The sequence below is a fragment of the Flavobacterium ginsenosidimutans genome, assembly GCF_037478105.1.
Classification (GTDB): domain Bacteria; phylum Bacteroidota; class Bacteroidia; order Flavobacteriales; family Flavobacteriaceae; genus Flavobacterium; species Flavobacterium ginsenosidimutans.
Genome location: NZ_CP147988.1, coordinates 807,400 through 1,268,772, shown reverse-complemented (window position 1 = coordinate 1,268,772; position 461,373 = coordinate 807,400). Strand labels below are relative to the sequence as shown.

Annotated in this window: 370 protein-coding genes, 11 tRNA genes, 3 rRNA genes, 2 pseudogenes and 1 CRISPR repeat array (2 of these 387 cut by a window edge); of the genes and pseudogenes, 195 read left to right on the top strand and 191 right to left on the bottom strand. The window is 33.6% G+C overall.

Annotated features, from left to right (window positions below; translation table 11 throughout):
- The 4 genes in view from V6624_RS05695 to V6624_RS05680 are tightly spaced (at most 6 nt apart) and all read left to right on the top strand, a layout consistent with a single transcriptional unit that may run on beyond the window.
- Positions 1 to 458: the end of a KAP family P-loop NTPase fold protein gene (locus V6624_RS05695; RefSeq protein WP_338841236.1), read on the top strand. Its footprint begins 1,357 nt before the window's first position; the window shows 458 of its 1,815 coding nt (coding positions 1,358-1,815); its start codon lies off the left edge, out of view; its stop codon occupies positions 456 to 458.
- Between the two features lie 6 nt (positions 459 to 464).
- Positions 465 to 1,283 (top strand): Qat anti-phage system associated protein QatB, encoded by an 819-nt coding sequence (gene qatB / locus V6624_RS05690; RefSeq protein WP_338841235.1) that lies wholly within the window; start codon positions 465 to 467, stop codon positions 1,281 to 1,283.
- A complete protein-coding gene (gene qatC / locus V6624_RS05685) occupies positions 1,280 to 2,578 on the top strand; it encodes a Qat anti-phage system QueC-like protein QatC (protein ID WP_338841234.1) in 1,299 nt (432 codons plus the stop codon). The genes qatB and qatC overlap by 4 nt, the downstream gene beginning before the upstream one ends.
- Positions 2,571 to 3,305, top strand: coding sequence for a TatD family hydrolase (locus tag V6624_RS05680; protein WP_338841232.1), 735 nt, complete (start codon positions 2,571 to 2,573; stop codon positions 3,303 to 3,305). Before qatC ends, V6624_RS05680 begins: the two co-directional genes overlap by 8 nt.
- A gap of 47 nt (positions 3,306 to 3,352) precedes the next feature.
- Here V6624_RS05680 and V6624_RS05675 read toward each other — a convergent pair whose 3' ends face one another.
- From V6624_RS05675 to V6624_RS05625, 11 genes are all read right to left on the bottom strand, one after another.
- Positions 3,353 to 4,174, bottom strand: coding sequence for a hypothetical protein (locus V6624_RS05675; protein ID WP_338841230.1), 822 nt, complete (start codon positions 4,172 to 4,174; stop codon positions 3,353 to 3,355).
- A gap of 186 nt (positions 4,175 to 4,360) precedes the next feature.
- On the bottom strand, positions 4,361 to 4,918 hold the full coding sequence (locus V6624_RS05670) for a hypothetical protein (protein ID WP_338841229.1): 558 nt from the start codon (positions 4,916 to 4,918) through the stop codon (positions 4,361 to 4,363).
- Between the two features lie 180 nt (positions 4,919 to 5,098).
- Positions 5,099 to 6,583 (bottom strand): P-loop ATPase, Sll1717 family, encoded by a 1,485-nt coding sequence (locus V6624_RS05665; RefSeq protein ID WP_338841228.1) that lies wholly within the window; start codon positions 6,581 to 6,583, stop codon positions 5,099 to 5,101.
- A 434-nt stretch (positions 6,584 to 7,017) separates the two neighbouring features.
- Positions 7,018 to 8,439 (bottom strand): hypothetical protein, encoded by a 1,422-nt coding sequence (locus V6624_RS05660; RefSeq protein ID WP_338841227.1) that lies wholly within the window; start codon positions 8,437 to 8,439, stop codon positions 7,018 to 7,020.
- A 274-nt stretch (positions 8,440 to 8,713) separates the two neighbouring features.
- Complete coding sequence (locus V6624_RS05655) at positions 8,714 to 9,307, bottom strand: dihydrofolate reductase family protein (protein WP_338841225.1); 594 nt, start codon at positions 9,305 to 9,307, stop codon at positions 8,714 to 8,716.
- A gap of 92 nt (positions 9,308 to 9,399) precedes the next feature.
- A complete protein-coding gene (locus V6624_RS05650; RefSeq protein WP_338841224.1) occupies positions 9,400 to 9,591 on the bottom strand; it encodes a hypothetical protein in 192 nt (63 codons plus the stop codon).
- 42 nt (positions 9,592 to 9,633) lie between these two features.
- Positions 9,634 to 10,494, bottom strand: coding sequence for a hypothetical protein (locus V6624_RS05645; protein WP_338841223.1), 861 nt, complete (start codon positions 10,492 to 10,494; stop codon positions 9,634 to 9,636).
- Positions 10,495 to 10,614: 120 nt separating this feature from the next.
- Positions 10,615 to 12,456, bottom strand: coding sequence for a TlpA disulfide reductase family protein (locus V6624_RS05640; RefSeq protein WP_338841221.1), 1,842 nt, complete (start codon positions 12,454 to 12,456; stop codon positions 10,615 to 10,617).
- 159 nt (positions 12,457 to 12,615) lie between these two features.
- Positions 12,616 to 13,488, bottom strand: a complete 873-nt coding sequence (locus V6624_RS05635) for a class I SAM-dependent methyltransferase (RefSeq protein ID WP_338841220.1) — start codon at positions 13,486 to 13,488, stop codon at positions 12,616 to 12,618.
- An 8-nt stretch (positions 13,489 to 13,496) separates the two neighbouring features.
- Positions 13,497 to 13,961, bottom strand: coding sequence for a DUF962 domain-containing protein (locus V6624_RS05630; RefSeq protein WP_338841218.1), 465 nt, complete (start codon positions 13,959 to 13,961; stop codon positions 13,497 to 13,499).
- Between the two features lie 95 nt (positions 13,962 to 14,056).
- Entirely contained in the window at positions 14,057 to 15,286 is a 1,230-nt protein-coding gene (locus V6624_RS05625) for a TMEM143 family protein (RefSeq protein ID WP_338841217.1), read from the bottom strand.
- Positions 15,287 to 15,589: 303 nt separating this feature from the next.
- Between V6624_RS05625 and V6624_RS05620 the strand changes: the two genes are divergently transcribed.
- Positions 15,590 to 15,907, top strand: a complete 318-nt coding sequence (locus V6624_RS05620) for a GIY-YIG nuclease family protein (protein WP_338841907.1) — start codon at positions 15,590 to 15,592, stop codon at positions 15,905 to 15,907.
- 417 nt (positions 15,908 to 16,324) lie between these two features.
- On the opposite strand, the gene V6624_RS05615 is transcribed toward V6624_RS05620, so the two are convergent.
- The 3 genes from V6624_RS05615 to V6624_RS05605 form a co-directional block, all read right to left on the bottom strand.
- Positions 16,325 to 16,789, bottom strand: a complete 465-nt coding sequence (locus tag V6624_RS05615) for a hypothetical protein (protein WP_338841216.1) — start codon at positions 16,787 to 16,789, stop codon at positions 16,325 to 16,327.
- A 410-nt stretch (positions 16,790 to 17,199) separates the two neighbouring features.
- Positions 17,200 to 17,913, bottom strand: a complete 714-nt coding sequence (locus V6624_RS05610; protein WP_338841215.1) for a response regulator transcription factor — start codon at positions 17,911 to 17,913, stop codon at positions 17,200 to 17,202.
- A complete protein-coding gene (locus V6624_RS05605; protein ID WP_338841214.1) occupies positions 17,889 to 18,971 on the bottom strand; it encodes a sensor histidine kinase in 1,083 nt (360 codons plus the stop codon). Before V6624_RS05605 ends, V6624_RS05610 begins: the two co-directional genes overlap by 25 nt.
- 88 nt (positions 18,972 to 19,059) lie before the next feature.
- Here V6624_RS05605 and V6624_RS05600 point away from each other — a divergent pair, with 88 nt between their 5' ends.
- The 3 genes from V6624_RS05600 to V6624_RS05590 all read left to right on the top strand — a co-directional run bounded on the left by V6624_RS05600 (position 19,060) and on the right by V6624_RS05590 (position 22,074).
- The gene (locus tag V6624_RS05600) at positions 19,060 to 20,049 is read left to right on the top strand and encodes a DUF6268 family outer membrane beta-barrel protein (protein ID WP_111284736.1); all 990 of its coding nucleotides are present in this window, start codon (positions 19,060 to 19,062) and stop codon (positions 20,047 to 20,049) included.
- 1 nt (position 20,050) lies between these two features.
- The gene (locus tag V6624_RS05595) at positions 20,051 to 20,296 is read left to right on the top strand and encodes a hypothetical protein (RefSeq protein WP_338841212.1); all 246 of its coding nucleotides are present in this window, start codon (positions 20,051 to 20,053) and stop codon (positions 20,294 to 20,296) included.
- Positions 20,297 to 20,544: 248 nt separating this feature from the next.
- Entirely contained in the window at positions 20,545 to 22,074 is a 1,530-nt protein-coding gene (locus V6624_RS05590) for a SulP family inorganic anion transporter (protein WP_338841211.1), read from the top strand.
- A 347-nt stretch (positions 22,075 to 22,421) separates the two neighbouring features.
- On the opposite strand, the gene V6624_RS05585 is transcribed toward V6624_RS05590, so the two are convergent.
- The 8 genes from V6624_RS05585 to miaB form a co-directional block, all read right to left on the bottom strand.
- Positions 22,422 to 23,621, bottom strand: a complete 1,200-nt coding sequence (locus tag V6624_RS05585) for an ectonucleotide pyrophosphatase/phosphodiesterase (RefSeq protein ID WP_338841210.1) — start codon at positions 23,619 to 23,621, stop codon at positions 22,422 to 22,424.
- A gap of 250 nt (positions 23,622 to 23,871) precedes the next feature.
- Entirely contained in the window at positions 23,872 to 25,500 is a 1,629-nt protein-coding gene (gene groL, locus V6624_RS05580) for a chaperonin GroEL (RefSeq protein ID WP_111284745.1), read from the bottom strand.
- 82 nt (positions 25,501 to 25,582) lie between these two features.
- Complete coding sequence (locus tag V6624_RS05575) at positions 25,583 to 25,858, bottom strand: co-chaperone GroES (protein ID WP_008467105.1); 276 nt, start codon at positions 25,856 to 25,858, stop codon at positions 25,583 to 25,585.
- Between the two features lie 143 nt (positions 25,859 to 26,001).
- Complete coding sequence (gene secG, locus V6624_RS05570) at positions 26,002 to 26,349, bottom strand: preprotein translocase subunit SecG (RefSeq protein ID WP_111284746.1); 348 nt, start codon at positions 26,347 to 26,349, stop codon at positions 26,002 to 26,004.
- A 3-nt stretch (positions 26,350 to 26,352) separates the two neighbouring features.
- Positions 26,353 to 28,029 carry a tetratricopeptide repeat protein gene (locus V6624_RS05565; protein WP_338841208.1) on the bottom strand — a complete coding sequence of 559 codons (1,677 nt, stop codon included), beginning with the start codon at positions 28,027 to 28,029 and terminating at the stop codon, positions 26,353 to 26,355.
- Positions 28,030 to 28,138: 109 nt separating this feature from the next.
- A complete protein-coding gene (locus tag V6624_RS05560) occupies positions 28,139 to 28,645 on the bottom strand; it encodes an LptE family protein (protein ID WP_338841206.1) in 507 nt (168 codons plus the stop codon).
- Between the two features lie 97 nt (positions 28,646 to 28,742).
- Positions 28,743 to 30,002, bottom strand: a complete 1,260-nt coding sequence (locus V6624_RS05555) for a sigma-54 dependent transcriptional regulator (protein ID WP_338841205.1) — start codon at positions 30,000 to 30,002, stop codon at positions 28,743 to 28,745.
- Positions 30,003 to 30,138: 136 nt separating this feature from the next.
- Complete coding sequence (gene miaB, locus V6624_RS05550; RefSeq protein ID WP_057117162.1) at positions 30,139 to 31,584, bottom strand: tRNA (N6-isopentenyl adenosine(37)-C2)-methylthiotransferase MiaB; 1,446 nt, start codon at positions 31,582 to 31,584, stop codon at positions 30,139 to 30,141.
- A gap of 359 nt (positions 31,585 to 31,943) precedes the next feature.
- On the opposite strand from miaB, the gene topA reads away from it, so the two are divergent.
- The 8 genes from topA (at position 31,944) to V6624_RS05510 (ending at position 42,943) form a co-directional block, all read left to right on the top strand.
- Entirely contained in the window at positions 31,944 to 34,460 is a 2,517-nt protein-coding gene (gene topA / locus V6624_RS05545) for a type I DNA topoisomerase (protein WP_111284754.1), read from the top strand.
- A gap of 6 nt (positions 34,461 to 34,466) precedes the next feature.
- A complete protein-coding gene (locus V6624_RS05540) occupies positions 34,467 to 35,618 on the top strand; it encodes a formimidoylglutamase (protein ID WP_111284756.1) in 1,152 nt (383 codons plus the stop codon).
- 262 nt (positions 35,619 to 35,880) lie between these two features.
- Entirely contained in the window at positions 35,881 to 37,275 is a 1,395-nt protein-coding gene (gldK, locus tag V6624_RS05535) for a gliding motility lipoprotein GldK (protein WP_095928630.1), read from the top strand.
- 56 nt (positions 37,276 to 37,331) lie between these two features.
- On the top strand, positions 37,332 to 37,979 hold the full coding sequence (gene gldL, locus V6624_RS05530) for a gliding motility protein GldL (protein ID WP_111284758.1): 648 nt from the start codon (positions 37,332 to 37,334) through the stop codon (positions 37,977 to 37,979).
- A gap of 53 nt (positions 37,980 to 38,032) precedes the next feature.
- A complete protein-coding gene (gene gldM, locus V6624_RS05525; protein WP_111284760.1) occupies positions 38,033 to 39,571 on the top strand; it encodes a gliding motility protein GldM in 1,539 nt (512 codons plus the stop codon).
- A 45-nt stretch (positions 39,572 to 39,616) separates the two neighbouring features.
- Entirely contained in the window at positions 39,617 to 40,606 is a 990-nt protein-coding gene (gene gldN / locus V6624_RS05520) for a gliding motility protein GldN (RefSeq protein ID WP_111284762.1), read from the top strand.
- 195 nt (positions 40,607 to 40,801) lie between these two features.
- Positions 40,802 to 41,791 carry a gliding motility protein GldN gene (gene gldN, locus V6624_RS05515; protein WP_111284817.1) on the top strand — a complete coding sequence of 330 codons (990 nt, stop codon included), beginning with the start codon at positions 40,802 to 40,804 and terminating at the stop codon, positions 41,789 to 41,791.
- Positions 41,792 to 41,869: 78 nt separating this feature from the next.
- On the top strand, positions 41,870 to 42,943 hold the full coding sequence (locus V6624_RS05510; RefSeq protein ID WP_111284764.1) for an NAD(P)/FAD-dependent oxidoreductase: 1,074 nt from the start codon (positions 41,870 to 41,872) through the stop codon (positions 42,941 to 42,943).
- Here V6624_RS05510 and V6624_RS05505 read toward each other — a convergent pair.
- Positions 42,924 to 43,307, bottom strand: a complete 384-nt coding sequence (locus V6624_RS05505) for a DUF983 domain-containing protein (protein ID WP_338841200.1) — start codon at positions 43,305 to 43,307, stop codon at positions 42,924 to 42,926. The two genes, V6624_RS05510 and V6624_RS05505, sit on opposite strands and share 20 nt — an antisense overlap.
- A 64-nt stretch (positions 43,308 to 43,371) precedes the next feature.
- Between V6624_RS05505 and V6624_RS05500 the strand changes: the two genes are divergently transcribed.
- A complete protein-coding gene (locus V6624_RS05500; protein ID WP_111284766.1) occupies positions 43,372 to 45,291 on the top strand; it encodes an ABC-F family ATP-binding cassette domain-containing protein in 1,920 nt (639 codons plus the stop codon).
- Between the two features lie 159 nt (positions 45,292 to 45,450).
- Here the strand turns inward: V6624_RS05500 and V6624_RS05495 are convergent, their stop codons facing one another.
- Positions 45,451 to 46,413 carry an App1 family protein gene (locus tag V6624_RS05495; protein WP_111284767.1) on the bottom strand — a complete coding sequence of 321 codons (963 nt, stop codon included), beginning with the start codon at positions 46,411 to 46,413 and terminating at the stop codon, positions 45,451 to 45,453.
- Between the two features lie 62 nt (positions 46,414 to 46,475).
- On the opposite strand from V6624_RS05495, the gene V6624_RS05490 reads away from it, so the two are divergent.
- Entirely contained in the window at positions 46,476 to 47,345 is an 870-nt protein-coding gene (locus V6624_RS05490) for a diacylglycerol/lipid kinase family protein (RefSeq protein ID WP_111284818.1), read from the top strand.
- A gap of 192 nt (positions 47,346 to 47,537) precedes the next feature.
- Here V6624_RS05490 and V6624_RS05485 read toward each other — a convergent pair whose 3' ends face one another.
- Together V6624_RS05485 and V6624_RS05480 are read right to left on the bottom strand one after the other, a co-directional pair.
- Entirely contained in the window at positions 47,538 to 48,683 is a 1,146-nt protein-coding gene (locus V6624_RS05485; RefSeq protein WP_111284768.1) for a GNAT family N-acetyltransferase, read from the bottom strand.
- 119 nt (positions 48,684 to 48,802) lie between these two features.
- Positions 48,803 to 49,291, bottom strand: coding sequence for a DUF1761 domain-containing protein (locus V6624_RS05480; protein WP_111284769.1), 489 nt, complete (start codon positions 49,289 to 49,291; stop codon positions 48,803 to 48,805).
- Between the two features lie 178 nt (positions 49,292 to 49,469).
- Here V6624_RS05480 and V6624_RS05475 point away from each other — a divergent pair, with 178 nt between their 5' ends.
- Together V6624_RS05475 and V6624_RS05470 are read left to right on the top strand one after the other, a co-directional pair.
- Positions 49,470 to 50,312 (top strand): leucine-rich repeat domain-containing protein, encoded by an 843-nt coding sequence (locus V6624_RS05475; RefSeq protein ID WP_338841198.1) that lies wholly within the window; start codon positions 49,470 to 49,472, stop codon positions 50,310 to 50,312.
- 258 nt (positions 50,313 to 50,570) lie between these two features.
- Complete coding sequence (locus tag V6624_RS05470; RefSeq protein ID WP_338841197.1) at positions 50,571 to 50,876, top strand: hypothetical protein; 306 nt, start codon at positions 50,571 to 50,573, stop codon at positions 50,874 to 50,876.
- 54 nt (positions 50,877 to 50,930) lie between these two features.
- Here the strand turns inward: V6624_RS05470 and V6624_RS05465 are convergent, their stop codons facing one another.
- Both V6624_RS05465 and V6624_RS05460 read right to left on the bottom strand, forming a co-directional pair.
- On the bottom strand, positions 50,931 to 52,127 hold the full coding sequence (locus V6624_RS05465; RefSeq protein ID WP_338841196.1) for a PQQ-binding-like beta-propeller repeat protein: 1,197 nt from the start codon (positions 52,125 to 52,127) through the stop codon (positions 50,931 to 50,933).
- Between the two features lie 177 nt (positions 52,128 to 52,304).
- Positions 52,305 to 53,825 carry a hypothetical protein gene (locus V6624_RS05460; protein ID WP_338841194.1) on the bottom strand — a complete coding sequence of 507 codons (1,521 nt, stop codon included), beginning with the start codon at positions 53,823 to 53,825 and terminating at the stop codon, positions 52,305 to 52,307.
- A gap of 126 nt (positions 53,826 to 53,951) precedes the next feature.
- On the opposite strand from V6624_RS05460, the gene yiaA reads away from it, so the two are divergent.
- The 11 genes from yiaA (at position 53,952) to V6624_RS05405 (ending at position 68,849) form a co-directional block, all read left to right on the top strand.
- Positions 53,952 to 54,422, top strand: a complete 471-nt coding sequence (gene yiaA / locus V6624_RS05455) for an inner membrane protein YiaA (protein ID WP_338841193.1) — start codon at positions 53,952 to 53,954, stop codon at positions 54,420 to 54,422.
- A 234-nt stretch (positions 54,423 to 54,656) separates the two neighbouring features.
- Positions 54,657 to 55,034: a DUF4440 domain-containing protein gene (locus tag V6624_RS05450; RefSeq protein WP_338841192.1), complete on the top strand. Its 378-nt coding sequence runs from the start codon at positions 54,657 to 54,659 to the stop codon at positions 55,032 to 55,034.
- Between the two features lie 79 nt (positions 55,035 to 55,113).
- On the top strand, positions 55,114 to 55,761 hold the full coding sequence (locus tag V6624_RS05445) for a hypothetical protein (protein ID WP_338841190.1): 648 nt from the start codon (positions 55,114 to 55,116) through the stop codon (positions 55,759 to 55,761).
- A gap of 407 nt (positions 55,762 to 56,168) precedes the next feature.
- A complete protein-coding gene (locus V6624_RS05440; protein ID WP_338841189.1) occupies positions 56,169 to 57,800 on the top strand; it encodes a T9SS type A sorting domain-containing protein in 1,632 nt (543 codons plus the stop codon).
- A gap of 1 nt (position 57,801) precedes the next feature.
- On the top strand, positions 57,802 to 61,872 hold the full coding sequence (locus tag V6624_RS05435; protein ID WP_338841188.1) for a DUF5977 domain-containing protein: 4,071 nt from the start codon (positions 57,802 to 57,804) through the stop codon (positions 61,870 to 61,872).
- Between the two features lie 3 nt (positions 61,873 to 61,875).
- Complete coding sequence (locus V6624_RS05430) at positions 61,876 to 65,394, top strand: DUF6443 domain-containing protein (protein ID WP_338841187.1); 3,519 nt, start codon at positions 61,876 to 61,878, stop codon at positions 65,392 to 65,394.
- Between the two features lie 21 nt (positions 65,395 to 65,415).
- On the top strand, positions 65,416 to 66,084 hold the full coding sequence (locus tag V6624_RS05425) for a hypothetical protein (RefSeq protein ID WP_338841186.1): 669 nt from the start codon (positions 65,416 to 65,418) through the stop codon (positions 66,082 to 66,084).
- A gap of 23 nt (positions 66,085 to 66,107) precedes the next feature.
- The gene (locus V6624_RS05420) at positions 66,108 to 66,728 is read left to right on the top strand and encodes a DUF416 family protein (RefSeq protein ID WP_338841185.1); all 621 of its coding nucleotides are present in this window, start codon (positions 66,108 to 66,110) and stop codon (positions 66,726 to 66,728) included.
- Between the two features lie 88 nt (positions 66,729 to 66,816).
- Positions 66,817 to 67,140 carry a DUF6572 domain-containing protein gene (locus V6624_RS05415; protein WP_338841184.1) on the top strand — a complete coding sequence of 108 codons (324 nt, stop codon included), beginning with the start codon at positions 66,817 to 66,819 and terminating at the stop codon, positions 67,138 to 67,140.
- Positions 67,140 to 67,775: a hypothetical protein gene (locus V6624_RS05410; protein WP_338841183.1), complete on the top strand. Its 636-nt coding sequence runs from the start codon at positions 67,140 to 67,142 to the stop codon at positions 67,773 to 67,775. The genes V6624_RS05415 and V6624_RS05410 overlap by 1 nt, the downstream gene beginning before the upstream one ends.
- Before the next feature lie 174 nt (positions 67,776 to 67,949).
- Positions 67,950 to 68,849 (top strand): YwqG family protein, encoded by a 900-nt coding sequence (locus V6624_RS05405; RefSeq protein ID WP_338841181.1) that lies wholly within the window; start codon positions 67,950 to 67,952, stop codon positions 68,847 to 68,849.
- 85 nt (positions 68,850 to 68,934) lie between these two features.
- On the opposite strand, the gene V6624_RS05400 is transcribed toward V6624_RS05405, so the two are convergent.
- Both V6624_RS05400 and V6624_RS05395 read right to left on the bottom strand, forming a co-directional pair.
- Positions 68,935 to 70,179, bottom strand: coding sequence for a relaxase/mobilization nuclease domain-containing protein (locus V6624_RS05400; protein ID WP_338841180.1), 1,245 nt, complete (start codon positions 70,177 to 70,179; stop codon positions 68,935 to 68,937).
- A complete protein-coding gene (locus tag V6624_RS05395; protein ID WP_338841179.1) occupies positions 70,164 to 70,523 on the bottom strand; it encodes a plasmid mobilization protein in 360 nt (119 codons plus the stop codon). Before V6624_RS05395 ends, V6624_RS05400 begins: the two co-directional genes overlap by 16 nt.
- A 555-nt stretch (positions 70,524 to 71,078) precedes the next feature.
- On the opposite strand from V6624_RS05395, the gene V6624_RS05390 reads away from it, so the two are divergent.
- The 7 genes from V6624_RS05390 to V6624_RS05360 all read left to right on the top strand — a co-directional run bounded on the left by V6624_RS05390 (position 71,079) and on the right by V6624_RS05360 (position 76,035).
- On the top strand, positions 71,079 to 71,819 hold the full coding sequence (locus V6624_RS05390) for a DUF6882 domain-containing protein (protein ID WP_338841178.1): 741 nt from the start codon (positions 71,079 to 71,081) through the stop codon (positions 71,817 to 71,819).
- A gap of 1 nt (position 71,820) precedes the next feature.
- Complete coding sequence (locus V6624_RS05385) at positions 71,821 to 72,753, top strand: hypothetical protein (RefSeq protein ID WP_338841177.1); 933 nt, start codon at positions 71,821 to 71,823, stop codon at positions 72,751 to 72,753.
- Positions 72,750 to 73,241 (top strand): contact-dependent growth inhibition system immunity protein, encoded by a 492-nt coding sequence (locus tag V6624_RS05380; protein ID WP_338841176.1) that lies wholly within the window; start codon positions 72,750 to 72,752, stop codon positions 73,239 to 73,241. The genes V6624_RS05385 and V6624_RS05380 overlap by 4 nt, the downstream gene beginning before the upstream one ends.
- Before the next feature lie 62 nt (positions 73,242 to 73,303).
- Positions 73,304 to 73,933 (top strand): tetratricopeptide repeat protein, encoded by a 630-nt coding sequence (locus V6624_RS05375; protein ID WP_338841174.1) that lies wholly within the window; start codon positions 73,304 to 73,306, stop codon positions 73,931 to 73,933.
- A 52-nt stretch (positions 73,934 to 73,985) separates the two neighbouring features.
- Positions 73,986 to 74,612, top strand: coding sequence for a hypothetical protein (locus tag V6624_RS05370; protein ID WP_338841173.1), 627 nt, complete (start codon positions 73,986 to 73,988; stop codon positions 74,610 to 74,612).
- A 68-nt stretch (positions 74,613 to 74,680) separates the two neighbouring features.
- Positions 74,681 to 75,304, top strand: a complete 624-nt coding sequence (locus V6624_RS05365; RefSeq protein ID WP_338841171.1) for a hypothetical protein — start codon at positions 74,681 to 74,683, stop codon at positions 75,302 to 75,304.
- Positions 75,305 to 75,375: 71 nt separating this feature from the next.
- Positions 75,376 to 76,035, top strand: coding sequence for a hypothetical protein (locus V6624_RS05360; RefSeq protein WP_338841170.1), 660 nt, complete (start codon positions 75,376 to 75,378; stop codon positions 76,033 to 76,035).
- Between the two features lie 90 nt (positions 76,036 to 76,125).
- Here the strand turns inward: V6624_RS05360 and V6624_RS05355 are convergent, their stop codons facing one another.
- Entirely contained in the window at positions 76,126 to 76,539 is a 414-nt protein-coding gene (locus tag V6624_RS05355; RefSeq protein ID WP_338841168.1) for a helix-turn-helix transcriptional regulator, read from the bottom strand.
- A 173-nt stretch (positions 76,540 to 76,712) separates the two neighbouring features.
- On the opposite strand from V6624_RS05355, the gene V6624_RS05350 reads away from it, so the two are divergent.
- From V6624_RS05350 to cas9, 8 genes are all read left to right on the top strand, one after another.
- The gene (locus tag V6624_RS05350) at positions 76,713 to 77,570 is read left to right on the top strand and encodes a hypothetical protein (RefSeq protein WP_338841167.1); all 858 of its coding nucleotides are present in this window, start codon (positions 76,713 to 76,715) and stop codon (positions 77,568 to 77,570) included.
- Positions 77,571 to 77,585: 15 nt separating this feature from the next.
- Positions 77,586 to 77,933, top strand: a complete 348-nt coding sequence (locus tag V6624_RS05345; RefSeq protein WP_338841166.1) for a hypothetical protein — start codon at positions 77,586 to 77,588, stop codon at positions 77,931 to 77,933.
- 19 nt (positions 77,934 to 77,952) lie between these two features.
- The gene (locus tag V6624_RS05340) at positions 77,953 to 78,270 is read left to right on the top strand and encodes a hypothetical protein (RefSeq protein WP_338841165.1); all 318 of its coding nucleotides are present in this window, start codon (positions 77,953 to 77,955) and stop codon (positions 78,268 to 78,270) included.
- A 381-nt stretch (positions 78,271 to 78,651) separates the two neighbouring features.
- Entirely contained in the window at positions 78,652 to 79,215 is a 564-nt protein-coding gene (locus V6624_RS05335; RefSeq protein ID WP_338841163.1) for a hypothetical protein, read from the top strand.
- Between the two features lie 4 nt (positions 79,216 to 79,219).
- Positions 79,220 to 80,890 (top strand): hypothetical protein, encoded by a 1,671-nt coding sequence (locus V6624_RS05330; protein WP_338841162.1) that lies wholly within the window; start codon positions 79,220 to 79,222, stop codon positions 80,888 to 80,890.
- 187 nt (positions 80,891 to 81,077) lie between these two features.
- The gene (locus tag V6624_RS05325) at positions 81,078 to 81,995 is read left to right on the top strand and encodes a tyrosine-type recombinase/integrase (RefSeq protein WP_338841160.1); all 918 of its coding nucleotides are present in this window, start codon (positions 81,078 to 81,080) and stop codon (positions 81,993 to 81,995) included.
- Positions 81,996 to 82,005: 10 nt separating this feature from the next.
- Positions 82,006 to 82,881, top strand: a complete 876-nt coding sequence (locus V6624_RS05320; protein ID WP_338841158.1) for a site-specific integrase — start codon at positions 82,006 to 82,008, stop codon at positions 82,879 to 82,881.
- A 243-nt stretch (positions 82,882 to 83,124) separates the two neighbouring features.
- Positions 83,125 to 87,489, top strand: coding sequence for a type II CRISPR RNA-guided endonuclease Cas9 (cas9, locus tag V6624_RS05315; RefSeq protein WP_338841157.1), 4,365 nt, complete (start codon positions 83,125 to 83,127; stop codon positions 87,487 to 87,489).
- A gap of 85 nt (positions 87,490 to 87,574) precedes the next feature.
- A CRISPR array of direct repeats spans positions 87,575 to 88,529; the repeat unit is 36 nt; unit sequence GTTGTGGTTTGATTAAAGATTAGAAAACACGATATT.
- Positions 88,530 to 88,663: 134 nt separating this feature from the next.
- On the opposite strand, the gene cas2 is transcribed toward cas9, so the two are convergent.
- Positions 88,664 to 88,993 carry a CRISPR-associated endonuclease Cas2 gene (gene cas2 / locus V6624_RS05310; RefSeq protein ID WP_260672768.1) on the bottom strand — a complete coding sequence of 110 codons (330 nt, stop codon included), beginning with the start codon at positions 88,991 to 88,993 and terminating at the stop codon, positions 88,664 to 88,666.
- A complete protein-coding gene (gene cas1 / locus V6624_RS05305) occupies positions 88,969 to 89,883 on the bottom strand; it encodes a type II CRISPR-associated endonuclease Cas1 (protein WP_338841155.1) in 915 nt (304 codons plus the stop codon). Before cas1 ends, cas2 begins: the two co-directional genes overlap by 25 nt.
- Before the next feature lie 212 nt (positions 89,884 to 90,095).
- Here cas1 and V6624_RS05300 point away from each other — a divergent pair, with 212 nt between their 5' ends.
- The 4 genes from V6624_RS05300 to V6624_RS05285 all read left to right on the top strand — a co-directional run bounded on the left by V6624_RS05300 (position 90,096) and on the right by V6624_RS05285 (position 92,755).
- On the top strand, positions 90,096 to 90,716 hold the full coding sequence (locus V6624_RS05300) for a zeta toxin family protein (RefSeq protein ID WP_338841154.1): 621 nt from the start codon (positions 90,096 to 90,098) through the stop codon (positions 90,714 to 90,716).
- Positions 90,668 to 90,829 (top strand): hypothetical protein, encoded by a 162-nt coding sequence (locus V6624_RS05295; RefSeq protein ID WP_260672770.1) that lies wholly within the window; start codon positions 90,668 to 90,670, stop codon positions 90,827 to 90,829. The genes V6624_RS05300 and V6624_RS05295 overlap by 49 nt, the downstream gene beginning before the upstream one ends.
- A gap of 231 nt (positions 90,830 to 91,060) precedes the next feature.
- Positions 91,061 to 91,840 (top strand): RHS repeat-associated core domain-containing protein, encoded by a 780-nt coding sequence (locus V6624_RS05290; RefSeq protein ID WP_338841906.1) that lies wholly within the window; start codon positions 91,061 to 91,063, stop codon positions 91,838 to 91,840.
- 204 nt (positions 91,841 to 92,044) lie between these two features.
- Positions 92,045 to 92,755 carry a hypothetical protein gene (locus V6624_RS05285; protein WP_338841153.1) on the top strand — a complete coding sequence of 237 codons (711 nt, stop codon included), beginning with the start codon at positions 92,045 to 92,047 and terminating at the stop codon, positions 92,753 to 92,755.
- Positions 92,756 to 92,812: 57 nt separating this feature from the next.
- Here V6624_RS05285 and V6624_RS05280 read toward each other — a convergent pair whose 3' ends face one another.
- Complete coding sequence (locus V6624_RS05280) at positions 92,813 to 93,007, bottom strand: hypothetical protein (protein WP_338841152.1); 195 nt, start codon at positions 93,005 to 93,007, stop codon at positions 92,813 to 92,815.
- Between the two features lie 68 nt (positions 93,008 to 93,075).
- Here V6624_RS05280 and V6624_RS05275 point away from each other — a divergent pair, with 68 nt between their 5' ends.
- Positions 93,076 to 93,378: a hypothetical protein gene (locus tag V6624_RS05275; protein WP_338841151.1), complete on the top strand. Its 303-nt coding sequence runs from the start codon at positions 93,076 to 93,078 to the stop codon at positions 93,376 to 93,378.
- 3 nt (positions 93,379 to 93,381) lie between these two features.
- Positions 93,382 to 95,031, top strand: coding sequence for a recombinase family protein (locus V6624_RS23710; RefSeq protein ID WP_422389344.1), 1,650 nt, complete (start codon positions 93,382 to 93,384; stop codon positions 95,029 to 95,031).
- Here the strand turns inward: V6624_RS23710 and V6624_RS05270 are convergent.
- The 4 genes from V6624_RS05270 to V6624_RS05255 all read right to left on the bottom strand — a co-directional run bounded on the left by V6624_RS05270 (position 94,991) and on the right by V6624_RS05255 (position 97,955).
- A tRNA-Met gene (locus V6624_RS05270) sits at positions 94,991 to 95,063 on the bottom strand. The genes V6624_RS23710 and V6624_RS05270 overlap by 41 nt on opposite strands.
- A 91-nt stretch (positions 95,064 to 95,154) precedes the next feature.
- Positions 95,155 to 95,679 (bottom strand): DUF4269 domain-containing protein, encoded by a 525-nt coding sequence (locus V6624_RS05265; RefSeq protein ID WP_338841150.1) that lies wholly within the window; start codon positions 95,677 to 95,679, stop codon positions 95,155 to 95,157.
- Positions 95,672 to 97,204, bottom strand: coding sequence for a glycosyltransferase family 39 protein (locus V6624_RS05260; RefSeq protein WP_338841149.1), 1,533 nt, complete (start codon positions 97,202 to 97,204; stop codon positions 95,672 to 95,674). Before V6624_RS05260 ends, V6624_RS05265 begins: the two co-directional genes overlap by 8 nt.
- 205 nt (positions 97,205 to 97,409) lie before the next feature.
- Positions 97,410 to 97,955, bottom strand: coding sequence for a DUF4494 domain-containing protein (locus V6624_RS05255; protein WP_111283060.1), 546 nt, complete (start codon positions 97,953 to 97,955; stop codon positions 97,410 to 97,412).
- A 423-nt stretch (positions 97,956 to 98,378) separates the two neighbouring features.
- On the opposite strand from V6624_RS05255, the gene V6624_RS05250 reads away from it, so the two are divergent.
- Complete coding sequence (locus V6624_RS05250; protein WP_338841148.1) at positions 98,379 to 98,621, top strand: hypothetical protein; 243 nt, start codon at positions 98,379 to 98,381, stop codon at positions 98,619 to 98,621.
- A 29-nt stretch (positions 98,622 to 98,650) separates the two neighbouring features.
- Here the strand turns inward: V6624_RS05250 and V6624_RS05245 are convergent, their stop codons facing one another.
- Both V6624_RS05245 and V6624_RS05240 read right to left on the bottom strand, forming a co-directional pair.
- A complete protein-coding gene (locus V6624_RS05245; protein WP_338841147.1) occupies positions 98,651 to 99,589 on the bottom strand; it encodes a hypothetical protein in 939 nt (312 codons plus the stop codon).
- 88 nt (positions 99,590 to 99,677) lie between these two features.
- Positions 99,678 to 100,217, bottom strand: coding sequence for a helix-turn-helix domain-containing protein (locus V6624_RS05240; protein ID WP_338841146.1), 540 nt, complete (start codon positions 100,215 to 100,217; stop codon positions 99,678 to 99,680).
- A 186-nt stretch (positions 100,218 to 100,403) separates the two neighbouring features.
- Between V6624_RS05240 and V6624_RS05235 the strand changes: the two genes are divergently transcribed.
- Both V6624_RS05235 and V6624_RS05230 read left to right on the top strand, forming a co-directional pair.
- Positions 100,404 to 101,870: a glycoside hydrolase family 130 protein gene (locus V6624_RS05235; RefSeq protein WP_111283068.1), complete on the top strand. Its 1,467-nt coding sequence runs from the start codon at positions 100,404 to 100,406 to the stop codon at positions 101,868 to 101,870.
- A 236-nt stretch (positions 101,871 to 102,106) separates the two neighbouring features.
- Complete coding sequence (locus tag V6624_RS05230; RefSeq protein ID WP_111283070.1) at positions 102,107 to 102,352, top strand: hypothetical protein; 246 nt, start codon at positions 102,107 to 102,109, stop codon at positions 102,350 to 102,352.
- 237 nt (positions 102,353 to 102,589) lie between these two features.
- Here the strand turns inward: V6624_RS05230 and V6624_RS05225 are convergent, their stop codons facing one another.
- Positions 102,590 to 104,170 carry a hypothetical protein gene (locus V6624_RS05225; RefSeq protein WP_338841145.1) on the bottom strand — a complete coding sequence of 527 codons (1,581 nt, stop codon included), beginning with the start codon at positions 104,168 to 104,170 and terminating at the stop codon, positions 102,590 to 102,592.
- A 438-nt stretch (positions 104,171 to 104,608) separates the two neighbouring features.
- Here V6624_RS05225 and V6624_RS05220 point away from each other — a divergent pair, with 438 nt between their 5' ends.
- From V6624_RS05220 to V6624_RS05175, 10 genes are all read left to right on the top strand, one after another.
- Positions 104,609 to 105,838 (top strand): DcaP family trimeric outer membrane transporter, encoded by a 1,230-nt coding sequence (locus V6624_RS05220; RefSeq protein WP_338841144.1) that lies wholly within the window; start codon positions 104,609 to 104,611, stop codon positions 105,836 to 105,838.
- 39 nt (positions 105,839 to 105,877) lie between these two features.
- Positions 105,878 to 107,326, top strand: a complete 1,449-nt coding sequence (locus tag V6624_RS05215) for an aspartate ammonia-lyase (RefSeq protein WP_338841143.1) — start codon at positions 105,878 to 105,880, stop codon at positions 107,324 to 107,326.
- Between the two features lie 24 nt (positions 107,327 to 107,350).
- Entirely contained in the window at positions 107,351 to 108,418 is a 1,068-nt protein-coding gene (locus tag V6624_RS05210) for a type II asparaginase (RefSeq protein WP_111283076.1), read from the top strand.
- Between the two features lie 75 nt (positions 108,419 to 108,493).
- Positions 108,494 to 109,507, top strand: coding sequence for a glutaminase A (gene glsA, locus V6624_RS05205; RefSeq protein ID WP_338841142.1), 1,014 nt, complete (start codon positions 108,494 to 108,496; stop codon positions 109,505 to 109,507).
- 54 nt (positions 109,508 to 109,561) lie between these two features.
- Positions 109,562 to 110,671, top strand: a complete 1,110-nt coding sequence (locus tag V6624_RS05200) for an amidohydrolase family protein (protein ID WP_111283080.1) — start codon at positions 109,562 to 109,564, stop codon at positions 110,669 to 110,671.
- Between the two features lie 101 nt (positions 110,672 to 110,772).
- Entirely contained in the window at positions 110,773 to 112,002 is a 1,230-nt protein-coding gene (locus V6624_RS05195; protein WP_111283082.1) for a hypothetical protein, read from the top strand.
- A gap of 92 nt (positions 112,003 to 112,094) precedes the next feature.
- Complete coding sequence (locus tag V6624_RS05190; protein WP_111283084.1) at positions 112,095 to 112,574, top strand: YybH family protein; 480 nt, start codon at positions 112,095 to 112,097, stop codon at positions 112,572 to 112,574.
- 63 nt (positions 112,575 to 112,637) lie between these two features.
- Entirely contained in the window at positions 112,638 to 113,117 is a 480-nt protein-coding gene (locus tag V6624_RS05185) for a hypothetical protein (protein ID WP_338841140.1), read from the top strand.
- A gap of 76 nt (positions 113,118 to 113,193) precedes the next feature.
- Positions 113,194 to 114,252, top strand: a complete 1,059-nt coding sequence (locus V6624_RS05180; RefSeq protein ID WP_239455550.1) for a hypothetical protein — start codon at positions 113,194 to 113,196, stop codon at positions 114,250 to 114,252.
- Positions 114,253 to 114,718: 466 nt separating this feature from the next.
- Positions 114,719 to 115,015, top strand: coding sequence for a hypothetical protein (locus tag V6624_RS05175; protein ID WP_111283088.1), 297 nt, complete (start codon positions 114,719 to 114,721; stop codon positions 115,013 to 115,015).
- Between the two features lie 49 nt (positions 115,016 to 115,064).
- Here the strand turns inward: V6624_RS05175 and V6624_RS05170 are convergent, their stop codons facing one another.
- From V6624_RS05170 to V6624_RS05115, 12 genes are all read right to left on the bottom strand, one after another.
- Entirely contained in the window at positions 115,065 to 116,513 is a 1,449-nt protein-coding gene (locus tag V6624_RS05170; RefSeq protein WP_111283090.1) for an ATP-binding protein, read from the bottom strand.
- 159 nt (positions 116,514 to 116,672) lie between these two features.
- Positions 116,673 to 117,092, bottom strand: coding sequence for an arsenate reductase ArsC (locus tag V6624_RS05165; RefSeq protein WP_111283092.1), 420 nt, complete (start codon positions 117,090 to 117,092; stop codon positions 116,673 to 116,675).
- 130 nt (positions 117,093 to 117,222) lie between these two features.
- Positions 117,223 to 117,693 carry a DUF6428 family protein gene (locus V6624_RS05160; protein ID WP_111283094.1) on the bottom strand — a complete coding sequence of 157 codons (471 nt, stop codon included), beginning with the start codon at positions 117,691 to 117,693 and terminating at the stop codon, positions 117,223 to 117,225.
- 58 nt (positions 117,694 to 117,751) lie between these two features.
- Positions 117,752 to 118,078, bottom strand: coding sequence for an ArsR/SmtB family transcription factor (locus V6624_RS05155; RefSeq protein ID WP_111283096.1), 327 nt, complete (start codon positions 118,076 to 118,078; stop codon positions 117,752 to 117,754).
- Positions 118,079 to 118,201: 123 nt separating this feature from the next.
- Positions 118,202 to 119,302, bottom strand: a complete 1,101-nt coding sequence (locus V6624_RS05150; protein ID WP_338841139.1) for a DUF1254 domain-containing protein — start codon at positions 119,300 to 119,302, stop codon at positions 118,202 to 118,204.
- 58 nt (positions 119,303 to 119,360) lie between these two features.
- Positions 119,361 to 120,761 (bottom strand): DUF1254 domain-containing protein, encoded by a 1,401-nt coding sequence (locus tag V6624_RS05145; RefSeq protein ID WP_338841138.1) that lies wholly within the window; start codon positions 120,759 to 120,761, stop codon positions 119,361 to 119,363.
- Between the two features lie 209 nt (positions 120,762 to 120,970).
- The gene (locus V6624_RS05140) at positions 120,971 to 122,065 is read right to left on the bottom strand and encodes an exopolyphosphatase (protein WP_111283102.1); all 1,095 of its coding nucleotides are present in this window, start codon (positions 122,063 to 122,065) and stop codon (positions 120,971 to 120,973) included.
- A 233-nt stretch (positions 122,066 to 122,298) separates the two neighbouring features.
- Positions 122,299 to 122,370 (bottom strand) — tRNA-Glu (locus V6624_RS05135).
- Positions 122,371 to 122,761: 391 nt separating this feature from the next.
- Complete coding sequence (locus V6624_RS05130) at positions 122,762 to 123,160, bottom strand: lipocalin family protein (RefSeq protein ID WP_111283104.1); 399 nt, start codon at positions 123,158 to 123,160, stop codon at positions 122,762 to 122,764.
- A 58-nt stretch (positions 123,161 to 123,218) separates the two neighbouring features.
- A complete protein-coding gene (locus V6624_RS05125) occupies positions 123,219 to 124,337 on the bottom strand; it encodes a TlpA disulfide reductase family protein (RefSeq protein WP_111283106.1) in 1,119 nt (372 codons plus the stop codon).
- A 43-nt stretch (positions 124,338 to 124,380) separates the two neighbouring features.
- Positions 124,381 to 125,460: a TlpA disulfide reductase family protein gene (locus V6624_RS05120; protein WP_111283108.1), complete on the bottom strand. Its 1,080-nt coding sequence runs from the start codon at positions 125,458 to 125,460 to the stop codon at positions 124,381 to 124,383.
- A gap of 214 nt (positions 125,461 to 125,674) precedes the next feature.
- A tRNA-Met gene (locus tag V6624_RS05115) sits at positions 125,675 to 125,747 on the bottom strand.
- A gap of 117 nt (positions 125,748 to 125,864) precedes the next feature.
- Between V6624_RS05115 and era the strand changes: the two genes are divergently transcribed.
- The 3 genes from era to V6624_RS05100 all read left to right on the top strand — a co-directional run bounded on the left by era (position 125,865) and on the right by V6624_RS05100 (position 131,210).
- On the top strand, positions 125,865 to 126,746 hold the full coding sequence (era, locus tag V6624_RS05110; protein ID WP_111283506.1) for a GTPase Era: 882 nt from the start codon (positions 125,865 to 125,867) through the stop codon (positions 126,744 to 126,746).
- A 248-nt stretch (positions 126,747 to 126,994) separates the two neighbouring features.
- The gene (gene der / locus V6624_RS05105; protein WP_111283508.1) at positions 126,995 to 128,305 is read left to right on the top strand and encodes a ribosome biogenesis GTPase Der; all 1,311 of its coding nucleotides are present in this window, start codon (positions 126,995 to 126,997) and stop codon (positions 128,303 to 128,305) included.
- A gap of 157 nt (positions 128,306 to 128,462) precedes the next feature.
- A complete protein-coding gene (locus V6624_RS05100) occupies positions 128,463 to 131,210 on the top strand; it encodes an outer membrane beta-barrel protein (RefSeq protein WP_111283510.1) in 2,748 nt (915 codons plus the stop codon).
- Positions 131,211 to 131,414: 204 nt separating this feature from the next.
- Here V6624_RS05100 and V6624_RS05095 read toward each other — a convergent pair whose 3' ends face one another.
- From V6624_RS05095 to V6624_RS05060, 8 genes are all read right to left on the bottom strand, one after another.
- On the bottom strand, positions 131,415 to 132,155 hold the full coding sequence (locus V6624_RS05095) for a DUF2490 domain-containing protein (protein ID WP_239455561.1): 741 nt from the start codon (positions 132,153 to 132,155) through the stop codon (positions 131,415 to 131,417).
- 150 nt (positions 132,156 to 132,305) lie between these two features.
- Complete coding sequence (locus tag V6624_RS05090; protein ID WP_111283512.1) at positions 132,306 to 134,867, bottom strand: TonB-dependent receptor; 2,562 nt, start codon at positions 134,865 to 134,867, stop codon at positions 132,306 to 132,308.
- Positions 134,868 to 135,118: 251 nt separating this feature from the next.
- A complete protein-coding gene (locus V6624_RS05085; protein WP_012023964.1) occupies positions 135,119 to 135,532 on the bottom strand; it encodes an RrF2 family transcriptional regulator in 414 nt (137 codons plus the stop codon).
- A gap of 93 nt (positions 135,533 to 135,625) precedes the next feature.
- Complete coding sequence (locus V6624_RS05080; RefSeq protein ID WP_111283514.1) at positions 135,626 to 136,456, bottom strand: TPM domain-containing protein; 831 nt, start codon at positions 136,454 to 136,456, stop codon at positions 135,626 to 135,628.
- 3 nt (positions 136,457 to 136,459) lie between these two features.
- The gene (locus tag V6624_RS05075; RefSeq protein WP_111283516.1) at positions 136,460 to 136,897 is read right to left on the bottom strand and encodes a TPM domain-containing protein; all 438 of its coding nucleotides are present in this window, start codon (positions 136,895 to 136,897) and stop codon (positions 136,460 to 136,462) included.
- A 54-nt stretch (positions 136,898 to 136,951) separates the two neighbouring features.
- On the bottom strand, positions 136,952 to 137,536 hold the full coding sequence (locus V6624_RS05070; protein ID WP_111283518.1) for a LemA family protein: 585 nt from the start codon (positions 137,534 to 137,536) through the stop codon (positions 136,952 to 136,954).
- 34 nt (positions 137,537 to 137,570) lie between these two features.
- The gene (locus V6624_RS05065; RefSeq protein WP_012023968.1) at positions 137,571 to 137,903 is read right to left on the bottom strand and encodes a MerR family transcriptional regulator; all 333 of its coding nucleotides are present in this window, start codon (positions 137,901 to 137,903) and stop codon (positions 137,571 to 137,573) included.
- 57 nt (positions 137,904 to 137,960) lie between these two features.
- Positions 137,961 to 138,938, bottom strand: a complete 978-nt coding sequence (locus V6624_RS05060; protein ID WP_263524485.1) for a M23 family metallopeptidase — start codon at positions 138,936 to 138,938, stop codon at positions 137,961 to 137,963.
- Between the two features lie 278 nt (positions 138,939 to 139,216).
- Here V6624_RS05060 and alaS point away from each other — a divergent pair, with 278 nt between their 5' ends.
- Positions 139,217 to 141,856 carry an alanine--tRNA ligase gene (gene alaS / locus V6624_RS05055; protein ID WP_338841134.1) on the top strand — a complete coding sequence of 880 codons (2,640 nt, stop codon included), beginning with the start codon at positions 139,217 to 139,219 and terminating at the stop codon, positions 141,854 to 141,856.
- 283 nt (positions 141,857 to 142,139) lie between these two features.
- Here the strand turns inward: alaS and V6624_RS05050 are convergent, their stop codons facing one another.
- Positions 142,140 to 143,885 (bottom strand): ABC transporter ATP-binding protein, encoded by a 1,746-nt coding sequence (locus V6624_RS05050; protein WP_111283524.1) that lies wholly within the window; start codon positions 143,883 to 143,885, stop codon positions 142,140 to 142,142.
- A gap of 339 nt (positions 143,886 to 144,224) precedes the next feature.
- On the opposite strand from V6624_RS05050, the gene V6624_RS05045 reads away from it, so the two are divergent.
- The 7 genes from V6624_RS05045 (at position 144,225) to V6624_RS05015 (ending at position 156,289) form a co-directional block, all read left to right on the top strand.
- A complete protein-coding gene (locus V6624_RS05045) occupies positions 144,225 to 144,959 on the top strand; it encodes a hypothetical protein (RefSeq protein ID WP_111283526.1) in 735 nt (244 codons plus the stop codon).
- Positions 144,960 to 145,047: 88 nt separating this feature from the next.
- Positions 145,048 to 145,830, top strand: coding sequence for a hypothetical protein (locus V6624_RS05040; protein ID WP_111283528.1), 783 nt, complete (start codon positions 145,048 to 145,050; stop codon positions 145,828 to 145,830).
- A gap of 228 nt (positions 145,831 to 146,058) precedes the next feature.
- Positions 146,059 to 147,018, top strand: a complete 960-nt coding sequence (locus tag V6624_RS05035; RefSeq protein WP_111283530.1) for a GSCFA domain-containing protein — start codon at positions 146,059 to 146,061, stop codon at positions 147,016 to 147,018.
- A gap of 115 nt (positions 147,019 to 147,133) precedes the next feature.
- A complete protein-coding gene (locus tag V6624_RS05030; protein ID WP_162614906.1) occupies positions 147,134 to 147,853 on the top strand; it encodes a hypothetical protein in 720 nt (239 codons plus the stop codon).
- Positions 147,854 to 148,064: 211 nt separating this feature from the next.
- Positions 148,065 to 153,176: a translocation/assembly module TamB domain-containing protein gene (locus V6624_RS05025; protein WP_338841132.1), complete on the top strand. Its 5,112-nt coding sequence runs from the start codon at positions 148,065 to 148,067 to the stop codon at positions 153,174 to 153,176.
- Entirely contained in the window at positions 153,160 to 155,478 is a 2,319-nt protein-coding gene (locus V6624_RS05020; protein ID WP_338841131.1) for a BamA/TamA family outer membrane protein, read from the top strand. The genes V6624_RS05025 and V6624_RS05020 overlap by 17 nt, the downstream gene beginning before the upstream one ends.
- Before the next feature lie 181 nt (positions 155,479 to 155,659).
- Positions 155,660 to 156,289: a DUF4230 domain-containing protein gene (locus tag V6624_RS05015; protein WP_338841130.1), complete on the top strand. Its 630-nt coding sequence runs from the start codon at positions 155,660 to 155,662 to the stop codon at positions 156,287 to 156,289.
- Between the two features lie 286 nt (positions 156,290 to 156,575).
- Here the strand turns inward: V6624_RS05015 and V6624_RS05010 are convergent, their stop codons facing one another.
- From V6624_RS05010 to V6624_RS04975, 8 genes are all read right to left on the bottom strand, one after another.
- On the bottom strand, positions 156,576 to 158,351 hold the full coding sequence (locus V6624_RS05010) for an aromatic amino acid hydroxylase (RefSeq protein ID WP_338841129.1): 1,776 nt from the start codon (positions 158,349 to 158,351) through the stop codon (positions 156,576 to 156,578).
- Between the two features lie 136 nt (positions 158,352 to 158,487).
- Positions 158,488 to 158,934, bottom strand: coding sequence for a hypothetical protein (locus tag V6624_RS05005; RefSeq protein ID WP_111283540.1), 447 nt, complete (start codon positions 158,932 to 158,934; stop codon positions 158,488 to 158,490).
- Between the two features lie 77 nt (positions 158,935 to 159,011).
- Positions 159,012 to 159,422, bottom strand: a complete 411-nt coding sequence (locus tag V6624_RS05000) for a group III truncated hemoglobin (RefSeq protein WP_111283542.1) — start codon at positions 159,420 to 159,422, stop codon at positions 159,012 to 159,014.
- A 77-nt stretch (positions 159,423 to 159,499) separates the two neighbouring features.
- On the bottom strand, positions 159,500 to 160,744 hold the full coding sequence (ilvA, locus tag V6624_RS04995) for a threonine ammonia-lyase IlvA (protein WP_111283544.1): 1,245 nt from the start codon (positions 160,742 to 160,744) through the stop codon (positions 159,500 to 159,502).
- A 318-nt stretch (positions 160,745 to 161,062) separates the two neighbouring features.
- Positions 161,063 to 161,599, bottom strand: coding sequence for a DUF4136 domain-containing protein (locus tag V6624_RS04990; protein ID WP_111283546.1), 537 nt, complete (start codon positions 161,597 to 161,599; stop codon positions 161,063 to 161,065).
- Positions 161,600 to 161,626: 27 nt separating this feature from the next.
- Positions 161,627 to 163,603 (bottom strand): urocanate hydratase, encoded by a 1,977-nt coding sequence (locus tag V6624_RS04985; protein ID WP_338841125.1) that lies wholly within the window; start codon positions 163,601 to 163,603, stop codon positions 161,627 to 161,629.
- Positions 163,604 to 163,972: 369 nt separating this feature from the next.
- Positions 163,973 to 164,947, bottom strand: coding sequence for a D-glycerate dehydrogenase (locus V6624_RS04980; protein WP_338841124.1), 975 nt, complete (start codon positions 164,945 to 164,947; stop codon positions 163,973 to 163,975).
- A gap of 10 nt (positions 164,948 to 164,957) precedes the next feature.
- Positions 164,958 to 165,137 carry a DUF5522 domain-containing protein gene (locus V6624_RS04975; RefSeq protein ID WP_095928730.1) on the bottom strand — a complete coding sequence of 60 codons (180 nt, stop codon included), beginning with the start codon at positions 165,135 to 165,137 and terminating at the stop codon, positions 164,958 to 164,960.
- Positions 165,138 to 165,252: 115 nt separating this feature from the next.
- Between V6624_RS04975 and V6624_RS04970 the strand changes: the two genes are divergently transcribed.
- From V6624_RS04970 to hemL, 4 genes are all read left to right on the top strand, one after another.
- Positions 165,253 to 165,588, top strand: a complete 336-nt coding sequence (locus V6624_RS04970) for a hypothetical protein (protein ID WP_338841122.1) — start codon at positions 165,253 to 165,255, stop codon at positions 165,586 to 165,588.
- Entirely contained in the window at positions 165,585 to 166,493 is a 909-nt protein-coding gene (locus V6624_RS04965; RefSeq protein ID WP_338841121.1) for a 1-aminocyclopropane-1-carboxylate deaminase/D-cysteine desulfhydrase, read from the top strand. Before V6624_RS04970 ends, V6624_RS04965 begins: the two co-directional genes overlap by 4 nt.
- Positions 166,486 to 167,385 carry a glucosaminidase domain-containing protein gene (locus V6624_RS04960; RefSeq protein ID WP_338841120.1) on the top strand — a complete coding sequence of 300 codons (900 nt, stop codon included), beginning with the start codon at positions 166,486 to 166,488 and terminating at the stop codon, positions 167,383 to 167,385. Before V6624_RS04965 ends, V6624_RS04960 begins: the two co-directional genes overlap by 8 nt.
- A gap of 105 nt (positions 167,386 to 167,490) precedes the next feature.
- Entirely contained in the window at positions 167,491 to 168,777 is a 1,287-nt protein-coding gene (hemL, locus tag V6624_RS04955; RefSeq protein WP_338841118.1) for a glutamate-1-semialdehyde 2,1-aminomutase, read from the top strand.
- Positions 168,778 to 168,820: 43 nt separating this feature from the next.
- Here hemL and V6624_RS04950 read toward each other — a convergent pair whose 3' ends face one another.
- Positions 168,821 to 169,552, bottom strand: coding sequence for a DUF4890 domain-containing protein (locus V6624_RS04950; protein ID WP_338841117.1), 732 nt, complete (start codon positions 169,550 to 169,552; stop codon positions 168,821 to 168,823).
- Between the two features lie 153 nt (positions 169,553 to 169,705).
- The gene (locus V6624_RS04945; RefSeq protein ID WP_338841115.1) at positions 169,706 to 170,122 is read right to left on the bottom strand and encodes a hypothetical protein; all 417 of its coding nucleotides are present in this window, start codon (positions 170,120 to 170,122) and stop codon (positions 169,706 to 169,708) included.
- Between the two features lie 194 nt (positions 170,123 to 170,316).
- On the opposite strand from V6624_RS04945, the gene V6624_RS04940 reads away from it, so the two are divergent.
- Positions 170,317 to 171,318, top strand: coding sequence for a 2-hydroxyacid dehydrogenase (locus V6624_RS04940; RefSeq protein WP_338841113.1), 1,002 nt, complete (start codon positions 170,317 to 170,319; stop codon positions 171,316 to 171,318).
- Between the two features lie 26 nt (positions 171,319 to 171,344).
- Positions 171,345 to 171,941: a hypothetical protein gene (locus tag V6624_RS04935; RefSeq protein ID WP_338841112.1), complete on the top strand. Its 597-nt coding sequence runs from the start codon at positions 171,345 to 171,347 to the stop codon at positions 171,939 to 171,941.
- Between the two features lie 103 nt (positions 171,942 to 172,044).
- Here the strand turns inward: V6624_RS04935 and lysS are convergent, their stop codons facing one another.
- Positions 172,045 to 173,748, bottom strand: a complete 1,704-nt coding sequence (gene lysS / locus V6624_RS04930) for a lysine--tRNA ligase (protein ID WP_111283571.1) — start codon at positions 173,746 to 173,748, stop codon at positions 172,045 to 172,047.
- A 532-nt stretch (positions 173,749 to 174,280) separates the two neighbouring features.
- Here lysS and V6624_RS04925 point away from each other — a divergent pair.
- The 3 genes from V6624_RS04925 (at position 174,281) to V6624_RS04915 (ending at position 176,888) form a co-directional block, all read left to right on the top strand.
- Positions 174,281 to 175,033, top strand: a complete 753-nt coding sequence (locus V6624_RS04925; RefSeq protein WP_338841110.1) for a hypothetical protein — start codon at positions 174,281 to 174,283, stop codon at positions 175,031 to 175,033.
- 5 nt (positions 175,034 to 175,038) lie between these two features.
- Entirely contained in the window at positions 175,039 to 175,737 is a 699-nt protein-coding gene (gene lipB, locus V6624_RS04920; RefSeq protein ID WP_338841108.1) for a lipoyl(octanoyl) transferase LipB, read from the top strand.
- 299 nt (positions 175,738 to 176,036) lie between these two features.
- Positions 176,037 to 176,888 carry a nuclear transport factor 2 family protein gene (locus tag V6624_RS04915; protein ID WP_338841106.1) on the top strand — a complete coding sequence of 284 codons (852 nt, stop codon included), beginning with the start codon at positions 176,037 to 176,039 and terminating at the stop codon, positions 176,886 to 176,888.
- Positions 176,889 to 176,957: 69 nt separating this feature from the next.
- Here V6624_RS04915 and V6624_RS04910 read toward each other — a convergent pair whose 3' ends face one another.
- Entirely contained in the window at positions 176,958 to 177,620 is a 663-nt protein-coding gene (locus tag V6624_RS04910; RefSeq protein WP_111283579.1) for a ribonuclease HII, read from the bottom strand.
- Between the two features lie 169 nt (positions 177,621 to 177,789).
- On the opposite strand from V6624_RS04910, the gene V6624_RS04905 reads away from it, so the two are divergent.
- The 5 genes from V6624_RS04905 (at position 177,790) to V6624_RS04885 (ending at position 183,397) form a co-directional block, all read left to right on the top strand.
- Complete coding sequence (locus tag V6624_RS04905) at positions 177,790 to 179,775, top strand: putative porin (protein WP_111283581.1); 1,986 nt, start codon at positions 177,790 to 177,792, stop codon at positions 179,773 to 179,775.
- A 40-nt stretch (positions 179,776 to 179,815) separates the two neighbouring features.
- Positions 179,816 to 181,177, top strand: a complete 1,362-nt coding sequence (locus V6624_RS04900) for a pyridoxal-phosphate dependent enzyme (RefSeq protein ID WP_111283583.1) — start codon at positions 179,816 to 179,818, stop codon at positions 181,175 to 181,177.
- Positions 181,178 to 181,257: 80 nt separating this feature from the next.
- Positions 181,258 to 181,740, top strand: coding sequence for a 3'-5' exonuclease (locus V6624_RS04895; RefSeq protein ID WP_338841104.1), 483 nt, complete (start codon positions 181,258 to 181,260; stop codon positions 181,738 to 181,740).
- Positions 181,741 to 181,813: 73 nt separating this feature from the next.
- On the top strand, positions 181,814 to 183,085 hold the full coding sequence (locus V6624_RS04890; protein ID WP_338841103.1) for a DUF2851 family protein: 1,272 nt from the start codon (positions 181,814 to 181,816) through the stop codon (positions 183,083 to 183,085).
- An 84-nt stretch (positions 183,086 to 183,169) separates the two neighbouring features.
- Positions 183,170 to 183,397 (top strand): PspC family transcriptional regulator, encoded by a 228-nt coding sequence (locus V6624_RS04885; protein ID WP_008466940.1) that lies wholly within the window; start codon positions 183,170 to 183,172, stop codon positions 183,395 to 183,397.
- A gap of 48 nt (positions 183,398 to 183,445) precedes the next feature.
- Here V6624_RS04885 and V6624_RS04880 read toward each other — a convergent pair whose 3' ends face one another.
- Positions 183,446 to 184,912: an APC family permease gene (locus tag V6624_RS04880; protein WP_111283589.1), complete on the bottom strand. Its 1,467-nt coding sequence runs from the start codon at positions 184,910 to 184,912 to the stop codon at positions 183,446 to 183,448.
- Positions 184,913 to 185,174: 262 nt separating this feature from the next.
- Between V6624_RS04880 and V6624_RS04875 the strand changes: the two genes are divergently transcribed.
- The 19 genes from V6624_RS04875 (at position 185,175) to V6624_RS04785 (ending at position 202,673) form a co-directional block, all read left to right on the top strand.
- Entirely contained in the window at positions 185,175 to 186,062 is an 888-nt protein-coding gene (locus tag V6624_RS04875) for a helix-hairpin-helix domain-containing protein (protein WP_111283591.1), read from the top strand.
- 14 nt (positions 186,063 to 186,076) lie between these two features.
- Entirely contained in the window at positions 186,077 to 187,216 is a 1,140-nt protein-coding gene (locus V6624_RS04870) for an acyl-CoA dehydrogenase family protein (RefSeq protein WP_111283593.1), read from the top strand.
- 145 nt (positions 187,217 to 187,361) lie between these two features.
- On the top strand, positions 187,362 to 187,556 hold the full coding sequence (rpsU, locus tag V6624_RS04865) for a 30S ribosomal protein S21 (protein WP_026730435.1): 195 nt from the start codon (positions 187,362 to 187,364) through the stop codon (positions 187,554 to 187,556).
- Positions 187,557 to 187,646: 90 nt separating this feature from the next.
- Positions 187,647 to 188,540 (top strand): tyrosine-type recombinase/integrase, encoded by an 894-nt coding sequence (locus V6624_RS04860; RefSeq protein WP_111283595.1) that lies wholly within the window; start codon positions 187,647 to 187,649, stop codon positions 188,538 to 188,540.
- Positions 188,541 to 188,573: 33 nt separating this feature from the next.
- A complete protein-coding gene (gene hpf, locus V6624_RS04855; RefSeq protein WP_008466930.1) occupies positions 188,574 to 188,876 on the top strand; it encodes a ribosome hibernation-promoting factor, HPF/YfiA family in 303 nt (100 codons plus the stop codon).
- A gap of 90 nt (positions 188,877 to 188,966) precedes the next feature.
- Positions 188,967 to 189,040 (top strand) — tRNA-Thr (locus V6624_RS04850).
- 58 nt (positions 189,041 to 189,098) lie between these two features.
- Positions 189,099 to 189,179: transfer RNA gene (locus V6624_RS04845), tRNA-Tyr, on the top strand.
- An 84-nt stretch (positions 189,180 to 189,263) separates the two neighbouring features.
- Positions 189,264 to 189,335: transfer RNA gene (locus V6624_RS04840), tRNA-Thr, on the top strand.
- Between the two features lie 55 nt (positions 189,336 to 189,390).
- Positions 189,391 to 190,578 carry an elongation factor Tu gene (gene tuf, locus V6624_RS04835; RefSeq protein ID WP_057123935.1) on the top strand — a complete coding sequence of 396 codons (1,188 nt, stop codon included), beginning with the start codon at positions 189,391 to 189,393 and terminating at the stop codon, positions 190,576 to 190,578.
- Between the two features lie 56 nt (positions 190,579 to 190,634).
- Positions 190,635 to 190,705, top strand: a tRNA-Trp gene (locus V6624_RS04830).
- Between the two features lie 18 nt (positions 190,706 to 190,723).
- Complete coding sequence (gene secE / locus V6624_RS04825; RefSeq protein WP_008466927.1) at positions 190,724 to 190,921, top strand: preprotein translocase subunit SecE; 198 nt, start codon at positions 190,724 to 190,726, stop codon at positions 190,919 to 190,921.
- A 10-nt stretch (positions 190,922 to 190,931) separates the two neighbouring features.
- Positions 190,932 to 191,483, top strand: coding sequence for a transcription termination/antitermination protein NusG (gene nusG / locus V6624_RS04820; protein WP_008466925.1), 552 nt, complete (start codon positions 190,932 to 190,934; stop codon positions 191,481 to 191,483).
- A gap of 67 nt (positions 191,484 to 191,550) precedes the next feature.
- Positions 191,551 to 191,988 (top strand): 50S ribosomal protein L11, encoded by a 438-nt coding sequence (rplK, locus tag V6624_RS04815; protein WP_008466923.1) that lies wholly within the window; start codon positions 191,551 to 191,553, stop codon positions 191,986 to 191,988.
- 13 nt (positions 191,989 to 192,001) lie between these two features.
- Positions 192,002 to 192,691 (top strand): 50S ribosomal protein L1, encoded by a 690-nt coding sequence (gene rplA, locus V6624_RS04810; RefSeq protein WP_012024013.1) that lies wholly within the window; start codon positions 192,002 to 192,004, stop codon positions 192,689 to 192,691.
- Positions 192,692 to 192,713: 22 nt separating this feature from the next.
- A complete protein-coding gene (gene rplJ / locus V6624_RS04805; protein WP_111283347.1) occupies positions 192,714 to 193,217 on the top strand; it encodes a 50S ribosomal protein L10 in 504 nt (167 codons plus the stop codon).
- 92 nt (positions 193,218 to 193,309) lie between these two features.
- On the top strand, positions 193,310 to 193,681 hold the full coding sequence (gene rplL, locus V6624_RS04800; RefSeq protein ID WP_025572412.1) for a 50S ribosomal protein L7/L12: 372 nt from the start codon (positions 193,310 to 193,312) through the stop codon (positions 193,679 to 193,681).
- A gap of 263 nt (positions 193,682 to 193,944) precedes the next feature.
- A complete protein-coding gene (gene rpoB, locus V6624_RS04795; protein ID WP_111283349.1) occupies positions 193,945 to 197,757 on the top strand; it encodes a DNA-directed RNA polymerase subunit beta in 3,813 nt (1,270 codons plus the stop codon).
- A gap of 283 nt (positions 197,758 to 198,040) precedes the next feature.
- Positions 198,041 to 202,351 carry a DNA-directed RNA polymerase subunit beta' gene (gene rpoC, locus V6624_RS04790; protein WP_111283351.1) on the top strand — a complete coding sequence of 1,437 codons (4,311 nt, stop codon included), beginning with the start codon at positions 198,041 to 198,043 and terminating at the stop codon, positions 202,349 to 202,351.
- 10 nt (positions 202,352 to 202,361) lie between these two features.
- On the top strand, positions 202,362 to 202,673 hold the full coding sequence (locus tag V6624_RS04785; RefSeq protein WP_111283353.1) for a DUF3467 domain-containing protein: 312 nt from the start codon (positions 202,362 to 202,364) through the stop codon (positions 202,671 to 202,673).
- Between the two features lie 322 nt (positions 202,674 to 202,995).
- On the opposite strand, the gene V6624_RS04780 is transcribed toward V6624_RS04785, so the two are convergent.
- Both V6624_RS04780 and V6624_RS04775 read right to left on the bottom strand, forming a co-directional pair.
- Complete coding sequence (locus V6624_RS04780) at positions 202,996 to 204,588, bottom strand: peptide chain release factor 3 (protein ID WP_111283355.1); 1,593 nt, start codon at positions 204,586 to 204,588, stop codon at positions 202,996 to 202,998.
- A gap of 149 nt (positions 204,589 to 204,737) precedes the next feature.
- The gene (locus V6624_RS04775; protein ID WP_338841068.1) at positions 204,738 to 206,177 is read right to left on the bottom strand and encodes an alpha-amylase; all 1,440 of its coding nucleotides are present in this window, start codon (positions 206,175 to 206,177) and stop codon (positions 204,738 to 204,740) included.
- Positions 206,178 to 206,678: 501 nt separating this feature from the next.
- On the opposite strand from V6624_RS04775, the gene V6624_RS04770 reads away from it, so the two are divergent.
- From V6624_RS04770 to V6624_RS04750, 5 genes are all read left to right on the top strand, one after another.
- Positions 206,679 to 208,109, top strand: a complete 1,431-nt coding sequence (locus V6624_RS04770) for a peptidylprolyl isomerase (protein ID WP_111283359.1) — start codon at positions 206,679 to 206,681, stop codon at positions 208,107 to 208,109.
- A gap of 78 nt (positions 208,110 to 208,187) precedes the next feature.
- Complete coding sequence (locus V6624_RS04765) at positions 208,188 to 209,141, top strand: AAA family ATPase (RefSeq protein ID WP_111283361.1); 954 nt, start codon at positions 208,188 to 208,190, stop codon at positions 209,139 to 209,141.
- 412 nt (positions 209,142 to 209,553) lie between these two features.
- Positions 209,554 to 212,325, top strand: a complete 2,772-nt coding sequence (locus V6624_RS04760) for a bifunctional aconitate hydratase 2/2-methylisocitrate dehydratase (protein ID WP_338841067.1) — start codon at positions 209,554 to 209,556, stop codon at positions 212,323 to 212,325.
- Between the two features lie 123 nt (positions 212,326 to 212,448).
- A complete protein-coding gene (locus V6624_RS04755; protein WP_111283414.1) occupies positions 212,449 to 214,713 on the top strand; it encodes an aconitate hydratase in 2,265 nt (754 codons plus the stop codon).
- Between the two features lie 427 nt (positions 214,714 to 215,140).
- Positions 215,141 to 216,166 carry an NlpC/P60 family protein gene (locus V6624_RS04750; RefSeq protein ID WP_338841066.1) on the top strand — a complete coding sequence of 342 codons (1,026 nt, stop codon included), beginning with the start codon at positions 215,141 to 215,143 and terminating at the stop codon, positions 216,164 to 216,166.
- A 6-nt stretch (positions 216,167 to 216,172) separates the two neighbouring features.
- Here V6624_RS04750 and V6624_RS04745 read toward each other — a convergent pair whose 3' ends face one another.
- From V6624_RS04745 to V6624_RS04730, 4 genes are all read right to left on the bottom strand, one after another.
- Positions 216,173 to 216,559 (bottom strand): response regulator, encoded by a 387-nt coding sequence (locus V6624_RS04745; protein ID WP_338841065.1) that lies wholly within the window; start codon positions 216,557 to 216,559, stop codon positions 216,173 to 216,175.
- Positions 216,546 to 217,973: a sensor histidine kinase gene (locus V6624_RS04740; protein ID WP_111283370.1), complete on the bottom strand. Its 1,428-nt coding sequence runs from the start codon at positions 217,971 to 217,973 to the stop codon at positions 216,546 to 216,548. The genes V6624_RS04745 and V6624_RS04740 overlap by 14 nt, the downstream gene beginning before the upstream one ends.
- Before the next feature lie 451 nt (positions 217,974 to 218,424).
- A complete protein-coding gene (locus V6624_RS04735; RefSeq protein WP_338841064.1) occupies positions 218,425 to 219,183 on the bottom strand; it encodes a methyltransferase domain-containing protein in 759 nt (252 codons plus the stop codon).
- Positions 219,184 to 219,211: 28 nt separating this feature from the next.
- Positions 219,212 to 219,550 carry a hypothetical protein gene (locus V6624_RS04730; RefSeq protein ID WP_111283372.1) on the bottom strand — a complete coding sequence of 113 codons (339 nt, stop codon included), beginning with the start codon at positions 219,548 to 219,550 and terminating at the stop codon, positions 219,212 to 219,214.
- A gap of 319 nt (positions 219,551 to 219,869) precedes the next feature.
- Between V6624_RS04730 and V6624_RS04725 the strand changes: the two genes are divergently transcribed.
- The gene (locus tag V6624_RS04725) at positions 219,870 to 221,282 is read left to right on the top strand and encodes an APC family permease (RefSeq protein ID WP_338841063.1); all 1,413 of its coding nucleotides are present in this window, start codon (positions 219,870 to 219,872) and stop codon (positions 221,280 to 221,282) included.
- Between the two features lie 93 nt (positions 221,283 to 221,375).
- On the opposite strand, the gene V6624_RS04720 is transcribed toward V6624_RS04725, so the two are convergent.
- The 6 genes from V6624_RS04720 to V6624_RS04695 form a co-directional block, all read right to left on the bottom strand.
- The gene (locus V6624_RS04720) at positions 221,376 to 221,780 is read right to left on the bottom strand and encodes an MFS transporter (protein WP_338841061.1); all 405 of its coding nucleotides are present in this window, start codon (positions 221,778 to 221,780) and stop codon (positions 221,376 to 221,378) included.
- Between the two features lie 145 nt (positions 221,781 to 221,925).
- Positions 221,926 to 222,387 (bottom strand): DUF1810 domain-containing protein, encoded by a 462-nt coding sequence (locus V6624_RS04715; RefSeq protein ID WP_111283378.1) that lies wholly within the window; start codon positions 222,385 to 222,387, stop codon positions 221,926 to 221,928.
- Between the two features lie 157 nt (positions 222,388 to 222,544).
- Positions 222,545 to 223,171 carry an alpha-ketoglutarate-dependent dioxygenase AlkB family protein gene (locus V6624_RS04710; RefSeq protein ID WP_111283380.1) on the bottom strand — a complete coding sequence of 209 codons (627 nt, stop codon included), beginning with the start codon at positions 223,169 to 223,171 and terminating at the stop codon, positions 222,545 to 222,547.
- 33 nt (positions 223,172 to 223,204) lie between these two features.
- A complete protein-coding gene (locus V6624_RS04705; protein ID WP_338841058.1) occupies positions 223,205 to 224,587 on the bottom strand; it encodes an exonuclease domain-containing protein in 1,383 nt (460 codons plus the stop codon).
- A 38-nt stretch (positions 224,588 to 224,625) separates the two neighbouring features.
- Positions 224,626 to 225,885 carry a Y-family DNA polymerase gene (locus V6624_RS04700; protein ID WP_338841057.1) on the bottom strand — a complete coding sequence of 420 codons (1,260 nt, stop codon included), beginning with the start codon at positions 225,883 to 225,885 and terminating at the stop codon, positions 224,626 to 224,628.
- 103 nt (positions 225,886 to 225,988) lie between these two features.
- Positions 225,989 to 226,432, bottom strand: a complete 444-nt coding sequence (locus V6624_RS04695; RefSeq protein ID WP_239455555.1) for a LexA family protein — start codon at positions 226,430 to 226,432, stop codon at positions 225,989 to 225,991.
- 107 nt (positions 226,433 to 226,539) lie between these two features.
- Here V6624_RS04695 and V6624_RS04690 point away from each other — a divergent pair, with 107 nt between their 5' ends.
- From V6624_RS04690 to V6624_RS23705, 4 genes are read left to right on the top strand one after another with little or no spacing between them, the layout of a single operon-like run.
- Positions 226,540 to 227,313, top strand: a complete 774-nt coding sequence (locus tag V6624_RS04690) for an XRE family transcriptional regulator (protein ID WP_111283385.1) — start codon at positions 226,540 to 226,542, stop codon at positions 227,311 to 227,313.
- 29 nt (positions 227,314 to 227,342) lie between these two features.
- Positions 227,343 to 227,870 carry a hypothetical protein gene (locus V6624_RS04685; protein WP_338841052.1) on the top strand — a complete coding sequence of 176 codons (528 nt, stop codon included), beginning with the start codon at positions 227,343 to 227,345 and terminating at the stop codon, positions 227,868 to 227,870.
- A gap of 12 nt (positions 227,871 to 227,882) precedes the next feature.
- Positions 227,883 to 228,131 (top strand): hypothetical protein, encoded by a 249-nt coding sequence (locus V6624_RS04680; protein ID WP_338841050.1) that lies wholly within the window; start codon positions 227,883 to 227,885, stop codon positions 228,129 to 228,131.
- A 31-nt stretch (positions 228,132 to 228,162) separates the two neighbouring features.
- Positions 228,163 to 228,330 (top strand): GNAT family N-acetyltransferase, encoded by a 168-nt coding sequence (locus tag V6624_RS23705; RefSeq protein ID WP_422389330.1) that lies wholly within the window; start codon positions 228,163 to 228,165, stop codon positions 228,328 to 228,330.
- 9 nt (positions 228,331 to 228,339) lie between these two features.
- Here V6624_RS23705 and V6624_RS04675 read toward each other — a convergent pair whose 3' ends face one another.
- The 7 genes from V6624_RS04675 to kdpB all read right to left on the bottom strand — a co-directional run bounded on the left by V6624_RS04675 (position 228,340) and on the right by kdpB (position 237,180).
- The gene (locus V6624_RS04675) at positions 228,340 to 228,861 is read right to left on the bottom strand and encodes an exonuclease domain-containing protein (protein ID WP_111283388.1); all 522 of its coding nucleotides are present in this window, start codon (positions 228,859 to 228,861) and stop codon (positions 228,340 to 228,342) included.
- Between the two features lie 77 nt (positions 228,862 to 228,938).
- The gene (locus V6624_RS04670) at positions 228,939 to 229,700 is read right to left on the bottom strand and encodes a phosphatase PAP2 family protein (RefSeq protein WP_111283389.1); all 762 of its coding nucleotides are present in this window, start codon (positions 229,698 to 229,700) and stop codon (positions 228,939 to 228,941) included.
- A gap of 193 nt (positions 229,701 to 229,893) precedes the next feature.
- Positions 229,894 to 231,609 (bottom strand): sensor histidine kinase, encoded by a 1,716-nt coding sequence (locus tag V6624_RS04665; RefSeq protein ID WP_111283390.1) that lies wholly within the window; start codon positions 231,607 to 231,609, stop codon positions 229,894 to 229,896.
- 115 nt (positions 231,610 to 231,724) lie between these two features.
- Positions 231,725 to 232,849: a sensor protein KdpD gene (locus V6624_RS04660; RefSeq protein WP_111283391.1), complete on the bottom strand. Its 1,125-nt coding sequence runs from the start codon at positions 232,847 to 232,849 to the stop codon at positions 231,725 to 231,727.
- A gap of 83 nt (positions 232,850 to 232,932) precedes the next feature.
- Positions 232,933 to 234,012: a porin gene (locus V6624_RS04655; RefSeq protein WP_111283392.1), complete on the bottom strand. Its 1,080-nt coding sequence runs from the start codon at positions 234,010 to 234,012 to the stop codon at positions 232,933 to 232,935.
- Positions 234,013 to 234,438: 426 nt separating this feature from the next.
- Entirely contained in the window at positions 234,439 to 234,990 is a 552-nt protein-coding gene (locus tag V6624_RS04650; protein ID WP_111283394.1) for a K(+)-transporting ATPase subunit C, read from the bottom strand.
- Positions 234,991 to 235,122: 132 nt separating this feature from the next.
- Positions 235,123 to 237,180, bottom strand: a complete 2,058-nt coding sequence (gene kdpB / locus V6624_RS04645; RefSeq protein WP_338841043.1) for a potassium-transporting ATPase subunit KdpB — start codon at positions 237,178 to 237,180, stop codon at positions 235,123 to 235,125.
- Positions 237,181 to 237,248: 68 nt separating this feature from the next.
- Between kdpB and V6624_RS04640 the strand changes: the two genes are divergently transcribed.
- Positions 237,249 to 237,608 (top strand): four helix bundle protein, encoded by a 360-nt coding sequence (locus V6624_RS04640; RefSeq protein WP_338841041.1) that lies wholly within the window; start codon positions 237,249 to 237,251, stop codon positions 237,606 to 237,608.
- Between the two features lie 87 nt (positions 237,609 to 237,695).
- Here the strand turns inward: V6624_RS04640 and kdpA are convergent, their stop codons facing one another.
- The 4 genes from kdpA to V6624_RS04620 all read right to left on the bottom strand — a co-directional run bounded on the left by kdpA (position 237,696) and on the right by V6624_RS04620 (position 241,753).
- Complete coding sequence (gene kdpA / locus V6624_RS04635; RefSeq protein ID WP_338841039.1) at positions 237,696 to 239,414, bottom strand: potassium-transporting ATPase subunit KdpA; 1,719 nt, start codon at positions 239,412 to 239,414, stop codon at positions 237,696 to 237,698.
- A gap of 92 nt (positions 239,415 to 239,506) precedes the next feature.
- Positions 239,507 to 239,584 carry a K(+)-transporting ATPase subunit F gene (gene kdpF, locus V6624_RS04630; RefSeq protein ID WP_081909388.1) on the bottom strand — a complete coding sequence of 26 codons (78 nt, stop codon included), beginning with the start codon at positions 239,582 to 239,584 and terminating at the stop codon, positions 239,507 to 239,509.
- 170 nt (positions 239,585 to 239,754) lie between these two features.
- Entirely contained in the window at positions 239,755 to 240,036 is a 282-nt protein-coding gene (locus V6624_RS04625) for a DUF7674 family protein (protein ID WP_026730398.1), read from the bottom strand.
- A 370-nt stretch (positions 240,037 to 240,406) separates the two neighbouring features.
- The gene (locus tag V6624_RS04620; protein WP_338841035.1) at positions 240,407 to 241,753 is read right to left on the bottom strand and encodes a sigma-54 dependent transcriptional regulator; all 1,347 of its coding nucleotides are present in this window, start codon (positions 241,751 to 241,753) and stop codon (positions 240,407 to 240,409) included.
- A 167-nt stretch (positions 241,754 to 241,920) separates the two neighbouring features.
- Here V6624_RS04620 and V6624_RS04615 point away from each other — a divergent pair, with 167 nt between their 5' ends.
- The gene (locus V6624_RS04615; protein WP_338841033.1) at positions 241,921 to 243,132 is read left to right on the top strand and encodes a polysaccharide deacetylase family protein; all 1,212 of its coding nucleotides are present in this window, start codon (positions 241,921 to 241,923) and stop codon (positions 243,130 to 243,132) included.
- Between the two features lie 185 nt (positions 243,133 to 243,317).
- Here V6624_RS04615 and V6624_RS04610 read toward each other — a convergent pair whose 3' ends face one another.
- The 4 genes from V6624_RS04610 to V6624_RS04595 all read right to left on the bottom strand — a co-directional run bounded on the left by V6624_RS04610 (position 243,318) and on the right by V6624_RS04595 (position 248,586).
- A complete protein-coding gene (locus V6624_RS04610) occupies positions 243,318 to 246,857 on the bottom strand; it encodes an ABC transporter permease/M1 family aminopeptidase (protein ID WP_338841032.1) in 3,540 nt (1,179 codons plus the stop codon).
- A gap of 4 nt (positions 246,858 to 246,861) precedes the next feature.
- Positions 246,862 to 247,746: an ABC transporter ATP-binding protein gene (locus V6624_RS04605; RefSeq protein WP_338841030.1), complete on the bottom strand. Its 885-nt coding sequence runs from the start codon at positions 247,744 to 247,746 to the stop codon at positions 246,862 to 246,864.
- Positions 247,747 to 247,861: 115 nt separating this feature from the next.
- Entirely contained in the window at positions 247,862 to 248,068 is a 207-nt protein-coding gene (locus tag V6624_RS04600; RefSeq protein WP_012024053.1) for a helix-turn-helix domain-containing protein, read from the bottom strand.
- A 2-nt stretch (positions 248,069 to 248,070) separates the two neighbouring features.
- Positions 248,071 to 248,586 (bottom strand): DUF2975 domain-containing protein, encoded by a 516-nt coding sequence (locus V6624_RS04595; protein WP_111283406.1) that lies wholly within the window; start codon positions 248,584 to 248,586, stop codon positions 248,071 to 248,073.
- A 174-nt stretch (positions 248,587 to 248,760) separates the two neighbouring features.
- On the opposite strand from V6624_RS04595, the gene V6624_RS04590 reads away from it, so the two are divergent.
- The 6 genes from V6624_RS04590 (at position 248,761) to rrf (ending at position 255,966) form a co-directional block, all read left to right on the top strand.
- Positions 248,761 to 249,777 carry an LLM class flavin-dependent oxidoreductase gene (locus tag V6624_RS04590; protein ID WP_111283408.1) on the top strand — a complete coding sequence of 339 codons (1,017 nt, stop codon included), beginning with the start codon at positions 248,761 to 248,763 and terminating at the stop codon, positions 249,775 to 249,777.
- 881 nt (positions 249,778 to 250,658) lie between these two features.
- Positions 250,659 to 252,172 (top strand): 16S ribosomal RNA (locus tag V6624_RS04585).
- Between the two features lie 123 nt (positions 252,173 to 252,295).
- A tRNA-Ile gene (locus V6624_RS04580) sits at positions 252,296 to 252,369 on the top strand.
- A 159-nt stretch (positions 252,370 to 252,528) separates the two neighbouring features.
- A tRNA-Ala gene (locus tag V6624_RS04575) sits at positions 252,529 to 252,602 on the top strand.
- 199 nt (positions 252,603 to 252,801) lie between these two features.
- Positions 252,802 to 255,683, top strand: a 23S ribosomal RNA gene (locus tag V6624_RS04570).
- Between the two features lie 173 nt (positions 255,684 to 255,856).
- A 5S ribosomal RNA gene (rrf, locus tag V6624_RS04565) occupies positions 255,857 to 255,966 on the top strand.
- The 16S, 23S and 5S rRNA genes sit together here with 2 tRNA genes alongside, the layout of an rRNA operon.
- Before the next feature lie 349 nt (positions 255,967 to 256,315).
- Here the strand turns inward: rrf and V6624_RS04560 are convergent.
- Together V6624_RS04560 and V6624_RS04555 are read right to left on the bottom strand one after the other, a co-directional pair.
- Positions 256,316 to 256,957, bottom strand: coding sequence for a response regulator transcription factor (locus V6624_RS04560; protein WP_111287932.1), 642 nt, complete (start codon positions 256,955 to 256,957; stop codon positions 256,316 to 256,318).
- Between the two features lie 58 nt (positions 256,958 to 257,015).
- Positions 257,016 to 259,154 (bottom strand): sensor histidine kinase, encoded by a 2,139-nt coding sequence (locus V6624_RS04555; protein WP_338841019.1) that lies wholly within the window; start codon positions 259,152 to 259,154, stop codon positions 257,016 to 257,018.
- Between the two features lie 288 nt (positions 259,155 to 259,442).
- Here V6624_RS04555 and V6624_RS04550 point away from each other — a divergent pair, with 288 nt between their 5' ends.
- From V6624_RS04550 to V6624_RS04450, 21 genes are all read left to right on the top strand, one after another.
- Positions 259,443 to 259,880, top strand: coding sequence for a PepSY-like domain-containing protein (locus V6624_RS04550; protein WP_111287930.1), 438 nt, complete (start codon positions 259,443 to 259,445; stop codon positions 259,878 to 259,880).
- An 82-nt stretch (positions 259,881 to 259,962) separates the two neighbouring features.
- Positions 259,963 to 260,991, top strand: coding sequence for a LacI family DNA-binding transcriptional regulator (locus V6624_RS04545; protein WP_111287928.1), 1,029 nt, complete (start codon positions 259,963 to 259,965; stop codon positions 260,989 to 260,991).
- A 61-nt stretch (positions 260,992 to 261,052) separates the two neighbouring features.
- Complete coding sequence (locus tag V6624_RS04540) at positions 261,053 to 261,889, top strand: AraC family transcriptional regulator (protein ID WP_338841017.1); 837 nt, start codon at positions 261,053 to 261,055, stop codon at positions 261,887 to 261,889.
- Between the two features lie 86 nt (positions 261,890 to 261,975).
- Positions 261,976 to 262,518: a YbhB/YbcL family Raf kinase inhibitor-like protein gene (locus tag V6624_RS04535; protein WP_111287924.1), complete on the top strand. Its 543-nt coding sequence runs from the start codon at positions 261,976 to 261,978 to the stop codon at positions 262,516 to 262,518.
- Positions 262,519 to 262,793: 275 nt separating this feature from the next.
- Complete coding sequence (locus V6624_RS04530) at positions 262,794 to 264,947, top strand: alpha-glucuronidase family glycosyl hydrolase (protein WP_338841015.1); 2,154 nt, start codon at positions 262,794 to 262,796, stop codon at positions 264,945 to 264,947.
- Positions 264,948 to 264,964: 17 nt separating this feature from the next.
- Entirely contained in the window at positions 264,965 to 265,702 is a 738-nt protein-coding gene (locus V6624_RS04525) for an SDR family NAD(P)-dependent oxidoreductase (RefSeq protein WP_111287920.1), read from the top strand.
- 115 nt (positions 265,703 to 265,817) lie between these two features.
- Positions 265,818 to 266,981, top strand: coding sequence for a mannonate dehydratase (gene uxuA / locus V6624_RS04520; protein ID WP_338841905.1), 1,164 nt, complete (start codon positions 265,818 to 265,820; stop codon positions 266,979 to 266,981).
- Between the two features lie 339 nt (positions 266,982 to 267,320).
- Positions 267,321 to 269,921 carry a glycosyl hydrolase 115 family protein gene (locus tag V6624_RS04515; protein ID WP_338841013.1) on the top strand — a complete coding sequence of 867 codons (2,601 nt, stop codon included), beginning with the start codon at positions 267,321 to 267,323 and terminating at the stop codon, positions 269,919 to 269,921.
- A 170-nt stretch (positions 269,922 to 270,091) separates the two neighbouring features.
- Entirely contained in the window at positions 270,092 to 271,201 is a 1,110-nt protein-coding gene (locus tag V6624_RS04510) for an endo-1,4-beta-xylanase (protein ID WP_111287916.1), read from the top strand.
- A 308-nt stretch (positions 271,202 to 271,509) separates the two neighbouring features.
- A complete protein-coding gene (locus tag V6624_RS04505) occupies positions 271,510 to 272,943 on the top strand; it encodes an MFS transporter (RefSeq protein WP_338841904.1) in 1,434 nt (477 codons plus the stop codon).
- Positions 272,944 to 272,964: 21 nt separating this feature from the next.
- Positions 272,965 to 273,999, top strand: coding sequence for a glycoside hydrolase family 43 protein (locus V6624_RS04500; RefSeq protein ID WP_338841012.1), 1,035 nt, complete (start codon positions 272,965 to 272,967; stop codon positions 273,997 to 273,999).
- 443 nt (positions 274,000 to 274,442) lie between these two features.
- Positions 274,443 to 275,450: a GntR family transcriptional regulator gene (locus V6624_RS04495; protein WP_338841011.1), complete on the top strand. Its 1,008-nt coding sequence runs from the start codon at positions 274,443 to 274,445 to the stop codon at positions 275,448 to 275,450.
- Positions 275,451 to 275,453: 3 nt separating this feature from the next.
- Positions 275,454 to 276,935 carry a xylulokinase gene (locus V6624_RS04490; RefSeq protein WP_338841010.1) on the top strand — a complete coding sequence of 494 codons (1,482 nt, stop codon included), beginning with the start codon at positions 275,454 to 275,456 and terminating at the stop codon, positions 276,933 to 276,935.
- A 9-nt stretch (positions 276,936 to 276,944) separates the two neighbouring features.
- Positions 276,945 to 278,270 carry a xylose isomerase gene (xylA, locus tag V6624_RS04485; RefSeq protein WP_111287908.1) on the top strand — a complete coding sequence of 442 codons (1,326 nt, stop codon included), beginning with the start codon at positions 276,945 to 276,947 and terminating at the stop codon, positions 278,268 to 278,270.
- 444 nt (positions 278,271 to 278,714) lie between these two features.
- On the top strand, positions 278,715 to 279,371 hold the full coding sequence (gene fsa, locus V6624_RS04480) for a fructose-6-phosphate aldolase (protein ID WP_338841008.1): 657 nt from the start codon (positions 278,715 to 278,717) through the stop codon (positions 279,369 to 279,371).
- Between the two features lie 564 nt (positions 279,372 to 279,935).
- Entirely contained in the window at positions 279,936 to 283,103 is a 3,168-nt protein-coding gene (locus tag V6624_RS04475) for a TonB-dependent receptor (RefSeq protein WP_338841006.1), read from the top strand.
- Positions 283,104 to 283,113: 10 nt separating this feature from the next.
- Positions 283,114 to 284,745 (top strand): RagB/SusD family nutrient uptake outer membrane protein, encoded by a 1,632-nt coding sequence (locus V6624_RS04470; protein WP_111287967.1) that lies wholly within the window; start codon positions 283,114 to 283,116, stop codon positions 284,743 to 284,745.
- 31 nt (positions 284,746 to 284,776) lie between these two features.
- Complete coding sequence (locus tag V6624_RS04465; protein WP_338841005.1) at positions 284,777 to 286,144, top strand: glycan-binding surface protein; 1,368 nt, start codon at positions 284,777 to 284,779, stop codon at positions 286,142 to 286,144.
- A 12-nt stretch (positions 286,145 to 286,156) separates the two neighbouring features.
- On the top strand, positions 286,157 to 288,358 hold the full coding sequence (locus V6624_RS04460; protein WP_338841004.1) for an endo-1,4-beta-xylanase: 2,202 nt from the start codon (positions 286,157 to 286,159) through the stop codon (positions 288,356 to 288,358).
- A gap of 91 nt (positions 288,359 to 288,449) precedes the next feature.
- On the top strand, positions 288,450 to 290,075 hold the full coding sequence (locus V6624_RS04455) for a DUF5597 domain-containing protein (RefSeq protein WP_338841003.1): 1,626 nt from the start codon (positions 288,450 to 288,452) through the stop codon (positions 290,073 to 290,075).
- Between the two features lie 146 nt (positions 290,076 to 290,221).
- Positions 290,222 to 292,129 carry a sialate O-acetylesterase gene (locus V6624_RS04450; protein WP_338841001.1) on the top strand — a complete coding sequence of 636 codons (1,908 nt, stop codon included), beginning with the start codon at positions 290,222 to 290,224 and terminating at the stop codon, positions 292,127 to 292,129.
- A 189-nt stretch (positions 292,130 to 292,318) separates the two neighbouring features.
- Here the strand turns inward: V6624_RS04450 and V6624_RS04445 are convergent, their stop codons facing one another.
- The gene (locus V6624_RS04445) at positions 292,319 to 293,194 is read right to left on the bottom strand and encodes a LysR substrate-binding domain-containing protein (protein ID WP_111287896.1); all 876 of its coding nucleotides are present in this window, start codon (positions 293,192 to 293,194) and stop codon (positions 292,319 to 292,321) included.
- A 103-nt stretch (positions 293,195 to 293,297) separates the two neighbouring features.
- Here V6624_RS04445 and V6624_RS04440 point away from each other — a divergent pair, with 103 nt between their 5' ends.
- Together V6624_RS04440 and V6624_RS04435 are read left to right on the top strand one after the other, a co-directional pair.
- Positions 293,298 to 294,020, top strand: a complete 723-nt coding sequence (locus V6624_RS04440; RefSeq protein ID WP_338840998.1) for an MBL fold metallo-hydrolase — start codon at positions 293,298 to 293,300, stop codon at positions 294,018 to 294,020.
- A 34-nt stretch (positions 294,021 to 294,054) separates the two neighbouring features.
- A complete protein-coding gene (locus V6624_RS04435) occupies positions 294,055 to 294,402 on the top strand; it encodes a gamma-glutamylcyclotransferase family protein (protein WP_338840997.1) in 348 nt (115 codons plus the stop codon).
- Between the two features lie 15 nt (positions 294,403 to 294,417).
- On the opposite strand, the gene V6624_RS04430 is transcribed toward V6624_RS04435, so the two are convergent.
- Positions 294,418 to 295,023, bottom strand: coding sequence for an RNA polymerase sigma-70 factor (locus V6624_RS04430; protein ID WP_338840996.1), 606 nt, complete (start codon positions 295,021 to 295,023; stop codon positions 294,418 to 294,420).
- Positions 295,024 to 295,303: 280 nt separating this feature from the next.
- Here V6624_RS04430 and V6624_RS04425 point away from each other — a divergent pair, with 280 nt between their 5' ends.
- From V6624_RS04425 to V6624_RS04395, 7 genes are all read left to right on the top strand, one after another.
- Positions 295,304 to 296,455, top strand: coding sequence for a FecR family protein (locus V6624_RS04425; RefSeq protein ID WP_111287886.1), 1,152 nt, complete (start codon positions 295,304 to 295,306; stop codon positions 296,453 to 296,455).
- A gap of 170 nt (positions 296,456 to 296,625) precedes the next feature.
- Positions 296,626 to 300,207: a SusC/RagA family TonB-linked outer membrane protein gene (locus V6624_RS04420; protein ID WP_338840995.1), complete on the top strand. Its 3,582-nt coding sequence runs from the start codon at positions 296,626 to 296,628 to the stop codon at positions 300,205 to 300,207.
- 17 nt (positions 300,208 to 300,224) lie between these two features.
- Positions 300,225 to 301,631, top strand: coding sequence for a RagB/SusD family nutrient uptake outer membrane protein (locus V6624_RS04415; protein ID WP_111287882.1), 1,407 nt, complete (start codon positions 300,225 to 300,227; stop codon positions 301,629 to 301,631).
- 64 nt (positions 301,632 to 301,695) lie between these two features.
- On the top strand, positions 301,696 to 302,898 hold the full coding sequence (locus V6624_RS04410; RefSeq protein ID WP_338840994.1) for a TlpA disulfide reductase family protein: 1,203 nt from the start codon (positions 301,696 to 301,698) through the stop codon (positions 302,896 to 302,898).
- Positions 302,899 to 303,000: 102 nt separating this feature from the next.
- Positions 303,001 to 304,134 carry a TlpA disulfide reductase family protein gene (locus V6624_RS04405; RefSeq protein ID WP_338840993.1) on the top strand — a complete coding sequence of 378 codons (1,134 nt, stop codon included), beginning with the start codon at positions 303,001 to 303,003 and terminating at the stop codon, positions 304,132 to 304,134.
- Between the two features lie 84 nt (positions 304,135 to 304,218).
- A complete protein-coding gene (locus tag V6624_RS04400; protein WP_338840992.1) occupies positions 304,219 to 307,008 on the top strand; it encodes a pitrilysin family protein in 2,790 nt (929 codons plus the stop codon).
- A gap of 322 nt (positions 307,009 to 307,330) precedes the next feature.
- Positions 307,331 to 309,337, top strand: coding sequence for a protein-disulfide reductase DsbD family protein (locus V6624_RS04395; RefSeq protein WP_338840991.1), 2,007 nt, complete (start codon positions 307,331 to 307,333; stop codon positions 309,335 to 309,337).
- 294 nt (positions 309,338 to 309,631) lie between these two features.
- On the opposite strand, the pseudogene V6624_RS04390 reads toward V6624_RS04395, so the two are convergent.
- The 15 genes and pseudogenes from V6624_RS04390 to V6624_RS04330 all read right to left on the bottom strand — a co-directional run.
- A pseudogene (locus V6624_RS04390) lies at positions 309,632 to 310,249 on the bottom strand (leucine-rich repeat protein); the annotation flags it as partial.
- A gap of 66 nt (positions 310,250 to 310,315) precedes the next feature.
- Entirely contained in the window at positions 310,316 to 310,540 is a 225-nt protein-coding gene (locus V6624_RS23700; RefSeq protein WP_422389329.1) for a hypothetical protein, read from the bottom strand.
- A gap of 772 nt (positions 310,541 to 311,312) precedes the next feature.
- A complete protein-coding gene (locus V6624_RS23695; RefSeq protein ID WP_422389328.1) occupies positions 311,313 to 311,777 on the bottom strand; it encodes a leucine-rich repeat protein in 465 nt (154 codons plus the stop codon).
- 2 nt (positions 311,778 to 311,779) lie between these two features.
- Complete coding sequence (locus tag V6624_RS04385; RefSeq protein WP_338840990.1) at positions 311,780 to 312,244, bottom strand: hypothetical protein; 465 nt, start codon at positions 312,242 to 312,244, stop codon at positions 311,780 to 311,782.
- Positions 312,245 to 312,443: 199 nt separating this feature from the next.
- Positions 312,444 to 314,303: a hypothetical protein gene (locus V6624_RS04380; protein ID WP_338840989.1), complete on the bottom strand. Its 1,860-nt coding sequence runs from the start codon at positions 314,301 to 314,303 to the stop codon at positions 312,444 to 312,446.
- Positions 314,304 to 314,391: 88 nt separating this feature from the next.
- Positions 314,392 to 315,024, bottom strand: a complete 633-nt coding sequence (locus tag V6624_RS04375) for a DUF5977 domain-containing protein (RefSeq protein WP_338840988.1) — start codon at positions 315,022 to 315,024, stop codon at positions 314,392 to 314,394.
- 4 nt (positions 315,025 to 315,028) lie between these two features.
- A complete protein-coding gene (locus tag V6624_RS04370; RefSeq protein WP_338840987.1) occupies positions 315,029 to 315,889 on the bottom strand; it encodes a DUF5977 domain-containing protein in 861 nt (286 codons plus the stop codon).
- A 54-nt stretch (positions 315,890 to 315,943) separates the two neighbouring features.
- The gene (locus V6624_RS04365) at positions 315,944 to 316,312 is read right to left on the bottom strand and encodes a tail fiber assembly protein (RefSeq protein ID WP_338840986.1); all 369 of its coding nucleotides are present in this window, start codon (positions 316,310 to 316,312) and stop codon (positions 315,944 to 315,946) included.
- A gap of 24 nt (positions 316,313 to 316,336) precedes the next feature.
- A complete protein-coding gene (locus V6624_RS04360; RefSeq protein ID WP_338840985.1) occupies positions 316,337 to 317,500 on the bottom strand; it encodes a gp53-like domain-containing protein in 1,164 nt (387 codons plus the stop codon).
- A gap of 88 nt (positions 317,501 to 317,588) precedes the next feature.
- Positions 317,589 to 323,423: a hypothetical protein gene (locus tag V6624_RS04355; RefSeq protein WP_338840984.1), complete on the bottom strand. Its 5,835-nt coding sequence runs from the start codon at positions 323,421 to 323,423 to the stop codon at positions 317,589 to 317,591.
- A 16-nt stretch (positions 323,424 to 323,439) separates the two neighbouring features.
- Positions 323,440 to 330,831 carry a hypothetical protein gene (locus tag V6624_RS04350; protein ID WP_338840982.1) on the bottom strand — a complete coding sequence of 2,464 codons (7,392 nt, stop codon included), beginning with the start codon at positions 330,829 to 330,831 and terminating at the stop codon, positions 323,440 to 323,442.
- A gap of 433 nt (positions 330,832 to 331,264) precedes the next feature.
- On the bottom strand, positions 331,265 to 332,995 hold the full coding sequence (locus V6624_RS04345; protein WP_111287854.1) for a hypothetical protein: 1,731 nt from the start codon (positions 332,993 to 332,995) through the stop codon (positions 331,265 to 331,267).
- Between the two features lie 517 nt (positions 332,996 to 333,512).
- Complete coding sequence (locus V6624_RS04340) at positions 333,513 to 334,007, bottom strand: hypothetical protein (RefSeq protein ID WP_111287852.1); 495 nt, start codon at positions 334,005 to 334,007, stop codon at positions 333,513 to 333,515.
- A gap of 15 nt (positions 334,008 to 334,022) precedes the next feature.
- A complete protein-coding gene (locus V6624_RS04335) occupies positions 334,023 to 335,330 on the bottom strand; it encodes a hypothetical protein (protein ID WP_338840979.1) in 1,308 nt (435 codons plus the stop codon).
- Positions 335,331 to 335,433: 103 nt separating this feature from the next.
- On the bottom strand, positions 335,434 to 335,988 hold the full coding sequence (locus tag V6624_RS04330; RefSeq protein ID WP_111287848.1) for an REP-associated tyrosine transposase: 555 nt from the start codon (positions 335,986 to 335,988) through the stop codon (positions 335,434 to 335,436).
- Positions 335,989 to 336,050: 62 nt separating this feature from the next.
- On the opposite strand from V6624_RS04330, the gene V6624_RS04325 reads away from it, so the two are divergent.
- Entirely contained in the window at positions 336,051 to 336,308 is a 258-nt protein-coding gene (locus tag V6624_RS04325; protein ID WP_338840977.1) for a hypothetical protein, read from the top strand.
- A gap of 32 nt (positions 336,309 to 336,340) precedes the next feature.
- Here the strand turns inward: V6624_RS04325 and V6624_RS04320 are convergent, their stop codons facing one another.
- The 13 genes and pseudogenes from V6624_RS04320 to V6624_RS04260 all read right to left on the bottom strand — a co-directional run bounded on the left by V6624_RS04320 (position 336,341) and on the right by V6624_RS04260 (position 346,201).
- A complete protein-coding gene (locus V6624_RS04320) occupies positions 336,341 to 336,577 on the bottom strand; it encodes a hypothetical protein (protein ID WP_338840976.1) in 237 nt (78 codons plus the stop codon).
- 17 nt (positions 336,578 to 336,594) lie between these two features.
- Positions 336,595 to 336,948: pseudogene (locus V6624_RS04315) on the bottom strand (transposase); the annotation flags it as partial.
- A gap of 117 nt (positions 336,949 to 337,065) precedes the next feature.
- Positions 337,066 to 337,416, bottom strand: coding sequence for a hypothetical protein (locus V6624_RS04310; protein ID WP_338840975.1), 351 nt, complete (start codon positions 337,414 to 337,416; stop codon positions 337,066 to 337,068).
- A gap of 18 nt (positions 337,417 to 337,434) precedes the next feature.
- Complete coding sequence (locus V6624_RS04305) at positions 337,435 to 340,278, bottom strand: EndoU domain-containing protein (protein ID WP_338840974.1); 2,844 nt, start codon at positions 340,276 to 340,278, stop codon at positions 337,435 to 337,437.
- A 5-nt stretch (positions 340,279 to 340,283) separates the two neighbouring features.
- Positions 340,284 to 342,476, bottom strand: a complete 2,193-nt coding sequence (locus tag V6624_RS04300; protein WP_338840973.1) for a hypothetical protein — start codon at positions 342,474 to 342,476, stop codon at positions 340,284 to 340,286.
- 26 nt (positions 342,477 to 342,502) lie between these two features.
- Complete coding sequence (locus V6624_RS04295) at positions 342,503 to 343,003, bottom strand: hypothetical protein (protein WP_162614976.1); 501 nt, start codon at positions 343,001 to 343,003, stop codon at positions 342,503 to 342,505.
- Positions 343,004 to 343,031: 28 nt separating this feature from the next.
- Positions 343,032 to 343,484, bottom strand: a complete 453-nt coding sequence (locus V6624_RS04290; RefSeq protein ID WP_111287834.1) for a CHAP domain-containing protein — start codon at positions 343,482 to 343,484, stop codon at positions 343,032 to 343,034.
- Positions 343,481 to 343,768, bottom strand: a complete 288-nt coding sequence (locus V6624_RS04285; RefSeq protein ID WP_095931269.1) for a methyl-accepting chemotaxis protein — start codon at positions 343,766 to 343,768, stop codon at positions 343,481 to 343,483. The genes V6624_RS04290 and V6624_RS04285 overlap by 4 nt, the downstream gene beginning before the upstream one ends.
- Positions 343,769 to 344,090: 322 nt before the next feature.
- The gene (locus V6624_RS04280; RefSeq protein ID WP_057119678.1) at positions 344,091 to 344,336 is read right to left on the bottom strand and encodes a hypothetical protein; all 246 of its coding nucleotides are present in this window, start codon (positions 344,334 to 344,336) and stop codon (positions 344,091 to 344,093) included.
- Between the two features lie 407 nt (positions 344,337 to 344,743).
- Positions 344,744 to 344,944, bottom strand: coding sequence for a hypothetical protein (locus V6624_RS04275; protein WP_162614975.1), 201 nt, complete (start codon positions 344,942 to 344,944; stop codon positions 344,744 to 344,746).
- A gap of 122 nt (positions 344,945 to 345,066) precedes the next feature.
- Complete coding sequence (locus V6624_RS04270; protein WP_111287830.1) at positions 345,067 to 345,783, bottom strand: DUF3164 family protein; 717 nt, start codon at positions 345,781 to 345,783, stop codon at positions 345,067 to 345,069.
- A gap of 12 nt (positions 345,784 to 345,795) precedes the next feature.
- Positions 345,796 to 346,071, bottom strand: coding sequence for a hypothetical protein (locus V6624_RS04265; RefSeq protein WP_111287828.1), 276 nt, complete (start codon positions 346,069 to 346,071; stop codon positions 345,796 to 345,798).
- Positions 346,064 to 346,201 (bottom strand): hypothetical protein, encoded by a 138-nt coding sequence (locus V6624_RS04260; RefSeq protein ID WP_162614974.1) that lies wholly within the window; start codon positions 346,199 to 346,201, stop codon positions 346,064 to 346,066. The genes V6624_RS04265 and V6624_RS04260 overlap by 8 nt, the downstream gene beginning before the upstream one ends.
- A gap of 309 nt (positions 346,202 to 346,510) precedes the next feature.
- Between V6624_RS04260 and V6624_RS04255 the strand changes: the two genes are divergently transcribed.
- Positions 346,511 to 347,194, top strand: coding sequence for a S24 family peptidase (locus tag V6624_RS04255; protein WP_233074110.1), 684 nt, complete (start codon positions 346,511 to 346,513; stop codon positions 347,192 to 347,194).
- A 155-nt stretch (positions 347,195 to 347,349) separates the two neighbouring features.
- Here V6624_RS04255 and V6624_RS04250 read toward each other — a convergent pair whose 3' ends face one another.
- Both V6624_RS04250 and V6624_RS04245 read right to left on the bottom strand, forming a co-directional pair.
- Complete coding sequence (locus V6624_RS04250; protein WP_111287826.1) at positions 347,350 to 348,273, bottom strand: bifunctional helix-turn-helix transcriptional regulator/GNAT family N-acetyltransferase; 924 nt, start codon at positions 348,271 to 348,273, stop codon at positions 347,350 to 347,352.
- A gap of 75 nt (positions 348,274 to 348,348) precedes the next feature.
- Positions 348,349 to 349,953, bottom strand: coding sequence for a class I SAM-dependent methyltransferase (locus V6624_RS04245; RefSeq protein ID WP_111287824.1), 1,605 nt, complete (start codon positions 349,951 to 349,953; stop codon positions 348,349 to 348,351).
- Positions 349,954 to 350,326: 373 nt separating this feature from the next.
- Here V6624_RS04245 and V6624_RS04240 point away from each other — a divergent pair, with 373 nt between their 5' ends.
- From V6624_RS04240 to V6624_RS04220, 5 genes are all read left to right on the top strand, one after another.
- Positions 350,327 to 353,386, top strand: a complete 3,060-nt coding sequence (locus V6624_RS04240) for a beta-L-arabinofuranosidase domain-containing protein (RefSeq protein ID WP_111287822.1) — start codon at positions 350,327 to 350,329, stop codon at positions 353,384 to 353,386.
- 57 nt (positions 353,387 to 353,443) lie between these two features.
- Positions 353,444 to 356,134: a DUF5695 domain-containing protein gene (locus tag V6624_RS04235; RefSeq protein ID WP_338840966.1), complete on the top strand. Its 2,691-nt coding sequence runs from the start codon at positions 353,444 to 353,446 to the stop codon at positions 356,132 to 356,134.
- A 116-nt stretch (positions 356,135 to 356,250) separates the two neighbouring features.
- The gene (locus tag V6624_RS04230; RefSeq protein ID WP_338840965.1) at positions 356,251 to 358,416 is read left to right on the top strand and encodes a family 43 glycosylhydrolase; all 2,166 of its coding nucleotides are present in this window, start codon (positions 356,251 to 356,253) and stop codon (positions 358,414 to 358,416) included.
- 20 nt (positions 358,417 to 358,436) lie between these two features.
- Complete coding sequence (locus V6624_RS04225) at positions 358,437 to 360,395, top strand: glycoside hydrolase family 97 protein (RefSeq protein WP_338840964.1); 1,959 nt, start codon at positions 358,437 to 358,439, stop codon at positions 360,393 to 360,395.
- Positions 360,396 to 360,401: 6 nt separating this feature from the next.
- Entirely contained in the window at positions 360,402 to 361,694 is a 1,293-nt protein-coding gene (locus V6624_RS04220) for a DUF6055 domain-containing protein (protein WP_338840963.1), read from the top strand.
- Between the two features lie 121 nt (positions 361,695 to 361,815).
- Here the strand turns inward: V6624_RS04220 and V6624_RS04215 are convergent, their stop codons facing one another.
- The 5 genes from V6624_RS04215 to V6624_RS04195 all read right to left on the bottom strand — a co-directional run bounded on the left by V6624_RS04215 (position 361,816) and on the right by V6624_RS04195 (position 370,994).
- On the bottom strand, positions 361,816 to 364,428 hold the full coding sequence (locus tag V6624_RS04215) for a T9SS type A sorting domain-containing protein (RefSeq protein ID WP_338840962.1): 2,613 nt from the start codon (positions 364,426 to 364,428) through the stop codon (positions 361,816 to 361,818).
- A gap of 278 nt (positions 364,429 to 364,706) precedes the next feature.
- Positions 364,707 to 366,095 (bottom strand): aminopeptidase P family protein, encoded by a 1,389-nt coding sequence (locus V6624_RS04210; protein WP_111287810.1) that lies wholly within the window; start codon positions 366,093 to 366,095, stop codon positions 364,707 to 364,709.
- 27 nt (positions 366,096 to 366,122) lie between these two features.
- Positions 366,123 to 368,270, bottom strand: a complete 2,148-nt coding sequence (locus V6624_RS04205; RefSeq protein WP_111287808.1) for a S9 family peptidase — start codon at positions 368,268 to 368,270, stop codon at positions 366,123 to 366,125.
- Positions 368,271 to 368,305: 35 nt separating this feature from the next.
- On the bottom strand, positions 368,306 to 369,976 hold the full coding sequence (locus V6624_RS04200) for a M1 family metallopeptidase (protein ID WP_111287806.1): 1,671 nt from the start codon (positions 369,974 to 369,976) through the stop codon (positions 368,306 to 368,308).
- A gap of 163 nt (positions 369,977 to 370,139) precedes the next feature.
- Positions 370,140 to 370,994 carry an AraC family transcriptional regulator gene (locus V6624_RS04195; protein WP_111287804.1) on the bottom strand — a complete coding sequence of 285 codons (855 nt, stop codon included), beginning with the start codon at positions 370,992 to 370,994 and terminating at the stop codon, positions 370,140 to 370,142.
- Positions 370,995 to 371,178: 184 nt separating this feature from the next.
- Between V6624_RS04195 and V6624_RS04190 the strand changes: the two genes are divergently transcribed.
- The 11 genes from V6624_RS04190 (at position 371,179) to V6624_RS04140 (ending at position 389,147) form a co-directional block, all read left to right on the top strand.
- The gene (locus V6624_RS04190; protein WP_111287802.1) at positions 371,179 to 372,093 is read left to right on the top strand and encodes a dihydrodipicolinate synthase family protein; all 915 of its coding nucleotides are present in this window, start codon (positions 371,179 to 371,181) and stop codon (positions 372,091 to 372,093) included.
- A gap of 61 nt (positions 372,094 to 372,154) precedes the next feature.
- Positions 372,155 to 373,738 carry an aldehyde dehydrogenase (NADP(+)) gene (locus tag V6624_RS04185; RefSeq protein WP_111287800.1) on the top strand — a complete coding sequence of 528 codons (1,584 nt, stop codon included), beginning with the start codon at positions 372,155 to 372,157 and terminating at the stop codon, positions 373,736 to 373,738.
- Positions 373,739 to 373,740: 2 nt separating this feature from the next.
- Positions 373,741 to 374,751: a 4-hydroxyproline epimerase gene (locus tag V6624_RS04180; RefSeq protein ID WP_111287798.1), complete on the top strand. Its 1,011-nt coding sequence runs from the start codon at positions 373,741 to 373,743 to the stop codon at positions 374,749 to 374,751.
- 148 nt (positions 374,752 to 374,899) lie between these two features.
- Positions 374,900 to 377,194: a S9 family peptidase gene (locus V6624_RS04175; protein ID WP_338840961.1), complete on the top strand. Its 2,295-nt coding sequence runs from the start codon at positions 374,900 to 374,902 to the stop codon at positions 377,192 to 377,194.
- A gap of 35 nt (positions 377,195 to 377,229) precedes the next feature.
- Positions 377,230 to 379,020, top strand: coding sequence for a DUF885 family protein (locus tag V6624_RS04170; protein ID WP_338840960.1), 1,791 nt, complete (start codon positions 377,230 to 377,232; stop codon positions 379,018 to 379,020).
- Positions 379,021 to 379,039: 19 nt separating this feature from the next.
- The gene (locus V6624_RS04165; RefSeq protein WP_338840959.1) at positions 379,040 to 380,290 is read left to right on the top strand and encodes an FAD-binding oxidoreductase; all 1,251 of its coding nucleotides are present in this window, start codon (positions 379,040 to 379,042) and stop codon (positions 380,288 to 380,290) included.
- Positions 380,291 to 380,345: 55 nt separating this feature from the next.
- A complete protein-coding gene (locus tag V6624_RS04160) occupies positions 380,346 to 381,758 on the top strand; it encodes an APC family permease (protein WP_338840958.1) in 1,413 nt (470 codons plus the stop codon).
- A 5-nt stretch (positions 381,759 to 381,763) separates the two neighbouring features.
- Positions 381,764 to 383,344, top strand: a complete 1,581-nt coding sequence (locus V6624_RS04155) for a hypothetical protein (protein ID WP_338840957.1) — start codon at positions 381,764 to 381,766, stop codon at positions 383,342 to 383,344.
- Positions 383,345 to 383,736: 392 nt separating this feature from the next.
- Positions 383,737 to 386,724, top strand: coding sequence for a SusC/RagA family TonB-linked outer membrane protein (locus tag V6624_RS04150; RefSeq protein ID WP_338840956.1), 2,988 nt, complete (start codon positions 383,737 to 383,739; stop codon positions 386,722 to 386,724).
- 12 nt (positions 386,725 to 386,736) lie between these two features.
- Complete coding sequence (locus tag V6624_RS04145; RefSeq protein WP_111287786.1) at positions 386,737 to 388,335, top strand: RagB/SusD family nutrient uptake outer membrane protein; 1,599 nt, start codon at positions 386,737 to 386,739, stop codon at positions 388,333 to 388,335.
- A gap of 173 nt (positions 388,336 to 388,508) precedes the next feature.
- Positions 388,509 to 389,147: a hypothetical protein gene (locus V6624_RS04140; RefSeq protein ID WP_338840955.1), complete on the top strand. Its 639-nt coding sequence runs from the start codon at positions 388,509 to 388,511 to the stop codon at positions 389,145 to 389,147.
- A gap of 87 nt (positions 389,148 to 389,234) precedes the next feature.
- Here the strand turns inward: V6624_RS04140 and V6624_RS04135 are convergent.
- Positions 389,235 to 389,322, bottom strand: a tRNA-Ser gene (locus V6624_RS04135).
- A gap of 286 nt (positions 389,323 to 389,608) precedes the next feature.
- Here V6624_RS04135 and V6624_RS04130 point away from each other — a divergent pair.
- Entirely contained in the window at positions 389,609 to 389,809 is a 201-nt protein-coding gene (locus tag V6624_RS04130; RefSeq protein WP_204251686.1) for a YqaE/Pmp3 family membrane protein, read from the top strand.
- A gap of 193 nt (positions 389,810 to 390,002) precedes the next feature.
- Here V6624_RS04130 and V6624_RS04125 read toward each other — a convergent pair.
- The 17 genes from V6624_RS04125 to V6624_RS04045 all read right to left on the bottom strand — a co-directional run bounded on the left by V6624_RS04125 (position 390,003) and on the right by V6624_RS04045 (position 406,473).
- Positions 390,003 to 390,087, bottom strand: a tRNA-Ser gene (locus V6624_RS04125).
- Between the two features lie 151 nt (positions 390,088 to 390,238).
- Positions 390,239 to 390,637 carry an acyl-CoA thioesterase gene (locus V6624_RS04120; RefSeq protein WP_109192322.1) on the bottom strand — a complete coding sequence of 133 codons (399 nt, stop codon included), beginning with the start codon at positions 390,635 to 390,637 and terminating at the stop codon, positions 390,239 to 390,241.
- 1 nt (position 390,638) lies between these two features.
- Complete coding sequence (gene ribB / locus V6624_RS04115; RefSeq protein WP_162614973.1) at positions 390,639 to 391,772, bottom strand: 3,4-dihydroxy-2-butanone-4-phosphate synthase; 1,134 nt, start codon at positions 391,770 to 391,772, stop codon at positions 390,639 to 390,641.
- Between the two features lie 2 nt (positions 391,773 to 391,774).
- Positions 391,775 to 393,229, bottom strand: coding sequence for an LptF/LptG family permease (locus V6624_RS04110; RefSeq protein ID WP_111287780.1), 1,455 nt, complete (start codon positions 393,227 to 393,229; stop codon positions 391,775 to 391,777).
- Between the two features lie 8 nt (positions 393,230 to 393,237).
- Complete coding sequence (locus V6624_RS04105; protein WP_317048483.1) at positions 393,238 to 393,930, bottom strand: outer membrane lipoprotein carrier protein LolA; 693 nt, start codon at positions 393,928 to 393,930, stop codon at positions 393,238 to 393,240.
- Between the two features lie 7 nt (positions 393,931 to 393,937).
- A complete protein-coding gene (locus V6624_RS04100) occupies positions 393,938 to 396,388 on the bottom strand; it encodes a DNA translocase FtsK (RefSeq protein WP_111287776.1) in 2,451 nt (816 codons plus the stop codon).
- 18 nt (positions 396,389 to 396,406) lie between these two features.
- Positions 396,407 to 396,781, bottom strand: coding sequence for a diacylglycerol kinase family protein (locus V6624_RS04095; RefSeq protein WP_111287774.1), 375 nt, complete (start codon positions 396,779 to 396,781; stop codon positions 396,407 to 396,409).
- A gap of 13 nt (positions 396,782 to 396,794) precedes the next feature.
- Positions 396,795 to 397,292 carry a thiol peroxidase gene (gene tpx / locus V6624_RS04090; RefSeq protein WP_111287772.1) on the bottom strand — a complete coding sequence of 166 codons (498 nt, stop codon included), beginning with the start codon at positions 397,290 to 397,292 and terminating at the stop codon, positions 396,795 to 396,797.
- A 428-nt stretch (positions 397,293 to 397,720) separates the two neighbouring features.
- Positions 397,721 to 397,978: a DUF6952 family protein gene (locus V6624_RS04085; RefSeq protein ID WP_008462029.1), complete on the bottom strand. Its 258-nt coding sequence runs from the start codon at positions 397,976 to 397,978 to the stop codon at positions 397,721 to 397,723.
- 111 nt (positions 397,979 to 398,089) lie between these two features.
- A complete protein-coding gene (locus tag V6624_RS04080) occupies positions 398,090 to 398,398 on the bottom strand; it encodes a thioredoxin family protein (protein WP_007805605.1) in 309 nt (102 codons plus the stop codon).
- 224 nt (positions 398,399 to 398,622) lie between these two features.
- Complete coding sequence (locus V6624_RS04075) at positions 398,623 to 399,261, bottom strand: peroxiredoxin (protein ID WP_012024184.1); 639 nt, start codon at positions 399,259 to 399,261, stop codon at positions 398,623 to 398,625.
- 123 nt (positions 399,262 to 399,384) lie between these two features.
- Complete coding sequence (locus tag V6624_RS04070) at positions 399,385 to 400,998, bottom strand: glycoside hydrolase family 3 protein (protein ID WP_338840944.1); 1,614 nt, start codon at positions 400,996 to 400,998, stop codon at positions 399,385 to 399,387.
- A gap of 2 nt (positions 400,999 to 401,000) precedes the next feature.
- A complete protein-coding gene (locus tag V6624_RS04065; RefSeq protein ID WP_111287768.1) occupies positions 401,001 to 401,447 on the bottom strand; it encodes a GNAT family N-acetyltransferase in 447 nt (148 codons plus the stop codon).
- A gap of 194 nt (positions 401,448 to 401,641) precedes the next feature.
- Positions 401,642 to 401,983 (bottom strand): hypothetical protein, encoded by a 342-nt coding sequence (locus V6624_RS04060; protein WP_111287767.1) that lies wholly within the window; start codon positions 401,981 to 401,983, stop codon positions 401,642 to 401,644.
- A 22-nt stretch (positions 401,984 to 402,005) separates the two neighbouring features.
- Positions 402,006 to 403,544: an MFS transporter gene (locus tag V6624_RS04055; protein ID WP_111287765.1), complete on the bottom strand. Its 1,539-nt coding sequence runs from the start codon at positions 403,542 to 403,544 to the stop codon at positions 402,006 to 402,008.
- Positions 403,531 to 405,102 (bottom strand): glycoside hydrolase family 10 protein, encoded by a 1,572-nt coding sequence (locus V6624_RS04050; RefSeq protein WP_111287763.1) that lies wholly within the window; start codon positions 405,100 to 405,102, stop codon positions 403,531 to 403,533. Before V6624_RS04050 ends, V6624_RS04055 begins: the two co-directional genes overlap by 14 nt.
- A 162-nt stretch (positions 405,103 to 405,264) precedes the next feature.
- On the bottom strand, positions 405,265 to 406,473 hold the full coding sequence (locus tag V6624_RS04045; protein WP_111287761.1) for an anhydro-N-acetylmuramic acid kinase: 1,209 nt from the start codon (positions 406,471 to 406,473) through the stop codon (positions 405,265 to 405,267).
- A gap of 206 nt (positions 406,474 to 406,679) precedes the next feature.
- On the opposite strand from V6624_RS04045, the gene V6624_RS04040 reads away from it, so the two are divergent.
- Genes V6624_RS04040 through V6624_RS04030 form a run of 3 tightly spaced genes read left to right on the top strand, consistent with a single transcriptional unit; the run spans position 406,680 to position 408,533 of the window.
- Positions 406,680 to 407,237: a LemA family protein gene (locus tag V6624_RS04040; RefSeq protein WP_111287759.1), complete on the top strand. Its 558-nt coding sequence runs from the start codon at positions 406,680 to 406,682 to the stop codon at positions 407,235 to 407,237.
- A complete protein-coding gene (locus V6624_RS04035) occupies positions 407,237 to 408,193 on the top strand; it encodes a DUF3137 domain-containing protein (protein ID WP_338840943.1) in 957 nt (318 codons plus the stop codon). The genes V6624_RS04040 and V6624_RS04035 overlap by 1 nt, the downstream gene beginning before the upstream one ends.
- Before the next feature lie 28 nt (positions 408,194 to 408,221).
- Complete coding sequence (locus V6624_RS04030; protein WP_338840942.1) at positions 408,222 to 408,533, top strand: hypothetical protein; 312 nt, start codon at positions 408,222 to 408,224, stop codon at positions 408,531 to 408,533.
- A gap of 48 nt (positions 408,534 to 408,581) precedes the next feature.
- Here the strand turns inward: V6624_RS04030 and V6624_RS04025 are convergent, their stop codons facing one another.
- From V6624_RS04025 to V6624_RS04015, 3 genes are all read right to left on the bottom strand, one after another.
- Positions 408,582 to 408,815, bottom strand: a complete 234-nt coding sequence (locus tag V6624_RS04025) for a hypothetical protein (protein WP_338840941.1) — start codon at positions 408,813 to 408,815, stop codon at positions 408,582 to 408,584.
- Between the two features lie 195 nt (positions 408,816 to 409,010).
- Positions 409,011 to 409,442 (bottom strand): hypothetical protein, encoded by a 432-nt coding sequence (locus V6624_RS04020; protein ID WP_162614971.1) that lies wholly within the window; start codon positions 409,440 to 409,442, stop codon positions 409,011 to 409,013.
- A gap of 185 nt (positions 409,443 to 409,627) precedes the next feature.
- Positions 409,628 to 410,275 carry a hypothetical protein gene (locus tag V6624_RS04015; protein ID WP_338840940.1) on the bottom strand — a complete coding sequence of 216 codons (648 nt, stop codon included), beginning with the start codon at positions 410,273 to 410,275 and terminating at the stop codon, positions 409,628 to 409,630.
- 477 nt (positions 410,276 to 410,752) lie between these two features.
- Between V6624_RS04015 and V6624_RS04010 the strand changes: the two genes are divergently transcribed.
- The gene (locus V6624_RS04010; protein WP_338840939.1) at positions 410,753 to 413,659 is read left to right on the top strand and encodes an FAD-binding and (Fe-S)-binding domain-containing protein; all 2,907 of its coding nucleotides are present in this window, start codon (positions 410,753 to 410,755) and stop codon (positions 413,657 to 413,659) included.
- Between the two features lie 238 nt (positions 413,660 to 413,897).
- On the opposite strand, the gene V6624_RS04005 is transcribed toward V6624_RS04010, so the two are convergent.
- Positions 413,898 to 415,058, bottom strand: coding sequence for a Gfo/Idh/MocA family oxidoreductase (locus V6624_RS04005; RefSeq protein ID WP_338840938.1), 1,161 nt, complete (start codon positions 415,056 to 415,058; stop codon positions 413,898 to 413,900).
- A 384-nt stretch (positions 415,059 to 415,442) separates the two neighbouring features.
- Here V6624_RS04005 and V6624_RS04000 point away from each other — a divergent pair, with 384 nt between their 5' ends.
- Entirely contained in the window at positions 415,443 to 417,377 is a 1,935-nt protein-coding gene (locus tag V6624_RS04000; RefSeq protein WP_338840937.1) for an amino acid permease, read from the top strand.
- 289 nt (positions 417,378 to 417,666) lie between these two features.
- A complete protein-coding gene (locus tag V6624_RS03995; RefSeq protein ID WP_338840936.1) occupies positions 417,667 to 418,761 on the top strand; it encodes a DUF695 domain-containing protein in 1,095 nt (364 codons plus the stop codon).
- A 115-nt stretch (positions 418,762 to 418,876) separates the two neighbouring features.
- Here V6624_RS03995 and V6624_RS03990 read toward each other — a convergent pair whose 3' ends face one another.
- Positions 418,877 to 420,100 (bottom strand): aminotransferase class I/II-fold pyridoxal phosphate-dependent enzyme, encoded by a 1,224-nt coding sequence (locus V6624_RS03990; protein WP_338840934.1) that lies wholly within the window; start codon positions 420,098 to 420,100, stop codon positions 418,877 to 418,879.
- A gap of 217 nt (positions 420,101 to 420,317) precedes the next feature.
- Here V6624_RS03990 and V6624_RS03985 point away from each other — a divergent pair, with 217 nt between their 5' ends.
- The 3 genes from V6624_RS03985 to V6624_RS03975 all read left to right on the top strand — a co-directional run bounded on the left by V6624_RS03985 (position 420,318) and on the right by V6624_RS03975 (position 421,415).
- On the top strand, positions 420,318 to 420,776 hold the full coding sequence (locus tag V6624_RS03985) for an Lrp/AsnC family transcriptional regulator (protein WP_053471104.1): 459 nt from the start codon (positions 420,318 to 420,320) through the stop codon (positions 420,774 to 420,776).
- 113 nt (positions 420,777 to 420,889) lie between these two features.
- The gene (locus V6624_RS03980) at positions 420,890 to 421,135 is read left to right on the top strand and encodes a hypothetical protein (RefSeq protein WP_338840931.1); all 246 of its coding nucleotides are present in this window, start codon (positions 420,890 to 420,892) and stop codon (positions 421,133 to 421,135) included.
- Positions 421,125 to 421,415, top strand: a complete 291-nt coding sequence (locus V6624_RS03975) for a type II toxin-antitoxin system RelE/ParE family toxin (protein ID WP_111287736.1) — start codon at positions 421,125 to 421,127, stop codon at positions 421,413 to 421,415. Before V6624_RS03980 ends, V6624_RS03975 begins: the two co-directional genes overlap by 11 nt.
- A gap of 172 nt (positions 421,416 to 421,587) precedes the next feature.
- On the opposite strand, the gene V6624_RS03970 is transcribed toward V6624_RS03975, so the two are convergent.
- Positions 421,588 to 422,604, bottom strand: coding sequence for an SseB family protein (locus tag V6624_RS03970; RefSeq protein ID WP_338840930.1), 1,017 nt, complete (start codon positions 422,602 to 422,604; stop codon positions 421,588 to 421,590).
- A 251-nt stretch (positions 422,605 to 422,855) separates the two neighbouring features.
- Here V6624_RS03970 and lpdA point away from each other — a divergent pair, with 251 nt between their 5' ends.
- Together lpdA and V6624_RS03960 are read left to right on the top strand one after the other, a co-directional pair.
- Complete coding sequence (lpdA, locus tag V6624_RS03965) at positions 422,856 to 424,259, top strand: dihydrolipoyl dehydrogenase (protein WP_338840929.1); 1,404 nt, start codon at positions 422,856 to 422,858, stop codon at positions 424,257 to 424,259.
- A gap of 155 nt (positions 424,260 to 424,414) precedes the next feature.
- Complete coding sequence (locus V6624_RS03960) at positions 424,415 to 424,957, top strand: lipocalin family protein (protein ID WP_338840928.1); 543 nt, start codon at positions 424,415 to 424,417, stop codon at positions 424,955 to 424,957.
- 57 nt (positions 424,958 to 425,014) lie between these two features.
- Here V6624_RS03960 and V6624_RS03955 read toward each other — a convergent pair whose 3' ends face one another.
- Positions 425,015 to 425,392 carry a DoxX family membrane protein gene (locus tag V6624_RS03955; RefSeq protein WP_111287728.1) on the bottom strand — a complete coding sequence of 126 codons (378 nt, stop codon included), beginning with the start codon at positions 425,390 to 425,392 and terminating at the stop codon, positions 425,015 to 425,017.
- A 299-nt stretch (positions 425,393 to 425,691) separates the two neighbouring features.
- On the opposite strand from V6624_RS03955, the gene V6624_RS03950 reads away from it, so the two are divergent.
- From V6624_RS03950 to V6624_RS03940, 3 genes are all read left to right on the top strand, one after another.
- The gene (locus V6624_RS03950) at positions 425,692 to 426,978 is read left to right on the top strand and encodes an anthranilate synthase component I family protein (RefSeq protein ID WP_338840927.1); all 1,287 of its coding nucleotides are present in this window, start codon (positions 425,692 to 425,694) and stop codon (positions 426,976 to 426,978) included.
- A 163-nt stretch (positions 426,979 to 427,141) separates the two neighbouring features.
- Positions 427,142 to 428,452 carry a tRNA lysidine(34) synthetase TilS gene (gene tilS / locus V6624_RS03945; RefSeq protein ID WP_338840926.1) on the top strand — a complete coding sequence of 437 codons (1,311 nt, stop codon included), beginning with the start codon at positions 427,142 to 427,144 and terminating at the stop codon, positions 428,450 to 428,452.
- Positions 428,452 to 430,533: a protein-disulfide reductase DsbD family protein gene (locus tag V6624_RS03940; RefSeq protein ID WP_338840925.1), complete on the top strand. Its 2,082-nt coding sequence runs from the start codon at positions 428,452 to 428,454 to the stop codon at positions 430,531 to 430,533. Before tilS ends, V6624_RS03940 begins: the two co-directional genes overlap by 1 nt.
- 269 nt (positions 430,534 to 430,802) lie before the next feature.
- On the opposite strand, the gene V6624_RS03935 is transcribed toward V6624_RS03940, so the two are convergent.
- Positions 430,803 to 432,119: an ammonium transporter gene (locus tag V6624_RS03935; protein WP_111287722.1), complete on the bottom strand. Its 1,317-nt coding sequence runs from the start codon at positions 432,117 to 432,119 to the stop codon at positions 430,803 to 430,805.
- Positions 432,120 to 432,436: 317 nt separating this feature from the next.
- Here V6624_RS03935 and V6624_RS03930 point away from each other — a divergent pair, with 317 nt between their 5' ends.
- Complete coding sequence (locus V6624_RS03930; protein WP_338840924.1) at positions 432,437 to 433,414, top strand: Gfo/Idh/MocA family oxidoreductase; 978 nt, start codon at positions 432,437 to 432,439, stop codon at positions 433,412 to 433,414.
- A 6-nt stretch (positions 433,415 to 433,420) separates the two neighbouring features.
- On the opposite strand, the gene V6624_RS03925 is transcribed toward V6624_RS03930, so the two are convergent.
- Positions 433,421 to 433,837, bottom strand: coding sequence for a hypothetical protein (locus V6624_RS03925; RefSeq protein ID WP_338840923.1), 417 nt, complete (start codon positions 433,835 to 433,837; stop codon positions 433,421 to 433,423).
- 93 nt (positions 433,838 to 433,930) lie between these two features.
- On the opposite strand from V6624_RS03925, the gene V6624_RS03920 reads away from it, so the two are divergent.
- Entirely contained in the window at positions 433,931 to 435,466 is a 1,536-nt protein-coding gene (locus tag V6624_RS03920) for a YifB family Mg chelatase-like AAA ATPase (RefSeq protein WP_111287716.1), read from the top strand.
- Between the two features lie 63 nt (positions 435,467 to 435,529).
- Here V6624_RS03920 and V6624_RS03915 read toward each other — a convergent pair whose 3' ends face one another.
- The 20 genes from V6624_RS03915 to gltB form a co-directional block, all read right to left on the bottom strand.
- The gene (locus V6624_RS03915) at positions 435,530 to 436,783 is read right to left on the bottom strand and encodes an outer membrane beta-barrel protein (protein WP_338840922.1); all 1,254 of its coding nucleotides are present in this window, start codon (positions 436,781 to 436,783) and stop codon (positions 435,530 to 435,532) included.
- A 382-nt stretch (positions 436,784 to 437,165) separates the two neighbouring features.
- The gene (locus V6624_RS03910; protein WP_338840921.1) at positions 437,166 to 438,035 is read right to left on the bottom strand and encodes an alpha/beta hydrolase; all 870 of its coding nucleotides are present in this window, start codon (positions 438,033 to 438,035) and stop codon (positions 437,166 to 437,168) included.
- A gap of 22 nt (positions 438,036 to 438,057) precedes the next feature.
- A complete protein-coding gene (locus V6624_RS03905; protein WP_338840920.1) occupies positions 438,058 to 438,423 on the bottom strand; it encodes a hypothetical protein in 366 nt (121 codons plus the stop codon).
- A 125-nt stretch (positions 438,424 to 438,548) separates the two neighbouring features.
- Entirely contained in the window at positions 438,549 to 439,052 is a 504-nt protein-coding gene (locus tag V6624_RS03900; protein WP_338840919.1) for an SRPBCC domain-containing protein, read from the bottom strand.
- A 51-nt stretch (positions 439,053 to 439,103) separates the two neighbouring features.
- On the bottom strand, positions 439,104 to 439,601 hold the full coding sequence (locus V6624_RS03895) for an SRPBCC domain-containing protein (protein WP_338840917.1): 498 nt from the start codon (positions 439,599 to 439,601) through the stop codon (positions 439,104 to 439,106).
- Complete coding sequence (locus tag V6624_RS03890) at positions 439,591 to 439,917, bottom strand: ArsR/SmtB family transcription factor (protein WP_111287704.1); 327 nt, start codon at positions 439,915 to 439,917, stop codon at positions 439,591 to 439,593. The genes V6624_RS03895 and V6624_RS03890 overlap by 11 nt, the downstream gene beginning before the upstream one ends.
- A 154-nt stretch (positions 439,918 to 440,071) precedes the next feature.
- Positions 440,072 to 441,259: a hypothetical protein gene (locus V6624_RS03885; protein ID WP_111287702.1), complete on the bottom strand. Its 1,188-nt coding sequence runs from the start codon at positions 441,257 to 441,259 to the stop codon at positions 440,072 to 440,074.
- Positions 441,260 to 441,465: 206 nt separating this feature from the next.
- Positions 441,466 to 441,930, bottom strand: coding sequence for a hypothetical protein (locus V6624_RS03880; protein WP_338840915.1), 465 nt, complete (start codon positions 441,928 to 441,930; stop codon positions 441,466 to 441,468).
- 91 nt (positions 441,931 to 442,021) lie between these two features.
- The gene (locus V6624_RS03875; protein WP_338840914.1) at positions 442,022 to 442,510 is read right to left on the bottom strand and encodes a YegJ family protein; all 489 of its coding nucleotides are present in this window, start codon (positions 442,508 to 442,510) and stop codon (positions 442,022 to 442,024) included.
- 20 nt (positions 442,511 to 442,530) lie between these two features.
- Positions 442,531 to 442,998, bottom strand: coding sequence for a DUF1572 domain-containing protein (locus V6624_RS03870; protein WP_338840913.1), 468 nt, complete (start codon positions 442,996 to 442,998; stop codon positions 442,531 to 442,533).
- 40 nt (positions 442,999 to 443,038) lie between these two features.
- Positions 443,039 to 443,596 carry a hypothetical protein gene (locus tag V6624_RS03865; protein ID WP_338840911.1) on the bottom strand — a complete coding sequence of 186 codons (558 nt, stop codon included), beginning with the start codon at positions 443,594 to 443,596 and terminating at the stop codon, positions 443,039 to 443,041.
- Between the two features lie 115 nt (positions 443,597 to 443,711).
- Positions 443,712 to 444,872: a DUF1624 domain-containing protein gene (locus tag V6624_RS03860; RefSeq protein ID WP_111287692.1), complete on the bottom strand. Its 1,161-nt coding sequence runs from the start codon at positions 444,870 to 444,872 to the stop codon at positions 443,712 to 443,714.
- A gap of 241 nt (positions 444,873 to 445,113) precedes the next feature.
- Complete coding sequence (locus V6624_RS03855; RefSeq protein ID WP_111287690.1) at positions 445,114 to 445,476, bottom strand: hypothetical protein; 363 nt, start codon at positions 445,474 to 445,476, stop codon at positions 445,114 to 445,116.
- 277 nt (positions 445,477 to 445,753) lie between these two features.
- Entirely contained in the window at positions 445,754 to 446,206 is a 453-nt protein-coding gene (locus V6624_RS03850) for a hypothetical protein (RefSeq protein WP_111287688.1), read from the bottom strand.
- 91 nt (positions 446,207 to 446,297) lie between these two features.
- On the bottom strand, positions 446,298 to 446,642 hold the full coding sequence (locus V6624_RS03845; RefSeq protein WP_338840909.1) for a hypothetical protein: 345 nt from the start codon (positions 446,640 to 446,642) through the stop codon (positions 446,298 to 446,300).
- An 88-nt stretch (positions 446,643 to 446,730) separates the two neighbouring features.
- The gene (locus V6624_RS03840; RefSeq protein ID WP_338840907.1) at positions 446,731 to 447,126 is read right to left on the bottom strand and encodes a helix-turn-helix transcriptional regulator; all 396 of its coding nucleotides are present in this window, start codon (positions 447,124 to 447,126) and stop codon (positions 446,731 to 446,733) included.
- A gap of 185 nt (positions 447,127 to 447,311) precedes the next feature.
- The gene (locus V6624_RS03835; RefSeq protein ID WP_338840906.1) at positions 447,312 to 447,746 is read right to left on the bottom strand and encodes a hypothetical protein; all 435 of its coding nucleotides are present in this window, start codon (positions 447,744 to 447,746) and stop codon (positions 447,312 to 447,314) included.
- A 278-nt stretch (positions 447,747 to 448,024) separates the two neighbouring features.
- Positions 448,025 to 449,317: a diaminopimelate decarboxylase gene (gene lysA / locus V6624_RS03830; protein WP_422389327.1), complete on the bottom strand. Its 1,293-nt coding sequence runs from the start codon at positions 449,315 to 449,317 to the stop codon at positions 448,025 to 448,027.
- 597 nt (positions 449,318 to 449,914) lie between these two features.
- Positions 449,915 to 451,369 (bottom strand): glutamate synthase subunit beta, encoded by a 1,455-nt coding sequence (locus V6624_RS03825; RefSeq protein ID WP_012024227.1) that lies wholly within the window; start codon positions 451,367 to 451,369, stop codon positions 449,915 to 449,917.
- Positions 451,370 to 451,466: 97 nt separating this feature from the next.
- Positions 451,467 to 455,984, bottom strand: coding sequence for a glutamate synthase large subunit (gene gltB, locus V6624_RS03820; protein ID WP_338840896.1), 4,518 nt, complete (start codon positions 455,982 to 455,984; stop codon positions 451,467 to 451,469).
- 415 nt (positions 455,985 to 456,399) lie between these two features.
- On the opposite strand from gltB, the gene sucC reads away from it, so the two are divergent.
- Positions 456,400 to 457,593: an ADP-forming succinate--CoA ligase subunit beta gene (sucC, locus tag V6624_RS03815; RefSeq protein ID WP_111287952.1), complete on the top strand. Its 1,194-nt coding sequence runs from the start codon at positions 456,400 to 456,402 to the stop codon at positions 457,591 to 457,593.
- Positions 457,594 to 457,863: 270 nt separating this feature from the next.
- Here sucC and V6624_RS03810 read toward each other — a convergent pair whose 3' ends face one another.
- Positions 457,864 to 458,661 carry a DUF5694 domain-containing protein gene (locus tag V6624_RS03810; RefSeq protein WP_111287674.1) on the bottom strand — a complete coding sequence of 266 codons (798 nt, stop codon included), beginning with the start codon at positions 458,659 to 458,661 and terminating at the stop codon, positions 457,864 to 457,866.
- A gap of 220 nt (positions 458,662 to 458,881) precedes the next feature.
- Between V6624_RS03810 and V6624_RS03805 the strand changes: the two genes are divergently transcribed.
- Complete coding sequence (locus V6624_RS03805; RefSeq protein WP_111287672.1) at positions 458,882 to 459,922, top strand: sensor histidine kinase; 1,041 nt, start codon at positions 458,882 to 458,884, stop codon at positions 459,920 to 459,922.
- A gap of 3 nt (positions 459,923 to 459,925) precedes the next feature.
- Entirely contained in the window at positions 459,926 to 460,633 is a 708-nt protein-coding gene (locus V6624_RS03800; protein ID WP_111287670.1) for a LytR/AlgR family response regulator transcription factor, read from the top strand.
- Positions 460,634 to 460,787: 154 nt separating this feature from the next.
- Here the strand turns inward: V6624_RS03800 and V6624_RS03795 are convergent, their stop codons facing one another.
- Complete coding sequence (locus V6624_RS03795) at positions 460,788 to 461,255, bottom strand: DUF1456 family protein (RefSeq protein WP_111287668.1); 468 nt, start codon at positions 461,253 to 461,255, stop codon at positions 460,788 to 460,790.
- Positions 461,256 to 461,290: 35 nt separating this feature from the next.
- Positions 461,291 to 461,373, bottom strand: partial view of an aminotransferase class I/II-fold pyridoxal phosphate-dependent enzyme gene (locus V6624_RS03790; protein WP_111287666.1) — the 3' portion only. It continues 952 nt past the right edge of the window; the window shows 83 of its 1,035 coding nt (coding positions 953-1,035); its start codon lies beyond the right edge, outside the window; the stop codon is at positions 461,291 to 461,293.

Here is a 461,373-nt window from a genome sequence, read left to right as displayed (position 1 = left end):
TGCAACCTTACTTCTATTTTACAAGAGAAAGTCTCCAAAATAATTCAATTAAATCTGTTACGTCCTTAAGTACAGAAGCATTAAGTGTTTTAACTGATTTGCTTTCTCAGTCTGATTCCAAAAGAAAAGAAGCTGTAAAAAAATCTTCTAATATTAGTGAGTTTGAATCTTTAGAAGTTTTGAAGTCGGTTTTCTTTTCAATAGAATCTTCTTCTGATATTGATATTAATTTATTCAAGTCGTTTATTGAATGGTCAGCTACAAGAGAACAACTTTATACTGATGCAATTTCTAAATTGTCAAGTTTGCCAGCTGAAAGAATAAAAGTTTCATTTATACCAAGTGTTTTTCAATTTGGTAAACAGAGTAATAAATTAACTGAAATTAAAGAGTTAGCAAGTAAATGGGAAAAGGAGAGTCCTAAATTAAAAACGGCAATTGCGCTGGAAAATAAATAAGCAAATATGGGAACTTCAAGTATGTACAATGGATATTCCGATGGTAATGGTCAACGTAATCCATTACTTCCTGATGATTTTGATGATAGTGTCGGGAATAATAATGATGGGGATAAAAATCCAGAAAATGATCAAGGTAATCAAGGAAATGGAAAGCCAATTGATAAAAAATGGGAAAACACTAAAAGAAATTTTTCCAAATTAGCATCTGGTACTTCTAAAAATACTAGGGGAGCAGTATCTACATATATTAAAGCCTATGGAGGCTCTAAATCAGCAGCAAAGAATGCAGTATCAGGAATAAGAACAACTGTTGGATTAGGAAACTTTCTAAGTAATGCTTCCACTCAGGGATTTAAGGAATCACTTGAAAATCTTAAAATAGAATATAAAAATAGATCGACGAGCGAAGTTCTTAACGATCTGATTAATTATCTCGCACCCAATCCCATAACAAAGGAAGATTCAATTGCTCGAAAAGCTCTGATTGTTACAATGGAAAAACTATATGAATTAATAGAGAATGACAACATAAATATTGAATCAATTGATAAATTAGATGAAGGGACCGTAAAACAAATAATTCCTTTGTATGTTGAAAGTTATATTTACGAGCGATTGTTAAATGATCTTGGAAGCAGAATAGAAGCAAATTCTTTAAATTCAGCAAATGCAGTTAAACTAGAAAAGGAATTAAAAGAATATATTAATTCTAAGGTCGAAATTACATTCCTAGGGATTGATATGACGAATAGCGAATTTTCAAAAAAGCAAGTGGAAAGTTTATATAATCAATGTTATAAAGTAATGGAGGATTTAAAATGAGTAAAATAGTTTTTAAATTAAATACAGATGACAATTTCAGTGTTCAGGATAGTGATTTTGAGGTAGATTTGACATCAAAAAAGGAGTATAACCATACTTTTTTCAATAGATATAAGAGACTTTATAAAATGCCTCATTTTTTTCAAAATGAAGCTTTAGATTTATGGTATATATCGCTGATGGTTTACTATGCAGATAGAGTAATTTCAAGAAAAGGAACATATGATAATTGGACGAGACAAATTAAAATATATATACCGGTAATTGAAATTGAAAAATGGAATTTAAACAAACATTTGTTAATTACCACATTATCATATTTGAGTGGTGATTTATGGGAAATAGAGTTTAGAAAAAGGACTTTAAATTCTAAAGAAGTTAAAATATCGGAAAAAATACCTAAATGGTTTATCGATGAAAAGTTTGAAACCGATACATTTTGTATGCTTTCAGGTGGCTTAGATTCGTTTATAGGAGCTGTCGATTTGTTAGTCGAAAATAAACATGTTGCATTTGTGGGACATTACGGAGGGGGTAAAGGAGTTAAACCATTCCAAGACAAAGTAAATAGCTTGCTTCAGGAAAAATTTAAAATTGAAGAGAAAAATTTCTTTAATTTTCATGCAGCTCCACAAAAAGGGAAAGAAGATAGTACAAGAACCCGTTCATTTATGTTTTTTACTCATGCTATTATTTTAGCTTCATGTATGAAAAAAAGAGTTAAATTATATATTCCTGAAAATGGACTTATATCTTTAAATATACCACTTACTAATTCACGATTAGGGAGCAGTAGTACAAGAACGACCCACCCATATTATATGCAACAATTACAACTGCTTCTAAATAATTTAAGTATTGATATTGTTTTGTATAATCCTTTTCAGTTTTTTACAAAAGGAGAGATGTTGATCAATTGCAAAGATGAGAGTTTTATAAAGGATAATTATTTTTATACTATGTCCTGTTCGCATCCAGATCAAGTTAGGTATATTAAGGGCAATAAACCTAAACATTGTGGTACGTGTTTGCCATGTACTATAAGACGCGCTTCCATTTTGAAAGCTTTTAACGATGATAATACAGATTATAATGATTTAAATTACAAGAATAAAAAAGCAAAAGTTGAATTGAGATCATTTAAAATTGGAGTTAAGGACTATGAAGATAATAAGGCAAGCAAATTTAGAATTCAAATTGCAGGTCAATTAGTAAAGGATTTAGATAAATATAATGATTTATACAAAAGAGGTATGCAGGAACTATCTAATTTTTTAGATTTGCAAAATGAGTGATTTTTTATTTGATACACATTCCCATTTAGACTTATTAAAAAGTTTTGATTATACTGTTCAGGAAATAGAGAAGAAGAGAATATATACTATTGCTGTTACCAACTTACCCGTCTTATATCAAAAGTTAATAACAAAAGTCGATTCAAAATATATCAAGCCAGCGTTAGGATTTCATCCTGAATTGATTGATCAGTATCAAAAATATATACCTGAGATGTGGAAACTATTACCTGATGCAAGATATATTGGAGAAGTAGGTCTAGACTTTAAAATCGGTAAAGATTCTAAAGTCTTGCAAACCACTTTTTTTGAAGAGTTAATATCTCGATGTAATGATATAGGGGGTAAAATCTTGACTATTCATTCTAGAGGAAGTGCGAAAGAAGTGATCTCAATTATTGGTAATAATTTTAATGGTAAGTATATTTTACACTGGTATTCTGGAAACCTGAAAGATCTACATATTGGAATATCTAATGGAGCTTATTTTTCAATCAATTATGCTATGGTCACTTCATCTTCAGGGCAAAAAATTATTGAGAGCATACCAAATGAAAGACTACTGCTTGAATCAGATTCTCCTTTTATACTTATAAATAAAAAACCTTTCAGCACACTTGAAATAGATAAAGTAGTTACAAAATTAGCAGCCATCAAAAATATAAGCTTTGAAGCGATGCTTCATATTTTATACAATAATTTTAAAATTTTATTAAATAATGCTTAATACGAGTTAGAATAAAAACACAACTTAGCTGTTATGCGTTCGGTTTTTTATATATTTTCGCTTTGGTCAATTTTTAGCATTAACTCTTCAATATTTTTTAAATCACAATGTTGATATGAAATTCTTTCAGATGTTTCTCCTCTGAATTTGCTTATTCTTTTTTCACCAATATAATAATCAAATTTATAATTTCTATTGTCATCAAATGCCAAAATTCTCCATTCTTCAATTTCTTTCAATATGAATTTTTCTATTAGAATCGAATATTTTAATTTTAAATCAGTTCCAAAATAAGGTATATGTATTTCTTTAATTTTACTTATTGGATCTAAATTTGATATTTCTACAATACCTCTAGAAAATGGGTATTTAGTTCTCTTTCTTTTTTTGTTATGCTTATTACTTTGCGGATATAATGAGTGAATTATTTTTGTTCCTTTATATAAAATTAGATTTATTTTTTCTTCCGTTTTATCATCAAAAGAATAGAGACCAAAATATTTTTCAAATTTGTCAGAATCCTTATGTTCATTGTCCGCTACAAAATTTTCTGGCGAATATATTGAGTCGGCAATTTTGATAAAATTTGTTGGATTAATATCTATTGGAAATTTACTTTGGGCTTGAAATCCGTCACCTTTTGGATAAGGTTGAGTTGACCAATAGTTGTGCCTAACTTTGATATGTTCATAGGCAGTATCTAAATTACCTTTAATTAAAATTAGATTTTTATCTGAAATTGTTACGATGCTTAGGCAGTTTAATTTTGATACATTAAAGACGCTTACTCCATAATTTTTGAAAACAGAATTATTTCTAGCTTCTAGCTCGATAATTTCAATTTCTGATTTTGTTAAAAATACTTCCAATATTGCTTACTGTTTGATTCGTTTTCGTTTTTGCAAACTGATGCATAACGTCTTGGCACTACAGCGGGTTTGGGACTAAATTAAGCTCATTCTTCGGATTTGCCAAATCATTCCAAGTACAAAACCAACTTTCTATTAAGCCATATGCCCAAATCCGTTGTGGCCGTTATGTGCTGGCTATTTTATTTATAGTGCTTTGACTATTCCATTATATATTTCATCACTATTAAGTTTTTCAATGCGTAATTGAAATAGATCAATATTAGTTGCATTATCCTGCTTCAAATATTTTTCTATACTGCTTAAAAGATCATCTTTGAAATGCAGAGATTTTGCAAAATAATCTGCGTAGAATTCTGTGTGATTACTATAATCTTCGATTCCATTTTCTGGAGCATTTAGAATATGACCTAATTCATGAGCTATTACTGCATCTAATTCACTATCAATTAATCTCAATGATTGAATGTTTTGTATATTAATTACAAGTAAGTGTTTTCTATCTCCACCAATAAAATATTTGGGTTGAGTAATGCCAAAACTGTTAGCCAAAATGCGTTTGTAAAGATGATATTCATTTGGTATTGCATTAGAAGGGAATAATCTAGGTATATTTCCTAAGTCAGTAATTACAATATGAATATTTTCAAGAAAACTTTCATCTACATTAGTAAATATTCGGTTAATGGAATTCGTAAATAAGATATCGATTTCATTTGATGATGATTTTATTTCTATTGCCATTGTTTAAAAATTTGTTATTTAGATACGGGTTTCTTTAGCTTGCATATAACGTTCTGGCGCTTGGCGAGATTGGGGATTAAATAAGCCTTACATTTTGTTGATGACTAATTTTCAGATACAAAACCATCTATAAATTCAGCCTAAAACTCCAATCTAGCCAAACGGCTATAGTGGTAGTTTTTATTCAGATTTACCTTGGCTCATATTTAATTCACCGCGATAAATAAAAGGTACCCAATATCTCTGATTTGATTTTTCTCCTTTTAATTCCATGAAACCAATATCTAAAAGCTTTTTAATAATTTTTCCAGCTTCGGCGATGCTTAATCCCCAAATTTTACTAAGATTTTGAACAGTTTGTTCAGTTTTTTCACCTTCTAATTTTTCGATATATTCTTTTAAAGAGGGATATTCTGGGTAAATTGTTTGTTGCAATCTTACTTTTGACACTTCATTTAAGGCATTTTTGAATGCTTGTCTTCCAATAATATTTTCCTTTTCTAAATCATTTTGCCCTAATTGAATCTTTTTAACTTGCTCTTGCCGAGCTTCATTAAATAGATGAACTAGCTCCCTAGGTGCAATTATACCTTTTCCATCACGAAGACGGCTTAAAATCCAATCTAGAGTTTTTGGTTTTTTGTCACCTACATCAATTTGGTCAGGAAATAAAGTGTAAAATAGCTCCTCTTGCTTTTGATAATCTGACATTATATCCTCAACATCAATTTCATAATTATCCACGAGCTCTGTATTGTTTAATATCCTTCTAGTGATTAAGTTTAATAATGATTCTTTACTCCATAGAATTGTTAATGTTTTTGTAATATGACTTGCTTCTCGGAAACCTTCTTCAGTAATTCTTTTCCATATATCATCTCTCAAAAAGATTTTAATTTTTAAATGTTGCAAGTTGGATAAATCCCGGTATGTTTTAAAAAGAGCTTTTAAAGCATTTGTTTCTAATTCCAGATTTTCAGTAAAAGCGACATCTAAACGGTCTACAGCAATCCATAAATTAAATTTAGATTCATTTAAACCGTCTTCTAAAAGTTGATAAAGTTCATCGATAGAAATCATTCCTGCGTCATATTCCTCATCAGTAGGCTGTTGGAAAGTTATTTTTAAGCCAGCGCTAAGATTTCCTGTCATATTATCTATTTCTATATTTGGAGATATAGATTCAAGTTTTGATAAATATTCTCTACAAGCTCGTAAAATAGCTTTTAAACCTGGTTGTCTCGGAATTAATTTAGCTTCTTCTAAATGATCATTTAATTTTTTTAACTGCTTGTTTGTTACTTTCCAATCATTAAAAATTGTAATGGTAATTACTAAAAAATATAGTTTCCAAAGTCTAACAAACTCCGTTTCTCCAGTTGGTGGAGAAACTGTCAAACCTTCGAAAACGGTATTTCCCCTAGGGTTTTCAGCTGTAGTAAGAATTATATTCTTATGAAAAAATAAATCTTCACGGTATTTTTCGAGAATAGTATAAAGTGCACTCTTTCCAGCTCCTTTTGGACCATAAATAACATCTATTTCTCCACTGTATAATTGTCGCCAATCTTCTGTTTCGACAAAATAATTGATAAGAGATTCTGTTTCTTCTTCAGCTATTCTTTGCCCGAATTTTATTTTTTGTAGTAATTCTAGTTTTGACATACGACTTAATTTATTCAAAGATATTATTTAAGTTTCTCATTAACATATTCGTCTGCGAGAAAATTACCACTAACTTATTTATATGTGTTACAAAACCACATAAAGCCATCCAAATTCAAGTAGATATGTGTGATAAATTTCACGCATTATTTATTTCATTTTTTTTTCACTACAAACTATCAAAAGGACTTTAAAATTGATTAGTGCTTTTTAGCAATTTATGAACAGCTAAACAAACAAAAAGCGAAAAAAATTAAGATGCGGATGCTAAAATACTTTAATAATCTTCAATAAAGTGGTTAGATAATTGAATGCTTCCTTCTACTAAGACAAAGCTTCAGAAAAATCTGGAACTTTTTTTATGATGGTTTTAATTTTTTGTCGCTTCACTTTGTGTAACACGAAAGGATTTGTGCGGGAGCGTGGGATCGTACTTACTTTTTTGCAAATATTTCTGTTCCTTTATTTACGATTTCTCCAATCATATCTAAAGCAGAATTTACCTCTTTTGTTGATTTTAATTTACTATAAATAGGACTGCGATATAAACCATATACAGCTTTTAATATTAAGTCGTCTTTTTTCTCTAAATCATTAATAATATCAGCATAAGCTTTTATTGTTAATGCTGAAGCAGATTTAAATGCATATTCTTCTTGAAAATTTCGTTCCTTATTATATTGAGCAATTGTATAATACAATAAGAAGAAAAATGGTGAAGATTTTAAGGTATTTACAAGAATATTTTCCCAATGAAATTCTGTACTTATTGCACCAAATAAACCAAAAAAGTTTGTAAATATTGATAAAATTATTATAAACGTTAAAATAGACATAAATGCAACGCTCCATTTCCAAAAGTTTAGAGGAGAATTTAATTCTTGTTTTCGCTGTTTAAAAGTTTCAAATAATGACGCCCCAACTTCTCTTCCTATTAAATTATTTAAATATTCATTTCTTTCGTCAAAATATTTTGTCTTACCTTCAATGAAATTCAATTTTTCTATAAAAACTGTAAATTTTGTTTTGAAATTTTTGTCGGAATCTTCGAGTTCAGAAATTAAAGAATTTGAGTTATTTTTTAATTCTAAGTGGGTTTTATCAATTTCAGTTTTTAATAGATCAATTTTATTTTTTTCTTTTTCAGCTTGTTCCGAAAGTGTTAGTATTTTTGTTTGTGATTGAGAAGATTGAGTAAGTAAATTCTGAACTTGAGTATTGTTAGAATTAGTACTATCTAAATTATTCGTGATTTGTTGTAATTCAGTTTGTTTTTGAGAATAAAAGTCATTTAAAGTCGATTTTGTTGTTTCTAGTTCACGTATCAAATTTTCATATTTAATTTTCAATTGATCGTAATTTGCTGAAATTATATCAAGATTTTCTTTTTGTTTTTCTAATTTCAAACTGTCAATCGGATGAATTTTATATTTTCCTTTATCATAAAATCCATTTTGTAATGAATATTGAGCTAATTTCATGACTGAATTTTCAGCATTAGCTAACTGTTTATTACTAATTTGAGAGTTAAGTTCATTTACAGTTTGATCCAAATTAAATTGACCAAGTTCGGGTGTAGAGATGGTAAATGGTAAAATTAAGCGATTTTCACTTTTTAATTCAGAAGCAATTTGATTTAATAACCTTTTAGTCAAATTTAAAAATTCTGAGACTGTCATTTTTGAAATTTGGATGTTCCCAATTTCTGTTTGTTCGGGATAAATTTCTGCGATTTTTTTATTCAAATCTATTTTCAGTAAATTTTCAATTTGTATTAATACATTATTCTGTTGTTCAATTGTCATATCTGAATTAAGTTTTTTTGGTTGTGTCGCGAAACGTTCTAGTTCTTTCAAAAATAGGAATTTTATTTCATAAATGACCAAGTGCACTTTTTATTTGTTGAATGCATTTCGAACTATTGTGAGTGTAAATTTTGATAGTATTTTAATGAATTAGTAGAGATACAATTAACAAATAGATGTCTAAACTTTATATCACAAAACTAGACATCATTTAAAATCTTTAAATCTTCGAGCAAAAGGTTCGAATTCTGTACCGTCAAGGTCACTTTGAAAAAAAGCCTAAGAATAATCTTCTTAGGCTTTTTTGTTATCTTTAATTATGGAATTAAACAATGGCATTTCCAGTTTTAATTTCTCCATCTCTTTTATAGTTGGCTAAAATTACTCCCGTTGAAGTAACAGTGCTTTCTACTAAAGAAAATGCAGACGGATAAGCATTGTTGTCAAATAGCTTTTTACCCTTGCCCAGCAATAGCGGATGAATTTTTAATCGGAGTTCGTCAACTAAATTAATTTTTAATAATAAACGAATCAGTTCACTGCTGCCCCAAACCTGAATGTCTTTGCCTTCAGTGTTTTTTAGTTTTTTGATATCAGCAAGGCTTTTGATAAAAATTGAATTTTCCCAATCGGAATTTTGTCTGGTTTTAGAGAAAACATATTTATTTCCTTCATTAATTTCAGGCCAAAAATCGGAATGGTCGGGCCAATAATTTTCCCAAATTTCAAATGTTTTTCTGCCCAAAAGATAATCTGCAGCCTGCAATTCGTTCTGAACAGCTTTATCATATATTTCGTCTCCGTAAGGAACCGTCCATCCTCCAAATTCAAAAGCGTCAGATGTGTCTTCTTCTGGACCACCTGGAGCTTGCATTACGCCGTCTAATGAAATCATAGACAAAACAATTATCTTTCTCATAATCTCTATAATTAATTATTAATAAGAAAGTTAAGGATTTTAATTTGATTTTTTATACTTTCAATTTTGGCAAATAAATGATTTGCAGAAGTTTACTTAGGCTGTTTCTTAGAATTTCTAATAATATAATAAACCGAAAATAGAAACACAATACCATAAATAACTGCCATTGCTGGATTCTCAAATTTTAGATTTTTAAAATCAAATTGCTTAAATAAGGTTACGCCTAAAATGATGGCTACGACCCAAAAAACAAATGTAATTGGTTGGTTTTTATTTTCCATGTTTTGAAATATTAGTTATTAAAGGTTTCTTGTACTTTAAATTTACAATTTATCCTGTTCAGCTCTCAAAATATCATGAATGCTTTCGCTTTTAAAGTTTTCTCTAAACAAATTGATTAAAGGAACTGTTGGGCTTTTCGGATATTTTTTTACAAAACGGTCAAATTCTTGAATGTTTTCTGGATAAATATAGTTTTCTTCAGTTGCTCTTTCGGCAGTTGGCGTATTATCTTGACCAACTAAATAATCCATTTGATAATTTTTGTATTCTTCTTTTACAGCTGCAAATAATTTTGAATCAGGATATTTGGTCATAAAATTTTCCCATGAAATTATTCGATCTCCCAAATCTTTAAAAGATATAACAAGTCCAGCATCAGCAGAATAAAGTGTTTTGTTTTCTTCGCTTTTCAGATACAAATAATCTTTGTAATCACTTGTTACATAATCTTTGAAAATCTTATAATAGAAGTCAGGAAGCGTTTCAATTTCAACATATCCTTCTCCAATTTCAAAATACTCTAACTGATGTTTGGAAAGTTTTTCACCTAAAAGTTTTACTTCTTTTTTAGCGTTTTCCTCTTCATTGTAGAATTTATCTAATACGCCTGATTCTTTTTCTTCGATCTGTCCCAGTAAAGCATTATTTTCTTCAAAATATTTGTCATACAAAGCATTAGCAACTTCTTTATTGGTAATCGATTTTAATTTAAGGATAACTTCATTTTTATTTTTAGAAAATTGTTCCAATAATCCCGAATCTGATTTTATGGTTTGGGCTGAATCTTCAGTTTTTATACTGTCTTTCTTTATTTCTTGTTTGTCAGAAATGCTTTTGTTGTCTGTTTGTTTGCAAGCTGAAAGTAAAATTCCAGAAACAATCAATACGAAGATTTTTATCATTTTATGGATTGGGTTTATTCTGCTAATATAAAAATATTTAAAGTATATTTTAATCATAAAAAAAGGACAAAAGATATCTTTTGTCCTTTTAGTTAATTTTTAATTAGCTAAAGCTTGTTTTTATTTTAACTGCTCATCAATAATTGCTCCGAGATCAGTATTAGAGTTGTCATAAGCAAGAATATTACCCGTTTTATCAATCACAATACGTGTTGGTATCGCTTGTATTTTGTAATTGGTAACAACTTCTGTTTTTGAATCAAAAACCACATTGAAATCGAATTTTTTCTCTGTTATATACGAAGTAACTTTTTTAAGTACATCTTCCTCTTTGCCATTTTCCCAAGTGTTTACAAACAAGAAAGCAACATCTTTATCTTTGTATTTAGTCACTAAATGCTGCATTTTTGGAAAAGAAGCTTTACAAGGCCCACACCAAGTTGCCCAGAAATCAAGAACAACCACTTTTCCTTTATAATCTGAAAGTTTCGTTTCTTTTCCTTCTAGATTTTTCAAGGTAAAGTCAATGGCATTTTTAGTTCCAAATTTTTCAAGAAGATCTTTGTTTTTGTTTTCTTGTGCTAATAATTCTGTTTTTTGCTGAATAGCATCATATTCAGCCATAGGCAATTTCTTCTCGATGTAAATTTCTTTTAGTTTAGCAAGAAATACAGGCGATGTATTGCCTTTATTGATTTCATCTTCAATATAAGCTTTTACTTCGTCTTTACTTTTTACTTTGTCCAGCATTGCTAAATAGCGCTCTTTACCTCCAGCATCCAATCCGTTAAGGGCTTTAACCCCACTTTGGTATTTAAAAGCTTCCTCATATTTGCCTTGTTTATAAAGCAGAAGCGCATAAGTATCAGCAAACATGTTAAATTTATCATTATAATCAGGAGTATAGCATTCTTTTCGTTTTGCTTCAAGAATGTCTAAAGATCGTTTAGAAACTTTTGCAGCAAAATCAATATCTTTTACAGGCATTGTTAAATCACCGCCAGATTGACCCCAAGCAAAATTATTATAGGAGTCTGCTGGAGTGGTTAAATAGGGTTCTATTTCTATTGCTTTTTTTAGATCTCCTTTATCCAGATATATCGGTATTAAATTTGAATAAAAATAGTTGAGAGATCTCTTAGAAGTATCGTTATATTTTGTTCTAAAAGTATTAATGCTTTCTAAAATAGAAGCTTCTGTTTTATCAGTCTGATCATAGAATTTTCGAATAAAATCCATTTTATCAATTCTATTTGCAGGATACTTTTCTGAAATTTCCTTTCTCAATTTTGTTGCTTGATCTTGCGTATCATTATTAGAACTATAGATATAATAAGCTGTAGTCAAATATTCTTCAGTATCTCTTTTTACACATTTATCGGCAAAAGCTAGAAGATCTTTTTCTCCTTGTTCTTTATTTATAGACTTTTTCTTGTATAAATATTCTAACGCAACTATATCGTCTCTTAATTTTGGATATTTTGCAAATATCGCATCATATTCTGCAATTAGATCTTCTTGTTTTGGATCTGATTTTAGTCTAAAAAAGTAACCTCCATTGCTTCTAACATAAATTTCATCTATCAGACTTTTTCCTAATTCAATATCATTTTGTGTTTTTAGAAGCACAGAATAACCTTTTTCATTATTGCTATCTGCAATTTTTTGTGAATCGTTTATAGTTACTAGAATCACTCTGACAGAAACAGGAACTTTTGCGGTAAACTCAAAACGTTTTCCGCTTTTTTTCAGCGGACTTATGTCAGAAGAAAAATCATTAGGGGTAATGTAGAGAAAATTTGCTTTAGCATTATCTTCTATTGCAAGACCTTGAGGAGGTTCGTAAACATAGGTATTAGGTTTACCCACGTTGAATTTAGCATTTTTTAAATAGATCTTTCCAGATTGAGCAAAAGCAACATTAACAACTGCAAACAGTAGTAAAATAATGGTTTTTTTCATTTGTTTTTGGTTTTTTGATTGATTTTTTCTTAATTGATTAACGAAGCGTAAATTTATATATTATATCGCTCGTTGTTTTTTTATTAAGAAAATATTAGCAAAAACCTGTGAAATTATTTTGCTGATTATATACTTTCTGTATATTTTTTAATAGGTGACTTATTTTTTTATACCAATTGCAGTTCTATAAAATTCATACCCATTTTGAGAACGGTTTGGCAGAAACTTTTCACGATATTCATTGGCTCCTAAATCTTCTAAAAGCGCAATATCAAACTGATTTAAATAATTTGGAAGTTCTTCAGGAAGAAAACCAAATGTCCAATGTTCTTCAAGGTTTTCAAGATCTTCCAGAAGTTTTTTGCCACCTAAAAAAGATTCTGGCTTTAAGAGTATATTTTTATGTACGTACGTAAAAATAATATGACTGTTGGGAGCGAATTTAGAAATAAACGAAAATGTGTTTTTTACAGCATCTTCGGTAAGATAATTTGTTACGCCTTCCCAAATAATTGCAGTTGGTATAGAAAAATCTAGATTGTTTTCTAATGCCAATTGATCTAAATCCTGTTTGTTAAAATCAATTTGAAGAAAACGGATGTTTTGAGGAATTTGCCCTATTCTATTTTTATAAACTTCGGCTTTAAAATTTGACGTATTCGGATGATCGATTTCGATTACAGGAATATCTTTTAGAAAATCAAGGCGTACTGCTCTCGTGTCGAAACCCGCGCCTAAAATTATAACTTGTTTTACATTCTCTGAAATTGCATTTTTAAGTAGATTATCAATATATTTTGTTCTAGCAATTCCAGAAGACAAAGCCCCAGGAATTTTTTTCTGTATAGTATTGTTAATATATTTTTTGACAATTGGATATTGGTATAAACGAGTTGCCAATCTCAATTTTGAATCTATGAAATGAACGGCATAAGGATCTGAAAATAATCTGTCATCTTTACTTTGTACAGTTTCTAAAGCTCTAAAAAAAGCCATATACTGTGCTGTTCTGCTGGTTTTTTCTGCTTTCATTACAATCCTTATTTTTTCGAAAACAAATTCTCTACCACCCAAGCTGGGCCAATCAATAAAAACTGAAGATCTTTTAAGAAGGAAGGTTTTTTGCCTTCAATATTATGTCCATAAAACTGTCCGATCCAAGCCAATACAAAAACGCCAATAGAGAATGCCCACAACGGAAAAAACTGACCGATGTAATAATTTGCAGCTAAACAAAGCATAGAAAAAATGGCAATTTTAACCGCCATTGCTATAGATAACCTGATATAAAATATAAGAACAAAAAGAAGTACAACAAAAGCCCAATTTTCGATAATTGGAGCGTTTAGTTTTAATGTATTTGAGATTATCGAGCTCGGAATACTCATAAGTAAACCAACGATTGAAAAGAAAATAGCAGGCACACAAATATAATGTATTGCCTTGTTTTTTGGGTTTTGATGACTTACGGCATATTCTGCAAACCATTGGTCTAAAGTTCTCATTTTTTGTGGTTTTATAGTTAGATTGCAGTAAATCTAATGAAATTTCTTTTACGTTAATCGGAGAAAAATAAACGAAAATCTAACTAATTACAAACCTATTTCTGATTGTACTGAAAAACATTATCCCACAATTCATCAATTTTAACAAGAGCTTCGTCCAATGAAATAACGCTCCATTTTCCATTTTCTTCTAAACCAAGTCCGATGCTTTTTAGTTTTAATAAAGCATCGTTTACATCAAAATCCAAATCGGTGTTAAATTTCGTTTTAAACCAAGCTTCGATTTCATTATCCAATTCTTCGGCTGTTAAAGTTTTTTCGCTTTTATTTAAAAAAGTATAAGCCAAAATGGTTTCTTTTAAAGCTTCTTCTTCAGAAGAATTTAAAAGAGAGTAGAAGGCGCCGCTGTTGTTTCCGAGATTCTTAAAATACAAACTGTCTGAAAGCATTTTAGAATATCGAATTTTCTTATTGATGAAATTATTGTATTGACGGAAACAGTAAGCACCTAAAATTCCCAAAGCAATTAATCCTTGGTTTAATGACGTTTTACTGTTCAGTAAATCGATGGTTTCGCCAGTTTGATAGGCTTCGTACATGTTAATTAAAGCCGGAATTACTTTGGCACTTAATAACGAAAGTCCGCCAAAAAGCCCAGGAACCCATAGCAACATTTTGTCTTTTACAGACATTTTTGCAATCGCATTTGGGAAAATCGTTTCAAGATCATTTTTAGGAACACGCTTAAAGATTTTCAAAGCAATTGAACCCGGATCGATAGGCATTTTTCCTAATTTGACTTTCTTTTCTCTAAGATAATCTGCGTCGCTATAATTGAGATAAATTAAGACACGATCATAATATTCAATTTCGACTTCTTTTTTCCAGAAGAAATATTTCGTGACTTTTTCTTTTGCTTTATGATGACCGCGTGCATAGAGTTCGTAATCTTTAAAAGCGTTAAAATCGATCGAAAGATTTAAACCAATCAAATCAGATTCTTCCATAGCCGACTTCAAAGCTTCGTTGTCTATTCTGTAATAATTTCCACGTTCTAAAACTGTTAGTAGCGTCTTTTTAAAAGTCGGGAAATCGCTTTTGCTAATAAACTGTTCGCGTTCTTTTTCACTTAAATCTGGATCATAAAGCGCGTAGTTTTGCTTTAGATTTCGGTTTAAGTTAAAAGATTTGTAATGATAATAATGTTCAATTATTTCAAAAAGTTTTTTAAAACCATCTACTTTTTTAGGATCATTAGCGAAAGCGGTAATTTGCTGTTCGAGTAAAAATTCTTTATTAAACGGAATATAATGTTCTCGTGTCATATCGATTTCTGGGCTTTTAATTTCGTGGCGTTTACAGAAATACAAAAATACTGCTTTTTTCTTAGTTGCAAAGGTGCAGAGGTACAAAGGAATCTAGTTTGTCATCCTGAGGGACGAAGGATCACACAAGAAACTCCACGCAGTTTTGTCCATTCAGTTTGTCATCCTGACGAAGGAAGGATCATACAAGAAGTTCTGCAATGAGATCCTATACTTTGTCGCCTCCAAGTGTGATCCTTCCTTCGTCAGGATGACAAGATTGCGCGTCGTATAAAAATAAAGTATTTTCGTGCAAAAAAAAACATATTCAACTCGCAAAAGGGCTATCACACCTATTATATCTACATTATTACAAATAGACATCGTTCAACATTTTACATTGGTGTGACGCAAAATTTAAAAGAAAGACTTAAGCAACATAAAGAAAATATTGAGAATAACATTAAGACGTTTGCGTCTAAATACGGAATCGAGTTTTTGGTTTATTACGAAAAATTCACTTGGATACAAGAGGCAATTGCAAGAGAAAAGGAACTAAAAGGATGGATTAGGGCAAAGAAAATCGAATTAATAAGAGATTTTAACCCAACATTTGAATTTTTAAATCATCATTTTGAATAGTCTGTTTGGCTTTGTCATCCTGAGGAACGAAGTATCACACGAGAAGTTTCACACAGTTTTGTCATCCTGACGGAGGAAGTATCACACGAGAAACTCCGCACAGTAATTCTATACTTTGTCGATTCCCGCGTGAGATCCTTCGTTCCTCAGGATGACAAAGTAGGTGAGTGTTTTTTGCGTTTAGAATAAGCACAAAAAAAAGTGAAATTTCCAATCGGTACCAGCGACTCGAAATCTCACTTTGTGCTCCAAAAAAAAGTGACAAAAATTAAAAGCTCTCTAGAAGACAACTTTATTATTAACTAAAAATTATTCACTACAATGTTACCACAAAATAAGATTATGGCTATACGTATTTATACCTGTTTTTTTTAAAAGGTGAAAAGTTGCAAAGGGACAAAGTTGCAAAGGTTTTGTTTAGTTTAAAGTCGACTTTTTGAGATTGATAACGCCTTGAATGTATTTTATTAATTCTTCTTTTGTTACCGAAAAATTGGCTTTTTCAGCTTCGGTGTTTAGGTATAAAGTGGCAATACTTTCGGCATCCATGTTTTGAGTAAGGTAATGATGCTCTGCATATTGAATAAGATGATCTACAAAAAGTTCGCGTTGTTTTCCTTTTTCGATTGTTTCTTTGTCGCCTTCTTTAATTTTTTCGATTACAGATTCTGGTAAATCGATCGTGAGGTACATACAGTCAACAGCAACTTTAGAAAGCAGTTCTTTTTCTACTTTTCCAGTTGCATCGCAGTATGCGCAAGGAGCAGGAACCCATTTTAGCTGTCTGTTTAAACGACGAATATCATCCCAGTCAACAAATCCTTTTCCTTGACATCTCGGACATTTGACATTTGATTTTCTAAATAAATTAAAAATGCGCATTGGTTAAAAAAAATCTTAGTGGTTTTTGTTGTGCTGCGAATTTAAATAAATAAGTAAGAAAAGTTATTCAGTTCGCCATTTTTTTTAAGAAAATAATTCACAAAATCGCGAATTTGGATAATTTCGGAAGATTTAAAACAAATAAGAATAATGATTTAAGAGTTTAATTTTTCTAATTCTGTTGCTTAATTGAAGTAGTTTTTAAATCTATCTGATAGATTTGTGTCTTTAAATTTAATTATTGAATAAGAACTGTCAAATGCAATAATTTCAATTGTAGAATTATGAATCTGAAAATTTCCATTTTCCCAAATTAAATCATTTCCTTCAGCAAAAGGTAAATTGTTTTCGTCGATTAGAATTTCTGCATTCTTTGGGAAACCAGATATTACACCCCAAATAAATTAGAATTACCGAATCGGCAAATTATCCAACAAAATCTGATACTTTCTTCCCACAGGAATAATATCTCCGTTAGAGATCGTAAGATTTTTGGTCGTAACAGCAGAAATTTTGGTTGTATTTACAATATAAGATCTGTGAACTTGTACGAAATGTGCACAATCAATTTCTGCACTTATACTCGCAAGCGAACCGTAAATAACAATTGGAGATTTTAATTTGCAGTTGTAAAATTTCATATAATTGCCCAGACTTTCGATATAGAGAATATCGCAAAGAGGCATATCTATATTTTGTCCGTTTAAGCGGTACGAAAGTATTTTTGCGTTGGTTTGGGTTTCTTTTTTAAGACTATTTCCAGAAAAATACGTTTTGGCTTTTTCTATGGCTTTGGCAAATTTATCAGGAGAAATGGGTTTTAAGAGATAATCAATTGCATCATTTTGGTACGCCGAAAGCGCAAAATCAGAATAAGCGGTTGTTACAATCGTAAGCGGACGATTGGGCTGCAGTTCCATTAATTCGACACCTGAAATTACAGGCATATTAATGTCGAGAAAAATAATGTCGTATTGGTTTTCGTTGAGCAGTTTTATAGCTTCCATACCATTAAAAGCACTGCCAGAATGTTCCAGTTCGTCAAATTTGGAGATGTGCGAAATCAAGGCTTTGTGCGCCGGCGATTCGTCATCAATTATTAGACAGCGGTAGGTAAGTGCCATATGGTCAATTTTACAGTAAACATATTTTTATCTTTTTTACAGCTCAAATCGTGTTTTAAGCCGTAAACTTCCAAACGTCTTTTTAGGTTTTCAATTCCAATTCCTGTGCTTGAAAGTCGCGATCCCGAATCGAGATAATTGTTTTTCAATGTAAAAATAACGCCTCGGCATCTTACTTTCAAATCCAAATTAATAAAAGGTTCTGGAGTTTCAGCAGAAAACTTTACAGCATTTTCAACCAAAGGAAGAAAGAATAAAGGCGGAATTTCAATTTGATCGTGCAAGCCTTCAATATTCTGGTTTACAGCTAGTCTTTCGTTTCTAAATGTATAATATTCGATGTATTTTTTAATAAATGCGATTTCTTCGATCATTAAAACATAATCTTTTTTAGAAGCTTCAATTTGGTAACGCAGCATATCCGAAAGATTCAAGATTCGGTCAGGAACTTTATCGGGTTCTGCTAAAGCTTCTCCGTAAAGATTATTCATAGCATTCAATAAAAAATGCGGATTCAATTGCTGTTTTAAAAATGAAAGTTCCGACTTGAAATTCATAATATCTTTATCGGCCTGACTCATTTTTTTGGTAATCACAATATGAAGAAAATAAAAGAAAGAGCCGTTTATAATAAGCGATAAAATTTGAAGTGTCTTAAAATTTCCTAATCCAACAAGTGGGAAAAACCAATTCATAAAAAAGTAAAAACCAGTCCAATAAACAGCAAGAAGCGTAAAGAAGATTTTAAACTTTTTATGAAACAGAAAAGGTTTGATAATGCAAATATTGAAAATCGTGATCCAGACAATACACGGAAAATAACCTACAGCTATTTTGCTGAGAATGTACGACCAGCTGTGTCCGTCTAGTTTTATTTCGTCATAAACACAAGCCAGAATTACGAGATAAACAAGTGCATTGACGAGAAGATTTCGAAGAAAAAAGTTTTGATAGATTTTTGTGATTGTCATAACGGCAAAAATACTATAATCGTATAGTTTATAATCATTTGAAAGCAATAATTTATACAAACGCCATTCGTATAAATCATACGCCACTGGTATAAAATTGCTATTAAAATAAAGATGCCTAGAGTATTTTTGGATTCAAATTTTATCTATACTCCGTAATCCTTTATTCTAATTTATGAAATCTAAAATCATGTCGTTTGTGTTTGTTTTTTCCACTTTACAAGTAATAGCTCAAGAAAAGGAGCCAGGTGTAAAAACCTTTGTAAAAGCTGTGGTTGATAAATTCCCAAACACACGAACTTTTGATGTTCAATATGAAGCTTTAGGACCATCAAATTACGATTCAAGATTGTTTGGAAATAAACTTGAAAAGGGAAGAATAGAAGAGCATAATCGTTTTAAAGCGGCTTTCAATTTGCCTTTTTATGCTACAGAATCAAAAAGATTGGTTTTGACGACTTCACTTCGCTATAAATATGAAAATTTTGGTTTTGGAGATATTTATAATTATCAAACCAATCAAACCTATACAAAAGAAAATCAGGAATTTCATTATTGGGCTGGAGCATTGACAGCAACATATATGGCAACACTTTTTAAGAAACCTGTTATTTACAACGCTACTGCAACAATTGACGGAGACGAAGAAAAACTGCAGCGTTTAAAAGGTTTTGCTTCGGCAGTTTTAGTCCTTAAACGAACACCATCAACAACCATTACCGCTGGGGCTTTAGTATTGCTCGATCCATCTTCGATTGTGCCTGTTACGCCGCTTTTTTCTATAAATCATAAATTCAAACAATCGAAATGGGATATGGATTTTATTTTGCCTCAGCGTATATTGTTTAGAAGAGAATTGTTAGAAAATGGAAGAATTTCCTTAGGTACGGAATTAAATACTGAAAGTTTTTACTTAAATTTAAACACCTCAAATTTAAAAGGCGTTTATGAGCTGAACCAGTTAGAATTAAAATCTGGAATTACTTATGAATACAGTTTTACTCCGAAACTGATTGCATTTGTAAAAGGCGGTTTTAACAACGTTGTGAGCGCCCGACTTACAGAAAAAGGAGAACGAACAAACCGATATGTTTACGATCAAAAAGAAGATACGCAAGGATATTTTAGGTTTGGAGTTTCATACAATCTTTTTAATCGAAAGTAATATGTACAAGTTAGAAGAATTAAAAGAAGCAGAGATGATTGTGGAAGTTTTTAAAACAAATGTTCAAAAAGAATCTGATAGAGATTATGTTATTGCCGTTATACAAAATCAGTTTCCAGATTATAAAATTAATTTTGATTTGGAAGATTGCGACAAGATTTTAAGGGTAGAGGGAATTGATCTTCAGTGTGATAATATTATGGATTATGTTCGCTGTCTCGGATATACTTGTGTGAGATTAGAATAATTAACATTTTACTGTTTGAAATCAGGTAAAAATACGTAGCTGTATTTGGTTTATTTGTAAGTATTTTGCGTGATGTTTTAATTAAATTAAAAATCAAAATGATAGCTTTTATTCTTTCCATTTTTCTATTTCTTTTAGAACAGCTGGCATAGTCCGAACTGTTTAATTACTCATATTGTTATTGCTGCTTTTTCATTACGAAAAGGTTTATCCTTTTTTTGCATATTATTTTTCTAATTTTGTGCCCTATGAAAAAAGCATTCCAACTCTTCGATTTTAGCCAGAAAGTCAATTACAAAAATGAAATTTTAGCGGGTTTAACTGTTGCAATGACGATGATTCCAGAATCTTTGTCTTTTGCAATTTTAGCTGGATTTCCACCACTAGTCGGATTATACGCTGCGTTTATTGCGGGTTTAGTAACGGCAATTTTTGGCGGAAGACCAGGAATGATTTCAGGCGGGGCGGGAGCAACCGTAATTGTTTTAATTGCTTTGATGAAATCGCACGGAATAGAATATGTTTTTGCTGCCGTCGCTCTTGGCGGTGTTGTTCAAATTTGTATCGGACTTTTCAAACTCGGAAAATTTATTCGATTGGTTCCACAACCCGTTATGTTTGGTTTCGTAAACGGATTAGCGGTTGTGATTTTTATGTCGCAATTGGAGCAGTTTAAAACGGTTATAAACGGTCAGGTTTCTTGGCTTCAAGTAACTCCTTTGTATATAATGCTTGGTTTGGTCGCTTTGACCATTGCGATTGTTTTAATTTTTCCAAAGATTACAAAAGCTGTTCCAGCATCTTTGGTTGCAATCATGGTTGTTTTTGCAATCGTAATTATTTTTAATATTGAAACCAAAACTGTTGAAGACATCGCTTCGGTTCAAGGCGGATTTCCTCCGTTTCATATTCCGAATATTCCGTTTTCTTTTGAAACTTTAAAAGTTATTTTTCCGTATTCGGTAATTGTCGCTGCTGTTGGTTTAACAGAAGGTTTACTGACACTGAATTTAGTTGATGAAATTACAGGAACAAGAGGAAATAGCAATAGAGAATGCATTGCGCAAGGAAGTTCGAATATTCTAAACGGCTTTTTCTACGGAATGGGAGGCTGCCCAATGATTGCGCAGACTTTAGTAAATCTTGGTGCAGGTTCAAGAGCTAGACTTTCTGGAATTATTGGTGCTTTGACTATTTTACTGATCATTCTTTTCGGAGCTCCTGTAATCGGTAAATTACCAATGGCAGCTTTGGTTGGCGTTATGATGATGGTTGCCATTACCACTTTTGAATGGGCAAGTTTCAGGATTATTAATAAAATGCCGAGACATGATATTTTTGTTGGAATTCTAGTGGCTTTAATCACAATTGTACTGCATAATCTGGCTTTGGCTGTTTTAATTGGAGTGATTATTTCGGCATTGGTTTTTGCTTGGGAAAGTGCCAAAAGAATCCGTGCTAGACATTATATCAACGAAAGCGGAGTAAAACATTATGAAATTTACGGACCTTTATTCTTTGGTTCAACCACAACTTTTTTAGAGAAATTTGATATTCAAAACGATCCGAATCATGTTATAATTGATTTTAAAGAAAGTCGCGTTTCTGATATGTCGGCAATTGAAGCTTTAAATAATCTGACGAAAAAATACAATCAGTTAAATAAAACAGTGGAGTTACAGCATTTAAGTGCCGATTGCAGACAATTATTAAAAAATGCCGATGCGGTTATTAATGTAAATGTGATTGAAGATCCGACGTATAAGGTGGTGTCTTGATAATTGTTAATTGTAAATTATTAATTGTGAATTAATTCAAATCGATTTTCTGTAGAGACGCACTGCTGTGCGTCTGCGCAAAGTATCTCAAAAGTTAAACCCGACAGGTTTTTAAAACCTGTCGGGTTTGTTTTTGTATAGCTTTATTGTATAATGAATTGCCTCCAGCTTTAGCTGGAGGAACAAAAAGTGTATAAGAAAAAGGCTTTAGCCAAACTTTTCGGTTTGGCTAAAGCCTTTGAAGATGTTTAAATATGTAGACCTCCAGCTAAAGCTGAAGGCAATTCAATATATTGAGCTATTCCAATTCAAAATTTTCTAATTATCAAATTGCCACATTATCTAATTTAGCGCAGCGTATCCTCAACATCACTCAATTTTCCATCAATTTCTCCAATTTGTAAACCTAAAATATGGGCAATTAAAGGATAAACAGAAACATTTTGAAACGTTTTTACTTTTTTATTGACTTTAAAAGCAGGACCTTTTGCATAAAAAATGGCGTGCATATCTTTTTCATTATTATCATAACCATGAGTTCCGCCGTTTATATGTGTGCTTTCTTTGCTTACTAAACTCCATCCTTTGTCGGCTTCAATAACAAAATCATGTACACGCGGGTTAGTTCCATAATGTAATCTTTTTGGAACTTCGGTCGATTTCCAGAATTTAATATGAGGCACTTTTTTCAAAGCATTGGCAATAGAATCTTGATAACCCGATTTTGCCTGCAAACTCATAATTGGGTTAACAACATCTTTGTAACCCAGCCATTCTGGTTTTAAGTAATCTAGAACGGCTACTTTTCTATCATTGCTGATATTGGCCATTCCGTGGTCAGAAACAATGATTAAATTAATTTGTTTTCCAATAGGCAATTGATCTAATCTTCTAGATATTTCTCCCATAATGGAATCCATTTTGATTACCGTTTTTTCAGTTTTTGGCGAAAGTGGACCAAAATTATGTCCTGTATGGTCTGGTTCATCAAAATATAAAGTAACCAAATGAGGACGCTGTTTTTCTGGAAGCTGCAGCCATTTCATAACCGTATCGATTCTAGCTCCGTACGGAACTTTACCATCGTAATTTTTGAAATAACTCGGATTTCTTTTGTCAATATCAGAACCTGGCCAAAAGAAAGAAGCTGTTTTTACACCTTGCTGTTCGGCTAAATTCCAAATTGGATTTCCGCCATAAAATCTTGAGTCATTTTTAGCATTACTTGACAATGAAAAAGACTGATTTAAAGAAGCATCGTAAAAAACGTTATTGATAATTCCGTGATGATCTGGATAAAGTCCCGTTACAATTGAATAATGATTCGGGAAGGTTTTACTCGGATAAGAAGGTTTCATTGATTTGGCATGAACGCCTTCTTTTTCAATCTGCTTTAAATTCGGAAGATTATACATTTTGCCGTAATCCCAGCGAAATCCATCCATCGAAATTAAAACAACATAATTGTCTTTGCTATTTTGGGCTTGTAAAAAAGTAGTAAGAAGTAAAAATGTAAAAGATAAAAAGTGAGTTGTGAATTTTCTCATTGTGCAATTTTAAATAGAACTGCAAAGGTAGAGATAACAGATTTTTTAAAGAAAAAGAGAATGTTAAATAAAAAAGATAGCCACGACCCGACTGAAGGGAATAGACGAAGTAATTCACGAATTATTTTTTTATAATCTTTATCTATATTTTTATTAACCACAGATTTGAAAAAATAATTCGTGAATTCGTGGCTATAAAAAAAGCGCCAGAAGTAAATCTAGCGCTTTTAAGTTTTAAGAAGAGAATAAATTACATCATTCCAGGCATTCCGCCACCCATTGGCATTCCGCCAGCGTTTTCTTCTTTAATATCAATTAATGCACATTCTGTAGTTAAGATCATTCCAGAAACAGATGCAGCGTTTTCAAGAGCTACACGAGTTACTTTTTTAGGATCGATAATTCCAGCTTTAAGCATATCTACATATTCGTCAGTTTTTGCATTGTATCCAAAATCTCCTGAACCTTCAGCAACTTTAGCCACAACAACAGAACCTTCAAGACCAGCATTTTCAACGATAGTTCTTAATGGAGCTTCAACAGCGCGAGAAACGATTTGGATTCCCGTTGCCTCATCAGCGTTATCTGCTTTTAAGTCAGCTAAAGCAAGTTTAGCTCTTAATAAAGCAACACCACCACCAGCAACGATTCCTTCTTCTACAGCAGCGCGAGTTGCGTGTAAAGCGTCATCAACTCTGTCTTTTTTCTCTTTCATTTCAACTTCAGAAGCAGCACCAACATAAAGAACTGCAACACCACCAGCTAATTTAGCCAAACGCTCTTGTAATTTTTCTTTATCATAATCAGATGTTGTAGTTTCCATCTGACCTTTAATTTGGTTTACACGGTTTTTGATGATATCAGCTTCACCAGCACCGCTTACGATAGTTGTATTGTCTTTATCGATAGAAACTCTTTTTGCGTTTCCTAACATTTCGATAGTTGTGTTTTCTAGAGTATAACCTCTTTCTTCAGAAATTACAGTTCCGCCAGTTAAGATTGCGATATCTTCTAACATTGCTTTTCTTCTGTCTCCAAAACCAGGAGCTTTTACAGCAGCAATTTTAAGAGCGCCTCTTAATTTGTTTACTACTAATGTAGAAAGAGCTTCACCGTCAACATCTTCAGCGATAATCAATAATGGTTTTCCTGATTGAGCAACTGGCTCTAAAACCGGAAGTAATTCTTTTAAAGAAGATACTTTTTTGTCGTATAATAAAATGTAAGGAGAATCTAATTCAACTTCCATTTTCTCTGGATTTGTTACAAAGTAAGGAGAAAGGTATCCTCTGTCAAACTGCATTCCTTCAACAACGTCAACGAAAGTATCTGTTCCTTTAGCTTCTTCAACAGTAATTACACCTTCTTTTCCAACTTTAGCGAAAGCTGTAGCGATTAATTCACCAATAACTTCGTCATTGTTAGCAGAGATAGAAGCAATTTGTTTGATTTTGTCAGAATCACTTCCAACCACTTTAGCTTGTTTTGCTAAGTCAGCAACAATAGTTTCAACCGCTTTGTCGATACCACGTTTCAAGTCCATTGGATTTGCACCTGCAGCAACGTTTTTAAGACCTTCTTTTACGATAGCCTGAGCTAAAACTGTAGCAGTTGTAGTTCCGTCTCCAGCTAAATCATTGGTTTTAGAAGCAACTTCTTTAACCATTTGTGCGCCCATATTTTCTAATGGGTCTTTTAATTCGATTTCTTTTGCAACAGAAACACCATCTTTAGTAACAGTTGGCCCACCAAATGATTTTCCGATAATTACATTACGACCTTTTGGTCCAAGAGTTACTTTTACAGCATTTGCTAATGCATCAACACCACGTTTTAATCCGTCACGTGCTTCAATATCAAATTTTATATCTTTTGCCATTTTAATTTTTGTTTAAAGTTTGATTTGTTTCAAGTTATTGAAGTTCTTAATTCTTTATACTTCGTACTTAATACAATATTTTTTAGATAATCGCTAAAATATCATCCTCGCGCATGATTAGGTAATCAGTGCCTTCCAGTTTTAACTCGGTTCCTGCATATTTACCGTAAAGAACAGTATCTCCAACTTTTACAGTCATTGTGTGATCTTTAGTTCCGTTTCCTACTGCAACTACAGTTCCTTTTTGTGGTTTCTCTTTGGCAGTATCTGGAATAAAAATACCTGAGGCAGTTTTAGTTTCAGCTGCAACAGGCTCAATAAGTACGCGGTCTGAAAGCGGTTTAATGTTTAAAGCCATGATTTTATATTATTATAAGTTATACGTTTTTTTTCTGTTCTATAAACTTTCAGAAATTGTGCCATGCTAGTAAAACTGACATTATTTCTTAAAAAAAATGCCAGCTTTGACAGGCTGGCATTAGATTTTATATCGAGCTACTATTATTTTGCTGCAGGTGCTGGTGTAGCAGGAGCAGGAGTAGTTCCTTGTGCTGGAGCTGCTGGTGTATTTACAGGAGCTTCAGTTTTGTCAATGATTTTAGATTCTGTATCGCTTAAAGATCCAGAGAAGCTTAAGCTTGAAAGTAAAATTAACACAATTAAAACAGTAGCTAAAGTCCAAGTACTTTTATCTAAAAAGTCAGTTGTTTTTTGTACTCCACCTAACATCTGCGTTCCGCTGATAGTAGAAGACAATCCGCCTCCTTTAGGGTTTTGTACCATGATAACTACGATCAATAGAAAACAAACTATTGTAATTAAAACTAAAAAAATTGAAAATGTGCTCATTACTTAATTATTGTTATTGTTATTTTGTTGTAAAATCTTTATATCCGATATGCGGTCTGCAAAGAAAGTAATTTTTTCTGGATATTTCAAAATTAATATTTCATATGCCTGAATTGCCTTTGTATATTTCTTTTGTTCCAGATATACTCTGGCTAAAGTCTCGGTCATCAAATAAGAATTGTCCTCTATTGGGCTCTCAATTTGAACTGCTGGCGTGTTATTTCCAGGTTTTATTGGCGAGATTTTCGGATTGTTTTCGATAAATTTATCGATAATTTCAGCCTTCTTTTGCTTCTCTTCTATAGCTAACTGCTCTTCTTTTTCTATTTCAGCAGCAGTTTTTTCAATTTTTTCTTCTGAAGAAGCGTCATTCGAACGATCAATTGGTTCTGTTCTAGATAATTGTAGCCATTCTTGAAAGGAATGTTTTTCTCTAAGAGAAAAATCTAAAGGTTTTCCAATTTCTAAATGTTCTGCAGCGGTTTTTGCAGGTTCATTAAATTCTTCCTCTTCGATTATTTCTTCAATCGGCTCTTCATTTTCTTCTTTGATTTCTTCTTCTTCTTCTTCTTCTTTTTCCTCAGTTTTTATAACCTCTTGAATCTCTTCTTTTGGTTCTTCGGATTTTTTTGCTTCAGCTTCTTTGATAGAAGAAAGTATAGATCGTTCAACAGAATTCATTTTAAATTCTGGAATGATCATTTCTTCAATAACACTATCGTCTTCGTCTTCTTCAACCGAATTTAAAATTGGTTCTTCAATTATAAGTTCAGCTTCTGGTTCGTCAGCTTTTATTGGTCCTTCAGGAATTGCAGCTTCTGCTTCTTTAATTGAATTCAGAATAGAACGTTCAATTGCTGAATCAATTTTAGGTTCTTCCGTTTTTACAGGTTCTATAGCTTCTGGTGCTGAAGGAGTTTCAGAAACTTTTATAGAACTTAAAATAGAATTTTCAATGCGATCAATTTTAGGTTCTTCTGTTTCTGTTGGTTCAATAAACGAAACGGTTTCTGTTTCTTTTACAGAATCAATAATAGGTTGTTCAATTGGATCAATTTTCTTTTCCTCTTCAGCGATCGGTTTTTCATAAGTTACTGATTGAGCTTCTTTAAGAGTTGCAAAAATCGATTCGTCAATTATAGGAAGAGTTTTTGGTTCTTCAATTTTTACTGGTTCTTCAAAAACTACTGTCTGAGCTTTTTTCAATGCATTAAAAATCGATAGATCAATTTCTGGCATTTCTATTTCTTCAACCTTTGCAGGTTCTGGTCTAGAAGGAGTTTCAGGCTCTTGAATAGAAACTGAAATTGATTCTTCAACTGCATCAGGTTTTACTTCAAGTGCTTTCTGAATTTGTTCGGTAGAAATTATCTCACTATCGAAAACAGTAATTTCAAGAAGATCTCTCAGTTTTTGTTCGTAGAAATCATTTTGGATAGAAGTAAATGCTTCCGAAGTAATGAAATCAAACAAAACTGAACGATCAGATGTATGTGCAGCTGCTACCTTCAACGCATAATTATACTTAAAACTGTTCTGATTATAAAGTCCTTTTAATCGTAATGCTCGCGCACTTTGAAAATATGGAAATTCATTCAAAACACTTCCTAATGCATCCGCCTGCTTTTCTGTAATAGCATCGGGTTTGTTCATTAAGTAGGTATAATCGGTAACGTTCATTTATTTTTTGTTTAATCGTTTATTTGTTTAATCGTTTATTCGCTTTTTGTTTTTGTCTAACTGTTTAATCGATTAAACGGTTTTACGATTAAACGACTCAGCAAACAAATTACCATTTTGCCAATGATTCATTAAAGATATCCTGCGTAATTCTTTCAAAAATCGTTGTGATAGCTGTATTTAAAACTGATCCCGTTGGTAGAGATGTTCCGGCAAAGTCATAATAGAATTCAAAAGATTTTTCAAAATCGTCAGTTTCTTTCTTTTTATTCATAAATCGCACATTGACACGAATTGATAAACGGTTTTGTGCGGCCTGCTGATCTGCAGTTGCTGTCATTGGAGTAATTCTGTAATCTGTAATTTCTCCTTCGTAAACTAGATCTCCGCCATTACTTACTAAGTTTAGGTTGGTTTGATTCATAATCAAATCCTGCAAAGCCAAAGTAAAGGTTCGGTCAATACCTGGTTCAACTAAATCAGCATTATTCTGGAAGAAATTAACCTGAAAAGTCTTTGCATCAATTTGTCCAGTTCTTCCTGTAAAGTTGTAATATCCACAGCCACTCAACATGAAAAGACTTAAGAATGCGAAAAGAGAATATATTTTTTTCATAATGTTTGTTGGAAAAATTCCAATGGTTTTAAAATTCCAAATCTGGCCAAATATAATGATTGGAATCTGGAATTTAAAAATTGTAATTTAATTATTTTTATAAATCGAATTGTTTGATTTTGCGGTATAAAGTTCTTTCAGAAATACCTAATTCATCTGCCGCAGCTTTACGTTTACCTTTGTTTTTTTCTAATGATTTTTTGATCATTTCGATTTCTTTTTGTTCCAAACGTAAAATTTCTTCTTCTTCAATGGTTTCGGCAAATAAATAATTATCGTCTTGCATTTGATAATTTTCTTCACGAACCGCGGGAGTTGTCATAACAGCTGTTCTTGGTTCTTCTTCAAAATCAATTTCGCTATCGTTTTGCTGGTTTCCGTAAATTTTCTGAATCAAATTCGGATTAATATCTTGTACTTTAGAAGTGCCGTTTTTCATCAATTCCAAAGTCAGTTTCTTCAAATCGTTCAAATCGCTTTTCATATCAAAAAGGACTTTATATAATATGTCTCTTTCTGTACTGAAATCGCTTTCTTTTTTGCTGTCGCTAATTACAGAAGGCAAATTGCTTCCTTCTGCTGGCAAATAAGATTTTAAAGTTGCCAGAGTGATATCGCGATTGGTTTCTAAAACAGAAATTTGTTCTGCTACATTTCGAAGTTGACGAATATTTCCGCTCCATCTGAATTTCTGTAAAAGCTGTACTGCATCATCGTCCAGTCTTAAAGGTGGCATTTTATATTTATGAGCAAAATCGGCCACAAATTTTCTGAACAATAAATGAATATCATCATTTCTTTCTCGTAAAGGCGGTAAAGTAATTTCTACAGTACTTAAACGATAATACAAATCTTCACGGAATTTACCTTTTTCAATAGCATTAAATAAATTCACGTTTGTTGCTGCAACGATACGAACATTTGTTTTTTGAACCTGAGACGAACCTACTTTTATAAACTCACCATTTTCCAAAACACGAAGCAATCTTACTTGAGTTGTTAATGGTAATTCACCAACTTCATCAAGGAATATTGTTCCGCCGTCGGCCACTTCAAAATAACCTTCACGTGTACTTGTTGCACCTGTAAAAGCTCCTTTTTCGTGTCCAAAAAGTTCACTGTCAATTGTTCCTTCCGGAATTGCACCGCAGTTTACGGCAATATATTTACCATGCTTTCTGTGCGAAAGCGAATGTATAATTCTAGGAATATTTTCTTTACCAACACCACTTTCCCCAGTTACCATAACCGAAATATCAGTTGGAGCAACCTGAATGGCTTTTTCAATGGCACGATTTAATTTCGGATCATTTCCAATAATCTCAAATCGTTGTTTTATTGCTTGAACTGTTTCCATAGTTTTTTGTTTCAAGTTTTTTTGTTTCAGGTTTCAGGTTTTACAACTTTGACCTTAAACTTTAAAATTTGGCTTATAATTTTGTTTCAAGTTTGAAGTTACAGAAATAACCTGAAACTTGAAACTTCAAACAATTTTAATTCATTTCACTCAATCCAACCGCTTCACCTTTTAAAGTTCCACTGGTACAGCTTGTGATTTTTACGTTTACGAAATCTCCAATTTTGTAATTTTCTTTTGGAAAAACAACCGTAATACTTTGAGAGTTTCTTCCAGAGAATTCATCTTTTGATTTCTTAGAAACTTTCTCAACTAAAACTTCAACTGTTTTTCCAACAAATTCCTCGCTTCTAAACCAAGCGTGTTTTTGCTGTAAATCGACAATTTCTTGTAATCTTCTAGCTTTTGTTTCTTCCTCGACATCATCTTTCATTTTTCTTCCAGCAAGAGTTCCAGGACGTTCAGAATACGAATACATATAACCGAAATTATATTTTACGTATTCCATTAAACTCATTGTGTCTTGATGATCTTCTTCCGTTTCTGTTGGGAAACCGGCAATCATATCTTGCGAAATTGAAGCATCAGGAACAATTGCTCTGATTTTATCAATCAAAGCCATATATTCTTCGCGAGTGTGCAGACGATTCATTTCTTTTAAAATTCTGTTACTTCCAGATTGAACCGGCAAGTGAATGTGTTTACAGATATTTGGATATTTTGCTATAACATGCAAAATACTTTCGTGCATATCCTGCGGATTTGAAGTCGAAAAACGAATACGCATTTTAGGAAAACCAACCGCAACCATTTCTAATAATTGATCAAAATCAACAGCAGTTGCTTTTTGCATTTCAGAAGCATTTACGAAATCTTTTTTCAAACCGCCGCCGTACCAAAGGTAACTGTCAACATTTTGTCCAAGAAGTGTAATTTCTTTAAAACCTTTATTCCATAAATCCTGAATTTCAGCCATGATACTTTGCGGTTCACGACTTCTTTCGCGTCCGCGTGTAAAAGGTACAACGCAAAACGTACACATATTATCGCATCCACGTGTTATAGAAACCAAAGCTGTGATTCCGTTACTCATTAAGCGAACTGGCGAAATATCTCCGTAAGTTTCCTCTTTTGATAAAATTACATTAATAGCGTCACGCCCTTCTTCAACTTCAGCTAATAAATTTGGAAGATCTTTATAAGCGTCTGGACCAACAACTAAGTCAACGATTTTTTCTTCTTCTAAAAATTGGCTTTTCAAACGTTCGGCCATACAGCCTAAAACACCCACTTTCATTTTTGGGTTCGTACGTTTTACGGCATTATATTTTTCAAGACGTTTACGAATTGTTTGTTCTGCTTTGTCACGAATCGAGCAAGTGTTTACCAAAACCAAATCGGCTTCTTCTAAAACCGAAGTAGTATTGTAACCACCGTCAGATAAAATGGAAGCTACGACTTCACTGTCCGAAAAGTTCATCGCACAACCGTAACTTTCTATAAATAGTTTTTTAGTATTCTCAGGTTTATTTTCTAAAACAAGACTTTCGCCCTGTTTGCTTTCTTCAATAATCTTTTCCATTGTAAAAATTCAAAGTGCAAAGATAGCGTAATTGAATCTATTATGACAAGATGGCAGAAAAGAATTTTAGATTTCTGATTTTAGATTTTAGATTGTAAATAGAATATACAAGTTGTACGTCTTATATCCTTAAATAAAGATTCGCAGTTAGTTTTATAATCTAAAATCTAAACTCTGAAATCTAAAATAAAGGAATTTCTCTGTCAGAAATCATTAAAAGTTATACCTATATATATTATAGAGAATATTACAGATAAATCTGCAATTTTAAGTTTCATAATATCAAAATACTTCAAAAATGCATTCGTAAGGTTAATATTTAAAAAAAATAAATACTTTTGTTGCAGAAAAATAGAGCAATGGCAAAGAATTTAGTAATAGTGGAGTCACCTGCAAAGGCGAAAACGATCGAGAAATTCCTCGGGAGTGATTTTCAGGTGGAGTCGAGTTATGGTCACATAGCCGACTTACCATCAAAGGAAATAGGGGTAGATGTAGAGAATGGTTTTAAACCTAAATATGAAGTTTCCCCGGATAAAAAAGCCTTGGTAACGAAACTAAAATCACTTTCTAAGAATGCCGAAACGGTTTGGTTAGCAAGCGATGAGGACCGCGAGGGAGAAGCTATTTCATGGCACTTGGCGGAAGAATTAAAACTAGATAGAAAAAAGACCAAAAGAATTGTTTTTCACGAAATTACAAAGTCTGCTATTCTAAAAGCAATCGATAATCCAAGAGAAATTGATTATAATTTAGTTAATGCACAGCAGGCGAGAAGAGTATTAGACCGTTTAGTAGGTTACGAATTGTCTCCAGTTTTATGGAGAAAAATCAAAGGCGGACTTTCTGCTGGTCGTGTACAATCGGTTTCTGTTCGTTTAATTGTAGAGAGAGAACGTGAAATTCAAAGTTTTAATGCAGTTGCAACTTATTCTATTGTTGCAGAATTTGTAAATGAAGCTGGAAAAGTTTTCAAAGCAAAACTGCCTAAAAACTTCAATACTAAAAAAGAAGCCGAAGATTTCTTAAATCAAAATATCGGTTCTAAATATAAGGTAGCAGATTTAGAAACTAAACCTACCAAAAAATCGCCAACATCACCTTTTACAACTTCTACGTTGCAACAAGAGGCGGCAAGAAAATTATACTTGCCAGTTGGAATCACGATGCAGTTAGCACAGCGTTTATACGAAGCAGGACTTATTACTTATATGAGAACTGATTCTGTGAATCTTTCTAAAGAAGCAATGCATGCTGCAGAAGCAGAAATTATCAAATCTTACGGAAAAGAATATTCAAAACCTCGTGTTTTTGCTAATAAAAACAAAGGAGCTCAAGAAGCGCACGAAGCAATTCGTCCAACAGATATGTCGCGTCATACCGTGAATATCGACCGTGATCAAGCTCGTTTATACGATTTAATCTGGAAAAGAACTTTAGCTTCGCAAATGAGCGACGCACAGCTTGAAAGAACAAACGTAAAAATCGAAGCAGATAATCATAGCGAAGTTTTTACAGCTTCTGGTGAAGTTTTACTTTTTGAAGGTTTCTTAAAAGTGTATTTGGAAGGTCATGATGACGATGAAGAAGAACAAGAGGGAATGCTTCCTGCATTAAAAGTTAACGAAAAATTATCTAGTAACTATATTACGGCTACTGAAAGATATTCAAGACCGCCTGCACGTTATACGGAGGCATCTTTGGTTAAAAAACTGGAAGAACTTGGAATTGGGCGTCCTTCTACTTATGCGCCAACTATTTCAACAATTATCAATAGAAATTATGTTGAAAAAGGAACGCTTGAAGGTGTAGAACGTAATTATACACAACTTACTTTACAGAATAATAAAGTAGGAGAAAAACTTCTAAAAGAAAATACAGGTTCTGATAAAGGAAAATTAGTTCCTACAGATATTGGAACTATTGTTACTGATTTCTTGGTGAAGAATTTCGGAAACATTTTAGATTATAATTTCACTGCAAAAGTAGAGCAAGACTTTGACGAAATTGCCGAAGGAAATATCGACTGGGCAATAATGATGCAAGATTTCTACAATCAATTTCATCCAAATGTAAAAGAGGTTGAGGCAAATGCTGAACGCGAAAGTGGGGAAAGAATTTTAGGAAAAGACGCAGACGGAAGACAAGTTTCTGTTCGTTTAGGAAAATTTGGGCCAATGGCACAGATTGGAGAAGCAGATGATGAGGATAAAAAGTTTGCCAGCTTAATGGCGGACCAAAATATAGGAAACATTACACTTGAAGAAGCTTTAAATTTATTTTTACTTCCTAAAAGTTTAGGTGAATATAAAGGAGAAGAAGTTGAAGTAAACAACGGTCGTTATGGCCCTTATGTTCGTCACGGAAGCGTTTTTATTTCATTGCCAAGAGGAGAAGATCCGCTGAATGTTTCTAAAGAAAGAGCTCAGGAATTAATTGACGAAAAAGCACTTGCTGATGCGCCAATTGCAGTTTATAAAGGTGAAGGCGTTCAAAAAGGTGTGGGACGTTTTGGACCATTCATCAAATGGAACGGACTTTTTGTGAATGTGAGTAAAAAATACAATTTCGACAATTTATCACAAGCGGATGTTGAAGAATTGATTGAAGACAAACTTCAGAAAAACATCGATAAAGTTATTCATAACTGGGAAGAAGAAGGAATTGTAGTAGAAAAAGCTCGTTGGGGACGTTCTGTAATTCTAAAAGGTAAAATCAAAATTGAATTGAGTAAAGATGTTGATGCTACAAAATTGACATTAAGTCAAGTTCAAGAAATGATTGAGGCAAAAACACCTGCAAAGAAAACTGCAGCAAAAAAGACAACGACAACAAAAAAAGCTCCAGCTAAAAAAACGGCTGCTAAAAAGAAATAAATATAGATGGGATTTGATTTTCTAGAACCAGTTAACGATACAATTGTGAAATTTGTCAGTTCGCTGTCTTCGCAAGAACTTGGAAGCAAAGTTGTCTTTCATACACAAGATCAGTTTCCTGATATTGAGCAAATTAATATCGCTATAATTGGTGTTTTAGAAGATCGTACAAACATCAATATGATTAATGAAGTTAATCTTACTGCTGTTCGTAAAAAACTATATAGCATGTTTCCTGGCAACTGGGATGCTTCAATTGCAGACTTAGGAGATATACTTGCTGGAGATTCTGTAGAAGATACTTATTTTGCATTAAAGAAAGTTACGGCTGCATTAATCAAGAATAAAATCATTCCTATAGTCCTAGGGGGTTCACAGGATTTGACTTATGCTTTATATCGTGCTTATGATGATTTAGAGCAAATGGTAAATCTAGTTGCTGTTGATAATAAATTTGATTTTGGAAAAGAAAATGAGTCAGTTTCTGCCAATTCTTACTTGACAAAAATCATTATCGACGAACCAAACAATCTTTTTAATTACTGTAATATAGGATATCAAACCTATTATAATTCACAGGAAGAAATCGATTTGATCGAAAAACTGTTTTTTGATGCTTATCGTTTGGGAGAAATTTCAAATAAAATTACTTTAGCCGAGCCTGTTTTTAGAGATGCAGATTTAGTGAGTATTGATTTAAACTCGGTAAAATCTTCGGCTTCAGGAAATACAGTTACGTTTGAACCTAACGGATTTAATGGAAAAGAGATTTGCGCTTTAGCAAGATATGCCGGAATTAGTGATAAAGTTTCTGCTTTTGGAGTGTTTAATCACAACAGTACAATGGCTGAGTCAGTTATTATTTCTCAGATTGTATGGTATTTTATAGAAGGCTATCATTATCGTTCGAAAGAATATCCATTTGGAAGTCGAGCAAATTATTTAAAGTATATAGTTCCGCTGGATGAAGAGGAATTAATATTTTATAAAAGTGATAAAACAGATCGCTGGTGGATCGAAATTCCATTTGAATCAAACGGCAGCAATAAATTAAAAAGAAATACGTTATTACCCTGTTCGTACGACGAATATTTGTCGGCTTGCAATCAAGAATTGCCAGAAAGATGGTGGAAAGCGCAAAGAAAAAATTCTTTGTAAGATAAAAAGATAAGTGAAATCTTAACTTTTTAAAATTTGCAAAAAAAGGTTAAAATAGTTTAGTAGGAAAAAGAATATAAAATATAAAAATTAACGTCCTACATCGATTTTTTAAAACAGTTTATCGATGAAATATTTTTTTTTTATTTTATTTAACATTATTTTTGAACGGTAAAATAAATTCGCAAGTAGTATTGTTTTTTAGATAAATAATAAATACGTTTACGGACTTTTAATAATGAATAGATAATCCCAAATTTATATGAAGAAGTTTATTGCATTTGCAGCAATGTTAACACTAGTAATCGGCTGTGGTAAGTCTGGTGACAAAGGTGAATTAGTCGGTGTTACAGGAGGGAAATGGCATCCTGAGAAGCCTTATGGAATGACATTAGTTCCGGGTGGATCTTTTATTATGGGTAAATCAGATGCTGATTTAGCTAACGTAGAAGATGCTCCAACTAAAACTGTAACAGTTCGTTCATTTTACATGGATGAAACTGAGATTACAAATAGTGAGTATCGTCAATTTGTGGAGTGGGTAAAAGACTCTACAATGAGAGTTCGTTTAGCAATTTTAGCTGACGAAACAGGGCAAAAAGCTACTGATGGAAAAGGTAAAAAAGGCGGAAGCATTGCTGACTACGCTTTTAATGATTCTGATCCAGAAAAAATGACAGCTTATGATAAATATATGTACGACAACTATTATAGTGTTGGTACAAAAGATGATCCATATGCTGGAAGAAAACTAAACAGAAAAGTTAAGTTAATTAAAGATACAAAAGCATATCCAGATGAGTATTACGCTGAAGTAATGGATTCTATGTATTTGCCAATTGAAGAATCATACAATGGTTTAAGAACAATTGATGTAAATAAATTGAAATTCCGTTATTCTTGGATGGATATTCAAGCTGCTGCAAAAGCAAAAGTTGGAAAAAGAAGTGACTTCGTAAAAACTGAGCAGGTAAACGTTTATCCTGATACTGCAGTTTGGATTAAAGATTTCGCTTATTCATATAATGAGCCAATGCACAATGATTATTTCTGGCACAAGGCTTATGGAGATTATCCAGTAGTTGGTGTAACTTGGAAACAAGCTAAAGCATTCTGTGCTTGGAGAACTTTAAACAAAAACAGTTATATTAAATCTAAGAAAAAAGGACGTGATCTTGTAAACTCTTTCAGATTACCAACTGAGGCAGAGTGGGAGTACGCTGCTAGAGGAGGTCTGGAGTCTGCTACTTACCCTTGGGGAGGTCCTTATACTAAGAGTGATAGAGGTTGTTTCTTAGCAAACTTTAAACCAAGTAGAGGAGATTATGCTGCTGACGAAGCTTTATATACAGTTGAAGCAAAATCATATGACGTAAATGGTTACGGATTATACAACATGGCAGGAAACGTTTCAGAGTGGACAGATTCAGCTTACAATCCAAATGCTTACGAATATGTATCAACAATGAATCCAAACGTAATTGATGGTAAAAATCAAAGAAAAGTTGTTCGTGGAGGTTCTTGGAAAGACGTTGCTTATTTCCTACAGGTAAGTACTCGTGACCACGAATATGCTGATTCAGCTAGAAGTTACATCGGATTCAGAACTGTACAAGATTACATGGGAACGCAAGTTACCGGAAACAGAAAAAAGTAATTTATAATTTTATCAATATCCAACAAATCTATTTTAAAACCTAAAAAAAAAGTATTATGGCATTATTAAGTAAAAAAGCAATGAATTTCGCTTATGGTATGGGAGCGGCAGTGGTAATCGTTGGAGCTTTATTCAAAATTACTCACTTTGAGATTGGACCATTAACAGGAACAGTTATGCTTTCAGTAGGATTATTAACTGAAGCATTAATTTTTGCGCTTTCTGCTTTTGAACCAGTTGAAGACGAATTAGATTGGACTTTAGTTTACCCAGAATTAGCTAACGGACAAGCTAGAGAGAAAAAAGCTAAATCTGAAACTCCAACTGATGCACAAGGATTATTATCTCAAAAACTTGATTCATTATTAAAAGAAGCTAAAATTGACGGTGAATTAATGTCAAGTTTAGGAAACAGCATCAAAAACTTCGAATCTGCTGCTAAAGGAATTGCTCCAACTGTTGATTCTATCGCTTCTACTAAAAAATATGGTGAAGAATTATCATTGGCTGCTGCTCAAATGGAATCATTAAACAGTTTATATAAAGTACAGTTAGAAAGCGCTTCTAGAAACGCTGAAGCTAACAAAGAAATCGCTGAAAACGCTTCTAAATTAAAAGAACAAATGGCGTCTATGACTGCAAACATTGCTTCTTTAAACAGTGTTTACGGTGGTATGCTTTCTGCAATGAGTAACAAAGGATAATTAGTTTTTAACTAAATATTAAATTTTATTAATAAAGAACTAATTAGAAAAAAATGGCAGGAGGAAAATTAACCCCTAGACAGAAGATGATCAACCTGATGTATCTGGTTTTCATCGCAATGTTAGCAATGAACGTATCAAAAGAAGTTATTTCTGCTTTTGGTTTGATGAATGAAAAGTTTGAAGCTGCAAATACTTCATCAGTAACAACAAATACTTCTTTGCTTCAATCATTAGATCAGAAAGCTGCTGAAGCAAAAGGTGAATTCGCTATTGCTGCAGTTACTGCTCACAAAGTTGAAACTATTTCTAAAGAATTTTATGATTATATCGGAAGCTTAAAAGCTCAATCTATCAAAGGTTTCGAAGTTGAAAAAGAAACTGGAAAATTACCTTACGAGGCAATGGATAGAGGTGATAATATCGACGACTGGTTTACAGGAGACGGTTACACTAAAAAAGGTAACGAAATTATCGCTAAAATCGAAAAATATAAAGCGGACATGAAAGCTGCTTTAAGTGATAAAAAATATGGTCCAATTATCGCAGAGATTGAAAAGAAATTTGATGTTTCTGACGTGAAAAACAAAGAAGGTATAAAAGAAAAATACTTAGCTTACCACTTTAAAGGGTTCCCTGCAATTGCATCAGCTGCAAAGCTTTCAGCTTGGCAAAATGACGTTAAAAAAGCAGAAACTGACGTTTACAACAGTGCATTAGGAAAAGCTGCAGTTGCTGCTGCTTCTTACAGCAACTACCAAGCGATTGTTGTTTTAGACAAAAACGCTTACTTCCAAGGAGAAAAAGTTACTGGTAAAGTTGTTTTAGGTCGTTATGATGAAAACACTACACCTACTTCATTCCAAGGTCCTGGACAAATTGTTAACGGACAAGCTGTTATCTCTTTAACTGCAGGTGGAGTTGGAGAACAAGACATCAACGGACAATTTACTTTCTTAGAAGATGGTAAAAACATTCCTTTGAAATTCTCTGGAAAATATGTTGTAGTTCCTAGACCAAACGCTGCTACAATTTCTGCAGATAAAATGAACGTTGTATATAGAGGTGTTGTTAACCCAATCTCTGTATCTTTCGCTGGTGTTGATGCTAACAAAATTGTTGCTAGTGCGCCAGGTTTAGCTTCTGCTGGAAAACCAGGAAAATATAACATGAGCCCAGGTCAAGGTACTGAAACTACAATTTCTGTAACTGGTACATTGCCAAACGGTGATAAAGTAACTGATAAGAAAACATTTAGAATTAAAGGTATTCCTGGTCCAACAGGAACAATCAGAGGAGAAATGGGAGTTGTTAAAGGTCCTAAATCTAACTTAGAGATTGCTACTATTGGTGCTAAACTTCTTGATTTTGATTTTGAAGTTGGTTTAGATGTTGTTGGATTCAATATGAAAATTGCTGGACAGCCTACAGTTGTTGTTACAGGAAACAAAATGAATGCACAATGTAAACAAGTACTTTCAAGAGCAGGTAAAGGAGACCAAGTTACTATTTCTGAAATTAAAACTAAACTTGTTGGAGCTGGTAGTTATTTATTGCCAAGAACTGCTCCAGTAATTTACGAAATACAATAATAAAGGTAGTGTAAACTACATTCAATATCTTATAACGATACCACGATGAAAGTAAGAAATTTTTTAATAGCTATTGTTTCTATCGCTGGAGGTTTTGCTTCTAATGCGCAATCTAATTTGCTTAACGCTAAAACTCCTGCTCAGATCGGACTTAAAACTCCTGCTCAATTAATATCTGATAATGATAAGCCATTGGCTTACGGTTACGTAGATGATAGAGATATTTTGATGGGGAAAACTACATGGGAAATCATTGATTTGAATGAAAAAATTAACTTTCCATTATATTTTCCGGTAGATACAGCTAATATTGGTCCTAACAGACGTTCTTTATATGACGTCCTTACTAAGGCTATTAAAGGTGGGAAAGTAACTGAAGTATATACTGATAGTTATTTCAATACTAAAAAATCTATGAAAGATATCGAAGGATCATTATCTCGTATTGATACAACAGATGCTGGTAGAGAGTTAATCAACCAATATCCAGACGACTACAAATCACGTGTTGTGAAGAAAAAAGTAGTTACTGGTAGCGGTAAAAACAAAAAGGTTAATTATGTTGAAGAAACAGTTGGACCATCAAGAACAGTTCCTGCTGAATATATCTTGAAACAAGACCTTACTGCTGCAGATGTTACTCAGTATAAAATTAAAGGATACTGGTATTTTGACAAACGTCAAAGTGAATTGAAATATCGTTTACTAGGAATTTGTCCTGTAACTCCTGACGTTTATACAATGAATAGTGATGAAAAGGATTATATTGAATTGTTTTGGGTATTCTTCCCAAATTCTAGAGAAGCATTGCATGAAGCAAAAGCTTTCAATGATAACAACTCAGCTCTTCCGATTTCATTTGATCAGATTTTAAATTCTAGACGTTTTAATGCTGTTGTTTACAAAGAGGAAAATCTTTATGGAGACAGAGCAATTAGCGACTACATGAAAGACAACGCTCAAAATCAGTTGTTAGAATCTGAAAGAGTGAAAGAAAAAATTCGCAATTTCGAACAAGATATGTGGAACTACTAAGTTGATACATAACAAAATATCTGAAAAACTCTTACTACCTTTGTAGTAAGAGTTTTTTTTATGTGGATAAAACAGAATTAGATTGTAGCTTTTGCGAGAATAACTTCGGCAAGTAAAAATAATTTTATTTATGTAAGAAAAATAAAGCAATATTTTTAATAAAATTTCGTTTAATGTCTTGTAAAAGTTATCATGATGAAAGTAAGAAATTTTTTAGTTGTTATTGTTACTGTTGCTTCAAGCTTTGCTTCTAACGCACAGTCTAATTTACTTAATGCCAAAACTGCTGACCAAATTGGCATGAAGACACCCGCTCAGATGATATCTGATAATGATAAGCCACTAGCTTATGGTTATGTAGATGATCGCGATATTTTAATGGGAAAAACAGTTTGGGAAATTATTGACCTGAATGAGAAAATTAATTTTCCATTGTATTTTCCTGTAGACACTGCAAACATTGGTGCAGATAGACGTTCTCTTTATGATGTCTTAACCAAGGGGATAAAAAATGGTAGAATAACTGAAGTGTATGCGGATAGTTATTTTAATACCAAAAAATCTTTGAAAGATATAGAAGGAGCATTATCACGTGTTGATACAACAGATGGCGGTCGAGAACTTATCAATCAATATCCGGACGATTATAGATCGCGCGTCGTTAAAAAGAAAGTGGTTACTGGTTTCGGTAAAAACAAAAAAGTAAACTACGTTGAAGAAACGGTTGGACCAAAAAGAACAGTTCCGGCTGAATACATTTTAAAGCAAGATCTTACATCTGCTGATGTAAGTCAGTATAAAATTAAAGGATACTGGTATTTTGATAAGAGACAAAGTGAATTGAAATATCGTTTGCTTGGTATATGTCCCGTAACTCCTGATGTCTACACGATGAATAGTGACGAGAAAGATTATATTGAGTTATTCTGGGTTTTCTTCCCCAATGCGCGTGAAGTCTTGCACGAGGCAAAAGCTTTCAACGATCAAAACTCGGCACTTCCTATTTCATTTGACCAGATTTTGAATTCGAGAAGATTCAATGCGATTATTTACAGAGAAGAAAATATGTATGGTGATCGTGATATTAAAGATTACATGAAAGACAATGCTCAGAATCAGTTGTTAGAATCTGAGAGAGTAAAAGAGAAGATTCGTAATTTTGAAGAAGATATGTGGAATTACTAAGTTCTCAAACGACATTATAAGAAAAACTCTTGCTACCTTTGTAGTAAGAGTTTTTTTATTTTATCTATACACTGCACAATGCTTGATTATTTAATCGTCGGATCTGGTTTGGCTGGAATTTCTTTCGCTGAAGTTGCCCTTAAAAACAATAAAACTATTTTACTTGTTGATAATAAATCGCAGCATTCTTCTAGAGTTGCTGGCGGTCTGTATAATCCTGTCATTTTAAAACGCTTTAGTGAAGTTTGGAAAGCACAAGAACAGTTGGTTTTAATGAATGATTTTTACAATCAGATTGAGGATAAATTGAAAGAAAAATTCAATTTTAAAATGCCGGTTTTGAGAAAGTTCTTTTCAATTGAAGAACAAAATAACTGGTTCGCAGCTTCTGATAAAATAAACTTAGCTCCTTTTTTGTCAACTAAATTAATTACCCAAAAATATAAAAGTATTGATTCTCCTTACGATTACGGAGAAGTCTTGCATACGGGATATGTAAATACTGCTTTACTTCTTGACACTTATCGGGAATATTTACTTCAGAATGATTTGTTACTCGAAGAATCTTTTGACAGCGCTCTTATCGAATTTTTAGACTCTGGAATTCAATATAAAAACATTCAAGCGCGTCATATCATTTTTGCAGAAGGTTTTGGAATGCATAAAAATCCTTTTTTCAATTATCTTCCGTTAGACGGTACAAAAGGAGAATTGTTTATAATAAAAGCACCTGATTTAAATCTGGATGTAATTGTAAACACGAGCGTTTTTATTTTACCTCTTGGCGACAATTTATTTAAAGTTGGTGCAACTTATAATTGGCAAGACAAAACCGATATACCAACAGAGGAAGGAAAACAAGAACTTTTAGACCGCATAAAAGAAATTATTACATGCGATTTTGAAATCGTTAAGCATTTTGGCGGAGTGCGTCCAACGGTTTCAGATAGAAGACCTTTACTTGGAACTCACGAAGTTTATAAATCTCTTCATATCTTAAATGGATTAGGAACTCGTGGCGTAATGCTTGGTCCAGCGATGGCAAAAGCATTATACGATCATATTGAAAATAATATTCCGCTAGATCGTGAAGCCGATATTAAGCGATTCCATAAAAGATACTTGAAAAGTCTTAGTTCTCACCAGCCTTAGGATCATAAGAAACAAACATATTAATATATAAGTTTCTTGAGAGACGAAGCACAAAAGGGAATAAAACAACTAAAGTCAAAATAATTGCAATAAAAGCTTGCTCGATTGTTGCTCCAAAAAAGACAAAAGAAACAATAAAAGCAGCAATTCCAACAGCAACATTTAATCCGTAGCTTACATACATGGCGCCATAAAAAAAAGATGGTTCAATTTGATATTTGAATCCGCAATGGCTGCAATTATCATTCATTTTTAGAACTTTACTCAAATGAAGCGGGTTTTTGTCTTCATACATGCTTTCTTTTTGGCATTTAGGACAATTTCCTGTTAAAATGCTATTTAGTTTCGATCCTTTTTTTAACATTTGCAAAAATTTTATCAAAGGTACATTTTTACACCTTTATTTCTTGTAACAACAGTCACAAATTATGCTTAATATACACAATCTTTCGGTTTCTTTTGGAGGAACATATTTATTTGAAGAAGTTACTTTCCGTCTAGGAGCCGGAGACCGAGTTGGTCTTGTTGGTAAAAACGGAGCAGGTAAATCTACAATGCTAAAAATGCTAGCAGGAGATTTTAAACCAGACTCAGGAGTTATTTCTCAAGAGAAAGATATCAGAATGGGTTTTCTACGTCAGGATATTGATTTTGAACAAGGAAGAACCGTTTTGGAAGAAGCATATGAAGCTTTTACAGAGATTAAAGTTGTAGAGAAAAAACTGGAAGAAATCAATCATCAATTGGTTACTAGAACCGATTATGAAAGTGAAGAATACGGGCAAATCATTGAAGATTTATCTGATTACACACATCGTTTTGAACTTCTTGGAGGTTATAATTATGTGGGAGACACAGAGAAAATTCTTTTGGGTCTAGGTTTTAAAAGAGAAGTTTTCAATAACCAAACAGAAACGTTCTCTGGAGGATGGAGAATGCGTATCGAGCTTGCAAAACTGTTATTACAATCAAATGATGTATTGCTTCTGGATGAGCCTACTAACCACTTAGATATCGAAAGTATCATTTGGTTAGAAAATTTCCTTCGTAATTATCCTGGAGTTGTCGTAATTGTATCTCACGATAAAATGTTCTTGGATAATGTAACGAATAGAACAATCGAAATTTCGTTAGGGAAAGCCTATGACTTCAATAAACCATATTCTCAATATTTAGAACTGCGCCATGAAATTCGCGAAAAGCAATTAGCTACTCAAAAGAATCAGCAGAAAAAGATTGAAGAAACAGAAAAATTAATCGAGAAATTCCGTGCAAAAGCTTCAAAAGCTTCGATGGCGCAATCGTTGATTAAAAAATTAGATAAAGTAGAAAGAATCGAAGTTGACGAAGATGATAACTCAGTAATGAATATCTCGTTTCCAGTTTCAAAAGAACCAGGAAAAGTGGTTATTGAAGCTGAACATGTAACGAAAGCTTACGGAGACAAAACGATTCTGAAAGATATTAGTTTACTGGTTGAAAGAGGAAGTAAAATTGCTTTTGTTGGACAAAACGGACAAGGAAAATCTACTTTCATTAAAGCTCTTGTAAACGAATTTGAATACCAAGGAAATATCAAATTAGGACATAATGTACAATTAGGATATTTTGCTCAAAATCAAGCTGAATATTTAGACGGAGAAATTACTTTGCTTCAAACAATGGAAGATGCGGCGACTGATACAAATCGTATGAAGGTGCGTGATATGTTAGGTTCGTTTTTGTTCCGTGGAGATGATGTGGAGAAAAAAGTGAAAGTGCTTTCTGGAGGTGAACGTAACCGTTTGGCACTTTGTAAATTGCTGTTACAGCCCATTAACGTCTTGCTAATGGATGAGCCTACGAACCACTTAGATATTAAATCTAAAAACGTTTTAAAAGCGGCCCTTCAAAAATTCGGTGGAACTTTACTATTAGTTTCTCACGACAGGGATTTTCTTCAAGGAATGTCAAATATCGTTTATGAATTTAAAGATCAGAAGATTAAAGAATATTTAGGAGACATCAACTTTTTCTTGGAACAGCGTAATTTGGAAAACATGCGCGAGGTTGAGAAAAAAGATGTTGTAAAAGCAGCGGCTCCAAAAGAAAAAGAGGTTGCTAAAATATCTTATGAAGACCAGAAGAAAACAAAAGCACTTCAAAATAGATTAAGTAAAATCGAAAGCCAGATTCAGCAATTGGAAAAACAAATTCAGCATGACGATAAAATGTTGGAAACCAATTATGACAAGCATATCGAAGACGCTTCGTTCTTTACAGCTTATAATAAAAAGAAAGAAGATTTAGAACAATTATTAATCGATTGGGAAGTTGTTTCGGAAGAGATTGATAGTTTTAATGCGTAGTTTTTAGTCGCAGTCGCGGTTTACAGTCTCAGTGGGACTTATATTAAAAACCTTTGTCAAAGTTTAATCCTTTGACAAAGGTTTTTAATTTTCTGACAATCCAAATTAAAGCATGTATAAGTGACTGAAAACTGCGACTGTGACTTATAACTAGAAAAACTACTTAATAATCCCAATCGATCTAGAATGTTCAATTGCTTTACTGCTTTCTTTAAAATAGCAAACGGACACATTCAGACTTTCTAAATTATTTAAAATCTTTATTACTTCTTTTTTCTGATTTTTGCCAGTTTGCCTAATGTAAACTGCAATTACTGTTACAGGAAATATTTTGCAGATTCTTTCGTACAACATTGGATCGTGTTGAGAATCATCGCCCATTAAAACATATTTTAAAGTCGGATAAAATTCTACAACATGTCTTATTTTTTCGAATTTATGATCGTGATTTCCTCTTCCGCTCATGAAGAAATCGGTAATTCCTCTTTTGATATCTTTTAGCAGAAAAACCGCTTTTGGCAATTTATTAATTCGGGTAAATTTGGCAATAAATCGATACAAATTCCATTCGCTGCTCGAGATGTAGAAAAAAGCGTTTACTTCTTCTACATTATCTCTTCCAGCAGAACTTAACGCTTGGTAGTGTGGCACAACATCTTTGAAAACTTTTCGGTCATTTACATTTCTAAATAATAAAATATAAAGTTTTCGAAAGAAATTGTTCGTATGCGAAATCAAAAAAGTATCATCAATATCCGATATAATACCAAGTTTTCCTTTGTGAGGCCTTATAAAACTGCCTTCGCAAGTTACGGTCTGGTTTTTATATTTTAAACTGACTTCGTAAGGCATCCATCCAAAATGAGTTTCTTTTTCTAGTGGAATACAGAAATTAAAATAACCATCATCGAGTGTTTTGGTATGAATTACTTCATTGTTGTAATGCAAATAAACATCAAAATTTTTAATGGTTTTTATTCTGAACAATTTGAGAATCGAAGTAGCATTTTTTAATTTTTTTCTCTCAAAATTGTACTTGTTTTCTCTTTTTAAAACGTGTCCCATTACAATTAACTCTTGCTCATTTGCATAACCTCGATATAATTGTAGAATTGGTTTCATTAATTACGTATATTTATGTAACTGTAATTTACTCAATTTTAATTGGTTTTAAAAATAAAATTTTGAAAAAGAATATTCTGTTTGTTGTAAATCCTATTTCTGGAGACTTGGATAAATCTGATTTGATTGATGCTGTTCAAGAATTTGCGACAACCAATCATTTCGATTTAGAAGTTTATGAAACAACTGGAAAGAATGATTTAAGAGCGATACAATATTTATACGATGAATATCTGCCAGAACGAATTATTGTTGCTGGAGGCGACGGAACGATAAAGATGGTAGCTGAGGCAATGGAAGATCAAGATGTTGTAATCGGGATTTTGCCTGCAGGATCAGCAAACGGACTTTCAGTAGACTTAAATCTTCCTCCAGGAATAGAGGAGAACCTTAAAATAGCGTTTTTGCACCATTATATCGAAATGGATATGATTTGCATCAACGGCAAAAAAAGCATCCATTTAAGCGACCTTGGATTGAATGCCAATTTGGTAAAGAATTACGAGCAAAGCGATATTCGTGGCTTCTGGGGATATGCATTGCAGGCTTTTACAACACTCAAAGAATCTGAAGAACCTTTTGTAGCTACTATTTCGGCAAATAATAAAACAGTGGAACATATTGCAAGAATGATCGTTATTGCCAATTCGCAGAAATATGGAACGGGTGTAATTATAAATCCAAATGGTTCTATGAATGATGGAAAGTTTGAATTGGTAATTTTAAAAAGCCTTGATTTGCTTTTAATTGGAAAAATTATCACAGGAAATATGCCAATTGATTCAGATGATATTGTGATTATTTCGACAGATAAAGCTGAAATAAAAACTGATTATCCCGTTAATTTTCAAATTGATGGGGAATATTGCGGAGCACAGACTTCTTTAGAAATTGATATTTTGCATAAACAAATGAAAATTGCTGTTCCGTGATTGTGATTGATGCTTTATTGAAGAAATATTGGTGTTGAATTATGTCGCTCCGCTGGAGCTTTTTGTTTTATAGCTAATTTTTCTATAAATATGTCGCTCTTCCAGAGCTATAGAAAGCTCCATTAGGAGCGAAATATTTGTAGAAAATATTTGATTCACAAATCATAAAAGCTCCAGCGGAGCGACACATTTTTATTTAAACGGATTTCTCTCCTGCCATTCCGTTTTTGGTTCCAAATAATTGAAAAATCTCGAAATGTTATGATTGATTAAAGCATTGCTATGTGTGATTAAACCATACATTTTAACTGGTTTTGCTCCAACCGAACTTTTAATTTCAAGAGCTGTTCTGGCAAAAACAATTTCTTTGAAACCTTTCTTAATAGAATAAGCAATCATATCGTAGAGCATATTTAAATACAGCATTTTTTCGCGCTGAACACTTTCGTCGTAACCAAGAAAATAAGTATCCATGACATCGCCATTTTTGATTAAAGTATTGAAACCAATTAATTTTTCGTCTAAGAAATATCCATAAAGAAGAAAGTTTTCTCCCATTATTTCTTTAAAAAAGCTAAAATGATTTCGTGCTAGAAAAAAAGTATTGAAAGGCGCATTTTTTGCAACATGAAAATACAAGTCGTAAATCACATCTTCATACTGTTTAATGTCAGAAAGTGACATTTGCTGTTTTACAATTCCTTCCGATTTTTTACGTGCACGTTTGTATTGATCGCGATATTTTTTAGATAAAGCATCGATATAATCTTGTTCTAATTTCCAGTTTTCATTGATTTCGAAAACCATATTTGGCTGGGTAGAAAACGTATAATTGTTTTTAAATTCAGCTTGAAGAGGTTCGATTTCTTTTGCCGTAAAATCTTTAATACTCGTAATGTGTACTTTCTTTCCGCTTTCTTTTAAGTCTTTTTTTAGCTGATTAATAGCTTTATGAAGTATTTTGACAGCTTTAGATTCTTTGACGTCTTTGTCAAAAATAAAAGCATTTTGCCCTGTAAGCATATTATTTCCAATAAACAAAACATGCGAAGCAAAATTCTTTAAAGCAAAATTACGTACAGAAGTTTTTAAGCATTTATCACGCTCCCCGAAAGATTCGAGTTTTTCAGCAAATAAGAATTGAGTCAAAACAATCCCAATTAGTTTTTCTTCTTCAAAAAGACCGATAAAATGACAAGTCATGTTTACTGGACAAGAGTTTTCCAGTACTTCGAGATATTCTCGTGTCAAAAAAATGTTATTTGTTGCCAGCGAGTTCCATTCTAAAGGCAGTAATGAAGCGCTTTTGTAAATCTGGAAAGAATATGTTGTATTCAAAAGAGTCAGCTAATTTCTTCAAAATTAGATAATATTTATAATAACTTATGGGGTTTAAGCTATTATTAAGAAAACCCGCCTGAAATTTAGTTTTCAAACGGGTTTATATATGAATTTTATTAAGCGAATCCGCAGATGATTCCGCCCATAAGAGTTAAGGTTAGCATCCAATATCCAGCATGAATGAAAATATATTTCCAAGATTTTCTTTCGAACAAACCATTGATTCCGATAATTGGAAATGCGAAAAATAATCCAGACATAAATCCGTGAAGTGCTCCGTGTTTAAAAGTTCTATATGCCATTCCGTAATCTGCCATAAAAGCGGCAAAAGAAGGTTTTGCGCTTTCGATCAAAGGCGGTCCGCCAACCATTCCGATTGCTCCAGACTGATGAATGGTTAACGACATTAAAGTCATTGTAATCATTAAAGAAAAAATGTACGTTAATCCGAAGATTTTAAGCATGTTTCCTTTTCGTAACTCTTCTTGAGTGAAATTGTTTTCTCTCATCCAGATCGTTCCGAATACTTTTGGGTTGTACCAAATAAAGCCAGTTACCAATGTTACAATTGCGGCAAGAAACAATGCAGCGAAGTTAATTTCCATAATATGAGGTTTTTAGAATTAGTTGATCAAATGTAATCAAAAATAAAATAGAATTTAGAAATATTAAAAGTAGTATAAATCTTTCAAGATAATTTTTTATCAACACTTTGCCGAGAGATAGTGCATTTTATCTGCGAAATGTATAATTTAGGCGACAGATTAAGTTGCAAAATCGATTATGAAAGTTTTAGTTATTTTTCTTTATACATTTCTGTTTTCGCTAAGTGTGCTGGCAGATACTGTTTCGGACAAAGAAAAAGAGGCGCTCATACAATTGTATCATGCAACAAATGGATCACAGTGGAAAAAGAAATGGGATTTAAGTTTGTCTGTTTCAACTTGGTACGGTGTTCGAGCTGAAAATGGAAAAGTCATTGCATTGGATTTGGCCAACAATAATTTGCAGGGAAAATTGCCTGAAGCTTTTTTTGATCTTGTCAATTTAGAAACCGTAAATCTTGAAAAGAATAAAATTGAAGGGAATTTGTCTTCTTCTGTTTTTAATTTAAAAGAATTAGAAACGCTTAATATTTCAGATAACAGATTGTCAGGAATGATTCCATCTTCGATTTGCCAATTGAGTAAATTGAAAGATTTGGAGCTTTTTGCGAATAAAATTTCAGGAGAACTTCCGTCAGAAATTGGAAAATTAAATCAGTTAGAAATCTTAGCCGTTTTCAATAATGAAATTCAAGGAAAATTGCCTGTTTCGATTTATAAGATTTCAGGTTTGAAAGTGCTTTTGTTGAACAATAATAAGTTCTGCGGAAGTTTGACAGAAGAAATAAGTAACTTTACAGCTTTGCAGAATTTAAGCTTATTTGACAATAATTTTAATGGCGAAGTTCCGAAAGCAATTGAGAAACTTGTAAATCTGTCCGAATTGAATCTTTCGTGCAATAAATTTACAGGAGAAGTTTCAAAGAAAATAGCATTGTTAGATGCTTTGAATATGACAATGATAGACGAAAATGGAAATCCGTTTTTATTAGAAATAAACCAAGAAAATAAATTACAATAGTTTACCCAAAATTAATCGATGCTTATGAATGAATTTTACACTCGTTAAACAAGTTGATTAAATATATTTAGTTAATTGCCAAAACCGTAATTCGTTACGGTTTTCTGGTTTCTAGACCTTTCGTTTCACAAAAAATAACATTTAATTTAGACTTTATTTTGTTATGTTTGTCTAAATTTTTTATAACTTTAATATCCGTTTAAAAAGCAAAAGCTGAGTCATCAGCGCCTATTACTAATCACTTAATAAGCAAAAATTATGACACTACAATATCAAGGTGAACAATACGGAAAGCCAACAACCTTTACCATCAGAATTATTGGTAATAACTTATCAAAAAGTAGTTCAAATTATCAAATTGATCTTTTGGTTGGCGATAAAAAAGTACCAACTTTTACAAGTGAAATTCACCAAAGTCTTTCTAATTGTTTAAAAGAAATTTACTTGTTCAGAAAACATAACGGAATCAAATTCAATGAATCAACTGAGAAAATCGTTTCGCTTTATGTTCCTTACGATAAAGTTTTGTACAATCACAATAAATATGCTTTGTTTAGAGCATAATTTTTCTCAAAACATGAAATTAAAAAAGACCATTTGAAAAAATGGTCTTTTTTGTTATCTGATTATTTTTAAATAAGCACTATAAATATCTTCTTTTAGAGAAGTTCGCATATAATATACGTTTTCGTCTTTTTCCTTTAAATCAAACTGGATTAAACCTGCATCACAATAGTAATACAATAAGTTGTCATCATTTGGAAATTCAATATTTGAAACAGGCAAAGTGGTTAATTTTAACTCATATGCGATTTCACCATTTGATAAATCCAATTCAAAAAGTTTCTTTTTACGGGTATATCCCCAAAGATTGTCATTTTCTCTTGTAATGTATTCAATATTGTCACCACTAATATCGGTTTTCCACAACTGAGTTCCTGTTTTTGAATCTACAGCATAAATAGAAGTAGTTGTTGAACCTTGCGCAGCAAAATAGATGTTGTTGTCTTTACTAACTATACGTTCCTTGCTATTGTATTGATTTTCATCAAATTTAAATTGCCATACAACATCAAGTTGAGGGCTTAAAGCAAAAAGCGTGTTTTTTTCGCTTGTAATAAATACATTTTCGCCATCAGTTATAGGTTGTCCGCTCATTACTTCCTCGAAGGTTTTTTGGTTAAGGACTTTTCCTGTATTTGCATCAAAACTATAAACATTCATTCCGCTTTGCGTGAAAATTTTGTTGCCAAAAAACAAAGGCGGAATGTCGTTAGTTGGAGTTTCAAATTTGTAGCTCCATGCTAAACTTCCGTCTTTTATATTAAGCGCATATAGATTACTGCTTTGATTCTGATTTTGAGCCGTTATATACAATTTTCCATTTTGTATAATCGGAGTTTGATCTTTTAAAACAATCTGATCGGTAACATTTCCTAATCTCGATTTCCAGAAAATATCTCCAGTTTGATTGTCTACTGCTAGAATTTCGCCATTTATAAATGGAACATATACAACACCATCAGCTATTGTTACTTTATTGGCACACATTTCAGTAAAAGAATCGGCAGCTTTTACAGTCCAAACGATTGATTCGGATTCTAAATCGTATGAAAAAAGAGAACCATCATAATCATAAATTAAGATTGACGCTTCATCTAAAGAAACTTTTTTAAGCGGACGAAGGGATTTATTAACGACTGTTTCTGCCTTAGTGTTAGAAACAGTTTTGTCTGGTTTTGCAGCTGCAGGAACTTGTCCGAACATATCTAGAACAGCAAATACAAGTAAAAAAGTTATTAGTTGTCTTTTCATTTTTAAGATTTAGGTTTTATAATGTGATTTGAGGCAATTATTTGAGTTGAAAATATAACTATTTAACGTAAAAAAGATAGATTAAATATTAGCAAAGTGTTTTATTTTTTAATGTTTTACGATCAAAAAAAATGAAACTGATGCAAGTGTCAAATATAGAAAAAAAATAGATGAGAGTTATGAAGAATGCGTGCCAGGAAAATATGTTGTAAGGAGATTTAGTGTTGTTTCATAGATCGTTTTTCTCCTCACTTTTGCAACTAACCAAGATAAGAAACTCATAATAAAAATATCTTTTGGTCCGTTTTGTGCTGAAATTATAAAATCTTCTATTTCTTTTTGGAACTTTTGAGTTTGTATAATTTCGGGTTTCATAACATATTGTTCTGCAAACAAAAGATATTGAACAACACGTTCTTCATCTACCGTTAAAAGATATTTTTTATAGCGTCGTTTAAAACTTTTTATTCTAGATAAAGCTAGTTCTATGTTTTCTTGCTGTGCATGCAAAAGAATCTCGACAAGACATTTTTTTATTGTCCAATCCATTCCCATCTTTTTTTCGTACCAGTTGTCTGTATGATTTAATTTTGCCATTTCTTTTACGGCATTACGTCCAGCATTTTGCTGAATGTAAAAAACGATAAGCATAAGCCGAATGTCATTGCTGTCGTTTGGATCTGCTTTTTTGTTGGAAGAAAGTGCTTTTTCAGCAATTTCTATTGCTTTTTGCGAATGTCCAAGATAATTTTCATTGAAAGCCAATAATAGAAAATAGCGAAGGCAGAAACGCTGATAATATTTGCCAGATTGTTTCTGAAGTTCTGTAAACATCAAATCAAGATAACTCAAAGATTCAGTAAACTGGCCATTTCTAAAATAGAAATTAGCTATAAAGTACAAGATGTAAATATGATAATATAAATGCCTATCCGTCAAATCGTTTTTCCTGCTAATGAACCGATAACTTTTGAGAACAAAAGGTTGTATAAGCGCGTAATTGTTATTTATGGAAGCATATTCATTGGCAATAAATAAAATTTGATACAGCGATTTAAAAGTCAATCCTTGTTTTAATGATATTCCGTTTGTCTCAATAGTACTTTTTATGAGAGCCTGAAAATCGACTATTCGGCCTTCGTGATAAATAGCCGCAAGTTCCCGACGCAATACAGCATAGCCTAAATTAAGCTGTTCCTCATATTCGAGCTTTTTTTTGTTCGATTTAAACTTCTGTATTATTTTTTCGATTGGTTCCGAAAGATTGAAATGAGCAAATTGAATTTGAGTCAGATAGATTTCGTTGAGAAGACTAAAATGTTCTATGCTTAATGCAATTTCTTCGGCTTTTGCCAGACATTTGAAAGCTGTTTTTGTCAATTTATGTTCAAAGAATAAACGGCTTACTACAATAAGACGAAGTATTGCATTTTCTTGCGAAGTATCATTTTCAAAACTTCGATTAGCCATGAAATCAATCATGTTATCGTAAAGTCTTTTTCTTAGCGCATGATACGCATCAGTGCTTTTTTTATCTTTTATAATGTTTTTTGTAATGTTTATATCGTCAGTTTTTAAAGAATTGAATAATTCTATATTTCCTGTATCTTTTCGTTTGTTCTTTTTCGATAGATAATGTATGAATGCCTTTTTTTCAGTTTCATTCATCATATTTGCTATTTCTTGAAGTGCATTCATAAGCGCGATTTTATCTGGATAAAAATAATAAAATCTATTTTTATATCGTCAGTTTTATAAATAAATTGACTTTTACAACTTCTATTTCATTCGGACATTTGCTTCATAATTATAAAACATAAAATTATGGAACCGCTAAAATCAAATGAATCAAACAACAATTCAGAATCAAAAAATGCAAGATTAAACAATGCTTATCCTTTAAAGCCAAGCGCCGCTTTCGTTGGTGCATCTTGGATGACGTTAATTATAGGTATGACCGCATATTGTATTGGTCTTTATAATTCGGCAATGGCTTACAATGAAAAAGGATATTATTTTACCATTCTTCTTTTTGGACTTTTCTCAGTAATATCAGTTCAAAAAAGTGTAAGAGATAGACTAGAAGGTATTCCTGTAACCGATTTGTATTATAGTATAAGTTGGTTTAGTACAATTGCTTCGATAGTCTTATTAATAATTGGTCTTTGGAATGCCAATTTACTTCTAAGCGAAAAAGGATTTTTCGGAATGTCATTTGTTTTAGGATTGTTTTCTGCGCTTGCTGTACAAAAAAACACGAGAGATCTTAAGCAATTTGAATCGACTAATATATAGTTTTTAGCGGGCCTCATTACTGTCACAGAATTGTGCAGTTTTGAGGTTTTCTAAACTTGATTTAAAACACCATTTGTAAAAAGTGGTGTTTTTTTCATTTATCAAAATTCCAAAATATTTGTAGACAATGATCAAGAAACTTTTCTTGCGAAAATTAAATCTATGTTAAATAAGCAGCTTTATTTCAATATTAATTTTGAAATTTGTGAAATGTCTAATTAACAACAAGATAGTATGGGAACACAGATTATAGAACTAGAGAAAAAATACTGGCACGGAGTTGAAAATCATGATTATGAAACGGTAAAAAACTTGACACTGTTTCCTTGTATAGTTGCCGGAAAAAATGGTATTCAAAGTGTCAGCGAGGCTGATTTCAAAAATATGTTCGACTCTGGGCAGACCAATAAAATAAAAGTGCTGAACATTTATAATGTAAAAGAAAAGCTAATTGCCGAAAATACTGCCGTAATCGGATATGGTCTTGATTTTGAAATATTAGATCAAAATCTAAAAGAACCTATAAAATGTGTCTGCACATCAACTTGGATTAAAGAAAATAACAAATGGGCATGTGTGATGCATACGGAAACAGAACTGGAAAAAAAATAGTTCTATAGAGGGAATAGTTTAGAAAATAAAAAAGCTTTAGAGGAATCTGAAGCTTAAATAATGAATCTTGAGTTAATAAATGGAAAGTTTAACAATTAAGCAAATAGTTATTAAATATTCGGTTTTGATATGTTTGGTCATTTCCGTGATTTTGATAGCAATAGCAACCTTATTTTACCCAGGTGGATCATTGCTGGACAAAAACTCTATAGGATTTAGTTGGTCAAAAAATTTCATAAGCAACTTGTTTGCGGAAAAAGCTATAAATGGGGCAGAAAACCCAGGCAGGATTTGGGCAATTATTGGAATGGCATTCCAGTCTATTGGTTATGGAGTCTTTTTTATCAATATGTCTAAAAAAATCAATTCAGGGCAATGGAGTAGTATTTTAAAATTTATAGGATTTGCCAATGTATTGTTTATTTTTTTAATTGCAACTCCCTTACATGACTTAGGGACAATATCGATCATTTTAACATTGTTTGGTTTATTTACTGTTACTATATTTATCTTAAAGTCAAAGCTTCATTTGCTTAAATTTTGCTGTATTATCTGCTTATTGACTTTTTACTGTTTCTTTTTCCTATTTGGGTTTGGTTATTTGGGTTTAGCCGTTATCATGCAGAAAGTATATAATGCAAGCTCGATCCTTTTAATTTTAGGCTTAGAGTATTTTACCAAATATGAAGATTTTGTAGAAATTAAATCAGAAGGACAAAAAATATAAGAAACGAACTGTCTCGCTCATGAATACATGAAAATAAAAAAAAGCTTCAGAGAAATCTGAAGCTTTTTGTCTTAGTAGCGGGAAGCATTCAATTATCTAACCGCTTTTTTGATGATTTTAATGAGGTGTTATCTGCATAAATTGGAGTAAAAACACTTCATGTATTCGGTTATGATAAGTGTATTTATAATAAAAAAAATATCTGTTGATATTTTAATTAATCTGATTGGAAGCAATTTGCTATATGATATTATTTAAATTTCGGTTTTTGAACAGCTTAAACAAAAGCTAAAGCTTTACGGAAAGACGTAAAGAAATGATCTCTTATTGAAATATATTCGCCGCATAATTTTAATAGAGTCAAATTTTATAAAATAAATATGCGGAAACTTTACCTGCTGCTTCTTTTGGCACCTATCACCATACATTCCCAAGATATTCTTTGGGAGAAGTCTTATGGAGGAATCCACGCCGATTACCTATTTGATGCCCAGCCCACAGCCGATTACGGCTTTATATTGGCTGGAAGTTCGCTTTCCGACAAAACAGGAAATAGAGAAGAAGACAATCACGGAGATTTGGACTACTGGGTCTGGAAAATGACTGAAAAAGGAGAACTGGACTGGCAGAAAAGCTTTGGCGGTTCAGGTTTTGATCTTCTTCGAAGCGTAAAAATCACCAGCGATGGCGGATTCATACTTGCAGGGACATCCAGTTCGGGAAAAGGCTTCCAAAAAAAAGAAGACTGTAAAGGGCTAAGCGACTTCTGGATTATAAAACTTGATGCCTCAGGGGGAGAACAGTGGCAGAGAACACTTGGAGGAACAGGCCAGGATGAACTGTTGTGCGCCTTTCAGACTAAAGATGGCGGATTTATTCTGGGCGGCTCTTCGAGTTCAGGTCCGCAGCCATCGCTTGAAGCAAAAACTTATGCAGGATCAGCAGCAAAGGAAGATCTGTTCAGCAAGTCTGAGAAAAGCAGGGGAAGCATGGATTACTGGATTGTCAAACTGGATAAGTCGGGAACTGTCGAATGGCAGAAGACTTATGGAGGCGAATATGCCGACGAATTAAGGAGTATGGAACAGACTGCAGACCAGGGCTATATTTTAGCGGGCTATTCAAACTCGCCTGTTTCTGGAGAGAAAACAGATGGCAATCAGGGGTTGGGAGATTATTGGATTTTGAAGATCGATGATAAAGGAGAAATCCAATGGCAGAAGACTTACGGTGCCGATGGAGACGATCAGCTTTATATAATCCATCAGACTTCGGACGGAGGTTATATTGCGGGAGGAAATTCAAACAGCAAAAACGCATTGACTTCTATGGGAGGAATTGTAGGCAACGGAACTGATTTCTGGCTTTTGAAAATAGATTCCGAAGGGGAGGTTATCTGGAGCAAAACATACGATTTTGGAAAGGTTGATATTTTAACTTCTCTGGTAGAGAATGTAGATGCAACATTTTTAATAGGCGGATATGCCAAAACTGAGATAAAGAGCTCACTTATAAATGCAATGGCCCAGAAAGCAGGCGCCGGCAAAGAAAAAGACGGCATTAATGATTATATCGCATTAAAAATCAAAGATGACGGCGAAGAGTTCTGGAATAAAACAATTGGAAGCAATGGAGAAGATATTTTAAGGAAGGTCGTAGAAACCAGAGATGGCGGCTATCTAATGACAGGGACTTCAAATTCCTCTTCATCAAAAGATAAAAATTCCAGCATCGGCTCAAATGATTTTTGGGTGGTTAAGCTTAAAGACAGGGCCAAAATAGAGAAAGCTAAAGCCAGCATAGAAGCCATACCTAATCCAGTATCCACTTTTACCAATGTCATTATCGGCTACGATTATACGGAAGGAACAGCTTCTGTTGTGGATATGCTGGGGCATGTATTGCAGAACTTCAAAATTTCAAGCCGCACCGTTCCGGTAGATCTGAGCTATTATGCAGAAGGGATATACATTATCAATATTAAGACAGATATTAAAACAGACTCAGTTAAAGTAATTAAAAGAATAACGGGCAAATAAAATGAAGCATTTAAAACCTAACGGAAAATCGGGAAAACTTATTTTGGCATCATTTGTAATGCTGCTGCTTATTTTCTCTGTAAGACTGCATGCGCAATCTGAAAATAGCTCTCCAACTCCAGATTTTGTTCCAAAATCACCTGAAGCGGCCGCTTTTTTAAAATATGGAGAATATCCTGTTGATATGTCAACTGGAGTTCCGGGCATTTCCATACCCCTGTATACCATCGATGCAAAAGATTTTAAAATGCCAATCAGTCTGGATTACCATGCATCGGGAATAAAAGTTGCTCAGGAAGCTACTTGGGCAGGCTTGGGCTGGAATTTAAATGTGGGGGCACAGGTGGTATTAAGCCCAAGAGATGAAATAGATGAGAATAACCCTTATGTTGATGAAATTCCCGATGATGATGCTCTTATTAATTATTTTAAGCTTCATCCCTACAAGCATGAAGCGATAGCGTCCATTTCTCCTGAGCTGGATAGATCCCGGGTTAAGGATATGTACGTTTTTTCCTCCCCAACTGTAAACGGAAGCTTTTACATTAAAAAGTTTGCAGCTAAAGAGGTCGTTACGGTTCCTCCAGATGCTTTTAAAGTTGAGCTTATTGGGGCAGACAGATCGAATCTAAAGTTTAAGATAACCGATAAGCAGGGAAACATTTATACTCTTAATACGACTGAAACTTCTGTAAGGTCATTGACCCATAGCGATAGATACATTAGCGCCTGGTACGTGGATGAAATTCTGACGCCGTCTAACAATAAAATAAGTTTTGTCTATCAGGATGATGGAGTCTTAACGGACAAGAGTTTTTCACAGAGAGTTGACATAACAAGGAAAATCACCTATGGCACTACCTGCACGAGTCCAGAAACTACAAATTCGATAGGCGCAGTCATGGACGAGAAGGGCAATACGGAAACCAGCTTAAAAAAAATAAAAGAAATCAATTTTAATGATGGCAAATCTAAGATCCTGTTTACAAAGAATAATGGCAGGCAAGATTTATTCAATGGAGCCTCAAATGGCTATTTAAGCAAAATTGAAATCCAGCAGATGGCATCTGGCGGATTTGAAAGCATTAAAGGATATGCGTTCGAATATTCTTATTTTGGCACAGGCAGCACTTACAATGATAAAAGATTAAGATTGGATCGTATGCTTAATCTGTTTGGAGGAAATGAAGCGGAATTTGTCTATTCGACTGCTGTCCTGCCTAATAAAACATCCAAAGGGCAGGATTATTTTGGCTATAATAATGATATGACTGGGAATCTGGATCTGATTCCAAAACATTATCTCTCGGGCCCTTATCCAGCCGAGGTGGGCAAAGCGAACCGTTCTGTCAGCACATCAGCTATTCAGGCAGGAATCTTAAAAGAGATACACTACCCAACACAAGGCTGGACGAGGTTTAATTATGAAAATAACCAGTTTTACGGAGTAGATGTTTTTAATCAATATGTTCCCGTAATTGTAAATAGCAATGTAGTGCAGGGCACAGGCGGCACTGTGCCGGTAAAAGAAGGGCCGGGACCCAATGACGGCATAGTCTGCCTGAATACTAATCCTGCGGACTGCGTCAATTATGTTTCCATTCCCTATACTGCTGTTAACGCTTCGGCAATCCTGACATTTAAACTGGATAAACCAGTGGGGAATGATCCCACTTTGTTCAAATACCACTATGCAAAAGTGAGAGTGATTTCGGGCTCTAATGCAGTTTATAATTCAGGGCCTCTGGTTGGACAGGAATATAATGTTTCACTTACATTGCCTCAGTCTGGCACAATTGAAGTAGAAGTGTATGGACAGTATTATAGCGTTAAAAATCTGCAGCTTAAATATGTAAATGTAGATTCAACGCCTAAAAATGTTTTAGGTGCAGGATTAAGAATAAAAAATATTGAAAATTATGACAACAGCAATGTGCTGCTTCTAAAGAAGGAGTATGATTATTCTGATATAGCAAATCCGACCCGCAGCAGCGGAAAACTGATTAATGAAATGACCACTACTTTTTCAACAAAGACTTTTACCAATTATAATTATTATAACTGTGAAGTTGATGCGTCGCTCTGTATGCCGGGAGTAAATTCTCAGGCTACTTATAGCATTTCTTCAAACTCAAGGTTTGGCATAGAAGGGAATTCTGTCGTTTATCAATATGTAAAAGAAAAACAGTCCGATACTAAAAGCCAAACCAATAATGGCTACACCCAATACGAATTTACTACCGGAGGAGATGAAATCCCTCTGGGCAGTCCTGCTGTGCAGATTTCAACTGGATGGAAAAGGGGAAAGGTCCTTTCAAAAAAAATATACAAAACGGTCGGGAGTGCCAATTATATAGTTGAAGAAGAAAAAAACACCTATTTTGAAGATGCTTCCAATACGTCTTCTTATGTCGGTTTTAAGATGTTTCGCAATTCCACAACCAATATTCGGGAAAATCCTTCAGATCCCCTTAATCCAATGTGCCCTTACATGTTTGATGGAGGCGTACAGGTTCTGCAGAGTATTGAACCTGTTGGATTTAGTGTCCCATTGCTGTGGTATTATCAAAAGACATCTCAGAAATCAAGTTATTTTTACAATTCCTCAAACAGTCTGATTGGGACAGTTGTTGCCACAACAAATTTCAATTACAGCAATCCTGCACACCTTCAGCTTTCTTCCCAAACTACATCAAATTCATTGGGAGAGGCAATGGAGACTAAATATTTTTATGCACAGGATGCCCAAGTTTCGGGCAGACCTTTTATAACTGAACTGAAGGCAGCCAATATGATTGGAATCCCTTTAGAAACTCAGGTTTTTAAAGCAGGAGTAAAGGTTTCCGATCAGCTGACAGTTTATGATAAAAGCGCAGCGACAAGCAATCTCCTGCTGCCTAGAACTGTTTATTCTAATAAAGGAACGGCTGCTCTAGACCTGACGGCGGATAAAAAGCTTGCGTATGATTTATATGATGATAAAGGCAATGTGCTTCAGTATACGCCAGACAGCGGAATTCCGGTTTCGATAATCTGGGGCTATTACAAATCGCAGCCAATTGCCAAGGCAGATAATCTTCTTTACTCATCTATTCCGGCTGCTACAATCACCAGCCTTCAGACCCTTTCTAATCAGGACGTAGATAACTGTATGACTGCCAACTGTACAGAGCAGCTGCTAAGAAATGGACTAAATGCCTTTAGGACAGCTTTTCCTGCTTCATTGATTGGCACCTACACTTATAATCCGCTTGTGGGAGTAACCAGCATGACTGATGTAAAAGGTCTTGCATCTTATTACGAATATGATAATTACGGAAGGCTAAGGTTTATTAGAAATAACGATCTGTATGTAATGCAGAAAAACTGCTATAACTATAAGGGCGAACTGATTAACTGCAGTGACAATACTTCAACAAGCACCTTTAATTACAAGAGTGCGGCAAGAAGCGGTTCTTTTACAAAGAATAATTGTGCGACGGGCGGTGTGGGGTCAAGCGTAGTATACAATCAGGATTGGGGTGCTGCCACATCAACGGTTTCGCAGGCAGATGCAGATTCAAAAGGGCTGACCCTGTTCAATGCAAACGGACAGGCCAACGCCAATACTTTTGGAACCTGCACCTTTAGCAGTGCGGCAAGAAGCGGTTCGTTTACAAGAAATACCTGTACAGGAGATCTTGTGGGTTCAGCAGTGTCCTATAGCCAGGCGGCGGGAGTGGAGAAGTCAATAATTTCGCAGGCCGATGCCGATGCAAAAGGGCTTGATCTGTTTAATGTAAACGGTCAGGCTAATGCCAATGCAAATGGAGTCTGCACTTCTGGATTTACTTATGAAACTTACTTTAATACTTCAACCAGAAAGCTTTATATCTACGTTTTTGCAGCTTCCACAAATCATAACGGCGCTACATTCAACTTTACGGTCAATTACATCCGGACATCAGGCGTAGGGGCAAGCACGAATGTTTCCGTAGCACTGCCAGCCGCTCAAGCAGAGGCTCAAGCAGAGGTTTCATTAATAGCCAGCAGCATAGTGAGCGTTGATCTTACGAGTTTAGTTAAAAACTAAATAATGGAAATAATTTGGCAATCTGAAATTATGAAAAAATATATACTAGCATTAATTTTATTATTAGCAGGAAATGCAGGGGTAAGCGCCCAGACATTCAGCGATGATAATTACATATATTCTGCAGTTCCTAAAAAACCGGTTTTGCTGCAGAATTACAGTACCCTGACCAAAGATGACATCAGCCAGAATGTTACCTACTTTGATGGATTGGGGCGTCCGGTGCAGAAAACGGCTATAGGACAGGGAAGCAGTGGCGAGGATCTGGTGACGCTTCTTGATTATGATGGATTGGGCAGACAGGTGACAGAATATCTGCCTTATGCCCTGACCAACACCACAACGGCATACAATAGAGTGGCAGCTTCAGCGTCTCTGGTTTCTTTAAACAGTCTGTACAACGTGCCCAAGTATGACAATACGGCAAATCCTTTTTCTCAGAAAACCTTAGAAGCCTCGCCATTAAACCGGGTTTTAAAACAGGCGGCACCTGGAACTTCCTGGGCAGTGGGGGCACAGGAAATCAAGCTGGAATACCAGACAAATGGCAGTTCAGAGGTAAGGCTCTTTAAAGCCACTGCTACCTGGAACTCAGGATTGGGAATCTATGATATCGCTCTGACGGATGGAGGAAATTATGGAGCAAACCAGCTGTATAAAAACATAACCTATGATGAAAATACAGCCGCGAGCCCGACGGAAAGCGGCGGCTCGACGGTAGAATTTAAAAACAAGGAAGGGCAGATAGTTTTAAAAAGGACTTATGATGCAGGAGTCAGACATGACACCTATTATGTCTATGATATTTATGGCAATCTAACCTATGTAATACCGCCAAAAGCAGATGCGGCAATCTCGGCAGATGTATTAAACGGTTTATGCTACCAATACAAATATGATAATAGAAACAGGCTGGCCGAGAAAAAGCTTCCCGGCAAGCAGTGGGAATTTATTGTCTATGACAGGCTTGACCGTCCTGTGGCCACAGGCCCTGCAATATTGCCTTTTAAAGGAGACACTGCTGTGGGATGGATTATTACCAAATATGATGTCTACGGCAGGCCAATCTATACAGGATGGAACAATCAGGCAGCAAGTTCTGCGGCCAGAAATACGCTGCAGACGGCCCAAAACAGTGCGGCTGTTTTATTTGAGACCAAAACGGCCACGGCTATTGACGGCATTTCTACCGGTTACAGTAACAGTATTGCGCCGACAAGCTTTAAGCTCTTAACAGTTAATTATTATGACGATTATACTTTTCCGGAAGCCAAGACCGGAATATCGGCTGTTTTAGGGCAGACGGTTCTGTCCAATGCAAAAGGGCTGTCCACAGGAAGCTGGGCAAGGGCTTTAAGCACTGCTGTATCGATAGCCGGAGAAACTAGCACAATTTTTTACGATAGCAGGGCAAGACCCATCAGCACCTACACAACTAATCATCTGGGAGGAGCAAACCGTATAGACAGCGAGCTTGATTTTACAGGCAAAACCCTGACCACGCAGACTTTTCATCGGCGCTTAAACGGTGACGCAACCATGATGGTTGAAGAAAAATTCACCTACTCGGCACAGGATCGTCTGCTTACCCATACCCACAAAATTGGCTCGGGAACCGCGCAGCTTATGGCTTCTAACAGCTACGATAATCTGGGGCAGCTGACCAGCAAGCTTGTTGGAAACACAGCAGGAGCCCCGCTGCAGAAGATAGATTACAGCTATAACATAAGGGGATGGCTCACCGAAATTAATAAAACTGCCAGTCTGCAGCAGGATTCTGACCCTAAAGATCTGTTTGCCTTTAAAGTTAATTACAATAAAGTCGGTGCAGGAATTACTGATGTTAAAGCGCTATTTAACGGCAACATATCCGAGACCTATTGGAGAACGGCGACTGATAATATAGAGCGTGCCTACGGTTACCAGTACGATAAATTAAACCGCTTAACAAGCGCCAGCTACGAAAAGGCTACCATAACTACAAATGCATATGATGAAACTCTGGCTTACGATAAAAACGGAAATATAATTTCGCTTAGACGAAAAGGAGATACTGATCCCCAGATACAGCCTATTGATATTGATAATTTAGCCTATACTTATCCGGCTAACTCCAATCAGCTAGGTAAAGTGGACGACAGCAGCAACAATACCAGCGGTTTTAATGATTTTAACAAGACTGGCGATGACTACACCTATGATGCCAATGGCAATCTGACTGTGGACAAAAACAAGAAAATAACCGATATAGCCTATAACCATCTTAATCTTCCAAAGAAAATAACATTTGGAACAGCTGGCAGCATTGAGTATATTTACAGCGCGGCCGGTGAGAAGCTGGAGAAGATTGTGACAGACGGCACTACGGTAACAACAACCAATTATCTTGACGGCTTTCAGTATAAAAATGCAGTTTTGGAATTTTTTCCGACTGCTGAAGGCTATGTTAAAAACACTAGCGGAGTCTATTCTTATGTCTTTCAATATAAAGACCATTTAGGAAACGTAAGATTGAGCTATGCAAAGAATGCAGCGACAAACGTTCTTGAAATTATTGAAGAGAATAATTATTATCCTTTTGGATTAAAACATAAAGGGTATAATGATTATCAGGCTAGTGTGAATAAGTATAAGTACAACGGCAAGGAGCTCCAGGACGAGCTGGGGCTTAACTTTTACGACTATGGTGCAAGAAATTATGATCCTGCAATTGGTCGATGGATGAACATAGATCCTATGGCTGAAAAAGGACGCAGATGGTCGCCTTATAATTATGCAATGGATAATCCAGTGTATTTTATTGATCCTGATGGTATGTGGCCTGATCCGCCAAGTAAGGGATGGAACAGATTTATAGGTGGGATGAAATTAGTTGGAGGAGTATTAGAAGCAGGTGCAGGAGCATTAGGAGGAGCCGCTACTTCTTGGACAGGTGTTGGGGGAGTTGTAGGCGCGGGAGTTTTTGTTCACGGAGCAGATGTTGCAGGTTCAGGTTTATCACAATTAATTTCTGGAGAGGATACTTCTTCGCTGACTAGTAAGGCTATTCAATCTACAGGGGTGTCTAAAGGGACTGCTGATGCAATTGATGCTGGAATTAGTATTGCAGGTTCTGCGGGTGCAGGTAGTATTGCAAATGCTTCAAAAACAACAGCTGTTTCTTCAGGTATTACAAAAGCAGAACAATTAGCGATAAACAAAGCAGCAGGAAAACTAGCTGAAAAGAATGTGACAAAATCACTTATTGCAAAATATGAAAATGCTACTGTAGGTACACAAATTACGGCGAGATTTGAAAGTGGATCGGCTGTAGTTTTTGATAATGTAGTAGTAGAAAATGGTAAAGTACTTTTAATAAATGAAACTAAAGCAGGGGGAGCAAAACTATCAACTGGTCAAAACGCCTTCTTCAAACTAGGAGAAGCTGCTACATTTGTTGGTGAGAAAGCGAAACAGTTAGGTATATTGGGACAAACCATTACTAAAGAACAAACAGCTACAACAATAACAAATTATAAATAAGGTTATTTAATAAAAATAGAAATGAAACTTTCGGAAGTTAAGAAAAAATTATTAGCGGCACTGATGTCATTAGAAAATGAGAATGGGTATAAAATTAATAAAGGAAAATTTGCTTTAATTAAAAAAAATATAGATGGTTCAGCAGGATTATATTTTACTGAGAATAACTGGATTGATGAAATACAAATAATGCCTGCTATTTGTGTTGACGTTGACGAAATAAATTTAATCTGGAAAAAATTTAACGATCATATTAGTTATACCTACTTTATGAATCTATTAGAATTAAAAGATTGGTATGAATTAGGGAAGGTAGATCGGATTAAATTTAAAGTAGAAGAACATGATCGCTTTAAACTATTTAATGAAGAACAGGATTTAATTTCTGCTTCGGAGCATATTAAGAATTTGTTTAAAACATACGGATTAAGATATGTTAATGATTTTTCTACAGTGAATGGAGTAGATAAGTTATACAATTCAAATTTGCCAGAAATTAGTAAACTTCATTGTAGCGGTATTCAAGTTCAAAGCGTTGTTGGATTGATTGCAGCAAAATTATCAGGAAATCCAAATTATAATACAATCTCGGATATCTACTCTAGTATTATAGAAAAGCATAAAATTGAAGATACTATGAATATAAAAGATATTGAAGTTTTCTTTAAAGTGAAAGAATATTTAGGCTGATTTATTTGACTAACAGTGAAAGAATGGATAATGAATGTTTTGAGTTTAGAGATGAAATTAGTGAAAAGCTAGTGGATTTAGATGATCAAAAAAAAACAATTTTTTCGTTATTGATATGTAAAAGACTATTTCCAAACTATGTTTTTTTTTCAAAAAAATATGAATATGGTGATCCATCAAAATTAGAAACGATTATTTCAACTCTTTTCAGGGATGTGCTTGAGAATAACAAAACTTTGAAAATCGATAATTATATTAATATAGTTGAGAATATCACACCGGATACTCAGGATTACGACACAATATTAGCCTCTTTTGCTCTAGATGCATGTACATCAATATTAAGCACATTATATTTTTTAAAGGATGGCGATTTTGAAAATTTAGTCGATGTTGCAACATATGCTAGAGACACAGTTGACATGTTTATTCAGGAACGAGATGATCTAGATATCAATGATATTCAAATGGATCAATTAATTGAAGAAGATCCTTTTATGCAGAGAGAATTAAAAAGACAATTTGAAGTTGTGGATTATTTAACTAATATAAAGTCAGAGTCATTATCAATAATTGATTTATCTTCCCTTAGAGAATTGGCAAAGGATGATATTATCGACATATCATTATTGAGGAACGTCTAAAAATAGTTTTTAGTGTTAAAAAATAAAGGTGTATTATGCGCCTTTATTTTTTTTATTAATGTAGAACTAAATTTAAAAACACAAAAAGATGTCTGTTGAAGATAAAAGCGTAATTGATATTATTACCACGGACAAACAGGGACTATTAGTTCTGACCATATCTGATCATTTAGAGTGGGATGAGGAGAATGAACATTTATTACTTTTGCAAGACAAAATAAATAGTTATCTGGATTTCATTGAAAATGGTCAGCTGGCTGAAAACTATCCTGATAAAGCTGATAAAAAAATCATGATACAAATTGTTTTTAAATATCAGACTAACAAAACAGCTGAAGAATTTTTAGCAGTTGCAGAAAGATTAATAAATGAAAAAGGTCATATCTTTAATTTTTACAAGCTTAAAGATTAATGGAAGAAAAAAGTTTTTTTATAAAAAGAAGTTATTTTGATAATGCTTTAAGGGAATTAGTTTTTAATCACAACTTCTTAAAATTTGAAGATAAGGATTCATCTCATGAACTAAATACCATTTTTCACAAAGGAGAAATAAAAGACTTCAGATATGGAATTCGATGGATTAAATTCGAACTTACTTACGGCAGAGAATATCAAATCTTTATCCGAAATATGCAAGACAAAATTCTAAAAATAACTTTTAAGACTTACTTTGGGCATAAAAAAGAGATTCTCCATAAACAGTATTCCCAGATTGTAGATAACTTATGGGATTATTACTTTGCTGATATAATTAATGACTTTATAAATAGCTATAATAATGGTCGTGAATTTAGTATTGGAGATGTGCATCTTTCAAAAGAAGGAATATCATTAAATGTTAGTGGAATCTTTAATCAGAAAAGAGTACACATCCATTGGGAGGATGTCAGGACAAAAAATTATCATACTTATTTCTCTATTTACTCGGCAGAGAATCCCGTGAATATTAATAGAGGTTATAATTATCATCACGATTGGAATGTAAGCGTTTTATATAGTGTTATTAGAACAATTTTACGAAATGAAGGAATTGAAAATTACAACTAATTATAAATGCACTAGTAAAAAGTGTAAGTATATTGTAATATTTTTTGAGACTTTACAAACCTTCCTTTATTTAAAAATCTAGTTTTACACATACTTTTCATTCTTAATTTGAAAACTATAAGAAATAAGTCTGTAACAGTAAATATTTAAATAAATTTTTAAGCTTATCATAAAATGAATATTGAAGAATTCAAAAATAAATTAGACCAAAATGGATTGGGGAAGTATTTTGAAAAACTAAAACCTTTTTTCAGAAGTGCAATAAGGTTTTACGACAGAGAAATAGATGAGAGTGCTATGGTTATTGGTCAAACTAAAATTGGAGGCAGACCAGATCTACCAAAAGGAATCAATTGGTTTACTGAAACAAATACTATAGAAAGAGGTACAAAATTTCTTTTTTTTGATAATAGAAAGAAAGAAATAATTACAATACCACTTTCATTTATTGCACAAATTAACTTTTCGGAAGTTTCCGTATATGATAAAGAAGGTTTACTACCAAATACAGGAATTTTATACTTTTTTTATTGTGCAGAACAAGATGCATGGGGGTTTGATTTTAAAGATAAAAATAAATTTAAAACTTTTTATTGGAATGGAAACTTTGAAGAGCTTAAAAGGTGCGATTTTCCAATTGATCTGCCAAAATATTCCCGATTTAAGCCCACGGCTGTTGAAATAAAGCATGAAGTTAACTTACCATGTTATGAGGACGAGATTTATGAAGAATTAGAAGACGGGGAAGATGAGAAGTTTTGGGAAAAGGTTTATTATTCTGGTAGTATAAACAAGCTTTTAGGATATTCGGATAATATTCAAGGAGAAATGGAATTGGAATGTGAGCTTGTAACAAATGGTCTATATTGTGGAGATCCATCAGGTTATAACGATCCGAGAGCAGAGTCTCTTGAAAAGAATGCAAAAGATTGGCTGTTGCTCCTGCAGATTGATAGTAACGAAAAAAATGAAATGATGTGGGGAGATGGTGGAAGACTTTATTTTTGGATAAAGAAAGAAGATTTATCTAAAATTAATTTTGAAAATACTTGGTTTAGCCTTCAGTGCAGTTAACGTAATTAATGCAATTACAAGATGTGTATAGAAGTAATAACTAGAAAAAATAATGAAGGATACTTTTTTTGCATCCTTCATTATTTTATATTCCTTTATAAAGTCTCTTTTTCTTTTTTTGTTTAAACTGTTTCGAAACATAGTCATTTATCTTTTCTCCACGAAGAAGGATGTCTGTCAAATTTTCTTTTACATACTCTTTTAATTCAAGATCTTTCACGTTCTCTGAATTTGTTGAAATTGAGTTTTGATGCTTTCTTTCAAGTGCAAGAATGTTCATTGCACAGCTTTCCTGAATTCCTTTTGCACTGAATTCTTTTCCCAGACTGCTTCCATTGACAACCGACTGTGTTTTAAAGTCGATAAAAGTTATTCCATAAATTTTTCCCCCACTGCTTTGTCTTAAAACAGTATGGATAGCGTCATCTTTGAGTCTTTGGGATAATCTCTCAACAGAAGTCATTCTTTCATCAAAAAAAGCCTGTCTTAAGGCATTTTTGACACGACTTTTACAGTATTGTTTCTTTGATTCATTTACCCTGAATTTTTCCTCAAGAAATTTTAAGGTAGGTCTGCTGTAAAATTCGCTTGCTTTTATCGGTACGCCTATCGGTTTTGAATTCTGGTCAAGTATCTTGTAAAGCAGTCCATTGTTTTTAAAAACTCTCGATTCTTCGCTTCCTCTGTCAGCATGAACATTATAGAGGTTTAAAACCGCGTTGAGTTCAGGCAGGCTTGAATACTTGTAATCAAACAGCACCTGATTTAAAACTGAATTGATCGCCTTTTTGGATTCTGCTTTTCCGTATTGAATTTTGCCGACATCTATCGGATTTAACGAAAATTGTTCTTTCTGTTTTCTTCCTTCGGCTTTTACAAGGCCGAACATTTCTTCAATTTCTTTTCGGGCAGGTTCTGATTTTCTGATCCCTAATAAATGCAGATCGATTCTTTTTCCGTCTCTCTGAATATTGTTTGTCACAATATGGCAGTGCGGATGACCCGCATCATAATGCTGATAGACCAGATAAGGCTGTCTTCCGAATCCTAGTTTTTCCATATATGTGTCTGCAATTTCAGCCAGTTTTTCTTTCGAATGATTCTCCGAGGGATCAAAGTTGAGCGAGATATGCACTGTGTTTCGCTTCGTATTGGTATTGAGTTCTGCCAGTTTTAGAAAGCGGTTTAATTTTGAAGTGAAACTCAGTTTTTCCAGTTCAAGGGGATAATTCACAGCACTTATGCATTCAGCTTTTCCTATCCCTACTTTATTTTCGTTGTAATTCAGAATGCCTCTTATGGATGAGCTTGTTTTTATGACTGCAACCATTTTTCTGCTATTTTCTGGGTGTGATCTGAGACTTCTTCCATTTTATCAAAAAGTCTTTTTCTCTGGATCTCGAACAGATAAAGGTGTCCTTTAAAATCGGGAACTGTGCGGAGCGTGTTTATCTTTCTGGCAATCTGATTGATATTATTGCCGATTGCCCGTAATTCGGAAGTAAGTACAGCTGTCTCTTCCATCAGTTCGTCTAAAGACTGGTTTCTGTAAGTGGCTATAATGGGTTTGTTGAATAAGTGGCTTCTGATGTGTTCACTTAATTTTCGGCAGGTGCTTGCTCTGAATCTTTTTTCAAGTTCGGCATACTCCAAAGGAGTGAATCGCAGTCCCACGATTCGTGTTCTGTTTGAATTTTCTCTTTTCATCATCTTTCATTTTCATTGTTATCAAACTCTTTGCTTTTAAGTTTCTCCACCGCCGAGTTCCGAGGCAATGGGTGGCAAGATAGGCGGTTGTTAAACAACCGTTCATCTTGCTGATTGCAGGAACGTGGCAATCTTTGGAGATTTTTAAAAGCAGGCTTCTAATTTAGAGAAAATATTTGAATGTATCATGGGCAAAATATGTGCATGATGGCTGTAGGATGTGACAATAGATAAACATTTAAAAAAAGAAAAAGGGAAAAAAGAAAGCAGTCTTTAATTGGACAAGCAGACAGGTGAAGTGCTATAAGTCCCGAAGGGCATTTTTTGAGGAACGAAGAAAAATGTTATGCGCACTTCTCTGGCTGTGTCCAATACCTTGCTTTGCTTTTTTTTATTTGCTTATTTCACTTTGAAGAGAAGAAATTGTTTTTATATTCGTACAAAAATAACAGTTAGCATTTTAATCAGAGTTTGTGATTTGCTTATACATTTACAGCTAGGATTACTATAAAAACATTAGATATGGCATATGAAGATTTCTTAACAGATTGTTTTGGCGAATTACAAAAAATGCAAGATGATTTAAATAAAGCGTATGATATTAATTCTTTTACAAATTGGAACTATGACCAGACGAGTGGTATTATAACACTATCTAAGCCTGATGAAACTATTAATTTCAGATATTATCAAGTTGGAACTTATTCCACAGCATCTAAAACTTGGAAATGGTCGTGGGACAATGAAAATACATCTAAAAACGTAGTCGTTGATATTGAAAAAATTAAAGGTTTTGGAATTGCAAATAGCTATGAAAATCTAATTAATGGGGAATTTCCATCTTATGATGAGATAGGATGGGAATTATCTTCTATCTGCTGTAATTTAATAGGCGGTATTGGCGTGTATAGGCCTGTTGTTGATCACTTAAAAATTCACATTGTATTAACTGAACTGATTGATAATGATTTAGCAGAAAGAGAAAAGACAAAATATGTTGATTGCGAAAATCATGAGAGAAGAAGAAGGGCATTTATCTGCCAGCATTTAAAAGAACGAAGCAAAAACGGATTCGAAGAATCATTTGAAACATTTGAAGATATGGAATTCGAATATGAAGATGATGATTTTGTGGCTTGGTGTAACGAATGTGAGAAATTGAGAATCAAAGAAGGTGGTTTGTCAGAAAAATGCTGGGAAGAAGGCAAATTTAAAATTGTTTGTGAAAAGTGCTATTTCAAAATTAAAGAAACAAATGCCTAAAATGAAAAATCAAATTCTGATTTTATTAATATTTTTAAAAACGTTAGCAGCCCAAGGGCAAAGTAAAATGGAAAATAAATTTATCACTTGGGATGATTTTGTAAAAGGATTTGGTAAAGAGATGGTTTCCGCTGAAGACGTATTTAAAAATATGTCTGACAGTGGATTGAAAGACAATTGTCTAAGTAAAATGGATTTTACTTTTATTTCTGACGATAAGGAAAATCTAATCCGATTATCTGAATTCTTAAGTTCCCATTATCCATATGTATTGCATGAAGTTAAAAAATACGGATCTCTTTGGGAAGTAAACGGAGAAACAAATGAAATACCAATGACTGCAGACAATTTAATGTATTGGAGTTTGGATATGTATAAAAGAGGATATGAATTTGATTCAACTCTTGATGCTTATGGAGGATTATTTGATCCGCGAAGCCCAAATTTTCCAGACTTGGCTAATTTGAAAGCGGAGTACTATTTTGATAAAGGTATTGACTGTTATAACAATGGAGATTTAAGCGGCTCAATATTTAATTGGTCATTGGCAATTGCAATTGATTCGAAAGATCCAAATGCTTATTATTCAAGAGCAATCGTAAAGAATGAACTTTACACTTGGAAATCTGCTCTTAAAGATTATGACAAAGCTATAGAGATTGCTCCAAAATTTGGTAGTGCTTTAATAAACAGAGGCGGATTAAAAGATGAAAACGGAGACTATCAAGGTGCGATTGAAGATTATGAAAAAGTACTGCAGTTTGATGATTCATCACTTGAAAATAAACAGCAGGCATATTTTAATCTTGGAAATACAAAACTTAATTTAAAGGATAAAAGAGCAGCTTGTGAAAATTGGAATAGAGCATTGGAACTTGGTGCCGATTATGCTAAAGATAAAATTGATGAATACTGTAAAGGAAAAAAGAAATGAATTTTCTTAAAACTATTTTTGGCAGTAAAAATCCAGTTATACAAAGTATTAGTGTAATAAAATATCCTGATAGAATTTTCTTTGAAACTTATTATAAAATAGTCAACTCGTATTCTACAAGATCGAAAGAAATTACAATCTCAGAAATCAATATTTCAGATTTTGAAATAGGTAAAACAATTCTTAGACATCTCGACTTATCTAGAACAATAAAGAAATTTACTAAAGAGGAAAGAGTAGAAAATTATGAAGCGTACAAAAAAATTACGGGATTAAAATCTATAAAAGCTCAGATGAAAGATTCAGTTTATGTATCTATTAGCCGCCAAAATAATCAGATTACATTCTACCCGACAATTAATGGAGGAACTTCTGGTCAGCGAAAAGGATATCATTTCTTAGACGAAGAAAAAATCGTTATTGAAGATAGTGAAGATTTCCAATCAATTGGACGAGTATTGAAATTAGCCTTGGAAAAATGCAGCTGAACTGTTTGCAGATAATTTCGAGATCTTATTTTTTTATAAAAAAAACATAACAATTAGAAGAGATGACGGATTGGTATAGACGAAAAAAATGGACGAAATCTGATGAAGAGGAATTCTTCGCAAAACTTGGGAGGGCAAGAAAAGATGGACGCGCTCAATATTTAAAAATACAAGCAATTGAATTAATGTATACTGATGACAAAAAATTATTGAGCGTTGCAGAAATTTTGCTTAATAAAATGCTGGTGGAATATCCAGATGATATTTTTAATAAAGGCTCTGCTTTGCATACGCTTGGAAATATTTATAAAAAATTTGATAATTATAAAAATGCAATTGACTATTATAAACAGGCGATGGATTTTGAACAAATGTTTCCCAATGTTAAAACACAGGCATACCTAGATTTTTCAGAGCTGATTATTAAGACTAACAATACCGAAAAATTTATCGATGTAGAAAATATATTGCTAGAACGATATTCAGGACTTTTGTTTCCAATAGAAAAATATAAAGTGAATTCTATTTTATCAATTATCAACAAGTATAAAAACAAACTAGATGAAGCAAAGCAATATGCGGAATTAGCGGAAGAAAATGCAGACTGTGAAACTTCGGGGCTTAGATATCATAAAACATTGGGTGTAGTAAAGGGAAAAGAAACTTGGCTGGAAATTCTAAAACAGGACTAGCTTAAATCTTAGGCTTAGTCTCTGAAAGCGGGACTGCGAATAAAAATACATTATGAAACAGTTGGAAAAAATAATTATCTTGAGTATATTTTCTTTATTTTTTGGGTGCAATAAATCATCAAACTCGGAATCAATCATTCTTGAACAAATTACAAGAACTGAAGAACAGGAAGAAGGTTTTAAAGATGTTTTTTTTAAAATAGTTTCTGAGGAAAGAAGAAAAGAGTCTCTTGTTTATGTAGCTAAAGGATTATCTGGCTCAAAGGTTGTAGGATTAAAATTTGAGATTAAGTCGGATTTGCCGAGAGGAATAGATAGTCATGGAAATCTTGACGCGAAAAATGGTTTCATTTATAATGCAATAAAAATTTCGTCTATAGGTAAAGAAAGTGATGAATTTTTAAAATCTATTTCTAGACTTTATAAATTCCCAACTGGTAAAAAGTTTACTAGTATGACGTTATCTCCAACGGCATTTTCATTAAACAAAACAGTATTCAAAGCTGAAAATTTAGGCTACTATAAATTTAAACTGTTTTTTAGAGATGGTGAAAATGATAAAGAGGAAGATTATTGTGAATTATACTTCAATGTGAATACCAAAGAAAAAACAATTGAACTTCTAGAGAAAGATCATGATTACCGAGAATCGGTACTTAAGGCATTTAGTGACCTGTAAAGGTATTGTTAATTTATCTGGTTTAGGTTCAGGTTTGAAAATGAGTGTGTAAAATTTATAAAACAAGAATGTTAAATTTTTTAAAGAATATTAAATTATCCCCTGAAAAGAAGTTCTGGAATTATTTTTTAAATAACAGGAAAGAACTGGAGAGTTTCATAGATTCCGATTTATCGGATTACACAGTATATAACAAACTAACTGATGAAATCAGGCAATTTTCAAGTTTGCTTTTTGCTGAAGTAACGAAGCATTCTGACGAGAAATATGTGTTAATTTTAACTCCAGATGGAAAATTTGAGGGTATTAATGATACTAAAAAATTATTTGATTCAAGACCTGAAATAGATAATTGGATTATTGAAAAATTTAGACAGCCTAGAGATAAAATTCATTTTAAATATGATGGATTAGAGTTTCCTAGTTCAGATATAGAAATATTTGCTGAATTAAATCCTGAAAAAGAAAAATTCGACCTGCAGATTTTTATAAGAAACATGCATTTTGATGAACAGAAGTATCAAACAATTGCATGGTTGTATCTTGATAATATATTGGGAGAGTTTAATTCAATTACTAAAATTGGTTACGTTGATTTTTTTAATCTTGAAGATGGAAAAACTGTAAAAAATGGAATTACAATTTTAGAACTAAGAAAGTTAATAGATAAAGAAATTTATAAGATTAGCTAAGAAATCTCTAATCTCATTTTTTTAATCTTTGCAATAACAGGAAGCTACTATGCTCACCAAAATAACATATTATGATAGAACAACTTCTAAAAAGAACCAACGATAAAAAGTTTTATAATGATTGCGATTTGAAGCTTGAATCTTATCGATTTGAAACTTCAGATAGTTCTTTAGAAATGATACTTTCAATTAATCAGAACAGTAATGATTTACCTATTGAATATGAAGAGTGGAAATTATTATGTAGAAATACTGAAAAATTTGACGGCTTTTTTTGGAGCTTAACCTTGCCTTATGTTAAAATGAAAATTTTGCAGCATCATCCTCTATTGTTAATCTTTCATGAAAGCGAAATTGAATGTGAAATCACAGGCAGGCCAGCTAATGTAAATGAATTTATTGGAGATATCAGTAATGCTCTGGAGAGAGAAACAGGAAATTGGATTACCGTCAATGAATACTTTTGGAATAATGAGGAGTTTTACCAAAATTATGCAAAGAGAACAATCATGATGCCTAAGTCTCTAGGGAATTCCATACTGAAAGTTTGTGAAAAGCATAATATAGGCTTTCAAATAAAAAATGAACTTGTTGGTGAAAAAAAGGGATATGCAAATAAACCAAATGCTAAAATTCTAATTTTTGGCAATGAAGATGTTAGCCCAAATGATTTTAATCTTAGACAGCCATATATAATTGCAGAAGAATTTATCGCAGAAAGAATTAAATAATGTGACGCGATATTTAATAGGAACTTTGTAAAACAAAAAAGAGACTCTAAAGTCTCTTTTTGTGTGAATTAATATATCTTTTAAAAAAGCTTATTTGGCTTTTAGTAATTTTTCCAAATATTCAACTTTGTCTTTTTCGGCTTGAACCAAACGTTCGTATAGTTTAACCTGCTGTTCGTGAGCTTCTATTAGTTTATCAAGAGGATTAAAATTACAATGACTTGCATTAAATGCTCCATTTGTAAAGCTGTTATCACCAAAGGTGTTGAAATAATTAATTACACCTTCATCAGAAAAATTTTTAATTGCTTCCACGCTTACTCCCAAAGCTTTTGCCACTTCTTTTAATTTTTCATCATCTATTTCTTCACTATTTTCTAATATCGAAACAGTCTGCTGGTTTGTTCCCATAGCCTGTGCCAGCGCTTCCTGTTTCATGTCTTTCAGTTCACGGATACGGCTGATCTTGCGCCCCATGTGATTTGGTTTAGTTAATGTACTCATAGCTCAAAGATAATAATTAAGAATAAAAAAGCGGGATTAATGTATGATACAAAAAATCTCATGTACGGTACGGTAAAATTTGATACCGTACCGTACAAGTAATTGCTTACTTGCCTGTGTGTTAAACAAAAATACAATTTTTCAGACAAGTATTAACTAAAATGAGTAAAATTATGAAAGCAATTCAAAACACCGCATCCGACTTGATTTATCGAGTTATTTCACAGAGCATCGATCCGATAGGCATTTACTGTTTTGCAGAGAAGAAAAGCAGCTATACTTTTAATGAGCCTTTTCAGAAGCCCGTCCAAAAAGAAAAGCATGTCCATCTTTATCTGCTGGTCATAGCGGAAGAGTTTGAGGATAATATCGGCAATGACCTCACCGATAAAATAAAGAGCAGATCAAGAGGACAGATCACGGTAACCATTCTCATGCACAGCCTGAGAAACATCGTCAAATTATATGGAGACCAGCAGTATTTCTTCTGGAATATTTTTAAGAATGCGCAGAGGATTTATATAGATGCATACAGATCGCCTATAATCTGGGCTAATAATCCAGAAAAGAGATATGTGAAAAGCACTTCAGCATACGCAGGAGACAGAAGAAATGTTAGTGAATCGATCTGGGATCTTATCTATAATAACGACCAGTATTTTTCATATGAGGTAAGAATGTGTTCACTTCACCAGATAGTGGAACAGACCTGCCTTTCCCTTATAAGGGTATTTCTGGGATATACCCCGAATCACTTCTCACTGGGCTACTTATTTGAGCTGTGCGAATATTTCACGAGCTTGACTTCTGAATACTTTCCCCGAAACAGCAGGGATGAAAAAAACATGTTCAAGATTTTGAAAAAGAATCCAAACACGCTTCGTTTCAGCAGAAGCAATAGTTATGGTTACGATTACTATGGAATAATGGAAGGCAGATGCCGTGATTTTATGAAAGAAGCGGAAGCCATGATCCAGAAGGAACTTGAGAGGCTTGAGGGAATCCATCAGCAGAAAGTTTTATCTGCATAAAAAAAAAATGAAGTTATGGAAACCGATAAAATCAAAAAACTGGAAGACATCAGGGCGTTAAGCGGAAAACTGCTTAATGCCCTGAAAAAAGCAGAGGATAAAAGAGGGATGTATAAGGCAGAAATCAGGTTTTATGGCTATTGCGAACTTGGTTCTGTTGTCAGAAACCTTATGAAGCTGTGCATTATCGCTTTAGATCAGGACAGCGCAGAAGTTCCGCCTACAATTCAAAACCAATACATTGATGTTGGGCTTATACTGGGAATTGCTTTGCAGTTATTTCCAGTTGACGAACTTGAATTTTTAAATGAGATTACGGATCTGTTTTCAGAAAATAAAGAAGAAACAGAATGTCAAGATTAAGATTTAATATTTGAAAATTATGGAGACTGATAAAATAAAAACACTGGAAGAATTTAAAGATTTTGCATCCTATCATTTTAGGCTTCTGAAACCTGCCAAGGACAAAGACGGGGAATCAGTACGCGAGATAAAATTTTATGGATATTCGGATATGACATGTCTGGCAGTGAATCTCATCCGTATGTGCCTGAATGTGGTTTATTCGGATGAACTGGATAACAGGGAGATTTATATAGGCTCTGTTTTGGAACTTGCACTTCAATTAATTCCAAGCGCAGAAATAGAAGTTCTGGATGAAATCTACAGAATGCTTGATAAGAGGAATGAAGATAAATGAACACTGGCAATCACAATAATTCCAGAACCGCTTTCACGGACATATTATGTCCATGACATTGATGGAAATACATGGTATCTTTACCGAATAAAAAATTACGTTCTACGGCTTTCACAGGTATATTTTACCCTTGACAAAGAAAACAATACCAATTATCTTTACATGATCCTGCCCAAATTTTGGGCAGGATGCGCATTGAATTCTGGTTTATCTTTGCAGTAGAAATCCAGTTATAGATTTCTATTCTCATAAACGGCCGTCCCTGTCACAGACGGCCTTCAAAATTAACGCCCATACCGCACTTCCGCCTGAAAAATGATTTCAGGCTGGGCATCGCTGTGCTTATAACAGCGCAGAAACCAATTAAAAAAATTAAAGCACATGGAAAGTTTAGAATCACTGTTCCGTTCATTTGAGACTGGCATCAGAAGCGCAAAGGCCGTAAAGCCTAAAGCGTACCTGAAAAGCATCGGACTGGAATATTCAGACCTGAGAATAGGCTTTAATTCGGGACAGTTCCACCACCGCAAGACCCTTAAATCCAAAGAAAGGTTTGAGGAGCTTGGAGTAATAACCAAGAGTGATGCAGGAGTGCGGGATGATTCGCTGACTGCCTATACCGTCTTCGGGCGCTACGGGCTTATATTTCCCCTGCTGGACAGAGAGAATGCGATCGTAAACTATTTTGCGCTCCGTTTTGATCTGGACAGCCCTAAGGAGGAATATCTAAACCAGAAAGGAATCTATCCTGCATATCCTCATCCGCTTACCAGAAAGCTCTATCTGGCGCCGACTGTCATTGACTGCGCCAGCCTGATGCAGAGCAGAATACTGGATCAGAGGGAAGCGGTCATTGCACTTCATGACGGTGAACTGCTCGATGAGCATATTGAAATTATCAAATCATTGAATGGACTGGAATCAATAGTAATCTTTAAGCGGTGAGAAAATGGAGAAGATCAGATTACAAATGCAGGAGGCAAGACCAGATGTTCCGCTTTCAATAGCGGAGCTTCCCGAGGGGCACAGTCTGAATGACATGTGGGTCAATTATGGAGCGGAAGGGATATCGAATCTTTTAAAAAGCGCAAAAACGGAAAAAGCAGGCGAAGGACTGCAGATTGTAAACGGCTACAAAATCAGCTACAAAGGCCTCTCGGGGACTTTCTTTGTTCTGGGAAACCTGCCGATGGATTTGGGAAATCTGAGGATTTCGCTTCAGATTGTGGAATACGATACAAACAGAAAGCACAGGCTTAAAATCGACCTGTTCGATTTTGCAGGAGTTCAGAGCCAGTGCACTGACTTATCTGAAAAGCAGGGATTTGATTATGACAGCCTTGAAAAGGATCTGGTAACGCTTACCGATCTTCTGGAACAGCATAGAGAATCTCTTTTTGAAGCTGAAATTAACCCGATGGCGGAACGTTTTGCCGAAAAAGAGCTTACGCCTCAGGCTCATGAAAATGCGGTCGCATTTCTCGCAAAATCCAAACTTCTGGAAAATATAGACAGGCTTCTGGAGCAAAACGGCATTGTGGGGGAAGAAGAAAACAGGATTGTGCTTTTCATTCTGGCATCGAGCTACAAAATGCCCTATCTGATGCACGGGCTTGTTCAGGGATCAAGCGGTGAGGGAAAAAGCCATCTGATAAACGGCATTGCAGGGTGCATGCCTCAGGAGGATGTGATGAACATGACACGCATTACAAGCAAATCGCTGTACCACTACAGGGATAAGGAGCTGATCAACAAGCTGATTATCATTCAGGATTTTGACGGGCTTGATGAAGAGGCGCAGTATGCCTTCAGGGAAATGCAGTCTGCCAAGTTCCTAACCAGCTCCACTGTGGTTAAAGACATATTCGGCAATAACAGAGGAAGAATCAAACAGGTTCAGGCGCATTTTGCCAGCCTTACCACAACCACAAAAGCGGAGGTGTACTATGACAATATGAGCCGTTCGGTGATTTTGGGAGTGGATGAAAGCCAGGAGCAGACATTAAGAATTATCAAGAAACAGAACCTCAAAACAGCAGGACAGGCAGACAGCGAGAAAGAAGAACAGGCAAAACAGCTTCTAAGAAACGTGATGCGCGTGCTCAAATCCTATGAGGTCGTAAATCCCTTTGCCGATAAGCTCAGCCTTCCGCTGGAAGCCAGAATGCTCAGAAGATTAAACGCGCAGTTCCAAAACTTTGTCTGCCAGATTACGATTCTTCATCAGTACCAGAGAAAAACCGACAGCAAGGGCAGGCTTATAACTGACAAAGCTGATATTAAATCAGCCGTAGATGTTTTCTTCAGTTCGATTATCATCAAAGTGGACGAGCTTGATAAGAGCACCCGACAGTTTTTTGAGAACCTGAAAGACTTTATAAAAAAGCAGAAAGAAGGAACATCAAAAAAGTTCACGGCAAGAGAGATAAGACAGGGTCTGAACATCAGCAAAACATCCGCTTTCAGATACATGAACCTTCTTCAGGAACTTGAATATATCCAGCCCGTGGAAGGTTCGTTCAACAGAGGCTTTAAATTCATGATCTCCTACTGGGATGATATGGAAAAACTCAAAAGCAGGATTAGAAAGGAACTGCACAAACAGCTTGAAGAGTTCTAAAAAAAAAACAAAAAATCAGAAGAAAACTAGAAAAATGGAACACTACGGAACGCCAGCGGAACACTGGAAGCCTTGAAAACACTGGCAATACGATACTGGTGTTCCGCGTTCCGCGGAGTGTGCAAGCGGACACTTTTTTAACCAGAAGATAAACGGCAAAATCAACATTAAAAAAATATAAGATCAAATGAGAAAAGCGATACAGAGCAGGGAATTTCTAAGGCTCGCAGTGGCATTCGGAGAATTTGTAAAAGTCAGGAACTACAAGCAGGGAAGATCAAATCTTTATAAAAACATCATAACGGAATTTCTGATCTGGCTGGAACAGGCAGGAATCAGCAGAATCCAAAATGTGACTTCTAAAGAATCGGTGAAGTATCTGGATTATCTTTATTCAAGACCAAAGAAAAGAGGAAACGGCATTCTGGCTGAAAAAACAATAAAACTACATCTTTTTGTGCAGGGGCTTTTTCAGGTTTATCTGCTGGAAAACAAAGAAATCCAAAATACCTACTATATCCCTTCCATCACAGGCGGAACGCAGAAACCGAGAAACATTCTTACGATTGAAGAAATAAAACTGGTGTATCATCATGCCGAGAATGAAATGGAAAAAGCCCTGCTTTCCATTGCCTACGGATGCGGACTTAGAAGATCGGAGATTGCCAGCCTTGATCTAAAAGATGTAAATCTTATCAAAGGAATGCTGGTTGTAAGACAGGGAAAAGGAAACAAGAGACGTGAAGTTCCAATGAGCGATACTGTTCTGCAATATGTGGCAAAATATGTAAGGGATGAAAGGCCTGAAAGGCTGACAGGGAGAAACCAGAATGAGGAAGCATTTTTCATCAACAGCAGAGGCAGAAGATCAACTGGGGAAAACCTCAATGAGATTTTAAACAAGATGATCGAGCAGACAGGAAAATTTGAGCTTGTCCAGAAAGAGATCACGCTTCACTGCCTTCGCCACAGCATTGCCTATCATCTGGCAGAGAATAACGCGGGAATTGACTTTATACGCAGTTTTCTGGGGCATACGCAGATCAATACAACCTACATCTATGCGTTGCAGAACAAAAAACGCAAACCAGTTGTGAACTTTTAAAAACTATGCTATGGAAAACAAGAAACCCGATCTGGAAAATTATCTTAGAGGAATTGTAGCAGAGAAAACAGCGCAAAGCTATTTGTATACTATCAATCATTTTTTAAAGACCAATCCAAAGGCTAAGAGATACCAGTACAAAGATATAGTCAGACACATGGATAAAGTCAGCCATAAGCACTCCAACGTGCAGTACAGAATCAGAATACTCTCAGCCATTAAAAAATATTACGATTATCTGGTAATGTACGGCTATAGAAATGACCATCCCTGCAGAAAGCTTAATATCAAGATTAAAGGCAACCAGACTATTCAGGTGCAGGATCTGTTCAACAGTATGGAACTGCAGCTTTTAATGGAACGGGAGAACCGCTACAAACATCTTGACATGAGAAACAGTGTTTTGATTTCCCTTTTAATCTATCAGGGGCTGGCAAGCGATGAAATAGCAAGGCTGGCTCTAAAAGATGTTGATCTGGATAACGGCACAGTCTACATTAAAAGCTCTGCGAATCTCAATAAAAGAACGCTGGAGCTTGTTCCCAAGCAGATGATACTGTTTCACAATTACATAAATGAAACACGGCCTGCCTTACTGCGCGGGTATAGTGACAAATTCATATTGACAAAGCTTGGACAGCCTATTGTTGTGAACAGCATACATGCCATGATTGAGCCGTTAAGAGCATTATTCCCTGACAGGAAACTAAACCCGCAGACTATCAGGATGAGCGTAATCTGTAACTGGCTGAATGAAAAAAATATCCCTTTGGAAAGAGTTCAGGAACTGGCAGGGCATAAATGGCCGGGAACAACTGAGAAGTATATTAAAGTAAACAGTACACAGCAACGGGAAATGATTAATCGATATTTTCCTAATATTTAAAGCTCCTATTATAGGAGCTTTTTTTATTTTTAATTATGTAAGTAAAAATAAAAAAAGTCCCACCGAAGCAGGACTAAAGATTTTCATCTACGGCATATAGCCTTATTGTGATAAGATTAAAGATTAGAATTTTTAATCAGTTACAAATATATAGAAAAAGAAATTATATAGAAAAAGGAAAACCGTAAAGCGGTAAATTGTTTTTTATTTATCTTTCGAAGTTGTTTAAAAAACGATTTTATCATGGCAAAAATATTAGGTTTAGATTTAGGAACAAATAGTATTGGATGGGCAATTGTGGACAAAGATGGAGATGATTTTTCTCTAGTTGATAAAGGAGTCAGAATTTTTTCTGAAGGGGTAAAATCTGAAAAAGGAATTGAAAGTTCACGTGCCAGTGAGCGTACCAGCTATAGAAGCGCTAGGAAAATAAAATACCGAAGAAAACTACGAAAGTATCAAACATTAAAAGTTCTTTCAATAAATGGAATGTGTCCGTTATCTATTGATGAAGTGGAAGAATGGAAAAAATCAGGATTTAAAAAATATCCGCTTAACCCTGAATTCTTAAAATGGCTTCGAACAGATGAAGATAAAAATATCAATCCTTATGCTTTAAGAGATAAAGCCAGCAGAGGAAAGGTTACTGCCTTCGAATTTGGAAGAGCATTATATCATATTGCGCAGAGACGTGGATTCCTCAGCAATAGACTAGATCAATCAGCTGAGGGAATATTAGAAGAACATTGTCCAATTATTCAAACAATAATTGAAGATTTAGGTTCTACGGATGAAGTAATTATTGAATTAAAAGACTATTTTTTTAATACCGGAATTATTGATGAAAATATCAAAGGCGGATTTAAAAAAGATCTAGACGATGGAGAGTCTAAACTCAAAACATTGTATAACGCGCTGAAAGCTATTGCTATAAAAAATGGGAATGATATTGTTAAAGCAAAAGAAGAGATAATTGCCAGATTAAACAGAAAAGAAGATTTAGGAGCGGTAAAAAGGGAAATTGGAGAAATTTCCCAGGCAATTAAAGATGGTAATTTTTCAACATTAGGACAATATTTATTTAGTTTATATAATAGAGATAAAATAAGAAATAAATATACTGCAAGAGAAGAACATTATTTAAAAGAGTTTGAAATAGTTTGTAAGATTCAAGGAATTCAAGGTGTCAATGAAAATGAGGCGTTGCCAGAAAAAAGATATTTTGCATTGGCTAAAGATTTATACAAAGCTATTTTCTTTCAGCGTCCTTTAAAATCACAAAAGGGATTGATCGGAAAATGTTCTTTTGAAAAAAGCAAATCTCGTTGTTCTATTTCTCATCCCGATTTTGAACAGTACAGAATGTGGACTTATTTGAATACAATTAAATTTGGAACTCAATCAGAAAAGACGCTAAGATTTCTATCTCAAGATGAAAAGTTAAGTCTGATACCTAAATTTTTAAGAAAGAAAGATAATTTCAATTTTGAAGATTTAGCAAAAGAGTTGATTCCCAAAGGAGCTACTTTTGGATTTTATAAATCATCTAGAAAGGATGAATTTCATTACTGGTTTAATTATAAATCAACAGATACAGTTACAGGCTGTCCCCTTTCTGCATCTTTAAAAAACACAATTGGAGAAGATTGGGAAACAAAAACATTTACTTATAAAACATTAAATTCAAAGCAAAAAGAAGTTTCTAGAACTGTTGATTATAAAGATTTATGGCACCTACTATCAGTATCAACTTCAGATGTTTATTTATATGGATATGCAAAGAATAAACTTGGTTTAAGTGATAAAAATGCAAAGGCTTTTAGCAGAATTCGTCTGAAAAAAGACTATGCAAGTTTGAGTTTAAATGCCATTAATAAGATTCTGCCATATGTCAAAGAAGGTCTGTTATATTCCCATGCAGTATTTATGGCAAATGTTGAAAATATTATTGATGAGGAAATTTGGAGTGATGAAATACAAAGAAAATATATTCAAGATAAGATAGCCTTAATTATACAAAATCATACGTATGAAAATAGTCTATTAGAAGTAGTGAACTCTTTGATAAAAGACTGCAAAACGGATAATTGCTATTATTCGAAGGAAGCAGAAGATACTTATAAAAATGATTTGAATAAAAAACTACTCCCATTTTTCAATTATAATTTCGTTGAAGATAAACAAGCTGTGTTGGATAAATTATTTCCAATATTTATTGAGCAGCTAAAAACCCATGAATTTGTAAAAATTAAACGCTTGGACGAAAAGGTTTTAGAATTCTTAAATGGTGAAAATGAAGATGGGCAAGTATTGTGCAGTAATGAAAGGCGTTTGAAAAAACTTTATCATCCATCAGATATTGAGATTTTCAAAAAGAAAATCATCAAAGATGAATTTGGAAATGAAAAATTAGTGCTAGGCAGTCCTTTGACTGCTTCTATAAAAAATCCGATGGCGATGCGAGCCTTACATCAATTACGAAAAGTGTTGAATACTTTAATTTTTGAAGGGGATATTGATGAAAAAACAAAAATTCATATAGAAATGGCTCGTGAACTCAACGATGCTAATAAAAGAAAAGGTATTCAGGACTATCAAAATGAATTAGAGAAGAACCGAAAAGAAGCAGCTTCAGAAATAAGGAAGCTTTATTTAGAAGAATGCGGAAAAGAGATTGAGCCGACCGAAGATGATTTACTGCGTTATCAGCTGTGGCTTGAGCAAAATAGAGCGGAAATATATGAACAGGGTAAAAATATAAGTATTTGTGATATAATCGGAAGCAATCCAAAGTATGATATCGAACATACTATTCCAAGAAGTATTTCTCAAGATAATTCTCAAATGAACAAAACACTTTGCAGTCAAAGATTCAACAGAGATATTAAAGGAAATAAAATGCCTATTGAATTAAATAACCATCTTGAAATCATTCCGAGGATAGCTCATTGGAGAGAAGAAGCCGACAATTTAAGCAGAGAGATTGAAATAATTTCACGCTCTATAAAAGCTGCAGCAACAAAGGAAGTAAAGGATAGAAAAATAAGACGAAGACACTATTTAACACTAAAGAGAGATTATATAAAGGGAAAATATGAGCGATTTATTTGGGAAGAACCTAAAGTAGGCTTTAAGAACAGTCAGATTCCTGACACAGGAATTATAACTAAATACGCTCAAGCTTATCTAAAATCGTATTTTAATAGAGTGGAAAGTGTAAAAGGCGGAATGGTTGCGGAATTCAGAAAAATTTGGGGTATCCAAGAAAGCTATCAAGAAAATGATAAAAAATACTTTTTTGAAAAAGACAGAAGTAAACATACCCATCATGCAATTGATGCTATTACAATTGCCTGTATGACCAAAGAGAAGTATGATGTATTAGCTAAAGCTTGGGTTTTGGAAGATAAAGAGCAAGTTAACGCCGCACGAAAGTTATTAGCTGATTCTAAGCCTTGGAAAACTTTTAAGGAAGATTTAAAGAAAATAGAAGAAGAGATTTTGGTTTCACATTATATGCCAGATAATATAAAAAAACAGTCAAAAAAGATTGTCAGAATTAGAGGTAAAAAACAATATGTTGCAGAAACGGAAACAGACACTAATGGTAAAACTATTTTAAAAAAAGATGCAAATCAAAAGATAATTTACAAGATAGATAAAGACGGAAAGAAAATTCCAAGGTTGCAGCAAGGTGATACTATTCGGGGGTCTTTACATCAAGACAGTATCTATGGGGCAATTAAAAATCCTTTGAATAATGAAGAAATCCGTTACGTCATTCGAAAAGATCTAGAAAGTATCAAAGCTTCTGATGTGGAAAATATTGTTGATGAGGTTGTAAAAGAAAAGGTAAAAGAAGCCATTGAAAATAAGGTTTTGGTGATTTCGTCCAATCCACAGCAAAAAAATAAATTAGCTGAAGGTAAAAAAGTTTGGATGAATGAAGAAAAGCAGATTGCAATTAATAAGGTGAGATTGTATGCTAATTCAGTTAAAAAACCGTTGGAGATCAAGGAACATAATCAATTATCCAAATCACGTCACGAACATAAACAAAAAGTGTATGGGCAAAATGACGAGAATTATGCAATGGCAATTTATGACCTAGATGGTAAAAGAGAATTTGAGTTAATTAATAATTTTAACTTGGCAAAACTAATAAAACAAGGGCAAGGTTATTATCCTCTGTTTAAAGAGAAAGATGCTAAAGGGAAGAAAATACAGATTCCAATTGCAAAAAGTAATAGTAGGGATGTAGTTTTAAGAAGAGGACAGCAGGTTGTTTTCTATGACAAGGAAAATGAAAAGCCGAAAGATATAACAGAAATAATTGATTTTGCAGGGAGGAAATATATTATTGAAGGATTGACCATTCAAAGAATTAAATCAGGGAATAATGAGTTTGAATACGGTGTACTAACTTTTCGCTTTTTTAATGAGGCTAGAAAATCTGATGAAATTAAAAAAGATAATTTTAAGCCAGACGGAGTTTTTAAGTTAGGTGAAAATAAGCCGACAAGAAAGATGAATCATAGCCAGTTTTCTGCATTTATTGAAGGAATTGATTTTAAAGTTTTGCCATCAGGCAAATTGGAAAAAATCTAACTTGTTTAATTGCATTCATATATTTAATCTTAAACATCCAAACCACAACGGAAATCGACTTTCGATTTTTGTTTCAACGATTTCCGTTGTGGTTTGATTAAAGATTAGAAAACACGATATTTTGAAGAATAAAAACAAAGACTAATAACTAGTTGTGGTTTGATTAAAGATTAGAAAACACGATATTATAAACAAATGGACAAACCTGAGCAACTAGTTGTGGTTTGATTAAAGATTAGAAAACACGATATTTTTGTGATCCCGTATTCCGCATTCATACAGGTTGTGGTTTGATTAAAGATTAGAAAACACGATATTTATTTATCTATTGCTAAAATGTCTCTTAAGTTGTGGTTTGATTAAAGATTAGAAAACACGATATTTCATCAACAACAAACAACATCACCAATACTGTTGTGGTTTGATTAAAGATTAGAAAACACGATATTAACATTGATTTGTCTAATTATAAAGGCGAAGTTGTGGTTTGATTAAAGATTAGAAAACACGATATTGTTCCTGTTTCTACTGGAGATAACGCAGGAGTTGTGGTTTGATTAAAGATTAGAAAACACGATATTTGCTCAATTGCTTGTGGTTGGAGCTGATGAGTTGTGGTTTGATTAAAGATTAGAAAACACGATATTTAGAAAAGGATAGACAAAAAGCGTTAAATGTTGTGGTTTGATTAAAGATTAGAAAACACGATATTTGATGAAATTGAAGTGCCTTGGATTCCTGTGTTGTGGTTTGATTAAAGATTAGAAAACACGATATTGCTGAACAAAAAGCAAACATAGACAATAAGTTGTGGTTTGATTAAAGATTAGAAAACACGATATTATAATCCAATAATTGACAATTCTGAATTAGTTGTGGTTTGATTAAAGATTAGAAAACACGATATTCAGCACGATTGGCCGTCTTTAGAGCTTGAAGTTGTGGTTTGATTAAAGATTAGAAAACACGATATTTATAAATTTATGATTAATTTCCTCTTACAGGTTGTGGTTTGATTAAAGATTAGAAAACACGATATTAGTTGATGCCTTTTCTGTTGATATATAGGTTTTTAAGCTGAAATATCGTTTGAAAAAATGCTTCTTTTATGGATTGATACCCCATGATTGAGGCATTTTTTTATTTCTATGTTTAGTTTTTGGACTAATACGCTTTAAAATAATTCTAATTGGGTGGGCTGCGGTGCTGAGGGCAAAGTTTCTTTTCCCCAGAAGTTTAAAATATTTCCGAACTGTTTGTCGGTTATTCGCAATATGCTCACCTTTCCTGAAGGAGGAAGAAGTTTATGGATTCTTTTTTCATGAACGTCTGCACTCTCACCGCTTGCGCAATGTCTTACATATACAGAATATTGCATCATCGAAAAGCCATCTTTTAATAGATTGTTTCTAAATCCAGATGCATTTCGTCTATCTTTTTTTGTTTCCGTGGGCAGATCAAAAAAAACAAAAAGCCACATTATTCTATATCCGTTAAGCTCCATAAGGCTGGATATTTAATTTTTTTTCGATTTCCTGTGAAGCATTGTTGGAGTGAACTTGCAGTTTTTTGCAAACCTATCATTAAAGGGCTTTTCTCATCTTTAAAATAAACTGTCCTAGTTAGTATTTGTAATAATTCCGCCTTAATAGCAGTGTTTAGTTCTTGCTCTTTAAAATTTTGCATAATTTCAAAGACTTTTTCATCCACAATGGGACGATATGGTTCCATAATGTCATCAGCAAGTGCAAAAGCATTGTATTTACTTTTATGATGAATTCCCAATGTATTAAGTAAGCCACTTCCGGAAAGAGCTCTTGCAGTTGCAGCTCTTAAAATTGCATATCCATAATTCAGGAAATTATTAGGATAGTTTCCATAACGTTCTCTTTTAATTCCATTAAATTCTAAATTAGGTTGTGGAAAATATTTCCAATATTGCTGTGCAGCTACTCCTTCCATATTAGATGAATCTCCGCTTAACACTTTGCTGGCTAGAAATGTAAAACTATTTTTAGAGTCTGTTATTTTTTCAAGCAATTGCCCTTGGTTTTTAATTTTTTCAATTATTGTTTGTTGCCATAGTTGTTTTTTTAATGGTATAGAGGCTTCGATTTGATTTTTGAATATTTCCTGCTGGATATGATGACTATTAAGGTTTAACAGCATTCCGTTGGGTAGATGATTCTTTCCACAGATAATAATTGAGATGTTGTTTTCAACGAGTAAATTCATAGCAGGGATGCTTAGGTAGATTTCATTATGATCGAGAACAAGAAAACCGATATCTTCAATTGGGACACTACTATCTTTCATTTCTGATTTTAGTACTAGCTGATTATTTTTTGTCGTTATTGAAATTTTGTTTTCAATTAAAATAGTTCGTTTTAGCATAAGATTAATTTAAAATTACTAATAGCTGTAGACTGCACATAAGGATGGTAAATTTCGGCTTTAAAGTAATGTTGCTTTTACGGTTTTCCATAATTTAGGAATAAAGCAAGATGAAAGTTTATTAATATTATACCTTACTTGTTTGCCAACATTTAATAAACTAAAAGTGTAAATAATGTACACTAAAACTGTAATTTATTATCTTTGTAGTGATGAATAAAAATCTTTACATAATTGCAGGCTGTAATGGTGCTGGCAAGACTACAGCCTCATTTACAATACTTCCCGAAATACTAAACTGTAAGGAGTTTGTAAATGCGGACGAAATTGCCAAAGGACTTTCTCCTTTCCAGCCTGAAAAAGCTGCCTTTGAATCGGGAAGGATAATGCTTCACCGAATCAATGAATTATTAGCCAACAATGAAGTCTTTGCTTTCGAAACGACTTTGGCCACAAAAAGCTATAAGCAGAAAGTGATTTCGGCTCAGGAAAAAGGCTATAAAGTGGTTCTTTTATTTTTTTGGCTCGACAGTGTTGATCTGGCAATCGAGAGGGTCAAGACGAGGGTTCAGGAAGGTGGACATAATATTGAAACCGATGTTATTAAACGCAGATATAAAAACGGAATAGCCAATTTATTTGATATATATTTGCCTATAGTTAATGAGGCATTGATTTTTGACAATACAGCTGTAAAAGCTGAATTATTAGCTCAAAAAACTTTAGGCAATGACATTGAAATTATAAACGAAATCAAGTTCGATAAACTCAAAAATGACCAATCATGGGAGAACATAAAACAACAACGACACCGACTCAGAAGAAGATTATAGAGGCAATGGATAAAGTTTCTGAAAAATTAATTGAGTTTAAAAAGAAAAATAACAGCGATCTCGTTGTTATGCAGGACGGTAAAATCGTAAGAATTAAAGCCAGCTCTTTGTAAAATATTATTTCAATAACAGCGCAAAGCTCTCAGAAATGAGAGCTTTTTTTATTTGCAGACTAAAAAATTATTAGGAAAATAATTAAACTAAATCTACTTTCGCATAAGCTGGGAAATGTTTGAAGGACTTTCTTTTATATAGAGATTTTTTGCAAGGGATCATTCATTGTATAGAAAAATTTTACAGACCCTTATAAGTATAAGTACAATGGCAAAGAGCTTCAAGACGAGCTGGGGCTTAACTTCTACGATTATGGAGCAAGAAATTATGACCCTGCTTTAGGGCGCTGGATGAATATTGATCCATTGGCTGAAAAAATGAGAAGACATAGTCCGTATAATTATGCATTTGATAATCCCATACGATTTATTGATCCTGATGGTATGGCTCCTAGTGATTGGATAAATTGGATTGGAACAAATGGCCAGCAACATATAACTTATGATAAAGATGTAAAAACTGTAGAGCAAGCTGAAGCTAAAGGTTACGGAAATGTAAAACAAGTTTTTGAATCTGGCACTGCTCATACAGCAGATTACAGTACAATGGTTTCGTTTGCAGCTGATGGAAATATCGTCATAAATAATGGTGAAAAAACTGATATTGATGATGGAGGTGTTACAACTGAAAATGGTACTTATATTTCTAAAAATAAAGGTTTAGTAGATGCATTAGGAGATGAAGTGCCAGGCGCATTACAGAATCTTGGAGATGGTTTAACATTAGCGGCAGTTCCTGTAGGTGCTACAGGAGTTGGACTTCCTTTAGCAACTGAAATGGCTTATGTTGGAGGGAAAATTTCTACATTAGGAACAGGTTTAGAACTAGTAAATGATGCATTTGAAGGTAACTTTAGTTGGAAAAAATTCTTCACAAAAGCAGTAATTGAGGGAGTTTCAGGTGGCCTAGGCGGGAATAGTGTATTTGGTCCAATGGAGCAAATAATTAATGACAACCTTTTTAATGGAGTGGATAAACTTGGAGATTCAATTTTAGATGAGAAAAAATAAATATTCAAAATTATGATTTATATATATTATATTATAGGTACTATATTTATAATTTATACTTTAATAAATTTTAAAAAAAAACCTAATGATACAATTTTTAACAGATACTATAATTCAAAATATGATAGAATAATTATCATTATAGTATTTGGAATTATTGCATTTATTATATCTTTATTTGTAAAAAAAAATTGAAAAGACTATATGAGACTGAATTATATTTTACTATTCTTAATAGTATTTTTTCCAAAGAGCTTATATTCGCAAAGAATTGATTTTAAAGATGAAAACTTAAAGAAAGCATTGTTAGAATTAGGTTATGATGTGAATAAGGATAATGAAATTCAAATTTCTGAAATAGATACTATAAGCAAGCTTAAGATTTCAAATAGAAATATAAAAAGCTTAAATGATTTAGTGCATTTCAAAAAACTAAAGACCGTGAATGCAATGAAAAATCAACTTGCAAACTTAGATGTATTTTTCAACAATTCAACGATTGAAGAAATTTACGTAGGAGAAAATATGTTCGGAAAGAAATTGGTAATAAAAAATATGCCAAAATTAAAAGGACTTTATGCTTTTAGAAATGGATTAGATGAACTGGTTTTGATTAACACTCCTAATATAGAGTCGTTGTATCTGCAAGGAAATATGTTCGAAAAGATTATTTTGGATAAACTTACTAAACTAAAAACCTTACAATTGTCCGAAAATGGTAATTTACAGTTGATAGATATCAATAAGAATATTGAGCTAGTTCAGCTTTACCTTAATTCTACTAAAATTGTAAAGTTAGATATTTCTAATAATCTTCTATTGAAAACACTTTATGTTGATAATGGAGTTAATTTATTAAAATCAGAAAAACAGAGCGACTTTAAACCTATGCAGAGTATAAAAGTATCTAATTAGAGGATTGCTGGCAAAAAAACAAACAAATTTAAGGGTGCATTATTGCACCCTTATTTATTAAATTCCTTTTCTCAATTTTCTTTTTTTCTTTTTATTAAACTCTTTTGAAACAAAGTCATTTACTTTTTCACCACGAAGCAGAATATCTGCAAGATTTTCTTTTACATAATTTTTTAATTCAAGATCTTGAAAGTTTTCCGAAGCGGTTGAATTGGACTTTTGGTATTTTCTTTCAAGTTCAAGAATGTTCATTGCACAGCTTTCCTGAATCCCTTTTGCACTGAATTCTTTTCCCAGACTGCTTCCGTTGAAAACGGATCTTGTATTATGATCAACGTAAGTTACTCCGTAAAGCTGTCCTTCTCCGCTTGGATGAGAGAAGAAGAATCACCCGAGGGAAAACTTTTGTAAATTTACAAATTGAGAAACAGGGAGTTAGATTCTGTGAAGGAGAAAGTGGTATTTGTGATGCAGAAGAAAAAACTAAAACAAATGAAGGAAAATTAACAGTTGAAGAATTAAGAAGATGCAGAGGTTTTGAAGAAATTTCAGAATCGGAGGGGAATGAGATAATCGAAAGCCTATTTCAATTAGCAGTGATTGTATATAATTTTAAAAATTAGATTATGGGGATTGAAAGTTTTAAGAAATTTCAGAAAGAAAAATTAGCCCAAAAGGCTGAGGTAAAAGAAATCTGGGGATACACAAGGGTAAGCTCTAAACTACAGTTAGTAAACAATAGTCTTGAAGAACAGCGCATAGAAATAATACAGTTTGCTTCTAAGAAGGGCTATACGCTAAAAAATATGCTTGGAGGGACTTATGAAAGCGCTTCGGGAGATTTTACCAGAAAAGAGTTTACAAGATTATTGGAAGAGGTTAAAAGCGCAAAACAGAAACCTTTTGCAATCGCCATAAAATTTATAAGCAGGTTTTCCAGAACAGGAGGAAATGCCATAAGCATTGTTCATGAACTTGTGGACAAGCTAGGAGTGCATTTGATTGAAACTTCTTCTGGTCTGTGCACAAATGACGAGTACAGCAAACTTGATATATACAGCAAGCTTTTAGATGCCAGAAGGGAAAACATGGACAGGCTTGAAAAAACAATTCCTGGAATGAAAGCACTTCTGAGAGCGGGAAACTGGCTGGGCAAAGCTCCCAGAGGCTACACAATGAGAGGAAAGAAGGTCGGTGATTATGCTCTATTGCAGGAAAAGCAGTCTATCACAATTAATTTAGAGGGAGAGATTTTAAAGAAAGCTTGGAAATGGAAGCTTGCGGGTGAGAGGGATTTTGTAATCAGGGAGAAACTTGCAAAGCTGAATTTGAATATTACAAAACAGTCGCTAGGCTCTATGTGGCGTAATCCTTTTTACTGCGGAATATCGGTAAATGCACTTCTTGAAGAGCCAGTGAAGGGAAACTGGACAGGTTTAGTGAGTGAAGAAGACTTTCTGAAAATTGATAAAATGCTTTCTGAAAGCAGAGTGCCAGTTAAAGAATATTCTAAAAGCAAGATCAATGAGTTCAGACCATTGACAGGTTTTTTAAGATGCGAATGCGGAAGCCTTCTGACAAGCTATGTGGTGAGAAAAAAGAATAAGCATTACTATAAATGCCAGAAATGCAGAAATGCCAGTTTCAACGCATTGACCACACCATATTCAAAGACGGAAGGATTGAATGATTCTTTTGAAAAGCTATTATCAAGATATACGTTAAGTTCCCAATTTGTAGAGCCTTTCAAACTTCAGCTTAATAAACTTTTTGATATTATAGAAAATGAAGGCAGAGAGGAAATGAAAGGCCTGCTTTTGAAGAAAAAAGATTTGGAAACCAAAATTGAAAATCTGGATAAACGCTATTTTGACAATCCGAATTTCGGAGATGAAAAGTACAATAGATACTCACTTCAGTTTGATATGGAATTAAAAGAAGTTGAGCTTCAGATTACGGCAAACGGCAAAAAAATATCTAACCACGGCAGACATATCGATAAAGTAATAGATAAAGTTGCAAACATAAATAAATACTGGAAAGAAGGTGATATTGACAGCAAGATAAGAATCCAGAATTTGGTATTTCCAGAAGGATTGTCAATTAGGGCTGAAAACAGGGAATATCTAACTGGAAGAGTGAACTCGATTTTTGGGTTAGTCCAAACGTTTACAAGCATTGACAGAGGCATTAAAAAACAAAAGACCCACCAAAAATTTGATGGGTCATTCTCTGTAGCGGGAACAGGACTCGAACCTGTGACCTTCGGGTTATGAGCCCGACGAGCTGCCTACTGCTCTATCCCGCGATGTTTCGGGTGCAAAGATACATACTAAATACGGTTATGCAAATAATTTTAGTACTTTATTTTTTATAATTTAAAAAAACGATCCCTTTTTTCAGATTTTGTAAGCTAGTAATTCTTCGTAAACATTTCCTTTTAAGCCTAATAGCAAGCCAAATGCCGGTTCGGTTTTTATGCCGCTTTTTTTCAATTTAATGACCTCTAATCTGAAGTTTTCATCTCGAGAATGAAGAATTTTATCTTCAATAATCATGTGTTTGTAACCATTTTGAAGTTCCGTTGGTATATTTTGTCCAAAGATTTCTACTTCAAAACCCTCAATAATGAAGTTTGCCACAACTGATTCTTCATTATTAATTACGATTTCTCGAATAGCAAAATGACTTTCTTTTTCGAACAATTCTTTAATTCTTTCAGTAAAATCAAGTTTGTTTTCAAAACAACAGATAATATCTAAATCGCTGTTTTCAATATCAATATTTATCGGAATCGTGCCAACTAAAATTGGATCAAAATTAGTGAGATTTTCTAAAATTTTATTTTTCGTTAAAAGCTCAAATGCAGATTTTTGTTTTTGATTTCCTGTTTTTAAGTAAGATATGTTTTTGAAATCAGTCATTTATGATGTAGTTTTTTTCTTCGTTGATTTCCTGCTCTAATCGCTTGTTGATATTGATTTTGGCATTTGTAAAAACAAAAATTGTAGTTCCGTATTCTCTCGCAAATTGATTATCAATTCGAACGCCAATAGCCGCTGATTCAAAATACGGACTAGTTTCTTTAAGCTCTTCGTTGTTTTCGTCAAATTCTTTTACGCGAATTAGGTTTTTATATTGAATATTCAAATCAAACCAATTCACATAATCGGCGTTGAAAGAAACCGCTTTTATTCCTTTTTTAGAATAATAATTAATTGCTCCAGCTTGTCCATAATTATCACAAAGGACAATAGTTTCTTTTTGATTTGGAAGTAAAGTATAAAGCGAATCAGTTTTGCTAGCCAATTCTTTCCAACCTAACATATCGGCAAAATCTTGAGGCAGATGGTGGTCTTTTCCATCTTCCCAACGCAGCATTCCTAGTTTTTTGTATTTCTCAGGATGTGCAACCATATATTCTGGGCTTTTGTTTGGAAAAGCAATATTGTAAATTGGAATGAAAAGCAGCAATGGAATTAAAATAAAAACGGGTTTTAGAAAACGTTTCCATCCTTCATTTAAAATTTCTGAAATAAAAACCGCTCCAAAAGCAATGTAAATTGGATACAAACCAATTGCATAATAAGCTTTTGCTTTGAAATAAATAAAAATTAAAAGTGTAAAAAAGAAAGAAGCAAAAAAGAGCTGGTAGTTTTTGAAAGGTTTATAAAATAAAACAGCATAAAGTCCGGCGAAAATCACTAATAATCCGCCGATGAAAAAGAGAATCTGTTCTTTCAAAAATCCAATTCTATCTACATTAACCAATTGTGTTTCTGCCAATTCTTTCATGTGATGCACAATTGGAAAATGGTTTTGATATTGCCAGAAAAGATTCGGAAAAATTAAAATTAAACCTAGAATTAAAGCAAAATAAAACTGTTTCTGCGCGAACATTTTTCTTTGTTTAGAAAGCAAAATAGCAGGAACTAATCCGAGTAATAAAAACAAAATATTGTATTTGTTCAAGAAACCATAAGCGAAGATAACGGCTCCAAAATAAAGCCATTTTGTGTCTTCAGATTTCAGATATTGTATTAAAAGGTAATAAAGAATAGTCCAGCATAAAACGTCAAAGGAGTTAGGCTGATAAAGCATATTAATGCGTAATAAACACGAAAATAAAACGCATAACGCACCAAGAATTAAAGCGTAAAGATTTCCTTTTAAAAGTTCGATTGTTTTCCAGACAAACAAAAGTGTCAAAGCACCAAATAGAGCAGGGAAGAATTTAACCCAAAACACCGAATTTCCGAGAAAGAGAATTAAATGTGAGAACCAAGAAGTAACGGGCGGAACCGATAAATATCCCCAAGCCAAATGTTTCCCTTGATCCAGATGCAGATATTCGTCTCGCTGTAAATCGTATTCTGGGCTAATTAAAACATATTGCAGAATGAATTTTAGAATTATAAATCCGAATAAAATCAGGTTCTTTTTGTTCATTGGGTTTTGCTTTTGGGTTAAGGTTGTAATCTATAGCTAATATATTATTTATTTTGGATTAAAGTTAAACAGATGAATTTTAGGAAAGTAAAAGGAGTTTCATTGCCACGAAAATGTTTATAGAAATCAATTCGTAAATTTTTAGTCCATAAAAAAAGCCCTAGAACGATTCTAGAGCTTTTCAAATATTATAAATTGTTGAATATTATTCTTCCGCAGTTTCAAATTCCATGTGATCGATAATTTCTGCCTCAGGTTTTTCTGGTTTAGAAGCTTTCAAAGTATTGAATCTTTCCAGCATTTCTGTTTCGCCTTCTTCACCGCTGAAATAAGGAAAAACATCCATAATTGCTGTTTCTGAAATCGCTGGAATAGAATATTCTCCCATTGTATTTTTCATTACGTGAAGAGTGTTGTCAAAAGCTTCGCGAACATCATTTGCCTGAACTAGCATATACATGCTTGTTTTTCTTTCTTTCCCACTTTCTTCATCATAAGCAATTAAGGTGATTTTAGATTTAAACCATCTGTCCGCATTTTCAAAAGGATGAATTTCAGCATAATTTGCCACTTTTATAGCTGTGATTTTAAATTCTTCACTGGTATAAGCGGCCATTTCTTCGGTCATTCTTTTTTCTGCTTCTGTATAAGACAAAGCGTCAACCAAATAAGGTTCGGTTAAAACTTTTTGTCCTCCAGTTTCATCTGTTTTTCTATATTTTACTTTGCATTCGTACCAAGTTGCGCTCATCTCTTTTTAAATTTTAAGGATGCCAAAGATAAATTTTACTGGAAAATAAATAGTTAAATCTTCAAATAGATATTCACAATTTTAGATCCTTGTTGGTAATGTTTTGATGTTCTGAAAGTTGTGTTTTTAATAGTCAAGATGCTTTGTAATCGCATTCATTCTTTTCTGTTTTAGAAAAACTTGAAAATATTTTGGAGTTGTTTTTGATTGTAAGTAATTGTATTTCAATTATTTGATTTCATTTTTTGAAAGTTGTTTAAAAAATATGAATTTTCTTAAATCCAAATGGTCAATTTGAACGTATGTAGAAATAACAATGGCAGGGAATGAGGTAAATTCAAATGGTATTGGTTTTTGGAGCATATTGAATCTTACTGCATTTTTAGCCATTGTTTTTTTTATTAAATTTTAAAGAATAAAAGTTTGGGGAAATTAGACGTTCAAAAGTTAAAAGAGACTTTAAAATACTTAGAAAGCAAACAGCGTGAATTAAAAAAACAAAATCAAAATGATACGCGAAGCCTGGAATCGATGATTAAATATTTGAAAAAAGATATGATGGAACAGCACGATTTGGACGATCATCATCAATTGATAAAAAAAGAAATCAAAGACACGGAAAGTTTCATTGAAAATGTCAAAAATATTATCAAAATCAATTCTTAAAAACCGTTTTTTATTGCTGAATTTTACTTTTATTCCAATTTAAATTTTTCGTTTTTGCAATCCAGAATCAGTTTGTGGTTCAGGAATAGTTTGTTGCCAATCATTCCTTGCATTCCCGAACGTTTCATTAAGAATTTTTGAAGATCCGATGTGCCTTCAATGTAAGTAACTTCAGAAAGGTTTAATATTACTTTTTGGAATTGTATTTTCTTTTTCGCTGAAGCGGAATAAACACTTAAAGCATTTCCCCACGAATTTCCTTTTTCGGTTTTTATAACACTGTTTTTGGTTCGGTATTTTTGCCAGATTTCTTTCGTTGTGATCAATTCATAACCACTGGTTCCAGAATCGTATAGGAGTTTTAGTTTTTTGTTTTCGATGATTGAAGGAATAAGAATTTTTCTTTTTTTGAATTCAAAATCGGTAAAATCATTTTCTTTAATTTTTTCAGTAAAAGAACATTGATTGTTTTTGAAATCTAAAACAGTAATTCGTTTTTCTAATAAATCTGTTCCGACTGTTCCAATGATATCTTCAGCTTTTGAATCCTCAAAACTGACTTTTTCGCCGTAATTCAAAACTTCAAAAATATTCGAAGAAACATTCATTTTTCCCATTGTAAAATTGGTCGAAATCTGATTGTTTTCAAGATCGATTTTTATTTGATTTTTAAATTGTTCGGCAATTGATTCTAATGATTTTTTATAGAAAACGGTAGTTGGCGAACCTGAATCAAATTGCATGAAAAAGGTTTTATTGATTCCATCAATTTTTATGGGCAAAAGCAAAGCAGAATGAGCGTTTTCAGTGTTTGCAATCCATTTTATTGGAATGTTTTCTGCTATACCAGAAACTTTCAAATAGTTTTCTGGCGGAGTGAATTTCTTCTGAAAATAAAAATATCCTCCCAACAAGAATAAAACGATAAAGGCTAAAAACCCGACTGCAATTTTCTTAAATAATTTCATGGTTTATTTTTTCTGCAAGATTCCGATTTCGTTTCCGATTTTCGTGCAAAAACAATACGACAGTTTTACGTCAATTTTATGACTTGAATTATAAGAAGTTGTTTTTCAGTTTTATAACTAATTCTTGTTTTTGGTTTAAACTGATTCCGTTTAAGATTACGATCAAGAGTTTTAAGCAAAGAAATGTAATTAAAGGAACGATAAAAAGCGGAAATTTTAATGTAATTGCACTCTGAAGAAACGGGCTTGCAATCATTAAAATAGAAAGAATAAGACTCAAAACAATTTGAACACTTACGATTTGTTTTCCTAATTCTTTATTTATTGAATCTTTGGTTTTATAAGTTAAAATTAAAGGAAAAATGATGCTTCCAAAAGGAATGATCAATCCTGACAAAACAGAAAGATTAATGATTTTAGCCCTTTCGATTTCGATATTTTCCTTTTTGATAATCAGATTTTCGGAATCAGTTTCTAGAGCTACGGCAATCGTTTTTAAAGTAAAACCTTTAAGAATATTTCCAGCCTCAATTCTCTGAATCGTTCGTAGCGAAAGACCAGATTTTTCGGCAAGTTCATTTTGAGTCAGGTTTTTTTCTTCTCTCAAAAATTTAACATTATTCTTCATTGCTTTTGGTTAGTGTACAAGACGAAATTATGAAAAAACTTTTGATGAAATTACCCCAATAAAAGATGTGTAATTAAACGTAAATTTTAAGTTTTAATAAAAATTAAGTTTTTTTCTTTAACAAAATTCACTAACTTGTTGTGTAATAAAAGATTCCTAAATGTTGTAGTCACAAAATTTCCAGTTATGCGAGTATCCGTTGTTCGAAAAAATATAAAACTTTTACCAGATTCAAGAAGAGTTGTTGCCCGATATTTTATGAATGGGCAAGAAAGAACCCAGCAAATGGTACTTCGTATAATGTTGTTGGACGAAAAGCAAGTATTGCAAACTTTAGAGCAGACACTTCGCGAATTTGCTCGAAGACACCGTAATATTTCGACAGTTTTCTTTAGACACTGCGAAAGAATAAGGCCAATAATTGAAGAAATGAAAATCAATTATGAAACGTTGTCTCTCGACCGCAAAATGCTGATTGGGTCTTATTGTACAATGGAATATGCGATTGAATCTGCGGCGATTTTTAATCCTTCAATAGTAGAAGATTTTGATCAGACAGGACTCGAAGCAGGAGAAAAACGTGTTATTATTTCTTTTCGTGCTACAGGTGAAGGTCATATTTCGTCAATTGTTTTTAGAAGAGCAATTTTAGACCGTGAAAATAATCTGCATATAATGAAGATTGGAAATCATATTGATAAGGCAGAAATTGAGCATAAAACCTTATTTAATAAAGAACGATTTTTAACGAAATTGTACGAAATGCATACAGCGGATAAATATATTGTCCAGATTATGCAGGATTTACCTGAAGAGTTTGAATTTGCCATTTTAAAAAATATGCTGGTTGAGGCTTTAAGCGATCCTTTAATTCGAGAAGAAAGGAAGGTAGCGCTGGAAGAGATTTTATGGCTTGCGAATTCTTTTTACGATCTACAATTTAAACATGATTCAGACATAACGGAACGCGTCATATTCCCGATTTCTGATTCTGAAAGCCGTGGAATAGAAGATGCCCGTTTTGTACGTTTTACAGATGATAACGGCTCGAGTCGGGTTATGGCAACCTATACGGCTTATAATGGACATACAATTTTGCCTAAATTAATCTCGACTGAAGATTTTTATAGTTTTAGAGTAATGCCGCTTCATGGCGAAGGTGCACAGAATAAAAATCTGGCTTTATTTCCTAGGAAAGTAAAAGGAAAATATGCCATGCTTGCGCGAATTGATGGCGTTAATAATTATATTATGTATTCAGATAGAGTGACGCAATGGAACACACCTATTTTGTTGCAAGAACCTAAATTTACTTGGGAATTAACCCAAATAGGAAATTGCGGTTCTCCACTTTGGACCGAAGAAGGATGGCTTGTAATTACACATGGAGTAGGAACAATGAGACGTTATTGTATTGGTGCGTCATTGTTTGATCTTGATGATCCGTCAAAAGAAATTGGAAGACTTACAGAGCCATTGCTTTCGCCAATGGAAGATGAGCGTGAAGGTTATGTGCCAAATGTGGTGTATTCTTGCGGAGCAATTATTCATAACAATAGTTTGATTCTTCCTTATGCTGTATCCGATTATTGTTCAACTTACGCAGTGATTGATATGATTGAATTGCTCGATGCGCTTAAGAAAAGCAAATAATAATGATCTGAATTGAAATTAGTTTTGTCTGATTTTACTTATTGAATGGGTTAAAGTCTATTTTTTGCATTAAAAATTTAACGAAACCTTAATGTGAAAACAGGTATAAATACGGGGGTGTAAATTGTTGGATATTTATACATTCGCCGAAGAAGGAAAAAAACGAATCAATCCCCTTAAGATTAGTTTTTTGACTTTATAGTGTTAGCAAATATTAAGAACAAACGGCTAAAACGATGAAATTTGTAAAAGGACAAGATGTATCCTACACTGCATTGAGTGGGAGATCTTATGAGGCGACCGTTATCGAAAGAAAAATGGATTTTAAAAAGGGGCTGATCATAAAATCTACTTCAAAAGAAAGAGATTTTCATTATCTGATTGAAATTCAAAAAAATGGCACAACAGAGAAAATTCTATGTGCCGAAAATCATCTTAGATTATTGGAAAAGAAAAAACGATTAGCAAAGAAAATGGCTTAATTACAACAGGTAATAAACGCTGCAGTCTTTTCTATTATAGTTTCTGGCATTTCTTTGTGAGGAGTATGCCCAACATTTGGTACAATATATTTTTCTGATTTTTTGAATGTTAGTAAAATTCAGAGTTCTTTTGTGATGAGTTATATTAAACAATTCACTAAACTTATAAATAAATATACGCAAAGCTTTATTATTTCGCTTTACGTATTTTTTTTTTGAATTCAATTTATATAAGAATCAAAAGTCATCTTTTAATCCGATTCTTTTTAAGCTGTTTATGATTCTAAAAACAATTTCTTCAGAAAACATGAAACTAGATAGTATTTCTTTTATTTCGGTGGCAATTAAAGGCTGTAGTTCTATAAGGTTGTTTAAATGTACTTTCGCAGCAGTTTCTTCACTCAGCAGAGACAGAGAAACGGCTTTGAGCAAAGGATCCCAAATGGTTTCGTTAAAATCCATTTTTTCTGCCCAGTATAAAGACTTTTGATACTCTTTTTTGTGAATATAATAGTAGCAATATCCAACGCTAATCCACCATGGATGTGCAGGATTCATATGGGTGGCATTTTCTAATAAATTAAAGCCTTTTTCAAAATAACCTGCAAAAATTAGTATACAGCCTATTCCTGAAGCAATACCAGAAGAATTAGAATTCATTTTTATGCATTGCTCTGCGGCATAAAGACAGTTGTCTTGATCTTTTCTAAAACAATGCAAGAGAGCTTGTGCATACCAAGCTTGCTGGCAATTAGGATCAATATTTAAGGCTTTTGTGATACAATGACTGCTTTTCTCGATTGTTTTTTTGCAATTGTCTAATCCTAGCGCAATAGAAGCTAAATGCATTTCGCCCAGCATTGCCCAGGCTATTGAATGGTTTGGGTCTAATTCTACGGCTTCAGTTAAATTAGAAAGAGCAGTAGCATAATTTTCTATAGAATAGGAACATTGGTATTCATGATAGCTGCATATTGCTTTTAAAATGCTAGAGTTATTTGATATTTTAGATGGCGAAGTTTTTACCATTTCTTTAAAAATAGTGCCATAGTAACCGCCCATGGTAGAAACAATGTCTTTTACAATTTCATTTTGAATTCTAATCCCATCATCAATAGTAGTGGGAGTAAATACTTTTGTCGAAATGAATTTTCCTGAAGATGAGCTTATCAGGCTGATCCTTATATGCAGTTTGTTATCGACAATTTGAATGTGTCCTGTAATAATAAAATCTGCTCCAATCAGATTGGCCGCTTCTAAAATGTTTTCATTAATTTTTGAAATAGCCCCAGGAGAAAAATGTCCAATAACAGATATATCCTGAAAACGGGAAAGTTCTGCACTGATTTCTTCGGAAAGAATCTGCGAAAAGGCTTCTAAATCTGGTCGGTGGGCCATTGTTTTAAAAGGAAAAACGGTAATCAAAGGACTGGTTTTACTAGTACTGACAGGGAGATCAGTATGTCTCATTTTATTATTATGAATAAACTCTGGAACATAACCGCCTTTTGGCACATTAATGATAACCGAATTGTCTTTTCCGTCAGAAGAATAATATTCCGAAAGTAATTTTCTTAATCGTCCTGCATGAATGCGAACCATGGCGTCATCATGCGGATTAAAATGGGAAGGTCTGCTTAAAGCATTTACAGCTATAGAGTATTCTTTAATAAACTGCTGTCTTTCATCGATAGTCTCTGTGACAATATAGCGCAGAAAATTACTTAAAAGAGTTGAGTTCTTAAAAGAATAAAACTTTAAAACATTTTCCAGCTCATTATAAATTTTATCCGGGGGGATTTTTTTTATAGACTCCATAATAAATTATTAGAAAATTATTAATGTCAAAAAAAACTCACTGCGGCGTATAAAATGTTAAAGACCAAATGCTTATGGCGTTATAAATTTATGAAAATTTTTAACATGTTAGTATTATTAATCTGATATTTTAACGGTTAAATGTAACGGTTATTAACTCTAATCGTCGGCAGGCATTGATTATATTTGTTTGATTATCAGTGAAAAGCGTTTATTTTTTTGTCTTTTTTGATGAAAAATGATTACCCAATGTGAAACCTGATGGAATTTTTTGTCTCTATACAAGAAATTTTCACAAAAATGAAGAAGACTTTTCGGCATTAAAAACCAATAATTGAGAATACAGATTTTTTTAAAAATAAAGTGTCTTTTATTTTAAACCCATATTGTAAAAAACGGAATGAATAGTAAACCCACAACAAACAAACTATAATCATTATGAAAAAAAAATTTTTATTAATGGTAAAGATCAGGTATCGTGCCATTATAATTTGTTTTCTTATAGCAAATCTTGTGCAAGCTCAAGATGATAGCGCTAAAAAAAGTATGGAAATCTATGGATTTATTATGACTGATATTGGTTATAATTTTAATCAAATTCAATCAGATTGGTATGATGTGGTAAGGCCGACTAAACTGCCTTCTTTTGAAAATGAGTACGGACCAGATGGTAATTACTACGCTTCTGTACGTCAGACTAGATTAGGTTTTAAAAATTATTTTGATACAGGACTTGGAGAATTAAAAACACAATTCGAATTTGAGTTGTTCGGAACAGGAGTAGATGCTGGTCAGACTACTTTTCGTTTGCGTCATGCCTATGCTGAATTAGGAAAATTTGGGGCAGGACAAACTTGGAGCCCCTTTATGGATATTGGAGTATTTCCAAATTCATTAGAGTATTGGGGACCAACTGGAATGGTGTTTTTCCGTAATATTCAAATACGTTATATGCCTATCCAAGGAGATACCCGTTTAACAATTGCATTAGAAAGACCTGGAGCAAGTGCCGATCAAGGAGATTATGCAAATCGTGTGGAATTGCAAGGAGTAAAAGCAAGATTTCCGTTGCCAGACCTTTCAGCAGAATATCATCTAGGAACAAAGTGGGGCTATATTGAGTTGGCTGGTATAGTAAGAAAAATTGAATGGAAAGATCAAAATAATGACCAATTTGATTTGTCTGGAGATGCAGTAGGATGGGGACTTAATTTAAGTACCAATATCAATTTTGGAAAAAGTGATGTTTTTAGAGGACAAGTTGTGTACGGTGAAGGAATACAAAACTACATGAATGATGCGCCAGTAGATGTCGCTATTGAAACCAATCCTAATAATCCTGTAACTCCCGTAAAAGGTGTTGCGCTTCCTTTAATTGGGGTCGTAGCCTTTTTAGATCACACTTGGAGTGATAAGTTTAGTACTTCGCTAGGATATTCGATGATTGATATCGATAACACAGACGGACAAGAAGATGACGCTTTTAAAAAGGGACAATATGCTCTTGTAAATCTTTTATATACTCCTGTGAAAAATTGTATGGTAGGAGTTGAATTTCAGTGGGGTGACCGCGAAAATTTCAACGACGGATGGAATACTTCCATTAGTAAACTACAGTTTTCTTTTAAATACAACTTCTCAGAGTCATTCTATAGAAAAAATCAATAAAGAAGTTTCTGCTTCTTAATCAAAAAAAAAAAAGAAAACATGTATAAAACTATACAATATCTAGTATTGTTCGGATTGTCTATAAGTGCTCTAAACGCTCAGACCCGAACTGAAAAAGATCTTTTAGGAGAAAAACAGATTCCAGCAAATGCATATTACGGAGTACAAACCGCCCGTGCATTAGAGAATTTCCAAATTAGCGGAATGACAACTCAATTTTATCCTGACTATGTAAGAGCTTTTGCAATGGTTAAATTGGCAGCAGCACGTGCCAATGCAGATGTTGGCCGACTTAAAAAGGACAGACTTGCTGCGATAGAAAAAGCGTGCCAAGCAGTAATTGACGGAAAATATCACGATCAGTTTCTGGTTGATTTGTATCAAGGAGGAGCTGGTACTTCTGCTAATATGAATGTCAATGAAGTGCTAGCGAATATCGCATTGGAACTTAGTGGACATAAAAAAGGAGAGTACCAATACATTGAACCTCATGATGATTTAAATATGGGACAATCTACAAATGATGTGTACCCAACAGCTATAAAAGTAGCATTATTGCTTCATAATGATAAATTGGTCAAAGAAGCTGATCTTCTTGCGAAAGCATTCCACAAAAAAGGAGATGAATTTAAAGGCATCGTAAAAATGGGAAGAACCGAAGGGCAGGATGCTGTTCCAATGACGGTTGGACAAGAGTTTCATGCCTTTGGCAATCAGCTTGATGCTGAGATTGATGCTTTGAAAAAATCGGAAGTTTTTTTATGCGAACAAAATATGGGAGCTACAGCCATAGGAACAGGAATTACTGCCTCTCCAGGATATGCTGAAAAAGTAGCGACACATCTTGCAAAAATTACAGGAAAACCAATTGTAATGAGTAAAGATCTTATTGCCGCAACTACGAGTCAGCAAGGATTTGTTATGTATTCATCTACACTTAAAAGTATGGCAGTTGCATTATCAAAAATAAGCAGTGATTTGATAATCTTAGCTTCAGGTCCTCGTACTGGCCTTTTCGAAATTAATCTTCCTGCACTTCAGCCGGGATCTTCTATTATGCCAGGGAAAGTAAATCCAGTAATGCCAGAACTTATGAATCAGTTATGTTTTAAAGTAATGGGTAACGATCTTACGGTAACTCTTGCGGCACATTCTGGTTTATTGCAATTAAATGCTTTTGAACCTGTTGAAGCTATTGCCATGATGGAATCACAGGGATTGTTTTTTAAAGCAATGCCATTGTTTAGAAAAAATTGTATTGATGGTATCACGGTTAATAAAGACATTTTAGCGCATTACATGGACAGAAGTGTTGGTATTGTAACGGCTCTTAATCCTATTCTGGGTTACGAAAAAACTACCGAATTAGCTAAAGAAGCACTTTCGACTAATAAAGGAATCTTGGAGCTTATTCGTGAAAAGAAACTGTTGACAGAAGATCAGATTAAAAAACTTCTTGATCCAGTAAGCTTAACAGGGCAAAAATAATCATCATCTTAAAACAAAATAATCATGAAATTAAATATAAATTTTTGCAGCAAAATATTTTTAATAGCAATGCTTTCACTAAGCATCGGCATGTTTGGACAGGCAAAACCTAAAGTTCTTATTTTGGCAACTGGCGGAACTATTGCTGGATCAGCAAAAACTGGTGTTCAATCTGGATATACTTCTGGACAAGTAACTATCGATGCAATGGTAAATGCAGTTCCAGATGCTATGAAACTTGCAGATATTAAAGGAGAACAAATTTCGAATGTAGGTTCTCAGGATATGTCATTTGAAATCATGCTTAAAGTTGCAAATAGAATTAACGAATTAGCTTCTAGCAAAGATGTAGATGGTTTCGTAATCACACACGGAACGGATACAATGGAAGAAACCGCTTATTTTTTAAATCTTGTTGCAAAAACAGACAAGCCAGTTGTTTTGGTTGGTTCTATGCGCCCTTCAACGGCTATTAGCGCAGACGGACCTTTAAATCTTTACAATGCAATTGCGGTTGCTGCAGATCCTAAAGCAAAAGGACACGGAGTGCTTTTGGTGATGAATGACTGGATTCATTCGGCACAATCTTTAACAAAAGTAAGTACAACAGCCGTACAGACTTTTATGTCTCCAATTCGCGGACTTATCGGAACTACTTCTTACGGAGTAAATGATTTCTTCCATTATCCTGATCAAAAATTTGGAAAAACCTCAGAATTTGATGTTAAAGGTGTAAGCTCTTTTCCTCGTGTAGATATCATTTATGCTGATGCAGATATGAAACCGGATCTAATCGATGCTTCTATAGAACGTGGAGCAAAAGGAATCGTAATTGCTGGAGTTGGGAACGGAAACATGAACAAAGCTTCTCTTGACGCTTGTGCGAAAGCCAGTAAAAAAGGAATTATCGTGGTAAGAAGCACACGTGTTGCTACAGGAATTGTAGGACGTAATGTGGAATGTAATGATGATGAACTTGGACTTATTGCTTCATACGGGCTAAATCCGCAGAAATCTAGAATTCTATTGTCTGTTGCATTACTTAAACAGAGAAGCCTAGCTGAACTTCAAAAAATATTTGAAGAATACTAAATATTTTAAAAATCTATTTCCGATTAAGTTATTCTCAATTTAAAGTAAACCATAAACCAATTTAAACAAGGCAAAATGAAAACAAATCTTAGATTTATAATTCTGATAATATTGATGCTGGTTAATCCATTGTTTAAAGCAATTGCTCAAAAAGAATTGTCTTATCAAGCTGCGATCGATCATGCATACGACAAATATAAAAATCTGCAAGAAGGTAAAAATGCAGATTACATAAAGGAATTAGCCAATGTTGATCCGAATATTTTTGGAATTGCTATTGTAACTACCGATGGTAAAGTGTACAGCAAAGGAGATTTAGGCCAGCGTGTATCTATCCAGTCTATATCGAAAGTTTTTACACTGGCACGACTTATTGAAGAACAAGGTCCAAGAGCTGTAGCAGATAAAATTGGAGTTGATGCAACGGGTCTTCGTTTCAATTCTATCGTGGCAGTTGAACTCCAAAAAGGAAAAGAAATCAATCCTTTGGTAAATCCAGGAGCAATTGCCGCAGTGAGTTTGGTAAAAGGAAATGATTCTGTTGCCAAATGGAAAAATATTCTAGATACTCATAATGCTTTTGCTGGAACTAAACTACTATTAAATAAGCCAGTTTACATAAGCGAAGCTGGAGATAATTTGCGAAATCAGGCAATTGCACATTTACTGTTAGCATACGGACGTATGTATTTTGATCCCGTTCAATCTACAGATATTTATACAAAACAATGTGCCATAAATGTTAATGCAAAAGAGCTTGCAGTTATGGCATCGACTCTGGCAAACGGAGGTGTAAATCCAGTTACAAAAGAAAAAGTGGTTTCGCCAGAAACTTGTGCTTTTACTATGGGAATTATGTCTACAGCAGGACTTTATGACGATTCTGGCCAATGGCTATATGCAGTTGGCTTGCCCGCAAAAAGTGGTGTAGGGGGAGGTCTTATTGCGGTTTGTCCTGGAAAATTCGGAATTGCGGTTATTTCGCCTCCGCTTAATGCGGCAGGAAATAGCGTAAAAGCCCAAAAAGCTATTTTTGATATAGCAAAAGAGCTTGGTGTAAACCCTTTTATTGTTACACCTAAAAAGTAAACTTTTTAAGATTTTAAAAGTGATAAATTAAGTTGAACATAAGCTCTAGAAAGTATGCAGAAAAAAATAAAACTGAAGTCAATACTGTTTCTTTTATGCATACAGTCTGTTGTTTTATTTGGACAAAAAAAAGCACAAAAAGAGGAGTATTTATTTAATGACAGCCATTTTCATCTAACCAATTACATTCAAGAAGGAATATCTGCTGATAGGTTCTTAGAAATAATGGGAAATAAAGCTGGGCGGTCTACTTTATTTGGAATTCCGTTGCAGCAGCAATGGTCGTATCAAAATTCGGGTAATTACAGTCCGACATATTATTTACAGACAGATGCACCTTTGTATTACTATTCTTTTACCGATGCCTTTATTGCCATGCAGTATAAATCGCTTAGTAAAGAGAAGCAGGCAAGATTAGATCCTATGATTACAGGATTTAATCCGTCAGATATGTATGCTTACAAACATATTGAACGCGTACTGCGAACCTTTCCAGGGGTTTTTACAGGAATTGGAGAATTTTCGATACATAAAGAATTTGTGTCTGCAAAAGTTGCTGGAGAAGTAGCCAGTTTAACCAATCCGGCTTTAGACAGTATTTTGGATTTTGCAGGAAAAGTGGGTTTAGTGGTTATTCTTCATAATGATATGGATATGCCAATGGCAAAGCAAAAAACAGAACCCGTTTATCTAAATGATATGCGGGATCTGCTCAAACGTCATTCAAAAACAACTATAATCTGGGCGCATATCGGACTTGGAAGAATTGTGTATCCAGCAGGTTACGGAAACGATTCTACAACAGACAGACCGCCAAATCATATCGATATTGTAACAAGCATATTGGATGATCCTGCTTATTCCAATGTCTATTTTGATATTTCATGGGATGAGGTTGCAAAATACATCGTTTCATCGCCAGAAATTATTAAGAAATGTGCGGAATTAATGGATAAATATCCCGACAGATTTTTATTCGGGACAGATGTAGTTGCGCCACCAGATCAAAAATTTTATTTGGCTGTTTACGAAAAATATCAGCCGCTTTGGAAAGCTCTTAAACCTGAAACAAGTGAAAAAATAAGAAAGCAGAATTACATCAAGCTTTTTGATAATGCACGCCAAAAAGTACGTGCCTGGGAGACAGCCAATGTTAAACAGTAATTTTTATTTGTTAAGGCAGTATTTAAATTAATAAAGCCATTTTTATGAAATTAAGATATCTTCTTTTGCTATTAATAAGCCAATTTTCATGGGGTCAAATTATGAATACCACAATGCCCGACAGTATCACTGTTAAAGAATCTGACGAAGGACATCGCGGAGGAAGTGGCTTTAAGCTGGCAGATGGTAAATATGGTTCAATGACTCTTTCTTTTTATGTTTTAGTTCGATATTTAAATCAAATGGGTATAGATGACAGCTATACCAATCATAACGGAGATGTTATTTCTATTGATAGAAGGCAAGATCTTCAGTTTCAAAAATCGAACCTTTATTTTAGAGGCTGGGTTGCCGACCCAAAAATAAGATATACTGTTTTCGTCTGGACTTCAAATGCAACTTTAGGACAAGGTGCACAAATTGTAGTAGCGGGGAATTTACAATATAAGTTTAATAAATATTTTGAGTTAGGAATTGGTATAAATGGTTTGCCATCTGTTCGTTCTATTTTGGGTCAATGGCCCGAGTGGCTCAGATCAGATGCCAGACCAATTGCCGACGAATACTTCAGAGGTTCTTTCACAACAGGTATTTATGCACAAGGACAAATTACAGATAATGTCTTTTACAAAGCGATGCTAGGTAACAACCTTAGCCAGTTAGGTGTAGATGCGGGACAGCTAGACAATAAAATGGATACTTGGAGTGGTGCAATTTGGTGGACAACCAATAATTTTGGAAGAATACCAACTTATGGCGATTACGAAAAACATGCTAAACCAGCTACAATTTTAGGAGGAGCTTATACACGAAGCACTGAGAACCGCCAGTCTCAACCTGACACAGATGCACCAGAAAACTCTCAAATTAGATTATCTGATGGTACCGGTATTTTTTCTTTAAATGCTTTTGCGCCAAATACTCAGGTAATCAATGCCAAATATCAAATGACAGCGATAAATACTGGCGTAAAATATAATGGCTATTCTTTCGATGCAGAAGTATTTATGCGCTGGCTGTCAGATTTTGAAACAACAGGTCCTATTCCAGTAACCAAACTTTTTGATTCAGGTTTTACGCTTCAAGGTTCTGCGATGCTTATTGATAAAAAACTGCAGGCATACGGTACTTATTCTTATATAAACGGAGATTACGGAAAACCGTGGGAAGTAACCTGCGGAGTTAATTGGTTCCCTTTCAAAACCAAATTTTTCCGCATAAACCCAGAAGTAATGTACGAAAGCCATGCACCAGTTGGATATTTAAGTTATCCAACACAAGTAGGATCAAAAGGAGTAATTGGCATGCTCAACGTTGAATTGAATTATTAGTAATAACTAAAATATACCTGTATTTGCAAACCTATTTTTGGACCCGTTTGTAAAATTAAATAATCTTATATCAACTTGAAAATTAAATATATATGAAAAATAAAATAGTTACAAGAGTGATTCTCGCGGGATTCTGTGTTTTAATGGTTTCCTGCAATACAAAAAAGGATGAAAATGTTGCGATTGACTTGAAACAGGTCAAGAAAGAGATTCAGGAAAAAGAAAACGAATATGCTGCAACATACAACGCAGGTCAGTTAAAAGAGATAGGGTATTACGCAGAAGATGCTATAACTTTTTATCAAAACAGACCGCCAATTATTGGTAAAGAAGCTAGAACAGAGTTTTTAAAATCAGATTTAGCTAATAATACCAATGTGATTTCATTTGAAACCAAAGAAGTTTTTGTCTCTAATGACGGAAAAATGGTTGTAGAAGTTGGTTATTACAAAGTAACTGATTCTACAAATACTCCAATCAATACAGGAAATTATATGAGCCTTTTTGAAAAAAGAGATGGCAAATATGTGTGCTTGAGAGATATGAGCGCTTCTGATGGATTGACAGAATAAAACAGCATCCAATACTTTTAGCTATGATTTTAGCAAATAATTAAAACGAATAAATTGAAAATTATGAAAAATATACTATTTATACTCATGATGGTTTTGGGGTTGAATGCTTCAGCACAGAGTTCTACAGATGAAATCAAATTGATCCAAGACCTTTATGGAAAATCTAAATCAGATGTAGTTAAAGAATATTTGGGTTTATCTGAGACACAATATGCAGCATTTCAGCCAATTTATGATAGTTACGAATCACAACGCAAATCTTTAAGCCAGCAGAAGATTAAGATTTTAGAAGATTATGCTCAGAATTATTCGACTCTTAGCGATGCTAAGGCTACAGAATTGACAAACGCAAATTTAAAATACAATCAGGATTCTGAAAAATTACTTGCCAAAACACATTCTAAATTGGCTAAAGCAATTGGCGGAATCAACGCTGCCAAATTTGTGCAGTTAGAATTGTACTTGCAAGTAACTATTCGATCTGAAATTCAAAACGCTATTCCTTTTATTGGTGAATTGGATCAAGCCAAAAAACATTAGACAATTTCTGGGTAAAGAGTAGAAAGTATAGAAAGAAGCTTTTCTACTCATCTTATTAATATTTTATACTCTTACTATGATAAAGAAATTCACAAAATATTTGACCATAACAATGCTCTTGTTTACCCAGCTGATTTTTTGCCAGTCTGAAAATGATGTTAAAGAACTTGGACTTCCTGGAGATAATTTGGATTTGTATGCTGTAATGACGCTGTTTCAGAAATCAAAAACCATTGAGGAATTTGAGAAAAACCTGAATCTGGAGAAAACAGGAATCAATAATCTGGATTTGAATCTGGATAAAAAAGTAGACTTCATAAAAGTAAATACCAAGAAAAATGGCAACTCGTTTACTTTTGTTCTTCAAGTTGCAGTAAGCAAATCAGAGAATCAGGACGTTGCCGTTATTTTAGTCGATAAAGACAAAAACGGAAAAGTAAAAATGCAGATTGTGGGTGATGAACTCTTATACGGTAAAGATTATGTTATTGAACCCGTATCAAAATCAGAACCTGCAAAAACAGCAAATCCTGCCTATACAGGAAATGATCCTGTTACCACAACACCAGCCGTAACAGCAGTTGTGGTAGAAACTGTACCAATCGTACAGTATGTATATTCACCAGCTTATGTGCCATATTATCCACCTTACTATTACGGATTTTACCCTCCGTACTTTGCTGCTTTTACAGTAATGGCAGTAGGTATTTATCGTCATAACCATTATTACCATCATCATGGTTATCACGGTGGGCATTACCACGGCGGAAACAATGTATATATTAATAACAGAAACAATTTTAATAATTACAACAATAACAAAATGAGATCTAATACCGTACGAAATAATACGGCCAATAATAGATACAACAATAATCGAGGAGGAGCATCTGCAAGTACACGTCCTTCAGCAGGAACATCCGATCGCGCTAGAAATACCAATGCGTCAGGAAGAACGCGCCAGAGCTCATCACCAAGTGCAGGTACTTCAAATCTTAATAGAGGAAGTTCTTCAAACTCCAATTTTAATAGAGGAGGTTCTTCGTCAAGAGCAAGTGCTGGACAAATGGGTGGTGGTTCTCGCGGTATGGGCGGCGGAGGCTTCGGTGGTGGAGGCGGCGGAAGAAGACGATAAATAGTTTTTAAAAACAGTCTTAACCGAGGTAAATATTATCCAACATCCTATTTTGTACTCAATTTTAGAGTTTCATTCTTAGGTTGATAAACGGCGTTTTTTATAATGTTTCATCAAGAAAGTGCGTAAGAGCTTTGGTCTTACGCATTTTTGGTTTTAATATCTGATGCGATTGTGTTTAAAAATATACACAAGATTTTTGTAGCTATTCATTCCGTAAGAATGTTTCGTCGGTAGAATTAAATATGAATTATAGATATACGTTCCGTAGGAACGTTTGATTAATTGAACGTTTTTTTATTTTCCTAAAATCAGATGTCCCTACAAGACATAGCGCTAAATAATCATTTTTTTCTACCGACGAAATATTCCTAACGGAATATTAAGTATTGTTATCATATAAGATAACCGATTTATGAAGCCATATTAAGATATTTGAATTATTGAAAATGAAACAAATAATAATATGGATATTAAAGAATTAAAAGACCTAGAATACATTAAAAGACTATCAGCTCAATATTTAAATATTCTAAAACCAGCAGATAAAAATTACAATGCCGAAATCAAAGTTTTAAATTATTCAGAATTGGGTTGTGTCATTACCAGTATGCTAAAATTGTGTATTATGGCATTAGAAAACGATACAAATAATAAATCTTCAATAGATGTTGGGTTGGTTTTAGAACAAGCACTTCATTTATTTCCTATTGATGAAATGGAACTTTTGGATGTTATTAATGAAGTGCTGGTTAAGGAATGAGGCAGAATGAAAAAAGCTCCTTAGAAATCTAGAGCTTTTCTTATTATGTTTAAAATGATGTATTTTTCATTTTCAAAGTATTCTCGCCAATATTAAATGCATATAAAGCTGATGGCACAAAAGTAAAGCGCAAATCACTAATTTCTTTTATCCCATCTTTATCAAGAGAGGTAATTAATGCGCTTTTGAAATCATTAGCCTTACAAAATTGTATAAGACTATTTAATTCTTGTGGTTTATCAAAATAACGATTACTCCATTTGATCTCAAGTGCCCAAAGCGGTTTAAATTTTCGATCATCTAAAAGTACTAAATCTACTTCTCCTTCTTTTTTATCTTTCCATCTGGCATAAGTTAGGTCTAAATTTTCTCTGTGCATCCATTGAGACAAAATAGCTGTTTCAACCATATTTCCCATTTCACTATCTGTTTCAGATATAGGAGAAAATAATGCCGTTCTTAAAGATGGATTAGTTAGATAAACTTTAAAACTAGTTATCCTTTTCAATCGTTTAGCATTAATATCAACTTTGTTTAATACTTTAATTAAAAATGCAGATTCTAAATATTTTAAATAATTCTTTAAGGTTTCTTTATTTATACCGCTTTCCTTAGACATTGTTTCAAATGAAAATTCATTACCTGTATTATATGCGATGTAAGTAAAAAAGCGATTTAATTCCTGTACATCTTTAATTCCATAGAGACTTGGTAAATCTCGCAAAAGAACTTTGTCTACAATATCATTTTTTACGTATCTTCCCATATCACTTTGTATTTTTTCGGACAAAACAACTTCAGGGTAACCGCCAAAATTTAAATAATTAATAAATTCTTTATTTAGAGCTTTAATGTCATGTGTCAAAGTATAAGAAATTTTGCGATTGCCATAATCAATTTCACCATCTTTTGTCAAATGGTTCATGTTTTTCAAGTGAATATACTCCTGAAAGGTTAATGGAGGAAGCATAAAATCAGTAAATCTTCCTGCTCCACTTTCAGTGCTATGCCATCTTAAAGCTGCTGCTGCCGAACCTGAAACAATAAATTTGGTATCAGGATATGAATCAACAAGAACCTTTAAGTGTCTTTCCCAGTCTTTTAAGTATTGTACTTCGTCGAAAAAAACATAACAGCCATCTAAACTTTCTAATTTTACGGCATTTTTACAGAGAAGTAATATGTCTTCTAAGCTAAGATTCAAATATAGAGGATTGTCGATACCTACAAAAAAGATTTTTTGCGGATTAATTTTTTCTTGAATCAATTGGTCTATAGAATGAAACATCATTACAGTTTTTCCAACACGACGCGGTCCCATAAGTACTACTGCTCGTCGAATTTCCTTCTCTTTAACGTATGGAAAAAACAAATCAAAATAAAGTCGTTTTTGCATCTTTTGATAGGCTGAATGTACAGCCTTCGAAACCCACCATGGATTTTCATAATGCAAACGTTCAATAATTTTTTCTGTTGGAATAATACTTGAAATCTTCATAATAAAACTTATTTAATCAAAAATAGTAAAAATAAGCATGTTGTATTGTGTTTATTTTATATTTTTTGCACATAATAAGAGTTAAAAGTCTTTTTTTTGTTCTTATTCTCTCTCTCTTTTAAAATAACAAAAAGCTCCAGATTTCTCTGAAGCTTTTTGTTATGCAAAATTTTCTATGACAAAGTTTTCGCAATAATCCTTTATCATTTGGCGCACAGTTCTAAACTCGTTGGCAATTTCAGAATCCGTTCCAGTTGCTTTTGCTGGATCGGGAAAGTTATAATGAAATTTAATAGCCTTTGTTGGAAAAAATGGACATCGCTCTTTAGCATTATCGCAAACTGTAATAACGTAGTCAAAATCAATATTTCGATATTCATCAATATTATTTGATGTGTGATTTGAAATATCGATGCCATCTTCCAGCATTGTTGCAATCGCTTTTGGATTAACGCCATGAGTTTCGACTCCTGCACTATAAACCTCAGCTTTATTGCCTGTAAAATGTTTCATATAGCCTTCTGCAATTTGGCTTCTGCAACTATTTCCCGTGCAAAGGATTAATATTTTCTTTTTCATAATTTAAACGAATAACCAAATGATATTTATAATGCAGAACTTTGGCTCAAAGCCAAAAATTAGCTGTAGTAAAATAACTGACGCAGTTATGATAATAGGTTTTTTGTATTTAATAATTTTCGCTTTCATTTTAGCAGCATCCTGAGTTTGGCGTACAGCAAGAGGCACTATCATTCAATTGAATTAAATTTATCTTTTGCTTTTCAGTAGGAATTCCGCAAGAATCTTGAGCCAAGCAGGCAGTTGTTTTATTTTTCAGAATAAATGTTTTTCCATTAAATCCTAAATCATATTTCCCGATCGTTTCGTTTTGATATTCTACTTCAATTTCTAAGTCTTCAATGCTTAACTTGTCTTCAGATAATTGAATGATATGTAATAGTTTAGAAGGTTTTAAACGATGTTCAAAATCGTTGGCATTCCAAAGCTGAAAGTTTACAACTTTCTCATCTCTAATTACTCCGCCACAATCGATAAAATGTTTGGTGATTATTCCAACTTCTGTAACATGAAAATGTTCTGGTACAAAAGCCCCATTTTCCAATTGAAACTCAACATTATCTAATGTTGGTAAAATTTGTTTTACTTCTGATAATTTCATGATCTTTTGTTTATTGTTTAAATGCAATATTACGATAAACTTTATCAAAAAAAATGTCTTAACAACATTTTGATTTTGAAATAGTTTGTGTGATTTTTAAAAAATAAGAGTTTAAAATTTCGATTGTTTTTTCGTCAATGCAATAACAAATCGCATTTCCAGAAATATTTCCTTTAATGATGCCTGCATTTTTAAGTTCTTTTAAATGTTGCGAAACTGTAGGCTGGGCAAGAGGAAGTTCATTGACAATATCTCCGCAAATACATTCGTTAACTTTTAATAAATATTCGATTATAGCAATTCTTGCGGGATGCCCCAAAGCTTTAGCAATAATCGCTATCTGATTTTGTGCGTCTGTAAAATGTTCTGTTTTAGTTGCTCCCATAACGACGATATTAATATTGCAATATTACGATATAGTTTTTAGATGATGAAACTTTTCATAGATTAATTTAAAATAAAAAGCTTCAGATTTCTCTGAAGCCTTAATTTTACTGATACTAGATATTTATTTAACTTCAACTGCTTCAGGAAATTTCCATGAACCATTAAGTATTTCTTTATGCGGACGATAAAGGCGAACCCAATAATTCCATCCAGCAGCAACTGGAATACAGTTTGGAGTTTTTCCATCACATCCTCCAAATTGTATTGTGATCGATCCATCGGCATCTTTTTTTGCCGTGATGTTGTTTAATGTGTACATATTTAGATCATTTTTTTCAAAATAACCTTCTTTATTATATACACTTACAGACCAAAATCCATCAACAGGAACATTTTTAACTTTAAGTTTATAGACCGTTTTTCCGTCATTTTTTTTAGGATAAACAGAAAGATAAAGTGCATCTTTTTCTGGATTTCCGCCCCATCCTGTTGCACTTCCTAATAAATGACGTGTTTCATCAACTTTACCTTTTAAGCCAAACATTCCTTTTGTGTCAGATAATTTTTTAGAAGCTTCAATTAAAGAATCTCTAACTTTCTTTTGACTCACTAGATCCCAATTTGGAACCGTAAAAGTTCCTTTGTCTTTTTGGCTAATCTTAATTGCGTCTTGCAATGCTGTAACTTTTGGCAAATCATTAGGATCGTTAGGATCAATAAAAGTTCTGATTGCTAACATAAGATATCGCGTTCCGATTTTTTCTTTGCTAAATGTAAAAGTTCCTGGCGCATAATAGGTTTCAGCATATTGATCTTCGTCTATAATCTGCATAGACATAAAACGTTTGCCAGAATTTGGTAACGTTACAGTTACTGGTCCAGCATCGAGATCATAAACTCCAGAAGAATACAATACATCGCGGTTAGCGCGAATTACAGTTTGTTTGTCAATTGGCATTAAAGTTTTATAATGATGTATGTTGCCAATACCGCCAGCATCTTTAACAGAAGTTGTAAAATAAAGATCTGTTTCTGCACGATTAAAATTAGCTGCAGTTACAGGAGTACTATTCTTTTGCGCCAATGAATCAGTATTTGTAGTAACGGAGTCTTGTTTTAAGGTTTCAGAATCGGTTTCTGATTTCTCGTTATTCTTCTTACAGGCAGAAGTAAATAATAAAGTAACTAATAATATTCCTGATAGTAATTTGTAACTTTTCATATTATTTGAAATTAAAATTAGAAAAATGGTTATGATTTTATCTCTGAAATTATGATTATCATTTTACAATTTCTGGAAGAGGCATTTTCCAAATGTTATTTATAACCTCTGGCTGCGGACCATAAATTCTCATCACAAACATGAATTTTTCATCTTTAGGAGTCGGAAGCCAATTGCTTTCTTTGTCTTTTCCAGGAGAGTCTTTTTGTAAATAAAAGATCAAATCTCCATTAGACTCATATTTTAATCCTTTTGTTTTATTGCCAATAGAATATCTGTTAATTGGATTTGGAACCAGAAAACGTTTAGGAAGATTATACATTGTAATGCTCCAAAAGTATTTCGCTTCAGGCAATTGATCTTTTGTGAATTTCAAAACATAATTGTTATTTCCTGAAAGCGGTTGATTATTTTTATCGACGTTACTTCCGGTATAAACGGCTTCGTCTTTTGTGTTTCCGTAAATTCCGGCAGCTGCGGCAATTGCACGGTTCAGAAAGTTGTTTTTAAGTTCTGCGCGTGTGCCAAAAAGACTTCCAGCATCTTTTACATTATCTATTTTAGACTCCAGTTCTTGTTTGGCTTCGGCAATTCCTTTTTCAATAGCTTTTATGGTTTCTGGAGGATATTTTGAACTGTCAAAAGGTTTTCCTGGTACAATTCCAATTTTGGCAAAACGTTTTCTAAGTTCTTTTTCGCTGCTATCTTCGTTTGCATATTGTAATAAAGAATTTAGTGCACTAATAAATTGAAGGGAAGCATAATCGCTTTCTTTCCAGACTGGAAGAGGGAGATTGTATTTTTTTACAGGAGGAGCTGGCTGTTTTGAATATTCATGCAACGAAATTAATTTATACTGCGCCTGTATTTTTTTAAGATTTGAAACGTCGGCTGGATCATGTAACTGAGTACGGCCTACGAGGTATATTAAATTGGTTTCAGAATGTAAAACCTTATCAATGCCTTTAGGAGTTTCTCCTTTCCAATCTGGTCCTGCAATGAGATATTTACCTGCATTATTGCCAGTTGCTCGCGATCCCACATATTCAAAATTGAAGGTGTAGAGATCTACAAACTGCATTACATAGTATCGATCGTTTTCTATTTTTGGCACTTCAAGAATAACAGGTTCGTCTGAAACATTAATTGGTGCCATTGAGTACGGAGTATCGTTATTTATGGTTATGATTAAAGTATCTGCGGGAGTTGCGCTTGCAGCTACGCTTTTGAATTTGTTAAATCCTGAGTATTCTTTAGCTTCTTTGTTGATTGCACTGGAGTAAATAGCTTTGTAATTATAAAATATTGGATAGCCGTATATCCAGGCCTCTTTTGCAATAGCAGTTATTGAATCGATGGATTCAGCAGTTGCAGTTTCTTGTTTATCTGCGGAGTGATCCTTCTTGCAGGCTGTTGTGCTTAAAAGTACAATTGTTAATAGTAAAACTAGATTTTTCATAATTCAAAACAGTAAGATTTAACAAAGAGTCTATTTCTTAATTAGGTCTTCTAAAATTAGATTTTATGAAAGTATTTCGGTTTTTTTTCAATCTAAAGATGGTTTCAAGTTATAACTTGAAACCATTTTTTTGTTTTTATAATTAGCTTAAAGCCATAAAAAAAGCTCCAGATTTCTCTGAAGCTTTATAAGATTGGAAAAGTAAAATCTTAGAAATTAGTATTTACTTTTTTAGAACGATCTGCAATGTATGAGATTAACCAAGTTACTTGCCCTTCTTTTACAAAAAGTATTTTCTTTGTTGCCAAGTTTGGAATATTTTCCAGACAGCTAACTAAGATATTATTAGCCGAGATAAGATTTTGCTGGTCGTAAGTACTTAAAACTCTCGCAGCTTCTTTATTGGTTTTAGCAAGGCTGGTATACTTTCCGAAATTGTTTTTAAGAATTGCATCGTAATTTACAACATCTTCTAGAGTTAAAGCAATATAGTGTTCTTTAACGTCTTCGTTATAATATAGTGTCGAAAAAGCCCAAACTGCACCACCTGATAAATATAATTTTTCTTTTTTCTCTAAAGGCGGATTTGCATCAAACAAGTCTTTAATTTTTTTGCGAAGAACAGGAACAAAGTCAAAAGATTTTTCTTGGTAAGTAGACATATCGTTTGCCTGACTCTGATTGTAAACCGTTTTCTTTACAGCATCAGTAAGAGTCATTGTACCAAAATCAAGTTCAAGCGGAATAAACTCTAATTTACCGCCCTCAAGCTCGTCAATGTAACCTCCTTTAGTCGTTTGCGCACCAATATCAAGCAAGAAAGCGTTAGAAAAATCAACTGGTGGAATTGCACCTTTAACCAATGTTTTTGGTTCTTCGTTTGCGTTTAATACTTCAAGTTCTTTGTTTGCTAGAAGCATAATTTTGTTTCTTAAAACATCAAGATTACGTGCAGATTCAAAAACAGGAGCAGCAACGATAAAGATGTTTTCATCAAGCAATTTATTTTCTGCTTTTATCTTTTGCAATTGGTTGGTAACAATAACGCTAGTTTTAGTAATGTCTTCAGCAGTAAGTTCGCCATTAGCAGCAATATGGTCAGCAAAAGGAATTCTTTCAGTCCAGAAAGAAATAATTTTATAATCTGCTTTTTTGATGTTGCTCACATCGATAACAGAAACTTTTATAGCTCTACGTCCAATTTCGATTCCGGCGTAGATACTTTTTTGAGAGAATGAATTAACGGAAAAAAATAAAGTTAAAAGGGTAATAATTAAAATTTGGGGTTTGTTTTTTGTAAGCATTGTATTGAATTGCGGTTATTATATAATTGTAAATTAGACTGTACGATAACTATTTGTTCTGGAATAGCGAAGTAATGACAACTACTTTTTTAAAGCGGCAAATTTATGAAAAACATCTGCTAAATGAAAAGTAAGCTATTAAGAAAATATTATTTAATTATAGAGACGCTGTGGGAGAGGTTTTTAGCAAATAAAAAAAGCTCCAGATTTCTCTGAAGCTTTGTGTTTGTAAGTAGTCCGTGGGGGAATCGAACCCCCCTTACCAGGATGAAAACCTGGCGTCCTAACCGATAGACGAACGGACCTGCTTTCTCATTGCGGGTGCAAAACAAGGCAATTATTTCCATAATACCAAATAAAATAAAAACTTTTTCTTTCGATTATTTTGCAAAACATCACATTTTACAAGATTCATTCAAAAATAAATTGAGTTAAGTGATTTGTATTTATTTGATTAATAATTGGTTGTTTTGTGTTTAAATAAAGGTAATGAGAGTTTTTTGACGAAAGAATAAAATTTAAAAAAGTTTAGATTTATTTCGATTTAAAGGAAAAATCTTATGGTTTTTGAGTCGGTAAATTCTTTACAATTTTTATTTTATAAGTCTTGAAACTTCTATAAAAAACAAAAGCTTCAAAGAAATTTGAAGCTTTTGTTTTGATATGGGGACTTGATGAAGATTAACTATGCATTTTTTAATTGATTCTTTGAAATTTTTGAGAATATCCTTCATTAGAAATAAAATGCAAAATCAGATAATTGTCTTTCAATTCAAATGATATTGTAGCAATATTTGGGTTTTGGCAATTTGTTGTTATTTTATTGGTAGTTACGCTATAACTTCCAGAACTTTTTATTTCATCTGAGTACGGATCGCATAAAGAAGTGTTGGTTGCTATAGTTCCGTTGCTTTTAAACTCAATGGTTTTATTGCTTTCAACAGCTCTAAAAGTTCCGCTTCCGTCACCTGGATCAGCCAAAACTTCAATTAGTTTCCAACTTCCTACTACTGGCGATTCTATTTTTTCTTGGTCATCACTACTGCAAGAAAAAAAAAGACCTATTAGCATTAAAAATATAATATTCTTTTTCATATTTATTAGGTTTATGATTACAATAAATAGATGCCGAATTATGAAAAAGGTTGCGTTATTATTTTTTTAATATTTTCTTTTCCAGTTTATTAATCAGGCTACCTTTGCCGTAACCAGACCATTTGTCTATGATTGTTCCTTCAGGATTAATTAGAATAAAAGTTGGAATGCCTTGAATGCCATATTTAATAGCAGTTTCGCTAAATCGGCCTTTGCTGTCCCATACACTATTCCAGATAACTTTGTCTCTGTCTACAGATTTTAGCCAGTCTTCTTTTTTTGGATCACAAGAAAAACTTACTAAAGTTAAAGAACCCGAATAGGTTTCATTAATTTCAGCCAGTTCCTCTGCTGCTTGAATACAAGGTCCGCAAAATGCAGAAGTAAACTCAATTAAAGTAAAAGAACCTCTAATGTCTGAAAACTTAACTTTTTCGCCTTTTTGATTCCAGCCTTCAAAATCGTGATATTTATCTCCAACTTTCGAAATGTTTTCTTTCAAAAAGACTTCAACAACTTTAGCATATTTACTTTCTTTTATTTTGGGAGTATATTTATCGTATATTTTTTGAATTGTGTCTTTTGGCAATTGATTCTTTAGATAACCAAGCTCTATTATACTTGCGTAGCTGTCTGGATGTGATTTTACATATTTAATGCGCAGTTCTTGTGTAATGCTGTCAATGCCTTTAATTTCGTCCCATATTTTTGCGCCAGCTTCTTGTTGCTTATCTTTTGGCAACTGCAAAAATGAATTTACAAGAGTTTCTCTTTTCGCAAAATATTCTTTTGTGAAACTTTGAGAATAATTAAAATCTTCCTGACTTTTTGAGCCTTTGATTTCTACATTTCGAGGAAAATCTTTAATGTCTCCTTTGATTCTGATATTATCGTTGCCAATAAGTAAATTAGTATATATAAATTTTTCATTCACAATAGCGTAAAGCCAAATTTGCTCTGGCGGACTAGCTAATTTTCCTTCAAACCTAAATTTATTATTTTCTACTGTTGTGCTATCTATAATAGCATCTGTTGCGAGGTTTTTTAAATAGAATTTGGTTCCATTTTGAAATCCAGTTACTTGACCATAAATAGTAAATTTTTCTTCTTTTTTAATAAAAGCTACTATTACTATAAACGTGCAGATTAAGAAAAATATTCTAGATAATGATTTCATTGTTTTTTAATTGAGTCTTCTTAAATAATTTACAGAAAGGGAACTAGATTGTTGTTGTTTTATCTATTGTATTAATGATCTTCGAAATATCATTTGCAGCATTAAGCAATACTTTTCCGTCCTTATTAAGTAAGATTAAATTTGGCACAGCAAAAATATTGTATTCTTTTTTTATCGCATTATTTCTTTTTGGCAATCCAGAAAGATTAAGCCAAGGCATATTTTCTTTTTCTACTGCCGTTTTCCAATTATCGTATTTATCATCTATACTTAGACTTACAATGTTTATTTTATCTTTATAATCATTATGAAATTTTTTAAGCTCTGGAATTTCTTTTCTGCAAGGACCACACCAACTTGCCCAAAATACTAAAAGTACCGGCTTGCCATTGCTTACTTGATCAAAAGTGTAATTTTTGTTATCAATGTCAACCCAATTAAAATTTTCTCTAAATCCAAATTTTTCTATTTTTTCTTTATTATTGATATAATCCGTAAGCATATTAAATGGAACAGATTTTTTTATTTCGTCAGAAAACAAAGAACTGTATTCTCTTAATTGATTGACAGAATACTGCTCCTTACTCCAAAATAATTTATACAATAGCGCGAAATTTGATGCGTTTTGTTTGATATTTTTATTCGAAATAATTGGCTCTTTCCAGCCTTTCATAAACATTTCAGCTTCTGGAGACCCTTCAAAATTTACGCGATAGTTTTTTAAACCTTTAAATTCTATAATTTCATACACGCTATCTGTGTTGAATTCAATATTTTCATTCCCTAAAAGAATATCACCCCAAAAACTTTGCTTTTTAGAAGATTTGTCCCTAAAACCTAAAGTTGCAACTTTCTTATTGTTTTTGAGAAAATAAATGTAGGCATGTTTAGGCTCTCTAACTTTAAAATGATACTCAAATTTACCTTCTTTTGCTGGTATGGTATCAAATGTTTTTATCGAATCTCCAAGAGCTTCTTCTCCCCACATATTAATAACTACTTTGTCAAAATCTGTAGTGAGCTTACTAATATCAGCTTTAATAATACCTGATTCTTGTTTTTTTTGAGAGCACGAAAGTAATAGAAAAACAGACAGTAGAAAGGAAAAGTATTTTAGAGTCATATTGATACTTTTAATGTTTTAAAAAGAAATCGAATAAATTACTAATCAAATATAGAGTAAAAAACAGGTAAAATAATACGTAAAACCACATCATAAATGATTTTTGTATTGATTATGAATTGGTTTGTAAAGGAAATCTAAAAGATTATAAAGGCTTAGTGAAAGCTCAGAAAACCAAAAAAGCTCCAGATTTCTCTGAAGCTTTTTGTTTTAGTAGCGGGAACAGGACTCGAACCTGTGACCTTCGGGTTATGAGCCCGACGAGCTGCCTACTGCTCTATCCCGCGATGTTTCGGGTGCAAAGATACGGCGATTTTTTAGATTTCCAACGAAAACTTTAAAAAATGTTTTATTTTCTGTATTGACTTGATATGACTACCTTTGCAAAATAAATAAAACAAAAAATGTCACATAAAGCAGGTTTCGTAAACATTATCGGAAATCCAAATGTTGGAAAATCAACATTGATGAACGCTTTCGTTGGAGAGCGATTATCGATCATTACCTCAAAAGCACAAACTACACGTCATAGGATTTTAGGAATCGTAAACGGAGAAGACTTTCAGTTAGTTTTGTCTGATACTCCTGGAATCATCAAACCAGCATACGAAATGCAGGAATCTATGATGAACTTTGTAAAATCGGCTTTTGAAGATGCTGACATTTTAATCTACATGGTCGAAATTGGCGAGCAGGATCTTAAAGACGAAGCTTTCTTTAATAAAATCATTCATGCTAAAATTCCGGTTTTATTACTTTTAAATAAAATTGATAATTCAAATCAAGAGCAATTAGAACAGCAAGTTACTTTCTGGAAAGAGAAAGTGCCAAATGCAGAAATTTTCCCAATTTCGGCTTTGCAGAACTTCAACGTTCCAGAAGTTTTTGAAAGAATTATCGAATTATTGCCAGAATCTCCAGCTTATTATCCAAAAGATCAATTAACAGACAAACCAGAGCGTTTCTTTGTGAACGAAACAATTCGTGAGAAAATCTTATTGAATTACGCTAAAGAAATTCCATACGCAGTAGAAATTGTAACAGAAGAATTTCACGAAACTGATACTATTATCAGAATTCGTTCAGTAATTATGGTAGAACGCGATACGCAAAAAGGAATCATCATTGGACATAAAGGTGCAGCTTTGAAAAAAGTAGGAACCGATGCCCGTGCCGATTTAGAGAAATTCTTCGGAAAACAAATTCACATTGAGCTTTATGTAAAAGTGAACAAAAACTGGAGAAGCAACGCCAATATGCTGAAACGTTTCGGATATAATCAATAAAAGAAGTTTTCAGTCGCAGTTTACAGTCTCAGTCTGAAAACTGTGACTGCGACTGAGAACTAAAATATATCAGGAAATATCGCGTAAAAAATATAAAATCTTAGGTACTTAGAAACTTAGCATCTCAGCAACTTTTTTTAACTACCTTTGCAAAAAATTTAAATAAGGCATTTAGATTATTAGTGATTCGGTTTTTAGGTAGCTAAAAATCTGAAATCTAAAGTCTAAAGTCTAAAATTCAAAAAAAAATGAATAATAACATTGTTGCGATAGTAGGAAGACCTAACGTGGGGAAATCGACCCTGTTTAATAGGCTGATACAAAGAAGAGAAGCTATTGTAGATTCAGTATCTGGGGTTACCCGTGATAGAAACTATGGTAAAAGCGAGTGGAACGGAAAAGAGTTTTCTGTCATTGATACAGGTGGATACGTTCGAGGGTCTGATGACGTTTTCGAAGGTGAAATTCGTAAACAAGTTGAGCTTGCTATTGACGAAGCCGATGTTATTATTTTTGTGGTTGATGTTGAAGAAGGAATTACGCCAATGGATGAAACTGTTGCAAAATTACTTCGTAAAGTAACAAAACCAGTTTTATTGGCTGTAAATAAGGTTGATAACGCAATGCGCGAAAAAGATGCAGTTGAATTTTATAACCTTGGTTTAGGCGAATATTTTACTTTCGCAAGTATCTCAGGAAGCGGAACTGGAGATTTATTAGATGCTTTAATCGAAGCTTTTCCAGAAAAACCAGAAGTTGAGGTTAAAGAAGATTTGCCTCGTTTTGCAGTTGTAGGACGTCCGAATGCTGGAAAATCTAGTTTTATCAACGCCTTGATTGGTAAAGACCGTTATATTGTTACAGATATTGCTGGAACAACTCGTGATGCAATTGATACTAAATTTGACCGTTTTGGTTTCGAATTTAATTTGGTTGATACAGCGGGAATTCGCCGTAAAGCAAAAGTAAAAGAAGATTTAGAATTTTATTCTGTAATGCGTTCTGTACGTGCAATCGAGCATGCAGATATCTGTATATTAGTTATCGATGCAACTCGCGGATTTGAAGGTCAGGATCAGAGTATTTTCTGGTTGGCTGAGAAAAACCGTAAGGGTGTTGTAATCTTGGTAAACAAATGGGATTTAGTAGAAAAAGATACTATGTCTACACGTGATTACGAAGAGAAAATAAAAAAAGAATTAATGCCTTTTACAGATGTGCCAATTTTATTCGTTTCTGCTTTAACAAAACAGCGTTTATTAAAAGCATTGGAAGCTACGGTTCAGGTTTTCGAAAACAGAAAACAAAGAATTTCAACTTCAAAATTCAACGAATATATGTTGAAAGTAATTGAAGCTTATCCGCCGCCAGCAATGAAAGGTAAATATGTGAAAATTAAATATTGTATGCAGTTGCCAACTCAAACACCACAATTCGTGTTTTTTGCAAACTTACCGCAATACGTAAAAGAACCTTATAAACGATATCTGGAGAATAAAATTAGAGAGAAATGGGATTTCGCTGGAGTTCCAATCGACATTTATATCAGAGAAAAATAAAAAATAGAATCCCCTAGAATAGGGGATTTTTTTATGTTTTGTGCCTTTATAATTATAAGATCCATTTTTTATTGGCATTATATTTGAATAAATGTAAAAAACACAATTAAACCTTTTGTGTTTTTTTAAGTCTTACCGATCTAACCAACCTAATTTTATGACCAGAATTTATTCGTTTTTATTGTTTTTAGTTTTTGTTTATTCGGCAAACGCCCAGAACAATATTGTTATTAAAGGAACTGTAATTGATATTAACAGCCAGCTTCCGCTTGAACTTGCTACCGTTTATTTTACTGCTGTAAAAGATTCCACAATTATCGAATATGCTACAACAGATAAAAATGGAAATTTTGTTATAAATACTAAAAAGTATGATAAACCGGTTTTCTTAAAAGTAAATTATACTGGATATCAAGCTTATTTTGAAGAGCAAAAAGGACTTACAGAAAGTAAAGACTTTGGGAAATTGTATATGATTGAAAATGCAAATGTTCTAAATGAAGTTATAGTAAAATCTGAAGCTCCTCCAATTACCATTAAAAAAGATACTTTAGAATTTAATGCACCTTCATATAAAGTTCGTCCAGATGCGAATGTGGAGACTTTATTGAAGCAACTGCCTGGTTTTGATGTTGATAATTCGGGGAAAATCACGGTAAATGGGCGAGAAGTCAATCAGGTTTTAGTAAATGGAAAAGCATTTTTCGACAAAGACGGAGCGATCGCGATTAAAAACCTTCCCGCAGATATCATTAAAAAAGTTCAGGTTTCTGATTTTAAAACCAAAAAAGAAGAACTTGCAAAACAAGAATCGAGTTCAGATTATTCAACAGTTAATATCACTATTGACGAAAAGAAAAACAAAGGATATTTTGGGAAAGTTCTTGGCGGATATGGTTCTGACGAACGCTACGAAAGCAGTTTGATGATGAACTTTTTCAAAAACAAACAAAAAATAAGTGTTTTGGCTTCTTCCAATAATATCAATTCAACTGGATTTTCTATGGACGAGGTTTTTGATAATATGGGTGGCGGACGAAATGCAAAAGGAGGTCAGGGCGCTAGTAGTGGCGCAAAAGGAATTACACAGTCTACTTTGGCCGGAATTAATTATTCAGATGATTGGACAAAGGATTTGGAATTTATGAGCAGTTATAATTTCACAAATGCCGTAACCAAAAATGATAGCAAATCAAATCAATTGAGTTTCTTGCCGACCGGAAATATTTTGACCGAAGCAGATTCTAAGACTAAAAATGAAAATACAGGAAACAACGTAAATTTCGAATTAGAATATAAAATCGATCCGACGATGCAGATCGTTTTTGCTCCAAAATTAAGCCTTTCGCAGTCAAATAGTGATTCTTCTTCTTCGACATATTCTGAAAATGAAAATGGTGAAGCATTGAACGAAAGCACAGCAACTTCGCATAATGAAAGTTCGAATACGAATTTTGCGAACAGCATCAATTTCAATAAAACATTCGAAAAGAAATCGAGAAATCTGAGCGTTGTTTTTAATAATAATAACACTAAGAGTGATTCTGATGGAATCAACGTTTCTGAAACTATTTTCTATCAGGACGCAAAACCAAATGACGAAAGAAATCAAAATGCTAAAAACACATCTAAAAGTGATAATTATGCCATTGATTTAGAATATACAGAGCCAATTACAGATTCGCTTCGCGTGCGTTTTGGAACTGATTTTAATTGGCAGAATTCGATTAATGATCAAAAAACATTTGATTTTGATGAAACAGAACAGCAGTATTCTGATCTGAATTTATCTTTGACAAATTACACGACATCAAAACAAAATTCGATTACGCCAAAAGTTGGAATTACTTTACAGAAAAGTAAATTCACTCTTAATTTAAATTCGAGAACATCAATTGTAGAGTTTGACAATCATTCTTTCTATTTAAATCAAGCAACCGATCTGAATAAAAGATATATGCTTCCTTATGGAAATGCACAGCTTCGATATAAATTTGATCGTTCGAGAAATTTGACTTTTAAATATGATTATTCGAATACGCTTCCGTCTGCAACGCAATTAATGCCAGTTGCAAACTTAAATAATCCGCTTAATAGTGTAATTGGAAATCCTAATTTGAATCCGATTGAGAAAAACAGTGCAGGAGTTGATTTCAGAAATTTTGATTTTAGAACGCGTTCAGGATATAGTCTTTTCCTTAGAGGCGATTATTATAACAATGACGTCGTTTCGACTTCTATTTATGATGAAAGTGGGAAAAGAAATACGACTTATGTAAATATCTCAGGAGCTTATTCGGCTTCGATTGGCGGAAACTGGAATCAGCAGATTAAAAAAGATGCGCATACCATTAGATATGGTCTTCGCTTGAGCGGTAATTATAATTTCGATAAAGGCTTTACCAATGCTGTTCTTTATAATGCAAAATCTGTTGTCATTACGCCAAGTGTTTATGCTTCTTACGATTATGGAGAAGTGCTTTCGATTGCACCATCTTATAGTTTATCATACAATGAAACTAGATACGAGAATTATTCAAGAGATGCAACTTCAAACGTAATTCATAGAATTAATCTGCAGACAACTTCTTATTGGCCAGCTAATTTGATTTTTGGAAATGATTTTGGATACACTTATAATTCAAATATTTCAGGTGATTTTAAAAAGGATTTTTTCCTTTGGAACACGAGTTTGTCTTACGGATTTTTGGATAAAAAATTATATGCGAAAATTAAAGTTTATGATGTTTTAAATCAGAATCAAAGTGCTACAAGAACCATTTCGGCAACATCGATTAGAGATGAAGAAAATACGGTCTTAAAACGTTATGTAATGTTTTCTTTAGCGTATAAAATCGGAAACTTTGCAGAAGGTAAAAAAGGAAAGAGACAAAGAGGGTCTTGATTTTTTTTTGAGGTTATGAGGTTCTAAGGTTCTAAGGAGCAAAGTGACAAAGATTAATAAAAAACCGGAAATCAAATTTTTGATTTCCGGTTTTTTATTAGAAAATCTAAAATCTAAAATCTAAAATCTAAAATCTAAAATCTAAAATCTAAAATCTAAAATCTAAAATCTAAAATCTAAAATCTAAAATCTAAAATCTAAAATCTAAAATTTCCGATTAATTCGATGATAAACCGTAAACCTAATAATGTCACGATCATAGAAATCTACACCGCTGGCACGTCTTTGAAAGTTTTTTAAGTATCCCAATTCTAAACCAAGATTTGGTGTGAAATGATAACGTAAAGCAACATAAAATCGGTTTTGATCGAAAGTGTTTCTGCGATTATCTTTTCCGAAATTGAATAAAATTTCATCAGAAATAGTTCCTTTTATGCTTCTGCCTTCTTTTTCCCAAAGGGTAAACATGGATTGTAAACGGTACCTAAATCTAAAAGCATAGGAGAATTCGTCCAATAATCCGTTTTTATCTGCTTTTTGAATGAATCGTTCTTCTAGCTGAAAACGGTTATGAAAAGTAATTTTCGCAATATCATTAATTAAGGTCATATCTTGCTGAGCACGATATTCAGGAACCGAATAATCAGGATCAACATGCGGATTTTGTGTGTTCACGCTAAAAAAAGCAAATCCAGCACCTAAATCTATTGTTTTATTTGCTCTATAACGAGCTTGAGATCTAAGGACAAAAAGATTTTCATGAACAGGGTTTACAAAGCTTCGATTGTCAAATTCAGAATGGAGAGCCCATTTTTCAGATAACGGAAAAATATTATAGTATCGAATCCAGGTTAAGGTTTGCTGGTCGATATTTCTTTGATTTTGAGCTGTAATTAGCTGGCAAGCAAATATTATAATAAAAAGAAATCTAAAAGATCTGTTCAAAAGCGGTAAATTCAGGTTGCGAATTTATACAATTGATCTCATTTCTATTTATTTTAAAATCTGTTTTATAATTTTTTTTGTGAAAATAAAAACGAGACACATCCTAAAATGCATCTCGTTTTTAATACTAAAACTAACTAACCTAACCGCTTACAGTGAATACTTAAAAGTAACTCCGTAAGTTCTTTGATCACCAAGAACTCCAGCATATTGTCCTGTGTTACCACTTGCAGGCAATAATTGCTCATAGTAATCTTTATTGAAAAGGTTTCTTCCCCAAATTTGAATAGATAAACCTTGCGAAGCACGGAAACCTAAACGAGCATTAAAGATTGCATAACCTTGAACTACTAAATATTTTGAAGCCGAAGGGCTTGAAGAAAATTCAGAACGAGCATAACCATCAGCAGCAAAGAAAATTTTTCCAGCATTACCAAAGAATTTTGCATGATCAGAAAGCTCACCTCCAAGAGAACCAGCCCATCTTGAAGCACCTGGTAAATCAGTTCCAGAAACATCTTTATAAGCTACTTGAACTCCATCAACTGTAAGTCCTGTTTCTTCTAGCGGAAGCGGTGCATTTGTAAATTTCACATATTTACCATCTGTATATGTTGCAGCACCATTTATCGTTACATGTGAATTGATAACAAAGCTCGCATCCAATTCAGCACCTCTTACACGCACTTTATCAGCATTTGCAAGATAACCACGGTTTACACCTAATTCAGCTGCTTGAACGTTAGTTTGGAAATCTTTGATATCAGTATTAAATAGCGTTAAATTTAAAATAGAGTTTTTAAACGGAGATGTTTTTACTCCAACTTCGTAATGATATACTTTTTCTGGTTTAACCACTGCAAGTTCAGTCATTGGCTGTCCTGATGAGTTTGTTGGAAGTCCAGCTACGTTAACTCCAACTGGTTTGTAACTTTTAGCAAATGTTGCATAAGCATTGATTTTGTCAGATGCTTTGTAAGTAAGCGTTAAGTTTCCAGAAAAATCTGTGTTGTCAGTATCTGAATCAAATGCTTGATCAGAGTATACAGATTTTTTCAAAGCTAATAGGGCAGGATCTGTAGTCTGAAGACCTCCGTAAGTTTTACGAGAGTAACTAGCATCTTTCTTATCAAAATTATATCTCAAACCTGGTAAAATATGGAATCTGTTTGTAATTGCCCAATCAAGTTGTCCAAATACAGCCGCACTAGAAGCCCTGATTCTTGCATCAGTATGAATTCCGTACCCTTCAAAAAGTCCAGGAGTTGCCCATAATGAACTTGTTGAACTTTGAGAAAATCTCCATTGTGCATCTCCAGATTCTTCAGTTCCGTCTGTTTGAGAAGTTTGGTCTATAAAGAATACTCCTGCAACACCACTAATTTTTGAAGTTAATTGTCCTGCATATCGAACTTCTTGCGTAATTTGAGTTTGTCTTGTTGGGTTTTGAGATTTAGCTAAAACTTGTAATCCTGTAAAATCTCTATCATTTGATGGATCCCAATTCCAGAAACGCCATGCTGTTGTAGAAGTAAGCGTTCCGCCTCCAATTTTTGTATCAACATTTAATGAAACTCCTCCTAAATCTTGTCCAGAACGCCAAGGAGTATCATGATCAATTTTACGATCAAAAGCATTTAAACTTGGCAATTGATAATTTAAATCGGCGATAATAGCATCAAACTGACGGTATGCAGCCCTTTTAGTAGGGGCAACACCAGCAACAACCTGCGCATATCCGTCAGGACGCTGTGTTGTAAGATCACCTGCAAAAGTAACGTTTGTATTTTCTGTAGGAGTCCATAATAATTGTCCTCTAAAACCTTGATTATTTAAAGTATTTGTCGGTCTTCCTGTAGCAACGTTATCGATTAAACCATCACGCTGTGTTCCAGAAAAAGATAAACGACCAGCCACTTTTTTTCCTAATGCTCCTGTAACAGAAGCTTTAGCTTGTAAAAAAGCATAATTTCCGTAGCTAAGCTCAAAATCAGCACCTGTTGTGAAACTTGGTTTACGAGAAGTAATGTTAAAAGCTCCAGAAGTAGTGTTTTTTCCGAACAAAGAACCTTGTGGACCACGTAAAACCTCAATTTGTTCTACATCGATAAAATCTAAAGTAGTAGCTGCCGGACGTGCATAGTAAACACCGTCTACATAGAAACCAACTCCAGGATCGATACCGTCATTGGTAAGTCCGAATGGTGAACCTAAACTTCTAATGTTGATTCCTGTATTTCTTGGGTTAGAAGAATACAATTGTACAGAAGGAACCAATTCTTTAATACGGTTTACATTAAATGCTCCTGCTGCTTCTGCTTGTTTTCCTGTAACAACAGAAACGGCAATTGGCACATCTTGTACTTTTTCGATTCTTCTTCTTGAAGAAACTACTACTTCGACAAGTTTATTTTCTTCACGTAAAGTTATCAATATTGGAGAAGCTGGAATTGAAGTAATTTCAAGTTCAGCGGTATTATAACCAATATATTGAACTAAAAGTGTAAGAGGTAATTTTCCTTGAGATTCTATAGAAAAGCGCCCTTCAGAATTTGTGATTGTACTAAAAGTTGTTCCTTTAATTACCACGTTAGCTGCTTCTAAAGGAATATTTTGATCAGTTGTTACAACTCCTTCAATGTTTTGTGCGAATGAGATTGAGAATGTTAAAACTGCAAGTATTGTAAGTATATTTTTTATAGATGTTTTCATTTTTTATATTAAGTATATATGATTAGTAGAATTTAATATTAAATTTTTTTTACCAACACATACACATCATAGATGAAACAGTTTTCACAGTTGTGAAATTATAATTATGTTTTTTTTGCAAAAGATTTTGTCCACCTGATTTACTAGAATGTACTTTCATGAGTTAAAATTTTGTAAATGATTAGTTAATTATTTTTGGCAAATATATATAATTAATTCTATCGATTTACTAGACTTTATAGAATATTTTTTTATTTTTTTACCAATGAGGCGATTGTAATGCCTTCCATAGCCTTCAAAGTTTTGTCTCTAATTAGCATCAAACCGTGACGCAGACTGCATTCAGACTCGGTTTTACAATCAGAGCAAGGCTCGTAAAAATTTAAAGAAGCGCATGGCAAAAGTGCAATTGCACCGTCAAATAATCGGTGAATTTCTGCCAAAGTAATGTCATTTTTGGATTTTATCAGATAATAACCGCCAAATTTTCCTTGCTTACTGCTCACAAAACGACCGCGTTTTAGATCTAATAAAATCTGCTCCAAAAACTTTTTTGGAATATTCGCGCCATCAGCAATTTCTACAGTTCTAGAAATGTGATTTTCGTCTTGTTCTGCTAAATAAAGTAAGGCCTTAAGGGCGTATTTTGCTTTATGTGATAACATCTATTAATAAATTGTAAAATGTAAATGTATGATTTTTTAAGATTGAAACCTAAACCTGAAACTTCAAACAATGAAAATTAGAACCAGAATAAATTACCAGCTTCCTCCAGAACCACCTCCAGAGAATCCGCCGCCGCCAAAGCCACCACCGAAACCTCCGCCTCCGCCGAAACCACCACCAGATGATCCGCCGCCAAAGCCTCCAAATCCGCCACTACTTCTTCCAAGATTACTCAGAATAATAGCGTCAAGCAAGCTAGGGCCGCCACCGCCATTGTTGCCAGAATTTCCTCCACCGCCTCTTTTATTTCGAGAAACCAGAATCAGAATAATTACAATAATGGCAATAAAAGGAAATATAGGGAAATCTTTTTGTTTGCTTTGTTTGCGTTCGCCTTTGTATTTCCCTTTAAAAACATCAAAAAGAGCATCGGCTCCTTTGTCAAGACCGTTGTAATAGCTTCCTTTTTTAAATTCTGGAATGATAATATTTCGAGTAATTTCTCCGCCTATACCTGCAGTTAATCGGTCTTCAAGTCCATAACCTGGCGAAATCCAAATTCTTCTTTCGGCTTTAGCCAATAAAATTAAAACGCCATTATCTTCCTTTGCTTGTCCGATTCCCCATTCTTGAGCCCATTTTGGCGTAAGAATACCAATGTCTTCGCCTTTTAAGCTTTCAATAGTAATTACTACGATTTGAGTAGATGTAGAATCTGAATAGCGAATTAGCTTTTCTTCTAATTGCGTTTTTTCTGTCGAACTTAAAATGTTAGCGTAATCGTAAACAGAAGTTTGAAAATCTGGTTTTTTGGGAATATCAAACTGAGCAAAAATGCTATTGCTGATGAATAATGTGATAAACAAAAGAGTAATCTGAAAAATTCTATTGAAATTTGAGATTTTATTTTTGGAATTTTTCATTATTTATCCTTTTGAGATTTCGTTAGATAATTCGTTTACATCATCTTCTTGAGAAGGGAAATATTTTTTAAGCTGTTCTCCAGCATTTAAAATACCGTCAACAATTCCTTGTTTAAAATTTCCAGCTTTAAAATGATTGGTCATAATGTCTTTGGTACAGTCCCAAAAATCATTGGCAACCAAATCATTAATTCCTTTGTCTCCACAGATTACAAAATTTTTGTCGTCAACTGCAAAATAGAGTAATACGCCATTTTTTAGGTTAGTTTCATCCATTCGTAATTCATGAAAAACTTCTAAAGCCCTATCAAAATGGACTTTAGAAGTTGTTTTTTCTATATGTACTCTAATTTCGCCAGAAGTATTATTTTCAGCCATACGAATAGCTTCAACAATTTCTTGCTCTTCTTCTTTGGTTAAAAAATCTTCTACTTTTGACATGAAAATGATTTTAGAGTTTAGGTTGTAGATTTTAGATTATGGTCTAAAAAGTTCTTAGAATTTTACTTCAACAGGTTTATCTGCTCCAGTAGATGCTTCAAAGTATGGTTTTTCTTTGTATTCGCTCAAGAACCAGTTGTTTGGAATCTTTAAGATATATCCGTTGTAAACTTGTACAGCTTCATTAAAACGAGTTCTAGCTGTTAAAATTTGGTTTTCAGTACTTGCCAATTCGTCTTGTAATTTTAAGAAATTCTCGTTTGCTTTCAAAGTTGGATATTGTTCAACAGAAACCAATAATCTTGATAATGATGAACTTACACCGCTTTGAGCTTGGTTAAATGCTGCTAATTGCTCAGGAGTTACATTACTTGGATCAATTGTTACCGAAGTAGCTTTTGCACGAGCTTCGATTACTGCAGTTAAAGTTCCTTTTTCAAAGTCAGCGGCACCTTTTACAGTGTTTACTAAATTCCCGATAAGATCATTACGTCTTTGGTAAGCCGTTTGAACATTTCCCCATTCTTTATTTACAGCTTGACTGTGTTGTAAAGCAGTATTTTTAATACCAATCGACCAAAATGCGATAATAGCAATAAGTGCTACAATAATTCCTACAGGGATTAACCACTTTTTCATATTTGTTTTGATTTAAGTTTATTTCAATTTTTAATTACAATTCATTTTTGATGTCGTTCAATTGCGTTTTTATCGACTCTAATTTACGTATTATTTCGAATTTATCTAACGTTTTCTTCTGACCTTCTTTTAAGTGTGTTTTTGCACCTTCAAGCGTAAATCCTCTTTCTTTTACTAAATGGTAAATTAGCTGAAGGTTTGTAATATCTTCAGGCGTGAACATTCTGTTTCCCTTTGCATTTTTTTTAGGCTTAAGAATATCAAATTCGCTGTCCCAAAATCGTATCAAAGAGGCATTGACATTAAAAGCTTTGGCAACTTCGCCAATACTGTAATATCTTTTGTCTTTAGAAAGTTCAATATGCATGGTTCGTTTTTTTCTATTTTATTTCAAAAATACTATTTTTTCGGAATATTAATCTTATTAATCTAATGATTGATTTTCTTGGTTTGCCATTTGCGAAATTGCCACATACTCTGCAGCCGAAATATTTCCGTAATAAAAATTCAACGGATTGACTACTTTACCATCTTTATGAACTTCATAATGACAATGCGGACCTTCAGATCTTCCTGTGCTTCCAACAAAACCAATAACATCACCTCTTTTAACTCGCTGTCCAGGATGGCAGTTATATTTGCTTAAGTGGGCGTATAAACTCTCATATCCAAAACCATGCCTGATCACAATATGATTTCCGTATCCAGAAGCCGTGTTGTCAGCTCTTTCTACGACTCCGTCACCTGTGGCATAAATGGGAGCTCCAGTATTGGCGGTAAAATCCATTCCGTTGTGCATTTTTCGCACTTTCGTGAAAGGATCGATTCGGTATCCAAAACCTGACGCGACACGTTTTAAATTTTCATTTCGAACTGGCTGAATGGCAGGAATTGCGAGTAATAAATTTTCTTTGGCTCCAGCCAATTTTAAAATTTCATCTAAAGATGTAGACTGAATTGCCAATTGTTTTGACAGTTTGTCAATTCTTTTTGTTGCATTTAAAACGAGCTGAGAATTATTATAACCTTCTAAAGCTTTATACCTTTGAGAACTTCTAAAACCAGCTTTTCTGATAGAATCTGGAATTTCAGTTTTATTAAAATAAACTCTATAAATATTATTGTCACGTTCTTCTAATGCGTCTGCTGCTTCGTCAATTTCGTCTAATTTTTTATTTAAAATGGCATATTGCAGTTTTAAATTTTCGATTTCACGTGCTTGTAAACGATCTTTTGGAGTCTCGAAATAAGGAGTGTTAATTAAAAGAACGAAAACTAAAAAGCCAAATAGTGCTGAAGCCAATAAAAACAGTAATGCGTAACCGATTTTAATCCTTTTTCTGGTTTTTATTTTCGTATAAGCCAGATTTTCTGAGTCGTAATAATATTTTACTTTCGCCATATTTTAAAATACGCTATTTTTGCACCTTGTAAAATGAGTTAGTCGAAGGAAACTGCTAAATGTTTCAGTCGTCCTGCTCTTTTTTACAAGAATTAATGATTAGATATTGGGGCTATTTTATCATTAAGATAATGCGCAAAATAGGTAATTTATTGTTTAAATTATAAGTTTTTTAATTACATTATAAAAAACTTAACGCATCATCAAATGAATAAATTAGCTAATCATCTAATTTTCAAATTGACACATTAAAACAGACACATTTTTCTAATTTAAATATGAAATCACAAGACGTACGTAAACAATTTTTAGATTTTTTTGAGAGTAAAGGGCATACAATTGTTCCTTCAGCTCCTATTGTACTTAAAGATGACCCAACCTTAATGTTCAATAACTCGGGAATGGCTCAGTTTAAAGAATTTTTCTTAGGAAACGGAACTCCAAAAAGTCCAAGAATAGCCGATACGCAAAAATGTCTTCGTGTTTCAGGAAAACATAATGACCTTGAAGAAGTAGGTATTGATACTTACCACCACACGATGTTTGAAATGTTAGGAAACTGGTCTTTTGGAGATTATTTCAAAAAAGAAGCTATCAACTGGGCTTGGGAATTATTGACAGAAGTGTACAAAATTCCAAAAGAAAATCTTTATGTTTCTGTTTTTGAAGGAAGTAAAGAAGATAACGTTCCGTTTGACCAAGAAGCTTGGGATATCTGGAAAACATTGATAGATGAAGACAGAATTATTCTTGGAAATAAAAAAGATAATTTCTGGGAAATGGGAGATCAAGGACCATGCGGACCTTGTTCTGAAATTCACGTTGATTTACGTACTCCAGAAGAAAAAGCTGCCGTTTCAGGAAAAAGTTTAGTAAACAATGATCACCCGCAAGTAGTTGAAATCTGGAATAATGTATTTATGGAATTCAACCGTAAAGCAGATGGTTCTTTAGAAAAACTTCCTGCGCAACACGTTGATACCGGAATGGGATTTGAGCGTTTGTGTATGGCATTACAAGGAAAAACATCAAACTATGATACCGATGTTTTCATGCCTTTAATTAGAGAAATTGAAACTATTACAGGTGCAAAATATACAACTAATGATGTAACAGGCATTAGTGAAGAACAAAATAAAATGAATATTGCCATTCGTGTAGTTGCAGATCACGTTCGTGCGGTAGCATTTGCTATTGCTGATGGACAGTTGCCTTCTAACACGGGTGCAGGATATGTAATTCGTAGAATTTTACGTCGTGCTATTCGTTACGGATTTACTTTCTTAGGTACTAAAGAACCATTTATTTATAAATTAGTTGAAACTTTAAGCGAGCAAATGGGAGATTCTTTCCCAGAAATTAGAACGCAAAAAGCGCTTTGTTCAAATGTGATTCGTGAAGAAGAAAACTCTTTTTTGAGAACATTAGATCAGGGATTAATTCTTTTGGATGCTGTAATTTTAAATAATGCAGGAGACACAATCGATGGTAAAAAAGCTTTCGAATTGTATGATACTTACGGATTTCCAATCGATTTAACGGCTTTGATTCTTTCAGAAAAAGGATTGAAATTAGACGAAAAAGGATTCCAGGAACAATTACAATTGCAAAAAGAAAGATCTCGTGCTGCATCTAAAGTGACAGCGGGAGACTGGAATGTAATTGTAGAAGATGATATTCAGGAATTTGTTGGTTATGACAGATTATCTCAGCAAGTTAAAATCACGAAATACAGAAGAGTAGAAAGTGTAAAAGATGGAGAGATTTTTCAATTAGTTTTCAATGCTACACCATTTTACGGAGAGAGCGGAGGACAAACAGGAGATAAAGGATATTTAGAAGCTCAAAATGGTGACATCGTTTATATTATCGATACCAAAAAAGAAAATAACCAAACGATACATTTAACACAATCGTTGCCAGATAATATTACTGGAACTTTTAATGCTGTTGTAGATAAAATTCAAAGAGCTAAAACTTCTTCAAACCACTCGGCTACGCATTTATTGCACCAAGGTTTGCGTAAGATTTTAGGAACTCATATCGAGCAAAAAGGTTCTATGGTAAGAAATGCTTCTTTGCGTTTTGATTTTTCTCATTTTTCTAAAGTTTCTGATGAAGAATTATTAGAAGTAGAAAACTTTGTAAATGCAAGAATTCGCGAGAGTTTACCATTAATCGAAAAAAGAGGAATTCCTAAAGAACAAGCTCTTGAAGATGGTGCTATTGCTTTGTTTGGAGAAAAATATGGTGATTTAGTTCGTACCATTAAATTTGGTGATTCTGTCGAATTATGTGGAGGAACGCACGTAGCAAATACATCAGATATCTGGCACTTTAAAATTGTTTCAGAAGGTGCAGTTGCGGCTGGAATTAGAAGGATTGAAGCAATCACAAGTGAAGCTGCAAAAGAATATTTTGAGTCACAAGCTATTTCTTTAACTGAAATTAAAGATGCGCTTAAAAATGCTCAAGATCCTGTAAAAGCAATTCAGGCATTACAAGACGAAAATGCTCAATTGAAAAAACAATTGGAGACTTTATTGAAAGATAAAGCTAAAAATATGAAAGCTGATTTAGCTAAAGAATTACAAGAAATCAATGGAGTTCAGTTCTTGGCTAAACAAGTTGATTTGAATCCTGAAGGAGCAAAAGATTTAGCTTACGAATTAGGAAATTCTTATAATAATTTATTCTTAGTTTTAGCTACTGCTCAGGACGGAAAACCAATGTTAACATGCTACGTTTCTAAAGAGATTGTAGCTGAGAAAAACTTAAACGCTGGACAAGTAGTTCGTGAATTAGGCAAATATATCCAAGGTGGAGGAGGAGGACAACCTTTCTTCGCAACTGCAGGAGGTAAAAATGTTGACGGAATTGCTGAGGCGCTTGCTAAAGCTGTGGAATTTGTGAAGTAATTAAAGTCACTTAGAATCTGAGATACTAAGATTTCTAAGTTTTTATAAAAAGTAAACCCGACAGATTTTTAAAATCTGTCGGGTTTTTTATTTGTAGTATTCTCTCATTTTATGTCATTTCGACGAAGGAGAAATCTCCCCTAGAAGCTCGACAAAGATTGGATTCTCGTTACGGAGTTACTTGCGGAGATTTCTCCTTCGTCGAAATGACAAATAGTACGTTTTTCGATTGTTAAAAAAAGCTTAGAACCTTAGCAACTTAGAATCTTAGCGACTCAGAAAACTATTTTCTCTCCCCAATTTGCTGGCGCCACATAGCATAATAAAGCCCTTTTTCTACAATTAAATCTTCGTGTTTTCCTTGTTCGATGATTTTTCCTTGTTCTAAGACAAATATTCTGTCGGCGTGCATTACAGTCGATAAACGGTGCGCAATTAAAACCGTGATTCTGTTTTTATCTGAAATATTTCTAATTGTTGCGTTAATTTCCTCTTCTGTAATTGAATCTAATGCCGAAGTCGCTTCATCAAAAATCAATAAATTCGGATTTCTAAGAATAGCTCTAGCAATAGATAAACGCTGTTTTTCTCCTCCAGAAACTTTTATTCCGCCTTCACCAATTGTTGTGTTTAAACCATCTTCTGCACGTCTCAAAAGTTTGTCACAACTTGCTCTTTTTAAAGCATCATATAAATCTTCATCGGTTGCATTTGGTTTTACAAATAATAAGTTTTCGCGAATCGTTCCAGAAAATAATTGAGCGTCTTGTGTTACAAATCCTAATTGTTTTCTTAAATCAAGTAAATCAATTTCTGTAGAATCAATATCATTATACAAAACCTGACCTTCTTGCGGAGTGTATAATCCGACTAATAATTTTACTAAAGTCGTTTTCCCAGATCCAGACGGACCAACAAAAGCCACGGTTTGTCCTTGTTTGATTTCGAAATTTATATTTTCAACTGCTTTGAACTTTGCAGTTTTATGCTGAAAACTAACATTTTCGAAAAGTAATTTCTGAATTGCACCAACATGTTTTGGTGTTTTTGGACGAAATTCTTTTGGAGCGCTTAATAAAGTTTTAAAATTCTCCATAGAAACTTTTGTTTCATTCAAAGCAATAATAAAGTTTCCTAATTCTTGCAATGGACCAAAAATGAAGAATGTAAAAAATACCATTGTCAATAGATCTCCAACAATGATTTTTCCTCCGAAAAGGAAATAATATAAAGCAAAAACAACACAAGTTCTTAAAAAATGAACGGTTGTTCCTTGAATAAAACTCAAACTTCTGATGAAACGGATTTTCTCTAATTCTAGTTGAAGAATTTTAAAAGTGTTTAAGTTCAAACGCTTTTCTTCTTGATATGTTAAACCAAGACTTTTTACTAACTCGATGTTTCGTAAACTTTCAGTTGTTGAGCCGGCAAGTGCATTGGTTTGATTTACAATCTTTCTAGAAACGATTTTGATCTTTTTACCCAAGTACAAACTCACCAAAGCAATAATTGGAGCTGTAATTAAGAAGATAATCGAAATTCTAAAATCGATTCTTGCAACATAAACGATCACAAATATAAAACCGATTATAGTTTGAAAGATTAACGAAATAGAAAGTGTAATTAATTTTTCGGAATCAATTCTAACTTTTGTCAATTTGCTCAAAGTTTCTCCACTTCGTTGATCTTCAAATTCGGCATAAGGAAGATCAAGAGATTTTTTGATTCCGTCTGTATACATTTGAGCGCCAGTACGCTGAATAACAACATTGGTGAAGTAATCCTGAAAGTTTTTGGTAATTCTAGAAATCATCGCTGCACCAAGCGAAAGCCCAAGCCAGAAAGACAATGATTTAATAAATCCGATTTCGTTTCCTTTATATTTTGCCAGACCAACTCCGCAATCCTGCATGAGTTTTCCTGTAATTACTGAGTCTGATAAACTGAAACAAATGTTGATAGTAGCCATTATCAAAGCAAAAAACAAGAGCATTTTATGTTTGATAATGTAAGTATATAATAATTTCATATATGATTTTAAAAAAATGGAAGATGCAAAAATAAGGAATTGTTTTAGTTTGTGAAGTTCATTTTTGTTATTAAAAATGTAAATTTTTTACAGATGAAATTACCAGTTGTTTTAGTCTCTGAATTAATTAAAAAAATAGAAGAAAAAAGCTAGGTATTTATACGTGTTTTTGATTTTATCTAATCTTTTGTGATAAGATATTTGTGTGCTTATTTTGTTAGCCAATAATATCTTAAGAAGCATTTAAATTATAGTAACTGTTTGTAATGAGGAATCCCGTAAGGTTTTGGTTTTAGGTTGTCTTAAGTTTGTAACAATAACAAATTTAACCAAATCAAAATGAAAAAAATTTTATGTCTTTTCGGAGCTTTGACTCTGTTATTAACCTCTTGTTCAAGTGAAGATTCTCCTTCTTCAGATCTTGTTTTACTTAAGAAAAACGTTATCACAACACCTGAAGGTGACAAAATTACTGTCAATTATAAATATGACGGCAATAAAATTGTAAGTACAACAGATGACTCAGGTGATGTAGGTTTGTATTATACTTATACGGGAGATCTAATTACTAAAATAGAATTTAAATATGCTGATGGAACAGTAGATCAGATTAATACATTTTCTTATAACGCAGAAGGCAAATTAACCACTTTTGTTAGAGTAGAGCCAAATATGGATTGGGGGCATAAAGAAGTTTATACTTATAATGCTGATGGTACAGTTACAGCGCAATCATTTTCTGGAGATGGAACAACTCAAACACTTGAAGGAACAACCAACACCATTAAATTTGTAAATGGAGAGGTTAGTGAGATAATAAGTGAAGACGCAAGCTGGGAAAATCATAAATACACTTATGATAATAAAAACAATCCTACGAAAAATATTTTAGGAATGGATAAAATTGCATTCGTTGACGGAGAAGGTAATGGAGTTAAATTTAATATTTTAACTGATACATCAGAAGGTGACTTATGGACAAACAGTACTTTTACTTATAATGAGAATGGTTATCCAGTTAAAGAAGTTAATACAGGATCTGATAGTTTAGGTACTATTGAATATTTTTATTAATAGTTGAACCTGTTTTATTTATAAAAGCCAGATGCAAATGCTTCTGGCTTTCTTACTTTTGCAAAGTTTAATAAAAAATACCTCAATCATGAAAAAAATCTTATGTCTTTTTGGAGCTTTAGCACTACTATTCTCATCATGTTCAAGTGAAGAAAATTCTTCTCCTGAAGCAAATGATGGTACATTTCCAAAAAGTATTATAACTACTTACTCAGGATCTCCGGCCGATACTACTTTTATCACTTATAAAGATGATAAAATTGAAAGCATGACCACTAAAAAAAACAAAATTTATTTTTTTTACGAAGGAGGATTAATTCAATCTAAACAGTATTATGAGATTGTTCAAGGTAAAGAAAACAAGACTACAGTTGTAACTTACTTTTATGAAAACGGAAAACTAGCATCAAGTAAATTTATTAGTAGCATTAGTATAGATTATCCGAATGGAAAATTCGCAGGTAGAAATGTATATACCTTTGTATCGGACACACTAATTAAAGTGCAAAGATTTGACACGGATCAATTTACCAATATTGAAAAAGAAAGCGATACTTATAATATGCTGATCTATAAAAATGGAAATGTAATTAGAAATACCACTGTAAATGGCAAAACAGCACTTGATATGTATGCGCAAATTTATGAGTATGACAATAAAAATTCTCCGTTTAAAAATATTAAGGGTATCAATCTATTAATTGCTGAAGAGATGTCCTCGAGCAATAATATTTTAACAATTTCGAGTAATACAAATTTTGTTTACGATAAGAATACTTATGAATATAATGATGAAGGATATCCAAGTTTAAAAACGTATTATAAAGGTGGAGGAGAACAGGTCTCAAGTACAACAAAATATTTATATTAAATAGAAAGCCAAATACTTAATGTATTTGGCTGCTTTTTTAGATTTTTCCTGTTTTAGAAGACCTTTTACAATTAAAAAAATAATCTTGCATTGGATAATTTTAAACGAAACAATTGAATATAAATACTAATTTGTACAAGATCCAAAACCATAAAAAACCAAATGCTTTTTTGTATTTGGTTTTTTTGTTGAATAAAATAACCGAAATTTGTTTAAAAACCCGAAGTAATGCAATTCAGAACCCAAATTCCCATTTCAAAAAGTAATAATCCGATCGATTATAATTCGAAAGTACTTTCTATTGGATCTTGTTTTGCAGAAAATATGGCGGAGAAATTCGATTATTTTAAATTTCAAAATGAAACAAATCCGTTTGGGATAATTTTTAATCCAGTTTCAATTGAGAAATTATTTGATAGAGTTTCTAAACAGGAATTGTTTGGAGAAAAAGATGTTTTCTTTCACAATGAACGCTGGCATAGCTACGAAGTGCATTCCGATTTGAGTAATTCAGACCGACAAGAATTGTTGGAAACGCTTAACAAAGCAATTACTGAAACCTATAAACAAATCAAAGAAGCAACACATATCATTATCACTTTTGGGACTTCGTGGATTTACAGAAACATAGAAAAAGATGAAATTGTAGCCAATTGCCATAAAGTTCCTCAAAAGCAATTTGCGAAAGAATTATTATCGGTTGAAGTAATTCAAAAAAGTATTCAAAATACAATCGGCGCTATTCAGACTTTAAACCCAAATATTAATTTCATATTTACGATTTCTCCTGTAAGACATATCAAAGACGGTTTTGTAGAAAATCAGCTGAGCAAATCGCATTTATTTACAGCGCTTCATCAGGTTTTAAAAACTTATAATTCAAAATTCATAACTCATAATTATTTTCCTTCGTACGAAATCATGATGGACGAACTTCGTGATTACCGTTTTTATAACGAAGATATGCTTCATCCCAACCAAATTGCGATTGATTATATCTGGAAGCTTTTCAGCGAAAGCCACATTTCAGAGAACAGTTTTTCTATAATGAAAGAAGTAGACGAAATCCAAAAAAGCCTGCGTCATAGAAGTTTTAATCCAGAATCAGACCAGCATAAAAAATTCTTAGCCAATCTTCAGCAAAAAATGAAAAACGTTGAGGAAAAATGGCCTCATATTGTGTTTTAATGTATAAAAGAAAGTTTTTTTGAATTTCGGTTTGAAAATATTCAAAACAAAAAATAAACAAATTGTTATGTTTTGATCCTAAAATTATGTTTATTTGTAATAAATACCTTTAAATATGATGAGAAAAATTACTTATTTGCTTTGCATTTCGCTAATGATGTTAACATCTTGTTCAAACGATGATAACGCTGCTCAGAATACTGAGAGCAGAGTACCAAAAAAACAAATTATTTCTGATCTTGATGGTCCAGTGGCTATTGATTTCGTCTTTGATGGAAATAAAATTGTTAGCAGTACATATACCGACAATTATGTTGTAAAATACACTTATACCGGAGATTTAATTACCAAGAAAGAAGCTTCAGACTTTACAGATGAGTATAATTATACTAATGGAAAATTGACAACTTATTTGCGAAAACTTCCAGGACGTGATTACTATGATAAGTATTCTTATACTTATGAATCTAGTGATGTTGTTTCATTTGTAATATCTCGAGTTACTATTTCAACTGGTGCAGAAGAAATCATTTCTCCAAAGAATATTTATACATTAAAGGATGGAAATATCATAAAATATGAAACTTCATCATCTGTAACAACATATAAATATGACGATAAAAATAGTCCGATGAGAAATGTTTTAGGGTTTAATAAAATCTTTGAAGAGCAGCCACAAGTTAGCTCATCGGTTAATAATGTAATAAGTTATACAGTCACTTTAGTAGATAACAATAGTTATACCAATGAGATAACATATGCTTTTGATGAAAATAATTTTCCTACTGAAATGAACTACAAAGCGATATCCTTTAAATGCACATATTCCTATTAGTAAAACGTATATAGCGATATAGAAAATCTTAAAGCCAAATAATTTTATTGTTTGGCTTTTTTATTGGTCTTAATAAATGATTTAGCAGTGAAATTTTAGAATAATTGCTCATAATTATGTAAATTGTTAAGGTTTAAATTTTACATTTTTGTAAGATGTGTAACCCTGCTTTTTTCAGAAGCAATTTGAATCTTAACGATTTTATTGACGTATGAATAAGAAACCCAGACATTTTCTTAAAAAAATACTTCGCATTCTAATATGGTGCGTGGTTTCTGTGGTTGCGCTATTATTACTTCTAATTATTTTAATCCAAGTTCCGTCAGTCCAAAATTTCGTTAAGGACAAGGCGATAACATATCTTCAAGGAAAAATAAAAACCAAAGTTTCTCTGGATAAAATTTTGATCAAATTTCCAAAAGATGTAGTGCTGGAAGGTTTCTATTTTGAAGATCAAAAGAAAGATACTTTGTTGGCTGGTAAACGATTAGAAGTTGATGTTGATCTTTTTAAATTGGTAAGCAGCGAACTGGAAATCAATTCAGTTTCATTAGAAAACGTAAAAGCCAATATTTCAAGAAACAAAGACGGCGTTTTCAATTTCGATTATATCATAAAAGCATTTGAATCTAAAGAGCCGAAAGTAGAAGATCCAAATGCTAAACCTTTCAAAATCTCTGTTGTAAAGGTAAATCTCGATCAAGTTAAATTCAATTTTAAAGATGATTTTTCGAAAAATGATATTCGAGTAAATCTTACTCATTTTGATACGAAATTCAAAAAGTTTGATTTGGATCAAATGGATTTTAATATTCCGAATATCAATTTGAATGGATTGAAAGTAGTTTTGGATCAAGATGTTGTCGAGAAGATTGCTGAAGTTTCTGTTAAAACCGTTGATACCGTTTCAAAGCGCCCAGATTTCAAACTGAAACTGGATAAAATCACTTTATCTAAAATCGATATTTTATACGATAATAAAGATTCCAAATTAAATTCAGGCATTCGTTTAGGAAATTTAAATCTGGCCGTAAACAAAATTGATTTAAACAAACAGCTTTTAGATTTCGATACTTTCGAAGTAAAAAATCTTAGCGGAAATCTAAGATTAGGCGCAAAAGACAAACAAATTCAAACTCCAAATTTAGATACAACTGCAATAAAACAAGCAGGTTGGAAAGTGAAACTCAATGAAACCAATCTAGAAAATATCGCTTTCAAATTTGATGATATGCAGTCAAAATCCAAAACAAAAGGTATTGATTATGCACACTTAGATTTGAATAAATTCAACTTTAAAGCCGACAAATTGTATTACGGAAATGATACCATTTCTGGAAATATTAAAACATTGACTGTAAACGAAAAAAGCGGTTTGCAGATTCAAGCTTTAAAAACAGATTTCTTTTATGGTCCAAAAAGTGCCACATTAGAAAATCTGTATTTTAAAACGCCACAAACTCTTGTTCAAGATAAAGTTAAGGCGCAATATAAATCACTAGAATCACTTCAAAAAGATTTAGGAAATCTCGCTATTGATGCCAATTTGAAACAGTCAAAAATTGGTTTCAAAGATATTTTATTGTTTGTTCCCGATTTGCAGAAAACAAATCCGTTTAAAAGTAATCCAAATGCGATTTTGTATGTAGACAGTCGCGTGAGTGGGAAAGTAAAAGATTTGAATATTTCGAAATTTGAAATGAGCGGAATTGGTTCTACAAAAGTTTTTCTTTCGGGGAAAATTGCCGGACTTCCTGATGCTCAAAAAGCCTATTATGATCTGAATATCAAGAAGATTTCGAGTACTTCAAAAGACATTAATATGTTTGTGCCAGCCGGAACAATTCCGAAAAACATTCAATTGCCTTCGCAGTTAAGTTTGCAAGGAAAATTTAAAGGTTCGGTACAGAATTTCAAAACCAATTTGACTTTAAATAGCAGTTTTGGAAATGCAAAAGTCGATGCGTTATTTGATCAGCGAATCAAGAAAAAAGAAAAATACGATGCAGACGTTTCTTTGCAGGAATTTGATTTGGGACGATTAATCAAAAACGATTCAATCGGAAAAATTACGCTTAAAGCGAAAGTTAAAGGAAATGGTTTAGATCCAAAAACAGCAAATGCAGCAATTGATGGTTTGGTTCAGAAAGCGGTTTTTAATCGATATACATATAAGAATTTAGCTTTAAAAGGAAATATCGAAAATGGTTCTTTCGCAGTAAAATCTGGAATGAAAGATCCGAATCTGAATTTTGATTTAACTGCAAGCGGAGACACAAAAGACAAATACCCAACTGTAAAATTAAAACTGAATTTAGATATTGCCGATTTAGAAAAGTTGAATCTGCACGCAGGCCCGATGAAACTTCGCGGAAATGTCGATGCCGATATTACCAACAGTAATCCAGATTTTCTAAACGGAAAAGTGTTTTTATCCAACATTCAGATTTTGCAAGATGTTGAGCCAATTGTTTTGGATTCGATTCGTGTTTTGGCTTTCGCAGATAAAGACAGTAATTCGATTAAAATTTCGTCTCAATTTCTAAAAGCAGAAGTGACTGGAAAATACAAACTGACGACTTTGGCAAATTCAGTTCAAAAGTCATTATCGAAATATATTGATCTTAAAAACCCGAAAGTTAACGCAGAATCAGATGAGCAAAGATTGGCGTTTATGTTGAAAGTTGATAATGATCCAGTGCTTTTTAAATTGTTGCCAAAACTGACAGGTTTAGAGCCTTTTACAATCAATGGAAAATACAATAATCAGACGGATTCTTTAGAAGTAAAAGGGACGATTCCGAGAATTGTTTACGCGAATAACACTATTTCTGACGGAAGAATCAATATTGAAGCTAAAGAAAATGCTTTAGAATATTCAGTTTCTGTTGCTACAATTGAAAGCGGTTCTTTAAAAATTCCATTTACAAGTTTAAGCGGAGAAGTTCAAAATAATATTTTGACTTATGCGCTTGAAGTTCAGGATGCAAAACAAAAACAGCAATATTTTATTGCAGGTGAATTTAAAGCAGAAGATTCTAAAAATATAGTAAAGTTCGATTCTGAAAACTTCATTTTAAATTATGACAAATGGAATGTCGATCCAGAAAATTCAATTGAATTTGGAGAAAAAAGACTGTATGTCAATAAATTCAATTTGAATAATAACGGAAATGAATTAAAAGTACAATCGCAAGGAAATCAAGATAATGCACCGTTGCAAGTCGACTTTGTAAACTTCAAAATTGAAACCATTATGAATATGGTCAAAAAAGACGAGTTGTTAATGCAAGGTTTGATAAACGGAAATGCTTTGGTTGAAAATGTAATGACAAGTCCAACTTTTACATCAGATTTAAAAATTGATGATTTTACTTTTAAAGGATCAAAAGTTGGTGATTTAGAAATAAAAGTCGACAATAAAACTGCCAATACGCTTGCCGCAAATGTAGCTTTGAGCGACGAAGGAAATGATCTAAAACTTACAGGAGATTATCAGTTAGACGCTGGAAATTTTGATTTTGATGTTGCAATTAACAAACTGTATATCAAAAGTATTCAAGGATTCAGTATGGGAAATATTACTGAAGGACAAGGTTTTCTATCGGGAAATTTTAAATTGACAGGAAATACTTCTGCTCCAAAAATTAATGGAGAATTAAACTTTAATGATGCTGGTTTTAGAGTAACGCAACTGAATTCCTATTTTAAAACTAAAAATGAAAAAATCACCTTCAATAACGAAACCATTTCATTTGATAAATTTTCTCTTTTTGACGAAAACGACAATGAATTATATGTAAACGGAACAATTCAGTCTCCAGATTTTGTTAAATATAATTTCAATTTGGTTGTTGAAGCAAACGATTTTAGAGCAATTAATTCGAAAGCAAAAGACAACGATTTGTTTTATGGTGATTTGTTTTTGGACACAAAACTGAATATCAAAGGTAATCTCGATAGTCCTGTTATTGACGGAACGCTTAAAATCAATAAAGAAACCAAATTTACAGTTGTAATGCCTCAATCAGATCCTTCAATTGCTGATAGAGAAGGGATTGTAGAATTTGTTGATGAAGACAATTTGTATTTGAGACAAACGGTTGATATGCAGAACAAACTGAATCAATCAGAATTGAAAGGAATGAACGTTAATGTCGCAATTTCGATTGATAAAGAAGCAGAATTAACTCTCCTGATTGATAAATCTAATGGCGACTATTTGAATTTGAAAGGAGAAGCAGAGTTAGTAGGTGGAATCGATCAATCCGGAAAAACAACTTTGACAGGAAAATATGAATTTTCAGATGGTTCTTATCAAATGAATTTCAACGGAATCAAAAGAAAATTTGATATTCAGAAAGGAAGTTTTATTACTTGGAACGGCGAACCAACAATGGCAACTTTAAATATTACAGCTATTTATAAAGTAAACACAGCACCAATTGATTTGTTAGGAAGTCAGTTGACAAATCTACCTCCATCGGTTCAAAATACTTATAAACAAAAACTTCCTTTTCAGACTTTGTTGAAAATGAATGGAGAATTGCTTAAACCAGAAATCTCATTTGGAATTGTGCTTCCAGAAGGGAATTATAATGTTTCTACAGATGTTGTAGATATGACACAAACAAAACTGAAACAATTAGAGCAAGATCCAGCGGAATTGAATAAACAGGTTTTTGCACTTTTATTGTTAAACCGATTTGTGGGCGAAAATCCGTTTTCTAGTGAAAGTGGCGGTACAAATGCAGAATCTTTTGCTAGACAAAGTGTAAGTAAAATTCTTTCGCAGCAATTAAATAATCTGGCAGGAGATCTTATTACAGGTTTTGAAGTAAATTTTGATTTAGAATCGACAGAAGATTACACGACAGGAACCATGCAAAACAGAACTGATTTGAATGTCGAGGTTTCTAAAAAATTACTAGACGATCGTTTGAAAGTTACTGTTGGAAGCAGTTTTGGAGTAGAAGGACAGGAACGCGCCAACGAAGAAACAACCAACATTGCGGGCGATGTAGCATTAGATTATCAATTGACAAAAGACGGTCGCTATATGGTTCGTGCCTATCGTAAAAATCAATATCAGGTTGCAGTTGAAGGTCAGGTAATTGAGACTGGAGTGGCGTTTGTAATCACGATGAGTTACAATAAATTCAGAGAACTTTTTCATCGTACAGAAAAAGAGAAACAATTAATTAGAGAAGAAAAAATACGTAAGGAAAAAGAAAAACAGAAAAAGAAAGAACAGAAGGAAAAGGAAAAGTTGCAGGAGAACGAAGACGAAAAAACAATTGAAGGAAATGAGCAGAAAACATAATCATATAAACCCATTTTATATAAAGTGTATGGCACTGCTTTCCTTATTTTTTGTTGTAGGATGCAGTAACACAAAATACCTTCCAGAGGGCGATTTGCTTTACACAGGAGGTTCCGTGACCATAAAAGATTCGATTATGAAAAAGAAAAATCGAAAAGCATTAGAAAAGGAACTCGAGGGTTTGTTGCGCCCAAAACCAAACAAGCAAATCTTTGGCTTGCGTCCAAAATTATTAATCTATAATCTTGCTGGCGAACCTAAAAAAGATAAAGGAACAAGATATTGGTTAAGAAATAAAGTCGGAGAACCGCCAGTACTTTTTAGCCAGGTCGATTTGGATTACAATGCTTCTGTATTAAGAAATTTTACAGAAAACAGAGGATATTTTAAAACCCGTGTAAGTGCCGATTCTACTGTTCGAAACAAAAGAGTTACGGCAGAATATATCGTTAGGCCAAGACAGCAATACATTATAAAAAGCGTGATATTTCCAGACGATTCTTTAAAAATGTCAAAGATTATTGCAAAAAGCAGCAGAAGAAGTTTGCTTAAAGTGGGCGCGCCTTATGATTTAGATATTATAAAAGCAGAAAGAGAAAGAATTGATGCGAGATTAAAAGAAAAAGGTTATTTCTATTTTAATCCAGATTATATTTTGGCCAAAGTAGACAGCAGTAAAGGCGATCATGAAGTAAGAATTAGATTGGTTATAAAAGATGATACGCCAGTAAAAGCTTTAACCACTTATAAAATTGATAAGATTTTTGTGTATCCAAATTATTCTCTAACGAATGATAGTGCTGTTTATCGAAAAAGAAACATGACACAATATAAAGATCTCACGATAATTGATACGACAGAAACTTTCAAACCAAGAATTTACGATCGAACGATTTATTTCAAAAAAGGAGATGTTTACAATCGAAAAGACCACAATTTAACTTTAAACCGATTTGTGAATCTTGGTACTTTCAGTTTTGTAAAGAACGAATTTAGACCTTCAGATTCTATTCCAAATGCTTTAAATTCTTATTATTACTTGACTCTTTTGCCTAAAAAGTTTATTCGTGTTGAAGTTATTGGAAAAACGAATTCAGCGAGTTATACGGGGACAGAATTAAATTTAAACTGGAATAACCGAAACTTTTTTAGAGGAGCAGAATTGTTTACCGCTTCTGTTTTTGGAGGAGCCGATTTTCAGCTTGGAGGAGTAAATAAAGGAAAAAATATTTATAAACTCGGAGGTGAGGTGAGTTTGACTTGGCCAAGATTTATAACGCCTTTTCATATTGAAGGTAATAGCGAATATGTACCCAGAACCAAAGCCACTTTGCGTTATGAATACCAAAAAAGAACCGAGCTTTATGCTTTGAATTCTTTCAATACTTCTTTTGGATATATGTGGAAAGAGAACATTCGTAAAGAACATCAATTGAATATAATCGATGTAACTTACGTAAGCCCAAATCATGTTACGCCAGAATATTTGGAAGATATTAAAACCGACCCAGCATTAGGAAAAGTAATTGAAAAACAATTAATCTTTGGGCCAACGTATAATTATACGTATACCAATACGATGCAGAAGCGTAAAAGACATACGATATATTTTAACGGCGAATTAGATTTGGCAGGAAATCTAACAGGGGCAGTTACAGGAGCTAATATTAAGAAAAATGATACGATAAAAATCTTTGATGTTCCGTTTAGCCAATATGTGAAAATAAGATCTGATTTTAGGCATTATTTGAAGCTTGGAAAAGAAAGTGAATTGGCCAGTAGATTGATTGTTGGTGCAGGATTTGCTTACGGAAATTCGAATACACTTCCAGCTTCAAAACAATTTGTAGTGGGAGGAACCAATAGTATTAGAGCGTTTAGAGCAAGAACTTTAGGGCCGGGAAGTTATGTTATTCCGCCCACAACAACTAACAATTATACGCCCGATCAATCAGCAGATTTAAAATTGGAATTCAATACCGAATATCGAGCTAAATTATTTAGTATTGTGAGAGGTGCTGTATTTCTAGATGCAGGAAATATTTGGCTTTTGCACGCCGATCCTAATAAACCTGGAGCAGAAATTTCGAAAGATTTTATGAAAGAAATCGCGATTGGAGCAGGAGCAGGTTTACGTTTCGATTTGTCGTTTTTAATTTTAAGAACCGATTTGGCCATTCCGCTTCGAAATCCTGCTTTGCCAGACGGACAAAGATGGATAATTGACGATATTAATTTTGGAAGCAGTTCTTGGAGAAAAGATAACCTAATTTTGAATATTGCAATCGGTTATCCGTTCTAGGCTTATTAGCCACGAATTCACGAATTTTTGTTAATCTATATAGATATTTATAATTGAATTTCACAAATTTTGATTTGCGAAATTTGAAAAATTAATAGCCAAAGAGATTAGCGAAAATTCGTGAATTCGTGGCGGAATAAAAGAAAAAATGAAGTAAATTGGTCTAAAATATTTTAGAAGAATGCAAAACTTGATCAAAAGAATTATAGGCGTTGGTGTTATTATTTTACTTATTGTTCTGGCTTTTAAATATTGCCAGTTCAAAAAAGAAGATGATTCAGATATAAACTACAATACCAATTTAATTCAGCAGCAGATTCTTAACGTTGGAAAATTGGTTGTCACCGAAGGACATTTCTCTGAAGTGATTACCTATAAAAATCAACAGAAATATTTAATGGATATGATTTCTTTTGAGAAAAAAGCTTTGATTGTGGTCAATGCAAACGTGACTGTTGCCTACGATTTGCATCAAATGAAATATGAAATTGATGAAAAAAATAAAACTATCACGATTTTAAATATCCCAAAAGAAGAAATCACTATAAATCCAGATATTCAGTTTTACGATGTTGAGCAAAGCAAATTGAATCCGTTTACAGGAGATGATTACAATAAAATCAATAAATCGGTAAAAGCGAATCTGGCTAAGAAAATCGAAAATTCGACACTAAAAACTAACGCTCAAAACCGATTGATAAGCGAATTGTCTAAGATTTTAATCATGACCAATTCAATGGGATGGAAACTACAGTACAACGGAAAAACTATTGAATCTGAAACTGAATTGACTCAGGATTTGAAGCTGTAAAATTTGCCACAAAGGCACTAAGGCGCAAAGTTTTTTTTGAATTGCCTCCTGCTTTAGCTGGAGGTGTTCATCAAGAAATTGAAAAAGGCTTTAGCCAAAACATGAGATTTGGCTAAAGCCTTTTGATTTTGGCTCTATTTTCCTCCAGCTAAAGCAGGAGGCAATTCAATATATAATTCTATCTTTTAATCTAATAAAAGAAATTTAGTAAACTTTAAAAAGTAAAAATCTTTGCGACTCTGCGACTTTGCGAGATTAAAAAATTATCAAAAAAAACCTTTGCGCCTTAGTGCCTTTGTGGCAAATTAGGTAAAGAACTATCAAAAATCAAATCCAATCCACCAGAAATTAAATGCGCAATTTCAGGACGTCTTTCTTTCAATTGATCTAGGTAAACCAATATTTCTTGCAAAAGCTGTTTTTCGTTTGAATCCTTCAAAAGTTCAGCAATCTCGATAGCTAAAAGCCAATCGTTTGCATGATTATTTTTTAGTTTTTCGAAAACAGATTGTAATTCTGTATCAGCATTTTTATTATTTCGAATGTCACGAACAGTTGCATATAAATGCTCTAATTCATCACGTTCATCTGTATGTTTCGCTTTGATTGTTTTTGTTGAAGGAACGATATTAATTAAGTCAAAACTATTCACATCGGCAGGGCCAGAAAAAGCAGAAATTACTTTTTTGCCAATTGCCATATCGTAATTTCCCCATTCTGGTTGAAACAGAATTGTTTCGCCATGAGTTACGGTACAATTTTTAAAACTAATTAAAATGATTTCTCCATGAAGATTTCTAGAACCCGTAATAATTTCACCTTCAACAATTATATTTCCTTCAAATTCCAGTTTTACCGTTTCGTTTTCTACAATTCGGTAAGCTTGCAAATCTTTCGGACTCATATCTTCAAATGCAAGATTAAATCCTTTTAGTTTCCCAATCGGACTTCCAAATCCATGTGGATGTGTTAGAGTTCCGTGACCAACTAATTCTTTTTCTCGGTAAGAAAGTGCTGTTTTTCCAGTAGTTTGAATGTAAACTGGTTTTCCTTCTTCTTCAATCACATTGGTAAAAACTCCTGAAATTTGTAAACCTGTACTCAATTCAATTGTTCCTAAAGCATTAGATTGAATCAATTTTTTAATACCAGATAAACCGCCAGTTCTTAAAGCCATTTTATTAGCAAACTCTTCTAAAATCAAACTTAAATGAGAGAAAGTTGGCGTTACATAAAGCTGTGGCTGTAATTGTGTAATATCAAAATTTTGATTGGCGGCAGAAATGTCATAAGGGATTTTCTTTACATTATTGGTCATACAGTGGGCACTTTCGCCAATTGAAGAAAGCAATCCCGCACCGTAAATTTTTGGATCTTCAACTGTTCCGATCAAACCATATTCGACTGTCCACCAGTGCAGATTTCTAATTTGAGCCATTTCAGACAATTCGCCCATATCATTTTGCAAATCGGCAACTGCTTTTTCAGCTTCGTCGATTTTTTCTTGCGGAGTATCTTCGGCTTCTTTCAAAATAGAAAGTAGACGAATTGCCTCGTACATTTGATAATCTTTGTGAGAAGAAATCGCTTTACATCCAATTTCACCAAAACGTCTTAAATATTCCGCATATTCAGGATTGGCAATAATAGGAGCGTGACCTGCACCTTCGTGAATAATATCTGGAGCAGGAGTATATTCGATATGTTCTAATTGTCTGATGTCTGAAGCAATAACCAAAACGTTATAAGCTTGAAACTCCATAAAAGCATTTGGCGGAATAAAGCCATCAACAGCAACCGCTGCCCAGCCAATTTCGCTTAGAATTCGGTTCATTCCATACATACTCGGAATAGAATCAATTTCGATCCCCGTTTTGCGTAAACCCTCCAAATAAGAATGATGCGCAACTTTAGAAAGATAATCTACATTTTTACGCATAACATATCTCCAAACCGCCTGATTGATAGGAGTGTAATCGCTATAATCTTGAGGTTTAATAAATTGCTGTAAATGTTTCGGCAATCGCTCTAATAACGGATTGGTTTCAATATTTGGATTCATTTTCGAAAACGATGTAGATTAGATTGTAAAATTACGAATTTACGACTCGATTTCTTATCATTCATCACAAAATTTTTATCCGAAAGTATGTTTTATTGCGTTTTTGTAAGTTTTATGACTTGTGTCAAAAGTGAGTTTAACAGTCGTTATTCTCGTAGTTCACTTTCTCCATTGTCTTTTCGTAGTTTTCAAGTTCTTTTTTGGTCATTGTCGTTTCTTTCAAATCTACTTTTAGTTGTTTTTTAGTATCGGGACTAATCCATAAACCCGAAAAAGTGTTCCCAGTTTTTTGTAAAATCAAAAGACCGCTGAAACCTTGTTCAACCATTACAAACTCATTTTCTTTTTTTGTGTTTTGAGTAATATTAAGCTGAATCCAGTTTTTTGATTTATTATAACGATACATTGAAGTGTACATTAAATCGGCAGTACAGGGATTTTCTTCTGTTTTAATGTAAACAGTTATAGGAGTTTTTCCATCGACAGTTCCTTTGTATAAATTAGTAGTGGGAGCTTGAGATTGTGCTGATAATTGATTTAAACAAGAGAAACAGATTGCAATAAAGAAAATTACTTTTTTCATAAATAGATTTGGGTTTAATTCATTTAACTCAAATATATCGAATTGTGAAGTTTTATCACTTATTAATCTTATACTTTTTAAGGTTTTTTAGCAGCATTTCTCATTTCATTTTCTGCATTTCTAAAATATTCAATTTTATGACTGAACATAAATGCCATATTGGTAGCACGCATTTTGGCTTCTTCAGTTATTGGACCTGCAAATTGCGAATCTATTGTTGTATTAAAAATGGAAATCCAGCGGTCAAAGTGTGTTTTATCTACAGGAAGCTGTTTATGTGGAGGAAAAGGAGTCCCAGAATAAGCACGAACATCAAACAAAATGGTCTGCCAGAAATTGTACATTTTTTGTAAATGTGGCTCCCATCGGTCTTGTAGTTTATCATTAAAAATAGGACCAATTAAATCGTCTTTTCTAACATTCGCATAAAAGCTGTTAACCATTTGCTGAATGTCTTCTATCGTGGAAATATCTTTTAAAGCTGTCATTTTTCTATATTTAAAGGTGAATGCAAAAATACGATAACTTCTTTTTTATTTTCTGACATTTATCATTTCAGACAAGATTATCCAATTAACTGAGTGAACAAATCTTGATTGTCATTCAAATATTGAAATTCAAAACCATTTTCGGTCATTTTCAATTTAATTGGCATAATATCATTTTTGTTTTTCAATTCTAAACCAACAACTACAGAACCTACTTCACGACTATTTTTCTTCGCAAACTGAAAATAAGTGATGTCATCATCTGGGCCTAAAATGTTATTTACAAATTCTTTTAATGCCCCCGGACGTTGTGGAAACTGAATCATAAAATAATGCATTAAACCTTCATAGAGTAAAGAACGTTCTTTTATCTCGGCAGTTCTTTCAATGTCATTATTGCTTCCGCTTACAATACAAACTACATTTTTACCCTTAATTTTATCTTTATAAAAATCCAAAGCAGCAATCGTTAAAGCGCCAGCGGGTTCTACAACCATCGCTTCTTCATTATACAATCTTAAAATTGTGGTGCAGACTTTTCCTTCGGGAACCAGAATAATATCTTCTAAATTGTATCGGCAGATTTCAAAAGTTTTATCTCCAACTTGTTTTACAGCAGCTCCATCAACAAATTTGTCAATTGTTTTTAGCGGCGTATTTTTATTTTCTTCGATTGAAGTTTTCATCGAAGGTGCACCTTTTGGTTCAACACCAATAATTTTTGTGTGAGGGCTTAAATGTTTAAAAACTTCAGATAAACCAGAAGCCAGTCCGCCGCCGCCGATTGGAACAAAAACATAATCGATTGGTTCTTTACAGCTTTCTAAGATTTCTAATCCAACAGTTCCTTGCCCAGCGATTACTTTTTCATCATCAAAAGGATGAATAAATGTTTTATGATTTTTGATGGCATCAGCAGTTGCAGAAGCATAAGCGTCATCAAAAGTATCTCCAGTTAAAACAATTTCTACAAACGATTTCCCGAATAATTGAACTTGTTTTACTTTCTGTTTTGGAGTTGTTTTTGGCATGTAAATTTTGCCTTGAATCTTTAAGAGATTGCAAGAATATGCAACACCCTGAGCATGATTTCCTGCACTGGCACAAACAATTCCGTTTACTTTTTCTTTTTCGTTTAACGAAGAAATCTTATTGTACGCGCCCCGAATTTTATATGAACGAACAATTTGTAAATCTTCTCTTTTTAATAAAATAGTAGATTCAAATTCGTCTGAAAGATTCAAATTTTGGGTTAGAGGAGTAGCGGCAACTACATTCTCTAATTGCTTTTTTGCATTAAGTACTTCGTTAAATAAACTCATGAGAATTTGTTTTTTTTGCCACGAATTCACGAATTATTTTTGATAATCTTTGAACATATAAAATCGTGGCTGTTTAAAATTATTTTTAAAATAAAAAACCTCCCAATTGGGAGGTTTCTATAAATTATATTTTACAAACTTATATAACACCTCGCCACTATTGCTGAATTGCAATAATGCTAATAATAGCGATAATAATGTTGTTAAAGTTTTTCATTTTTTTAGCTGATTGAGTAGCAAATGTATTAATTATTTTTGGAAAGTTCACAACTATTTAAAGTTTTATAAAAGCTGAAAACTGCCAACTGCGACTGAAAACTATTTTTTAACTGGCGGATATTGAGCTAAAATTTTGGCTACGAATTCAGCAATTTTTTCATCTTTTTTGTCGATGTTTCTTGTCAAAGTTCCAACTCCTTCACCTTGCCAAATCATTTCTTTCTTTTTAGCATCGATTAAATCAATGTACAAAGTTCCTTCAGTAGAAGTTGAAACTGTAGTTTGTCCTCCATACATCATGTAAGGATTCCAACCCCAGCCCCAGCCGTAACCCCAGCCAGCACTAAATTGGTTAACATCAACTTGCTCTCTTGATTTAGTAAAAATATTCACCAATAAATCTGGATTGTCACTTTTCGTAAATCCTTTAGCTTGCATTTGATCATCAATAGCGCGTAAAATTCTTCTTTTATCTAAATCTGATATTTCGACCTTGTCAATTCCGGGCTTAAAATAGGCGTACGTTTTATAAGGCGTAAAATCGACAGTTTTGTCATAATCAGAATAAACGGTCACAGTACTGCAAGAAGTAAGTATCAGCAGTAACAAAAACGGAATTAACTTTAGTGTTTTCATATTTTAAAAATTAAATGTTCAGTTTAATTAAAGCAAACTTTCGTCAACTAGATTTGGCAAAGTTACTTTTAATAAAGGTTCAACTTCCATTGCTCTTTTTATAGCAAAAACAGCACCTTCATTTCGTGCCCAGCTTCTTCTTGAAATTCCATTGTTAACATCCCAGAAAAGCATTGATGCTAAACGCTTTGAAGCCTCATTAGAACCATCAAGAACCATACCAAATCCCCCATTTATAACCTCTCCCCAGCCAACTCCACCACCATTATGAATAGAAACCCAAGTAGCTCCTCTAAAGCTGTCTCCAATCACGTTATGGATCGCCATATCGGCAGTAAAACGAGAGCCGTCGTAGATGTTTGAAGTTTCTCTGTATGGCGAATCAGTTCCAGAAACATCATGATGATCACGTCCTAAGACCACAGCGCCAATTTCGCCTTTTGCAATTGCCTGATTAAAAGCTTCTGCAATCTTAATTCTTCCTTCGGCATCAGCATAAAGAATACGAGCTTGAGAACCTACAACCAATTTATTTTCCTGCGCGCCTTTAATCCATTTGATATTATCCTGCATTTGCTGCTGAATTTCATTTGGAGCAGTTTCGGCCATTTTTTCTAAAACCTCGCAAGCAATTGTATCTGTCTTTAATAAATCTTCAGGTTTTCCAGAAGTACAAACCCATCGGAAAGGGCCAAATCCGTAATCGAAACACATTGGCCCCATAATATCCTGAACGTAACTAGGATATTTAAAATCAATATTATTTTCGGCCATAACATCAGCTCCCGCGCGCGAAGCTTCTAATAAAAAGGCATTTCCATAATCGAAAAAGTAAGTTCCTTTTGCGGTGTGTTTGTTAATTGCATCTGCGTGACGACATAATGTTTCCTGAACTTTTTCTTTGAATAATTCGGGATTATTAGCCATTAAATCATTTGCTTCTTCAAACGAAATCCCAACAGGATAATAACCTCCAGCCCAAGGATTATGAAGAGAAGTTTGATCTGAGCCTAAATCAATCTTGATATTTTCCTGATCGAAACGTTCCCAAACGTCCACCACATTTCCTAAATAAGCAATCGAAACGGTTTCTTTATTGGCTTTCGCCAAAGCGACTCTGGCAACTAATTCGTCAGTTGAAGTTACCACTTCGTTAATCCACCCTTGCTCGTGACGGATTTTAGTAATCTTCGGATTTACCTCAGCACAAACTGTAATACAACCTGCAATATTTCCAGCTTTTGGCTGCGCTCCTGACATTCCGCCAAGACCAGAAGTTACAAATAAACTTCCTTCTGGATTTTGTTTTATTTTTCTGAAACCATTTAAAACCGTAATTGTAGTTCCGTGAACAATTCCCTGCGGACCAATATACATATAACTTCCAGCCGTCATTTGTCCGTATTGAGAAACTCCTAACGCATTCATTTTTTCCCAATCGTCTGGTTTTGAATAATTCGGGATTACCATTCCGTTTGTTACCACAACTCTTGGCGCTTCTTTATGAGAAGGAAACAATCCCATTGGGTGACCTGAATACATGGTTAAAGTCTGCTCATCTGTCATTTCAGACAAGTATTGCATCGTCAATAAATACTGTGCCCAGTTTTGGAAAACCGCTCCATTTCCTCCATACGTAATCAATTCATGTGGATGTTGTGCTACAGCATAATCCAAATTGTTCTGAATCATGTGCATAATCGCTTTTGCTTGTAATGATTTTCCAGGATATTCTTCAATCGGTCTTGCGTACATTTTGTAATCTGGACGAAGACGATACATATAAATACGACCGTAAGTTTCTAATTCTTCTGAAAATTCAGGAATTAATTCGGCGTGATGTTTTGGATCGAAATAGCGTAAAGCATTTTTCAGCGCCAGCTTTTTCTCTTCTGCCGAAAGAATTTCTTTTCTTTTCGGAGCGTGATTAATAGCTGGGTCGTACTCTTTTTTTGAAGGTAAGACAGACGGAATTCCTTGTTGTATTTGTTCTTTGAAAGTCATTTTTTTAGAGATGCTAAGGTGCTGAGGATCTAAGATGCTAAGATATTGTGCTTAGATTAACAGCAGATTAATTTTTTGTTTTTTTGATTATGTCGCTCCTCTGGAGCTGATGAAATAAAGCCTTGGAAAGGCGAAATATTTATAGAAAAGCAATAATTACCCCAATACAAAAGCTCCAGCGGAGCGAAATATTATGAAATTATCTAATTGCTACATTTTCTAATATAAAAAAACTAGGGATAACGGATATCCGACCTGTGATACGATTTGTAAATCGTAATCCTAAATTTTCTTGAACGAATATCCATCTTTATATGTTAGTTTAGATTGTTGATTTCAGATTGGAATTTGGAATTTTAAACTTGAAATTTAAATATAAACTTCCTCATTAACACAAAACGGCATTTTCTTATTTTCAAAAAGAGCAATTATATTTTGTGCAGCGCAAACCGCCATTGCATTTCTAGCTTCATAAGTTGCAGAACCAATATGTGGTAAAATGCAACAATTAGAAAGTGATAATAACGGATTGTCTGGTTTCATAGGTTCTGGGTTCGTCACATCAAGTCCAGCGCCCCAAATTATATCATTAGTTAAAGCATCAAACAAATCGTTTTCATTTTGAAATTTTCCTCTTGCAGTGTTGATGAAAATCGCATTGCGTTTCATTTTAGCAAAAGCATTTTTATTGAAAATTTCGTTGTTGTCTTCTCTATAATTTGAATGAACACTTAAAACATCACTTTGTGAAAGTAACGTTTCAAAATCTACATATTTCGCATCCAGTTCTTTTTCGGCAGTTTCATTATGAGAACGATTGTGGTAAATAATGTTCATTCCGAATGCGGCCTTACATTTTTTAGCCATTTCAAAACCAATTCTTCCCAAACCGAAAATCCCTAGCGTTTTACTGTAAAGTTCTTGTCCTAAATTAGCCAAAGGGTCAAAACTTCCCCAATCATTGTTTAAAATTCTTTTATGATTGAAAAATGACTTTCTCGCAACACTTTGCATCAATAAAAATGCAACATCCGATGTAGCTCTGCTTAAAACATCAGGTGTATTTCCAACAGGAATTTTTCTGCTATTTGCCGACGGAATATTAACCGAATCAAATCCGACAGAAAACAAAGCAATCCCTTTTAAATTGGGACATTGCTGAAAAAAATCCTCATCTAAATTATTCGATCCAACGTTAAGAAGAGCATCATTTTCGTTACAGAATTTAATAAGTTCTTCTCTTGATAATGCATTCTCTGTTGGATTTATCGTAAAATTAATGCCTTTGTCTTGAAGCAGTTTAATACCAGCTTCGGGTATATTTTTATTTATAAAAACCTTCATTTGTGGTATTCTAATTTTTATTTATTCTTCCTGTTTTTTTATCATATCCATACGGACAGTGACGACAGCCGCTTTTACAGCAATAACCACGTTTTAAATGATGTTTTTCAGTAAAGCATTTGTAACCTTCAGGCGTATAATAAAAATCTTCACCTTCGATTAATTTATTTTCATTACTTTGCTCTTTCATAAATCTGCTTCGCGCTCTTTTTTTGATAAACTAAAATCAAAAATATAAATATTTGATTATGATTTTATTCAAATCGAACAATTTTATAGCTACAAATTTATAAATTTTACAGCCAATGTTTCTGATTGTTGCTAAATATTTAATTCCGAAAGGGTATCGAGGAATGGCTTTATTTCCTTTTGTTTTGGTTAAATATGATTTTGACAAAGCAAATGGAACTTTCGTAAATCATGAAAAAATACATTTGAGACAACAGCTAGAAATGTTAGTTCTGCCATTCTTTATTTGGTACGTTTTGGAATTTTTAATTCGTCTAATTCAATACCAAAACAAAGATTTGGCTTACCGAAATATTAGTTTTGAAAGAGAAGCTTACACAAAAGAAACCGATTTAAATTATTTAAAAAACAGATCTTTTTTTCAGTTTCTACATTACATCAAATTAAAATGAATCCAGTTTTTAATCAAAATATAAATATCAATTTTCCAAACGATATTTTACTGACCATAAAAAGGGAAGATCTTATTCATCCTTTTGTTTCAGGAAATAAATTCAGAAAACTGAAATACAATTTGCTTCAGGCGAAAGCCGAAAATAAAACAACTTTATTGACTTTTGGCGGTGCTTTTTCGAACCATATCGCAGCTGTTGCTTATGCAGGAAAAGAACAAGGTTTTAAAACCATCGGAATAATTCGAGGCGATGAACTTTTGGATAAAATAGAAGAAAATCCAACCTTGAAATTTGCTCAGGAAAACGGAATGCAATTTGAATTTGTTTCGAGAGAAGAATATCGTTTAAAAAGCGAAACTTCTTATATAGAAAAGCTAAAAGAGAAGTTTGGCGATTTTTACTTGGTTCCAGAAGGCGGAACAAATGAATTGGCTGTAAAAGGTTGCGAGGAGATTTTAACCGACGAAGATTCGGTTTTTAATTACGTTTGTTGTGCAGTTGGAACAGGTGGCACGATTTCGGGATTAATTAATAGTTCGCTGCAAAATCAGAAAATTTTGGGCTTTCCAGCGTTAAAAGGTGACTTTTTAACCGATGAAATTCGTATTTTTGCAAAAAAAGATAACTGGAATTTAATTTCTGACTATCATTTTGGAGGTTATGGCAAGATAAATTTAGAATTAATAGAATTTATCAATGCTTTTTTTGAAGAAAATAAAGTGCCTTTAGATCCAATTTATACAGGAAAGATGGTTTTTGGCGTTATAGATTTAATTAGCAAAAATTATTTTCCTGCCCATTCAAAAATTTTACTCATTCACACAGGCGGATTGCAGGGAATTGACGGAATGAATATAAAATTGAAGCAGAAGAAATTACCAATACTCAAAACAAATGATTAAAAAAATTGTATTACTTCTCGTAATATTAGCTTTAGCAAGCTGCTCTTCTAGTAAGCCTGCCATTGCGACGACTAAAAAAGCGGCAGCAGTTCAAGCCAGGACTGCATCAGCAAAAAAAAATACTCCGGCCAAGCCAATAGGAAAAAATTATCCTTCTACAAATAATACAACTGAGGTTATTCAATCTACTTCCAAAACCGTTGTTACCAGCGATTTAATCAATAATTATGTGTTGCAGTACAAAGATATTGCAATGGGAAACATGAAAACTTACGGAATTCCTGCAAGTATTATTTTGGCTCAAGGAATTTTAGAATCGGGTGCGGGTAGAGGAGATTTAGCGGTAGATGCTAATAATCATTTTGGAATAAAGTGCCATAATGATTGGTTGGGAGAAAGTGTTCGCCATGACGATGACTCAGCTCAGGAATGTTTTAGAAAATATCCTCAGGCATCGGAATCCTATAGAGATCATGCCTTGTTTTTGGTTGGAAAAAAGCGATATGCTACCTTATTTACTTACGAAAAAGACGATTATAAAGCTTGGGCAAAAGGTTTGAGAGCAGCAGGTTATGCAACAGATCCGAAATATCCAGATAAATTGATCAGTTATATTGAACGTTATAATCTTCATCAATATGATTGTCAGGTTACAGGAAGAAGCTATGTGCCAATTAATACTTCGGCTCCAACAAAACAATCATCTTATGACGTCGCTTCTGATCCAAAGATCAATATGAATTCATACGATCCGAATTTGTATGAGGTTCAAAAAGGAGATACATTGTATTCCATTTCAAAGAAATTCAATTTACTGGTTGAGGATTTAAAAAAGAAAAACAATCTAACCGATAATGCCATTTCAATAGGACAGAGGTTGAAAGTGAAATAAGTTTTCAGTCTCAGTCTCAGTTTTCAGTTCTGATGAAATTAATCTAAAATCAAAATAAGTTTTCAGTTTTAATCTAAAATCTGAATTCTAAAATCTAAAATAAGAATGTTATATAAAAGAAGTAGTCAGCTTTTTGCTGAAGCAGAAAAAGTAATTCCAGGAGGGGTAAATTCACCAGTAAGAGCATTTAAAGCAGTTGGCGGAACTCCAATTTTTGTAAAAAGTGCTAAAGGTGCTTATTTATATGATGAAGATGGAAACAAATTAATAGATTACATCAACTCTTGGGGACCAATGGTTTTGGGGCACGCTTATCAGCCAGTTGTTGATGCTGTAATCGAAAAAGCAAAACTGGGAACTTCATTCGGAATGCCGACAGAATTGGAAACTGAAATTGCTGCTTTGGCTGTTTCTATGGTTCCTAATATTGACAAAATTCGTTTTGTAAATTCAGGTACAGAAGCTTGTATGAGTGCAATTCGTCTGGCTCGCGGATTTACAAAAAGAGATAAAATCATCAAATTTGCTGGCTGTTACCACGGACATTCTGATTCATTCTTGATTCAGGCAGGAAGTGGAGCTGTAACTTTTGGTTCTCCAAATAGTCCAGGCGTTACAGAAGGAACTGCAAAAGATACTTTATTGGCTAAATACAATGATTTAGAGAACGTAAAAACTTTAATCGAAGCTAATAAAGGAGAAATTGCAGCGATTATTATCGAAGCTGTTGCAGGAAATATGGGGTGTATTGTGCCTAAAGAAGGTTTCTTACAAGGTTTAAGAGACTTGTGTACTGCAAATGGAATCTTATTGATTTTTGATGAGGTAATGACAGGTTTCCGTTTAGCACGCGGAGGAGTTCAGGAATTGTATGGAATTGATGCTGATATTGTGACTTTCGGAAAAGTAATTGGTGGCGGACTTCCTGTTGGGGCTTTTGCAGCACGCGAAGAAATCATGAATTATTTAGCGCCTCTAGGACCAGTTTATCAGGCAGGAACATTATCTGGAAATCCTTTAGCAATGGCTGCTGGATTGGCGATGCTGAAAGCTCTTGATAATGACAGAGAAATTTTTACACGTTTAGAAGAAAAAACAGCTTATTTAGAAGCAGGAATCGATAGAGTTTTAAAAGCAAATAACGTTGTTTTCACAATCAATAGAGTAGGTTCTATGATTTCGGTTCATTTTGATGCAGATCCAGTTACGGATTTCCAAACCGCAGCAAAAGGGGATAACGAAACATTTAAGAAATTCTTTCACGGATTATTGCAAGAAGGTGTTTACATTGCGCCATCAGCATACGAGACGTGGTTTATTACAGATGCATTGACTTATGAAGATTTAGATTTCACAATCAATGCGATTGATAAAGTATCGAAATCATTTTAATAAAAAAGGAGGCTTTAAGCCTCCTTTTATTTTTGACCTAAAATTATTTTTTGTCTTTTTTGTGTTCTTTCATTTTGTCTTTATGTTCTTTTTGAATCACAGTCCATTTTTTATATTGGTCAGCAGTCAAAATAGATTTCATTTTAGCATCATAAGCTTTGTGATCTTCTTCCATCTGTTTTTTCATGGCTTTTCTTTCTGCGTCAGTTGGTTTTACGTCAGAATCTTTTCTGCTTTTTTTAAGCATTGCCATTTTTGTGCTTCTGTCAGATAAAAGTTCGCTAACCTGTTTTTGCTGATCTGCATTTAAGTTTAAATCAGTTGTTAGTTTTTGCAAATATTCCTGATCACGTTCTTGCGGTGATTTATGATCTTTCCCTCTATGATCACCTTTGTGCTCTTTTTTTAGAGCCGTCCATTTTGTGTATTGATCAGCATTTAAAATTGCTTTCATTTTAGCATCATTGTCCGCTTTGTCTGCATCCATTTGTTTTTTGAAAGCTGCTTTCTCTTCAGCAGTTGGAGGTGTTTTACTGTCTTTTCGGTTCTGTTTAAACTTTTCAGCTTTAGCACTTTTTTCTGCGATAAGCTGTTTTACCTGTTCTTGCTGTTTTTTATCCAAACTCAAATCGGAAGTTAATTTTTGTAAATATTTCTCGTTACGTTGTTCTGGAGTTAATTTTTCTCTTTGATCACGTGCCGGTTTCTGATTGATGTCCTGCGCAAAACTTACTATTCCAACAAATAATAAAGCTGCAATAAATAATTTTTTCATAATTCGTTTTATAAAAGGTTTATAGCAATTAGACTTCGTTCAAATTATTAGGTTTAATGGTGTTTTCATGTTTATCTTTTATTTAACAGAAACTATTAAGGAAAGTTTAAAGAATGTTTAGAAATAAAAAAGAGGCTTACTTGCCTCTTTATATTAGTTGTTCTCTTTTCTGTATTCTTTCATTTTCTCTCTTGCTTTGTCTTTGTTTTCTTCCTGAATGGTTTTCCATTTTGTGTATTGGTCAGCATTCAAAATCGATTTCATTTTAGCATCGTTTGCTTCTTTCTCGGCCATCATTTCCTTTTTAAAAGCTTCTCTTTCTGCAGCAGTTGGTTTTGTACCGCTTTCTTTTTGTTCTTGACGAGCATCTCTTAGTTTTTCAGCTTTTGCGCTTCTGTCTGCTAAAAGCTGTTTTACTTGAGCTTGCTGATTAGCATCCAGATTTAATTCTGTAGTTAATTTTTGCACCTGTTTTTCATTACGCTGTTCTGGCGTTAATTTTTCCTTTTGTCCTTGTGCAAAACTTGCTATTCCAACAAATAACATTGCAGCGATAAATAATTTTTTCATGGTTTAAGTTTTTTTAATTGTTATAGAAGGTTAGACTTTTTTTGATGAAACTGGTTTAATTGAATTTTAAAAATTATATTTTATTTAACAAATTGAAAAATAGCTGATTAATGATTTTATTAAGGGTGTATTGGAAATATTTTCTTATTTTTAAAGTATCAACAAATTTAAAATACAGACTCAATTCCAAAACCATGAATAAAATTGCTTTTTTCTCTACTCAGCCTTATGACAAAACGTTTTTCAATAAATACAACGCAGACTTTGGTTTTCAGTTGGATTTTTTTGAAACACAATTAAATGCTCAGACAGTTGCATTAATTGAAGAATGTGAAATTGTCTGTGTTTTTGTGAATGACATTGTAAATGAAACAGTCATTAAACAATTGGCAGAAAAGAAAGTAAAAATAATTGCTTTGCGTTGCGCCGGATTTAATAATGTCGATTTAGAAGCTGCTAAAAAATACAATATAAAAGTCTGTCGAGTTCCTGCATATTCTCCTCAGGCGGTTGCCGAACATGCAATGGCCATGATTCTAACTTTAAACAGAAAAACGCATAAAGCCTATAACAGAGTTCGTGAGCAGAATTTTTCTTTAAACGGATTATTAGGTTTTGATTTATTCGGGAAGACAATCGGAATTATTGGAACTGGAAATATCGGAAAAGCATTTTCTAAAATTGCATTGGGCTTTGGCTGTAAAGTCTTGGCGTATGATATTGTTGAAAGTGATGAAATGAAAAAGGACGGCGTTTCTTTTGTTGGATTGGAAGAGATTTTTAAATCGAGTGATATTATTTCACTTCATTGTCCGCTGAACGATCAGACGAAACACGTTATTAATAAAACTTCAATTTCTTTTATGAAAGAAAGCGTCATGATTATCAACACCAGCCGTGGCGGATTGATAGAAACAGCATCAGTAATTGAAGGTTTAAAAGAAGGGAAAATAGGTTATTTAGGAATTGACGTTTACGAGCAAGAGGAAAAATTATTCTTTAGAGATTTATCCGCAGATATTATTCAGGACGATGCAATTCAGCGTTTAATGAGTTTTCCGAATGTATTGGTAACAGCGCATCAAGCATTTTTTACCAACGAAGCTTTGACTCAGATTGCATTGGTAACTTTTAATAATATAAAATCATTATTGACACAGAATGATATAGAGAATAAAACAGCGTTGCTAGTGTAAATTATCATGAATTTAAACATCAGATTATGAAAAATAAAATTCTGATTTTGATTATAATTTTGGCATTCTATTCCTGTCAAAATAAAGACAATTCGAAAAATATTGTAAAAACAATTGTTCAAGATACCTTGTCTAAAACACTTGGAGGAACAGCAGATTTAAGCGAAGTTACTTCAAAAGAAGATAAAGCAGTAGAGTTAATCCGTAAACAATTACTGGTTTTATTAAAGAATGATATTCCTGCGCTGACAAAAGACGAACGCTATTTTTATTATGATGCTTTTGATTTAAATAACGATAATAAAAACGAATATTTTGTTGGTTTCTCAAATTCTTATTTCTGTGGAAGTGGAGGTTGTTCTGGTTATATATTGAAGAATGACGGAAGTATAATAAACCGTTTCACTGTAACCGATTTTCCAATTTATGTGACGACTTCATCAACAGAAAAATTTTACGATTTTATATTTCAAAGCGGAGGAAAATTTCATCTTTTAAAAATGAAAGGTGGAAAATATCCGTCCAATCCGTCTGTTCAGCAAGTCATAAAAGGCGATGTTCCAAAAGAAAGCACAAAGGTTTTGGATATTAAAGGGAAGAAATTGGAGAAGTATTCGTTTTAAATTGTGATTTTTAGGAAAAACTAAACCCGACAGGTTTTTTAAACCTGTCGGGTTTGAAATATTATAAAATCCAACTTGGAATTTGGAATTTCAATTTTGGAATTTATCCAACTAGTTCCACAAATTTAAACTCGCCGTCAACGACAACTTTAGTTAAACCGTGTTTAGATAAGTTTTTCATAGAAGCATCCCATTTTTTACCGCTTAAGTTAGCTGTAATTTTTAGTTGCGTTAAATCCATTCTATTTTCATTTTTGGTAAGCAAGTCAATGATGAATTTTTCTTCATCAGAAAGTTCAATCTGAGCTTGTTTTTTCTCAGGACGCATTTGAGGGAACAATAAAACTTCCTGAATAGAAGCGTTGTTTGTTAAATACATAATCAAACGATCCATTCCAATTCCCATTCCAGAAGTTGGAGGCATACCGTATTCAAGAGCTCTTAAGAAATCTTCATCGATAATTCCATTTGCTTCATCATCACCTTTTGCAGCCAAACGCATTTGGTCTTCAAAACGTTCTCTTTGATCGATTGGGTCATTTAATTCAGAATAAGCATTTGCGATTTCTTTTCCGCAAACCATTAACTCAAAACGCTCAGTCAAATCTGGATTATCGCGGTGCTCTTTACAAAGCGGAGACATTTCTTTTGGATAATCAGTAATGAAAGTTGGCTGAATATAATTTCCTTCACATTTTGCTCCAAAAATCTCATCAATTAATTTTCCTTTACCCATTGTTTCGTCAACCTCGATTCCCATTCCTCTTGCTGCTTCAAACAATTCTTGTTCTGTTTTTCCAGAAATATCAAAACCAGTAAAATGTTTGATAGAATCAGTCATCGTAACACGAGCATAAGGTGCTTTAAAGTTGATTGTGTGCTCGCCAAAAGTAACTTCGCTAGTTCCATTAACAGCAATTGCACAATGCTCTAATAAACCTTCAGCAAACTCCATCATCCAGTTGTAGTCTTTGTAAGCTACATATATTTCCATTGCAGTAAACTCAGGATTATGCGTTCTGTCCATTCCTTCGTTACGGAAGTTTCTAGAGAACTCATAAACACCTTCAAATCCACCAACAATTAATCTTTTTAAATATAACTCATTCGCAATACGCATGTAAAGCGGAATATCAAGCGAGTTATGGTGCGTAATAAATGGTCTTGCCGAAGCTCCACCAGGAATTGACTGTAAAACTGGAGTATCAACTTCCAAATATCCTGCATCATTAAAATAACCACGCATTGCAGTAAATAACTTTGTACGTTTAATGAAAGTTTCTTTAACCTGCGGATTTACAGTTAAATCTACATAACGCATTCTGTAACGTAATTCAGCGTCGTTGAAAGCATCGTGCACATTTCCTTCTTCGTCAACTTTTGGTAATGGTAACGGACGTAACGTTTTACTCAAGAAAGTAAATCCGCTTACACGAATACATTTTGCACCAACTTGTGTAGTGAACAATTCTCCTTCAATACCAATAAAATCACCTAAATCGGTTAATTTTTTGAATACTTGGTTGTACAAAGTTTTATCGTCACCTTCACACAAAACATCGCGGTTTACGTACAATTGAATACGTCCTTCGCTGTCTTGTAATTCAGCAAAACAAGCTTTACCTTGATCACGAACACTCATTAAACGTCCCGCAACGATCACCTTCTTACCCTCTTCAAATGACTCCTTTATCTGCTTAGATGTATGATTTACAGGAAAAAGATTAGCCGGATAAGGATTGATTCCTAAGTTGCGTAAGTTCTGAAGTTTTTCTCTTCTAATGATTTCTTGTTCTGATAATGCCATTTTGTGCTATTTTTTTAAGTGTGCAAAGATAAAATTTTTGTTTCAAGTTTCAACTCAAAGTGTTAAGGTTTTTTGCAGCAGAAATTTTCCGTTTTTTCATGGAAGTTTTGTCCCGCTATCCGCTTGTATCTTTTTCTGGCTAAAGAAGCCAAAAAAAGGATACCGCTTCTATCGGGGCTAGATTAGATGTTTTCGTTTTCATAAGACGTTTTGGTTTCGATGTTTTTTATTTTGAGTAAAATATTCCTGTAAGAAATAAACGAAAAAAAACTTAATATCTTAGCTTCTTAGAACCATCCTCTCTTTAAGATAAAATCAGTTTATAATTCAAATGCGGTTGTGAGCCCAGACAAAAAAATCTCTAACCTTAGAATTTTTGCTTTCAGATTTTTCAAGAAATCCCGAAAGTATAGATCTAGAAGTAGTTTTAGAATAATAAAAGATTGTGGGCTTTAGAATTTATGAACTTAGCAAGTTAATAGCTTAGAATCTCAGAACCTAAAAAGTTTGTATATTTGATAAAAAATTGCAAATGATGAAATTATATAAATTACTTAGTTTTTCTTTTTTATTAGCGACATTAACAAGCTGTACTTTCACTGAAAACATTTACATCAACGATAACGGAACTGGAAAATTCTCTGTAGACATGGATGGTTCTGCATTAATGGAAATGGCTGGTGATCAAATCGCAGGTCAAATGGGAGACGCTAAAAAAGATGTTGATACTACTTTTACTTTCAAACAAGTATTTGAAGAGAAAAAAGACAGTATCGCTAAGTTATCGCCAGAAACACAGAAAGAGCTTAAAAAACTGGAGAATTTTGTAGTATCTACAAAAATGAGTTCCGAGAAAAAGCAATTTCTAATGACAATGGCAACTGATTTTAAAAATGTAAACGAACTTCAAGATATTTTACAAACTTTAAGCACATTCCAAAAATTAGAAGGAGGTGCAGCAGCAAATCCGCTTGGAAACGGTTTTGGAGATAATGGCAGTAAATTAAGTTATTCTTATGACGGAAAGAAATTTACACGAAAAGCAGTGATCGATCAGCAGAAAAAGGCAGCAAAAGTAAAAGATTCTGCTGGAGATATGTCTAAAATGATGTTTGCTTCATCTAGTTATATCGTGAAATACCATTTTCCAAAAAAAATAAAGAAAGTCTCTAACCCAACGGCTTTATTTAGCGACGATCGCAAATCAATTACAATTCAATACACTTTTACGGATTATATGGAGAATCCTGACAAACTAAACTTTGATGTTGAGTTTGAAAAATAATTAAAATGAATAAAAAAATCCAACTTCAGGATCTGGGAAAAAGAGATTATAAATCGACTTGGGAATATCAGGAAGAAATTTTTAAGGACATAGTCGATTTAAAAATCAAGAACAGAAGAGAAGAACTTGATCTGCCAACACCAAATTATTTATTATTTGTTGAGCATCCTCACGTTTATACTTTAGGAAAAAGCGGGGATCTTGAAAACTTGTTATTAAACGAAAAACAATTAGAAGCCAAAGGAGCGACTTTTTATAAAATCAATCGTGGCGGTGATATTACGTATCACGGACCTGGACAAATTGTAGGTTATCCGATACTTGACTTAGAAAATTTCTTTACAGATATTCATAAATACTTGCGTTTTTTAGAAGAATCAATTATTCTAACTCTAGCAGAATACGGCTTGGAATCGGGCAGGAGCGAAGGAGAAACTGGAGTTTGGCTTGGTGTTGGAACTCCGTTTGCGCGCAAAATCTGCGCAATGGGCGTTCGCGCTTCACGCTGGGTAACTATGCACGGATTTGCTTTAAACGTAAATGTCGATTTAGGATATTTTGACAATATTATTCCATGCGGTATTCGCGGAAAAGGCGTTACATCATTAAATGTCGAACTCGGCGTAGAAAAAGTTGATGAAGAAGAAGTAAAAGCAAAAATCACCAAACATTTAAAAGAGCTATTTGAAGCTGAATTTGTTTAAATAATCTTCTAAAATATAAACCGTTTCAAGTTTTTTTGAAACGGTTTTTTTATTTTCTTCCAATAAAACAAGACTATTTCAAGATAACCAAAGTGTTTTCTGCCTAGAAATGGGATTTCAATATTTAGATAGAAAGCTGTTTTTTTCTAAAATTATATTCAAAAGTTTTAAAAACTATTTGGCAAAAGTTAAGATTTTGAAAGGATGGCAAATTGCGCAACTTTTGTAATTCCCGCCAGTATTTATGCTAAATTTGAAACATTACTAATAAAGTTTAATCAAATCTAATTTCATTGCTTATGAGAAAAATCTACTTATTATGTTTTCTTTTTATTCTTAATGGTCTTTTTGCTCAAAAGAAAGATAAATTATATCCGATTACGGTTTATGAAAAAGTGTGGCAGGAAAAAAACAGTGATGCCAGATTAAAACTAATTAAATTGATTTGGTTAGAAGACAGTACTTTTGAAGATCCGTCTGCATCTACAAAAGGAATTGCCGCATTTAATAATGTTATTAACGAATTTTACAAAAAGAATCCAGATGCAGTTTTAACGTCGGGAACCAAAATTGTAAAAGACAATTATGTAACCTGGGAATGGAAAATTCTTGATTCTAAAAACAATCTTATAATGGCTGGCCGCGATTTTGCACGTTTAAATGGCAAAGGGCAAGTAAGTAAAATTATTGGTTTTTGGGATAAAGGAGCTGCTCTATCTGAAGCGGATATTTTGAAAAACTTAGAAGCCGAGAACTTAAAAGTAGTAGCAAAATATTACGAAAGCCTTTTTAAAACAAGAGATTTTGATGCTTTGGCTACGGTAGTAGCAGATGGTGCAGTTTACAGTCAAGCAACAGGTTTACCTTACGGAGGAACTTATATTGGTTTTAGCGAATGGACTAAAATGTTCACAAAATCAACAGAGTTTTTTGATTTACAAATAGAGAAAGAACCAACTTATTTTAGCGATGCTTTTAAAAATGAAGTTATCATTTATTTTACAATAAGCTGTAAAGCTAAAAAATCAGGTAAAACAATGTCGGTTCCTATTTCAGAACATTTCGATTTAAAAGACGGAAAAATTACGGCAGTAAGACCATTTTATTATGATACAAAGCAATTTGCTGAGTTTTTGAAAAGTAAGAAGTGATTAGTGAATAGCAAACAGTGACTAGTAAATTAGTTAAAAATAGAAACGACCTAAATAGGTCGTTTTTTATTAAAATAAATCGAGTTCTAGCTGTTCTGGTAAAAGTCTAAAACTCATTCTATGATATTTTGTGGTTCCAAATTCTTTTATGGCTTCACGGTGCTCTTTTGTCGGATATCCTTTGTTTTGTTTCCAGTTGTACATCGGGAATTCTTCATGAATTTGATCCATATATTCATCGCGATACGTTTTAGCCAAAACAGATGCTGCAGCAATGCTTAAATATTTACCATCACCTTTTATAATACTCTGATTTGGAATCGATTTTAAAAGCGTAATCTCTTCTTGAGAAAACTGTTTTCCAAAAGTATTTTTAAGTCCAAGTTTGGCATTTAAAGAGCGATTTCCATCGACAATAATAAATTCTGGAGTATGTTTTAATTTCAAAATGCATTCTTGCATTCCTTTCATCGAAGCATTAAGAATATTTATTTCGTCAATTTCATCTGGGAACAAATGAGTAACAGCATAACACAAAGCTTCTTTTTCTATAATAGGCCTTAAAAGAGCTCTTGCTTTTTCTGATAATTGCTTACTGTCATTTAAAATTGCATTTTCAAAATGTTCTGGTAAAATTATAGCTGCAGCAGTAACTGGACCTGCGAGACAGCCTCTGCCAGCTTCGTCTGTTCCAGTTTCTAAAACAAATCCTGAGAAATTTTTTTCGAGCATTTTTTTAGGTTTTTAATAACAAATTAGATGAAATTTTCAGCAAAAATATTCGTTTTCGTACTGTCAGCCAAGGCAATTATATAAAATGGAGTGTTTTTTTCTTTATTTGTTTTTATAATTTACCTTTGCTTAGCAAATTTGTCAAAATAAATTTATACAAAGCCATCAAATGAGAATATTCATTTTTCTATATCTATTAGTTGTACCAACTTTATTGTTTTCTCAAGTAAAAAAACCTGCTCCTAAAGGTAATTTAGATATGAATACGGAATATTCTAGTATTACAGATACCGTAAAAAAGAAAAAACAAAAAATAGCAACAATTGATCAGTATAAAATTGTTACACTAGAACACGATACGATTTATGTAGATACGTCTCTGACTATTAAAAGTGCTTACAGACAAAATCATCTTAGAAAAGATCTTTTTGGACTTCAAGAATTTTCTAATATCGGACAACCTTTAAATACATTACAGTATAGTTTGACTAGTTTTTCGCCATATCCAGAGATTGGTTTCAGCGGAAAACATTCTAATTACATGCAGGCAGATCAAATAAGATATTATTCTGCAGCAACACCGTTTACAGAATTGTTTTTTAACACAACGATTAATAAAGGGCAAAATGTAGATTCTTTTATAACATTAAACGTTTCTAAAAATCTTAATTTCTCAATTGCATATAAAGGGTTAAGATCTGAAGGAGACTATAACAATCAATTGGTTAGTGCTGGAAATTTCAGAATGACAGCAAGTTATGCTACAACCAGCAGACGTTATGCAATTAATGCTCACTATACCTACCAAGATATTATGAACGAAGAAAATGGTGGGATTACAAACGATTCAAATTTTGAAAGCGATAATCAAGATTATAAAAACAGACAAAGGTTGCAAGTTTATTTGACTGATGCAGAATCGATGTTAAAAGGGCGAAGATTATTTTTTGATCATGCATTCAGGGTAAATCCAAAAGATGGAAGCAATAATTTATACATAACGCATCAGTTTAATTACGAGAACAAAGGGTACGAATATAAACAGCCAACGATAATTTCTACAGTTACAGATAACGACAACGTAAGTACACGTGTACAGCGTTTCGGCGATTCGTATGTAACTAGCAATATGAACGACCATACTAAATATGAACGACTTTATAACAAAGTTGGAGCGGCTTACGAAAATTCGCTTTTAGGTAAGTTTATATTTTTTGTAGACGATTACAGATCAAACTACAAGTATGAGCGAATTATTGTAGACAGTTTAGGAAATGCAGTTCCGGACAATTTGTATTTACAGTTCAATAATTTTGGTGCGCAATATGAGTATCAGAAAAATAAGTGGAATGGTAGATTTTTGTATTCAAGATCAATTACAAATCAGTCGCTTTCAGATTTAGATGCTAAGTTGAGATACGATATGAGTGATAAAATTAAATTTGATTTTAGATATCGTAACATCAACAAACTGCCAAATAATAATTATAATTTGTATCAAAGTAGTTGGGTTTCATACAACTGGTCGAACGATTTTAAAAATGAAAAAATTAACTCGCTTAGTGCAGAAATTACAACTCCTTGGTTAACAGGACAAGTTCAATATACAGTATTGAAAGATCATTTGTATTTTACAGATGCTGCAAACGATGAGCAAAAGGCAAGTGGTGAGCAAATAGTGAAGCCATTTCAATATGGAAATGTGATTAATTATTTGGAAATAAAAGCTAGCCGCGAATTCAAATTTGGAAAATTTGCATTAGATAATACACTTTTATACCAAAAAGTAGATCAGTCAGATTTAATTTTAAATGTGCCTGATTTTGTAACTAGAAATACATTTTATTATTCAAATCATTTCTTTAAAAAAGCATTATACATGCAAACAGGGCTTGTATTTAATTATCTTACGAAATATTATGGAGATGATTATAATCCTGTTATTGCTGAATTTTTTGTACAGCAAGAGAAAAAAACAGGCGGTTTTGCAACATTCGATTTTTTCATAAATGCTAGAATCCGCCAAACTCGCTTTTATTTAAAAGCAGAACATTTTAATGCTTTGTTCTCGCAAAGTAATTATTATGCAGCGCCACACAATCCTTATCGTGATTTTGTCTTGCGTTTTGGTTTAGTTTGGAATTTCTTCCAATAAAAACTTACTAATTAGAACCACATATTAAACTTAAATAAAAATGGACTTTTCAAATAATATTTTAGAAACAATTGGTAACACACCATTGGTAAAGCTCAATAAAATTGTTGCTGAAATTGATGCGTTAGTATTGGCAAAAGTCGAAACCTTTAATCCGGGCAATTCTGTAAAAGACAGAATGGCGGTGAAAATGATTGAAGATGCAGAAGCTGATGGACGATTAAAACCTGGTGGAACCATTATTGAAGGAACTTCTGGAAACACCGGAATGGGACTTGCACTTGTTGCAATCGTAAAAGGATACAAATTAATTTGTGTTATCTCAGACAAACAGTCAAAAGAAAAAATGGATATTCTTCGTGCTGTGGGCGCAAAAGTTGTAGTTTGCCCTACAGATGTTGAACCAACAGATCCACGTTCATATTATTCGGTTTCTAAACGTTTAGCAGAAGAAACACCAAATTCATGGTATGTAAATCAGTACGATAATATGTCAAATTCATTGGCGCATTATGAGCAGACTGGACCTGAAATCTGGAAACAGACAGAGGGGAAAATTACACATTTTGTAGTAGGAGTTGGAACAGGAGGAACTATTTCTGGGGTTGGAAAATATTTGAAAGAGAAAAACCCAAATATCAAAATCTGGGGAATTGATACTTATGGTTCAGTTTTCAAAAAATATCATGAAACAGGAATCTTTGACGAAAACGAAATCTACTCGTATATAACAGAAGGTATCGGAGAAGATATTTTACCTAAAAATGTAGATTTCTCTCTAATTGATGGATTTACAAAAGTTACCGATAAAGATGCGGCTGTTTACACTAGAAAAATTGCTTTAGAAGAAGGTATTTTTGTTGGAAATTCAGCTGGAGCTTGTATTAAAGGTTTGTTGCAATTAAAAGAGCATTTCAAGCCAGATGATGTTGTTGTGGTATTATTTCACGATTCTGGAAGCCGTTATGTAGGTAAAATGTTCAATGACGATTGGATGCGTGAGCGCGGATTCTTAGAAGAAAACATAACAAAAGCTGAAGATGTAATCAAAGATCATATTGATAAAGAATTAATCGTTGTTCGTACTGAAGAATTGGTTTCGCATGCAATCGAGCGTATGCGTAAATATAAAATTTCTCAAATTCCAGTTGTAGATATTAATGGTTTTGTAGGTTCTGTTGACGAAACGGATTTATTTAGAAGTTATGTTGCTGATAAAAATGTAGCCGAAAAACCAATTAAAGAAGTAATGGGAAAACCTTTCCCAATTGTGAAGTTAGGAACTCCAATTGAAGAAGTTTCAAAATTATTTTCAAAAGAAAATGATGCTGTTTTGGTTGATTTAGGAAATGGACATCACCACATTATTACCAAATACGATATTATTGGCGCAATAAAATAAGCGAATTAAAATAAAATTAATCCATAAATCTTATTGTGAGAAACAATTTGATTTATGGATTTGTCTTTTAAAAATATAAAATGAATTTTACAGCAATTGATTTTGAAACAGCAACTGGTCATCATCCATGTTCGGTTGGAATTGTTACAGTTCAAAACGGAATTATCGTTGACGAATTTGTATCTCTAATTAAACCGCCAAATAACGAATACAATCCTTTTACTATTCGTGTTCATGGAATTTATCCTAAAGATACAATCAATGCAAAATCGTTCTTTCAGATCTATCCTGAGATTGAAAAGAGACTAAAAAACAGAGTTGTTGTAGCACACAATGAAAGTTTTGACCGAAATGTTTTAATGAAGACAATGCTATTACATGGTTTAAATTATGATGATTTAAACATTGCTACAAAATGGGAGTGTACTGTTAAAATCTACAAAGGAAAAGGTATAAAACCAACCAAATTAAGTGACTGCTGTCGCGAAATGAACATTCAGTTGAATCATCACGAAGCTTTATCAGATGCGAGAGCTTGTGCTAAATTATATATGCTTCGTTAAATAATTTTATTTTGTAAGAATAATATTAAAATTTAATTACTTTTAGATTTTGTAATTATACTATAAAATCTAAATGAAAGAAGACTTCCTTCATTATCTCTGGAAATTCAAGAAGTTTGATACCTTGAATTTAAAATCTGTTCAAAATGAACAAATTACCATTATCAAAACTGGTGATTATTTAGAACTTTCTGGCCCTGATTTCTTTAATGCGCATATCGAAATTGGAAATCAAAAATGGGCTGGCAATTTAGAAATTCATTTAAAATCTTCAGATTGGTATTTGCACAATCACGAAAAAGATCCTGCTTATAAAAATGTTATTCTTCATGTAGTTTGGGAAAATGATACTGCTATTTTTAGAGAAAATAACACAGAAATTCCTGTTTTGGTTCTTAAAGATTATGTTTCAAAGGAAATAATCGAAAATTACAATGCTTTAGTTTCTCCGAAAACTTGGATTTCTTGCGAAAGACAATTAAAAGAAATCGATGGATTTGTTTTTAAAAATTGGCAGGAAAGATTGTTTTTTGAACGCTTAGAGCGAAAATCTAAGTTTATTTATCAATTACTGGAAGAAACCAGTAATGATTGGGAAGCGGTCTTGTTTTGCCTTCTAGCGAAGAATTTTGGATTAAATACCAACGGAAATTCTTTCTTGCAAATATCAAAAGCAATTCCGTTTTCAGTTATAAGAAAAGAGAGTTTTGAAGTCGAAAATCTAGAAGCCTTGCTTTTCGGAACTTCTGGTTTATTAGAAATAGAAAAAGAAGATGTTTATTATAAAGATTTGAGATTCCGTTATTTTTATTTGTTGCATAAATATCAAATAGAAAAAACATATGTAGATCCTGTTCAGTTTTTTAAACTTCGCCCAGATAATTTCCCTACAGTAAGACTTTCTCAATTGGCGAGTTTATATTATAAACATCAAAATCTTTTTTCAAAAATAATTGGTTTAAAATCGGCTGATGCGGTATATCGGCTGCTAAATGTTTCTGCAACCCCATATTGGCAAAATCATTATCAGTTTGATAAAGAAAGTCCAAAGAAATCTAAAATGCTTTCTAAGTCCTTCATTGATTTAGTAATTATAAATACAATTATCCCGCTTCAATTTGCTTATTCCAATATAATGGGAGAATCAACTGCTGAAGATTTAATTGATTTTATGAATGAAGTAGTTTCAGAGAAAAATACCGTCATTGATAAGTTTAATTTGTTTGGAATAAAGTCTCAATCGGCATTTGAAAGCCAAGCTTTGCTTGAGCTTAAAAACGAATATTGCGAACGAAAGGCTTGCCTAAAATGTGCTATTGGATTAGAGCTGCTTAAAAATAATTAGATAATTTGTACTTTTGTAATCCTGAGCAGTCAGGAATCTAAAAATCTATCCCTAGGCTTCGGTACTAAAATCTAAAATATAAAGATGTCAGCAATTTTAAAACTTAAATTCTTCTTTGAAAAATATGGTTTCCATGTTTCTTCAAGATTAGCAGATAAACTTGGAATGCGTGTAACGAGTGTGAGATTGTTTTTTATTTACATCTCTTTTGTTACAGCAGGTCTTGGATTCGGAGTTTATTTAACACTCGCTTTTTGGATTAGATTAAAGGATTTAATTCGCTCAAAAAGAACATCAGTATTTGATTTATAAAAAAAGCTCCAAATGAAAATTTGGAGCTTTTTTGAAATATATAGTATATTATTCTTCAGTTTTGTCATTAAGTCTTGATCTCTGTTTACTGTATCCAAAGTAAACTAAAATACCAATCGCAAGCCATCCTAATGATAACAATTGAGCATCAATACTTAAATTGATAATTAAGTAAGTATTGATTGCAATTCCTAAAACAGCAATAACAGGTAAAGCAGGAACTTTAAATGTTCTGTTTAATCCAGGTTGTTTTACTCTCAAAATCCAAACAGCGATACAAACCATTGTAAAGGCAAATAAAGTACCGAAACTTGTCATATCTGCTAATTTATTGATTGGAGTAAAAGCAGCAACAGTTGCAATAATACCTCCTAAAATCATTAAGTTAGTTTTTGGTGTTCCAGAAATAGGATTTACTTTAGAGAAAACAGAAGGAATTAAACCATCTTTAGACATTCCAAGGAAAATTCTAGATTGTCCCATAATCATTACCATTAATACAGAAACTAAACCAATTGTAGCAGCAACTGTAATAATAAATCCTGCCCATCCTTGTCCAGCAATATCAAAAGCATAAGCAACAGGAGCTTTAATAGCTTCAGGATATTTTCCTAGCGGATTAAAATCTTGGTAATTCATCATTCCTGTTAATACTAAAGAAACAAGAATATATAAAGTTGTACAAATTAGTAAAGAAGCAATAATAGCAAAAGGAACATCTTTTTTAGGATTGATAGCTTCTCCTGCTTGTGTAGAAACAGCATCGAAACCAACGTAAGCAAAGAAAATTGCAGCAGCTCCAGAAACAATCCCTCCAAATCCATAGGCATTGTGAGTAGTTTCTTTTTCAATAATTTGTGTTGCTTCAGGAATAAATGGGCTCCAGTTTGCTGTATTAATAAAGAAAAGTCCAGCTATAATAACAAAGATTACTGCAGATACTTTAAGAATAACAATTGCGTTATTAGCTTTTGCTGCACTTTTTGTTCCTTTAATAAGTAGCGAAATAACTAAAATAACGATCAAGAAAGCTGGAAGATTCATAGAGAAACCTTCTCCAGTGTAACTCGCAGGATCTGTTGTAAGCCAGTCTGGGAGTTTGATATGAAACATTTTAAGTAATTTATTGAAGTACCCTGACCAAGAAACGGCGACGGTCATAGATCCCATAGCGTATTCAAGAATAAGTCCCCAACCAATTATCCAGGCAAAAATTTCTCCAATAGTACCATAAGCATATGCATAAGCAGATCCTTCAACTGGTAAAATGGAAGCAAATTCAGAATAGCAGAGAGCCGCAAAAACACAAGCAATACCTGCGATGATAAACGAAATTGCTAATGCTGGACCAGCATGATAATAAGCCCCAGTACCTGTAAGTACAAAAATTCCTCCACCGATAATGGCACCAACACCAATGGCAGTAAGACTCCATTTTCCTAGGACTCTCTTTAAATCACTTTTTTTCATATCGGCCTCAAAGGCTGATATAGGTTTAACTCTCCAAATTGACATACTATTTTATTGGTTTATTTGTTATTAAGTGCCAAATGTATTGTTTTTTGTAAAAAATAAAAACAAATATCATGTTTTAAGTTATAAAATCTTTATTTTTTTTACAGGACTCTCAAGAAACTTTCTTTAAGTATTGACATTCATTAAATTAATAAGAGTTTTATAAGAGATATGATAATTTTTTAAAAACAATTTTTCTTACTAATATTCTTAATAAATTTGAAGGATTTTTCTTATTTTGTTTTTAAAAGTATTTTTTATCATGCACTTTAAATCTTTAAAAAAGTTTTTCAACTTTACCAAACAACAGCGAACAGGTGTATTTATACTCTTCATTATTATAGTATCACTACAATTGTTTTATCTCTTATCGGATTTTAATATCAAAGAAAGCATAAGCTCTGAAAAAGAGGAATGGCTTGCTCTTCAATCAGAGATTGATCAGGAGAAATTGACAAGTAAAAATGCAAAGCCTACAATTTATCTTTTTAACCCAAATTTTATTTCTGATTATAAAGGATATAAACTCGGAATGTCTGTTGAAGAAATTGACCGCTTAATGGCATTTCGTAAAGAAAATAAATATGTAAACTCAGCAGAGGAATTTCAAAAGGTTACGGGGATTTCTGATTCATTGCTTAATAAAATTTCTCCTCTATTCAAATTTCCAGATTGGGTACAACATCCGAATAATTTTAAAAAAGAGAAACGAGAATTTGTTGAAAGAACTTTTCCAAAGAAAGAAAAGCTTGAAATATTAGATATTAATCAAGCAACTCAAGAAGATCTCATGAAAATTTACGGTATTGGTGAAGGTCTGTCGTCTCGAATACTGAAACAAAAAGAAATTTTAGGTTCGTTTGTTTCAATGGAGCAAATGAAAGAGATTTGGGGACTTTCGCCCGAAGTTGTAAACGAATTAAATAGTCATTTTAAAGTTGTGATTCCTTCTTCTTTGAAGAAAATAAATGTAAACGAGGCATCATTAAAGGAGTTAGCCCAGTTTTCGTACTTTAGATATGGACTCGCCAAACAGATTGTAACTTATAGAAGTATGAATGGAAATTTTAATAATATTGAGGATTTAGCAAAAATTAAAGATTTTCCTGTTGAAAAAGCAAAAATAATTAGTTTATATTTGGAGTTCTAAAAAGAAACTAACTCATGAACTTTGATTACAACGAAACACAGCTAATGATTGCACAGTCTATAAAAGACTTTGCAGAAAAAAATATTAGACCTTATATAATGGAATGGGATGAAGCACAAATTTTTCCAGTTCCTTTATTTAAGCAGCTTGGCGAGATGGGCTTCATGGGGGTTTTAGTTCCAGAAGAATATGGAGGTTCAGGTTTAGGGTATCACGAATATATTACCGTAATAGAGGAAATTTCAAAAGTAGATCCTTCAATTGGATTATCTGTCGCTGCGCACAATTCTTTATGCACTAATCATATTTTGACTTTCGGAAATGAAGAACAAAAGAAAAAATGGCTTCCAAAATTAGCTACAGCTGAATTTATAGGCGCTTGGGGGCTAACAGAACATAATACAGGTTCAGATGCAGGAGGCATGAATACAACAGCGGTTAAAGATGGAGATCTTTGGATTGTAAATGGTGCAAAAAACTTTATTACGCATGGTATTTCTGGTGATGTTGCTGTTGTAGTAGTGCGAACAGGAGAAAAAGGTGATTCTAAAGGAATGACAGCTTTTGTTTTTGAAAAAGGGATGAAAGGTTTTTCGTCTGGTAAAAAAGAGAATAAATTAGGAATGAGAGCTAGCGAAACAGCCGAATTGGTTTTTGATAATTGCCTTGTTCCAGATGAAAATAGATTAGGGGAAGTTGGTGAAGGTTTTATTCAGGCTATGAAAATTTTGGATGGAGGAAGAATTTCTATCGGAGCTTTGTCTTTAGGAATTGCTAAAGGAGCTTATGAAGCAGCTTTGAAATATTCAAAAGAAAGATATCAGTTTGGGCAGCCAATTAGTAATTTCCAAGGAATCTCTTTTAAGTTGGCAGATATGGCAACCGAAATTGAAGCTTCGGAATTATTGCTTCATAAAGCTGCTTTCTTAAAACAACAGCATAAACCAGTAACAACATCTGGCGCTATGGCAAAAATGTATGCTTCTGAAGCATGTGTTAAAATTGCAAATGATGCAGTTCAAATTCATGGTGGTTATGGTTATACCAAAGATTTTCCAGTAGAAAAATTCTACAGAGATTCTAAATTATGCGCCATAGGTGAAGGAACAACTGAAATTCAAAAGCTTGTTATTTCTAGAAATTTGCTGAAATAGTAGAGTATAAAGACTGAATTAAGTCTGAATAATCGGTTTTATTTCTGTTTTTAATCCCAAGGAGAAAAATAATTCATAATTTATAACTCATAATTAATAATTAATATATACATTTGCAGCCTTAACGAGAGGAGGTGTCTATATTATGTTAATTATACCAATTAAAGACGGAGAAAATATCGATAGAGCATTAAAGCGCTATAAAAGAAAATTTGATAAAACAGGAACTGTTCGTCAATTAAGAGCACGTACTGCTTTTATTAAGCCTTCTGTTATCAAAAGAGCTCAAATTCAAAAAGCTGCTTACATCCAAGGCTTGAAAGATAGTTTAGAGAGTTAGTATTAGCTTTTCAAAAATAATTACCGTTAGTGGTCAAAATGTTTTAATTTTGATACTAACGGTTTTTTTATGCTTAATTTTTAGATTTTTATGAAAACGAACAAAGAGGCTTTTGAGGATTATCTTTTGTTAGAGAAAAAATATTCTCCTCATACGGTAGGGGCATATTTGAATGATGTAGTTTCTTTTGAGTCTTTTGTAAAAGAATCTTTTGATCAAGATAGTGTTGATTTGGTGAATTATAGTCAAATTCGAAGCTGGATTGTTTTTTTGGTGGATCAGAATATTTCCAATGTTTCGGTTAATAGAAAAATGGCGTCTTTGAAGGCTTTTTATAAATTTCTCTTAAAATCAAAACAGATAGAAGTTAATCCGATGTTGAAACATAAATCTTTAAAAACGCCGAAAACGGTTCAGATTCCTTTTTCGGAAAAGGAATTAAAAGATTTGCTTTCAGAAATAGATAATCCTGTTGGTTTTGAAGAAGTGCGGGATAAGCTTATTATTGAGATGCTTTATGTTACTGGAATGCGTCGTGCAGAATTGATTCATTTAATGATTAAAAATGTTGATTGTTTTGCTAATACAATTAAGGTTTTAGGGAAAAGAAATAAAGAGCGTATTATTCCTGTTTTGCCAATTATAGCAAGTCAGGTGGATTCATATATGAGAGAAAGGGAAGGTTTGGAAGATTTGGTTGATAGTGACTATTTTTTTGTTTCAAAAAAAGGATTAAAATTAAGTGAATCTTTTGTTTATCGTTTAATAAATTCATACTTTAGTAGGGTCTCAGAAAAGGTAAAAAAAAGTCCGCATGTGCTACGTCACACTTTTGCAACTCACCTTTTGAATAATGGGGCAGATTTGAATTCAGTTAAAGAATTATTAGGACATTCTAGTTTAGCTTCTACGCAAGTTTATACTCATAATAGTTTGGCGGAACTTAAAAAGGTATACATAGACGCGCATCCAAGAAATAAATAATGGTTCTTAAATGTTAACCCTAAAATTTTTATTATGAAGGTAGATGTTCATGCAGTTAATTTTACTGTCGACAGAAAATTGGTCGATTTTATCCAAGAAAGAATGGGTAAGCTGGAAAAATACTACGATCGTGTGGTTTCGTCAGATGTTTTTTTAAAAGTTGAAAGAACAAGTGATAAGGAGAATAAGGTGGTGGAGATAAAGATTAATGTTCCTGGTGATGATTTTTTGGTAAAAAAACAGTGTAAAACATTTGAAGAAGCGGTTGAGCTTTCGGCAGAATCATTAGAACGTTTACTTGTGAAAAGGAAGGAAAAAATTAGAGCACACATTTAATTGAAATTTTTTTTAAAAAATGTTTTGATTAAAAGATAAAATAGCTACATTTGCAGTCCGTTAGAAATAGCGGACTTTTTTAATGCATTCGCCGATGTAGCTCAGCTGGCTAGAGCAGCTGATTTGTAATCAGCAGGTCGTGGGTTCGAGTCCCTCTATCGGCTCAGAAAATTCCAAATGCGATTTGGATTTGGTTCTTTAAAATAATGGAATTTTAAATTAGGGGAGATACTCAAGCGGCCAACGAGGGCAGACTGTAAATCTGCTGTGTGAACTTCGCAGGTTCGAATCCTGCTCTCCCCACAAATAAAAGTTTAGATTTTAGATTGTAAGTAACGGATTGTTAAATCTGAATTCTTAAATCTTCAATCTAAAATTGAAAACTCTGCCGGTGTAGCTCAGGGGTAGAGTGCTTCCTTGGTAAGGAAGAGGTCTCGGGTTCAAATCCCGACATTGGCTCAAGTAAGTAGGAAATTGAAAATTAATATATAACTAAGATTAAAAATTAAGTAAAATGGCAAAGGAGAATTTTAATCGTTCCAAACCGCACTTAAACATAGGTACAATTGGACACGTAGATCACGGAAAAACTACATTAACTGCTGCAATTACTAAAGTATTGTCAGATGCTGGTTACTGTCAAGCAAAATCGTTTGATCAAATCGATAACGCTCCAGAGGAGAAAGAAAGAGGTATTACTATTAATACATCACACGTAGAGTACGAAACTGCTAACCGTCACTACGCTCACGTTGACTGTCCAGGTCACGCGGATTACGTAAAGAACATGGTTACTGGTGCTGCTCAAATGGACGGAGCTATCTTAGTAGTTGCTGCTACAGATGGTCCAATGCCACAAACTCGTGAGCACATCCTTTTAGGACGTCAGGTAGGTATTCCAAGAATCGTTGTTTTCATGAACAAAGTGGATATGGTTGATGATGCTGAGTTATTAGAGCTTGTTGAAATGGAAATTAGAGATTTATTATCTTTCTACGAATATGATGGAGATAATGGTCCTGTAGTTCAAGGTTCGGCTTTAGGAGGATTGAATAATGATCCTGCTTGGGTTCCTAAAATTATTGAATTAATGGAAGCTGTTGATGCTTGGATCGAAGAGCCAGTGCGTGACGTAGCTAAACCATTCTTGATGCCAGTTGAGGACGTATTTACAATTACAGGTCGTGGAACTGTTGCTACAGGTCGTATCGAAACTGGAGTTGCTAACACTGGAGATCCTGTTGAAATCATTGGTATGGGAGCTGAAAAATTAACTTCTACTATTACAGGAGTTGAGATGTTCCGTAAAATCCTTGATAGAGGTGAAGCTGGAGATAACGTAGGTTTATTGTTAAGAGGTATTGATAAAGCTGATATCAAAAGAGGTATGGTTATTATTAAGCCAGGTTCAGTAAAACCACACGCTAAATTCAAAGCTGAGGTTTATATCTTGAAAAAAGAAGAAGGTGGACGTCACACTCCATTCCACAATAACTACCGTCCACAGTTCTACGTACGTACAACTGACGTAACAGGAGTTATTTCTTTACCAGCAGGTGTAGAGATGGTAATGCCAGGTGATAACTTAACTATTGAAGTTGCTTTATTAAGCCCAATCGCTATGAACGTAGGTTTACGTTTTGCTATCCGTGAAGGTGGTAGAACAGTTGGTGCTGGTCAGGTTACTGAAATCGTAGAGTAATTCTATAAATAAATAAAAGCCAGTGATTTTCTTAAGTAAAATCACTGGCTTTAATTACGGGCGTAGTTCAAGGGTAGAATAGCGGTCTCCAAAACCGTTGATGGGGGTTCGAATCCCTCCGCCCGTGCAATAAAAAATATATCAAATGACAAAAGTTACTAATTATTTATCAGAGGCTTTCGAGGAGTTAAAGTCAAATGTTACTTGGCCAGCTTGGGCTGAAGTTCAAAAATTGACAATTGTTGTGGCTGTATTTTCGATCTTATTCGCTTTGGCAACATGGGGAGTAGACGAATTTTTTGCAAAAGCTTTGGCTGGATTTTTTAACTGGTTAAAAGGATAATTTTTTTGTGATGGCAGATAATAATGTGAAAAAATGGTACGTAGTTAGAGCGGTTAGTGGTCAAGAAAATAAAGTGAAAGCTTATATTGAGACTGAGATTGCGAGACTAGGTATGGAGGATTATGTTTCTCAGGTCTTGGTTCCTACTGAAAAAGTAGTTACTGTAAAAGATGGGAAAAAATCATCTAAGGATAAAGTTTACTTTCCTGGATATGTTATGATCGAAGCTAACTTGGTTGGTGAGATTCCTCATATTATTAAGTCAATTACTAGTGTTATTGGATTTTTAGGAGAGACTAAAGGCGGGGAGCCTGTTCCTTTAAGGCTTTCTGAAGTAAACCGTATGTTAGGTAAAGTAGATGAGTTAGCTGTAAATACAGATACTCGTTCTATTCCATTTAGTGTTGGTGAGACTGTTAAAGTTATTGATGGTCCTTTCAACGGATTTAATGGTTCGGTTGAAAAAATCAACGAAGAGAAGCGTAAGCTTGAGGTAATGGTTAAGATTTTCGGAAGAAAAACTCCATTAGAATTGAGTTTTATGCAAGTAGAAAAAGTATAATTTTTTGTTACACTATAATAAACCATTGTAATCGCTTCCATTGATTACAGTGTTAAATTTTTTAAAAATGGCTAAAGAAATTAGTAAGGTAGTTAAACTACAAGTTAAGGGAGGTGCTGCGAACCCGTCGCCACCGGTTGGACCTGCTTTAGGAGCTGCTGGGGTAAACATCATGGAGTTCTGTAAGCAATTTAATGCTAGAACTCAGGATAAACCTGGCAAAATTTGTCCAGTGCAAATCACTGTGTACAAAGACAAATCATTCGATTTTGTTGTTAAGACTCCTCCAGCAGCAGTTCAGTTAATGGAAGCTGCAAAGCTAAAATCTGGTTCTGGTGAGCCTAATCGTAAAAAAGTAGCTAGCGTTACTTGGGAACAAATTAGAACTATTGCTGAAGACAAAATGCCAGACTTAAACGCTTTCACAATTGAGAAAGCTATGAGTATGGTTGCTGGAACAGCTAGATCTATGGGTATAACTGTATCAGGAGATGCTCCTTTTTAATTAAGAAAAAGACATGGCAAAATTAACAAAAAAGCAAAAAGAGGCTGCTTCAAAAATTGAAAAGAACAAATTATACTCTCTAAAAGATGCTGCGGCATTATTGAAAGTTGTTGCTTCTGCAAAATTTGATGAGTCTGTTGATATCGCAGTGCGTTTGGGTGTTGATCCAAGAAAAGCGAATCAAATGGTTAGAGGTGTGGTAACTTTACCTCACGGAACAGGAAAGGATGTTAAAGTATTAGCATTGGTTACTCCAGATAAAGAGGCTGAAGCAAGAGAGGCTGGAGCAGATCACGTTGGTCTTGATGATTACTTACAAAAAATTAAAGATGGTTGGACAGATGTTGATGTTATCATCACTATGCCAGCTGTTATGGGTAAATTAGGTCCATTAGGTCGTATTTTAGGACCTAGAGGTTTAATGCCAAACCCTAAAACAGGTACTGTAACTATGGATGTTGCAAAAGCTGTTCAAGAAGTTAAAGCTGGTAAAATTGACTTTAAAGTTGACAAAACTGGTATCGTACACGCAGGAATCGGTAAAGTTTCTTTTGGAGCTGAGCAGATTGTTGACAACGCACACGAAATTATTCAAACATTAATAAAACTTAAACCAACTGCTGCTAAAGGTACATACATTAAAGGTATTCACCTTACAAGCACTATGAGTCCTGCTATCGCATTAGACCCAAAAGCAGTATAATTGGTAGTTAAAAATTTTTAGTATGACTAGAGAAGAAAAATCAATCGCGATTGAAAATTTAACTGCGCAGTTAGCTGGTACAAATATCATTTACATATCTGATATTTCTGGTTTAAACGCAGAGACAACTTCAAACTTACGTAGAGCTTGTTTTAAAGCAGGTATTAAATTAGAAGTTGTAAAGAACACTTTGCTTGCAAAAGCAATGGAAGCTTCTGCTAATGATTATGGTGATTTACCTACAGTTTTAGCGGGTAACAGTGCTATATTTATTTCTGATGTTGCTAATGCACCTGGAAAAATTATCAAAGATTTCCGTAAGAAATCTGATAAACCAGTTTTAAAAGGAGCTTACATCAATTCTGAAGTATACATTGGAGACAACCAATTAGATGCACTAGCAACTATTAAATCAAAAGAAGAGTTACTTGGAGAACTTATTGGATTATTACAATCTCCAGCTCAAAGAATTATTTCTGCTTTACAAAACAAATTCGCTGGTAGCGAAGAAGAAACTGAAGCATAATAATCAAAGCAGGGAAGTTTGCTTCCTTGTTGCTTAATTAGCGCACAATAATTAAATTATATTTTTACAAATCATTTTAAACGATAGAAAAAATGGCAGATTTGAAACAATTCGCAGAACAATTAGTTAACTTAACAGTTAAAGAAGTTAACGAATTAGCAACAATATTAAAAGACGAGTATGGTATCGAGCCTGCTGCTGCAGCTGTAGTAGTTGCTGCTGGTGGTGGAGAAGGTGCTGCTGAAGAAGCACAAACTGAATTTACAGTTGTATTAAAAGAAGCTGGTGCTTCTAAATTAGCAGTTGTAAAATTAGTTAAAGAACTTACAGGTTTAGGTCTTAAAGAAGCTAAAGATGTAGTTGACGGTGCTCCAAGTACTGTTAAAGAAGGTGTTTCTAAAGAAGAGGCTGAAGGTCTTAAAAAATCATTAGAAGAAGCTGGAGCTGTTGTTGAGTTAAAATAACAAAACACAGTTTAGAACTAGGTTTAGACCTTGGATGTAACCATCCAAGGGTCTAAACCATTTTTCGTATAATAAAATATATCAAGTTTTATTATCAAATAGTTTAAAATACGAAAAAGTTTTTGATCAATACGAAGAAAAAAAATTGAACTTCCTTTACGGTTTATTTTTAAAGATGTATTGATTATAATAAGAAAGTATAGATTAAACAGTGTGTCTTACACAAAAAAATTACTTTTTTTTAATCAAAATTTTGTCCATTGATGATAACAAATCAGACTGAAAGATTGAATTTTGCCTCTACAAAAAATATCCCTGACTATCCAGATTTTCTAGATGTTCAGGTTAAATCTTTTAAAGATTTTTTTCAATTAGAAACGAAATCTGACGAAAGAGGCAACGAAGGGTTATACAATACCTTCATGGAAAACTTCCCAATTACAGATACAAGAAATAACTTTGTATTGGAATTCCTAGATTATTTTGTTGATCCGCCACGTTATACAATTCAAGAATGTATAGAGAGAGGTCTTACTTATAGTGTGCCTTTAAAAGCTAGGTTAAAACTATACTGTACAGATCCAGAACACGAAGATTTTGAAACAATTGTACAAGATGTTTATCTTGGAACAATACCTTACATGACTCCAAGTGGTACTTTTGTAATCAATGGTGCCGAGCGTGTTGTAGTATCTCAATTACACCGTTCTCCAGGGGTTTTCTTTGGACAATCGTTCCACGCAAACGGAACTAAACTTTATTCTGCAAGAGTAATTCCTTTTAAAGGTTCTTGGATAGAATTCTCTACAGATATTAACAGCGTAATGTACGCGTATATCGATAGAAAGAAAAAATTACCTGTAACAACTTTATTCCGTGCTATCGGTTTCGAAAGAGATAAGGATATCCTTGAAATTTTCGACTTAGCTGAAGAAATTAAAGTTTCTAAAACTGGTATTAAGAAATATATTGGAAGAAGACTTGCTGCGCGTGTATTGAACACATGGCATGAGGATTTCGTTGATGAGGATACTGGAGAAGTAGTTTCTATCGAACGTAACGAAATCATCCTTGATCGTGACACTATTATCGACAAAGATAATGTTGAAGAGATCATCGATTCTAACGTTAAATCTATTTTGTTGCATAAAGAAGATAATAATCAAGCTGATTACGCTATTATCCACAACACGTTACAAAAAGATCCAACAAACTCTGAAAAAGAAGCTGTAGAGCACATTTACCGTCAGTTGCGTAACGCTGAACCGCCTGATGAGGAAACTGCTCGTGGTATTATAGATAAATTGTTCTTCTCTGATCAACGTTATAACTTAGGTGAAGTTGGTCGTTACAGAATGAACAAAAAATTGGCTTTAGATATTCCTATGGATAAGCAAGTGCTTACCAAAGAAGATATCATTACAATCGTAAAATATTTGATCGAATTGATCAACTCTAAAGCTGAGATTGATGATATTGATCACTTATCAAACCGTCGTGTTAGAACAGTTGGTGAACAATTGTCTCAACAATTCGGTGTTGGTTTAGCACGTATGGCTAGAACTATTCGTGAGAGAATGAACGTTAGAGATAACGAGGTGTTTACACCAATTGATTTGATTAATGCTAAAACATTATCATCAGTTATCAACTCTTTCTTTGGTACTAACCAGTTATCTCAATTTATGGACCAAACGAATCCATTAGCTGAGATTACACACAAAAGAAGACTTTCTGCACTTGGACCAGGTGGACTTTCGAGAGAAAGAGCTGGTTTCGAGGTTCGTGACGTTCACTATACGCACTATGGTCGTTTATGTCCGATTGAAACTCCTGAGGGACCAAACATTGGTTTGATTTCATCTCTTGGTGTTTATGCGAAAGTAAACGGAATGGGATTCATCGAAACTCCATACCGTAAAGTAACTAATGGTGTAGTTGATTTAGAAAGTACTCCAGTTTACTTAAGTGCTGAAGAAGAAGAAGGTAAAATGATTGCTCAGGCAAACATTGAAATGGATGCTACAGGTAAAATTACAGCAAGCAATGTTATTGCTCGTGAGGAAGGTGACTTCCCAGTTGTTGAGCCATCAGTTGTTCATTATACAGACGTTGCTCCTAACCAGATTGCATCGATTTCTGCGTCATTGATTCCTTTCTTGGAGCATGATGATGCGAACCGTGCGTTGATGGGATCAAACATGATGCGTCAGGCAGTTCCTTTGATCCGTCCTGAAGCACCGATTGTTGGTACAGGTTTAGAGCGTCAGGTAGCTTCAGATTCAAGAGTATTAATCAATGCTGAAGGGCATGGAACTGTTGAATACGTAGATGCTAACATCATTACTATTAAATACGATCGTACAGAAGACGAGAGAATGGTAAGTTTTGATGCTGATGAGAAAACGTACAACTTAATTAAATTTAGAAAAACCAATCAAGGTACAAGTATCAACTTGAAACCAATCGTAAGAAGAGGTGATAGAGTTGTTCCTGGTCAAGTATTGTCTGAAGGATATGCTACTCAAAATGGAGAATTAGCTTTAGGTAGAAACTTAAAAGTTGCGTTCATGCCATGGAAAGGGTACAACTTCGAGGATGCGATTGTAATTTCTGAAAAAGTAGTTCGTGATGATATTTTTACATCTATCCACGTTGATGATTATTCATTAGAGGTTAGAGATACTAAGTTAGGAAACGAAGAGTTAACAAACGATATTCCTAACGTTTCTGAAGAAGCTACTAAAGATTTAGATGAAAACGGTATGATTAGAATTGGAGCAGAGGTTAAACCTGGCGACATTTTGATCGGAAAAATTACACCAAAAGGAGAATCAGATCCTACTCCAGAGGAGAAATTGCTTCGTGCAATCTTCGGGGATAAAGCAGGTGATGTAAAAGATGCTTCATTAAAAGCTTCTCCATCTTTACACGGTGTAGTTCTTGACAAAAAATTATTTGCAAGAGCCGTAAAAGATAAACGTAAACGTACTCAGGATAAAGATGCTTTAGGCGCTTTAGAAATGGAGTTCGAAACTAAATTTGTTGAATTAAAAGACAGATTGGTTGAGAAATTATTCTTGATCGTGAACGGAAAAACATCTCAAGGTGTAATGAATGATTTGGGTGAAGAAGTTTTACCAAAAGGTAAAAAATATACTCAAAAAATGCTTTACGCAGTAGAAGATTTTGCTCACTTAAGCAAAGGTCAATGGGTTGCTGATGATGCTACTAATAAAATGGTTAATGATTTGATTCATAACTATAAAATTAAGCTAAACGACTTACAAGGATCTTTAAGAAGAGAGAAATTCACTATTACAGTTGGAGATGAATTACCATCTGGAATCTTGAAATTAGCTAAGATTTATATTGCTAAGAAACGTAAGTTGAAAGTAGGGGATAAAATGGCAGGACGTCACGGTAACAAAGGTATTGTTGCAAGAATCGTTCGTCATGAAGATATGCCTTTCTTAGAAGATGGAACACCAGTAGATATCGTATTGAATCCACTTGGGGTACCTTCACGTATGAACATTGGTCAGATTTATGAGACTGTTCTTGGATGGGCTGGTATGAACTTGGGTAGAAAATTTGCTACTCCAATTTTTGACGGTGCTTCTCTTGACGAAATCAATGCCTTGACTGATGAAGCTAACGTACCACGTTTCGGACATACTTATCTTTATGATGGTGGAACTGGAGAGCGTTTTGCACAAAAAGCGACTGTGGGTGTAATTTACATGCTTAAATTAGGACACATGGTTGATGATAAGATGCACGCACGTTCTATCGGACCATACTCATTGATTACCCAACAACCACTTGGAGGTAAGGCTCAATTTGGAGGTCAGCGTTTTGGAGAGATGGAGGTTTGGGCACTTGAGGCTTATGGAGCTTCTAGTACACTACGTGAAATCTTAACTGTTAAGTCTGATGACGTTATTGGTAGAGCAAAAACTTACGAAGCTATCGTTAAGGGTGAAACTATGCCAGAACCAGGTTTACCAGAATCATTCAATGTATTAATGCACGAATTGAAAGGTCTAGGTTTAGATCTTCGTTTGGAAGAATAAATAAAAAGTTTTCAGTCACAGTCTCAGTATTCAGTTTAGCGCTGAAAACTGGGACTGAGACCGTTTACTAAATGTTAGAAGTTTTTAAAGATTTATACCCGTAAACCGTTCCGATTTTTTATAACAATGCGAGGCATTTTATAACTAGCACTTCAAATAAAAATTTGAGGTTTAGAGAAGTAACCCGAGGTAGTAGCTGAATGATTAACTCTTTATTTTCAAAAGAGTAGATTATAAATCTAAATTCAATTTTTTAATTGCAAATAAATCAATAGTAAAAACTATGATGAATAACAGAAACAATAATAAAGATAAGAATCCAGTAAAAAGATTTAACAAAATTTCTATTGGATTGGCTTCACCAGAATCTATCTTGAAAGAATCAAGAGGAGAGGTTTTAAAGCCAGAAACAATTAACTATAGAACTCACAAACCAGAGCGTGATGGACTTTTCTGCGAAAGAATCTTCGGACCAGTAAAAGATTTCGAATGCGCTTGTGGTAAGTACAAAAGAATTCGTTACAAAGGTATCATCTGTGACCGTTGTGGTGTTGAAGTTACTGAGAAAAAAGTACGTCGTGATAGAGTAGGACACATCAACCTTGTTGTGCCAATTGCTCATATCTGGTACTTCCGTTCTCTTCCAAACAAAATTGGTTATATCCTTGGTCTTCCATCTAAGAAATTAGATATGATTATTTACTACGAAAGATACGTAGTAATTCAACCAGGTATTGCTAAAAATGCAGATGGAGAATCATTACAAAGATTAGATTTCTTAACTGAAGAGGAATACTTAAACATTTTAGATACTCTTCCGCAAGAAAATCAATATTTAGATGATTTAGATCCTAATAAATTTGTTGCCAAAATGGGAGCAGAGTGTATCATGGATTTATTAGCTCGTATTGACTTAGATGCTTTATCTTATGAATTAAGACACAGCGCTAACAACGAGACATCTAAACAAAGAAAAACTGAAGCTTTAAAAAGATTACAAGTTGTTGAGTCTTTCCGTGAGTCTAACGAAAACCGCGAAAACCGTCCAGAATGGATGATTATGAAAGTGGTTCCAGTTATCCCACCAGAATTACGTCCGCTTGTACCACTTGATGGAGGTCGTTTTGCAACTTCAGATTTGAACGATTTATATCGTCGTGTAATCATCCGTAACAACCGTTTGAAAAGATTAATGGAGATTAAAGCTCCAGAAGTTATCTTAAGAAACGAGAAACGTATGTTACAAGAATCTGTAGATTCATTATTTGATAACACACGTAAAGCTTCTGCTGTTAAAACAGAATCTAACAGACCATTAAAATCATTATCTGACTCATTAAAAGGTAAGCAAGGACGTTTCCGTCAAAACTTACTTGGTAAACGTGTAGATTATTCTGCTCGTTCGGTAATTGTCGTTGGTCCAGAGTTAAAATTATATGAGTGCGGATTGCCAAAAGATATGGCTTCTGAATTATACAAACCTTTCGTTATCCGTAAATTGATTGAAAGAGGTATTGTTAAAACAGTAAAATCTGCTAAGAAAATCATTGATAAGAAAGAGCCTGTAGTTTGGGATATCTTAGAAAACGTAATTAAAGGACACCCAGTATTACTGAACCGTGCTCCTACTTTGCACAGACTTGGTATTCAAGCGTTCCAACCAAAATTAATTGAAGGAAAAGCAATCCAGTTACACCCATTAGTATGTACGGCATTCAACGCCGATTTCGATGGTGACCAGATGGCGGTTCACTTACCATTAGGACCAGAGGCTATTTTAGAGGCTCAATTATTAATGTTGGCTTCTCATAATATCTTGAACCCTGCAAATGGTGCTCCTATTACTGTACCTTCTCAGGACATGGTCTTGGGTCTATACTATATGACCAAAGAGCGTATTTCTACAGAAGATCACAAAATTATTGGTCAGGATTTAACTTTCTATTCTGCTGAAGAAGTAAACATTGCATTAAACGAAGGAAGATTAGAATTGAATGCTCGTGTGAAAATTAGAGCAAAAGATTTTAATGACGCTGGAGAATTAGTGTACAAAATTATTCAAACAACTGCAGGACGTGTATTATTTAACGAAGTAGTACCTGAAGCAGCTGGATATATCAACGACGTATTGACTAAGAAAAACCTTAGAGATATTATCGGACACATTTTAAGTGTGACTGATGTACCTACAACGGCTGCTTTCTTGGATAATATGAAGGATATGGGGTATAAATTCGCATTTAGAGGAGGTTTATCATTCTCTTTAGGTGATATTAGAATCCCAGAACAAAAAACTAAGTTAATTGCAGATGCTAGAGAGCAAGTTGAAGGTATCTCAACTAACTATAACATGGGTCTTATTACAAATAACGAGCGTTACAACCAAGTTATTGACGTATGGACTTCAGCAAATGCTCAGTTAACAGAGTTAGCAATGAAAAATATTAGAGAAGACCAGCAAGGTTTCAACTCTGTATATATGATGCTTGACTCTGGGGCGAGGGGTTCTAAGGAACAGATTCGTCAGTTAACTGGTATGCGTGGTTTGATGGCTAAGCCTAAAAAATCTACTGCTGGTGGTGGTGAAATTATTGAAAACCCGATTCTTTCTAACTTTAAGGAAGGTCTTTCGATCCTTGAGTACTTCATTTCTACTCACGGTGCTCGTAAAGGTCTTGCGGATACGGCTCTTAAAACGGCCGATGCTGGTTACTTGACAAGAAGGCTTCACGACGTTTCTCAAGATGTTATTGTTAACATCGAAGATTGTGGAACTCTAAGAGGTGTTGAAGTTGCAGCATTGAAGAAAAATGAGGAAATCGTTGAATCTTTAGGAGAGAGAATTTTAGGACGTGTTGCATTGCAAGATGTTATTAATCCTCTTACTAACGAAGTAATGGTTAAATCTGGAGAGCAAATTACTGAAGCAATTATGAGAACTATCGAAGCTTCTCCAATTGAAAAAGTAGAAGTTAGATCTCCATTAACTTGTGAGGCTTTAAAAGGTATTTGTGCTAAATGTTACGGTAGAAACTTAGCTACTGGTAAGATGACACAAAGAGGTGAAGCTGTCGGAGTTATTGCAGCTCAGTCTATTGGAGAACCAGGTACACAGTTGACACTTCGTACGTTCCACGTTGGAGGGGTTGCTGGAGGTATTTCTGAAGAATCTAGTATTGTTACAAGATTCAACGGTAGACTTGAAATTGAAGATTTAAAAACAGTTAAAGGTGAAGACGGAGAAGGAAACTCTGTTGATATCGTAGTTTCACGTTCAACTGAGTTGAAATTAGTTGATGAGAAAACGGGAATTGTTTTAAATACACATAACATTCCTTACGGATCTAGTATTTTTGTTAATGATGGAGATACTGTTGCTAAAGGAACTGTAATCTGTAAATGGGATCCATATAACGGTGTAATTGTTTCTGAATTTACTGGTAAGATTGCTTACGAAGATTTAGAGCAAGGACAATCGTTCATGGTTGAGATCGATGAGCAGACTGGTTTCCAGGAAAAAGTAATTTCTGAGGCTAGAAATAAAAAATTAATCCCAACTTTATTGGTTTACGGTAAAGAAGGTGAATTGATTCGTTCTTACAACTTACCAGTAGGTGCACACTTAATGGTTGAAAATGGTGAGAAAATTAAAGCAGGTAAAGTATTAGTTAAGATTCCACGTCGTTCTTCTAAAGCAGGCGATATCACGGGAGGTCTTCCAAGAATTACTGAGTTGCTTGAGGCTCGTAACCCTTCAAACCCAGCAGTTGTATCTGAAATTGATGGTGTTGTATCTTTCGGTAAAATTAAGAGAGGTAACCGTGAGATCGTTATCGAGTCTAAATTTGGTGAGATTAAAAAGTATTTAGTTAAACTTTCTAGCCAAATCTTAGTACAAGAAAATGACTTCGTAAGAGCGGGAGTTCCATTGTCTGATGGTGCTATTACACCAGATGATATCTTAAGAATTCAAGGTCCAGCTGCTGTACAACAGTACTTGGTAAATGAAATTCAAGAGGTTTACCGCTTACAAGGGGTAAAAATTAATGACAAGCACTTTGAGGTAGTTATTCGTCAAATGATGCGTAAAGTAAGAGTTGAAGATCCAGGAGATACTCTATTCTTAGAAGATCAATTGATCCATACTAAAGACTTTATCATTCAAAATGACAAATTATATGGTATGAAAGTGGTTGAAGATGCTGGAGATTCTTCTGTATTGAAACCAGGTCAAATCATTACTCCTCGTGAGTTACGTGACGAGAATTCATTATTGAAACGTACAGATAAAAATCTTGTTGTAGCAAGAGACGTAATCACCGCAACTGCAACGCCAGTTTTACAAGGTATTACAAGAGCTTCGTTACAAACTAAATCATTCATTTCTGCGGCTTCGTTCCAGGAGACAACGAAAGTACTTAACGAGGCTGCTGTAGCTGGTAAAGTAGATGATTTAGAAGGATTGAAAGAAAATGTAATTGTTGGACACAGAATTCCTGCTGGAACTGGTATGAGAGAGTACGATAACACTATCGTAGGATCTAAAGACGATTACAACGAAATGATGGCTAATAAAGAAGAATACATTTATTAATTAGGAAACTATGAGTAATCCGAAACAACAACAAGAGCAAATCAATATTGAGTTAGATGAAAACATCGCAGAAGGAATTTATTCTAATCTTGCGATTATCAACCACTCATCATCGGAGTTTGTTTTAGATTTTGTGAGCATTATGCCAGGTATTCCTAAAGCCAAGGTAAAGTCAAGAATTGTTTTGACACCACAACATGCTAAAAGATTATTAAAAGCAATAGGTGAAAATATCCATAGATTTGAGGCAGCTCATGGCGAAATCAAAGAAACGGAACAAGCACCAATTCCGCTTAATTTTGGTCCAACAGGACAAGCATAAATTTTAAAGCCCCTTTTTAAGGGGCTTTTTTTTATACTTGAATTAGAATAAAATGCAGTTAATCAGATTTAATTTACTTTAATCGATAAAATTTCATCTTTTTTATCTAGAAGTATATTTTTGCATTTCCTATTTAAAAGATTATTTTTTTGAAATATAATGACTTAGTACGGTTAATTTAATTCAAATTATAAAAAAGCGCTAATTCGAAAATTAGCGCTTTTTTTATACCATTTTTTTAAGTTGAAATGAATAGATTTATACAGATAAAAAAAAGGCTGTTTAATGTTTTAAACAGCCTTTTTTTATTTCTAGTTGAGATTTAATCAAACTCTGATGTAAAATATAATTTTACAGTTGGATATTTACTCTGCGTCATTTGAATTGTAAAATCAGAATCTGCTAAGAATACCAATTGGCCATATTTATCGTGTGCAAGGAATTTTTGTTTGATACGCTTAAATTCTTTGAATTCCTCATTTTTTGCATCATCTGGTTTTACCCAGCAAGCTTTATGTACAGGGAAGTTTTCGTATGTACATTTAGCGCCATATTCATGCTCTAGACGATATTGGATAACTTCATACTGAAGCGCTCCTACCGTTCCAATTACTTTACGATTGTTCATTTCTAAAGTAAATAACTGAGCTACACCTTCATCCATTAACTGATCTACACCTTTTTCTAATTGCTTAGCTTTCATCGGATCAGCATTGTTGATATATCTAAAGTGCTCTGGAGAGAAACTTGGAATTCCTTTAAAGCTCATGATTTCGCCTTCTGTTAATGTATCTCCAATTTTAAAGTTTCCTGTATCATGTAAACCAACAATATCACCAGGATAAGAAATGTCTACAATTTCTTTTTTCTCAGCGAAAAAGGCATTCGGACTCGAGAATTTTAAATTTTTCTTCTGGCGAACGTGGTAATATGGTTTATTTCTTTCGAAAGTTCCTGAAACGATTTTAATGAAAGCCAAACGGTCACGGTGTTTTGGATCCATGTTTGCGTGGATTTTGAAGACAAATCCAGACATTTTTTCTTCTGTAGGCTCAACTGTACGAGTTTCAGAATCTTTAGCTCTCGGAGAAGGAGCAATCGTAATGAAACAGTCTAACAATTCACGAACTCCAAAATTATTTAAAGCAGAGCCAAAAAATACGGGCTGAATTTTTCCATCCAAATAATCCTGACGCTCAAATTTTGGATATACTTCGTCAATTAATTCTAATTCTTCACGAAGTTTATTAGCAGCTTTTTCTCCCACAATTTTATCCAATTCAGGATTGTTCTGTACATCAGAAAAAGCAATTGTTTCTTCAATATTTTTACGGCTGTCTCCGCTGAAAAGGTTAATGTTTTCTTCCCATAAATTGTAAATTCCCTGAAAATCATAACCCATTCCGATTGGGAAACTTAGCGGCGTCACTTTTAAGCCTAATTTTTGTTCAACTTCATCCATTAGATCGAAAGCATCTTTACCTTCACGGTCTAATTTGTTGATGAAAACAATCATCGGAATGTTACGCATTCTACAAACTGAAACCAGTTTTTCCGTTTGTTCCTCAACCCCTTTTGCAACGTCAATCACAACAATAACACTATCAACAGCAGTTAAAGTTCTAAATGTATCTTCAGCAAAATCCTTGTGTCCTGGAGTATCAAGGATATTGATTTTTTTATCTTTATAATTAAAGGCAAGCACAGAAGTAGAAACCGAGATACCTCTTTGGCGTTCGATTTCCATAAAGTCACTCGTTGCTCCTTTTTTAATTTTGTTGTTTTTTACTGCTCCTGCTTCTTGAATAGCACCTCCAAATAACAGCAATTTCTCTGTTAATGTCGTTTTACCAGCATCGGGATGCGAGATAATTCCAAATGTTCTTCTGCGTTGTATTTCTTTTAAAAAGCTCATATTTCGTATAAATAGGTTGCAAAAGTACTATTAAATACGGCTTTATAAAAATATTCACTTCTTAAATTTGGGAAGTCTTCATTATTAAGGGGCTTTTTTAGAAAAAAATAAGGCTGTTTTGCAACAGCCTTAAATAGTCATTTTTAAAATTACTGATTAATTGACCAAATTGAATACCCTTTTGGAGGACATTGTATTTTTACCCATTTGTCAGCCTGAGTAGTTGGATACCAAGTAGAGTTTCCTGTGAAATCTTTAATTTGAGTATTCGCCCAATTGGTCTGAATCCATCTTTCCTGCCAAACATCTGAATTATTGATATAAACTACTAAACCTGGATTTCCGTTGTAACCATTTCTTCTCGCAACATATTCGTCATTATCAGAATATAAGATAGAAGTTGTTCCTGTAGCTTTATTATTGTGAATCCAGATTAGATTATTCAGTTTGTTTTTATCTAACCATTCTTCGTAGTCTCTGTAAAAAATAGTAGGATAACCTTCATGAGTTAAAATGTATGAATAAGCTAATAATTTGCTCCAAATTTCGTCTGTATCGTGGTTAGTTACGAAAGTAACGGCTTTGTACGGATTACGTTTCCACATCATATCATCATTCAAAAGAGCAAGATTGTTTCCATCAAAAGCATCATTCATTTTATAATAGCAAGCAAAATCAAAAACAGAACTGTTTGCATTGTTAGCCCACCATTCCAATGTATTTACGTTAGAATCCCAATATTCTCCAACAGAAAATCCGCCTACATTTGCATTCCAGTCATGTACAACCCAAGGAGCAAAGCCTTTTACGTAATCAAATCTCCATCCGTCAAATTTCATAGTGTTTTTATAATATTTTCCAACACCATCTGCTCTTAGCCAAAGCCAGTTTTGAACATTTGGCGCAGCGTGGCATAAATCTGGAAAACCTCCAAAAGATCCTTCGTCATTATTTCCGTAGCTATTTTTATAAAAATCATTATAGTTGCGAGGAAATTTTCCAGAAGCAATTCCAGTAAAGTTTGTCCAAGTATTTGTTCCAGTAAAAGGATTAGCTTCAGATTGTCCGCCACTATTGTGATTGATTACAATATCTGCGTAAACCTTAATGTTTTCATTATGAGCGGCTGTAATTAAGCTTACCAATTCAGTTTTAGACCCAAATCGAGTTTCGGTACTTCCATTTTGATTGTAATCTCCAAAATCAAAATAATCTGTTGGATCATATCCCATAGAAAAGGCACCATTTTGAGCTTTTGATGCGGGCGGAAGCCATATCGAACCAATTCCGGCATTTCCCCAAGCTGTTACTTTACTGCTTACAGTATTCCACCAAGTTCCTCCAGCAGGAACGTCCCAGTAAAAAGCCTGCATCATAACGCCGCCGCCGGGATTGTCTACATATTTTCCAGTTAAAGAACTTGAAGTGCCAGTACTGAAAGGTTTTCCGTCGTGATGCGTAACATCAATAATCTTAAATTTTTGACTTTCAGCTTTAGAATCGACTTCGTTCGTTTCATTTTGTGAACACGAATAAAGCAATCCACCAAGTACCATAATTATGCACAATTTTGCAATAGGTTTTTTCATAATAGATGTGGTTAAGTTAAATAGTAAGTTTTGTAATTATTAAATTTTAGGGTTTTAAAATAAATATTGTTATTTTTTGACCTTATAAATTAATAATTACGCATCTAAAGTAGAATTTTTTTGATTTAATTTTATTTTGTAAGAAAATAGTTTGTTACGAAAACGTTGTAGTGTTGAGAACTTTTTTTATAGTGCTAATAATTAGGTTTTTATTTGTTGCAAAAAATCTAAAAAGTAAAAATCGTGTATGAAATTGTTTTTCATTGATTTATAAAAATCAAAAAGAGGATTTTTTGCTGTTAAAAGAGAACGATCCTATAATTTTTTGTTAATAGTAAAGCGGATAGTTGTATTATGTAATTGAATTGTTATTTTTGTTCGTTATAAGTTACGAAAGAACTATACTTTAATTATTTATGTTTTATGGAGGTATTCAGAAAACGTTGATGATTTAAGGGGATTATCTAAAACAGACTTACATTAAAATAAAATTTTAAAATAATGTTATTAAAAAAATTACAGCTAAAAACAATTGATTACAAGTTTGTACTAACAATTTGTTTTTTTCTTTTTTTTGCTCCAGTTATTACAGCACAAGAAATAATTCCAGATGTTGTTGCTCAAAAACCTGTTGAAGCTCCCACTGGTGGGAAGTTGAAAATTGACGGAATTATCGCTACAGTTGGAGATTATATCGTTTTAGATTCTGATATTGATAAAGGATTTTTGGAAATCGCAGCTTCTGGCGGTAGTACAAAAGATATCACAAGATGTCAAATGCTTGGTAAATTATTAGAGGATAAATTATATGCTCACCAAGCTATTCAAGATAGTATCATTGTTAGTGATGCCGAAGTTAGAGGTATGATGGATGATCGTCTGAATTATATGATTCAGCAGGTTGGTGATATTAATAAAGTAGTTGAATACTACAAAAAAAGTTCTGTAGAAGAATTTAAAACTTATTTTGCCGACATCTTAAAAGAGCAAAAATTAGCTTCTGAAATGAGAGATAAAATCATTAAAGATGTTGAGATTACTCCAGAAGAAGTTCGTAATTTCTTTAAGAAAATCCCAAAAGATGAATTGCCAACATTTGGTGCTGAAATGGAAGTTGCTCAAATCGTTGTAGAACCAAAAATTTCTAAAGAAGACAAACAGAAAGTTATTGATAGATTGAATGCTATAAGACAAGATGTTCTTGAAGGTTCAAGTTTTGCTACTAAAGCCGTTTTGTATTCTCAAGATCCTGGATCTGCCCCAAATGGAGGTTACTATAAAATGACCAGAAAAACTCCTTTTGTAAAAGAATTTAAAGATGTTGCTTTTAGTTTACAAGCGGGAGAAATTTCACAACCTTTTGAAACGATTTATGGATTCCATATTATAATGGTTGAAAAAATTAAAGGACAAGAAGTAGAACTTCGTCATATTTTAATTTCGCCAACGGTTTCAGAAGCAGCTTTAAAAGAAGCAAAAGAAAGAATTACTAATATCAGAAATAAGATTATTAATAAGGAACTGACATTTTCTGAAGCTGCTAGAACAGAATCTGATGAAAAAGAGACAAGAGCAAATGGAGGTACTTTAGTGAATCCAACAACACAAGATACTCGTTTTGAGTTGACAAAAATGGATCCGACTTTATATAGTCAAGTTTCAAATTTAAAAGGAGACGAGGTTTCTCAGCCACTTTTAAATACAGATGATAAAAATAAAAAAACGTATAAGTTGATTACTGTTACAAATAGAATTGACGAGCACACAGCTGATTATGCTAAAGATTATACAAAAATTAAAGAATTAGCATTAAAAGAAAAACAAATCAATGCAATTGCAAAATGGTTTGATAATAAGATTAAAGATACCTATATCAAAATCATTGGAGAGTACAAAGACTGTTCTTTTGCAAATAACTGGTTGAAAAAATAATTTTTATTAAATAAATAAAAAGAGTTAGTTTTATGAATTCGTAGAACTAACTCTTTTTAATTTTAAATACATTCATAAATGTCTGACGTAACAGCAATTCATAATTTAGTTCAAAAAAGAAACGAATTAAAAAAAGAAATAGCGAAGATCATTGTAGGGCAAGACGCCGTTGTAGATCAAATTTTACTTTGTATATTTTCTGGAGGACACGCACTTTTAATAGGGGTTCCAGGTTTGGCAAAAACCTTAATGATTAATACTTTGTCTCAAGCCTTAGGTTTAGATTTTAAAAGAATTCAGTTTACACCAGATTTAATGCCTTCTGATATTTTAGGAAGTGAGATCTTAGATGAAAATAGAAATTTTAAGTTTATTAAAGGTCCAATTTTCTCTAATATTATTTTAGCAGATGAGATCAATAGAACACCACCAAAAACGCAGGCAGCTTTATTAGAGGCAATGCAAGAAAGATCGGTGACTATTGCAGGTCAGCATCATAAATTAGATTTGCCTTATTTTGTTTTAGCAACTCAAAACCCAATTGAACAAGAAGGAACTTATCCGTTACCAGAAGCGCAACTGGACCGTTTTATGTTTGCTATAAAACTAGAATACCCAACTTTTGAAGAAGAAGTACAAGTGGTAAAAAGAACAACTTCTGATGTTAAAACAGTAATTAATCCATTGTTTAATGCTCAGGAAATTATAGATTTCCAGCATTTAATTCGTAGAATTCCTGTTGCTGATAACGTTATTGAATATGCAGTTACTTTAGTAAGTAAAACACGTCCAGATAATGCATTGACAAACGATTTTGTGAAAAACTATTTAGATTGGGGAGCAGGACCAAGAGCTTCGCAAAACTTAATTTTAGCAGCAAAAGCACACGCCGCTTTCAATGGAAAATTTTCTCCAGATATTGAAGATGTTAAAGCAGTTGCAACTGGAATCTTAAGACACAGAATTATTAAAAATTATAAAGCTGATGCAGAAGGAATAACCGAAGAAGTTATTATTAAAAAGCTGATGTAATTTTTTTTAAAATAGATATAGAAATCCTGATAATTCACTATCAGGATTTTTTGTTTTTTATGCATAATTAATTTTGACATTTTCGTAAAATTTTGAGATTGGTAAAAATGTCAAAACGATCTCAAAAAGGGTTACTATAACGTTATAAATTCTAATTTAGAAAGATTCTTTGCTAAAAACGATGTAAAATCTCACTTCCTTCATCACATTAAATTTCGACTTTGTTAAAGAAAAGATATTAAAATATCAATAATTCATTTTTTCAATTCAAAATTAAGATTTTAGCAAAAACAAGCAGTGAAAATCGTTTTTTAGCAATAATAATTTTTGAAAAGGGGAGTTCTATTATATTTTTTTTAATTATCGGCATTAATGCTTAAATTTGCAACAAAAAAATAAATCCGCTTTTATTATGAATATTTATCAGGATTACATTCAAGAAATTGAAGAAAGAAAAAATCAAGGGTTACACCCTAAACCAATTGATGGAGCTGAATTATTAAGCGAAATCATTGCTCAAATTAAAGATGTTGATAACGCAAATCGCGAAGACTCTCTTAAGTTTTTTATTTACAATACTTTACCTGGTACTACAAATGCTGCAGGCGAAAAAGCAAAGTTTTTAAAAGAAATTATTCTTGGTCAATCAGTAGTAAAAGAAATCACTCCAGCTTTTGCTTTTGAGTTGCTTTCACACATGAAAGGTGGGCCATCAATCGAAGTTTTACTTGATTTAGCTTTAGGTAATGATGCTGCTATCGCAAAAGAAGCGGCGAAAGTACTAAAGACACAAGTTTTCCTTTACGAAGCAGACACAGATCGTTTAGTAGAGGCGTTCAAAAATGATAATGCAATTGCAAAAGAAATCCTTGAAAGTTATGCTCAAGCTGAGTTTTTTACAAAACTTCCAGCCGTAGCAGACGAAGTTAAGGTAGTTACTTTTATTGCTGGTGAAGGGGATATCTCTACAGACTTACTTTCTCCAGGAAATCAAGCTCACTCTCGTTCAGATCGTGAACTTCATGGTCAGTGCATGATTACTCCTCAGGCACAACAAGAAATTAAAGCATTACAAGCACAACACCCAGATAAAAGCGTCATGCTAATCGCTGAAAAAGGAACAATGGGAGTTGGTTCTTCTAGAATGTCAGGTGTAAACAACGTTGCGCTTTGGACAGGAAAACAAGCAAGTCCATATATTCCATTTGTTAATATCGCTCCAATTGTTGGAGGAACAAACGGGATTTCTCCAATTTTCTTAACAACAGTTGATGTTACTGGTGGTATTGGTTTAGACCTTAAAAACTGGGTAAAGAAAGTTGATGCAGAAGGTAATGTTATTCGTAATGAAAATGATGAGCCAATTTTAGAGCAAGCATATTCTGTTGCTACAGGAACGGTTCTTACTATAAATATTAAAGAGAAAAAGCTTTATAATGGCGATCAGGAATTGATTGATATTTCTAAAGCATTTACTCCTCAAAAAATGGAATTTATCAAAGCGGGTGGTTCTTACGCTATCGTATTTGGTAAAAAACTTCAAACATTAGCGGCGAAAGTTTTAAATGTTGAAGCTCCGCTTGTATACGCTCCATCAAAAGAGGTTTCTCATGAAGGACAAGGTCTTACTGCAGTAGAGAAAATCTTTAACAAAAATGCGGTTGGTATTGCGCCAGGTAAAGTATTACATGCTGGTTCTGACGTTCGTGTTGAAGTTAATATCGTAGGTTCTCAAGATACTACAGGTCTTATGACTGCTCAGGAATTAGAATCTATGGCTGCTACAGTAATTTCGCCAATTGTTGATGGTGCTTACCAATCTGGTTGTCACACTGCTTCGGTTTGGGATAAAAAAGCGCAAGCAAACATTCCTAAATTGATGAAATTCATGAACGATTTCGGTTTAATCACAGCTCGTGACCCGAAAGGAGTTTATCATTCAATGACAGACGTAATCCACAAAGTACTTAACGATATTACTATCGATGAGTGGGCTATCATTATTGGTGGTGACTCTCATACAAGAATGTCAAAAGGTGTTGCTTTTGGTGCTGACTCAGGAACTGTTGCTCTTGCATTGGCTACTGGAGAGGCTTCAATGCCAATTCCAGAATCTGTAAAAGTTACTTTCAAAGGAGATATGAAAGGGTACATGGATTTCCGTGATGTGGTTCATGCTACTCAAGCGCAAATGCTTCATCAATTTGGAGGAGAAAATGTTTTCCAAGGTAGAATTATTGAAGTTCACATTGGAACATTAACTGCTGACCAAGCGTTTACATTTACTGACTGGACTGCTGAAATGAAGGCAAAAGCTTCTATCTGTATTTCTGAAGATGATACTTTGATCGAATCATTGGAAATTGCAAAAGGCAGAATCCAAATCATGATCGACAAAGGAATGGATAACGAGAAACACGTTCTTCAAGGATTGATCAACAAAGCTGATAAGAGAATTGCTGAAATTAAATCGGCAGAGAAACCAGCTTTAACTCCAGATTCAAATGCTAAATATTATGCTGAAGTTGTAGTTGATTTAGATCAGATTGCTGAGCCAATGATTGCTGACCCAGACGTAAATAACGTTGATGTTTCTAAACGATATACTCACGATACTATTAGACCGTTATCTTTCTACGGTGGAGAGAAAAAAGTAGATCTTGGATTTATCGGATCTTGTATGGTTCACAAAGGAGATATGAAAATCCTTGCTCAAATGTTGAAAAACGTTGAAGCGCAAACAGGAAAAGTTGAATTTAATGCTCCTCTTGTAGTTGCTCCTCCTACTTACAACATCGTTGATGAATTGAAAGCTGAAGGTGACTGGGAAGTATTGCAGAAATATTCAGGTTTCGAATTTGACGATAATGCTCCTAAAGGTGCGGCTCGTACTGAATATGAAAACATGTTGTACTTAGAGCGTCCGGGTTGTAATCTTTGTATGGGTAACCAAGAGAAAGCAGCTAAAGGAGATACTGTAATGGCAACTTCGACTCGTCTTTTCCAAGGAAGAGTTGTAGAAGATAAAGAAGGTAAAAAAGGAGAATCATTGCTTTCTTCTACGCCAGTTGTAGTTCTTTCTACGATTTTAGGTAGAACTCCAACTATGGCAGAATACACTGCAGCGGTAGACGGAATCAACTTAACTAAGTTCGCTCCTTCTAATAAACAATTAGTTATGTAATCGAAAGATTATTTAAGAATATTTTAAAAGCCCGAGTCGTAAAACTCGGGCTTTTTTAGTAATAATTGTTCTATTTTTTGTAACTTGTCATGTTCAAAAAAGAATAATAAAAACAAAAAATCTATGGCTTTTGATATCGAAATGATTAAAAAAGTGTACGAAAATATGCCTGCACGTGTTGATAAAGCGCGTGAGATTGTTGGTCGTCCGCTTACTTTAACAGAGAAAATTTTATACAATCACCTTTGGGATGGAAATCCAACGAAGGCGTTTGGAAGAGGAGTTGATTATGTTGACTTTGCACCAGACCGTGTTGCTTGTCAAGATGCTACAGCACAAATGGCGTTATTGCAGTTTATGCATGCAGGAAAATCTAAAGTGGCAGTTCCTACAACTGTTCACTGTGATCACTTGATTCAAGCAAAAATTGATGCTGCAACTGATTTAGCTAGAGCAAAAACACAAAGTAATGAAGTTTTCGACTTCTTATCTTCTGTTTCTAATAAATACGGAATCGGGTTTTGGAAGCCAGGAGCTGGAATTATTCACCAAGTAGTACTTGAAAATTATGCTTTCCCAGGAGGAATGATGATTGGTACCGATTCTCACACTGTAAATGCAGGTGGTTTGGGAATGGTGGCTATTGGTGTTGGTGGAGCAGATGCCGTAGATGTAATGTCTGGTATGGCTTGGGAACTTAAATTTCCTAAATTAATTGGAGTTAAATTAACTGGTAAATTATCTGGCTGGACAGCTCCAAAAGATGTTATTCTTAAAGTGGCTGGTATTTTGACTGTAAAAGGTGGTACAGGGGCAATTGTAGAATATTTTGGAGAAGGTGCAACTGCAATGTCTTGTACGGGTAAAGGAACAATCTGTAATATGGGAGCTGAAATTGGAGCAACAACTTCAACTTTTGGTTACGATGATTCTATGAGCCGTTACTTGCGTTCTACAAATAGAGCAGATGTTGCTGATGCAGCAGATAAAGTAGCTTCTTACCTTACTGGAGATCCAGAAGTATATGCAAATCCAGAAAAATATTTTGATCAAGTTATCGAAATCAACTTATCTACATTAGAACCACATTTAAACGGTCCTTTTACGCCAGATTTAGCTACTCCGATTTCTAAAATGAAAGAAGAAGCTATTAAAAACAATTGGCCATTGCAAATTCAGGTTGGATTAATTGGTTCTTGTACAAACTCTTCTTACGAAGATATTTCGCGTGCAGCTTCTTTAGCAAGGCAAGTTGCCGCTAAGAACTTAAAAACAAAAGCGGAATTTACAATTACTCCAGGTTCTGAGGTAGTTCGTTCAACTATCGAAAGAGATGGATTTATCGATACATTCCATAAAATTGGAGCAACCGTTTTTGCTAATGCCTGCGGACCATGTATTGGTATGTGGGATAGAGAAGGAGCAGAAAAAGAAGAAAGAAATACAATCGTTCACTCTTTTAACCGTAACTTTTCAAAACGTGCAGATGGTAATCCAAATACACTTGCTTTTGTGGGTTCTCCAGAATTAGTAACTGCAATGGCAATTGCGGGTGATTTAGGTTTTAATCCATTAACAGATAAGCTGATTAATGAAGATGGAGAAGAAGTTATGCTAGACGCTCCAACAGGAGATGAACTTCCGGCTAAAGGTTTCTACGCAGAAGATCCAGGATTCCAGGCTCCTGCTGAGGATGGATCTGGTGTTGCAGTAGTGGTTAATCCAACTTCTGAGCGTTTGCAATTATTGGCTCCTTTTGATGCTTGGGATGGTAAAAATATTACTGGCGCAAAACTATTGATCAAAGCATTTGGAAAATGTACAACTGATCATATTTCTATGGCTGGACCTTGGTTGCGTTTCCGTGGACATTTAGATAATATTTCTAATAATATGCTGATTGGTGCTGTAAATGCATACAATCAAAAAACGAACTCAGTTAAAAATCAATTAACAGGACAGTATGATGCTGTACCAGCAGTTGCACGTGCTTACAAAGCAGCTGGAGTTCCATCTATCGTAGTTGGAGATCATAACTACGGAGAAGGTTCTTCTCGTGAACATGCGGCTATGGAACCTCGTTTCTTGGGTGTTAAAGCAGTATTGGTAAAATCTTTTGCTCGTATTCACGAAACAAATCTTAAAAAGCAAGGTCTTTTAGGATTGACATTTGCAAACGAAGCAGATTATGATAAAATCCAAGAAGATGATACAATCAACTTCTTAGATTTAACAGAATTTGCTCCAGGCAAACCATTGACATTAGAATTTGTTCACGCAGATGGTTCTAAAGATATTGTCTTAGCAAACCATACTTACAACGAAGGACAAATTGGTTGGTTTGTTGCAGGTTCTGCATTAAACTTAATTGCTGCAGGAAAAGCTTAAATTTTTTAAGTTTCGATTATAAATTAAACGCTCTGTAAAAACAGGGCGTTTTTTATTTGTTATTTCTTTAATTATAAGAAAAATATTATAAATTTGTAACGTTTTGAAATTCAGTTAAAAAGAATTTTTGGGTATTAACTAACGTTTAAATTTGAGGTTTTGACAAAAATTTGTTGCTAAAAATCGAGGTTTTTTTACTTTAAAAAGTTAAATTCGCCATGCACGTAATAAAAATGATTTTTTCGAGTTTAAAAATTAATGTTTTGAGCTCTTGAAATAGTAATAAAAATGTAATTCAAGAAATATGGTTTATAGGTTAATAATAGTATTGTTTTTTTTTAGTTTTGGGGCTTTTGCGCAGGATAATTTTATTAAGCACAAAATTTCGCAAGGAGAGAACCTTTCTGTTATTGCTAAAAAATATGGAGTGAAAGTAAAAGACATTGCAGATGCAAATCCAAATGCTCCGAAAATCCTTAAACTTAACTCAACTCTTTTAATTCCTAATAAAAATAAAAGCACTGCAAAGACAAAAACTAAAAATGTCGAAGTTGCAGTAAATAATGCTCCGTCCAATAATATACCTGGAACTCATGAAGTAGCATCAAAAGAAACTTTGTGGGGTATTTCAAAAAAATATAATGTTTCTGTAGAAGATTTAAAAAAAGCGAATCCTCAACTAGAAACAGAAGGATTGAAAATCGGACAGCAAATTGTTATTCCTTCAGGTATTGTTGCAGTTAATGAAAAACCAGCTGAAAATGCCACGGAAATCGTTTCAACAGAGGTGGAACTTTATAGAGAAGTTAAATCGAAAGAAACCAAATATGGTATTTCTAAAGAATATGGAATTACGGTGGCTGAACTGGTGCGTCAGAATCCATCAATAAAAAAGAAAATGCCAGTTGGATTTCTTTTAACAATACGTGTTCCAAAAGAAAAAGCAGATGCAATTCAAGCAGAAAAAACTTTACAGGAATCAAATGTTTCTTCCCCTTCAAGTCAAATTGCTGAAACTACTCCAGAAATAAAAAGAGATTCTACTTTTGTCAGGACAGGAACTAATTCAGACTTAATAGATCAGCTTATTGCCAATGCAACAGGAAATATTGGAATTAGATACCGATCGGGAGGAACAACAAAAGCAGGTTTTGACTGTTCAGGTTTAATGATTTGTACTTTTAACAATTTCGATATTAAACTGCCTAGAAGTTCCATAGAACAGTCGCGCATAGGAACAAAAGTTAGTACTGACGAAGCTCAAAAAGGAGATTTAATTTTCTTTAGAACAAACGGAAGAAGACACATTAATCATGTTGGAATGATTGTAGAGGTTTCTGATGGCGAAATTAAATTTGTACACTCTTCTACTCACGGCGGGGTAATGATTTCTTCAACGAAAGAACCGTACTATACAAGAGCTTTTTCTCAAGTAAACCGCGTTTTAAATTAGTATTTTTTATAGAAAAGTACTTTTTAGAGTATCTAAACGGAACGGCTTGTTCCAAAAATCAGATACATATTTGTTCTCTTTAGCCTTTTTGATTTCGTCAATATCTAAAGTCGAAGAAAGAACATAAATTCTAATTTTTTCCTTTATATCTTCTGGCAGTCTGGAAAATTCATCCAAAAACTCAAATCCGTTCATAATAGGCATTTGAATGTCTAAAAAAATAACCAGCGAATTGTGATTTGGATTTTTAAGCAGCCAATCAATTCCTTCTTTGCCATTATTGGCTATGTAAAGAGGATTTACATCAAGACCTTTTTTAAGTAGCTTCTTAGTGATAAATTGGTCAATTAAATTGTCTTCTATAATTACAAATTGAGGTTTATACTCCTGCATACGAATTTGGTATTGTTACTATAAATTTACTTCCAATTTTGCTTTCTGAGAAAACAGAGATATCTCCTTTAATATTTTCTACAGCTTCTTTTACAATGTATAATCCTAATCCAGATCCTTTATTTTTGTTTGTTCCAAAGTACATGTCAAAAATATTGGCTTTATGTTCTTCATGAATTCCGATTCCGTTATCAGATATTTCAATTTTATTTAAGCCTTCGCTAAAGTAAGTTTTGATCGTAATAAACATTTCTTGCTTGCTGCAATCTGAGTATTTTATAGCGTTGGAAATCAAATTATTGATGATTATTTTTAAGCGCAGTCCATCGCTTTCAATTTGATCCACTAATAACTCTTGTGTAAATTTAATTTTGTTGGCATTTTCAATGTGCATTAATTGTAAAATGGCTTCGTTAAACAGCTCTTTTAAACTTACAGGTTCCATGATTATTTCTTTTCTTTTGTTTTTAGAATAATCAATAATATCGCTAATGAACTGATCTTGTCGGGCAAGACTTTGATGCATCATCTGTAGATAATTTCGAACTTGCTGTACATCATCCTCTAATGCTGTTATTTCAATGAGCCCTTTTAGTGAAGTGATTGGAGATCTTAAATCATGTGATGCGCTATAAACAAATCGATCCAATTCACGATTTACAATAATAAGATTCTCATTTTTTACTTCGGTTTCTTTTTTTGAAACCAATAATCTTTTTACCATTATAGAATAATAAAGGCAAACACTGCAGATTATAATTAAAATAAAAAAGACATTTGTGATAATTAATAAATCTTTTATTTTTCTTGTTCCTTCTCCCAATGTGTTCGAAAAATTACGCTCATTTACTGTTAGTCGATCACTTATCAAACTAATTTGTTTTAAATAATTTTTCTGATCTTCAACGGTCAAAAGATTGCGTTCGATTTTTGCATTAATCTGCTGGCCAATAACGAATAATTTAAAGATCAATTTATCGCCTTTTCCCCATTCATCTATAGCTTTTGATAAAAATGAAACCTGCTTGAAATTGTCAAAAAGCCAAATAATATCATTTAAATCTTCTTGGTGATTTCGGCCAATTAAAAGCCCTTTTCGGGCAATTTCATTATCTCCAGCCTTTAAAAGCGTAATCCTTGCAGTACCATCTCCTTGAGGAACTTTTAACTCTTCTAAATACAATTTCCATTGAGTTGGATTTTTAGTATAGAGGTAGTTGATAAGATGCAACGATGCATCTTTTTGTCCTTTAGAATAATGGGATTCTCCATTTACATAAGCTCTGTTAGCAGATAAGATTTTAATGGTAAAAAAATTGATGCAGATTAACAATGCGCATGAAATAAAAACTATTAAAATAAGAATGAAAACATTTGGGAACCGAAAGTTTTTTAATGCTTGCAACTTAGACATAAACTTAAAATTAGTAGGTTAATAATAAAGTGCCTTTTTGCGTATTTTTTGTAAATACAAATAATCTTTTGGGGAGAGAATTTCAATATTTTACATTAAACACTTGTTAATATAATTTGCCATTTATAAATACGATTAGATTGGTTCTTTCAAATATAGTAAAATTTATCTTATGCTTTTTCTAAAAATTATATTCTAATAATAAAAATATTCTGTAAATAATTATTTTTATTAATTATTTGTTAATCAGTATTTTGATGGTTTTATTTTGAGGAGATGAATCATTTCGTTATTTAGAATTACTCTTCCATTATTCAATTTTTAGTTGTAAAAAATCAAAAACATATTCATTTAAACAAAACGAAAAAACAATCTTTTTGTTTAAGTATTTAAAAGTTTTTAGAATTTGTTTTTTTAAAAGAAAGTCGTAGAATAAAAGCTGTTTTAAAAATTAAAATTTAGCATAAATAAGCAATCTTCTGAAGGCATAGATTGATGGGACATTAGGAAAATAAGTGTCTATTCTCTTTTTGAATTCAGTTGCTAATTCTTCAAATTCTTTTTCTTTTAAGCGCTCTTGATAAACCGTTAAAGCTGAGCCGGAAATAAAATCAAAAAATTCATCTTTTTTAGTCGAAATTAAAGGATATACTTTCTCGTAAAGAACTAAATCTTTACCGCCATTTTCGAAAAGAATTTTAGCATATTCATCCAAAGTCAGTACAGGAGAAGGGCGCGTCCAATTTTTAAGATAAGAAGCGTAAGGCTCTTCTTGAACTAATTGAAAAAGTATTTTGTTTAAAATATTTTCATTTTGCTGAGGCATTTGAACAGCAAGTTGTCCTCCAGGATTAATACGGGAAATAATTTTCGGAAAAAGTTCATAATGATTATCAATCCATTGCAATGCTGCATTGGAGAAAATTAAATCCCATTTAACATCATCTTTAACTTGTTCCAAAATAGGTTTTTCTCTAAATTTAAGATTCTCTTGACTTGGCGCTTTTGCCAGCATTTCTGATGAATTATCAATACCAAGAACGGTCGGATTGGTAAGTATGTCGAATAATTTTTTAGTTAATTCGCCTGTTCCGCAGCCTAAATCGATAACTTTTAGATTTGGTTTATCAATAATATGACTTGTAAGATCATCAAAAGGTTTAGAACGTTCAGTTTTAAATTCATTGTACTTTTTCGGATCCCAAGTCATACGATTGTTTTTAATTCTAATCTTAAAATTAAGAATTTAAATTTATTAGACCTCTAAAAAACTGAATGCCTCCAAATAATATTGCGCCCCAAAAAATGAATCCAATATTTGAAAGGGTTAAAATAGTTCCACCAGCAAACCATAATGCGCCATAAATCATATCTTTTCTGGCCTTTGAGTTGTGTGCTTCTTGTATTTGATCTTCTATATTTTCAACAACAAGTGTTGCATTTTCAGAACTTAATCCGAGTGCGATCAATACGTTTTTTGTTTCAGAAGCTGATTTTTGCTCATTTAACATTAAGTCTGCGGCATAATTATAAATTTGGTTTGAAATTTCTAAAGAATCTTGGTTAGGGATTTCCATAAATTGGTTGTTTATCTTTGGTTTTTTCTTGATTAGTTGATCAAATATAAATAGTAGAAATTGTATAAGTTTACGGGAAAACGTAAAACGCGAATTTTTCTTAAAAGTTCTTATTACCGTTTGCGTAAGGGGATAGAAACGGCATCCTTTTATGGTGGGGTTCACCATAAAAGATATAGTGGATAGCCCGACCCGGAGGGATACGCTCAAAATAATCTAAAAAGATTGGTTTCGGTTTTTAAAGAATTATCGGAATTTAGAATTTGAAGATTTGCATTTCCAAAAAAAGTATATCTTTAACCAACCTAAACCAATAAAAATGCAAGAAAACGACCAAGAAAATTTTAAAAGAGAACTCGGACTCTTAGACGGAACCATGCTTGTGGTTGGATCTATGATCGGATCTGGGATATTTATTGTAAGTGCCGATATCGCCAGACAAGTTGGTTCGGCAGGATGGCTTACTTTGATCTGGCTTTTGTCTGGATTAATTACGATTATTGCGGCAGTAAGTTATGGCGAGTTGAGTGCCATGTTTCCCAAAGCTGGAGGACAATATGTTTACTTGAAAGAAGCCTATAACAAATTGATTGCCTTTTTGTACGGCTGGAGTTTTTTCGCAGTTATTCAAACGGGTACAATTGCGGCTGTGGGAGTCGCTTTTTCTAAGTTCGCTGCTTATTTGTACGAACCTTTAAGCGACGAAAATGTTCTGTTCGAATTAGGTGCTTTTAAACTTAATGCGGCGCAACTCGTTTCGATTTTTACAATTATTGTACTGACCTTCATTAACAGTCGAGGAGTAAAAAACGGTAAAATTCTGCAAACCGTTTTAACAATCATTAAAATTTTATCCTTATTAGGATTAATCGTATTCGGATTAACGCTTGCCGCGAAAGCTTCTGTTTGGGATGCAAACTGGGCAGACGGATGGAGCACACGTTCATTTGATAAAGATAGCGGTTCGTGGTTGCCAATTGGCGGAACAGCTTTGATTTCGGGAATATCTGCAGCAATGGTAGGTTCTTTATTTTCAAGCGATGCTTGGAATGGAGTGACTTTTATTGCAGGAGAAATTAAAAATCCAAAACGTAATGTTGGTTTCAGTTTGTTTCTAGGAACTTTTATTGTGACGATTATTTATGTTTTGACAAATATTATGTATTTGGCTGTAATTCCGTTTGACGAAATCGCTACAGCAAAATTTGATAGAGTCGCAGTAGTGGCTTCAGATTATATTTTCGGAAATATTGGAGCACTGATTATCGCAATTATGATTATGATTTCGACTTTTGCCTGCAACAACGGATTGATCATGGCGGGAGCAAGGGTTTATTATACAATGGCAAAAGATGGTTTGTTCTTCAAAAAAGCAGCTGTTTTAAATAGCTCGAGTGTGCCTGCTTGGGCGCTTTGGGCACAATGTATTTGGGCTTCGGCTTTGTGTTTGACAGGAAAGTATGGCGATTTATTAGATTTCGTAATCATCATCGTTTTGATTTTTTACATTCTAACAATCTACGGAATCTTTATTTTAAGAAGAAAAATGCCAGATGTAGAAAGACCTTATAAAGCATTTGGATATCCGTTTTTGCCAATGCTGTATATTATTATCGCAACAGCAATTTGTATATCATTATTCATAACAAAATTCTCAACTTGTGGATGGGGAGTATTAATTATGGTTGCAGGAATTCCGGTTTATTACCTAACAAAACCGAAAGAAGAATAAGTTTTGTTTCAAGTTTAAATACTTTATCTATATAAAAAAGCGTCTTATAATTTAAGACGCTTTTTTATTGAAAAATCTTTGTCCTTTATAATTTTAAAGACCCGACAAATCATTATTAATTCTTTCTTCGGTAGGTCTAAGGAAAATCAAGTATATAATAAGTAACACTCCAAATAGTATGAAATCAGGTTTTATGAAAAGAATTATGAAAGCCGCGCCTTCAAGAACTGCCCATCGCATAATTGAAGCTGCTTGATAGATAGGCAGTTTATTTTCGAGTTTTAATTTTGGATCGATTTGTTTTAATTGCATTTTAAATAATGCACAGCTTAAAACAAAGGCTAAAGCTGGAATAGCAAGATATACAATCGAAGAGGTGTCAATAGTAGGAATACGAAGCGTCTCTAATGAGATATCGCCTATAATATAATATGCAATAGCTGTTCCTGCGCAAATGGCAAGATGAATAATTTGTAATGTTTTTATTTTTTCATTCATGATTTGGTTTAGCTTTGAGGTTGGATATGCAAGTTAAGGCTAATTCTTTTAAAATGAATGATTTGATTTAGAGATTCATCAATAAAAAAAGACACTACATACAACGAAGCAGTGTCTTTTGATGTAAACAATCACAATGAATTTGCTATAAAACAGCAGGTTCAGTAGGTGATTTTATAGTTGAATTAATAATAGACAGCGTTAATGGATCGTTTTCTCCTGAGAAGAAAGCTTCCAAAACTTCCTGAAATATCGGATTTGCATTTTCTACCAAAGAAAACAAAGTCATGCAAGAACGTAATTTTCGAGCATCTAAATCTCCAAAAATTCCATCAGCCGATTTCATTTTAAAAGTTAAAAGCAATTCTGAGATTTCAATTAAATGTTTTCCCAAGATTGGATGTTCCAAATACTCAGAAGCTTCTTTTAAATCATTAATGGCATAAAGATTTGCGGTATCGCTTTTTCCTAAACCGATAATTTGCGGAAAAATGAACCACATCCAATGTGTTTCTTTCTTCCCTTTTCCGATTTCAGAAAGAGCAGTAAGATAAAGTTTGTTCTGCGCATCTAAGAAGCGTGCTAAATCGTTGTTTGAATAAGCCATTACGGTATTATATTTTTTTAAAAGGTTGCAAAAATAGTAAAAAAGGAAGGTTCAGCCTAATAAAACGTTCATACAATCAGTATTTTAACTTTTTTCGACAGAATTTTCCTCGTAGAGATTAAGCTAATAAATCAGCTAGTTTTTAGTTCTGAATGCATTACGTATTACGTTGCGTTTGCCTAAAAGTTAAATTTATTCTGGGTAAAACTTTGCGGGCTGTTTTGGGTACATGATGCTGCCAAAAACTATTGGTAGTTCCCGCCATTAGTAAGAAAGAACCATGATGAAGCGGAATTTCAACCAGCGGAATATCCTTTCGGAATTTGTGACGAAGTTTGAACATTCTCGTTTCTCCAAAAGTGACAGACGCTATAATTGGATCTTTGCCAGAATTGTCTTCACGATCGCTGTGCCAGCCAACGCCATCTTTTCCGTTTCGGTATAAATTTAACAGAAGACTGTTAAAATCAAGTTGGGTTTCTTTTTCAACTCGACTTCTTATTTTTAATAATTCATACGTCCAGTCAGGTCCATTTGGATCAGCTCCTGCATTGTCTTTGTCTTCATACCAAGCAATCATTCTAGGAACTGTATAGGTCTTATCGTAAATTTCCATTTCATATTCTCTCCATTTCGTTTTGCGTAGTATTCTTTCATAAAAAGAATCTGATTCTTCTTTGCTGAAGAAATTTTCAATCAGAATTAGTTCGCAATCCGGAAGATCAAATATTTTTTTACCTCCGTGTCCAGTGGTAAATAATTCGGTATCGCTAAATAGTGTCATAATTTTGATTTTTTACAGCTCTATTTTATTGATTTAGGAAATGAAAAGTTGTTTGTTAAAGAATATTTTTCTCGGATGTTTTTCTGCGTAAGCAAAAATTAACTGCTCAATATATTGATTGCTTTTATAAGGCGTAACATAATTTTTTACTTCATCAGAATCGTTGATAGCAACATCTCTCGGAATGTAGCCCATTCCATGAAAATGACCATTTTCGATCCAAATACAGCTTCTTTCGTCAGTAGAACGTCCTTTGTCTATAATTGCAAAACTTGGTCTGTTATTCAATAAAAATTCAATAGCATTGTCAACTTGTTCGTTATGAAATGAAACGTCTGGTAAAGCTTTTGTGTCATTATTTTGGAAAAAATCACCTTCTTCGGGTCTTGTATATTTGCAAAAACGATGATCGATTTCAAAATGCTCAGCTAGAGTTCGCAATAAATTAATGCCATCATATTGACTATTAAATTCATGAATGCAAGTCTGAAATTTACTCAATTTACCAACTGCTAAATATTTATAGCCGTTTCGAGCTTCGTATTGATAAATGCCATATTTAGCTTCAAAACGTTTTAAAGCTCTGTTGTAAGTTGGCCAAAGTTTTTTGATTTCGGTGCACTCTAAAAGAAGTGCCATGAGTTCAGTTGCACAGATTTCGAAAGAAATTCCGTGAATATCTCTCAGAAAATGCTGTCTTTGCGAATTGATATTATTTCCTGTAAAATGCGATGTAACCCGTTTTTTTAGATTGATAGCTTTTCCAACATAAATCACTTTTTTAGCTTGATTATAAAAATAATAGACTCCTGGTTTGTCAGGTAAATTATTAAAATCGTCTGCAGGAAGATTTGGAGGCAAGCGCTGATCTTGTGCTGTTTTCTTGATCATTTTATCGATTTCTCCAGCATCATCCCATTCCAATAAAAGCGAAAATAAAAGAGCAGTAGCATCGGCATCTCCGCCAGCGCGGTGCCTGTTCTCTAAACTAATGTTTAAAGAATTGCAAAGATTTCCTAAACTATAAGAACCTAACCCAGGCTTGATTTTTCGAGCAGCACGAACTGTACAAAGCTTTTTTGCCGACCATTGAAAACCAGCTTGCTCCAGTTGATGATGAACGAATGAATAATCGAAGTTCACATTGTGTGCAACAAAAACACGATCGGTGAGCATTTCCAAAACTTTCTCTGAAATATCATCAAAAATGGGCGCATTGGCTACCATTTCGTTGTTAATTCCTGTCAATCCAAAAATAGAAGGTGGGATGTCCTGTTCAGGATTTACAAGTGTTTCATAACGATCCAACACATTTGTACCGTCATGAATAATAATGGCAATTTCTGTAATACGGCTTCCACTGGCATTTCCGCCTGTGGTTTCGATATCGACTATGGCATATTCTTGCTTCTTCATTTGTGTATAACGTAAAATGTTCTTTTTCTGTTGTTTAATTAAGCTTTAACTGTAATAACATCTTTAAGGAGAGTAGAAAATTTTGGAGATAATCTATTTTGTTTCATTTTCCATTGTCTACCTAAAGATTGTACGCCGAATTTAATTTTATTGTTGCCATAACTCCGATTCATTTCATCAATTACTTTCATTAAAGGTTGATGTTTAGGATTTGAAGTGTTGAATAAATTCAGTTGTGTTTCACTATTTGGCGTTAAGCCCATTACAATTACGCCTGCTTTTTTATAACGGTAGCCCTTTTTAAAAATAGCTTTAAATCCTTTTTGAGCAGCTGCATTAAGTTCTATCGTAGAATTGGTTGGGAAATCTGTTGTAATCGTAATACTTCTTGAATAATGAGATTCTTCGTTTTTTATGAAACTAGTTTGTATAAAAACAGTTACCATATTGCAATGACAGTTCTGTCTTCTTAATTTCTCGGCACAAGAAGCTGTAAATGTGCTAATTCGTTCTGATATTTCTTCGTAATTAGTATATCTTTTTTCGAAAGATCTCGTAGTGGCAATCATTTTTCGATCAGCGGCTTCTTCTAAATCCAAAGTTGGTTTCCCTTCTAATTCATGTTTTAATCGAAGTCCGACTACAGACATTTCTTTTCTTACCCAGGCATCCGGAAGTTGCGTAAATTCATAAGCTGTATTGATTTTTCTTGCTTTCAGTCGTTTAGCGAGCTTTCGCCCAATTCCCCAAACATCTTCAATTTTTGTCCACTTTAATGCTTTAATTCTTTTTTCTTCAGAATCAATACAATAAACACCTTGCGTACGATCAGCAAATTTTCGGGCAATTTTATTCGCCATTTTAGCTAAAGCTTTGGTCGGAGCAAAACCTATGCTTACAGGAATCCCTGTTCCTTGTGTGACTTCTTTTCGCATTTTTAAACCCAATGTGTTTAAATCGAATAAATCATAGCCAGAAAATTTTAGAAAAGCTTCGTCAATACTGTAAATTTCGATTTCCGGAGTATAAGTTTGAAGCAGATTCATGACCCGATTGCTCATATCGCCGTAAAGCGGATAATTTGAAGAATAGACAAAAATGTTCTTTTCCTTAAAAATGGATTCATATTTAAAAGCAGGAATAGCCATTGGTATTCCCAAAACCTTTGCTTCATCAGAACGCGAAATAACACAGCCATCATTGTTAGATAGAATAACGATAGGTTTTCCTCTTAAATGCGGTTCAAATACTCTTTGGCAAGAAGCATAAAAATTGTTACAATCGACTAAAGCAAACATTTTTAATTTGTTTTTTATTTCTATTTCTGTTTTGTCACCCTGAGCGAAGTCGAAGGGCTTTATCGTATAAAAGGTCTTCGACTTCGCTCAGACTGACAATAACTTAAAAAGTTTTAATACAATGAACCACAATTCCCCAAATCACAAAATTATTTTCTGGAGTCACTTTTATAGGCTTATAATCTTCATTTTCGGCAATAAGCCAGATAATCTCTTTTTCCATTCTGATGCGTTTTACTGTAAATTCTCCATCGATCTGACAAATAGCGATTCTATTATTTTGTGGTTCAAGGCTTTTATCAATAATCAATAAATCACCATCATGGATGCCCACATTTTTCATAGAATGCCCTTTTACTCTGGCAAAATAAGTGGTGTATTTATGCTTAATAAATTCTTTGTTGAGATCAATGGATAATTCTATAAAATCATCAGCAGGCGAAGGAAAACCAGCGCTGATACCAACGTCAAAAAAAGGCAATTTTACTTCCGAACTTATATCTGGAGAGTATAGTTCAATTGATTTTGTGGCATTTATATTGTTCAATTTCGTAATCACTTCAAAAAAAAAAATAATTCTTTGTATAAGGCAAAATTAGTCCAGATAATAACATTTTTAGTATATTTGCTGTTCCAAATTATAACAAATTTATTATGTCCTTATTTTCAGACAACATCAGAGCGTTAAGGGTTAAGCATAAAATATCACAGGAGAAATTAGCTGAAAACCTTAGTATTACAAGAGGAAGATACGTGAAATACGAAGATGGAACTTCGGAAGCACCGTATGATATTCTAAAGAAGATTGCGTTATATTTTCACATGAGTATTGACTTGATATTATCTGTCGATATACGTAAAATTGATGTGCAAAATTTGATAAAACTGGAAGGCAACCGACTTATTTTACCAATTCAAGTGGATAGTTTTGGAGAGAATTATATCGAAATTGTATCTCAAAAAGCAAAAGCAGGTTACCTCAACGGATATGCTGATCCAGAATATATTGAAAGTTTACAGCAGATTACACTTCCGTTTTTAGGACCTGGAAAACATCGCGGATTTCCCGTTGAAGGCGATTCAATGCCTCCACACGAAGATGGTTCTATTATTATTGGTCGTTATGTAGAAAAACTCGGAGAGGTGATGGACGGCAAAACCTATATTCTTATTACTAAAAATGAAGGAATGGTATATAAGCGTCTCAATAAAAACAAAAAGAACGCTTTGGTTTTAGAATCCGATAACAGCTTTTATCCGAATTATGAAGTGAAAGCTTCTGATATTTTGGAGATTTGGGAATATGAATGTAATATTGGCCGTTCGGATAAAAAACAAGAAATGACAGAAACTGGAGCAATGAAGGATTTGCTTTTAGAATTGAAAAGGGAAGTTCGAGAGATTAAGAATAATACTTCGAATGCTTAGAGGTTCATTAACTATAGAAATTAAGAGTAATGATATTTATTGTTTATACAGGCACAGTGAGTTTTATAACAAGAACAGAATTAACACTTGCAGAGTGGGATAAACGATTTTATAATTTTTTAAGAGTTATTGGTTTTATTAGTGATGAAGAATTTCTGGACGAACTCCGATTTTCATATCGTGTTGATGACAAGACTGTTGAAGAGATTAATGAAATAATCAGTAAAAAGAGTTTTGTCAGTATTAGAATTACAAACAAAGCTTTCGAAGGTTTTAGATATGCTGAAAATTACTTAAATTTTACAGCTATAGAAGGACAGATTTTATATTTTGAAGATTGGAATTTTATATTTCGGGTGTTTAATGAAGAATATTTTCTTTGGTGCTTTTTAGGCGGAATAGCAGATGTCCAAAGAGAAATTAAATTAAGCGAAGAACACGTCAAAAGATATAAAGAAATTGGTTTAGCACAAATAGATTATTTGATTGATAATTTACAGAAAATGGATTCAACCGAATATGAAAAAGCAATTGTCGAAAATAGAAAATTACTTTAAACCAATATTTTAATGAACATCCAAAAAGCTAAAACCGAAGATCATATCCGTCTAACGGAAATCACCAAAAAGTCAAAAGCGCATTGGGGATATTCGGATGAGCAAATGGAGAAATGGAATAATAATCTAACAATCACGAGAGATTATATCGAAGAAAATCCTGTTTTTAATTTGATTGATGAAAATCAGATTATTGGCTATTATTCTTATTTAAGATTAGAAAACAATCAGGTAAAACTAGACAACTTATTTTTTACCTGAATATATAGGAAAAGGATTTGGTTCTTTCTTAATGAATGATTTTTTGGAAAGAATGCGAAATGAAAAATGTCAAAAAATCATTTTAGATTCAGAACCAAATGCCGAACAATTTTACCAGAAAATCGGATTTACAAAAATCGGTGAATTTGAAACTTCCATAAAAAATAGATTCATGCCAATTATGGAAATGAAGCTATAATTCGGGAGTTTATTTTAAATCAATTTTCAATTGCATTTCATTTTTCATATGCAATAATGCTTCAGCATTTCCCATGGCATCATCAACGGGATTATGCGTATGTTCCGTTTTTCGAAGATGTTTCCATTGAGCAAAAGTATCATTTACTAAACCACAGTATAAATCGCCTATTCTTCTTGATGAATATCCAAAAGGATTTCTATTTAAAAAATGATGAAAATACCAGCAGATAAACATCCAGTCAAAACCATTATTATCACTAATAAATATTGGTCTTCCTTTTGAATTTTCTTTTATCCATTCTTCAAAATTTAGCATCACCGTTTTAGGATCATCAAACTCTAAAGTTGTTTCTCTGTCGAAACCTGAAATTGCTAAAGCTTGCGGATCAAACTTATCGGAAATAGGTTTCAGTTTGCCATAAAATGTTTTATCTAATTTGTCATTTACAATGACGGCACCAAAAGATATCATAGAATAATCTCCCGGAATTGGCCCATCTGATTCGATATCTACAACTATATAACTCATTTAATTTTTGATTTGTTTTTCTAACAAACTTAAAATATTAAATAAAGAATAATAGCATTTTATAACAAATTAATAAATTAAAAAACCTTAGCAAATCCTAAACCGTATTGTTGCCCGTTATAAAAAGGCATTATCATAGAAGTAGATTTATTTTCTGCTGATGATTTGAACAATTTTTTAGTGATATACGGATTAATCCAATAAGCAATTTTCGTACTCAAAATCCCGATTCCAGCTCCGGCAGCAACGTCTGTCAGCCAATGACGGTTATTGTAAATTCTGAAAAGGCCAGTTCCTGTTGCAACGGCGTAACCTGCAATTCCGTACCAAATCGATTTGTCTTTGTATTCTTGATATAAAAATTCGGCACCCATAAACGCAGTTGCAGTATGTCCAGAAGGGAAGGAATTATTCGAACTTCCGTCTGGTCTTTCTACATTTGAAACCGATTTTAAAGTCAAAACCGTTGTCGCCATAATAGCGTAGGAAGTCACCAAGATGACAGAACGATCACGCATATTGTTTTTTCCTTTTACACCAAAGGCATTCAAAGCGTAAACAGATGCTGCAGGTGCGTATTGAGAGAAGTCATCAATTGTGATTTTCTCGTCAATATCTTCCGTAACTTCTTCTTTGATTTGCGAGTTAAAACTCAGAAGCTGATGACTTTCCAAACCAATTACACCATAACCAATCAAAATTGATGGAGCAATTAATTGTTTGTAATTGAATTTCAAATTATTTGACGTGCTGTCAATTTTTGCAATGGAATCATTTTGCTGTGCATTCGCAGAAAATAATCCGAACAAAAATAGGAAGAAAATCGTTTTGTAGAACATCTTTCGGGCTGTTATATTTTACAAAATTAACGAATGTTTGAACCTAGTATTTTGTGCTTAATCGAACCTTAAGTGAATATTAATTAATACCAAAATTCAATTATAAAGATATTATATTTTTTTAAAATTTATAAGAATTGTTTTATTTTTTTAACAGTCAGAATATTTTTTTTGAATTTGGATTGATAAATTTTTAGACTTTCAACGTAAACCAAAACGTACTTCCCAATCCTAAATTACTCTCAACCCCAACACTTCCGTTTTGGGCTTCAATAAATTCTTTGCTGATCGCCAAGCCTAATCCAGTTCCTGATTTCTGACTTCCTGGAATCTGAAAATATTTATCGAAAACTTTGTCTTTGTATCTTGGCTCAATTCCTTTTCCAGTATCAATAACCTGAAAAACCATATGATTATTTTCTTCTTTTAATTTAATAAGAATCGTGCTTTTTTCAGACGAATATCTGATAGCATTTGACAAATAATTAATCAAAACCCAGCCTGTTTTTTCAGCATCTGCTTTTACGTTTTTGAGGTTTTCATTGGCATCAATAACTAACTGAATCTGTTTTTGATCGGCTTGAACTTTTACAGCTTCTACGGCATATTTCACAATTTCATGTGGATTGCTTTTTCCAATATTCAGCTGAATATTTCCTGTTTCCAATTGTGATAAATTCAATAATTCTCCCGTAATTTTCAACAAACGCTGACTATCATCTTTTATACTTTCAACTAATTGTTTCTGATCGTCGTTCATATCGCCTGTTTTAGCATTTTCAAGCAATTGGAGACTCAATTTTATAGAAGCAATTGGTGTTTTTAATTCGTGCGAAACGGTGGCAATGAAATTCGTTTTTGCAAAATCCAATTCTTTAAAAAGCGTAATATTTCGAAGAATAATTACATCGCCAATATTGATCTCTTTTTCTTCGCCTGTTGGCGTTATCGTGATATTGTGAATTTCTTTTTCGAAATAACTTTCTTTTCCGTGAGCAAAAATTTTGAGTGGCTGTTTTTTCGGAGTCTCACTTTCTTTCAGAATTAAAGAACGAATTAAATCATTAGAAACCGCTAATTCAGAAGCAGGTTTTCCAATAATATCTTCCGATTTTAGACCAATAATTTTCAGCGCTTCATCATTCACAAACAAAACAATTCCTTCGTTATCCAAACCAATAATTGGATCGTTCATATTATTGATAAGAGTTTCTAGTCGTTTTTTCTCAAAAAGAAGTTTATAAACATTGCTATCATGATATTCTTCCAGCTTTTGTGCCATTGTATTAAACGATTTGGCTAAATCTCCAAATTCGCTGTGACTTGTAAAATGAACACGTTCTGAATAATTTTTATTCGCAATTTCCTTAATACTCTGCGTTAATTCTCTAATAGGATTCGCAATATTATTGGGCAGATTAACCAATAAATTAAAAGCAATCAAAAAGCATAAAGTCCCCACAATGGCAATAGATAAATTTGCCGTTTCAGCCGATTGTTTGGCGATGTCGCTTTTCTGTTTTATGGCGTCAAGATTTAATTTCATGATAGCAAAAATATCTTGACGAATTTGCACTTTTACACTTTCATCAGCGGTATTTTTAGCTAAAAGAATAAAGCTTGCTTTCAGTTGTTCGGTTGCTTGTTTTTCGCCTGGTTCTGTAATATTTCGGGTTTGCTTTTCAAGATTTTCTTCAAAATTCTGAATCGTTTTTTTCGAATCTGATTTCATTCCGTCTAAAGCAAAAATCATATTTCGCGAATATTCCAGCGTATTGTAATTAGATTTCAGAATATTCTCGGTGTCCTGCTTAATCAAAAAAACAGAATAAGCACTCACTAACGAGAGAATGATGATCATTAGAAATAACAATCCAACACCCAGATTCAATTTGGTTTTAATTCTCATAAAGTCATTGCGAGGAACGAAGCAATCTCATCCTCTAAATTAATTATTTTTGTGTGAAATGTTATTTGTAAAATGTGAAATGAAAAATAACATCTTACATCTCACATAAAACATTTTACGATAATATCACAAGATCAACATTTGACAAAGACAGTTTGTTTAGCAAACGCCTAAAAATTGTTGTAGACAAAATTACTTTAAATAAATTCAAATGTGGTTTCCCGATGCACACAGTTGTAATTTGTTTTTCTTCTACGGTTGTCAAAATTGCATTGGCGATATTTGAATTCTCGAGTTTAATTACTTCCGCACCTAATTGCACTGCGAGTTTAAAGTTATTAATTAAATGCCTTTGTTTGTCGAGTGCAATCCTATTACTGCTTTCCTGCGGAGTTTCTACATACAAAACATACCACGATCCGTTGTAATAGCTGGCTAATCTTGCTGCTTTTCTAATTATAATTTTGGCAGTTTTTTCATTACTGCTAATACATGCTAGCAATTTTTCATGTCGTAAAGCATGAAGATTCGGAACTTCATTTTCAACTTTTCGAACTACCTGACTTGCCACTTCTTTCAAAGCCAATTCGCGAAGTTGTAGAATCTGTTCTGATTTAAAAAAATTGGTTAAAGCAGTCGGAATTTTATCTGCAGTATAAATTTTTCCTTCTTTCAAGCGGGCAATCAAATCTTCTGATGTCAAATCAATATTTACAACCTCATCAGCCAGACGCAAAACATTGTCAGGAATTCGTTCCTGAACATCAATATTCGTAATTCGTTTTACATCTTCATTTAAACTCTCAATATGCTGAATATTAACCGCCGAAATGACATTAATTCCAGCTTCCAAAATTTCTAAAACATCCTGCCAGCGTTTTTCATTTTTGCTTCCTTCAACGTTCGTGTGTGCCAATTCATCAACAATAACAACTTCTGGACGAAGATTGATTATCGCCTGAACATTCAATTCTTCGAGTTCTTTTCCTTTATAGAAAATAGTCCGTCTCGGAATTATAGGCAAGCCTGCTAATAATTCATGTGTTTCCTTTCGCATGTGCGTTTCGATGTAGCCAATTTTTACATCGATTCCGTTTTTCAATAACGAATGCGCTTCCTGAAGCATACGAAAAGTTTTGCCCACACCGGCGCTCATTCCAATGTAGATTTTAAACTTTCCCTTTCGTGATTTCTGAATTAAATCGAGAAAGTGCTGTGCGTTATTATTTTTCTGTTCCATAAAAATATGCTTTAAGCAATAAGCTTTAGGCTTTAGGCAGTATAACTTTTAAAAGCTTACTGCTTAAAGCCTATAGCCTAAAGCTAAAATGAAATCGCCAGCGAAGTCGTTACAAACGTATTCGTGTCCGTTGGAAGATTGTCTTTATTTGTGAAGATTTCATCTTTACTTGAAAGATTTCTGGCTTCAATTCTAAACATAACATTATCAGTAACTAAGTAATCAAAGTTAGCCGAAAATCCGTAAGTTTTAAAACCGTTTGGCGTTTCCGTTGCGATAATTACACCTTTTTCATCACTATAATATTCACCTTTCACTGCAAGCTGAATTTTGTCAACTGGTTTGTATTGCAGAATCAAAACTGGCGAAAACCAAGTATCATATTTGTTACTATTTTTAGCCGATTGCTGAGATCCAATATCAAAACCAGCAGTAATATTTGTCTTTTCCGTTACCTTAAACTGTCCGTAAAAGTTGTTGAAATAACGCCATTTTTTATCAATATCCGGCTGTTCATTTCCAACATACGTACTCCAGTTTAAAACAACTCGATCAGACGGTTTGTAAGTAAGCTGTGTTCCAAAAGCAGGAGTTTGATTTCCTTCAACTTTCTCAATTCTTTGCCAGCCATTCAAGTACATTCCTGCCAAATACCATTCTCCAGATTCAGACGTATAACCAATTTTAACTCCCGTTTCATAATAAGGAGAATTCTCAGCCATAATACTTCGAGTTAAAGTCTGGCAATCTTTTCCAATCGCACTCTCAAAACCAATATGCGAAGGCATGATTCCCGCATCAATCCATAAATTATGACTTTTTGAAATCTTCACACCAACATTCGCTTCGTAAACATTTTTTAATAAACCTTGCTCGGCAGCCATATTATATTCGGCATAAGTTCCAGCCATCAAAGCAAAATTTCCTCGGACATTATCTTTTGAATAATTCACTTTTGCCATACCTAAATTCAGGCTTACCTCGTTGCTTTTATTATAACTGTAAAAAAATCCCGGGCGCGTATGATCTTCCGGTTTTGCAAAATCATAACTATAATAAGCGTCTACATATCCTGAAAACGTAAACGGACTTTTTGATTCTTCTTGTGCATGTAAATTGCAGTAACCAAAAGCGATTAAAGCAGTAAGTATTATTTTTTTCATTTTTGTGGTATTCTATTATTTATTAGTAGATTTTTTAGGAGCTAATCCCGCTATCCGTTTCAATCTTTTGTGCCGAACCCCGGCACAAAAGGATTTCTACTACTATCGGGGCTAGGGCATTTGGGTAAAAAAGGCGTTTTTGTTTCCTGCAATCCCGAAGCTTCGGGACAAAACCTTGTAGGTATTAATTATAAGTTTCAGTTTAAGTTCTGTTTGTTATCCTGAGGAACGAAGGATCACACTAATAGCTCGACAAAGATTGGCGATCATGCAGACGGAGTTTCTCGTGTGATCCTTCGTTCCTCAGGATGACAAGCTTTTCGGTTACCGTATGATTATAGTTGATGTCGATTTTCATACCTACAAGGTTTTGAAAACCTTGCAGGAGAAAAACTTAGTAGCTCAGTATCTTAGAACCTTAGCATCTTAGCGAAGCTGATCCAAAGCCGCATTCAATTCCAAAACATTCACTGTTTCAGGACCAACAACGGCTGTATTAATTTTAGATTCAACCAAAGCTTTTACTTTAGTTTCGTCCAGTTTTCTTTCTTTAGCAATTCGTTTTACCTGAATCAAAGCGCCTTGTGGAGAAATATTCGGATCTAAACCACTTCCTGAAGCCGTAACCATATCTGATGGAATATCAGATTTTTTCAAGTACGGATGAACCAATAAAAGTGTATCAATTCTTTTTTGAACCAAAGCCAAATAGTCAGCGTTGCTTGGACCTTTGTTACTTCCTGCACTTCCTGCAGCATTATAATCAACAGCCGAAGGTCTTCCCCAGAAATAATTCGATTTATCGAATTTCTGACCAATTTTTTGATAGCCAACCACTTTTCCGTTAACCGAAATCGTTTCTCCTTTTCCTTGATTTGGAGCCAATTGTGCGATTCCATAAATCGCTAAAGGATAAATAACCGCAAACAAAATCAAAGTAAATACGGTAAGTTTTAATAGTGAAAATAGATTTTTCATTTCTTTTGAGATTCTAAGACTCTAAGATGCTAAGATTCTAAGTTTTTTCTTAAAAGCTTATAGTTTAAAGTCTATGTTTTTAATTGAGTTTTGTGAACCTGACAGGTTTTTAAAACCTGTCAGGTTTGATTTTTACATAAATAGTGCGACAACTAAATCAATTACTTTAATTCCAATAAAAGGGACAATCAATCCGCCAAGACCATAAATCAAAAGATTTCTTTTTAAGATGGCACTTGCTCCAATTGGTCGATAGTCAACACCTTTCAGCGCAAGCGGAATCAATATCGGAATGATAATCGCATTGAAAATTACGGCTGATAAAATCGCACTTTCAGGGCTATGCAAATGCATAATATTCAAACCTTGCAGCGCAGGAATCGCAGTAATAAAAAGAGCAGGAACAATAGCAAAATATTTCGCAACGTCATTTGCAATAGAAAAAGTAGTTAAAGTGCCTCGAGTCATTAAAAGCTGTTTTCCAATTTCAACAATTTCAATTAGTTTCGTTGGGTCATTGTCAAGATCGACCATGTTTCCTGCTTCTTTTGCAGCTTGAGTTCCGCTGTTCATGGCAACACCCACATTCGCCTGAGCAAGGGCAGGAGCATCATTTGTTCCGTCACCCATCATGGCTACTAGTCGTCCTTCGGCTTGTTCTTTTCTAATGTAATTCATTTTATCCTCAGGCTTAGCCTCGGCGATAAAATCATCAACACCAGCAGCTTCGGCAATAAATTTGGCAGTAAGCGGATTATCACCTGTAACCATAACCGTTTTGATTCCCATTCTTCTCAAACGCTCAAAACGTTCTTTCATTCCGGTTTTGATAATATCCTGAAGTTCGATAACACCTTGAACTTCATTGTTTTTAATGACTACTAATGGAGTTCCTCCGTTAGACGAAATTGTGATTACTTGTTGCGCAGTATCTTCAGGAAAAGAATTTCCAGCTTGTTGTGCAATATTCTTTGCGGCATCTTGTGCTCCTTTTCTAATATTAGTTCCGTCTTTTAATACGACTCCAGAAGTTCTGGTTTCGGCAGTAAATTTTATACTGTGTGAAATGTTTTCTGTAAGAAGTGAAATGTCTGACTGCATTTTACTATTCTCATCTAACATTTTACTAAGCTCAATAATGCTTTTCCCTTCAGGAGTATCATCTGCAAGCGAACTCAAAACAGCCGATTTTACAAAGTCATCAAAAGAAATTCCTTTTGTTGGATAAAAATTGGTTGCTTTTCTGTTTCCAATTGTAATGGTTCCGGTTTTATCCAAAAGCAGAACATCAATATCTCCGGCAGTTTCAACCGCTTTACCCGATTTTGTAATTACGTTAGCTCGTAAAGCTCTGTCCATTCCCGCAATACCAATTGCAGAAAGTAAACCTCCAATTGTAGTTGGAATCAAACAAACGAACAAAGCAATGAAAGCCGCAATCGTGATGGGTGCGTTGGCATAGTCAGCAAACGGTTTTAGCGTAACGCACACAATCACGAAGATTAAAGTAAATGCGGCTAATAAAATGGTTAAGGCGATTTCGTTTGGTGTTTTCTGACGGCTCGCACCTTCAACCAAAGCAATCATTTTATCTAAAAAGCTTTCGCCTGGTTCAGAGGTCACTCTTACTTTGATTTTATCAGATAATACTTTTGTTCCTCCGGTAACCGAAGATTTATCGCCGCCAGATTCCCTGATTACAGGAGCACTTTCTCCGGTAATGGCACTTTCGTCGATTGTAGCCAGACCTTCTATAATCTCACCATCGGCAGCAATTAAATCACCGGCTTCACAAACGAATATATCGTCTTTTTTTAATGCCGAAGAACTAATGTTTCTAATTTCTCCGTTAGGTAAAATTTGTTTTGCAGGAGTTTCTTCTCTTGTTTTTCTTAAACTGTCGGCTTGTGCTTTTCCTCTTGCTTCGGCAATAGCTTCGGCGAAATTGGCAAATAAAAGCGTTGCCAGTAAAATTAAAAATACAATTAGGTTATAAGTAAAACTTCCCTGATCATTTGCACCCATTAATATTGAAATGCAGACAGCAAACATAATGGCTGTTCCAATTTCTACGGTAAACATTACCGGATTTTTGATCATCATTTTTGGATTAAGCTTCACAAAAGACTGCGCTAAGGCTTCTTTTACTTGTTTACTTTCAAACAATGATGTGGATTTATTAGTTGTCATTTTTCTTTGTGTAAAATGTTAAATGTAAAATGTGAAATTTCCTACTTTTGTAAATAATTATTTTAAATATGAAACCACATAAGAAATTGAATTCATGGATTAAAAGTTTTGAATTCGTTAAAGAAATTTATTTAGCTACAAGACTATTCCCTTCTGAAGAAAAGTTTGGAATTACTTCCCAAATTCGCAGAGCTTCTGTTTCTGTACCTGTTAATATTGCAGAAGGAGCAGCCAGAAAAGGAACAAAAGAGTTTATCCATTTTTTACATATTTCCCTAGGTTCTTTATCAGAACTCGATACTTTAATTTTATTAAGTAAGGAGTTAGACTTTTTCAATGAAAAAGAATGTGAACAATTGATTGAAAAATTAGATGTCATAGGGAAACTTATTTATGGATTAATCAAGAATCTTGAAGCACGTTTATGATTTGTTATTTGTGAAAGAGTAAAATGTGAGTTGTAAGATGTTATATGAGTTTGAGTTTTTACATCTCACATTTCACTTTTTCACATTTTACATTCCAAAATATTCCGCCAATGGACCTAAAGCCAAAGCTGGAAAGAATGATAAAGCAGCGATAATAGCGATTACGGCAAAAGTCATGATTCCGAAAATTGAGGTATCCGTTTTTAAAGTTCCCGCACTCTCTGGAATGTATTTTTTACCTGCCAATAAACCAGCAATTGCCAATGGACCAATGATTGGAATAAAACGGCTTAACAGTAATACAATTCCTGTAGTAATATTCCAGAACGGATTATTATCTCCCAATCCTTCAAAACCAGAACCGTTATTGGCAGCGCTCGAAGTATATTCGTATAACATTTCTGAGAATCCGTGATTTCCTGGATTGTTTAACCAGCCTGTTGCGTTTCCGTTAAACCAATAACCCATTGCAGTGTCATGCGCAGCAAAATAAGATGCTAAAGCAGTTCCTGCTAATATTAATAAAGGATGAAGAATCGCGATAAAAGCAGCAATTTTTACTTCCCGCGCTTCGATTTTCTTTCCTAAAAATTCAGGAGTTCGTCCAACCATTAATCCGGAGATAAATACAGCCAGAATAATGAAAATGTAGTAGTTCAAAATACCAACACCACATCCGCCGTAAAAAGCATTCACCATCATCGATAATAACTGCATAGTACCAGACATAGGCATTGAACTATCGTGCATACTGTTTACAGAACCTGTAGAAATTACTGTTGTAGCAATACTCCAGAAACCTGATATTGCGGGTCCAAACCGAACTTCTTTTCCTTCCATTGCTCCGGTTGCTTGTGCAATACCCATTTTTTCGATAGCAGGATTTCCGTTGATTTCACTCATAACTGTTGGAACAACCAAGAGTAAGAAACCAACCGTCATAACACCAAAAATAATATTCGCTAATTTTCTTTTGTTGAGATAAAATCCAAGTGCAAAAATCATCGCAAACGGAATAATCATTTGCGCCCAAAGCTCAACTCCATTCGTAAAATAAGTTGGATTTTCTAATGGATGCGCTGAGTTGGCTCCAAAAAATCCACCACCATTTGTACCAATATGTTTAATAGCAATAAAGGCAGCAGCGGGTCCGCGAGAAACTTCTACATGATCACCCTGAAGAGTTGTAATAGCATCTTTACCTTCAAATGTCATAGGAGTACCGCTGAATACTAGTGCTACAGCTACAATTGCTGAAAGTGGTAATAAAATACGAGTACAGCTTTTGATGAAATAATTATAAAAATTACCCAGTTTTTCTGTAGTTCTTTCTTTCATTGCTGTAAAAATCATTGCGGCAGCAGCCATTCCGATACCGGCAGAAACAAATTGAAGGAACATCAAGACGATTTGTGAAAGGTAAGAAACCCCGCTTTCGCCTGAGTAATGCTGTAAGTTGCAATTAACTAAAAATGAAATAGCAGTATTAAATGCCAAATCTGGTGACATTGAGGGATTATTATCTGGATTAAGAGGTAAAGATCCCTGAAATAATAAGACAAAAAAGCAAAGAAAGAACCAAACCATATTGATACTTAAAAGTGCTTTTAAGTGTTGTTTCCAGTTCATTTCTTCAGCCGAATTAATACCGCTGATTTTAAAAATAAATTTTTCAATTGGATTGAAAATCGGATCAAGAAGTGTTTTATCTCCTAAATAAACTTTAGCAATATATTTTCCTAAAGGAATAGCTAAAACAATGGTGAGGAGAAAAATACCAATGACGCCTAATAATTCTGTGTTCATAATATGTGAGTTTTTGTAAAATGTAAGATGTAATTTGTAAAAATGAGACGGACGCATAACATCTAACATCTCACTTATAACTTTTTACATTATTAAAATTTTTCAGGTTTGATTAATACATAAACCAAATACACGAAAACGGCGATTGAAATAATAAATAGTGCGGTCATGATTTAGATTTTTTCAAAAAATTCGACTGACATAAAACAAATTGCAAATAGCACCACGGCCAATGCGAGTAAAAGAAATGTGATCATAGGATTTATTTTAGATTTTAGTGTTCAGATTTTAGATTGTGTTTGATCGGTTAAACAATTAAACAGTTAACCGATTAAACTTTTTACACTCCTGATGCATTAACCTGCTTGATATATTCCGCTTTAAGTGTTTGCGGAAATAGATGAGAAATATTGCAGTGACGCACTTCCATAAAAGAAGAAACCGAAAAAACATACACATTAGAAATGGCATTTTTAGTTTCGATGCTTCCGGTTATGAATAAACGTTCGGCAAGAGCCAGACATTTCTTAGCTCTTACTATATTTCCAGAAATAATAGATTTTTTGGTTATCTCAGCAAACCGTTCGGCTTGTTTGTAGATTGAGGTTACTTGATTTTTCATTTGGAATGAATTTTTAATGTTCTCCCTCCTTATGCCAAAATATGTTCCGAAAAAGTTGATTTATAGCTAAAGTGTTGTAAATAAAAGGAATGTAGTTTTATGCCAAAAATCAGGCATAAAAAAAGCCTATCATTTTGATAAGCTTTTCTCGTTTTGATATGTTATTGTCAAGCTCCAGAGGAGCGAAATATTTATAGAAATGATGAATCCACATTTATCAAAGCCCCAGCGGGGTGACATATTTTTTCAGATTGCGTAGGTGTCGCTCCTCTGGAGCTTTTTATTATTGGCAATAAAATAATCTATAAATATGATGCTTCTCCGAAGCTTTGAGAATTGTAATTGATATTGAAATTGAATTTTGCAATTGTTATTGAATTTGATACTCTTCCAGCTTTCTATACAAAGTCGCAATTCCAATTTCTAATAATCGAGCCGTTTCTGCTTTATTCCCTTTAGTATAATTTAAAACCTTTTGTATATGCAGTTTTTCAACACTCTGCATCGAGAAAGCCGACATAGGTTTTGAATTATTTTCAGTTTGATGTTGTTGCATTTCGTATGGCAGAACATCCGAAGTTAAGGTATCGCCATTACTTAAGATAACCGATCTTTCGATTATATTTTTAAGTTCACGGATATTTCCCGGCCAGGAATAATTTTCTACTTTCTGCAGAAAATCATCAGAGATTTGTAATGTTTTTTTATTCGTTTTTTCGGAAAACTGTTTCACGAAATGATTTGTCAAAACGGCAATATCTTTAATTCTTTCTCTTAAAGAAGGCAATTTAATTTCGAAGATATTCAAACGGAAATATAAATCAGAACGGAATCGATGTTCATCACTTTCTGTTTTTAAATCTCTATTTGTAGCGGCAATTAATCTGAAATTTGATTTTTTAGGAGTCGTGTCACCAACCGGAATATATTCGCTGGTTTCTAAAACACGCAATAATTTGGCTTGAAGATCAATTGGCATTTCACCAATTTCATCAAGAAATAAAGTTCCGCCGTTTGCTTCTTCAATAAAACCCTTTTTATCTTTTACTGCTCCCGTAAAAGCGCCTTGTTTGTGACCGAAAAGTTCGCTTTCTAAAATTTCTTTTGTAAAAGTACTGCAGTTTAATGCCACAAAAGATTTCCCAACACGATTACTATTTTCATGAATGGCCTGTGCAAAAACTTCTTTTCCAGTTCCGGTTTCGCCAGTAAGTAAAACAGTCGAATCTGTTTTGGCTACTTTTTGTGCGAGATCAATAACTTGTTCAATTCCTTTTGATTTTCCAATAATGGTATTAAAAGAATATTTATCGTTAATACGTTTTTCTAATTGCTGAACTTTTTTCTGTAGATGTACTTTTTCGACAGCTTTATAAAGAAGCGGAATAATTTTATCATTATCGTCGCCTTTTACAATATAATCGAAAGCGCCATTTTTCATTGCTTGAACGCCGTCTGGAATATTCCCAAAAGCAGTCAGCAGAATAACTTCTGTCAGCGGAAAACTTCCTTTTATGTTTTGAAGAAAATCAACGCCATTTCCGTCAGGAAGTTTCACATCACATAAAACAACATCAATATGCGTTTGTTCCAGTTTTTTAAAACCGGATTTCAAATCTTTGGCTTCAAAAACTTCAAATCCTTCCGATTTTATAATACGAACCAGCAGACTTCTCAGTTTTTCTTCGTCGTCTATAATTAAAATTTTGTGTGTCATTTACAGAGATGCTAAATCAAATTTTGGTATTTGATGTACAAAGTTAGGTTTAAAATCTGTTCACTTTTTTGAATCGATAGAAATTATTTTAAGCAGTAGAATCAGTTTTAAAATATTTTTGTGAAAAAGAAATGTACTTTTAAGTCGAAAATGAACCACTAAAATTTATGTCAAAACGAATTCTCCTTATAATAGCTTTCTTAATCTTAGGAAGCTTTACTAGTTTTTCAAATGGAATTATCGAAAAAGATTCTTCAAAACCAAAGACCATTTCATTCAAAATAAAACTAAAATCGGCAGATAAAATTAAAATTGCTGTTTCGCAATTAAAATACAACAAACATTTCGCTTACAGTTTTACACTTGACGATGGTTACAGATCGGCTTATTTAACTGCTTTTCCATTATTGAATGGAGGAAAAATCAGTAATTCATCAATTAACGAATGGAAAATCGATCAAGGAGGAGACGGAACAACTTCGGAAGGACTTTTCTATTCGGACGGAATGGGAAATAAAATTCCGTTTAAATTAGCGTTAGCGATCAATGGAGGTTCAATTCGTGATTTACCGGCAAATCGCGGACATCTTTCGTGGCCGGAAGTTAAAGAAATGTACAATGCTGGTTGGGATATTTTGAATCACGGTTTCCATCACGCAACAAAACACGGAACGAATTATTTGACAGAAGTAACCGAAAACACCACTTCAATAAAACAAAATCTGGATTTTACTATGTCTCATTTTGTGGTTCCGGGCGGAGAAGGTGATGAGAAATATTATTTGGAATATGAAAAAGAGGCACTTAATAATGGACTTTTTTCTGCAGCATCTTATTATGGTGTTGAACCCGTTTTTAATGTCGATTCAAAAGTAAATCTAGATAAAATGATTACGGCTAGAACTTTTGTGCAGAGTTCAAAAGACACGACGAGTTTTAAAACGATGGATCGTTATTTAAAAACTATAGATTCAATTGTAAAACAACCTAATACAATTTGGTTTAACGAATTTACCCACGGAACAGGAAACACAAATCTGTGGAATTTAAGCATGCGTTTCCCTGATTTTAAATACTATATGACAACGCTTGCCAATAAATACGGAGCAAAAGGGAACGATTCTATCTGGATGGCACCTTGGCAGGAAGTTTACGAATACATTTGGTTAAGAGACAGAATTAAAGTCGATTTTCAGCAAAAAAATAAAGAAGTAATAGTTACAATTAAACTTCCGGAAATTCCAGAAACTTTTAGACATCAAGATATTTCTTTAGCAATTGATACTTCTTCAAAATTTCAAATCGAATCCAACAAAGATTTAAAAATTAAAGACGACGGAAAATCAACTCACAAACAGATTTTCATTCAATTGAAATAAAAATGTTTCATAAAAATTTAAACACATAGAAACATAGTTTTTTGGAATGTAGAAAAGGCGTTTCACTTGCATAAATTCACATAGCTAGCTATGTGTTAGAAACTAGTTTCTTTCGATTTTCTTTATGAGTAAAAGAAAAAAACTATGCTTCTATGTGTTTAAAAATTATTCTCACCGAAAAACTTCTAGTCAATTTCCTTTTCGTTGTCCTTTATAAAAGTATCAATATTCATTAAATACGGATCAATAACAATGCGTTGAGGTTTTGTTTTCAGTTTAACTTTACCTTCAACTTTATTGTTTTTGATTGCAAAAGGATAACGAAATAATTTCCCGTTTTCATCATAAATTCCAATATCTATTGTGGCGTCGTTTGCAATTAATTTTCGTTCTCCGGTGGCATTTTCCTTGTACTTTTTGGAATTAGCTATAAAAGAAACTTCATAAAAACCATTCTTTTTAATATTGGTGACTGATTCTATTTTGGAAGAATATGTGATAATCTGCTTAAACATTTCATCTAATTTAGAATATAGTTTTTGATCTGTTACAGCATAAATCTCTTTTAATAAATCTTCAGAATCAGGAAACGGATTTGGATATTTATAATGATTCAGAAAATTTTTCAAAGCCAGATTTACTTTTTCTTCACCAATTAAAACCCGAAGCTGATGCATTACCAGCATACCTTTATCATAAGGTAAATGCGGAGTTTCGTAATTTGTTTTATATAGAGGCGTTTCAGGATCATAACTTCGGCTGCTTAAATATAAATCGAGATGAATTTTTAGAGTTTCGAGCGCTTTTTCCAAGCCATGTTCTTTTTCATACAACATCAGTTCCGTGTATTGAGCCAGAGTTTCAGTCAAAATCCAGCTTCCTTCTTTTTGTTCTGGGCTTATTTGTGAATTTCCCCACCATTCATGCGACAATTCATGAGCAGTTAATTGATTAATTACATCTTCCTTATCCTTGTTGTTAAGGTTGCTGTAAAAACCGAAATTCTCTTTCATAAAAACTGTAGACGGATAAGAAGTCGCAGCAAATCCATCGGCGAAAGCAGAAACTTCGGCATAACGAATTGTTTTGTATGGATATTTACCAAAGTTATTCTGGCAGTAATCCAAAGTATTTTTTACATCCTGAATTAGTTTTTTAAAGTTTCTCGAATGTCTTTTATCATAATAAACTTCAATAGAAATCCCTTTATAATTCGTTTTTTGGATTTCATATTCAGCAGATGAAAAAGCAAACCGAAACGGAATCTTGCCGTTAGATTTATAATGAAAATAATTGCGCTCGTCTTTTTTCCAATTTCCAATTAAATCTCCAACGCCAATCGCTGTTTGATTTTGAGAAGTTGAAACCACAGCATCATAATCAACAAAATCATATTTAATTTCCGATTTGTCTTCTAGTTTTTTAAGAGGAGCTTGCAGTTTCAAATGCCTTTTTGCTCGTTCTTTTTTACTGCTGATTTCATTCGATTCCTGATAGCCAAAAAGCGGAAAGTAACGGCTTATTCGCATAAACGAACCATTTTCGATTATAGAATTAAAGGCAGTATGACTTTTAAATGGCGACCACGACGACTCAAAAGAAAAATTTATTTTCATTTTCTGCTGGGGCTGTAAAGGTTTTTCCAATCGATACCAATAATGATGAAATGCCGAAACATCGTCCAGGTTTTTCGAATTCGGAATTTCAACAGAAATCAGTTTCGAATTTCGATCTATATATAGGAGTAAACTATCAATAGGTTTTTCAGAATTATTAATCAATTTATAAGTGCCTCTTACTTCATAACGATTTTCTTCAGGAAATAAATCAACTTTACTTTCTACAGAAACAATCGCGGGCTGCGCAAGATTTGTATATTTTTTGAATTGCTTTTCATATTGCTCGCTCCAATTATTCTGATCTTCTTCGGTCAAATACGGATATTCGATATTCGTTTTATAAAAAAGATAACTTCCAAAACCAATAAAAAGAATAACTCCGAAAACAAAAGTTGTTTTTTGAATACCATTCAATAAATTTCTTCGAAAGGTTTTTACGATTGAAGCATTTCTTTTCCATAAAATTCCAGTCAAAGTAAGAAGCAGTAGAGCCAATCCGAAATTGTATAACACCGAAATATGAAACGGAAAAATATATTTTCCGAAACCATTCATATCAAAATATTCTCTTTTAAAAGCATTTCCAAATCGTAGTAAAGGATGCGAAATTCCCAATTGTTCTCCAATTCCCGTACAGAACAAAATGCAGACAAAAGCAGCAGCCGAAAGTCCGATATATTTATTTTTAATAAAAGTCTGAATCGCAATTACCAAAATCGAGATCAACAACAACGGAAATCCCAGATAATAAAACAAAGAAAAGTAAAGACCAATTTCGATTGGAGCATTTGCATTCACAATCTGAAAACTGCATCCAATCAAAATACTAATGCTGATAATGATTAGTGGAATAATAAAAAGTGTCGTCAATTTTGCCAGTAAAACCATAAATTGAGAATATGGTGCGGTATTTTCGAGCATTTCAAATCTCGAATTTTCGCTTCGGTTTAATAATTCATTGCTGTAAAAAAGTAAAATCAACATCAGAATAAACGGCAAACGATCCATTATCGTGGAAATCATCAAAGCCGTATCTGTAATTTTTTCCGCTAATCGAATTCCGCCGTCAATTTCATCCGAAATTTCGATTGCCAATAATCCTGAAAATAAAAGAACAATCAATAAAAACGGAATTCCTTTTAGAACTAAAAAAATATCTAGTTTGATATTGCTTTTAAAAACAGCAAAATTATGTCTGAAGGTTTTGAATTCAATGTTTTTTGGAATTTCCGAAGAAAAGATTTTTGCTTGTTTTGAAATAACTTTAAGCATTTTTACCTTTTTGGATTTCGTTTTTCGGAAAGAAAACAAGCGATAGGAAATAAAAAGCAAAAACAGTGAAACCAAAATCCACAATAATCGGTTGAATAAAAAGTTCCCCGAAAGCGAAACCAATTCGGTATTTTTTTCAATTGAAGTCCAATATCTTGTTTGTTCTAAAAAAGCAGCCAAACCAAACGGGTCTATTTTTGCAGCCAAAGACATGGCTTTCGCCGAAGATGGAGAAGCATTTGCAAATATGGGCGAATTAGAAAAAATCGAACCCGCGATATATAAGATATAAATTAATAAACCGCCAACATAAATAAAAAGTTTACTTCGCGTAAGCCAAGCCAAAGCCGTCAATATAGAAAGGCACAAGAAAATATTCGGAATCACAATTACAAAATACGGCCAGAGATAATTTATTATTTCAAAAGGACCAATTTCACTTTTAGAAAGCCATGACATTTGGTGTCCAATGATCATTCCGACGATAAACATTCCAAAAGAAACTACCGCGATTGTAAACGCGGTAATAAATTTAGGCGCCAAATATTGAAACTTAGAAATAGGAGAGGAGAAAATTATCGAATCGAATTTCGTTTCATATTCTTTTAAAAAACTTTGTGCGACCTGAAGCGTAATCGAAAAAATCGTCATTAGCGAAATCAGGCCAATCGCATAGGTAAGCACATACGGACTATTTTTGTAAGCACCCGAAAAAGAGAAATTCGCAAAAGCACTCACAAAAAATCCTAAAACCAAATAAATGATAAACGTGGCATAAAAAGTCCAGCTTCTGGTATTGTTATGCCATTCAAATTGAATTAATTTAGAAAGCATAACATTAATTTTTAAGTTGATTTTGAGCTAAAACACTAAAATAAACATCGCTTAAATCTGGCGATATCAATTCGAAGCCAGAATCTGGTTGTTCATCTGAGAAAACATGAATATTGATTTTTCCTGAATTTAAGTTGGACGAAATGATATTAAAATTCGATTGATGTTCTTTCAGTTCTGCTTTTTCAATCGCTTTCATCCAGATTTTATCTTTCAAAGAATCGATCGCTTCATTTGGTTTTCCTTCCAAAATCAATTTTCCGTTGGAAATAATTGCCATTTTTGGACATAAATCGCGAATATCTTCTACAATATGAGTTGATAGAATGACGATAATGCTTTCGCCAATTTCGCTCAGCAAATTATTAAATCGGTTTCTTTCTTCCGGATCAAGTCCCGCAGTAGGTTCATCCACAATAATAATCTTCGGATTTCCCAGTAAAGCCTGAGCAATTCCAAACCTTTGGCGCATTCCGCCAGAAAAAGAATGAACCGCTTTGTCTTTATGCTGTAGTAAATTCGTCTGCTGTAATAAATACAAAATTTGATCGTGACGTTCCTTTTTTTCGACGATTCCTTTTAAAACCGCCAAATGATCGAGCAGGCGATAAGCAGAAATTTTAGGATAAACGCCAAATTCCTGTGGCAGATAACCCAGATTTTGCCTGATGAACATTGGATTTTCCAGAATATTAATTCCGTTAAATTCAATACTTCCCGAAGTAGGTTCCTGCAAAGCGGCAATAGTTCGCATTAAAGTCGATTTTCCGGCGCCGTTTGGTCCTAATAAACCAAACATTCCGTTTGTAATTTCAAGCGATAAATTGTCAATCGCTTTTGTGCCGTTCTCATACGTTTTGCTGAGATTTTGGATTGATAAACTGTTCATTTTTTGATTGATTTTGATGATTGAATTAAACTATGATTTGAAAAAATTAGGCAATAGAATACCTGTCGGCTTCAAAAACCGATTTATTAAGAGTGAAATAAGATTTAAAAGAAAGCTATTCTGCCACGTATTCTAAAATATCGCCAGGCTGACAATCCAATATTTTACAAATAGCTTCGAGAGTATCAAACCGAATTCCTTTTGCTTTTCCAGTTTTTAGAATCGATAAATTAGCAGGTGTAATATCTAGTTTTTCTGCCAACTCTTTACTCTGCATCTTGCGTTTGGCAAGCATTACATCAACATTTACAATTATTGGCATAGTTATATAAATAAGTCTTGTTCGTTCTGAAGGTTTAAACCTTGTTTAAAAATGGCTGCTAAAAAGTAAGCGAAAACGCCAAGCATTCCGTGCAATAGAATAAAAATCGAAACTTCATTATCCAGCGGAACAAAAAAGAAAGCCACAAATATTACAATACCCGGAATTAATAAATTGGATAAATAGAAACGCCTTAAATGAGAAATTCCATTTACAGTAAATAATTTAGGCTGAAAAAATACCTTAAAAACATTACTACTCAATAAAAAGAAAAGTCCGTACAAACTCAACGGCGCCAAAAAATCAAAAAGAATATAAGGCAGGTTGTAATCGCCAAGCATTAAAGGATGCGAAGTAAAAGGATAACAAACCTGAAAATACTTTCCGTTGTCTTTAAATGTCAGAAACAATCCTGTAATTAATGTAAAAACAGAATATCCGGCCAAAAAGAAATAAATCACAGACAAAAATCGGGTAAAGTAAAATAATATTTTGGATACAATATGAGTTGTCTTCATATATAGAAAAGTTAGATTGATATTGCAAATGTATAATTAATTATCGTAAAACAATAATTAATTGTTAAAAATTATATTCTTGAAGCGTTTCAGAAATATTATAAATCTATTAACATTAGAAAACAAAAGGCATCCGTATAAATGAGTTAATTTTGTAGACTAGCATTTTTTTATATGAAAAACCCAATTTCAGTCTCATTATTAGACCTCGCTATCATCACTCAGAATAGCAATGCCACAGAAACATTTCAAAAAACAAAAGACATAGCGCAATTAGCAGATACTTTAGGATACAAGCGATTTTGGCTTGCAGAACACCACAATATGGCACACGTTGCAAGTACAGCAACGGTTGTTTTAATTGGTTATGTAGCAAGTCAGACCAAAAATATCCGTGTAGGTTCTGGCGGAATTATGCTTCCGAATCATTCTCCTTTAGTAGTTGCTGAGCAATTTGGGACCCTGGAAACACTTTATCCAAACCGAATCGATTTAGGTTTAGGAAGAGCGCCGGGAACAGATCAGCCAACTGCCGAAGCAATTAGAAAAGACTTTTTCGAGCAGGCACAGCGTTTTCCGCAAAACGTAAGCAAACTTCAAGAGTATTTTTCAAGCGAAAATGAAACAGGAAAAGTACGCGCATTCCCAGCTGAAGGACTAAAAGTTCCTATCTGGATTCTAGGTTCAAGTATGGATAGCGCTGCTTTGGCAGCAGCTTACGGATTGCCTTATGCTTTTGCCGGACACTTTGCGCCAAAACTGATGATTCAGGCATTTGAATTTTATAGAGAAAATTTCCAGCCTTCAGAATATTTAGATAAACCGAAAACAATGGCTTGTCTGAATATAATAGCTGCAGATACCAATGAAGAAGCAGAACTATTGTCTACAAGTTTGTATCAAATGTTTCTAAACCTAATTAGAAACGATCGCAAAGGTTTACAGCCGCCAGTTCCGTCACTAGATGATATCATGAACGAACAAGAACGTTTCCATGTCAATCAAATGACAGCCGGAACTTTCACAGGAAACAAAGAACAATTAATAATCGATTTGAAAAAGTTCATTGACTACGCAAGAATCGACGAACTAATGGTAACCAGTCCAATCTTCGATCATCAGGCAAAACTAAAAAGCATTCAAATCACCAAAGAAGCAATCGACAGCCTAAATGAAAGTATACATATATAATTATACTATATAATATTAAGAGTAGATTTCCTTCTCACAACCCGACAGGTTTTAAAAACCTGTCGGGTTTCTTTTTTTGTACATATATATAAGGTATGATTTGAATATTATGATTTTTCAGGAGCCATTTCCCGCTATCCGCTCCAATCTTTTGCTTTTTAAAGAAAAAAGCAAAAGGATTTCCGCTTCTATCGGGGCTAGGGCATCGGTTTCCAGAAGAAATAAAAGGCTAAACTTGGCATCTTGGCGCCTTTGCGGGATTAAAAAGAGAAGAAAAGAAGGCTTTGCGCCTTAGTGCCTTCGCGGCAAAACAGCAAAAGCAATAGCCAAATGCAGAAAAACCCCACAAGAGGATAAAAAACTTTGCTCTGTAAAGAATCCGTTATCAGCGAGTTAGGAAAAAGTTTTAAAAAAGATCAAAAAAAGGCGGACAAAAAGCTTGCGCAAGCGGAAAAAGGTTCTACTTTTGCACCCGCAACAGCGAAAGGCGCTCATCGAAATACTGGCAGGAAAGAAGAATCGGAGGAAAAGAAATTTTCTGAAAAAAGATTCGGAAAAGCTTGCGGGATTTGAAAAAAGCTTTTACATTTGCACCCCGCAAAACACGGAAGTTCATTGAGAGACTGGAAGGAAAATTGAGAAAAAAGAAACGAAAAAAAGTTTCAAAATTTTTTTAAATTTTTCTTGCGAGAAACAAAAAGAATTTTTAGTTTTGCACCCGCTTTGAAACATAGGCGAAGACAAAAAGAAAGACACGTTCGTAGACATATTGAATTGACAGCCGTTTTAGCAGAGATGCTAAAACAAAAAGAATAAGAGCAGTAGAATCGCAAGATTCGAAAAGAACCGATAGATTTCGTCGAGATATAATATAAAAATATACGATGAAGAGTTTGATCCTGGCTCAGGATGAACGCTAGCGGCAGGCTTAACACATGCAAGTCGAGGGGTAGAGGCTTTCGGGCCTTGAGACCGGCGCACGGGTGCGTAACGCGTATGCAATCTGCCTTTCACAGAGGGATAGCCCAGAGAAATTTGGATTAATACCTCATAGCATTATGACCCGGCATCGGGATATAATTAAAGTCACAACGGTGAAAGATGAGCATGCGTCCCATTAGCTAGTTGGTAAGGTAACGGCTTACCAAGGCTACGATGGGTAGGGGTCCTGAGAGGGAGATCCCCCACACTGGTACTGAGACACGGACCAGACTCCTACGGGAGGCAGCAGTGAGGAATATTGGTCAATGGGCGCAAGCCTGAACCAGCCATGCCGCGTGCAGGATGACGGTCCTATGGATTGTAAACTGCTTTTGTACGGGAAGAAACACTCCGACGTGTCGGAGCTTGACGGTACCGTAAGAATAAGGATCGGCTAACTCCGTGCCAGCAGCCGCGGTAATACGGAGGATCCAAGCGTTATCCGGAATCATTGGGTTTAAAGGGTCCGTAGGCGGTCTTGTAAGTCAGTGGTGAAAGCCCATCGCTCAACGGTGGAACGGCCATTGATACTGCTGGACTTGAATTACTGGGAAGCAACTAGAATATGTAGTGTAGCGGTGAAATGCTTAGAGATTACATGGAATACCAATTGCGAAGGCAGGTTGCTACCGGTGGATTGACGCTGATGGACGAAAGCGTGGGTAGCGAACAGGATTAGATACCCTGGTAGTCCACGCCGTAAACGATGGATACTAGCTGTTGGGAGCAATCTCAGTGGCTAAGCGAAAGTGATAAGTATCCCACCTGGGGAGTACGTTCGCAAGAATGAAACTCAAAGGAATTGACGGGGGCCCGCACAAGCGGTGGAGCATGTGGTTTAATTCGATGATACGCGAGGAACCTTACCAAGGCTTAAATGCAGACTGACCGATTTGGAAACAGATCTTTCGCAAGACAGTCTACAAGGTGCTGCATGGTTGTCGTCAGCTCGTGCCGTGAGGTGTCAGGTTAAGTCCTATAACGAGCGCAACCCCTGTTGTTAGTTGCCAGCGAGTCATGTCGGGAACTCTAACAAGACTGCCAGTGCAAACTGTGAGGAAGGTGGGGATGACGTCAAATCATCACGGCCCTTACGCCTTGGGCTACACACGTGCTACAATGGCCGGTACAGAGAGCAGCCACTGGGTGACCAGGAGCGAATCTATAAAGCCGGTCACAGTTCGGATCGGAGTCTGCAACTCGACTCCGTGAAGCTGGAATCGCTAGTAATCGGATATCAGCCATGATCCGGTGAATACGTTCCCGGGCCTTGTACACACCGCCCGTCAAGCCATGGAAGCTGGGGGTGCCTGAAGTCGGTGACCGCAAGGAGCTGCCTAGGGTAAAACTGGTAACTAGGGCTAAGTCGTAACAAGGTAGCCGTACCGGAAGGTGCGGCTGGAACACCTCCTTTCTAGAGCCTGAGTGTTAGCCTTATGGCACGCTTGGGAAAATGATGGAATCTGAAGTTCTGGATCCCAGATTGTACTGCTCTTGCTGTTAATTTAAAAAAATGATAAGAAATTAAGTAAAACAGAGTCTCGTAGCTCAGCTGGTTAGAGTACTACACTGATAATGTAGGGGTCGGCAGTTCGAGTCTGCCCGGGACTACTAAAAACTTCAGATTTAAGATTATAGATTTTAGATTTAAGAAGGAAAACTGAAAAGCTTGATTTTAAAGGAAATTCTGGAAGCTGGGATTCACCAAAGGAAATTAGAGAAGAATTAAGAAATCTAAAATCTGAATTCTAAAATCTAAGATTTAAAATTGGGGGATTAGCTCAGCTGGCTAGAGCGCCTGCCTTGCACGCAGGAGGTCAACGGTTCGACTCCGTTATTCTCCACAAGAAAGTACAAAGATTATAGTACAAAGTATCAAGACAGCAGTCTTAATGCCTAATGCGAAAATCTTGATACTTATTAAAGTTCATTGACATATTGAGATAAGAAAATAATAAGAAAGTAGAAAGCGTTTTTTATTGAGCATCAGTGCAAAATATAAAAAACAAACAAAACGGTCTTGTTTTAAATGGCAAGATTGGTGCAATAAGCAAAATAAGGGCGCATGGGGGATGCCTAGGCTCTCAGAGGCGATGAAGGACGTGATAAGCTGCGAAAAGCTGCGGGGACGGGCACACACCGATCGATCCGCAGGTATCCGAATGGGGCAACCCGCTATATTGAAGATATAGCACACCGATAGGTGGGCAAACCCGCTGAACTGAAACATCTAAGTAGGCGGAGGAGAAGAAAACAAAAGTGATTCCGTAAGTAGTGGCGAGCGAACGCGGATTAGCCCAAACCAGGATTGTTACGGCATTGCTGGGGTTGTAGGACCGCGATATTTCATGCACAAGGAACCGGAAGCTTCTGGAAAGGAGCGCCACAGAGGGTGAGAGCCCCGTATGGGCAACAAGTGTAATGGATAGCGGTATCCTGAGTAGGGCGGGGCACGTGAAACCCTGTCTGAATTTGGCGGGACCATCCGCTAAGGCTAAATACTCCTGAGAGACCGATAGTGAACCAGTACCGTGAGGGAAAGGTGAAAAGAACCGTGAATAACGGAGTGAAATAGATCCTGAAACCATGCGCCTACAAGCGGTCGGAGCCCTTTCGTGGGGTGACGGCGTGCCTTTTGCATAATGAGCCTACGAGTTAACGCTGCTGGCAAGGATAAGTGGTTAAGCCATGGATCCGCAGCGAAAGCGAGTCTGAATAGGGCGCTTTAGTCAGTAGTGTTAGACGCGAAACCGTGTGATCTACCCATGGGCAGGTTGAAGCTGTGGTAACACACAGTGGAGGACCGAACCGGTTGACGTTGAAAAGTCTTCGGATGACCTGTGGGTAGGGGTGAAAGGCCAATCAAACTCGGAAATAGCTCGTACTCCCCGAAATGCATTTAGGTGCAGCGTTATTTTAGTTATATAGAGGTAGAGCTACTGATTGGATGCGGGGGCTTCACCGCCTACCAATTCCTGACAAACTCCGAATGCTATATAATGATTGATAACAGTGAGGGCTTGGGTGCTAAGGTCCAAGTCCGAGAGGGAAAGAACCCAGACCATCAGCTAAGGTCCCCAAATATATGCTAAGTTGAAAGAACGAGGTTTGTCTGCCCAGACAGCTAGGATGTTGGCTTGGAAGCAGCCATTCATTTAAAGAGTGCGTAACAGCTCACTAGTCGAGCGGACGAGCATGGATAATAATCGGGCATAAGCATATTACCGAAGCTATGGATTTGCATGTATTTGCAAGTGGTAGGGGAGCATTCTGACAGGGCTGAAGGTGTATCGTAAGGTATGCTGGACCGGTCAGAAAAGAAAATGTAGGCATAAGTAACGATAATGCGGGCGAGAAACCCGCACACCGAAAAACTAAGGTTTCCACAGCTATGCTAATCAGCTGTGGGTTAGTCTGGACCTAAGGCGAACCCGAAAGGGACAGTCGATGGCCAACGGGTTAATATTCCCGTACTTCTTATTGCTGTGATGGGGTGACGGAGTGATGAAAGCGCCGCGAACTGACGGAATAGTTCGTTAAAGCACCTAGCTATAGGGTCTCTAGGCAAATCCGGAGATCTTGGTGAAATGCGATAGTACTCGGAGTCTTCGGACAAAGAGATAGTGCGCCTAAGGGCTTCCAAGAAAAACCTCTAAACTTCAGGCAGTAAGAACCAGTACCGTAAACCGACACAGGTAGTTGAGGAGAGAATCCTAAGGTGCTCGAGAGATTCATGGCTAAGGAATTAGGCAAAATAGACCTGTAACTTCGGGAGAAAGGTCGCCCCGAGCAATCGGGGCCGCAGTGAAGAGGTCCAGGCGACTGTTTATCAAAAACACAGGGCTCTGCAAAATCGTAAGATGAAGTATAGGGCCTGACACCTGCCCGGTGCTGGAAGGTTAAGAGGAGATGTTATCTTCGGAGAAGCATTGAATTGAAGCCCCAGTAAACGGCGGCCGTAACTATAACGGTCCTAAGGTAGCGAAATTCCTTGTCGGGTAAGTTCCGACCTGCACGAATGGTGTAACGATCTGGACACTGTCTCAGCCATGAGCTCGGTGAAATTGTAGTAACGGTGAAGATGCCGTTTACCCGCAGTGGGACGAAAAGACCCTGTGCACCTTTACTATAGCTTAGTATTGACCTTGGATAAATGATGTGTAGGATAGGTTGGAGACTATGAAGCGGCGTCGCCAGGCGTTGTGGAGTCATTGTTGAAATACAACCCTTTGTTTATCTGAGGCCTAACCCCGTATTGCGGGGGACAGTGCTTGGTGGGTAGTTTGACTGGGGTGGTCGCCTCCAAAAGAGTAACGGAGGCTTCTAAAGGTTCCCTCAGTACGCTTGGTAACCGTGCGTAGAGTGCAATGGCATAAGGGAGCTTGACTGAGAGACATACAGGTCGATCAGGTACGAAAGTAGAGCATAGTGATCCGGTGGTTCCGCATGGAAGGGCCATCGCTCAAAGGATAAAAGGTACGCCGGGGATAACAGGCTGATCTCCCCCAAGAGCTCATATCGACGGGGGGGTTTGGCACCTCGATGTCGGCTCGTCACATCCTGGGGCTGGAGAAGGTCCCAAGGGTTGGGCTGTTCGCCCATTAAAGTGGCACGCGAGCTGGGTTCAGAACGTCGTGAGACAGTTCGGTCTCTATCTACTGCGGGCGTTAGAAATTTGAGTGGATCTGATTCTAGTACGAGAGGACCGAATTGGACTAACCTCTAGTGTATCTGTTGTCCCGCCAGGGGCACCGCAGAGTAGCTACGTTGGGAAGGGATAAGCGCTGAAAGCATATAAGCGCGAAACCCACCACAAGATGAGATTTCTTTTAAGGATCGTGGAAGATGACCACGTTGATAGGCTACAGATGTAAAGGCAGTAATGTCATAGTCGAGTAGTACTAATAATCCGTAAGCTTATGCACACCCTTTTCCCGATCCGCCTTGGCGGATCGGGAGGAAACTTTCTAAATAAAGCTTGCTTTTCTTTATCTCAGTATGTTAAAATATTTGCAGCCAAGCTGCAGTTGAAGGTTATCAGTTGGCAGCTGGCGGAGAAATCCATCAACTAGCAACTATCAACCGCCAACAAAAACCTTAAGGTGGTTATTGCGGCGGGGCTCACCTCTTCCCATCCCGAACAGAGAAGTTAAGCCCGCCTGCGCAGATGGTACTGCATTATTGTGGGAGAGTATGTCGTCGCCTTTCTTTTAAGAATCCTCATCATGTATTTGATGGGGATTTTTTGGTTTTAATGGTATGCTGGAATGGGATACATTAATACTGAATAACATCTAATTTAAAATATAAAATCACTATTTATAGTGATGCGAAAGAGAAAGTGGAGTAGTAGTTTTGCATTAAAGTTACAATGTGTCAAATTATAAATTTGGAGAATTATAATTGATCTGTTTGCAAGTATTCTTGCGTAGCTTTAATTTGATTTCAAACTAAAATAATATTTTTTAATTTGAAATCAAATATTATTACATTACTTGCTCGAGTAATTAGTATTAGCATTGGGGAGCTTTACGACATTATTCGGGCTTAGTAATAATTAATCAACTAAACCATTTTCAACTGCATATTTTACGAGACCTGCCGTATTTTTGGCATTTATTTTAGATAATAAGTTACGGCGGTGTGTGTTTACGGTATTTAAACTGATAAAAGTCTTTTCGGCAATTTCTGCTGTATTGTATTCATGTGCAATGAGTATTAAAATTTCTTTTTCTCTTGAGCTTAAATCAGCTAAATTGGAAACTTGTTTTTCAATTTTTAAACTGTTCATTAAATGTTTTTCTTCTAATTCTTCTGCAAAATAGTTTTTACCAGATGCAATAGAATTAATCGCCTCAAGAAGTTCTTCCTTCTCAGCATTCTTTAATAAATAGCCATTTACGCCAATGCGTATTAATCTCGAAACAATCATAACATTGCTATGCGTACTTACAATTAGAATTTTGATGTTTGGATATTCTTTCCTTAAAATTTTGCTCAATTCAATTCCATCCATTTCAGGCATACTAATGTCTAAAATTATAAAATCGGTAGTGCCTTTTTTAATGATTTCTAATGCTTCAATTCCATTTATTGCTTTGTCAACTATAGTTATATTCGGTTCCTGTTCCAATAAAGAAATAATTCCTTGTAAGAACATAGTATGATCATCGGCAATAAGCAGGTTTATTTTATTCATAAACAAATATATTAGTTGCTTTTTAATTCGTTAAGTTGATTTTTTAAGTCAACGCCTTTTATTTTTTTAATTTTGATTGAGAGATTGGAATTTCAATATTTACAATTGTACCACGTTTTAATTTTGAGTCAATTACTAATGTGCCGTTTAGTTTTTTAATGCGATTTTCTAAATTAATGAATCCAATTCCTTTTGATTGATTTTCAGGCTCAAAACCAACGCCATTGTCTTCAAATAAGAGGTTTAATATATTTTCAATATAGTTTAATTGAATTTCAACTTCAGTGGCTTTTGCATGTTTAATCGTATTCGTTAATAGTTCCTGAATGATTTTAAAGGTCTCAATCTGTATATTTTCAATCAATTCGTTGATGGAATTTTTTGGAAAAGGAATGAAAGAAATTTTAATATTGCTTGCACTTCCAATATTTATTAAGTAGGATTCTAAAACTTCTAAAAATTTATTCTGCCTGAATTTTTTAGGAAGTAAAGTATGGGATAAATTTCGAACCTGCTGATATGTTTCATCCAGCTGTAGACTAATTTTTTGGATATTAGAGAAGTCACCTGAATTTAAATGATTTACCTGTAGTTTTATAGCCGCTAAATTACCACCAATACTATCATGAAGTTCTTGCGATATGCGCTGTCTTTCTTTATCTTGACCACTTATTGAGGCTTTAACCAATTCTAATTCTTGTTCTTTTAAAATCCCATTTATTTTCTGATTACTTATTTCCATCTGTTTACTATTCAATAAACGCTGAAAAGTAAAACGTTTGTAATACTGAAAAAGAAGACCAATTATTGGAAGTAGCAATATTAGAAAAGCAACAATAATAAAGAGTTTAATTTTCTTTTGCTGATAGATTTCGAGTGCTTTTAATTGCTGATCATTCTTTAAAAGTGAAATTTCATTTCTTTTTTTGTGTACAGAATTTTGGAAAGCTAAAATTGTATTTTCATTATTTTTCGTCAAGATTTCCTCTTGCAACATCATATTTTTAATCGCTTCTTCTTGATTAGCCATTGTTAATTTTTTGGCTTCATTTTCAAATTTTAAAACTTTGATTTCTTTTTGTTTTTGTGCGATTTTGTATTTGATTTCTAATTCATTAATCTCTTTAATTCTTTCGAGTTTATTGATAGAATCTTTAAAAGCGACAGATTTTTCAAAGAATGAATAAGCACTTTTGAAATCGTCTTGTTCAAGAGCAATTTTCTTTAATTCGTCATAAATAAAAGCCTGATTTTGGAGTAATCCAAATTGCATTGATTTTTGAAGAGCTTCTGAAAGTATCGATTTGGCATCACTATATTTTTTCTGAGAAACATAGCAATTACCAATATTGTTTCTCGTAATAATTGACAATTGATTCAGTTCATTTTTATCAGCAATAACTAGCGCTTCCTGAAACATATTTAAGGCTTCCTGATTTTTGTTTTGTAAGCGATAATTTTCTCCTAAACCAATTAAAATGACTGCTTTTCCTTGTTCATTATTGTTTTTTTCGCAGAGATTTTTTCCTTTTTTATAGAAAATATTGGCGTTGTCATAATCCTTTATTCTCGAATAAATATCACCAAGATTGATATAACTTCCTACGATTATTTCGCTGTCCTCTTTGTATTCCAAACACTGCTTAAACAATTTAATAGCATTAGGATAATCTCCTAATTCCACGTAATTCTGGGCTAAACCATGCGTGTGTACGTAGAAAAGATTTTTCTCATTATATTTTTGGGAAACTTCTATGCCTTTAAGATGCCATTTTTTACTTTCATTATACAATCCTTTTTTATTATAATTGATAGCAAGTAGGTTGTATCCTAAAGAAAAAAGACGGTTTTTTAAAGAATCATTGACAACCGTATTGTACTTCAAAGCTTGGTTTGTATAATAAATTGAAGAATCGATAATGGCTCTTTTACTAAAATAGTATGCAAGAAGTAAATTTGTACGAGCTATAGCTCTATTGTCTGGTTTAGATTTTAGAATCTGATGTGCTTTTTTATAGGCCTTTTTTTCTTCTCCATTATTATATAAATTGTAAAGAGTAAGTGTGGTTTTATCTTCTTTAATAAGAACAGCCTTTTGGGACACTAAAGATTTCTTTTTATTTTCAATCTGAGCTTGTAGACCAAAGCATAAAAAGATTAAGAGGAATACATGAAGTCTTCGTGACCAGATTCTCATACGTTTTTGGTTTATAATCTTAATTGAATAAGAATATTTTTTAAGTTTTGGAAATTTGAGGATTAAGTTAAAACAAGTTTAAAATTAACAATTAAAAATACTACAAAACAATGAAATGGCCGATTTGTAAAATAAAAATTTTAGACGGAGTTGTGATATTTTTTAATAAATATCGGATGTAAATGTTTTGTAAATCAATATTTTAAAACACTAAAAGTTTCTTAAATAAATTTGAAGGCATTTTTTCTTGCAGTAAATTAGTAGAACCATACTTTAAAACTACAAATTATGAAAGTGAGAATATTTTTAGCACTGACATTGTTATTGTTAGCAATATCGGTCAGTGCGCAGAAAAAGATAGAAGTTGCAGAATTGCCAAAACCTGCACAAGATTTTTTGAAAAAACATTTTAGTTATACCACTGTTGAAACGGCAAAGAAAGATGCTGAACATGGAGAAAAAGGTTATGAAGTTAAATTGAAAGATGGAACAGAAGTAGAATTCTGGAAAGACGGATCGTATCGTGAAGTTGATGGTGGAGATAATCCAATTCCAACTGATTTTATTCCAGATAATATTAAGGCTTATGTAGCGAAAAATCATCCTAATGAAAAAATAACGCACATTGATTATGGACATAAGGATCTCGATGTAGATTTGACAAACAATATCGATTTGGAATTTACCAAAGAGGGTAAGATTCTAAAAGACAAAAAAGATGATTAATAATCTTAATTTTTGACTGATTTTTTGAAAATATAAACGTGAAAGAAAATAGTTTATATTTACATCTTCTATTATTTGTTTTATGGAAGAAAATAAACATGTAACGATTTATGATATTGCCGAAAGACTTAATTTGGCAACATCGACCATTTCACGAGCTTTAAAGGATCATCACACGATTAGTGATAAAACGATAAAGAAAGTAAAAAAGACCGCTGAAGAAATGGGATTTGTTCCTAATACTTTAGCCGCAGGTTTGCGTGGTAATAAAACTAAAACCATTGGAGTTTTGATTCCCACCGTTACACAACCCTTTTTGTCATCATTAATCAGCGGAATCGAAATTACGGCTCAAAAATCGGATTATACCGTAATCATTATGCAGTCGCACGACTCGTATGAAGAAGAAGTCAATATGGCGAAATCTTTGTACAGTAACCGTGTAAGTGGTGTAATCTGCTCGTTGGCAATGGAAACGCGCGATACGTCACATTTTCATCAATTCTCAAACAATAATATTCCGTTAGTTTTTGTCGACAGGGTTCCGAAAGATTATAATACTTTCAGAGTCGTAATCGATAATTATTCAGCTGGATATAAGGCGACTAAACACCTTATTGAACAAGGCTGTATTCGTATTGCCCACATTACAGCAGGATCAGAATTAGGAAATTTATATAATGAACGAAAAAGAGGCTATATCGAAGCCTTAAAAGATCATAATGTTGATATAGACGAAAATCTTATTGTCAATTTAAATTCAGTTACTTACGAAGATGGTGTAAAAGCCAGTAACGCTTTATTTGATTTAAAACCAATGCCAGACGGATTGTTTGCTCCTGGAGATATTATTGCTGTAAGTGCCGTGCAAACAGCTAAAAAACGTGGCATAAAAGTTCCTGAAGAATTTAAAGTAATTGGTTTTAATAATGATCCAATTTCGCAAATAATCGATCCTAATTTGTCTACTATAACGCATCCCGCAGAAAAAATGGGAAAAGCGGCTGCAGAAATTATTATCAAAAACTTGAAATCATCTAAAAATGATGATGCTAAAGAAATTACCTTTTTAAATACAGAAGTACTCGCAAGAGAATCGACTCAAAAATAAAATCAAGAATATTCTCTAAATAATAAAGGCTTATCGATTCGTTTGATAAGCCATAATTTTTATGAAAACAATTACACTTCCAGACGAGATGAATTTAGAAAAATCACAACAAGTTCATGTTGTTGGTTATAGCAGTTCTAAAGACGTTTCGAAACAGCAGATTATTTTAAATCAAAATATCATCAGTTTTTTGATTGAAGGAACAAAAGAAGTCATTTTCGATAATGAAGCATTGTCTATAACGCCTTCGAAATTTATTGTAATGAGATCTGGAAATTGTTTAATGACAGAAAAAAGAATTTCAGAAACGTCACTTTATAAAAGTGTTCTTTTGTTTTTTTCTAATGAAATGCTTTATAATTTCATTAGAAAAATGGAATCTGAAAGATCAGAATCAATTGAACCAAAATCAGTTTATGCGTTTGATTATGATAATTTCCTAAAACGTTTTGTAGATAGTTTAGGCGATATTTCTAACCTTTCAAAAGCAGTTCAGTCAAAATTATTAGAAGTAAAGTTTGAAGAAATTATGCTTTACTTGACAGATAAATACGGAACAGATTTTCTTTATTCTTTGACTACAAACAGCGATGATGCCGCACAAAAATTCATTCGAACTATCGAAAACAGTCATTTAAGTAAACTGACTTTAAAAGAATTAGCATTTTTATGTAATATGAGTGTTTCGACTTTTAAAAGAGAATTCGAAAAATACTATTCAGAATCGCCTATAAAATGGTTTCAAAATAAAAGATTGGAACATGCACATTATTTGCTGAGTCAAGAAAAAAGCCCTTCTGAAGTTTATTTTGAAGCCGGTTACGAAAACCTTTCAAGCTTCAGTCAGGCTTATAAAATCAAATATGGCGTAACGCCCAAACATCATAAAACGATTTGAGCTTTTAGCAACAGTTTTTGAACCTTTGCCTAAAATTATTCAGCCGTTCCAAATTTAACTTTGCTTAAAATTTTAAAACAGATAAAATGAAAAAGCTAAGTTTAATTTTGGTGATGTCAGCCATTTTCTCGACATCTATTTTTGCACAAAAAACATTTACATTAAGCAGTAAAGATTTAGGAGGAGAAACTACTAAAATTCAGGAATTCAACGGATTTGGATGCTCAGGCGAAAACCAGTCTCCACAGTTATCTTGGAAAAATGCTCCAGAAGGAACCAAAAGTTTTGCAGTAACGATGTACGATCCTGATGCGCCTACAGGAAGCGGATTTTGGCATTGGGTTGTAGTGGATATTCCAGCAAATGTAAATGAATTGGTAACCAATGCTGGAACTAAAAATCTTGTTCCAAAAGGAGCAATTCAAAGTGTTACTGATTATGGAATTAAGGGTTTTGGAGGACCTTGTCCGCCGGTTGGTCACGGATATCATCAATATATCATCACCGTTTATGCATTAAAAACTGATAAATTGGGAACAGATGAAAACACAAATCCAGCTGTAGTTGGATTTAATCTTTGGAACCAGACTTTAGCAAAAGCCAGTATTGTAGCGTATTATAAGCGATAATAATTAGAGGATTTAACTTTAAATAACCCCGTTAAAGCAGGATAGTTTTTATAATTATCCTGCTTTTATTTGTTATAGAAATTATTTTTTTGAAAAAAGTAGAGTTAAAATTTTTTTCTTAAATAACAATCTTATATTTTTACGCAACCGATTGCAATTGTTGTTTTATTTAGGATAATGTATTTTTTGAATTAAAATTTTGAAAAATGTGCTCAATCAGAAATGAAATATTGATTCTTTCAAAATAGAGATTGTAAAGAATAAATAAAAACCTAATGACTTCATTAAAATTTGTTTTCCTGTTTCTCTTGATTTCCTTTTCGGCTTCGGCACAAAAGGATTATAAATTGTGGCTTCAGTATAATGTTGTGAGTAATTCTTCAATCGCTTCAGAATATAAAAACAACCTTAAAGAAATTGTTGTTTTAGGGAATTCAGAAACCATTAAAATTGCTCAAAAAGAACTTCAAACAGCTTTTCAAGATATGCTGGGAGCTATTCCAGAAATCAAATCAGATATAAAAGGAGAAAATAATCTAATCGTTGGTTCGCAATCAAGTTTAAATGCTGAAATCAAAAAGGAGTTGAAATCTGATTTTGATAAAATAAATACTGAAGGTTTTATCATCAAAACGGTTTTCACTAAAAACAAAAAGCAAATCGTCATTACAGGAAAAAATGATGTTGCCGTCTTATATGGAGTTTTTAGTTTTTTGAGAATATTACAAACTAACAAAGCAATTAAAAATTTAGACATTCTAGATTCTCCAAAAACAAGAATCAGAATACTAAATCATTGGGATAATTTAGACCGAACAGTTGAAAGAGGTTATGCCGGATTTTCACTTTGGAATTGGCAGAAATTGCCAGATTTTATTGATCAGCGTTATATTGATTACGCTAGAGCGAATGCTTCAATTGGAATAAACGGAACAGTTTTGACCAACGTAAATGCAAATGCTTTAATTCTGACTCCTCAATATTTAGAAAAAGTCGAAGCTTTAGCCAACGTTTTTAGACCTTACGGAATAAAAGTCTATTTAACTGCAAGATTTTCGGCTCCTATTGAAATTGGAAACTTAAAAACTGCCGATCCAAAAGATCCAGAAGTTATCAATTGGTGGAAAAATAAAGCGGTTGAAATCTACAAACGAATCCCTGATTTTGGAGGATTTTTGGTAAAAGCCAATTCAGAAGGTCAGCCTGGACCGCAAAACTACGGAAGAGATCACGTTGACGGAGCCAATATGCTGGCTGATGCCGTTACGCCTTTTGGCGGAGTAATTATGTGGAGAGCATTTGTATATTCAGAACACGATGCAAATGATCGAGCAAAACAAGCTTACTCTGAATTTCAGCCTTATGATGGAAAATTCAAAGACAATGTAATTGTTCAGGTCAAAAATGGAGCAATCGATTTTCAGCCAAGAGAACCTTTTCATCCGTTATTTGGGGCGATGCCGAAAACGCCTTTAATGATGGAATTTCAAATCACGCAGGAATATTTAGGTTTCAGTACGCATTTGGTTTTTCTGCCTAAATTATTTCAAGAAGTTTTAGAGTCAGATACCTATGAAAAAGGAAAAGGTTCGACTGTTGCCAAAGTTGTAGACGGAACTTTACATCAAAACAAATTAACTGGAATTGCTGGCGTTGCTAATATCGGGAACGATTTAAACTGGACAGGACATCCTTTTGCGCAGGCGAATTGGTACGGTTTCGGAAGATTGGTTTGGAATCCGTATTTAGATTCTGAAATTATTGCTGATGAATGGCTGAGGAGCACTTTTTCGAACGATGAAAATTTTGTTAAACCTGTAAAAAAGATGATGATCGAATCGCGCGAAGCTGTTGTAAATTATATGACACCGCTAGGTCTGCATCATATTATGGACACAGGTCATCATTACGGACCAGGACCGTGGGTTTCTAATTTGTCAAGACCAGAATGGAATCCGACGTATTATCATAAAGCTGACAAAAACGGAATTGGTTTTGACCGATCAAAAACGGGAACTAATGCTACTGCACAATATATGCCTGAGGTTGAGAAACTTTTTGATAATCTAGAAACCTGTCCAGAAAAAGATCTTTTATGGTTTCATCACGTTTCATGGGATTATAAACTGAAAAATGGACAAACGCTTTGGAATGGTTTGGCGCTTAAATATCAGGAAGGTGTAGATCAAGTGAAAGAAATGCAGAATGTTTGGAAGAAAACCGAAAAATATATCGACAGTGAACGTTTTCACGAAGTTGGAATGTTACTTGAAATTCAGTACAAAGAAGCAAAATGGTGGCGTGATGCGTGTTTATTATATTTTCAGCAGTTTTCTGGAAAAGGACTTCCGAAGGGAGTAGAAAAACCAACACAGACTTTAGATTATTTTAAATCATTAAAATTCCCATTTGCACCTGGAAATGGATAAATATATTTTAAAAAATTATGAGCAAAAAAACGGCAATTGTAACGGGAGGAAATTCGGGTTTAGGATTTGCAACCGCAAAGAAATTATGTGATAATGGAATCAAAACTTACATCATTGGTAGATCAAAAGAAAAAACAGAAGATGCGTGCAAGGAAATTGGAGAAAACGCCATTCCAGTAATCTTCGATTTAAATAATTTGAGTGAAATTCCTGCGATGATTGAAAGCATTACAAAAGAAAATCCAATTGATATTTTGGTCAACAATGCTGGAATCAACATGAAAAAAGAAATTCCAGAGGTAACCGATGAAGACTTTCTTTCAATTATTCATACCAATCTTATGAGTGTTTTTGCGGTAAGTAGAGAAGTGATAAAAAATATGAAAGCCAACGGAAGAGGGAGCATCATTAACATTAGCTCTATGGCATCTCAATATGGAATTCCAAAAGTAATAGCATATTCGGCTAGTAAAGGTGCAATTGAGTCAATGACACGTGCGATGGCAACAGAATTAGCGCCAGCAGGAATACGTGTAAACTGTATAGCACCTGGATTTATTAAAACTAAAATGTCTGCAGCTGCTTTGGATAATGATCAGGAAAGAAAAAATAAAGTATTGGGAAGAACTCCAATGGGATATTTAGGTGAACCATCAGATATTGCAGATGCAGTTTATTATTTTGCTTTAAGCGAATCAAAATATACTACTGGTACAGTATTGCCGGTTGATGGTGGAAATAGTATTGGGTTTTAATTGTGAAAATGCCACAAAGTCGCTAAGTCGCAAAATTTTTCTGTTCAAAGTATTTTTAAAATAAAACTTTGCGACTTAGCGCCTTCGTGGCATAAAAAAAAGAAGTATGATAAAAATGCAACAAACCATGCGATGGTTCGGACCAACCGACAATGTCAAATTAATAGACATTAAACAAGCCGGAGCAACGGGAATTGTAACCGCTTTACATCAAATTCCAGTTGGAGAAATTTGGTCTGTTCAGGAGATTCAGGAAAGACAGCAGATGGTTAGAAATGCAGATCTGGAATGGACGGTTGTAGAAAGTCTCCCAGTTCATGAAGAAATCAAACGAGCTTCTGGAAATTATCTTCAATATATTGAAAATTATAAAATCAGTTTGAAGAACTTGGCAGATTGCGGTATCAAAATCATAACCTACAATTTTATGCCGATTCTTGATTGGGTGAGAACCAATCATAACTTTATAAACGAAGACGGAAGCAGGGCTTTGCTGTACAATCAGGATGCATTTACCTTTTTTGATGTGTTTCTTTTAAAAAGACCGAATTCGGAAAATGATTATTCGGATGCGGAGAAAGAAAAAGCGTTGCAGTTTGGAAATCAATTGTCTGAAGACGAAAAAGCATTATTGTTTAAAAATGTCTTATTAGGATTGCCTGGAAGTAAAATCAACTTTACAGCAGAACAGATTTTATCACTTTTAGATAATTATGCCGATATCGATAATGAGAAACTAAGAGAAAACCTGATTTATTTTCTATCAGAAGTAACTCCGATTGCGGAGAAAAACGGACAAAAATTAGCGATTCATCCAGACGATCCGCCGTTTTCGGTTTTAGGACTCCCAAGAATAGTTTCTACAGAGGCTGATTTGAAAGCTATATTTAATGCTGTTCCGTCGAAAGCAAACGGATTGTGTTATTGCACAGGATCATTAAGTGCCGATCCCAAAAACGATCTAGAAAAGATAATAGATGATTATGGAGACCGAATTCACTTTTTACATCTGAGAAATACTATCCGTGAAAGCGAAACTATTTTCAGGGAATCAGAACATTTAAACGGCGATGTTAAAATGGAAATAATTGTGGAGAAATTACTGTTGTTGATGAACAAAACCAAAATAAGTCTTCCAATGCGTCCCGATCACGGTTTTCTTCATCGAGTTGATGAAGAAACAGAAACTTATCCAGGTTATTCGTTAACAGGAAGATTGAAAGGTTTGGCTGAGTTAAGAGGTTTGGAAATGGGAATTGGTTATAAGTTGAATTTGTAATCAAAGTTTAGTTAAGTGTCCTAACAGGTTTCCAAAACCTGTTAGGTATAAGAATATAAAAGTACTGCTTGTCATTTCGAGGAACGAGAAATCTCCACAAGAAACTCTACAAAGTTGATCCAGCACGTGGAGCTACTAACGAAAATTTCTCTCTTCGGTCGAAATGACAAAACTGGCGATAATTGTAATGAATTTAAACCCGACAGGTTTTTAAAACTTGTTGGGTTTACGATGGGACAGGAAAAACTTAAAATAATACCTAACAGGTTTCCAAAACCTGTTAGGATATGTGCTTAAACAGTAAATGCCTTTTTACAGACAAAGAAAATCTATGATTCTATGTGTTCAAAAATTAAAACTTCATATCTAATTTTACTACTTTTCCTAATCGGATTAAGCACAAATTCGTATGCCATAAATCCAGAAAAATATGTAGTCAATCAGGCTTCTAATGAAAACTTCCCTTTGGTTTCAAAAGGAAAAATAGCTTCGATTTTTTTAGACGATAAAGATTATGGAGGAGTTTTAAAAGTAACAGGACATTTAGAAAACGATCTTTTTAAAGTTTCAGATTTACGTCCGAAAAGAATAAAAAAGATTGCTGAGGCAGAAGATTTTGTTGTCATTATTGGGACACTCGGAAAAAGTAAAATCATAAATGAATTAGCCAGACAAGGAAAAATTGATGCCAAAGCACTTCAGGGAAAATGGGAAAAATTTACCACACAAATTGCCGAAAATCCGTTTAAAGGAATCAAAAAAGCCTTGGTAATTGCAGGTTCTGATAAAAGAGGAACGATTTACGGAATCTACGATTTATCCAATCAAATTGGCGTTTCGCCTTGGTATTTCTGGGCAGATGTTCCAGTGAAAAAACAATCAGAATTGCATGTTTTACCTGGAATTCATTCTCAGGGAGAACCAAAAGTAAAATATAGAGGAATTTTTATAAATGATGAAGCTCCGGCTTTATCTGGATGGGCATTTGAAAAATTTGGCGGATTCAATTCTAAATTCTACGATAAAGTTTTTGAATTGATTTTGCGGATGAAAGGCAATTATTTATGGCCTGCAATGTGGGGTAGAATATTTTATGTTGAAGATCCACAGAATGCTGTTTTAGCTGATGAATATGGAATTGTGATGGGAACTTCGCATCACGAACCGTTAACGAGAGCGCATGCAGAATGGGGAAAAGCAAACGGGAAATGGGATTTTAATTCCAATTCGGAAGCTTTGATTCAATTTTGGAAAGACGGAATTAAACGAATGGGAGATAAAGAAACCATCGTTACAATTGGAATGCGTGGCGATGGAGACGAACCTATGACCGAAGGGACTGCAATTGATTTATTAGAAAATATTGTAAAAACACAAAGAAACATTATTGCAGAAGTTACTAAAAAACCTGCAGAAGAAACTCCGCAAATGTGGGCACTTTACAAAGAAGTTCAGGATTATTATGATAAAGGAATGATTGTTCCAGACGATGTAACACTTTTATTGTGTGATGATAATTGGGGAAATATTCGCAAACTTCCAGAGCTTGATGCAAAACAAAGAAAAGGTGGTTACGGTATTTATTATCATTATGATTATGTTGGCGGGCCAAGAAATTATAAATGGATCAATACTAATCAAATTGAAAGAGTTTGGGAACAAATGGATTTGGCATATCAATACGGAGTTAACAAAATCTGGATTGTGAATGTGGGTGATATTAAACCAATGGAATTTCCGATTGAGTTTTTCTTGGATATGGCGTGGAATCCTGAAAAGTTTAATGCAGAAAATCTACAAGATTATTATGTGAATTGGGCTAAAGAGAATTTCGGAAATCAGTTTACAGAAGAAATTGCAGAGATTTTAAAATTATATACCAAATACAATGCGCGAAGAAAACCAGAATTATTAGATACTAAAACGTACAGCATTATAAATTATAATGAAGCTGATCAAGTTGTGGTAGATTATCAGAAATTGGCAGAAAAAGCCAATTTGATAAACGAAAAATTACAGCCAGAATATAAAGATGCTTTTTATCAACTGGTTTTGTTTCCTGTTTTGGCAAGCTCGAATTTAAATGAATTGTATATAGCGACGGCTAAAAATCATTTGTATGCAGAACAGGGAAATGCGATTGCAAATCAGTATGCTGAAAAAGTAAAAGTATTATTTGAGAAAGATAGTTTACTTACGGATTATTATCATACGAAACTGTCAAATGGAAAATGGAATCATATTATGTCACAGACACATATTGGTTATGATAACTGGCAACAGCCTGACAAAAATGTAATTCCGAAAACAAAAACAATCGAAATTTCGAAGAATGCTGAATCTAGAATTTCAGCTAAGGATTCTTCGAAAGTTGAAACATCGATTAATAAAAATCTAGATAATGTTCAAGGTTTTGTAGAAAGCGACGGTTACATTTCGATAGAAAGTAAAAATTATTCTAAAGCAATAAACTCGGATGCAGTAAAATGGACTGTTATCCCAAATCTTGGCAAAACAGATTCAGGAATAACAATAAAGCCTTCGAATATTCAGTCGATTGAAATTTCGGAACAATCGCCGAGATTAGAATATAATGTTCATTTTTTCAGCAAAGGAAATGTAAAAGTAAAAGCTTATTTTTCGCCAACAATCAATTTTAAAAAGGGTGAAGGATTAAAATATGGAATTGGTTTTGACGATGAAAAACCCCAAATCATGAACCTCAACGCAGATTCTTCAGAAAAAGCTTGGGCAGAATCGGTTGCTAATAATATTAAAATCATTACCTCAACGCATGAAATTGAAAAAGTAGGAAATCATGTTTTGAAAATTTATGCGATTGATTCGGCTTTGGTGGTTCAGAAAATTGTAATTGAAACCGAAGAAGGAAAAGTTTTAGAGTCATATTTGGGACCTCCACAAAGTTTTAGGAAGGAATGATTTCATAACGTAACACGTTCTGTTTGTCATTTCGACGTAAGGAGAAATCACACTAGAAACTCCACACAGAATATCGCCAATCTTTGTCGATTTCCGAGTGTGATTCCTCGTTCCTCGGAATGACAAAACTAAACGAATAAAAAAACAATTAACTATTTAAACCAAAAGATATGAAATGTATTAAACCTTATTTAATTGCCGTCACGACTTTGCTGGCTGTCAGCTGTACTTCGCAAAAAGAAACGGCTTCATTAAAAGATGCTTACAAAGATGATTTCTACATTGGAACCGCTTTAAGCGCAGATCAAATCGAACAAAAAGACAAAAAAGTCGATTCTTTGATTAAAAAAGAATTCAATGCTATTACGGCAGAGAATATCATGAAATCGATGTACACGCATCCGCAAAAAGACAAATATGATTTTACTTTGTCCGATAAATTTGTAGCGTATGGCGAGAAAAATAAAATGTTTATTCACGGACATACTTTGATATGGCATAGTCAATTAGCGCCTTGGATGGAAAAAATTGCCGATAGTACAGAAATGAAAGCGTTTATGCAAGATCATATTACAACAATCGTTTCCAAATACAAAGGCAGAATCAATTCGTGGGACGTTGTAAACGAAGCCTTAAACGATGACGGAACTTTGAGACAATCAGTTTTTTTGAAAACTCTTGGAGATAAATATCTAGTTGATGCTTTTAAATTGGCTGCAAAAGCTGACCCAAAAGCAGAATTGTATTATAACGATTATAATATCGAAGAACCAGCAAAAAGAGCTGGAGCAATCGCTTTAATTAAAAAAATAAAAGCCGAAGGCGGAAAGGTTGATGGAGTGGGAATTCAAGGACACTGGAGATTAAATAGTCCATCATTAGAAGAAATTGAAAAAAGCATTTTGGAATATTCAGCTTTAGGAATTAAAGTCGCTTTTACAGAATTGGATATTACGGTTTTACCAAATCCATGGGATTTAAAAGGAGCTGATGTAAATCAGAAATTTGGAGGAAGTGAGAAAATGAATCCGTATCCAAAAGCATTGCCAGATTCTATCCAAAACAAGCTTGCAGAACGTTATGCTTCAATTTTTAAATTATTTTTGAAACACAAAGATAAAATTAGTAGAGTTACTTTTTGGGGTGTTCACGATGGTAAATCTTGGCTAAATGACTGGCCAATAAAAGGAAGAACCAATTATCCGCTTCCGTTTGACAAAGAATTAAAACATAAACCAGCTTACAACAGCATCTTAAAGTTGAAAGAAACTAAAGAATAAGCAGTCAAAATAATTTGATTTTGATGAATTTATCAACAATCGGTTGTGAAATGAAAAATAACTTAAATAAAGTAAACTAAATTTGCATTATATGTTTTTTTGTCTAATTTTACACAACCGATTGTTTTAATTGCAATTCGCTTTCCTGCAAGGTTTCCAAAACCTTGTAGGTATGATTTAACGAGTTGTATAAAATAATTGAAACCTACAAGGTTTTGAAAACCTTGCAGGAGAAAAACTGACTAACTTTATTTTTAGAAACCACTTTTGCTTACATAACTAATCAACAAATGACCACAAACCCACGAATGACTAACCTTTCACAAAAACTATCCATCAAGGAAAAAATTGGATACAGCTTAGGAGACTTAGCTGCCAATTTAGTTTTTCAGACTTTGATGACCTATCTGGCGTATTTCTACACCGATATTTATGGTTTATCGCCAACCGATTCTTCAATCATTATGTTGATCGTTGGTTTAATTGCGGCCTTTATTTTTAATCCAATTATTGGGGTTTTGGCAGACAGAACGAGTACCAAATGGGGAAAGTTTAGGCCTTGGATTTTAATAACCGCGATTCCGCTTGGTGTAGTAGCTTTATTAGCATTTTCAACCCCTGATTTCTCTTATAAAGGAAAAGTAATTTATGCTGTTATAACGTATAGTTTATTGTTGCTTTTTTACGCTGGAAATAATTTACCATATTCTGCTTTAAGCGGAGTAATTACAGGAGATATGAAAGAACGAAACAGTATGTCATCATACCGTTTTGTGGCAGTAATGTTTGCCCAGTTTTTCGTTCAAGTTTTTATGCTTGGCATTATCAAAAGCGCTGGAAATGGCGATAAAGCTGTCGGAATCGAAAAAGTAATGACTGCTCTGGCAATTATTGGAACGATTATGCTTTTGATTACTTTTTTGACAACAAAAGAAAGAATCATTCCAAAACCAGAACAAAAGTCAAGCGTTAAAGAAGATTTGAGTGATTTAATCAAAAACAGACCTTGGATCATCATGCTTACGCTAACGACTTTGGTTTTTGTAACCTTAGCAATGAAAGGTGGTTCGTATGTATATTATTTTGAAAATTACGTTAACAAAGATCAGTTAGCTGTTTTTATTCAGCCAATATTAGATTTTCTAACTACGATTGGATTGAATCATTTTGGTAACGATCCAGTTTCTGCGGGCTTCGGTTTATTCAATGCAGGCGGAATTATCTTTATGATTGTTGGTATTACATTGTCTAAAAATTTGGCAGACAAATACGGAAAAAGAAATGTTTTCGGAGTGTTTTTGTTCATTTCGACTTTATTTATTATCGCTTTCTATTTCTTCCCGCCAGCCTCAATTGGATTGATGTTTTTCTCCCAGATTTTACACGGATTTTTCTACGGAATCACAATCCCAATTCTTTGGGCTATGATTGCCGATGTTGCCGATTATTCAGAATGGCTGAATAACCGTCGTGCAACTGCAATTATTTTCTCAGCTATGATGGTCGGGCTGAAAACGGGATTAAGTGTTGGAGGCGCTTTGACAACCTTATTTTTGGGTTATTTCCACTATGTTCCAAATGCACCTCAACAATCAGAAATAGCTATAAACGGAATCAAATTATTAGTGAGTATTTTCCCTGCAATCCCTTTTTTAATTGGAACTGGATTGCTGTTTTTCTATAAAATCAATAAAGAAATGGAAGTGAAGATCGAAACAGAACTAAAAGAAAGAAGAACTTAATTATTTAAACAAAATATAACTATGCCTGAAGATAGCATTGAACACATTAATTTTGAACACATTAATGAACTGGCAATTTCAAAGCCTTTAGTATCACATATTTATACAGCCGATCCTTCGGCGCATGTATTCAATGGTAAAATTTATATTTATCCATCGCACGACATTGATGCAGGAATTCCGTTTAACGATAATGGAGATCATTTTGGGATGGAAGATTATCACGTTTTTTCGATGGACAACATTTCATCAGAAGCGGTTGATAATGGGGTTGCATTGCATGTAGACGATGTTGCCTGGGCCGAAAAGCAAATGTGGGCGCCTGATGCAGCTCATAAAAACGGAAAATATTATTTGTACTTCCCAGCCAAACGCGTCAATGGAATTTTCCAGATTGGAGTTGCTATTGCAGATTCACCTGTTGGGCCATTTATTCCAGAAAAAGAAGCAATAAAAGGAAGCTACAGCATTGATCCTGCGGTTTTTGAAGATGAAGACGGTAAACATTATATTTATTTTGGAGGAATCTGGGGCGGACAGCTTCAGAAATACCGCAATAATATATATGATGAAAACAACGAAGAACCTTTGGCGAAAGAAAAAGCTCTTGGACCAATCGTAGCTTTGTTAAGAGAAGATATGTTGGAATTTGCAGAAGATCCAAAAGAGATTAAAATTTTGGATGAAAATGGAAATGAGATTCTTGCAGGCGATAATAATCGTCGTTTTTTTGAAGCTTCTTGGGTTCATAAATACAACGAAAAATATTATTTCTCTTATTCAACTGGAGACACGCATTTTATTTGCTATGCAATTGGCGACAATCCGTATGGGCCATTTACGTATCAAGGAAGAATTTTGAATCCAGTTGTGGGTTGGACATCGCATCATTCAATTTGTGAAGTAGAAGGCGAATGGTATTTGTTTTATCACGATTCGAGTTTATCAAAAGGAGTAACACATTTGAGAAGTATGAAAGTAACCAAAATCGATTATTTGGAAGATGGTTCGATTATTACGATTGATCCTTATGGAATAAGAAGATTAATTGATTAAGATTTTTTGTCTAAAAAAATTTAGCAAAAATTACAATCGGTTGTGTTTTCTGATTTTGCTTCTTTTCGTTGATTTTGTCATTCCGAGGAACGAGGAATCACACTCGAGATTCTAGAAAGATTGGCGACATACTATGTGGAATTTCTAGTGTGATCCTTCCTTCGTCAGGATGACAAATTTAGCGATCTTTGCGTAAACCTTTGCGTTCTTTGCGGTTATATCACATCTATATGCTTTTGAAACCGTACGCGTGAGGGATAGAAGTGGAAAGCCCACAGCCTGACGAAGGAAGAGCGAGGACTTGAAACGGATAGCCCGACCTGGAGGGACACGTCCTAATTATTAATATTAATAGATTTAAAAAATAACAATTTTAATCTAAAAAATAATTTTTTGTAAAAGATTTTTATCTACTTTAGCATAACAGAACGGAACAGAACGGTATGTCAAAAGAAGAAGAAAAATTTGAGTTTATAATTAATCACGAAAGTGATATACCGAAGTATCAGCAATTGGTTGACGGAATTACAAATGCTATTGCGGAGAATATTTTGCAAAAGGGAGATTTGCTTCCGTCTGTGAATGTGATTTGCAAAACGTATCAGCTTTCGAGGGACACGGTTTTTAAGGCGTATTCGATTTTAAAGGATCAAAAAGTAATCGATTCTGTGCCGAACAAAGGCTATTATGTTGCGGGTGAAACTAGAAAAGTGCTTTTGGTTTTAGATACTTTTAAGGCTTATAAAGAGGTTTTATACCATTCGGTTGTGAATAATCTGCCTGATAATGTGATTATTGATGTGCAGTTTCATCATTATAATATTGATGTTTTTAAAACGATCATTAATAACGGAATCGGGAAGTATTATAAATATGTGGTGATGAATTTTGACCACGCGGCTATTCCGCCAGCATTATCGGCAATTTCAAAAGATAAACTGCTTTTGATTGACTGGAATATTAGGGCTGATAAAGCGAATAATTTTGTTTTTCAGGATTTTGGAAAAGCGTTTTATGATGCTTTAAAAGAAGCAGTTGACTTGTTTAAAAAGTATAAAAAAATAGATTTTGTATATCCAGATTTCACGAATCATCCGTGGGAAACGGTGGAATTTTTCAAGAAATTCTGTGCTGATTTTGGGTTTCAATACGATATTATTACAGATCCGAAAAAGTTCAATATCGACAAAGGAATTGCTTATATTAGTGTGAGCGACAGGATTTTGGGATACTTTTTAGAGCAGTGCAAAGAGAAGGATTTTGAACCAGGAAAAGACGTTGGTTTTCTTTCGTACAATGAAACGCCAATGAAGAAATTTATATACAAAGGAATTTCAGTTGTTTCGACTGATTTTAACGATTTAGGAACCAAAGCAGCGGCATTTATTACGCATGACGAAGAAACCAAGTGTTATGTGCCGACTAAATTAATAATAAGAGAATCATTGTAAGTTATGTATTATATCGGTTATGATATTGGAAGTTCTTCTGTCAAGGCAGCCTTGGTAGAAGCAGAAACAGGCAAAAAAGTAATCGTTTTGAATGAACCTCAAAACGAAATGGAAATCCTTTCGATTCACCCAGATTGGGCAGAACAGGATCCTGAAATCTGGTGGCAGCACATTTGTACGGCGACTAAAAGAGCGATTAAAGAATCAAATATCGACGCTTCTAAAATTCAGGGAATTGGTATTTCGTACCAAATGCACGGATTGGTGATTGTGGACAATGACGGAAATGCGCTTCGAAATTCAATTATCTGGTGTGACAGCCGTGCGGTTGAAATTGGAAATAAGGCTTTCGCCGAAATTGGAGAAGAAAAATGCATGTCGCATTTATTGAATTCGCCAGGAAATTTTACTGCTTCTAAACTAAAATGGGTTAAAGAAAACGAACCTCAGCTTTACAGTAAAATAGACAAATACATGCTTCCAGGAGATTATATCGCTTTGAAATTGACAGGCGAAGTAACGACAACTAAAAATGGTTTGTCTGAAGGAATGCTGTGGGATTATAAAGATAATAAAGTTGCCGACTGGCTTTTAGAATATTACGGAATCGATAAATCATTGACTCCAAAAATTGTAGAGAATTTTACGAATCAAGGTGTTGTTACTGAAAAAGCTTCACAAGAATCTGGTCTTCCAGCAGGAATTCCAATTGTGTATAGAGCAGGAGATCAGCCGAATAATGCTTTGTCATTAAATGTGCTTCGTCCGGGAGAAGTTGCAGCAACAGGTGGTACGTCAGGTGTTTTCTATGCCGTGACAGAAACAAATTCAGGAAAAAGTACTCGTGTAAACAACTTTGTTCATGTGAATTATGCTGAATCAAATCCGAGAGTTGGAAAATTGCTGAATATAAACGGAGCGGGAATTCAATACCGATGGATGCGAAATAATATCGGAAATGAGTCATATGAAGAAATGAATGAAAAAGCATCTCAGATAAATGTAGGTTCACAAGGATTGGTTGTCATTCCGTTTGGAAATGGCGCTGAAAGAATGTTCAATAATAAAAACATTGGATCTCATATTTTAAATCTGAATTTTAATATTCATACCAACGCGCATTTATTCAGAGCGTCTTTGGAAGCAATTGCGTTTTCTTTTGTGTATGGAATGGAATGCCTGAAAGATGATAATGCAACGATTAATGTAATTAGAGCTGGAAATGATAATTTATTCCGTTCCGAAATTTTCTCTAATACAGTTGCTACATTAATTGGACATGAAATAGAAATTTACAATACAACCGGAGCAGTAGGAGCGGCAAGAGCAGTAGGCTTGACAGATGGTGACTTTGAAAAATTTGGATCAGGAATTACAACAAATGATCACGTAATGACCTTTTTGCCTCTAAAAAATAAAGAGGAATATGAAACGGCTTATAAAAAATGGAAACAAGAATTAGAATTAATATTAACAACTAAATAAAAAGATAAAATGATAGTTTTAGGAGATAAAGAATACTACAAAGGTATTGGCCAAATTAAATTTGAAGGAAAAGAATCTGACAATCCGTTGGCATTTAAATATTACAATCCAGACCAAGTTGTAGCTGGAAAAACAATGCGTGAGCACTTTAAATTTGCTATTGCTTACTGGCATACTTTCTGCGGACAAGGTAGCGATCCATTCGGACCTGGAACTCAACAGTTTGCTTGGGATGCTTCATCAGATCCGTATCAAGCTGCAAAAGATAAAGCTGATGCTGCTTTTGAATTTATCAGCAAAATGGGATTCGATTATTTCTGTTTCCACGATTACGATTTGATTGCTGAAGGAGCAACTTTCGCAGAATCAGAAAAACGTTTAGCTTTTATTACAGATTACTTAAAACAGAAAAAAGCAGAATCTGGAATTAAATTACTTTGGGGAACTTCAAACTGTTTCTCAAACCCAAGATTCATGAACGGAGCTGCTACAAATCCTGATTTTAATGTAGTAGCAAGAGCTGGTGGACAAGTAAAATTGGCTTTGGATGCTACAATCGCTTTAGGCGGAGAAAACTATGTATTCTGGGGTGGTAGAGAAGGTTATATGTCTTTGCTAAACACAGATATGGGAAGAGAATTAGACCACATGGCGCAATTCTTAGCAATGTCTAGAGATTATGCAAGAGCACAAGGTTTTAAAGGAACTTTCTTCATCGAACCAAAACCAATGGAACCATCAAAACACCAATACGATTTTGACTCGGCTACAGCAATTGGATTCTTAAAAAATTATGGTTTAGATAAAGATTTCAAAATCAATATCGAGGTAAACCACGCAACATTGGCACAACACACTTTCCAACACGAATTGGAAGTTGCTGCAAAAGCTGGAATGTTAGGAAGTATCGATGCGAACAGAGGAGATTACCAAAACGGATGGGATACAGATCAATTCCCAAATAACATTCAAGAAACTACTGAAGCTATGTTGGTTTTCTTAAAAGCTGGCGGATTGCAAGGTGGAGGAGTTAACTTTGATGCTAAAATCAGAAGAAACTCTACAGACTTAGAAGATGTTTTCTTAGCGCATATTGGCGGAGCTGATACTTTTGCAAGAGCATTATTGACGGCTGACAAAATCATCACTTCTTCTCCTTACGAAAAATTAAGAACAGAAAGATACAGCTCTTTCGATTCTGGAAAAGGAAAAGAATTTGCTGATGGAAAATTAAACCTTAAAGATCTTTACACTATCGCTCACGAAAATGGAGAATTAAATCTTCAAAGCGGTAAACAAGAATTGTTTGAAAACATCATCAACCAATATATTTAATTGGTTTAGATTTAAAAATCAAACCTAACAGGTTTTCAAAACCTGTTAGGTTTCTACAAAAAATATTTAGTGAGGCAAAAGATCTAAAAAGATTTGAATTTTTAAATATGATAGCTGTAAAACGTTAATTGTGTTTAAAATTGCTTTTTAGATGAAAATTGAAAAATGTGTATTAAGATAATGGCCTATTTTTTGACTTCTGAATAGGAGAGAATAGATTGAAGGTTTAGTTACTATTTTCTTTCTATTAGGAAAGATTAGAAATTTAAGTCAGTTTGATAAATTAGTAGTGAGTTCTATTTTATTAAAGGTTTTTTGAAGAGCGGAATCGATCGAAATGCACATTTTTTTCTCGCTAGGATTTACCAGGAACTTTGTCAAAGTTTTAAACTTTGACAAAGTTTTTTTTACGCAAAATATTATTTAACCAAAAACCACAAAAACATGAAATTTTTTATTGATACTGCCAATCTTCAAGATATTGAAGAAGCGCAGGCTTTAGGCGTTTTAGACGGCGTAACCACCAATCCGTCATTAATGGCAAAAGAAGGCATTACAGGAAAACAAAATATTCTAAACCATTATCTAGCAATTTGTAATATCGTTGATGGCGATGTTTCTGCTGAGGTAATCTCAACTGACTTTGAAAGAATGGTAAAAGAAGGAGAAGAATTGGCCGCTCTGCATCCGCAGATTGTGGTAAAATTACCTATGATTGGCGACGGTATAAAGGCTTGTAAATATTTTTCTTCTAAAGGAATTCGTACCAATGTAACTTTAGTATTTTCTGCTGGTCAGGCTTTGCTTGCCGCTAAAGCAGGAGCAACTTATGTTTCTCCGTTTTTAGGACGTTTAGATGATGTTTCTACTGATGGAATGCATTTGATTTCAGAAATTAGAGAAATCTACGATAATTACAATTATCAGACACAAATACTTTCCGCTTCTGTGCGACATACCATGCATATTATCAATTGTGCCAAAATAGGATCAGATGTAATGACTGGACCACTTTCTGCAATAAAAGGTCTTCTAAAGCATCCATTAACAGATATCGGATTAAAGCAATTTGTAGAAGATGCCAAAAAGATGAATTTATAGTCTTTTTATTTCCGTTTTTATAGTTCTAAAACTCCTTTCCAGTTATTTGGAAGGGAGTTTTTTTATGAAATAAAAGCAACCGATTGTCCTTTTTTTTACCTTTTGTAAGAAATATATGGTTTAGAGTTTAAAGTATTGGTTTGCAGTTTGTAATTGCCTAAATCTCTCGTGTAATAAGGCATTAGCGAAGATTTGATATAAAATATTTTTTGGACGCTTACTACAACGTTTGAGTGGTTTTGGAAAAAATATTAATTTTTAACATTTTATATTTTTTTTAAGATTTCGAGTCAAACGATTTATTATCTCTAACGTTTTCGTGGAATGAAATGCTGTTATTGATAATTAATCAAAAAATTACGATTATAAATATGGATAATTCTTTTTTAAAGTGATATTTTTTATAAAAAATTAACGCAACCGATTGTGTGTTGTTGTTTTTTACATATATTTGTTTTGACTATAAGAGATTGTTCGTGTAAAATTTATGATTGAAGCGAATTATAACTCATTAAAAAAGAAAACTAACTAAACCATACTATTAACTCATTAAACCAATTATTTATGACTAACTTTTTAATTACTAAAAGCAGATCTAAATACTTTAAGAATTTGGGGTTCTTGATCCTGATGCTCGTATTTTCTGCTGCAGTAAATGCGCAAATTACTGTTTCGGGTACTGTATCTGACAGCAGCGGACCTATACCAGGTGTAAATATTATCGTAAAGGGAACCAAAACAAGTACTGTTTCTAATTTTGATGGAACATATACGCTTAATGCTATTCCTGCAAATAGTATTTTGGTTTTCAGTTTTATCGGATACAAATCTTATGAGGTTTCGGTAAATAATAAAACGAAAATCGATGCTTTATTAGAAGAAAATCTTAATGACTTGAAAGAAGTTGTTGTTGTAGGATATGGAACAGTAAAAAGAGCTGATTTAACAGGAGCTGTTTCTACAGTAACTAGTGCAGCAGTCACGCAATCTGTTGCAACAACTATTGATCAGGTTTTACAAGGTCGTGCAGCGGGGGTTCAGATCCAGCAAAATAGTGGTACGCCTGGAGGTAGTTCTTCAGTACGTATTCGTGGTATCAGTTCGATTACGGGTTCAAACGAACCAATTTATGTAATCGATGGTGTTATTATTGATGGAAATTCAGGTTCTTTAAATACTAATCCGCTTGCGGGAATTAACCCTAATGATATTGCTTCGATAGATATTTTGAAAGATGCATCAGCAACTGCAATTTATGGTTCGAGAGCTGCAAATGGAGTAATTATGGTTACTACCAAAACAGGTAGAAAAGGAGATTTGACTTTAAATTTTGATAGTTATGTAGGATGGCAACAAATGCCAAAAGAATTGCAAGTACTTAATTTAAGAGAATACGGGACACTAAAAAATACTCGTGCAGATTTAGGAATTGTTCAGCGAGATAATACTTTCATCAGACCCGAACTTTTAGGAGAAGGAACAAACTGGCAAGACGAATTGTTTCAAACAGCTTTAATTCAAAACTATAATTTATCGGCTTCTGGTGGTTCAGATAATACTACTTATGCTTTAGGAATGTCATATTTTGATCAGGAAGGAACTGTGATTGGTTCTTCTTTTGATCGTTTGACTCTTCGCGGAGTTATCGATTCTCAGGTAAAGAAATGGATCAAAGTGGGAGTGAATATGAATGTTTTTAAAACAAATCAGGTAACAACAGTTAATGATGATTCTGTAATTTTAACGGCATTAAAACAAACTCCAAACGTAGCGGCACGTAATGCTGATGGAACTTTTGACGGTCCAGATACAACAGAATTCGTTCAGACAAATCCATTGGGAATTGCTTTACTAAAAGACAATCATTCAACCAACTATGGAATTAGAGGAAATGCTTATGCAGAAATCAGTTTTACAAAAGATTTAAAGCTTAAAACGCAATATTCTATTGATTACGGTTTTGGAAACAATTATACTTTTAATCCATCTTATACTTTTGGCGCACTGACAAATGAGGTTAGAGAAGGATCAAGAACAAAATCTACGAGCGAAAACTGGATTTGGAATAATGTATTGAGTTATAATAAAACATTCAATAAACACAGCGTTACTGCAATGTTAGCTCAAGAAGTTCAAGAGCAAAACTGGGAAAGTCTTTATGGATACCGTTCAGGCTATTTAACAAATGGAGCAACGGACTTAAATGCTGGAGATCCTACGACAGCAAGAAATTCAAATTCAAGTTCTACAAGATCTCTAAGCTCTTATTTTGCAAGAGGGACTTATTCTTTCGATGATAAATACTTTGTAACAGGAACAATCAGAAGAGATGGATCTTCACAATTTGCTGAAGAAAACAAATGGGATTGGTTCCCATCTGCAGCTGTAGCATGGAAAATTTCAAACGAAAGCTTTTTAAAAGAAAACAATACCATTAGTAATTTAAAATTACGTACAGGATGGGGAGTTGTGGGTAACTCAACAGTACCAAATAACGCGTACACTTCTGTATACGGGACTTCTGCAACAAACTGGGGAAGCGGGCAAATTGCTACAAATACGGCAAATCCAGATTTGAAATGGGAAAAAACAAATTCAACGAATATTGGTTTAGACCTTGGCCTTTTTGATAATAGAGTAGAACTTACTGCTGATGTTTATTACAAAAAAACAGATGATTTATTATTAAGATTATCACTTCCAGCATACGTAGGGACAACTGGTCAAGGATCAACAACACCTCCATATGCTAATATTGGATCTCTTGAAAATAAAGGTTTTGAAGTTGTATTGAACACGCTTAACATGCAGAGAAAAGATTTTACTTGGAGATCTAATTTAAATTTTACTGTAAACAGAGTTAAAGTATTGAAATTAAATACAGAATCTGGAGTTTATGATCAGACTTTACAGCAAGGTTCTGATGTAACTGTGGTAACACGTTCAGCAGTTGGTCAGCCAATTGGGCAATTTTACGGTTACAAAGTTATTGGACGTTTTGAAAAAGCTACTGATTTTTATTATAAAGATGCAAGCGGAACGGTAAAAGCAACAGCATTGCCAGAAGGAATGCAGATTGGAGAAAATGGCGTTTGGATTGGAGATTATATGTTTGAAGATGTAAACAAAGATGGTGTAATTAATGAAAAAGATGCAGGTTACATTGGAAATCCAAATCCAGATTTTACATTCGGATTCAATAATAGCTTTTCGTTCTTAGGATTTGATGTGAGTATTTTATTTACAGGTTCTTACGGAAATGATGTTTTAAATTACCAAAGACGCTGGTTAGAAAATCCTCGTGAGAATACTAACTTATTAAAAACAGCATTAGGATATGCAGAATTGGAATTAATCGATCCAAACGGGCCAAACGATTATCGTAATGTGCAGATTGTTGGCGGAGATCCTTATATGCCAAGAATTGCAGCATCTTCGGCGGCTTCAGCTTCAAACTACCGTTTGAGCAACAGATTTGTTGAAGACGGATCTTATGTAAGACTTAAAAACATTTCTATCGGATACAATCTTCCTAAAGATTTATATTCTAAATACGGAATTTCAAATATCAAAGTGTATTCAAATATGCAGAATGTCTTAACCTTTACAAAATACAAAGGATATGATCCAGAAGTAGGTGCGATTAATCAAAACTTGCTTTTAAACGGTATTGATAATGGACGTTATCCTTCACCGATTACAACTACACTTGGAATAAATGTTAATTTCTAAAAACTGCACAATGAAAACAAAGAAAATATTTTACACGGCTCTAATTATTGCATTGCCATTTGTTTGGACGAGCTGCAGCGACATTTTAGACGTTGAACCAAATGATGTAATTACAAAAGAGAATTTTTATCAGTCTGAATCTGATTTTCAGGCGGCAACAGGACCTTTATATAACAAAGTTTGGTTCGATTTTAATGATAAATTCTATTACGGATTAGGAGACGGACGCGCTGCAAATATGTATGCACCTTTCTCAGATTACGTTTATCCTTTTACAGATTTAACAGAAACGGGATTAACAGGACCTTTGGTTTCGGCTTGGGGATCATTGTATAATGTGGTACAGCAATCGAATAACGTTATTATCGGAATATCTGGAAGTTCATTGAGTGATGCTGTTAAGAACAGGTATATTGCCGAAGCTCGTTTTATGAGAGGAACTGCTTATTGGTATTTAGCTTCTTTATGGGGAGATGTAATTATTTCGACAGATCCGAGAGAATTAGTTAAAAACCCAATTGTAAATAAAAATCCGCTAAAAGATGTTTTTGAATTCTCTATGCGTGATTTAGAATTTGCTGCAAAATATCTTCCAGAAACTGCTGGCCAAGCGGGACGTTTAACAAGATATAGCGCATTCGGAATGTTATCTCGTGTTTACTTATCATTTTCAGGTATAAGCGATAATCCAAACAGCGGAACACGCAGTCAAGAATATCTTGATTTAGCTAAAAAAGCGGCAGAAAAAGTAATGAGTTCTGGGCCATATAGCTTAATGGCAAATTATGAAGATTTATTCATGATTGACAATAACAATAATACAGAATCTCTTTTTGCTCTTCAATGGGTTCCAAACGGCGATTATGGAGTAATCAATACGCAGCAAGCTTATTTTGCATTAGGTTCTGATATTACGGGAGACGATGCAGCTTGGGGATATTGGACAAGAGCTTCTTACAATGTTTTACAAGAATATGAATCAAAAGATCTTCGCCGTAGAGCAACTTGGATGGGAGATAATGACTTTTATCCAGAAATTAATAAAGCAAACGGTGGTTATACAGTAGATCACAGCGCAGATTTCCTTACAGTTAAAAAAGGAGTTGTAGGTTCTACAAAAGACAATTCTAAAATTTCTCGTATGAATTCTGCTTTGAATACTTATATGCTACGTTTAGCCGAAGTGTACTTAAATTATGCAGAAGCGGCTTTAGGAAACAATGCTTCAACTTCAGATGCAACAGCACTTATGGTTGTAAACAGACTCCGCACACGCGCAGGCTTAGACCCAAAAACAACTTTGACTTATGCTGATCTTATTCACGAAAGAAGAGTAGAATTATGCATGGAAGGACAATACTGGTATGATTTAGTTCGAAGAGCTTATTACAAACAGCAAGAAGTAATCAACTATGTAACAGGACAAAACAGAGGAATAATTACTCCAATTTTGTACGATTCTGCAACCAATACAGTTACGGTTGACGATACAAAAAGTACAAGCCCAAGAGCAATTGGTGTAATCGACGAAACAATTTTCACACTTCCTTATCCAGAATCTGAATTAGTTCAGAATCCTTTATTGAGAGAAAGTCCCGTTCCGTATCAGTTTACAGAAGAGAAAATTAAAGACTTATTCTAGTTCCAGAAATAAAAAACTAAAAAATATAAATATGAAATATATTTTAAATAAAAAGTATTGGGCGCCAATTGCAATTCTAAGCATGATGGTTTTCGGTATGCTGTTTACATCTTGCGACAATGACGATTCAGAAGGTGGAGCAATTACGATAACGAAAGTATTTTTAGAAGATATAAATTCTTCTGTACCAGATAGAGAAGTTAGCTTTGCTCGTTTAGGACAAACGCTACGTATTGAAGGTTCTGGATTTTCAGGATTGAAAAAAGTATACATTAACGGATATTCAACTTATTTTAATGTTGTTTTTGTATCCGATAATTCGATGCTAGTAACTGTCTCAGCAGATACGCCTATTCTAGAAGCCGATCCATCAGTTAGAAATACAATTCGTTTTGCAAATAATTCACACGATTTTACATTCTCTTTTGAAATTCGTGCAGGACAGCCAGCTATTTCGGCTATTTCTAATACAATGCCAAATCCAGGCGAAACCATTACCGTAACAGGAACTGGATTGACAGAAGTAAGCAAAGTAGTTTTCCCAGGAAATGTAGAAGTAACATCAGGAATTACCTCAGATGAAGATGGTGAATCATTTACAGTTGTGGTTCCAAGCGGAATTTCAGATTTAGGAGGTTCAATATTTGCAGAAACTTCAAACGGAGGCGTTTACTCGCCAGCTTATTTCAATTTCAAAAAAGGATTATTATTGAATTTTGATGGACAAGGACAGCATGGATATTGGGGATCTGCAACAAGTATGATTCAGCCAGCAGATTTAGAATCAGCAACAATTGGAACAGGAAATACTTCTCAAGGAAAATACGCACCTAATCGTCCAGAGAGAGTTGCTTCTTTTGATGCCGCTAAAAACCGTTGTTCAGAAGTTTGGACAGCAGGAAACGGAGTAGACAATTGGAGAGCACAATTAACGCCTTATATTCCAGCTACTACACCATTAGATAAAGTAGCATTCCAATTTGATATTTATGTTCCAGACACATGGAAAGATTCAGGTTTCTTAAAAATATGTATGATCAATAATTTTAACGGAGGAGAATGGGCTGGAGCTTGCTACAATTATGTTCCGTGGATTATAGATGGAAAATCTGTAGGAGTGAGCACAACAGGATGGACTACAGTTACAATTCCGTTAAACAAATTCTATGCATGGTCTAAAGAAGCATTTACTTTCGAAACTGTTTTAGCTTATCGCGAAGCGGCAACCTATCAAAACTTTGGTATTTACTTCGAAAATTCAGATGTAAAACTATCAAATGTAACAGGATCTGCAAGCGAAGTAGAATTTGCTTCAAAAGCAACTACTGTAAAAGTGTATACAGATAATTGGAGAATTGTGCCATTAGACACGCCAGTTTATAATGATTTCCCTAACTAAAAAATGACCAAAATGAAATACATAAAGATATTACCTGTAATTGCTTCATCATTGTTGTTATTCGCGTCTTGCGATGACAACTTGATGGAGTGGGGAAAAGACCCAGAACATGGAGAAATAACAGGAGCAGAGCTTCCTCTGGAATTGGTTGAAAAAATCAGCCGTTACGAACCATTAAAAAACTATTCTGATTTTAAGTTAGGAAACGGAATCGGAATTAGTTTATACATGAGCGATGCAACATATAGAAATATTGTCAATGAAAATTTCGATGAGGTTACGCCAGGTTATGAAATGAAACATGGTGCAATGGTAAATTCCAAAGGAGAAATCAATTTTGCAGATGTAGATGCTTTTATTGCCGCAACTAAAAGTGCTGGTTTATCGGTTTTCGGACATACTTTAATTTGGCATTCCAACCAAAATGCTAGTTATCTAAATGGTATTATTGCCCCAACAGTAATTCCAGGTTCAAGCGGAACAAATATTTTAGACTTAACCTCTATTAAAAACGGAACCTTTACAGGATGGGCTAGAAATAATCCAGGAAAAGGAATCACAACAGTTGCCAATTCAGGATTAACAAGCACTTCTAGCGCAATTCAATTGCAGTCTAGTGCAAGTTCTTCAGCAGCATACAATCTTCAATTGACATCACCAAATGTGCCAATTGTTGACGGACATAATTATGAGATTTCATTTTACATCAAATCAGATGTTGCGGGTAAAGGGCGTATTTCTTTCAACGGATCACTTACAAATCAATATCCGTACAAAGATTGGTTTAGTACCGGAGGAAGCTGGACAGAAGCTTTTGCAACAACTTCTTCTTGGCAGCAAGTTAAAATTAAATTAGCTCCAGGCGATTTCAAAGCTGGAAGCACAAGTTTTCAATTTAATTTAGATTTAGGATATCTTCCAAATGTAACGTATCTAATTGATGCTAATACACTTGCAGTTGTCGATCTTGATGCTGCGACAGCGGTAACCAATTTAGTTAGCAATGGTAATTTTAACTCAGGAATTACAGGATGGTCAAAATACAACGGAGCTTCAGATGCTTTAAGTCTTGCATCGGCAACAGACGCTTACGAAGGAAATGGAGCGATGAAAGTGATAAATGCAACAGATAATTCTGGAGGAGAATGGAAAACGCAGATTCATGGTGATTTCACATCAACTTTAACAGCAGGAAAAAGCTATACAATTTCATTCATGATTCGTTCAGAAGGTACAGGATCTGTTCGTTGTTCAACAACTGGAGGGTCGGCGCAATATCAAGGAAATCAGGCAACTTCTACAACTTGGAAATTAATTGAATGGAAAATAACTTCGGCAGGAACAGAAACAGGTTTCAACTTTGATTTAGGATTATTGGCAGGAACTTATTATATCGACAATGTTTTAGTAACTGACGGTTCAACATCTGGCGGAGGCGCTACAGCTCCAGTTACAATTGAGAAAACTGATGCTGAGAAAACGAAAATTATTGAAGATGCCATGACCGATTGGATTTCAAAAATGATGACGCATTACAAAACAAGTGTTTTTGCTTGGGATGTTGTAAACGAACCTATGAAAGAAGATGGAACGCTAAGAAATGGAACAGAAGGCGATACAGCATCAGATTATTTCTCTTGGGTAAAATACTTAGGAAAAGATTACGCTGTAACAGCATTTAAACTGGCTCGCCAATACGGAAATTCTACAGATAAACTTTTCATCAACGATTATAACTTAGAATCTAGATTAGATAAATGTGAAGGATTAATCGACTATGTAAAATATATCGAAAGCAAAGGCGGAACAGTTGACGGAATTGGAACGCAAATGCACATTAGTTTAACAACAGACAAAGATCAAATTGTTCAGATGTTCCAAAAACTGGCAGCTTCAGGAAAATTGATTAAAATCTCGGAGTTAGACGTAAGATTAGGAACAAACGCTCCAACTGTTGCCCAACAAGCTTCACAAGCTGAAATGTACCAGTATGTAATCGATATGTACAAAAAATACATTCCTGCGGCTCAGCAATATGGCATAACAATTTGGGGAGTTTCAGACAATTCAAAAGAGCATGAATATTGGTTACCGGACGAATCGCCAAACCTTTGGGATGCAAATTATGTTCGTAAACATGCTTATAAAGGTACAGCAGATGGTCTTGCAGGTAAAGATGTAAGTAAAGACTTTTCTGGAGAGTTGGTTAAGTAGTAAGTTTTATTGTAATTTAATCCATAATATGAGCCTGTAAAAGGGTTTGTATTATGGATTATTTATTTTTTAATTTTTAAAAACAATTAGAATGTATAAGCCTTTTAAAAATATTGTTTTTACTCTTTTTGTTATAGCGTCACAATTCGGGTTTTCTCAAGCAAAAATGCCTCATTTGCAGCAAAAAGGAAATAAAAGGCAACTCATTGTTAACGAAAAACCTTTTATTATACGAGGAGGAGAATTAGGCAATTCTTCGGCAACCAGTATGGAAAGCATGGAAACCATCTGGCCGAAATTGATCGACATGAACCTCAACACAGTTTTAACGCCTATTTATTGGGAATTAATAGAACCGCAAGAAGGCAAATTTGATTTTTCTTTAGTTGATGATTTGATTATTCGTGCGCGAAAAGAAAATCTAAAACTCGTTTTTCTATGGTTTGGATCTTGGAAAAACAGTATGTCCAGCCATGCTCCAGAATGGGTAAAATTAAACCAAAAGAAATATCCGCGAGTAAAAGATGATCAAAATAAAAGTCATGAAATTTTAACGCCCTTCGGCGAAAATAATCTTCAAGCCGATTTGAATGCGTTTAAAAAACTAATGGCGCACATAAAAGATTTCGATCAGAAAGACCAAACCGTTATCATGATTCAGGTTGAAAATGAAATTGGAATGTTGCCAACGGCTCGTGATTATCATCCTTTAGCGAATGCGACATTTCAAAAACCAGTTCCAGATGAATTGATCAAATATTTAGAAAAAAACAAACAAAATCTAGTTCCAGAATTTTTAGAGGTTTGGAAGAAAAACGGATTCAAAACCAAAGGAAACTGGGAAGAAATTTTTGGGAAAGGACTTCACACCGACGAGATTTTTATGGCTTGGTATTTTTCTAAATTTACTAATGCTGTTGCAAAAGCAGGAAAAGACGTTTATCCAATTCCAATGTTTGTAAACGCAGCTTTAAACGCGCCAGAAAAAAAGCCTGGACAATATCCAAGTGCAGGTCCGTTACCACATATTATGGATGCTTGGAAAGCAGCAGGAAATGCAATTGACTTTTTAGCGCCAGATTTTTATAATCCGTCATTCAAACAATGGAACGATTTATTTACGCGTCAAGGCGATCCATTATTTATTCCAGAACATCGTTTTGATGAAACAGCGCCGTTCAAAGGTTTATATGCAATTGGACATTATGAAGCAATTGGTTTTTCGCCTTTTTCTATAGAATCTGTTGCAGATGCTAAGAAAGAACCTTTAGGCAAAATCTATGATTTAGTAAAGCAATTAGCACCTGTTATTGAAGCCAATAAAGGGCAAGGAAAAATCGATGGTGTTTTATTAGACAAAGAAAATAATACGCAAATCATCAAAATGGGCAATTACGAATTCACTTTCAAACATGACTATACTTTAAATTGGTCGGATGGAGCGAAAGCTGAGGTTTGGCCAATGTCGAGCGCTATTATTATAGAAATTGGAAAAGACGAGTTTTATATTTCTGGATCAGGAATTGTAGTAACTTTTAAGCCTCTAAAAGAGAATTTAAATGCAGGAATTCTAAAAACAGATCAAGGAAAATTTGAAAATGAAATTTGGAGAACCATAAGACATTTTAACGGAGATCAGACTCATCAAGGAAGACATTTAAGAATTTCAGTTGGCGATTACGAAATCCAAAAAATAAAATTATATACTTATGAATAAGATTTTCCATCCTAACAGGTTTCCAAAACCTGTTAGGTTTCAATTGAAAACCTGTATTTTTAATTTTAGAATGGAAAGTAATACCTAACAGGTTTTGGAAACCTGTTAGGATAATAAGATTTTCTTACTGTAAAAAACATATAAGAATGAAAAAAATAATACTAGCATTTCTGATAACTTTTAGCATTAATGCTCAAATAAAACTTCCGCGACTTATTAGCGACGGCATGATACTACAGCGCGATACCAAAGTCAATATTTGGGGTTGGGCATCTCCGAAGGAAAAAATTGAACTTGATTTTAAAGGAAAAAAATACAACACGACAACCGCAGAAGACGGAAAATGGTCGATTCAGTTGCCATTGCAAAAAGCTGGCGGACCGTATGAAATGACTTTAAAAGCATCAAATACAATTGTTCTAAAAAATATACTTTTTGGAGATGTTTGGTTATGTTCAGGTCAGTCAAATATGGAACTTTCGATGGATCGACTGAAAGACAAATATCAAGACATTATTGCGAAATCGGAAAATTCGAACATCAGACAATTTTTAGTTCCAGATGAATATTATTTCGAAAAAGAACGAAACGACTTTTCTTCAGGTTCTTGGATTTCAGCAAATCCAATTAATGTTTTACAATTTACTGGCGTTGGATATTTCTTTGCTACAGAAATTTACGAAAAGTATAAAATCCCAATCGGATTAATCAACAGCGCTTTGGGCGGTTCTCCAGCAGAATCTTGGATTAGCGAAGAAAGCATTAAAAAATTCCCTGAATATTATCAGGAATTTCTAAAATTCAAAGACGGAAAACTTGAAAAACAAATCGACGAAAACGACCGAAAAGTAAATTCAGAATGGTACAAATTATTAAACAATACGGATCTCGGATTAAAAAATAAATGGGTAAATCCAACTGATATTTCTGATTGGAAAGAAATGCAAATTCCGGGTTATTGGGCAGATGGAGAACTTGGAAAAATAAATGGTTCAGTTTGGTTTAAAAAAGATTTTGTTTTAGAAAAAGTAAAAGAAAATCAGGCAAAATTAATTTTAGGAAGAATTGTCGATGCCGATTCGGTCTTTGTAAACGGACATTTTGTTGGAACAACTTCCTATCAATATCCGCCGAGAATTTATTCTTTCAATACTAATGTTTTAAAAGAAGGAAGAAATGAAATCACTGTTCGCGTAATCAACAATTCAGGAAAAGGAGGTTTTGTAGTCGATAAACCATACGAATTAATTGTTGGAGACAAAACCATTGATTTAAAAGGAAATTGGAGATATAAATTAGGTTCAAATATGCAGCCGCTTCCAGGACAGACTTTTGTAAGATGGAAACCAGTTGGATTGTACAACGCCATGATTGCTCCTTTGAAAAATTATCCAATAAAAGGTGTTTTGTGGTATCAAGGTGAAGCCAATACCAAAAAGGCAGCTGAGTATACGGCTTTAATGGAAACCTTAATTGCAAATTGGAGAACACAATGGAAACAGGAAAAATTGCCGTTTTTATTGGTACAATTACCCAATTTTATGGAACCAAAACCAGAACCATCCGAAAGCAATTGGGCAGTTTTAAGACAACAGCAAGCCAATGTTTTAAAAGTTCCAAATACTGGAATGGCAGTTGCGATTGATTTGGGCGAATGGAATGATATTCATCCATTAAACAAATATGATGTTGGACTACGATTGGCGCTTCAGGCAAGAAAATTGGTTTATGGCGAGAAAAATTTAATTGCCTCAGGTCCAATTTTCGAATCGATGGAGCAAAAAAATGAACAGCTTATTTTAAGTTTTTCTTCTATCGGAACTGGTTTAATGAGTAAAGGAGGTAATACTTTATATAGTTTCGCAATCGCGGGACTAGACGGAAAATTTGTTTGGGCAAAAGCAAGTATTGAAGGTGATAAAGTTATTGTTTGGAATAATGAAATTAAAAATCCAGTAAAAGTGCGTTATGCTTGGGCAGATAATCCAGATAATGCTAATTTGTATAATAAAGAGAATTTACCAGCTTCGCCTTTTGAAGCAGAGTTGAAATAACTTTTAAGAAATGAGAACTTTGACAAATTTTAAAACTTTGACAAAGTTGTATTTTAAGTTATTCCATCCAGTTTTGTCATTTCGAGGAACGAGAAATCGCACTAGAAGGTCGACAAAGATTTGAGCTTTTCTTTGCGGAACTACGAGTGCGATTTCTCGTTCGAAATGACAAATTTTACCATAAATAGTTTACTTCAAATTCTCCATCAAAATTTTCAAAAAAGCCTTAACCGCTTTTTTCTCATACACTTCTTTCAGAGAAATAAGCATTGCAGTTCGCGTCATATTTTCTCCTTTTATTGGAATAGCGTACAAATCTTTTTCGTCTTCGATTGTAGTTTTTGTTAAAATTGTATGCCATTTTCCTGTTTTAATAAGTTCTAGTAAAGTTGGAATATCGTTTATTTCAATAGTGACTTTTGGGTGTAAATTACTTTTCTCAAAAGCTCTACTGATAAACTGAGTCGTGCTAAAACCGCCTGCAGGCATGGCAAGTGGCAACATACTGATTTCTTCCAGAGAAATTGTTTTTTTATTTTTTAAAGAAGTTTCAGAAGACGTAACCAAAGCCATTGGCGAAGTAAACAATTCCAAATATTTGAAATGAGCCTCAGAAGCAATTTCTTCGAAAGTCAGAATCACATCGAGTTGAAAATGATTCAGTTTTTGTATTAATTCCTGCGAAGTTCCAAAAATGATTTCGAACTGAATTTTCGGATATTCAGAACTAAATAAAATCAAAGCTTTTGTAACAACATGGCGTAAAGCGTACGTAACACCAATGGCAATTTTTCCTGTTTCGAGTTTATTTAAATCTTTTAATAATTGAAGTCCGTCAGAAGCTTTGTTGACCGATTGCTGTGCGTAAACCGAAAATAATTCTCCAGCTTCTGTCAATGTAATTCGTTTTCCAATTCGGTTAAAAAGCGGAACTTGAAGCTCATCTTCCAATTGTTTAATTTGTTGTGATAGAGTACTTTGACTGATGTAAAGCGCAGCAGCAGCTTCAGTAAAATTCAGTAATTCTTTTGCTTTTAGAAAATATTTAAGTTGACGAAGTTCCATTTTCAAATCGGTTTTATCGATTGACTTTATCGAAAAATAAGGTTTTACAAATATAGAAATTCTTAAGAACTTTGTTTCGTTCTAAAAATTACAGAAGAATAAAATGAAAATAATTGCTTTACAAGAAGGAAATTACATTGCTAATTCTAAAAAAGAATTTCAGCTTTTGACAGAAGAAACAACTGAATCGGGTTTAAAAATGGCAATTCAGCCTTTTCTTGTTATTACAGAAAATGATATTATTTTATTAGATTTCGGTTTAGGATTTGTAAACAATGGAGTTCCATTTATTTATGAAATGCTAAGAAAAAATAATATCGAACCTCAACAGATTACAAAAGTTTTGGTTTCGCATTTACATAAAGATCATATTGAAGGAATTGGTTATTTTGAAAATGATCAATTCGTTCAAAATTTTCCGAATGCAAAGATTTACATTCAAAAAAGAGAAATAGATTTTGCTTTACAGCAATTGCAAAATCCGTCTTACGTTCCAGAAATATTAAATCAGCTTGAAAAACTACCGAATGTTGAATTATTAAATGAAGACAGCGGACAAATTACAGATGAAATTTTCTTTGAAGTTTCGGCTGGGCATACAAAGTTTCATCAAGTATTTTGGATTAAGGCTGATAACGAAATTGTATTTTATGGAGCAGATGATCTTCCACAAAAAATATATTTGAAAATACACGTTGCCTACAAAACAGATTTCGATGGAAAACGAGCAATGGAATCAAGAAAAAAATGGGAGCAGGAAGCAAAAGAACAAAATTGGAAAGTGCTTTTGTACCATGATATGAAGACGCCAGTTTTGGAGTTTTGAGATTATACTAGAATAAAGAATATGGAAGAAGAATATGAAAGATAGAGAATTGCCAGCTTTAATAATTTATGGATCATTGGCGCCAGGCGAATCCAATCATTCGGTTATGGATCCGATTAAGGGCGAATGGAAAAAAGCGATTATAAAAGGAAAACTTCAAGAAGGAGGGTGGGGTTCTTCTTTAGGATATAATGGTTTTATTCCGATGAATTCCAAAGAAGCTGAAATTATAAAAGCATACGTTTTATTTTCAGAAGATTTATCTGCAAATTGGGATTATCTAGACGAATTTGAAGGTGATGGCTATACTCGAATTCAAACCGAATATGAGCTGGAAAGCGGAGAAAAAGGAATTGGATTTATTTATGCTTTGAACCAATAGAAAGGAAAATTCAGATTAATTATTTAGTCTGAATTTTTTTTTAAATGAAAATATAAGAAACAAAACACTCTTCACTTTTTCTTCTAACGAAGAGCGCAAAATCGAAAAAGCCTTTGTAATCTGAGCTTCAACAGTTTTGATAGAAACATCTAAATGTTCTGCGATTTCGATATTTGTTAAACCTTCTTTTTTGCTCAAAATAAAAACCTCTTTGCATTTTGGTGGTAAATTCTGAATCTCTTTATTTACGGCATTCAAAACCCTTTGGAAAGATTCAGAATCTTCTTCTTGAACAATTCCGTTTAAAGCATCGTGATATGATTTTTCAAGAGAAAACAAAGATTGATTTTTTCTATATAAATCGATAAACTCATTGTAAACCAATTTGTAAAGAAAACTTTTTAGAGAATGATCTGTTTTTAATCTTGTACGTTGTTCCCAAACTTTTATAAAGACATTCTGAACGATATCTTCGGCGCTGTAAACATTTTTCACCAAACTGTTGGCATACACGCAAAGTTTATGATGATACGTGTCGATAAGATAGGTGTAAGCGCTTTCATCTCCATTTTTTAGAGACTCAATTAGTGTAGTATTATCGCTGTAATCATCCATCTTCATAAAAACAAATATATAAATTAATAGTTTTTTAGGTCAAAAAGTGAACTGAATTTCATAAAAAGACCTGCTTTTTTGCCTTTCTATTTGAAAATTATTACAAATAAAAAAGGAATAAAATGCAAATATAAATCTTTTACTTTATAATTTCTACCAAATTAGTCGAGTTTTATTGAGAGAAAAGACTTGTGAAAAAGAAAAAAATCAGTAAAATGAAAAAAACTTTATCAAATTGTTAGGGTTTTGTTTTTTGGTTTCGTAATAATATCAAAAAACGACTAAAATGACAGTAAAAAAGTCAGAGAGACTAATTGTTAAATTTATCACAAATCAGGCTTCTCATGAAGAAATTGAGCAGCTTACCGAGTGGTTAAAAGAAGAAGAGAATCAAATTGTATTTAAGGATTTTGTAAAAACGAATTATGCAATTGATACTGCTTTGAACTCTTTTGATTCTTCTGAAGTTAGAAAACAGCTTTCAGAAAGAATTGAAAAGGAAAATAATGTTTTTACTAAAAGAAGATTTTCATCTTATTATAAATATGCGGCGATTTTGGTTGTGGCTCTTGGCGGATTTTATTTCTATAAAAATTCAAGTTCTGAACATGCTAGAAAAAATGTTATTGTACCAAGAGTAGATGAAATTGTTTTGCAATATGGTAATGGTTCTTCAGAAAACATTGATACTTCTGAAGAAAAAGAGGTAACAGATAAAGATGGAAATATTATTGGAAAACAAGAGAAAAATAGACTGGTTTATGATAAAGCTTTCGCTGAAGGAGAATTGGTTTACAATACTTTGAAAGTTCCTTACGGGAAGAAATTCGAAGTGCAACTATCAGACGGAACATTAGTGCATCTTAATTCAGGAACATCATTGCGATATCCAGTTCAGTTTGGCAAAAACAAAAACAGACAAGTGTATCTGAGTGGTGAAGCTTATTTTGAAGTGAGTAAAGACAAAGCGCATCCGTTTACGGTTAATTCACAGCAAGTTAATGTTGAGGTTTTAGGAACTAAGTTTAATGTAGATTCTTATGCTAATAATGCAAGCACAGATGTGGTATTGGTTGAAGGAAAAGTTTCGCTTTATAAAGATCAGAAAACAAATGATAATCAGGTGTTTTTGACACCAGGATTTAAAGCTTCCAATTTAAAAGGACAGACCACTTTTAAAACAGAACAAGTAAATACAGATTATTATACAGCTTGGGTAAAGGGAAGTTTGGTATTTAAAAATGCTTCTTTCGATGATATTATTAAAAAACTGGAACGCCAGTATAATGTGACTTTCATTAACCGAAATAAAACATTAGGAAGAGAAATTTTTAATGCCCGTTTTGATAATGAACCAATTGAAGTGGTTTTGAAATATTTCAGTGACAGTTATGAAATTGATTACATTATTAACCAAGACAAAATAACGATAAAGTAAATTATCAATTAACAATTTATAATTAACAATTAAAAAGACGCCTATGTAACAAAAATCCAAAAATGAATAGGATCGTTATAAAAAAACCGGAAAATGCGCCAACATTTCCCGGTAGAGTGTATGCGGTCAGTTAATTAACCAACCAACATTAAAAAAAACATTTTAAAAGTATGAAAAAACTCTTGAACAAAATCAGGTTTGATAAGCCTTTTTTGAAATTTGATTTGAAAATGAAATTGACCACATTATTTCTGCTAACTGCCTTAAGTATAATGCACGCCGGAACCAGTTATTCTCAAAAAACCAAGATTTCTTTTAATGTCAATAATATGACTGTTGCAAAAGTTATCGAAAGGATTGAATATACAACAGATTATAGATTTGTTTACAATGTAAGATCTGTCGACTTAACTAGAGTAATCGACGTAAATGCAAGTGACACTTCGATAGAAGTTGTGTTAGGCAAAATTTTTAATAATACCAGTACTGATTTTAAAGTTTCTGGAAACCATATTATTTTGATGCCAAAGAAGACTTCTCCTGAAGTTAAAAAACCTGTGGCAGATTTTATTGTAAAAGGTAGAGTCACAGATGAAAAAGGAATGCCTTTAGTAGGTGCAGCAGTTGCTGATAATGGTTCTGGAAGAGGTGTAAATACCGATTTTAATGGAGAATATCAGATTATTGCGGTAAGCAGCGAAACTACTTTGGCATATTCTTATTTAGGATATGTTAGACAAGAAATTAAAGTTGAAGGCAGAAGTGTTATCAACGTTGTTTTAAAAGAAGATGTCTTAGAATTAGAAGGACTTGTTTTGAAAACAGGTTACCAAGATATTTCTGAAGAAAAAGCAACAGGATCTTTCTCAAGTTTGAAAGCAGTAGATTTTAAAGAACAACGATTAAGCGGTTTAGATAAAATTTTAGAAGGACGTATTGTTGGATATCAAGATGGAAGAATTCGTGGTACAACTTCTATGAATACTAATGCTACAGCTCCTTTATATGTTATTGATGGTTTTCCTGTAGAAAATACTAGATTAACTCCTTATGCAACTATAGAAGAAAATCTTCCTAGTTTGAACTTAGAAGATATTGAAACAATTACGGTTTTAAAAGATGCTGCGGCTTCGTCTATTTATGGTGCTCGCGCAGCAAATGGAGTTGTGGTAATTACAACTAAAAAAGCAAAAGCTGGAAAAACAAATATTTCTTTTTCAAGCAATTTAACCGTTACTCCTTATAGAAATTATACTGGAAACCTTACTGATTCTAATGATATTATTGGTTTAGAAAGAGGATGGGCAGATGGAAATCCGAATTTGAAAACTGCTAATGCAAACACGTATGCGCAATCATTGTTGAATAATGCGGTATATACAAGTTTAGGAATGCAGACTATTTTAAACGGTTATGCTGGAAATATTTCTCAAACAGAAATGAACAGCCGTTTAGATCAGCTTGGCGGACAAGGTTATAAATACTTTGATGATATTGCTAAATATGCAAAACGCGACCAATATTTTATGCAGCACAACCTTAGTTTAGGAAAAGCTACAGAAAACAATACTTTTAATGCTTCTTTGACTTATAAAAACAATCAGTTTGAAGATATTTATACTGAAAATGAATCGGTTGGGATTAATTTGAAAAATACAACTCAAATTAACAGCTGGCTGTCTTTAGATTTAGGAACTTATACGAATTTTGGAAAAGGAGATACACAAAGTTATTTTGCTTCACAGCCTGATTTTACTTCAGGTCCAGGATATAAATATCAGCCATACAATCAATTGGTGAATAATGACGGAACTAATTTTGTTTCGACAGCTGCTTCTCGTTATAACAACTTTACGCTAAATTCTATGCAGACTTATGGTCTTTACAACATGGATATTACGCCAATGGATGAGTTTGGTAGAAATTTAGTTGAAAACAAGAGTTTCTTAAATAGGACTTTTGCTAAATTCAATGTAAAATTCAGTAAAGCATTTACATACAATGCAATGTTCCAATACGAATTTGCTTCAGATCGCGCTAGTCAATTATATGACAAAAATTCATATTATGTAAGAAGTAAAGTAAACGGAATGGTAACAATTGCCAATAACAAAGCTGTTTACAATTTGCCTTACGGAGACATTGTTAAAGAAACGAATCAGTTTTCTAATGCATATAATTTCCGTCAGCAGTTAAACTTCAATCAGATTTTTGCTGAAAAGCATGATTTTTCTGCTATTGCTGGTATGGAAATCCGTCATTCAAAACAAGAATATAACGATAACACACGCTACGGTTACGATTCACAAACTTTAGGTTTTGCTCCAATAAATCAAGCCGATTTATTAAAAGTATACGGAACTGTTTTTGGCGGATATATGTCGCAAAGCGAATTTTCATTAGAAAAAGAATTACAAAACCGATACGTTTCAGTGTATGGAACTGGAGGTTATACTTACGATAGAAGATATACACTTTCAGGAAGTATTCGTTGGGATCGTTCTAATCTTTGGGGAACAGACAGTAAATATCAAAATAAACCAACTTGGTCAACTGGAGCAGGATGGAATATTGATAAAGAATCATTTTTTGATGTTGATTGGGTAGACGGACTTAAACTTCGTGCTTCTTATGGTATTGGAGGAAATGTTGCTAAAGATTCTGCGCCATATTTAACAGCATATTACAATTCTAACTCAAATGTTGGAGGAAATCAAGGAACGGTAAGTAAGCGACCAAACCCTGAATTATCTTGGGAAAAAACTACTACAACAGATATTGGTTTAGACTTTTCATTCTTCAAAAGCAGATTAAGCGGAACTTTTGATGTGTATAGAAAAAAAGGACAAGATTTATTAGCGAGCAGTCAAGGAATTCCAACAGAAGGATGGGGTTATTCTACTTACACGCTTAACAACGGAGCAATGACCAATAAAGGTGTCGAAGTAACTTTGAGAGGAACTATTGTAAAAACACCTTCATTCTCTTGGGATGCAGCAGTTTTATATGCTTACAACAAAAACGTGGTGGATTACGTAAACGTAACAGCTCCAGTTTATTACCTTCAGTTAGATTACCCACAGGCTTTTCCAAGAGTTGGAACAAGTTTTAACTCTATTTATGGTTACAAATGGGCTGGATTAAGCAGCACAGGAATTCCTCAAGTTTATGATGCTTCAGGAACTGCAGTAAAATACAATCCGGGACAAATTGATGCTATCAAAGATTATGGCTCAACAGTTCCTACGCAAAGCGGATCTTTCCATACTTCGGCTAATTATAAAAACTTCTCACTTTCGGCACTTTTCATTTACGAGTTAGGACATAAAATAAGAAATACCTTCTTGCCAATGCTGAATAATACTTATAATAGTGCAGCAGGAGGTTACATAACCAATATTTCTGTAGTAAACAATCATATTGCAGATCGTTGGATGCAGCCTGGAGATGAAGCTTTCACAAATGTTCCAAGAGCAGTTTACGAGTATGATCCAGAATTTAGTTCAGATTCTCGTACTATTTATTCGTATGCAGATATTAATATTCTAGATGCATCAAATGTGAGATTAAGTAATGTTTCGCTGTCTTACCAAATGCCAAAAGACATTATTAAGAGAGTAAAATTAGATGGCGTACGTTTCAATTTAAACGCAGAAAACGTATACACTTTTGCAAAAAGCAGAGATGCTAAATATTTGCTAGGCGGTTTCCAATCTCCAAGCTTTGTTATGGGCGTAAATGTTAATTTCTAATTTATAAAGACTAGACGATGAAAAATATATATATAAAGATAGCGTGCTTCTTAGCTTTAGGATTAACTTTTGCCTCTTGCGAAGATTATTTGAGTGATATCCCTAAAGGATCAAAAACACCAACAACATTAGCTGATTATGAAGCTTTTCTACGCGACGAGTATACTAACCACAGAGTTGATATTACTGGCGCTTCACAATTATTAAATGACCAATATGTAACTGTTGCATCTTTAGCAAATAATAGATTGTATAATGCACTTTATATGTGGGATGAAAGTGCTGACCGAATTGCTTTGAAAGTATCAGATGAAACAATGTATTATTCAAGTTATGCGGGAATTTCGACTTTTAATTTAATTATCGAAAATGCATTAAATACTACGCAAGCAACTGATGACGAAAAAAGAGTAGTGTGGGCTGAAGCAAAAATACTGCGTGCCATGAATTACTATAATCTGGTTAATTTTTATGCAGATACTTATGTAGCGTCTACAGCCTCAACAAAATTATCAGTTCCGTTAATTACTAGTGCCAATATTAATGCGCCAAGTAAACAAGTAACCATTCAAGAAATGTATGATTTTATCTTGAATGATGTTAAAGAAGCTTTACCGTATTTGCTAAAAGTTTCGCAAACTGCTTTGCATCCAAATTTAGGGGCAGGTTATGCATTTTATTCAAGAGTTTATCTTCAAATGAATAACTATACAGAAGCTTTAAAATATGCAGATTTAGCATTGGCTGAAAACAATCAATTGTATGATTGGATTGGATATTACAATGCAAATAAAACGATTATAGATCTTCCAAATTCGTACACTACGACAACATCTCCAATGGGATACAATTATGTAGAAAACTACACGTATCGTCATGGTACTTATTCTAGTTTAACAACAGAAAATAGTATTCCTGTTGAGCGTGCACAACGTTTTGAAGCTGGAGATGCGCGTTTTATTTCACGTTGGAAACTTTATACTGTTGGTGCCGAAACGTATTACAGAAGAACTTTGTCTGGTGCTTTTAATTTTGGAGGAATCACAACTGTTGAGGTTTATTTGATTAAAGCAGAATGTCTGGCGCGTGCGGGACAAATCAGTGAAGCATTAAATGTTTTAAATACAGTTCGTAAAACTCGTATTCTTCCAGCTTCTTATCAAGATATTTCGACTGCAGATAAAACAACAGCTTTGAAAGCTATTTTCAGAACAAAAAACAATGAACTTACTAACACGCTGATTCCTTTTGCAGACGCACGCCGTTTAAATGCTGAAGGCGTTTATACAGTTAGTTTTACAAAAGTAGCAAATGGAACTACTTACACTTTATCTTCAGATTCTCATTTATGGACAATGCCATTTCCACAAGGTGCTACAGCAAACCCAGGAAACGGAACAATAACACAAAATGTAGACAAATAATAATAGAAGCTTCCTGATTAGATTTTCCCGAAAGGGAAGCTTTTTTCTAAAATATCAATCAAAAATGAAAGCAATTAAATCTAAAATATTAGGCTTGTGCATTTGCTTGTTTATGGTTTCATTAAACATTCAGGCGCAAAAGAAAAAAACAGCGCCAGCGACGGTTTCTTCTTATACAATTGAAGGAAACATCACTGGTTTAGCAGATGGAACAGCTGTAAAACTAGTTCCAGGCGCTACGCATTCTTCTGAACTGCCAGTTGCTGAAACAACATTAAAAGACGGGAAATTTACTTTCGAAGGAAAACTAAAAGAACCTCGTTTTTTCTATGTTGTCTTTGGTAAAAGCAAAGGAAATATTTCTGTAATGGTCGAAAATTCAAAAATAAAAATTACAGCGGCTGGCAAAGTTTCAGATAAAGAAGGCGAATGGATTTCTTTTAAAGATGTCGTGATTACTGGTTCTAAATCTCACGATTATTATGTTAAAGAAACCGCTTTTAAAGAAGAATTGAATAAAGATTACGAAGCATATCACGTTGGAATTAACGAACTAAGTAATTTAGCTGGAAAAGCAAAAAAAGAAAACAACAAGAAATTATTGGATTCTGTTTACAGCACGGCTCAATGGAAAAAATTTGAGGCAGACGAAAAAGCATTTTTTACGAAAGTAGAATTGTTGTCAAAAAATTTGATTGAAAAACATAAAACAAACTGGTGGGGACCATTTTTCATGATGACTTCATACAGTTATTTTACTCCAGAGCAAAAGCCAATTTATGAGCAGTTTTCAGAAGCAGCAAAGAAAAGCTACTACGGTCAAATTGTAGATAAAGATTTGAATCCGAAATCTTTAGTTGGAACAAGTATTGCCAACTTTGGGTTAAAAGATAAAGATGGAAAAACTTTCAATGCAAAAGATATCGTTGCAGGGAAAAAATATATTTTGGTTGACTTTTGGGCATCTTGGTGCGGTCCATGCCGAAAAGAAATTCCAAACTTAAAAACAGCTTACGCTGAATATTCGAATAAAGGATTTGAAATTTTAAGTGTTTCAATCGATAAAGACGAAAAAGCTTGGCAGAAAGCATTAGTACAAGAAAATATGCAATGGCACAATCTTCTAGACGATGATAAAGTGAGCAAAACATTTAATGTAAAAACAATTCCAGCAACTTATTTAGTAGACGGTAAAGGTGTAATTATCGGAGAAAACTTGAGAGGTGCAGAATTGGAAGCAAAACTGAAGGAACTTTTGAAATCTTAGTTTTTTTTAGTCGCAGTTTTCAGTCTCAGTCTCAGTTGATAACTGAAAATTGCGATTGAAAACTCAAAAAAAAATCGCAATCTAACAAACAAAAAATATAACATGAAAAGTACAATTTTAAAATCAAGTTTACTGGCCTTAGCCCTTGCGACGGCAGTAACTTCTTGTGCAAAAAAAGAAGGATATACAATTAACGGAACAATTGCCGGATTAGATAAAGGAACAGTTTATCTGGAATATGCAGATGAAAAAGGAGATAAAAAAATCATCGATTCTGCTGAAGTAAAAGAAGGTGCTTTTACTTTTAATGGAAAAACTGGCGAGCCTTTATTTCATACTATTAAAATTAAAGGACAAGAATACGGAGCATATTTTCTTTTAGATAATGAAGATATTACTATTGAAGCAAAAAAAGATTCAGTTTTTAAAGCTAAAGTAACTGGAGCTACTCAAAACGGATTTTACAAATCATACTACGATAACGAATTTAAAAAAATACAAGCTATTGCGGGGCCAATTTATAAATTATCTGATTCGTTGACTCAAAGCGGAAAAGTAAAATTGACTCCAGAACAGCAAACTATGATGGATAAAAAATGGAAGGATCTTGGCGCTTTCGCGGATGATCTAACAGACAAATTCATCAGAAAAAATAAAGACAATCTGGGAGGAGCTTTAGTAATCGAAGACCGAATTGTGTCTTACGGAACTCCTGAAAAAGTAAAAGAATATTACGGAATTTTAGCTCCAGAAATTCAAAAATCATTCTACGGAAAAAAATTAAAAGCTTCTATTGATCTTAACGAAAAAACAGCAATTGGTGTTGCTGCTCCTGAATTTTCGCAAACTGATGTAAACGGAAAAGTAGTAAAATTATCAGATTACAAAGGGAAATATGTTTTGGTTGATTTTTGGGCTTCTTGGTGCGGACCATGTAGAAAAGAAAATCCAAATGTTGTGGTGGCTTACAAAACCTATCACGATAAAGGATTTGATGTTTTAGGAGTTTCTTTAGACGATAAAAAGAATCTTTGGGAAAAAGCAATCGAAAAAGACGGTCTAACTTGGACACACGTTTCTGATTTAAAAGGATGGCAAAATGAAGCTGCTGTTTTATATGGTGTAAAAATGGTTCCAACAAACTATTTAATTGGACCTGACGGAAAAATCGTTGCTAAAAACCTTAGAGAAGCTGAATTGCAATCTAAATTAAAAGAAATTTTCAGCAAATCGTAAATAAGTATTCAGTCGCAGTTTTCAGTCTCAGTCTCTGAAAACTGCGACTGCGACTGAAAACTCAAGAAAAAATCTCTCAAAAAAATGAAAAAATACATCTTTCTGGGCTATTGCTCATTAGCTTTTTGCGCCCTTATGTCAGCGCAGAATAAATCCGTGAATTTTAAGAAAATTAAAGAATTAGGCGGAATCGAAGAATATTTATATCAGCCAAACGGAATGAATGTTTTGCTTTTGCAAGACAATGCTTCGCCAGTTGCAACTGTACAAATTGTATATCGTGTAGGATCTAAACATGAGGTTTTAGGAAACACAGGATCAACGCACCTTTTAGAACATTTAATGTTTAAAGGAACTCCAACTTTCAACAAGAAAAACGGAAACACAATTACGGATGTTTTACAAAATACAGGAGCACAATTAAATGCTACAACTTGGTACGATCGTACGAATTATTTTGAAACACTTCCGAGCGATAAAATCGAATTGGCAATTCAAATTGAAGCCGACAGAATGCGTAATTCTTTATTGACAAAAGAAGATAAAGAAGCAGAAATGACGGTTGTTCGTAACGAATTTGAACGTGGCGAAAATAATCCGAATGCTTTATTAGATAAAGAAATCTGGGCTTCAGCATATATTGCGCATCCATATCATCATTCGACAATTGGATGGAAATCGGATATTGAAAACGCTCCAATTGAAGTTTTAAAGAATTTCTATAATACGTATTATTGGCCAGATAATGCAACTTTAACCATAATTGGAGATTTCAAAAAAGACAATGTTTTCGAATTAATCGAGAAATATTTCGGGAAAATTACAAAAGCGCCAAAAGCAATGCCTCAGCCTTATACAGAAGAGCCTCAGCAATATGGTGCGCGTAAAATTGTGGTAAAAAAACCAGGAGAATTGGGCGTTGTAAATAAAGCCTATAAAATTCCAGGAGCTTTACACGAAGACCTTCCTGCATTAAATATTCTAGCTCAGATTATCGGTTCTGGACCTTCAGCAATTTTAAACAAAACTTTCGTTGACACTCGTTTAGGAATTTATTCTTATGCAAGTGCTACAAACTTTAAAGAAGTTGGACTTTTTACGATTGGTGTTGGTTTTCCAACTACTTCTAAACACGAAGATATTGATGCGAAAATCAGTGAAGTTGTTGCTAAAATTCAGAAAGAAGGCGTAACTCAAGATGAGGTAAATCGTGTTGTGGCAAAAATTAGTGCACAAACAATCTTAGCTCGCGATGGTTCTGGAGTAATTGCATCGGCATTAAATGAAGCGATTGCTGCTGGCGACTGGACAGATTATATTACAGGAGTTGACCGATTGAAAAAAGTAACTCCTGAAGATGTTTTGCGTGTTGCGAATAAATATTTGGTTGAAGACCAAAGTACGACAGGATATTTTATTCCGAAACAAGCGGGTTCTCAAAATAAAGATCAAGCTCAGGCAAATAATTTTATGCCAGAAAATGGTCCATTTTATTACAGACATCCAGAAAATGAACATATTCATGAAGAAAGTACAGCAGATTCATTTTTACTAAAAAATACTACCGAAGAATTTATTTCTGCTGAAACGTTGATAGAAAAATCAGCTTCTGCTTTCAAGAGAGAAAAAGTATCTGGAATTGATGTGGTTTCGGTAAAAACTTCAGCTAAAGATTTCGTTACGATTGCAGCAAGTATTTCGTTAGGAAATTATGCAAGCGAAACGAAAAATAATGTTATTCCAGCTTTAACGGCAGCAATGTTGTCAAAAGGAACAACGTTGAATGATAAATTTAAATTTTCAGAAAAACTTCAAAAATTAGGAGTTACATTAAACGTAAACGCTTCGACTTTCAAAATCAATATCGGGTTTAAATGTTTGAAAAAAGACTTAGATCAAGTAATTACTTTATTGGCTGAAGAATTGAGAAATCCATTGTTTGATGCTAAAGAATTCGAAAATTTAAAACAGCAATTTATTGGAAATACACAGCAAGATTTAAATGATCCAGGCGAAAGGGGAGACATTGCTTTATCTCAGGCAATTTATCCAAAAGGAAATCCAAATTACAGTTTAAGTGTTGAAGATAATATTGCGAACATTAAAAACGCAACTTTGGATGAAGTGAAAGCTTTTCATAAAAAATATTTTGGAACAGCTTCAATGCGTTTGGTAATTGTGGGAGATACTGAAGGAGCAAACTTAAATACATCATTAAAAAAATCATTCAAAAATTGGAATGGTGGAGTTACTGAAAAACTAAAATTTGAAGAAGCTTCAAAATCAGTAGCAAAAACAGAAGTAGTTACAATTCCAGAAAAACCAAGTGCCGAATTGTATATTGGACAATTTACAGGTTTAAAAAGAGCCGACGCCGATTACATTCCGTTTTTCATCGGAAATTATACTTTAGGAGCTGGTTTTGCAGGACGTTTGATGCAGACTGTTCGTGATAATGACGGTTTAACATATAGTATTTCTTCTGGTTTAGGAGGAAATATTGAAACTGGAGGTTATTGGTTTGTAAACGCATCTTTCAATCCGAATTTATTTCAAAAAGGACTTGATGCTACAATGGTTCAAGTAAATAAATGGGTAAAAGACGGAATTACAGCAGAGGAATTAGAAAACAAGAAAACCAATTTAATTGGAAGTTTTAAAGTTGGAATGTCAACCACAAACGGAATGGCAAGAACGATTTTAAGTTTTATCGAAAGAGGTTTAGAACCAAATTACATCGAACAATATCCAAACGATATTCAAAAAGCAACTTTACAGCAAGTAAACGATGCAATTAAGAAATACGTACAATTGGATAAAATGATCATCATCAAATCGGGTTCTCTTGATAAAGACGGGAATCCTTTGAAATAGTTTTTAGTCTCAGTTTTCAGTCTCAGTCTCAGTTAGGAAAACCAACTTTGTCAAAGTTTTAAACTTTGACAAAGTTATACACTGCGACTGCGACTGCGACTGCGACTGCGACTGCGACTGCGACTGCGACTGCGACTGCGACTGCGACTGCGACTGCGACTGCGACTGCGACTGCGACTGCGACTGCGACTGAAACCAACAATTTTTAATAGTCGTCTTTCATTATTTCATTTTAGAATCTGAATTAGTAAGCCATTTTCTGTGAAAGACCAAAAGAGCTGTTTTGCCGACAGCTCTTTTTTTAAACCTTAAAACCAAAACAATGAAAAACATAGCAATAACATTACTGTTGCTTTTTTCCGCAAGTACGTTTGGACAAATGTACAATCCGGTGAAATGGAGCACATCTGTAGAAAAAGTTTCAGATAAAGAATATATTTTAAAAGCGCAAGCTGTAATTCAATCGGGCTGGCATTTGTACGGACAATATATTGAAGAAGGCGGACCTTCAAGAACTGCTTTTACTTTCAAAAATCCGAAGAAAAATTTCGAATTAATCGGAAAAACAACTGAAGAAAAAGGACATGAAGTGGTCGATAAAATCTTCGATATGAAAATTAAATATTTTGAAGATAAAGCCCTTTTCACGCAAAAAATTAAATTTACTTCAGATGATATTTCGAATGTTGCGGGAGAAGTTGAATTTATGGTTTGCGATGACAGTAATTGCTTACCACCAACATCTGAAGAATTAGCATTTAAAATTCCGACCGAAAAGAAATTGGCTTCCGCCGAAGAAACTCAGATCGTTAAAAAAGATTCTGTAGTTTCAGAAGAAAAAGCGGTTTCACAGACAGAAGAAAAAACATCTAAAGAAATTGTGAGTTCGCCAAAGAAAACAGAATCTAGAGGATTGCTAACGATTTTTATTTTGGCTTTTTTATCAGGATTTGCAGCATTGCTAACGCCTTGTGTTTTCCCAATGATTCCGATGACGGTAAGTTTTTTTACAAAACAAAGTAAAAGCAAAGCGGCAGGAATTAAAAATGCCATGATTTACGGAATTTCAATCGTAATTATTTACGTTTTATTAGGTTCAATTGTAACGGCTGTTTTTGGTGCAGATTCGCTGAATGCGCTTTCAACCAACGTTTGGTTCAATTTGATTTTCTTTATTTTATTGGTGGTTTTTGCCTGTTCATTTTTGGGTGCTTTCGAAATTGTATTGCCAAGTTCATTAGCCAACAAAGTAGATTCGCAGGCAGATAGAGGAGGATTAATTGGGATTTTCTTTATGGCTTTGGCTTTGGCCATTGTATCCTTTTCTTGTACAGGTCCAATCGTAGGAACTTTATTGGTTGAAGCAGCATCAAAAGGCGGAATCGCGCCAATTGTTGGAATGTTAGGATTTTCGACTGCAATTGCATTACCGTTTTCATTATTTGCGGCTTTTCCAGGATGGCTGAATGCATTACCAAAATCGGGCGGATGGCTGAATACGGTAAAAGTGGTTTTAGGATTTTTAGAATTGGCTTTGGCTTTTAAATTTTTATCAAATGCCGATTTAGTACTTCAATTGCATTGGTTGGAAAGAGAAGTTTTTCTTGCCATTTGGATTGCTGTTTTCGGAATGCTGGCTTTTTATTTATTCGGAAAAATCACTTTGCCGCATGATTCGCCTTTAAATCATATTTCAGTTGGAAGATTAGGTTTTGGATTGTTAGTTTTAAGTTTCACGATTTATTTGATTCCAGGACTTTGGGGCGCTCCGTTAAAATTAATCAGCGGATTTCCACCACCAATGCAATACAGTGAATCTCCAAACGGACTTGGAGTTTCGGGCAATTCCGAGTTAAAAATAACAGGTTCGTTGCCAGAAGGAGCAGAACACGGACCGCAAAATATTATCACATTTCATGATTATGATAAAGGAATGGAATATGCGAAAAAAGTAGGGAAACCAGTTTTATTGGACTTTACAGGATATGCCTGTGTAAATTGCCGAAAAATGGAAGAACTAGTTTGGTCAGATCCTAAAGTTTTAGGAGTTTTAAATAATGATGTGGTTTTGATTTCGCTTTATGTTGACGATAAAAAAGAACTTCCAGAAAGCGAACAATTTACTTCTGAAACTACAGGAAAAAGAATCAAAACCATTGGCAACAAATGGAGCGATTTACAGATTAAAACGTACAAAGCAAATGCACAGCCATTTTATGTAATTGTAGATCATAAAAGCGCTAATTTAACAGAACCATCAGCTTATAATCCTAATATTGAGGAGTATTATGGTTGGTTGCAGAGTGGGATTAAGAATTTTAAGAAGTAAATGTTTTTAGAATAGTAACTGAAATGTGGGTTATATCCATTAGAAAGCTGTTTATTGAGTTTAACCGCAATTTTTTCAATTGCGGTTTTTTTGTTATTTAAATTTTTATTGAAGTTTGAATTAAAAAAAAAATGATGTTAATAAAAAAAAGTCTCAATAAGAATATTGAGACTTTTAAATTTAAAAAAAATGTAAATGTTTAATAAGTATTATTTTTATGGAATTGATGTTTGGATTTTAGTGTTATTAGATATTTTACCAAAATCAGAGATGTATTGGTTGAGCTATTCAAAATTATACATAGATAATTGTAGCTCCCCTCGTTCCTGATGCATAAACCAAATCGCCATCTGGAGCTCCTGAATTAATTGTTTGCAATGCAATAGGTACAGTTATATTGCACCCAATTTTAATGCCAGAAAATACATTGTTGTTAGCTGTGGAGCCACCACAGATTGTTAGAGATCGAAGACTTATGATATTAATATTAGTACAATTGTTAAATGTTTGAGAACCAATTGAAGTAGCATTGTTTATTGTTAAATCAGTTAATCCGGTACAATTATTAAACGTAGTCGCCCCAACCGATATTACGTCATTAAATGTTAAGGAAGTCAAAGAAGAGCAGCCTGAAAAACAACTAACCTCTAAGCTTGTAATAGGACCAGCCGTAAAGCTATTTAAAGCAGAACACCCGCTAAAACTTGTACTAGCCAGACTTCCAGCTAAGTTAGGAGCATAAAATGTCGTCATTTTACTTGCGTTTTCGAAGCATCTTCCAGAACCAGTGATGCTAGTGAGCAATGGAGCAGAGAAAGTCAGCAGTGAGGTATTGCTTCTAAATGTACCTTGTGCAGTATTATATTGACTGTCTATAGTCGTAACTTTTGGAAAACTATAACTTGTTATTGATGTATTGTGAAAGCGGAATCAGCTATAGATTCTACATTGTCAGAAGTAAAATCGTAAAGAAGTCAATTATAGAAAGCCCCAGCTGCCTATTGATTTAACTGATGATATATCTACTAAAGCAATTAGCCGGAATGATGCAGAAGAGGCTACATATACATTTTCTAACTTCGTACATCCGGAAAAACTTCCATTAGGAATATCTCTTAAGTTATTTGCTGAAAAATATGTTAAATTAGAACAGTTAATGAATGTAGATACTCCTGATAGCGTATTTAAGCTGTTAAATGTCAAAGAAGAAAGAGAAGAGCAGCCTGAAAAGCAACTAGTTCCTAAACTTCAGGGCCAACCGTAAAGCTATTTAAAAGCATACACCCGCTAAAACTTGTGCTAGCCAGACTTCCTGCTAAGTTAGGAGCATAGAACGCTGTCATTTTACTACCTTCGAAGCATCTTCCAGTAGTGATGCTAGTGAGCAATGGAGCAGAGAAAGTCAGTAGGAGGTATTGCTTCTAAATGTTCCTTATACAATTATATTGACTGTCTATGGTCGTAACTTTTGGAAAAAATAACTTGTTATTGATTTGTAGAAAGCGGAATCACTATAGATTCTACAGTCAGAAGTAAAATCTAATAAAGAAGTACAATTCCCAGCTGCCTATTGTTTTAACTGAATATATATATGTTTTTCAGTTTTGTAAACCCATAAAATGTCAATTAGCCGGAATAGATGCAGAAGAGGGCTACATATACATTTTCTAACTTTAACATCCAGAAAAACTTCCATTAGGAATATCTCTCTCTTTGCTGTTATTTGCTGAAAAAAATATGTTAAATTAGAACAGTTAATGAATTAGATACTCCTGATAGCGTATTTAGGCTGTTAAATGTCAAAGAAGAAAGAGAAGAGCCCTGAAAAGCAACTAGTTCCTAAACTTGTAATAGGGCCAACCGTAAAGCTATTTAAAGCAGAACACCCGCTAAAACTTGTACTAGCCAAACTTCCAGCTAAGTGAGCATAAAATGTCGACTTGCGTTTTCGAAGCATCTTCCAGTACCAGTGATGCTAGTGAGCAATGGAGCAGTAGGGAGGTATTGCTTCTAAATGTTCCTTGTGCAGTATATATATATGACTGTCTATGGTCGTAACTTTTGGAAAACTATAACTTGTTATTGATGTACAATTGTAGAAAGCGGAATCAAAAATAGAAGTGGCATTATCGAATTTAACACTTGTTATGGAAATGCAACTATAGAATGACCTGGTACCGATGGAATTTACATATCCTTCAGAATCATTGTAATATGTAATATTATTGTTTCCATTAAAAGCATTGGATGGAATTTGATAACTTACGTTTATACTAAAATGAATATCGTTTCCGACAACAGTAAAATTTTTAATTTGGGAAGCATTTAATCCCAATTTTGATGCGATTAATGCTGGAGTATTAAGGGTACTTGCAACACCACCTATAAAAGTATTAGACTTGACCTTTTGACGTCCAAATATTGTTTTTCGTAGTCCCATAATTATATTCCTAAAATCATTATTGAATGCTGACCATCATTTTGCATAAATGTGAAAATCTGTTTTTCAGGTACGGTGGTAGGTGTTCCAAATTCAAATGTTTTAGGAGATGTAATTGACCAGTTCAATGTTGTTCCTATTTTTGTAATTCCTTCAAAACACATCCCTGAATTAACAAATGAACTAGGAATTGTCAATGTACCTGTTCCAGTAAATTTTACGGTTTTTCCATGCCATGAATCTAGAACTGTCGCTGGTAATATTACATTAATCTGATTTGAAACATCTTGTTTGTTAGACAGATCAATATTTCCATTACCAAGAATTGATTCGCCATTTATTGTTTTAAAAGTTTTCTCTGGAATATCATTAAAAGTTAATTCACCATTTTCATTGGTAATTAAAATTTTATTTTGCTGATTTGTTTCTAAATCAGCCACTTTGATTCTATTGTGATTTGTGCTCATTTTAGGAGTATTTTTTATTAAATTTTTCTATTCTCTTTCATTTATTAATAGATTAAAAAAGTTGTAGATTCAGACATTAAATAAAATAACATTGTATTAAACATAATTATTGAAAAACAAATATTTTCAATAATTATGTTTGAAAATAGGTACTCAATAATTAGTACTACTATTGTAAGTTCGTTATGTAATTTTGTATTTAATGAGAATTAGGTGTTAAATCTACTATTGTAACTCCTGTACCTGAAGCGGTCGCAGGATTTACTAAATTGGTTGCATTTGTTTTAAAGAAGCCAATTTTATTTAAAGTCATAAATCCTGAGGATGAATTTTGAAATGTAAACAAGTTTGTCGGTGTATCTTGAATTATATATGAGTCAATTATAGTCATAAGTGTATTTCCTTGTGACCATGAAAGCCATCCATTAGCAAATAATCCTGAAAGATATAGTGTTGAGTTTCTTATATTAATAATAGGCTGTGGAGTAGTGAAACTATTGATTCTACCAATAAAGTTGTCAATAGATATTGAGTTTGGAATAGAAGATGGTAAATTGATAGCATAGTTCAAGTTTGTCATTCTTCCAGTTATTTGATTCCTTAGATAAGTAAACGATGGACAAGTGAAAGAAACTCCTGTAACATCTAACATTGAGCTCATGCCATCTGTTATATCTGCATTACCACTATATTTCATTATTTTGTAGTAGTGTGTTGTGTCTTGAGCTTCCAATTTTAATGCATAAGTATCTGCATAAACTTCGTAAAATGAAAAACGAACACCAGTTGTATTATCATTTTTTAAACGCATCCCATTTGCCTTACTAGTAAATTTTCTTACTATAACATCACCTTGGCCGCCAAACAGTCTAAGTCCTGAAGTTGTGTTTTCACAATAGAAATTAACTACTTCAATTCTCATATTTTCTGTACTGTACGAACCATTTCCAAAGAACCCAGCAAAACCTGTATGCATCGCATAAACATTTAGATTAAATAATTTTAACCTTAAAAAGACAGTTGGGCGCATTGAGCAGGTGCCTGTAGTTAACTTTATTGTCATAGTTGACAAGGGAGCATCGACTTCAAATATATTTCCTCCTGAAAGTTCACCGTTTATTTCATTGAACAAGAATACTCCCGGATGAGGTGTCATTATCTTTATTGGACGTAATGGTGTTACGGGTAATTGTCTAGATGTTGATGAATCTAAATAATATAAGGTCCACATTATACCATCATTTGCTGGTAAAGCAGCATAAGCAGCGGCAGCTGTTTTGAAAGGTTTTGAAGAATCAGTGACAATTCCATTAGAATCATTACCATTAACAGTATCGATAAAAACTGTATAAGGTACTTTAGCACCAGGTAGAGCAATATTACCTATCAAAACCCACTCGTCAGTATCTATTTTTCTTAAAATTCTTGTTTCTCCTTTTACCGAACTTAAAGAAACATTAGAATTAATTGTAACACCTGAGCCACCGATTGTTACAATTCCTGCACCCTTTTGTGTATATTTTATCTCAGTTCCAATTGGTATGGCTACGTTTAAATTAGTTGGTATAGTAACTGTTACGGGATTTGCAGAACTAAAAACAGTATGTTTTTTATAGTCATCAATAGTATATGTATACGTTATCCCTCCTACAGTATTTATTTCCAAAACGTAACTTAGCTTGTTATTTTGTAAAATTTTGCCCTGCTCAGCTGTTAAAGCTTTTGTTGAACCACCAGTAATTAAATCATTTACTAGCATTGTACCGAAAGAATTACGGACCGTTTCAATTGCATCAGCTAATTTCTGAAGGCTATTTAAATCAGCATTGTCGGAGACAAGTAATTCGTTTATGTCATCAATTAAATCTTTTAAGACCTTTCCCTGTCTAGCATCCAAAGCCTTGCCTTCTTGAGTATAATCTAGTCCATTATAGCTGTCTGCTTTAATATTATTAATATCACTAAATTCAAGTTCACCGCTAGAATTTGTAATTAAAATTTTATTTTGCTGATTTGTTTCTAAATCAGCCACTTTTATTCTATTATGATTTGTGCTCATTTTGTGGTATTTTGTTAGTAGTTTTTTGAAGTGATAAATAATCCTTTGGGGATTTTACACCCCAAAAGATTATGAATTATATTTTTTATTAAGATCTACCTGTTACTGTTACAGTATTGCTGTAAGAAGAAATGTATCCATTAGAATTAATTCTAATTTGATATGAGTATGTTACACCATTTGATAATTTATCATAATAAAAGGTATCCGTTGATGTTTGTAAAAGCATTGGAGTACCGCCATTTATACTGCGATATAATTCATAAGTTATAGACCCAGGATCAATATAATTCGGCCATTCAAGCATCATGGTCTCACCTCCATAGTAGGCATACTGTAATGTTGGCACAGTTGGATTTGTAGTAGGAGTAAGTATGCATGTTCCAACATTATTAGCATATATCTGAGCATTAGCCTCTAACCAGACAATAGCTTGGTTATTTGCGTCTAATACACTTTCATTTGAAACAAACTGATTTGGGGAGGCGGTAAGTGTGACAGCGCTTCCAGAATATCCAGGGCTACAATTATTTTTGGTTACAGTTCTGGTTTGCATGGTATTATAGAAGCGCACCTGAGGTGGACAATCTACTTCATCTTGAAAAGGAGCAATGTAATCAGGATCCGTCTTTACATTCTGTTTTGTTTCTCCTGTTGAAGTGCCATCATCTGTATAATATTGTTCTAATGTTTCATAAAATTTATATCCTGTATTTCCCATATTTTTAATAATTTATTACAATATTTGCAGTTGAGCTGTTGCTAGAATAATTAATGTAGCCAATGTTCGTAGCTTGATCTATAGCTAAATGAGTTCCTTTTACAGAAACATTTTTTGAAAAATTTAGCTGTTGAATTTGCTGTCCATTGCTGTTTACAATGTCTTTATCTACTTTTGTCATAGTTCCTCCAAGGTAAGTTGTTATTTCTACATCAATATTTCCAGTGTTTTTTGAACTCCACCAAACACCAGCCATTCTTACTTGGATATCATTTAAACTAGAATAATCTTCTTTTAATTTTTTAAAATTGATAAGACAGGTTTCAGTACCAGTTAAATCCTGTACATCTCCGCCCCACATTACATAAGAATCTTGTGATGAAGTATTTGCAGGAACTTCACTACCAAGTCCGTATCCGACCCATTTATTGTCTAAGGTATCGATACCTGTATTTATAAGACCTGTAAAAGTATCTAAGTCAGCACCTGCGCCAAATGCCCATTTGTATTTAACGATCATGTAATCAAATGGTAATAATGATGTTGAAGGTTCTAACACACAAGATGGATCAGATCCTCGCCATGCAGTAGTTCTAATACTGCAAATTCCAGTATTGTTGGCATAAGCTTGTGCATTTGCAGTTAGCCAAGCTTGCGCTTGTTCATCTGCATCGGCGACACTTTCTGTTGAAACGAATTTGTTTGCTGGAGCAATTAAAGTAACAAGATTTCCAGCTGTTTCATAGGAGCAATCATTCTTTTTTACGGCTAAAGTCTTCTCAGTATTATAATAAACTGTTGTTCCTTCTGCTGGGCTATATTGATCTATATAAGCAAAAGGCTTATATGTTATATTTTCTTCCATATTTATTTTAATAAAGAATAATTATTTGATTTAAAATTCATAAACGAGTATTCGTTACATAGGACTTACTGGCCAAACGATTGTTGCTGTATCTTCTAAATCAGTTAAATCTCTAAGTTCTTGTCTGTAGTTTTTCCAAGCTTCTTTTTTCTCTTCAGAAAGTGGTGAATCTTCGACTTGTGTCCAATCGCTATCCATTAAAAGTGCATTTCTAGTAGTTCTTAAGTTTGCTAAAAGCTCTTCTTTATTTTGAACAAAAGGAGAATAGGTATGTTTGCCTTCAATTACTTTATAATTTTTTGATAATCCCTGCTGCCATTCTTCTTCAGTTAATTCAATATGTGGCTTTGGAATATTTTGATGAATTCCTTCAACATAAAAACCTGTGTAATCTCCGTTTTCGTTATATGTTCCTTTATACATAATTTTTTAATTTTTTATTTTATATTAATATCCAATTGCAAACATATATCCGTAAGTTCCATCAATTACTGCAAAATATGATGTTGATGTAATGGAGTATACATGATTAAAACCTTTGCTTCCTGACGAATTTCTAACAGTAGATAAAACAACGCTTAAAGCACGATTAGGCCATGTTAATGGAAAAGTGTAAGTAGTGGAATTATTTGTTAAATATGCCCACTGTAATATTAATCCGTTACTGAATTTTTGATAACCTCCATTTCCAAATGCTAGAATGCCAAAACCCGCATGTCCGGCATCGTAATCAGAGCCAGGAGAAGTTGATACAGAACCGTCTGCCATTAAAAATTGACTTGAAGTTCCGCCAGTTTTAATAAAGCTCTTTCCTTCAACTGCTTCAGTAAATGTTTTATCTCCTTCAATGGTCTGAGCTGTTGTTAAGTCAACATATTTGGTGTTTAGTTCCAAATCAGATAAAGTGACAGTGCTTTTGTACCAATAATCAACTTCGATATTACGATCTTCAATTACAGCTGAGAATGTAATAATTCCATTGTTGTAATCTACTGCATAGTCTTTGCCTTGGCCTTCTCTAAGTAGCTGGCCGTTTTTGTAAATTCTGATACTATCTTTTACAGGTATTTCTGTTAAAGTGATTTTATCATTATTAAAAGTTAGTTCGTCAAAATTTTCTTTAAAAGGAATAGACAAACTTCCAAGAATCGGATTAGAATCAGCTCCTTCAGATTCAGTATCAATATTTTTAGACCAGTAATTTATTTCAATATTTCGACCGTTTATTGGAGCCGAAAAAGTAAGTACACCACTATCGTAGTTTACATTATAATCCTCAATTTCCTTTAATAATTGTCCGTTTTTATAGACTTTAGCGCTGTCTGCAATAGGAGCAGGATCTAGCTGAATTGATGATCCCGAAAAGTTATCCTGAAATTCTTTGTAAGGAACGTAGCAATTACCTGCAATAATCCCCGCATTTTGAAATGCAGCTTTTAAAAGCGCTGGAGTGATGTAATGCTGATTATCTGTTCCTGTTTCGACCATTTGTAAGTCGGCCTTGTCATCATTTTTGTGAACGAAATTGTCAAAAATTTCGACAAAGTCAAGGTGCGACGGAATATCTCCATTGTTGAATTTGTTGTGAAAGTCATTTCTGCTTGTTGCCATTTTATTTAGTTTTATTTCTTTGCTTTTAAATATTTTAATGAGACCTGAAATAAATACCAATGATTTGATTCATTGGTATTTATTAATTTTAAAGGGTTAGGATTTTTTCATCGCTGCTTAACATGCCAGATGCGTTTTCTGAGATTGCTTTAAAATGATGATAGATTCTGTCTCCGTCTTCATTTTTAATAATCAATTCATCCGTTTTTAATTTAGTCTGCTGAAGCGGTAAGGCAACATTTTCAAGATTTGTTGAAATTTCATGAATCTTCTCCCAATTTCCTTGATTATTCATTTTGTACAAATGATATTTACCATTGTAAACTGTTTTATCCCAATTGAAAACTACAGGTTTTAAAATTTCTTCATTTGTTCCCGTGACAGTTCCAGATGCTTCTAAAACAGGAGATTCAGGCGAAACATTATCAACAATAACTGTTGCTGTAATTTTTGAAGGCTGTGACGGAGTATAATCAATATTTATAATTGGATTGTCTGTTGTTGATTCTGGATCAGCATACTCAATTTGTTTAGAAACTGTGATTCTGTAGAAAAGACCATCGCCAAAAGGAACTTCTTCTAAATCTTCAAAATCGTCGTAAACAGTCCATACATTTTCAAAATCAGCAGATAAAGTATCTTCATCAATTACAATTTCTTTAGCCAATTTCATCGTTCTTATCGATTGTGCATCAAGCATTGTTGCAGCGCGATAAATATTAATTTTTCTGATTTTATATTCTGGCTGATATGTATTTAACTCAATCTGAACAGCGGGCTTAATTCCTAATACTTTATTTTCAAGAATTGGCATAATTCTTTTAATTTCTGGAGTTTTAGGTGGAGTAGAAGCCACTAATTTCACAGGTCCTAAAAGATCACTAAACTCTCCAAAATTCATTTTGATGTCCATTTCGCGAACAGCATAGAAATAGATATTTTGCGAATTTCCATCTAGATTAAAATCGGTAAATTGGACTCTGTTTTGGCTTTCATTTACAACTTTCATCATTGGAGCAATGTCAAAATCAGTATCAGTTGGTTTTAAAGCATTTCCGTTTTTATCTTTAATAGTTTGTTTTTTATTAACGGGCACATAGTCATTGCCTTTGATATGCTCATAAATTACAGGAACTTCCGTTAACGGAACAAAAGCATTATAAATGGCTTGTTCAATAAAATAAACTGCTAGCATTGGCTCTTGAACTGCTTCTAAAATTAAAACCTGATTTAATGATGTAATCGAAGTTATTGTTGGCTCGTGTGTGCCTTGTGTTTCATTATGCCATTTGATAAAATCATTAATCAGTTCTATAAATTCATCATTGTCAGGCAATGGAAATTGATAGTTTTCTTCAGGTTTATTTTTTGGAAAAACGTCATATTGACCTCTCGTAGCAAGTCCATTAAAATCTAAAAAGTCTGCCCATCGTTTGTCAAAATCAATTTCATCAGTTCCGCCCAATTTGTTCAATTCTTCGCGAATAGTACTTACTGTTGTTGGTTTGTATAAAACATTAAGCAAGTCTTCATCATTGGCTCTGTAATGCAATAACCCATAAGGCTTTCGGTCTTGGTTATACTTAGTTGTGAAAGTAAAAGTCGAACGATTGTAAAAATCTGGACGTGTTGCATACAAACTGCCACCGATAATCTCTTCAGGCTTTTCAGTTTTCTCAACCTTGACAGCATACATTGGACAAGGAATGCTAATTTTTGATTTGTAACCGATAGCTGGCTTTGAATATGTGCTGATTCCAAAACTAGAGTAGTGTGTACTTTCATTTTCTCTTGGCTGAATATTTTCTTTTGTGATTCCTGAAACAGGATCTGCATACAAGTAAACCTTGTAGCTTGGATAGTAGTTTACACATTGAGAAACATACTCGTTAGGGTAACTTGGCGACTCATTTTCTTCACGAGGACCATCTTCAGCGCCTAAAATTTCATCATAATCCTCAGCCATGGTTTGTGTGACGTAATTACCAAGTTTAAAATCAGGATCGTCAATATATAAGACTAAATTTCCAGTTGTACCAATGTTTTCGGTTTTATAAACTTTAAACTCTTTCCTTGATTTTACTGGAACAGGATTTCCTGCTTTAAAAGCGCTTTTTGTAAACAATCTTACAATACCATTTGCCCATTCCACTGAGTTTTCTCTCTCTGATTTAAATTGAAGATGTTGAGGTAAACTAAAGTTTTTGAAAATAACTTTATACAATCCTAAATGTTTTTTCTGACCTTTTGGTAATGGAATCAGATCGCCTTCTTTATTTACTTTGTATTCTCCTTTTTCATCCATTTCATACGAATCTTCAAAAACTCGTTCAATTACAGCTTTGTTCCAAACTCCTCTTGTTTTTTCGACTTGCAGATTCTCTCCGTTTTCATTGGTGTGATCTATAACTTCACGATGAATAACATTTAAATTCTCAGGATATTGAACTGTGAATCCAATTTGAGGTTGATGCCAGTTAGAAGCTGTCTGCATGTTTTGCACCAGTGTACATAATCTGCTTTCAGGAAGATTAATATTTTGTATCTGCTCAGAATCTATTGTTGCATCTCCATCAGCATGAAGCTTGTCTGTCACTTCTTTTTTTAGAATTTCAATTAGAGCATAATCAAAAACATCATTAGAATTTTCATCTTTTTTAAGTTTAACTTCAATATTTTGAATGATATAATTTTGATCTCCAATAGTTAAAATTCCTCCTGCAAATCTTGTTTTATTAGTATTATCTAAACCAATTTTAATCTGCTGGCCACTACTGATAATTTTATACTCTCTAATTTTTACAATTGCAGTAAGATTATTGGAAGTATCGTTGTCAATAATTTCAATTTCACCATATTCAACTTCAGGAAGTCCGTCTTTGTAATACAGTTTAAAATGATCTGCCAATATTTCGTCAACATCAGGAAAAATTGCTGTAGTATCATTCTCTGCGGTATCAACTGACATTTCTTTAGGAACAGGATAGCTTAACAATTCCTGAGCGGAGTAATAATCAAACATGATTCTGACTAATGTTTTGTCTGCTCCTGTAATCTTGCTTAATAATTGTTGTTCTGATTGAGAAGTAAACAATAAAGGATTTTCTTCTGTAACCAAAAGAGCATTCATATTGCTCGGAGGCATTAGATTATTGGCAGGTTTAATATCAGATTTAATGCTGATTTGACGTCCAGATGCTGCTCTCGAGAAAATATTAATTCCATATCCTTGATAGATATAGGTGTTTTCTCCAGTTTGTTCCTGAATAGCATTTAAAACGGATTTCCCAGGCTCAGGAATGTTAATTGGAACAGTTTCAAATTCTGATTCTTTTAAATTTTGATTGACACTTTTGTACTCAACATCATGTGATAATTCTGGATTTTTCCATGCTGTTTCAGAAGCAATTTTATGATCAATTCCTAAATATACAGGGAAAGTAAAAGTACTTCCCTCATATTCTGATGATGATTTGAAAAAGTCATTTTTTGAATTAGGATTTACAGTGTCATAATCCATTACATCATCCATAAAGAGACTCACGTACCTTTTTTTTCCATCAAAACTATAACCTTCGGGATCTGTTATTTGAGCATTTGAATTTTCATCTGAACCAGCATTTAATCCAGGAACAATTTTACTTAACTGAACAGGAAGAGGCATGCGTTCTGTATTGATAGAAGTTGGAATACTCATAGAAAGATGTTGCATTTCTTTTCCTTCTATGTCATCTTCTAAACTTCCAAAAGTGGTATATTCTGTTAAGTAAACATACTCGCCAGTATATACTTCATCATCAAGATCTAAACAGCCTAAACCTAACATACGTGCAACGTGATAATCGTTTGCTGCAATGTTTAAGATATCCAGATACGATATTTCGGTTAAATTATCAGCGTATTGCTGTTCTTCTCCATCTTTTGGATCATTGATAGGGATACGATCACCAAAAGGAATATTTTTTTTGGCTTTTGGATTACCTGATTTACTTAAATCAATATATTCCAGTACAATGTCCTTGATGTTTTCGTCAGTAATATCATTTTCAATCGTTGGTCTGTTCCATTTTGCTTTATAGTTTTTAATGTTTACATATTCGCCATCATTAAATTTTAACCATTTTCCGTGAACAGCGTTTAATTTTGGTTCAAGCTGTTCAAAAACTTTAAAGTCATCTGTTGCAAGACCATATTTTCCTTTTAAAATCCAATCTCCGTTAGTATTAGCATTAGTAATGAAATCAGAATAAAACTCAAATTGAATAGTATTTAAAAGGCAATAATTGGCTTTAAATCGAATGCTTCTTCCGTTTTCAGCAACTACACGAATCTTATTATTTAATTGCTCTGAATTGTAGGTTTTACGGCTGCTAACATTTTTTGATGCGGTGATTTTGTTTTCAGCAACAGATAAAGTTTCCAACTTTACACTTTTTGAAGCATTTGAAGATAAAAAATCTAATTCAGCAGCAAAGAATAAGTCTGTTTTGGTTTCAATCTCGATCAAACTATTTCCATAGGCTTGCATAAAAGCAACTGGATTAGTTAATGGATCGATGCCGAGTTTAATTAATTTATATTTTTTATCATCTTTAAAATTAACATAAACAGATCTTTGCGGATTTACCGTTTTATAAATCCAAAGTGCCTTTTTGTTATCAACAACATTTGGATTTTGAGTCAAATCTACGGTTTGGCTGATTTTTGTATAAGGTGCTCTGTAGACTTTTACAAAGTCATCAGGTTTATTAAAACTAGAATTAGAATTTTTTCCATCGTACAATTCACCTTTTGGAAGGTGATTTTCTCCCAGTTTGCCATTCAGCATCCATCGAAGATGAATCCCTTTTGTACTGTCAATTCCTCTCGAACCTGCTGCGGCGATTTGTAAATAGGTCGATTGCAGATTTGTTTTTTCTGAAGAAATATCAATGATTGATGATTCTCTGCCGACATTAAAATCAATCTTAATTCCTAAAGGATTAAAAACATTGTTTAGATCAACAAGAGCTGAAAAATGACCAAGTGCTAAAGCTTTTCCTTCAATTCGAATTGGAACTTCTACTTCAGATTTTCCCGAAATAGTTACCGAGTTATCAAGCTTAAAAATAAGCCCATTTAGATTTTTTTCTTTATGAATTTTTGTTCCACCACTTAAAGTTAGCGGAACTCGGCTTTTATTTTTTAGAACCAAAGTCCCACATGGTTTACTAATTCTAACGCCTTTCTTTAATGAAGGATAAACTAAATTGTCATCAATAATGCTTACGTTAGGGAAACAGCCAATTTGTAAATCAGATAAATTGGTTGCGAGTCTGTTTAATTCAATCCCTAAAGTACTGAAATCAGGAACTCTGATATAATCTGAATCTAACGCAGAACTCTGATCATTTTTGAAAATAGGCGTTCTACCTAAAAAGTTTGTCAGCGGTGTTGTCAGTTCTTCAATGGTATCGAACGAGCTTGTCACTCCATATACAAAAACTTTCGAGCTAAGATTTAACTCGGTAAACAGATTTTTTAAAAACTCAGAATTATTGACTTGCAGACCATCAGTAATTACAAAAACGATATCTGGAGTAACAGATAAATTTTTGGCAACATTTAAACCAGAAGCCCAATAATCTGATTGTATGCTTTCATTTCCAAGACCATATACATCAATCCAATCAATAAAATCCTGACTATTACTCGAAATTTTTTTCTGGATAACGTTATCGGGTCTAACAGCTGTATCGCTGTTAGACATTCCGATTAACGAAAGTGTAATATTACTTTGTTTCTGAGAATTGATAAATAAAGATAATCCGTCGCGGATCTGCTGTGCTTCGTTTCCATTGATCGAACCAGACTCGTCGACTACAATTGCTACATAAGTTGCACAGCCCGAGAGCTGGCTTTCCTGAAGATTTATAGAACTCATTTTTTTTTCTTATTTTTTAAAGATTTGTATTGTATAATGGCAGTATCTGCGTATCAATTGTGTTTGTTAAAGGACTATTTCCTTCGTTATTCCACATTTTGTATTTAAACCTGATTTTCAAGTTTTCTATTCCAGAAATGATTTTGCTGTTATGCATAATCAAAGCTTGTGAGTAATCTTTTGAATGCAGTACACTGTATCCAGATATTGAATTTTCTAATTCATCTAAAACAGAAATAGTATCTTGAATTTCTTCTAAAGGCATTTTTGGAATATTAAAAGGCTCTGGGTTTCGAACTAAAAGCGCTATCGTCGCTCCAGTATTCGTATCAATAATTCTATTTACCTCAGTACCCTGTGCAGGATCAAGAGGAGAAAGTTTTAAGATTCCTTCGGTCGCACGATCAAATAAATGCTGATATTTTGTAGCCATTGAATCGCTCAATGCATTTGTAGTATTATCAGTTTTTGGAGCGATTAAGTAATGCAGAGCATCAATTCGTTCCTGATCTAGATTAACATTCACATCATATAAAGCTTCTTTAGTTTTTTCTTCATTAACAAAATAACTCTGAACTTGTTCTTTAAAATCTTCATAACGTGAAGTCTGGAATCCAAATTGATGTACTAGGATATTTTTGCTTTCGCTTGAAATTCCTATTTGCGCACCATCAAAAAAGTTATTGACTAAAACAGTATACAGTTTAGAAGGTTTTAAATTGGTTAAAGTTGTTTTGTATTTTAATGATTTTGGTTTTAAAGGATCTCCTAGTTCAAGAGTGCATCGCGTCTTAGAAGGATCTTCAATAAAATTGTTTAACATTCTAACACCCAATGGAATTCTAGGATCATTATCATCAGTCCATTCTTCGCTATTATCTTTTTCTATCGGTTGTGGATAAGCGATTTCTTCTTCTCCTTCTTCCAATGGTTTTATTGGATATTCAATAAGAAGATCAGTTAGCGGATCTTTGATGAAAAGATTTAGTTTTCCTTGAATCTCAGGTCTTCCAGTTTCGTATGGAGCCCAATCTTTAAACATGTGTGAAGTATAAGTACTCGTAAAGAATAAAGAAATGTCACACTGTTCGTTGCCGTAGAATGAAGGTTTAGATTGTAATAAACTTCCATCTGCATTTGGATAAGAACGATTATAATCCAGATAGCTTCTTAATGATGTCAGCGGAGATTTAGACAATGCTGTCAATTCATTTTTCGCCGGCGGATTTTGAGGATCAATTGCTTCAGGATCCTTAACCGGGAAGTGCCCAATTGGTCCAAGCGTTTTAAATCCATAATAATATTTAAATTCTGTTGGATTCTTTTTATTATCATCAACCGTATCTGTTAAGGTAAAATCTAAACAGTATGTCGTATTTGGTCTCCAAATTGGCTGTACTGTTGTTTCGACAGCACTTTTCATTGCTTGTAACTGCTCAGCTACGGCAGGAATATCCAAAATCGTTTTATTATGATAATACTCTTCTTTGCTAAACCAATCTACTCTCTGAATATAAGTAGTGTAATCAAGTTCTGGATCTTCAGTATTTACTAGACTTGAACAAATAACAGCATCAGTTGTAATTATGTCTGAGTTTTTAAGGCTTCTTCTAAAATCTAATCCACTAATTAAATCCAGTGCAGAATAATTGACACTTCCGCTTGTTAAAGCAGTTGTCGAAGCAGTAACAGAAACTTGTTCGGCAGGATGTAAAGAACAGTTATCAAACGCATCGCTAAACAATGAAAAATAAACGCCTTTTTCTTTTGGTTTGCTAGAAAGCATCAAAATTTCATTTACAGACGGTTCATTTTGGATATGAATGATTGAAGCATCCGTAACATTTGTTTCTCGTTTAATTAATCTTGCTTGGGTTAAAGTCTCATTCAATACAAACAAATAATGCATATTGTAAGCTACAACCGAATGATCATTTAATGTTTGATTAGATAAATAAATTGCCGAATCAAAAATGTTGTCATTTTTTATTAACGAGAGAGTATTTCCATCAATTTGTGCCAGAGCATATTTGCCATTTGATAATTTAACCGAAAGCAATGTTTTATTATTCGCAATTATGGCATCGACAATTTCAACTACTTCATTTGTAGAAATTGCTTTTGTATCTGTTACTGTAATTACTTTCGATACATTGTTGACATTTAAACGGATTACTTTTTTATCCTTAGTAATCAAACTAAATTCATTCTCATTATGCTGAAGAACTTTAACTGCTTCTCCATTAATTTTAGAACGATACACCACAGTTCTGTCGCTTCCTTTAATCCAGCTGATTTGAGTTTCATTTGATAATGTATTAATCCAAAGAAGGTCATTATTTGCTAATGGCAATATTTTGTTAAAACCTAAAGAATAAGTATTCAAATACTGCGTTCCTAAAATCGGATTTAATTCTTCATCCATTTCAACAATTGCCGTTGCATCAATAGGAGAGAGGCATCCTACAATAAAATCAAGATCGATTGTTGCTTCTCCAATTCCTTTGCATTGTTCTGCATTCAGAGCTTGAGTTATAATTAGATTACCATTTACAACCTGAAGAGAAGTTACAATTCCATTAATTAAACGTTCTCTAATAATAGCACCATCAGAATTGACATGTAATAGAATAGTAGTTTTAGGATTCTCTTTTGGATGGAACGTAATCACATACGAATCATTGAATTTAATTACTTGATCAAACTCGTACAAAGCTTTTCCATTATAACCATAATAATGAGTAAAAGTCAATGCATTTGGATTGCTTTCAGTATTAGGATTTTCATTACCAGCATCCAATTTCAGATTTTTCAATTCAGTCATTAACGAATTGTATTTGGTAATTTTTACAGGATCTGTTAGTGTAATTTCAGTTTCTCCTGTTCGTTTATCGTAAATATTATCAAATAAAGCAGCAATTTCATTTCTGATTTCTTTAATGCGTTTTGCATTTGCTGAAACCGGAGTAATTAGAATTTTATCGATCTTTTTCTTCTGGCCATCAATTTCCTCAGTGTATAAGGTTATAGCATTTGAAAATTCTGTTTTCGTATAAGTTTGTTCCTCAGAAAACGTACCTGTATTAGTTTTATTAAATGCAATAGGAGTGTATGATACTAATTTGTCACCATCATTAAATGTAGCAGTATAAGCTGTAATTTTTACTTCTTTTGCTTGAGTTGTAAGTCTTAATTCAGGATCAATAGCAGATCCAGGGAAAATAATTTCTAATTCGTTTTCGTTTCTAAAAGACAATGATCGATTATATCCAAAAGGATTTTCATCAGTTGTAATACTCATAAAATCTCCACCTTCAAGCGTATATTTATCTTCAATCACAGGAAGTTCTCCAATAAGTCTAAAAAACAAACCATTGATTTTATCAGCTTCATACTGCATTGGCACATAGTAACGCTTTCCAATTTGTTTGTTAAGGAAATCCATGTGCTGTTTCTCAATTTCTGTTGAAGCACAGAACAATTTTGTAGACGTAATTCCCAATTGCTCAGGAACATGCCATCCTGGTTCTGCCGCACTTAAAAATGAGAACGGATTTGTCGCTAATACTCGAATAGAATCATATTGGTCAATTGCTTTTTGCCAATGTGCCCAAGGCAAATCTTTAACCTGATTACGAGTTTCTTCTTTATTTTCTACAACCGCTTCAAAAGGATTATAATCTACCCAAGCAGAGCCATTCCAAGATTTTAAATTGATGGATTTGATTCCATATTCATGTTTAACCTGACGCAGTTTTCTACCTGCTTTCGATGTCGCTTCAGGAGGCATCAAATCAGTATAGTTTTTGGCCTCACCTGTATATCCGCCAACTTTTTTGGCTAATTCAGTACTTGGCACTAATCCTTTAGCCGTTTTAATATCGATATAAGTATCTAAAGGAATTACTGACGTAATAAACTCAGGTCTTGGCGTTCCATCTGGATAAAGTTTTTTGCTTTCATAATTTTTTTCACCAGCAGATTTGAAATAATCCAAAGCAAATGCCTGATTGGTTAGCATATGAACCCCTTTGACATTCTCTAATGTTCTATCATCTTCGCCATCTCCAACAGTTCCTTTTGGAAGCGGGCTGTATGGCGTACGATCAATAACTCGGTTAATATCCCATTGCAGTTCAACAGTAAAGTTTTTACGTACTCTGACGAAAGCAATCTTCACACGAACACTCAGTTCTAGTTTAGCATAAATTAAGAAAGGTTTAAATGATTCGACAGAGAATATGGTATCTAACGCAATTTCTACATTAATGATCCAAAGCTTAATTTGAATTCCTCCACCAGCACTAATGTAACCACCCATTTGAGGACGTTTGAACGAGATTTTTCCGCCCATTTCCAGATAAGCCCATAATTTGACTTTGGCTGGACCAAAACTTTGCTCTAGTTTAAAATCTAATCTTGCTCCAGCTTCGATACCTTGAGCAGAAATCATAATAAAAGATTTTGCTGTAAATAAGGTCAAAACTTCTGCTGTAATTGGATCATTTTTAGAACCAAGATTTACATACCAAGGCTTTTGATTCTTGAAGAAAAATCCAGCTTCTAACAAGGCATGAAGCTTAATGATTTGCCCGCTGTCTTTTGGAATGCTGAAATCAGCCCCAGCTGCTAGTTCTAATGAATCATCCCCAAAGGCAACCATGGCAAAGAATGGAGGATTGCTAGGATCATCTTCAATTAATCCTAATCTTGAAGAAATAACATTCAGTCCAGCCTCAATATAAAATAGAGTAGGCAGAGACAATAAAAGCATGGCTCTCAACGACAATACATGCCCACCATCTGCAACTGTTCCAAAAGTGGCTCCAGCTCCAATAGAAAATGGAGAATTGTACTGCATAGAGTCTGGAGGGCCGCTGAATTTTTTAATGTTGATACCCGGTTTTGGATGTTTGTAATATTTATACCATGAATCATCTTTTGTTAATCCTACAGCTTCCTTGGTGGCGACATATCTAAACCCTAATAAACCTCTAAAGGCATTAATAGCCAAGAATCCAAGCGGAATAGGAACAGGAAGTTCGATACTGGCATCAATTAAGAAGGCAGGATATTTAGGCATAAAACGCATGCCAACACTTCCAGAAATTTTTGCTTTTGGCAGTTTTAAACCAACTTCACCAATAAATTCTTTAGATTTTCCTGGTTCAGGAAGCGAAATCATACCATTGATAATTGCCATAGCCGAAGCTTCTGTAGCAGTTCCTGGAATGATTAAATCGACTTCGATAGTTTGGATTCTTAAAAAAGAATCTTTTGGACCTCCATCTGTAGAGTAATAAAATTTAACTCCTTCGCCACGGGCATCAACTCCAAGCGGATTAATACTGATTGCGCCATCAAATCCCCAGAAATTATATTTACGGCCGTTAATTTGGGTTGAACCAAAATTAATGTTAGTAACCGCCATTTGAACTGGACCTAAATTGACAGAAAGACTGATTGGAATAGGAATAGATCCTCCCTCAACTTCAATGTTTCCATCGCTGTACACACGCAGTTTTTCAACCTCAAATCCTTTTCCTTTTAATAAACTTCCCATTAAAGTTTCTTCGGGAAAAGAAATATAACAAGATGTTCCTAAATAGTAATCTTCATCTTGTTTACCAAGTTCGAAACTGTGGAAATCAATATTTACAAGGTCAAAAAGATTTGCCTGTGGTTTATTATCTTTTGGGAATGAAGCAGTAAGGTTAAAATCTCCATCATCGTATAAATGACCTTCAAGATTGACTTTTAATGGATCTCCATTTTTTTCTTTAAGTTTAGGAATTTCTAATGCGCCTTTGATGTTAGAGCTGGTAACTTTATTTTGTTTGAAAGTAATATCAAATTTATTGAATCCTACTTTGAACCCTTTTTTCTCAGACCCAATAGTTTTCCAAAGCGTATTGTCATAAAGTTCTGCTAGGAAATTTTGATAATCTTTAGCATCAGTAAAAACATAAATTGTAGAATCATTAATAGTCGTTAACGATAAAGGATAATCAAATGCATACGGTAGATTTTTACTGTTCAATTCTTGTAAAAAGACAAGTAAAGATTGGTAATCAGCAATTTCTTTTTTATTGGCCACACCATTTTCGTCCTTTTCGAACATGGTGATTGGATAATTAAAATTGAATTTGTCGATGAAATAACTAAAAGTGCCATTTGTACTCGGAACTGTTTCCAGATAAATATTTCCAGAAAGTCCGCCTGTACCAATTAGCAAATCTGAAGCACCAATTTGTAGTGTTGGAGTTGTGCTTCCTGGAGTTTCAGGAACTTTATTAAACCATTTTGAAGGAAGAGTTACTGAAACAGCACGAGCATAAACTCCAACAAAATCATTTGGACGTCCATCAGCATCGGCTTCTGAGATATTGGTTTTCTTGCTTAAATCGACTTTTAAAGTGTCTAATTGAAGAAGTAAACCGGTATTGCCAATCATGGCAGTTTTAGGTTCGAGTGATCCTCCCATTTCTAACTGATAACCAATTCCTTCTTCGGTATCAGCATACAATTGTGCCTGAGCAAATACGAACATCGATTTTTCAGTTCCAGTACCATAATCAGAACCATCAGATTCGACAGGTTTTAAGATGTTTCTTGGAAACTCAATTCCGGCGCTTAAAGCTAAGGTTGCTTTTGCTTTTGGAGTAATAATTCTTTTAATGTGAGCTTCGATTCCATCTGGAGCTACAATGTTGTAGAAATCTTGCAATTTTTGCTTGATTTCGTCTAAACTAAAACCTTCTCTAGCGATATAAGTTCCGAATAATAATAGCGGAATCGATTTTGTAATTACAGTACTATTGTTGATTAGGTCAATAATACCGCCAATGGATTGTTCTACACCAGTTGGAAATTCCAGATTAGTATTTTGAAGCGCATTAATATCCTCTAAAAGCTGTTCGTATTTTGTTTTTCCTTCTTCGGCTTCAACAAAAATATTCATTATATGAGCTACAACTTGTTCTTCGCTGATGCGGAAAACCTGAAGACCCACCGTATAAAAGTCCTCCATAGAAAAGGAGAAACTGCTGGAGCTGAATGTTTTTAAGAAAGCCAGAATTTCCCACTGATATTCTAACGTAATGGGAAATGATGATATAGAAGAATCATTGTCTTTTAGATCTGGATTAAGAACCAAACCTAGACCAAAAGGCAGAGGCAGCGCCAGTTTTTTGCTTGATACAATATCAAGACTATAAAAGGCAGAATCACCACGATATCCTTTTGAATATTGTAAATTTTTGTAATGAATTTTATCAAAAATGGAATTCAAACCATCTTCGACAAACGATAAGAATTCTGGTAAATCGTCTACAGTAATTACCTCGGATAATCTCGGATAATATCTCGCTGTAGGAATTGGAACCGCAGGAATTGGATTAGTTGGCATATTCTAATTTTGTTTTTGACTTTAATTTTGTTCGTATTCAGAATGATTAAATTGTAGTTAGATCAAACCAATCTTGGGGTGTAAATGCATATTTTTTTTTTAGGGATTTTTCTAAGCAGTTTGAACAATTTATTCGCCTAGTATTTTTTCAAAAGACTGTGTTTTTTAAGAGGTTTTTATTCTCTTTTTTTCTTCTGACAGTGTAAAGATGAGCCTAAAAAAGGAGCTTAAAAAAGAGCTGCTTAGTGGTTTAACATGGGTGTTCTGGGGCTTTACAGGGTTGTAAAGAGAGTGGATGATATCAAGATATCACTTTGGGAGACGTGATAAATAAACTATAAAGAACTGTTATTAGAAGTAAAGGAATATTGATTTAAATGTTTTTCTTAAATTGGTTTATTGTAATTATATAATTATCTTAATTGTAGATGTACTATTTTCTAATAAGCTGAAATAAGCTATAATCAGTATTAAAGATTTGATAGGTAGCGTTCGAATTAATATCCAAAGTTGTTAATATTCTAAAAGAAACTAACATATCTTGTTTTAATAGATCATCAATGGCTAATTTTAAATTTTCTGTTCTAGATCGTGACGAAGATTCGCTTGAGTAACTACTTTTAAGACCAGTTATATAAATATGTTTGTCTCTAAATACCTGAACCGCGATTGTAGATTTATGATTTACAGAGAATGGAATTCCTCCATTAGGCAAGTTTGATACTGATTCTTCAAAACTTGAAATAGTATACCAGGTTGATGGTTGTGAAGAATTTGAAATATTAATTTGAAGTTCAATTTTTGCATTAGTTACTTCAGAATGCCAACGACTTTGAACCGCCAAAAGAGATATTTCATAAACATCTTTTTGTAAATTACCATTGTTGAACAGTTTTTGATTGCTAACAATATTTGTTATCGTCGTTTGTTTGCCGATAGAACCATTTCCCCAGATATAAACTGGTAAAGAATTTATATCATAATAGTTGATTATATATTCTGTTATTAAATTACGTCGAATACCTTTTAAACAGTAATATATACCAGCATCGTCACTTTCTATCGCACCATTGACAGGAGTGGTAGTTAATGTTCCCTTAGGTATAATTAAAGGAGGGGTTGCAATTGTTCCGGCGGCAAATGTAACTTTATTAGTAAAATTCCAAGCTCCAGAAATTGTTTGTGTTTGAGACTTAACCCACTGCCACCAATTGAAAAGCTTAGAACGACTTACAACTTTGTTGTCCTCTGCAACTGATGTGGTACTTTGCGTTTCAGAATCACTTGCAATTGATGCTGTGAGTTTTGTATTTTCTAAAGTTTTTCCCATTTCGGCTGTTAGAGCCTTATCTGTTCCTCCTGTAACTAAATTGTTGATTAAAGAGGCATTTATATCATTACCTGAAACATCTATTGTATAAAGTTTCAAGTTCCCATTTTCATCAGTACTTAAAACTTTGTTTGTAGATAATTTTCCATCATTTCTTATTGAAGGGTAGCTTTTTAATTTTATATCTTTTTCAAAACTTACTTGACCTTCAACTGACCATGCATCTTTATAAATTCTAGTCAATGTTCTTGTTTCTCCTTTCATAGAAGTAAGAGACTGATTGCTAATAAAGTTTATTCCTTCGCCAGCAACAGTGACTGTTCCGTTGCCTGTTTGAATAAATCTAACAGTATGTCCTGTTTTAAACTCAACATTTTCTTGAGTAGGAATTATAAAAGTAAATGGAAGATCAGAATTAAATACTATGGTCTCATTTATATCGTTAAGCTGTAAAGTATAGGTAGCATTTGTTGCTTGTGTTATGTTTTGTCCCTTTAATCTAAAATTTTCAAGTACCCAGTCAAATACTGCCTTTACGCTTGGATATTTTGTTTTGCTTGAAGAATCAGTGCTAATGCTTGTTGATTTATTTGAAATGTCTTCCTTGGAAGCAAGATTACTAATGTTGTTATCAATCATATCCTTTAAGACTTTCCCTTGTCTAGCATCTAAAGATTTTCCTTCTGTTGTACAATCTAAGGCATTATAACTTTCGGCTTGAAGATTGTTTACATCACTAAACTCTAATTCACCATTCTGATTTGTTTTTAAAATTTTGTTTGGCTGATTTTTTTCTAAGTCCGCCACTCTGATTCTGTTGTGATTTGTACTCATTTTTAATTAATTTTTACGGGTTTTTAATAATTTACAGGCTTTTAATCGGGCTTATAGGGGATTACCGTAATTCATTCAGATATATGTAGTACTTACAAACAGTTGTTGATTTTGGATGATTGCAAGTAATCCTGAATGTTTAAAAATTGTGTTAGTGGCGTCACAATAGGGTTTTATTTTACAGAGCTGTAAAATAAAGAAATAGGTTTGTGTACTGGCTTCGATATAGCCAATAATAGATTAGGGAAACTTATGGTTTTAAGTTTCCTGAGTTTTTTAAAATGTAATTTTTTGGAGTTTAAGAGATTTGATTTTCTCTTTTGATTTTAAAACAACTCAAAGATTTTTGTCTTTGAGTTGTTGTTTTATTTTACGTTCACGAGTGGGACGATCGTGCCAGCGAAGAGATCAAATCAATCTTTGCGGGCACGGATTGCAAATTCGCGCGATCGTTGCTGAGATAAATCCGCGCGATCGGGATATCGTTGCGGAGCAAATCTGTGCGATCGGGTTAAAATTAATCTTCATAAACTACCATAATTGGAGTATTTTGATTTAAAGATTCCTGTAAAAGTTCTTTTATTTCTACTGCCATATCAATATAGTAATCTATATCCTCAGGGACATATTCATGGTCAACACTTAAATTTGAAGTCCAATTATTTCTATTTCCGTTATTAACTTCAATTTTTAAACTATCGAATCCACCATATTTCTTCCACATACTTAATGATTCATTTTGTAATGAAGGTATAATTTGATTCGTAATAAATTGAATACTTTCTTGAATGTGACTTATATCAAAATGTGCTGGCATATCATCAAAAGAGTTTAAATTACCTATACTAATATGATTGTTTAATCTAAAAACTGTTTCTTTTTCTAATAAAAAATAAAGTTTCGCTCCTAAATTAAAATTTATATTCTTTGCATAAAACAATAAAACATTTAATTCATCTCTTCTAAAATAAGTATCTGTATTTCCAATAATGTATCTAATATCTAATGCCATAATTTTTTTATCGTTTTAATCTGTTATTATTCTGTTGTATAGGCTTTTATATAGTTCCTCTTTTGTCGTATTGAATGTAGAAGGGTTTATTTCTGTAAAATCATTTCTAGAATAAGGAGTTGATTTTAATTTTTGTTTGAAATCTGATAATGACATTGTCTTTGATTTACCAAATTTATCAAGATATTTTATTTCTATAAAAGATATTTGATTCATATCATGTGGTTTAGATACATCTTTCCATACTTTTTTTTCTTGGCCTAAAATGTATAATTTCGCATCATCTATATTTTCAGGTAAATTTCTGAAAAATTCTAATTTTTCTGCATCATCATATCTATTACTCCCTGTACTTTTGAACGTTTTACCAATATCAAGTTTGGCACTATATGGAGTTTTAATTTTGTTTGTGACGTTATCAATTACTATTGCATCAATATCCAAATAAATAGATGGTTTAAAATCCGTACCATTCGTTTTTTTGAATAAAATATCAACACTGTACATTACATCTTCATTTTTCGAAATTAAATTATTTAAGTAAATTCTCATAGGTTTTTCAATGAAATCACCCATTGTAAATCCTTGATTACTTTTAAGTTTTTCAATGGCTTTTAGCTCATCTATTGGATTAATAAAAAGTTCAGAGTTTTTATTTACATTTATAGCTTTGTTGACTTCTAGTTTAAACGAATTTATATATTCATAACTATAATCATTTATCAACCAAAAATCTTTATTATTTTTCAGCAGTAATTTTTTTGCAGCATCAACAGCAAGATATTCTGGTATTTTTTTTTGGTTGTTAACAAGCACATCAAAAAAGATGCCTTCTTCGTTTCCAAGATTATCCATAAAGTGTAGTCTGTTGTTAATTCTAGCCCTTTCTAAATGCCATCTTGAAAAATCTTCGCTATAGTAATTTTTATATGCTTTAGTTCTGGCTGTACTTGAAACAACTGATATTTCATTTCTTTCTAATACATCAAGTTGTTTTAGCTCTTCCCAATTATCAAGTGTACTAGTTTTGTTTAGAGAATTCCAAAATTTAGCTTCCGAATTTTCTATTTCACCAAAATCTCTATAGAAAGCTCGTTTAAGGTCATCACTATAGCTTGTATATCGAGTAATTATAACATTAGTTGCTTCAAGTTGAGGTAAAGTTGATAATTTTGTTTCAAAAGAAATTACGTCGTTAACCTTATCTCCAAGAAGTGTTTGCATTACCGATTTTATTTCAGCGGGCATACCAATTGTTCCTGCGGCATCAATCAAAGCATATTCTGCTGCAGTAACTACCCGATCGCGCAGATTTACTCTCAATCGTTAGCGCGGATTTGCAATCCGTGCCCGCAAAGATTGGACACAATGCAAATCAAAAAAAATCAATTGTTGTTGATGTTTTCTAGAACGGAATAGATTTTTTTCAAAACAGATCTAACAAAACAACATCTAAATCATTCTCTAAGCCTGAATAATTCCTTGCCGAACTAAAATAATAATCTTCAGATGAACTAACAGTTTTATCTTTTACGGGATTGTTATGGATGTAATCTATTTTTTGCTTGATAAATTTATTGCTGTAAATATGTTCTGCATGATAGCCATTTTGCCATACTTTATAAGTCTGGTTCTTTTTTAAATGTTCACATGATTTTTGAAAATATTCCAACATCCATTCTCTTCTGCTTTCAGGTTCATCTATTATAGTCTGTATTATTTTTTTTGATGTAAATTTTTTAAAATCTCTAATAATATCGGATAATACAAAACCATTCGTTCCTTTGCAGAGCAAATGAATATGGCTGCTCATAATACAATAGGCATAAATTTCTAAACCTTTATTCTCCTGACAATACTTTAAAGCACTTATTAGAATGTTTTTCTGATTTAGTCTTGTAAATATATCTATCCATCCTACAGCAGTTACAGTTATAAAATATGCTTCCTCAGTTGTTGTTGCTTTGTATTTTGTCGACACGTTCTTTTTTCCTACAAAAATAAAAAGTATAGTGGAAAGTTTCACTTTTTATTTGTGGGGTTTTGAAGGAATTACTTTGTGGGCACGGATTACAAATCCGCGCGATCGTTGCGGAGGTAAATCTGCGCTATGGTTGCGGAGCTAAATCTATGCGGACATTTTTTCAAAGAGTACTCATCAATCTTTGCGGGCACGGATTGCAAATCCGCGCGATCGGTTTGCAAATCCGCGCTATCGTTGCTGAGGTAAATCTGCACGATCGGGTTGCAAATCCGCGCTATCGGATTGATGAGATATTTGTTCGTCATCATAATTTTTAATGTAAATTACTGTGCTCATAATTTTATTTATTTTAATATAATATTGCTGGGCTGACATCATCAAATCCGAGCATTTTGAGACTTATATCTGTTTTAAATTCTTGGGGAAATTTTTTTAAATGTCCTCCCAAATTTTCGACTTTGCTACCATTGACAGAGATTATTTTTTCTTTTGGGATATAATTTCTTGATTTGAAAAAACGTTTCATACTTCTTATCTCATCTTTTGCCCATTGTACTTTTTCTCCTTTAAGTTCAGCCCATTTCATATAGTTTGTCTCTTGCATTTTACATTGCTGTTTTTCTTTCCGGCTCTTTCAAACATCCACAGCATCCATTCTTTTCTGCTTTCTTGCGGATTTTCTTCAATTGCTTTGAGCATTTTTCTAGAGGTAAAACCTTTAAAATCTCTAGTAAGGCCAGAAGGATCTCCATTTTCAGATCTGAAAATTAAATGAATATGACTAGGCATGATACAATAACCATAAATCTCCATTCCCTTGTTCTTTCTGCAGTAATCTAATGATTCTACAATGTTCCCAAAATATTCTTCTCTTGTAAAAACATCTATCCAAAATACCGTAGCAAAACTTATAAAGTAAGCTCCAGTTTTATCTCCAAATTTGTATTTTCTGCTCATTTATTATTTTTGAGCTAATGTAAGAAATACTTTGCGTTCACGAGTGGGACGCTCGCGCCAGCGGGGGATTACTTTGCGTTCACGAGCGTGACACTTGAGTCAGCGGGGGGTATGTTACTAGTTTTTTAAAAAATCTCGCCAAGCTTCAACAATTATCTTAAAATCAGCGGTTGGAAGAACAAAATCAGGTTGTATATTGTTATTAAGTTCCCATGCTTCTAAATCTTTATATATTTTTGTTTCGTTTTTATAAATTTCAGCAAAATATAAACTCTGGGTTTGGCCTCCACCTTTTACTATTTTGTCAGACAGAACTTTGTTTATATTACCATTTAGTAGTCTTTCGGCTTCTTCCAAATAATAGTGATCGTTAATGTAAGCTGAGAGCCATGTATTAATAGTGAATATTTGTTTGTTAAAACCTGGTCTATTCGTAAGTTGTACTTTATAGTTATTTAATATACTCATATGGTTTGTTTTATAAAATTATCTTCGTGGCCACAACGTTTTAATATTTGTTGTTTGATCAATTACATTTGCATTACCATTAATGCAAATAATTACTGTTTTTCCATCACTCATAAGGCCTCTATATTGATTACCAGTGCCATTGAAAACTTTATTTGTATATGCAACAGAAATGTTTTCGATTAGTTCTTGTCTTGACCAGTTCCTTGGAAACATATCATTATTAATTAAATTACCTCCGCCATCTCTTTTAGGAATCCAATTGCCATTAGTATCTTTTATTGAGACATTAGCGGTAAAATAACCTCTTGAATCTGATGCATCAATAATATTATCAATTCTTCCGAAATTGTTAGAATTTACGTTGCCTTCAATGTGATGCCATCCTCCAACATTACCCGAAGGATAAGTATGTCCTTGAAATAAGTGTTCTCTTAATCTTTCGCATCTAATGTCCTTATCTATAAAATGAAAAGATTTTAAAAATTTTACATTATTACGATGTGTAATTAAATGCGCTATTTCTAACCATGCTTCTTCAATTAAATGAGGGGCTGCTTCTAGTTCATCTAAAGCACTAGGTCTTCCTTGAAAGTCAAACATAAAAGCAAACTTCTTCTCTTGATCCGTAAATGTAATTAATTTATTATATACATTCGGATGTGAAATATGAATAGAATTTAACCATTCAAGAAACATGCTGTCGATTTCATCTAAAGAGTTTACAGCTGTTCTTAATTCATTGTATTCGTTGTCAGGAGGAATACTTTGTTGTAATCTTTTAGTTGCCCTTTTAAAAGCCCTTCTGGCGAGTAAATCTCCAGATAATGAGAGTATTTCCAAAGCAAATAGCCACATCTCAATGGATCGACATAGTTGATATTTTTGATATTGAGGATCATTAATATTTGGTGGATTTTGTTCATTATCATAGTAAATAGTACAACTAGCTGTTGTGTAGCGGTGTACAAAACTAGCCACTCCCATTATTGCTTGGAATCCAGATGTTAACCCGCTCCATGCCCTAGCCAGCGCAACGCTTTCAATTGCAGATAACTCACCAGCTATCAAAAATTTTCTTAATAAAGATAAATCTTTAATATGCCTTAGTTTTGCAATGTTTCCTACACCTGAAAAAGTTAACACTACATCTACAATAGTAGAAATGGTTTCTTTAGTGTCACTTTTGTCTCCTAAATCATCTAAATATTGGAGATAAAATACGGGAAAACAATTATCAATAAAATCTGTGATACTAGCGCCTTCAGTAATTCCTTTAGCCGGCATTCTAATAATTGTATCATCGGCATTCGTTATTTTTAAAGCAATAGGTTGAAAAATATTATAGACTCCAAAAGGTTGATAACCATAGTCTTTAATCTTTTCTTGCGCTAAAATTTTGTTGTCATAAAAACTAAAATTAAAATTATCCTTATACCATAATAGAATTTTTTCGGATTCATAGTTGATCAACATTGGAGCCGCATCTTCATCTAAAATAGGAAAAATAATTGATGGATCATCGGAATCAAACTGCCAACGGCAATTATATGAAGTATAATTAAAATAGTTTAGTGCATTTTGTGCGATTTCTGTTTTTGAATGCTGTGGATTAAATTTACTTTCTGTCCATAAATTATAAATTGCTTTTACTAGTCGTCCTTTATTTCCTCTACCGTCATCATTAAAGAAAGTGGTATCGTTTATTCTATCATATAATACTTCGTATAATGTCAGTTTTTTATTGTAATCAAAAATTTTATTGAGAAGATCCATAAATTTATCAATCTCTGAATAATTAAGATTTTCTAGAGGTAGCTCTTTTGCAATGCATTTTATTATTTTTAGTATTGCTTCTTCATCATTTAATTTATTAAAACCCCAGTTGCCAATAATCCAGAAATTGTCCCTCAAGATTTTATCTAAGAGATTAATTTTTGTTTCATAAGATAAATAGCTTAATTCGACAGGATCAAATAAGTTAACTATGTAAACAACTAAATCATTTGCATTAATTTTTGTATAGTCATCTGAATATTGAATTAGCCAATATTTGAATTCGATTAAACCTAATCTTAATCTAGCAAAATATTCATCGTTATATAATAAGTGATATTTTGGATCAATGACTCCATAATCTTGATTATAACGAGTGGATAAATTAATCACTTGATTAAAAGGTTCAATTAATTTCAAAGTGCTTAAATGATTTAAGAAACCATTTTGGGTAAAAATCCAATCGAAAACTTGAATTATATCTATTAAAATATCATGTTCATACCCTGTAAGATCTCTCAATTGATTATTAACGGCGAGAAATTGTTTATTTATAATGAAATTGTAGTAAGGGACTAATCGCTCTATAACTTCTTGTGTTGCGATTTCTGAGATTTTGTATTCGCTAAAATTTGGATGATTACTATTTAAGGAAATTTGTGCACGTAGTGGATGCGCCTTTTCATAAGGAATAGATCTATATAAGATGTTTGTTTCAAGTTTATCTCCATTTACAGTAATTTTTTTATGAGCTAGAATTACATTATCTCCCTTTTTAGCATTTCCAGGTAATACGTCCCAAATTAAAAATCGATGTCCCAGTGCTTCATAAGTAGTTGTTGTATCTGTTCTGCTTTTATTAGGTTTGTTATGGTTCCAAAAATTAATTTCCGACCTATAACTATCAAATTTATTAGTGTTTTCGTCAAAAATTGCCATGTAAGCAATTCCATTCTTTTTAAATCGCCTAACCCTACCGTTGTTAAAAAATAATAAATCATTATTTAGGGGATCAAAAATTTCATCTTCACTTATACTTGATAAGTAAACAATATCCCCATTAGCCAGTACTACTAAATCTTTCATGTATTCTAAAGAGTTAAGTCAATAATTTGTTTAAAAAGTTTATCGGGTGTCGTTACATATTCACTATGGCCTTTACTAAAATGATATCTCCTATCCAATGAATAAACAAAAACAGGATTCTCTAGTTGTTCCTTCAATTCGTTGTTGCCTTCAGCATTTTCAGCCACAATAGCAACTTTGTATTTTTGATATTTAATATCTTCAGGAGAAATCAATTCATTTTCATCTTCAAAAAGATCAATCAAAAACAGCCGAGGATTTTTCATATCACTAGAAATCAAATCTTTTATAATTTCATTTTCCTCTTTAGTTAATCCTAGGATGATTTTATTGGGTGTAGAGCCATCAAGTGTTTTTAATTCTAGTCCTGTAATAGTTTGTGTACTGTCTGTAAATAGTTTTAAATTGTAGTAATAAGGATCAGGAAGCTGATAGGTTTTACTTTTGGTTACTGCACCACTGGCAGAAGCTGTAGTTTTAGTATCTGGAGTAGTGTTTCCAGTTGCAGAAACAGCATTGTTCATGACGTCTGCCGCTTCTGTAAGATAGGTTACACGTTCAACAAAAGGTTTCTCTTCAATTCCGGTTTCAATGATATCGTTAACCGTTACTGTTTGTGCAATAGAAATTCCCTGCTGTTTTTTATCATAAAACTCATTAATGAGATTCAGTTTTTCAGAAGTCATTCTGGAATAATTTTCGTCAGTGCCTAATTTTAATAAAGGTTTAGTCTTGATTAAACTGAAAACATTGTCGAAAAAGTTGGCTTGTCTGTATAAAATCACCAAATCTCCATTTTCGTCTTGTGTTGTTCCAGCCGTGTACATATTGACTTTTCCCTGATAAATCAAAAGACTTAATGCAGCAATGTTTTCGCCTGCAACAGCTGGAGTAGTTAATTGCACTGTAGAGGTTAATTCACTATAATTTCCTTCTTCATCAGGAGGCAGTCGTAAACCATCTGCATTAATAAAATTGTCTTTTTGTGCATTGGCAACTTTGGCAAGCTGTCCGTAAAAGGCAGTATTGTTATTGTTGTCTGTCGGAAATTGCAGATACAGATCATTGGTAGTAACCGTATTGGCTTGGTTTTGTGTATTAATTAAAACGGGCCATCCAGAATTTCCATACGTAATAGCAGTCATAGGAACTTCATTGGTTGCTGTGTCTTTCAACAATCCTGTTTTTAGGTTTTCAGGACCTTCACCAATTTTATAATTTCCATAAAAATCATAACTGCGAGTACGATCACTTTGAATGTAAACGTACCAATTGTTTTTCGTCCAAAATTTATTAAGCAGCTCATTGAAAATAGCCGTTCCTTTTTTCTCGGTTTGAACTCCAGAAGCAGTTGCTGTAACAACTCCATTTTCAACATGAGAGCCATAAAAAGCAGCAATATCAATAAATTGAATGCTTTGCTCGCGCTGCAATTTTTGTTTAAAAGGCGTATCTCCATTTACTGTAATTTCTGCGAAAGGTTTGCGAGCATATTCTAAATTGAAAGCAAACTCAGTATTGTCAAAATCATATTTGTAATCGCCGTAATTTAGAACAACATCAATTCCGCATTCGCCTTGTGCAAAGTTTCCTAACGATTTTCCAATATCGATTAGGGGTAATTCGAAATCGTCTTTTTCATCAAAAGTATCACCGGCTGCGACAAATTTTGATTCTTTAAAAAAGAAGTCAGAAAGGGGGATTAATAAAGTTCCATCATTATCGTCATCCTCTTTTTCTTTTTCATAGCCAATAAACTTAGCGGTGAAAGGGGGAACAGGAATAGGCGTGACTGTTTCGCCCTCTTTTTTTACACGTCCTTCATGAAAAGCTTTAAAATCGTCGTTTATCTTATTAATAAAGTCAGAAGTTGAACTGCTTTTTGTAATAATTAATGGCTCGGAATCAGTTGTAAAAAAATCACTTTTCTGTAAACCTCTGTAAACAAAATATTTGATATTCAACCCAGGAAATGGCTGTTTGTAAGGACGAAGAATTAGATTCACTTTATTAGGATTACCAGTTTGAGGCTGAACCAAAACAACTCCTTTGCAAATCGAAAAGGTTTTTTTGGGTGCGTCTAAAGAAAATCTAGAAGTCAGGTTGAAAACAGTTTCAGATTGAGGTCCAAAGCCCTGACCTGACAACTGCGCGGGAAAACCTCCCGACTCTATAAAAAAATGGGATTTTGCGGACATATTTTAAGTGTTATTTATAAAAGTTTTTATTTAAACCATTCAGGTTTATAGATGCTGTAGATGAATCTTCCAAGTAAAAAGAGGAGAATAAGAAGTAGCAATCTCCCAAGCCAAATCTGTACTTTTTGCCAAAAAGTGAGATAGTTGGTAAACTCAGTAATCGTAATCGTTTTTTCTTGGACATCTTTAACCTGTTTCGATTTCCAATGCGCGTAGAGTTCCTGTTCTTTCAGGTTGCAGTCTACTTGAAGTTTATTGTTATCAAGTCGAACCTTTGGGCTTTTTAATCTACGCCCTGGTTCGGCCTGAATAACATTTTTAAGAACTACTTTTCCGTTAAGGCATTCTAATAATGCATTGTAAGAACTGCTGTCTTTAGCAATTTTAAAAACTGTATCGTGTAAAGTTTCGGTAATGGTAATGGTCTGGGTTTTGTTTTCATTTTGCACAGGTTTCGAACTTCGGCAGGAAATCATAATCAGGATAATGAAAAGAGAGAAAACAAGACATTTTAGTTTTTTAGTCATAATTAAATTGGGTTTATAAGTTTTGGTTTTAGAGTCGTAAAAAGCCTTTAATGCTTTTGATATCGCGTTTTCTTCTGGCTACTTTATAGCCTTCTCGACCTCCAGAATCGTTGGTGTTTCCTTCAATGGTATAAATTGTATTTCCGGCAATCTTTTCGACAAATCCAGCGTGACCAGTACCGTTATTAAAATCCATAATGAAAACATCTCCAGGCTGAGGTGTTTTTTTTACCAAAAGAGGTCTCGAATTGTATTGATCTAAAACACCTCCCGTTTTCTTCAAAGGATTTTTTTCGTTAATCTGAAGAGAAGCTTTCTGTGCGCACCAGTAAATAAAAGCCATGCACCAGGCGTATCCTTTACCAAGTCCGACGCTTCTTAAATAAATTTCTACTTCGGGGCCTGCGTTACTATTTCTTGGCATTTCTTCGACACCAATCTGTGCCGTAGCAATTTCGATAGTTTTTTGAGCTAGTGTCATGAGCTTTTTCCGTTTAATTGTTTAAATTTTTGTAATTCGTCAACCAATTGCTGGTTGATCAGCATGAGTTCTTTGTGCTGTATTTCCATTTTTTTTATGGTTTCTGTGGCAGCGGTAAGCCGTGCGGTAATGTCGTCCAGAAGATCACGGTAATATTTTACTGCGCTTACGGCATTGTCGAGTTCGGCTGCGCGGTCTTCTGCGAGTGATTTTCGCATAGAGAAAAACCAAGTAATAAAAGCGGCAAAAAATGCGGTTAGAGTGGGGTATAAAAACTGCTCCATTGAATGTGTTTAAAGTTGAATGTTGGGTTTAAAAATGATTTGTTCAAAAAACAACTTTAGCGTTGTTTTAGAGAGGAAGCTTAACTAGATTTTTTTCTAGTTTTTGAGCGCGGTTGTTTCCTTTTGAGATTGCAAAGATTGGGTGAAAAAAGCCCTAAAAAAAATGATTGCAAGGTCTGCGAACATTTGTATTCTAGGGCTTTACAGAGTTGTAAGGAAAGCGAACAGAAGTCGTTTTAGATGAAGTAAATGGCTCATCTTTGCATCACAAAAAGGATGCTTTTGAAGATAAAAAAAGAATGATTTTTTTCTTTTATATGTATTAAGAAGACCTTTCCTGATTGCTCATAAGTTCTTCAATTTTTTTTAGTTCAGATGTGATAGGTGTACAGAGAATTTCATACAAAGTAGTTCTCGAAATTGGATATACTGGGTAGACGTATTTACGCCACACAACAGTAGTTGGAATATCTTCCGTTTTGTGCTTTTGATACAGTTCTTTAATGAGTTTGTAACGCATTAATTTATTTTTTTGAATTCCGAGACTTCTGTTTGAAGATATAGGCATGAGAGATAATATTTTGAATGATAGAAAAAAAGAATTTTAAGAAGAACGAAGTTTGAAAAAGAGTTAATAGTTTGAATTATAAAGACATCATATTTAAGACAGCCAAACCATTTGATCATATTTAATAAATGGTTTTTACTTCCCGATGCCATTTTTATATTGAACCTCGTTCTGAGGTTGTATTTGTTAAAGATTTATTTAACAATTTAGGTCAGCAAACCCCGCATGACAATCCTGTTTCCAAAACCTTTTTAGGTTTGGATTCCAATAGAAAGAATGAGTTTTGGCTGTTTATTATAAGGGCAGAAATCGCCCGTTTATCGGTTCCTGATTCTCTTCATAAAGAAGAAGAAACAGGAACCATTTTTATTTACCTGCTTTTTTCGGCTGCAGGTTTGGAGGTCGTTTTAGCCTTTATAAGTGGCTGTTGTGTGTTTTTTGAATCTCGGATTTTGAATCAAAATACTTTCATACCGATTAAAAGCCAGACGTTCTTTTTTGGATAAGTCGTTACTGCAATTCCAATTTCCGAGTCTGTCTTTAAAGATAGTGTGTTCGTTTACTTTGTAGCTTTCATGATCTGTAATTGGCTTTATTTTTACGCTCATTCAGGTATTGTTTAAAAGTTGTTTTTAATTTGAAATAAAACCATTCTCTAAATAAAAGGATGGGTTTTAAATTGGTTAGAATTAACAGAATCGTTAATAACAGTGATAAATAAATGTCGTGATTAAGCTGCATGATTTTGTTCGTTTTGCTGATTAAAGAAATCAAAAGCATATCCTTGTAAAAAATCTACAGAAGACATCGATAGCGGAATATTGGTTCTTACACCATTTTCATCAATTCGGCAAGCTTCAATAAACCAGCTTGAACGTACAGGTTTAAAAGCCGAAGCAATAATCTCTACACCATCTGTAAACTCTTCATTATTAAATTCTTTTGTCAGTTTTTGAAGTTCCAAAACTCTAGAACCTTTTAGATTTCCTTTGGCATCTTTTTTTAATAAATTGAAAACAATTTTGACTAACGAAGCAGTTTCTTTACTAGTAGAAAGAGAAGAAATATAATTCTGCACTTTTTCGATTCCAATAGTTACGGTATCATCCCAACCTTCGTTAATGCGGTATCCAATCGTAATTTCTTCTTTGTCATTAGAAAAAGTGTGTGACATTTGTTTTTCTTTAAATCCGTAAACTTGATTTTTTAAGTCCAGAATAGTTTCAAACAGTCTAAAAGTTTCCGTTTTTGCATTCTGCATCATTTCAGAAGTTTCCTGTAATCTAGAAAGTGCTTTTGGAATCGTTTCTGCTACTAGTTTTTTATAAGCATCTCTTTCTTCATTCTTCTTGTTTTCAACTCGCTGGAGCGCTTCTTTTAATTGTTGGGCAGAAAATTGAGTTAAGTCCATAACAGGTTTAAAATTGTTTGCAGTTGTAGTGTTCATAATAATTGGCTTTTAGTAAATTAATATTTCTTCTTTAAATGGATCTGCATAATAAGGTTTGAAATTATGGTGTAAAGCAAGTTTCGAAACCTCGTTTATTTTACTTTCAATATTTGACGGAACAGGACGAGGAGAGGCAGTTTCATCATCCAGTATATGCATCCATTGAAAACGTTCCTGATTGATGCAGATTCTTTCTCCGGCTGTAAAAGTTTTGCTTCTTTCTGAACAATATTGTAGTGCCAGATATAATAATGCGATACGTTCTTCGATTTGTGTTTTATTCATAATTTTTCTCTAATTGATTTTTTAATTTTTTAATGTCAGATTCGATTAAACTTCTTTCAGGACTATTTGGATTTTCAATAAGCCAATTTTCCAGTTCCCGAATTTTTTCTTTGATTTGATTTGTTCCCATTTTAATTTGGATTAAAGATTTAATGATATTTTATTGTTTTCAGATTCTTTAAGAAGGGCTGTTTTTAAATCGTAGTATTTTCCATTCTTTTTGTCTTTTAGGGTAGTATTTTTCTTTTTGTGAATATTTGTTGTTTTAGTCTTTGTAAATCAATTGTTTGTGTGTTATTTAAAATTGTTTGATTTTATCTTTGCTCAATATTTTCTGGCTTAACCTATTGTTTTTCAATTTTATTTTTCTTTACTTTGCAAATATAATGTAAAATAATACATTAAAACAAATTTTTAACGTAAAATAATACATCTTTTTATGGGGTCAACGGAAAGAGTGCGGGAATATCTTGATTATAAAGGGATTACTAAGTATAAGTTTTGTAATGATCTAGGGTTTTCTAATAAATTTTTAGACAATAGCAGTAATATGGGAACAGATAAGGCATGTAAAATATTACACTATTATCCAGACCTAAGTTCAGAGTGGCTGTTAACAGGAAACGGACCTATGATTAAAGAAGAAAATACTAGTGTTATGGTTATGAATAGTGATAGAAAAACAGTCGATTCGCTTCATGCAAATCAAGAAATACCTTTATATGATTTAGAGGCGGTTGCGGGTTTAAGAGAGCTCTTTAGCAGTGGAGAACCGCAAAGAATTTTGGATACAATAAAAATTCCAAATCTTCCAAAATGCGATGGAGCAATTTCTGTAACAGGAGATAGTATGTATCCTTTATTGAAATCGGGAGACATTATTCTTTATAAGGAAACAGAATTTGAAAATATCTTTTTTGGCGAAATGTATCTTCTAAGTGTTAAACTGAATGACTGGGAAGAATACATCACTGTAAAATACGTTCAGAAATCTGATCAAGGGCAAGATTATGTGAAATTAGTAAGTCAGAATTCGCATCATCAGCCAAAAGATATTCATGTGTCAAAAATATCAGCATTGGCTCTTATAAAAGCTAGTATTCGTATTAATACTATGATGTAAATTGTTTTAATAAATCTCAGACTTATTTTTAAATAAAAAGAGGATTATGAAAAATGCTTTAGCTAAACTTTTGAAGTTTTGGCTAAAGCATTTTCATATTTTTAAATCTATTCTTATTTGGTAGGAACGTGTGAGACTGCATCAAAGATGTAATTCTATTTGAAAAGTTTCAAATCATAACGCTCCTCATAAAACGTTTTTCCCCATTCCTGAACTTCTTCAGATTTTGTAAGTTCGAATCCCATCATTTTATACATTTGAAGCGCTTTGTCTTGTAAACTTGTGGTAAGCAGAAAAACGTTTTTAAATTTCTTTTCTCTGCAAAAATCAATGGCATCGGTTAAGAGTTTTTTACCAATTCCGAGACCTCTAAAAGCGGGATCTAGAAGAAACCATCTTAATTGCGCTTCTTCATTAGGTTGATGCACAATTGCAACGCATCCCACAATTTTGTTATTGTATTCTGCCATCCAGATTCGGTCTTTTTCTGGGGAATATTTTTCTAAGAAATCGTAAAAAGTCTTGATCACGTATTTCTCAAAATCATTTGAAAAATTCGATTCGTTTCCGTAGATAAATCCGTGTAAATAAATAATGTAGCCAATATCGCCAGGAGTAATATTATGACGATAAGTAATATCTTCTCGAGCTATCTTATTTTCTGTAAGCAGATTTCTAACAGTATTCATCGAATCGACTAAAATTTCTTTTTCAGAATTGTTTAGTTTTTCAATTTTACCTTCGATCTTGTTTTCAGATTTAGCATTTAAAATACTTAATAATTCATTTCCAGAATCGGTCAGTTTGATGTTAAAAGCGCGTTTATCTTCTGCGGAAGCGACTTTTACAATTAAGTTTTCTTTTAAAAAACGTTTTAAAATTCGGCTTAAATATCCTTTGTCTAGATTTAAAATTTCGGTGATTTTCTGAGCGGTTATTATTTTGCTTTCGCTGATTTCATATAGAATTCGTATTTCGGTTAAAGAATATTCGCTGTCTAAATAATGCTGACTTAAGATATCTAAATGCGCCGTATAAAATCTATTAAAACTTCTAATTTTTGAAGTTGTGGTATTCATGGTTTGAAATATTGTATTGTTGAGATACAAATATATAAAATTAGTTGCTTTTGTCAACTAATAATATTTCAAAAATTATTTCCCCTTCAACAAATTAATACTTACTGTTGCAGTATCAGCATCGGGAAATCGCTTGAAAATAGATTGATCTGGGAATAATCCCGCTTCTGCTGCAATAGCATTAAAAACATCAATTTCAACAATAAACTGATCAGAAAAACCGTGAGTAGCATCGTAAGCTGTTGCTGGAGTTTTGCCTAAATTACTGGCAGTAAGTTTTGGATCTATGGTATGAAGTTCGATTAAAAGCAAGCCAAATTTACGCACATACGGCGACCATTTTTGTAAATGTTCCAAAAGATTGTCTTCAACCAGATTATTGCTAATTCTTTTTCCTCTGTAAGCAAATGCACCAGTTGAGGTGCTGACTCTCTTTTCGTTAGCATTTTTCGGCTCTTGCCAAATTCTATTATGATCTAAAAAAGTCCTTACATTCAAAAGATCTTTTAGGTCAATATTATAATTTTCTTTCAGATCATTAGCAAGTAAATCAGGACGGCCAATATCTCCCCAAATTACTTTTGCCCAAATATCTGCGTTTATAAGATTAGCTCTGGTTACTTTCAAAGCCGTCTGATTGTAATCAGCGCCAACTAAAAATAAAGGGTATTCATCGAGCATTTTTCCTCTTAAAGTCTGTCTGTCGATTACTTCAAAAATATGCTGGAGGAAAGCGCCATTTCCACATCCCATATCGAGAATTCCTTTTGGCTGTTCTTCAATAGGAAGATTAAAAAGTTTTATGAGAATTTCATCCACAACTTTAAAATAAGTGTCGTGAGCGCCGCCGCTTCCCCAAACATTCATTTCACGATCGACATGAATTTCGTTTTCACCTTCAGTGGTTTGCAATACATTTGGATTGCCAAAAATTAATTCTTCGATTTTAGCAAATGTTGGCAAATAAGAAACCGTAACGCCATAAGCACTCGCTCTTTTGGCAAAAAACAAACCAGCTTCGGTAAATTGATAATTTCCTTTTTTTTCCAGAAACCAGCCTAGATGCACAAAAAAGTCTAATATTTTTTTAAAATTTTCTGGTGATTTATGAAACTCTTCGGGACTGAAAGAAGTTTCCATAAAATATTTATGAAACATTCCGTTCATCGCCAAACGCACAATAGTTGGCCCAATCAGGTAACCTTCAATATGTTTTAAAATCTGTTCCTGAATACTATTTTTCAAAGGATCGGTCGAAGGTTCAAGTCCGTATCTCTTTTTATATTTTTCAAAAATCGCATTGAGCTTTTCAAATGGCGTATCTTCAAACAAACGCGGATGAAAATGTATAGACAATTGCAGTAATGTAACGACATCTTCGTACAGATGAAACAGTGAAAAAGCGGTTTCGGTTTTCTCGTTTATAGCAATTGTAATTATCTGTGTTTTATTATCAACATTATAATCTAAAAAGCCTTGAGAAGCCAAAATTCTTAAAGCTATATTTAGATAGCCTTCATTGGCATGAAAAACAGTTGTAAGCTCAGATAATTGCGTTTGCTTTTTGTCTAAAATAAATTCTAATACAGATTTATTTTTAAGTGCTATTGCTACAGGAGCAGTAACCAAGCCATCAAGATGTCTGAAAATGGAACTTAAGAGTTGTGATTTATCGGTCATAATGAAAAAATGAAGGTTAGTTAAAAATAGTGATTTTTTTTCTTACTTGACAGCCAAATTTCGATAAGAGGTCTAAATAATTGACAATGAAGTTTACGCGTCTTTATAAGTGTGTAGATGTTTGAATTATTCTATAAAACTGTTAAAATGTTTAATTTAAGATAATATAGTATTGGGTTAGGATAAAATATAGTTGGATTAATTTGCTTATTGCTTATAATTTTACAATTGTTAAAATATTCGATTTGCTGAGGATTATTGGCTATTTTTGATAAATGTACATTTTACACAATTAAAAAAGCTTTATTGATTACTGACATTTTTTTGATTGCGAGTTGAGAATTAAAAGACGAAATATTAAATTTTTTTAAATATGAAATTATCTAGACTATTACTATTTGCAATGTTGAGTTTTAGCTCCATAAATACAGCAACTTTATGGGCGCAAGGCGGTGATCAGATTTTGGATGGTATTGGTGAAACTGAATTGATTGCCCGTTATGTGTTTGACGGCGATGTAAAAGATTGGTCTAGAAATAATCTGCATGGTAATGTGTCAGGTTTAAAAATGAAATTCGAAAATGATTCCCAGTTCGGAAAAGTGCTTTCTTTGACGGGAGATAGTAACTCCTATTTGACAATTCCAGGCAATGCATTTGCAGGGGAAGAATCGCTGAGTATTTCGGGATGGATATATTTACTTTCTGATCAGCGAAATCAGCATTTTTTTGATTTTGGAAAAAATAATAAAACGCATTTTTTTGTAGCTCCGACAGGAAACAAGGAAAAAAACAATTTGCAAACTGAAATTACAACTTCAGCAGGAGAGAAATACAAAACCGATGGGCCAATTTTAGAACTTAACAAGTGGGTTCATTTAGTAGTTGTAATTGATATTCCTTCCAAATCTTTAAACACCTATGTAAATGGAGTTTTAACAGGTTCTGCTAAGAATGTAAAATTAAAATTAGATCAGTTGTTTGAGCCTAATTCGGGTAAAAATAACACCTTGAATATAGGTAAATCAATTTTGCCTGATGATCCGTATTTAAAGGCAAAATTGCATGATTTTAGAGTTTATCGAGTTCCTTTAACTGAAAAACAGATTGATAAAATCTATTATAATTCTTTGAAAAAAGAAGAAGCGGAAGAAGAGGAACCAGAACAGCCAACAGGCGATTTGCCAAAGTTTCCTGCGACAACTCCTCAGTTGTATAATGAATTTCTAATGAATGTTTCAGATATAAAAGTTCAGACTGTAATTGGCGATCTTCCTCGTTTACCTCGCACTTTAAAAGGCGAATATAATAACGGAATTGAAGGGCCTGAGGTTAAAGTAATCTGGCCAGCGCCAACAGATAATAGTTCGGTTCTAAAAGCGGGACAATATACCGTGACAGGAACGGTTTCAGGTACTGATTTAAAACCGAAAGCAATTGTTACAGTACAAGCGGCCAAAGAAGCGAAGACACCAGAACTTAAGTTGAAAACATTCAATTTAGATGAGGTAACATTAAACTCAGATTCTCATGGACATGACACAAAATTTATTGAAAATAGAGAGAAATTTATAAAAACTCTTGCTGAAACAAATCCTGATTCTTTCTTGTATATGTTTAGAAATGCATTTGGACAAAAACAGCCAGAAAACGCAGAAGCATTAGGAGTTTGGGATACTCAAGACACAAAATTACGTGGCCATGCAACAGGCCATTATTTAACGGCGATTGCACAGGCTTATGCAAGTACAGGATATGATAATGCTTTACATGAAAATTTTTCTAAAAAAATGGATTATTTGGTCAATACTCTTTATGAGTTGGCGCAAATGTCTGGAAAACCTCGTGAAGCTGGAGGATCAAGTGTTTCAGATCCGACCGCAGTTCCTTTTGGTCCAGGCAAAACAGAATATGATTCTGATTTAAGTACAGAAGGCATTCGCACTGATTACTGGAATTGGGGAAAAGGTTTTATAAGTGCTTATCCGCCAGATCAATTTATAATGTTGGAAAAAGGAGCAAATTATGGCGGACAGAAAACTCAAATTTGGGCGCCATATTATACTTTGCATAAAATTCTTGCTGGTTTATTAGATGTTTATGAAGTAAGCGGTAATGAAAAAGCGCTCGAAATATCCAAAGGAATGGGAGATTGGGTATATGCAAGAATGAAAAAATTGCCTAATGAAACGCTTATCAGTATGTGGAACAGATATATTGCTGGCGAATTTGGAGGAATGAATGAAGTGATGGCGCGTCTTTACAGAATAACTAATGAAAAGCGTTATCTAGAAGTTGCTCAACTGTTTGATAACATTAAAGTATTTTATGGAGATGCAAAACATTCAAACGGATTAGCTAAAAATGTAGATACATTTCGCGGTTTACATGCCAATCAGCATATTCCTCAAATTGTGGGCGCACTTGAAATGTACCGTGATTCTAAAACTCCTGAATATTATCGCATTGCTGATAATTTCTGGTACAAAACTACCAACGATTACATGTACAGTATTGGTGGTGTTGCTGGAGCAAGTAATCCTGCAAATGCAGAATGTTTTATCAGTCAGCCTTCAACAATTTATGAAAACGGATTTTCTGCTGGGGGACAAAATGAAACTTGTGCAACTTATAATATGCTGAAATTGACTAGCGATTTGTTTCTTTTTGATCAGCGTGCTGAATTTATGGATTATTATGAACGAGGTTTGTACAATCATATTCTCGCTTCGGTGGCAGAAAAAACACCTGCAAATACGTATCATGTTCCGTTGCGACCTGGATCTATAAAACAATTTGGTAATCCAAAAATGGACGGTTTTACTTGCTGTAACGGAACGGCTTTGGAAAGCAGTACTAAATTGCAAAATTCAATTTATTTTAAAAGTATTGACAATCAGGCTTTATATGTTAATCTTTATGTTCCTTCAACAGTAAAATGGAAAGAAAAAAATGTAACAATAGAGCAGACAACTTCTTTCCCAAATGAAGATCATACGCAATTAACGATCAAAGGAGACGGAAAGTTTGATTTAAATGTACGTGTACCGCACTGGGCAACGAAAGGATTTTTTGTAAAAATAAACGGCAAGGACGAAAAAGTAAAAGCAGTTCCGGGAAGCTATCTTACTTTAAGCCGTAAATGGAAAAACGGAGATAAGATTGAACTTCGTATGCCATTTCAATTTCATTTAGATCCTGTAATGGATCAGCAGAACATTGCAAGTTTATTTTATGGGCCAATATTGTTGGCAGCTCAAGAATCGGAACCACTTAAAGAATGGCGTAAAATAACATTGGATGCTAAAGATTTGAACCAATCTATAAAAGGTGATACAGAAAAATTAGAGTTTGTTGTTGATGGAGTACAATTTAAACCATTTTACAATACCTATGGGCGTCATTCGGTTTATCTGGATGTTACTTTAAAATAAGTCAGCACAAAGCATAAAACAAAAGCAAAAAACAAATTAAACTAGCATAAAACAAAGATGGGAAATAAAAAATACAGACTTGGTTTATTATTATTTTTGGGATGTACGATAAGTATTCAGGCTCAAGATTATTGGAGTAGAATTGAACAAAAGAAACCTTCTTTGGGTATTGCCGAAGTTTATCAAAAAATAAATACGCCTGCTTTTCAATTAAAATTGGTAAAAGCATCGCAGACAGTTGCAGGTTTAAGGCCAATTAAAAATTTGAATTTTGATTTTACGCCTAGTGACCGACTTGAAATCAGAGACAAGGACGGACTTTATCATCTTGGAGATATTAATTTAAGAATTAAAGAAGGAAACGGCGATTGGCAAAGCTATTCAACAGCTGCTAAACGTGAAGCGGTTACGCCTTTACAAACTTCTGAAAAAGTTTTAGCTGCAGCAGATTTAGCCAATACTTTACCAAGTAATATTCCGGTAACAATTAAGCGTTTTTATGAAATTGATGGCGGCGAATTAGTAATGCGATTTGAGATTACTAATAAATCAGCTAATAATATTGAGATTGGAGCATTAGGAATTCCGATGGTTTTCAACAACATTTTAGAAGGAAAATCATTGAATGAAACGCACGCTCAAAATGTATTTTTTGATCCTTATATCGGAATGGATGCGGGATATTTAGAAGTAAAAAGATTAAGCGGAGAAGGACCTGCATTATTAGTTCTTCCAAAAGAAAATATGGCTTTTGAAGCGTATCGTCCTTTATTGGATGATCCAACTCCACGAAGCATTGTTTTTGAAGGTTTTCACGAATGGATGGTCTACAGTAAAGCTTACGCCGAAAATGAATGGAAAAATGCACAGCAATGGAATGCACCAACTTCATTAGTATTAAAACCAAAAGAATCTAAAAGTTTTGCCTTAAAATTGGTGCTTTCTGAAGGAATTGAAGACATACAAAACACGCTTGTAAAAGAAGAACTTCCTGTTGCGACAAGTATTCCGGGATATGTGCTTCCTCAAGATGTTAAATCAAAATTGTTTTTGAATTATAAAAATGAAGTAAGCTCATTTGAAATTGAACCAAAAGGAGCGCTTCAAATAAAAGAAGATGGCAGAACGCCAAAAGGATTAAAGAAATATATCGTTCATGGCATTAAATGGGGACGTGCCAGATTGACCATCAATTATAAAAATGGCATAAAACAAACCATCAATTATAAAATTATTAAACCTGAAAATGAAGTTATTAAAGATTTTGGACATTTCTTGACTACAGAACAATGGTTCGATCAGCCAGATCCAATTTTCAAAAGAAATCCTTCGGTAATTAGTTATGATTACGAAACCAAAAAACAACTGACTCAAGACAGCAGAGCTTGGGTAGCGGGTTTAAGTGATGAAGGCGGAGCAGGAGGATGGCTGGCTGCAATTATGAAACAGCATATTCAGCCTGATAAAGAAGAAATTAAAAAATTAGAACAATTTGTAGATAAAACACTTTGGGGAAACATTCAATATAGTGATGGAAAAAATAAATACGGGGTTAAAAAAAGCGTTTTTTATTATGAACCAGATTCTCTGCCAAAAGGAACTTACAGCAAAGATGTAGATTATAGTTCATGGGCAGCGTGGAAACATAAAGAAGCAAACGATCCTGGAAGATCTTATAACTATCCTCACGTTGCCGCAGCATATTGGACATTGTATCGATTAGCGAGATACAATAAAGATTTAGTAGTAGATAAACCTTGGGATTGGTATTTAAAACAAGCTTATTATACCTCAATCGCAATGACTGAATTGGCTCCTTATTATGCTCAATTTGGTCAAATGGAAGGTTCTGTATTTCTATTGATTTTAGAAGATTTAAAAAATGAAAACCTTACGGATCTGGCTTCCAATTTAGAATCAAAAATGAAAGAAAGAGCCAATCATTGGAAAGCGCTTGATTATCCTTTTGGAAGCGAAATGCCTTGGGATTCAACAGGTCAGGAAGAAGTTTATATATGGTCGGATTATTTTGGTTATGATGAAAAAGCTGATGTAACATTGAATGCAATCTTGGCTTATATGCCAACGATGCCTCACTGGGCGTACAATGGTAATGCGCGCAGATATTGGGATTTCTTATACGGAGGAAAATTATCGAGAGTCGAACGTCAGATTCATCATTACGGATCTTCTTTAAATGCTATTCCAGTTTTGAGACAATACAGAAAAAAATCGGATGACTTATATTTATTGAAAGTAGGTTATGGCGGACTTTTAGGAGGAATTTCGAACATTACCGAAGACGGATTTGGTTCTGCAGCTTTTCACTCTTATCCAACAGAATTAAGAATCGATTATTTGTCTGGAGATTACGGTTCTGGTTTTTATGGTTATGCTGTAAATACCGCTACGTATATTACAAAAGATAGCGATTTAGGCTGGTTAGCTTTTGGTGGGAATATCACAGTAAAAGGCGATTTGGTACAAGTAAAATTAACTACTGCGGCAAAATCGAAAGTATTTATTGCGCCAAAACAATTGTGGTTAACACTAGACGCAGGAACTTTTGATACAGTGGCTTATAATACAAAAACAGATGAAGTTGAAATTACTTTAAGCAGTCAGAACGAATTTACTCCAAATGCTTATTTGAGAATTAATAAAGATATTCAGCTTCCTTATTCTAAGGTTAGAGGAGCTTATGAAATTCCGCTTCAAAAGAAAACAATTCAAATAAAAATTAAATAATTTTTGCTTTAAACTAAGATTGGTTTTGAACAGGGGCAATTAGTAGTGGAGTTGCCCTTGTTCTTTTTTTACTAATCTGAACAGCTCAGTTATATTAAAATAATACTATTAGAATCATGAAAAAGAACATATTATTTATCTTCCTTTTACTGTTCTTTATGATAAGCGGTTTTGCGCAGGAAAAAGTAAATGTCAACTTATTAAATGCTGGAAATCCAATTCTGCCAGGGTATTATGCAGATCCAACTATTAAAAAATTTGGCGACATTTATTATATTTATGCTACCACAGATAATGAAATGTTGGCATCTGGAGCTCCAACCGTTTGGTATAGCAAGGATTTAAAAAACTGGTACAATTATACTATGGAAATTCCGTCTTTCACAGCAAAACCAATTACCAATTTTTGGGCGCCAGATATTGTTGTTGGAAATGATGGTAAGTATTATTTGTATTTTGGAAACTGTGAAATAGGCTGTAATATATACGGTTATGTTTCGGATACTCCGATAGGACCTTGGAAAAAATTAAATCAAAATGATGAACCCGTAATTTCAAATGGATATCCAAGAGAAGGTTTTCCATCCTTAGACGCACAATTTTTTAGAGATTCCGATGGGAAAATATACGGTTATTGGGGAACTTGGGTACATTATAATGGCGGATATGCCGTAGGAGAATTAAATAATTCTACGATGAAAGATATGATGAATTCCAAAAACATTCCGTTAAGTCAGACTCCAGAACCTTTTGAAGCCGCGTACATGATGAAAAAAGGGAACAAGTATATTTTGATGTATTCTGGAGCTTCTTGTCATGACGAAACTTATAATGTGAGATATTCATATTCAGATTCTCCTTATGGACCGTTTAAAGAAGGACTTAATAATCCGATTTTGAGTACAAATGAAGACAAAACAACACACGGACCAGGACATCATTCGGTATTAGAAGACGGAAAAGATTATTATATAGTCTATCACAAACACGATTATCCAATGACTCGAGGAGGCTTGGCTAGACAAGTCTGTATTGATAAAATGATTTTTGAAAACGATTCGACAATCAAAAAAGTAATTCCAACTTCAGTAGGTATTGGAAAAATGGTAAAAACAAATGTGCCTGAAAACTTAGTACTTAATGCCAAAGCAACGGCATCTTCTTATTATCATTTACAATCGTTAGAATACGATTATCAATACAAACCTGATTTTGCAATAGATGATAATAATGCAACAATGTGGAAAGCTGGCAGTAATGCGCTACCGCAAGATTTAACGATCGATTTAGGAAGCGTAAAAGAAATTAAAAGGGTAATGACCCAATTTGAGTTTGCAAGCTATTATTATCAATATACATTAGAATATTCTAAAGACGGGAAAAATTGGCATTTGTATGCTGATAAATCAAAAAATCGCACTTCTGGAAGTCCAATGATTGATGATACTAATGTGACGGCTCGTTTCTTAAAACTAAAAATTTTAGGTACAGAAAAAACAGGACTTTATGCGGCAGTTTGGAACATAAAAGTGTACAGTGAATTATTTGAACTTCCTCTAAAATTAGAAAACAAAAAATCGAATGTAGAACCTGCAGCTGTAAGTTCGCATAAAATGCTGATAGATCTTGATGTTACGAATGAAAAAAACAATACTTCGTTTAGCAGTTTGCCAAATAAAGGTTCGTTAGGAGGTTCGTTTACAAAAACGGGAGATGTAAAAATCTCTTTGGATAAAGAAAATAAAATTAAGGCTCTTAATTTTGTAAATGGCGCTTTGATTTTGGATAAGCCCGTTCCTAAAAGTTTGGCTTGGAATGGTTCTTATTCTGTTGCAGTCTGGGTGAAAAATCCAGAAGTAGCCAAAGAAGGAGAGTTTCTGGCTTCATGGTGTGATCGTTCAGAATATAATTTGGCAAATTCTTATAATGCATTGGCATATAATATCGGACATTATGGTGCCGCACCGCATTTAGACGGCCATTTTGATATGAAATACAACAAAGTTCCAGAACAAAATAAATGGCATCATCTTGTTTTGACTTTTGATGGTGTTGTGGAAAAAATTTATGTAGACGGCGTACTCGATAATGCTCAAAATATGATGCTGTCATCGGCTATAAAAAATGCTAAAATTATAATTGGTGCTTCAGATATTGGAGAAAATTATTCTGGTTTTATGGCATCTTTTAAAATGTATGATTACGGATTGAATAAATATGAGGTGCTAAATTTAATGAAACAAAGTGCGCCTAAAGCAACTAAAGAACCTTCTAAAAAATAGTTTAAATAAAGCATTCGAAAATGAAAAAAAGAGTACTGATTTTATGCGGCTTACTGTTATGCGCGTACCAAGCTTCTTCTCAAACTTATGAAGTTAAATCTCCAAATGGACGCATTCAGATAAAAGTGAATAATTCCGATAAAATTTCTTGGTCGGCATCATTAAATGGAAATTTGATTATTGAAAATGCAGAAGCAGGAATGGATTTTTCGTCAAAAACAAATTTTGGATTGAATCCGAAAGTTAAAAAACAGACGGTAAAAAGTGTGTCTCAAAACATATATGCCATAGTGCCAATTAAAGAAAGCGAAATAAAAGATGAGTACACGGAACTCTCTATTACTTATCAGGGAAATTATAAACTTAATTTTCGTGCTTATAATGACGGAGTTGCCTATCAGTTTATAGACGAAGCTAAAGAAAAACGAAATGTAATTTCTGAAAAAGTCTCTTTATCATTTCCGAAAGACTCTCGTTCTCTATTTCCTCAGGAAGAATCTATGTATTCTCACAATGAACGATTGTATTTGGATAAATCTTTAAATGATATTGCTTCAAAAGATTTTTGCAGTCTTCCGGTTTTGTTTACTACGTCTAAAGCCAAAGTTTTATTTACCGAAACAGCACTTCATGATTATCCGGGTCTATTTTTAAAAGGCAACGGAAACACAACTTTAAATGCAATATTTCCAAAATATGTTTTAGAAGCAGTCGATAAGGGCGGAAAATCAGATCGTGTGCAAACCATTGCGAAAGAAGCAGATTTTATTGCCAAAACAAACGGAAGCAGAGCTTTTCCTTGGCGTGTATTTATGATTAGTGATGACGATCGCACTTTTATAGAAAGTAATTTGTCTTACCAGCTGGCAGAGCCAAATGTGCTTAAAAATACCGATTGGATTAAACCTGGAAAAGTAGCTTGGGATTGGTATAATGATAATAATATTTATGGCGTTGATTTCAAAGCGGGTTTAAATACAGCAACTTATAAATATTTTATAGATTTTGCTGCAGCGAATAAAATTGAATATGTAATTCTTGACGAAGGCTGGACAAAATCGACTACTGAAATTCTTGATTTTAATCCTGCAATGGATGTCAAAGAATTGATTCGATATGGAAAAGAAAAAGGGGTCGGCATAATTCTTTGGGTGCTTTGGAAACCATTGGATCAGAATTTATTGCCAATCTTAGAAGCCTATAAAAGCTGGGGAGCAAAAGGAATAAAAATTGACTACATGCAACGCAACGACCAATATATGGTAAATTCTTATGAGCAAATTGCCAGAGAATGTGCAAAATTGGAATTATTGGTAGATTTTCACGGTGCATTTAAGCCTTCTGGTTTACACCGAAAGTATCCAAATGTATTGAATTATGAAGGAGTTAGAGGGAATGAAAACAATAAATGGAGCGAAGACATTACGCCAGAACATACCGTAACGATTCCGTTTATTAGAATGGCGGCTGGACCAATGGATTTTACACCCGGATCGATGATTAATAAACAGCCTAAAAATTTTGCCATAAGTTTTAATAATCCGATGACAATGGGAACGCGCGCGCATCAGGTGGCCATGTATGTTGTTTATGAAGCGCCGTTGCAAATGATGTGCGAATCGCCGTCAACTTATTATAAAGAACAAGAAACAGTTGATTTTATAACTCAAATCCCAACAGTTTGGGACAAAACAGTTGTGCTTCATGGTTCTGTTGGAAATTATATTGTAGTAGCAAGAAAAAAAGGCGATAAGTGGTTTATTGGAGGAATGACAGATGCAGATGCTAGAGAATTGCCTATTGATCTTTCTTTTTTAGGTGAAGGAAATTTTTCAATGGAAGTATTTTCAGATGGGATCAACGCAGAAGCATTTGCGCAAGATTATAAAAAAGAAGTTTTAGAGGTTACTAAAAATACAAAAGTAACGGCTAAAATGGCATCTGGAGGAGGCTGGTCTGCGATTATTACGAAAAAATAATAGCGAATGAATAACGCCAAGAAAATTGCTACACTTCTTTTTTTATCATTTGTTGGGGTAATAAATGCACAAAAAGAAGTCTCGGCGAAGAAAAGATATATTCCAGCTAAAATTTGGTCAGTTCCAGATCATAATAATTATGATTCACCTGATGGCGATTACAGTTACAGCCGAATGATAGAGTCGGATAATATAGTGATGTTCTGGCATAAAGAATATGGCAATGATCCGACTTTAAATACTGATATTAAAAAGCGTTTCGATCCTAAAAAAGCAATGGAAGAATGTGAACGATTTTATCAGTTTTATGTAAATGATTTAAAATTGGTTCAAAAAGGACACTCAGTAAGCGATCAATATAAATTACTAATATTTGTTTTTGGAGGAACTGAAAATACCGCTTTTGGAGGTGGAGAAGAGGATAAAGTGGGCATTTTATGGACTCCAGCTGTCCGAATAAATAAAGTTCCTTATGGGGCATTAGCGCATGAAATTGGTCATTCATTCCAATACATGAGTCATGCCGACAGCAAAACGGGGCCATCTGGACCTGTTATGGAAATGTCGGCTCAATATATGCTTTGGCAGGTTTATCCTGAATGGATGACTTTTGAAAATTATCATCTTCAAGATTTTTTAAAAGGAACACATTATGCTTTTCTGCATCCAGCAAATATGTATCATTCTCCTTATGTTTTGGAATATTGGTCTGAAAAACATGGTATTGATTTCTGGGGAAGATTCAGCCGATCAACTAAGGAAGGAGAAGATGTTGTAATGACTTATAAGAGAATTAATAATCTTTCGCAGGAACAATTTAATGATGAAATATTTGATGCTTCTCGAAAATTTATTACTTGGGATTTAAAAAGAATAGATGAGGTTGCAAAGCCATATCGAAACCTGCATTTTTCGAAATTGAATGAAATAGAAGAAAATTGGTATCAAATAGATTCTACAAATTGTCCTCAGGATTATGGTTATAACGGAATAAAACTAAACGTTCCAGCGGCAGGAACAAAAGTTAAACTGAAATTTAAAGGTTTAGCTGAAACCAAAGAAGCTGGCTGGCGCTACGGATTTGTAGCCTCATTAAAAGATGGCAGTAGAGTTTACAGCACAGTTTTTAAGAAGAGCGAAGATGAAGTTGAATTTAAAATTCCTAAAAATACAGAGTATTTATGGTTAGTGGTTAGCGGAAGTCCGAAAGAGCATGAAAAGCATTCTTGGGAAAATGAGAAAGAAGTTTATAGAAGTTTTCCATATAAGGTACATTTCGAAAACACAAAACCATTTTAGTTATTTAATTTGATTAAAAAAAAGCTTTATAAATTTATAAAGCTTTTTTTGTTTTATGAAAACTGCACCTTTCATTTGAAAGATGCAGTACATTTTTAATTAAATATGTTTAGCTAAATTGCTACTTTACAATAATCTTTTTGGTCTGTTTAAAATTTTGAGATTGAATGGTTACAAAATAAATACCTCTTGATAAATTACCCGTATGGTATTGTTCTTCAAGATTGTAGTTTTTATTTTCAAATACTACTTGACCATTAATGTTGGTTATTTTTAAATTGTAAGTTTCAGTATTTTCATTTGAGACTTTAATGTTAAGCAAAGAAGCATTATTAGTTGGATTTGGATAAACCAAAAAGTTAGGAGACGAATTTGAAAAATCGGTAACTGCAAGATTTTCAGTTATAATCGCTTTCCAATCCCACCAATTTTTATCTACACTAGCCGTACTTGTAGCTCCGTCTTCCAATTTAATTCTGTAATTGAATTTAGCTTTACGAGTAGTTTCGCCTTCAAAAACATAATCTGAATTACAAATTACAGCGAATATAACACCATTTGCTGGAATACCTTGAGCAAAAGAAATAGTGCAATCGCCAGCATAAACGGGCTGAGTATAAATAGTTTTTCCTTCTTTGGTGCGGTAGCATAATTGAATCGACATATTTTCTCCTAAAGGTTCAAAAAATACAGTAGCTTGATTTCCTTCAACATGAATCGGAATAAAATTTGCGCCAGACCAGCCAGGCAGTGTCTTTTCGTTTGGAATTAAATATCCGTTTTCGTCTGTAGTTGTTATTGCATAAGGTGTTGCTTTCCATTTTTCTACATTGATAAGAGCTGGTTGTTCAGGCCCTAATTCGCGTCCCATATTATTTCGATACAGATTTAAAATAGGCTGTTCAAATTTTCCAAAATCGGACAATGCTAATCTTGCTCTGTATTCCTGAATCAATTTGCGTGTTTTGGTATCTCCTAAACCATTCACAACACCATTACCGTTTGCAATACCTTCTAAAACACGTCCTTCGCAATAATTCCAAACCCACGGTAAACTTTTTTCATCTACAATTTCTCCTAAAAACGTTGGAAATACAGAACTGTACTGAACTCCTCCAATAATATCTCGAGTTAATCTTAAAGTTACTCCTTCTGAATTTTGAACTCCAGAATCGACACCTTCAGCAGAAGGCCCTCCAAAGGAACCATCTTGAAGCCATCCGCTATAACATTCGATAGGAATAAAAGGCGCGATAACAGAACCTGCACTTAACCATCCTAAATCAACATTACTATAATCTGTACTTCCAGTTTTTTTGATATCCAAAACGGTTTGCAGCCAAACATTTGAACCTTCATGAAACCAAGCTGCTTTTCTGCATCCAGGCAAAGAGGCATAAATAGCGTGTATTCCTTCGTGAACACAAGCACCAGTTTGATATTGTGCATCTGGAAAAGTAGTATTAGGATCGAAACTCGCAACAGGATAATAAGACAAAAGAACCATTGGCCAGCTTTCTCCATCTGGAGTGCCAACGCCGCTCTGCCATCCTCCTAAATCTGTATTTGAAGCGGTATCGGTACACAAACCAGAACCATATAGATACACAGAACTGCGATATCCTGCTCGATACAATTTGTCTGGCGGCCAACCCATATTATCTCTTAGAAAAGTAAAATCGCTATCTAAACGTTTTAACAATAAATCTACAGCTGTATCTGTAACCAAAGGGTTAGCATTTGGGCCAGCAACAAATGTCCACGAACCTACGCTTGTGGATTTAGCTGCATTACAGCCATTATAGTTTGGATAGTCTTCTTCTAAACTTTTTGTAGGTTTTGGAAAATCAGGATAATCTGCTTTAAAATCGTAATGAAGCGTGGTGTCATAACTTGGCCATATACTGAAGTCACTATTGTTTTCTTTTACAGTTAGAAAAAAAGATAGAGTACTTTCTGTACCGCAATCATTGATGTAGGTAAAACGATAAGTTCCAGAATTTTCTACTAGTAAATTGGAGAGCGTAATGTTTTGGTTACTCGACACAAAATTATTTGGACCAGTCCATTTCATTTTGCCTCCTGTTGCATTGTTTGCAATTGAGGTTAAAAACTGTACACTTTCGGTTGGAGAAACAACGGCATAATTTTGAGCTTTTTCGCTTCCGTTATTTATTTTGGTAGTTGCTGTCAATCCTGTGGGATCGCATTGAGTTGTTTCTACGCCAAAAACTTGGAATTCAACTACTCCGGTTGCAGTAGTACTTTTGAAATAAACCCTTAATTTCTTAGCTTTAAAATTTAAATTTCCAACAGAATTAAATTGGTTTAAAGCTAATCCGACCGAACCAGCATTAATCCAATCAAGTCCGTCCCAATACATAATGTAGGCATCTGTAGGTTGAGCAATTCCTCCAAAATCTGTAAACCAATATAAGGAAACAGTATTTATTTGATGGGCAAAATCCCAATCGTATTCTATCCAATTGTAGGTGTTGTAGGCTGCTTCACCATCCCAATTTCCATAAATAGGATTTGTTCGATCATCAGAACTAATGGGTGTAAAACCATCATTTACCGCACTTAGACTTTCCCAAGGCGAAACATGAGAGGTGCTTACTTTTGTAGAACTCAGCATTGCTAAATTTGTCTGAGCATTTAAATTTTCTGCGAAGAGCACAAAGAGTCCAAGAAGCAGAAAAGATAAAAATCGGGGTAATTTTTTTTCTTTCATAAGGATAAGTTTTGGTTGTTAATTGTTTAAAAAAAATCATGCGCTTCTTTACTGTCGAAGTGCGATTTTAAATAAGTCTGACTGGTTAAAAAGAATTTCCACTCTTTAAACACTAAGTTAAGACTAGTCTTATTAAAATCATATGTACTTAATTATCTGATAATTAGTAAAAGTTAACCAGTATTTACTTTTCGATAAACTTCAAAAAAAAGCCGTCTCATAATTTGAGACGGCTTTTTTGATTTTAGGTGAATGTTATAAAGCGCTATTTCATAGGTTTAAAATGCTCTTAATGCTTCAATATCTTCTGCTGTTTTGGCAAGTGGTTTTCCTAATAGTTTATAAGAATCCTTTGTAATAAGAAAATCTTCTTCTATACGAATTCCTCCAAAATTTCTATAAGCTTGAACTTTATCATAATTGATAAATTCACTGTATTTTTTTTCTGCTTGCCATTGATCGATTAATTCTGGTATAAAATAAATTCCAGGTTCTACGGTCAAGACAAATCCTTCTTCGAGTTCTTTTGCCAGACGCAGTGATTTTAATCCAAATTCGGTGCTCTTTTTTAAAGTATCGGTATATCCTACATATTGTTCGCCAATATTTTCCATGTCATGAACATCCATTCCCATCATATGGCCTAAACCACATTGAAAAAATAGGGTATGGGCACCTGCGGCTACGGCTTCATCCAAATCGCCTTTTACTAAACCAAGAGATTTCAATCCAGTTAAAATTTCTTTACATGCCGTAAGATGCGAATCTTTAAAGAAAGTTCCTGGTTTTAGAGTGGCTATTGCGGCTTCTTCGGCTTTTAAAACAATATTATAAATTTCTTTCTGCTGAGAAGTAAAAGTATTGGAAACTGGAAAAGTCCTTGTCATATCTCCAGCATAATGCATATTTGTTTCAGCACCGCAATCGCATAAAACCATTTGCCCATTTTGTAAAACATTGCTGCCAGCATGATTGTGTAAATATTGTCCATTTATAGTTAGAATTGTTGGAAATGCAAGATGACCGCCTTTACTGATCGCTGTGCCTTCTACTTGCCCCGCAATTTCATATTCGGTCATTCCTGGGCGTGCGATTTGTATTGCTTTTAAATGCATTGCAGCCGTTATATCTATCGCTTTTTCAATCTCAATCAGTTCTTCATTTGTTTTATAAGAACGCTGTGCAATTATCGCTTTTGACAATTCAATTGAAGCTTTTTTTGCTATTTCGTTAGGGTGAATATCCAACAGAGAGCTTAATTTTAAAGTAATTGCGGCACGATAAGGAGGAAGAAAATGAATAGCACGTTTTTGCTGTAATGCATTTTTAAGTATGCCTTCTACAAAAGATAAAGGCTGTACGGCTGTAATTCCTGATTTTTCTGCAAAAACATTTAACGAATCTTGTGGCCCAACCCAAACGGTTTGTTCAATCGTGAGATTATCGCCAAATAGTATTTCAAGATCCGAATCAATATCGATTACTAAAAATAAAGAAGGAAGATCTATTCCTGTATAATATAAAAAACTGCTGTCTTGTCTAAAATGATAGATATTATCTCTATAGTTCATTCCGACTTCTTCATTTCCAGGTAAAATAATAATGCCTGAACCAATTGCTTTTTTTAAGATTTGTCTTCTATTTATATAAGTTTCTCTGCTAAACATATTTTGATATTGTATTTAAATCTGATATTATATTCCTCCGCCAGGGCAGTGTTCTTTTAAGTATTGTGTAAATAATTGAGACAAGTGTTCTGAAGTTCCTTCACCCTCATCGATGCTATGTGTACGATTTGGATAGCTCATCATTTGAAATTGCTTCCCATTTTTTACTAATTCGTTAACAAGCATTTCAGCTCCTTGATAATGTACGTTGTCATCGCCAGTTCCATGAACAAGCAATAAATTACCTTGAAGTTTATTTGCATAGGTAATAGGAGAGCCTTTTATAAAAGGTTCTTTGTTTTCTTGAGGCAGTCCCATATAACGTTCCTGATAGATGTTGTCATATAAAAGCTGATTAGGCACAGCAGCAATAGCAATTCCTGTTTTGTAAATTTCCGGATATTGAAATAAAAGATTCAGTGTAGTAGAGCCGCCGCCGCTCCATCCCCAGACCGCAATTCGGTTTTGATCTACAAAAGGCCATTTTAGAATTTCTTTAGCAGCCATTGCCTGATCTCGAACATTTATAATTCCGATGTTTTGGTAAATAGATTTTCGCCAAGCGGCACCTTTTGGAACTGGAGTTCCTCGACCATCCAAACTGATCTGAATGTATCCATCTGCAGCAATATCGCCATTATATAAAAAAGTGCCAGCATAACCAGCCGCATCTTTTACAGTTGCGCCTGCAGGTTCTGTGTAAACATAAAATAGAACAGGATATTTTTTTGTTTCATCAAATGGAGTTGGTTTTATCATCCATCCGTCGAGAGTTATGTTGTCAGCCGTTGTAATCTGAATCATTTCGACATTGTTGCTTAACTCAGTATTTTGATCTATTTTTTTAATTACTTTTTGATTAGAAAGTTCTACCCATTCTGATTTTCTTTCGTTTTTATGATTAGAAAATTTATGTTGAGCATATTTTGCATCGGGAGATAATTGATAATTGTGCGTGCCAATTTCATTAACAGGAGATACTTTTACTAGTTTTCCTTTTCCGTTTAAAAGTGTTTTGTATAAATATTGCTGTGTAGCATTTTCAGGTGAAGCTAAAAAGTAAACAAAACCACTTTTTTCGTCAACAGCTTTAATTTCTATAATATCATATTTTCCGTTGCTAACTAAAGACTCTTTTCCATTTTTACTGATTCTGTATAAATGTCTCCAGCCATCTTTTTCAGACAATGATAGAAATTCTTTTCCGCTATTGATCCATTTCCAGCCTTCATCTTCAGTTGGTAATATGTCAATCCAAGAATTATTTTTTTCAGAATAAATTTGATTTGCTTCGCCATTTTTTGGATTGCACAAAAAGAGTTTGGCCTCATTTTGTTTGCGATTTAACTGTTCAACCAAAATCGAAGAACCATCAGGAGTCCATTGCATTAAAGGAATATAATGTTGCTTAGAATCGCCTGGAACGTTCATCCAAGTGGTTTGAAGTGAAGCAATATTGACAACTCCAACTTTACATGCTGACGGATCTTGCCCTGCTTTTGGATATTCTACAGGAATTGTATAAGAGTAGATAGAATCTGTATTATTGATCATTAAGAAATTTTTGATTTTAGTTGCATCAATTTGCCAAAATGCAATGCTTTTTCCATCTGGACTCCAGCGAAAACCATCTCTGCAATTAAATTCCTCTTCGTAAGCCCAGTCAAAAGTTCCGTTTATTAATCGGTCAGTTCCATCAGTAGTCAACGCAGTTGCTTTTCCAGAATTAAGATCTTCAACATACAAATTGTGATTGCTTACATAAGCAATTGAACTGTTGTCTGGTGATAGTTTAGCAAACATTAAAGACGATTCTGGCCTGCTTTTTCCAATCTGATGCAATTCATTGGTTTCTAGGTTTAAAATCCAATAATCGCCACGTGTTTCTAGTCTCCAGACTTTTTTCGAATTAGTATAAATCAAAACTAATTTTTCGTTTTTACTGAACTCAAAATCTTTGATATCTAAAGCTTTATTGCTTCCTTTTGCTGTAAGCTGTTTTGTGTCAACAATTTTGGTTGGAGTAAAATTGGGTAATTCATATTGTATTATTTCTCCTTTTTCTATTGTGTAATAACTTTTGTTATTATTGGCCCATTTTAAATTTTGGGCGTTAGTGGTTAGAAAAAAAAGAGGTGCAATTAAAAAGAAAAAAAGAGAAATTGTTTTTTTCATAGTATCGAAATATACTTTAGTTAATAATTGAGATTTTATTTTATGTTGGTTTCCAAAATTGGATTTATATAATACATTTTTGTAATAGAAGCTACATCAAATAAAGACACTTGATCTTTTGATAAAGCAATATTCTGCCATTGATCTGACGGTATTATTTTGATTTTTTCGTTATTACTTTTTAATGTCAGAGGCAAATTAAAACCGCTTATGCAATTTGTATAGCGGTAGAAAACTTTGGTTTTATCTGTATTAAAATAGAATTCAAAATTAGGAATTTGTGTTGTTTTAAGATATTGTTCGAAAACTTTATCGTAGCTAAAATTAAGCTTTTTTGAGATATAATTTTCAATCTGTTTTGAGTCAACCGTTTGATGATAAAATTCTTTTCCTAATCCCCTCATTACTTCTCGAAATAAAGTATCATTATCCACTCCATGACGAATGGCGTGGAGCATATTACCCGCTTTTGGGTACATATCTCCGCTTCCTTGCGCATTGACATTGTAATCGGGGATTATTGGTCTGTCATTTTGTACTCCTTTACGAGTTCCTGCATTGTATTCATCACCAGCTTGTTTTCCAAAAATATAATCCACAAAAAGAGTTTCGCTATAATTCGTAAATCCCTCGTGAACCCACATATCAGCCAAATCATTTGTTGTAATGTTATTGCCAAACCATTCATGTCCGCTTTCATGAATAATAATAAAATCCCATTTCATTCCCCATCCAGTTCCAGAGCCATCATTGCCACGATATCCTGGTTTATAATGATTTCCGTAGGAAACCGCACTTTGATGCTCCATTCCAGTATGTGAAGTTTCTATTAACTGATAACCATCTTCGTAAAATGGATAAGGTCCCATCCAATATTCAAACGCATCTAACATATTATGAACTTCTTTCGGCATATATTTTTTGGACTTTTCTAAATTATAATCCAAAACCCAATAATTTAGATCCAAATTGCCTTTTTCGCCTTTATAAGTTTCACTGAAATTGACATATTTACCAATGTACGGAATAATGCAATAATTACTAATCGGATTTACAACGGCCCATTTATAAGAGGTTGTTCCATCATTATTTTTCTTCTTAAACTGTAATCTTCCGTTGGCAATTGCTGTTAAAGAATCAGGAACAATCATCGTTAAACTGGCACCATTATTAGGTTCGTCGCTTTGGTGATCTTTGCACGGATACCAAACAGATGCGCCCAAACCTTGACAAGCTACTGTCATCCACGGACGGCCTAAGGAATCTTTAGTCCAAATCCATCCTCCGTCCCAAGGCGCTTTTATTGCTTCATGGACTTTTCCGTGATAGAAAATATCAACTTTGTTACTTGTTTTAATTTTAGATTTAGGGGTTTTAATATACCAAACACCATTTTCTTTGGCAAAGCTTAATTTTTTTCCAGATTGAATTACACTGTCAATAACCAAAGGGTTTTGTAAATCGATCTGCATTTTGGTATTGCTTTTTTCTTTAACTGTCTTGTAAGTTATAGTATTGCTGCCGGATATTAATTTGTTGTTGTAATCAGGTTTTACAACTATATCATAACGCAACGCATCCCACCATTGTCTTTCGGGAGTCAAACTGCCACGTAAAGTGTCTGATAGCGTGTATATTTTTGTTTTTTGAGCAGAAGAAATGAATGTAAAACACAAAAAAACAAGAGTGAAATAGTTCTTAATCATGGCATTTTAAATTTGAAATGTTTAAAAAATTAGCTGAGCTAAAAATCTTTTTCATTAAAGAAAAAGAGTGTAGGTTTTCAAAAGTATGCACATTTAGACGATTAAAGCTAGGCTTTTATTATCAAGATATAATAGAATATTACTTAAAATGGCCGAAAATATATTATGATTTAATGAGTGAATTTTTAAACTCAAAAGGCGTTTTCTTTTTGATCTCTTTAAATTTTCTGTTGAAATTTGAAATGTTATTAAATCCGCTTAATTCCGAAATTTCTATGATCGATAATTCCTTGTTTTTTATAAGAAGTTTTGCAGCGTGTTCAATTCTTATTTCAATCAAAAATTGGAAAAAAGTCTTTTTAGTACGTGTTTTAAAATATTTGCAGAAAGCATTTTTGGTCATGTTTGCAATCTGAGCAATTTCGTCCAGAGTGATATTTTTTTGATAATGAGTCATAACAAAATCAAAAACCATTTGCATTCGTTTTCCTTCGGCGTCAGTAAAAGGTTTGTTGAAAACATAATTAGAAAGATGTTTTTTGTCTGATTGGCTAAAGGCTTTTAGCATAGACATCAGAAGAATAAAGCGATCATATTTATCAGCTTCTTTAAATTTTTTAAACTTTCTTATAATAGATGGTTTTGCATCTCTAATTTGTATTCCATTTTTAATGGCAGTAAAAAAAGGCTCTACTATATTTAATTCTGGTAAATTGAAAAAGTCTTTTCCAAAACCATTTTCGGTAAAAAAGACGGTAAGCATGACAGACATTCCTCTACTTTCAGAAATATCACTTTTAAAAACATGAGGTAAATTGCTTCCTAATATAATAATGTCGCCTTTTTGATATTCGGTAATCATATCTCCAACTAAAATTTTACCTTCTCCTTTCTTTATATAACTAATTTGAATCTCTTCATGCTGATGGTATTTGTCATAAAAAATAGTTTCGCAGTCTTCTTGATAAATAAATGCTTCTTCACTTGATTTCGGTATTTTAAATGGAAAAACTTTCATTGCGTACTTATTTTTTTATATTTTACGGAAAGATATAAAAATTAATAAAAGATGAATTAAAATTAATCTAGTTTTTGTTAAAATGTTACAAATGAGATAATATTGTATAGGTTTTTGATAATATTCTTAGGTGAAATTTTTGGTACCCCTCGATACCTTTGAAATAAATAAAAATAAATAAATTATGAATATTCAATGGAAAGGGGTAATGCCAGCTGTTACCACAAATTTTACAGCTGAAGACACTTTAGATTTTAAAATGTTTGAAAAAAATCTTAATTATCAATTAGATGCTGGAGTAGAAGGCGTTATTCTTGGAGGAACTTTAGGAGAGGCGAGTACTCTTTTAGAAGAAGAAAAACAAGATTTAATTCTTGAAACAGTTCGCATAGTTGATGGAAAGGTTCCTGTAATTATGAATATTGCAGAACAAACAACTCGCGGAGCTATTGAAGCTGCAAACAAAGCCGAAGCTAATGGAGCAAGAGGTTTAATGATGCTGCCTCCAATGCGATATAAAGCTACCGATTTTGAAACTGTTGAATATTTTACACAAGTAGCTAAAAATACTTCTTTACCAATTATGATCTACAACAATCCAGTTGATTACAAGATTGAGGTAACGTTGGATATGTTTGAAGAACTTCTAAAATTAGATAATATTCAAGCAGTGAAAGAATCTACGAGAGATATTTCAAATGTAACCAGAATCATTAACCGATTTGGAAGCAGATTGAAAGTCCTTACAGGAGTTGATACATTAGGTTTAGAAAGTTTATTGATGGGCGCTGACGGATGGGTTGGTGGTCTTGTAGATGCATTTCCAGAAGAAACGGTTGCCATTTATAAACTAGCTAAAGCGGGCAGAATTCAAGAAGCATTGACAATTTACCGTTGGTTTTTGCCTTTGTTAGAATTGGATATAAATGCTCAGTTAGTTCAAAATATTAAGTTAGCCGAAGTGGGAACAGGATTAGGAACGGAATATGTACGTGCGCCAAGGTTACCGCTTATGGGAGCTGAAAGAGAACGTGTTTTGGCAATTATTGATAATTCATTAAAAAATAGACCAACATTGCCAGAATATAAAAGCCTGTAATTAAAAGTTTTTTGAAACTTTTTCAATTTTTAGAATTACTTAACCCTATAATAAAGAATACATGATTACTGGAAAAAATTACATAGGAAATCAGTTGTCAGCTAGTGGCGATAAAACCTTCAAAACGTTTAATCCGCAGCAAAACGTAGATAATCCTTGGCAGTTTACCGAAGCAAGTAATGAAGAAATCGAATTAGCGACAGCTCTTGCTAATAAAGCATTTTTAACATTTCAGAAATGTACTGGTAAAGAAAAAGCTTTGTTTTTAAGAGCAATTGCAGATGAGATTTTAGCTTTAGGAGATAGCTTGTTAGACGTATATTGTCAAGAATCTGGTTTGCCAAGAGGACGTGCTGAAGGAGAAAGAGGACGAACTATAGGGCAATTAACCGCTTTCGCTGATTTAGTAGCTGAAGGTTCATGGGTAGAGGCAACAATCGACACAGCTATTCCTGACCGAGTGCCATTACCAAAGGTAGATTTGCGCAAAATGATGCGACCTTTAGGCACTGTAGTTGTTTTTGGATCCAGTAATTTTCCATTCGCTTATTCTACTGCTGGCGGCGATACAGCATCTGCGTTGGCTGCTGGATGTCCAGTTATTGTAAAAAGTCATCCAATGCACGCTGGTACGGGAGAACTGGTGGCTTCGGCAGTAATTAAAGCAGCTCAAAAAACGAATATGCCAGAAGGAGTTTTTTCTAATTTAAATAGTAGTGGTATTGAAGTTGGAGTCAAATTAGTGGAACATCCTTTGGTTAAGGCAATCGGATTTACGGGAAGTATAAAAGGCGGACGTTCTTTATATGACTTAGCCGCAAAACGTGAAGAGCCAATTCCGGTTTTTGCAGAAATGGGAAGTATAAATCCTGTTGTAATCCTGCCAGAAGCATTGAAGCATAATTCTGAAAAATGGGCCGTTGCGTGTGCTGGTTCTGTAACATTGGGCGCGGGACAATTTTGTACCAATCCTGGATTGATGCTTGGAATTAAAAGCGATTCTTTAAAAACTTTTACAGAACAGCTGGCTGTTGAAATTTTAAAAATTTCGCCAAGCTGCATGTTAAATCCATCTATTTATAAAAATTATAAGTCGAATAATGAGCTGTTAAGTTCACAAGACGGAATTGAAATTGTAGCAGAATATGCTGAAACTGATAATCCAAATTATGCTTCACAAAAATTACTTACCGTTTCAGGCAAAATCTTTTTAGAAAATCCAGTTTTACATCGTGAAGTTTTCGGCCCTTTTTCAATATTAGTGCAATGTGAAGACGAAATTGAATTGGTTACTATAATTGAAAAACTAGAAGGCCAGTTGACTGGTAGTATTTTGGCAGAAGAAAATGAGATTGAAAATTATGAAGAAATAGTAGAGGCACTAGGAAATCGTGTTGGGCGAATAATTTTTAACGGATTACCAACTGGAGTTGAGGTATGTCCGTCTATGGTGCATGGCGGACCGTATCCTTCTTCTTCAGATTCTAGATTTACGGCAGTGGGAATTGGTTCAATTAAACGATGGGTGAGACCTTTTAGTTATCAAAATTGGCCAAACAATAAACTTCCAGAAGCGCTTCAAAATGAAAATCCGCTTGGAATTTCAAGATTAGTTAATAATGTTCAAACAAGAGATTCAATTTAAACATGGCTAGAAAAACTTTTTTTTGTGTAGATGCACATACTTGCGGTAATCCAGTTAGAGTAGTCGCTGGCGGAGGCCCAAATTTAATTGGGGCAAACATGAGCGAGAAAAGACAGCATTTTTTAAGCCAATATGATTGGATTAGAAAAGGATTAATGTTTGAACCTCGCGGACATGATATGATGAGCGGAAGTATTTTATTTCCGCCAACTAATCCTGAGAACGATTTTGGTATTTTGTTTATCGAAACATCAGGTTGTCTGCCAATGTGTGGACACGGTACAATTGGTACGATTACGATCGCAATTGAAGAAGGATTAATTAGTCCAAAAGTTCCAGGAAAAATAAATATGGAAGCTCCTGCTGGCTTAGTTAAAATTGAGTACAAACAAGTAGGTAAAAAAGTAGAATGGGTTAAATTGACTAATGTAAAATCGTATTTAGCGGCAGAAAATTTAACTATAGATTGCCCAGAATTAGGCGAGTTAGTTTTTGATGTTGCTTATGGCGGAAATTACTATGCCATTGTAGATCCGCAAAAAAACTTTTCTGGGATTCAAGATTTTACAGCTAGTAAAATTGTGCAATACAGTCAGGTTGTGAGAGCAAGAATTAATGAAAAATATCCAAATTTATTTATTCATCCTGAAAATGATACCATCAGAGATGTGAGTCATATGTTATGGACAGGCACACCTTTAGATCCGACTTCGTCAGGCAGAAATGCTGTTTTTTATGGCGATAAAGCTATAGACAGATCACCTTGTGGTACAGGAACATCGGCGAGAATGGCGCAATTGCATGCTAAAGGACTGCTTAAAAAAGGAGATGAATTTATACATGAAAGTTATATCGGAAGCAAGTTTGTTGGAAGAATAGAAGAAGAAACTGCAATTGGAGATATAAAAGCAATTGTTCCGAGCATACAAGGATGGGCCAAAGTTTATGGTTACAATACCATAATTATTGATGAAGAAGATGATCCATACGCACATGGATTTCAGGTGTTGTAATTCAAATTTCTTGAACTAACAGTTTTTTAGTTTTTGCAGAATCGTGAATAGGACTTTTAAGCCTGCTTTTGGAGGTTTCTAGTTCTATTGGCAAACTTATTTTTGTTTCTATAATTAAATAGGGAAGTCTCCTTGTATTTAAATAACTATGAAAAAGAATTTACTCATTTTTGCCTTCTTAGTATCATTTCTTAACTGTAATTTATATTCGCAGAATAAAGGAATGATACCTTATCAGCCTTCAAAAGCCGAAATTTTGGAACGATATAAAAAAGCACTTTTGCTTGATGCGGCAGTAAAAAATACAGTTTTTAAGACCAGCATTAGAGCGCAATGGCAAAGTGATCAAAAAACATTTTGGTATTCGAATGTTTTAAAAGATAGTCTTATCGAATACATTTTGGTTGATGCCGAAAAAGGAACAAAAAGTATCTTCTTTGATGAACCTAAATTAAGATCTGCCATAACCAATTTTACGCAAAAAAAAATCCCTCAAAAAAGCCTTGTTATTGACAGCATAAATTATGATGCAAAAACGAGTTCAATAGCTTTAAAATATGATAAAGATTATTATCAGGTAAAGCTTTCAGATTACAGTATTCAAAAAATCAACTCTTTGCCTAAAGATATTACGAAATATCCAAGCTTAAATCGGCAATGGCAAAGATGGAATTCTTTTCAGACAGATAGCATTTCGCCCAATAAAAAATGGCTTGCTTTTATAAAAGATAATAATGTTTTTATAAAGCCAATTGCTGGCGGAGATGCGATTCAATTTACAAAAGACGGTACAAAAGAAAAACCGTATGGTTCTCTATCGTGGGCGCCAGACAGCAAATATATTGTAGGTTATCATATTACTCCTGTTACCGATTTACCAGTTCATTATGTTTTAACATCGGTAGCCAATACCACTCGAGGAGAATTGCATTCTCAGCCTTACAAACAGCCGGGAGATCCTTTTACAACTTATGAAATGTTCTTGTTTCATGTTGAAAATCAAAAAACAGCAAAAGTAAATACTCCGATTATTGATTTTTTTGATGCTCCAGAATTGCATTGGAGAAAAGATAATCCTAATTATTTCACTTTCGAAAAAGTAGATCGTGGCCATCAAAGATTTAGAATTTTTGAAGTGAATGCTCAAACTGCCGAAACGCGTTCTATAGTAGATGAAAAAACAGATACTTTTATTTACGAATCAAGATTGTTTACACATTATCTGAAAGAAAGTAATGAAGTTGTAATGTCTTCAGAAAAAGATGGTTGGAGACATTTGTATTTAATTGATGCGATATCAGGGAAGGAAAAACAAATTACTAAAGGAGAATGGGTTGTACGAAGTATAGATAGCATTGACGAAAAGAAAAGAGAAATATGGTTTTCGGCAAGCGGAATGAACTCAAATGAAGATCCATATTATCTTCATAATTACCGAATAGGTTTTGATGGAAAGAAATTAGTAAATCTTACTCCTGCGAAAGGGAATCATATTGTTGCTTTTTCGAAAAACAAACAATACTACGTAGACTCTTATTCAGAGCCTAATGTGGCGACGATCATAGAACTTCATCGCACTTTGGATGGAAAAAAAATAATGGATCTTGAAAAATCAGATGCTGCCGCTTATATCGCTACAGGAACGTCTTTGCCAGAACCTTTTCATGCAAAAGGCAGAGATGGCGTTACAGATATTTGGGGAATAATATGCCGTCCCGCAGATTTTGATCCGAATAAAAAATATCCTGTAATTGAAAGTATTTATGCAGGTCCGCAGGATTCTTTTGTTCCCAAAAACTTTATGGATCGTTATACGACTGAGATGCAGAGTTTGGCTCAGTTAGGATTTATAGTCGTACAAATTGACGGAATGGGTACAGCAAATAGATCAAAAGCTTTTCATGATGTTTGCTGGAAGAATTTGAAAGACGCAGGTTTTGAAGATCGAATTTTATGGATTAAAGCTTTGGCAAAAAAATATCCGTATGTCGATGATTCTAGAGTTGGATTGTATGGCACTTCTGCCGGCGGGCAAAATGCTTTAGGCGGTTTATTATTTCATCCAGAATTTTATAAAGCAGGAGTAGCGGCTTGCGGCTGTCATGACAATCGGGTTGATAAACAATGGTGGAATGAGCAATGGATGGGATATCCTGTTGGAGAGCATTATCAAGAACAATCAAATGTTACAAATGCGGGCAAACTTACGGGAGATTTATTATTAGTGATTGGAGAAGCCGATGAAAATGTACCGCCAGAATCTACGTATCGCGTTGCTGATGCTTTGATAAAAGCGGGAAAAACTTTCGAATTTCTGCCTTTGCCAGGCGTTGGTCATAGTGATGGCGGACCTTATGGAAGACAGAGAAAACGTGATTTTTTTGTAAAACATTTATTAGGAGTAGATCCTCCAAGCCGAAATAGTAATGAACTAAATCAGTAAAAACTCGGAGTCTTTAACTATACCAAAATACCACAATGATTAAAACCAAAAAAAATAGAACCAGTTTTTTTCTCGCCTTAGTCTTTTTAATTTTTATAAAGCCAGTATCTTCTTTTGCACAGAATTTCAGTTCAGATTTGTATTTGCAAACCAGTGAAGTAAACAATACGATGGTGCATTATGAAGCAGACAAAGGAAGCATTATGCGTTTTTATGCAACCAATAGCAATGCAGATACTTTTGGCGTACAATATAATGAAGGTAACTACAATACTCCCGAACGAAGAAACCGCCGTTTGCAATTAATTTCGGATTATAAAAAAACACTCGAAGGATTAAATTTTGACGCCATGAACATCAATGGTAAAGTAGACTATATTTTATTTAGCAGAAATTTAAGCGGCGAGGAATATGAATTAGTACAGCAGCAGAAATTATACGATAAGATAAAAGTCTATTTTCCTTTTGATGAAAAAATTTATGCTTTAGAAAAACCACGCCGAAGAGGTTTAAAAGTTAATGGAGAAACAGTAGCAAAAGAATTAGAAGACTTACGAATTGCAATTAAAGAGCAAATCAAAAAAGTCGAAAAAATAGAAGGTTTAGATAAAGCTTCTTCAGAATTTGCAGTTTTAACTGCGAAAGGTTTACAGGAAATTTTGAAGAATTATTTTGACTTTTATAATGGCTACGATCCGTTGTTTTCTTGGTGGGTTCCTAAAACTTATACTGAAGTTGATGCAGTTTTGGCAGAATATGCAATTCTATTAAAATCAAAAAGAAAAGATACTAGTACGCAAAAAGACGACGGAAGCGGTATTGTTGGAAATCCAATAGGACGAGAAGAATTAATTCGCCAATTGCAGACCGAATTTATGTCTTATTCACCAGAAGAATTGGTTGCTATTGCAAACAAAGAATTTGCTTGGTGTGATGCGGAATTATTAAAAGCTTCACGCGAAATGGGTTTTGGAGACAATTGGAAAGCAGCGCAGGAGAAAGTTAAAAATTCTTTTGTTGCGCCTGGAGACCAACCACAGGCAATGCTTGATTTATACAATCAGTCGGTAGATTTTTTAAAACATAATAATCTTTTGACCATACCGCCAATTGCTGAAGAAAGTTGGCGCATGTATATGATGTCTCCTGAAGCACAAAAAATAAATCCATTTTTTCTAGGGGGAGAATCTCTTATAATCTCTTACCCAACGAGTACCATGTCTTACAGCGAGAAGATGATGAGTATGCGTGGAAATAATCCCAATTTTTCAAGAGCGACCATTCATCATGAATTAATTGCAGGTCATCATTTACAACAATTTATGAGAGATCGATACAAAGCTTATCGTCATTTTGATACTCCATTTTGGGTTGAAGGAAATTCATTGTACTGGGAGATGCTGTTGTGGGATTTGAAATTTCCTCAGACGCCGCAAGATAAAATTGGTATGTTATTTTGGAGAATGCATCGATGTGCACGAATTATTTTTTCTCTAAACTATCATTTAGGAAAATGGACTCCGCAGCAATGTATTGATTTTTTAGTCGATCGAGTAGGACACGAACGCGCGAATGCTGAAGGTGAAGTACGTAGATCATTTGTTGGCGGTTATAGTCCGTTATATCAAATTGCTTACATGTTGGGCGGATTGCAGTTTACTGCCTTAAAAGAGGAATTAGTCACAAGCGGTAAAATGACGTATCAGCAATATCATGATGCTATTTTGAGAGAAAATGCCATGCCAATTGAATTGTTAAGAGCATTGTTAACCAATCAGTCGTTGCAGAGAGATTTTAAAACCAGTTGGAAATTTTACAAACTTTAATTTAGATATAAGCACATTTATGAAACATGTAGTAGTAATAGGCGGAGGAATTATAGGACTTAGTTCGGCATTTTATTTACAGCAAAGTGGCTGTAAAGTTACCGTAATAGATAAAGATAATTTTGAAAACAATTGTTCCTATGGGAATTTAGGATACGTTTGTCCGAGTCATTTTATACCATTGGCAGCACCTGGAATTGTGTGGCAGGGATTCAAATGGATGTTTAACTCTAAAAGTCCGTTTTATGTAAAGCCTTCTTTTAATAAAGCATTACTAGATTGGGGAATTAATTTTATAAAAAGTGCTACAGAAACAAATGTGAGTAAATCGGCTATTCCGCTTAGAGATATATCATTATTGAGTCAGAATGAATTTTTGGAATGGAAAAAAATTCCGGGATTTGAATTTGCATACGAACACAAAGGAATGCTGGAAGTTTTTCAGACAGAAGCTGTTGCAAAACACGCAGAACATACTGTTTCGAAAGGGAGAGAATTAGGTTTGGATGTAAATTTATTGGATTATGAAGCTTTACAGGCATTAGAGCCTCAGACAAAAATTAATGCAATTGGAGCTGTTCAGTTTAATTGCGATGCGCATATTTATCCGAATAAATTAATGAAGGTTTTAAAAGAACATTTATTAGCAAATGGTGTTCATTTTCAATCTGGAGAAACTGTTGTTTCTTTTGAAAAAGAAAACAGTGCTGTAAAAAAAGTAATTACTAATAAAGATTCTTACGATGCAGATGAAATTGTAATTGCGACAGGAGCATGGACTAAAGAAATTGCTGCTTTAGTAAATGCTAAAGTTTCTCTTATGCCAGGAAGAGGATATTCCATAACATTAGAAGATTCAGACTATAAAGTAAATCATCCAATGATTCTGGCAGAAGGTAGAGTAGCAATAGCACCAATGGATGGCAACAAAATTAGATTTGGAGGCACAATGGAAGTTGTGCCTACAACTGAAAAACCGCAGTACCATCGTATAAACGGCATATTGAATGCAGTTAAAGATTTCCTGCCAGAATTTGATATTCAAAAACCAGCAGACGAAGATATTTGGTACGGTTACAGACCATGTTCTGCTGATGGTCTTCCATATATTGGCAGAATTAAAAAATACAATAATGTTGTTGTTGCAACTGGACATTCTATGATGGGATTAAGTCTTGGTCCAGGAACAGGAAAATTGGTTTCAGAAATAGTAAATAGAAAAACTACAAGTATCGATATAGATGCTTTTGAAGTAGAAAGGTTTGGGTAAACAAAGATTCTAAAAACAGATTTTCATTCAAAACAAAAAACAAAAACAAGGAAATATGGAATCAACAACCGAAAAAAATAATTTCAAAAGATCATTAGGATTATTAGATGCCACAATGATTGTTGCTGGTTCTATGATTGGATCAGGAATCTTCATTGTTAGTGCAGATATAATACGTAATGTAGGATCGGCGGGTGCATTATTATTAATCTGGTTGTTTACTGGATTTCTAACAATAGCTGCAGCATTAAGTTATGGAGAATTAAGCAGCATGTTTCCTAAAGCTGGCGGACAATATGTGTATTTAAAAGAAGCTTTTAATTCGCTTACAGGGTTTTTATATGGGTGGAGCTTTTTCGCAGTAATACAAACAGGTTCTATTGCGGCGGTTGGTGTAGCTTTTAGCAAATTTGCAGCTTATGTTTTTCCTTCCTTAAGCGAAAAAAATATTATCATAGATTTGAATTTTTTGCAAATATCAGCTGCACAATTAACGTCTATAATTTTGGTTGTTTTTCTAACTTACATTAACACAAGAGGTGTAAAAGAAGGAAAAATGATTCAGACTATTTTTACGCTGGTAAAACTAATTGCATTGTTCGGACTTATCATTTTTGGTTTTACACTTGCAGCTAAAGCTGATATCTGGAAAGCGAATTGGAGCACTGGTTTTTCTGTAAATAAAATAGAAGGAAATACGCTGGTTCCTTATTCAGGATTTGCTATAATGGGAGCTTTAGCGGCAAGTCTTGTCGGAAGTTTGTTTAGCAGTGATTCCTGGAATAATGTCACTTTTATTGCTGGCGAAATAAAAAATCCTTCTAAAAATATTGGGAGAAGCCTTTTCTTAGGCACTTTGATTGTAACTGTAATTTACATTGCAACCAACATGATGTACTTATCTGTTCTTTCGATAAATGAAATTGCAAATGCAGAAAACGATCGTGTTGGAGTTGTGGCATCTCAGCATATTTTTGGAAGTTCTGGAACTTACATTATCGCAATATTATTAATGATTTCGACTTTTGGATGCAATAACGGATTAATACTTTCAGGCGCGCGTGTTTATCATACGATGGCAAAAGACGGATTGTTTTTTAAAAAATTAGCTCATTTAAATAAAAACGGAGTGCCAGAAAAAGCGTTATGGATTCAATGTATTTGGGCATCTGTACTTTGTTTAAGCGGAAAATATAATGAACTCTTAGATTATGTAATTTTTGTAGTTTTAATATTTTACATTTTAACCATTGCAGGAATTTTTAGACTTCGCAAAACAAAACCAGATTTAGATCGTCCGTACAAAGCAATAGGTTATCCAATACTTCCTTTTATTTATATCGTTGCGGCTTTGACTATTTGTATTATGCTCTTGATTTATAAATACAATTCTTCGATTCCAGGGTTGGCAATTGTACTTTTAGGAATTCCAATCTATTACTATTTTGTAAATAAAGGCAATAAATAAAAATTATGAAATCTCTTTTATCATATTATAAAGAAAGAAAATTGTTTGTTTTCTTACTTTTATTTTCTGTTTTCTTGGGAGTTGCTCAATCTGCGATTTCACAGACTAAGCAGCCTGTTTTGCAATATGTAGTTTCGATGCCAAATCCTGAAAATCATTATTTTCATATAGAATTGTATTGCAGTGGATGGCAAGAGGAAACGATCGATTTTAAACTGCCAAATTGGATGCCGGGTTATTATCAATTAATGAATTACAGTAAAATGGTAGAAAATTTTACTGCAAAAGCAAATAGTAAAAATATAGGTGTAAAAATACTGAATGAAAACAGTTGGCAGATTAAAGTTGCAAAAAATAAACCATTCACTTTAAGTTATGATGTAAAGGCAGATAAGCAATTTGTAGCCAATAGTTATCTAGATGCATCACACGCTTACATAATTCCAAATAGTTTGTTTGTCTACATTAACGAGCATCTAAATATTCCAGTTTCTGTAAAAATAAACGGAATCAAAAAAGACTTTAAAATTGCAACAGGTTTAGAGCCAATTGCAGGAAAAACGAATGAATTTAAAGCTCCTGATTTTGATATTCTATATGATTGTCCAATATTAATTGGAGATTTAGAAGAACTGCCTTCTTTTAAAGTCAACGGAATCGAACATCGCTTTTCAGGGTATAAAATGGGTGATTTTGATAAAGTAAAATTTATGGACAATCTAAAAAAGGTTGTTGAATCGGCTGTTGCGATAATTGGTGATATTCCTTATAAGCAATATACATTTATAGGCATTGGTCCAGGACAAGGCGGAATCGAACATCTTAATAATACAACAGTTAGTTTTGATGGCTCTGATTTGGATAAACCTGAGGCAATGAACAGAATGATGAGTTTTTTAGCTCACGAATATTTTCATCATTATAATGTAAAAAGAATCAGACCTTTTGAATTGGGTCCTTTTGATTATGATCAAGGAAGCAAAACAAATCTATTATGGGTAAGTGAAGGCTTATCTGTTTATTATGAATATTTAATTGTAAAGAGAGCGGGACTTGTAAATACTCAAACCTTATTTAATAATTTGGAAAACAGTATCGATGCTTTTGAGAATTCTCCGGGACGAAATTTTCAATCTTTAACTCAATCAAGTTTCGAAACTTGGAGCGACGGACCTTTTGGTAAGCAGGGAGAAAATGCTGATAAATCTATTTCTTATTATGATAAAGGGCCAGCTGTTGGTCTTGTGCTTGATTTTGCTATTCGTAAAGCAACCCAAAATCAAAAAACGTTAGATGATGTAATGCGCCTTTTGTATTGGCAGTATTATAAAAAATTGCAGCGCGGATTTACAGATGCTGAATTTCAAGAATCTTGCGAAAAGATTGCCGGCTGCTCATTAAAAAATATCTTCGAGTACGTTTACACAACAAAAGAGATTGATTATAATAATTACCTACAATATGCAGGTTTACAATTGAATGAGAATTTTGATGCAGTTTCTAAAACTAGAAAATTTTCCTTTCATGTTTTAGAATCAAGTAATGATAATCAGAAAAATATATTGAGTCACTGGTTAGAAAAGTAGAGTTAATATTAGAATGCCAAAAAGCCCATCAAAAATTAATATAAATTAATTGTGATGGGCTTCAATTTTTATCAATATCTCGTTTTTTTGAATAAATCTTACAACTTGATTATTTTGAGTGTCTAATTTTGATGTTTTTTTAAGGTATTTTAAAATTTAGCAGCTTTTATTGTGTAGAATTAACATAATTTTTTTTAATAATATTTTTTTTATTCGGTTTTGATTCAAAAAACATAATAACAGGATAATATAATACAGCTTTCGGATAAATTGTTGGCTTTCCTAAGATTGGTTATCATTTAACTTTACAAGTGTTTAAAATACACAATTAACCTTTTGTGTTTTAAAGATTTATTTTTTTAACCAAACAAAAACCAAAAAACCAAAAAGCTATGAATTTTACTAACCATTCAGTATTGCAAAATTTTGGAAATAAAATGTTAAAGAAAAAACTGGGATTTGCCATTTTTTTTCTTTTAACGGTTTTAACTTCCGTTGCACAAACAAAGATTCAAGGTTCTATAAAAGATATTCATGGAGTTCCTATTGCAGGAGTATCAATTATAGAAAAGAATACATCTAATCATGGTGTATTATCAGATTTTGATGGTAATTTCCAGATGACAATTCAAAAACCAAATTCTAAATTGGTTGTTTCTTATGTGGGCTTTATAACCCAAGAAGTCACGGTTTCAAATAATAAAGTAGAAGTAGTGCTCCTCGAAAGTGTAGAACAATTATCTGATGTTGTTGTAGTCGGGTATGGTACGCAAAAAAAATCAAGAGTTACGAGTGCTATTGCCAGTATTAAAGAAAAAGATTTTACGAGAGGAGCAATTAGAGATGCTTCAGATCTTATAAAAGGAAAAGTTGCTGGTTTGACAATTAGTACTGGTTCTGGAGATCCTTCTGCCGCTCCAAATATTTCGTTACGTGGTGTATCTTCTTTAAAAGGCTCAACTACTCCTTTGGTTTTAATTAATGGTGTGCCTGGAGGAATCGATACTGTTTCTCCTAACGAAATTGCTTCTATTGATGTATTGAAAGATGCTTCGGCAGCGGCAATTTATGGAACAAGAGGTGCTAATGGAGTAATTTTAATTACAACAAAAACAGTCAATAAAGAGATGCAGCCTACTATGACGTATTCTACTTTTACCACGGTATCGAATTTTGCTAAAAAAGCAGATTTTTTAGATGCGAATGGACTAAGAAGTTTGATGTCACAAGGTGTCAAAGTTCCTTTTACAGATGAAGGCGCTACGACAGATTGGTTAGATGAAATTTCAAGAAGCGGATTTGCTCAAAATCATAATTTAGACCTTAAAGGCGGAACAGCAAAAACGAATTATACTGTAAACTTAAATTATGTAAACCAAACAGGAGTTTTCAATGGAACATTTAATAAGGAATATCGATTTTCATTTGATGTTAATCATAGAATGTTCAATGATAAATTAAAAATTAATTTGAATTTATTGAATGGAACTCAAAAAATGGGAATTTCTCCTGAGACAGCAGGTTATGCTTACAGACAAGCTATGATTAGAAATCCTACTGCTCCTGTTTATAACGATGACGGGACTTATGCAGAAACTAATAGATTTCAGTATTACAATCCAGTTGCAATCTTAAATGAAACAAAACAAGACAGACAAAGCACTTGGCAGAGGTTTACAGCTAATTTAACGCTAGATTTATTGCCAGGATGGGATGTAAGTGCTTTGCTTGCTAAAAATAAAAATTCAGGTTTAGATGGATATGCTGAAACTAAAAAGCATTATTCGAATACCATAAACGGAAGAAATGGAGTTGCTTCAAGAACTACTGGGCAAACTGATAGAGATTATGTAGAGCTTACTTCTAAATACAATAAGAAAATTGATAAACACGAGTTTACATTGCTTGGTGGTTACAGTTATCAGTATACTGTAAATGAAGGTTTTTCAGCTTATAATTTTGATTTTCCAACAGACGCTTTCTCATATAATAATCTAGGAGCAGGGAATGCACTTTCTGACGGAAAAGCATCTATGGGAAGTTATAAAAATGATGATAAATTAATTGGTTTCTTTGGTAGAGCAAATTACAATTTTGATAATAAATATGATGTATTGTTCAGTATCAGAAGAGAAGGTTCTTCTAAGTTTGGAGAAAATCATAAATGGGGTAATTTTCCAGCTGTTTCAGCAGGATGGAGTATCAACAAAGAATCTTTCTTAAGTGATGCTACTGCTATAAATAATTTAAAATTAAGAGCAGGTTATGGTGTTACAGGAGTAATTCCTGGCGAATCTTATCTGTCTCAAACTTTATACAATTACGACGGCTATTTCTTTAATGACGGAAAATGGGTAAAAGGTTTAGTGCCAGCAAGTAACCCGAATCCTGATTTGCGCTGGGAGAAAACAGCTGAGGTAAACATAGGGGTTGATTTTGGTTTCCTAAATAATAGAATCAGCGGAAGTTTTGATGTTTACAGTAAAAAAACAAGCGATATGTTATGGGATTATAGTGTGCCAACACCTCCATACTTATATTCAAGCATTACTGCCAATGTTGGAAAAATGGAAAATAAAGGTTTTGAGCTTTTGTTAAATGTAATTCCAGTTAAGACCGAGAATTTTATGTGGAATTCTTCTATGACTTTCTCTCACAACAAAAATAAATTAACAAGTCTTTCAAATGATTTGTATAGCATTGATAGAAACTTTATCAATACAGGAGATACAGGAGATCCAATTTCATTTACAACACATAGATTAGAAGTTGGACAATCTATTGGGAATTATTGGGGACTAAAATCGGTTGATATTACAGATGATGGAAAATGGATCATTGAAACTTCAGATGGAACTAGAAAAACATTGACACCAGATTTGTATAATGATGCTAATAAACAGTATTTAGGTAACGGAATACCAAATTATAATGCAGGTTGGACCAATACGTTTACATACAAAAAATTCGATTTAAGTGTTGTTATGACAGGAGCTTTCGATTATCAAATTTTGAACTCTCAACGTATGTTTTATGAAAATCCTACGATCAATTATAATATGTTGAATTCTGCATTTGATAAAGTATATGATAAAGCGGTTTTAAACTACAACCAAACATATGTTAGTTACTATCTAGAACAAGGAGATTATGTAAAAGTTGATAATGTAACATTGACTTATAATTTTGATGTTAAACCTTATAAATTCCTTAGTGCAATGCGTATGTATGCTTCAGCAAATAATTTGGCTGTAATTACAAAGTACAAAGGTTTAGATCCTGAGATTCCAAGAGATAATGTTTTGTCGCAAGGAGTAGATAATAGAGATAAATATCCAACTACAAGAGGTTTTACTTTAGGTTTAAATGTAACTTTTTAAAAAAAATTAAAGATGAAAAATCAAAATATAGTATATAAAATCCTTATTTCTGGCTTGCTTCTTTTAGGAACCGGGTGTACAAATTTGGACGAAACAGTTTATGATAAAATAACTGCTGAAGGAACAGTATTGACTGAAGAAGATTTGACGAGTATCATTGCGCCAGCTTATACATCATTCAGAGGGATTTTTTGGAATTGGGATGGTTTACACGATTTGTATGAGGAGTCATCAGACTGTTTAGTGACTCCGCAGCGAAATGGTATTGGATGGGGAGATTATTATATCACAATGCATCTGCATACATGGGGATCAACTCTTCCTCATGCAGAAGGTAACTGGAGCTATATGTACACAGGTGTAAATAGTGTAAATAGAGCGATCTATCAAATTGAGCAGATTGAAGGAATTGAAAATAAAGAAAAAGTAATCCAAGAATTAAAAGCTTTAAGAGCAATTTATTATTATTTATTGTTGGATAATTTTAGAAATGTTCCTATTGTGACTTCTTTTATTAATCCTCCGGGATATCTGCCAGTACAAAATACAGGAAAAGAAGTATATGATTTTGTTGAAACTGAATTAAAAACTGCCTTGCCGTATTTAAGTGAGGAAAACAATACAAATACTTACGGAAAGGTTACGAAATGGGCAGTTAAGATGACTTTAGCGAAATTATATCTAAATTCAGAAGTCTACATTGGTACTCCTAAATGGAATGAAGCTTTGAGCGAAGTTAATGATATTATTAACAGCGGAAAATTTAGTTTGGCAAGTAATTACGCTGATAATTTTAAAATTAAAAATGAAGGATCTCCAGAAGAAATACTATCTATTCCTTTTGATCAAGTTAAAACAGGAGGAAGTTATTGGCCGTTTAAATCTTTAGCGGCTCCGAGTCAGGCAACATTTGAAATGAGCGGAGGTCCTTGGAACGGAACTGGAGTAATTCCGCAATTTATTGATACTTATGATCCAGATGATCAAAGGTTAACGGATTGTTATTTAGGAGGCAAGCAATACACAAGTAAAGGAGAGCCAATAATGGTAGATGGGGTGCAATTTGAGTATATTAATTTCATGACAAATGTAAATGGTTGTGAACCAAATGAAGGTTACAGATTAGTTAAGTATGAAATAGGTACTGGAGATATCGGACAAACAAGTAATGATGTTCCTTTTTACAGATATACAGATGCTTTAATGATCAAAGCAGAATGTTTGTTACGAACAGGAGATGCTGAAGGTGCTGCTGTAATTGTTTCTCAAATTAGACAAAGGGATTTTAAAAATACAAATCCAAGTAAAGCAACAGTTTCAGGAGCTAAACTAAGTGGAGGAAGTGTTTATAAATATGGAACTTATGAAGCAGGTGTTATTACTAAATTAGAAGGAGGAGCCGATATTCAATATGGAGGATTCTTAGATGAACTTGGCTGGGAGTTTATTGGCGAAGCACACAGAAAACAAGACTTAATCCGATTTGGAGTTTTTACTAAAAAATCATGGTTTACTCATACACCAAACGGCGATTTCAGAAGTATTTTACCAATACCACAGTCTGAAATTGACACGAATAGCAACTTGACACAAAACCCAGGTTACAATTAAAGATTTATATAATAATTGAGTTTTTTAGTTTCGATAGGGAGTGAATTAATTTTTGCTTCCTATCTTTTTAAGATCACTCGAAAAGGATTTTTTCTTTGAATTGTAATCATTGTAAGATCTGTTTTTTTATCTTTAGAATTAAATAATTATCCAATAATAAATACGATTTGATTATGGAAATTAAAGTTCACAATTTGCACAACGGTCAAGTAAGAGTCGATAGATTTCTTTCTTTCAATGAAAATAATAACTTCCGTACATTTTCCTATACTGGAATTGCAAAACCAGTTAAATGTAAAGTCTGGCTTCCTGTATCAAGTTATTTGATAGAGCATCCAAAAGGTGTGGTTTTGATTGATCAAATGTGCCATGCAGACATTCATCAAATTAAACGTGATAAAAAAGAACTTAGCTTTTTTCAAAATCTTATTAATAAACCATTTGTAGAGATTGAAGATATTGTTAGCCAAAAATTAGCGAAAGTGGGCTACAAATCAAATGATATAGACTATTTGATACCAAGTGATCTTCCTTCAGATTATTCAAGAGGATTGAATTATTTGAAGAATGCAAAAAAAATCATGATAAGTGACCTTCAATGGAGTACTGAAGAAATAGAAAAACCAGCAAGTTTAGCAACTAAAAAGTGGAATTATTTAAATGTTCAAAAATATAGTTTTTCGAAAACAGGAATAGGTCCGCAAGGTTTGTCTTATGATTTGTTCGGTGATCGTACAGTTGTTTTAGTAAGCACACCAGAATATAGTTCAGGAGCAGTAACTGTAATTATAGATAATAATGCAAGCTGTTGATTAATAAGAAGAACGAAAATAAAAAAGCCTTTAAACGTTATGTTTAAAGGCTTTATTTTTTTTAAGTTTCTTTTGGGAAACTTCATCTGGCGGAGAAAGAGGGATTCGAACCCCCGGACCTGTTACAGTCAACAGTTTTCAAGACTGCCGCATTCGACCGCTCTGCCATTTCTCCAGTATGTCGCTATCATTTTGTGATTGCGAGTGCAAATATAAGTTGTTTTTTTGATTGTGAAAACTTTTTTGAAACTATTTATAAAGAAAATGATTGTCGCATAAAAAAAGAAAATCCATGATAAAGCTAAAGGTTTCAAAGTGAAGCGAAAACGCAAAGAATGCAATTAAGTCTGAACTTGTTCTATGAAAAATTTAATTTTTCCCGAGATTTAGATAGTTTCTTTGAGATGAGATTTTAAGTAACAAATTACAAGATTTGCGACATATAACTAAACTATAATAAAATGATGACACTTATAGCGATATTTTTTCCGTGTATCTCCTTTCTTTTAAGGGGTAAAATTTTGACAGCCTTACTCTGTTTGATTTTACAACTTACTTTAATCGGTTGGTTGCCTGCTGCAATATGGGCTGTCATATCGCTTCAGAATTCAAGAGCTGACAGACGTAATGAAAAATTGATAAAAGCAATGCGAAATAGATAAGTTGTTAGCTAAACAACCAATATTTTTCCTTTCCTAGTTTTTCTTTTCTCCTGGTTGCAATCATATATTATCGATAGAAAGTTTCATTTAAGATATGCATTGAATGTACAGCGAAAATTTAAAATGCTTTTCTGAGAGAAGTTGTGATAAAAAATAAAAACCCTTAACAAAAGTTAAGGGTTTCAAATTTCAGCGGAGAAAGAGGGATTCGAACCCCCGGACCTGTTACAGTCAACAGTTTTCAAGACTGCCGCATTCGACCGCTCTGCCATTTCTCCAGTAAGTCGCTATCATTGCCTGATTGCGGGTGCAAATATAAGACGGTTTTTCGGTTATAAAAACTTTTTTTGGACTTTTTTTTAAAGTTTTTAAAGATAATTTTCAAGTGTCTAATTATCAGTATTTCCGAAAATGATATTTTTTAAAAAATTAATCTAAATCGTCTAATATTGGTGTTGGTTTTTTGTTTTCATCCACAGCAACAAAAGAAAAAGTTCCTGAAACTACTGTTTCGCGTAGCTCAGAATACATTTGTTCCATAAAAATATCTACATGAATTTTACAGCTAGTTCTTCCAACGCTGTCAACTTTTGCAACTAATTCTATTAATGTTCCTGCAGGAATTGCTTTTTTGAAGTCAATTTGACCAGTAGAAATAGTAACAACTTTTTTGCGGCTGAAACGTGTAGCACAGATAAATGCTACTTCATCCATAAGATGCAGTGCTGTTCCTCCAAATAAAGTGTCATAATGATTTGTAGTGCTTGGAAAAACTGCTTTGAAAATTCGTGTTTCCGATTTTAGAATTCTTTCTTCGACTGTTCCCATATTAGTATTTAACGTATTCTATAATTTCAAGTCCGTATCCAATCATACCGACACGTTTTGTTTGTTCTGTATTCGAAACCAATCTTATTTTAGAAATATCAATATCGTGAAGGATTTGCGCTCCAATTCCGTAATCTTTACTGTCGATAATAACTTTTGGAGCTTTTAGGGTTCCATTAGATTGTAATGTTTTAAGCTCCGAAATTCTATTTAAAAGGTTAACAGCCGTCATGTCTTGATTAATGAAAATAACAGCCCCTTTTCCGTTCTCATTGATCACTTTAAACATATCGTCCAGCTGTTGTTCCGCATTATTAGTTAATGTGCCTAATAAATCGTTGTTTACCTGAGAAGAGTGAATTCTAGTTAAAATAGGTTCTCCTGAATTCCAAGTTCCTTTTGTTAAAGCAATATGGATTTGTTTATTTGTAGTTTGCTCATAAGCTCTCAATCGGAAAGTTCCAAAACGAGTTTCGATATCAAAATCTTCTTTTTTAACAATCAAACTGTCGTGTTGCATTCTATAAGCAACCAAATCTTCAATAGAAACTAATTTTAAATCAAATTTCTTTGCTACTTTAATCAATTCAGGAAGACGAGACATTGTTCCATCTTCGTTTAAGATTTCGCAGATTACACCTGCAGGTTTAAACCCAGCCAAACGTGCAAAATCAATCGCTGCTTCAGTATGTCCAGTTCTTCTTAAAACACCGCCTTGTTTTGCAATTAAAGGGAAAATATGGCCAGGACGAGCTAAATCGTGCGGTTTTGTGTTAGGGTCAACAAGAGATTGGACTGTTTTAGCACGATCAGAAGCGGAAATACCAGTTGTAACTCCATGACCTTTTAAATCTACAGAAACAGTAAAAGCAGTTTCCATGTGATCAGTATTATTGGTAACCATTGCGCGAAGATCTAATTCTTTGCATCGGCTTTCAGTAAGAGGAGTGCAAATTAAACCACGCCCATGTGTAGCCATAAAATTGATCATTTCTGGAGTTACTTTTTCAGCAGCAGCTAAAAAATCACCTTCATTTTCGCGATCTTCATCATCGACTACAATGATAACTTTACCTTGACGAATATCTTCTATAGCTTCCTCAATGGTGTTCAATTGTATTTTTGTTGTTGACATAATTATTCTTGCTTTTGAGCTGGTAAGAACCGCTCAGAGATTTTCTGAAATAGTTGTGAAATCGGAGTTGTAATCGCATCAAAATTGATTAATCCGTTGTCGTTTGTAGCGCGATAAGTCAAAAGAATTGCTAATGGCGACAGAATAAAAGAAGACATCCACGATCCTAAAAATGGAGTCATTCCGCCTTCTTGCGATAATCGTTTTCCAAATGTATTGATGAAATGGAAAGTAATAAAGATCAAAACTGCGAATACAATTGGAAGTCCAAGTCCGCCTTTTCTAATAATAGCACCAAGTGGAGCACCAATAAAGAACATTAAAAAACAAGCAAAAGCAATTACGAATTTTTCGTATAATGCACTCAAATGTTTATTAATCTCGCGTTGTTTGTCTTTTAAATCTTTCTGCGTAGTTTCTATAGAATAGATATTGCTAGTTATATTACTTCCCGCCATCTTCAAAATATCGACTTGGTCTTTGTTAGAATACATAGACAAAAGCTCATTTGGCAGTTGTTTTTTCTTTAAATCTTTTTTTACAGCAGGATTGGTTTTTCTAAGTCCAACACGCTGATTAATGTTTTCAGAAAAAGAAACGATTTCGTTATCTAAATTTTTGCTTAGCGAATCTAAAGTATATCGCAACTCACTAACATTTAACATTGCATTAGTGCCTGCAATGCTTTCCTTGCTGTCGTCAACTTTATTTAATTCAGATAAGTCTATATTGATGATCTGCGTTTTAAATTTTCCTTTGATAAAAGGCAATTTTGCACGATCCTCGTATTTTTTTGGAGTTACATCTTGGTAATAATAACCGTCATTTAAGACCAGTTTTAAGATGCTTGATTTTTCACTACTAATTAATTCACCAGTTTTCGATTTAATAACGGTTTTATTTTCACCCATATTATTCGCTTTCTCATGAATAGTCACACCAGTAAGATGATTACCATTTTCGCCAGATTTCTTGTTTACCTTAATGTTATAAGTTCCAACATCATTAAACTGACCTTCCGCAATTGCCATTGCGGGTTTAGCTTGTGCAATGTTTTTTCTAAAATTGACAAATTTATATTCGGCATATGGAATAACATTGTTTGCAAACCAAAATGCGACGATGCTTAAAACAAAAATGAAAATAATCAATACGCGCATCGCTCTTTGTAATGATATTCCAGACGATTTCATTGCGGCGAACTCATAATTTTCGGCTAAATTTCCGAAAGTCATAATTGAAGCTAATAAAACCGACAGCGGTAAAACCAACGGTATAATACGTGGCATAGAAAAAAGCAGGAATTTCACGACCAATATTAAGTCGAGATCTTTACCTGCTAGTTCTGAAATAAATAGCCATACTGTTTGAAGTATGAATATGAAAAATAGGATTACAAATACCGTAGCAAATGTAAATAAGAATGTTTTTAATAAGTATTTGTCTAGAATTTTCAACCTTCTGATTAATCTAATTTATTAATGTAGTATTTCGGGTATTTACTCGCTACAAAGGTAAATTGATTTTTTGATAATGGCTGATTGGTTTTAAAAGAATTAACGGTTAAAGTTGTTTTTGTTCCGTTTTTTCCAGTTTCAATCAGATTATAGATGTGTTTTGTCTGAACGTCAATACCTAACAAAATTTCTTTTCTTTGATCTTTTCCGCTCGTAGGAACCAGTTTGATGTATTGAATCTTTCTTCCTTTTACATTTTGTACAATATCCATATTGTATTTGTAGCCAGAATTAAAGAAAGTAAGCATTTTTGAAGGCGTAATTGCGTTGTCGTCTTTCTCGTTTACTTTAGAAATAGTAACTTCTTCGTCTTCAGGAACAATAGTGTAGGTTTTTTGACCGTCAAAAATTTTAGTAACGCCCATGAAATTCAATACATATTGATTTCCTTTCATTGTAACATTTCCTTTACTGTCTTGATTGATGTTTTCTTTGGCATTATTCAAAGAATATTTAAAATCGATAACAATATTGTCGTAGCTTTTTATTTTAGAAGTTACTTCGTTCAATAAATCTTTCGCTTTTTTATCTTGAGCCTGAATAGAAGTGAAGCTCAAAAGCAATATAAATGCCATTTGAAAACACTTTTTAGTCATGTTTGTGATAGAATTGTTGTTGATTTCTTGAATTTTTGCTTTCATGATTGGATTAATTTTGTTCATTATTAAAAAATTGATCAAGAGCACTTAAGTCTAAAATATTTACGCTTCTGGCTTTACTGCCTTCAAACGGACCAACAATACCTGCTGCTTCCAGCTGATCGATTAAACGACCTGCTCTGTTGTATCCTAATTTTAATTTTCGCTGCAATAAAGAAGCAGAACCCTGCTGAGCATTGACAATTATCTCTGCCGCCTCTCTAAATAAAGTATCTCTTTCGGAAATATCTATATCAAGATTAATGCCACTTTCTTCTCCAACAAACTCTGGAAGTAAATAAGCTGTGGCATAAGCTTTTTGTCCGCCAATAAAATCTGTAATTTTTTCAACCTCTGGTGTGTCAATGAAAGCACATTGAACACGAATCACGTCGTTTCCGTTTGTATATAATAAATCTCCTCGTCCAATTAACTGATCGGCTCCTTGCGTATCTAAAATTGTTCTAGAATCAATCTTAGAAGTTACTCTAAATGCAATTCTCGCAGGGAAATTGGCTTTAATTAAACCTGTAATAACGTTTACAGAAGGTCTTTGTGTTGCAATAATCAAGTGAATACCAATAGCACGCGCTAATTGAGCCAAACGCGCAATCGGAACTTCAACTTCTTTTCCAGCAGTCATGATCAAATCTGCGAACTCATCGACAACCAAAACGATGTATGGTAAAAATCGGTGGCCAGCTTCAGGATTTAATTTTCTAGACTTGAATTTATCGTTGTATTCTTTAATGTTACGAACCATCGCATCTTTTAATAAAGAATAGCGGTTGTCCATTTCAGTACATAACGAATTTAAAGTATTAACCACTTTTGCGTTATCTGTAATAATAGCGTCTTCTGTATCTGGAAGTTTGGCTAAATAGTGTCTTTCAATTTTATTGAAAAGCGTTAGCTCTACTTTTTTAGGGTCAACTAAAACAAATTTTACTTCTGCTGGATGTTTTTTGTATAACAATGAAGTTAGAACGGCATTTAATCCGACAGATTTTCCTTGTCCTGTTGCTCCAGCCATCAATAAGTGAGGCATTTTGGCAAGATCGACAACAAAAGTTTCATTTGAAATAGTTTTTCCTAAAGCAATTGGCAATTCCATTTCGGCTTCTTGGAACTTTGCAGCCCCAATAACACTTTTCATAGAAACCATAGTTGGGTTTTTGTTCGGAACCTCAATACCGATAGTCCCTTTTCCTGGAATTGGCGCAATAATACGAATTCCAAGTGCTGATAATGACAAAGCAATATCATCTTCTAAACTCTTAATTTTAGAAATTCTGATTCCCGCTTCTGGAACAATCTCATATAAAGTAACAGATGGTCCAACGGTTGCTTTAATTTGTGCAATTTCAATTTTGTAATTACGAAGTGTATCTACAATCCTGTTTTTATTTTCTTCTAATTCTTCCTGATTAATTGTAATTCCGCCAGTCGAATATTCTTTTAATAAATCGATGGTTGGGAATTTATAATTCGATAAATCCAAAGTTGGATCAAATAATCCGAAATCGGCAACTAGGCGAGAAGCCAGGTTTTCTTCAATAATATCTTCTTCTTCTGCTTTTTCAATTACAAAAGCTTCATCTGGAGAAACTAATGGTAATTCTTGTTTTGGGGTAATTGGCTTTAAAATTGGATTCAATTCGATTTCAGAAGAATGATTTATAGTTGGTTTCAATGCTTCTTTATTGATTTCAAATTGAGAATCAACTGTTTTAATGTGAATATCATCTATTTCAGGATCGCTTTCAGGTTCTTCAATTGCAAATTCTTCTAAATTATAAGCACTTTCAGGCTGTGGAACTACTGGTTTTAAAGTGTCTAATTCTGATTTGAATTCTTTTTTAGTAGAATCAAAATACGATTGAATTTTTTCTGGCGATAATTTGATTTTGAAAATCAGATATACAATTAGTCCAAAAAGTAGAGTAAGCAAAGTTCCTGTCTTTCCGATATAATCTTGCAGAAACAAATTCAGTTCATAACCAATTGTTCCTCCTAATTCTGGCGCAGAAGTAGCAAAGAAACCGAATAATACTGAAACAATAATAATGGCAAATAAATCCCAGAACCAGGTGTTTTTTAGTTTTTGGGTCGAAAGCTCCAATGCTAAAAACATTCCAGTCAGGAAAAATAAACGTACAAAAATGAAAGAGGCAAGTCCGAAACCTCTATAAATAATCAAATCGGCAAGATAAGCCCCGAATTTTCCGAGCCAATTCTCAGCAACTTCGCTACGATCACCAAGCTGATTTACGACACTTTGGTCATTCTGCCATTGTCCGTTTACATAAAAAGAAATAAATGCGACTAATAGTGCAATAGAAAAAAGAACCAAAAGGCATCCTAAAACAAACCTTTGTTGTTTGGATATCTTAAATGATCTTTTAACTCCTTCCTGTTTTTCGTTTTTTTTATCTACAGTTTCTTTTTTATTTTTTGCCATTCTTGCGTTTTCCTTTGCCTAAATAAATTTTGGGATATAAATAATCAAGCCTATTGCAATTGCAGTCATTGCGGCAAAAAATACCGCTCCGGCAGCAATATCTTTAATAAAACCGATTCGTTTGCTGTAATCAGGATGGATAAAATCGGCAATTTTTTCAACTGCCGTATTTAATCCTTCAATGCTTAAAACAAAACCGATGGCAAGTGTCTGGCACAGCCATTCGGTTTGAGAAATATGAAAATAGAACCCGGCAATCGTCATGATAATTCCCAAAGAGAATTGAACCATAATGCTGTGTTCTGTCTTAATCAATTTTACAGCTCCGTTAAAAGCATAAGTCATACTTTTTAACCGACCTGTAACAAATGTATTATCTTTTTGAAACTCCATTTAAAGGAAAATATTATAGTGCTGCTAAAGCTGCTTCGTAATTTGGTTCGTTTGCAATTTCTGCAACTTGTTCTGTGTGAACGATTTTTCCGTTAGCATCAACAACAATGATCGCTCTTGAGTGTAAACCGGCTAAAGGTCCGTCAACGATTTCTAATCCGTTTGCTTTTCCAAAAGCACCAGTTTGAAAATCTGATAAGTTTACTACATTTTCTAAACCTTCAGCACCGCAGAAACGTTTTTGAGCAAAAGGTAAATCTCTAGAAATACATAAAACTGTTGTGTTTTCTAATCCGCTAGCACTTGCATTGAAAGTTCTAACCGATGTAGCGCAAGTTCCTGTATCAACACTAGGGAAGATATTTAAAACTAATTTTTTTCCAGCGAAAGTGCTTAAAGAAGCAACTGATAAATCGTTTTTAACTAATTTGAAGTCAGCTAATTGTGATCCAACTGCTGGCAATTCGCCTGATGTATGAACTGGATTTCCTCCTAATGTGATAGATGCCATGATTTTTGTTTAAAATTAATGAGGTTCAAAAGTAAGGATTAATATTTGAATCTAAAAGTATTTGTTAAGGGTTTAAGGAGAGATTAAGCTAAGGTTTTGATGGCCACGAATTCACAAATTTATCTAAATAATTTTATATTTTAGAGGGTAGATTTTAGATTTAGTTTAGGCTTGTCAGGCTGAGCGGAGTCGAAGCTCACACAAGTAACTCCTCAATCTAAAATTGATAATCTTTGTCGATTCGCTTTACGTGGGCTTCGACTTCGCTCAGCCTGACAAAGATTTCGTAAAACTGTGAATGAATACTGCGACTGAACACTAAAAACGGAACACTGTAAACTGAACACTGAAAACAAAAAAAAGCGTCTCCTTTCAGAAACGCTTTCTCAGCCTTGTTTTTTGTTTTTTTATTTGAAAAAGAGGTCGATTTATTTATCGATTGAACCTAAAACACGTTTCATAAACGTATTTAAAGCTTCTTTTTTATCTGTTCCTTGAGCAACCAATTTTTGCACTTCAAGGGCACCGTACATATTCGAAATCAATTCGCCGATTACGTCTAATTCTTCATCTTTTAGAGAAGGAATTTCGGTCATCGCTTCTAGAACTTCGATCGTTTCAATGATGTAATCCTGATCGTTTTCTTCGATGAATTGCGTTAAATGCTTAATTACTGGTAATTTCATAGTTTTAAACTTCTTAGATTTTTAGACATTCTTAGACTTCTTAGACTTTTTTAAAATTATAGACAACATCTAAGAAGTCTAAAAATCTAAGCCAGTCTAACTCGTCTAAATTTAAGCAATTGCGTTTACCAAGTCAATTAAAACTTCTTGTTTGTTGGTTTGCGTTTCGCCAACTAATTGTCCGTTTACGAAAGTTGCAAATGTTGGCAAGTTGCTCACATTAGCTAATTTTCTTGATTCAGGAGAGTTTTCTGCATCAACCAAAACAAAAGTAATAGCTTCATTTTCTGTCGCTAGTTTTTTGAATTTTGGTTTCATAATACGGCAATTTCCACACCATGAAGCTGAATATTGCACTACTACTTTTTCATTTTTAGCAACTAAATCTGCTAACGTATCTTCGTTTAAGTCGATTAACATAAGTTTTATTTTTAAGACACTAAGTTGCTAAGGTTCTAAGATGCTAAGTTTGCTCTCGAACCGAATAACTTTGTGTGGATTTATTTGATAGATTTTTAAGTCGTTGAGATTCTAAGATTTAAGTTTGATCTTAGAATCTCTTGACTTTTATTGTAGATTGTATTTAAGATTCAAAAGTTAAGTTAAAAAAACTTAGCAACTTAGAACCTTAGTATCTTAGCAGCTTAGTTAGCGCTTAAGTATTCAGCTGTACTGATTCTGTCTGCAGACATAGCTTCTTTACCAGCTTCCCAGTTTGCAGGACAAACTTCACCTTTAGTTTGGATGTGAGTGTAAGCGTCAACCATTCTTAAGTATTCGTTTACGTTACGTCCTAATGGCATATCGTTTACGCTTTCGTGGAAGATTTTTCCTGTTTCGTCGATTAGGTAAGTAGCTCTGTAAGTTACGTTTGAACCTTCGATGATAACTGAATCTGTATCTTCGCTATAGCTTGTAGATTCGATATCAAGAATACCTAAAATGTTAGCTAAATTACGGTTTGTATCAGCTAAGATTGGGTAAGTAACACCTTCGATTCCACCATTGTTTTTTGGAGTATTTAACCAAGCAAAGTGAACTTCGTTTGTGTCGCAAGAAGCACCAATTACGATAGTATTTCTTTTTTCGAATTCAGGTAATGCAGCTTGAAAGGCGTGTAATTCAGTTGGACATACAAAAGTAAAATCTTTTGGGTACCAAAATAAAAGTACTTTTTTATTGTTGTTTACTGCTTCTTCAAAAATGTTGATTTTTAAATTGTCACCCATTTCTGAGATAGCATCTACTGCAATACTTGGGAATTTTTTTCCTACTAAAGACATAATATTCGTTTTACGTTAAAAATTTATTTGGTGCAAAAGTAGGGCATAAGTACAGGTTCTTACAATAAGATGTGATTATAAAAATTTATAAGTTGATAAATTTTGACTATTTTAAGTTTTAACTTATTGAATATCAATATTTACTGGTAAAACACCGCTAAAAGTATTTTTTTCTATAAATTGAATTCCTGCTGTTTTTTGAAATTCTTCAAAATCCTGATACGCCTGAATTAATCCTGAAGCCTTTTTTAGATTTGGAATAAGTGGTAAAACGTAAGGATTTCCGAAGACGTAAACTACGCATTTTTTGGTTTGAAGTAAATGAGATAGCAGTTCAAAAACTTCATTGTTCACTTCGAAATTATTCAATGGTTTTGCTTTCGGAACAAATAATGAAACGATGATGGTTTCGAAATTTTCTAATTCATTTTTGATTGCCAAAATATCTGAAGTTTCTAAATTTTCAAAAGCAAATTCGGGTGAAGGTAATTTTGCATTTAAAGTTTTGAAGAATACATTTTCAGTATTTTTATATAAACTCAGTTTGGCTAATTTATTGTTTTTCTGAGCTTCAAGAGCTAAATCTGAAATTCCGTTATCGATGATTTTTGTGATTGCATTTTGAGCAATTTCTAAGTTTATTTTTGATGTTTTTTCGAAATCTAATTCACCTAAAGCAGAAGTATTTCCAGAAAGAATTCCAGCTTTTTCTTTGGCTTTCATAATTCGATTATAACTTTCGAAAATGCGGTCTGGCGAAGCATTTTTAAAGATCGCTTCAATTCCTTCAGGAACATTTTCGGCGAAGCATAAAACATCATTTCCTGCATTAAAAGCTTCCCATTCTAATTGACCTTTGGTTTCATACAATTTAGAAACGCTGTGCATATTTAAAGCATCAGAAATTACCAAACCGTCATAACCTAATTTATCGCGTAAAAGATCCTGAATAACTGCTTTTGACAACGTTGCCGAAGTATCTTTTCCGTCATTTAAACTTGGAACAGCCAAATGTCCAATCATAATCGAATCAACATTATTTTCGATTCCTTTAATGAACGGATATAATTCGTTTTCTAATAATTCTTCCAGAGTTTCCTTTAAAACTGGCAATCCTAAATGTGAATCAACGTTGGTGTTTCCGTGTCCAGGAAAATGTTTCAGACAGCCTAAAACGCCAACTTCCGACATTCCTCTTAAATATTCAATAGAAAAATTGGCTACTTTTTCTTTGTTTTCACCAAAAGAACGATAGCCAATAACTGGGTTGTTTGGATTATTATTAATATCTGCCAAAGGCGATAAATTGTACTGAATTCCAGCTGCTTTTAAATCTAAACCAATTTGTTTTCCAACTTCATAAACCACGTCAGCTTTGTTTTCAGGTAAAGCCCCAAGTGTAATCGCATAAGGATATTGCGGTGTTTTTTCGATACGCATTGCCAAACCCCATTCTGCATCAATACTGATTAAAAGTGGAGTAGAAGCTGCTTTTTGATAACGAACAATTAATGCTTTGATTTTTTCGTAACTGTCATCATTAAAAACAACTTTTTTCTTGCTTTCGTAATTCGTTGCAGCGCTCGCACGGCTGTGAAAAAAGGTCAGTCCGCCAATGTTGTGTTCTTTTATAAGTCGTTCAGTTTCCTGAATATTTTCTTCAGTATCGTTTATAAAAACGGCAGGAAAAAAGAATTGTCCTATTCTTTGTCGTAATGCTTCGGCTGTAATTTTCATTATTATAAAGTCTTTTTCATGCAGACACTATTATCCATTTCCTCGTAAGGCGGATAATTTGGAATTATGGTATAATTTAATTTTTGATACAAGTTAATGGCTTCGGGCTGGTTTTTTCCAGTTTCCAAAATGGTATAAGTATAACCCACTTCTTTTGCCCAGATTTCAAGTTCTTTTAGAATCTTCGAGGCAATACCTTTTTTTCTATGATCAGGATGAACGTACATTCTTTTGATTTCTGTCGTGCCTGGTTCTTTTTCGCGAAAAGCGCCACAGCCTACAGGAATTCCGTTTTCGTAATAAACAATCGTGTGTTTTATTTTATCAGTCTTATTAAACTGATTGTAAAACGCATGATCTTCACCATCTCTAATCGCTAAATCTTGATCTAATAAAACAACCAGATTTATGAAATCAATATCATCCGAATTGGTTCGTTTTATGTTCATGATTTAGAATGTTTAGATTAGTATCTTTTAATTTTCTAACACATAGAAACATAGTATTTAGTTCTTGGAAAAGGCGTTTCACTTTATTTAAATACATCCCGACACTTCGGGACTATGTGTTGAGAAATGAGTTTCTCTTTTTTATTCTTTTCACACAAAAAAAATCTATGTTTCTATGTGTTTAAAAGAATGTTTTATTTCAACTTTGATTTCTTTTGTTTGGCTAATTGTTTTTTGGTTTCAATTGCTTTTTCTAATCGGTTTTTAAAACGAAAAAGTTTTGGCAATCCTTCTAATCGATCTTCAACCGTGATTTCTTCATAAACCAAAATGGCTTTTTCTAAAACCCGAATTTCATTATCCAGATCGTTTTCATTTTTGTAGATCGTTGCTAATCGATCGTAAGGATGATTTCCTTTAAAGCCTTCTGCAACATTTTCTTCATACAACTCAATAGCTTTTTCAAGATTTCCGTTTTTCTCGAACTCAGTTCCTTTCAGATTTCGTTCGGCCTGCAAATTTTCATTGATTTCCATATGTAAGAGTTTGATTTGGGGTTTAAACTTCTTCAGATTTTTTCCCAAAATCTTTCGGGAAAATTAAAAAACGTGATAAAATAAGACCTGGAATTGTAGCTAAGAAAACCCAAACAAAGAAGTTTCCATAACCTAAATATTTTTGTATAAATCCGCTTAACATTCCTGGAAGCATCATTCCTAATGCCATAAAACCAGTTGCCAGTGCATAATGCGCTGTTTTTGATTCTCCTTCGGCAACATGAATTAGATACATCATGAAGGCTGTAAATCCAAAACCGTAACCAAATTGTTCAAAAATAACTACAGCGTAAATGTAATAAATTGATGCTGGATGAAAGAAAGCCAATAAAATAAATCCTAAAATTGGAAGATGCATTGCTAGAAACATTGGGAGCATCCATTTCGTAAGACCTTGTTGAGAGATTAGAATTCCTCCCAATATTCCTCCTAAAGTTAAAGCAATGAGGCCAAAAGTTCCATAAATTAAACCAACATCTTCGGTTTCGAGTCCCATTCCACCTTTGTGGATTGTTGCCTGATTTCCATTTGTAGTAATTAATTCATCAACGAAATTAATTCTTGCTTCATTTACTTTTTTATATTCTTCACCTTTTTTGGGTTGAGTTTCTAATACAGGTTTTTTTTCTTTTCGGGTATCAGCAACAATTGGTAATTTGGAATATAATAATTGTAATTCTGATGCTTCAAGTTTTATGCCTGCTTTTACTTTGGTATTATATAGGTATAATGCCTTTTTTTCATCTAAGTCTGCAGTTTTTTGTACTAGTTCATATTTGATTGGGTCAACTAAAAAGGGAGTTAACATTTTTAATAACTGTGATTCTCCTAATCTAAAAACCAGAATAAAAATTAAAACAACTGTAATTTGTTTTTTCTTAAAAAAGCTGATAAAAATAGTTCCAAAGCTTTGATGGTGTTGTTCTTTATTTTCTACGAAATTAATTTCGTTTTTAGGTGTAAAAATGAAATTGTAAATGGTAATAAGAGTCATTAAAAGACCAACAAAAATCATGGTATACGACCAAGCTTTCGTATTGTCACTGTATTTATATTCTAAATAACCTGCTAAAAGTATTATTAATCCATTTCCGGCTATCATAGAAGCTCTGTAAAATGTACTTCTTATTCCTAAAAAAAAGGACTGCTCTTCTTTTGGTAAAACCAATAAATAAAAGCCATCACTTGCAATATCATTTGAAGCAGAAGCAAAAGCTGCAGCCCAAAATATTGCTAAAGTAACAAGGAAAAAATTATGTAAGGAAAGAGTGAATCCAACAATTAAAAAAGCAATAGAAATAAGCAATTGCATCCATAAAAACCATTTTCGTTTTGTGCCATAAAGCTCAACTAATGGACTCCATAATGGTTTGATTACCCAAGGAAGATAGAGCAAACTTGTATACAAACCGATATCTTCATTAGTTATGCCTAACTTTTTATACATCAAAACCGACACGGAGATGATAATTACATAAGGAAATCCAGAAGCAAAATTAAGAAGCGGAATCCAGAACCAAGGTTTGTTATCTATTTTCATTTGGCTGAGCAGGTATATAGTTTTTAAATGGCTTTTTTAAATCTATTGCAGTTGGGGCGCTTTCGTTGGCGTAGTAATCAATAAAAGTCACAGCGCAAGCTTTGTACAGGTTTAGTTTTCCTGCCGCTATTGCGAAAGTGATTTTTCCGTCAACTTCTTTTATCGTTACTTTTTCAACGATTTTTGTTGCGTCGTTAATATCGATTTTTGAAATATGGTCACCTCCATAAACTACCATATAACGAACTTTTGTATTCAGCGGACTTTGGAATGTAAAGTTATAGCGTATACTATCTTTATTATACTCTGATAATTTTGGCGTATCAATAATTACATGGCGTAAATTAGGAACTGCAGCAGGAAGTGCAGGATATTTATATTGATTTTCTTCTAAATGGCGAACCACATCAAAGTTTTTACCCATGAACCATTTTGAACTGAAATAAGCACTTCCAGAAACATTTTTGAAAGTCCTTAAAAAATCAATTTGTGTTGGAATTTCGGTCATATAATTCCAGCTTTTATCACCATCACCTCTAATTTTATACGAAGCGTGACCAATATAAACAGCAGTATTATTTGAGTTTTCAGACCACCATTTCACCAATTTAGAATAAGAAGCTCTCGGATTGTTCATGCTCCAGTACAATTGAGGTAGAATATAATCGATCCATTTTTGGTCCATCCAAAGCATTGGATCTGCATACAAATCATCATAATTTGAAGTCGATTGTGTTTCAGAACCTCTTGGATCTTGAGATTTATTTCTCCAAACCCCAAACGGACTAATTCCGAATTGAACCCAAGGTTTGCTTTCTTTAATCGTGTTTGAAATAGCGTGTACAAAGTTGCTCACATTCGCACGACGCCAATCGGCAAGACTTAAGCCTGAACCATATTTTTTGTAAGATGCAGTATCGTTAAATACTTTTCCTGGAACAGCATAAGGATAGAAATAATCATCAAAGTGAATTGCATCAATATCATATTTATCAACCACTTCTTTAACCACTTTTGTTAAATGCGCTTGAACTTCTGGTAAAGCAGGATCATAATAGTATTTTCCGCCGTATTCAATCATCCATTCTGGATGTTTAAAAAGATCGTGATTTGGACTTAAAAGATTTTTATTTAAATCAAAAGTTGCACGATAAGGATTCAGCCACGCATGAAACTCAAATCCTCTGTTGTGCGCCTGCTCGATCATCCAAGCCAAAGTATCGTAATACGGATTTGGAGCCAAACCTTCTTTTCCGGTCAAAAATCGTGACCAAGGCGCAAATTCTGAAGGATAAATAGCATCTCCAACACTTCTAACCTGAACAATTACGGCATTATAATTTAGTTTTTTGTAAGCTTCTAAAATTTCAAGATAATCAGCTTTCTCTTTTTCTACGTTGTCTGTTGCAGTTTTAGGCCAGTCAATATTTACAACAGTAGCAATCCATACACCTCTAAACTCATTTTTTGGGTACATTGTTTTTTCCTGCGCCGTCAAAATTGTATTAAAGAAAAATAGGAATAGTATAGAGAATATTAAGTACTGATTTTTATGCATTTCATTGTTTTTTAACAGGAATCAAAAATAGTTTTTTTCCGCCACGAATTCACGAATTATTTTTTTTATGATTGAAGATAATCCAATCAGCATATTCTGTGTAATTAATCGCGCTTATTTCGCATAGATTAGCGCTAAATTCGTGAATTTGTGGCTATAATTTTAATCAGGAAACGAAATTTTCCCCATTGTTACAGATGGAATTCCTTTGCTGTTTCCAAAATTATAATCACCTCCAGAAACGGTTTCGTTTGCCAAAAGCGCAAATAAAACAGCTTCTTTGGCATCGCTTAAAATGCCCAAATCGTCGCTAGTATGAAACTGGCAAGGCAATAATTCTTTTAGCCATTTTACCAATAACGGATTATTCGTTCCGCCTCCAGACATGTAAATATGAAAATCTTCTGCTGAAATAGGAGTGTTTTTTATGGTGAAATAAATTGCTTCTGCAATAGTTTCAGCACTTAAACGTGTTAAAGTCGCCAGCAAATCTGATGCCGAAATATTTTGTAAGTTACATTTTACCAAAGCCGACTGTACAAAATCGAAATTAAACAGCTCTTGTCCAATCGATTTTGGAAAACTTTTTTGGAAGAAATCATCGCTTTTTAATTCGTTTAAAAGTTCTTGATTTACAGTTCCTTGTTGCGCAATTTCTGCATCTTTGTCGTAACTTTTTTCAGGGAAATAATGTTTGGTAAAAATATCGATTAACGTGTTTGCGGTTCCAGTATCGGTTACAAAAACTTCCTCGGCGTTTAGAGAGGCTGGGAGATAAGTATAATTACCAATTCCGCCCATGTTGAGCATAATTCGGTTTTCGCCTTTTTTTCCGAATAATAAATAATCGCCGTAAACCGCCAAAGGTGCGCCTTCACCGCCCGCCGCAACGTGTTTTTGTCTGAAATCTGAAAGTGTGATAATCCCCGTTTTTACCGCAATATGATCTCCGTCTCCAATTTGCAAAGTCGCGTTTGGAAATTTTTCCTGCTGATGCAAAAACTTTGGTGCATGCAAAACCGTTTGTCCGTGCGATGCGATTAAATCAACTTCGTTTGCGGGAATGTTCCATTTTGAAAGACAATCGTTGATCATGCCGCTGTGCAATATTCCGATCCACTCGTTTAATAAAGCCAAATGCTGAAAATCGATTGTTTTTTTTGCAAATACTTTTCTAATCTCGTTTTTAATGTCTTCAGAATAAGAAATGGTTTCAAATTCAAGGATTTTCACATTCGTATTTGCGCCAGAACCAGAAACAGCACATAAAGCAATATCAAGTCCGTCGAGAGAAGTTCCAGACATTAAACCAAGTATTTTTCTGGTTTCTTTTTGAGCTATATTATAGAGTGCGATTATATTTTTATTCATTTAAAATGAGGGTTTATAGTAGTCAGTTTATTGATAACGCTAAAATGGGATTATTTCGGATATAAAGCTATAGATTTTATGCAATTTTTATTTTTGATTGTCATTTTAATTAATGAAAATTTGTGATATAAATCTTAAAAAATAAAAGCTAAACTTACTGCCTTTTCTATATATTTGCCGATAACCAATTCAAAAAAATACACACCATGATTGTTATTCTAGGACTTATTGTATTCCTTCTTATTGTTGGAATTGTCATTTACAATTCACTAATTGGAAAAAGAAATCAAGTTACCAATGCGTTTTCGGCGATTGATGTAATGCTAAAAAAACGTTTCGATTTGATTCCGAATCTTGTTGAAGTCGTAAAGCAATACACAAATTACGAACAAAGCACTTTAACCAAAATTGTTGAGCTTCGCGCTAAAGCAACGTCTGGAACTTTAACCGACAAAGAAAAAGCAAGTTTGGACACTGAATTAAGTTCGGCTGTAAAAGGTTTAATGGTTACGGTTGAAAATTATCCAGATCTAAAAGCAAATACGATTTTTTTAAATCTTCAAACAACTTGGACAGAAAGCGAAGAGCAAATCGCAGCAGCGAGAAGAACTTACAATGCAGTAGTGACCGATTATAATAATGCGATTATGATGTTTCCAGGTAATATGTTTGCAGGAATGCTGGCGTACACTAAAATTGATGTTTTAGAAACACCAGAAGAAGAACGTAAAAATATTAGTGCAAAAGAACTATTTAATAATTAATGGATTCAGAAATAAATTCGAAAGCAAACTTGCAGGACATTCTGAATACCTTAGAAGTTGATCGAAAAAAAATAGCCGAAACCTATCAAACCAGCTATATCTTATTTGGTCTTGCGTTGGTAATTTTACTTGTTGGATTATTTATCCGATTTGTTGCTTTGGGAATTATTGGCTGTTTAGTTCCTTTGATTATCGGGATTGTCATGTATTTTAGAATAGATGAGGATGTCAAAAAATACAAATTGACTTATAAAATGAGTGTTGTTGGAGCGGCGTTAAAAGACATCAACGACACGCTGACTATAACGCCACAAAGTGGACTTCCAGAATATGAGTTTATAAGTTCGGAACTTTTTACAACAAGACCAGATCGCTATAAAACACAGGATTTAATAAGCGGAATAGCCGATAAAACCTCTTTTTGGTTTGCCGAAGTTCATGCAGAATATAAAACGGAAACTCGAACTAAAAATGGAACAAGAACAGAATGGCACACCATTTTTAAAGGAATTGTTTTTGTTGCCGATTTTAATAAAAACTTTGAAGTTTCTACAGTTGTACGTCCAAAAAGTTTTGGTGATAGCATTGGAGCGTGGTTTTCTAAAAACGTTTTTAGTTTTGGAAATACTGAAGTAGTACAACTCGAAAACATTGATTTTGATAACAAGTTTGTTACCTATTCTAGAAACCAAATTGAAGCGCGCTATATTTTAACGCCTGCGATGATGGAGAGAATTTTGGATTTAAACAGCAAATCCGACGATACGATTTCGATCTCGTTTATTCATTCCAAAATGTATATCGCTTTTCCGTTGTCTCACAATTACTTCGAACCGCCTATTCATTCCTCGCTTTTAGTTCCAGATTTACTTACTAGCGATCTTTCGATCGTTCAGTTTATGCAAGATATTGTTCATGAATTGGATTTGAATACTAGGATTTGGGGGAAGGAGTAATCTAAGAAGTAATTAAACTATAATGTTTATGAAAACAACTTTAGCTTATATTTTTCAATTTTTGTATTGGGTTTGGTTTGTGCTTTTTTTCTTTTATACCATAAGTGAGATTTTTAGACTTGCTCAGTCTCCTGTAGGTAAAGGAATCGTTTTTATGGGTGTCTCAACTTTGGTTTTATTTTTTGTTGGACTTTTCCTGTATTTATTTACACTTACCGTTGAGATTCCAAACGAGATGAATAAATTTTTAAGATCAGGATCTCTTGTTTTTTGTCTTCTTTTGATTTTAGTGTTTTTTATTTTTATGCGGAATAATGGTGATTTGAAAGTTTATTATTAAATATATAAAAACCTCGATTTTTAAGTCGAGGTTTTTCTTTTAATCTTTTTACTCCACCTCCAAATAAGGATTTAAAGTCTCAGCCAATTCATTGAGCCAGTAAAAGCTGTCTCTTAATTTGATGATTTCGCTTTGAAATGTTTCATGTTCGCTCAAAACGCATAAAGCGAGTGTAAAATTTACTTGCCTTAAAGTTTTAGCCATTTCAACAGGATCGATTCTGTCGTTGAAAAAATTCAAAAGCTTGATTTCGGTTTGTTTTGAAATTGTGTTTGCATTCATAAAGTCGTAGTTTAAAAATAATAAAACCCTTGTAAATTAGTGGTTCTAACGCCTACGACAGCGTTACGGTCGTTTCCGATACCGTCCACATAATACAAGGGCAAAGCCTATTTAGTTCTTAAGGTCGTAGTTTAAGAATTGTAAAAGTATCAAAAAAACGACAAAAAGTAAGAAAAATAATATATTTTTAAAGAACTAATGTTTAAAAATATATTTTATCGATTGATTATGATTCTTAAAATATTCTAGATTAATTAAAAAACTTCTTATTCGAGATATTTGACTATCAATAGGATTCGTTTTTACATACAAATAGTATGTTGTGTTTTTCCATACGAAAGGATCACTATTATATTGAATTGGATAAAGTTTTCGTAATCTTTCTTTAAAAGGATTAAAATTTATATCAATAATTAATTGATCTATTTTTTCTTCTAACGCTGGTTTTATTCTTTCTAATTCTGAAATACTTATTTCAAAATCAGATTCTTTATTTATTCTCTCTAAAATATGTTTTTTTAAATCTTCTTCAATATTGAATTGCATAAAAAACTCATAAACTAATTCTATGTTAGCAGAGAAAATACGTTTGTTATCTAAATTAAAAACTAAATAAAATTTCATCAAAGTTTTTCTATTTTAAGCTAATATAAGAAATACTTTGTGATTAAAAATAGAATCTTCTAATGAAACCAAGTGCCCTAGCCCTGATGGGAGCGGCATCTCCCGATTTAGAAAAACCAGGCTTTTTAGCCGTAGTTTTTGTTTATCGGGAATATAGCGGACAGCAGGAATAGCTTCTGAAAAATATCTTATTTGATTGGCCAGCCAAATTTTAAAATATGTTGTATAAAGTCTTCGGCTTCTTTGTTGGTTTCGATTACATAATCATACAAAGAAAAATCGACACTGGGTTCTTTTGTAACGGTTGCAAATTTGATATTTTCATTTGAAAATTCGATTGCTAATTTATGTTCGAAATTTTCAGGAAAGCAATCAATTTCATAAATCTGAAATTCGTTGAAGGCTTCGTAAAAGGTTATTTGTGATCCAAATATGGTTTTTAAGTAATCCTTGAAATTTTCCACGTTTATTTCTCCTGTATTAGAACGATCTTTTGATGCATTTTCTTGTTTTTTGTCAAATACAAAATCAGAGAAAAGTAATGCAGATAAGATAATATTTAGACACCAGACAGAACAGATAAACGAAAATCCATAATAATAAAGGTCATAGTCTTTTTTTATATAGGTTATGCTAAAACCTGCGATGAAAATTAAAATGGTTATAAAGCTTGTACTAGCAGTGGGTTTTAGATTAAAGCATAGTCTTAAAGTGATTAGCTGAACGGATAGATAGACAATTAAAACGGCAAGAAAAGCAAAGACCTCAATTCCGAAACTGAATGTTAGCATTACGAAATAAAAGAGACAAAATGCTAGACCTATGAAAAAGAACATAAGAGTCATGGTTAGAAAATTGCGAATAAATTTTCTAAAAATACAAGAATGAAAAATGCCTAAAAAAGTGCAATAAATTACATAAGAATTAATAAAAGACCTATTTGTTATTTTGTTTTCAAGATAAGAGGTTCCGAAAAATAAGAGGAGGTTTAGTATTATTCCAAACAAAATAAAAAAAGAAATTCTTTTGAATAATTTGTCTGTTTGAATGTCAAAAAAATGATCTTCCATCTAGATGTTTTTGAATTTGAAGATAATATTACGAATAAAATAAACAAGTAAAAAAATCTTTGACATTCTAAATCTTTGAATATCTATTTCAACACAAACTCATTGTAGGATTCTCTCAGAATTTTATAAAATATGATGGAGTTGTTAGATAAATTCATAAAATAGAGTCGTTTTGCCCTGCGATATTTTTATCTTTGTGGTCTGAGTTTTTTCAGGAAATATTTTTATAAAAAGCACATTTACATGTTGACCCAATCTCATTTAGAGCAATTATCCGCTAGTCTCGAAGGCACACTTTTATTCGATGAGCTTCATAAAACGCTTTATTCTACAGATGCTTCGGTGTACCGAATTAAACCCAATGCCGTGGCAATTCCTAAAACGACTGAAGATATTGCCAAATTGATCCAATTTGCAGCACAACATAAGCTGTCGATTACGCCAAGAACCGCGGGAACTTCGTTGGCTGGACAAGCGGTAGGAGATGGATTGGTAGTTGATGTGTCGAAGCATTTTACTAAAATTATTTCGTTTGATGCAGAAAAGAAAACCGTTACGGTTCAGCCAGGCGTAATTCGCGATGAGCTGAATTTATTCTTAAAACCTCACGGCGTATTTTTTGCACCCATTACATCAACATCAAATCGCGCTATGATTGGCGGAATGGTGGGAAATAATTCATCAGGAACTACTTCGATTCGATATGGTGTTACGCGTGATAAAATTGCTGAGGTAAAAGCACTTTTAAGCGACGGTTCTGAAGTGGTTTTTAAAGACCTGACTTCGGCTGAATTTATCGAAAAAACAAAAGGTGATTCTTTAGAAAATAAAATTTACAAAACGATTTACGATGAGCTAACTATAAAAGAAGCTCAGGAAGAAATTGTAAAAGAGTTTCCAAAACCAGAAATTCACAGAAGAAATACGGGTTATGCGGTTGATATTCTGTTGAAATCGGAATTATTTGGCGGAACTGAGCCAACCATAAATCTTGGAAAATTACTTTGCGGAAGCGAAGGAACTTTGGCTTTTACAACCGAAGTGACGCTGAAAGTTGACGATTTGCCGCCGCCTCACAGCATTATGGTTGTCGGGCATTATCATACCATTCAGGAATCTCTAGAGTCGGTTGTAGTGGCGATGAAACATCATTTGTACACTTGCGAAATGATCGACGATACGATTTTGGATTGTACCAAAACCAATCGCGAACACATTAAAAACCGTTTCTTTTTGGTTGGAGAACCAAAAGCAATTATGTTGTTTGAAGTCGCATCGCACACTTTAGAAGATGCCGAAAAACAAGCCGATGCCTTGATTGCTGATTTAGAGAAAAACAATTTTGGTTACGCTCGTGTAAAAATCTACGGAAACGATATTGACAAAGCCAATGAATTGCGAAAAGCAGGACTTGGACTTTTAGGAAGTATTGTAGGCGACGATAAAGCAGCAGATTCGATTGAAGATACAGCGGTAGAATTGAGCGATTTACCAGCGTATATTGCTGAGTTTTCGGCGATGATGTTAAGACACGGACAAGAAGCGATTTATTACGCGCATGCGGGTGCGGGAGAATTGCATTTGCGCCCCGTTTTGAATTTGAAGAAAACATCTGACTTAAAATTATTCAGAACCATTGCGACCGAAGTAGCGCATTTGGTAAAAAAATACAGAGGTTCGCTAAGTGGTGAACACGGAGACGGAATTGTGCGCGGAGAGTTTATTCCGTTCATGATTGGCGATAAGAATTACGAACTTTTGAAAAGAATCAAATTGGCATTCGATCCAAATTCGGTTTTGAATATTGGGAAGATTGTCAACGCTTTGAAAATGGATGAAAACCATCGTGTCATTTCGGGCAGAGTAGAACCAGATATTAAAACGTTTCAAGATTTTTCAGATAGTTTAGGAATCTTGCGTGCAGCAGAAAAATGCAACGGTTCTGGAGATTGCCGAAAATTGCCGTCTGGCGGAGGAGCGATGTGTCCGAGTTATCGTGCGACTAGAAATGAGAAAGAAACGACTCGTGCAAGAGCCAATGCGTTGCGAGAATATTTGACGTATTCTGAAAAAGAAAACAAATTTGACCAGAAAGAATTATATGAAGTTTTTGAGTTGTGCGTAAGCTGTAAAGCCTGCGCAAGCGAATGTCCAAGTAATGTGGACGTTGCAACTTTGAAAGCGGAATTTTTATATCAATATCAAAAAGCAAACGGATTTACAACGCGAAATAAGATTTTTGCCAACAATGCCAAACTGAACAAAATGGGAAGTAAATTCCCGTCGATTACGAATTTTATTTCGAATCAGTCTTTGGTGAAAAAAACAATGGGAATTGCGCCTGAAAGACAAGTTCCGCTTTTGGCGAAAAAGACTTTTAGAAAATGGTATGCAAATAATAAACCTTCACAAGGAGATTTTCCGAATGGGAGATTGTATTTGTTTGTAGATGAATTCACGAATTATTATGATGTAAATATCGGAATCGATGCTTTCGAATTATTGACAAAATTAGGTTATCAGGTTTTGGTTGTTGATCATGAAGAAAGTGGAAGAACCTATCTTTCAAAAGGATTCTTGGAAGAAGCGAAGAAAATTGCGAATCATAATGTAAGTGTTTTTAAAGATTTGGTTTTAGGAAACGCACCTTTAATCGGAATAGAACCTTCGGCAATTTTGACTTTTAGAGACGAATATCTTCGTTTAGCCGATGATAAAGAAGCTGCAGAAAAGTTATCTAGAAATGCTTTTACAATTGAAGAATTCTTCAAAAAAGAAATCATAGACGGGAAAATCACAGCCGATTCTTTTTCAGAAGAAAGTAAAGAAATTAAAATTCACGGACATTGCCACCAAAAATCGTTGAGTTCTGTTGAAGCGACTTTTGCAATGCTGAACCTGCCAAAAAATAATACGGTTACGATTTACAATTCGGGTTGTTGCGGAATGGCGGGTTCTTTTGGTTATGAAAAAGAGCATTACGAAGTGAGTATGCAAATAGGAGAGGATACGTTATTTCCAAAAGTGCGTGCTACAGCAGGAAATGTAAAAATCGCTGCTGCTGGAACAAGTTGTCGTCATCAAATTTATGATGGAACAAAACGTGAAGCCCAGCATCCGGTTAGTATTTTGAGAAGCTGTTTAAAGTAATTTAACCGCAAAGTTCGCAAAGAATTACGCAAAGAGCGCTAAGATTTTTTGCCACAGATTAAAGGATTAAAAAGATTTTTTCAATCTTTATCTAAATAATTTTTCACGCAGATTTTACAGATTTAGGCAGATTTAATTTTAAACCAGAGATAACTACTAATCTGCGATTATCTGCTTAAATCTGTAAAATCTGCGTGAAATAAAAATCATTTTAATCCTTTAATCTGTGGCAAAATAACTATTTCAAACTAACTTTTTTGCCAGTTTCAGCTGCTTTATAAATGGCGTTGATGATTTTGACGTCTTTAATTCCTTCTTCGCCTGTAATATGATTTGGAAGTTTTTGGTTTGCTAAAATCACTTTACAAATTTCATCCATTTGGGTTTGCTGTTGGTTTATAACCGGGAAATTAAATGGTTTTCCATCAGATCTTTTACCTACAAAAGGTCCATAACTCACAGCAGGACTCATTTCGAAGAAACCTTCATCTGCGGCAGCATGAAATCGGTCGATTCCAAAACCGTAAGAACTGCTGCAATTGGCAACAGCGCCACTCGGAAATTCCATTTGCCAGGTGATATTTTCTTCTACTTGAGCAAATCTGTTTTTATTGTTTATAGTTCCAAATTGTGCGGTAACAGCAATTGGTTCTTCGCCTAAAACATAGCGGGAAACTTGTATACAGTAAACTCCTAAATTGATTAAAGAACCGCCTCCTGCCCATTTTTTAGTCAGTCTCCATTCATTACGGGCATTTAAATCAACAGGTTTATTAACGTCATGAATATCGTAAGTGCTATAACCTAGAGAAGTTTCGATATAACGAACTTGTCCCAAAACTTTTTCTTGTCCCAATCGTTTTACTTCTAGATGATTTGGTTCATAATGCAAACGATATCCCATTGCCAATTGAACATTATTATCGTTGCAGGCTTTGATCATTTCTTCACAATCTTCAATAGTAATTGCCATTGGTTTTTCTACAATTACATGTTTTCCTGCCTTTGCAGCGCGAACAGTAAATTCTTTGTGCAGTGCGTTTGGAGTTACAACGTATACTAAATCAATGTCTTTGTTTTTTATGATTGAATCGAAATTTTCGTAATTATAGATATTCTTTTCAGGAATATTATATTTCTTTTTCCATATTTCAGCTTTTGAAGGTGTTCCTGTGACAATTCCAGTAAGTTGACAATATTCAGAAACCTGAAGACCTTCAGCTAATAATGACGCATAGTTTCCTAAACCGCATAACGCGATATTTAATTTTTTTCCAGTGTAGGGTTTGTGAACTTTTTCTGTTTCGGTAATAAAAGAAGGAAGTGTAGTCATCACAACCGAAGCGCCAACACCAAGTCCAAATTTATTTACAAAAGAACGTCTTGTGATTTTTCCCATAAATATGATTCTTTAAAAATTAAATACTACTTGTATTAGTAAGCTCATTTTGATAAATGTTACATTTGTGTTTTAAAATAGATTTAACCGCAAAGAGAGCAAAGAATTACGCAAAGTTCACAAAGGTTTTATTTCTCAAGTAGATTTGATTTTAAAATCTACATAAATATTTTCATCACAACAAAAATCTGCATTATCTGTGAAATCTGCGTGAGAAAATTTATAAGACAAAGATTTGAAAAAATAATTCGTGAATTCGTGGCGAAAAAAAACACCAGAAAAACAAAATGGTTTTATATATTTGAAATCAGGATATTTTTTGCATTATTTGCAAAATAAAACCAGAACGACTGAATTAAATCAATTTATAATAGCAAAACATATATGGCATTTTCAAGTTTATTCCGAAAAAAAACAGTGCAGGATATTCTGAAACAGGTTGCAAAGAATGAGGCAGACGGTCATGAGGCATTAGGAAAGCACCTTACAACCAAAGATTTAACTGCTTTTGGAATTGCTGCGATTGTTGGTGCGGGGATTTTCAGCACGATCGGAAAAGCGAGTGCAGACGGAGGACCAGCCGTGATATTTTTGTTCCTTTTTACAGCTCTTGCATGTAGTTTTGCAGCTTTTGCTTATGCTGAATTTGCATCGATGGTTCCCGTTTCAGGAAGTGCTTATACGTACTCTTATGTGGCTTTTGGAGAAATAATTGCCTGGATTATCGGTTGGGCTTTAATCATGGAATATGCCGTTGGAAACATAACTGTCGCCATATCGTGGAGTGATTATTTCACAGGACTTCTCCAGAGTGGCGGAATTCATTTACCGCAGTGGATTCAAATGGATTACTTAACCGCTTCAAACGGATTTAAAGATGCCGAGGCTTTAATGCGAGGCGGAAAATCATTCAAAAATTTAAGTACAGCTTTACAGCAAGCGCATACGGCTTGGACAACAGCTCCAACAATAGGATCATTTCATTTTGTGACTGATTTACCAGCTTTATTCATTATTATTATGATTACGGCTTTGGTTTACAGAGGAATGAAAGAATCTCGTAACGCAAGTAACTTAATGGTTGTTGTAAAACTTTGTGTGGTTCTTTTAGTAATTGCTGTTGGAGTATTTTATGTAGATACAGCAAATTGGGATCCGTTTGCTCCAAATGGAGTTAGTGGAGTTTTAAAAGGAGTATCAGCTGTTTTCTTCGCTTATATTGGTTTTGATGCTATTTCGACAACTGCTGAAGAATGTAAAAATCCGCAGAGAGATTTACCACGCGGAATGATGTGGGCGATTATCATCTGTACTATTTTATATATTGCCATTGCTTTGGTTTTAACTGGAATGGTAAAATATCACGAATTAAATGTTGGAGATCCTCTTGCCTTTGTTTTCGATAAATTAGATTTAAAATGGATGTCAGGAATTATTGCTGTAAGTGCAGTTGTGGCAATGGCGAGTGTTTTATTGGTGTTCCAAATGGGACAGCCTCGTATCTGGATGAGTATGAGCCGTGATGGATTATTGCCAAAGAAATTCTCAACTGTTCATCCAAAATTCAAAACACCTTCTTTTGCCACTATTGTAACAGGTTTTGTAGTTGCAGTTCCAGCATTATTTTTAAACTTAACAATGGTTACCGATTTATGCAGTATCGGAACTTTATTTGCCTTTGTATTGGTTTGTGCGGGAGTTTTAGTTTTGCAAAACAAACCTGAAATTCCACGAGGAAAATTCAAAACGCCTTACATCAATTCGAAGTTTATTCTGCCAGTTTTAATGATTGCCGGATTGTATTATGCTTTTGCTTTCAACAATAAAGCGACAATGGCTTTTATTAATAATGAGCCTCAAATTTACGATGCAACTTCAATCGTAACTTCTTTGGACAAATCAGAATCTGAAAAAGTTTTCAAATATTTAGAAAGTATCGAAGTAAACAATAAAACGGCTGAGACGTCAGATTTAGAGCATTTATTAGGACAATATCAAGACGACGAATCTAAATATGCCGAAGTTGTAAAAGGTTTGCCAATTGCTGATTCTGCAAAATACGAATCAGGTTTCAGTTTATTCAAACACAAAATTCCAATGTGGATATTCCTATTCGTTTTGGTTGGATTAGCCGTTTGGGCTTTCAGAAAAAATCTTTCTTTAATTCCTCTTTTAGGATTAATCTGCTGTCTTTACATGATGGCCGAATTAAGCGTTTGGAACTGGATTTATTTTACCGTTTGGTTACTAATTGGACTATTTATTTACTTTACTTATAGTAGAAAAAACAGTAAATTGAATACTGAAATTATCAGTTAAAAGTAAAAAGAGATATGTAAAAAGCCGTTTTGAGAAATTCTTAAAACGGCTTTTTATTTTCACGCAGATTTAAAATGATCTAAGCAAATGTGGAAGATAAATTTCTAAAAAAATCCAAATGAATCTGCTCAGATCTTTTAAAATCTGCGTGAAATAATACTTTGTCGACTTAACTTCTTTATTGCCAATATGTTTTAAAAACTTTCTTTTTTATAGAAATATTCTTATGTTTTAAAATGGCTTTTCCTTAAGTTTGTTTCAGTAAAATTTAAAATATAATTTGTAATAAATGAGTTTTCTTGATAAAATATTGGGCAAAAATGATGCTCCAATACAATCTAATAATGACTTCTGGAATTGGTTTTTAAAACAGGAAAAAGAGTTTTTTAAAATCGTTAAAAACAGAGGAAATATTCACCAAGGTTTTTTTGAAAAATTAGCTCCAAAATTAGACGAGATTCACTTCGGAATTTATTTCTTAACTGGAATGTTTGATGACAATACAGTTGAATTAATCCTAACGCCAGATGGTGCAATCAGAAATATTTATGCCATTGAAGAATTAGTAAATGCAGCACCTCAAATTGATGGCTGGAAAATTACGGCGTTAAAACCTTCATCAGACGTTCAAAATATTGGTATCGATTATGAAAACTTTAAATTCGATAAAGATAATTTAAAGTTTTATCCGAATGTTCATGAAGATTATCCAGACGAAATAGATTTAATAATTGTTTATGATGATTTTGTAGAAGAAAAAAGAGCGGCGGTAACAAATGGAGTTTATATTTTCTTAGATAATTATTTAGGCGAATTGCATTCGGTTACTTTGATTGATAATATGAAAGTAGTTGGTCCAGATACTATTTCAGAGGAATTAATTCCAATTGAAAAATTAAAAGATTATTTAATTTGGAGAGAAAAAGAATTCGTCGAAAAATACGAAGGTACAAGACATAATACGGAGAATGATGGTTATGCTAATTTTGAAGGAAAAGGGCAGGATGGTTCGGTAGTTTTGGCTTTAATCAATACAACGTTAATGGAGTGGGATAAAAAAGCATCGCATCCGTGGATTTTTATTGTTGGAATTCCTTTTGAAGATTGTGGCAACGGCGGATTACCAGATGAAAGAACCTATAAATTGCTAGACGAAATAGAAGAAGAAATGATTCAAATTTTGCCAGATTCTGATGGGTTTTTAAATATTGGAAGAGAAACGGCAAATAATAAAAGAGAAATCTTTTTCGCTTGCAAAGACTTTAGAAAACCAACCAAAGTAGCTGATGCATTGATTAAAAAATATAATGGTGTTTTTGAAATAAGCTACGAAATTTACAAAGACAAATACTGGCAGTCGTTTAGACATTTTGAGCCAAGATAAATTACAAAAGCCGTTCTGGAGTTATTCAGAACGGCTTTTTTAGAAAAAAAAATCCGCTAAGAGAAAAGATCTCCAGCGGATTTAAACAAACTAATAAAAAATCGTGCAAATTTATTTATAGAGAAATGTTTTGCTTTTGTAATACTCCAAGCTCTTTCATGCAAGCTTTCATCATTTCGTAAGTACGTTGAATATCATTATCCAATCCAATAGAAAAACGAATTAAACCATCAGTTAATCCCATTTCTTTTTGTTCTTCTAACGGAATTTCACTTGAAGTTGAAGTTCCTGGCGCGCTGAATAAAGTTTTGTAAAAACCTAAACTTACTGCCAGATAGCCCAGATTTCTTTCCTGCATTAATTCCATTAATTCATTGGCTTTTTCCAAAGAACCAACATCAATTGTTAGCATTCCCCCAAAACCATATTCGGGATTAATCATTGTTTTGTACAATTCATGACTCGGGTGACTTTTCAATCCAGGATAAACCGTTTTTAAGCCATCTTTTTCAAATTGATCAGCGAGAAAATGTGCGTTATGACTATGTTGCTTAATTCGGATATGAAGTGTTCTCAAGTTTTTCATCACACTTGCAGAACGTAAACTATCCATTGTTGGACCTAAAAGCATACTTGCGCCAGAATTCACATTTTTCAGCGAATTAATAAAATCTTTAGACGCACAAGTCACACCGCCAACTGTATCACTGCTTCCGTTAATGTATTTCGTCAAACTATGAATTACAATATCTGCACCCAATTTCGCAGGAGAAACTGATAATGGCGAAAATGTATTATCTACAACTAGTTTTAAATTGTGTTTTTTAGCAATTTTAGCCAAACCACGAATATCAGCGACTTCCAATAACGGATTACTCACCGTTTCGCAATACAAAACTTTCGTTTTAGAAGTAATTGCAGCTTCTACAACATCTAATTTAGTAATGTCTACAAAGCTTGTTTCAATTCCAAAACGAGGTGTAAAATTCTTCAAAAAAGCATAAGTTCCGCCGTAAATCGTTCGGCTTGAAATGATATGATCGCCTGCACCGCACAATTGCAATAGAGTAGGAGTAATAGCGCCCATGCCTGAAGCCGAAACATTAGCAGTTTCTGTTCCTTCCATTGCTGCCAAAGCCTTATCCAAATACAAATTACTTGGCGAAGAATGACGCGAATACAAATAACAGCCTTCCATATTGCCTTCAAAAGTATCAAACATGGTTTTCGCCGATAAAAAAGTATAAGTTGAAGAATCAGAAATCGACGGATTCACACCGCCAAATTCACCAAAATATTGTAAATCCTGAATTTTGTCAGCTGGATTAAAATCTTTCATTTATAGTTAGTTTTTTTGTTTCAAGTTTCAAGTTTTTTCAAAAGAAATCTCTGTCAAAGAAAGAACGGATTAGATAATTAATCAATAATGTTTGTATTTTTTAGATTTTAAAACTATAAATTGATTTTTATAATGATTTTTAATCTAAATTTGAATGGATAAAATCCAATTAATAGATTTTCTTTCACTTCAATAAACTGTCAATAATCAACTAAAAATGACTTTAGACGAAATAGATAAAAAACTCCTCGTTTTACTTCAAACCGATAGCAAAAAGACCAATAAAGAATTGTCTTTAAAACTCAATCTATCAGTAACCGCAGTTTACGAACGAATTAAAAAACTCGAGCGTGAAGGCATAATAAAAAACTACGCGGCTTTAGTTGATAAATCCAAAATTGAAAAAGGTTTTGTGGTTTTCTGCCATTTAAAATTAATTCAGCATACTAAAGAGTTTTTAACCAAATTTGAAAGTGAAGTCATCAAATTAAATGAGGTTTTAGAATGTCATCATGTAAGCGGCGATTATGATTATATCCTGAAAGTTTTAGTAAAAGATATGGAAGCTTACAGAGAATTTTTAGTTACAAAATTGACTTCTTTACAGCATATTGGAAGCACGCAAAGTATGTTTATGATTAGTGAAGTGAAGAATTCGACAGTGATTTCGTTCTAAGATATTGAGATGCTGAGATTCTAAGTTTTTTCTCTGAGACTTTGTATCGCAAAATAAGTTTTAACATAATTGAATCATTATAAATCTTAAATTTGAGTTTAAATACAAACAAAATGGAAACGAAGGAATTAAGACGTAAGCTTATAAAAGATTTTGGTAAATTCATTGATGACGATTCAAAATTAGAAATTTTGGAAAGCGTTTTTGATGCCATTAATCACGATGAAAAAGAGTCAATTGTTCCTGATTCACATTACAATTTAGTTGCTGAAGAAAGAGAAAAATATTTGTCTGGAGAAATAGAGGCAAATAGTTGGGAAGAGGTCGAGCAACGTTTGAATGCAAAATATGGTTTTTAAAATTAAAATTTTACCATTAGCAGAAAAAGAAATTGATGAATCTATTGAATTTTATGAAGGCAGAAGTAAAGGTTTAGGAAAGCAATTTCTAACTTATTTAAGATCTTATCTAAAAGTTTTAAAAATAAATCCAGAATTATTTGAGATTAAAAAAGAACCAGGTTATCGAGAAATGACTCTGGTTAAATTTCCTTTTGTTATTATTTATGAGATTATTGGTGCTGAAATAATTATTTATTCAGTATTTCATACTTCAAGAAATCCTGAAAGAAAACCTTAAATTGAAGGTTTAAAGGTTCAGAGTAGCAAAGGTTCAAAGGTTTTTTCTGTAGAGACGCACTGCTGTGCGTCTAAAATCAAGTATGTCATTTCTTAAAAGTTGAACATTAACAGAAATTCTCAGTTTAATTTGCACAATTATCTTTTGGCAACATTTTAATTAAAAACAGTTTTTATCTAACAGCATCTTCAAAAGTCGGTCGTTTTCGTTTTTCAGCTATGACGTCTTTTATAATTGATTCAACATTTTTATTTATAGAATCATTAGGCTGTAGTTTGATTGCTTTATCAATTGTTTCTTTTGCTTCTTGGTCTTTTTTAGCAACAAGTAAGTTCATTGCATGATTGCCCAATAACGCAAAATCATTGGGGTTTCTTTTTAGAGATTCTTCAGAATAAAATATTGCTTTATCGATGTCTTTCAAGTGCATAGCTTCTAGTGAAGCTTCCATAGGAATTATATGGTTTTCTAATTCAAGTTTGAAAGCTAATTCCAATTGGTCAAGAGCTTCTTGATGTCTTTCCAGTCTTTGAAGTGCTTTAGACATTAATACCATACTTTGCCAATGTTCAGGAATTATCTCAAGACATTTTTTGAAGCCTATTATAGACTCTTCAAGCTTTAACTTTTCAAATTCATTTAATTCTTTTCTTCTGTATCCGTCCAACATAACTAGTCCTTCTTGTTTTTTTGCAGCTTGATCAAAGATTTCATTAAATTCTTGATTTTTTTTATTCTCGAGTTCCTGCTCGTCAATTCTATTATAGATTGTTCCATTTAAAATACTTTCGATTTCTTCTGGAATTAATTCTTTTGCAAAATCTGAAAATGGATTTAGTACAAATGTTGCTCCATTCAAAACTTCAAACAAATCTTGTCCTTTTAAGGTAAGATATGGAACATTTTTTTCCATTATTCCTTTTTCAAATATTCTATTTACTGATGTAAAGATTGGAATGTGTCCGTTTTCAAAAATAAAACACTGAACAGTTGTATTCTGTTCTGGAGTTTGAGATCCAATTTCCGAAATAGTGTTTTCACTAGTAACTATAAATAATTGACTCTCTAATAATTTGTGATAAAATTCCTTTTGAGTAGAAAAGTTGGACGCAGCTTGCATCAAACATTTTTCTAATTCATTCTCAGGAAATTCAGTTTTCTTATTTTTAAATATGTCAAATAATCCCATTGCTTGTCTTTTGTGTACTCCTTAAGAATTGTTTCTAAAGTTTTGCCAATTTAATTATTTTTCTTTTAAAGTAAAATTATTCCTAAAAAAGAAAACTTAGCGCCCCGATAGCTGTCGGGATTGCGTAAAATCTTTGCGCTCTTTGCAGTTAAATAAAAACCTCGTATTTCACATAAAAAACATTGAAATTTAAACTTTAAACAAAACTTTATTGCTTAATTTTGTAACCGCTAAAATAAAAACAAAATACTATGAGTTCATTTGACGTAGTCATTATAGGTTCAGGTCCTGGAGGATATGTATCAGCAATTCGTTGCGCACAATTAGGTTTCAAAACTGCAATTGTAGAAAAATATAATTCATTAGGCGGAACTTGCCTTAACGTAGGTTGTATTCCTTCAAAAGCATTATTATCTTCTTCTCATCATTATTCAGAAATCGCTCATTTTGCAGATCACGGAATTGAAGTTTCTGGTGATGTAAAAATCAATTTAGAGAAAATGATCGCACGCAAACAAGCTGTTGTAGATCAAACTGTAGGTGGTATTAACTACTTAATGGAAAAAAATAAAATTACTGTTTTCAATGGTTTAGGTTCTTTCGTAGATGCAACTCACATTGCTGTTGCAAAAGCTGACGGAACATCAGAAACTATCGAAGCAAAATATACTGTAATTGCTACAGGATCAAAACCATCTTCTTTACCATTCATCAAAATTGATAAAGAAAGAATCATTACTTCTACTGAAGCTTTAGCTTTAAAAGAAGTTCCAAAACACTTAGTTATTATTGGTGGAGGAGTTATCGGAATCGAGCTTGGACAAGTTTACCTTCGTTTAGGAGCTCAGGTTTCTGTAGTGGAATTCATGGACAGAATCATTCCAGGAATGGACGGAGCTCTTTCAAAAGAATTGACTAAAGTGTTGAAAAAACAAGGAATGAAATTCTACGTTTCTCACAAAGTAAAATCAGTTGAAAGAAATGGCGATGCTGTTGTTGTTCAAGCTGAAAATGCAAAAGGAGAAACAATCACTCTTGAAGGAGATTACTCATTAGTTTCTGTTGGTCGTCGTCCTTACACAGACGGATTAAACGCTGACAAAGCTGGAGTTAAAATTTCTGACAGAGGACAAGTTGAAGTAAACGATCATTTACAAACTAACGTTCCAAATATTTATGCAATTGGTGATGTTATTCGTGGAGCAATGTTAGCACACAAAGCGGAAGAAGAAGGAGTAATGGTTGCTGAAATTTTAGCAGGTCAAAAACCGCATATCGATTATAACTTAATTCCTGGTGTAGTTTACACTTGGCCAGAAGTTGCTGCAGTTGGACAAACTGAAGAGCAATTGAAAGCAGCTGGAGTGAAATACAAATCAGGAAGTTTCCCATTCAAAGCTTTAGGACGTGCAAGAGCAAGTGCTGACTTAGACGGATTTGTAAAAATCTTAGCTGACGAAAAAACAGATGAGGTTTTAGGAGTTCACATGATTGGAGCACGTACAGCAGATTTAATTGCTGAAGCGGTTACTGCAATGGAATTCAAAGCTTCTGCTGAAGATATTTCAAGAATGAGCCATGCGCACCCAACTTTCGCGGAAGCGGTAAAAGAAGCAGCATTGGCAGCTACTGAAAATAGAGCTTTACACGTATAATTTACGTTCAAAGATATTTTAAAACCGCTGGAGTAATCTAGCGGTTTTTTTATGCAATATTTTTAAGCTTTATATAATATAATATTCAAAAATAATTTTGTAAATTAGATGTAGATTTCAGGTGCTATCTTTATGATAATTAAAAAGATAGTATTATGAAAAGTAGATATGTAGTTCCAGTTTTGATTGGAGCAGGAATTGGAATCGCGCTGTACTCATGCGGAGGCGGAATTCCCAAAAACGCACAAGCTGTTACAAACTTTGACAGCAAAAAATATCTCGGAAAATGGTATGAAATTGCCAGATTAGATTACAAATGGGAAAGAGATCTGAACAATGTAACTGCTGAGTATTCTTTAAACGAAGACAATACAATAAAAGTCGATAATAAGGGCTATAATGTCAAAAAAGACAAATGGGAACAAAGTGTCGGGAAAGCTAGATTTGTCAAAAAAGACAATATTGGTATGCTGAAAGTCTCATTTTTTGGTCCTTTTTATTCTGGTTACAATGTCGTAGCAATCGATCCTGATTACAAATACGCACTTGTGGCTGGAGAAAGTTTAAAATATATGTGGATACTTTCTAGAGAAAAAACAATTCCAGAAAGTGTAAAAGCAGATTTTCTTATCAAAGCTCAAGAAATTGGATATAATGTAACCGATTTGGTTTGGGTAAAACATGATAAGGTAAATTAAAATAAAAAGCCCGTCAGAATAAATCTGACGGGCTTTTTATTTTTACATAAAAATGTATTATGCAGTAAAAACACTTTTGTAATTATCCCAGTATCTGTAAATCAAGAATAAATTAGCCAGAAATAACAATGCGGCAATTGGAAGTTTTTCCGGAGACATAAAGTAGTTAATGAACAGAATATTTACCGTAATTGGTAAGATCAAAATGTTGGCTAAAGTTACATAGCGCCCAGTTACAAATGCAAGTCCACAAATTAATTCTATTGATTTTGCCAACGGAAATAAATAAGTAGAAGCAATTAAACCCATGTTAAAAGCTTTAAAGTTGTCATTTGTTATTGGCTCTGGTGGCATTAGATTGAAGAAATAGCTGAGAGAGGCAAAAAGTAACAAAAGGCCAATTAAAACGCGGACAATAATTGTGGCAATTTTCATAATACTTAGGATTTTTTAGGGTTAAAAAATATAAATAAGTTATTGGAAAAGATGCAATCTAAAGCTCAAATTAGAATCACAAATTGGTTTTTTTGAGGTTCTTTTTTAAGGATTTTACAATCAAATTAATCCGATTTTGGGATTAATCTAATTGTATATCAAATATAACGATTTTTTTCTTATTAAATAGATGTCTTTTTAACAGTTTTGCGTTAAGATTTCAATCCTATCAATATTTTTTCAGGCTTCTGTTAATCAAAGATTTTTGTCGTAATTTTGATGTTTAAAATTTACCCTTTTTGAGAGTTTCCATTCATAAAAATATTGCAAATCCAAAACTGTTTAAAGAACAGCTTTTAAGTTGGGCGCAGCAATTTCGCGAAGTCGTTTTTTTAGACAGCAATTCTTATCCGCAACAGTATTCTAATTTTGACTGCATATTAGCAACAGATGCTTTTACTTCTTTAAAAACAGATTATTACAATGCTTTTGAAGATTTAAAACAATATCAGCAAAATACAAAAGACTGGCTTTTTGGATACCTTTCTTATGATTTAAAAAATGATATTGAAAATCTTCAATCCAATAATTTTGACGGATTGGATTTTCCTGATTTGTTTTTCTTTCAGCCTAAAAAGATTTTTATTTTAAAAGAAAATGAACTCGAAATTCAGTATTTAATGCTTTGTGATGATGAGGTTGAAGAGGATTTTGAGGAAATAATAAAAGTTCAGACCGAAACATTTGTCACACTGAGCGGAGTCGAAGTGAAGCAGCGTATTCCTAAAGATTTATATGTTCAAAAAGTAAATAAAATACTCGAACATATTCATATTGGGGATATGTACGAAGGGAATTTCTGTATGGAATTTTATGCTGAAAATGCCATTATAAATCCGCTGGAAAAATTTCAGAAGCTTAATGAAATTTCGCAAGCGCCTTTTTCGGTTTTCTTTAAAAATTACAAACAATATTTGCTTTCGGCCTCGCCAGAAAGATATTTAACAAAAATTGGAGATAAGATTATTTCGCAGCCAATTAAAGGAACTTCAAAACGTTTTTCTGATCCTGTTGAAGATGAAGCTTCAAAAAATATCTTAGCGTCAGATGTCAAAGAAAGAGCTGAAAATATCATGATTACCGATTTGGTTCGAAATGATTTATCACACACCGCGCAAAAAGGTTCTGTGGTAGTTGAAGAACTTTGTGGAATCTATTCGTTTCTGCAAGTGCATCAGATGATTTCTACAATTACTTCAAAATTAGATCCGCAATATTCGGCAGTGGATGTTTTGAAAACAACATTTCCGATGGGAAGTATGACAGGCGCTCCAAAAATTTCTGTAATGGAAATTGTAGAAAATCTAGAAGAAACAAAAAGAGGATTATATAGTGGCGCAATTGGTTATTTTACACCTGAAGGCGATTTTGATTTTAATGTTGTAATTAGAAGTATCTTATACAATCAAGAAAATAAATATGTTTCTTTTTCGGTTGGAAGTGCTATAACAGCGTTGTCAATTCCTGAAAAAGAATATGAAGAATGCTTGCTGAAAGCCAAGGCAATGCATGAAGTTTTGCAATAATTTTTATTCGCAACGACCCGAGCGATAGCGAACAGGCGGAGCAATTCACGAATTTATTATTATCAAAGATTATCAAAATAATTCGTGAATTCGTGGCAGAAAAAAAACAGCGCTTAACATTTCGTTTAAAAATAGATTAAATTTAATTTTTTACTTTTATCAGATGTTTTCAAAATTTCAAAATCATATCGTTTCAAGGTTTCCTTTTTTGGCCGAAAAAAAGCTTTTTCTGGCTGTAAGTGGTGGACTAGATAGTATGGTTTTGCTTCATTTATTGAGTCAATTGCCTTATGAAATTGCAGTTTTGCATTGTAATTTTCAGCTTCGCGGATTGGAAAGTTTTGGTGATCAAGAATTTATTCAGCAATATTGCGATCAAAATAATATTCCAATTTTTACGACTCATTTTGATACAGAAGCTTTCGCTAAAGATTATAAATTGTCAACTCAAGTTGCAGCAAGAGAACTTCGTTACAGCTGGTTTTACGAACTTTTAGAAGAAGAAAACTTCGATTATATTCTGACTGCACATCACGCCGATGATAATTTGGAAACTTTTATTATCAATTTAACTCGCGGAACTGGGTTAGAAGGTTTAACTGGAATTCCGGAACAAAACGATAAAATTATTCGTCCGCTATTGCCTTTTTCGAGAGAAGAAATCTTGAAATATGCAGAAGAAAATAAGATAGAATGGAGAGAAGATAGCAGTAATGCTTCGACAAAATATCTTAGAAATAAGATTCGTCATAATTTGGTTCCTGTTTTAAAAGAAATCAATCCTAATTTTTTAGATGCTTTTCAGAAAACGCAATCCTTTCTTCAAGAATCAAAAGAAATGGTTGAAGACGCATCGATTATCGTTTATCAGCAAGTAGCAAAAGAAGAAGGCGATGATATTCATTTCGATTTAAATCAGCTTAAAAAACTTCCAAATTATAAATCGTATTTATATCAATGGCTGAAAGAATTTGGTTTTTCTGCTTGGAATGATATTTACGATTTAGTCGAAGGACAATCTGGAAAACAGGTTTATGCAGAGGAATTTCGCTTATTAAAAAATAGAGAAACGCTGATTTTGAGTCCGCTTTCTGAAATGCCAGAAAACGACGAATATCAAATCAATGAAAACGATACAGAAGTTAATTTTCCCTTAAAAATGAGTCTTTGTAACGTTGGTCACACAACATTCGATTCAAATAGAGCTATATTTGTCGATGCTGATAAAATCCGTTTTCCGCTGACTTTACGTAAATGGAAAAAAGGCGATGTTTTTCAGCCTTTTGGAATGAATGGTAAATCTAAAAAAGTCAGCAAGCTTTTTAAGGACGAAAAATTATCATTAATAGAAAAAGAAAAAACATGGATTTTATGTTCTGATGACCAAATAATCTGGGTAGTAGGGATGAGACAAGACGAACGTTTTAGAATAAAAAAAGCCACAAATAAAATACTTAAAATAGAATTACAATAATGAACTTTACTCAAAATCTTCAGACCAATTTGTTAAAAAACGTTTGGACTAAAACTATTTTACTTTTGTTATTTTTCTTCGCTTTTGCGAAAGGTAACGCTCAAATTTTAGAACCTGTAAAATGGACTTCTAAAATTGAAAAAAAAGGGAATAATGCCGTATTGATTTTTGATGCAGTAATCGAAAAAGACTGGCATATGTATTCGCAGTTTACGCCAGAAGGTGGGCCATTAGCGTTAGAAATTACATTTAAAAACCAAAAAGGAAATTTCGAATTGGTTGGAAAAGCTAAAGAAGGCAAAACAAGAACAGCTTTCAATGACGTTTTTGGTGTGGATGAAACTTTCTTTGAAGGAAAAGCCCACATTGAACAAGAGATTAAAATCATCAATCCGAACTTGAAAACGGTTGATGTAGATTTTGATTTTCAGGTTTGTAAAGAAGTTTGTATCAATTCGAATAAGAAATTCTCAATTGCTGTTCCGTCAACATTTAAAATGGAAGAAGTTCCAGTTGTAACAGAAGCTAAAGTTGATGAAACAAAAGTAGTTGGACTAGCTGTTGATACAGTTAAAAAGGAAGAAGCAGTACAGTCAAAAGTAGAAAAAACAGCAGAAATCGCTAAAGAAGAAATTCCTACTCCAGCGCCTGCAAGAAGTTTGTGGTCAATCTTTTTTATTGCCTTTTTATCAGGATTCGCAGCATTATTGACGCCTTGCGTTTTCCCAATGATTCCGATGACGGTAAGTTTCTTTACAAAACAAAGTAAAAGCCGTGCAAAAGGAATTAGAAATGCCATTTTCTACGGACTTTCAATTATTGCTATTTATGTAATTCTAGGATTAATTGTAACTAAAATATTTGGTGCTGATGCTTTAAATGCTTTATCTACAGATGTTTGGTTTAATCTGATTTTCTTTGTGATTTTAGTCATTTTCGCAACATCATTTTTGGGAGCTTTTGAAATTATGCTTCCAAATTCATGGGCAAATAAAGCGGATCAGCAAGCAGATAAAGGTGGTATTATTGGAATCTTATTTATGGCTTTAGCTTTGGCAATTGTTTCGTTCTCTTGTACGGGACCAATTGTCGGAACTTTATTGGTTGAAGCGGCTTCAAATGGAGGAATTGCTCCAGTTGTTGGAATGTTAGGATTTTCATCTGCATTAGCGCTTCCGTTTATGTTATTTGCTATGTTCCCGGGTTGGTTAAATTCGTTACCAAAATCTGGTGGTTGGTTAAATACAGTAAAAGTAGTTTTAGGATTTTTAGAGCTTGCTTTAGCGTTCAAATTTTTATCAAATGCCGATTTAGTTTTACAATTGCATTTCTTAGAAAGAGAAGTATTTATTGCGATTTGGATCGCGATTTTTGGAGCAATGACATTATATTTATTTGGAAAAATTACATTGCCTCACGATAGTCCAACAAATCATATTTCTGTTGGAAGATTATATTTAGGATTATTAACTTTTGTGTTTACCATGTATTTAATTCCTGGTTTATGGGGAGCGCCTTTAAAATTAATCAGTGCATTCCCGCCGCCGCCGCAATATAGCGAAAGCCCATTTGGAGTAGGAGTATCAGGAAACGGAGTAGTTTCTTCAGAATCTATAAAAGGACTTCCAGAAGGCGCAGAATTAGGTCCGCATGGAATTATGGTTTTCCACGATTACGAAGATGGTTTGGCTTATGCAAAAGAAATCAAAAAGCCAATCATGTTGGATTTTACAGGTTATGCTTGTGTAAACTGTAGAAAAATGGAAAACAATGTTTGGTCAGATCCTTCGGTATTACCAATTCTAAAAAATGATGTTGTTTTAATTTCTCTTTACGTTGATGATAAACGTGAATTACCAAAAGAAGAACAATTTACAACAGCAGCAGGTGACAAAATCATCACAGCTGGCGATAAATGGACAGATTTTATGATCTCTAAATATAAAACTAATACACAGCCTTTGTATGTGATTACTGATTTAGAAGGAAATAATTTGAACAATACAAAACCAACTATTAGTTATGTAAGTACAGAAGAATACTTGCATTGGTTGAAAGAAGGAATTGCGAATTTTAAATAAGATTAAGAATTAAGAATTAAGAATTAAGAATTAAGAATTAAGAATTAAGAATTAAGAATTAAGAATTAAGAATTAAGAATTAAGAATTAAGAATTAAGAATTAAGAATTAAGATAAGACTTAATCATCTGTCTTTTAAATCTAAAATCTAAAATCTGCAATCTAAAATCTAAAATTCAAAAGGTTGAAGTTAATTCAAACAAAAAGCACTCTAAGTCAAATTTAGAGTGCTTTTTTATTTATCAAGTAATGAAAAGGGAAAATTTATTCTTATAAGAATTCTCCGTGTTGAGAGATATCTAATCCTAATTCTTCTTTTTCTTCAGTAACTCTTAGAGGAGTAATTTTATTAACGATGAAGAATAAAACATAAGAAGCAACAAAAGCAAAGATTGAAACAACAACTAAAGCAGTTAATTGATTGATGAATAATGTTGGAGTTCCGAAGATTAAACCTTGATTATCTCCAACTGCTGGGTTGATAGCTTTTGAAGCGAAAACACCTGTTAAAAGCATACCTACCATACCACCAACACCGTGACAAGCAAATACATCAAGAGCATCGTCGATTTTTCCTTTAGGGAATTTGCTTACTACAATGTTACTTACAATTGCAGAGAATAAACCAATGAATATTGCGTGAGAGATACTTACGAATCCAGCAGCAGGTGTAATAGCAACAAGACCTACAACAGCTCCGATACAAGCTCCAAGAGCAGATAATTTGTGTCCTAAAATTTTGTCAAGGAAAACCCAAGCCATTGCAGCAGCAGCAGCAGCAACAGTAGTTGTTCCTAAAGCTTGAGTTGCAAGACCATTTGCTCCTAAAGCAGAACCAGCGTTGAAACCAAACCATCCGAACCAAAGTAAACCAGTTCCTAATAATACATAAGTGATTCTAGCAGGATTAGCTTTTTGAACTTTTCTTTTTCCTAAGAAGATAGCTCCAGCCAATGCAGCCCATCCAGCACTCATGTGTACTACAGTTCCTCCAGCGAAGTCAAGAACTCCCATTTTGAAGAAAACTCCATCAGGATGCCAAGTCATGTGAGCAAGCGGAGCGTATATTAAAATGATGAATAAAACCATGAATAACAAATATGCCCAGAAACGAATACGTTCTGCAAAAGCACCTGTAATTAATGCAGGAGTAATGATAGCAAATTTTGCCTGAAATAATGCGAATAACATAAAAGGAATAGTTGGTGCAAGGCTCCAAGCTGTGTTTGTTCCAACACCTTCAAAGAATAAATTAGAAGATGGATTACCAATAATACCTCCAATAGTTGGTCCAAAAGCTAATCCGAAAGCAACAACAACCCATAAAATAGTAACAATTACCATTGCCATAAAACTTTGAAGCATAGTACTAATTACGTTTTTCTTACCTACCATACCTCCATAGAAAAATCCTAATCCAGGAGTCATTAACAATACAAAAGCAGTTGCAACGATCATCCAGGCAGTATCTCCAGTATCAAACTTTACAGCTTCTGCTGGAATTGGGTTATCTGCAATGATAAAGTTTGAAATAAAGGTTAGTACCAAAATCGTGATAAGAATCACACTTAAAATAATTTTTCGCATAGTTATTTAGTTTTAAAATTTTTTATAAAAGTATAAAATCATTTTACACCCCATAAAAAAATAGGGTAGTATGCTTAATTTTTGTTAAATTTAAAATTTAACCCCTATGATTTTGCGTGAATTTCTTAAAACAAACTTAAAATTTACAATTTGGCAACATTTTTTTTTCACTTACTGCCATTTTTGATAATTTTTGGGGTAATTGATTGCTATTTTTTGTAGGATAATGGATATTTGTTGTTTAAAAAACGTCTGCTGATTGTTATAAAGGGTATTTTTTAATCTTTTTAACAATTTTGATGATTAAAATATAAAGAATGGAAAATAAAAGAATTAAATGGGGAATTGTAGGACTTGGAAATATTGCGGCTCAGTTTGCCTCAGATCTATTATTGATAGAAAATGCTGAACTAAAAGCAGTTGCTTCACGAGATATTGCTAAAGCGAATGAATTTGCAGAGAAATTTAAAGCCTTAAAAAGCTATGATTCTTATGATTTACTTTTTGAAGATCCTGAAGTTGAAATTGTCTATATCGCAACTCCGCATAATTCGCATGCCGAATTGTCTATAAAAGCATTAGAAAACGGAAAGCACGTTTTATGCGAAAAACCAATGGCATTATCGTACAAAGATGCGGAAAGAATGATTGAAGCTTCTAAAAAACACAATAAGTTTTTTATGGAAGCATTTTGGACTCGATTTATTCCATCAGTTCAAGATGTTTTGCAGAAAATCAATAATGGAGTAATTGGCAATATAAATTATATAAAAGCCGATTTTGCCTTTCACGGAAGTGAAACAGAAAACAAAAGGCTTTTTGATAAAGATTTAGGTGGAGGCGCTTTATTTGATATAGGCGTTTATCCTTTGTTTCTGTCCTATATATTATTGGGATATCCGAAAGAGATTTTAGCGAAAGCCATCAAACACAAAAATGATATTGATTTGCAGACCTCTATGATTTTACAATATGAAGTCGCTCAGGCGGTATTGCATGCTTCTATAGTTTCAGAATCTGATATGAAAGCCGTTATTTCGGGAACAAAAGGCAGAATCGAATTAAACGCGCCTTGGTTTGTTGCAGACGGCTATTCTTTATTTAAAAATGAAGTAAAAGAAGCCGTTGTCACTTTACCAACTCTTGGAAAAGGTTATTCTCATGAAATCATAGAATGCCAAAATTGTATTTTGAATAATGAAATTGAAAGCAAACTTTGGTCGCATCAGAATTGTTTGGAGTTGAGTAGGATTGTGGAAGAAGTTAAAACACAAATCGGATTAAGTTTTTCTTAATCTGATTTAAAGATCATGTCCAAAGCCGAAATATTCAATTTGTTTTTCAGCAAAATATTTTTTGAATACCAGTATTTCTTCATTTATATTTTTTAAATCTGTTTCTATTTTATTCTTATCAAAATACCATGTTTTGTTGCAGAAAGTATCAATCCATTTTATCGTGTCTTTCTCATGAAAAACTTTTACTCCTTCTGTTCTGCCATTACATTCAGGAAGACCACAATGGCAACAAAATATATAGAAATCACCATTTGATTTAAGACTATCAAGAAAAATAGGAATATCAACTATTTCACCATTATCATATGGTTTTTCACCATTAATAAAAATTTCAAGTTCTCCCTGCATGCCCACGTCATCAGGCTTGTCTATAAAAGCAAATACTTTTAATTGAATTGAGATTTGATCTAAAGACTGCATAATATTAAATATTTAAAAGTAATAAAATATTTACAAAAATAATGTTTTTACTGTTATAATTAAATACTTTTACATTTTTATAAGAATTTATTTATGTTAGTAAAAGTTTACGGAAGTGCCGTTTTTGGAGTTGAAGCCACAACTATTACAGTTGAAGTTCATATGGATAAAGGAATTGGTTATCATTTAGTTGGACTTCCAGATAATGCTATAAAAGAAAGTAGTTTTAGAATTGCCGCTGCTTTAAAAAATAATGGATTTAATTTTCCGGGAAAGAAAATTACGGTCAATATGGCACCTGCCGATCTTCGAAAAGAAGGTTCATCTTATGATTTGACTTTGGCAATGGGAATTCTGGTTGGTTCAGATCAGATAAAAGCTCCAGAAATTGAACAATATATTATTATGGGAGAACTTTCTTTAGACGGAAGTCTTCAGCCAATTCGAGGTGCTTTGCCTATTGCAATAAAAGCCAAAGAAGAAGGTTATAAAGGTTTTTTTCTTCCCATTCAAAATGTAAAAGAAGCGGCGATTGTTTCAGGTTTAGATGTTTATGGGGTTGAAAATTTAAAAGAAATCGTCGATTTCTTTGCTGGCAAAGGAACGCTTGAACCTACAGTTATCGATACAAGAGCTGAATTTTATAAAACTCTCGATTTCCCTGAACATGATTTTTCAGATGTACGCGGACAAGAAAGCATTAAACGCTGTATGGAAATTGCAGCGGCTGGCGGTCATAATATTATTTTAATTGGCCCACCTGGAGCTGGAAAAACAATGCTAGCGAAACGAGTTTCGAGTATTTTACCGCCAATGACGTTGCGTGAAGCTTTGGAAACTACTAAAATTCATAGCGTTGCAGGAAAATTAAAAGAAGTTGGATTGATGAATCAAAGACCATTTAGAAGTCCGCATCATACTATATCTAATGTCGCGCTCGTTGGTGGAGGAAGTTATCCGCAGCCAGGCGAAATTTCTATGGCGCATAATGGTGTTTTGTTTTTGGATGAATTGCCAGAGTTTAAACGAGACGTTTTAGAAGTAATGCGTCAGCCTTTGGAAGATCGAGAAGTAACAATTTCACGAGCTAAGTTTACAATTACTTATCCTTCATCATTTATGCTAGTGGCAAGTATGAATCCAAGTCCAAGCGGATTCTTTAACGATCCTAGTATGCCGAATACTTCTTCGCCACACGAAATGCAGCGTTATATGAGTAAAATTTCGGGACCATTATTAGATCGAATTGATATTCATATAGAAGTTACACCAGTTCCGTTTGAGAAATTAGCTGACGAGCGAAAAGCAGAAAGCAGTGTAGAAATTCGTAAACGAGTTACAGCGGCGAGAGAAATTCAAACGAAACGATTTGAAACGGTCGAAAATGTTCATTACAATGCGCAAATGAGCAGTAAACTAATTCGAGAATATTGTGTTTTGGATGAACCTTCAAAGGAATTGCTAAAAAATGCAATGGAGCGATTAAATCTTTCCGCGAGAGCTTACGATAGAATTTTGAAAGTTTCAAGAACAATCGCCGACTTAGATCATTCAGAGAATATTGTTTCTTCACATATTGCCGAAGCGATTCAATACAGAAGTTTGGATAGAGAAGGATGGTTGGGATAAATTATATATTGCTAATTGACACTGGTGTCAATTAGCAATATATTAAGTATAGTTTTATTGATCTTAAAAGAAAGAATATCCAACAATTAAAGAAGTTGTTTGGTAAGAAGAACTCCAGTTAGTATTATCTGCCAAAAGTCTTCTTGGAGTTTGGAATCTTACTTCTGCACTAAATTTATCCATGAATTTGCAGCCTAAGCCAAATCCGAAATTGACACTAGATTTAACGTCTAATTTATTCAATTCAGAACCATCTTTTCTCGTAACAGTTGCTTTAGAATTATTGCTAAAATCTACTATAAAAGCTCCGTTAGCAAATAATTTTACATTTTCATTGATGAAGAAATAACGTCTAATCCCAATAGGTAATTCAATTGATTTGTAATCTACTTTACCAGTAAGAGTTCCGCCTACAACATCAGAACTGGCTATAGTTTGTTCTCCTTTGTAATACTGATAAGTTGGTTCAATAAAAATGGCCCATCTATTTTTGTTAAAAGGTAAAATAAATTCGGCTTCAAGCCCTAAACTGAAACTTGATTTTCCTCCAAAATCATAATCTAATCCTTCAAATATAGTATTTTCCATAGTTAAAGAACTGTTATTGTATCTTGGACGAACGCTAAGGTTAAATAAATCTTTTTTCTCTTTTACTTCAAGATCAGTAAATTCTGAATTTGTACATTTATTATACTTAGCAAAAATACGCATTAAGGTATTTTTTGTATAAGTCAGTGTTTCGTATTCGTTTTGCTGAATATTGTCACATTTTAAATCAAGGTAAAGCTGTTCTCTAAAGTAGTTGTTTTTAGCAATTTGATCTGTGTAGTTTTTAGTATTATCATTATCGTCACTCACTAGGTAGGTTTTATAAACAAGCTGTTTTACTTCAGAATTATTTACTTTGTAAAAGAAACGTCTTATCGTACTGTCATCGTAAAGATATAAAGACGCATTACCTTCCATAAGAACTTGTAAGAATAAAGTTTCTAAATGAAAAATAGGTTTTTTTTCGGTGGTCATAGTTTGCAAATCTTTACTAGATCGGTCAATATTTACTGTAGATCTGATAAATTTTTTCTGACCAGTTACCCTAAATTCTTTTATAGTTTTAGTATCTGCATTTATGATTGGTGAATCTTCAGATAATTTGTATCTAAAATCTTTTGGATTATTTTTCCAATCCATGTTTTCAATTAAACAATCTGTTTTTTGGTTGTTTTCTGTAATAACATATCCTTTTTCGAATGCAATTTGGGAGTAACTTTTAAGGGTTAATAGTAAAGTTAGAGCAATAAATAAAATTTGTTTTTTCATTAAATTAATGGGTTGAAGATTTGTTTTATTTTGGGTTGTGTTTGAAAGATTTTTTTCTTTCAGTCTTTAATTGAGATGTAAAAGCTACTTTGTTGCAGGCAAAAATGTTTTTAATTAATTTTATATTTTGCCAAATATAAAATGTAAAATAGGTACAATCTTTACGGAAAACCACATTTTTGTTTATTTTTTATTGGTTTTTATTTAAGAAATAAATGTGTATAAAAATTAAGCAATGGTTTTTTTATAATGCATTGTCTTTTAGTTGTTTTTTGCTTGATTTGGCAAATAAAAAAATCATAAAAGAACAGGCTTCTCTTATGATTTTTGGTTAAACAAAAGAAATTGTTTTTTAGATTATTCTTTACAATATGAATTACTTTTATTCTTTACTCTGCGGATAAAAGAATTTAAAAGAATTGGCAACCGCTGGATGCAGAATCGTTCCATGGTTTTCTTCAGGGAAATAATCAAAATAGACTTTCACATTTTTGCTTTTAGATCCTTTTAATTTTTCTGACAGTAAGTTAGCGTCGACTTCCATGACACGCGGAATTTCTGTTGGAGTCAATCCTTCTTTTCCAACAGCGATATAAATATCTATTTGCTGATTGAAATTTTCTTTTAACATTTCAGAATCCAAATCAAGCAAAGAGCCGTTGTTCCACCATAGACTCGGACTTACAATAACATATTTATTAAATAAAGAAGGTTTTTTAAGTAGGATTTCAGTTTCTAGTAAACCACCTAGAGATTGACCAATGATGGTTTTAGAATTATTGGTCTTATATTTTTTCTCAATAAAAGGCTGCAATTCTTTTTCAATAAAAGCAATAAATTGATCTGAATGACCCGTAGTGGGAAAACGGGTTTTATCATTTTCTACAGTAGTCGGAAATGTAAAATCTCTTCTTCGATCTACAGTTGCAATGCCCACAACGATTGATTTTGGAACCTGATTGATCCATTCAAAACTATTAAACTGAACCAATCCCGAAATATGAATAAAATCTTCATCAGCAGAACCGTCTAATAAATATATGACAGGATATTTTGTTGCTTCAGCAGGATTGTAGCCTTCAGGAAGATAAATGTTTAGAATTCTTTTTTCGTTTAATTCTTTCGATTGAATTTCATCAATAACACCTAATACAAAAGGTTTTGATGTTTCTATAATTTTTGTTTTGTTTTTTTGGCTGAATACTAAACTTGAAGATAAAAGTAAAAAAGCTAGAGCAAAAAATCTATTCATTATATATTTTAGAGTGTGTTATTTAAAAGCCAGGTTTTACCTCTTGTACAGGTTTGTAGTAGCTATTTCTGTTTGTAGTAATAATCAAAACGCCAGGTTCTCCCGACTTTCCATAAATATTAATCCCAGTCTGCTTTTGAAGAGCGATAATTTTGGCAATTTCAATTTTCGAAAGAGCAAGTTTTTCTTTTTCTAAATCCTGATAACGGTGTGTTATTCCATCAACAACAACCATTGGGCGATCTGTGATTTTTCCAGCTTTGACAAGATTTGCAATAGAATCTGATAGGTATAATTTGTCTTTTCCTTCATCTGAAAGCTCATATCTGTTTTGAGAAAAAACGGTAAATGAAATAAATAAAAAAAGCACGGTAAAGAATTTCATCATTTTGTTTTGTGTTTGCGATTAAAAAATAATTTTTTGTACTTAATGTTTTGATTTTAAGACTGAAAAATACAAAAAAAAATCCTGCAACTATACAGGATTTAACATATTGAATTTTATTCTTGTTTTTATTTCTTTTCTCCAGCAAAAATAGCATCCAAACCTTCCATCGCAATGGTAAAACCTTCTTTGAATCCCATTTGAATAATCATTTCCAAATCAGATAATTTTTCATGTTTGATTACAACATCAACAAAAGTAGAGCCGTCTTTTTCAGAGAAAGTAACATCCCAGTCAGAACGTGGAAATTCTGTATTTAAATTTCCTTCGCTGTCGCAAAAAGCATCCAGCCATTTTACATTTGTTTTTGGATCTATCGAAGTATAATCCGCAATTGCCCAGTGTTCTTCGCCTTCAGGACCAACCATTGCATATAATCTTCGTCCGCCTTCTTTAAATTCCATGCTTTTTGTTCGTGATTTCCACGGAGCCGGCGCCCACCATTGATCCAGAATTTGAGCTTCTGTCCAAGCAGACCAAACCTGAGGTAACGATGCATTAAATTCACGTTTTACATTTACAGTATTATTTTCTTTATCTACAGTAAAATTCATTAAAAGATTTGATTTCATTTTCTTTAGATTTTAAAGTTTGTTAAATAGTTAATTCGGTCAAAATGGTTTCTATTTTTCGGCTAAGATTTTGTCCAAACCTTGCATTGCAGAAGTAAATCCTTCTTTAAAGCCCATTTCGATTATTTTTTGCAATTCTTCAAAACTGTCACGTTTTATGTGGATATCAACAATTGTCGAACCGCCTTGCTCAGAAAAAGAAATATCCCAATATGAACTTCCAAATTCTGAATTCGGATTTCCGTCTGCATCAGAGAACGTTGCAGAATGCTTAAAGTTTGTTTTAGGAGAAATTGAAGAGTATTCAAAATAACTCCAGCGTTCCACACCATCAGGACCAACCATTGCATACAATCTTTTTCCGCCTTCTTTAAACTCCATACTTTTGGTTTTAGATTTAAACGGAGCGGGCGCCCACCATAAATCTAGAATTTCAGGCTCAGTCCAAGCAGACCAAACATTTGCCAATGGAGCATCAAATTCACGTTTTACATTTACCGTTTTATTTTCCTTGTCTACAGAGAAATTCATTAATAAATCAGTTTTCATTTTCTTTAGATTTTAAGTTTAATAATACTTGATCCAATTGATTAAAACGCTGTTCCCAAATTGCTTTAAATTGCTCCAGCCATTGATCAATTTCTTTCATTTTATCAATTTTGAGCTGATAATAAATTTCTCTGCCCAATTTCTTTTCTTCCAATAAATCACATTCATTCAATATTTTAATGTGTTTAGAAACCGCTTGTCTTGTAGTTTGAAACTGCTCCGCAATAGCATTTGGGGTTAATGCACTCGAAGAAACCAAAACTAAAATTGCCCTTCTCGTCGGATCGGCAATTGCCTGAAAAATATCTCTTTTCATTTTTATGGATATAAATTCGCAACTAATCAGTTGCAAATATACGCAACTTTTTGGTTGCACAATTCAAAAACTTGATTTTTTTTAATTGAAAAGAACGTAAACAAAAAAAGGCGCATCAAAAATGCGCCTTTTTCTCTGTAAACGTGTTACATAATTACTTTCTAAATTTATTTTTTACAATGATGTCTTTTAGCTTGGCTTTCAGATCTTCACCTGTATCATAAACCATTTGTTCGTTATTTGGAAACGGAACAGCCCGTTTAGAAAAATACCCTATATAATTTTCCTCACAAGCATTTTGGTCTCCTTTATATTTCGAATAAATATTTTCAAAAATAAATTCGCTGCTTATTGGGAAAGTCTGAACAAGCTGATTGCTTTTTAAATCAACATAATCAACTTTTGCTGTTACCATACAAGATTTAAATTGTCTGAATTCATATACCGTTGCACGAAGTATTTTGTAATTATCAACCTTAATTTCTTTTCCTAAACTGTCTTTTACAGGTCTTCCTCGGCTGTCTAAAAGCGTTTTTACACCATCTTTAACTTGTCTTTCCTTAACAAATTCTTTCTCTTTAATTTGTTCTGGCGAAATAGCAATCTGTCTGAAACTAAGAATCAAACTATAATCGTAAACCACATTTTTTTGTCTTGCGCTGTGGTAAACCGTCCATTTATCATTTAATCCGTAAGTTTTAAAATCCAATAAATCGTCCTGAAGCGTTTTCGGAATTACCATATTGGTTTCATTTTTCGCATAAACATCTACGAAATCAGTTCCTTTAAAAAGAGCGTCATCCATTAATTTTTTTGTGTTTTTATAACCAGGATTAATGCTTTCCAAATAAGCGAAATCGTCATATGCTTTTCTGAAATCCATTTTGTTATTCGATTTCAAAAGGGCTGAAGCATTTTCATACAAATACTTCGAAAGTGCATTTTTGCTGTTGACAATTTCATCAGAATAATTGTCAAAAGGGAAATAGGCATTTTTTCCCTGCTTCAATAAAGGAAGCGGTAAAATAGGTCTAATTTTTTCCTGACGATTATTTAACTGTAAATAAGTATTATAAATGCGTTCAGCATTAGCAGGGTTATTCTCTTTGTTCAGCATTTCTAGATCACGTAAATCGCGTTCTTTTGCTTTTGCAAAAGCTTCTTCTAACAGATACACATAATCTTGTTTGCCTTTAGAATCCTTTTTTGTGCGAAGAGCCTCGACAGCGCGATCTATTGCACCGTCATAATTTCCGTCGCTAAGCATTGATTGAGTTGTTTTTACTCCGCAAGAAGAGAAGGCTAAAAACAATACAGAAAATAGAAAAGTAATTTTTTGCATAGTGTATTTTTTGAAGGTGTAAATATATCTTTTTTAACTTTCAACAACTATGCCTTTTTTTAATTTATTTAAGGAGCAGAAAAAGCTGTTTTCATAAGAACTCTTGTCCCGCTGTCCACTATATCTTTTGTGTCGAACCCCGACACAAAAGGATATCGCTTCCATCGGGGCTAGATTAGAAGTTTGTGTTTTTATAAGTCTAATAATTAGAGTCTTAATATGCGTTTGTAGATTATTCCTTCCTTTTCAAATATAATGAAGACAACGGAAGGATCATTTTTTCTTTTATAAAAAACAGGTTCGGTTGCTGTTTTCCATTCCTTTTCTCTTTTTTCAATTAAAGAAACGGTCCATTTTTCAGATCCAATATTTCCACTTGTTTCTGACAGATCTTTTGTCCAATTAGAAATTTTTTTCGGATCGACTTTTACAACGAACTTATAGTCAATAGATGAACTTCCAGGAATCATGACAAAATCGTCGCTAAAACCATTAACATTAAATAAATCAAATTCAGCATCCAATATTTCGGAATCAGCTTTAATTTCTTTCAATAACTTTTGGACTCGTTCCTTTTTATCTGGAATAGTACTGCTTTTGATTTCTGTTTTATTTGAACAAGAAAAACAGAGAAATAAAACTAAAAAAACTATACATTTTATTTTTTCCAATTTTCCCATTTTCAACGACATTTTCATTTTATTAATTTATAAAGACATAATAAAAAATAGTTATAAAACTGAATTTAGTATTAAGTAAAAATTAATCTATCAGCATACCACTCTCTTCATCAAATTGTTGGCGCTCTTCTTCGCTCATTTTGTCTCGAATAACTCTAATTGTGTAGCCACCAAATAATTTTCCGTTAACCAGATACATCCAGTCGCTAATTTTACCAGAATCAATATCTATTTTATCTCCCGCTTTATATTCGGTAATATATTCTGGATCGTTGTTTAAAATTCCAGAATATTGGCCATCTATATATTTAATGTCGCCAACCCACATGTGCTCAATATCTTTTCCGTTTGAAAACTTAACTTTTAAAGCGTGACTGTCAGCATTTAAATTAGCTAGTCCTTTATTGAAATCATCTAAAGTTTCATTTGCTTTTAGAATTGCCGCATTCATTGCTTCATCTTCACTTCCTACATTGTAAATTGTAGGTTCATTTTCTCTTTCAATTTTATTAGAATCTTTACAGCTCACTAAACAAAAAATGGCTATTAGGATTAGAAATTTTGTTTTCATTATTATGTTATGGTTTGGTTTTAGTTTATTAATTTTTTTTTAATCAATACGATTTGTCCTAAATGATAATAACTATGTTCGATCATGGCTTCGATATTTCTTCTGTATGTTCCGTATTTAATATCCACAAAACCTTCGTCAAGTTTTTCGTCAGGCATTTGTTCTACCAACGAAGCAAATTCTTCGGTATCGTTCCAAAATTTAGATAGAAAAGTTTCCCATTGTTCTTGCGAATCTATAGGCGGGAAATCAAAACTAAATTTGTCTTTTATGTCTAAAGTTCCGCCTTTAAAAACCTGATTTATTCCTTTTATGTAATAATGAATATGTTGTGCCAGAGCCGCAATCGTATTTAAATTCTGAATCGGACTAACGGCAATTTTCCAATCTAGATTTTCCAGCTGATCTTTAAAATTGGTATTTGCGATCCAAGTTCCGTTTAAAATGACTTCTCTAAAACGATTTGCAATTTCTGCTGTGTTTTTCATATTCAAAATAGTTTAGAAGTTAAATTATAATCAAATCAATTTATTCCTGTTGAATCCATTCGTATTTGCCATTTTTTAGATAAATAATTCCTCCACCGCAGCTTTCATCGGCATGGATAAAAATTCCGTCATTTGGCAGTTTTATTTTGTCTTCTTCTGCAACCTGTTCTTCGCCAATAATTTCGCCGTCGTCGTTTACATTATTAAAGTAAATCTCATTTTCAGGTGCTTTTTTTAAAATGCCAACCCAATCAACTTCATCAAAACCTTGTTGTAAAATACCATTTCCAAAGCCTAGATAATCAGTCTTTTTTCTATTTCCGTATGTGATTTTCAGACCGCTTTTCTGGTTTTTTGTACTTCTGAAAATTTCTACTGTTTCCTCTAAATTATCTCCGTCGAGATCGCATAAAATTTTATTGGTTTTATGTTTTGTTGAAAGTACAATTGTATCTCCTTTTTGTGTTTCAGGTTCTTCTTTTACAGGGATTTCCAAAGAATCTTTTTGAGTAATTTGCTGAGTTTCTGTTTCCGTTTTTGCTTCTTTTTTACAAGAAATAGCAAGTACTGATAAAAGGAGTAAAATTCTAATTTTCATATTCGGCTTAGATAAAATTCAAAGTGCTAATATAAAAAAATACGTACGAAAATCATTGTTTTTATTTTGTTCTAGAACATAGTGTAATGCAGCTTTTTAGTGATTTATAATAATCCTAAATATATTTTAGCCACCAATGCTGATTTTCAGCTTTATATTTTCCAAACCATTGACAAGGTTTGTAAAGAATCGTCACAACAGAAATCCAAATCAAGTAAATTGCCCAAAGAGGCAGACCGCTTTCTAAGTTTTTTGGTCTTCCAAAAGTTCCTGAAGCAAATTCAAATTGCGACCAATTAAAACCTTGTGCCAAAAGCATAATCAAAGTTAGAATATGGATAATATAAAAATGAACGACGAAGTAAAACAAAGGTGTTTTTCCATAAACCAAAGTTACTTTTTTGATGCCATTTTGAAATTGTTCTGCAAAAGCAAGAAGCAGAAACATAATTCCTAAAGTGACCAAGCAGAATAGGAGAGAAGGCGGATATTTAGTAACATTCATAAAAGACAAAAACGTAAAAACAGAATCTTTCTGAGAAGTCCATAATGCAGGATCTCCGTAAATATTGACGAATCGAATGATGGCAAATAAGACTAAAGCATTTAAGCCGATTTTGATAAATAGTTTTTTTCTTTTTTCTGTTTCTAATGCAAAGAATTTTCCAGTTGCAAAACCAACTAACATAATGGCCAGCCACGGAATTGGAGGATAACCCATAACAAATGCTCTTCCAGAAAACGGAATAACAATTGGACTAAAAAATGGTGCTAAAACGGCTTTTATAATCGAATTTTCTGCAAAAGGAATAAGTGGCAAAAGGTTGTGGAAAACAATAATTACTAAACCAATAACTCCAAGTGTTTTGGAACTGATTTTTAGTAATAATCCTAAGATGATAAATCCGAAACCTATTGCGGCTATCACTTCGAATAAAAGTGTGTGAAAACCAATATCAAAGAATAATCCGAAATTGACAATTGTAAATTCTAGGAAGATTAACCAAAATCCTCTTTTGATTAAAAGCGCTCTTTTTTCAGTGATATTGTTTTTGTTTTGTAGCGAAAGATAAACCGAAGTTCCTGCCAGAAAAACAAAAATTGGTGCGCACAAATGCGTAATCCAACGTGTGAAAAATAACAAAGGAGAAGTAGTTGCTAAATCAGTTGGACTTTGTGTAATCGAATCAACGTGCATCAAATCTCGAACATGGTCCAGCGCCATAATAATCATTACAATTCCGCGGACTATGTCTATTGATGGCTGTCGTTTCATGAGTTTGATTTTTAAATACTTAAAGGTAAATCTAGTAAATTATTTTCAAATGTTTTTTGCTAATGAAATACACTAAGTCTTCAAGAAATAGTTTTAAAATGAATTGCCTCCAGCTTTAGCTGGAGGGATTTGTAGAAAAAGAATAGGGCTTTAGCCAAAACCTTATAAGTTTGGCTAAAGCCCTATTTGAAAAATTTTTATTTACCTCCAGCTAAAGCTGGAGGCAATTGATATTGATTTTTTATGACTTCCTAATCTTCACCTGATACACAATTTCCCAAAAAATAATAGAGAAAACAGCATTAGCAAAAATGGCAGTTTTAACTTGATAGGGATCATAATCTATAACCAAATGCAGATTGGTAAACTGCAAAGCCAGAAATAAAGCCAAAGCAGCGATTCCGATAGCGCAAATTATATTGAGAAGCGGTTTCCATTTTAAGCCAAAAAATGCATAAATAAGATTTAAAGCTGCAAAACCAAAGCCTAAAGTGATGTAAGGATCTGTTTTTAAGACTCCGCCCAATGATAGTATAAATTGAGTTAGAGTTAGGTATAAAAAGAATAGAATAGAATAAAACAGAATTCGAACTTGTGGTTTCATTTTTTATATTTTTTACTTTTAAAATTGTAAGACTTTTTTGTTTATTTGTACATCAGGAAAATAAACCATTAAAAAGATAAAATTATGGAAAAATTAATTAATGATTTTCAGATTGGATTATTTATTTGGCAGATAGTAATTCTTGGCTTTGGTTTCTTTTTACTTTATCTATTGTACTTATTGTTCAAGTTTTTACGAAAAAATGTTTAATCATTATTAGAGAATACTTTTGAGAAATAATAAAAAAATCCCGTTTCAATAAAGAAACGGGATTTTTTTATTCTAAAATTGCTTCGACTTTAGTTTCTGATTTTTCTCTTAACGGACTATCTGGCTGCAAACTCCAAATAACCAGGAATCTTCCTTTAGCGACATATTCTTCTGGATGTTCAGCTGTTGGCTGGCCGTCTTTTCCCCAAAGCAAACCTTGCAGGAATCGATCGCCTTTAAAAACGTGATCAAATTCAAAATACATAATTGAACCGCGATCTCCTTTGCTTTTAAAACTCTGAATGGCTTTACTTTTTACGGTTCCAACAATGTTACTGTAAGTTTCAATATCATTATAAAAACTACAAGCTTGTGGCGTTATGCAAATATTTCCGTCGCTTACCATATAACCGCCTTTCGGAATTTCTTTTGGTTTTAGTTTTAAATCGGCTAGGGTTTGACTGAATAAATTTGTTGTGAATAGTAGGAATAGTGTTGATAGGGTAATTGTAATTTTCATGGATTTGGGGATTGATTTGGTAAGATAAAAATAGTTTTTTTTGAGTTTATTAGATTTATTAATTCAAAAAAGCTTTCCTAAGATTTATCTATTAATATCTAATGTATTTAAATATTTTCTTTGATCTTGAATCTTCTAAATCGAGGTGATCGTTATCTATACTGATAACTTTATAATTTACATTTTCATATCGCATAGTTTCTTGAAGAGTACTATCTTTTGGATTAAATTTGTAAGTTCCTGTAATTCTAATTAATCTTCCTTCAGTATCAATTTCAGTAATTACTGAATCATTTGTAAAAGTGGTTTTGTCTGATACATTATCATTATATATTAATTCTTTCATTTTCCAATCACCTAAAAGAAGATTCGATGTTGATTTTTTGGTACATGAGAGCATAATAATAGGGATTAGAAAAAGGTATGATTTTTTCATTTTTATTTGTTTTTTCATTTTAAATTTAAAAAAAACGCACAAAAGTCAAAATGATATTTGTGCGTTTGTAATTTCTATTGCTGAGGAATTATTTCCCTTTTAATAATTTTTCTAAATATTCATTTTTGTCTTTTTCAGCTTTAACCAAACGTTCGTAAAGTTCTACAACTTTATCAAGTGGATTGAATGTGCAAGAATTATTAATTCCTTGTGCACCACTAATTGAGCTATTATCGTAAAAATTATTAAAAAAATTAAAAACTGCTTCTTCTGAAAAATTTTCAATCGCATCTACAGTAACGCCAAGTGCTTTTGCAATTTTTGCAAGTTTTTCTTGATCAACAGTTTCGCTGTTCTCAATACCAGAAATAGCCTGCTGATTTGTACCAATTGCAATTGCAAGCGCTTCTTGCTTCATACCTTTAAGCTCTCTGATTCGGCTTATGTTTCTGCCGATATGTTTTGGTTTTGATGTTGTGCTCATAATTTCAAAGGTATTTAATTTTTTTGATTTTATTGAAGAGTAAATATATGATTTTTCTGAGGTAAAATCGACTATTTCAGTTTCAGTTTAAAATCCTGATTATCCACAATCTTGTCATTTCGACGAAGGAGAAATCTTAGCAAGTAACTCTACAAAATTGGCAATTTTTCAGCATTGATAGCGACTTATTCAATATCAATTCCTAACTTTTCAGCAATCTTTAAAATTTCACTTTCTGAAATATTTTCGTCAATATTTAAATCTTTTTCTTGAATTATTGATTCACCCGAATTTTCTAAAATATCACCATCTTGTACTAAAATAATTCTTGAGTTTCCTTTATTGAAATGAGAGAATCCATAAGTTGCAGAAGTAGATTGTATTGTAAGTGAAAAAACTTCTGTATCTAATTCCTCTGATAATTCCTGAAGTAAATCTTCTTCTGAAACAAAAACAATTTCTTCATCTTGTAAAATTGTCCAGCCATTTTTAAATTCGGTTGTTTGTGAAATTTCATCAGATAAATTTTCATCTTCAAAATAATTAAGAATTTCAGAAATTTTATTTATTTGATTAAGCTGATTTCCTTTAATTGCTACAATTGCTTTTGAAAGTCCCATGTTCTCTTCTTTTTAGTTAATATTGCAAAATTAAAAAAAATGTAGTATAAATCTGTATTTCTTTTTAATTTAACTCCAATTTCAATTATCCAAAATCTTGTCATTTCTGTAAATAATGTGGTTACTTTGCGTGGGCTTCGACTTCGCTCAGCCTGACAAAACGGTTGCAAAGCCATCTAAGATGTCTAAAGTCTAAGAAGTCTAAAATATCTACAACAAAAAAAATCCCGCCTCAATTAAGAAACGGGATTAACTAGATATTCTCTTTTTTTTTATTTTTAAACAGTTGCAGCAATTTCTTCTGGCAACGGAATTTGATTTTTAAGTAAATCTTCAAAAGTTTCAGCTTGACGAATCAAGATTCCTTTTCCGTCTTTCCAAAGAACTTCGGCTGGTTTGTATCTTGAATTGTAGTTTGAAGACATTGAGAAACAATATGCTCCAGCATTTCTGAAAGATAAAATGTCTCCTTCAGTAATTTCCTGAATTCTGCGGTTGTTTGCAAAAGTATCTGTTTCGCAAATGTATCCTACAACTGAGTAAAAACGCTCTTTTCCTTTTGGATTTGAGATGTTTTCGATATGATGTGATGATCCGTACAACATTGGACGAATTAAGTGGTTGAAACCACTGTCGACTCCAGCGAAAACTGTTGATGTTGTTTGTTTTACTACGTTTACTTTTACTAAGAAATGACCTGCTTCACTCACCAAGAATTTTCCTGGTTCGAAAATCAGTGTTAAATCTCTTCCATATTCTGTACAGAAAGCATTGAATCTTTTAGATAATTTTTTACCTAATTCTTCGATGTCTGTTTCGATATCGTCTTTTTTGTAAGGAACTTTGAAGCCGCTTCCAAAATCTAAGAATTGTAATTCTTTGAAATGTTTAGCGGTATCGAACAAGATTTCAGCAGCATACAAGAATACTTCGATATCTAAAATATCTGATCCTGTGTGCATGTGAATACCCACAATGTGCATTTTTGTGTTTTCGACAATTCGCAATATATGCGGAATCTGGTGAACAGAAATTCCGAATTTACTATCGATATGTCCAACAGAAATATTAGCGTTTCCGCCCGCCATTACGTGTGGATTGATACGAATACATACCGGAATATGTGGATGTTTTGTTCCGAATTGCTCTAAAATAGATAAATTGTCGATATTGATTTGTACACCCATTGCGGCTACTTCTTCAATTTCTTCTAGAGAAACGCCGTTTGGTGTAAAGAAAATTCTTTCGGGTTCATAGCCAGCGTGAAGTCCTAACTGAACTTCCTGAATTGATACAGTATCTAAACCAGACCCCATGTTCTTTAATAACTGAAGAATCGCAACGTTCGACAATGCCTTCATGGCGTAATTAACTCTTAAGTTTTCTACCTTAGAGAAAGCTTTAGTTAATCTGTTGTACTGAGATTGGATTTTTTCGGCATCGTAAACATACAATGGACTTCCAAATTGGTCTGCTAACTGCAGTAAATCTTTTGCTTGCATTTTTAAATCATTTTGGGCAAAGTTATTACACTTTTGTCTATCAGCAAATAATTTGCAGAAAAATAACAAATTATAACAAATTGTTTTATTTTAAACAAAAAGTTGCTGTTTTTGGAATTTTATAACCTTTTTAAAGATGCTATCCCGAAGCTTCGGGACTGAGATGCTAAGATACTAAGTTTTTTTGTCACGAATTCACGAATTTAACTCATTCTTAAATGATTGCTGAAATTATTTTTTACTACTGATTCACTAATTAAATGGGTTTTTATACCAATTTTTAAAAGAAGCCAAATGTTTGAATTTAGCCCCGATTGAGGCGGTATCCTCGAAGTGGAACGGAGAGATATAGCCGAAAGCGGTAACCATGTTTATTAAGATGCCTATTGTGATGCTTTAAAATGAGAAAATTTTTCCGCCACGAATTCACGAATTTGACTAATTCTAAAATGCTGTTGAAATTGTTTTGTCATGAATTTCACGAATTAAGAGAAATTAAAAAAATAGAAATTCGTGAAATTTAAAGGAAAGAATAGTTTTTAACATCATATATGAATTAAAGTAATTCGTGAATTCGTGGCGAAAAAAAATTATAGCAAAAACAAAACCCCTGAATTATTAATTCAAGGGTTTGTTAGTAGTATGTGTTGTATTTTTATTCGGTTTTTATAGGCTAGGAAGATCTCCTTTTCCTTTAGTAGGCAAGTTTGTAGATCCCATAAGGAACAAATCTACTTCTCTTGCTGCTTCGCGACCTTCTGAAATAGCCCACACGATTAATGATTGTCCTCTTCTCATATCACCTGCTGTGAAAATGTGAGGAACGTTTGTCTGATAGTTATGTGCTTTATAGTTGCTTCTCATATCAGTTTCGATTCCTAATTGCTCGCTTAATGTTTTCTCTGGACCTGTAAATCCAAGAGCTAATAAAGCTAAATCGCAAGGCCAGATTTTCTCAGAACCTTCTTTTTCAATTAATTCAGGACGCTGACCTGGAGTCATTTTCCATTGAACTTCAACCGTTTTTAATCCAGTTAATTCGCCTTTGTCGTTAGAAATAAATTCTTTTGTGTTGATCAACCAGTTTCTGTCACAACCTTCTTCGTGAGAAGAAGATGTTTTAAGCTGCAACGGCCAGAAAGGCCAAGGAGTTGATTCGCTTCTTCCAACTGGAGGTTTTGGTAAAATCTCAAAGTTAGTTACTGATTTAGCTCCGTGTCTGTTTGAAGTTCCAATACAGTCAGAACCCGTATCTCCACCACCAATAACGATTACATCTTTACCAGTTGCTTTAACCTGATCTGGAATTGATTCTCCGTATAAAACTTTAGTTTGTTGAGTCAAGAAATCCATTGCTTGAACAACGCCTTTGCTTTCGATTCCTTTAGTTGGCAAGCTTCTTCTTTCTGTTGCTCCTCCGCATAAAACGATAGAATCAAATTGGTTTAATTCTTCTACACTGAAGTTAACACCAACATTTACGTTAGTTTTGAAAGTGATTCCTTCTGCTTCAAGAATTGCTACACGACGATCGATGATTCCTTTTTCTAATTTGAAATTTGGAATTCCGTAACGTAATAAACCTCCAATTGCATTGTCTCTTTCAAAAACAGTAACGGTGTGACCCGCTCTGTTTAATTGTTGAGCAGCTGCAAGACCTGCAGGTCCTGAACCAATAACAGCAACTGTTTTTCCAGTTCTTGTTTTTGGCGCTTGTGGTTTGATCCATCCTTCAGCAAAACCTCTTTCTACAATGCTTTTTTCGATGTTTTCGATAGAAACTGGATCTTTGATGATTCCTAATACACATGATTTCTCACATGGAGCAGGGCATAAGCGTCCTGTAAATTCTGGGAAGTTATTAGTAGATTGTAAAATCTCTAATGCGCTTTGCCATTCTTCCTGATGCACCATGTCGTTGAAGTCAGGAATTAAATTTCCTAACGGACAACCACTGTGGCAAAAAGGAATTCCACAGTCCATACATCTTGATCCTTGTTCTTTTAATTTATCTTTTGGTACCGGAATAGTAAATTCGTTGTAGTTAGAAACACGTTCTGCTACTGCTAAATTACTTTCATCGGCTCTGTTATATTCTTTAAATCCGCCTATTTTACCCATGACATTTTTATTAAATTTAGTTGTGAGATGTGAAATGTGAGAAGTGAGTTGAGAAGCTCAACCTTTGTACCTCTGCACCTTTGTAACTCAGAACCTTTTAATCAGCTATTAATTCTTCTATTTTTTTCTCTTCTGCAATTCTTTGTAATGCTTTTTTGTAATCAGTTGGCATTACTTTTACGAAGTGCTGTTGTTGGTTTTCCCAGTCTGCTAAAATTCTTTTTGCTAATGGACTGCTTGTGTACAATGAATGATTTTTGATCAATTTTCTTAGTTTAGTAACGTCCTCTTCTTCCAACGGATCGAATGCAACCATTTCCATGTTACAAACTGTTGAGTCGAATTTCTTATTTGGATCGTAAACATAAGCTACACCACCGCTCATACCAGCTGCGAAGTTTCTTCCTGTTTTTCCTAAAACTACTACTGTACCACCGGTCATGTACTCGCAACCATGATCTCCAATTCCTTCAACAACTGCTGTTGCTCCAGAATTTCTCACACAGAAACGCTCTCCGGCCATTCCATTAATATAAGCCTCTCCGGTAATAGCTCCGTAAAGGGCAACGTTTCCAATAATGATATTATCTTCAGGTTTGAAAGTCGCTGTAGGAGGTACTTTTACAATTAATTTTCCTCCAGAAAGACCTTTTCCTAAATAATCATTACAGTTTCCGTGAATTTTAAATGACAATCCGTTTGTTGCAAAAGCACCAAAACTTTGTCCGGCAGAACCTTCAAAATCAACTAAAATAGTGTCATCAGGTAATCCTTGTGCGCCGTAGATTTTTGAGATTTCATTACTCAAAATTGCACCTACAGAACGGTCTGTATTTTTAATTTTAAAGGTTACTCTTGTTTTCTCTTTTCTATAAATAGACGGAATCGCTTCTTTGATGATGTCAAAATCCAATACATTTTCAAGTTGGTGATCTTGAGTAGTTGTATTATGATTTGGCTCTGTTTTCGCTTTTTCCGGTTTGTATAGAATTGATGACAAGTCTAAACCATTTGCTTTATAATGTTTGATGGCTTTGTTCACATTTAATTTTTGTGACTGACCTACCATTTCTTTTAAAGTTCTGAAACCTAATTGAGCCATGATTTCTCTTAACTCTTCAGCAATAAAATACATGAAGTTGATTACGTGCTCTGGAGTTCCTTTGAAATTCTTTCTCAATTCTGGATCCTGAGTTGCAATACCAACTGGACAAGTATTTAAGTGACAAGCTCTCATCATGATACATCCAGAAGCTACAAGCGGCGCAGTTGCGAAACCGAATTCTTCAGCTCCTAATAAAGCTGCAATAGCAACGTCACGACCTGTTTTCAACTGTCCGTCGCACTCTAAAACTACACGGCTTCTTAAATCGTTTAAGATTAAAGTCTGCTGTGCTTCGGCTAAACCAAGTTCCCATGGAATACCTGTGTGCTGTAAAGATGTTAACGGTGCAGCACCAGTTCCTCCGTCATAACCAGAAATTAAGATAACGTCAGCTTTTGCTTTGGCAACACCGGCAGCGATGGTTCCAACTCCAACTTCAGAAACTAATTTTACGTTAATACGAGCTTCACGGTTTGCGTTTTTCAAATCGTAAATCAACTGAGATAAATCCTCAATTGAGTAAATATCGTGGTGAGGAGGAGGCGAAATCAAACCTACATAAGGTGTAGAGTTTCTAGTTTCAGCAATCCAAGGCACTACTTTTTCTCCAGGTAACTGTCCACCTTCACCAGGTTTTGCTCCCTGAGCCATTTTGATTTGGATTTCTTTAGCGTTTGTCAAATAGTTGATCGAAACACCAAAACGTCCCGAAGCAACTTGTTTGATTGCACTGTTTCTAGAATCTCCGTTAATTTCTTTCTGGAAACGTTTTGGATCTTCTCCACCTTCTCCGGAATTACTTTTTCCGCCAATTCTATTCATTGCAATCGCTAAATTCTCGTGTGCTTCTCTAGAGATAGATCCGTAAGACATTGCACCCGTTTTGAATTTCTTTACAATTTCTGTCCAAGGTTCTACTTCGTCAATAGAAATTGGATCTAGGTTGTTGAATTCAAATAAACCTCTAATAGTCATTAAGTTTGAGCTTTGCTCGTTAACGGCATTTGAGTATTCTTTATAACTTTCTGGGCTGTTTAAACGAACCGCTTGTTGTAATTTAGAAATAGTGGTTGGGTTAAACATGTGTTTTTCACCACCACGTCTCCATCTGTAAATACCTCCAATTTCAAGAGAAAGCAAACTTGCTACTTTTGAATTTGGGAAAGCTTTTTGGAAACGTTTTTTAACTTCTTTTTCAACTTCCATTAAACCAATACCTTCAATTCTTGACGGCGTGTAAGGGAAGTATTTAGATGTAAATGTTTTGTTTAAACCTAAAATCTCGAAAATTTGAGCAGCTCTGTATGAATGTAAAGTAGAGATACCAATTTTGTTCATGATTTTCACGATTCCTTTTGCGATCGCTTTGTTGTAGTTTACAACTGCGTAATCTGCTTTTACTTTTGTAATGAAACCTTTTTCAACTTGATCGTGAATGATTTCGTTTACCATGTAAGGATTGATTGCACTTGCACCGTATCCGAACAATAAAGCAAAATGATGAGGTTCTCTTGGTTCTGCAGATTCAATGATGATTCCAAATTTAGAACGAACCTGTAAAATGTTCAAAGAGTGGTGAATGTAAGAACAAGCCAATAACATTGGAATTGGAGCAAATTCTTCGCTTACACCTCTATCAGACAAGATGATGATGTTGCATCCTTCTTCAACTGCTTTAAAAGTAGCCTGAACACATTTTTCAAGAGCGCGCTCTAAACCGTTAACTCCTTTTTCTATTTTATATAAAGTAGAAATAGTTGCCGATTTGAAATCTGCGTGATCGATATTTCTGATTTTATCCAAATCCTCGTTAGAAATAACTGGATTTTGGATTTTCAATTTTTTACATTGTTTCGATTCAATTTCGAAAATATTGAAATCTCCACCAATTGCTAAACTGATGTCGGTAATAATTTCTTCACGAATACCATCTAACGGCGGGTTGGTAACCTGAGCAAATAATTGTTTGAAGTAATTGTACAACAACTGTGGCTGATCTGAAAGAACTGCCAAAGGTGTATCGTTACCCATAGAACTGATTGCTTCAGCTCCGTCACTACCCATTGGGTTGATGATCGTTTTTAAATCTTCAATTGTATAGCCAAATAATTTTTGTCTTGTTACGAAATCTAATTTTTCAACAGGAGTAGGGTTGTTTGTGTACGGAACTTTAGATAATGGCAATAAGTTAGCATCAATCCATTCTTGATACGGACGTTTTGTAACTATCGCTTTCTTAACTTCTTCGTCTTCGATGATACGGCCTTCGTTCATGTCAACCAAGAACATTTTTCCTGGCTCTAAACGTCCGTGCTGAATTACATCTTCTGGATCGATGTCTAATACACCAATTTCAGATGACATAATTACGAATCCGCTATGAGTTAAAGTATAACGAGATGGACGCAAACCATTTCTGTCTAGTAAAGCTCCAATTACGTTACCATCTGTAAACGGAATAGAAGCTGGACCATCCCAAGGTTCCATGATACAAGCGTTGTACTCATAGAAAGCTCTTTTTTCTGGAGACATTGTTTGGTGTTTTTCCCAAGCTTCAGGAACAACCATCATCATTGCCTCTGGAAGAGAACGACCAGTCATTAATAAAAGTTCAACCACCATATCCATAGAAGCAGAATCTGATTTTCCTTCTAAGATAATTGGGAATAATTTTTTAATATCATCGCCAAAAACTTTGCTTTGCATAAGCTCTTCACGAGCACGCATACGGCTTACGTTTCCACGAAGTGTATTGATCTCACCATTATGACACATGTATCTAAACGGTTGAGCTAAATCCCAAGATGGGAATGTATTAGTAGAGAAACGTTGGTGTACAAGCGCTAAACGAGTCACCAAGTCTGGATCTTTCAAATCTATATAATAACGGCTGATGTCTTCTGGCATCAATAAACCTTTATATATTATAGTAGTTGTCGATAAACTAGTAAAATAAAACATGTGGCTTTCAGAGGTTTTAGATCCTCTTACGGCATGTTCAGCAATTTTTCTAGCTGCAAAAAGTTTTGCATTAAATTCTTGTTCAGTTAAATCTTGTCCGTTTTTAGAAACGAAAACTTGTTTAACTGTTGGTTCTTTTTCTGCGGCGATTTGCCCTAAATTTTCAACGTCAACAGGTACATCTCTCCAACCTAAAACTTTTAAGTTCTGGTCTTTAATAGTTGCCTCAAATGCATTAATACAAAAAGAAACCTGGTTTTTGCTTTTTGGTAAAAAAACCATTCCTACTGCATACTCACGCGCTTCTGGGATTTCAAAGTCACAAACTTTCTTAAAAAAATCATGAGGGATGTCGAATAAAATTCCGGCACCATCTCCCGTTCTTCCATCAGAACTAACGGCACCACGATGTTCCAATTTAATTAAGATGTCTAATGCTTTGTGAATAATATCATTTGACTTAATACCATTCAAATTACAAATAAATCCCGCACCACAATTGTCGTGTTCAAATTCAGGCAAATAAAGCCCTTGTTCTTTAACTTTCATTCTTGATATTTTTTCTACAAAAATAAAGATTTCGTTAAACATAATGTAGTGAAATTATATATTTGCTTTCATTTTTACTGGAATATTAGAAAAAGGGTTCTTAAATGATAATATTCTTGATTAAAGCATTGCGAATTATTAAAATCATAATTGCGATTAAAATATATTAAGAAAAATCGTCGCTTAGGTATTGATATCAGTGAAGTTTTTGTTAAATCTCAAACGTTTTAGCGGTTTTGTGTTAACTTTTTAGATACAATTGTTTAATGATTTTTTTTCTTTCCATTTAAATAGATGAATTATCAATTAAAGAGTAGTTATTAATTTAAAAAAGATTTTACTTTTCAGTTGTATTTTGTTACTTTTGTCGCACTTTTATTCTGAAATAAATTCAGAACCAGACAAATTCTATATTATGAACATACACGAATATCAAGGAAAAGAAATTTTAGCGAGTTACGGAGTACGCGTACAACGCGGAATCGTGGCTAATAATGCAGTTGAAGCTGTGGCCGCTGCAAAACAATTAACTGCCGAAACTGGAACAGGATGGCATGTAATTAAAGCACAAATTCACGCAGGTGGTCGTGGAAAAGGTGGTGGAGTTAAGCTGGCAAAAAACTTACAACAAGTTGAAGAGTTAGCAGAACAAATCATCGGAATGCAGTTAATTACTCCTCAGACTCCGCCTGAAGGTAAAAAAGTTAACAAAGTATTAGTAGCTGAAGATGTTTACTATCCTGGAGAAAGCGAAACTTCTGAATTTTATGTTTCTGTTTTATTGAATAGAGGTACAGGACGCAACATGATTATGTATTCTACTGAAGGTGGAATGGATATCGAAGAAGTTGCTGAGCACACTCCACACTTAATCTTTACTGAAGAAATCGATCCTTCTGTAGGTTTACAAGGTTTTCAGGCTAGAAGAATTGCTTTTAACTTAGGACTTTCTGGAAACGCTTTCAAAGAAATGGTGAAATTCATCGACGCACTTTACAATGCTTATATTGGTTCTGATGCTTCTATGTTTGAAATCAACCCAGTTTTAAAAACTTCTGATAACAAAATCTTAGCGGTTGATGCTAAAGTAAATATCGACGATAACGCTTTATACAGACAAGCTAAATATGCTGAAATGAGAGATATCCGTGAGGAGAATCCAATTGAAGTTGAAGCTAAAGAAGTTGGTCTTAACTATGTTGACCTTGACGGTACTGTAGGATGTATGGTAAACGGAGCTGGTCTTGCTATGGCAACTATGGATTTAATTAAATACGCTGGTTTTGAGCCTGCTAACTTCCTTGACGTAGGAGGAACTGCTGATGCAAAACGTGTTGAAACTGCTTTCAGAATTATCTTGAAAGATCCAAACGTAAAAGCTATCTTAATTAACATCTTTGGAGGTATTGTTCGTTGTGACCGTGTTGCTCAAGGTGTTGTTGATGCTTACAAAAACATGGGTGACGCTATTAAAGTGCCAATTATCGTTCGTTTGCAAGGAACAAATGCTGAAATTGCAAAAGAATTAATTGACAACTCTGGTATGCCAATCTTATCTGCAGTTCAATTCCAAGAAGCTGCTGACCAAGTTAAAGCTGCACTTTCTTAATTAAAATAAGAAATCAATTTATATAGAAATCCCTTCATGTATGAAGGGATTTTTTTTGTAGTCAATTTAACCGCAAAGTTCGCAAGGTTTTTTGTCAAGGATTATGAATACAAACGTAAAGTTAGCAAAGCTGTATGTTGAAAATAGCCACTAATTCACGAATTATTTTCAAAGATTGTAAAAAAATAAAATTCGTGAATTCGTGGCTAAAAAAAAAACTTTGCGAACTTTGCGTAATTCTTTGCGCTCTTTGCGGTTAAATCATCAAGTTTATTTCAAAACTGTAGATAGTTCTACAAGTTCAAATTCTGGATCGTGTGTTATAAATTCTCTAATCAATGCTGCATGACCTGCGCCGACTAAAATCATTATTTTATTATCTGTATTTTCCGTTAATTTCTGAATTAAAGAATACATATATAAGTTTCTTTTGTACCAATTTGAAACTAAAGACGGTCCGGTAAAATCATCTGGATTTCCAGCTCTGTTGGCTACTTCCAAATACCATTGAATATTTTCATTTTCGGATTGTTTTGTATTGTAATACAGCATCATTTCTTGTAAGGAGCTTTTTCTAATTTTTTCGTTATGTTTTTTTTCGAAACTTGCAGTTATCGCTTTATTCTTCTCCATTAAGTCCTTCTGGTTTGATTTTTCCATTGCCATCATTAAACTGTCATATGGGAAAGATGTATAAAGATTCATTCCGTATAATTTTTTATGATTCAGTTTCTTCGCAGTGCGAAGTGCCAGTTGTGTTATTTCGCTTTTATTAGTTTTAAAAAGACTGTCGGTATTTTTATTATAAAACTTGTCTAAGTCGGCTTGTTTTTTAAATTCCCATTCCACAAATATTTTATCAGGACCAAATTTTTTGATTTTTTCACTCATTATTTCGAGTTCCTTTTGGCTGTTCTCAGACATAATGTTGAAATTATTTAGTTGAGCAACGTCAAGACCTGGATTGGCGTAATGAAAAGTTCCAACCAATAGAATCTGCTTTTTCTTAGTTTGAGCAGAAGTTAAGTTTAATGTAATAATTGCGAGTAATAAAATGATTTTTTGCATGACGGTTTGTTTTTAAATTCATGACAAATCTATGCTGTCTTTTAACCTCTATTTTTTGTTTTTGATGAACGAAGGATTTCATTTGACTAACTGCTTAAATTTCTATTTCAAAATGTTCGTGTAACATTTTTGATAGTTCATCCCAAAAAAAGTATGTTTTAAATAAATATAATTTTCTATTTAAGGCTTAATTGTATTTTTGGATTAATTATCAAAAATTATGAAATCAAAAATTCCCTTTTACTATCATATTATCTTTTTCGTTTTATTATTTCTAACCTATATTTTCTGGGATATTGGGCTAAATAATAGAGATATAAAAATAGTCGTAAAAGCTATTTATTTAGGGATTACTCCAGCTTATTTATTGGCAGTTTTTATTATCTACATTCTCAATTTTTATTTCTTTTGTAATTGGTTTTTAAACAAAAAAAAATTATTGTTTTATATTCTAACAATTCCAGTTTCATTATTACTTTTTACGGCTGTTCGTTATTTTTTGGAAGAAGTTGTTATGTATAATATTACTGGAATACACAACTATTATGATGAAGCAAGAGAAATAACCTATTACATAAAAGATAATTTTTTCTACGGATTGCCGGCTGTAATTTTAAGTGCATTAACTTTTTTGTTTTGGCAGTTTCATACTACGCAACATCAAAATCAGGAGTTGCTTTTGGAGAATAAAAAAGCCGAATTTCAAATACTAAAAGCTCAGGTTAGTCCACATTTTTTGTTTAATACATTGAATTCTTTTTACAGTCAATTAATCTTAAAAGATGATGAAATGGCTGCAGATGTTCTGGTTCTCTCTGATTTGCTTCGATACGTAATTACAGAAACCGACAAAGATGAAGTAATACTTTCAAAAGAAATTCAATTTATTCAAAACTATATTCATTTACAGAAAAAACGATTCGAAGATCAGCTTTATCTTGATTTTTCTGTTGAAGGAAATTATACAAACGAAAAAATTCTTTCTTCAGTATTAATTCATTTTATAGAGAATGTTTTTAAGCATGGAAAATTTAACAATGAGGAAGAAAAAGCTGTTATTTCAATTAAAGTAAAAGAACCATTTTTAGAAATATCAACTTTTAATTATAATGTTGGAGGCGAAAATTATTCGTCAACCGGAATTGGTTTTGAGAATCTAACAAAAAGGCTCGAATACACATACAAAAATCAATTTCAACTTGAAAAAACAGAAGAAAATAATACCTTTAAAACTTACTTAAAAATACCACTAAAGAAATAATTTATGGCTTTTAAATGCATAATTGTTGACGATGAACCGCCTGCAACTCGAATTTTAGAAAATTACATCGGGAAAGTAAATTTTCTAGAAAAAGTCGGTGTTTTTAATGATGCATTAAAAGCATTAGAATTTCTAAACTCACAATCTGTAGATGTTATTTTTCTAGATATTCAAATGCCTCAATTAACAGGTTTACAGATTTCTAAAATCATTTCTAAAGATATAAAAGTCATTTTTACAACGGCTTATCCAGATTTTGCTTTAGAAGGTTTTGAGTTAAATGCGGTTGATTATTTATTAAAACCAATCTCGTTTGAACGTTTCTATCAGGCAGTTTCAAAATTGAATTCAGAGCCTAAAATAGAAATTTCAAATCAGAGCAATTTGCCAGATTTTCTTTTCGTTAAAACAGATGGAAAAAATAAATTTCAGAAAGTATTTTTGACGGATATTTTATATGTAGAAAGTCTCCAGAATTATGTTTGTATTCATACTTCAAAACAGCAGATTATAACGCATTCATCTTTGAAAAATGTAATTGAATCTCTTCCAGAAAATGAGTTTATTCAGATTCATAAATCGTATGTTGTTTCTCTAAAGCATATCGAATCGACAGATAATTTTTCTGTCTTTATAAAAGAAAAAGAATTACCGATTGGTGCAACTTTTAAAGAAGCTTTTTTTGATAAAATAGAGGAGAATAAGATATAGATTTTTAACTGCAAAGCACGCAAAGATTTTTTACTTAGGATTGAGAATACAAACGCAAAGTTCGCAAAGCTTTATCTACATAACTTTGCGAACTTTGCGTTTATATTTAGTCTTTTAAGTAAGAATCTTGCGTTCTTTGCGGTTAAATCCTCAATTACGATTTTTTCTTATTGCCGTTTTTGAAAACTACTTTTTCTACCACAACTGGTTTTCCATTTCCTTTTGGGAATGCTTTCTTTTTAGGTTTTCCAGATGCTGAACCTGACTTTGATGAACTTTGATCACCTCTATATTTTTCAGAATCTTTTGGAGCAGCTTTAAATTCTGGTCTTTCTTTAGAAGTTTCTTTCTTCGGAATTTCAGCTTTATGTTTTGCTAAAACGTCGGTTGGATTTTTAGGATTTTCTTTAGTTCCTCTCAAATGAATTACCAGTCCGTTTAGGAAGTTTCTCAAAACTTGATCGCCGCATTCCATATAATTTGGATGATCTTCGGCTCTAAAAAAAGCGCCAAGTTCTGACTTTGTAATTCTAAAATCTACTAATTCTAAAATCTCAACGATTTGGTCATCACGGAGCATCAAAGCCACGCGAAGTTTTTTAAGTATATCGTTATTCGTCATTGTTTTATTTTTTACAAAGGTAGTTTTTAAAATGATTAAAATCGAGAATTAAAATCATTTAAAACTCCGACTAGTTTATCTAAATCTTCTTTTGTATGATTTGCTGTTATAACAATGC

Coding starts and splice junctions, on each gene's coding strand:
- V6624_RS04375 (WP_338840988.1), bottom strand. CDS start 315,024: ATGGGAAATACAGGATATAAATTTTATGAAACATTAGAACAATATTAT.
- V6624_RS05390 (WP_338841178.1), top strand. CDS start 71,079: ATGGCATATGAAGATTTCTTAACAGATTGTTTTGGCGAATTACAAAAA.
- V6624_RS04890 (WP_338841103.1), top strand. CDS start 181,814: ATGAAAGAAGACTTCCTTCATTATCTCTGGAAATTCAAGAAGTTTGAT.
- V6624_RS05650 (WP_338841224.1), bottom strand. CDS start 9,591: ATGGAAAATAAAAACCAACCAATTACATTTGTTTTTTGGGTCGTAGCC.
- V6624_RS04885 (WP_008466940.1), top strand. CDS start 183,170: ATGTCAGCAATTTTAAAACTTAAATTCTTCTTTGAAAAATATGGTTTC.
- V6624_RS04370 (WP_338840987.1), bottom strand. CDS start 315,889: ATGGAAGAAAATATAACATATAAGCCTTTTGCTTATATAGATCAATAT.
- V6624_RS05325 (WP_338841160.1), top strand. CDS start 81,078: ATGAGAAAAGCGATACAGAGCAGGGAATTTCTAAGGCTCGCAGTGGCA.
- V6624_RS04915 (WP_338841106.1), top strand. CDS start 176,037: ATGAGAAAAATCTACTTATTATGTTTTCTTTTTATTCTTAATGGTCTT.
- V6624_RS05370 (WP_338841173.1), top strand. CDS start 73,986: ATGAAACAGTTGGAAAAAATAATTATCTTGAGTATATTTTCTTTATTT.
- hemL (WP_338841118.1), top strand. CDS start 167,491: ATGTTATATAAAAGAAGTAGTCAGCTTTTTGCTGAAGCAGAAAAAGTA.
- V6624_RS05285 (WP_338841153.1), top strand. CDS start 92,045: ATGAGACTGAATTATATTTTACTATTCTTAATAGTATTTTTTCCAAAG.
- V6624_RS05265 (WP_338841150.1), bottom strand. CDS start 95,679: ATGACTGATTTCAAAAACATATCTTACTTAAAAACAGGAAATCAAAAA.
- V6624_RS05480 (WP_111284769.1), bottom strand. CDS start 49,291: ATGGAAATTAACTTCGCTGCATTGTTTCTTGCCGCAATTGTAACATTG.
- V6624_RS04340 (WP_111287852.1), bottom strand. CDS start 334,007: ATGGCATTAGATATTAGATACATTATTGGAAATACAGATACTTATTTT.
- V6624_RS04195 (WP_111287804.1), bottom strand. CDS start 370,994: ATGAAAGTTTTTCCATTTAAAATACCGAAATCAAGTGAAGAAGCATTT.
- der (WP_111283508.1), top strand. CDS start 126,995: ATGAATAATAACATTGTTGCGATAGTAGGAAGACCTAACGTGGGGAAA.
- V6624_RS03885 (WP_111287702.1), bottom strand. CDS start 441,259: ATGCAAAAAATTACTTTTCTATTTTCTGTATTGTTTTTAGCCTTCTCT.
- V6624_RS03975 (WP_111287736.1), top strand. CDS start 421,125: ATGGTTTTTAAAATTAAAATTTTACCATTAGCAGAAAAAGAAATTGAT.
- cas2 (WP_260672768.1), bottom strand. CDS start 88,993: ATGGAGCTTAACGGATATAGAATAATGTGGCTTTTTGTTTTTTTTGAT.
- V6624_RS03800 (WP_111287670.1), top strand. CDS start 459,926: ATGGCTTTTAAATGCATAATTGTTGACGATGAACCGCCTGCAACTCGA.
- V6624_RS04415 (WP_111287882.1), top strand. CDS start 300,225: ATGAAAAATATATATATAAAGATAGCGTGCTTCTTAGCTTTAGGATTA.
- V6624_RS04705 (WP_338841058.1), bottom strand. CDS start 224,587: ATGAAGAAGCAAGAATATGCCATAGTCGATATCGAAACCACAGGCGGA.
- V6624_RS04755 (WP_111283414.1), top strand. CDS start 212,449: ATGGCTTTTGATATCGAAATGATTAAAAAAGTGTACGAAAATATGCCT.
- V6624_RS04655 (WP_111283392.1), bottom strand. CDS start 234,012: ATGAAAAAAATAATACTTACTGCTTTAATCGCTTTTGGTTACTGCAAT.
- V6624_RS04280 (WP_057119678.1), bottom strand. CDS start 344,336: ATGCCTATATCTTCAAACAGAAGTCTCGGAATTCAAAAAAATAAATTA.
- V6624_RS05125 (WP_111283106.1), bottom strand. CDS start 124,337: ATGAAATCATTATCTAGAATATTTTTCTTAATCTGCACGTTTATAGTA.
- V6624_RS04405 (WP_338840993.1), top strand. CDS start 303,001: ATGAAAAGTACAATTTTAAAATCAAGTTTACTGGCCTTAGCCCTTGCG.
- V6624_RS03925 (WP_338840923.1), bottom strand. CDS start 433,837: ATGCAGTCTTTAGATCAAATCTCAATTCAATTAAAAGTATTTGCTTTT.
- V6624_RS04175 (WP_338840961.1), top strand. CDS start 374,900: ATGAAAAAGAATTTACTCATTTTTGCCTTCTTAGTATCATTTCTTAAC.
- V6624_RS03865 (WP_338840911.1), bottom strand. CDS start 443,596: ATGAAAATTAGAATTTTACTCCTTTTATCAGTACTTGCTATTTCTTGT.
- V6624_RS04515 (WP_338841013.1), top strand. CDS start 267,321: ATGTGTTCAAAAATTAAAACTTCATATCTAATTTTACTACTTTTCCTA.
- V6624_RS05070 (WP_111283518.1), bottom strand. CDS start 137,536: ATGAAAAAGTGGTTAATCCCTGTAGGAATTATTGTAGCACTTATTGCT.
- uxuA (WP_338841905.1), top strand. CDS start 265,818: ATGCAACAAACCATGCGATGGTTCGGACCAACCGACAATGTCAAATTA.
- V6624_RS05150 (WP_338841139.1), bottom strand. CDS start 119,302: ATGAAAAGTTACAAATTACTATCAGGAATATTATTAGTTACTTTATTA.
- V6624_RS05635 (WP_338841220.1), bottom strand. CDS start 13,488: ATGAAAGCAGAAAAAACCAGCAGAACAGCACAGTATATGGCTTTTTTT.
- V6624_RS05600 (WP_111284736.1), top strand. CDS start 19,060: ATGAAATCTAAAATCATGTCGTTTGTGTTTGTTTTTTCCACTTTACAA.
- V6624_RS03805 (WP_111287672.1), top strand. CDS start 458,882: ATGAAATCAAAAATTCCCTTTTACTATCATATTATCTTTTTCGTTTTA.
- qatC (WP_338841234.1), top strand. CDS start 1,280: ATGAGTAAAATAGTTTTTAAATTAAATACAGATGACAATTTCAGTGTT.
- V6624_RS03930 (WP_338840924.1), top strand. CDS start 432,437: ATGGAAAATAAAAGAATTAAATGGGGAATTGTAGGACTTGGAAATATT.
- V6624_RS04760 (WP_338841067.1), top strand. CDS start 209,554: ATGAATATTTATCAGGATTACATTCAAGAAATTGAAGAAAGAAAAAAT.
- V6624_RS05365 (WP_338841171.1), top strand. CDS start 74,681: ATGTTAAATTTTTTAAAGAATATTAAATTATCCCCTGAAAAGAAGTTC.
- lipB (WP_338841108.1), top strand. CDS start 175,039: ATGAATAAAAAAATCCAACTTCAGGATCTGGGAAAAAGAGATTATAAA.
- V6624_RS23705 (WP_422389330.1), top strand. CDS start 228,163: ATGAATGATTTTTTGGAAAGAATGCGAAATGAAAAATGTCAAAAAATC.
- V6624_RS05630 (WP_338841218.1), bottom strand. CDS start 13,961: ATGAGAACTTTAGACCAATGGTTTGCAGAATATGCCGTAAGTCATCAA.
- topA (WP_111284754.1), top strand. CDS start 31,944: ATGGCAAAGAATTTAGTAATAGTGGAGTCACCTGCAAAGGCGAAAACG.
- V6624_RS04555 (WP_338841019.1), bottom strand. CDS start 259,154: ATGAGAATCTGGTCACGAAGACTTCATGTATTCCTCTTAATCTTTTTA.
- nusG (WP_008466925.1), top strand. CDS start 190,932: ATGGCAGATAATAATGTGAAAAAATGGTACGTAGTTAGAGCGGTTAGT.
- V6624_RS04690 (WP_111283385.1), top strand. CDS start 226,540: ATGTCCTTATTTTCAGACAACATCAGAGCGTTAAGGGTTAAGCATAAA.
- V6624_RS03795 (WP_111287668.1), bottom strand. CDS start 461,255: ATGACGAATAACGATATACTTAAAAAACTTCGCGTGGCTTTGATGCTC.
- V6624_RS03845 (WP_338840909.1), bottom strand. CDS start 446,642: ATGAAAAAATCATACCTTTTTCTAATCCCTATTATTATGCTCTCATGT.
- kdpA (WP_338841039.1), bottom strand. CDS start 239,414: ATGAACACAGAATTATTAGGCGTCATTGGTATTTTTCTCCTCACCATT.
- V6624_RS23695 (WP_422389328.1), bottom strand. CDS start 311,777: ATGGGACTACGAAAAACAATATTTGGACGTCAAAAGGTCAAGTCTAAT.
- miaB (WP_057117162.1), bottom strand. CDS start 31,584: ATGGAAAAGATTATTGAAGAAAGCAAACAGGGCGAAAGTCTTGTTTTA.
- V6624_RS04165 (WP_338840959.1), top strand. CDS start 379,040: ATGAAACATGTAGTAGTAATAGGCGGAGGAATTATAGGACTTAGTTCG.
- gldM (WP_111284760.1), top strand. CDS start 38,033: ATGGCAGGAGGAAAATTAACCCCTAGACAGAAGATGATCAACCTGATG.
- V6624_RS05375 (WP_338841174.1), top strand. CDS start 73,304: ATGACGGATTGGTATAGACGAAAAAAATGGACGAAATCTGATGAAGAG.
- V6624_RS05280 (WP_338841152.1), bottom strand. CDS start 93,007: ATGAACATTCTTGAACTTGAAAGAAAATACCAAAAGTCCAATTCAACC.
- V6624_RS03995 (WP_338840936.1), top strand. CDS start 417,667: ATGAGTTTTCTTGATAAAATATTGGGCAAAAATGATGCTCCAATACAA.
- V6624_RS05025 (WP_338841132.1), top strand. CDS start 148,065: ATGAATAAGAAACCCAGACATTTTCTTAAAAAAATACTTCGCATTCTA.
- V6624_RS03890 (WP_111287704.1), bottom strand. CDS start 439,917: ATGAAAAGAGATATTTTTCAGGCAATTGCCGATCCGACGAGAAGGGCA.
- V6624_RS03840 (WP_338840907.1), bottom strand. CDS start 447,126: ATGAGCACAACATCAAAACCAAAACATATCGGCAGAAACATAAGCCGA.
- V6624_RS04625 (WP_026730398.1), bottom strand. CDS start 240,036: ATGAAAAATCAAGTAACCTCAATCTACAAACAAGCCGAACGGTTTGCT.
- V6624_RS04160 (WP_338840958.1), top strand. CDS start 380,346: ATGGAATCAACAACCGAAAAAAATAATTTCAAAAGATCATTAGGATTA.
- V6624_RS04255 (WP_233074110.1), top strand. CDS start 346,511: ATGGGGTCAACGGAAAGAGTGCGGGAATATCTTGATTATAAAGGGATT.
- V6624_RS04050 (WP_111287763.1), bottom strand. CDS start 405,102: ATGCATAAAAATCAGTACTTAATATTCTCTATACTATTCCTATTTTTC.
- V6624_RS05445 (WP_338841190.1), top strand. CDS start 55,114: ATGGAAAGTTTAACAATTAAGCAAATAGTTATTAAATATTCGGTTTTG.
- V6624_RS04185 (WP_111287800.1), top strand. CDS start 372,155: ATGATTACTGGAAAAAATTACATAGGAAATCAGTTGTCAGCTAGTGGC.
- V6624_RS05060 (WP_263524485.1), bottom strand. CDS start 138,938: ATGGCGAAAGTAAAATATTATTACGACTCAGAAAATCTGGCTTATACG.
- V6624_RS05655 (WP_338841225.1), bottom strand. CDS start 9,307: ATGAGAAAGATAATTGTTTTGTCTATGATTTCATTAGACGGCGTAATG.
- V6624_RS05245 (WP_338841147.1), bottom strand. CDS start 99,589: ATGAAATTATTTAAGAAAATTGCAGTCGGGTTTTTAGCCTTTATCGTT.
- V6624_RS04700 (WP_338841057.1), bottom strand. CDS start 225,885: ATGTTTGCTTTAGTCGATTGTAACAATTTTTATGCTTCTTGCCAAAGA.
- xylA (WP_111287908.1), top strand. CDS start 276,945: ATGATAGTTTTAGGAGATAAAGAATACTACAAAGGTATTGGCCAAATT.
- V6624_RS04860 (WP_111283595.1), top strand. CDS start 187,647: ATGAAAACGAACAAAGAGGCTTTTGAGGATTATCTTTTGTTAGAGAAA.
- V6624_RS05475 (WP_338841198.1), top strand. CDS start 49,470: ATGAAAGTTTTAGTTATTTTTCTTTATACATTTCTGTTTTCGCTAAGT.
- V6624_RS04510 (WP_111287916.1), top strand. CDS start 270,092: ATGAAATGTATTAAACCTTATTTAATTGCCGTCACGACTTTGCTGGCT.
- V6624_RS04105 (WP_317048483.1), bottom strand. CDS start 393,930: ATGAAAGCAAAAATTCAAGAAATCAACAACAATTCTATCACAAACATG.
- V6624_RS03980 (WP_338840931.1), top strand. CDS start 420,890: ATGGAAACGAAGGAATTAAGACGTAAGCTTATAAAAGATTTTGGTAAA.
- V6624_RS04935 (WP_338841112.1), top strand. CDS start 171,345: ATGAAAAATAAAATTCTGATTTTGATTATAATTTTGGCATTCTATTCC.
- gldL (WP_111284758.1), top strand. CDS start 37,332: ATGGCATTATTAAGTAAAAAAGCAATGAATTTCGCTTATGGTATGGGA.
- V6624_RS05465 (WP_338841196.1), bottom strand. CDS start 52,127: ATGAAAAGACAACTAATAACTTTTTTACTTGTATTTGCTGTTCTAGAT.
- V6624_RS04080 (WP_007805605.1), bottom strand. CDS start 398,398: ATGTTAATCGACTTAAACGAAGATACGTTAGCAGATTTAGTTGCTAAA.
- V6624_RS05295 (WP_260672770.1), top strand. CDS start 90,668: ATGGGAGAACATAAAACAACAACGACACCGACTCAGAAGAAGATTATA.
- V6624_RS05145 (WP_338841138.1), bottom strand. CDS start 120,761: ATGAAAAATCTAGTTTTACTATTAACAATTGTACTTTTAAGCACAACA.
- V6624_RS05460 (WP_338841194.1), bottom strand. CDS start 53,825: ATGAATGCACTTCAAGAAATAGCAAATATGATGAATGAAACTGAAAAA.
- V6624_RS04310 (WP_338840975.1), bottom strand. CDS start 337,416: ATGAGTATATTAAATAACTATAAAGTACAACTTACGAATAGACCAGGT.
- V6624_RS03810 (WP_111287674.1), bottom strand. CDS start 458,661: ATGCAAAAAATCATTTTATTACTCGCAATTATTACATTAAACTTAACT.
- V6624_RS04245 (WP_111287824.1), bottom strand. CDS start 349,953: ATGACCGATAAATCACAACTCTTAAGTTCCATTTTCAGACATCTTGAT.
- V6624_RS05165 (WP_111283092.1), bottom strand. CDS start 117,092: ATGAAAAAGAAAATATTAATCCTTTGCACGGGAAATAGTTGCAGAAGC.
- V6624_RS04200 (WP_111287806.1), bottom strand. CDS start 369,976: ATGATTAAGAACTATTTCACTCTTGTTTTTTTGTGTTTTACATTCATT.
- V6624_RS04770 (WP_111283359.1), top strand. CDS start 206,679: ATGTTATTAAAAAAATTACAGCTAAAAACAATTGATTACAAGTTTGTA.
- V6624_RS03895 (WP_338840917.1), bottom strand. CDS start 439,601: ATGAAAACTGATTTATTAATGAATTTCTCTGTAGACAAGGAAAATAAA.
- V6624_RS05380 (WP_338841176.1), top strand. CDS start 72,750: ATGAATTTTCTTAAAACTATTTTTGGCAGTAAAAATCCAGTTATACAA.
- V6624_RS04680 (WP_338841050.1), top strand. CDS start 227,883: ATGAACATCCAAAAAGCTAAAACCGAAGATCATATCCGTCTAACGGAA.
- V6624_RS05415 (WP_338841184.1), top strand. CDS start 66,817: ATGTCTGTTGAAGATAAAAGCGTAATTGATATTATTACCACGGACAAA.
- V6624_RS04540 (WP_338841017.1), top strand. CDS start 261,053: ATGAAAACAATTACACTTCCAGACGAGATGAATTTAGAAAAATCACAA.
- V6624_RS04100 (WP_111287776.1), bottom strand. CDS start 396,388: ATGGCAAAAAATAAAAAAGAAACTGTAGATAAAAAAAACGAAAAACAG.
- V6624_RS04610 (WP_338841032.1), bottom strand. CDS start 246,857: ATGCTTTCTAAATTAATTCAATTTGAATGGCATAACAATACCAGAAGC.
- V6624_RS04180 (WP_111287798.1), top strand. CDS start 373,741: ATGGCTAGAAAAACTTTTTTTTGTGTAGATGCACATACTTGCGGTAAT.
- V6624_RS03850 (WP_111287688.1), bottom strand. CDS start 446,206: ATGAAAATTACAATTACCCTATCAACACTATTCCTACTATTCACAACA.
- V6624_RS04365 (WP_338840986.1), bottom strand. CDS start 316,312: ATGTATAAAGGAACATATAACGAAAACGGAGATTACACAGGTTTTTAT.
- lysS (WP_111283571.1), bottom strand. CDS start 173,748: ATGGCATTATCAGAACAAGAAATCATTAGAAGAGAAAAACTTCAGAAC.
- V6624_RS04970 (WP_338841122.1), top strand. CDS start 165,253: ATGTTTCTGATTGTTGCTAAATATTTAATTCCGAAAGGGTATCGAGGA.
- V6624_RS05180 (WP_239455550.1), top strand. CDS start 113,194: ATGATAAAGAAATTCACAAAATATTTGACCATAACAATGCTCTTGTTT.
- V6624_RS05330 (WP_338841162.1), top strand. CDS start 79,220: ATGGAGAAGATCAGATTACAAATGCAGGAGGCAAGACCAGATGTTCCG.
- V6624_RS04595 (WP_111283406.1), bottom strand. CDS start 248,586: ATGAAGACAACTCATATTGTATCCAAAATATTATTTTACTTTACCCGA.
- V6624_RS04740 (WP_111283370.1), bottom strand. CDS start 217,973: ATGTCTAAGTTGCAAGCATTAAAAAACTTTCGGTTCCCAAATGTTTTC.
- V6624_RS03990 (WP_338840934.1), bottom strand. CDS start 420,100: ATGAAAGATTTTAATCCAGCTGACAAAATTCAGGATTTACAATATTTT.
- rpoC (WP_111283351.1), top strand. CDS start 198,041: ATGATGAATAACAGAAACAATAATAAAGATAAGAATCCAGTAAAAAGA.
- V6624_RS05130 (WP_111283104.1), bottom strand. CDS start 123,160: ATGAAAAAGAATATTATATTTTTAATGCTAATAGGTCTTTTTTTTTCT.
- V6624_RS04140 (WP_338840955.1), top strand. CDS start 388,509: ATGGAAATTAAAGTTCACAATTTGCACAACGGTCAAGTAAGAGTCGAT.
- V6624_RS05210 (WP_111283076.1), top strand. CDS start 107,351: ATGAAATTAAATATAAATTTTTGCAGCAAAATATTTTTAATAGCAATG.
- V6624_RS05005 (WP_111283540.1), bottom strand. CDS start 158,934: ATGAAAAAAGTAATTTTCTTTATTGCAATCTGTTTCTCTTGTTTAAAT.
- V6624_RS05540 (WP_111284756.1), top strand. CDS start 34,467: ATGGGATTTGATTTTCTAGAACCAGTTAACGATACAATTGTGAAATTT.
- V6624_RS05015 (WP_338841130.1), top strand. CDS start 155,660: ATGCAAAACTTGATCAAAAGAATTATAGGCGTTGGTGTTATTATTTTA.
- V6624_RS05420 (WP_338841185.1), top strand. CDS start 66,108: ATGGATAATGAATGTTTTGAGTTTAGAGATGAAATTAGTGAAAAGCTA.
- V6624_RS04670 (WP_111283389.1), bottom strand. CDS start 229,700: ATGTTCTACAAAACGATTTTCTTCCTATTTTTGTTCGGATTATTTTCT.
- V6624_RS04070 (WP_338840944.1), bottom strand. CDS start 400,998: ATGAAAATTACAGCCGAAGCATTACGACAAAGAATAGGACAATTCTTT.
- V6624_RS04495 (WP_338841011.1), top strand. CDS start 274,443: ATGTCAAAAGAAGAAGAAAAATTTGAGTTTATAATTAATCACGAAAGT.
- V6624_RS04035 (WP_338840943.1), top strand. CDS start 407,237: ATGGATTCAGAAATAAATTCGAAAGCAAACTTGCAGGACATTCTGAAT.
- V6624_RS04290 (WP_111287834.1), bottom strand. CDS start 343,484: ATGACACTAGCTCAAAAAACTATCGAAATTGCTACGGCACAGATTGGT.
- V6624_RS05140 (WP_111283102.1), bottom strand. CDS start 122,065: ATGCTTACAAAAAACAAACCCCAAATTTTAATTATTACCCTTTTAACT.
- V6624_RS04120 (WP_109192322.1), bottom strand. CDS start 390,637: ATGGGAACAGTCGAAGAAAGAATTCTAAAATCGGAAACACGAATTTTC.
- V6624_RS04730 (WP_111283372.1), bottom strand. CDS start 219,550: ATGGAAATCCCTAACCAAGATTCTTTAGAAATTTCAAACCAAATTTAT.
- V6624_RS05000 (WP_111283542.1), bottom strand. CDS start 159,422: ATGACAGCTTTAAAAGATATTTCCACGATAGAAGACATTCAGCAAATG.
- V6624_RS04380 (WP_338840989.1), bottom strand. CDS start 314,303: ATGAGCACAAATCATAATAGAATAAAAGTGGCTGATTTAGAAACAAAT.
- V6624_RS05625 (WP_338841217.1), bottom strand. CDS start 15,286: ATGACACGAGAACATTATATTCCGTTTAATAAAGAATTTTTACTCGAA.
- V6624_RS04350 (WP_338840982.1), bottom strand. CDS start 330,831: ATGCCAACTAATCCAATTCCTGCGGTTCCAATTCCTACAGCGAGATAT.
- V6624_RS05360 (WP_338841170.1), top strand. CDS start 75,376: ATGATAGAACAACTTCTAAAAAGAACCAACGATAAAAAGTTTTATAAT.
- V6624_RS03825 (WP_012024227.1), bottom strand. CDS start 451,369: ATGGGTAAAATAGGCGGATTTAAAGAATATAACAGAGCCGATGAAAGT.
- V6624_RS04715 (WP_111283378.1), bottom strand. CDS start 222,387: ATGGCTTATTCAAACAACGATTTAGCACGCTTCTTAGATGCGCAGAAC.
- V6624_RS05435 (WP_338841188.1), top strand. CDS start 57,802: ATGAAGCATTTAAAACCTAACGGAAAATCGGGAAAACTTATTTTGGCA.
- V6624_RS04720 (WP_338841061.1), bottom strand. CDS start 221,780: ATGAATGAAAAAATAAAAACATTACAAATTATTCATCTTGCCATTTGC.
- V6624_RS05155 (WP_111283096.1), bottom strand. CDS start 118,078: ATGGGAGCAACTAAAACAGAACATTTTACAGACGCACAAAATCAGATA.
- V6624_RS04545 (WP_111287928.1), top strand. CDS start 259,963: ATGGAAGAAAATAAACATGTAACGATTTATGATATTGCCGAAAGACTT.
- V6624_RS04600 (WP_012024053.1), bottom strand. CDS start 248,068: ATGCCAATAATTGTAAATGTTGATGTAATGCTTGCCAAACGCAAGATG.
- V6624_RS05335 (WP_338841163.1), top strand. CDS start 78,652: ATGGAAAGTTTAGAATCACTGTTCCGTTCATTTGAGACTGGCATCAGA.
- V6624_RS05190 (WP_111283084.1), top strand. CDS start 112,095: ATGAAAAATAAAATAGTTACAAGAGTGATTCTCGCGGGATTCTGTGTT.
- V6624_RS04900 (WP_111283583.1), top strand. CDS start 179,816: ATGGACTTTTCAAATAATATTTTAGAAACAATTGGTAACACACCATTG.
- V6624_RS05220 (WP_338841144.1), top strand. CDS start 104,609: ATGAAAAAAAAATTTTTATTAATGGTAAAGATCAGGTATCGTGCCATT.
- V6624_RS04530 (WP_338841015.1), top strand. CDS start 262,794: ATGACTTCATTAAAATTTGTTTTCCTGTTTCTCTTGATTTCCTTTTCG.
- V6624_RS03955 (WP_111287728.1), bottom strand. CDS start 425,392: ATGAAAATTGCCACAATTATTGTCCGCGTTTTAATTGGCCTTTTGTTA.
- V6624_RS04400 (WP_338840992.1), top strand. CDS start 304,219: ATGAAAAAATACATCTTTCTGGGCTATTGCTCATTAGCTTTTTGCGCC.
- V6624_RS05075 (WP_111283516.1), bottom strand. CDS start 136,897: ATGTCAAAAGTAGAAGATTTTTTAACCAAAGAAGAAGAGCAAGAAATT.
- cas9 (WP_338841157.1), top strand. CDS start 83,125: ATGGCAAAAATATTAGGTTTAGATTTAGGAACAAATAGTATTGGATGG.
- V6624_RS04030 (WP_338840942.1), top strand. CDS start 408,222: ATGAAAACAACTTTAGCTTATATTTTTCAATTTTTGTATTGGGTTTGG.
- V6624_RS04640 (WP_338841041.1), top strand. CDS start 237,249: ATGAAACCACATAAGAAATTGAATTCATGGATTAAAAGTTTTGAATTC.
- V6624_RS05260 (WP_338841149.1), bottom strand. CDS start 97,204: ATGAACAAAAAGAACCTGATTTTATTCGGATTTATAATTCTAAAATTC.
- V6624_RS04355 (WP_338840984.1), bottom strand. CDS start 323,423: ATGAGTTCTATAAATCTTCAGGAAAGCCAGCTCTCGGGCTGTGCAACT.
- V6624_RS04430 (WP_338840996.1), bottom strand. CDS start 295,023: ATGAAGATGGATGATTACAGCGATAATACTACACTAATTGAGTCTCTA.
- V6624_RS04230 (WP_338840965.1), top strand. CDS start 356,251: ATGAAAAAGAACATATTATTTATCTTCCTTTTACTGTTCTTTATGATA.
- V6624_RS04000 (WP_338840937.1), top strand. CDS start 415,443: ATGGCATTTTCAAGTTTATTCCGAAAAAAAACAGTGCAGGATATTCTG.
- V6624_RS04295 (WP_162614976.1), bottom strand. CDS start 343,003: ATGACTAAAAAACTAAAATGTCTTGTTTTCTCTCTTTTCATTATCCTG.
- V6624_RS04055 (WP_111287765.1), bottom strand. CDS start 403,544: ATGAAAATAGATAACAAACCTTGGTTCTGGATTCCGCTTCTTAATTTT.
- groL (WP_111284745.1), bottom strand. CDS start 25,500: ATGGCAAAAGATATAAAATTTGATATTGAAGCACGTGACGGATTAAAA.
- V6624_RS04590 (WP_111283408.1), top strand. CDS start 248,761: ATGAAAAACCCAATTTCAGTCTCATTATTAGACCTCGCTATCATCACT.
- V6624_RS05470 (WP_338841197.1), top strand. CDS start 50,571: ATGACACTACAATATCAAGGTGAACAATACGGAAAGCCAACAACCTTT.
- V6624_RS04940 (WP_338841113.1), top strand. CDS start 170,317: ATGAATAAAATTGCTTTTTTCTCTACTCAGCCTTATGACAAAACGTTT.
- V6624_RS05300 (WP_338841154.1), top strand. CDS start 90,096: ATGAATAAAAATCTTTACATAATTGCAGGCTGTAATGGTGCTGGCAAG.
- V6624_RS04550 (WP_111287930.1), top strand. CDS start 259,443: ATGAAAGTGAGAATATTTTTAGCACTGACATTGTTATTGTTAGCAATA.
- V6624_RS04980 (WP_338841124.1), bottom strand. CDS start 164,947: ATGAAGGTTTTTATAAATAAAAATATACCCGAAGCTGGTATTAAACTG.
- V6624_RS04780 (WP_111283355.1), bottom strand. CDS start 204,588: ATGAGCTTTTTAAAAGAAATACAACGCAGAAGAACATTTGGAATTATC.
- V6624_RS04465 (WP_338841005.1), top strand. CDS start 284,777: ATGAAATATATTTTAAATAAAAAGTATTGGGCGCCAATTGCAATTCTA.
- rplL (WP_025572412.1), top strand. CDS start 193,310: ATGGCAGATTTGAAACAATTCGCAGAACAATTAGTTAACTTAACAGTT.
- V6624_RS04235 (WP_338840966.1), top strand. CDS start 353,444: ATGGGAAATAAAAAATACAGACTTGGTTTATTATTATTTTTGGGATGT.
- V6624_RS05020 (WP_338841131.1), top strand. CDS start 153,160: ATGAGCAGAAAACATAATCATATAAACCCATTTTATATAAAGTGTATG.
- V6624_RS05505 (WP_338841200.1), bottom strand. CDS start 43,307: ATGTTAAAAAAAGGATCGAAACTAAATAGCATTTTAACAGGAAATTGT.
- secE (WP_008466927.1), top strand. CDS start 190,724: ATGACAAAAGTTACTAATTATTTATCAGAGGCTTTCGAGGAGTTAAAG.
- V6624_RS04505 (WP_338841904.1), top strand. CDS start 271,510: ATGACTAACCTTTCACAAAAACTATCCATCAAGGAAAAAATTGGATAC.
- V6624_RS04085 (WP_008462029.1), bottom strand. CDS start 397,978: ATGAAATTACCAGTAATTAAGCATTTAACGCAATTCATCGAAGAAAAC.
- V6624_RS04525 (WP_111287920.1), top strand. CDS start 264,965: ATGAGCAAAAAAACGGCAATTGTAACGGGAGGAAATTCGGGTTTAGGA.
- V6624_RS05030 (WP_162614906.1), top strand. CDS start 147,134: ATGATGAGAAAAATTACTTATTTGCTTTGCATTTCGCTAATGATGTTA.
- V6624_RS05410 (WP_338841183.1), top strand. CDS start 67,140: ATGGAAGAAAAAAGTTTTTTTATAAAAAGAAGTTATTTTGATAATGCT.
- V6624_RS05255 (WP_111283060.1), bottom strand. CDS start 97,955: ATGAGCGCAACTTGGTACGAATGCAAAGTAAAATATAGAAAAACAGAT.
- V6624_RS04010 (WP_338840939.1), top strand. CDS start 410,753: ATGTTGACCCAATCTCATTTAGAGCAATTATCCGCTAGTCTCGAAGGC.
- V6624_RS04710 (WP_111283380.1), bottom strand. CDS start 223,171: ATGACACTATTTAGCGATACCGAATTATTTACCACTGGACACGGAGGT.
- V6624_RS04065 (WP_111287768.1), bottom strand. CDS start 401,447: ATGAACATAAAACGAACCAATTCGGATGATATTGATTTCATAAATCTG.
- V6624_RS03905 (WP_338840920.1), bottom strand. CDS start 438,423: ATGATGAAATTCTTTACCGTGCTTTTTTTATTTATTTCATTTACCGTT.
- V6624_RS05345 (WP_338841166.1), top strand. CDS start 77,586: ATGGAAACCGATAAAATCAAAAAACTGGAAGACATCAGGGCGTTAAGC.
- V6624_RS04875 (WP_111283591.1), top strand. CDS start 185,175: ATGCACTTTAAATCTTTAAAAAAGTTTTTCAACTTTACCAAACAACAG.
- V6624_RS04985 (WP_338841125.1), bottom strand. CDS start 163,603: ATGACTTTCAAAGAACAAATACAACAAGGAATTCCGTCTGTCTTACCT.
- V6624_RS05100 (WP_111283510.1), top strand. CDS start 128,463: ATGACCAGAATTTATTCGTTTTTATTGTTTTTAGTTTTTGTTTATTCG.
- V6624_RS05235 (WP_111283068.1), top strand. CDS start 100,404: ATGCGAGTATCCGTTGTTCGAAAAAATATAAAACTTTTACCAGATTCA.
- V6624_RS04410 (WP_338840994.1), top strand. CDS start 301,696: ATGAAAGCAATTAAATCTAAAATATTAGGCTTGTGCATTTGCTTGTTT.
- V6624_RS04440 (WP_338840998.1), top strand. CDS start 293,298: ATGAAAATAATTGCTTTACAAGAAGGAAATTACATTGCTAATTCTAAA.
- V6624_RS05565 (WP_338841208.1), bottom strand. CDS start 28,029: ATGAACGTTACCGATTATACCTACTTAATGAACAAACCCGATGCTATT.
- V6624_RS05510 (WP_111284764.1), top strand. CDS start 41,870: ATGCTTGATTATTTAATCGTCGGATCTGGTTTGGCTGGAATTTCTTTC.
- rplA (WP_012024013.1), top strand. CDS start 192,002: ATGGCAAAATTAACAAAAAAGCAAAAAGAGGCTGCTTCAAAAATTGAA.
- V6624_RS05170 (WP_111283090.1), bottom strand. CDS start 116,513: ATGAAGATTTCAAGTATTATTCCAACAGAAAAAATTATTGAACGTTTG.
- V6624_RS04250 (WP_111287826.1), bottom strand. CDS start 348,273: ATGAATACCACAACTTCAAAAATTAGAAGTTTTAATAGATTTTATACG.
- V6624_RS04735 (WP_338841064.1), bottom strand. CDS start 219,183: ATGACTTGGGATCCGAAAAAGTACAATGAATTTAAAACTGAACGTTCT.
- V6624_RS03940 (WP_338840925.1), top strand. CDS start 428,452: ATGAACTTTACTCAAAATCTTCAGACCAATTTGTTAAAAAACGTTTGG.
- V6624_RS04975 (WP_095928730.1), bottom strand. CDS start 165,137: ATGAAAGAGCAAAGTAATGAAAATAAATTAATCGAAGGTGAAGATTTT.
- V6624_RS04605 (WP_338841030.1), bottom strand. CDS start 247,746: ATGAACAGTTTATCAATCCAAAATCTCAGCAAAACGTATGAGAACGGC.
- V6624_RS05240 (WP_338841146.1), bottom strand. CDS start 100,217: ATGAAGAATAATGTTAAATTTTTGAGAGAAGAAAAAAACCTGACTCAA.
- V6624_RS04455 (WP_338841003.1), top strand. CDS start 288,450: ATGTATAAGCCTTTTAAAAATATTGTTTTTACTCTTTTTGTTATAGCG.
- V6624_RS05160 (WP_111283094.1), bottom strand. CDS start 117,693: ATGAAATTATCAGAAGTAAAACAAATTTTACCAACATTAGATAATGTT.
- V6624_RS04910 (WP_111283579.1), bottom strand. CDS start 177,620: ATGCTCGAAAAAAATTTCTCAGGATTTGTTTTAGAAACTGGAACAGAC.
- V6624_RS05425 (WP_338841186.1), top strand. CDS start 65,416: ATGAAACTTTCGGAAGTTAAGAAAAAATTATTAGCGGCACTGATGTCA.
- V6624_RS04905 (WP_111283581.1), top strand. CDS start 177,790: ATGAGAATATTCATTTTTCTATATCTATTAGTTGTACCAACTTTATTG.
- V6624_RS05080 (WP_111283514.1), bottom strand. CDS start 136,456: ATGAAAAATTCCAAAAATAAAATCTCAAATTTCAATAGAATTTTTCAG.
- V6624_RS03915 (WP_338840922.1), bottom strand. CDS start 436,783: ATGAAAAAACAAATTTTATTTATTGCTCTAACTTTACTATTAACCCTT.
- V6624_RS03920 (WP_111287716.1), top strand. CDS start 433,931: ATGTTAGTAAAAGTTTACGGAAGTGCCGTTTTTGGAGTTGAAGCCACA.
- V6624_RS04045 (WP_111287761.1), bottom strand. CDS start 406,473: ATGAATAAAAATATAATCGCACTCTATAATATAGCTCAAAAAGAAACC.
- V6624_RS04040 (WP_111287759.1), top strand. CDS start 406,680: ATGATTGTTATTCTAGGACTTATTGTATTCCTTCTTATTGTTGGAATT.
- V6624_RS04685 (WP_338841052.1), top strand. CDS start 227,343: ATGATATTTATTGTTTATACAGGCACAGTGAGTTTTATAACAAGAACA.
- V6624_RS04880 (WP_111283589.1), bottom strand. CDS start 184,912: ATGTCAATTTGGAGAGTTAAACCTATATCAGCCTTTGAGGCCGATATG.
- tilS (WP_338840926.1), top strand. CDS start 427,142: ATGTTTTCAAAATTTCAAAATCATATCGTTTCAAGGTTTCCTTTTTTG.
- V6624_RS05340 (WP_338841165.1), top strand. CDS start 77,953: ATGGAGACTGATAAAATAAAAACACTGGAAGAATTTAAAGATTTTGCA.
- rpoB (WP_111283349.1), top strand. CDS start 193,945: ATGATAACAAATCAGACTGAAAGATTGAATTTTGCCTCTACAAAAAAT.
- V6624_RS05185 (WP_338841140.1), top strand. CDS start 112,638: ATGAAAAATATACTATTTATACTCATGATGGTTTTGGGGTTGAATGCT.
- V6624_RS04385 (WP_338840990.1), bottom strand. CDS start 312,244: ATGAGCACAAATCACAATAGAATCAAAGTGGCTGATTTAGAAACAAAT.
- V6624_RS04270 (WP_111287830.1), bottom strand. CDS start 345,783: ATGAACACTACAACTGCAAACAATTTTAAACCTGTTATGGACTTAACT.
- V6624_RS04210 (WP_111287810.1), bottom strand. CDS start 366,095: ATGTTTAGCAGAGAAACTTATATAAATAGAAGACAAATCTTAAAAAAA.
- V6624_RS03855 (WP_111287690.1), bottom strand. CDS start 445,476: ATGAAACCACAAGTTCGAATTCTGTTTTATTCTATTCTATTCTTTTTA.
- fsa (WP_338841008.1), top strand. CDS start 278,715: ATGAAATTTTTTATTGATACTGCCAATCTTCAAGATATTGAAGAAGCG.
- V6624_RS04075 (WP_012024184.1), bottom strand. CDS start 399,261: ATGTCTTTAGTAGGAAAAAAATTCCCAAGTATTGCAGTAGATGCTATC.
- V6624_RS04445 (WP_111287896.1), bottom strand. CDS start 293,194: ATGGAACTTCGTCAACTTAAATATTTTCTAAAAGCAAAAGAATTACTG.
- V6624_RS05085 (WP_012023964.1), bottom strand. CDS start 135,532: ATGTTATCACATAAAGCAAAATACGCCCTTAAGGCCTTACTTTATTTA.
- V6624_RS05230 (WP_111283070.1), top strand. CDS start 102,107: ATGAAATTTGTAAAAGGACAAGATGTATCCTACACTGCATTGAGTGGG.
- V6624_RS04285 (WP_095931269.1), bottom strand. CDS start 343,768: ATGGAGCAGTTTTTATACCCCACTCTAACCGCATTTTTTGCCGCTTTT.
- glsA (WP_338841142.1), top strand. CDS start 108,494: ATGAAAACAAATCTTAGATTTATAATTCTGATAATATTGATGCTGGTT.
- ilvA (WP_111283544.1), bottom strand. CDS start 160,744: ATGAGTTTATTTAACGAAGTACTTAATGCAAAAAAGCAATTAGAGAAT.
- V6624_RS05575 (WP_008467105.1), bottom strand. CDS start 25,858: ATGGCTTTAAACATTAAACCGCTTTCAGACCGCGTACTTATTGAGCCT.
- yiaA (WP_338841193.1), top strand. CDS start 53,952: ATGGAACCGCTAAAATCAAATGAATCAAACAACAATTCAGAATCAAAA.
- rplJ (WP_111283347.1), top strand. CDS start 192,714: ATGACTAGAGAAGAAAAATCAATCGCGATTGAAAATTTAACTGCGCAG.
- V6624_RS05385 (WP_338841177.1), top strand. CDS start 71,821: ATGAAAAATCAAATTCTGATTTTATTAATATTTTTAAAAACGTTAGCA.
- V6624_RS04225 (WP_338840964.1), top strand. CDS start 358,437: ATGAAAAAAAGAGTACTGATTTTATGCGGCTTACTGTTATGCGCGTAC.
- V6624_RS04725 (WP_338841063.1), top strand. CDS start 219,870: ATGCAAGAAAACGACCAAGAAAATTTTAAAAGAGAACTCGGACTCTTA.
- gldN (WP_111284817.1), top strand. CDS start 40,802: ATGAAAGTAAGAAATTTTTTAGTTGTTATTGTTACTGTTGCTTCAAGC.
- alaS (WP_338841134.1), top strand. CDS start 139,217: ATGAAATCACAAGACGTACGTAAACAATTTTTAGATTTTTTTGAGAGT.
- gldN (WP_111284762.1), top strand. CDS start 39,617: ATGAAAGTAAGAAATTTTTTAATAGCTATTGTTTCTATCGCTGGAGGT.
- V6624_RS04895 (WP_338841104.1), top strand. CDS start 181,258: ATGAATTTTACAGCAATTGATTTTGAAACAGCAACTGGTCATCATCCA.
- V6624_RS04005 (WP_338840938.1), bottom strand. CDS start 415,058: ATGGGAAAAATCACAAGACGTTCTTTTGTAAATAAATTTGGACTTGGT.
- V6624_RS04145 (WP_111287786.1), top strand. CDS start 386,737: ATGAAAAATCAAAATATAGTATATAAAATCCTTATTTCTGGCTTGCTT.
- V6624_RS05590 (WP_338841211.1), top strand. CDS start 20,545: ATGAAAAAAGCATTCCAACTCTTCGATTTTAGCCAGAAAGTCAATTAC.
- V6624_RS05050 (WP_111283524.1), bottom strand. CDS start 143,885: ATGAAATTATTATATACTTACATTATCAAACATAAAATGCTCTTGTTT.
- V6624_RS04420 (WP_338840995.1), top strand. CDS start 296,626: ATGAAAAAACTCTTGAACAAAATCAGGTTTGATAAGCCTTTTTTGAAA.
- V6624_RS04320 (WP_338840976.1), bottom strand. CDS start 336,577: ATGAAATGGGCTGAACTTAAAGGAGAAAAAGTACAATGGGCAAAAGAT.
- V6624_RS05225 (WP_338841145.1), bottom strand. CDS start 104,170: ATGGAGTCTATAAAAAAAATCCCCCCGGATAAAATTTATAATGAGCTG.
- qatB (WP_338841235.1), top strand. CDS start 465: ATGGGAACTTCAAGTATGTACAATGGATATTCCGATGGTAATGGTCAA.
- V6624_RS04150 (WP_338840956.1), top strand. CDS start 383,737: ATGAATTTTACTAACCATTCAGTATTGCAAAATTTTGGAAATAAAATG.
- V6624_RS04240 (WP_111287822.1), top strand. CDS start 350,327: ATGAAATTATCTAGACTATTACTATTTGCAATGTTGAGTTTTAGCTCC.
- V6624_RS04785 (WP_111283353.1), top strand. CDS start 202,362: ATGAGTAATCCGAAACAACAACAAGAGCAAATCAATATTGAGTTAGAT.
- V6624_RS05665 (WP_338841228.1), bottom strand. CDS start 6,583: ATGTCAAAACTAGAATTACTACAAAAAATAAAATTCGGGCAAAGAATA.
- V6624_RS04095 (WP_111287774.1), bottom strand. CDS start 396,781: ATGGAGTTTCAAAAAGATAATACATTTGTTACAGGTCGGTTAAAAAGT.
- V6624_RS05500 (WP_111284766.1), top strand. CDS start 43,372: ATGCTTAATATACACAATCTTTCGGTTTCTTTTGGAGGAACATATTTA.
- V6624_RS04265 (WP_111287828.1), bottom strand. CDS start 346,071: ATGAATAAAACACAAATCGAAGAACGTATCGCATTATTATATCTGGCA.
- V6624_RS04450 (WP_338841001.1), top strand. CDS start 290,222: ATGAAAAAAATAATACTAGCATTTCTGATAACTTTTAGCATTAATGCT.
- V6624_RS04275 (WP_162614975.1), bottom strand. CDS start 344,944: ATGAGCGTAAAAATAAAGCCAATTACAGATCATGAAAGCTACAAAGTA.
- V6624_RS04475 (WP_338841006.1), top strand. CDS start 279,936: ATGACTAACTTTTTAATTACTAAAAGCAGATCTAAATACTTTAAGAAT.
- V6624_RS04025 (WP_338840941.1), bottom strand. CDS start 408,815: ATGAATGCAAACACAATTTCAAAACAAACCGAAATCAAGCTTTTGAAT.
- V6624_RS04260 (WP_162614974.1), bottom strand. CDS start 346,201: ATGGGAACAAATCAAATCAAAGAAAAAATTCGGGAACTGGAAAATTGG.
- V6624_RS04460 (WP_338841004.1), top strand. CDS start 286,157: ATGAAATACATAAAGATATTACCTGTAATTGCTTCATCATTGTTGTTA.
- V6624_RS04535 (WP_111287924.1), top strand. CDS start 261,976: ATGAAAAAGCTAAGTTTAATTTTGGTGATGTCAGCCATTTTCTCGACA.
- V6624_RS03900 (WP_338840919.1), bottom strand. CDS start 439,052: ATGAAATCAAATCTTTTAATGAATTTTACTGTAGATAAAGAAAATAAT.
- V6624_RS05595 (WP_338841212.1), top strand. CDS start 20,051: ATGTACAAGTTAGAAGAATTAAAAGAAGCAGAGATGATTGTGGAAGTT.
- V6624_RS04965 (WP_338841121.1), top strand. CDS start 165,585: ATGAATCCAGTTTTTAATCAAAATATAAATATCAATTTTCCAAACGAT.
- V6624_RS04215 (WP_338840962.1), bottom strand. CDS start 364,428: ATGAAAGAAAAAAAATTACCCCGATTTTTATCTTTTCTGCTTCTTGGA.
- V6624_RS05560 (WP_338841206.1), bottom strand. CDS start 28,645: ATGAAAAAAATATATTCTCTTTTCGCATTCTTAAGTCTTTTCATGTTG.
- V6624_RS03860 (WP_111287692.1), bottom strand. CDS start 444,872: ATGAAACGACAGCCATCAATAGACATAGTCCGCGGAATTGTAATGATT.
- V6624_RS04960 (WP_338841120.1), top strand. CDS start 166,486: ATGATTAAAAAAATTGTATTACTTCTCGTAATATTAGCTTTAGCAAGC.
- era (WP_111283506.1), top strand. CDS start 125,865: ATGTCACATAAAGCAGGTTTCGTAAACATTATCGGAAATCCAAATGTT.
- kdpF (WP_081909388.1), bottom strand. CDS start 239,584: ATGACCGCACTATTTATTATTTCAATCGCCGTTTTCGTGTATTTGGTT.
- V6624_RS05495 (WP_111284767.1), bottom strand. CDS start 46,413: ATGAAACCAATTCTACAATTATATCGAGGTTATGCAAATGAGCAAGAG.
- V6624_RS04435 (WP_338840997.1), top strand. CDS start 294,055: ATGAAAGATAGAGAATTGCCAGCTTTAATAATTTATGGATCATTGGCG.
- V6624_RS05195 (WP_111283082.1), top strand. CDS start 110,773: ATGAATACCACAATGCCCGACAGTATCACTGTTAAAGAATCTGACGAA.
- V6624_RS05405 (WP_338841181.1), top strand. CDS start 67,950: ATGAATATTGAAGAATTCAAAAATAAATTAGACCAAAATGGATTGGGG.
- V6624_RS04870 (WP_111283593.1), top strand. CDS start 186,077: ATGAACTTTGATTACAACGAAACACAGCTAATGATTGCACAGTCTATA.
- V6624_RS05175 (WP_111283088.1), top strand. CDS start 114,719: ATGGATATTAAAGAATTAAAAGACCTAGAATACATTAAAAGACTATCA.
- V6624_RS04745 (WP_338841065.1), bottom strand. CDS start 216,559: ATGCAGGAGTATAAACCTCAATTTGTAATTATAGAAGACAATTTAATT.
- V6624_RS05215 (WP_338841143.1), top strand. CDS start 105,878: ATGTATAAAACTATACAATATCTAGTATTGTTCGGATTGTCTATAAGT.
- V6624_RS04015 (WP_338840940.1), bottom strand. CDS start 410,275: ATGTTCTTTTTCATAGGTCTAGCATTTTGTCTCTTTTATTTCGTAATG.
- V6624_RS04620 (WP_338841035.1), bottom strand. CDS start 241,753: ATGACACACAAAATTTTAATTATAGACGACGAAGAAAAACTGAGAAGT.
- V6624_RS04775 (WP_338841068.1), bottom strand. CDS start 206,177: ATGAAAAAACCTATTGCAAAATTGTGCATAATTATGGTACTTGGTGGA.
- V6624_RS04205 (WP_111287808.1), bottom strand. CDS start 368,270: ATGAAAAAAACAATTTCTCTTTTTTTCTTTTTAATTGCACCTCTTTTT.
- V6624_RS05090 (WP_111283512.1), bottom strand. CDS start 134,867: ATGAAAACATCTATAAAAAATATACTTACAATACTTGCAGTTTTAACA.
- V6624_RS04220 (WP_338840963.1), top strand. CDS start 360,402: ATGAATAACGCCAAGAAAATTGCTACACTTCTTTTTTTATCATTTGTT.
- V6624_RS05610 (WP_338841215.1), bottom strand. CDS start 17,913: ATGGCACTTACCTACCGCTGTCTAATAATTGATGACGAATCGCCGGCG.
- V6624_RS05035 (WP_111283530.1), top strand. CDS start 146,059: ATGCAATTCAGAACCCAAATTCCCATTTCAAAAAGTAATAATCCGATC.
- V6624_RS04060 (WP_111287767.1), bottom strand. CDS start 401,983: ATGGAAATCAATGAAAATTTGCAGGCCGAACGAAATCTGAAAGGAACT.
- V6624_RS05350 (WP_338841167.1), top strand. CDS start 76,713: ATGAAAGCAATTCAAAACACCGCATCCGACTTGATTTATCGAGTTATT.
- V6624_RS03935 (WP_111287722.1), bottom strand. CDS start 432,119: ATGCGAAAAATTATTTTAAGTGTGATTCTTATCACGATTTTGGTACTA.
- V6624_RS04660 (WP_111283391.1), bottom strand. CDS start 232,849: ATGGAACAGAAAAATAATAACGCACAGCACTTTCTCGATTTAATTCAG.
- rpsU (WP_026730435.1), top strand. CDS start 187,362: ATGTTAATTATACCAATTAAAGACGGAGAAAATATCGATAGAGCATTA.
- cas1 (WP_338841155.1), bottom strand. CDS start 89,883: ATGCTAAAACGAACTATTTTAATTGAAAACAAAATTTCAATAACGACA.
- V6624_RS05200 (WP_111283080.1), top strand. CDS start 109,562: ATGCAGAAAAAAATAAAACTGAAGTCAATACTGTTTCTTTTATGCATA.
- V6624_RS05065 (WP_012023968.1), bottom strand. CDS start 137,903: ATGCATATTGAACTTTCTAAAGACAAAAGATATTACAGTATTGGCGAA.
- V6624_RS03870 (WP_338840913.1), bottom strand. CDS start 442,998: ATGAAAAACACAGCAGAAATTGCAAATCGTTTTAGAGAAGTCATTTTA.
- V6624_RS04500 (WP_338841012.1), top strand. CDS start 272,965: ATGCCTGAAGATAGCATTGAACACATTAATTTTGAACACATTAATGAA.
- V6624_RS04360 (WP_338840985.1), bottom strand. CDS start 317,500: ATGGCAACAAGCAGAAATGACTTTCACAACAAATTCAACAATGGAGAT.
- V6624_RS04470 (WP_111287967.1), top strand. CDS start 283,114: ATGAAAACAAAGAAAATATTTTACACGGCTCTAATTATTGCATTGCCA.
- V6624_RS04395 (WP_338840991.1), top strand. CDS start 307,331: ATGAAAAACATAGCAATAACATTACTGTTGCTTTTTTCCGCAAGTACG.
- kdpB (WP_338841043.1), bottom strand. CDS start 237,180: ATGACAACTAATAAATCCACATCATTGTTTGAAAGTAAACAAGTAAAA.
- ribB (WP_162614973.1), bottom strand. CDS start 391,772: ATGTCAACAACAAAAATACAATTGAACACCATTGAGGAAGCTATAGAA.
- V6624_RS03970 (WP_338840930.1), bottom strand. CDS start 422,604: ATGGGATTATTTGACATATTTAAAAATAAGAAAACTGAATTTCCTGAG.
- V6624_RS05045 (WP_111283526.1), top strand. CDS start 144,225: ATGAAAAAAATTTTATGTCTTTTCGGAGCTTTGACTCTGTTATTAACC.
- secG (WP_111284746.1), bottom strand. CDS start 26,349: ATGAGCACATTTTCAATTTTTTTAGTTTTAATTACAATAGTTTGTTTT.
- V6624_RS04425 (WP_111287886.1), top strand. CDS start 295,304: ATGACAGTAAAAAAGTCAGAGAGACTAATTGTTAAATTTATCACAAAT.
- V6624_RS04925 (WP_338841110.1), top strand. CDS start 174,281: ATGATGAAATTATATAAATTACTTAGTTTTTCTTTTTTATTAGCGACA.
- V6624_RS04950 (WP_338841117.1), bottom strand. CDS start 169,552: ATGAAAAAATTATTTATTGCAGCTTTATTATTTGTTGGAATAGTAAGT.
- V6624_RS05670 (WP_338841229.1), bottom strand. CDS start 4,918: ATGGCAATAGAAATAAAATCATCATCAAATGAAATCGATATCTTATTT.
- V6624_RS03910 (WP_338840921.1), bottom strand. CDS start 438,035: ATGAATAGATTTTTTGCTCTAGCTTTTTTACTTTTATCTTCAAGTTTA.
- V6624_RS05555 (WP_338841205.1), bottom strand. CDS start 30,002: ATGGAAACAGTTCAAGCAATAAAACAACGATTTGAGATTATTGGAAAT.
- V6624_RS03875 (WP_338840914.1), bottom strand. CDS start 442,510: ATGAAAACAAAATTTCTAATCCTAATAGCCATTTTTTGTTTAGTGAGC.
- rplK (WP_008466923.1), top strand. CDS start 191,551: ATGGCTAAAGAAATTAGTAAGGTAGTTAAACTACAAGTTAAGGGAGGT.
- V6624_RS23710 (WP_422389344.1), top strand. CDS start 93,382: ATGGGGATTGAAAGTTTTAAGAAATTTCAGAAAGAAAAATTAGCCCAA.
- sucC (WP_111287952.1), top strand. CDS start 456,400: ATGAACATACACGAATATCAAGGAAAAGAAATTTTAGCGAGTTACGGA.
- V6624_RS05320 (WP_338841158.1), top strand. CDS start 82,006: ATGGAAAACAAGAAACCCGATCTGGAAAATTATCTTAGAGGAATTGTA.
- V6624_RS03960 (WP_338840928.1), top strand. CDS start 424,415: ATGAAAAGTAGATATGTAGTTCCAGTTTTGATTGGAGCAGGAATTGGA.
- V6624_RS05355 (WP_338841168.1), bottom strand. CDS start 76,539: ATGAGTACATTAACTAAACCAAATCACATGGGGCGCAAGATCAGCCGT.
- V6624_RS04190 (WP_111287802.1), top strand. CDS start 371,179: ATGAATATTCAATGGAAAGGGGTAATGCCAGCTGTTACCACAAATTTT.
- V6624_RS04650 (WP_111283394.1), bottom strand. CDS start 234,990: ATGAAAAATCTATTTTCACTATTAAAACTTACCGTATTTACTTTGATT.
- V6624_RS04305 (WP_338840974.1), bottom strand. CDS start 340,278: ATGAAAGATTTAGTAGTACTGGCTAATGGGGATATTGTTTACTTATCA.
- V6624_RS05680 (WP_338841232.1), top strand. CDS start 2,571: ATGAGTGATTTTTTATTTGATACACATTCCCATTTAGACTTATTAAAA.
- V6624_RS04765 (WP_111283361.1), top strand. CDS start 208,188: ATGTCTGACGTAACAGCAATTCATAATTTAGTTCAAAAAAGAAACGAA.
- V6624_RS05450 (WP_338841192.1), top strand. CDS start 54,657: ATGGGAACACAGATTATAGAACTAGAGAAAAAATACTGGCACGGAGTT.
- V6624_RS05430 (WP_338841187.1), top strand. CDS start 61,876: ATGGAAATAATTTGGCAATCTGAAATTATGAAAAAATATATACTAGCA.
- V6624_RS04170 (WP_338840960.1), top strand. CDS start 377,230: ATGATTAAAACCAAAAAAAATAGAACCAGTTTTTTTCTCGCCTTAGTC.
- V6624_RS04490 (WP_338841010.1), top strand. CDS start 275,454: ATGTATTATATCGGTTATGATATTGGAAGTTCTTCTGTCAAGGCAGCC.
- V6624_RS03985 (WP_053471104.1), top strand. CDS start 420,318: ATGACTTTAGACGAAATAGATAAAAAACTCCTCGTTTTACTTCAAACC.
- V6624_RS03835 (WP_338840906.1), bottom strand. CDS start 447,746: ATGGGACTTTCAAAAGCAATTGTAGCAATTAAAGGAAATCAGCTTAAT.
- gltB (WP_338840896.1), bottom strand. CDS start 455,984: ATGAAAGTTAAAGAACAAGGGCTTTATTTGCCTGAATTTGAACACGAC.
- gldK (WP_095928630.1), top strand. CDS start 35,881: ATGAAGAAGTTTATTGCATTTGCAGCAATGTTAACACTAGTAATCGGC.
- V6624_RS04615 (WP_338841033.1), top strand. CDS start 241,921: ATGTCAAAACGAATTCTCCTTATAATAGCTTTCTTAATCTTAGGAAGC.
- V6624_RS05645 (WP_338841223.1), bottom strand. CDS start 10,494: ATGATAAAAATCTTCGTATTGATTGTTTCTGGAATTTTACTTTCAGCT.
- V6624_RS04665 (WP_111283390.1), bottom strand. CDS start 231,609: ATGAGAATTAAAACCAAATTGAATCTGGGTGTTGGATTGTTATTTCTA.
- V6624_RS05585 (WP_338841210.1), bottom strand. CDS start 23,621: ATGAGAAAATTCACAACTCACTTTTTATCTTTTACATTTTTACTTCTT.
- tpx (WP_111287772.1), bottom strand. CDS start 397,292: ATGGCATCTATCACATTAGGAGGAAATCCAGTTCATACATCAGGCGAA.
- V6624_RS05040 (WP_111283528.1), top strand. CDS start 145,048: ATGAAAAAAATCTTATGTCTTTTTGGAGCTTTAGCACTACTATTCTCA.
- V6624_RS05400 (WP_338841180.1), bottom strand. CDS start 70,179: ATGGTTGCAGTCATAAAAACAAGCTCATCCATAAGAGGCATTCTGAAT.
- V6624_RS04155 (WP_338840957.1), top strand. CDS start 381,764: ATGAAATCTCTTTTATCATATTATAAAGAAAGAAAATTGTTTGTTTTC.
- V6624_RS04675 (WP_111283388.1), bottom strand. CDS start 228,861: ATGAGTTATATAGTTGTAGATATCGAATCAGATGGGCCAATTCCGGGA.
- V6624_RS04560 (WP_111287932.1), bottom strand. CDS start 256,957: ATGAATAAAATAAACCTGCTTATTGCCGATGATCATACTATGTTCTTA.
- V6624_RS05120 (WP_111283108.1), bottom strand. CDS start 125,460: ATGACTCTAAAATACTTTTCCTTTCTACTGTCTGTTTTTCTATTACTT.
- V6624_RS05615 (WP_338841216.1), bottom strand. CDS start 16,789: ATGCGCATTTTTAATTTATTTAGAAAATCAAATGTCAAATGTCCGAGA.
- lpdA (WP_338840929.1), top strand. CDS start 422,856: ATGAGTTCATTTGACGTAGTCATTATAGGTTCAGGTCCTGGAGGATAT.
- tuf (WP_057123935.1), top strand. CDS start 189,391: ATGGCAAAGGAGAATTTTAATCGTTCCAAACCGCACTTAAACATAGGT.
- V6624_RS04990 (WP_111283546.1), bottom strand. CDS start 161,599: ATGAAAACACTAAAGTTAATTCCGTTTTTGTTACTGCTGATACTTACT.
- V6624_RS04345 (WP_111287854.1), bottom strand. CDS start 332,995: ATGAGTACAAATCACAACAGAATCAGAGTGGCGGACTTAGAAAAAAAT.
- V6624_RS04945 (WP_338841115.1), bottom strand. CDS start 170,122: ATGAAAAAATTATTTATCGCTGCAATGTTATTTGTTGGAATAGCAAGT.
- V6624_RS05010 (WP_338841129.1), bottom strand. CDS start 158,351: ATGAATCCAAATATTGAAACCAATCCGTTATTAGAGCGATTGCCGAAA.
- hpf (WP_008466930.1), top strand. CDS start 188,574: ATGAAGGTAGATGTTCATGCAGTTAATTTTACTGTCGACAGAAAATTG.
- V6624_RS04300 (WP_338840973.1), bottom strand. CDS start 342,476: ATGTCCGCAAAATCCCATTTTTTTATAGAGTCGGGAGGTTTTCCCGCG.
- V6624_RS04130 (WP_204251686.1), top strand. CDS start 389,609: ATGATGACACTTATAGCGATATTTTTTCCGTGTATCTCCTTTCTTTTA.
- V6624_RS05640 (WP_338841221.1), bottom strand. CDS start 12,456: ATGAAAAAAACCATTATTTTACTACTGTTTGCAGTTGTTAATGTTGCT.